This window comes from Priestia megaterium (assembly GCF_046599315.1).
Taxonomy (GTDB): Bacteria; Bacillota; Bacilli; order Bacillales; family Bacillaceae_H; genus Priestia; species Priestia megaterium_F.
This window is the reverse complement of the sequence record NZ_JBKIKC010000002.1, coordinates 1-461,373: the sequence shown is the minus strand read 5'-3', so window position 1 is coordinate 461,373 and position 461,373 is coordinate 1. Positions and strand designations below refer to the sequence as shown.

The following is a 461,373-nucleotide window of genomic DNA, read 5'->3' as shown; positions in this document are numbered from 1 at the left end:
CAGATATTCCCGTTATTCCTGGCACAGATGGTCCTATTGATTCTATTGACGAAGCAAAAGAATTTGCTAATCAGCATGGGTATCCTCTTATGATCAAAGCAGCTTTAGGCGGAGGCGGTCGAGGCATGCGTATCGTTCGCGATGCAGCTAGCCTGAACGAATCGTATGATCGTGCCAAATCAGAAGCAAAAGCAGCTTTTGGTAATGATGAAGTGTATGTCGAAAAACTAGTTGAAAATCCAAAACATATTGAAGTGCAAATTTTAGGTGACGAACAAGGAAATGTTGTGCACCTTTATGAACGCGACTGTTCTGTGCAGCGGCGTCACCAAAAAGTCGTGGAAGTAGCACCAAGTGTTTCTATAGATGAAGACTTACGTCTCCGCATTTGTGAAGCAGCTGTGCAGCTGATGGAAAAAGTGCAGTACATAAATGCAGGTACAGTAGAATTTTTAGTATCAGGAAACGATTTTTATTTCATTGAAGTAAATCCACGTGTTCAAGTAGAGCACACGATTACTGAAATGATTACAGGCATTGATATTGTACAATCGCAAATTTTAATTGCAGATGGCTACTCACTTCACAGTAAGGAAGTGTCAATTCCTGAACAAGATAAAATCTATGTACATGGATATGCTATTCAATCTCGTGTAACGACAGAAGATCCGTTAAACAACTTTATGCCAGATACGGGTAAGATTATGGCCTATCGTTCTGGTGGCGGTTTTGGAGTACGGTTAGATACAGGAAATAGCTTCCAAGGTGCTGTGATTACGCCGTATTATGATTCACTGTTAGTAAAAGTAACAACTTGGGCATTAACATTCGATCAAGCGGCATCAAAAATGGTAAGGAACTTAAAAGAGTTTCGTATTCGAGGAATTAAAACAAATATTCCGTTTCTTGAAAATGTAGTAAAACATGATAAGTTCCTAACAGGTACTTATGATACATCATTTATTGATACGACGCCTGAGCTTTTTGTCTTCCCTAAGCGAAAAGACCGCGGAACTAAAATGCTTACATACATTGGGAACGTTACGGTAAACGGATTCCCTGGTGTATCAGAAAAGAAAAAACCAATCTTTACGAAACCTCGCGTTCCTAATGTCGATATAAGTAAACCAATTCAAAATGGAACAAAGCAGATTTTAGATGAAAAAGGTGCTGAAGGTTTAGTAAATTGGGTGAAAGAACGCAAGGAAGTGCTATTAACGGATACAACGTTCCGTGATGGGCATCAGTCTCTTTTAGCAACGCGTATTCGTACAAACGACTTAAAACAAGTAGCTAATCCAACTGCACGTTTGCTTCCAGATTTATTTTCTATGGAAATGTGGGGAGGAGCAACGTTTGATGTCGCTTATCGATTCTTAAAAGAAGATCCATGGGATCGTTTGCTTACTTTACGTCAACAAGCGCCAAACGTTCTTTTCCAAATGCTTCTTCGCGCATCAAATGCGGTTGGGTATAAAAACTATCCTGATAATGTAATTAAGGAATTTGTTGAAAAATCAGCTTATGCGGGTATTGATGTTTTCCGTATCTTTGACAGCTTAAACTGGGTGCAAGGAATGACTCTTGCAATTGACTCAGTTCGTCAAACAGGAAAGATTGCAGAAGCAGCGATGTGTTATACAGGTGATATTTTAGATCCGACACGTCGTAAGTATGATTTGGATTACTATAAGAATTTAGCAAAAGAGCTTGAGCAGTCTGGAGCGCATATTCTAGGCATTAAAGATATGGCGGGTCTTTTAAAACCACAGGCAGCTTATGACTTAGTATCTGCTCTAAAAGAAACGGTTGACATTCCGATTCACCTTCATACGCATGATACAAGCGGAAACGGTGTGTACACGTATGCAAAAGCAATTGAAGCAGGTGTAGACATTGTGGACGTAGCCGTAAGTTCAATGGCAGGCTTAACGTCTCAGCCGAGTGCTAACTCTCTTTATTACGCATTAGAAGGAGCGGACCGCAGACCAAATCTAGATATTAAAAATCTAGAAGAGCTATCGTACTATTGGGAAGATGTGCGAAAATATTACCAAGATTTTGAAAGCGGCATGAACGCTCCTCATACGGAAGTGTACGTGCATGAAATGCCAGGCGGTCAATATAGTAACTTGCAGCAACAAGCGAAAGCAGTTGGTTTAGGGAACCGTTGGGATGAAGTAAAAGATATGTATTCACGCGTGAATTTGTTATTTGGTGATATTGTAAAAGTTACGCCATCATCAAAAGTAGTTGGAGATATGGCATTGTTTATGGTCCAAAACAACTTAACAGAAGAAACGCTGTTTGAGCGCGGTGAAACGCTTGACTTCCCAGATTCAGTTATTGAATTGTTTGAAGGGTATTTAGGACAGCCTCACGGCGGATTCCCTAAAGAGCTTCAGCGCATCATTTTAAAAGGAAGAAAACCTATTACAGTTCGTCCTGGTGAACTGTTGGAAGATGTGGACTTCGATACAGTGAAAGAAAAGCTATTTAAGGACTTAAATCGCCAAGTAACTAGTTTTGATGCAATTGCTTATGCTCTTTATCCAAAAGTATTTATGGATTATCATAAAGCAGTTGAGCAATATGGTGACATTTCCGTTCTTGATACACCGACTTTCCTATACGGCATGCGTCTAGGAGAAGAGGTTGAAATTGAGATTGAAAAAGGAAAAACCTTAATTGTTCGCCTTGTATCTATTGGAGAACCCCAGGCAGACGGTACGCGAACAGTATACTTTGAATTGAACGGTCAGCCTCGTGAGGTAGTGATTAAAGACGAAAGTGTCAAAACAACCGTCACGGCAAAACGAAAAGCCGACCAAGCAAATCCGGCCCACATCGGCGCTTCAATGCCTGGAACCGTTATTCGAGTAGTAGTAGAAAAAGGCGACAAAGTCTCAAAAGGTGATCATCTCATGATCACAGAAGCAATGAAAATGGAAACAACTGTGCAAGCACCATTTGACGGCGTAATTAAACAAGTACACGTGTCGAATGGAGATGGCATCCAGCCGGGAGATTTATTAATTGAATTAGAAAGCTAATCAAAAAAGGTACGGGCTCTGAGCTCGTACCTTTTTTGATTAATCATGTGTATGACGTGTTACAAGTAATGTTAAATAACTTAATACACCGAATAGGAAAGAAATAATTAAAGAATGGGCAAGCGCGAGCTCTAGCTGCAAACGTGTGACAACAACAAGCATACCGGAAATCGCCTGGAAAATAACTAGAATGAGAGCAGCTAACCATCCGTAAAAAATATTTTTCTGGTGACGATAATGTTTAACTGCATGGATAAATGCAGCTAAAATCCATACAAACGTTAAAGCAGCAGCGAATCGATGTCCCATTTGAATCCACTGATTTAAATCAACAGGTAGCCAGCCGTTTACGTTTGAACAAAATGGAACGTCTGGACAAGCTAAGTTAGCTTCTTTATGGCGAACAAGTGCGCCTGTATAAACGACGGCATACGTGTACAAGATAACCCCATAAATATGTTTTTTCATTTTAGAGCCTAGCTGTATGTTAGTTGCATCGAGCTTTTGATCTACCTCAAAGATAATAAGTGTTAATAACAGCACAGAAGCAAATGAAATAAGAGAGATACCAAAATGAAGAGCTAGCACTGCATCTGATTGCCCCCACATAACGGCTGCTGCCCCAATTAATGCTTGCAGTACTAGGAAGAAAAAAGAGATAAACGCTAAAGGTCTAACTTCTCTTATATGTCCTAGTGAAACCCATGCCCATACGCATAAAGCGAGCACAAGAAAGCCTGACAAGCCAGAAACCAAGCGGTGGCTTAGTTCAACAATCGTTTCAAATGTTAAAGGGTCAGGAATGAGCTGCCCGTTACACAGAGGCCAAGAATCTCCGCATCCGTCTGCTGAACCAGTTTTCGTAACAAGGGCACCGCCAAGTAGAATAAGTAACATGGCCATGCTTGTCACAATGGATAAAATTTTTAAGCCAAGTCGCACAATAATCACCATCCTAAAAACAAAGTAAGTAATATAACGAGCTAAACAATTTATCTTAATCTTTTTGTATATTAAACATAAATTTCATTTATTCTCCATAAACTTGATTGAATTTGTTATAATGGTAGAAAGTGTAAGGTTTGTTCATGAGTTTGACTCTGCAGATATGTAAAAGGTACCGTACAGAAAAATATTTTAATTGCGGAAATATCTTTTAACAAGTGACAGGGACATGCATTTAGCTTATGACAAAAAAAATCCATATTTTTTTCATGAATTCTTCACAAAGTAACGGCAAAATATGGTTTAATAAACATGAGAAATAGATATTTCTCTACTATTTTATCGTTTATATGTGAAGCTTTTAAGTAGTTTGGGTGAGAGGAATATGACTTCTTTGTGAACAAAGAGGAGATTTTTGTAAAAATATGTTGAAAACGCCTTCATTTATAGACTCTTTATTTAATAGATAAAAGTCTGTGGATGAGTAAAGGAGGAAGCGCCATGGAAGATTCAAAAATGGTGGAAGATTCAACGCTTTCTGCATCGCCTAACACAGCTCATGTAAGCGAAAATAGTTCCATTTGGTCAGATTTTTTAGCTACGATTAAAATTGGCATAGTCAACTCAAATTTTATCACTACCTTTACTGGTTTTTGGCTAGCTCTTTTCTTCAACGAACAACACTTCTTAGAAAACCTGGATAAAGCATTTTTTACTTTAATAGGTTCTTCCTTTATCATCGCCGGTTCATGCAGCTTGAATAATTACATAGACCGTGACATTGACCCACTAATGGAGCGAACAAAGGGACGACCTACAGTGACAGGAAGTTTTATGCCTTTGACGGTCCTTGGGATTGGCATCGGTTTTACATTAACCGGCTTGCTTATGCTACTAATTGTTTCTTCGGTAGCCGCTCTCATCGGATTAGCAGGAATACTTACATATGTAGTTCTTTACACCATGTGGTCCAAAAGACTATACACAATTAATACAGTAATCGGAAGTATATCAGGCGCCGTCCCCCCTTTAATTGGATGGGCCGCTATCGATCCTAATTTACACGTAGTGGCTTGGGTGTTATTTTTAATCATGTTTATTTGGCAGCCGCCTCATTTTCTCGCTCTTGCTATGCGAAGATGTGAAGAATACCGGGCAGCCGGAATCCCTATGTTGCCTGTTGTACACGGTTTTGAGCTTACAAAACGACAGATTCTCATTTGGATTGCTTGTTTGTTGCCGCTACCTCTTTATTTATACGAATTAGGTACTCCGTTTCTAATTTTGGCTACTGTTTTGAACATAGGATGGCTATTTTTAGGATTTGCTCAATACAATAAACAAGAAGACACAAAGTGGGCTAGCATGATGTTTGTCTACTCACTAAACTATTTAACTGTTTTATTTGTCTCAATGATTGTCGCAACGCTTTTTGCCTAGATAAAATCTTTCACTGAATGCGGCACTGTACAAGGGGGATTTCTTCTACATGTAGAATTCATTATAGAAGGAATAAGTTTTATGCTCAAGAGGGCATAGATGAAATCACGTCAATGAAAGAGAGGTTGGGGAATGGTATGAAAAAATGGCGATTGAACTTTCGTGTTTTGTCGTTATTTACGCTGCTTGCATTCGTGTTATCGGCCTGTGGAAAACCGTTTTTATCAACACTTAAGCCTGCAGGTGAGGTAGCTGAAGAACAATATTCGCTTATGCTGCTTAGTACAGCCATCATGGTTTTGGTTATTGTTGTTGTCACCGTTATCTTTATATTTGTTATTCTGCGCTTTCGTCGTCGTAAAGGCGAAGAAAATGTGATTCCAAAGCAAGTAGAGGGAAGCAGAAAGTTAGAAATTATATGGACAGTGATTCCTATTTTGCTGCTAATTATTTTGACTGTTCCGACGGTCATCTCAACATTTAAGCTAGCAGATGTAAAGGGAATGAAGGACAAAGATGCTGTCGTAGTAAATGTGCGTGCTAACCTGTACTGGTGGGAATTTGAGTATCCTAATCAAAAAATTATTACATCGCAAGATCTAGTTGTTCCAACGGATAAAAAAGTCTACTTTAATATTAAAGCTTCTGACGTCAAGCACTCATTCTGGATTCCTTCAGTTGGAGGAAAGCTCGATGCTAACACAGAAAATGATAATAAATTCTGGCTAGTGTTTGATTCCGAAAAATCCAAGGAAGCTAACGGAGTTTTCTATGGAAAATGTGCCGAGCTTTGCGGTCCATCTCATTCTCTCATGGACTTTAAAGTACGGGCTGTATCAAGCGATGAATTTGATACGTGGGCAAAAGATTTGAAAAAGGCAAAGCCTGATGTAGAAACAGCATCGGCAAAAGCTGGGCAAGAGGTTTTTAATGAAAGCTGTATCGGATGTCATGCTGTTGATGTCAAAGACAATCGCCCAGAGCAAGCTCGTCAAGCGCCAAACTTAGCTGGTTTTTCTGAACGTGAGCGAGTAGCTGGGGTGCTTCCTCACAACAAGGATAATATCAAGAAGTGGTTAAAAGACCCTGAAAAAGTTAAGCCGGGTAATAAGATGAGTGGTACATATCCTGACTTAACAGATGAACAAGTGAATGAGCTAGCAGACTATTTAATGAGTTTAAAAGAAAAATAAACGTCCAGTCGTTTGTAAAAGGGGAGGTTTAGCGATGAGTACACTCAGTCAAAAGAAGGGTGTAGGTGGAATAATTTGGGACTTTATGACAACGGTTGACCATAAGAAAATCGCCATTCTCTATTTAATTGCCGGCGGTATCTTTTTTCTAGTGGGAGGAGTGGAAGCGCTATTTATACGTATTCAGCTGGCTATACCAAGCAATGACTTTGTTAGTGCAGGAACGTATAACGAAATTTTAACCATGCATGGAACAACGATGATTTTCTTAGCTGCCATGCCGCTTCTTTTTGCGATGATGAATGCAGTGGTTCCGCTGCAAATTGGGGCTCGAGATGTAGCATTTCCATTTTTAAATTTGTTAGGTTTTTGGTTGTTTGCCTTTGGGGGAATCTTTTTAAATCTAAGCTGGTTTTTAGGAGGAGCACCCGATGCGGGTTGGACATCATATGCCTCGTTGTCCATTGCGTCGCCTAGTCACGGAATTGATTTTTATGCGATAGGGTTGCAAATTTCCGGGGCCGGGACATTGATTTCAGGTATCAACTTTCTCGTGACCATTATTAACATGAGGGCGCCAGGTATGACTTATATGCGTATGCCGCTGTTTACGTGGACGACATTTGTTGCATCAGCTCTCATTTTGTTTGCGTTTCCAGCACTGACGGTTGGATTGTTTTTAATGATTTTTGACCGCTTGTTCGGGGGAAACTTTTTTGACGCCACAATGGGTGGAAACACCATTATCTGGGAACATCTTTTCTGGATATTCGGTCATCCCGAAGTATATATTTTAATTCTTCCAGCATTTGGTGTTTTCTCAGAAATATTACCTACTTTCTCAAGAAAGAGATTATTCGGATACTCGTCGATGGTTTTTGCTACCGTATTAATCGGATTTTTAGGGTTCATGGTGTGGGCTCACCACATGTTTACAACCGGACTTGGTCCGATTGCAAATGCCATTTTTGCTGTCGCTACGATGGCTATCGCCGTTCCAACTGGAATTAAAATTTTCAACTGGTTGTTTACCATTTGGGGAGGAAGTATTGAATTTACGTCTCCAATGTTGTACGCTGTCGCTTTTATTCCCTCATTTGTTATTGGGGGAGTAACTGGAGTTATGGCGGCTGTAGCACCTGCAGATTATCAATTTCAAGATTCTTATTTTATCGTTGCCCACTTTCATTACGTTATCGTAGGTGGTGTCGTATATGCTATTTTAGCAGGGGTCACATACTGGTGGCCAAAAATGTTTGGGAAGATGTTAGATGAAAAGTTAAGCAAAGCAACGTTCTGGCTCTTTTTGATTGGTTTTCACTTAACGTTCTTTATTCAGCATTTCCTGGGCTTAATGGGGATGCCTCGCCGCGTATGGACGTTCTTGCCTAATCAAGGTCTCGACCTTGGAAATGCAATTAGTTCATCAGGAGCTGCTTTCATGGCGGTTGCTACGCTCATTTTACTTGTTAATATTATAAAAACAACTGCTAAAGGACAAAAGGTAGGAGGAGACCCTTGGGGAGACGGACGTACATTAGAATGGGCTATTTCATCTCCACCTCCAGAGTATAACTTTAAACAAACGCCGCTTGTACGCGGATTAGATGCATATTGGATTGAAAAAATGGCAGGAAACAAAGAAATGACGCCGGCAGAACCTCTTGGTGATATTCATATGCCAAACTCATCGTTCATTCCATTTATGATATCGCTTGGAATGTTTATTGCAGGAATTGGTTTTTTGTACCGAAATGACCATGCGTGGGGAGATGTCGTAGGGATTATCGGAATGGTTGTCATGTTTTTATCGATGTTCTTCCGTTCATGGATTGATGATCACGGGTTTCATATTCATAAAGAAGATTTAATTGATGATGATAAGGAGGCGAAGATGTAATGGAGACTGAACAAAAGCTAACTGCTGAAACTTTCCCTGCTTCGCCTGAAAAAGCAACGCTTGAAGGGAAAAATAAATTTACTGGCTTTTGGCTCTTTTTAGGCGGAGAGACGGTTTTGTTTGCTTCCCTTTTTGCTACTTATTTAGCTTTGCGTAACTCAACCATGTCGGGGCCTAAGCCAGAAGAATTATTTGATATTAAGCTTGTATTTGCAGCCACCATGATCTTATTAACAAGTTCGCTCACAAGCGTATATGCTATGTATCATATGAAAAATTTTGAATTTAAAAAGATGCAGCTATGGCTAGGTGTTACGTGGCTTTTAGGTTTAGCTTTTCTAGGGTTAGAAATTTATGAATTTAGGCATTATGTTCATGAAGGGCATACGTTTACAAGCAGCGCATTCGGTTCTTCTTTCTACGCGCTGGTTGGGACCCACGGGGCTCACGTAACGTTCGGATTACTTTGGATTGGTTCTTTGATGATTCGAAATGCTAAGCGGGGACTAAACTTATATAACGCCCCAAAATATTATGTAGCAAGTTTATACTGGCACTTTATCGATGTGGTTTGGGTCTTTATTTTTACGGTTGTATATTTAATGGGAATGGTGGGATAAGCTGATGACGACAAATCAATCAAACTCAGATAACCCAAGGCTCAATTTAGAGTACCGTAAGAAAAGAAACGCAGAAGATATGAAGATGCAAGTTATCTCTTTTGCGATGATGTTGTTTTTAACACTAATTGCTTTTTTTGCGGTTTATCAAGAGTTTAGCGGATGGTACATTATGCCGGTGATTGTGCTCTTGGCGGTTGTTCAAGTCATCTTTCAACTTTATTATTTCATGCATATGAACCATAAAGGACATACCATACCAGCATTTTTCTTGTATTCGGGCGTATTGGTAGCTCTTATAACCATTTTAGCTTTTGTAACCATCATTTGGTGGTAAAGAAAAGGGCTGGCATGTGCCAGTCCTTTTCATCATCTGTAGAAGGAGGAATAGACGTTGATTAACAATTTGCAGATGTTTGGTTTTGAAGCACTTTGGAGCCCTTACTATTTTTTAACCATTTGTCTCGTGACCGTCTTATATTTTTTCATTATTGGTAGATGGAGAGGGAATTTTATAGGTGCGGAGGCCGTAAGCAGAAAAACCAAAGCGTATTTTGTCATCAGCATGGTTCTTTTATATATTTGTAAAGGAGGACCTGTAGATTTACTAGGGCATTTTATGTTTAGTGCTCATATGACGCAAATGGCCATCGTTTACTTGGTGATTCCTCCGCTTTTTATTTTAGGAATTCCGCCGTGGTTAGCTCGTTCTGTTATTTATTTAAAAGGGGTTAAACCTGTTTTTGAATTTTTTACAAAGCCTTTAATTGCTCTACTATTATTTAATGGGTTATTCTCCTTGTATCATATCCCTTTGCTTTTTGATTTTATTAAAACGGATATGACTCTCCACGGAATTGTGAGTATTGTATTATTTGTTGCTGCATTTTGTATGTGGTGGCCACTCGTTAATCAGCTAGAAGAAGAACAAACGCTAAGTTCTTTGAAAAAGCTAGGATACATTTTTGCAGACGGCGTACTTCTTACCCCAGCGTGCGCGTTAATTATTTTTGCAAACCATTCTTTATATGCGACGTATACAGACTCGAGCGCTTGGGTACAAGCTCTTTCTCTTTGTGTACCGCCTTCTATGATTGCAAGTTTGGGGCAGCTCGCTCCCGAAATGTTTAATACGCTACCGCCTGTGGAAGATCAGCAGCTAGGCGGCGTTATTATGAAAATTATTCAAGAAATTGTGTATGGAACAGTTTTAGGCTTTATTTTTTTTCAGTGGGCTCGAAAAGAAAGAGAGAAAGAAACGTACATGCCTGATTTTAGTGAACCTCAAGATATAAAATCAAAGGAAATCCCATCTACTCCTCCTTTGAATTAAAAAAAGCGCAGTGTGATTACTGCGCTTTTTCTACTTCTATAGCTGAACGGTTTCAAGCTGTGATTTGACTTGTGCCAATATCTTTTCACACTGTTCTACAAGGGATGGCGGGAAGTATTCACCGTCTCCATATTCCACACCGTGAGGATAATAATGTTTGCCTAATAGAGGTGTCATAAGGTGAATAACAGCATGCCTACCCCCTACATCGCCTGAAATAGCATGTCCTTGGACTCGTAAATAGAAGGTATCTCGCTGAAACTCGAATTTTCGATCATACGTGACGCGTTCATAATCCCATTGTCCAGCGCGAACCAGACCAAACTGATGCATAATCTCATCTAATAAATCTAAATCAACCTTTAATGAATCAAACTTTGCATACTCAAATTTCATATGAACTCCCTCCCAAAACAAATATACCCCAATTAAATCATAAGCCGAATGGATAAAACTTGCAATATATAATAAGGAAAAATGTAAACGTTATCTATTTTTATTTAAACGTTTTAAATACGAAAGTTTACTAAAAAGTTGGTCACACTATAAAGCGAGTACAATAAGTGAAGGAGGATAAAACAATGAAAACTGTACAAGATGTGATGACAACTGATACGGAAACATGCACCACGCTTGATAACGTATATGAAGTGGCAGTAAAAATGAAGAAATGGAATGTAGGCGCAATTCCAATTGTCGATAGGGATCAGCTAGTAGGAATGATTACGGATCGAGATTTAGTTATAAAAGGCATTGCAGAAAAGAAGCCAAATTCAAGTAAGGTAACGGATGTTATGAGTGAGGAGCTTATCACTATTACAGCTGAAGCCTCTGTAGAAGAAGCTTCTAAGCTTATGGCTCAACATCAAATCCGTCGTCTTCCCGTTGTAGAAAATCAAAAGCTAGTAGGGATTGTATCGCTAGGTGATTTATCAACGTTTCGCTATGCTAATGAAAGTGCAGGAGAAGCGCTCTCAGACATTTCAGAACATACGCATTAAAAAGCGAAAGGTCAACTGTTTGCAGTGTATTCGTAAATAGTTGGCTTTTTCTTTTGTTTCCTTCATACCAATAGCTATTTTTTTTTGAATGCATGTATAATAGAGATAAAAATAAGTTAAACAGGTAAAGAAAACAGGTGTAAGGAGAGGAAGAAAAACTGAAAAAAGTTATTTTTATTCTCGTATTAATAGTAGCATTTGTATACGCAGAGGATTATTTACCTCAGCTAGAAAAATATCTAACAGGTCAAAAAATTGAGCAAAACCAAACGGATTCCAAAAGTCAGCCGACACAAGAAGTGGCTTCTTTTGAAAAACAAAGCGAAAATATGATGAGGCTCATCGGAGATCATTCAGAACAGTTAATTGGAATGCTTGGAGAGCCGGATCGTATTGATTCTTCTGCATATGGCTATGACTGGTGGATTTATAAAAAGAATCGTCAAACGTATGCGCAGGTAGGAGTGGAAAATAATCAAGTTGTATCTGTATATGTCATTGGTGCAAAAACAAATACAGATCCTTTTGAGATCGGTGAGAAGCGAGAAGAAGTAGAAAAAAACGTTTCACTTTCACCTGAACTCACGCTTCAAAAAGACGGAAATGAATACCGATTTCGTCTGAGTGAAGAGGATATGAAAATGCGCCCAATTATTAAATATGGAAATGTATACGTTCAACTATATTTCGATCAGTTTCTTAACACAATCTCAAGTATTCGAATTATGGACATGGACACGCTATTAAAACAGCGTCCGTACGAAATTGTTTATCGCGGTGAGCTTCCTACAGCTCCGTCATTAACAGCGGAAGAGTGGAAAAGTATCCAAGAAGGAGAAGAGCAGCAGATTATCGATATTACAAATGTAATTCGAGACCGATTTCAGCTATCGCCTTTAGTTTGGGACGAAGCCACTGCTGGAGTGGCCTATTTACACAGCAAAGAAATGAGTGACTTAAACTATTTCTCTCACGTTTCACCAGCACAAGGTGATTTAGGCAACCGTCTGCAAAAAGGCGATGTAGTATACCGGATTGCGGGAGAAAATATTGCCTCGAACTATCAAGATGGAATCGCTGCGGTTGAAGGGTGGCTTAATAGCGAAGGACATCGTAAGGCTTTACTCAATAAAGAGTTTACGCGTCTTGGTGTAGGCGTATACGAGAAATATTATACGCAAAACTTTATCACTCCGATGAATGAATAGTGAGTTCAAAACTTCCTTTTGAAAATAGGTCTACTCTTGTCCTCTTTCTCATAAGTTTTAGTAGAGGTTAGAGGAGGGACGAGAATGAAAGGAAGAATAGTAGGAATATTGCTCGTACTTTTCTTTGCATATACGACTACTGTACATGCAGGTGAAGGGCAGTGGAAGAAGCTTGATAACTTATCTGATCAAACGCTATCGCTTGTAGAGCAAAAGGAGTATAAAGCAGCCCAACATTTGTTCAGAAATTTTTCGAATGAATTTACTAGTCTCAATACAGCTTCTTTAGGCGTATCGGCCGAAGATATCCGTATTTTAACTCTTTGTTATGAACAGGTAGAAAGGTCTCTTTTATCTTCTGATTCCAGTGATGAAGAACGACTTCAAAAAGCTACTCAATTTCGATTATTAGTCGATGCGCTGCACAGTAAGCACCAGCCTATGTGGACTGAACTCGAAGGCAGCATGCTTGCAACATTTAAAGAGATGCGAAATGAAGCGGTAAAAGGAGAACAAGCGGCTTACGAAGCACAGCTTAAGCAATTTCTAAAAGAATATGATATGATCTTGCCAAGCGCACAGGTAGACGTGTCGTCTCCTTACGTACAGCGTGTGAGCGCGGACGTTCACTTTTTACAAAGTGAAGGAACGCTAAGTGAAATTAACGATGATCAGTTTAATCAAATGGAACAAAATTTAAAAGATTTTTTTGAACAAGTAAAAGAAAATCATACGGACCCGTCTTTTATTTGGGTTACAATTACCACTGGAAGTATTATTATCGCTACTCTTTTTTATGTAGGAGCACGAAAATATTTTGCTGATCGGAAAAGAAAGTCGGCTAGAGGGCGTAATGATTGACGGAAAAGCGCAGAATTGTCTAAAATAAAAGAGTAGTCAAACACATAATGAAAGGTGTGGGTAAATGAGCTTTTTGATTTATTTTCTCATCATTATCCTTGTGCCAATTTGGGCGCAGTTTAAAGTGAGAAGTGCTTACAAAAAATACTCAAAAGTAAGCAACTCATCAGGAATGACAGGTGCAGAGGTAGCACGGAAAATTTTGGATGAAAACGGGTTGTATAACGTTCATGTAGAGCCTGTAGGCGGATTTTTATCCGATCACTACGATCCTCGCTCAAAAGTAATTCGTTTATCAGAAGACAACTATTACGGAACGTCTGTGGCAGGGGCTGCCGTTGCAGCTCACGAAGTGGGACACGCGATTCAAGACAAAGAAAACTACTCGTTTTTACGTCTTCGCCACTCTCTTGTGCCGGTGGCAAGTCTAGGGTCTAACGTGTCATGGATCTTAATTATGATTGGGATTATCGCACAAGCTAGTGGTTTACTCTTACTTGGAATTATCTTCATGGCAGCAGCCGTGGTGTTCCAACTTGTAACACTGCCTGTTGAATTTAATGCATCAAGCCGAGCGATGACGCAAATCGTCTCAGTCGGTGCAATTCGAAATGACGAAGAGCGCGAAACGCGAAAAGTGCTTAACGCAGCGGCTTTAACATATGTAGCAGCCGCAGCGGTAGCAGTTCTTGAGCTGGTTCGTTTAATCATGATTTATACAGGAATGAATAACGACGATTAATAAAAAATACCGCATTAGCGGTATTTTTTTATCTTTCAAGCGGCTTTTTATTTTCATCAAGGGTAAATCCTTCGCCCAAGACATCATGAACATCTGAAACCGCAACGAATGCGTGTGGATCTACAGAAGTAATAACTTGCTTTAAACGGAAAATTTCATTTTTACTTACAACGCAGTATAGCACGTTGGTATCTTGCTTGGAAAAAGAACCTTGCCCCTTTAAAATTGTCACGCCTCGGTCCATTTCTTTCATAATTTTATCCGATATGGCTTCGTTATGATTCGAAATGATAGTTGCTCCTTTAGCGGCATATGCACCGTCTTGCATAAAATCAATAACGCGTGCAGCGACAAAGACTGCAACAAGCGTGTACATAGCTTCTCGGTAGGATAAATAAATGAGAGATGCACTAATTACAACAAAGTCGAAAAGAAACATCGTTTTTCCCATGTTCCACCCGATGTATTTTTGAACAACGCGTGCGATAATATCGACTCCTCCCGTTGTTCCTCCAAACCTAAAAATAATACCAAGTCCGACTCCAATAAAAACACCAGCAAAGAGAGCTGCTAGAGTCATATCATGACGCAAAGGCATATTCACTGGGAAGCGCTGGAATACCCATAAAAATAGTGATAAGCTAACGACTCCGAGCATGGTATAAATAAATGCTGTTCTTCCTAATAGTTTCCACCCTACAAAAAACAAAGGAATATTTAACACTAAGTTAGAATAAGAGGGATCAATGTTAAATAAGAAGAATAAAAGCAGGGTTATGCCTGTGAATCCACCTTCAGCTAAATTGTTTTGCATGTTAAAATTAACAAGTCCGAAAGCAAATATGGCAGCACCAAGCAGTATAAAAACAATATTCTTTAATCTGAGACTTTTCATACTCACAAACCTCCTATGGCCGTTTTTGCACTACCTTATCATAAAGGAATATATTTCATTTCGTAAATAACTATTGAAAAGATTTTTGAAAATAGTAAAAAGTGATGGCGTTTCGTCTAGTGCTATGTATTAGTAGTATCCTCAATTCGTAAAATATAGACAGCTTTTTGAGAATTAAGGGAAACGTGAGGGATATTGTGAAAAGGCTTGGTAAGAAGAAGTAATTACACTAAATAATTTGAAGTAAAGATGTTATAATAGTAAGCTGAGTGTACGTCTAAAAGAGGTGAAATAAAACGATGTCAAAAAAAACGATGGAGCAAATGCAGCAAGAAGTTGATGCATATATTAGTCAATTTAAAGAAGGATATTTTAGTCCTCTCGCCATGCTTGCGCGCATGTCAGAAGAAGTGGGCGAATTATCACGCGAAATTAACCACTATTATGGTGAAAAGCCGAAGAAAACGACTGAAGCGGAACGTACGGTCGAAGAAGAAATGGGCGACATTTTATTTGTATTAATTTGCTTTGCAAATTCATTAAATATTGATTTACAAGAAGCACATGATCGCGTTATGAATAAATTTAATACGCGTGACAAAGATCGCTGGACGAAAAAAGAAGACTAAGGAGAGAAAAAGAATGGACAAAATTCGAATTGTACTTGCAGGACCAAGAGGTCGTATGGGAAAAGAAGCTGTATTGTTAATAGAAGAGACAGAGCATTTTGAATTAGTAGCAGCGGTGGATCGTATCAATGAAGGAAAATACATAAGTGATATTGAAGGAATGCCAAATTTACAAGCGCCAATCTACACGGACATTGAAAAATGTTTTCAAGACGTTAAGGCAGATGTTCTAGTTGATTTGACAACACCTGAAATTGGACGCGTTCATACTAAAACAGCCTTAACATATGGAGTAAGACCTGTTGTAGGAACAACTGGATTTTCGGAAGAAGATTTAAAAGAATTAAAGGAGCTTGCTGAAGAGAAGGAGCTTGGCTGTATCATTGCACCTAATTTCGCCATTGGCGCTATTTTAATGATGAAGTTTTCACAAATGGCAGCTAAATACTTTGATGATGTAGAGATTATTGAAATGCATCACGATCAAAAGTTAGATGCACCATCAGGAACAGGGTTAAAAACAGCGGAGCTGATCAGTGAAGTTCGTGAAGCAAAAAAACAAGGCCATCCTGAGGAAAAAGAATTACTAGAAGGTGCGCGCGGGGCAGATTATGAAGGCATCCGTCTACATAGCGTACGCCTGCCAGGACTGATTGCTCACCAAGAAGTGATGTTCGGAGGATTTGGACAAACATTAAAAATCCGTCATGATTCATACAACCGTGCTTCTTTTATGTCAGGTGTGAAGTTAGCTGTTGATACAGTTATGAAAGTAGACACACTTGTATATGGTTTAGAAAATATTATTGACTAAGGAGCGAGAAAAATGAAAATCGCCTTAATTGCGCATGATAAAAAGAAAAATGATATGGTTCAATTTACAACAGCTTATCAAGCGATTTTACAGGAACATTCGCTGTTCGCAACGGGCACAACCGGAACGCGTATTTCAGAAGCAACAGGTTTGAAGGTTCACCGCTTTCAATCGGGACCGCTTGGAGGAGATCAGGAGATAGGGGCTTTAATTGCCCAAAACGAAATGGATATGGTTATTTTTTTCCGCGACCCGTTAACAGCTCAGCCCCATGAACCTGATATTTCAGCTCTGATGCGTCTATGTGACGTATATGCGGTTCCTCTTGCAACGAATATGGGAACAGCAGAGATCTTAATTCATGGACTTGAACGAGGCGATTTGCATTGGCGTTCAATTATAAAAAAATAGGGTGAAGATAATGAAAGAAACAATAGATATCCTTGCCTTTGGTGCTCATGCCGATGATGTAGAAATCGGCATGGGTGGAACCATTGCAAGAATGAGTGAACAAGGTTTGAAGGTAGTTATTTGCGATTTGACGCAAGCTGAACTTTCTTCAAATGGAACAGTTGAAATCCGAAAGCAAGAAGCGTCCAAAGCAGCGGATGTCTTAGGTGTTCATGAGCGAATTCATCTGCATTTACCAGACAGAGGTTTGTTTCTAAAGCCAGAGTATATATCTGAAATTGCATCAGTCATTCGCGCGTATCAACCAAGGATTATATTTGCTCCGTATTTCGAAGATCGTCATCCTGATCATGGAAATTGTGCAAAGCTTGTAGAAGAAGCTATATTTTCAGCTGGAGTTAAAAATTATATCGACGGTAAGAGGCAAAAGGCTCATCGTGCGGAGTCTCTTTATTTCTATATGATAAATGGATTCCATAAGCCAGATTTTATCGTAGATGTATCAAGCACGTTTCAAAAGAAAGTAGCTAGTCTACAGGCTTATGAAAGTCAATTTGTAAAAACAGCAGATACATTTGATACGCCTTTAGTAAACGGATATATAGAAACGGTAGAGAGCAGAGAACGCTTGTTCGGCAAAGAAGTCGGGGTAGCATACGGTGAAGGTTTTTTATCTAAAAAACCGATTTTGATGTACGATGATTTAGTAGGTGTAAAATAAATGAAGTTAAAAATTGGTATTACATGTTATCCTTCCGTTGGCGGTTCAGGAGTGGTAGCAACGGAGCTAGGAAAGCTGCTGGCTGAAAAGGGGCACGAAATTCATTTTATTTCCTCTAGCATGCCTTTTAGATTGACGAAAGTATATCCAAATATTTATTTTCACGAAGTAGATGTAAATCAATACTCTGTCTTTAAATATCCTCCGTATGATCTCGCTTTATCCAGTAAAATGGCTGAAGTGGCTAAAAGAGAAAAGCTTGATATTATTCATACGCACTATGCAATCCCACATGCCGTTTGCGGGATTTTGGCGAAACAAATGGTAGAGCACGAAGTGAAAATTGTCACAACTCTTCATGGGACAGACATTACGGTTCTAGGTGAAGATCCATCATTAAAAGACTTAATTAAATTTGGAATCGAGAAATCTGATGCAGTGACGGCCGTATCTCACTCACTTGTTAATCAAACTCACCATTTAATTAGTCCAGATAAAGAAATTGAAACGATGTATAATTTTATTGATGAACGAGTTTATCATAAAAAAGAAGTTCAGTATTTAAAAGCGGAATATGGCATATTAGAAAATGAAAAAGTTGTTATTCATATTTCAAACTTTCGTCACGTCAAACGCGTTACAGACGTAGTCAAAACGTTTGCTCTTATTCATAAAAAGCTTTCATCTAAACTGCTGCTTGTAGGAGATGGCCCTGAAATGACGGTTGTGTCTCAATTAGTAAAGGAGCTTAATCTTCAAGATTCTGTATTATTTCTTGGGAAACAAGAAAATGTGGCAGAATTATATTCAATCAGCGATTTGAAACTGTTATTATCTGAAAAAGAAAGCTTTGGACTTGTACTCTTAGAAGCCATGGCTTGTGGTGTTCCATGCATTGGAACGAATGTAGGTGGAATTCCAGAGGTAATCGAACACGAGAAAACAGGGTATATTTGCGAAGTGGGCGATGTTGAAGAAGCAGCGAACAAAGCGATTCAACTACTTGAAAATGAACAGCTGCATCAACAAATGAGGGAAGCATCCCTACACGCAGTTAATCATAAATTTCATTCAACAGAGATTGTGAGTCAATATGAAAAACTTTATTATAAATTGGTACAAGGTTGAAGAATGGAGGAAGTTATGAAAGAACCGTTCATTCATCCGCTTTATATTATTGAAAAACTGGAGACAGCCGGTTACGAAGCGTATTTTGTCGGAGGGGCGGTCCGCGATCTTATTTTAAATCGGACCATTGGCGATATTGATATCGCTACGTCAGCTAGGCCTGAACAAGTGATGGAACTCTTTCCTAGGACGATTCATGTAGGAATCGAGCATGGCACAGTTGTTGTTGTTCATGAGAATGAGACGTATGAGGTAACTACTTTTCGCTCTGAAGGGGAATATGATGATTTTCGTCGCCCATCTTCCGTTACGTTTATTTCGTCTTTAATGGAAGATTTGCAGCGCCGCGATTTTACAATCAATGCAATGGCTATGAACGCAAAAGGAGAAATCATCGACCCATTTAATGGACGAGAAGACTTACGAAATCAGTTGATTCGTACTGTTGGAAATGCAAAGGAACGATTTCATGAAGATGCTCTTCGCATGATGAGAGCTGTCCGCTTTGTAAGCCAGCTGGCGTTTTCGCTGTCTGATCAAACTAAAAGAGCTATTCAGCAATACGGTGAACTGCTGAGGCATGTCTCGATAGAACGAATTACAATTGAATTTGAAAAAATGCTGAGTGGAAAACGACCTTCTTTAGCATTAGCTCTTGTAGCGGATACGGAGCTGTATCGCTATTTGCCTCAATTAAATGTAGATCCGCAAAAATTTCGATCTGTTTGTGCACACGATTGGATGATGCTTCAGCGAGTGTCGGAGTCTTGGACGCTGCTGGTACATCTACTTGATATTCAAGACAAGCAGGCATTTTTTAAAAGCTGGAAATTATCTAATAAGCAAATTAAAGAGATTCAGCTTCAGTCCATTGGTCTTCGAGACGTTTTAGAAAATGGATGGTCAAAACGCATCATGTATACAATTGGGGAGCAGGCCAGCGTGAGCGTGAATCGTATTCTACAACTTCTTCGAAGCAATGAGTATATGAATGAACATGAACTTCTTTACATTTATAACGAGCTGCCTATTCATTCTTTAAAAGACTTAGATATGAATGGTCAAGACCTTTTAGTATGGACAGGTAAAAAGGGCGGACCGTGGGTGTCTCAACTGTTAAAAGAAATTGAGGAAAAAGTTCTGTACAATGAGTTAGTAAATACGAAATCTTCAATAAGAAAGTGGGTGCAGTCTTGCAGTCAGATATAAGAAGAACGCTGCTTGAAATGTTTACGAACGCGGATGGAGGCTACGTGTCTGGTCAAAAGATCAGCGATTTATTAGGCTGTTCAAGAACAGCTGTATGGAAGCATATCGAAGAGCTTCGAAAAGACGGATACGAACTTGAAGCTGTTCGTAAAAAAGGCTATCGGATTGTTGGAAAGCCGAACAAAGTAAGCAGCAATGAGCTTTTATTAGGGCTTCAAACAACAAACATCGGTCAGTATATTCATTATGAGGAAAGCGTGCATTCTACTCAAAAAATTGCTCATCGAATGGCTCAAGAAGGAGCTAAAGAAGGAACGGTCGTAGTTGCTGAAGAGCAAACGGCAGGGAGAGGAAGACTTGATAGAGCATGGTATTCCCCAAAATATACTGGCGCATGGATGAGTATTATACTGCGTCCTTCTATTCCTCCGCAGCAGGCTCCTCAGCTAACTTTACTATCAGCAGTGGCTGTCGTACAGGCGATTCAAGAAGTGACGAACCTTTCTCCAGACATTAAATGGCCTAATGATGTTTTATTAAATGGAAAGAAGTTAGTTGGGATTTTAACAGAAATGCAGGCGGACTTTGACCGCATTCATTCGGTTATTATTGGAATCGGCATCAATGTGAATCAGCAGGAAATGGATTTTAATGAACAAATAAAACAAATTGCCACATCCTTACGTATTGAAAAAGGTGAAGAAATTAATCGTGCCGCTTTGATGCAAGCGTTTTTCTTAAAGTTAGAAACCCTTTATGAAGAATACTTAAAAAATGGGTTTGGTTTAATTAAAGTTCTGTGGGAAACGTATGCGATTAGCATTGGCAAGCGAATTATAGCACGCACTATGACGGCTAACATTGAAGGTTTTGCAAAAGGCATAACAGATGAAGGTGTTTTATTGATTGAAGATGATGAAGGGGTTATACATCGCATTCATTCTGCAGATATTGAGCTCTCTGCTAAAAAATAGTAGAAAAGTAAAGCAACTTTTATTATAATACGAGTATCAAGGTAGTATCGCAAGAACTTCACTTGATACTCGTTTGTTTATTTTTAATACGACAATAAATCTGCCTTGATCCATTAAGGACTAGGACAGAGGGATGACGCGTAGGTAAGCACATTAGGGAAAGTGTGCTTTTTATAGATGAAGTCTGTCAAAGTCCTTCTTCCTTTTATAGGTAGAAGGACTTTTTGCGTGCAGACGTGCGCTCATCTCCTCTGAGAAGGAGGAGAAAGTTAGTGAAAACAAAATTAGATTTTTTACGTATGAAACAGAACAATGAACCAATTGTGATGCTGACAGCGTACGATTATCCGTCGGCTAAGTACGCTGAAGAAGCAGGCGTAGACATGATTTTAGTAGGTGATTCTCTAGGGATGGTCGTTTTAGGATATGATTCTACGATTCCTGTAACAGTAGATGATATGATTCATCATACAAAAGCGGTCAAAAGAGGGGCTGCTGATACATTTATCGTTACTGACATGCCATTTATGTCCTATCATGTATCGAAAGAAGACACGATGAAAAATGCTGCTCGTATTATGCAGGAAAGCGGAGCACATGCCTTAAAAGTAGAAGGTGCAAATGATGTGCTTTATACAATTTCAGAATTGACGCAAGCTGGTATTCCGGTTGTTGCACATCTCGGCTTAACGCCTCAGTCTGTCGGTGTATTGGGTGGTTATAAAGTGCAGGGAAGAGAAGCAAAAGAAGCCAAACAGCTAATCCAAGATGCCATTAAGTGTGAGCAGGCGGGAGCTATTGCTGTTGTATTAGAATGTGTTCCTAAACAAGTAGCAAAACAAGTAGCTGAACGTTTAAGCATTCCGACAATCGGAATTGGAGCAGGAGCTGACACGGATGGTCAAGTGCTTGTGTACCACGATGTATTAACGTACGGCGTAGAGCGTGTGCCAAAATTTGTTCAGTCATTTGCGAAAATAAATGAGCCTATTTTACAGGGGCTTTCTCAGTATGTAAGTGAAGTGAAAAAAAGAGAGTTCCCGAAAGAAGCACATACTTTTTCAATGAAAGAAGAGCAGTTAACGGCACTGTACGGAGGGAAATAAGATGAAAGTCATTACAACAATTAAAGACATGCAGCAGGAAATGAAAAAAGAAAAACAGCTTGGACGCTCAATTGGATTTGTCCCGACGATGGGCTATTTACATGAAGGTCATGCTACTCTGCTTCAAGCAGCCCGCACAGAAAATGAAGTGGTGGCGCTAAGTATTTTTGTGAACCCCACTCAATTTGGTCCAAATGAAGATTTTGATACGTATCCAAGAGATTTTGAACGAGATGAGCGGGTGGCAAAAGAAGCTAATGTCGACTATTTATTTTATCCATCGGTAGAGGAAATGTATAAGTCAAGCCGTTCAGTTGCCATAACAGTGACAGATCGAGTAGACGTACTGTGTGGACAGAAGCGACCCGGTCATTTTGACGGCGTAGCCACTGTACTAACAAAGCTTTTTCACATTGTAACACCGGATCGTGCATACTTTGGTAAAAAAGATGCACAGCAAGTGGCTGTAGTAGATGGCTTAATTGAAGACTTTAATTTTCCAGTAGAGCTTAGAGCAGTAGATACGGTGCGAGAAGCAGATGGATTAGCTAAAAGTTCTCGTAACGTGTATTTAACAGATAAAGAAAGAAAAGAGGCGCCTGTTTTATTTGAAAGTTTACAAAGCGCTCTACAGCTTCTTGAAAGCGGAGAGAAGCATGTAGAAATCATTAAACAGACCATTCGAAAGGAAATTGAGCAACATACAAGCGGTAAAGTGGATTATATCGATGTTTATACGTATCCAGAGTTAAAAACGATTAAGCAAGCCGCCGGAAAAATTATTATTGCTCTAGCTGTTCAATTTTCTAAAGCTCGTTTAATTGATAATGTAATTGTAGATGTACAGGGGGATAACTAAATGTTTCGCACGATGATGAATGCTAAAATACACAGAGCTCATGTAACCGAAGCTAACTTAAATTACGTTGGCAGCATCACAATTGATGAAGATATCATCGACGCAGTAGGAATTACGGCAAACGAAAAAGTGCAAATTGTAAATAATAATAACGGAGCTCGCTTGGAGACGTATGTTATTCCGGGTGAACGTGGTAGTGGAGTCGTTTGTTTAAATGGAGCTGCTGCAAGACTCGTACAGCCTGGAGATATCGTTATCATTATTTCTTATGCGCTCGTAGCAAATGAAGAAGTAGCTCATCATCATCCAACCGTAGCGATTATGAATGAGCAGAATAAGATCCAACAATTGCTTAAACAAGAACCAGCTGGTACAATTCTATAAGAACAGTCCCCCTTTATGAGGGGGATTTTTATTTGAATACATATGCTAGTAAGTGAACGGTATAAACCTCTATACACACTAAAGTAAAACTTCTATGTATGAAGGCCTCTCTGTTTTTTACGAGAAGGAGTTGCGCTTTTAAAGCATATAGAGCTGGCTTTCACTTTATACTATAAAAAGACAGACTTGCGAGGTGTTGACCGTGAATAAACGCTTTGTTGTGGTAGATCTTGAAACGACGGGACATTCTCCAAAACAAGGAGATAAAATGATTCAATTTGCTGCTGTCGTAGTAGAGGACGGCCAAATTGTTGAACGTTTTTCTAGTTTCTTAAATCCCGGTATGGATATTCCGCCTTTTATTACACAACTAACTAACATTCAAAATCATATGGTGACAGATGCGCCTTTATTTGAAGAAATTTCACCTGAAATTATAGAATTGCTAGATGATGCTTATTTTGTTGCACATAATGTGGCATTTGATTTAACTTTTTTACAAGAAGAACTCTATCAGTGTGGGATGGAGACGCTTTATAATTCAACGGTAGACACCGTCGAACTTGCCCGGATTCTGCTACCTACAGTTGATGGGTATAAACTTAGCCAATTAGCTGAGTATTTACATATTGAACATGAAAACCCTCATCAAGCAGATAGTGATGCAGAAGTAACAGCTCGTATTTTACTTTTGCTAATTGAAAAATTAAAGAAGCTCCCTTTAACAACCTTAAAGCAGCTGTACGCGCTAAGCCTGCACTTTAAAAGTGAAATTGGAGAACTGATTCAACAAGTTATAGATGATAAAAGCTATGCGGAGGATGATTCATATGAATTTATACATGGCATTGCATTAAAAAAATATCAGCCGTACTCAGCTAATGAAAGGCAGCACTCTCATACTTACGAAACATTTGGAACTGAAAAGCAAAAGCTGTTTCATCAAGCGTTGCCCTTTTTTGAAGAACGAAAAGGACAGTGGGATATGATGAACTTTGTACAAGAATGCTTTATGGGTAATGAGCATGCCTTAATTGAAGCCGGAACCGGTATTGGTAAAACCTACGCTTATCTAGTGCCTGCCGTGTTCTATGCTGCTGCTCATCATCACCCAGTCATTATTTCAACTAATACGGTAACGCTTCAGCAGCAAATCATCGAAAAAGATGTGCCTATTCTTGAAAAAATTGTTCCGTTTCCTGTTACAGCAGCCGTTTTAAAAGGAAGAGAACACTACATTAGTATAAGAAAATTTATTCAGCTTTTAAAAGAGCGCAATAATAATTACGATGCCATCCTTACAAAAGCGAAGCTGCTTATTTGGCTAACGGAAACCGAAACGGGCGACAGCGATGAAATAAATTTACCTTCTGGCGGAAAACTTTTTTGGGAACAGCTAAATGAAAGCAATCCGTCTCCAAGTGACTTTAAGCATCCTTGGAAACTTTATTCTTTTTATGAACGAGCCCAGAACAGAGCACAAAATGCTCATATAGTGGTGACGAATCACCGCTTGCTGTTGATGGACGTGATGAGTAACCATGAGCTGCTACCTGATTATGATCAGATTATTATTGACGAAGCTCATCACTTAGAAGACGTTGCTGGAGAAGAACTGGGAGAGCGTTTGGATTATTTTTCCGTTCATGCGCTATTAAATCGAATCGGAACGATTCAAGATAAAGGTCTGTTAAAAAAAGTTCACCATACGCTTGTAAAGTATGGCATCGAGCTTAACACTAAGCTTCTTCAAAAGCTGTTTATGCAGCTTCATTCTGAGTGCGATGACTTATTTCGTTTAATTCATTCTTTTGTCCATAAAAGAACGGGAAATCAGCAGGGCGAGATTGGAAGAAGTAGCTATCGATATAAAGTGGAAAAAGAGCACGGGCACTACTGGACCGCCATTCAAGAAGCAGCATCGCGCATTCGTTTTTTAATTCATGATCTTCTTACATGGAATGATGAGGCACGACATTTCTTTGACGAACTATATGACAAAGTCACAAAAAACGAACAGTCATCTCTTCATGAATTTCAAGCGGCCGTTAAAGGGTTTGAGCACATATCTCAGCAAATAGAAAAGCTTCTGTTCAAACAGCAGCGTAATCATGTAACGTGGTTTGAAATTGAACCAAAAGGAGCAGCAAATGCTACGTATATCTATAGTCAGCCTACTTCCATTGCCGAAACGCTTGCTGATGAATTTTTTGCCAAGAAACAAAGCGTTATTTTAACATCGGCTACATTGACGGTGAATGGAACATTTGACTATCTAATTCAAGAGTTAGGATTATATGATTTTCAGCCTGCTCAACTCATTCTCCCTTCTGAGTTTGATTATGAGAAGCAAGCTAGAGTCTACATTCCTCAAGATATGCCCGCTGTTAACGAAGTATCGTTATATGAGTATAGCGCTATGATGGCAGAAAGTATTCTTGACGTAGCCAAAGTAACAAATGGTCGTATGCTGGCCCTTTTTACTTCATATGACATGTTGAAAGCTACATATGGTTATTTAAAAGAATTAAACGATCTTGAAGAATTTGTACTGCTAGGTCAAGGAGTCACAACTAGAAATCGTAATAGACTGTTAAAAGACTTTAGTCAGTTTGAGCATTCTATTCTTTTAGGTACAAACAGCCTGTGGGAAGGAATTGATCTACCAGGAGATTTATTATCGTGTCTCGTAATTGTCAGGCTCCCTTTTTCATCTCCAAATCAACCTCTGTTGACAGCTAAATTTGAGCAAATGAAAACAGAAGGGAAAAGTCCTTTTATGAACTATTCACTTCCTCAGGCAGTTATCCGTTTTAAACAAGGATTTGGACGGTTGATCCGTTCAAAAAGTGACCGAGGAGCTGTATTTGTTTTTGATAATCGTATTACGCGAACAGCGTATGGATACCATTTCCTCCACTCACTTCCAAAAGTACAGGTTGTTCAAAAAACGTTTTCGAATATCTTACTGGACTACAAAGAATGGTGGAATGAAAAGACTTGAGCATACGCTTAAGTCTTTTTTGTGCATACTGTCTCTTCACTTGAGAGACGATAGTAGTATACTATGATACGTAAATGAGGGCAGTGTATGATTAAAATATGGATAAGTGCGGTACTATTTTTTAGTTTTATGACCTGTTCGGTTTCAGCAGCCGTCATTAAAAACGTAGATTTTGGTTTGCAAGCTGATGAAGTAGTTATTACCTTTTTGCCTCTTTCAGATGGAGAAGCTAGTCTGATTCAAGACGGAAGCGGTGAGACAATTTTAGTGAATACCGGGAATGCATCTTCCTATTCCGAGCTAAAGAAATGGCTGAAGCGATATAAAGTAAAAAAAATAAATCAATTAATGATTACGAAAAAGCAAAAGTACTATGACTGTAATGTTCAACGGCTGGTGAATGATTATGATATAGAGCGTATTAGTGTCCCGGATCAGTACCAGGCGGGATTTCAAGCAGAGCAGTGGAAAGAAAATGATTTATTTCAGTTAACAGATAATATACACGTTGATGTGTTGCATACATCGAAGCAAAAAACAGCAGATATGGATCTATTATTTACGATCGGAGAACATCGAATTTTATATGCAATGAGCAGCTCAGATGAAGTAGAAGAAAAGTTTTTACGGATTCCTCTTACACATGTAGATGTATTGAAAATTCCTAATTTTGGAGAGGGAGCATTTTTTTCGAATACATTTTTGAAGCAATTAGACACACAGATTGCCGTTGCATTTACTAAGCCAGGCCGTTCCTATTCCCCTCGACTACTTTCAAATTTAACATCTGAATGGATTGAATTATATGACGTAAAAGAAGGCAGCGCTTATTCTATTAAAATGTCAGTAAAATCCTATGATGTGATGAAATTTTCTGCAAAATAAGCAAATTTTCTTTTGCAAAAAGAGGTGAATTCCTTATAATATTATATATGTTTACTTATTTATTCGGTTTTTACGCAAAACGTACAAGCTGGATTTATTAGTGAAAAAGATGACGATGGTTTTCGATACCTGTTATAATACGAGTATCGTCATTTTTACGTCAGGATAGACGAGCTAGGAGGTTTACAATGGAAAGTAGGATTGAAGTATTATCAACTGTCCGCGTGGAAAATTCCTCGGATTTATATAAAATTGTTGATAGTTTGAATCGCACGTTAAAAAAGCAGGATTTGATGTTCGGATTGGCGTTAGATGAAGAAGATCAAAACAAAGCTGTATTCACAATTTATCGTACATAAGTAGGGATTTTATGAAAAAGTTAATTATTGTAGCGGTAGCTATTGTGCTTTTAATTATCGGGGGCATTTCTTTTGGTATTTATCATTCATCTGTGAAAGATGTTCAGTCCGCTGAGGAAAAAGCAGCAGCACAAGCAAAAAAAGAATTTAATTTGAAATCTGTCGCAAGTACCCAGCCATATTTCGGCAATCATGCATTTTATGTAGTAGAAGGAACAAATCGAAGCAATCAAAAGGTAATTGCTTGGATGCCTAAAAGTAAAAAACAAACAGCTGTTTTAAAGAAAGCAAGCAGTGGGATCACAAAAGAGAAAGCCATTTCTATTGTCAAAAATGATAAAAACCCGCAGGAAATTAAGTCGGTTCGTCTAGGCATTGAAAATAAAAAGCCGCTGTGGGAAGTAACGTATGTGGATAAAGATAAGAAACATTTAACATACTATTATCTTGATTTCTCAAACGGTGAATTTATAAAACGGTACAGCTTATCTCAATCATAAATCGTTTATACCATATGAAATACCATATGTGTCATAATATAAGATTTCAGCGCTTTATGAAAATGAAGCCAATTTTTTATCTATAATCAGCCCGCGGGCTGATTATAGCTTTAGTTCATAGGGGGAGATTTTAGTGAAGTTAGCAAAACGTGTATCAGCATTAACGCCATCATCAACATTAGCGATTACAGCGAAAGCGAAAGAATTGAAAGCGGCTGGTCATGATGTGATTGGACTTGGAGCAGGAGAACCTGATTTTAATACGCCGCAGCACATTTTAGAAGCGGCTGTCACAGCAATGAATGATGGTCAGACAAAATATACGCCAGCAGGCGGCCTTGCACCATTAAAAGAAGCGGTAATTGAAAAATTCAAACGCGACCAAGGCCTGACGTATTCACCTTCTGAAATTATTGTTTGTACAGGTGCTAAGCACGCACTGTATACGTTATTTCAAGTTCTATTAGACGAAGGTGACGAAGTAATTATCCCAACTCCTTACTGGGTAAGTTATCCTGAGCAAGTAAAGTTAGCAGAAGGTACACCAGTATTCGTTGAAGGTTCTGAAAATAACGAATTTAAAATCACACCTGAACAATTAGAAGCGGCTATTACTGCTAAAACCAAAGCTGTTATTATCAATTCACCAAGCAACCCAACAGGTATGATTTACACGAGAGAAGAGCTTCAAGCTTTAGGAGAAGTTTGCTTGAAGCATAATATTTTTATCGTATCAGATGAAATTTACGAAAAGCTTGTTTATGGTCAAAATGAACATGTATCGATTGCACAGCTTTCACCAGCGTTAAAAGAAAAAACAATTATCATCAACGGTGTTTCTAAGTCACATTCCATGACGGGCTGGCGCATTGGATATGCTGCTGGTGATGCGACAATTATTAAAGCGATGACAAACTTGGCGAGTCACAGCACGTCAAATCCAACATCCATTGCTCAATATGCAACAATTGCTGCTTATAATGGCACTCAGGAGCCGGTGGAAATGATGCGACAAGCTTTTGAAGAGCGTCTAAACGTGATTCATGAAAAGCTGATTAACATTCCAGGGTTCTCATGCTTAAAGCCACAAGGTGCTTTCTATTTGTTCCCTAATGCGATAGAAGCTGCAAAGTTAACTGGTTTTGATACAGTTGATGCTTGGGTAGAAGCTATTTTAGAAGAAGAGAAGGTAGCACTAGTACCTGGATCAGGATTTGGTTCACCTGAAAATGTACGTCTTTCTTATGCTACATCATTAGATCTACTAGAAAAGGCATTGGAACGCATTCATTCATTTATGACTCGTCATATGAAATAAAAAGGAATCTACGTAGAAACAAAAGAGCTCTTTAGCGCAAATTACATGTGTTAAAAGGCTCTTTTTGTTTGTTACTTGTTATTATGTTTGTCGAAATGTATAATAGGATGGCATACATAATTACGAAATGTAAGTTTTTTGGAGGGATATTAATCGTGAAAATTACGATTTCAGAAGCAAGCAAGCATGTAGGAAAAGAAGTAACAATTGGTGCTTGGTTAGCGAATAAACGTTCAAGTGGTAAAATTGCTTTTTTACAGCTGCGCGATGGATCAGGATTTATGCAAGGGGTAGTTGTAAAGGCTGAAGTAGAAGAAGAAACTTTTAAATTAGCTAAATCTATCACGCAAGAATCATCACTATATGTAACAGGTGTGGTACGTGAAGATGAGCGTTCACCGTTTGGCTATGAGTTAACAGTTACAAGCCTTGAAGTTATTCATGAAGCTGTTGATTATCCAATTACGCCAAAAGAACATGGAACAGAGTTCTTAATGGACAACCGTCATTTATGGCTGCGTTCTAAACGTCAACATGCTGTTATGAAGGTTCGTAACGAAATTATTCGCGCAACGTACGAATTCTTCAACGAAAACGGGTTTACAAAAGTAGATCCTCCAATCTTAACTGGAAGTGCTCCAGAAGGAACAACAGAATTATTCCACACGAAATATTTTGACGAAGATGCCTACCTTTCTCAAAGTGGACAGCTTTATATGGAAGCAGCAGCAATGGCACTTGGAAAGGTATTTTCATTCGGTCCGACATTCCGCGCTGAAAAATCTAAAACACGCCGCCATTTAATTGAGTTTTGGATGATTGAACCAGAGATGGCTTTCTACCAATTCGAAGATAATTTGAAAGTACAGGAAGAGTACGTGTCTCATATCGTACAGTCTGTTTTAGCAAACTGTAAGTTAGAGTTAAATGTACTAGGCCGTGATACATCTAAATTAGAACAAATTAAAGCGCCATTCCCTCGTATTTCATACGATGAGGCTCTTAAGTTCTTACATGAAAAAGGATTTACAGACATTCAGTGGGGAGATGACTTTGGAGCACCGCATGAAACAGCTATCGCAGAAAGCTATGACAAGCCGGTATTCATTACACACTATCCAACGTCATTAAAACCGTTTTATATGCAGCCCGATCCAACAAATGGAGACGTAGTATTATGTGCAGACTTAATCGCCCCAGAAGGTTACGGAGAAATCATTGGAGGCTCTGAACGTATTCATGATCAAGAGCTTTTAGCTCAGCGTGTAGAAGAGCACAAATTAGATACAGAAACGTACAAGTGGTATTTAGAGCTTCGTAAGTATGGCTCAGTTCCACATTCAGGATTTGGTTTAGGTCTTGAGCGTACAGTAGCATGGATTAGCGGCGTAGAACACGTTCGTGAAACCATTCCATTCCCACGCTTATTAAACCGTTTATACCCGTAAGGAAGTGAAAAAAGTATTCTGACTCCTGTAGTCAGGATACTTTTTTTAGCTTTTTTGATGAATCATACAAAGAAAAGAAAAACGAGGCTTTTACTTATATCAGAAGGAAACAAAGGTAAATATAGAAGAGACTCTAACTTAAAAGGGAGTTGCAAATCTCGAAAAAATAAGTTAGTGTAATATTCTTGGAAGAAAGTCATCGTTCATATATGTTTTATATGTGCAGATCAACGGTGCGGTTTCAGCGGAAAGTTTTACATAGAAGCTTTTTTAGCTTCGAATAATTATTACTTTGACTATAAACTTCATGATATACTAACTACTGAGGTGTTCGGATATGAAAAAAGAAACGTTAATTGAATGGTTGGAACAAGGCACAGTTTCGATTCCGAAGCTGTTGTTTAATCACTATAGCGATTTGGGAATGAACGAAACGGAATTCATGACGTTAATGCATATTTATGTTTCCATTGAAGGCGGTGAGGGGTTCCCGACACCTAACGAATTGGCGGCAAAAATGAGTATTTCAAGTGCTGTCTGTATGGATACGCTGCGAGCATTAATTCAGCGCGGTTTTTTATCCATTGAGCAAGATCAACAGCAAAATGCCCTTATTTGTGAACGTTATTCATTAAAACCGCTGTGGGAAAAGCTTATTCATCATATGATGCAAGAAACAAGAGAAGTAGAAAAAAGCGAAGAAGAACAAGAAGAGCTTAATTTATATACAATGTTTGAAAAAGAGTTTGGCCGAGCGTTGTCTCCGTTTGAATGCGAGACGCTAGCGATGTGGATTGATCAAGATCATCATGATCCCATTATTATTAAAGCGGCACTAAGAGAGTCGGTGATGTCTGGAAAATTAAACTTCCGGTATATTGATCGTATTTTATTTGAATGGAAGAAAAATGGTATTCGGACAATTGATCAAGCCCGCAAGCATAGCCAAAAGTTTCGTCAAAATCAACAGCCTAAAAACCTACCGTCTGTTAATCCTTCACAGTCTACATCAGCCATTCCTTTTTTTAACTGGCTAGAGCAATGAAATGACAGGATAAAAAGCTGCTTCAGGATCCAAGTAATTGAATCTTGAAGCAGCTTTTTTTAAAAGAATATGGGCAAAAGTAGCATTTGACAGGAACCCTATTGTAAAATAGGAGGGAACTACCCGTAAGAAGAAGGAGAACTAGTATGTTAACGTTAAAACAAATCAGACAGTGTCTAGATGCTATGGCGGAAATGTTTCCTGACGCTCACTGTGAATTAAATCATCGAAATCCTTTTGATTTAGTTATTGCTGTAGCGCTATCTGCTCAGTGTACAGATGCTTTAGTCAACCGCGTAACAGCGGATCTATTTAAGAAATATCAAACGCCTGAAGACTATTTAGCCGTTTCGTTAGAAGAGCTGCAGCAAGATATTAGATCAATCGGCTTATATAGAAACAAAGCTAAAAATATTCAAAAGCTTTGCCGTATGCTAATTGATGAATACGGAGGAGAAGTTCCAAGAGATCGTGATGAGCTGACTAATCTCCCAGGAGTAGGGCGAAAGACGGCTAACGTTGTTGTATCTGTAGCTTTTGGAGTACCATCAATAGCAGTAGATACGCATGTAGAACGCGTAAGTAAACGCCTTGGGATTTGCAGGTGGAAAGATTCTGTTTTGGAAGTAGAAAAAACGCTGATGCGAAAGATTCCGAAAGATGAATGGTCGGTTACGCATCATCGCCTTATCTTTTTTGGCCGCTATCATTGTAAAGCACAGTCTCCTCAATGTCATGTCTGCCCGCTTCTTGACCTTTGTAGAGAAGGAAAGAAACGAATGAAAGGAAAAGAGAAGAAGACAGATGTTATCGATTGAAGTGCCATCACATTTTATATGCGAACCATTCTATTCAAAAGAAGATTGGATTCTTGAAGTAGATGCAAAGAATGGAAGGTCTTATTTTGCTTATGATATTTTATATGATGTACATAAGGAAACGAAAACACCTTGGAGGGATGTTCAAAAGGACATACGGCCATTTTTTGAGAAGTGGGAAACTCAAAAAGAAGAGCTGCATATGCTTTTTTCTCAGCGAAAAGCAAGAGAAGCAGCTCCTTATATGAAACAAGCTGTTGCTATGTACATTAGTTTATTGTTTTGGATTAATGGACAGCCCGTTCGACGGTTAAATCAACTGCAGGAAGATATAGCAGATTTAACCTATAAGCCTATTAACTGTGCTGAGAGGCTTATGTTTTTATTGCAGCGAGTTTCTTCTTATCAATCCTATATTCAGCTGACAGAATTATTTAATGAGTTGCGTAAGCAATATGTAAAAATGCTTATTTTTTATAAAAAATAAAGCCCCTACACGTGTAGGGGCTTTTTACTGCTACGTTAATTTTCAGTTGTTGGCTCTTGCTGCGGTGTAGCAGGCGTAGCAGGTGTTGAAGGCGTTGACGGCGTTGATGGTGTAGCAGGTGTTGAAGGCGTTTGACTTCCTGAGTCACTTCCACCGTTGTCTGCTGGAGGAGTTGTTGTGCCTCCGTTATTATTGTTGTTACCGCTATTACCATTGTTAACATTACCGCCATCATTATTGTTATTATCGGTATTTCCACTATTGTTTCCACCGTTATTGTTGCCATTATTGCTGTTTTGGTTATCATCCGGCTGCGTAGATGAATCGTCACCTTGATCAGAGCCGTTGTTTTGATCAGTATTGCTATTGTCTTCATTTTGATTATCGTTTGTTGTTCCATCATCTTCAGGCTTAGTAGAGTCATCCTCGGTAGCTTGATCTGATGAATCAGGTACCTTTACAGAAGAACTAGCGCTTTCGCCCGTATTTGTTGTTACGGTAAAGCTATACGTTGCGCCTGGTGCTGGGCTGGAAATTGTTTTTCCACCGGCTCCTGCGCCAGATGCGAGTTGTTCAGAACCGCTAGGAGATGACATTGTGACTGTAAAGGTCGTATCACTGGCTGCGTTTGACGCTGACCAGTTAACTGAAATTGCTCCTCCGCTATACGAAGCAGTAATTTTTGGCTTCACATCTTTACTGTCTTTTTTGTCCTCTTTTTTATCTTCTTTCTTTTCTTCTTTCTTTTCTTCTTTTTCTTTCTTCACAAATGTTTGAGATACTTTTGTCGGTGCAGTACCGCGTACAAAGTATTCTTTAGTAATTAAGCTCGAAGGAGTAGAGCCGCTTGGGCGTTTTAAGTCTTTGCCGGTTGGTTTTTCCACGGAACGTTCAACTACGCTGTCTGGCTGCTTGAAACTTCCTTTAGGTTTGCCTTCAGAAATATGAGTAATAACATGCTTAAAGATATTTTTTGCCATGCCAGTTTCATTAGCACTTAAAATATAGCCGTCTTTAGCAGTTTCATAGCCTGTCCATACGGAAATTGTATAGTTTGGCGTAAATCCATTAAACCAAACGTCTTTTTCACCAGCAGCAGGAATGTTGTATCGTTTTTTCTCATCAGCACTAAAGTTTGAAGTTCCTGTTTTACCTGCAATTTCTAATCCTGGTGTACGAACAGCACGAGCTGTACCATACGATTCGTTTACAACGGATTTCATCATATCCGTCATCATAAATGCCGTATAATCTTGCATTGCACGTTTTGATTTTGGCGTTAAATCAATTTCTGTTCCGTCAGGGAATTTTACTTTTGTAACTGTATGAGGCGCATTGTACACACCTTCATTTGCAAAAGCGCTGTAAGCTCCGGCCATTTGTAAAGGTGTAACACCTGTACGGAAGCCCCCGATAGAATAAGATTCAGAATAAGCTTCGCCGTCTTCCTCGTCTAATTTCAGCCCAAGGCCTGTGGCAAACTCTTTTGCTTTGTCCGCACCAGTTGCTTGGAACGCTTTTAAAGCAGGGATGTTCAGTGAGCGCCCTAGAGCTTCACGTGCTGAAACCCAGCCTTTATAGTTACGTCCAAAGTTTCGGATTGGCGTGCCGTTTGAATAATGATATTCTTCATCTTTTATCGGTTGTCCAGTGGACCACTTTAAGTTCTCAATCGCTGGACCGTAATCTAAAATCGGCTTAATTGTTGACCCGGGCTGACGTCTCATATTCGTTGCAAAGTTTAAGCCGCCAGATACACGATTACGTCCGCCTCCAATCGCTTGAATACCGCCTGTTTCATTATCTACAACGACAAGACCTGCTTGGAATTTATCGTTCGGGAAGTTAACGACTTTGTTATTCATCACATCATCAACATAGTCCTGAGCATCCGTGTCAAGCGTTGTATAAATTTCTAAGCCTGCAGAAAATGGATCTGCGTCTGTTTTCTTTTTTACTTCTTCGATTACTTGATCAATAAACACATCGTATTTAGATGTTGACTCGGTTTGTTTAGCTAAGTGAGCTTGTACATCTACTTGTTTTGCTTTGTCAGCCTCGGCTTGTGTAATAAAGCCGTTTTTAGCCATTAAGTTTAATACTGTGTTACGGCGTTTAGTAGCATTCTCTGGATTTGTAACTGGGTTATAAGTAGTTGGGGCTTTTGGTAAGCCTGCCAACATAGCAGCTTCATCAAGAGTTAAATCTTTTACGCTTTTAACCCCGTAGAATTTTTCGGCTGCTCGTTCAATACCGTATACTTCACCTGATGCGAAATATATTTTGTTTAAATACATTTCAAGAATTTGTTGCTTGGAATATTTACGCTCAAGTTGGTAAGCTAACCACATTTCTTGTACTTTACGTTTAACCGTCTTCTTTGGTGATAAGAATGAATTCTTTACCACTTGCTGAGTAATCGTACTACCGCCCTCAGCACCGAAGCCGTTTTTAAAATTCGCCATTAATGCTCCGCCAATACGGTAAAAGTCGACGCCGTGATGTTTATAAAAGCGAACGTCTTCCGTAGCGATAAATGCATTCTTGACGACTTGAGGAATTTCATCGTATTGCACATATGTACGTTTTTGAGCTCCAATTTCTTTTACAACTGTTTTTCCATCGTTTGCATATACTTTAGATGAAAAAGAGTTTTTTAATACCGAGTCATCAACTTTTGGAGCATCGCTTATCATAGCAAAAAAAGTTCCCACTCCGGCAATGAGCCCAATGATTCCTATCAGTAAAACTGCCGCAACAATTTTACGAAATAGGCCTCCTTTTTTCTTCTTTTTCGGTTTTCCTTGAGATTTACCTTCTGGTTTGTTGTCATTCATAGCTCTTCGTCGTTCTTCACGAGAGCGATAATTATCTGACATAAAAACTCCTACCTTTCAACGCATTGTAAGAGAATGATTTCCGTAAACATATATATCATACTCTTAAAAGTATAATTTATCTATAGTTTTTATGTAATCGATTCTCGGATGGTAACCAAGTTCGATGAAATGTCCTTTTTTTTCAATATCTGCCTTAGGGATTGATTTTCTTCCATCTTTTTTCATGGCATCCCAATAAGGAAAAAGGAACTGTGCTTCGAACAAGTATATTTCTTGTAAAGTAGAGAACATTAATATAACGAAACAAATCCCATTTTGTTTCACAATTTGTTTCATATGTTCAATTTGATGTTCATGAAAATTACGCAGCGGAAATGAGGTTTTATTTCTCGTTTCTTTTGCTTCAAAGTCAAGGTATTTACCTTTGTAGACTCCGTTATAGTCTGTAGTAGAAGCCTGTTTAAAATAAGCTTCTTTGATGACAGCGGCACTTCTCTTCGGATAGTCTACTTTTACAATTTGAACAGGGGTTGGTTTTTTGTGAACAATGGCTATTCCTTTTGAAACATAGTATTGGTTTGTTTCGTTTAAATCGTCCTCCAGCGTCATACCACGATTGCTATAGCTAGCTTCTAGCTTTTTAGGGGAAGGACTGCTGGTATTTAATGGCTTATAGGCCTTTCCGTTAGGATAGCGAATCATAACCATCACTCCTTTAGTGTAAATCTATTAAACAAACAAATTCTATTATACCAAATCCTACAAATAAAAATAGATGAAAGAAGATGAAGAGATGTCACTCAATAGTTCGGAACAAGCGCTGTTGACGGCGATAAAAAAAACAACAGACAAGCTGAATATTGATAATATATCAAGAACCCAAGCTTATGCAACTTTTTATCATAGATATCCTGAAGTAAAGTGGGCATTTCTCGCAAGTATGGTATCACGCAATGCAGGGTGGAATATGTGTGATTTGCAAGGAGAAAAAATGAAAAAAGCGTTATCAAAGCAAACGCGCGATTTATTATTTTTAACGTATGAAAGAGCAAATTGGCTTATTTTTAGAGATGTCTTTCCACAGTTATTATTGTATGCTGTGTCACGTAAAAAACATGTCTCTTACGTTCATTTACTACCCTATTTAAATGTTTCATCTTTTATCGAAGAGAAGTGGAAACAATTTATGCGAAAACCTTGTGAACTGCAGCTTATTCATGCGTTAATTGTGAATGAGCAACATGTTATTCAAAAGCCTGTTATTGAGCAGCCATTTTATCAAGATAGAGTGTTTAAAAGTATGCTGTTTTTTTTTCAAGATATATTTCACTTCAGTTCCGTCCTTTTTCCTACTACAAAAGGGGAGCTATACGGGTGTTCTGTTCATGATTTTACAAAAGTAAATAACCGCATTGATTTGGGGAAGAAATTAGCGGCCTTATTATTTCATGAAAAGTATTATCCTTTGTTTTATGAATTTTCTTTGAAAACAAAGCATACGGGTTCAAGATATGATTATGAGCAGTATTTTGTAAATGAAATCAGTTATCGTACACCTGCTCTGAGAAAGGTGTATCCAGCTATTAGACATCATGAAAAGAAGAGAGAAACGTGGTTTTTAACGAAAAAAGAGGCACAAAAGCTCATGAAAGAGCCACTTTTTCCAAAGAAGGTTCATTTTACAACCTGGTATCTTCAAAAGCAAAAGCAGCTATATATCTTAATGAAAGTAGCGCAAGTATTTAATGCAAATAAAAACGGTCACAAGTGACCGTTTTGTTCTTAAGTAGAAGGCTGGTTAGGACCGTTTAACTTTTTAGGATCACCGTAGGTTTTTGTTTCAGGCTTATTTTTAGGCTGTGATTTTTGCTGTTTACTGGCCATATCTAGGCACCTCCTATCATGTTGTAATGAACGTTCAGGAGCAGAATATATCTGCTTAACTGAAATGTCTATACTAGTGTTTTCAATATACTCTTTTTCGATTCACCATAAATGAAAATGTCGAAAACATCTTTCTTTGACGAATAGAAACTAGTTTTGTCATGTATGAAGGGACAATGAAGAAAAGGGAGAATACGTTATGCAAAGGAAAATTTGGAGGGATGGCGATGAAACAAAATATGGTTAAAACAAGCGAAATGATGACTTTATTAGATAGCTTACTAGAGCAAGTAGATTTAGTGGACAAAGCAATGTCTACATCTATAAATGAAACATTTACACATTGTGAAGAAACATATATGGAACAAGTTCATCGCATTGACCAATCACTGCAAGAAATCGAAGTAGCTGTATATGAAAGCATGCCTTCTGGAACAGAATGGAGTCGAAGTCGAAGTCGAAGAGAGATGGTTCTTCATACAGTATAAGGATTGTTTATGTTACAATAGTCATCGTAGAGGTGACGAATAACAATGATTGAAGATGTGAAAAAAAGTACGGAGAACATGTTTAAATATAATGAAGTAGCTGTAGAACGATTAGCGTCTATTCAACGGGAAGAAAATTATGAAGTGAAATTTTTTGAAGAAGTAAAGCCTTATGGAGATATTTTCTTCAAAGAACTTGATGAATGGGCTAGTCTTGTAACGGAATGGCTGAAGAAGGAGCGACCAAAATATATTCATGTTAATCAAGTAGAGACGTTAAAAGAAAATTTACAAAACGTTGTACTACAGTCATTTTATCCCGAGACGCGAGAAAAGCGATTTAAAAAGATGTATCACTCAAATAAGTATGTGCTCGAGTCGATATTGAATAATTAATCCCGGCCTTTCGTTGAGATCTACAAGGTGGGGATTTTCTATGTATGCCTAAAGAGGAAACTCTTTAGGCATTTTATCATTATCAATAAAAAAGTTAATCAAAATCTTTTTGAGACTGGATAGAAACAGCTGGGTGATCTTGTGAAGCGACTGTATCGATATGATAATCAACTTTTTCCGTGTGTTTAGAAGCAACGGTGTTATTTGTTTTTGTTACTGCACTTTGTCCTTGCTTTTTATGATCAAAATGTTTTCCACGACTCATGAGATAGACCTCCTTTATTGAATACTACGTTAAAGCTTTTATAGTATAAACAAGTCAAAAAAGAAGTATGTGTCCACTTTATAGGAAACAAAGAAACCACCGATTTCTCGGTGGTAGTAAAAAAATTAATCATCTTGTGCACTAAAATCGGGCTTAGTAGCTCCAATTTGTTCGAGTTCACGCACAGCGGCTTTGTAATTCATAGGAGTTAAAAAACCTTTTAAATACTGCTGCTGGGCAAAATCGAGTAATTCATTACTTGACTGCGGCTCATATTGTTTCACCGCAATAAAAGCTTCTTGAAGTTCGTTCACATACATGTAAATTCCCTCCTAATCCCCATTTGTGCCACTACGTATAGGTAGTATCACTTGTTCTTATCGTACCATATATTTAAATAATCTCGTTTTTTTGAAAAATTTAAACTTTCGACAGAAACTTACATATTTTTGAATGTGTTCTCCAAAAGTACAAGTAGACGAACGTCACCTCTTATTTCTGCATACATACTATATATTATGTAATATTAAAAAGGAGGTATTGATTTTGCATGTATACAAGTAAGCACTATCCGTATTATGAGCAACATCAGCCAGAACGTTTTGATTTAAGTCAGGTACATCCATTTCCACAGTATCATCAGCAGCCATGGACGGAAGCTTATATGCCGCAACATCCGTACGCTCAGCAACAAATGCCTTTTGGTCCTCAGCAAATTCCTTATATGAACGGAATGTACCAGCATCCAATGTACAATAATGCAGGTGCGCCTTTTAATCCATACCCTAAAGCTCAGCAACAAAAGCCCCAGCCTTCTCAATTTCAGTCATTAATGTCTCAGTTTAAATCGAGTGACGGCAATTATGATATGAACAAGATGATGAATACTGCTGGGCAGATGATGGGAGCCATGAATCAATTAACATCCTTAGTAAAAGGATTTTCCGGGATTTTCAAAGTATAAGGACTAGAAGTGGTTTCTAGTCCTTTCTTATTATTTTTTCTTTTGATTTTTCAAATAGGTTTCTCCAAGAAGTGCAAATACTTCATTGTAAGTTAATCCAGACTGAGCATTTAAACGTTTGACTTCTTCGATATCCGTTGTTGATGAAGATGGAGTTTGATGCTTGTTTGTTTTCATAAAACCTCTCCTTCTCTATATAAAATGAATAACACTCCATCTTAGTATATTTCCAACTGTGCCCCTTCTATAAGTGGAAAAAAACGCCGAAGATACTCATGGTTCTTCGGCGTTTTTTCGCAATAAAGGCGAGTATTTATAGAAATTAAGAGCGGCGAGAGCGGCGAGTTCCACGAGAAGAACGGCGAGTACTGCGGGAAGAGCGGCGAGTTCCACGTGAAGAGCGGCGAGTACCGCGGGAAGAGCGGCGAGTTCCACGAGAAGAACGGCGAGTACCGCGGGAAGAGCGGCGAGTTCCACGAGAAGAACGGCGAGTACCGCGGGAAGAGCGGCGAGTTCTACGAGAAGAACGGCGAGTACCGCGGGAAGAGCGGCGAGTTCCACGAGAAGAACGGCGAGTACCGCGGGAAGAGCGGCGAGTTCTACGAGAAGAACGGCGAGTACCGCGGGAAGAACGGCGAGTTCTACGAGAAGAACGGCGAGTACCGCGGGAAGAGCGGCGAGTTCCACGAGAAGAACGGCGAGTACCGCGGGAAGAGCGGCGAGTACCGCGGGAAGAGCGGTGGGTTCCACGAGAAGAACGGCGACGTCTTGTCAGAGGGCCGGCAGTCGGCTCTTGAAACATAAAAGATTTTAATTCTGTACACTCTAGGGCTTCTGCGGCCTCTTTAATTTTTTGAGCTGTAATATGCAATTAAAAAACCTCCTATATATTGGACTAGGTATTGTCTTAATAGGATACGCTGTAGTACTGATTTTTGATATAAGGCAAAAGTGGAATTTGCATAAATAGTTGATAGGATGAGGTATCATGGCGAATTTGAGGTTCATATAATTTATTAATCCAAGAAAGGTGGTCAAGTAATGAAACAAAAAGAAATTCCTCAATACGCTTTGTTTATAAATGTAAAAGATTTAAAAAAAATGTACAGAGACATTTGGTCAGAAGAAGCCATTCAGGCAACAATGAAATTTAACAAAAAACGCTACGATATTGATTTGTTGCTAAGAGGCTCACATATTCGGAAGATGAAGAAAAAGTCATATTATATTGAATTTTATTCCCCAAAAATCTTTCAGCATTCTAAAGAAATACATTTGAACGCTGAATACAAAGATCCATCCCTTATGCGCAACAAATTGTCCCTTGATTTTTTCTCTACCTTGGATGTTTTATCTCCTCAATCTCAGTTTATTACCCTCACAGTTAATGGGAAGAACGAAGGGGTATATCTTCAGCTTGAATCTGTCGACGAACTATTCTTGAAAAAAAGAAATTTGTCAGAGGGCTCCATCTTTTATGCAGTGGATGGGGATGCTAATTTTTCTTTAATGAGTGATTTGGATAAAAAGCCGAAAACATCCCTGTTATCAGGTTATGAAGATAAAGTAGTGAAACAAGGAGATGAGGAAAAATTAGAACAGTTTATATTTAATGTTAATACATGGACAAATACAGAATTCGAACAGAATATTGAGAAGTATCTAAACGTCGACCGCTACTTATCTTGGCTAGTTGGCATTATTTGTATGCAAAATTATGACGGTTTTGTTCATAACTATGCTCTCTATCGAAACCATGACAGTGGACGCTTTGAACTGATTCCATGGGATTATGATGCGACTTGGGGAAGGGATGTAAATGGAAAAGTAATGGAAGGAGATTACGTCCGTGCACAAGGATTCAACACGCTTACAGCTCGTTTGTTGGCAGTAGACGGAATTAAAAAACGTTATATTCAAAAAATGAACAATGTTCTAAATAATCAATTTACAGTGGAATATATGAAGCCCATTGTCTATCAAATGCACGAAGAGCTTAAGCCTTATATTTTGAAAGATCCTTATGTAAAAAATAATATAGAACAATTTTATGAGGAGCCGGCATTTATTTTATCCTTTATAAAAGACCGAACAGCATATATTAAAAATAATCTTCTCACTTTTTAGATACCATAGAATGATAGGCAAAAGTGGAATTTGTTAATAATAGGCAAATGTACGAAATCAATAGCTGTACATGATACGTATATATACAGTATGAATGACCAATATGGATGACTAACAAGGAGGAAAAAGAATGGAAAACTATTATTATTATTATGGGCAAAATCAAGGTCAAAATTCAAATCCAAACCGAAAACGAAGCCACAGCAAAAATGCAAATCGGCCTGATAAAGGCTATTCTTCGCAGTTTAAACCTTTAAAAGGAAGAATGGTGACTGTTTATCGAGGAGGTCCTGAATCAAAAACAGGTTATTTACTTGATGTTCAGTCTGATTATTTAATATTAGCAGTAGAAAACGATAACAATAATAACAACGATGAAAACAATAATGAAGGAAATAGCAACCAAAACAACCAAAACAACCAAAATAATCAACAAGAATATACTGTTGTATATTATCATTTATCCCATGTTAAGAGTATTACGGAAGATGCTATGTCAAATTCAGCACAGACGTTTACCGGGTTTGATAATGAGGGTACTTTAGAGTTGTATAGAGGCAAGACATTTGCTAGTACTTTATCATTACTGAAAAGTAAATATGTTCAAATAAATCAAGGCGGTCCTGAGAAAAAAGCAGGCCAGCTACTTGACGTATTAGGTTCGTCAGAGTCTGCTTACCTTGTATTACTGTCGGAAGATGATGGTGTTGTCTATATCAATGTTGAACATGTAAAAAGTATAAGTGAATATCAAAATGATAATAACAATAATAACAATAATAACAATCAAATGAATAATCAATTTGCTACAAATCAGGAACCAACTTATATGAAATCAAAAACCTTTAATAATTTATTTACTCATCTATCACACAAATGGGTATCAATCAATGGCGGCGGTCCAGAGGCTGTAGAAGGTGTATTGGTGCAAAGTCGGAATGGCACTTTTACCCTTGTTCAGGATAATCAAGTATTACGCTTACAACCAAGACATGTTAAAACCATTTGTGTAGGAGCAAAAGGATCTTTTAAACAAAATAATAATCAAGATGATGAGCAGAAAGAGGAAAATACAAATACTGAAGACGGAGGATCAGCAGAGAGCGTTCCGGAAGGTCGTACAGGAAGAAGCCGCCGCACAGATTCATATTCGTCAGGAAAAAGCCGTCGCACAGATTCACACTCGTCAGCGTCAAGAGAGCAAGTCATCCAAACAAAAAATTATCGTTGGAAAGCATAATGAATAAGAACAAAAAAGGTGCTTATAAAGCACCTTTTCTGTCATATAGGAAAGAGGGAGGAGAATGAGTATAAATCGCTATATTAATAAAATTGTAGAAGTAGATATTTCAGGGAATACTAAGTTTATTGGCAGACTTGTTGACCTAGGGTTAGATGTCATGATTTTGTATAATGGACATGATTATTTGTATATTCCTCTTTTACACATGCATCGTTTGCGAGAAGTATCAGAAGAAGACTATACGGTTATACGTGAAATAGAAGAGAACTTAATAGAAGAAAGTCAGCGGATTTCTTATCGTAATATTTTACAGCAGGCAAAAGGGAAATTTATTGAAATTTACGTAACTGGAGGAAAGTCATTACATGGTTATATTACGAGCGTGCTAAATGATTATCTTGTGTTTTACTCTCCAGTGTATAAAAATGTATTCGTTTCTCTGCATCATTTAAAATGGCTTACCCCTTACAGTAACGAGTTAACCCCTTATTCTTTAAGTGACAAAGAGCTCCCGGTAAGGCCTGCCTCTGCACCTTTTGTTAGAAACTTTGAAGAGCAGCTTAAAAAATATGAAAATCAATTGGTTGTATTAGATTTAGGAGATCAATCAGAAAAAGTTGGCGTACTTAAAGAAGTTTCCAATAATATTATTGAATTAATTACGGCAAATGGAGAAAGTATGTATTGGAAGTTAGCTCACGTAAAATCTGTGCACTTACCTTAGAAAAAGAGACCTCGCTGTCGTCTCTTTTTTTATGCGCTTATTAGGACAAGTATATTGAATAAACAAATGAGATGATTTAAACTTTTTAGAAAATTATGTTGACAATAAAGAAAATCTTTATTAAAGTTATTAACAACAAACGTTAACCAACAACAATTATATAGAACTCTTATCAAGAGTGGCGGAGGGACTGGCCCTGCGATGCCCGGCAACCATCAAATGAGACATTCATTTGAACGGTGCTAATTCCTGTGGAACATCAGTATTGTTCTAACAGATGAGAGAAATCGTGTATAAACGAACACTCTTCCATCTGTGAAGAGTGTTTTTTATTTTAAGTTAAGGAGAGAAATAGATGAAAATTGAAACTTTATTAGTTCGTTCAGGAGTAGGTCGTGACCCTTCAACAGGTTCTATTACAACACCCATTTACCAAGCATCAACATTTGCTCATCCTGCTTTAGGGCAAAGTACAGGATTTGACTACGCACGTACGGCAAACCCTACTCGTACAGCATTGGAAGAAGCAATTGCAGTTTTAGAAAAAGGAGAAGTAGGAGTAGCATTCGCTTCAGGAATGGCGGGTGTAATGGCAGTTTTAGCACTATTTAAAAACGGAGATCATTTAATTGTATCAGAGGATTTATACGGAGGGACGTACCGAGTGCTAAATGAAATCTTTTCAGAGCAAGGAATTACTGTTTCGTACGTCAACACAGCTCACCTCGATCAAGTAAAAGATGCGCTTCTTCCCAATACGAAGGCTTTATTTATTGAAACGCCTACCAATCCAATGATGCACGTGACTGATTTGCCAGAGGCTATTGCGTTAGCTAAACAGCATGATTTGCTTACTATTGTTGACAATACATTCATGTCACCTTACTATCAGCGTCCTTTAGAGCTCGGAGCAGATATTGTGATACATAGTGCAAGCAAATACATTGGTGGTCATAATGATGTAGTTGCTGGTCTTGTAGTGGCTCGATGTAGTAGCTTAGGAGAGAGAATTCGTTTTTATCAAAATGCAGCTGGGGCAATCTTAGGTCCACAAGATAGCTGGTTGTTATTGCGAGGGGTTAAGACACTAGCGCTTCGTATGGAAAAGCATAACGAAAACGCATTGAAAATTGCGAATTGGCTTACTATCCATGATCTCGTAGAAAAAGTGTATTATCCCGGTCTTGAAACACATCCAGGCTATGAAATCATGAAGAAACAAGCGACTGGATTTGGAGGCATGGTTTCTTTTGCTGTTTCACACCCTGACATTGTGTCCGTACTTTTAGAAAATGTCAAGGTCATTACGTTTGCGGAAAGCTTAGGAGGAGTGGAGAGTCTGATGACCTTCCCTGCTCGTCAAACACATGCTGATATTCCCGAGGAAATTCGGAATCGTGTCGGAGTAACAAACTGTTTACTGCGATTATCAGTTGGAATTGAGCATGCAGATGATTTAATTAAAGACTTGAAGGAGGCATTTGATGCATACAAACAATAATAAACATAGATTTGGTACGAATTTAATTCATGCAAACACAGGAATTGACGGCCATTTTGGAGCGGTTAACGTACCTATTTATCAGGTGTCCACATTTAACCAAGAAGATGAGACAAACAACGGTCGCTATGACTATTCTCGTTCAGGAAACCCAACTCGCGAGGCTTTAGAAACCACCATTGCCCAGCTAGAAAATGGATACGCTGGGTTTGCTTTTTCATCAGGTATGGCTGCTATCTCATCCGTGTTATCTATTTTTGAATCAGGAGATGAAATTTTAGTTTCGCACGATACGTACGGCGGGACATATCGTGTATTAACACGATTATTTTCAAAGTTTGGTATCAAAACAACCTTTGTTGATACAACGAAGGTTGAGAAAGTAGAAGAAGCTATCACAAAAGATACGAGAGCTATTTATATCGAAAGCCCTTCAAATCCATTTTTATACGTAACGGATATTAAAGCAGTAGCAAGTTTAGCGAAGGAACACAATATCCTTACAATTGTGGATAACACATTTTTAACACCTTATCTACAGCAGCCGATTGACCTTGGTGTAAATATTGTAATCCATAGTGCTACAAAATATATCAGCGGTCACAGTGACGTCATTGGTGGTCTAGTTGTCGTAAGCGATGAAAAGCTAGCAGAAGAAGTAAAGTTTGTACAAAATGCTTTTGGTGCCATCTTAGGACCACAGGATTGTTTTTTGCTACTTCGAGGAATCAAGACATTAAAAGTTCGTTTAGATCAGCAGTTAAAAACAGCATTGCAGTTTGCAAAGTGGCTCGAAGAACAATCTCTAGTAAGCCGCGTATACTACCCGGGCTTAAAAAGTCATCCAGACCACAAGCTGATTTCAGAACAAGCAAATGGATACGGAGCTATGATTTCTTTCCAAGTACAGGATGAAAAAGTAGCACGTCATATCTTGCAGGGAGTTAAGTTGGCTTCAATTGGCGTTAGTCTAGGTGCAGTTGAATCCATCCTAACACATCCTGCAACGATGTCTCATGCAAGTATCCCAAAAGAAGTACGTGAAGAAAAAGGAATTACAGACTCACTTCTTCGGCTTTCAGTAGGGTTAGAGGAATTCGAGGATTTGAAGCAAGACTTTAACGCTGTTTTTCAAAGCTTAGAAGAAAACGCGTTAATCAAATAAAGAAAAGGACTTCCATTAAGGAAGTCCTTTTTATCGTTATATACAGCTATCTAAAAGGTTTGTGTATAGGGACGTAAGCGCAACTTTTTCATCAGAGGAGAGACTGCTGTCTAGAATTCTTTTTATGCCAAGATGATATTTTACATGCGGCGTTTGGCGGACGCGTGGATGAGTCATTTCATCCTTTAAATCTTTCAAAATAGCTTCGTGAAGCTGATCTTCACTTGTCATGGCCTGTTTAGAAGTGAACGAACGGTTCAACCATAGGGTCTGATAAGCTGCTAGTAAATGTTCAGAAGTCATTGTGCAAATAGCTCCTTTAGATTAGTTTCTTCATTATAATAATTTATAGTTTACCACAAGTATTAATACGTGTACGTAACTTTTACAGAAGCGGATACAGTCAAGGACTGAGCTTGAATAGGGGGAGAGGCTGCTAATAACTTAGGCGAGGATCCAGATGACTGATAGACGGGGCCTTCTTCGATTAAAATAGGTATTTGGTTAATAGGGAGCTGCAGCGTGTTGGCAATGGTAAAGGCTTTTTCTTTAGCGTTAAGCAATGCTTTGCTAATTGCTTCTTGTTCATATTTATCATCATTTGTAACGTGAAATTGCAGGTCTTGTGCTACATTGGCTCCGCTCGAAAACGTAGCGTTATAGACGTCGCCCGCTTGTTTTACATCTTGCACTCTTACCCTAAACAAGTGCTGTACTTCGTATCCTACAAGAGTAGATTTGCCATCGCTGTAATCATATTTAGGATTTATGGTAAAGGAAGCCGTTTCAATTTGCTGTTCGTTAATTCCAAGGTTTTTCATTTCTTGCAGCAGAGTGTTTGAGACAGTTGAATTTTCTTTTAAGGCTTCTTGAACGTTTTGATTCTCCGTGCGAGTTCCAATCGTCATGGAAATTTCGTTGGGAAGTGCTGCAGCACTTCCTTCACCAATTACTTTAATTTCTCTATTTTGTGTATCTACGCGCAGTTGTTGTGTAGGTTCATAAGGGAAATAAGAATGTTGCATACAAAAAAACCTCCTTTACTGATCTTTAGTATATATATGATAAGAAATGGAGATTAAAAACAAAAAAGTACACAAGTAAAAACTTGTGTACTTTTTTGTTTATTTCGATTCTTGGATTAAAATTTCCTTCATTTCAATAAACTGATTTTGAACATCGTTTGATGGTTTCTTTGTTATTAAACTTACGATGATGACGGCTAACAGACTTAAAAAGAACCCAGGAATCATTTCATAAAGAGCATCTTTTAAAGTCGGTACGTTCACCCAAATCAATACAGTGATAGCGCCTACAATCATACCTGCAAGTGCTCCCCATCGTGTCATACGCTTCCAATACAGACTCAGCAGAATAGCAGGACCAAAAGCAGAACCAAATCCAGCCCAAGCATAGCCAACCAATCCTAAAATGGTATCACTAGGTCTCAAAGACAGCAAAATAGCGATAATTGCAACGCCTAAAACTGCAGCTCTTCCCACAGTCACAAGCTCTTTGTCAGAGGCTTGACGACGAAAAAATGTTTTGTAAAAGTCTTCTGTAACGGAGCTTGCCGTTACAAGTAGCTGAGAAGAAATAGTACTCATAATCGCAGCTAATAAAGCAGCATATAAAAAACCGGTGATTAAAGGGTTAAAAAGTATATCTGCAAATTTAATAAAAATAGTTTCAGGATCTGCTAGCTTCATACCCGTTTTTTCTACATATGCAATTCCCACAAGTCCTGTCAGCATCGCACCCATAATAGAAATAATCATCCAGCTCATTCCGATACGGCGTGCGGGTTTTAATTCCTTAACAGAAGAGATAGCCATAAAGCGAACGATAATATGAGGCTGTCCAAAATAGCCAAGTCCCCAGGCTAAGAAAGATATAATACCTAAAGCGGTTGTGCCCTTAAAGATGTCAAGGTATGTTGGATTAACTTCCTGTACAATATCCATTGTTGTATTGACGCCTCCGACATCGGTGAAAGCTACAATGGGTACCAAAACTAAAGCAAGAAACATAATAACACCTTGAACAAAATCTGTTAAACTAACGGCTAAAAATCCACCGAAAAGAGTGTAGGCAATAACAACAGACGCTGTTACAAACAAGCCAATTTGATAATGCAAATCAAATGCTGATTCAAATAAGCGTCCGCCTGATACCATACCAGCTGAAGTGTAAAGAGTGAAGAAGATAAAGATAACAATCGCTGATACCGTTCGAAGAATTTTGTTATGGTCGCCAAATCGATTTTCAAAAAAGTCTGGAATTGTAATGGAGTCGTTCGCTACTTCCGTATAAGTGCGAAGACGCGGAGCGAGGATTAAATAGTTTAAATAAGCACCTATAGACAATCCCACCGCTAACCATACGCTAGAAAGGCCTGTTACATACATAGATCCAGGAAGCCCCATTAACATCCATCCACTCATGTCGGAAGCACCAGCTGAAAGGGCGGTAACGGCTGGGCCTAGTCCGCGTCCTCCTAACATATAGCCCGCTACATCTTCAGTGGTTTTTGTATAGGCATACCATCCTATTCCGAGCATTCCCACAAAATAAATGCCGAGTGAAATATAAACTCCAATATCCACAAAATCTCCCCTTTATGCACTTTTTATGCATGAGATAAGTAATGCATCCCATGAAAACATCTTATGGTTTTTAAAACTAACAAACTTTTCTTATACTATCAACCCACAAAATCGTAAATTTTCTAAGTCTAAAATCCCCTAAACCTTTATACAAAAGAAATGAAAACGTTTCCAAAATAAAGTAAAATAAAAATATTCAGAAATTTATAAGCGGATTTTTTATGCAATATTTTATGCAATAAGTAAAATAAAAAGAGCATTTTATAAAATGCTCTTTTGACATTCATGTATATTAGCGTGAATTTGGAAACACGCGTCGAACAACTTCCGAAAACTCGTCAAACAGTCCAGAAACCGGTTTGCCGGTTTGAAGCTTGTCTACATATCCGTTCATACGGTTTACAAAGTCAGGGTTTGTTGATACAAAAACTCGATGAACACTGCCGTCTGCTTTTCTTACTTCATGTGCAATCTTATGTTCCATATCTTTGGTGAGATTACCTTCTTTATTATCGTCTAATACAGCTGCCACATAAGCTGTATGATCAGTTACGATTACATTAGCATCTTTTACGTTTTTTAATGCTACGATACGATCAGCTGCCACATCGGCTACTCTCATTCCACCAGACTGATTATATTGTTCTTTTTCATTACGCTGTACGTCTTGCGTATCGTTTACGTCATTCATTTTCGTTTTATTGTTCCCATTTTCATATGTGACGTTGCGGACTGTATCATCATCAATGACGCCATCTTTACCTTGATCTGCTGTACTGCAGCCGAATAAAGAAAGAGTTGTCATACAGCCTATAACAAACAAAAACGATTTCTTCATGATAGTACCACTCCTTATAAGTTTTAACCTTTCTTATAATTTGTTAAAAACGTGTGAAGCATACATGAAAAATACAAAAAAGCCTATACTATCGAAAAAGGAGGGATATGTATGAGTGAAATCCAACAAAGTGTATTTGTTCTTCATACAAAAGAAGAAAACCATGAAGAAACAACAAGGTTTGCGTTAACTTCGGAAGAAGCTAAGCTATTATTTGAGACCCTGCAAAATAAACGAAAAGAAATTATCGACGCCCATATTGACAACATGTTAACGTAAGGAAAATAGATATCTTGCAAACGGATGAGGCATACATCAAGAATGACAGAATATTTGCATTCTACATATAGTTATAGTATAATGTAAACGCAAACAAATTTAATAAATGTAATTAATACTACGTTTTGACCACATACTCGAATTAGATTTAGTGAAAATTCACTTGTTATAAAGGAGATCTACTTCGCGTAGGTCTCTTTTATAATATGTGAATTTTTTATTTACGGCATAAATGTAAATATAGAGTAACATATTAAAATTTTTTACATTTTTTGGAGGTTTTTTTACATGGCTACTACAGGTACAGTAAAATGGTTTAACAGTGAAAAAGGCTTCGGTTTTATCGAAGTACCAGGCGAAAATGACGTATTTGTTCATTTTTCAGCTATTCAATCTGAAGGCTTCAAAACATTAGAAGAAGGCCAAAAAGTTGAATTTGAAATCGTTGAAGGCCAACGTGGACCTCAAGCGGAGAATGTTGTAAAATTATAATTCAACGCTACATATGAAAGCTGCCGATAGGCAGCTTTTTTTGTACGAATTCGTTTGTTTTATTCGTATGGTTAAGGAAATAGAGTGAAATAAGGGAGAAGAGAAGGCATGAATTCATTTCATTGCTGTGCCACATGTCAACATTTCCAAAGTATTAAATTAGATGAGGGAATGAAGTATCAGTGCAAAAGACTAGGCTATGAGACTCGGCCTTCTTATCAGTTTACATGCTGGGAGCCAAAAGAAGTCGTTAAAAAGCTAATGGAAAAACGAAATCCAAAATAAGCTCTTTTTAAAGAGCTTATTTTGGATTATTCCTCGTTATGTGTACCTTCCTCTGAAGGCAAATGCTTTCCGCAAAACTCTTTTACAGCTTCTTCTTCCTCTTCTTCAAGATCGAAGTCTAATACTTTATTTGTTGAAACTTCGTAGAAATGAGTTTGGGCAATTGAAGTATTGTCTTCGCCTTTAATATATACTACGCGTAAAGCTAGGTCGTTACCGGTATATAATTCATCCTCTTCTTCTACCTCAATGTATAAGTGGAATTCATAGCGTTCACCTAGAAGGAGACCAAATGGATCCTGCAATTGTTCAGCTGTATATTCTTTAATTGTAAACATATGTACGTCCTTTCTGTATATCAGTAAAATACTTGCATTATCTATTATAGTTTTTCCTTGCAAAGAAAGAAAGTGCATGAGTAGTTCATGCACGGATTTATTTCTTAATCATTCTATTTAGCGAATGTACTTAATGCTATGCAAAAGGACTTTCGTTTTTCACTTTAAGGCAGAAGAAACGCGCGTATGGTTTTGCTTATACATGGCAGCATCCGCTTTTTGAATTAATGTATCGAGATTGGTTTCGTCTGAAGGCGCACATATAATAAATCCGTCTATTTGATCAAGATCTTGAGAAACAAGATTGTAAAAATGAATAGCCTTATTGTTAATGAGCAACACTTTGTGGTCGGATGATCTCGTTAATATTAAAGGATATGGATTAATTTTGAACAACGTAGAAAAATTGTGTTCGCTTTCTTTTAGCTGTAAGTGATTTATATATTCTTTGTGACGGTATTTGTAAAGAATGTATGAGGCAAGTAAAGCAATAGCAACTGCTGCAGTTGTATTGATTTGTTTTGAAATAAGGGAAAAAGAATCCGGTGCATATCGTGATAATCCGTATAGTAAAAAAAGATGGTTAGGAATAAAAATGATGCACAGCTGTTTTAATTTCATAGGGCATAAAACAGCTGTGGAAATCAAAAGCATCATATACACGTCTACGCGACCTGTGAAAAGCTGACTGTTAATAGTAGAAAGTGCTGCAGCAAATACGTAATAAAATATATAGCCATATACAAGGGTGCTTAAGTAGTTAGCAAGCCGTTCTTTTCTTTTACTAAAATAATAGAGCAGTAAATAAAGAGAAGAGAGAGCAAAACTAGTGAAATGAATACCAATTAGTGTATGCCTGAACTCAGGTGTTCCTGCATGTTGAAGTAAAGAAAAACCTATATAAATAAGGTAGGAAATGACAAGAGCAAGTGAAACTAGCTTAACTCTCTGTTGAAGCGTTTCTATATTCGTTTTATCGAACATTTTATCTTCATTAACTTCTCTACCTGAAGGGAAATGAAACTTCTTCAGAAATGAGAAAGGTAAAAGCGAAAGAAGAAATGACATGACAATCATCTCCATATCTTTTTTAGGTATTTTAGCATGTTTGTATCAGAAAAAACATGAATTTTTAGATGAAGATGCTTGCTTTTCAATCAAGAAAAAGGAAAGGCATTAAGAGTCATATGATTAAAGGTGAGGCCAAAGAGCCTCACCTTTTTTATTGAAGTTTATTCGATTCAGCATGTCGTACAAACATGGTTTCATCTTCTACTAATCCGCAAGCTCCGCACTGAATGCGTTTTTGCGGTCCGTTATAAGCAGCATGAAATGCGTCGAGTGTATCGTTTGTATATTCTTCTACGACTTCTCCGCTTCTTGGATCCATTTTTACAGGTTTTGCATTTTGTTCAATAATATTAAAGCGTGTTCGATTTGTTTTGCAGCTAGGACAAAGATAAGGGCTTCCCATTTTTAACATCTCCTTGAAAAATTTACTGTATTAATACCATGTCCGAATTCACCAAAAACATACAAAAACTTATGGTTTTCTATCGAACGTTCATTCGTTAAAATAGAAGCAGGTGATGAAAATGAGAATACGAAAAAACTTACAAGAAGTAATGGATATTTTGCAAACGAATCCATTGTATCAGCAAAATATTGTTCATTGGCATACAATCCAAGAGAAAGAAGCTAAAACTGCGCCATTTCCATCTTCTTTGCATATGAAACTACGGGAAGCATTTGAGAGACGAGGAATTGGTTCGCTTTATACGCATCAAAAAACAGCGTTTGATTTGGCGACAGCCAAGAAGAATGTTGTGGCTGTGACGCCAACAGCATCGGGGAAAACATTGTGCTACAACTTACCGGTACTCCAGAGTATTATGGAGAATGATCAGGCTAGAGCCCTTTATTTGTTTCCAACAAAAGCGCTTGCCCAAGATCAAAAAAGTGAATTAAATGAAATCATTGAAGAAATGGAAGTGCCAATCAATAGCTATACGTATGATGGAGATACTCCGGCAAATATCCGCCAAAAGGTAAGAAAAGCAGGCCATATCGTTATTACGAATCCAGATATGCTTCATTCAGCTATTTTACCTCATCATACTAAATGGGTATCACTGTTTGAAAACCTGAAGTATATTGTGATTGATGAACTTCATACGTACCGCGGTGTTTTTGGCAGCCATGTAGCCAACGTCATACGCCGGTTAAAGCGAATCTGCCGCTACTATGGAAGTAATCCTATCTTTATTTGTACATCAGCGACCATCGCGAATCCAAAAGAACTCGCTGAACATTTAACTGGAGCTCATGTGACGTTAGTGGATAACAACGGAGCTCCTAGTGGCCGCAAGCATTTTATTTTTTATAACCCGCCTATTGTTAATAAACCGTTAAACATTAGAAGAAGTGCTACGCTTGAAGTGCGAAATATTGCAGGCGAGTTTTTGAAAAATAAAATTCAAACAATTGTATTTGCAAGAAGCCGCGTACGGGTGGAAATTATCTTAACGTATCTGCAGGAGCTCGTGAAAAACCAGCTTCAGAATAAGTCTATTCAAGGATACCGCGGAGGATATTTACCGAAACAGCGACGCGAAATAGAAAGAGGACTTCGAGAGGGGAGTATTTACGGAGTAGTCAGTACGAATGCTTTAGAGCTAGGAGTGGATATCGGCCAGCTGCAGGTGTGTGTGATGACAGGTTACCCGGGCACGGTTGCAAGCGCTTGGCAGCAAGCTGGGCGAGCAGGAAGACGTCACGGAGAAGCTGTCATCGTAATGGTTGCAAGTTCAAGTCCGCTTGATCAGTACATGATTCAGCATCCGGATTACTTTTTTAGCCGAAATCCAGAAACAGCTCGAATTAATCCTGATAACCTTGTAATTTTAGTCGATCATTTAAAATGCGCTTCCTACGAACTGCCGTTTAAGCAGGGAGAAACATTTGATGGGGTAGAAATTGAAGACGTGCTAGAGTTTTTACAAGAAGAGCGAGTGATTCATTTTAGCGGAGACAAATGGTACTGGATGAGTGATTCGTTCCCAGCTCATAACATCAGTCTGCGCTCCGCATCTCAAGAAAATGTCGTCATCATTGATCAATCGGACGTGGCAAATGTGAAAGTAATTGGAGAAATGGATCGCTTTAGCGCCATGACCCTTCTTCATGATGAGGCGATTTATTTGCATCAAGGCATTCAGTATCAAGTAGAATACTTGGACTGGGATGAGAAAAAAGCATATGTTCGTGAAGTCGATGTAGATTATTTTACTGATGCAAATTTGGCGGTTAACTTGAAGGTTCTAGAAGCTGATAAAGAGCGATTGGAAGGAACCTACTCAATCGGTTATGGGGATGTAATGGTCAGCGCTATGGCTACGATATTTAAAAAAATAAAATTTGAGACGCATGAAAACATAGGGTCAGGCCCTATTTCACTCCCGGAAGAAGAGCTTCATACAAATGCCGTGTGGCTAAGCTTTGCCAAAGAACAGTTTCACGAATCTGAAGAACGATTGGAACAAGCACTCATTTCTGTGGCAAATGCCATTCAGTCGATTGCGCCGCTTATGGTGATGTGCGATCCGTCTGATTTACATGTAGTGCCTCAGATAAAAGCGGTTCACAACGAACAGCCAACTATCTTCTTATATGATCGATATCCGGGCGGTATTGGACTAAGCGACAAAGTATATGAACAAATGAATGATGTGCTCAGTCAGACCAATCAGCTAATTGTAAATTGTTCTTGCGAAAGCGGCTGTCCGTCTTGTATCGGTATGGAAGCACAAGGAGAACACGCAAAAAGCGATGCGCTCGTGCTGCTACAACAACTGCAAAGTAGGTGAAATCGTGTCTTTTAAAAATAAATTAAACCGTATGAAAAAGCATTTTCATGTTACAGAAGCAAAGCCGCCGGTTGAAAATAAGCGAAAGCGGACTACGAGCGCGTCTATTCCATATGAGCAGGAGTGGAAGGGAAATGATGCGGCCCCTTATTTTGCTGAAGACAGCTACTGTATGATCAGAGAAGTCATTTATCCGCTTGACTACAAGCATGGCCATTATGAGTTTAATGAGCTGAAAAAAATAGTAGAGGTATGGAATCGGTCTACAGTTACTCATCCGCTTTCAGCAAAAGGCCACACATATTCAGATTTATTTTTCTTTGATACGGAAACGACGGGGCTTAGTACAGGAACAGGGACAACTATTTTTTTGCTAGGATATGCAAGGGTGCTAAAAGATTCTGTGGTTTTTCGTCAACATATATTAACGGAGCCGAGTGGAGAAGTAGCATTTTACGAAAGTTTTTTAAAAGAAGTAGACTATACAACGCTTGTGACTTACAACGGGAAATCTTTCGATTGGCCCCATGTGAAGACTCGCCATACGCTATTAAGAGATCACTTGCCCAAGCTGCCTAAGTTTGGCCACTTTGATTTATTGCATGCTTCAAGAAGGCTGTGGAAACATAAGATGAACTCGGTTAAACTGGCGAATGTCGAAAAAGAAATACTTGGAATCGAACGAGTTGATGATATTCCAGGTTTCTTAGCTCCCATGATTTATTTCGACTTTATTGAAACAAAAAATCCAAGAGGCTTATTCGATATTATGAAACATAATGAACATGATATTTTATCACTTATTACGTTATATATTCATTTATCAAAACATCTCCTTACTAGTGAGGAGTTTACGGAAAAAGAAACATACGAAGTAGCAAGGTGGTATGAGCAGTTAGGAGAGAACAAGCATGCTTTTTCTCTTTATCAAGGTGTAGCAGAAAAAGAAAAAGAAGAGCATGAAAAAGCTCAGCTAGCTATGGCTTATCATTATAAAAAAGAGAAGAGTTGGAAACAGGCAGTGGAGATGTTTGAACCGCTGGTTCAAACATCTGAAGGTGACGTTGCTATAGAAGCACTGGTTGAGCTAGCTAAAATTTATGAACATCGTCTTAAAGATGTTCATAAAGCTCTTCTATATACTGAGCTAGCCTTGGAGAAGTGGAGTCAACTTAGAGGAATGGCTAAAAAAATGTCCGAAGAAGTGCTGAAAAAAAGACTTCTTAGACTTAAAAATAAATCTGCTAAAGCATAGACTTTAGCAGATTTATTTTTAAATATTCAGAATTATTATTCTTTTGTTTTGTCGATGTTTTATATTGTTCTATTTTTCAGTCATTGATAAAATTAGTCAATGTAAGACTTATTCTTACAGCTTAAAAACAGAACTTTGGTGAGATGGAGAGAGGCCCCATGAAAAATGTGATTTTAGTATCATTTTTCGCATTAATTTGTTTAACAGTAATTGTCTTAAGCAGTTTGAAAAATTCTTATAACTCCTTTATGTAGGCCAAAAATAGGTGTTTGTCTTAGTACATGTACACTACCCTTTACATACTGTAATAGTGTAATAACTAAACAGTGAAAGGGGAAAAAGGATATGTATCCAAGACCAACAAAATGTATGCCACCAATTGTGCATCCAACAAAATGTTGCACGCAGTTTACTTCTCAGGAGGTAGTTGTACCTCACATTCATCCAAGCCATAATACATTGGTGAACCATACAAATGTGAAGCACGTGCATTACTTCCCGCAAACGCAATCTGTTGTAAATGAAACTTCAAATCAACAGTTTTTTGGCGGTGCGCAGCAATACCCAACTCAAGTAGGTGGAGCAGGCTATCCAGGTCAAATGGGAGGCTACCCAGGTCAAGTAGGTGGAGCAGGCTATCCAGGTCAAATGGGAGGCTACCCAGGTCAAGCAGGTGGAGCAGGCTATCCAGGTCAAATGGGAGGCTACCCAGGTCAAGTAGCAGGCGCTAGTTATCCGGGACACAAAGGTTGTGGCCAAGGAAGCTGTCATACAAAAGGCGCGCATCAAGGACCTAATTCAGGGTATTTTAGATAATGTACGTTAATAGGAGCTGATTACATCAGTTCCTATTCTATTTTGTTATAAAGGAGTTATACAATGAAGGTGTTAACAATTACCGGTTATAAGCCATTCGAACTTGGGATTTTTAATGAAAAACATCAAGGGATTACATACATAAAAAAAGCGCTATATAAAAAAATACAGGAATTAGTAGAAGGTGGGTTAGAATGGGTATTGATTAGTGGTCAGCTAGGAGTAGAGATTTGGGCAGCGGAAGTGGTATTTGATCTTCAGCTTGATTATCCTGAGCTTCAGTTAGCTGTTTTAACACCGTTTTTAGAGCAGGAAGAAAAGTGGAACGATGTGAATAAAGAATTGTATGAATTCGTTTTAAGTCAAGCAGATTATGTAGATAGCATTACAAAAAAGAAATATGAAAGTCCGGCACAGTTTCGGTTAAAAAATCAATTTTTAGTAGAAAAAAGTGAAGGTATTTGTTTAGTTTACGATGAAGAGCACGAAGGAAGTCCTAAATATATGTTAGAAACGGCTAAAAAACGTGCTGAACGAGAAGAATATCCTATTATAATGGTTACGTCTCACGACTTACAAGATATTGTGGATGAAGAAAAATTTTCGGCTTTTTAACGCCATTTGACGAAACATTTTAAAAGATAAATTGACTTTTGAAGCTATTTTTGAAAAAATGAATTATAATAAAGATAAGGTTTATCGTATTTGAGGTGATAGAGATGTTAGCTGATAAAATTCGTTTAACGGCCAAAGAAATTTTAGAAAAAGAATTCAAAACAGGCATGAGAGGCTATAATCAAGAAGAAGTAGATAAGTATCTAGATTCCGTTATTAAAGATTATGAAGCATTTCATGAAGAAATTGAAGCATTACAAACTGAAAATTTACGCTTAAAAAAGCAAGTAGAAGAGTTATCTAAAAAGCCGCAACAACCTTCGTTTACCCCGCCGCCTGCTCAACAGCAGCAGCAAGCGGGTACGACAAACTTTGATATTTTAAAACGTTTGTCAAACTTAGAAAAACATGTGTTTGGAAGTAAATTATACGAATAACCTAAAAATAGGAGTTGCATTCAACTCCTATTTTTATTATACTAAGGAAAGTCGTTATCAATAACGTTCGGGTAATTGCTGCATCACATATGAGGATGTAGAGGAAAGTCCATGCTCGCACAGACTGCGATGTCTGTAGTGTTCGTGCCTAGCGAAGTCATAAGCTAGGGTAGCTGTTAAAAGCTAACGGCGGGGAAAAAGCCTAAGTCTTTCTAAGATATGGCTTGACTACTCTGAAAGTGCCACAGTGACGAAGTCTTATCAGAAATGATAAGAGTGGAACGAGGTAAACCCCTCGAGCGAGAAACCCAAATAATGGTAGGGGAACTTTCTGGATGGAATTGAACGGAAGGAAAGACAAAATGGTTACATTTTGTAGATAGATAATTGCCACCGGAGTACGAGGTAGCTAGCCGCTTGCAGTACAATGGTACAAAACATGGCTTACAGAACGTTATTGAAAAGCAATCGACACTTGTTGTTAGACACTATATTTTAATCCAACACAGCTCTTCCTATAATGGAAGAGCTTTTTTATGTCAAAAAAGGGCTAGGACTTTAATTGAAGTAATAACCGGACTGTTAATCAAAAATATTGATTGATAGTTCGGTTTTTTTGTTGTTATGGTGAACGTAGATTTAACGTGTTTAGTTGCTTCTAGCAGTTGATTGGAGGGCAAGGCGAAGACTCCTGCGGGAAATGCGGAACGATGAGACCCCGCAGGAGCGCAAGCGACGAGGAGGCTCATCGGCCGCCCGCAGAAAGCGAAGCCTTGCACGGAAATCAACAGCGGTGTAACAAGTAATCCCTACTAGCTCATTTATCCCATTTGTTGGTCTTTAGATGGGATCGATTTCGTTATGTCTCAATCTCTTTTTTATACAATCAGGCTGACCTTGTTATCAGCCTGAGGTCTTAGAAGAAAATAAAGCTCTAGCTCGTTTTGAAAAAACGTCATAATCCTTAAACTAAGTATATAGAGAAGCGAAAGGAGGAAACAAAATGAAAAAAGTTGGTTTGTTTTTGATTGGAGCGGTAGCTGCTATCGTTCTTCTTGCAAATGCCGGTCCGATGGTAGGGCTTGCGCTTGGCTTGGTTATTTTGTATCTAGCATTTAAAGGGTTCGTTAGAGCAGAGACCCCCTTTAAAAAATGGCTTTGGGGATTTATTGGTGTTGTCGTACTTCTAACAACCGTGTCAAATCTCCCAGCCCTTGCTGGTATCATTGCAGCAGTAGTACTTTATATTGTATATAAAAAGTGGAACAGCAGCCCAAGAAAAACGGAAAAAGAAGATCCGTTTACGCATTTTGAACGTCAGTGGGCTGACTTAAATCAAAAATAATAAAATTTTACGTCATTATCTAAGGAGATGAACAAAATGAGAAACTTATTTACTCGAATGAAAGAAACGATTTCTGCAGATCTTCATCAATTACTTGATCACAAAGAACAAAAGAATCCAATTGCTGCATTAAATCACTATTTGCGCCAATGCGAGCAAGAGACAGAAAAGGTAAGGCAGCTTGTTGAGAGACAGTACACGTTAAAGGAGCAGTTTAATCGCGAGTACCACATGGCGCTTGATATGATGAAAAAACGTCATGAGCAAGCACAAGTGGCACAAGAAGCGGAAGAAGTAGAATTACATGAATTTATTTTAAAAGAACATGCTCATTATGAAGAGAGAGCGAAGCGTGTAAAAGAATCTTATGAAGAGGCATCGAAACAGCTAGAGGAGCTTGAACGAAAGTATGAAGAAATGAATCATAAGGTAAAAGATATGCATATTCGCCGTATGGAGCTAATGGGACGTGAAAATATTGCCCGTGCGCACCATCGTATGAATTCAGTAATGAAAACAGAATCATCTTATGCGCCTTACAGCCAGTTTAATGAAATGGAAAACTATATTGACCAGCTTGAAAATCAAATTAATACAAATTACTATAGACAAACGGTAGACAGCAAGATTGCTGAATTAGAAAAAAGAGTAAAATCCTCATAAAAAATCAGTGTTTCTGCATAAAACATGGTATTCTAAAAAAGGCGTAGATTTCTGCGTCTTTTTAAGGTGAGAGAATAGATGTATGCAGGAGTAGCATCCAAAGAACGCTATGTCATCTACGAAGAGAAAGGAGAGGGAGCTGTGCAAAGCGTAAACAAAACAGAATCTCTTATGTTCATTTTTATTTGCAGTTTATTTGTCCTGTTTATTGAAATTATGTTTTTTCACAGCGGCTTGATCTTTTCTGTATTAATTGCCGGTGCGTTCATGTATATTGGGCGAAAAAAAATGAGAAGAAAACTAGGGCGCATTTTATTCTGGATTGGTGTTATTGGACTTGTATTAAATATATTTAATACGGTTGCATTTAAGTTCTTAGTTATTGCTCTTTTTCTGTATTTTTTACTTAGATTTGTTCAATCAAGAAAGCATCCGGTTGAATTCAGACCAACTGGCGAGTTTACACAGCAGCCGAACCAAAGCTTGGTGCAAGTCCGACCGGTTCTGACGAACAAACTTCTTGGGAGTCAAAGAACCGAAGACTCAGTATACGAATGGGATGATATTAATATTCAAAGCGTATGGGGAGACATTGTTATTGATTTAAGCAATACGGTTCTACCAAAAGGCGATGCGGTTATTTTTATTCGTCAAGTGTTTGGAAATATTAAAGTGCTCATTCCTTATGAAACAGAAGTATCTGTGAATCATTCTAAACTAGCAGGAAACGTAACGGTTTTTGGAAATCAGCGGGGCTTTTCGTTCAATGAAAATTTGTCAATCAAAACAGAAGAGTTTGATCAATCTGCCCATAGGGTGAAGATTGTTACAACTGTTGTGATTGGAGATTTAGAGGTGCAAAGGATATGAGTATTCTTCAACGGCAGTTATTATGGGGAATTTTCTCAAGCTTCTTTGTATTTCTATCCGTGCTCCTTACAGTGTTTTTTGCATACCCTGTTTTTCACTTTAGCGACTTATGGAAAACAAGCGTATTCGGCATGCCTTTTGTACTGTTTTCCTTCAGTCTAAGCCTTACGATTGGAAGTGTGATTGGAGGAATCATGGGGTTTATGTGGAGACAGCAGTGGACATATGTCGAAAACCGATTATATGAAATAGAAAATGGCCAGCGGCATATGTCGGCAAATGAACCGCTTATTCAAGAAACGTCTCGAATTATAAGCCGTTTAAACAAAGTAGATGATAAAATGATTCTGCAAGCGCAGCAATCTCAAAAGATGGCAACGGAAAAAGTAGAAAATCAGCAAAAGCAAGTGCAAGAAATTGTTTCCCAGGAACGAAATAGGCTTGCCAGAGAACTGCATGACTCCGTTAGTCAGCAGCTATTTGCCGCTTCGATGCTTATGTCTGCTATTACGGAATCCAACCTTACGCTACAAGACTCTGAAGCTAAGCAATTAAAGATGGTCGAAAAAATGATTAATCAATCACAGCTTGAAATGAGGGCTTTGCTTCTTCATCTTCGACCAGCAGCATTAAAAGGAAAATCGTTACAGACCGGAATGAAAGAACTGATGAATGAGCTTGCCCAAAAAGTACCGCTTGAATTAAATTGGAAAATAGAAGGGTTTGAACTAGATAAAGGCATTGAAGACCACTTGTTTAGAATTTTGCAGGAATCCGTATCAAATACGCTCCGTCATGCAAATGCAACAGCTTTAGATGTACTGCTGATTAAACGTGACTTTTCCATTATTTTACGTATTGTTGATAATGGAGTTGGCTTTGATGTAGAAAAGGAAAAAGTCGGATCGTACGGTCTGCAAAATATGTATGAGCGCGCAGTTGAAATTGGAGGCATATTAAAAATTATTAGTCTGCCCGACAAAGGAACAAAACTAGAGGTAAAAGTACCGTTAGTAGAAAGAGGGGGAAAGCAAAATGATTAATGTACTGTTAGTAGATGATCACGAGATGGTTCGAATTGGCGTAGGAGCATATTTGTCGGCTCAAACAGACATTCATGTAATAGCTGAAGCGACAAATGGCCAAGAAGCCGTTGAATTAGGGCTTCAGCTGCGCCCGGATATTATTTTAATGGATTTAGTTATGGAAGAAATGGACGGGATTGAAGCGACAAAACAACTTATTAAGCAGTGGCCAGAAGCAAAAGTAATTATTGTCACTAGCTTTCTAGATGATGAAAAAGTATACCCTGCTCTAGAGGCGGGGGCAACAAGCTACTTATTAAAAACGTCTAAAGCAGGAGAAATTGCAGCTGCTATTCGCCGTACATATGAGGGACAATCTGTATTAGAGCCCGAAGTTACCGGTAAAATGATGTCTAAAATGAGAAAACCATCTTTACCTCACGAAGAGCTGACGGCTCGTGAAATGGAAATTTTACTCCTAATGACACAAGGTAAAACAAATCAAGAGATTGCAGATGAATTATTTATTGCGCTAAAGACGGTAAAAACACATGTAAGCAATTTATTAAGTAAGCTAGATGTACAGGACCGGACTCAAGCAGTCATCTATGCTTTTAAACATAAATTAGCAGAGTGAAAATCGTTATTCGAAAGAGAATAACGATTTTTTTTGTGAAAAAACCTATTTTTTTGCAGGTATTCATTATAAAATAGCGATATGCGTAAATGCGAACGCTTACGTAAAAGCACGATTTTGAGGGGTTGAGCACATGGAAAAGAAATGGTGGAAAGAAGCTGTTGCGTATCAAATCTACCCGCGAAGCTTCATGGATTCAAACGGTGACGGAATAGGTGACATTCAAGGGGTTATTTCAAAGTTAGATTATTTATCTGATCTTGGAATTGATGTCATTTGGATCTGCCCGATTTATCAGTCTCCTAATGATGATAATGGCTACGATATCAGTGATTATAAAGATATTATGAAAGATTTCGGAACAATGGAAGACTTTGATGAGCTGCTAGATGAAGTTCACCATCGCGGAATGAAACTGATTATGGATTTAGTTATTAATCATACTTCAGATGAACACCCTTGGTTTGTAGAATCTAGATCTTCTAAAGAAAATCCATATCGCGATTATTATATCTGGCACGAAGGTAAAGATGGAAAAGAGCCAAATAACTGGGAATCTATTTTTAGCGGATCAGCTTGGGAGTTCGACGAAAAGACAAAAGAATATTACATGCACGTATTTTCTAAAAAACAGCCCGATTTAAACTGGGAAAATGAAAAAGTACGCCATGAGCTTTATGAAATGGTTAACTGGTGGTTAGATAAAGGAATTGACGGTTTTCGTGTAGATGCTATTTCGCATATTAAAAAAGTGGCAGGCTTCCCCGATCTACCGAACCCTGAAAAGCTCGATTATGTGCCATCGTTTGAAGGGCATATGAATCGACCTGGGATTCAAGAACATTTAAAAGAGCTAAAAGAAAATACGTTTGCCAAATACGATATTATGACGGTTGGAGAGGCAAATGGCGTAACATCGGACAGCGCAGATGAGTGGGTAGCTGAAGAAGGCGGAAACTTCAATATGATTTTTCAGTTCGAGCATATGGGGCTGTGGGATAAAGGAGAAGAAAAACCGCTGGATTTAATCGAGCTAAAAACGATTTTAACTAACTGGCAAAATGGTTTAGAAGAAATCAACGGCTGGAACGCTTTATATTTAGAAAATCATGACCAAATTCGTTCTGTAAATAAATTTGGCAGCGTAGCTTACCGAGTGGAAAGCGCAAAGTGCTTAGCCGCACTATACTTTTTAATGAAAGGAACACCGTTTATTTATCAAGGACAAGAAATTGGAATGACCAATGTTAAGTTTGATTCTATTGACGATTACGATGATGTTGGTATGATTAACTACTACCGTATTCAGCGTGAAAAAGGCGATTCACATGAAGAGATTATGAAAGTTATTTGGGAAACAGGACGCGATAATTCAAGAACCCCAATGCAGTGGAATACAGAAAGAAATGCAGGATTTTCTACTGGAGACCCTTGGATGAAGGTAAATCCAAATTATGTAGATATTAACGTAGAAGAGCAGAAATGTGATAAAGACTCGGTACTGAATTTTTACAAACAGCTTATTAAAATTAGAAAACAACACGATGTGCTGGTGTATGGATCTTATAAGCTGTTGGCAGAGGAAGATCCCGCTATCTACGCGTATACGCGATCATTAGAAGGCAAAACCGCTGTTGTTATTTGTAATATGTCACCGAATAATCAAACCTTCGAGTTCCCGTCAGAGAGCTCATTTGCAAACATAGAATTACTGATTCATAATTATTCGTTGGATACAAACGAAACGCTTAAAAAATGTACGCTGCACCCATATGAAACACGTGTATACTTACTTTCATAAATGAGTTGAGCAACCGATTGCGCGCTTTTGAAGTGAAAAGCTTTTAAAAACAAATTTATATGTAACATGTATAAAGAAACTGCTGGCTCTACAAAGAGCCAGCAGTTTCTGCATTTTAACAAAAAGACGGAGAAAGCTTTGACTAAGGCGCATGTATATGGTACTTTTACACTTAGTGTAGATAATTAGAAACAAAATGAGGTTGAAAAATGGCGAAATATAAAATTATTGCAACAGCAGCAATGGGAATTGAAGCACTGGTCGCTAAAGAAGTGCGTGCTTTAGGATATGAATGTGAAGTAGATAATGGCAAGGTTATCTTTGAAGGAGACGAACTCGCAATCGCTCGCTGCAATTTATGGCTTCGTACAGCAGATCGAATTAAAGTGCAGGTTGGACAGTTCAAAGCTCGTACGTTTGATGAGCTTTTTGAACAAACAAAAGCATTAAACTGGGGAGATTATTTGCCAGTAGATGCACAGTTTCCTGTATCCGGAAAATCAGTTAAATCTAAATTGTTCAGCGTATCAGATTGTCAAAGTATTGTAAAAAAAGCAATTGTTGACAGCATGAAAAAACATTATAAAAAAACAACAGGTTGGCTCGAAGAAACGGGGTCAACGTTTAAAATTGAAGTAGCGCTATTGAAAGATGTTGCCACATTAACAATTGACGCGAGCGGTGCAGGACTTCATAAGCGCGGATATCGCGTTGGACAAGGGGAAGCGCCGTTAAAAGAAACACTGGCGGCAGCTTTAATTATGCTAACGCCGTGGAATGCGAATCGTCCGTTTGTCGATGTTTTCTGCGGTTCTGGTACAATTGCCATCGAAGCAGCGCTTATCGGTCAAAACATTGCACCAGGATTTAATCGTGACTTCTTATCAGAAGAGTGGCCGTGGATGTCAGCAAGTATTTGGGACAAAGCGCGCGAAGAAGCGGAAGACTTAGCCAACTACGATCAAGTGCTTGATATCGCTGGCCATGATATTGACCATCGTATGGTAAAAGTAGCAGAACAAAATGCATTTGAAGCAGGGCTTGGAGATTTAATTCAATTTAAACAAATGCAAGTGCGCGATTTCACTACGCCAAAAGAATATGGAATCATTATCGGTAACCCTCCGTACGGTGAACGTTTAAGCGACCGTCCTTCTGTTGAAAAAATGTACGCTGAAATGGGCGAGGCGTTTTCTAAGCTTGATACGTGGTCTATTTACATGCTTACATCTCATGAGCAGTTTGAACAGTACTATGGTAAAAAAGCGACGAAAAAACGTAAATTGTTTAACGGATTTATTAAAACAGATTACTATCAATATTGGGGACCTCGTCCTCCACGCAACGATCAATAATACAAAAGCCAAGCGGTGTAAAAACCGCTTGGCTTTTGTGCGTTATTTCTTTTTCGAACCCCGATAAGCTAGCATTCCGAACATGCCTATACCGAGCACGACAATTAATAAAATAAACCAAAATGTAGCATTAAGCAGGTATTTATATAGTCCATCATAATAATCATGCATATACTCACCCCATTATGTTTTTTATAGTATGGGCGAGTAGCAGTACAATATATGTATTGATTTCTTCTTTATAGAAGACTTGAAACGAAAAATACTTAGCCTATTTCTTTTTTAATTATGATTGAAAGCTATGTTGCTGAAAAAAAGAAGTGGTGGATATTCCCCAACCATACCCATTGATATCTACCAGGTGAAGCTGCTTTACTATTAGGTCTATTTTTAGCAGGTTCTTTATGGATTAAAAGGTACACATACGGATAGTTTAGGAAATATATGTTGTTAAATGCAGTTGTAGATACATTTTTTTGTTTATCCTTTTCAACGAGCTATGAGTCGTGCACATCTTTTTAAGGTAGAAACATTTAAAGAGTACCATCTTCTAGGTGTCTTTCTGCTGAAAGCTGTTTTAATATATGTTTACCAATACTTTGTATCGGAGAAACAAAAAACCTCAGGGTGCTTTGAGAAATAATTCTATAGAATAAAGAAGCAGGCAGGAAAACTCAATTTTTTTCCTGCTATTTTAATGCCCCAGACGTCATTCCTGAAATGAAATGTTTTTGCAAAAACACGTACGCAATCAACAATGGAATAGAAGAAAGAACAACTGCCGAAAAGAGCATAGGGTAATTGGTCAGAAATTCCCCTTGAAAGTCCAATAAGGCAATAGGAAGCGTTTTTACTTCTTTAGATTTTAACAATAGCAAAGGGAATAACAGATCATTCCACACAATCACAAATGAAAAAATTCCTACCGTAGCCATTGATGGTATCGAGAGTCGAAGAGCAATTTTTGAATATATTTTCCACTCTGATGCTCCGTCGATGCGAGCAGCTTCGAATAGTTCCTTTGGAAAATTTTTCATAAACCCCGTTATAATAAACACACCGATTGGAAGCAAAAAACTTATGGAGACGATAATGACGCCTGTTAGCGTATTGACGAGCCCGAGTTTATTCATCAGTAAAAAGACAGGAATCATATTGACTTGAGTAGGGACGATCATTCCGCAAACAAAAAAGCCGTATACAATCCATCCAAGCCTTTGAGGAAGCTGAATAATAGCGTAAGCAATCATGCTTGAAAACCATAGGATGAAAAACGTGCTAAAGACGGTAACAATGACGCTGTTTTTAACATAGCCAAAGATAGGTTCATTAATGAGCAGCTGTTTATAATTTTCAATATTCCAGCTTGCTGGTAATCCGGTTGGGTTGCTGTAAAGTTCAGGCGTTGTTTTAAAGGTTGTTAATAAAACCAGGCTTAAGGGCAACAGAATGATTAGACCGTACATCCCTAAAATCAGTTGTCTGAATGGGTTTTGTTTCATACAAGAATCTCCTTTTATATTTTTGTAAGGCGAAGTACGCGAAATTGAAGAAACGTTAAAACAGCAATTACAATCATAAATACAATTGAAATGGCAGAAGCATAGCCAAAACGAAAATTAATAAAAGCTTCGTGGTAAAGAAGTGTCGAAAGAATTTCAGTTGAGTTGGAGGGACCTCCATTTGTCATTGCGATGATTAAATCAAATGCTTTAAAACTTTGTATAGTCGTATAAGCTACAACCATTGTCGTAGCTGGAGCTAAAAGAGGCCACGTAATGCGCTTGAATTTTTGCCAGCGTGATGCCCCATCAATACTAGCAGCTTCATATAACTCACTGGGAATAGCTTGAATTCCAGCTACAAAAATAATAAGCATTTGACCAGTATGCGCCCAAAATTGTACAAAAGCCAAGCTGTAAATTGCGATATCTCCATTTCCAACCCAAGACTGTGTCCAATGCTCGAGGCCTATTTTACTTAAAAATAAGTTAACTCCTCCAATATTAGGGTCATACATAAAGTTCCACGTGAACGCAATCGACACGGACGAAATAATCGTAGGGACAAAAAAGAGTGAGCGATAAAAGGTATTCCATGCAGAGTTTTTATAAAGCAAGAGCGCAAAGCCTAAGCTTAATAACGTTTGAAAGATCAGCACGCCAATCGTGAACTTTAAGTTGTTTGTAAGAGACTGTGTGAAAATAGCATCATTTGTTAAAATTTCTTTGAAGTTTTGAAACCCTACAAATGAAAACTGAGAAGACAACCCATTCCAATCAGTTGTGCTTAAAAACAAAGCAGAAAGCGTTGGTAATGCAAAGAAAACAGTATATATGACAAAACCCGGAAGTAAAAACAACCATAGATGTTTGCTTGTAGAAATCGTTTTAAATGAAAAGAGAGGAAAAGAGAACAAAGGGGTTCTCTTTTCTTCTTCTTGAATAGACGTATTAGTTTTTAGCGACACGTTCTACCTCTCCTTGTGCTTTTTCAGCAGCTTTTTTCGCTGACATACCGGACAGTACGTCTTGTACAGATGTTTCAACAGCTTTTGATACGCGTTCATTTAAAATCGTAAATCGAGGTTGGAAGACCGTTTTTTTGTCTTTCCACTTCGCACTTTCTTCGAGTTCAGGTGAATCATATTTCACGTCTTTGACCGTTAATAACTGGCCAGTAGCATTTGCATATTCAGAAGAAATCTTTGGATCTGCAAGGAAAGTTAAAAATTTCTCAGCAGCTTCTTTGTGTTTTGATTTTTCAGCAACACCTAATAAAAATGTCGTGGTATGAACACCTTCGTATTTTGCTTTATCTTGATCCACTGTAATCGGTGCAAGCAACCCTTGTTCAATCTTTGGATTTTGCTGTTTGACTGTAGCCATCATATAAGAACCCTGAGCAAGCATTGCGCCTTTTTCCTGGGCAAAGAGAGCTGCAGCACTTTCTTTTTTTGTACCAAGAGCATCTTTTTGGAAATAACCTTTATCATTTAATTCTTTAATTTGAGATAGTGTTTTGACAAACCATTCATCAGTTAGCTTACGCTTGCCTGTTTCTACTTTGTGGAGGGCGTTATTTGTAGGTTCGTTATTCATAATCATCGGGTTAATAAATTGAGAAGGACTTACGTCTCCTGAAAATAAAATCGGCGTGTATCCATTTTTCTTTAATGTTTCAGCTGTTTTTAAAAAGCTATTCCAGTCTTTAGGAACATCTAAATTTAGTTTTTCAAAGAGGCCTTTGTTATAGACAGGGATGTTATAGACCAGCTGATAAGGAAGAGCATATTGCGTATTAACCGCTTTACCCGCTTCAATTAGCTTTTCGTCAAATTTGTTGATCAAGCTTTGGTCGTCCAGCTTTGCAAAACCATTTGCTTTACGAATCGTTTCAAATTGACTTCCTGGAAAACTAGCAAATACGTCGATACCTTCTCCAGATAGTAGAGATCCTTGAATTTGTGATTGATATGAATCAGAAGGAAAGACGGTCATTTCTACATCAATATTTGGGTTTTTCTTTTCAAATTGCTGAATGATAGAGTCAAAGGCTTTCGTATCTTCTCCTCGCCAATGCGTAAAGTTAATGGTTACTTTTTTAGAAGAATCGCTGCTGTTGCCGCTTGTTGAACTGTTTTTGCCGCAGCCTGCGATGATTACGGTGAGCATTGCTAACAGAATTAATAATTTTTCCATTTTAGTTCCCCCATTTATAGAAGTCTTTTTAGATGGTTATTGGTCTATTTTGATACGGTTGGTAGACGCTTGGTCAAAGAAATGAGCATGATTCATTTGAAAATGAAACGGGAAGTACTGATGGACTTGAATATGTTCATCTCCAGGGATTTTAGTCACAAAAGGCTGGTCGCCTAAACTACCGTATAGTATGTACTCTGCTCCTAGTAACTCAGATACATCTACCGGTAATGAAATGCTCAAAACATCAGAAGAGGCGCGCATAATATGCTCGGGCCGAATTCCTACAGTAATGAACTGATTATTATAGCCTTTTTCATGCAGCGAATGCATTTGATTTTCTGTCAGTTGAAACTCATGTTCACTGATGTGTAGTTTGCTGTTCACGACTTTTCCTGTGAAAAAATTCATTCCCGGTGATCCAATAAAACTCGCTACAAACGTATTTTCTGGAGCGTTATACACTTGCATAGGTGAACCGATTTGTTGGATTTTTCCGTCTTTCATAACTACGATTCTACTTGCCATCGTCATGGCCTCTGTTTGATCATGAGTGACATAAATAATGGTTGTCTGCAGCCTCTGATGAAGCTTACTGATTTCAGCACGCATTTGTACGCGAAGCTTCGCATCAAGGTTAGATAAAGGTTCATCCATTAAAAAAATTTGAGCATTCCGTACAATGGCTCTTCCTAAAGCAACCCGCTGACGCTGACCTCCTGATAACGCTTTTGGCTTGCGTTTTAAATATGGTTCTAAGTCCAAAATACGAGCCGCTTCACGAACACGATCATCAATTTCTCGTTTTGAAACTTTGCGGAGCTGTAAACCGAATGCCATGTTGTCGTAAACAGTTAAATGAGGGTAAAGTGCATAGTTTTGAAACACCATTGCAATATCCCGGTCCTTAGAAGGTAAATCGTTTGCACGATCTCCATTAATAAGCAATTCTCCTTCTGTTATCGATTCAAGACCGGCGATCATTCGAAGCGTAGTGGATTTGCCACATCCTGAAGGTCCTACAAATACAATAAATTCTTTGTCTTGAACATGAAGATTAAAATTATCAACTGCAAGACTATCTTTTCCGTATTTTTTATACACATGCTGTAACTGCAGTTCTGCCATTTTTTCTCCTTTCAGCAGGCTTTTAAAAATAAAAGCCTCTAATTGCACAGACGGATCGTACGTGTGTCTGGCAATTAGAGGCTATCGGTTGACCGGTAAGCCTGTAGTATGTAGTTTTGAGTGATTGAATCTGTAAGTAATTTTAAAATATATTATTCCTATGTGTCAAGTTAGAATTAAAATATTTTAATAAGTTCGATTATTTCTTTTAATAAAAGAATCCATTTACTAAGCCAAAGATGCTGGTATTGAGAATAAAATAAACAGCTGGTGTATAGAATGATAGTATTCACTTTTATAGTAAGAACTATATGTATTGATGCAGAAGATCCGACATGACTAAAAAACGGTCATGTCGGATCTTCTAGACATAAGCGGCAGACGAGGGTGGTGACATCCGCATAAGTGAATCTTTAATGGATATTTAATTTATGTTGTATGAGCCACCAATCGTCAGCATACCTTGATTAAAGAGAGGCGCCGAGGTAGAAAGTAGAATATATAGAGAGGATGTTTACACATGGATAGAAACACACAGTTTACTATGATTCGTCAAGCGTTGGAAAACAGCTATCATTTAATGCAGCAGGGAATAGAAGTTAGCGGAGAGACGCTCACTCAGCTTGAACAAGCAAAAGCTGAGTATGAAGCCGCCTTTTTATTGTCTCAGTCCACGGACTCAAAGTTCCGCTGTAATTGATTTTTTAAAAGTACTTATTCCGTTTGTGTTTTATATACACGTCTTTTATATAGAAAGTTCTGCCTGTAAGGGCAGAACTTTTTTATGTTCAGCTCTTTTTATTGACATTTCAGGTAAAGTAGTCAATAATTAAGTTTTGCTTACATGAGAAATTTACTAGATAAAAAGAAGTGAAGCTAATTTTTATTGATAGATATTTACATAAATAAAGGAGTCAGTATCGATGATGAGAGAGCGGTTGCCTTTTACAATTGAGCGGGATGAAAACTTTTTTGACAAATTAAATGAATGGATAGGTGATGTTTTTTATGATCATCTTCCAGATGCAGGGTTAGAACTTCGAGACGAACAAATTTTTATGGCTTTTCAAATCGAACGAGCTTTTAAAGAAAAAAATGTAATCTTTGCAGAAGCAGGTGTAGGAACAGGAAAGACAATTGTGTACTTACTATACGCTATTTGTTATGCAAGATATATCGGCAAGCCGGCTATTATTGCCTGTGCGGATGAAACCTTAATTGAGCAGTTAGTAAAAGCCGAAGGAGACATTGCCAAGCTCTCTGGTATTTTAGATATTAACATGGATGTTCGCTTAGCAAAATCTCAAGATCAGTATCTATGTTTAAAGAAATTAGATGCTGTAACAGCGCGAACAGATAATGAAAACATTGAAGAAATTTATGACACGCTTCCTGATTTTGTTCATGATCATAGCGGTATGCAGTCGTTCTATCACTACGGAGACCGTAAAGAATACCCGCACTTAACAGATGAGGAATGGAATCAAATTAACTGGGATACCTTTCAAGACTGCTCATCCTGTGAGCAGCGTCATAGATGCGGCTTAACGCTTTCACGTGAGCACTACAGAAAAGCACATGACTTAATTATTTGCTCTCATGATTTTTATATGGAGCACATTTGGACATACGAAGCCCGCAAGCGTGAAGGACAGCTTCCGCTTCTTCCTGAAAGCAGCTGTGTTGTATTTGACGAAGGCCATCTGCTGGAATTTGCTGCACAAAAAGCTTTAACGTATCGCATTCAAGAAGATACGTTAGAAAATTTGTTAACCCGCCTACTAGAAAATGACGTGCGAGAAGAATTTGCTGTAAAAATCGAACACGCTATCGATGTGTACGCCATGTTCTTTGATCGTTTAAGTGAAGCAAGCACAGAGATCGTTGGTTCTAATCGTAAAGAAGTAGCCCGCACGAACGGGTTACAAAGTGTAGGGAAAGAACTTTTATCGCTGCTTGAGCATATCGGAAACGAGCTTGTGTTTGAGAGTGAGACCTATACAGTAGACGAATATACGCTGCGAATTGTAGATGAGTACCTAGATCAAATTGATTATTCGCTGCGCTTATTTATGGATAACGAAAATGCGATTTACTGGGTAGAAGAAAACAATTGGCAGCTGACATTAGTTATTATGCCGCAAGCCGTAAAAGACGTCTTAAAGGAACGAGTGTTTGCGAAGAAAATACCATATATTTTTACTTCTGCCACTCTTTCAGATAACCAGTCGTTTGATTATTTGGCATATAGCTTAGGAATTGCAAAGCCGCTTTCATTTTCTGTTGAATCGCCGTTTGATTATGATGAGCAAATGAAAATTACGGTGAAAAATGTTTCGGATGATCAAGAAGAAGCTTTTGCTGAAAAATTTGCCTTTGCTGTTGCTCAGCTCGAAAAAACGAACGGACGGGCACTTTTATTATTTAACAGCAAAGAAGAACTAGAAATGTTTAAAGAAGTTTCAAAAGAGTTAAATCAATACACGTTTTTATTTGAAGGGGATCAAGAGATCAGCAAATTAGTATCTCAGTTCCAGCGTGAAGAGGAAACGATTTTATGCGCTGTTCATTTATGGGAAGGATTGGATATTCCAGGACCTTCACTATCTAATGTAATTATTTGGTCTCTGCCATATCCTCCGAATGATCCAGTCTTTGAAGCAAAGCGCAATCAAGTAGTCGATCCATTTTGGGATGCGGATATGCCGTATATGCTTCTTCGCTTAAAGCAAGGAGTTGGAAGACTGATTCGCTCTCATAACGATAAGGGTCTAATCACTATCTTTATGCCAAAAAGCACCGATTCAAAAGTGCGTTCAATCATTGAACAAAATGTTCCGACAAAAATAGAAAACGTATAAAAGAAAGCGCGGCTACCACCGCGCTTTTTTACACGAATAATAGATTGAATATTCAGTTATATACACGCTGTTACTATTATGATAAAATAATTTATGGTGAAATAAGGAAAATAAGGAGGAAAAACAATGAGAAAAGACATACAGAAAATTGAGAAACAGTTTTACGAATACATGAATAAAATCAAAAGTTATCACGAGGCAATCGGAGTAATGTATTGGGATTTAAGAACGGGTGCTCCGAAAAAAGGGGCAAATCAACGCTCTGAAGTGATTGGTATGCTGTCATCAGAAGCGTTTAATCTTTCTGTCTCTGATGAAATGGCAGGTTTTATTGATAAATTAACGAACCCTCAGTCACAGTCTTACATAAATGACATTACGAAAAAAGCAGTGGAAGAATGTAAAAAAGAATATGAATTAAATAAAAAGATTCCTCCGCATGAATATAAAGAATACGTTACGTTAACTTCAAAAGCTGAAACGGTTTGGGAAGAAGCAAAAGAAAAAGCAGATTTTGCTTTATTTCAACCATACCTTAAAAAAATTGTAGCATTCAATCAGAAGTTTGTGGAGTATTGGGGGTATGAAGGAAACAAATATAACCGTTTATTGGACCTTTTTGAACCAGGTATGACGGTTGAAATTTTAGACGAGGTATTTGGAAAGTTACGGGAGCATATTGTGCCTCTTGTTCAACGCATCGCTGAGTCAAATACGAAGCCGAATACGGAATTTTTATTCCGTACTTTTCCAAAAGAAGCGCAAAAGCAATTTAGTCTAGACGTGCTAAAAACACTTGGCTATGATTTTGAAGCGGGGAGACTTGATGAAACGGTCCATCCTTTTGCTACTGGTTTAAATCCGGGAGATGTGCGTATCACGACCAAATATGACGAAAACGATTTCCGGACGGCTATTTTTGGAACGATTCACGAATGCGGGCATGCTTTATATGAACAGAATATTTCAGAGGATCTTGTTGGTACGGTTCTATGTGAAGGTACTTCAATGGGAATTCATGAATCACAGTCGCTGTTTTTTGAACAGTTTGTCGGGAAAAATAAAGCATTTTGGCAACATCATTATGACGTACTAAAAAAGCATGCCCCTGGACAATTTGACGATGTAGGTTTAAATGATTTTTATCGAGGAGTAAATGAAGCAAAACCATCTCTTATTCGTATTGAAGCAGATGAATTAACGTATCCTCTTCATATTATGATTCGCTATGAGATTGAAAAAGGATTAATAAACGGGGAATATAAAGTCGAAGATTTACCGGAAATTTGGAACGAGAAATACGAAGATTATTTAGGAGTTCGTCCAAGTCACGATGGAGAAGGTGTGCTTCAGGACGTACACTGGGCCGGAGGAAGCTTTGGGTACTTCCCTTCCTATGCTCTTGGCTATATGTACGCAGCTCAGTTTAAGCATACCATGTTAAAAGACTTGCCTAACTATGATGAACTTCTTGAAAAAGGAGATATTTCGCCGATTACAAATTGGCTAACGGAACATATTCACCAGTACGGAAAAATGAAAAAACCTCTTGAAATTCTAAACGATGTAACGGATGAAGGATTAAACGTAGATTATTTAATTCAATATCTAGAAGAGAAATACGGACAAATTTATCACGTATAAAAAACGCCATAACCGAATATTATGTTTTATATCACAAGTCAATGTTCGAAAATATCTTTTTTAGATATTTTCAAATAAAAGATTTGCTGATATAATACAATTAACTCAATAACGCACTCATATAATGACGAGAATAGGGCTCGTAAGTATCTACCAAACTACCGTAAATAGTTTGACTATGGGTGAGCGATGAAGTTTGTTTTTCACTTTTGTGCGTAAAAGCTCAAAAACATTGCTCTACTCATATACGAGTGCAGCTATGTTTTTGAGCTTTTTTAATACAAACGTTGGAGGAACGAACTATGAAAGCTTTGCAAAATAAAATTTTAACAGATGGTATCGTATTATCAGACACGGTTTTAAAAGTAGACACATTTTTAAACCATCAAATGGATCCTGTATTAATGAAAGAAATTGGAGAAGAATTTGCTTCGCGTTTTGAAGGTGCAGGAATTACGAAGATTTTAACGATTGAATCATCAGGAATTGCTCCAGCGATTATGACCGCATTGAAGCTAAACGTTGAGATGGTGTTTGCTAGAAAAAGAAAATCTTTAACACTTCAAGACGGACTTATTACATCAAAAGTATATTCATTTACAAAAAAAGAAGAAAATGAAATTTCAGTTGCTGATAAATTTATTCAAGAAAATGATGTGATTTTAATTATTGATGACTTTTTAGCAAACGGTCAAGCTGCATTTGGCTTAATGGATATCGTTCAAAAAGCAGGTGCAAAAGTAGGCGGTATTGGTATTGTTATTGAAAAGTCGTTCCAAGATGGAGGAAAACAAATTCGTAAATCAGGCGTTAAAGTAGAATCATTAGCACGCATTCAGTCTTTATCTAATGGTAAGGTTACGTTTGTTGAAGATAAACCAACAGTGGAGGTTTAATATGAATAAAGGAAAAGTCTTTTCACTTGGTTTACAGCATGTTTTAGCTATGTACGGAGGGGCGATTGTTGTTCCGCTTATTGTTGGAGGAGCCATTGGTTTGACTCAGCAGCAGCTTACGTATTTAGTGGCGATTGATTTATTTATGTGCGGTGTGGCAACATTGCTGCAAGTATGGAAAAATCGCTTTTTTGGAATTGGTCTTCCAGTTATATTAGGGTGTACGTTCACAGCCGTAGGGCCCATGATTTCCATCGGAGGTTCTTACGGCGTTTCCTCCATATATGGTTCTATTATCGTGGCTGGTTTACTCATTGTGATTCTCTCTGCTTTTCTAGGTAAATTGGTTAAGTTTTTCCCGCCTTTAGTTACAGGTTCGGTTGTAACGATTATCGGAATTACATTAATTCCTGTAGCGATTAAAGATTTAGCAGGAGGGGAAGGCAGTAAAGATTTTGGAAGCCTGAGCAATTTAGGTTTAGGTTTTGGCGTTTTGCTATTGATTATTGTTCTGTATCGATTTACAAAAGGATTTATGCGCTCGGTCTCTGTCTTATTAGGATTAGTTGTTGGAACAATTGCAGCGTCTTTTATGGGGAAAGTTGATTTTTCCGGCGTAAAAGAAGAAGCATGGATTCATATGCCACATGTGTTTTACTTTGGAATGCCAACTTTTAATATTATGGCCATTCTGACAATGTTCCTTGTTTTACTTGTTGGCATTGTCGAGTCAACAGGCGTTTATTTTGCTGTTAGTGATATTTGTAAAAAAGAAGTGGATGAAAAAGATTTATCTAAAGGCTATCGTGCAGAAGGATTAGCGATTTTATTAGGCGGGTTTTTTAACGCGTTTCCTTATACAGCGTATTCTCAAAATGTAGGACTTTTACAGTTGTCAGGTGTTCGCACAAGAAATGTTGTATTTGCAGCGAGTGGAATTTTAATCGTTTTAGGTTTTCTTCCTAAAATCGCAGCCGTAACGACCGTTATCCCGAGCTCTGTACTTGGAGGAGCAATGGTGGCTATGTTTGGAATGGTAATTTCTTCAGGTATTAAAATCCTTAGTCAAGTTGATCTAGCTAAACAAGAAAACCTTCTTGTGATTGCATGTTCGGTTGGCATGGGTCTAGGGGTGACTGTCGTACCTGAACTCTTCAAAAACTTACCAGAGAGTCTTCAAGTTCTTACTGGAAGCGGTATTGTAATGGGGAGCTTTACAGCAATCTTTTTAAATATTGTCTTTAACATGGTGAAATCACCTCATACGCAAGTTCCGGAAACAAAGTTAGCAAATGAAGTGGTATCGAAATAAAAAAAGAGTGCCCTCTAGGCACTCTTTTTTTATTTGCTTTTTCCTATTAAAAACGCGTTTTGAAAAATAATGTGTAAAGCATATTTCCCACGTCAGGGTTTTTCGCCACTAATGAAATTTCTCTTTTTAATTTGAAGTCTGTAATAGGTAAAGCTTTAATATTTGAGCTTTGTAAATGGCGCATGAAAATTTCAGGAAGAATTGAAATACCTAAATTAGCTGAAATAAATCCCATGATACTTTGAGCAAATTCAATTTCATTTGCAATGGGAATTTTTAAGTTATGACGATTGTACGCTTTTTCTACTAGCGTCCGAACATCGCACCCGGGGAAGAACTACAATGGGTTCTTCTTTGAAATCTTCAAATGATACGTTTTCTTTTTTTGCCAGCGAGTGCTGATTGTTGACAAATAAATAAAAGTCTTCTTTGAACAATAGCTTTGACCAGTATGTATGTTGAACCTCTCGATCATCAAATAAAGCCCCATCAATTTTATTGCTTTCTAACTGCTCTAACAAATCGTAATAGTGGTGCGAGGTTTTTATATCAATATGGCGATTGTGGTCTTTAGCAGAAGCCAGTTGATAAGGCAAGTAAAAAGCAGCCATGCTTTGCCACGTTCCGATGGTTAAGTCACAAGCTTCCTGCGTAGACAATATTTTTTTTTGAAGAGCATGAACGCTTGATAATATGGATTCGCCTTCTTGTAAAAGAATTTCACCTGCTGAGGTTAATTCTACTCCTGTAGCGGATCGAATAAATAATGTAACTCCTAAATCTTCTTCCAGTTTTCTCATTTGTTTACTCAGTGCAGGCTGCGTCACATGCAGCTGTTCACTTGCTTTGCTTAAGCTTTTTGTTTTGGCTGTTTCAATAAAAGACTCAAGCCATTCTGTTTTCATATATATCACCTATAACCTTTTGTTATACCCATAGTATAGAAGGGAAGTTCTCATAAATCAATGAAGATGCTAGTGTATATAGTATAGTTAAAACAGCACAAAGAAATTCACACAACTAGGAGGATGAATGATGTATCCAAACAAACTATACATCAACGGTGAATGGACAACAACAGAAGAGAAAATTGATGTAGTTAATCCAGCAACAAGAGAAGTTATAGGACAAATTCCAAAGGCAGGCGTAAAGGAAGCCGCTTCTGCAGCTGATGCAGCAGCAACAGCTTTTAAAACGTGGTCAAAAAAAACTGCTCAAGAGCGCAGTGCTATTTTAATGAGATGGCATCAATTAATTGAAAATCATAAAGATGAATTAGCAAAAATTATGACAATGGAACAAGGTAAACCATTTGCAGAAGCTAAAGGTGAAGTGCAGTACGGGAATGATTATATTGCTTGGTTTGCTGAAGAAGGAAAACGTGTATACGGTGAAACGATTCCGGCGCATCACACGCATAAACGCATTACGGTTAAAAAACAGCCTGTTGGCGTTGTAGCAGCTATTACACCTTGGAACTTCCCGGCAGCAATGATTACGCGTAAAGTTGCGCCAGCTCTTGCAGCGGGATGTACAATTGTTTTAAAACCATCTGAAGAAACGCCATTTACGGCATTTCGTTTAGTAGAACTTGCAGAAGAAGCGGGCGTTCCAAAAGGCGTGATCAATGTCGTCACTGGAGATGCTGCAGCTATTGGTGACACATGGCAAAAAGATGGGCGCATCCGTAAATTAACATTTACTGGTTCAACAGCGGTTGGAAAACATTTAATGCGCGGTGCCGCTGATACTGTGAAAAAATTATCGCTGGAATTAGGCGGTCATGCACCGTTTATTGTAACAGAAAATGCAGATTTAGACGCTGCTGTAAACGGCGTAATTGCTTCTAAGTTTGTCAACGCAGGTCAAACGTGCATCTGCACAAACCGTGTATATGTACAAGAATCCATTGCAGATGCTTTCGTTGAAAAATTTGCAGCAAAAGCAGCGGGATTAACAGTAGGAAATGGACTAGAAGAAGGTACACAAGTTGGACCGTTAATTAATAACAAAGCAGTTAAAAAAGTAAAAGCACAAATTGCGGATGCTAAAAGTAAAGGAGCCAAAGTTGTGGTTGGCGGACAAGCTATTACAACTAAAAACGGTTTCTTTATGGAACCTACAATTATCACAAATGTAACAGATGACATGAATTGCATGTTTGAAGAAACGTTTGGACCATTGGCACCTGTAGCAACATTCAAAACAGTAGAAGAAGCGGTAGAACGAGCAAATAATAGCCCTTATGGTTTAGCAGCTTATGTATTTACAGAAAATATTAAAGAAGCAACGTTTGTATCTGAAGAATTAGAATACGGCATTGTAGGGGTAAATGATGCCTCTCCATCTGCAGCTCAGGCTCCATTCGGCGGTTTTAAAGAAAGTGGTCTTGGACGTGAAGGAAGCCACTACGGTATTGAAGATTATTTAGAAGTAAAATATATCTCAATGGGACTTTAATAGAAAGTAACAGCAAAGAGAATTTCTCTTTGCTGTTTTTTTATGCACTTCTGTAAAGAAAATTTGGAATAATAGTTCTTTAACGCAATTAATTGCATTTCTAGAATGTCTGTGCAAGAATAAATATTTCAAAAATGGTTTTGCTTTGTTTAAAGCGTGGGTAATACAACAAATGCACATAGTTGCTTGTTAGAGAAATTGGAAAAGAAGAACTTTACCACTGATAAATTAGTCAAGATAGAAACAAAATAGTAGTACTGAATGGTGAAAAAATAGGAGTTGATATAGATGATTACAGCAGAGAAAAACATAGTGAAATTTAAAGCAAAAGACGGACGTGAAGTGACTATTCGTCCCGCACAAGCAAGTGATGCAGAGCATATCACAACAGCGGTAAGAGAAATTATTGAGGCTGGGGAATTTATTCAAAAAGATGAGCCTCGTACAGTCCAAGAAGAACAAGATTTTATTGCATCAGTAGAAAAAAACAATCACATGTACGTTGTAGCTGAAGTCGAAGGTGAAGTGCTGGGAATTGCACGTGTTCTTAGAGGCGAAATTAAAATGAAGCGCCACACAGGGCTTTTCCGTACATGGCTTATTTCAAAAGCACAGGGAATGGGAATTGGAAAACAATTTATGAATTATACGCTAAACTGGTGCAAAGAAAATAACCTTCATAAACTGTCTTTAACCGTTTTTGCTTCTAATAAAGTAGCATACGAATTGTATAAAAAAGTAGGGTTTGAACAAGAAGGCCTTATGAAAGAACAAGCTTATTTCAACAATGAATATGTAGATGAAATTTATATGTCCGTCTTCTTTTCATAAAAAAATGAGTGCCTATTTTCGTCAATCCATAAATTGTATCTGTACATTCAGATTATTTGCGCTATAATAAAAGTGCACAACAAACATACACTTCTTCAAAACGTAGACTTTCCTGAATTACAGGAAAGTTTTTTTATGTTCATCCTTCCTTCCACTAAAAAAGAATTGAATAAATCTCCAGCTATTACAAATGTTAAGTGTAACGCAATCAAAGAGGTGAAGTGTATGCCAAAGATTATCTCAGTTGGGTTTGGAATTCCCCCGTATGAATTAAATCAGCAAGACACGCTGCTATTTGCAAAAGAACTTTTTTCTGAGTCATTTAAAGATATTAATCGTCTGCTGACCGTTTTTCAAAATGGTCAAATTGAGAAACGTAATTTTGCAAAAGACTTATCTTGGTTTCAAGAAGATCATACATTTGAAGAGAAAAACGATGCTTTTATAGAATCTGCCGTTGAATTAGGTACAAAAGCAATTGGAGACTGCTTAACTAATAAGGACTATGTAAGTACCCCTTTGCCGTGTGGAGAAATTGAGGCTATTTTTTATGTTTCAACAAGCGGTTTAGCTACCCCTAGCATTGAAGCGCGAATTATGAATAAGCTTGCGTTTTCAGACCATACAAAAAGAATTCCTATTTGGGGGTTAGGGTGTGCTGGAGGAGCGTCTGGACTTTCAAGAGCTTATGAGTATTGCAAAGCCTTTCCGCGTGCCAAAGTCCTTGTTTTATCCATTGAGCTGTGCAGTTTAACTTTTCAGCGAAATGATCGTTCAAAAAGCAACTTAATTGGCACATCTTTATTTGCAGATGGAGTAGCGGCTGCTTTAGTCTCAGGTGACGAAGCAGATACCACTTTTGCCATTAAAAAAAGCTGTCCTTACATTTTACATACACAATCTACGCTCATGCCCAATTCGGAAGATGTAATGGGATGGGAGATTAAAAATGATGGGTTATTTGTTGTCTTTTCAAAAGATATTCCCACGATTATCGACTCGTGGTTAGGAGGAGAAGTTGAGTCTTTTTTACAAACTCAACATTTGACCAGTCGTGATTTAAAGCATTTTGTCGCTCATCCAGGAGGGAAAAAAGTGCTTGAAGCATATGTATCAACACTATCGCTAAACCAAAATATGATTGCTGATTCACTAGATGTACTTAAAAACCACGGAAATATGTCTTCTGCCACCGTTTTGTATGTGCTAGACCGCTTTATGAAAAAAGAAATTCCGAGTAAAGAATATGGTTTATTAACAGCTCTTGGCCCTGGATTTAGTTCCGAAATGCTTTTATTAGAGTGGAGGTAAAGCGATTGTTTTTTTATAGCTTTTTTGTATTTATTATCTTACAGCGCCTTTGTGAATTGTTTATTGCCAAAAGAAATGAAGCTTGGATGAAGCAGCAAGGAGCATACGAAACTGGCCAAAGTCACTACAAATGGATGGTAAGCATGCATGCAGCTTTTTTTGCTGCTCTTTTTACGGAAGTGTATATGTTAAACGATAGAATTTATCACTTTTCTTTTTTGCTGTTTAGCTTTTTTGTACTTGTTCAACTTGCAAGAATATGGGCTATTTCTTCGTTAGGGAAGTATTGGAATACAAAAATTATCGTCTTGCCTAATGCGAAGGTTGTACTAAAAGGTCCTTATCGTTTTATGAAGCACCCTAATTATACAATTGTAGCGGCCGAATTAGTGTTAGTTCCGCTTATGTTTCAGGCATACTGGACATTAGCTATTTTTTCTATTTTGAATTTGTGTATATTAGCCGTTAGAATTCCTTTAGAAGAGCAGGCGTTAACAAATGAAACAAATTATGGAAAGGCTATGCAAAGCAGGGGACGTTTCTTTCCTGTAAAAAAATCTTAAAACTAATTGAAAATGATTATCTTTCATGATAAGATAAAATCAAATGATAAAGATTATCAATTTCATCAAGTAGAAACGGTGGTGGACGTAATGGTTAGTCTTTTTGTGATCGGAGCACTTGCTACATATGTTGGCGTCACAACGTATGTAATGAAAAATATTGAAAAAGCCCAAAAGGCGTAACATACACGCGATAAATAAAAAAGTAAGATACAAAGCTGTCAAATTATTGACAGTTTTTTTATTGTTTTTGTAACTAAAAATTCAGTTTTTTATGGGAAAACGTATGTGAATCAAGTAAAATAGAGAAAGAATACACAGAAATAAAGATGGATAGAGAACATTTAAATACAGTCTTGAATGAGGCAAAAGGGGTAGAGTAATAATGGGTAAAGTGAGTGTGAAACATCAAGAAAATCTCCAATTGGAAGCATCTCTTTTTCATTTACATAAGCAATTTAAAGCAGCTGGAGATGAACAGCAGGCAGCAAAAGCAATACAGCTGTTAAAAAAATGGGTAAACGGTGAATTTGTCGTAGCATTTTGTGGACATTTTTCCGCTGGAAAATCGAGCATGATTAACGAATTAATGGGGCAAGCGATTTTGCCTGCAAGTCCTATTCCTACAAGCGCAAACTTAGTATCAGTAAAAGCTGGGGATGAGCATGCAACCGTTTATTACCGCAAACAGCTGCCGGTGCGTTATGAAGCGCCCTATGAGTATGAGCAAATTAAGCAGTTTGCTGTCGATGGAGATGAAGTAGAGTCCATTCATTTATCGATAGATACAAACGCTATTCCTGAAAATGTTGTGGTGATGGATACACCAGGAATCGATTCAACAGATGACGCGCATCGTGTATCGACCGAATCAGCTCTTCACTTAGCGGACGTTATTTTCTACGTAATGGATTACAATCATGTGCAGGCAGAATTAAATCTTCAATTTGCAAAACAGCTGCAAGAAGCTAATAAAACGCTTTATTTAATCGTAAATCAAATTGATAAACACCAAGAAGATCAGCTTACATTTCAAGCGTTTCAAGAATCTGTAGAAACGTCATTTTTAAAGTGGAATGTGAGACCAGAAGGAATCTTCTATACGTCATTAAAAGAGCCAACCAATCGTCATAATGATCTTTCGTACGTGAAGTCTCTATTGCTCGCTATGATGACTGAAAAAGAAAATCGACAACAGCATATTCAACATGCGATGCAAATGTTAATTGACGATCACCTTGCCTTTATTGAAGACCAAGAAGAAGAAAAGCTAACGATTCACGATGAGCTGCGTCATAAGCTGACGCTTGAAAACCACGAAATAAATAAGCAGCAAAAAGAGCAGCTAATCGAAAAAGAAGCTGAAATGAAGCGTGCTGAAAATCAATTAGCAGAAACGTATCAACGAGAAACAGGCAAAATACTAAGCAACGCCAATTTAACACCATATGAAATGAGAGAAAAAGCTAGGCTGTTTTTAGAAACGACAAAGCCTGATTTTAAAGTAGGCATTTTATTTGCTAAGAAAAAGACTGAGGAAGTAAAAAAAGAGCGGCTGACGTTATTTTTTGATGATATGAAAGAACGAGTAGCCTCCCAGCTGCAGTGGCACTTACAGCAATATGTGCAAGAGCTAGTGAAAAATCAAAATCTCACAGACCCAGATCTTATACGTCAAGTTCAGCAGTTTGAAATCCCGTTAGAGCCTCATGATTTAATTGAAACGGTAAAAGCAGGAGCTACAATTAATGGTGATTATGTTTTAACGTATGCAAAAGATGTAGCCGATTATATTAAGAAAAAAGCCACGCGATTATTATATGAACTTTACGCGCAAATCGAACAGAGCAAAAGAGAGCAAGATGAACTAAAGCGTGAAAACATTCATCAACACTTGCAGGAATGTGAAGCATTTGAAGAAGCGTATACATCTCTTCAGGAAATGAAAGAAAAATTGGCACATACAAAAGCTTTGCTTCAATCGTTACAGCAAAGTGATGACGACTTAACTGTAGAAGATACAAACGAGTTGTCATATATGTTACAAGAAGAATATGAAACGGGCATTATGAAAGTTGAAGAAAAGCATGAGGCTGCAAGTGAGCAGCAGTTAGCTTCGCAGCCTGAGGAAGCTGTTAATGAAACAGGTACAGAAAAAGTTCTTCAAGATGTATCAACTGTTCTGGAACAGCTCCGTTCATTTGGAAAATTAGATCGCTTTATTAACAGACTTCAGGAAAAGCGTAAAAAGCTATCAAATCAAACGTTTACGGTGGCTTTATTCGGAGCATTCAGTGCCGGAAAGTCATCTTTTGCTAATGCGTTGATTGGAGAAAGGTTACTTCCTGTATCTCCAAACCCAACAACAGCAACCATTAATAAAATTATGCCTCCAACAGAAAAACGGCCGCATAAAACAGCTGTTGTGCAAATGAAAACAAAAGAGCAGATGCTTCAAGATTTAAATGGTGCGCTTAGACTGTTTCATCATGAAGTAGAATCAATTGAAGAAGCGCTAACGGTTATTCCAACTCTGCAGGCAACAGAAGAGCTGCAGCTACATTTGTCTTTTTTACAGGCAGTAGAAAAAGGCTACGGTGAAGTCAAGGAACATATCGGTTCAGAAGTTGTAGTTGATACAGAAGAATTTCATGTTTATGTAGCCAAAGAAGAAAAAGCTTGTTTTGTTCAATTTATTAATCTGTATTATGACTGTGAATTTACTCGTTTAGGCATTACGCTCGTTGATACTCCCGGGCTGATTCAATCAATGCAAGGCACACCGGAGTAGCGTTTGAGTATATCAAAAATGCAGATGCCATTTTATTTGTAACATATTATAATCATGCGTTTTCAAAAGCTGACCGAGAATTTCTTATTCAGCTTGGCCGTGTAAAAGATGTATTTGCGCTTGATAAAATGTTTTTCTTAGTAAATGCAGCAGACCTAGCCAGCTCGGAAACAGAGCTACAGTTAGTTCAGACGTATGTAAAAGAGCAGCTTGAACAATATGGCATACGCTTTCCGCGGCTATACCCGGTATCAAGTTTGCAGGCTTTGCAAAACAGCGAAGATGCAATGTTCCTACCGTTCAAACAAGCGTTTTACCGCTTCATAAATTATGAATTAACAGAGCTTGCTATTCAAAGTGTCTATGCAGATTTCGAACAAATCTTAGCAGTTGCCAATGAAATGAAACAAGTGCAAACAAAATCAGAGGTGGATAAAAAGCGATACATTCAATCTCTTCACATAAAAAATGAGCAGGTAGCAGCAAAACTGCATGAAATTCATTTCGAATATGAACAACAGCAGTTTGAACGAGAATTAGAAGAACTCTTATTTTATGTAAAAAAACGTCTATTTGTGAGGTACGATGACTTCTTTAAAGAAGCATTCAGTCCGGCAAACTTAAGAGATGATCGAGGTGAAAAGCAAAAGCAGCTGCGCCTGTGTTTGCAGGAGCTGTTAACGTCTATTTCCTTTGACGCAACTCAAGAAGTACGTGCGACTACTCTGCGAATTGAAAAATACATCGTAAAATTAATCGAAGACTGGCATCAAATGATCGTTACAAAGCTACAGCGTTATGAACCAACGTTTACTCCGACGTTGAACTCGTTAGAGCCTCCAAATGGAAGCGAAGTTGTGACGAGTCATCAATTTGATGAGAATGAATCGTATCAAAAAGAGCTTTCACTGTATAAAAATAATAAAAGTTTTTTTGAAAAAAATGAAAAAGCAAAGCTTCACCTTGCTTTATTAGAACGTGTGAAGCCAGATGTTAATCACTACATTGCGAAAGAAGAAGCCGCTCTTCATTCGCACTATACACATTTAGTGAATGAGTACGTTTTAGCGCATAAACAGTCTGTATCTGAAGAATGGTATGATTATTACAAACAGCTGCAAGCTGCCGTATCTGAGGAATTTCCAATTCAAGGGTTGGTAAATACAATGACGGTGTTAGAACATATATTGGAGGAAAGAAAGGGTCATTAATTTTTATGTCTACACACGTAAAAAAACGTTTACAGGAAATAGAAAAAGAATACAATGTGGAAATTTTGTTTGCCTGTGAGTCAGGCAGCCGGGCATACGGACTCGACACGCTAGCGAGTGATTTTGATGTCCGCTTTATATATAAGTATAAAGCAGCGCGTTATCTTCATCTCAATAGGCCTCAAGAGGTCATTAATATGGCAAAAGGCAATTATGATATGCAAGGATGGGATTTGTACAAAGCCATTTATTTGTTTACAAAATCAAATCCTTCGCTTTACGAGTGGCTATGGTCGCCTGTTGTTTATTACCAAAAGTCATCGTTTGCTGATTCACTTCGGCAAATGATGGACCAATCATATTCCTTAAAAGCAATTGGATATCATTATTTTAAAATTTTAACGATAAATAGTAAAAGAAATCTGACATCTTCTGTTACAATAGAGGATATAAAAGTGATGATCCAACTGATTCGCGCATTTTTATCGCTGAAAGTATTAGTAAATCAGCACAGTTTACCTGTCGTTTTGTTTGCCGACTTATGTGAGCAGGCAAAGCTTGACGATAGGCAGCAATCCATCATTGAACAATTTGTACAATGCAAAACAAGCGGGCAGGTTGTTTTTGATGAAAAGATGAAGAACTTTTTAGAAAGCATTAAGAAAGAAGCTGCAGCGATAGAAGAAAAAATAAAAGAATTACCAGAAAAGCAAATCAATCATGAGGACATTAACTTATTTTTATTAACTCAGCATTATATAATGGAGGAAAGAACATGAGTGTACATAAAGAAATTTCAGCCCATTCTAAAAAACAACACGAATTAGTACGTGCTTTTGCCAGCTTAGAAGCCCGACGAGAGCAAGCCATTGAAGCAGCTGTTCTTCTTTGTAAAGAAGGGAAGCCTTTTTCTGTAGATGGTATTAATGCTGTAACAGCGGAAATTAATGAGCTATCTCAAAAGTATACCATCATTCCAGGTCGTAAAGTAGTAACAGAAGAAATGGTTAAAGAGTACGTAGCAAGAATATAAACGTCCTAAGCTCTGCCGTTTTTACCTTAATTTGAACAGAATATGACGTGCCGCTTAATCCATACTAATAGTGTACCAACGAGGTACAAATAGGAGGAGATAGCGATGGGTCGTCAAAAATTAGGTAATAAAAATGCGCAAGCAAACAACAATGCAAAGCATAATTATAACCAAGAGTTCTCTTCTGAGTTTAAAGCGAGCCAGGCTCAAAAAGCAAAGCGTGCAAAAAGTGCCAATGACGCTTATGCAGGGGAATTTGCTTCTGAGTTCAACGTGCAACAAAACAAAAACAATTCTTTTAACAGGAAGTTAGAAGCTAATAAAAGTGCAAGTAATCAATATGGACAAGAATTCGGCTCCTATGCTGAAGTTGAATCTGCCAAAATGAATAATGCTGCACAAAAAAAGCGTAAAAAATAACGAAACTGTTTCCAAAAGCGCCGGGATTAGTCTGCTCTTTCAGCAGATTAGCTCGGCGTTTTTTGTTGGGCAATATTTGCTTGGGTATGAGGCGTAAATACATCGCAAACTATAGATGAGGTGAAGCAATATGAATAAAGGAATTGTCATTGCTCTTTCGTCAATCGGTTTAGCACAAGCACTAAAAATCCCGATTAAAAAGTATCAAACAGGAAAATGGGATATGAGAATGATTGCTGCGTCGGGGGGAATGCCAAGTTCTCATTCAGCCGGCGTATCTTCTTTAGCTACGTATGTAGCGTTAAAAAGAGGTGTTTCTACAATTGACTTTGCTCTAGCTTCTGTTTTTGGAATTATTGTTATGTACGATGCACAAGGAATTCGAAGGCAGACTGGCGAAATTACTATTAAAGTGAATACGTTAGATGAAGAAATTGAAAAGCTTGCGGGCCTTCCAGACGGAGGCTTTCACGACTTAACGGAGCAACGTTTGAAAGAAATGCTTGGGCATCAGCCCGAAGAAGTGATTGGTGGAGCCATTTTAGGAGTAGCACTTGGAGCAATTGGCTATTTTTTAGAAGGGAAATCATAGTCAAATAGCCAAAAGTAAGCTAAGATAAAGAAGAACCTTTGCAAAAGGATGGGACGAAAAAGTGACAAAAACAGCTCAAACCGTTGAAGAGTATCTTCTTTATCTTGAAGAAAAAGGCTTTCATTTAGCAGAAGACGCACGTGGATTCATTTCATTTGGTCAGCAGTATACACGTGCAGCTGACGAAATGGTCATATTTACAATTGAATGGACATTAAAAGTACAAAAAGATTTTGACGGCAGTTTCTTTGTATCTCTACTCGAGAATTTAACATCAAATCGTATTAGCAATCAAAAACAAGCCATTCAGTATTTAAAAGCATCAGGTATGATTTAAGCAGGATTACATTCCTGCTTCTTTTTGATTAATGGCTTGTCTGGCCAGCTGATCAGCACCTCCATTTTGAGAACTAGGAATCCATTTTATAAAAAATAAATCAAATTGACTCGACAATTTGAGGGCTTCTTCCAGTAAGGGAGCAAACGCTTTATTTTTAACGTATTCTTGGTTCATTGCCCGGTCTACCAACTGAGAGTCTGTTCGAAAAGATACGCTTGTATACTTTTTTTCTAAACAAATTTTTAATGCATGAAGAAGTGCATGGTACTCTGCTTCATGATTCGTCATTGTCCCAAGAGCAATAGCGTAACGATGATGTTCACCATTTCCTTTAATTAAAATACCAGCTCCAGAAGGGCCAGGGTTGCCAGCAGTGGCTCCGTCTATATAAACTTCAATCATCATGTAGCCTCCTTGTTAAAATGATATAAGCTTAAACCATGTTTTTTTATCAATAGTATTGTATCATAAGTACTTCAGCTATTTTATATTAGTACGTATAAACGCTAAAATCCGCTTATTAGGTAAGAAAACTGTCATGAAAAGACATAATAGAAGATAAAATACAAAAAAGCAGAAAAAGTGTTAAATTCAAAATTGCTGATGAAAGGAATGCTCGTTATGAATTTCCAAATTGAATGGCATTATAAATCCTCGAAACATAAACAGTTAATTTTCACATCTGATTTTACAGATGCGAATGAGGCACTAATGATTGTGGGTGATTTAGAAAAAACAGGTCGAACGAAGGAAATTTTTCTTCTTGATGAGCAGCAGCAAAAATGGACTGTAAAAGAAGCGAAAAAGCTCTTGCAGGAAGTACAGACAGAGCCTCATGATATTGTTGCATATTTTGACGGAGGTTACGAGCATGATACGCTCTTGGCGGGGCTTGGAGTTGTGATTTATTTTAAACAGAATAACCAGTCCTATCGAATACGACGCAACTCAAGACTGCAAGAGATTGAATCAAATAACGAGGCAGAGTATGCTGCTTTTTATTATTTAATACAAGAGCTTGAAGAACTTGGTGTTCATCATATACCTGTAACGTTTAGAGGTGACTCACAGGTTGTACTAAATCAGCTGGCTGGGGAGTGGCCATGTTTCGAAGAAGAGTTTAATCGATACTTAGATCGAATAGAAGATAAAATGCAGGAACTTGGCATCCGACCTGTATATGAGCCTATTTCAAGGAAGGAAAATGAAGAGGCTGATCAGCTTGCTACTCAAGCTCTTCAAGGGATACCAATTGCTAGCAGGAAGCAAGTGTAACACACAGAATGAAATGGAGATGAACGAGAGTGGAGCGTAAACAATTATTAGAAGAAGTAACAGAGTTATTAGATTACTACTGTAGTGGTTGTTTTGTAAAAAAAACGTTTAATAAAGAAAAGGGCAAAACATACGCTCAAACGTTTTGTATTAAAGAGTGTACCGTAGGAGAAAAAATTAAGCAGTATGGAGATTTGCTGACTAAAAAGTAAGTGTGTATAATTTGCCGGCAGCAGCTTCATTCTATCCATATGGAGGTGTTCTTTCAATGGATAAGTTTTCAAATGAAGAAGTAACAACAGGATATAATGATTTAAAGCAAGTAGAAGTGTCTATTCAATCTGCTCAAAAAATGATTGGGACAGCTACGATGAGTATGAGTCCTCAGCAGCTTGAGGAAGCAACGAATGCGCTTAATGATGCAAAAGCACAGCTTCAATCTGCCAAAGCTCATGGAACAGGGGTAGACGAGCAATTTCTTCAGCAGTGCATGCAGTCTATCCAAACGTGTGAACAGCAGCTTACTGAGGCCAAACGCTAGGTACAACAAAAAAGAGACTCGGAAAAAGAGTCTCTTTTACTATAAAATAAAAAGATCTATTTATGATAGCTTAGTGACATTAGCGGCTTGCGGGCCTCTATTGCCTTCTACAATTTCAAAAGATACCTCTTGTCCTTCTTCCAAGGATTTATAACCTTCGCTTTGGATGGCAGAAAAATGTACAAATACGTCGCTGCCGCCTTCAACTTCAATAAAGCCATAGCCTTTTTCATTGTTGAACCATTTTACTTTACCATTTTGCATAACTTGAATCCTCCTAGTACTGTGCAGCATCATGCTGCTGAAACTCGAATTATCATTTCCAACAGAGGTAAATGATTGTTTATATTATATAATAAGAAGAAATAAAATTTCAATATTAAAATTTAATTATTCTGAAAATTAAATTTTATTTAAAGAGAATGCAGTACACGTATAGCTAAAAAAATTTTTTATGAAATGAAAAATAACTGAAAATTTAGTTTATAATAAAAGTATAGTCAGCACAATTTTAACGCGGTGATAAGGAGTGGATCGTGTATGTATCGTACACAAGTAAATGGAAAAGAAATCATCTTGTTGTTTTCAACTCTCGAAGCATCAAAGAGCCGCAGCAACTTAGAGAAAGAACAAATTTATAAGCGAGTACTGCATTTAAATGAGCAGCTGTTAATGTTTCAAAGTGGAACAAGCTTCACTATCGGCGATCCGTTAGGATTAATTGTAGCTCAAGTGAAAAAAAGCGATTTGACAACCATATATATCGAACATATTATTGATAAACAGTTTATGTATGATGGAGATGGTCATCGAGGTGAAGTAGTGTAACAAGCCCACACCAATATATGAAGAAGCGTACGGAGATACTCGTACGCTTCTTCATATATTGGATTGAAAAATATGTAATTTTACAAGTATTAACAGGAATAAATAACAAAGTTCAATAAATTAAAGAAGAAAATTGAAACCATGAATAGCAATCACCCTTTTAGCTAAAAAATATAGATACACATCATCTTATGTAATGAGAAAGTTAAGCTTTAAAATCAATGAATAAGAGAGGTTTTATAAAGCTTAAACTGAGAAACGCGTTGTTGTGACGTTAATTAGAAGTAAGGTTTGGAGGACGCTATGGAAAGTAGAAAAAAATTGGATTTACTTGCTCTTGCTTCTGTGCCACTTATCATGACCCTCGGAAATTCAATGTTAATTCCGGTATTACCGGTGATTGAAAAACGTCTACAGATAAGCTCGCTGCAGGTATCCATGATTATCACGGTCTACTCAATTTTCGCTATTTTTTTAATTCCGATTGCTGGTTATTTGTCAGATCGGTTTGGCCGCAAGAAAATTATCATTCCCAGTTTGCTGCTTGCTGCAGTAGGGGGGGCTTTAACAGGCTGGGCTTCATGGCAAATGGCCAATCCTTTTTGGGTTATTTTAATTGGCCGCGCGATTCAAGGAGTAGGGTCAGCAGGAGCTATGCCTGTTGTGATGCCTTGTGTAGGAGATATGTTTAAAGACGAGCAAGAAATTACAAAAGGATTAGGTTTGATTGAAACAGCTAATACGTTTGGGAAAGTACTAAGCCCAATACTAGGAGCTTTTTTAGCGGCTACGATTTGGTTTCTTCCTTTTTGGTTCATTCCTATCCTTTGCATCATATCCATTCTTTTGGTTACCTTTTTAGTAAAAGTTCCGAAAAGTGATAGTTCTTCTGAATCTGAACAAAAAAAGAAAAGTATTACACAGTTTTTAAAGGATTTGAAGAAGACCCTAAAAGAAAATATTGGATGGCTTATGGCTATTTTTATTTTAGGAGCCATTATTATGCTTGTATTATTCGGTGTTTTATTTTATCTATCCACCATATTAGAGGAGCGTTATCATATTTTGAATACGAAAAAAGGTTTAGTAATGGCTATTCCTTTGCTAGCTTTATCTATTTCTTCTTTTGTAGCGGGGAAAAAAGTAGGAAACAATAAAGTCGTTATGAAGTGGTGTGCTTTTTTTGGCTTTTTATTGTTAACATGTTCTTTCATCATTTTATTTTTTAATACGTCTCTTTTTAGTATTTTACTCACTTTAGTGCTTGGTGGAATTGGAATCGGAGCAGCTCTTCCCAGTCTTGATGCGCTCATTACAGAAGGAATTGAAAAAGAAGAGAGAGGAACCATTACGTCTCTGTACAGTTCGATGCGTTTTGTTGGAGTAGCAGCTGGACCTCCTCTTTATACATTGCTTATGAAATGGTCTGACATGGCTGTGTTCCAGACGTCTCTAGGGATTAGTGCAGTAGGGGCAATCTTAGTTTTAAAAGCCATTAAACCAAAAACTGAAGGTGGCGTAAAATTGAAGAAAGCTGAAGTATAATTTCACGGAGCTGTCTTATGATAAAAGACAGCTCTTTGCTATTTAAAGACCCGTCAATATACTTAAATTTATATTGCATGTAGAAAAAATCCTTGAAATTTCTTATACTTCAATTTATAGACAACAGATGCAACAGTTCTTACTTTATCAAATAAGGTGGTTTTAAATTGAGTATAAATTATCAGAAATTAAAGAGCATGGTAGATCACTATCAAATATTTGATCTTGTAGCGTATATAACAGAAGAAGTACAAATCCTTCAACCAAAGAGTCTTACGGGTATTGTGAAAGAATGGTTAACAAATCTAAAAACGGAAGAAGAGCTTTACGAGCTTATTCGTTTTTGTGATGATGCTTTATTAAATCATTTAAGCCGACTGTTAACGACATATGGCTATCGTCGATTCGGCTCCATTCGAATGATTACTCTTTATTGTGATGATCTTCTGCGTGAAGGCAAGATACTCGACGCTGACGATAGACTTTCTTTATTAATTTCTCAATTGGATACAGACTCAGTCACAGAGGAGCAGCTTGAGAAAATCTATTTCTTAAAGGTAAGAATTCTTTTAGAAATGAAACAAGTAGATGAAGCCTATAGGTGGATGAAGAAAGTAGCATCACATAATCAAAAAGGTATGGCTGACCGTTGGGGTTATTTTTATTTGCAGACGAATGACAGAATGAAAGCCGAAGCTTGTTTAAAAGAAGGGACGGCATATAAGGAGAATGGAGATTTTTGCTACTCGATGCTCGCGGACTTATATGCGTACGAAGGAAAGCATGAACAATCGCTTGAAACAATTAACGAAGCTATTTCTCGCTACCCACAGCTTCCGCCTTTATACATGGATAAAGTGGCGCGATTAAAGGATTTAAAAGAGTATTCTCTCTTGCTTGAAACGATTGAATTTATCGACTCAAAATTACCCTATCACGATTATCAAGATTTTTTTACGTTGCTGCGCGCCGACATTTATTTTGAACAGCAGCAACAATCTCAGCTTAAACATCTTCTTTCGACCAAACGATGTTTAAAAGACTCACCCTATCACAAACTAGTAGGAAAGCATACAGACGGTAAATTCAATACAGTCAAGCTTCCTATTGTGCCAATTGTTCAAAAAGATAATTATTGCGTGCCAGCCAGTATGAGTATGATGTTAAAGCTTTTACATACCGAAAAAACGCAGGATGAGATTGGAACCCGTATTTACGGTGGATTAGGATCTAAATTATCAACTGCGGTGAGCTACTTTGAATCCCTTGGCTTTGCAGCGACGTTTTTTACAGGCACAGTTGAACAGTTTAAAGAACTATTAGACAAAGGGCTGCCTATTCTGGTAAGTCTGGAATTTGAACAAGCTTCTCATGTTCAAGTTGTATTTGGCTATGATGATGAGCTTGAACTTTTTCATGTGCAAGATGCTAATTTTCTAAGTCCAACATATGTAGAGTATAAGAATTTTGATCAGCAGTATGCCAATTCAGGTTTTTTATCCATTGTTGCTTCTAAAACAGCAGCGGATCTCGCTTCGCTTTCTAAAAAGCAAGATGTATTTATTCGCCAGCTGTATGACTTAATTGAACTAGTTGAAGCAGATGAAGAGACATACATTAACGAGCTTGTTTCTTTATTAAAGGCGAATGAGCACGTGCCGTTTGCAGCTATTTATAGTATGAAGCATTTGTACAGAAAAGAGCATGAAGCCTATATTCGGACTTGTATTAATCATGTGTTAGAGAAATATAGCAATCATGATTATCTCAAGCTTCACGCCGCATATGCCTTTTTTAAACTTGACGATAGTAAGGGAGCATCTTCTTTGTTATTACATATAAATAACAAAAAGCATAGCTCTTTTTATCACTATCTTAAAGGAAGAATTGCGCTGGATGAAGAGAAATATGGCAAGGCTGTTGAAGCGCTTCGCAGCTCGTTGCAATTAGACGTAGAGCAGCATTTGAACTGGAGCTATTTAGCACTTGCATATATGTACCAAGGAAATCTCAAAAAGGCTTTTGAATGCTCGAATATTTCCTTAAATATGTATGGTGATGAACCTTATACACAAATCAATCACGGACTTATTTTAATGGAGAAAGAAAGATACGCAGAAGCAAGAAACCTTTTTAATGCGTTATTAAAAGAAAACCCAAAAGATGCGCACAGCTGGTTTGAAAGAGCCCGTTGTGATGAACATTTAGAAAAGTTTCGTAAAGCTTACCTGGGATTCCAAGTAGCTAAACAGCTTCTGCCGACTGTTCCTTATCCATATCTTTCACTAGCGGATTTGTTACAATATCAACTAGAGGAAACAGACAAAGCTGAAAGCCATCTCAAAGAAGGCATGAACTACCTCCCTAGTGACATGACAATTCGAGGAAGATTAGGCGATTTATACGTTGCGAATCAAAGGTATGAAGAAGCTATTGCTCTGTATAAAGAAGGTTTAAAAATAGAGGAAGATGCCCTTATGTATTTGGGCTTATCATATGCATATCTAGAAACAGGGGAACATCTAACGGCTGTTGATACGCTTACGCTTATTGCGCAGAAGTTTTCATCGAACAGCGACGTCATGTTGGATGCAGGCAGTATGCTTTTAGATGCAGCAAAACAAAAGGAGCTAGACAACCAAACGATAGAGTTTGGATTTGCTCTTTATGAAGAAGGAATTCACTTTGCTCAAACAGCGTTAGATGAAGTATTAGAAGCATATACGAGTTATTTAGAAGAGACGGCTTTACTGACTCGTGGAATTGAGTTTTTAACTGCAGAACACCAAGAGCATCCTAATGAGATTTTGTACATGTGCTATTTAGGCATATTATATGAACAAACCAAACAGCTAACAAAAAGTGAAGAACTTTATCATCAAGCGCTTCGTATCAAGCAAGATGTTTTGCCATATTATCGGTTAGGTGAAATATACAAATCGATGAATCGCATTGCTGAAGCAAAAGAGGCCTTTGAAAAATGCTTAACTCTTGATAAAACATTTGAAGCCGCTTATATGAAGCTTGCCGAAATGGCTTGTGAAGAACAAAACCGAACGGCTGAAAGGAATTGGCTGCTTCAATGGATACAGCTAAATCCTATGGAAGTAAACGTTGAGCACGTAGCTTCACTTTGTGAAACAGAGAAAGAATATGAAGAGCTATTAGAGGTATTAAAGAGCGTAGAGGAAATTGTGCTACCTCAATGGCTCGCTGACAGCCAGGCTCATGTGTACCGTCTAAAAGGAGACATTTCACAGGCTAAAACGTATGTAGAGAAGGCTCTTGAACTAGATTCACAAAACCCGGCTATTCGCCATCACCAGGCAAAATGGCTCATGATGGAGCAGAGATATGAAGAAGCTAGAAAAATTCTTACAGGATTACTAAGTGAGGATCCCGAAGATTACGCTCTCTATCCAACATTCATGTCTAGCTTTCCTAATGGAAAAAAACTTTCTGGGCTTATGGCAGATTTAAAAAAGATAAAAGTAGAAAAACAAAGCAAAAGCATGTTGTTTAAAAACGCAGCCGAGGCTTTAAATGAGTATGCCGATTCCATCGTAGAAGAGCAACAAGGGTCTATCTTCAAACGAAGCTTAGCAAAGTTTAAAGCAAAAGCAAAAGCGGTTACGCTCCTTGGCTTAACGATTGAGCTGTACGAACTTGCCATAAAAACGGATGGGAATAATAAAGATGCTGTGCATGCATTTGCGTCTTTTTATGAAGAAAAAGGATTGATTGAAGATAGTATCACCGTACTGAAAAAATCATTGCATCAAAGCTGGGATTTTGATGTTGCCTATCATTTAGCCAATATACTCGTTAATATACATGAAAATGAACAGGTTGCACATGAGGCGCTAAACTTGGTTCAAAAACTTCTTGAACAGCAGCCGTTTCATATAGATTTGCAGATATACCGAGCATTTATTTTGAGCAATCTTGAGGAGACAGAGAAAGCGGAGACAGCTTTTCAAGAATTACTTCAGCAGCAGATTTATCAGCCGGACATATATGCAGGACTAGCAAAACTGTATAACAAAACGGAACGCTATCACGAAACTGTTCAGCTTCTTCAAAAAGCCATTGAACAAGGTCAAGAGTATGAAGGGCTGTATACTGATTTAGGTATTGCTTATCATTTGGAAGGTGAAACGGAAGCAGCAGCTTCGCTGATGATAAGAAGAGTAGAAAGCGGAGACGAAGACCTTTTTATTCGCTATAACTTGGCATGCTATCTAGCGGTTCTTGGAAAAACTGCTTCTGCTCAAGAAGAGTTGGATTATGTTTTAGCGCACGATGAAACGAGAGAATTTTATGAAATGGCTAGGGAAGACGCTGAACTAAAAGGATTAACGGTAGGAAGGTGAAAAAAGAAGCTGAGTTTCAGCTTCTTTTTTATACTTCTTTTGCAGCTTGTTTTTTCAAAGAAATCGATTCGGAGATTTCCAGTGCAAGAATGATAATCGTACCAAGAACTAATCCGTTGCTCAAAAACGTAGTAACTAAAGGTGGCAACGTTGAAAAAGCTTGTGAAGGCAAAAACATAACCCCGATCCCTGATAACAAAGCAATACCCGCTCTTTTCATTGCTTTTTCCGGCTGTGTGGCGTGCTTGAATTCTCCAATTCCAAGAGCCATCATCCCTGTAAAAACAGGAAAGATTGCCGCGTATCCGACGGCAGGAGGGAGAGCCGACATAATGGACGTTAAAGGAGTAAAGATACTTAGAAAAAGCAAAAGACACGATGCCACAATAAAAGGAACTCGGCTATAGAGATTTGTAGCTGAAATAAACCCACCGGAACCTGAAATAGGAACAGCACCGACGCCTGAAAACAATCCTCCAAGCAGCTGACTTATCCCCGAAACTATACCCGAACGCTTCATGTTGCCTCTTTCAATCTTTTCTCCTTTGTGTTTATAGACAGACTCAACAACACGAATAGAAGCGAGCATGTTTGTAATTAAAATGAGCGTGACAAAAAAAGCAGTAACAACCATATTCCATTCAACGCGGGGAGCTCCAAATACGAACACTTTAGGTATGTAAAATAACTGTGCCTGAAATTCGATCGGTTTAGCTAATCCTAGCAGTGCAAATACTCCCCAGCCTACACCGATACTAATGATAATGCTGAGCTTATTTAACGTTCTGTGCGATAATAAATAGAAAGTCAGCAGTAAAATCGCAGCTGAAGCCATCGCAATCGGAAGTTTAATAGCTGAATTCGTTTCTGTAATGCCAAACATTCCTTTTAAAAAGGAGCCGCTGAGCTGCGTCACTAACAAAATTAAATATGTACCGGTAACTGTCGGGGTAAAGTATTTTGCTAATTTATCAATGAGACCAAACAGACTCATCAAAATAGCAATTATCCCGCTTATAAGGAGGGTGAACTGCAGTACGCGGAGCGTTTCGGAGTGAGAACCAAACAGAACGGTTCCAAGACCTGCATACAGAGAAAAGACGCCCCACCAAACGCCGGCTGGTCCTTCCATGATGGGGTATTTATGCCCCACAAACATCTGTAAAAGCCCGGATAAAGCCAAAATAAATAACGTTCGCTGTAAAAATTGAATAGAGTCCGCTGCGTTTAAATGAAACTGAGAAGCAATTACAATAGGAACAATCATACTATTAGAAATCATAAATAAAAACCATTGTAAAGAAGCAATGGAGACTCGAAACATTGTTAACACCTCAATTAATGCCGCTGAGCAGCTGAATAAACCAACAGGTTGCTCTATTATTTTACCATGGGATTTCCAATTTGTAAGCGATATCTTGTAAAAAGGGTGAGGGATAAAGTGTCGAAAAATTCAATATATTGTTGTGAAAATAAGATAGATAATTTATAATTTTCTTACAACTATAAATTATAAACATAAGAATAATTTATACTGAATTAACTAACAGTCAAGGAAGGAGGAGGAGTAAGACAAATGAAACTATATCTGTCGGTGGATATGGAAGGAATTACAGGACTCGTCGATCACACAAATGTTCTACAAAAAAAAGAAAACTATGAAAGAAGCCGCAAAATAATGACGGATGAAGCAAATGCAGTGATTTATGCAGGCTTTAGAGAAGAGTGTTCAGAAATTGTGGTAAATGACAGTCATTCCAGTATGAATAATCTCCTTGTTGAACGGCTTCATCCAGAAACTCAGCTTATTTCAGGAAGCGTAAAACCATATTCAATGGTACAGGGATTAGATCAGACTTTCGATGGTGCGATGTTTCTTGGATATCATGCCAGAGCATCCATGCCTGGTGTCATGTCTCATTCTATGATATTTGGTGCTCGAAATATGTACATAGACGATACGAATATCGGAGAGTTAGGCTTCAATGCATACGTCGCAGGCTACTACGGCGTGCCAGTTTTAATGGTAGCCGGTGATGACCAAACGGCATTGGAAGCACAGCAGCTTATTCCAAACGTGACGACTGCTATCGTCAAACAGGCCATTTCACGTTCTGCAGCCAAAACATTAACCCCCAAGAAAGCAGAGCAATTACTTCAAGAAAAAACAGCCACAGCTATTCAGCACAAACACCTTATTAAACCTTTAATTCCACCTAAACACCCAACCTTACGAATAGAATTTGCGAACTACGGTCAAGCTGAGTGGGCGCATTTAATGCCAGGCACAGACATTGAACCTGGAACGACGACCGTTCGGTTTCAAGCAAAAGATATTTTGGAAGCCTATCAAGCCATGCTTGTTATGACTGAACTGGCTACGCGCACAACATTCTGTTAGAAGGTGGGATAAAGGTGAAAAGTTATATTTTGAAAAGATTTTTATCCATGCTTGTTACGCTGTGGGTAATTGTGACCTTAACCTTCTTTTTAATGCATTCGATTCCTGGCTCTCCTTTTAATGAAGAACGAGCGACAAGCGATGCAGTTCAAAAAAACTTGGAATCATTTTATCACTTAGATGAACCGCTAGTTGTGCAATATATTCTTTATTTAAAATCCATTGCTACCTTTGACTTTGGTCCTTCCATTAAACAGCCGTCTCAAACGGTTAACGATCTTTTAGGAAGAGGGTTTCCAGTGTCATTTGAACTTGGAATGGTCACGTTAATTCTTGCGGTGATTTCCGGTATTACACTAGGCATTATTGCTGCTCTTAGAAGGAATAGAATAATTGATTACATTGCGATGAGCATAGCAGTTATCGGACTGTCAGTTCCAAATTTTATTATGGCCACATTGTTAATTCAACAGTTTTCTGTCAATTTAAAAATTCTACCTGCAGCTACGTGGACGAGCCCTTTACATATGATTCTTCCGACGCTAGCTCTTGCTACAGGTCCTATGGCTATTATTGCGCGGTTGACTCGCTCAAGCATGATAGAAGTATTGACTCAAGATTATATTCGAACAGCGCGTGCAAAAGGGCTTTCGCCAGTGAAAATTGTATTTAAGCATGCGCTTAGAAATGCTTTAATGCCCGTTATAACAGTTCTTGGAACGATTGCAGCCAGCGTATTAACCGGAACGTTTGTTATTGAGCAAGTCTTTGCTATTCCTGGCATGGGAAAATATTTTGTCGACAGTATTAATATGAGAGACTATCCCGTGATTATGGGCACCACGGTCTTTTACAGTTTGATTCTTATCATTATGCTTTTTTTAGTAGATATTGCTTACGGAATACTTGATCCAAGAATCAAACTACATAAGAAGGAGGGATAGCGTGCTGGAAAAACAGGAGTATAAGCAAATTCCTGATGAGTGGTTTGTGCCAAAGAAAAAAAAGAAATCTGAAGCCGAAGCAGTTGTAAGACCGAGTCTTTCTTATTGGCATGATGCTTGGCGCAGGCTTGTAAAAAATAAGTTGGCCATGCTAGGTCTCTTTCTTTTAGTCATCCTCGTTGTGATGGCTATATTCGGCCCTATGTTTTCACCGCACAGTGTAACGAAAGCTTCTTTTACAGAGCAAAACCTGCCTCCTTCAGCTAGTCATTGGTTTGGAACAGATGACTTAGGCAGAGATATGTACACTCGGACATGGTACGGAGCTAGAATTTCTTTATTTGTCGGACTGATGGCAGCTCTTATTGATTTTATTATTGGCGTAATTTACGGGGGGATCTCAGGCTATAAAGGCGGAAAAACAGACAATATTATGATGCGGGTAATTGAAATTTTATATGGTCTTCCTTATTTATTAGTCGTGATTTTATTGATGGTGGTTATGGGTCCAGGTCTTTCTACAATTATTATGGCACTTTCTGTTACAGGTTGGATCGGAATGGCGAGGATTGTACGGGGGCAAGTGTTGCAAATCAAAAACTATGAATACGTGCTTGCATCCAAAACGTTTGGAACAAAAACTAGCCGTATCATTAAGAGGAACCTCCTTCCAAATACGATGGGACCGATTATCGTTCAAATGACATTAACCGTACCAACAGCCATTTTTGCTGAAGCTTTTTTAAGCTTTTTAGGACTTGGTGTACAGGCTCCTTATGCCAGCTGGGGAGTAATGGCAAACGATGGCTTATCAACGATTCTATCAGGCTATTGGTGGCGTTTGTTTTTTCCCGCTTTTTTTATTTCTCTTACCATGTTTGCTTTTAATGTCCTTGGAGACGGACTGCAAGATGCACTTGATCCGAAATTAAGGAGGTAAGCAAATGGAAAAAATGATACAAATCAAAAACTTACACGTACAGTTTTCAACTTACGGAGGGCAAGTTCAAGCTGTAAGAGGCGTTAGTTTTGATTTACATAAAGGCGAAACACTAGCGATTGTAAGAGAATCAGGGTGTGGGAAAAGTGTGACATCTCAAAGCATTATGAGGTTAATTCCGACACCTCCCGGAAGGATCATAAGCGGATCTATTTTATTTAAAGGCCAGGACTTAACGAAACTATCAGAAAAGAAAATGCGAGACATTCGAGGCGCTGATATTTCGATGATTTTTCAGGATCCTATGACTGCGCTTAACCCAACTCTTCGCGTAGGTGAGCAAATTGCAGAAAATATTATGCAACATGAAAATATCTCAAAAGAAAAAGCAAAAAAAAAAGCATTAGAAATACTGGAGCTAGTCGGAATTCCAAATCCTAAAGAACGCCTAAAGCAATATCCTCATGAATTTAGCGGGGGAATGAGACAGCGTATTGTCATTGCAATGGCCCTTGTATGCAACCCGGAAGTACTAATTGCTGATGAACCTACCACAGCTCTTGATGTCACGATACAAGCGCAGATTTTAGAATTGTTTAAGGACATTCAGCAGAAAACGGATGTATCGATTGTTTTAATTACCCATGATTTAGGCGTAGTTGCTCAGGTAGCTGACCGCATTGCTGTAATGTATGCAGGGAAGATTGTAGAAATTGGAACAAGAAGAGACATTTTTTATACGCCGCAGCATCCGTATACAAAAGGATTGCTGCGTTCAGTTCCTCGCTTAGATTTACATGAAAGTGAGCTTGTGCCTATTGCAGGGTCACCTCCCGATTTATTTGCACCTCCACCCGGATGTTCGTTCGCACCTCGCTGTCCTTACGTAATGGAAGTGTGTGACCGCATGTATCCTTCATCGACAAAGCTGAAAGAAAGTCATCAAGTTCACTGTTGGCTTCAAGATGAGAGAGCCCGAAAATTTGTATCAACTATAACCTAGATTTATAGACGAATAGAGAATGTATGAAAGAGGGGGAAATGATGAAAAAAATAGGGTCAGTATTAATGATGCTTATACTTATGTTTGCACTTGCTGCTTGTACGGCCACAAAAGATTCAGGCGCGGAGCCAGAAAAGAAGAACAGTACAGCAAAAGAAGAAGGTAAGGTTCTTTATATGAATAATGGTGCAGAACCTACGTCTTTTGATCCGCCTATTGGATTTGATTCATATTCATGGAATATGCTTAATAACTTAATGGAAGGGCTGACTCGTTTAGGAAAAAGCGATGAGCCTCAAGGAGCAGTGGCCGAGAAATGGGATATCTCTGACGACAAAAAGGTCTATACGTTTCATTTACGAAAAGATGCTAAATGGTCAAACGGAGATGACGTAAAAGCAAGTGATTTTGTGTTTGCATGGAAGAGGCTGTTAGACCCTAAGACTGGTTCTCCAGCGGCATTTTTAGGCTATTTCATTCAAGGTGGAGAGGAATTTAATACGGGTAAAGGCAGTGCTGATCAAGTAGGGGTAAAAGCGCTAGATGACAAAACCTTTGAAGTTACGCTTAAAAGTCCTCAAGTCTATTTCTTAAGCGTAGTTTCCAATCCAGCGTTCTTCCCCATTAATGAAAAAGTAGCGACCAAAAACCCAAAATGGTTTGCAGAAGCAGATTCTTTCGTTGCTAATGGTCCATTTAATTTAACTCAATGGAAGCATAATAGTAATCTAGTAATGGAAAGAAACGATCAGTATTGGGATGCTAAAAATGTAAAGCTTGACAAGGTAAAATGGGCAATTGTTGAAAATACAAACACAGAGTATCAAATGTATCAAAATGGAGAACTAGATGTTTCTGAAATTCCATCGGATTTAAGTGAAAAGCTGTTGAAAGATGGAGATGTTCATATTGAAGACCAAGCAGGAACTTACTTCTATCGTTTTAACTTAGATAAAGAGCCTTTTCAAAATAAAAATATCCGTAAAGCATTTGCGATGGCCGTAGATCAAGATCAAATTGTTAATTTTGTTACAAAAAATAAAGAAAAACCAGCTCGCGGGTTCGTATCGTACGGATTTAAAGACGCGGATGAAAAGGACTTCCGTCAAATGGGCGGCGACTTATTAAAAACAGACGGCAAAGAAGCAAAAGCACTTCTGAAAAAAGGAATGAAAGAAGAAGGATATAAAAAGCTGCCAGCTATTACGCTAACATATAGTACAGACGACACGCATAAAAAAATAGCAGAAGCCCTGCAGCAAATGTTTAAAGAAAATCTAGGCGTAGATGTGAAGCTTGCTAATATGGAGTGGAATGTTTTCCAAGAAGAACAAAAAGCGTTAAAGTTTCAGCTGTCACGAAGTTCATTTTTAGCTGATTATGCAGATCCAATTAACTTTTTAGAGAGCTTCCAGACGGGGCATTCGATGAATCGTACAGCCTGGAGCAATAAAAAATATGATGAGTTAATTAAACAAGCTATGAACGAAACGGATAATAAAAAACGTTTTGAGCTTATGTACAAGGCAGAAGGTATTTTATTTGATGAGATGCCAATTATCCCCATTCATTTCTACAACTATGTGTTTTTAATAAAAGATAACGTATCTGGAATTGTTCGTCACCCTGTTGGCTATTTAGATTTGAAGTGGGCTGATAAACAGTAAAGTGGAACTTATCGTCAGAGGGGATTTTAATTCCCTTCTGACCCAAGTTTCACTTTCTTCATTTCTTTACACAAAAGGAGTGTAACAAATGATAAAACCTAAACCATTACAAACAGGTGATACAGTAGCTGTTATTGCACCTGCTAGTCCGCCTGATCAGCACAATCTAAAAAAAGGAATAGAATATTTAAAGGAAATAGGATTAAACGTAGTAACGGGTGCGCATTTATATAAAAAAAACGGGTACTTGGCAGGGACTGATAAGCAGCGAGCATCCGATATACATGCGATGTTTGCTAATAAGGAAATAAAGGCAATTATCTGTGCATGCGGAGGGTACGGAACTGCTAGACTTGTATCGCAATTAAATTACGATTTAATTAAGCGAAACCCAAAGATTTTCTGGGGATATAGCGATATTACGTTTTTACATACGGCTATTCATCAGCGCACAGGTTTGGTTACCTTTCACGGGCCAATGCTTTCATCAGATATTGGAAAAGAAGAGGCTCATATAGAGACGAAGCAAACGATTTATCAATTGTTTTCTCCCCGTTCTTTTTGCTATACGGATCAAATCAGTCAGCTCGATGCTATTTGTGAAGGAGAAGCAACTGGACAGCTAATAGGAGGAAATCTTACTTTGCTCGCAAGCACGCTTGGCACACCATTTGAAATAGATACAAAAAATCGTATTTTATTTATTGAAGATATTGATGAAGAACCGTATGAAATTGATCGTATGATGACACAGCTGTACATGGCCAATAAGCTGCAGGATGCAGCAGGAATTATTATCGGAGATTTTCATAACTGCTATCCTAGAAAACGCACAGAGTCGCTCTCATTAGAAGAGACGTTAACAAGTTACCTTATTTCTTTAAAAAAGCCTGTTATGAAAGGGTTTCGCATCGGACATTGCTCTCCTCAAACAGCTGTAGCGATTGGAAGTTACGCAACGATGTCGACTTATAAACGAATAGTGGAATTTGAATCGGGCATTGCATTACCAAAAGATAAAGTTGGATGCTAAAGGTGAAATCTACGGGGAGGATAAATAAGTGGTAGATAAAAAACTGTATTACGTTTGTGTAGCTGTGGCAACTGTTTGGACTTCCTATGACTCTAGCAGAGAAATAGATGACCATGCAACAAGTGTCCCAGTAAAACTGGATAAATGGCTAGAGCAATTAACGTATAAACCTCGGTTGGAGCTTTGTGAGAAAAATTTAGTTCAAACACAGCTGTTACTAGGAGAAGAAGTATATGTAACGGAAATGAAAGATAAATGGGCAAAAATTGTCATTCCTTCTCAATTTTCTTCTAAAGATGAAAGAGGATATCCCGGGTGGGTTCCTTTTCACCAACTAATTTCTCAAGCTAAGTATTCTCCGCTGCATGGAGCAACGGCAGTGGTGTCATCAACGATTGCGACACTACAGCTAGCGGAAGAATCTCTGCAAATTAGTTATCAAACGCAGCTCCCTCTATTAAAAGAAGAAAAAGGATGGCTAGAGGTTCAAACACCGGTTGGGAATGGGAGAATAAAACGTCAAGATGCTGTTGTAATAGGGAATAGAAACCATAAAGTGACACAAGGAACTGGTGATATGATTATTGCGGCAGGAGAACAGTTTTTGAATCTTCCATATTTATGGGGAGGCATGAGCGCCTGGGGATATGATTGTTCTGGATTTGCTTATGCTACTCATAAAGCAAACGGCTATCTTATTCCTAGAGATGCCACGGATCAAGCAAGGCAAGGAAAAGAAGTAGGATTAGCCTCTATTCAGCCTGGAGATTTGCTGTTTTTTGCTCATGAAAAAGGGAAAGGGTCCATCCACCATGTTGGTATTTATTATGGAAACGGAAAAATGCTTCATTCACCTAAAACAGGTAAAACCGTTGAACTGATTGAATTAAAAGGAACGCTTTATGAAGAAGAGCTGTGCGCAGCCCGGCGCTATTATTAGGAGGTGGCAGTTATGGCAATGAAGCACTTGTTAGAAGTAAAGCAGCTGAGTAAATATTTTTCGATTACGAATAAGCAGGTTTTGAAAGCAGTAGACGGCGTGTCTTTTCATATTTCAAAAGGAGAAACCTTTGGACTTGTTGGTGAGTCCGGCTGCGGAAAATCCACCGCCGGGCGAACAATCATTGGATTGTACAACCGTACATCAGGAGAGGTGCTGTATAAAGGTAAAAATGTGCATGAGCTATCAGAGAAAGAGAAGTTTGCTTTTCATCGTAATATGCAAATGATTTTTCAAGATCCATATGCTTCATTAAATCCTCGTTCTACCGTGAAGGAGATTATCTCAGAACCAATGGAGGTTCACGGACTTTATTCGAATAAAAAAGAGATGCTGAACCGCGTGTATGAGCTGTTAGAAGATGTTGGGCTAAATCGTGATCATGCCAATCGCTATCCTCATGAATTCAGCGGCGGGCAGTGCCAGCGCATAGGGATAGCCAGAGCTTTAGCACTAAATCCAGAATGCATTATTGCAGACGAACCTATTTCTGCTTTAGATGTGTCTGTACAGGCTCAAGTAGTTAATTTATTAAAAAAACTCCAAAAAGAAAAAGGGTTAACTTATTTATTTATTGCCCATGACTTATCGATGGTAAAGCATATAAGCAATCGTATCGGAGTTATGTATTTAGGGCATTTAGTAGAATTAACCACAAGTTCGGAGCTGTATCAAAAACCGCTTCACCCATACACTCAAGCTCTACTATCAGCTATCCCTATTCCTGACCCTGACGTTGAGGATAACCGGAAGCGAATTGTTCTTAAAGGAGAATTGCCAAGTCCCATTAACCCTCCCTCTGGCTGCGTGTTTAATACGCGTTGTCCTCTTGCAGTAGCAGCCTGCAAGACTCAAAAGCCAGAGTGGCAAGAAGTTGAAGAAAATCACTTTGTAGCCTGTCACTTGTACAACCAAAAGATAATGAGTAACAACTATATTGAAACTGCTGCGAAAAAATGATGGAAAGAGCGAGAATGAAAATAGAAGATGCAATTACTAAATGGAAGCGTAATAATAATGGACTTATACGTATTCATATTGAAGGAAAAGAATCCATACAGATTAATTCTTTTATTAAACAAAGAGCAGCAAGTACAATAAAGCTACTGCTTGCAATAGAAACGTTTCGTCAAATTGATGAGGGTAACTTCGCTTTAACATCTGTCATTCAAAGAACAGAAAAAAACGCGGTTGGTGGAGCAGGCATACTTGGCTCTTTGCCATTGTTGGTACACATTAAGGTAGAAGAGCTGCTTACCCTTATGATAATTGTATCTGACAATACAGCTACAAATGAGCTCATTTCTTTAGTGGGATTTGAAAAAATTAACGAATGTGCTAAAAATATAGGATTAAAGAAAACCGTTTTAAACCGTTATATGATGGATGCAGCAGCTGTTAAAAGGGGTATGGATAATTATACGTGTGCCTCTGATGTAATAAAGTGTCTAAGAGAAATATATGAAGGAAACCTTTTGCAAAAATCTAGTCGTGAAAAAATAATGAGAATGCTAGAACTGCAGCAGTTTCAACATAAGCTTCCAGCACGTGTAGGACCAGCGTTTCAGGTTGCGAATAAGACCGGAGAACTACGGGGAGCAGAACATGATAGTGCTATTCTCATTCGAGGTAAGGAAAGGTATTATGCCGTTGTTTTAATAGACGGACTAAGTGACAATGAACAGGGAAGAAGATTAATTGCTGACATTGGATACCTTCTGTCATCTAACATCTAAAAATGGGGATGTTAGCTATCTTTTATTTAAGGTCTTCTACTAAAAAAATTTAAAATTTAATAGTAATAAATACTGGTCCTCTTAATTCTTGGAGAAACCATTCTTTGCTGTGCTGGATTTGTATTAGCAATAGGTAAACATGTTCTTTTCCATAAAATTTTATGAAAAAATAATGATAAATCATTCATCCTATACCAACTTATTCATATTTTTTATATAATAGAATAATAGTATATATTTTAAACGAATAGTTAATGTCTATGCAAAGCAGTAAGAAACATGAAATTATTCGATTCATAAATGGTGGTGTATGTATGACAAACGAACATGTAATGATAGATATTATAAAGGCATTTAAACGCAATTCAACTGAATCCATTGCCATGGATTTAATTAAGGAAGTGCGAGGGACATTTAGTCCATTACCTAAATATATAGCGGATTTAATTGATGAGCTGAGAAAATTAAATTTAAGAGATGAAGTGATCAGTGTCATTTTGTATCAATCTGTATATGTGGCAGATCATCAATTTAATATTAAAGATACGATTACAAATCGCCAATTTGTCAAAGATACGATTGAAATGGGCAGAAGATGGGTGCATCAGTACGGCCGAATTGAAACAGTAGAAGAAGCAATTCATATCGCAGAGCAAGTATCTACAAAGGAGGACTTGCCTCATCATTTGCAAACAGCAACAATTGACGAAAAAATTACGCTTGAAGTGCAGCTTGATTATCAAACGTATGAAATGTTGAAAAATATAGCGGTTTATTACGATCACCATTCCTATGAACAGTCAATGACTGTAGCAATTAATCGTTTATATACGCAGCTGCGCGATGCACAATCAAAAAATAGTTAAATGCAAAATCTCACATGTTTCGTACATCATGTGAGATTTTTTAGGAGGTGAAAAATGCGCAGATGAAAATGTCTTGCTCCATCATTCACCAAAAGGAGGGAGACCATAGATGAGGGTATATTTATCTCGTCTTCAAAAAAAAGATGCTTCTAAAGTTTTTGCTTATTGGTCGGATGAAGAGGTTACTAGATATATGAATATTGAGCCGTTTACGACGCTGTATCAGGCAGAGAGCATGATTGAACTTCTGCAAAGCTTAATGAAAGAAGGGAAAGCAGCACGCTATGCTATTCGATTAAAAACCTCGGATGAGATCATTGGAACCTGCGGACTAAACCGTATTGATTATGATAAAAAGCAAGCCGAGATTGGTTATGATTTAGGTAGGCCTTTTTGGAAAAAAGGTCTCATGACAGAAGCGCTTTGTCTTTTGCTAGAAAAAGCTTTTGAAGAGTTTGATATACAAGAGATTGAAGCAAAAGTTGATCCTAATAATAAAGATTCAATTACTCTTTTAAAAAAATTCTCGTTTCAACTAGAAGAGACGTATGAGTCAGATGATTGTACGTGTCTATACACACTCAACAAAGAAAAAGTGAGCACGATATTGCTTGGACGTTCAGAAGGTAAGGAGTAAATCGAGCAGAAGTTCTTTTGAAATAGTAAATATTTTTAGGCCTTAACCGATAACAAAGAAAAGAACAAATTGAAAGAAGGTCATGAATGAATCATCATACACATTTACTAGAAGGGACGTACAATGAGTTACTCGTTACACTCTCTTTTCTTATCGCTATTACTGCGGCGTACGCTTCTTTTGGGTTAGCTAATCGCGTGAAAATTTCCCGGGCAAAATTTATTCAGTTTTGGTTAATTAGCGGTGCCTTTACGTTGGGAATAGGTATTTGGTCAATGCATTTTATCGCGATGCTTGCGTTTCATTTGCCTGTAGATGTTTCATACAATTTATGGTTTGTTCTTCTCTCAATCTTGGGAGCGATAACGGGATGCTATATAGGCCTTTACCTCATTCACAAACAAAAGAAAAATATGAAAGCACTCATCATTGCAGGTAGCTTTATGGGAGCTGGAATTGTTTTTATGCATTATTCCGGCATGGTGGCAATGCAGCCAATTATGATTTTATATAATCCATTTCTCGTTTTTCTTTCTATTCTCATTGCTGTTGCTGCTTCTAATACAGCTTTGTGGCTTGGATTTTACTCAAGGCTAAATGAAGGGGAGCTTACGGTTTTTGCTAAGCTTATTTGTTCTACTATTATGGGTATCGCTATTGCAGGTATGCACTATACGGGCATGCAGGCAGCTTCTTTTTCAGGAGTATCAATATCTGAACAATCAAACGGTTATGTCTTAAACCCAGTGTATTTATCAGCCGTTATTATTTTTTTTATTGTATGCCTATTTACGGCTGTGTTTTTTACCATTTTTATGGATCGACGTGTACAAAAACAAGAAGTTTTAAAATGGGCTTTTTTTGAATCTGCACCGGATGCTATTTTGCTGATTGACGAAAAAAGACATATTTTATCGCTCAATTATGCAGCGGAAACGCTTTTCTCTCTTAAAGCGTCAGAGGTGATTGGGAGTGATGTGGTTAAGCTGCTTCCCTTTTATAGATTTTCTTCTTTACAAGAAGGACGAACTGAGCACTCCCTTTTTATAACTAATAAGGAGGTCACGGTTGAGGTCACGGTGATGGCAGTAGCGATTGAAGAGACGGTTGAGCATATGCTGTATATACGAAATATGACACAAGAGCGTGAAGCAGAAAAAACGCTGATTGAAGCAAAAGATCGCTATGAAAATTTGTTTTACTCCTCTCCATTGGCAATTATGGTCCATCGAGAAGAAGAGGTCGTATCTGTTAATGATGCTATGATTCAGCTTTTAGGAGCAACTGAAGGCCAGCTGGCTGGTAAGTCTTTATATAATTTCTTTTCATCTGAACAAGTTCCTGATATTAAAAAAGGATTGAAGGCAGTAAAGGATAGAAAACCTGCACCAAAGCCTCAGTTAACTCAGTTGAAAATGTTTAATGCGTTAGGTAAGGAACTTTTTTTGGAGGTAACATCTACGCTCATTCAAATTAATGGAAAGACGCTTTTTCAAACAGTTGCTAGAGATATAACCGAGCAGAAAAAAGCTCAAGAATCCCTTCAATATATGGCTTTTCACGATATGCTAACAGATTTACCAAATCGAAGTATGTTTTCAAACATTGTAGAGAAATCCATTGATTTAGCAGCCGCTTCAGGAAAAAAACTTTATTTCTTATTTTTAGATCTAGATCGTTTCAAACAGGTGAACGACACATTTGGTCATTATGCTGGAGATCAGCTTATGCTTCAAGTTGTCGAACGAATGAAGAGCTGCCTAAGAAACCAAGATGTGCTTTCTCGTTTTGGAGGAGATGAGTTTTTAGTTTTACTGCATGATAGGACGGATGAAGAAGTAAAAAAAATCTGCCAATCAATAAATGAATGCTTATCTACGCCCTTTGTACTGCTATCGAGAGATGTTTATTTAGGGGTCAGTATCGGAGTTAGTTTATTCCCGAAAGATGGAAAGTCGCTTGAAGTGCTAGTTCGACATGCTGATTTAGCTATGTACGAAGTCAAAAAACAAGGGCGTAATCATTATCTGTTTTATCAAAAAGAAATGCAGGTTCATACTACGCGCCGAATGAGAATTGAAGATGGCTTACGCAAGGCTTTTGAGCTGGACGAAATGGAGCTTCACTATCAGCCGAAAGTCAATATTCAAACGGGCCATATTGTTGGGGTGGAAGCTTTGATTCGCTGGACTCATGCCGAGATGGGCGTTATTTCTCCTGGGGAATTTATTCCGATTGCTGAAGAAACAGGCGTTATTGTTACGTTGACGAAATGGGTATTAAGAAAAGCATGCTATCAAAATAAGTATTGGCAGCTGCAAGGACTTCCTCCATTAAAAATGAGTGTAAACATATCAAGCGTGGATTTTGGTACAACTGATTTTGTTGATTATGTGTTAGACGTCTTGCACGAAGTAGAGTTGGAACCAGGATATTTAGAGCTTGAAATTACAGAAAGTGTAACGATGAAGTATGTTGAGCAAACAATTGAAAAGCTACAAATCTTAAAAGATGCAGGAGTATTTATTTCGATTGATGATTTTGGCTCAGGATACTCCTCGTTCAGCTATATTCAGAAATTACCTATTCATACACTGAAAATTGACAGGTCTTTTATTAAAGATTTAGACCCTAATACAACGGAAGTGTCGATTGTCAGAGCTATTATTACGCTAGCTAAAAGTTTGCAGCTATCCGTCGTAGCGGAAGGCGTAGAAGAAGTTGAACAAGTAGAACTTCTTCATAAAGAAAAATGTGATGAAGTGCAAGGATATTATTTCTCCAAACCGATTTCAGCTGAGGAATTTTATCGGAAATTTCATAAAATCGAAGAAAAAATGGAATTTGTTCATTAATATAAAAAGCTGTTCTTTCGAGTAAGAACGGCTTTTTATTATTGGTTATTTCGATATACATAAGGGTCTTTTGGAGCCTGCTCACGCTTCACTTTTGTTACTTTCAAAACAGGAATGGTTTTTTTGAACGGCTGGTAATACATCGTACTGACTTCACCTGTAACAGTTGCCCAGTCATCATTTTTAAAAACAGCATCATCTGGAAACTCAATGAGCATTCCAAACACCCCTGAATCTGCAATACAATGAATAATACCGAAGCGAAAGAGAAAATACTGATTCTTTTTCAACTCGTTGGTTTGATACATAAATCCTTTAAAAGAAATGGTTTTGCCACTGAATTCACCAGGATATCGGTAAATAGTTTCCATTGCATTTAAAAACTCCTCATCTTCTAAGTTGATATTCTCTCCTTTAGAAAATTTTTTAAGGTCACGATGAATCATTTGATCATAGGCTTCGTCGCCGTAAAACGAACTTGTATCCGGCTGTAAAAATTGATGGGAGGAATAAGGATCTTTTTTATCATAAATAGGAAAATGAAAACCTTTAGCTTCAACATATGAGAAAACTATTGACTCATCTTTAATTAACAGATAACATTGATGATAATGATTATCAGCGTCACAAAGAGTATATACATAGGAGGAAGTATTAAAATGAAGCAAGTTAAAAAGATTAGACTTGTCAGTATAGCTGCTATTGTTGCTATTTTATTTGCTCTAGCAGGATGCGGGTCAAATCAAAATTCTTCAAAAGAAAATTCAGGTAATAATCAAAAGGTATCTGTTCAGCATGAGCTTGGAAAAACGAAAGTTCCTAAAAATCCCAAAAAAGTAGTTGTCCTTGAACTATCCTTTGTGGATGCTCTGCAAGGGTTAGGAATGAAGCCGATAGGGATTGCAGACGACAACAAAAAAGATATGATAAAAAAACTCGTAGGTGGCAAGATTGACTATACTTCAGTAGGAACACGTCAACAGCCGAATTTAGAAGTAATTAGTTCCCTGCAGCCGGACTTAATTATCGCCGATGTGCAGCGTCATAAAGCAATTTATAAAGAATTAAACAAAATTGCCCCTACAATCGAATTAAAAAGCCGTGAATCTACATATGAAGAAAATATAGACTCATTTAAAACAATTGCAAAAGCAGTAGGAAAAGAAAAAAAAGCAGAACAGCGATTAAATGAGCACGAAGAAACGATTTCAAAATTAAAAAGTGAGTTAAAAGAAGAAAGTGGTCAGACAGTCTTACCAGCAGTTGTCAGAGACACTTCCTTCCAAGCGCATACGTCTTCTTCTTATGACGGAGAGTTCCTTGAAAAGCTAGGTTTGAAGAACGCTGTGCAAAACAAAGAAGCATATGCTGAAATGAATTTAGAGCAGTTGTCAGACATTAATCCAGATATTTTAATCCTAGCAAATAACGAAGGCAAACTTGTAACGGATGAATGGAAAACAAATCCTCTTTGGAAAAATTTAAAAGCTGTTAAAAATGATAAAGTGTTTGTAGTAGACCGTGATTTATGGACAAGATTCCGAGGGGTAATTTCAGCTGAGGCAATTGGAAAAGATACGGTTAAGTTACTAAACAATAAGCAGCAGTAATATAACGGAATCTGACAAAGAGGCGAGAATAGGTATTCTATTCTTGCTTCTATTTGTTTAGAAAAGAAAACTGTAGAAAGTGTGTTGGAAATGACAAATCTTGCCCAAAAGCAAAAAATAAATAAATACATTGTGTTGGTAGCTAGTGTTTGCTTGTTAATCATCGGAATGATTTTGCATGTGGCTGTGGGATCTTCTGCGGTTAGCTTTACAGAAGTAATTAAAGCAATTTTTGCTCCTAATGACTCTAAGCAGACAACAATCGTACAGACGCTCAGGTTGCCAAGAGCTGTGCTGGCAGCTCTTATTGGAGCCAGCTTGGCAGCTGCTGGAGCATTGATGCAAGCTATTACACGAAATTCGCTTGCTTCCCCCCAAGTGTTTGGGGTAAATGCGGGTGCTTCATTAGCGATTGTAATAGCTTTTATTTTATTTCCTGACCTTACCTCTCAATCAATTGTTTATATTGCCTTTTTAGGAGCAGCTTTAGGAGGAATAACGGTTTATTTGTTCGCATCGGGCGGAAAGACAACTCATGTGAAACTAGCACTTGCCGGAATGGCTGTGCATTTATTTTTATCTTCGCTTACTCAAGGAGTAATTGTGTTAAATGAACAAGCTACGGACGTTTTGTATTGGCTTGTAGGTTCTATTAACGGGAAAGACTGGGCTCATGTAAAAATTCTTTTACCTTGGTCGTTTCTCGGCCTTTTCCTAGCTTTTGTATCATCTCGTTCTATATCAATCCTAGTATTAGGAGAAAATATGGCAACAGGGTTAGGAGAAAAGGTAAAATGGATTCGCTTTTTTGCAGGTATACTTGTCATTATGCTTGCAGGTGCATCTGTTGCCGTTGCCGGACCAATTGGATTTGTAGGTCTCATTGTACCTCATATAGCTAGGAAATTGGTGGGGGGAGACTACCAGCGAATCCTGCCCTTTTCAGCTCTATTAGGAGCTATACTGCTTGTTTATGCTGATGTACTGTCTCGTTTCATTGCATATCCTTTTGAATCACCAGTAGGGATTGTAACAGCTCTTATTGGAGCTCCTTTCTTTTTATACCTTGCTAGAAAAGGGAGGAATATCAAGCAATGAAAAGAAAACACCCTTATCAAATGTTAAGTATCTTATTGTTAGGTTTAATAATCACGGCTGTAATTAGTCTAGGGGTAGGAGCCGTTTATATTTCCCCTACAGAAATCTTTCAGCAAATAATTGGGAGTTCTCAAGAAAGTTCATTTATCTTAACGAATTATCGTATTCCACGTACCCTCATTGCTATTGTTGTAGGTGCGGCTTTAGCAGTAGCAGGAGCTATTTTGCAAGGAATATTAAAAAATCCTTTGGCTTCTCCCGACGTTATCGGTGTAACAAAAGGAGCGGGACTATTCGCGGTTTTTATCTTAATTGTATTTCCAACTGCTTCTATGCTTCTGTTGCCACTTTCAGCTTTTTTAGGAGCAGCAGTCATCGCTGTTATACTTATGGTGTTTTCCCACTCTCAAGGAGCTAAACCTCATACGCTGGCTTTAGTTGGGGTAGCTTTAGGAGCAATTTGTCAGGCTGGAATTCAGTATTTTATGATTAAGTTTCCAGATGACGTGAATACAACTCTCCTTTGGCTCACAGGAAGTTTATGGGGAAGGGGCTGGAGTGAACTTTGGATGTTAATTCCTTGTGTTGTACTTGTGCCTTTTATTATTATATTTGCATCCAAGCTCGACATTTTAAACTTAGGAGATGAGATTGCAGTTGGCTTAGGAGAGCGAACAAAATACGTTCGTTATACGCTACTGAGTATGGCTGTAATATTGACAGGGTTATCTGTAGCTGTGGTTGGGTCAATTGGTTTTATTGGTTTAATCGCTCCTCATATTGGTAGGGGGCTAGTAGGAAGCCGTTCGAAATTCTTGATACCAGTTTCAGCAGCAGTAGGTGCTTTATTCCTGCTAATTGCTGACAGTCTCGGAAGAGGGATTGTACCGCCCGTTGAGATTCCCGCTGGAATTATAACATCCGTTATTGGTGCCCCTTATTTTCTATATTTACTGCGCCGTGAACAAAAAAAATAATAGAGGAAAGGAGGAGCAGTAATGACAAAATTAACTGCGGAAAAACTTTCGCTATCATATGATTCAACTTCAATTATTCGCAATATTGATCTTTACATTCCAGAAGGAAAGATAAGCATCATCATTGGGTCAAATGGCTGCGGAAAGTCAACAATCCTTCGTTCATTGGCCCGTTTATTAAAGCCTACAGAAGGATGTATTTATTTAAATGGAAAAGATATTCATCGTCATTCATCAAAAGAAGTAGCAAAAAAACTGGCTATTTTGCCTCAAGCTCCTGAAGCTCCTGAAGATTTAACAGTAAAAGAGCTATGCTATTATGGTCGTCATCCTCATAAGGGCTTATTTGCTCGCTATTCTGCTGAAGATCATCAAATTGTAGAGGAGGCTTTACAGGCAACCAAACTGTCTAATTTAAGTCATCGCACATTGGATGAGCTATCTGGAGGACAGCGTCAAAGGGCTTGGATTGCAATGGCATTGGCACAGGGTACGGAGCTTCTGCTTTTGGATGAGCCTACGACATATTTAGATTTAGCTCATCAGATTGAAGTGCTTGAACTTCTTCGTTCCTTAAATCAAAAGAGAAATTGTACAATTGTGATGGTCTTACACGATTTAAACCAAGCAGCTCGCTATGCGGATCATTTAATCAGTATTTCAAACGGTCAGATTTACAAAGAAGGTTCTCCTGCTCAAGTATTTACAGAAGGAATGATAAGAGATGTGTTTAATTTATCATCAACTATCATTCAGAATCCGGTTGATGGTTCACCTCTATGTATACCAACTGGAATTATAAAATAAACTGCATTGTAAAACAGCGTACTATCTTTACATAGTACGCTGTTTTAGATTTAAGGTCAGACCTAATAATTTATACAGTACATAGATTCCAAGGTACGCACCGGTTAACAAAAAAGCTGGATTTAAAAAGATTGCATGAATGCTCGTCATAAAAACAGTATGATTTTTTAAGATATGATAGATAGAAGCAGCAGCTATATTTCCAAATACTAGCGCCGAAAGAAGGGCTAACGTATTAAAAACTAGTTCTGCCACTCTCCATTTTAATGAGAAAAAGAGCATCAAAATAGGAAAAATAATACTTCCAGCAACTATTAGAAAAGCCAATCAATCATCTCCAATACGCCATCTTATTTCCGTTATATAAAAGAAGGATTTTGCTTATTTTTAGATAGTCTTCCCTTTTTATACGCCGTTAAGCTTTTTCTTTCCATTTTTTAATTATATAAAAAAGCAAGATAATAGATAAAAGTACTAATATGACTCTCCCTTGAATAGATGCTTGGGAAATATGATAAACCGAATAAGCTTCAATAAAAAGCGCTGGAATTTTTCCTAGCGCGCTAGCAGAAATGAATACCACAAAGGAACCTTTTCCTACAGCACTGAAGAATGTAATGAGTCCTGATGGGATAAAGGGAAGTAATCGCAGAGAAAGAATCAATATAAAACTCTCTTTCCCTTGTACATGCAGTAGCTTTCGCCACTTGGAGTGAGAAGGTGTTTTTGTATGAACAAGTGTACGGAAACCTTTTCGGTAAAGCCAAAAAGAGAGAGTCACACCTAAAACCTCTCCAATAAAAGAAAGTAAAAATCCGTTCCAAAAACCAAATAATTGTACGTTCAGAAATGTAAGGGGAGCGCTTGGAAATACGCCAGTAATGCTAATAAGAATGTTCAAGACAATGCTAATAAGCTCTGCTGCTTCTAAATGTTTAAGCAGAAATGTTTCAAGGTAGTCAGTCATGGTTATACTCCTGTTATGCTTTACTTGTAGGGCTGATTTTCTACTATTATATAATTTTTGGCATCAAATAAGTAGGTAGGCAGTTTATCAACAACAAAAGAGGGTAACTACTTACTAATGAAAGATGATTTATTGATTTGAAGGGATGGACAACTGATGTTGAAATTTTTGCTTGTTATTGTGGTTGTATTATTGATTTTTATGATTTTTAAACGTTTTATCCGAAAATAAAAAATGCTAACTAAGCAGCTCGTGAGACCTTTCTCACGGGCTCTTTTGCGGGGCTGTTCGGTGACTTGGCAATATACTTTTTACCTGTGATGAATATCACTGCAGCTAGAGAGATGAAGAGATAAGATAGAAATGGGAGGGAGGTATATGGAATTAGTATTCTATCTAGGCACTTATTTATCTGGGGGCGCTATTGCATTATGGTTAATGAATGCAGGATTTAATGGATTATTAAAATAACAGAGGGAGAGAAAATGAACGATTCTAAAGGTATATTTAATGAAAAAGAAAGAAAGCTTGCTCGCTATTTGGAGACATACACAACCGAGCAGATTTTAAACGAAGCAGGCATGTCTTCATCTGCTGCGTTATATGAATTAAAAAAAATACGATTGCCGCGGGCAGTTGCTAATACGATTGTTTATTACGTGCTGGCAACAAATAATCAAAAGCTAGTTATGTACAAACTGCTAATGTTAGCTGGTGTCTGTAAAAAGCTTGGTATTCAAGATGCACAGGCAGCCCTTACTTTTATCAAAAAATATTACGTTTGCCATCAACAGTTACATTAAAAAATACATCTGTCTGAGGGGGAAAAGAGATGAATATTGTCCCGTTTAAGCAGAGTTCATCTGCGGAAATTTATCAAGGTAGAAAACAGCCGATTCAATATTTCATTGAGGGAGATCGATTTCAGTTAGATTTGTATATGACATATTTATTTCATCGCTGCCATTCTCGTAGGTATAGATATAACTGTGCTAACAGAAAGGGTAGGATGTAATGGTAAGATACCAGTGGTAAGCGGCTTCATTTTTCCTAATGGAATAATGAAGCCGTTTGTTGTGTTAGAAAGAATGGTTTACTATGATATAGTTAATGATAAAAGAAAAAAAGGAAGGGAAGGAACGTAATGGATTTACATAAGTGGGAACACTGGATTTCAAAGCTCGAGCTGCAGCCTCATCCAGAAGGAGGGTTTTATAAACAAACCTATCGTTCTAATGATGAAATTTCTGATAAAGAAGTGTCATCGCAGTTTGATGATAAACGATTTCTATATACGAGTATTTACTTTTTATTAAGGTCTCAAGATGTATCACATTTCCACCGGCTGCAATCAGATGAACTATGGTACTACCACGAGGGAAGCCCTTTAACCATTCATATTATTTACCGAGACGGAACCTACCAAGAAGTAAAACTGGGTACAAACTTAGAAAATGGAGAAGTTCCCCAATTTTTAGTTCCAAGAGACACCATTTTTGGTTCCTCTGTCGCAAATGAGAATACGTTTTCTCTAGTTGGATGCATGGTCGCACCAGGTTTTGATTTCCGCGACTTTGAATTATTCACAAAACAGCAGCTGCTTGATGAATTCCCTGAGCATGTTGTGATCATCGACAAATTAGGTTACGATAAGTTGCCAAATGATTAAAAAGCATGCATCTCTGTTTGATGCATGCTTTTTTCATTTGAACCAGCCTTTTTCCTTAAAGCGAGTAATAGCTTCAATGCGATTCTTTACTTCGAGTTTGTCCAGAATGGTAGAAATGTAGTTACGCACCGTTCCAGTTTTAATAGAAAGTTCGTCAGCAATTTCTTTAGTGTTTTTTCCATCAGCTACTAAAGCTAATACCTCTTTCTCTCTAGCCGTAAGGGGACTAGTAGATTCACTGTATAAGTCATCCACTAATTCTGGAGCATAGAGGCGTCTGCCTGCCATCACGCTTCGAATTGAATTTGCAAGTTCTTCACTTGGACTATCTTTTAGTAAGTATCCACTTACACCTGCTTTCAAAGCTCTTTGAAAATAGCCGGAGCGAGCAAACGTTGTCAAAATGATGACTTTGCAGTTTAAATCTTTCAGTTCCTCCGCAGCTTCAAGCCCAGTTTTAAGAGGCATCTCGATATCCATTACGCATATATCTGGCTGATGCTGCTTAGCAAGTGAAACCGCTTGTTCACCATTTGAAGCTTTTCCGACAACTTCCATGTCATCTTCTAAATTTAACAAAGAGCCTAGAGCACCTAACATCAATTGCTGATCTTCGGCAATGACAATTCGAATCATAATTGTTCCTCCTTAATATGTTTTACTATATTTGGAACTGTAATATGAATAATCGTGCCTCCTTGACTAGAGATATCAAGATGACCGTTTACAAATTCCAACCGTTCTTTCATTCCTAAAAGACCGTTTCCCTTCCAGCAGGTTTTTTTCGTATTAATACCTATTCCATTGTCTTCTACCGTTATGCCTACTTCTTTTGCAGACTGATGTAAAGTAATCGTGCAAACGGTAGCTTGACTATGTTTCACCACGTTGGTTACTGCTTCTTTTAAGCACATACTAAGAATATTTTCAATTAGCAATGATACATTTTCTAATGAAATAGCCTCTTCTCCTACAAACTTAATTTCGGCAGCTTCTAAAAGCTCTTGAACGCGTTTTAGTTCTTCACTAAGGCGGATTCCACGCATTTGAGAAACCATTTTTCTTACTTCATTAAGAGCTGTGCGCGCCGTTTGCTGCACATCTTTTAATTCTGATTTTGCTTTTTCAGGATCTTTTGCGATAAGTTTTCTTGCTAAATCACTTTTTAGACCGATAAGAGACAGCTTTTGTCCTAACGTATCGTGCAGGTCGCGAGCTATACGCTGGCGTTCTTCCTGTTTTACAAGCTCAGAAATACGTTTATTTGCATCTTCAAGCTGTTCTTCCAGCCGATCTCGCTTCTTCCGGTTATAAATGCTGAATGGCAGTACAATTACACTAATGGAAATCACAAAAATGAAAGGGAGCTGTCTTAAAAAGACTTCTTCTTGCATAACAACGTTAAAGTTTACCGAAATAACGGTGCTAATTAAATGAACAGCATATAAAGTGAAGAAAGCGAGTCGTTTTTGGATATTTCCAATAAAATAAGCGATAAAAAAAGCAAAATAAAAGGCAAAGTAGATATAATTAAAAATAGTTGTTAGGGCTAATGAAATGGCGATTAACAAAGCCGTCCATACGTAAACTGATTTATCTGTTGAAACAAATGCAAAACGATAGAAAATAAAAAATAAGATGGTGAGTAACGAACCAAGAATAATGTGATTCATCGATGAAGACTGTAAGATAAAATAAAATGGTAAAATCGCAAATACCGTCCATATATAAGGGGATAGCCCAGTGATTTTTTGGAAAAACGTATATTTTTTCATAAAGAACCTCGTTTACTTGTTAAAGTACACTATTAGTTTACCACAAAGTAGAATGAAACTAGTTTAGATGAATAGATAAAACAGTCAAGCTTTTGAAAGCTTGACTGTTTTATTAAAGTTCTGCTTTTGTTTGAGATGAAATTCTGCTTGCTTTTGGTGCAGCAGAGCGTGTTTTTATTTCTTTAAAGCTCACGAACATTTTGTTTTCTTCATCCCATAGGCGGAATCGAAGAGAGCGAAGGCTTGTCGCAAGTGTAATGGTTGGTACATTTTGAAGAGGCTGTGTGTGTTGATGAACAGCTTCAAGCTTATAGTTAGGCACTCTTGGGCTTAAGTGATGTACATGGTGAAATCCGATATTGCCTGTTAGCCACTGCAATAGTTTTGGAAGTTTGTAAAATGAACTTCCTTCCACGGCTGCTTTTACATAATCCCAGTGCTCATCTTCTTCAAAATAAGAATCTTCAAATTGATGCTGTACGTAAAATAACCAAATTCCAATTGAACCTGAAATGAAGAAAATCGGCCCTTGAATTAATAGAAAAGCCTGCCAACCTACCAGCCAGCAGGTCGCTGCTGCTAATGCAACAATCAATACATTTGTAAGATACGTATTCATTTTTTCTTTTTTCTTCGCGTTTTTTCGATTGAATCGGTTTGTAATTAAAAATACATATATAGGTCCCACGCCGAACATGATGAACGGATTGCGGTAGATACGGTAAGCGATTTTTTTCCAAATAGAAGCTTCTTTATATTCGGTTACGGTTAACACCCAAATGTCACCCGTACCTCTTTTATCCAAATTGCTGCTAGTTGCATGGTGAATAGCATGGCTATGTCCCCATTGACTGTAAGGGAACATCGTTAATACACCTGTAATGGTTCCGAGAATTTTATTGTGTTTTCTACTCTTAAAGAAAGAGTAGTGACAACAGTCATGAAAAATAATGAATATTCTTACTAAAAAACCTGCCGCGATCACAGTTAGCGGAAATGCTAAAAGATAAGAAATCGAAAGGCTTTCATAAGCAAGAAACCATAGTGCGAAAAAAGGTAAAAAAGTATTAATCAATTGTCTTATGCTGTCTTTCATTACTGCTTTTTCAAAAGGTGCAACTTGTTTTCGTAAATTCTTTTGTTTTTGTATAGTCATATGAAATTCCTTTCATCACCGTATATTATCATCAGTATAAAGGGATTTTTCTGACTATTTAAGACATACGTGTCATATAGAAACTATGACAGTTGTCATATATACGTAGGGGGAAGTTGTAAAAATTGAAAAAAAGAGGTATTTCAGCGTCTGAGGCTCTGATAAAATTGCATAGTGAAGTCTTATTGTTATTGAGTGCGTAAGGTGAATCATATGAGCGTTTAAGAAGAAAAAGGAGTTTGAAATGAATAAAAGAAATAGATGGATATATTTTCTTCTAACTATTATTATCATGGGTGTAGGCCTCTTATCAAGAAAACTTACCGCGTATCTTCCTCACGTCGTAAATATATATGCAGGTGATTCTTTATGGGCCTTAATGATTTTTGTCGGAGCAGGTTTTTTGTTTCCAACCTGGAAGATAAAAGTGATTGGTATATTTGTTATAATGTTTTGCTACTTCATTGAATTTACACAGCTGTATCACACTTCGTGGATTGATGACATAAGAAAAACTACGCTAGGAGGGCTCATTCTAGGGTATGGTTTCTTATGGAGTGATATACTAGCCTATTCGATTGGAATAGCTATAGGAATGAGCTGGGAGTATTATAGATATCGATACAGAAAATCCGCCTAGCAAATACATACAGCTCAATGAATCTTAGTAACCAGCTGCGGGTGAAATAAGCGGCTGGGTTATGAAGCAGGATAGATATACATAAAAATAAATTTGTGTAAAAAAATTTTTTTATTTAAAAACCAGTGCCTATTCATTGAATAAGAGGAAGAGAGGGGATTATTTGAATTTAGTAGCCTGGATGATTATTGGATGTGAAATCGCTTTTTGGGTAGTCATTATTTGGGGATTAGCAACAAGGTATATATTTAAAAAACAAAGACTCAGTTTTTTTATTTTAGCTCTAACACCTGTTGTAGACTTTTTTCTTCTGATTGTGACGAGCGTGGATCTTTATAGAGGCGCAAAAGCAACCTATGCTCACTCTATTGCAGCCGTTTATATTGGGATTTCAATTGCTTTTGGAAAAAGTATGATCCACTGGGCAGACGAACGCTTTCAATATTATGTGATGAAAAACGCAGAAAAACCTCGTAAGCGCTATGGAAAGGAATATGCAAAGCATTATTTTAAATCATGGATACAGCATCTTGTGGCTTACGCTATTGGGGTAACTCTTTTAGCGGCAATGATGTATATAGTACCAAATGGAAAGACTAGCGTATTACAAAACGTAGTGGAATTTTGGACAATTATTGTAGGAATTGATTTATTATTATCCCTTTCTAACTTCGTGTGGCCTAAAAAAGAAAAAGAGTCCGGTTACACAAGATAATAAACGGGCTATGTCTGAAGAACCAGGGAAAAAACCTCCATCATAGGGAGGTTTTTTGTTTTACCATCCAGGGTATAAGTATATGAATGATGCTTGTCTAAAGTAGTTCAGTTTAGTTGCTTAAGCAGCTAAACTGCTTTTTGTGTAAATATATGTACATTTTATCCTTTGTGTATGATAAGAATTTTGTGTATTCCATATACTACCTCATATAAAAGATAGACAAGTGATACAATACAGTTTGTTTTTAGGAGAGTTTTTATGAAAAAACGCCGGTTGGACTTTATTTTTTTATTTATTATTTTACTTTCAATTTATGCTTTCTTTTTTACCTCTATTGATGTTTATTGGAAGTATACCTTAGTTGGATTATATGGTGTCATCATTTTCATTTGTATGTATTCACTTATGCTTGAAAATCGAACGCCCGAAAGCACGTTGGTTTGGATGTATGTCCTCTTTTTCTTCCCAGTTGCAGGTTTTTTCTTTTACTTGTATTCGGGACAGCTATATTTAAAAGGACATATGTTCAAAAAAAAGCGTATGCATAATCGAGAGATGCTTAGAAAGATGGCGGATAAAGAAACAACTCCCGATCTATCGTCGCTTCAATCTCATCAGCGTTACTTTGCTCAGTATCTTCAATGTGTATCTTTGACAAAGATGAATGTTCATACAAAAACCTACGTCCTTAAAAACGGGCAAGAAACGTTTAATGAGATTAAAAAGCACTTGCAATCAGCAAAACATTTTATTCATATGGAATACTATATGTTTCACTCAGATTCCTTAGGAAAAGAAATCATTGATATTTTAATAAAAAAAGCAAGCGAAGGTATAGAAGTACGCTTTACATTCGATACAATGGGGAGCTTTACGTTATCGGGTTCAGATATTAGGCGAATGAAGAAAGCAAACATTAAAGTGCATCCTTTCTTACCCATTAAGTATGGATTCTTCAATCAAAAATTCAACTTTCGGAATCACCGTAAAATAGTCGTAATTGACGGGGAAGTAGGGTTTGTAGGGGGATTAAATGTAGGTGATGAGTATCTAGGAAAAAACAAAAAAATTGGTTTTTGGAGAGATACTCATCTGATGCTAAAAGGTGAATCTGTGCAAACGTTGCATTCGATTTTTATGTTCGACTGGGAATACGTTTCTAGAGAATGCTTAATTAACGATCAGGCATATACAAAACCTCATCCTGTCGAAGGGGAAGGCTTTGTGCAAGTGGTGGCGACAGGGCCAGATACGCAGGAAAATATGAGTGATTATTACTATACTATGATTACAAGTGCGACGAAATCGATTTGGATTTCAACCCCGTATTTTGTGCCAAATGAAGCTATAAGAACCGCGCTTCGTATTGCGGCTAGAAAAGGTGTACAGGTACGAATTATGGTACCGGAAATTAATGACGGCTTTCTGACTCAGTATGGAACGAGGTCATATTTTGCGGAACTTCTTCGCTGTGGAATCGAAGTATATTCGTATAGAAAAGGATTTTTACATCAAAAAATTGTGATTATAGATGGAGATATGGCCTCAGTGGGCACCGCAAATATGGATATGAGAAGTTTTCATCTTAACTTTGAAGTTAATGCATTTTTAATTGAGGGAGAGACAATTCAAACACTCATCAAAAATTATGAAGAAGATATTGAAGACAGTCATTTGATCAAACCAGTAGCATTTTACAAGCGAAGCTTAGTAGAACGTTCGAAAGAGTCGTTCGCTCGCTTATTTTCAGGTGTTTTATAAAAAAGTTTGCTTTCAAAAAGCAGGAGGAAACGTATGGGTGAATCTCCATTTGTTAAAAAAGATACGTTCGGTCGAAAGTTACATCGCTTAAAAGAACGCACTAAGCCATTTGTCGTGCGTTTTTCACGGTTTGGTCATGTGGCTCAAGGCGTTGTTTATTTTATCATCGGTATATTAGCGATTCAGACAGCTTTCGGATTAAAAGGCGATTTAGTTACTTCTCAGGGAGCCCTACACACAATTGCAAAGCAGCCGTTCGGATTTTTAATTTTAATTGTTTTGGCAGTGGGCTTAAGTGGATATGCATTTTGGCAAATCATCTCTGCTATTCTTGACCCGCACCATGTCGGGCATGGAGTAAAAGGCGTTTTTACTCGCCTAGGCTATTTAGTTGTAGCCACGTTTTATATTAGTCTTTGTGTAAGCTCGGTAAAAATTTTGCTTCATGCTCACGTTCATACGTCAGGCAAGCACTATCAAACGGTATCTGCCAAGCTTTTATCTTACCCATTTGGGCAAACGATTATTGCGCTTACAGGTATCGGTATTATTATCTTTGGTATAGGACAAGTATACTGGGCTCTTTCAGGCCGCTTTCTAAAAAAATTAAAGAAAAACGAAATGTCAAAAGAAGAGTGGCGATGGAGTGGACATATTGGAAAAGTGGGCATCATCGCTCGAAGTATCGTCTTTGGCATCATTGGTTTCTTTCTTATTCGCACAGCTCTTCAAGCGGATCCAGACGAAACGAAAGGGTTAGATGGAGCTCTTGCTGAAGTGGCTCAGCGTCCTTTTGGGTCTGTCCTGCTGGCTATCGTATCAATCGGTCTTATGGCATACGGGGTATACATGTTTGCAGAATCAAGGTATAAACGAATTGATCCTTAATAAAATTTCAAAAAGGAAAAAGCTACTTTTTTGCTTTTAGTTCATATCATGTAGCAGATGGATAATGAACAGGGGAGAGGCAGATGCCATCGGTAGTAGGAGTCGTAAATATTTCAAATGTATTGGTTTCATCTTCAGTGGAATTTGGTGATTATCTAGCTATTAAGCCAAAAAGCACAGCTTTTACAACAGTCGGTTCTGGTAGCGGGAACACAGGGAATTTTATGAATATTACAAGCAGTGCCAGTACCGCTAATACAATTGATATGGATATTAATGATCAAAACGTAGTGGGAAATACATAAGAAATGAAAGCTTATCGTCACGGGGCGGTAAGCTTTTTCATTTGCGTTTTATGTATACACAGAGGTCCCTTTACCACAATGTACCTCTAGGATTCTATCTTATAGGAGTAGTAAACTAGACAGGTGATGTCAAAAAGTGGGGAGGCGAGATTATAAAATGAAGAAAATATGTATGAGCCTAATTATTCTCTGTCTTTTCAGTGGAGGATTGGCGCCAATGAGTAAAGAAGCCGCTGCTTCTTCAGTTGGAACTGTCAAAGATGATAACGTAAACGTGTATCATTCTCCTTCCTTACACTCTTCTGTTATGCATACAGTGAAAAAAGGCGAAGAATTTCCTGTTATTTCATCTGAAGCTGGAGATGCAGCTCAAGCTATCACTCATACGGTAGTGCCAGGAAATACACTATGGCTATTAGCTAAGCAATACGGTGTAACAGTCAGCGATCTAATAAAACAAAATCAGTTAAAAACGACGGAGCTGACTCCAGGGCAAACGCTGAAAATACCACTAAAAGGCTTGTTACATAAAGTAGTACCAGGAGATACACTTTGGAAAATCTCTCTAAAGTATGGTGTAAAAGCGAATGAATTAACAAAGTTAAATCAGCTATCATCAACAAATATTGAGCCAGGACAAACGCTTGTTATTCCTGATTACTATGTGCAAGTACAGCTTCTGGAAGGAAAAAAGGGCTGGATCAAAAAATCTGATTTAGTGCAGAAGAAGCATCAGCCTGTAGTTATGGGATGGAGCTTTAATGAAAAAACAGCAGGCTACACAGAATCGATGAAGCAAAAAAATTTAGACGTTGTTTCACCGCGTTGGTTTACCCTAAAGTCGAATGACAAAGTTGTTTCATCTTCCATAAATGCATCATATGTTCAAACAGCTCATAAAAACGGCAAAAAAGTCTGGCCGCTTATTGGCAACAATTTTGATGATGTGCTTACAAATGATGTGCTAAGTAACAAAACAAAGCGTCAAAAGCTTGTATCGTCAGTAGAAAGTTCGCTCGTGGAAACAAACAGCGACGGCATCAATGTTGATTTTGAAAATATTAATATAAAAAACAAACAAGATTTTGTTTTATTTATTAAAGAATTAAAAGCAGCGTTAAAGCCTCATGACATGATCGTTTCAGTGGACGTAACAAGAGAAAATAATGATCCGTTTTGGTCGGGAAGTTTTGATCGAAAACAGATTGGGCAAGTGGCAGATTACGTCATTATGATGGGATATGAAGAACACTGGGGAGGAAGTCAGGTTCCAGGATCTGTTGCTTCTCTGCCTTGGGTGAAAGAAGGAACAGAACTTCTTATGAAAGATGTACCTGCACATAAAATCCTTTTGGGAGTTCCTTTTTATACACGAGAATGGAAAACGGACTTATCGACCAAGAAAGTTGTTACAAAAGATTTAACGATGAAAGAAGCCGAAGCTATTATCTCTGCTAAAAAATTGACTAAAAAATGGGATATTCAAGCCTCACAGTACTATGTAGAATACACGGAAAATGGTACAAAGCATCAAATATGGCTTGAAGACAAAGCATCTATGCAGCGCCGAGTTAATTTGATTAAGGACTATCATTTAGGCGGAGCGGCAGCTTGGTATATCGGTTCAGAAACATCAGATATATGGAAGTTATACAATTTTTAAATAAAAAAACACACCTCACGCTTGATTTAGCGAGGTGTGTTTTTTTATTTGCATCCTAATGAAGCGCATACATCTATTTGCAAACAAGATAAATTTTACAATATTTGTTTTTGTTGAGTTAATTTATAACTATATTCCAAAATGAGCCTATTTAACCTTTTTTTAGTTGAAAACGCTTAATGACTTTACGGTAAAGATAATTTATAGTAAATTCAGTTTCTGTACAATAAATTCACTAAATTAAAAATTAAGTCATTTAATTATTAACTAATTGAAAGGAATGGACGATATGGGAAATGTATTAGTAATAGGCTTTCCAGGTGAAGGACATGTAAATCCTTCTTTAGGAATTGTAAAAGAATTGATTGCTCAAGGGGAAAAGGTCGTCTATTATGGCATTGAAGACTATGCTGAAAAAATTCGAAAATCAGGTGCGGCGTTTCGTGAATACGAAGATTTTCGTCCAAGTCTAGATATGAGCAACCGGATGACAAAAGAAGAGTCTTATGACCGCTATGAAATTATGAATTTATTTTTAAATGAATCTGAAAATATTATCAGTAAAATTATGAGTGAAACAAAACATGAAACATATGATTATGTGCTTTACGATTATCACCTTTTAGCAGGTTCCGCTGTGGCAGATCTTCTTAAACTTCCGAAAGTTTCTCTTTGTACAACATTTGCGTTAAATAAGGAGTTAGCAACTTGTATGATGCCAAGTGGTCAAACAGATCCGGAACAATCTTCCTTTTATCCTCAATTCGAAAAATCATTAAATAAGTTCAACAATCAATATAATACTGGATTAAAAGATTCCATGGACATTATGTCGAATCCAGGAGATATTACGTTAGTATTCACGTCAGAATTCTTTCAGCCAAACGTATCTGAATTTACAAGTGAGTACAAGTTTATTGGTCCTTCCATTGTTAAACGACTGGATATTGAGGATCCTTCTTACTTACAAAATGAATCTGAAAAAATTATTTTCGTTTCTATGGGAACGATTTTTAATCAGCAGCTAGAAATCTACAACTTGTGTGTAGAAGCATTAAAAGATTTTGAGGGTAAAGTTATTTTATCTATTGGTAAAAATACAAAACCTGAAGAATTAGCACATATTCCAGAAAACTTCGTTGTGAAACAATACGTGCCGCAGCTAGAAATCTTAAAACGCGCGGATTTATTTATTACTCACGGCGGAATGAACAGCAGTAGTGAAGGTTTGTACTACGATACGCCGCTTGTCGTTATTCCAATGGCGGTAGATCAATTTATGGTTGGCGATCGCGTGCAGGAGTTAGGAGCAGGTGTGAAATTAGATAAAAACAACATATCTGCTGAACTAATTAAAAATACAGTTAACGACGTTTTTACCACTGACACATATAAACAACATGCACAACAAATTGGAGAATCACTTCGCTCGGCGGGAGGATACAAGCAAGGAGTTAAAGAGATTTTCAAGGTGGTGCCTGTTAAAGCGTAATAGATGTAAGACAGCTAGATAACTAAAAGGGAGGAGTAAATAATATGCAGACTATAAAAAAAGCAGTTATACCAGCAGCAGGTTTAGGCACTCGATTTTTACCGGTTACAAAATCTATCCCAAAAGAAATGCTTCCAATTGTAAATAAGCCTGTTATTCAATTTATTGTAGAAGAAGCCTTAAAATCAGGAATCGAAGATATTTTAATTGTGACGGGGAATGGAAAACAAGCGATTGAAAATCATTTTGACCATAATATTCAACTAGAACACTTGCTTCATCAAAAGGGAAAGACCGAAATATTAGAAGAAATCGAAAATATCTCTGAACTAGCAAATATTCATTACGTTCGTCAAAAAGAAATGAAGGGCCTTGGTCATGCCATTAGCTGCGCTCGACAGTTCATTGGAAACGAACCGTTTGCAGTTTTACTTGGAGATGACTTAACAGACCCAGACCAGCCTTGTTTAAAACAGCTGATTAACCAGTATAACCAAACGGGATCATCCGTTATCGGCGTACAGCGCGTAGAGGAAGATTCCGTTCACCGTTATGGGATTATTGATCCAAAAACAAACAAAAACCGGTTATACGAAGTGAATGGTTTTGTAGAAAAACCGTCAGCTGAAGAAGCTCCGTCTAATTTAGGCATTATTGGACGATATGTATTTACACCTGACATTTTTGATTACCTCGAAACGCAGGAAGCTGGAAAAGGCGGGGAAATTCAGCTAACGGATGCTATTCAGCGTATGAATATAGACCGTTCTATTTACGCTTACGAATTTGAAGGTGAACGTTATGATGCAGGTGAAAAATTAGATTTTATTTTTACGACCCTTGCTTTTGCGTTAAAAGATGAAGAATTAAAAGCACCTCTTTTAACTAAATTTAAAGAGCTGATCAATCAGGAAGAACAAAAAGAAAAAATCGCTGTACAAATCGGAAAATAAGCTTCATTTACACACCTTTCTTCTACAGTTTCTTAAAGAAAGGTGCGTTTTTTTGTAGAAATTGAACGTTTGACAGTTAGATAGAAAGGATTGAAATGACTTCATGCCGAATGCAGAAAATTCGTTTGTGTCAGGCATAAAGATTGTATTTACAGACCGAGATTTTCGAACGATTTTTATTTCATTATTTATTATCGGATTGTCTGTTGGCGGCTTTATGCCTTATTTAACCGTTTGGGCAACAAATACATTGCACGCGACTTCGTTTCAAGCAGGGTTTTTATTTGTCCCAATGAGCATTATTGGTTTAATTGTCTCGTTTTATTTAGCTTCTTTGTCAGACAAATGGGGGAAACGAAAGCCGTTTATTATTTGGGCGTTACTGATTGGAACCATTTCAAGAGTGCCGTTAGCATTTACGCATTCTTATACAATAGCACTCATTTTGCTTGCTATAGGAGGGTTTAATGCGTTTTCCTTTTTCTTTGCTCTGCTGAATGATTTTATTGTTAAAAAAGAAGAAAGCAAATCGCAGGCAGGTACGATTACCGGTACCATCCGAATGGCTTTTTCACAAGGCTATATTTTTGGACCTATGTTTGGTGCTTTAATCATTGACCACGGAGGGTATGCTCTTTTGTTTTTACTATCAGGGTTGTTATCGCTGGCAACTTTAGTGTGGGTTCTTTTTGCGCTTAAAGAAGACAGTATGCTTCAACCTTCAGCTCATGCATCCTCAAAAGCGTCAGCTGGTATACCTTCTGTATTAATAGCTGTATTTGTAGCAGCTCTTTTTATTTTTGCGGGTGATTCCGGACGTTCTATGTATTTGCCACTATATATAACGGATACGTTGAAGCAGTCTGTTTCCATTGTAGGAATTCTCTTTACCGTTACGTCTGTTTTTGAATTAGTATTTATGCCGTTAGGGGGCTATTTTTCTGACAAGATCGGAGTTAAACGATTCTTTATTATTGGAATTGCTTGCCAAGTGCTTTATTTTGTTTTAACGAGTCTTCATTTACCGCTCAGTGGATTAATTGCACTTCAAGTATTTTATGCCTTTATTCTATCCGCTACAATGGGAGTTGGAATGGTGTATGCTCAGTCACTGGCCCCACGTCAAATTGGACTAGCCACAACGGCATATATGACAGCTATACAAACTTCCGCAGTTGTCAGCAGCTTAGCTATGGGGTCACTAGTTAGCGTGATTCCGTTGCCTTCTACTTTTTATATTTTAGCTGTTTTTGCGATTATTTCAGGTGTGATGTTCCTATTTATGAAACAAAAATCAGCTGAGGAAATGAGCTGAAAAGTTAAAAAGCCTTTTCTCTATCAAAGAAGAGAAAAGGCTTTTTTTATGATGCTGTCTCTTGAATTTGTTCGCTGCGATTTTTATTTAAAATTTTACGGTAGCGGTAATTAACAAAGGCAGCCGCTGCCATACCTACTACTGAAAGCATCGCATCAAAAATAAAGATAATTGAAATATGTCCCGTTTTGGACATGAGTCCTGTTGCTAAAGGCAATAAAATAGCAGCTAGCCCAGCAGCGGTCGCTACAATTCCAGTAACTGTTCCTTTTTTGTTCCAGAAAAGATCGGTCATAACAGTAATTGCTAATTGAAAGACCCCAGCCGTAGAAAATCCCATGAAAAAAGCAGCTACAATTGCAATAGCAGGTACTTTAACAAACAGAAGCGTAAGTACAGCGATAAGGGTAATCATTGGGTAAATGAGAATAACCGTTACAGGGCGAAGTACTTTGCTTAATAATACGGCTAATACTAAAACAGAGATTAAAGCTCCAATGCTGTAGTAGCTTAAAAGGCGAACGGAGCTGCTTTCAGCCATACCCAATACTTGTTGACCATAAGTAGGGAGCCAAATTTGAGCCACTGTAAATAGCGCTGTAGAAGTAAACCCAATCACAATAAGAGCAATTCCTTCTTGTTTCATTTTAGGAGGAGAGATGAATTTATTCTCTGCTGTATTTTGTTGTTGAGCTGTACTCTGTTGGCGTTTATGATTGGGAAAAGGCAGTTTGAGCATAAAAATCATATTTAGTAAATAAATAAGGGCCGCAAGGAAAAAAGCATACCCATAAAACAAATCACGGTCCGCAAAAAAGGCAATCATAAACGGAAGAAGTGCCGCGCCAGCTGAAATAAATGCTTTTACGAGAACACTGGCTGAACCTGAAGATTTAGGAAAGACTTCAATCAAAGCAGGGTACGTTCCAGCATCCATAGCGGAATTTGCAATACCAGCGATAATAGCAAAGATAAAGGCAGTTTGATAATTCGGCGATAACGGAATGCCAATTAAGAAAATAGCCATTGTTAGAGACGAAACAATAATCAAAGGCTTTCGTCCGGATTTATCAGACAAGATGCCTGCTAGAGAATACGAAAGCAATTTTCCAATTCCGATAGCAGAAATAATATAGCTGATTCCGGCACCATCCGTATTTAATTGTTTTGTCAAAAATGACATATTTGATGCAAGCATAATATTTACCATGCCAAGTAGAAAGTAGTTAATATACATACCTGAAGCTGACAGCATGTACTTATTTTTCATCGTTTACACATCCTTACGTAAATAAAGCTTATATGAAATGGATAAAAGTAATCACCTGTTCCTCCTTTTTTCTTCGTAATTTATAAACCTATTTTCATGATAAGTTTAGGAAGATCTTCCCTTTACCTTTTATCATTCGATTCATTTAGTTCTTTTTAGTATGTGACTAAATGCGTGCATCTAGTGCTTTAAATCAATATGAAATCTATTCTAACATGTTTTTAGTGCTTTAAACCAAAAAAGTGATATTTTATAAAAAATTCCTAGCTTCTTGCATGGTTTCATTAAAGAAATCCCGCAAAAAATGTTTGCTTTAAAGCCAAGCTAAATAAGAATCGCCTCTTAATAGCGATTATTCAAAAGGAGAAAAGGGTATTTATAGACTAAGGAAAAGGAAACAAAGGAAGAAAGGTGGAAACAATGAAGCACAAAGTATTTTTCGATGCGGAATGTCCTTTATGTTACAACGTCAAAAAAATAATTAAAGCGTTGGACTGGACGAACCAAATCCAGTGGATTTCAGTTCAATACATTGAACGAACGGATTATGGTTATTTGAAAGAAGAAGGAAGAGATTTGTATGACCAAATTCATATGGTGACCAAAAAAGGTGAAGTACTAGCAGGGTTTGAAACGGTTAGACGGCTTTTGGCTGTTTTACCTCTTACATTTCCAATCGGTGTACTTCTGCATTTACCATTGATGAAAAAAGCGTTCAGTCCGCTATACAAATGGATATCTACAAACCGGTACGACTGGTTTGGACGCTACGAATCGCCGCGTACCACATAAAAACATGTAAAAGGGACGAGCTTTGAAAAAGCTTGTTCCTTTTGTTTTGATGGAAGTATAATTTATACATACATTGATTTTTAAGGAAAGAAAACTTTAAGGTTTCAGATAAAAAAAACGTAAAATTTAGTGTGACTGAGACGCTTGCTACGTTCTAGAAAAACAGCTATAGCTGAAAGGGAGAGCTCTATATGACAATAAAATGGACAGCTGAACAGATGCCTGATGTAACGGGAAAAACAGCCCTTATAACGGGAGGAAACAGTGGGATTGGATTTGAAGCTGCAAAGGCTCTAGCTGCGCGCGGAGCAGAAATCATCCTTGCTGTACGTAATGAGGCAAAAGGTAAAGAAGCTGGGCAGAAAATTAAAGCGGCTAACGAGAATGCTAAATTGACTATTATGTCATTAGATCTCAGTGACTCGAACTCTATTCGGCATTTCGCCAATCAATTTCTTCAACAATACTCGTCTTTGGATATTCTCATTAATAATGCAGGCGTGATGGTGCCTCCTCACAGTAAAACGAAAGACGGATTTGAACTGCAGTTTGGCTGTAATCATTTAGGACATTTTGCACTTACTGGTTTGCTGCTTCCTATACTAATGACAACTTCACATTCACGAGTCGTAACGGTAAGCAGTATAGCGGCTAATTCTGGAGAAATCTATTTTGATAATCTAGACGGAGAAAAAGGCTACAGCCCAATGAAATTCTATAGACAAAGTAAACTCGCCAACCTATTGTTTGCCAAAGAATTGCAAAACCGCTTAAAAGCTGCGGGATCAACGACAATTAGTGCGGCTGTGCATCCGGGTATTTCAAATACAAACCTATTATCGCGCGGCTCAGGTAAAGAACCAAACGGCTTGTTAAAATTTTTAGTCAAGCTATTTAGTCAATCTGCAGAAATGGGTGCGCTGCCTACTCTTTATGCAGCCACTGAATCAATAGAAGGCGGGACGTATATTGGGCCAGACGGAAAAGATGCTAAAAAAGGATATCCTGTAAAAGATATGATGGGAGATGTTTTATTTAAACCGGAAGTAGCGGGAAAACTATGGAGCATATCGGAAGAATTAACAAAAGTGACATATATATTCAAGAAAAGATAAAAACCAGCGGCTATTGGTCGCTTTTTATCTTTTTTTAAACCTAAACATCATAACGTTATATTTATTTATTTCTATATGTTATTCTACATTTGTAAAAGCAGAAAAATAATTAATACTAGTGTAAGCGCCACCATAAAAGGAGTGAACGAAATGAAGAATCGGTTTCTATTACGGAATGTCAAATCGGTCCCTGAAAAAGAGTTTGATATTGTTATAGAAAATGGAAAGATCTCCGAGATAGCAAAAGCTGGTGATGGTTCATATCGGATCTGGCCCTCCTGCTATTGAGGAAGTTGTTTCGATTCTAGAAAAAGGAGACATTATTACTCACTATTTGAATGGAAAAGCTAATAATCTCTTTGATGATGAAGGAAAGCCGCTTCCACTCCTAATGGAGGCCATCCAACGAGGTGTTCATTTAGATGTAGGCCATGGAAATGCAAGCTTTTCGTTTCAAGTAGCAGAAGCTGTCAAAAAACATAATGTTAAATTCAATACAATTAGCACAGATATTTATCGGAAGAATCGACTAAATGGGCCTGTATATAGCTTAGCTCATGTATTATCTAAATTTCTTTATTTAGGATACAGCCTTGAAGAAGTAGTAAATGGTGTTACTGTTAATGCGGCAAAGTGGCTTAATAGACCCGAGCTAGGAAGGATACAAGTTGGAGACCGTGCCAATTTAACTCTTTTTACTATAGAAGACGAGCCTGTTCTGTTTGTTGATTCCGAAGGAGAGAAGAGAGAAGGTAAGCAATTAATTAAAGCAAAAGGAGTAGTTGTAAATGGAACGTTCATTGAATGCTAAATATGGCTTGAAACGAGTAATTAACGCGAGCGGTCGAATGAGTATTTTGGGTGTATCAGCACCGACTGATACAGTAATGGATGCAATGAAAAAAGGAGGACAAAATTACGTTGAAATTGCTGATTTAGTTGATAAAGCAGGCGATTATATTGCTGGGATCTTAGGAGCAGAAGCAGGTGTGGTTGTTAACTCAGCTTCAAGTGGAATTGCTCTCTCTGTAGCTGCTCTTGTTACACAGGGAAATCGCCGCAAGAGCGAGCGTCTTCATCAAGAAGAAATTCCTAAAAAAGAAATTATTATTCTGAAAGGTCATAACGTACAATACGGGGCACCAGTTGAAACAATGGTTTATTTAGGTGGAGGAAAGCTTATTGAAGTTGGCTACGCTAATGAAGGCAGAGCAACTCATATTGAAGAAGCGATTTCTGAAAACACAGCCGCCATTCTTTATGTGAAATCTCATCATACAGTTCAAAAAAATATGATCTCTGTGGAAGAAACGTGGGAAATTGCACAGAAAAACAATGTTCCGTTAATTGTGGATGCTGCCGCAGAAGAAAACCTTCAAAAGTATGTAAAATACTCAGACCTTGCAATCTACAGTGGCTCAAAAGCAATTGAAGGACCAACTTCTGGAATTGTTGGAGGTAAACGCAAATATATTGAATGGCTGAAAGTTCAACTACACTGTATTGGAAGAAGTATGAAAGTAGGAAAAGAAACAATATTTGGGTTACTTCAAGCACTTGATGAGTATGGAGAAAAGAAAGATAAAAGCGCAAAAGAAAAAGAGAGTTTACAAGCGCTAATGTCGTTAAAAGACATAGAAGGCGTTAACGTAACAATTGTGGAAGATGAGGCAGGACGGGCTATATTCCGTGCTAGAATTCAAATCATTCCAGAACAGGCTAATATAACTGCAGAAGAAGTTGTAAAAGAGTTGGGTGAAGGTGAAATTGCTATTTATACACGTGATTACGGGATAAGACAAGGATATTTTGACATCGACCCAAGACCTTTAAAGGGCGATGATATACATGTAATTGAGTCTAGAATACGCGAAATTGTAGGAGGAAACTGATATGTCAAACATTACAAAGCGTTTTTATAAAGAGCGTGCAGCATTAAACGTATTAGCAAACAGTCTCGAAAATGCCAAAGAAGTATTTGAGGCTGCAGAAGGGCATGTATTAGTAGGCGTGTTATTCAAGGATTATTCTACTGTCGAAGAAGCAGTAAAAGCAATGAAAGAATACGGAAAGGAAATTGATGAAGCAGTATCAATTGGTTTAGGCGCTGGAGACAATCGTCAAGCAGCTGTAGTAGCGGAAATTGCAAAGAATTATGCTGGCAGTCATATTAATCAAGTATTTCCTGCTGTTGGAGCAACACGTGCTAATCTAGGTGAAAAGGATAGCTGGATTAATAGTTTAGTGTCCCCAACCGGCAAAGTCGGCTACGTAAATATTTCGACTGGTCCAGTTAGTGCAGCGCATGATGAACAAGCTATTGTACCGGTCAAAACAGCTATTGCCCTAGTACGTGACATGGGAGGAACCGCGCTCAAGTATTTTCCTATGAAAGGGTTAAGCCATGAAGAGGAATTCCGAGCTGTGGCACACGCTTGCGGGGAAGAAGGATTCGCTTTAGAGCCAACTGGCGGAATTGATAAAGAAAACTTTGAAACAATTTTGCGTATTGCTTTGGAAGCGGACGTCCCAAAAATTATTCCGCATGTTTATTCGTCAATCATTGATCAGAAAACAGGAAAGACAAAAGTAAATGATGTACGTGAGCTACTTGAAAAGATGAAAAAGTTAGTTGATCAGCATGGCTAAAAATTTTGCAGCATTTGGAGAGGTAATGATGCGTTTACAAGTACCAGGATATGAATTACTTTCTCAAGCTCATACATTAAGCTATTCGTTTTCTGGTACAGGGGCAAATGTAGCGGCGGGATTAGCTAACTTCGGATATACGGGATATTTGATCACTGCTTTACCGGATAACGCTGTGGGAGATGCGGCTGTATCTTAACTTAAAAAGTTAGGTATTTCACAGTCATTTATTAAACGCAGCGGAAAACATGTCGGTATGTATTTTTTAGAAAATGGATTTGGGTCTCGATCTAGCCGAGTTACATATACCAACCGTTTAGAAAGCAGCTTCAACAGAGCTCCTGAAGGCATATATGATTTTGAGAATATTGCAGAGAAAGTAGATGTGGTGCATTTTTGTGGAATCTCTCTGGCAATGAATGATTCCGTCCGATCCCATATGAAATCATTTGCCAAAGCGGTAAGAGAACGCGGTGGTATGGTCGTATTTGACTGTAACTACCGTCCGTCTCTATGGGAAGATGAAGGATATGAAAACGCAAAACCTCATTATGAAGATATGCTGTACCTTGCAGATATCGTAATGATGAATGAACAAGATGCTATGCACATTCTTAAGATGGAAACAGAGGAAACAAGCAGAAGAGAGCAGCTGATGAAACTAATTCCAAAGGTAGCAAAGAAGTACGGTCTTTCTGTCGTAGCGGGTACGCACCGATCTATTAATAAGGACAATAAGCACTCTTTATGCGGTTTTATATATAAAAATCATACATTTACATTTTCTGATACGATTACTTTTTCTGTCTATGATAGAATAGGCGCAGGAGATGCCTATACAAGCGGCATTTTATATGGCGAGTTGGAGAGCTTTTCAGCAGAAAAGACTGTTGCATTCGCTGTAACAGCGGGAATGCTTGCTCATACAATCGTAGGCGATACTCCTATGTCATCCCAGTACGATATACAAAAAGCGATGACAGAATCAGTAGGCGATGTAGAAAGGTAGAGGATGTAATAGTGAACATATCTCGAAAAAAAGGACCACTGTATTTACAAATAAAAAATATCTTAAAAGATCGAATTTTGCATGGCGGGTATCCCATTCAAACAAATATTCCTTCTGAACCGCAGCTGGAAGAGGAATTTCAAGTAAGTAAAATTACGGTTCGAAATGCTATTAAAGAACTTGTGAAAGATGGATATTTAGAAACAAAAAGTGGTAAAGGAACAAAAGTTATTCGAAATACATCTATTTCAAGGCTGTCAAAAGGAAAACGCTTTACCGAAGTGCTGGTGGAAAAAGGGCATATCATTCAAAAAAAGCTGCTTGGGGTAGAGACAATTGAAAATGCACCAGAAACAACTTTATATACGCTGTTTGGTGAGCAATGTATTCAAATAGAACGTCTTTACTATTTAGATAATGAACCTTATATTCATTACACGCATTATTTAACCATGCAGCGTATGGAAGGGATAGAATTAACACACTTAAATGCACAGTCGTTATACGATTTGATTGAAGAACAAGATATTACATTGGAGAAATTTCGAGATCAGTTTGCTGTTGCAAAAGCTGATTCTTATGTAGGCGAAAGACTGAATGTGCAGGCCGGAGAAGTGCTATTAAAAAGATCACGGTATTCATATGATGAAGAAGGAAATATCATCGAATACAGTGAGGGCTATTATAATACAGAGATGCAGCAATACATTGTGAATTACGATATTTAAGAAGTGCGAGAAGAATACATATTCTTTTCGCCTGAAAAATGAGAGCGTTTACTAAATGGGGGGGAAGAGGAATTTAGTCTGTTATATATCTTTACACACCTTTAACTTTTTATTTAAGTTGATTTAACAGACTGCGTGTACAGTTAAGTTATGTTAATAATAAACAGTAAAGGGTGTAAAAAATGAAAAAAACGTGCAATTGGAGCGGCAGTATTATCAGCGGTAACTGTAGCAGCATTAGCATTCGGAACAAATTCACCAACGGATGTTAATGCTGCTAAAGGCGAAAATAACCAAAAAGCCAAGAATGTAATTTTATTTGTTGGAGACGGTATGGGCACTGATCACTGTGATGCGATTCAACTGGTTTCTGTAGGAGCAAATGGGAAGTTAGCAATGGATGATATGCCGTCAGTAGGGAGAGTACATACAGCTTCAGGAAATTTATTTGTTACGGATTCCGCTGCAGCTGCTACAGCCATGGCTTCAGGAGTTAAAAGCTATAATGGCGCTATTAGCGTAAATATGAAAGGAAAGCCTGTCCAAACTGTTTTAGAAAAAGCAAAATTAGCTGGGAAAACGACGGGACTTGTGACAACCAGTCAAGTAACAGATGCAACTCCAGCTGCTTTTGGCGCACATGTTAAAGATCGAAGTGCTCAAAGTGACATCGCAAAGCAGTATCTTGAAAACAGTAAAGTAGATGTGATGCTAGGTGGCGGAGAAGATTATTGGTACCCAAAAGGAAATGAAGGTGCACATTCAGATGCCCCGCCAGAAGATAAAACAGAAGGAAGCAAAGGAACGAAAGGGAATTTAGTAAACAAAGCACAAAAACTTGGATATACATACGTTGATAATAAAAATGAATTAAAGTATGCTAAAGGAACAAAACTGCTTGGTCTGTTTGCTAATGAAGAAATGTTTCAACAAGCTCCAGAAGGCCAAGGTGACGTGTACAATCCTCAAGTATCTCTAAAAGACATGACAAAAAAAGCAATCAATACGCTATCACAAAATAAAAAAGGATTTTTTCTTGTAGTAGAAGAGGAAGCCATTGATGAAATGGCTCATAATAACAATGCTGAACTTATGATTAAAGCAGGTAAGCAGCTTGATGATACGGTGAAGATGGCAAAAGCGTATGCCAAAACACATCCGGATACTCTCGTATTAGTAACAGCTGACCATGCAACCGGAGGCTTAGCACTTGAAAAAGTAGACAATAAAGATAATGGCGGGGATCAGGCATCAAAAGAAGACGGGCCATTTACAATCGCTCATTCAAAAGAGCAGTACGTTGCGGATTGGACAACTGAGGAACATACCTCATCAGACGTTCCTTTAAATGCAATGGGTGCCGGTTCTGAAAGATTTACTGGAGTATATGAAAATACGTATCTACATGATGCTCATGTAAAAGCAATGAATTTAAAATAACCGAAATAAAAGCAGCCTGTTACAGCTAGTATATAAATCAACAGGGTGTTTTTACTTTGTTTGAGCAAGTTATGATGGAATTTCTTCAAAGGTATGCTACGATAAGAATTATCTTGAATTAAAGAGGTGTCACGATGAAAATAGAAGTTTGGTCAGACTTTGTCTGTCCTTTTTGTTATATTGGAAAGCGTCGATTAGAGCAGGCGCTTCAGCAATTTGTACACAAAGATGACGTGCAGGTTGAATTTAAAAGCTTTGAGCTAGATCCGAATGCTCCAGTTAATACGGGCAAAACGATTAATGAAGCTCTTGCTGCTAAATATGGAATGACGATTGAACAAGCAAAACAAGCAAATGAAGGAATCGGACAGCAGGCAGCTGGTGTGGGATTATCCTTTAATTTTGACGATATGAAGCCAACTAATACATTTGACGCTCATCGTTTAGCTAAATTTGCAAAAGCTCAAGGAAAAGAAGCAGCCATTACAGAAAAGCTGCTTTACGCATACTTTACTGAATCAAAACATTTGGGTGAAGAAGAGACGCTGATTGCTCTTGCAGAAGATGCGGGTCTTGATCGAGAAGAGGCACGTGAAATTCTTGCGGATAAAAATGCATATGCAAATGAAGTGCGCAGTGATGAAGCAATGGCTCAGCAATATGGCATTAGCGGTGTTCCGTATTTTGTTATTAATCAAAAATATGCCATTTCAGGCGCACAGCCAGCTGAAACATTTGTAGGGGCTCTTCAACAAGTGTGGGAAGAAGAAAATCCGACTCGCGTTTTGAAGAGCCTGTCTCCGGAAGGGGCAGATGACGCCTTTTGTGCAGATGGTCAATGTGCCGTGCCTGATTCCTCTAAAAACGAATAATAATCAGAAGCAGAGACGGAAAATTCCGCTTCTGCTTTTTGTTTATTTACAAAAATTTTACCAAAAATACAAACAAATGTTCTGTTTTTGTGTTATAATAGATTTAGAAGCAACAAGCCTCGATGAGTAAGCTCCAAAAATAAGCGATTAAAAGTAATCCCACCATGAACTAGCTTCCATTTAATCCTGCAGGGGGAATCTGAATGAAGAACAAAGTGCGCATTATCCCATTTCAAGTAGTTGAACAATTGAACCAATTCAATGAAGTTCCAGAAGGAGTGGCTCTAATTGGAGCAGAGGAAGTATGGAAGCAAACAAAGGGAAAGGGAATAACCGTAGCGGTTTTGGATACTGGCTGTGACGTTACACATCTAGATTTGCAGGAACGAATTATTGAAGGAAGAAACTTTACATACGATGATCAACAAAATCCACATATTTATCAAGATTATAATGGTCACGGTACTCACGTAGCAGGAACAATTGCAGCAGCCCATAATGGAACGGGTGTTGTAGGAGTGGCTCCGGAAGTGAATTTACTAATCTTGAAAGTACTTGATGGGAATGGTGCAGGTCAATACGAGTGGATTATTCAAGGTATTAACTACGCCATCGAGCAAAAAGTAGATATCATTTCGATGTCGCTTGGAGGTCCGGCGGATGTGCCTGAGCTACATGAAGCGATTCAGCACGCTGTTAATCAGAATATTTTAGTTGTCTGCGCAGCTGGAAATGAAGGGGATGGAGAAGGCTCCACAGATGAGTTCGCATACCCAGGCTCATACAATGAAGTTATTAGCGTAGGAGCTGTTGATGTAGAGAAACGTTCTTCCGTATTTTCTAACTCAAACAACGAAGTAGATGTAGTGGCTCCGGGAGAGAAAATCGTATCAACTTACTTGCATGGAAAGTATGCCGCACTGAGCGGAACCTCTATGGCAACACCTCACGTAGCAGGAGCCGTAGCATTGATAAAAGTTCTTTCAAATGAAGCGTTTGGAAGAGAACTTACGGAGCCAGAGATTTATGCACAGTTAATCAAAAGAACACTTCCGCTAAATGAATCACCAAGAAAAGTAGGAAACGGATTTGTGCACTTGACCATTGTTGAAAAGCTATTGCGTGAAGTTCAACGTCAAACGACCTCAGAGGTGATGAGATGAGAAGCAGTTTAGACATGTTAATGGTGGAAAAGGAGCAGGCAAAAGCTCTTTATCACCAATACGTAAACGATCGAAGCTATTATGATGAAAAGGCAGATGAAGAGAGTAAAAATCTTTATTATCAAGATACTCCCTTTGAAAGAGAAGCCATGCAAACTTTGTTAACGGAAACGCATCAGCATTTGTTAAATTATTCACCTCATAAATATGTATATCCATGGGTGGATTTACAGGAGAATGGAGAGCTGAAGAGTCTCTATTCAGGGAAAGGTATGGATCCTTTAGAAACCATCAAGCAAGATATTGATATACTTCAATCGCTTACTGACTTCTCTCTTTCAAGCAGTGATATACTGCTGAACTGTGAGCACGTTGTCCCACAGTCCTGGTTTGGAAAACAAGAGCCTATGAGAGGCGACTTGCACCATTTATTTGCCTGTGAACCTTCTTGTAACAGCCGAAGAGGTAATTTTTCATATGTTGACTTCCCGGATTATAACCCGGAAGTTAAGCAATCAGACGTAAAAGAAGGGTGCGGCAAAGCAGAAAAAGGTAAGTTTGAACCTGAATATGGAAAGGGAATTGTTGCTCGGGCAACCCTTTATTTTTTAATTCGCTATCATAATAAAATTGACTCTTCACGAGTAGATCTTCCTCTTTTACTAAAATGGCATGAAGAATTTACTGTTTCACTTTATGAAAAGCATCGCAATGCAGCAATTTTTGAATTGCAAGGCAACCGAAATCCATTTATCGATTTTCCAGACAAAGCAGCTACGTTAATGAGTTCTGCTTTCTAAAATAGCAAAGAGCTCCGCTTCAATTCAAAGCGGGGCTCTTTTGCATATTTCAATATGAAAATCCGTACTTTTCATTTAAAAGGGCATCCATTTTATTTAACAAGCGAAAATATTCTTCTTGTTCTTCTACAGTTAGAGCTGCTAGCATATCTTTTAAAAATTCATTTCGCTTCTCTGTAATCATAGAAACAAGCTTTTTTGATTCATCGGTCAATGAAACCCACACGACTCTCCGGTCTTTTTCATCTCGTACGCGCTGAATGAGGGATTCTTCTTCCAATTGGTTTAATAAGCTAGTTGTAGCGCCAGAGGTTAAGTGAAGTTTATTTGAAATATCTGCTACCATGTACTTTGTGCCGCTGGCAATGTAGTTTAAGATATAAAATTTAGTGGGTGTTAAGTGATAAGGCTGTGTTTTTAATGTTTCTTCGACTAAATGTCGCATATATTGAAAAAAAGACGTGTTAATTTGATAAAGATGTTCAATTTTTGACTCTAAATTGTTATCCATGCTAGCTTCCATCTCCTTGTACACTACGGACATATATAAATTAACTCTAAAATAAAATGAAACAATTGTAAAGGATGGCAATGATTATCTTTAACTACCATGATTATTTTTAAATTAATATCTTTACGAAAAAATATCTTTATGATAAAGTTATTTAGGTAGTTAACCAAATAGGTGATCATAAAGATATGTTTCCTCATAATAGATGGAGATAATATCTTTGTGAAAAAGCTATATAAAAAAGTAGTTTCGTTATTGAAGTATTAAGGAGGAGTAATGAATGTCTAGAAGTCGCTTAATGGTAACAAATTTTATTGGAATCATCGTTATTTTAGCTTTATTAATTGGAGGAGGGTATTATTACGTTCAAAAATCGAACTATATTACAACTGATAACGCTAAAGTATCTGGAGATGTATACAACGTAGTTGCACCTGCAGCAGGTAAGGTAGCAAGCTGGACAGTGGAAGAAGGAAATGATGTCTCAAAAGATGCTGAAATTGCAAAAATTCAAGCTGAAAAAGGATCTGTAGCCGCCACAGTACCAGCAGATGGAAAGATTATTCAAACAAATGTAAAAGAAAATCAAATGGTTCAAGCTGGACAGCAAATTGCAACTGAAGTAGATATGAAAGACCTATTTATCGTAGCGAACATCAAAGAAGATCAGCTTAAAGATATTAAAGAAGGCGACGATGTGGATGTAACGGTAGACGGAGACAGCAGTGCAAAAATTGACGGCAAAGTCGAAGAAATTGGATATGCAACTAATTCACTTTCATCTTTAACATCGAACTCAAGCTCAGATGGAAACTACACAAAAGTGTCTCAAACGGTTCCTGTAAAAATTTCTATTTCTAATTATTCAGAGCATGTACTACCAGGTATGAACGCTGAAGTGAAAATTTCAAAAGACTAATTGTTACTACAAAAGTTCAAGAAGGGAGGAAATATGATGACAGCCAGTATAGAGAATACAAGTGATGGATCCATCAAAAAGCATATTCCACTATTAATTGTTTTAATGCTTGGTTTGTTTCTTGCGATATTAAACCAAACGTTATTAAACGTAGCCATCCCGCATTTGATTACTGAGTTTGGCGTAACAGCAAATACAGCTCAGTGGTTGTTAACAGGATATATGCTTGTGAACGGGGCGTTAATTCCGCTTTCTGCGTTTTTAATTGAACGTTTTGGTGTACGTCGCTTGTTCTTATTTGCAATGTTTTGCTTTACAGTAGGGTCATTGATTTGCGGAATTGCACCTACGTTTTCGATTATGCTTACGGGCCGTTTAATTCAAGCTATTGGTGGAGGTGTACTATCGCCTCTTGTCATGACCATTATTGTCTTTATTTTCCCTCCTCACATGCGAGGAAAAGGAATGGGGATTTTTGGCTTGGCTATGATGTTCGCACCAGCCATTGGTCCAACATTATCTGGATGGGTCATTCAAAACTATGACTGGCACATCCTCTTTAACGGCATGGTGCCATTAGGTGCCATTGTATTAATCATTGCTTTCTTTCAATTAAAAGACATTCAGCCTCCAAAAGATGTAAAAGTTCATATGCCTTCTGTTGTGACATCACTTGCAGGTATGGGATTATTGCTTTACGGATTTAGTGAAGCTGGAAACGACGGCTGGACGGATTCAGTTGTTCTTTCCACAATCATTGGCGGAGCAGTGCTTTTAATTATATTTGTTCTTCAGCAAATTAAGTCTGAAAAGCCGCTGTTGGATATGCGCGTATTTAAATATAATATTTTTTCACTATCAAATGTTATTAGTATCGCGATTACAATCAGTATGTACGCAGGTATGTTCTTGCTTCCAATTTATTTGCAAAACATCCGCGGCTATTCTGCTTTTGATTCAGGACTACTGTTACTTCCTGGAGCGCTTGTTATGCTGGTTATGTCGCCGATTTCGGGTACATTGTTTGATAAAGTTGGACCTCGTCCGCTAGCAATCGTGGGTATGCTCATTACGTCTATTTCAACGTTTGAATTTACGAAGTTGACGATGGATACACCGTTTAATCATATTTTAGGGATTTATATTATCCGTTCGTTTGGTATGTCTCTTTTAATGATGCCAATTATGACAGCTGGTTTAAATCAGCTTCCACAGCGACTAAGCAGTCACGGGACGTCGATGTCTAATACGCTTCGTCAAGTAAGTGGTTCAATTGGTATTAGTTTAATGACAACGATTTTTACTAACCGTACAACGTATCACGTAAATGAAATCAGCAGTTCCATGAATACGTCAGATCCATTCTTTATGAATAGCTTTCATTTATTTGTCCAAAAAGTGGCCGCTACTTTGCATTTATCACAAGATCAAGCTCAGCAGCAAGCGCTGACGATCTTATCTGGAAAAATGACGCAGCAAGGTACAATTCAAGGTATTAACGATGCCTTTTACTGGGCAACAGCGATTTCTGTTATCGGCTTAATTTTAAGTTTCTTCCTTCGTGACGTGCGTAAGGATAAAGTAGTTGAAGAAAAGAAATCAGAAGCTCAGCAGCAAGATATTCGTATGCTTCCAGCTCCAAAAAGTATAAATTCATAAGGAGCTAACCTTAAGTTCATCATAAAACATGTTGGAGAGAAAGGGGCGGTGAGGTGGATGGATCCATTGATATTTGGTGAAGAAATTCAAAGAATTTCAATATCTTTAAATAAAAAAGTAATGGCAAATGTAAAAAAACTTTTACAGCATTACGGAATTACCCCTTTTCAATATCATATTTTACTAATTGTTGAACGTGCACGTACAATACCTGTCACCAAAGTAGCAGATGAAATGAAGGCGAGTCCAAGCGTTATCACTGCATCGATTACACGTTTGTATGAGCTAAACCTTGTAGAGCGCTACCATTCAAAAAGAGATCGGCGTAAAGTTATGATTGAACTTACAAACAAAGGAAAACAAGTGATTCAAGCTGCTGAGAAAGACATGCAGCAAGAAGTTGAAAAACTTTTTGCATGCTATAAAGAAGAAGAGCAGCAGCAATTTCTCACGCTCTGTCGGCAGCTAGATGAACATGTGACTTAAACCGGAATAGAAAAAAGTATATGGAGTTAAGCGGAGTGAGTGTAAATGGATAAAGAGATGGTAAAAAATATTCGGAAAAACTACAACATGAATCAGCGGAATTTTGCTCAAGCAGTGAACTGCAGTTTTTCTTTAATCGCACTGGTTGAAGTGGGTAAACGAAGAGTAACAAAAAACTTGGAAGAAAAAATTAAACAAGCATTTCAATTAAATGATCATGATTTAAAAACAATGCAAGGCTAATACAAAAAGTAGGTGTGTGAAGAAAACGCACCTACTTTTTTTCGTCTTGTTTTTTTGTAAGCGGATCTACGGTATGTTTGTAATCGTAAGCTTTTGAAGTAGTAACTACGCACAGCAGTAAAATAACAAATACAATGATAATAGAGAGCGTAATAATGATGATCATATAAAACGTCCTTTCTTTTTCTCATTACATATGCTTTCGGTCTTGTTGATAAAATTCCTTCTTTCTCCACATAGTGCAGAAACGACAAACGCATACTAGTAACAGTCTGGAATAAAGGAGTGTTCATAATGAATGAAAAAGAATTAAAAAAACAATTAAAAAAGGTAGCGGATTATCCTGCATCTAAAGCAGATGGAGTAGACGAAGAGTTTTCTCGTGAATTAGCAGACCAAGATGATTTAGAAGCACAAGCTAGAGCGAACGCTGCAGATGAAAGACAAAAAAAATAAAAACTGAGGCTGGGATAAAAGTATTTTAGCTGAAGTGAAAAACGAACCACTAATCAAAATGTTTGATTAGTGGTTCGTTTTTTTTGTTATGGTGAGCGTAGGTTTCATCTGTTTAGTTCCTTCTCGCTGTTGATTGGAGAGCAAGGCGAAGACTCCTGCGGGAAAAGCGGAATAGGTGAGACCCCGCAGGAGCGGAAGCGACGAGGAGGCTCACCGGCTGCCCGCGGAAAGCGAAGTCTTGCACGGAAATCAACAGCGGTGTAACAAGCGATCCATACTAGCTCATGCATTCAATTGGTTCGTCTTTAGAGTGGATTGATGTTGTTATCTCTCAGCCTCGTTTGTTATTTTTTTAAAAGCAAATAAACAAAATAAGGAGCACCGATTACGGCGGCGATAATTCCTGCTGGTACACCGTTAGGATCCGCAATGTTATGTCCTATTGTATCTGCAACTAGTAAAAGCCAACCGCCAAGTAAGATAGCGACAGGAATAAAAAGCTGGTTTCTCGGCCCGACTAAGCCTTTTGCAATATGAGGAGCAAGAAGCCCAATAAAAGCCACGCCGCCCGTAACTGAAACTGCGGCTGCCGCTAATGCAACCGCTGCTAGAAGCAATGTTATACGCTCTTTCTCCATAGAGATACCGACTCCAATAGCTGCAGCTTCATTTAAGTTAAAAATATTTAATGAATTTGCTTTATACAATATAAAAGGAATCAAGACAAGAAGCCAAGGTAGAAGAGCCCATATAAAAGGCCAGTCTGTTCCCCAGATGTTTCCTGCAATCCATTTAGCAATAAAATCAACTTTGGCACGATCAGCTGATGACATAATCACCACCATCATTCCAGAAAGAGCCATAGAAAAACCTACGCCTGTTAAAATAAGCTTTACAGGCTGCAGCCCTTGGCTTTTACTATATGCACAAAGATAGATAAGACCAGCTGTAAACAAGGCGCCAATGAACCCTACTAACGGAAGGGCATAGACGAAAGAGCCAGCTTCAATTGGGAAAAATAAAAAGAATACAGCAATTGCGACACCTGCCCCTGAATTAATTCCTATAATTCCAGGTTCCGCTAAATCATTGCGCGTAACACTTTGTAAGATAGCCCCGGACAAAGCAAGAGCCATTCCGGCTAAAAGGGTAATGACAATTCGCGGGAGTCGAATTGAAAAAAGGACGAACTCATCTGTAAAATTCCCTTTGCCAAAAAGAGTAGGCAGCACTTTATTATAAGAAAGCGGTGCATCACCGAGCCCCATTCCTATCACAACCGTTCCAAGAATCAAAGCAGTGAGCAGCGTCATAATTATTCGTTGTTTTCTAATAAGCGCTGGGTGAATCATGAGAATGCTTTTCCTCCTTTACGAACAATGACTAAAAAGAAAGGTAAACCAATCATTGATACAATTGCTGCTATCGGTGTTTCATAAGGAGCACTTACTGTTCGGGCCAATGTATCAGCCAGCAGCATGAACGCTGCGCCAGTGATAGCGGACATAGGGATAATATAACGATAGTCGGTTCCTACTACTCCTCGTACAATATGAGGAATCATCAAGCCGATAAATACCATATTTCCGACTAGGGCGACAGAAGCGCCGGCAAGAAGAATCATGACGATAAATAAAATTGTTTTGACTTTTGTAGTTTGCTGCCCTAATCCTACAGCGACTTCTTCATTTAAACTTAAAATAGTAAGCTGCCGAGAAAGCAGAAGGGCAATGAATATACCTCCGATAATAAAAGGAACAATGATTTGAAGCTGTGCCCAAGAAGTGCCTACAATTCCCCCAGCTGTCCACATTGATACGTCTTTTGAAATTTTAAAATAAATGCCGACGCCTTCTCCAATCGCATAAAGAAATGCTGAAACGGCAGCCCCGGCTAGTACAATTCGAAGCGGAGAAAAACCGCCTCTTTTTATAGCAGCAATCCCAAACACCAGGATTGCTCCAACCGCAGCTCCGATAAAGCAAGCAACGGTAATACCCAAGTAATTTGTAGAAGGAATAAAGGCAATTGTCACAGCTAAAGCCGCATTTGCGCCAGAAGTTAAGCCTAAGAGTCCTGGATCTGCAAGAGGGTTTCTTGTCATACCTTGCATAATTGCTCCTGATACCGATAAAGCAGCGCCAACAAAAACGGCGGCGATTTCACGAGGTAAACGAATATCCCGGATGATCGAAATTTGTTCGTTTACAGTGCTTGATGAAAGTGCTGACCACACATCTTTTATAGATATGTCAGCAGCGCCAAAAACCATTGAAAGAACAAACATTGTGATGAATACGAGCAGCATACCTATTAATTTATACAAAAAAGGAATGAAACGCTGATTGTCTTTTTTCATAAAACACCCATCTTTTCATGTAAGAATAAATTTATTAAAACAAAGCAAGAGGAATTCTAAAAAGAATTCCTCTTGAATGAATTACTTACCAAGAAATTTTTGAGTAAAGAAATCTAATTGATAATCTAATGTGATTGGATCATTAAAATAAAATTCTTTTGCATTCGCTTCAAATACGTGATTGTTCTTTACAGCAGGAATATTTTTATACGTATTTGTTTTCTCAAATGATGTATCTCCATCTTGGTTTTTGCTAAAGATTAAATAATCTCCGGCATATTCAGGAAGAACTTCCGGTGAAATCGCATAGTACCCATCTTTCAAAGCCATTTCCTTTACTTTCTCCGGCATCTTTAATTTCATTTCTTGATAAAGAATTTCAGTTCCGCGTCCCCAATTATCGCCAAACACATAAAGCTGCTTGTCAAAGTTCTCAATAACCGAAACCGTGGTATCTTCGCCAATTTTAGCTTTGATGTCAGACCCAGCTTTTGCCGCACGCTTTTTAAAGTCGTCTACCCATGATTGTGCTTCTTTTTCTTTATTTAATAGCTTTCCAATTTCTACATGCTGAGTAAGGTAATCTACTTTACCGTATGTATACGTGACAGTAGGGGCAACTTTTTTCAATTTATCAATATTTTTTGTATTGGATAAGCCAATAATTAAGTCAGGCTTTAATTCAATAATCTTTTCTAGATTCTCATCCGATACTTCTTCAACGCCTTTTAATTTCTTTTCAAAGCGTGGATTCATTTTAGACCATGAGTCCACTCCGACAATGTTAACACCTAAAGAAAGTACGTTACCTGCATAGGAACCTAACACAACAACACGCTTCGGATTAGCCGGAACTTTTACAGGGCCGTCTTCAGATTGATATGTAATCGTCTTGGATTCGCTGTTTCCTTTACTAGAATCGTTTTTGCTTTCAGTTGAACCGTTGCCGCAGGCACTGATAAGTAGTACGAATATGAGCATAAATGGAAGTAGTAGTTTTTTCATTTAGTTATCTCCTCTTAATAAATTATACGTGATACACATTGGTTTATTTGTTCTCGGATCTCGTCCGATTTCAGCATCGATATGAAACACCTTTTTTAGAACGTCATGTGTGATCACTTCTTCGCAATTTCCGGCTTTGACAATTTCGCCATCTTTCAAAGCGATAACATAATCGGCAAAGCGAGCGGCTTGGTTCAAATCATGAAGAACCATTACAACTGTACGTTCTTGCTCTTTGTTTAGTTTTTGAAGCAGCTCCAGCACTTCTAACTGATGAGCCATATCTAAGTAGGTAGTCGGCTCGTCGAGGAATATAATATCGGTTTCTTGAGCTAAAGCCATCGCAATCCACACTCGCTGACGCTGACCGCCTGAAAGAGAGTCAACAAGACGAAACTTGTAGTCTTTTATGCCGGTTACTTCAAGCGCCCAGTCAATCGTTTTATAGTCTTCTTTTGATAGACGTCCAAAACCTTTTTGATAGGGAAAGCGCCCATAAGATACGAGCTCGCCAACAGTCAAGCCACTGGCACTTTCTGGCGTTTGAGGGAGAATGGCCATTTTTTTAGCGAGTGCTTTCGTATGTTCTTTTGAAATGTTCTCCCCATCTAAAATAACGGAACCGGATTGATGAGAAATAATACGGGTGATGGCTTTTAAAAGCGTTGATTTTCCACATCCGTTTGAACCAATAATCGTTGTAATCTTCTTATCTGGAATGTTAACGCTTAAATCTTTTACTATTAGACGTTCACCATAACTAATATGTAATTCCTGTGTATACAGGCGAACCATATCTGAACCTCCATTTATGTTTAATACAACAAATATTTGATAATGATTATCAATGTCGTTTTCTTTACATACTATAATTCGAACATTTTCGGATGTCAATAGTTATTTTTGTTGTCAAAACGTTGAGAAAGATGTATATTTAAATGAGAATGATAATCAATAACGATTGATTGCGAGGAGTGGACGTTCATGACACAAAATGAACTGTTTGATGTGACAATTATAGGCGGGGGACCGGCTGGCCTTTACTCGGCTTTTTACAGCGGATTAAGAGAAATGAAAACAAAGCTGATTGAGTATCAGCCAAAGCTAGGCGGGAAACTTCACGTTTATCCCGAAAAAATGATTTGGGATGTAGGAGGACAAACTCCTGTTGCTGGAGAAACGCTTATTGAACAGCTTGTTGAACAAGGGCTTACATTTGATCCAACTGTTGTTTTAAATGAGAAAGTTGAATCCATTTCTCGCTTAGGAGATGGTATTTTCAAGCTGACGAGTTCTTCAGGCGACCATCATTACTCGAAAACTATTATCCTTGCTGTTGGAGGAGGTATTTTAAATCCCCAAAAGCTCAAAATTGAAGGAGCAGAACGGTTTGAAATATCAAACTTAAACTACACGGTCAAATCTCTGCAGCATTTTAAAGATAAAACGGTGATTGTTTCCGGGGGAGGCAATTCAGCTATTGATTGGGCAAATGAGCTAGAACCCGTTGCAAAAAAAGTATATATTACGTATCGAAACAGTGAACTAAATGGCCATGAAGCACAAGTGAGCCAATTAATAAACAGTTCAGCTCAGTGCCTGCTTAACACATCTATTACAAAATTAGTAGCAGACGCTACTCATGAATTTATAGAAGAAGTTGAACTGACTAATCATCAAACCGGTGAGATTTCTTATTTGCCAATTGATGAAGTTATTATTAATCACGGTTATGAAAGAGACACGGAGCTGTTAAAGAGCAGTGAATTACATATCAAAACCATTGATGACTGCTATGTTGCAGGTAACGCAGCAAGCGAAACATCTGTAGAAGGCATATATGCAGCGGGAGATATTCTCATGCATGAAGGGAAAGTCCATTTAATTACAGGTGCTTTTCAAGACGCTGCTAATGCCGTGAACAAAGCAAAACACTTCGTTCAGCCCTCTGCTGCTAAGACGGCTATGGTTTCTTCTCATAATGAAGTATTCAAAAAGCGTAATTCAGCGTTAATTAAACAAATGATGGAGTAAAGCGGGATGCAGTGTGCATGTCGCTTCTTTCTCTATGTTGTAATTATCTAAATGGAGAGGCAGGGAACGAAAAAAGGAAAGAGAAATATACTATTAGAAAACGCTTACATTTAACGTGACATACCGCTCGTTTGCATAAGGAGGAAGCCATATGAACGAAAAAGAGAAATATCAGTTTGAAACAAAAGCCATTCACGCAGGATATGAGTCTAAAAATCATTTTGATAGTTTAGCCCCGCCTATTTATCAAACGTCTACATTTACCTTTTCATCTCTAGAACAAGGCGCAAACCGGTTTAGCGGAGCAGAAAATGGTTATGTATATTCTCGGTTATCTAATCCAACCGTCACCATTTTAGAAGAACGTATGGCACAGCTTGAAGAAGGAGAGGCCGCTTTGGCCTTTGGATCAGGAATGGCTGCAGTATCAGCTGTATTGATTGGACTTACAAAAGCAGGCGATCATATTTTATGTTCTAAAGGAGTGTATGGATGCACGTTTGGTCTGCTGGAAATGCTTGAGGAAAAATATCAAATTCAGCACTCATTTTCCAACTTGGAAACAGAGGGTGAAATTCTTGCTGCTATAAAAGAAGATACAGCATGTATTTACATTGAAACACCGATAAATCCAACTATGACTTTAGTGGATTTAGAGTTAGTTACTTCTATCGCTAAGCAAAAAGGAATTACCGTTGTAGTAGATAATACGTTTTCGACTCCTTATTTGCAACAACCGCTGAAACTCGGCTGCGACGTAGTTATTCATAGTGCAACTAAATTTATTGGTGGACATGGAGATGTTGTGGCAGGAATTGTAGTAGGAAATGAAGAGGTTATTTCCGGACTGCGCAAAACGACGCAAAAGGATATAGGAGGCATTCTTTCACCGTTTGATGCTTGGCTGTTACTCCGAGGCTTAAAAACGCTGGCCGTTCGAATGGATCGGCACTGCGAGAATGCTGAATATATCGCAAAACAATTAAGCCTCCATCCCAAAGTGAAAGCCGTTTATTATCCAGGAGATAAAAAGAGCTCAGCTTATTCCCTCATGCAAAAGCAAATGAAAAAAGGAGGGGGGCTTCTATCCTTTGAAGTAGAAGGCGGTTATGAAGAAACTGTAAAAGTAGTTAATCAGCTTAAGCTCATTTCCATTGCAGTGAGTCTTGGAGACGCTGAAACGCTTATTCAGCACCCGGCCTCTATGACGCATGCAGTTGTGCCGGAAGACGCTCGGAAAGAAATGGGAATCTCAAATGAACTTCTTCGTTTATCAGTTGGGCTTGAAGCTTGGGAAGATATTTGGAAAGATCTGCAGCAGGCTTTAGATAGGATATAAAAAACGTTCAAACAAAGCTTGAAGTATCTTAAGGATATTTCAAGTTTTGTTTTTTGAATATCAACGGTATGTCATTGCTCATATCTCCTTCTTTATAAGAGGAACTTTATTTTCACCTCTAGACAAATGTCCTAGACAGAATAGATGCCTTTCACTAGACTAAAAGTTATCTGTAAAAATACAACATTTAGGTAAGGAAGGTGCTCTACTATTATGCTTCATAATCCAACTGGAAAAAAACGTCTGGGGTTGGCATTTCTTCTCAGCACGCTTGCGATATTAGGTCCACTTAATATCGATATGTATTTGCCAAGTTTTCCTGCTATTGCTGATCATTTAGATGCGAGAGCTTCACTTGTACAGCTTAGCTTAACATCGTGTTTACTAGGGCTTGCCATTGGTCAAATCGTGATTGGTCCAATCAGCGACGCCAAGGGACGAAAACGACCTTTACTCATTTCCATCTCTTTGTTTATGCTATCGTCATTGCTCTGTGCTCTGGCTCCTACTATCACAGCTTTAGTCATCGCGCGATTTTTGCAGGGTTTTACAGCTTCAGCAGGAGTTGTTCTTTCTCGTGCGATTGTCAGAGACGTTTTTAGTGGAAGAGAACTTACAAAGTTTTTTGCTCTTTTAATGGTTATAAATGCCTTTGCGCCAATGATAGCACCAATGGCCGGAGGTGCTATTTTACTTCTTCCTTTTGCAAGCTGGCATACTATTTTCTTGTTTTTAAGCTTAATAGGCCTTTTAATTGTTTTAACAATTTCAACGCGTTTAAAGGAAACCTTGCCAATTGAAAATAGAACGCCAAGTTCAATTGGGCATTCTGTTCGTACAATGGGCAGTTTACTACAAGATCGTTCTTTTATTGGGTATGCCCTAATTGTAGGACTTGTCCACGGTGGAAGCTTTGCTTATGTGTCAGGCACTCCATTTGTCTATCAAGGGATATATCATGTTTCTCCGCAAGTTTTTAGCATTTTGTTTGGCATTAACGGTTTGGCGATTGTGACAGGTAGCTTTATTATTGGACGCTTTAGCGGAATTCTTCATGAAAGAAGCCTGCTTCGCATTGCCGTAATTACGGCCGTAAGTGCTACTAGTTTACTTCTTATTATGACAATGCTTAAAGGGCCACTTGCTACGCTTGTTATTCCCATTTTTATTTACATGATCTCTATAGGAATGACGATTACAAGTTCTGTGACATTAGCAATGAAAAATCAAGGTCATAGAGCTGGAAGTGCAAGTGCCGTGTTAGGCATGCTTCCATTAACTTTAGGATCAATTGTTTCTCCGCTAGTAGGCATTAACGAAACAACAGCGATTCCAATGGCTGCTATTTTATTTAGTACGGCGCTTTTGGGTTTAGTAGCTTTCTTTACGTTAACTAAAAACAAGAATGAAACAGAAAAGCACGAATTTAACGAGTTTAAAACGGGGGTTTCTCCCTAATAACGTTTTTGGTTGTTTGAAAGCACCCCTCCTTTTAAGAAAGGAGGGGTGCAAATTTATTCAAGTATTGGATAATATATGCTACCCTTAAGACATGATCGAAAGGAGTGGATAATAATGAGTAAAGTAATTCCTGAAATAACGCTTAATGATGGGGTGACCTTGCCTGCTATAGGTTTTGGTACATACAAGCTTAACGGAAATGAAGGAGTCAACGCTATAACGAGTGCGATTGATGTAGGGTATCGTCTGATTGATACTGCTTATAATTACGAAAATGAAGGCACTGTGGGACAAGCTCTCCGAAGAACGGCGGTTTCTAGACAAGAACTATTCGTTACGTCTAAACTTCCAGGGCGATACCATACGTATGACAAAGCAATTCCTACAATTCAAGAATCTTTATATCGTGCGAATTTAGACTATTACGATTTGTATCTTATTCATTGGCCTAATCCTAAACAAGATCATTATGTAGAAGCTTGGCAAGCATTGATTGATGCGAAGCGATGGGGCTTAATTCGTTCGATTGGTGTTTGTAATTTTCTTCCTGAGCATATTGAGCGCTTGGAAAAAGAGACCGGCTTTTTACCAAGTATCAATCAAATAGAACTGCATCCCTTTTTTAATCAACATCAATATCGAAATTGGTATCAAGAGAAGAACATTCAGATTGAATCTTGGAGTCCATTAGGGCGGGCAAGTGCTGTTTTAGAAAATGAAGCAATTAAACAAATTGCCAACCGTCATCATAAGACAGTCTCACAAGTGATTTTGAGATGGCATTATCAGCTAGGGGCGATTTCAATTCCAAAATCATCATCTCGCAAGCGGCAGCTTGAAAACATATCTATTTTTTCGTTTTCTTTAGATGAAACGGAGATGAATATGATTTCAGAATTGAATCGCGAGGATGGAAGACTTAATAATCAAGACCCTGCTATTTATGAAGAATTTTAACTATAAGGCCTCACTTACTTTCTAAGTGAGGCTTTTATTCTATGATTTTTCGTTATTTAAGCTTGAAAATAGTCCGTTTAGTTCTAACAGTCGTAGTAGAAAATATGTTAAAATATTCCGAAAAAAGGAGTGGAGACTCATGGAAAAGGTAGTAAAAGCTATTCAAGACGAGTATCTGGATGATTTTGCATGGTGTTACGGCTGCGGCCGATTAAATCAAGACGGTCATCATTTTCGGACAGGATGGTTAGGTGAAAAAACAATTACTCTTTATACACCTAAGGCTGAACATACAGCCATACCAGGATTTGTTTATGGCGGACTTCTTGCATCCCTGATTGATTGCCATGGAACAGGCTCTGCATCTCTTGCTCTATACCGTAAAAATGGCTACGAGATAGGAGACCCAGTAGAACCGCCGCGGTTTGTTACCGGTTCTCTCCACGTAGATTTTAAAAAACCAACGCCGCAAGGTGAAATGCTAAAAGCAATAGGAACGGTGGAAGAAATTCATCCCAAGAAATGGAGAGTTAAAACAGAAGTATACGCGAATGACACCGTTGTCGCGACCGGAGAAGTTGTGGCAGTTGTTATGCCCAATACATTTAAAAGAAAAGAAGAATAAACGAAGGAAAAGTATTATAGTGCAGAACAGTTACATAAAAGGGGAGAAAAAGGTATGAACAAATGTAATTTAGACCACTCAATAGAAGATGTACAGCAGAAGTTTAACTCGCAGTCAAAATGGATGTCAGAAGATATTCGCTTGTTATTTCATGAGTTTATCATACGAAATCCTTCGCAAACAACATTAAACGAGATGTTTCATTTGTTGAAGAAATACGATTTGGTTGACGAACAAGAGAGAAGAGAGCGAGATCGAAAAATTAAATGGCTGATATTAAATAAAGAAGATACGAAGGCTTAACTTTTTTAAAGTGAGATAGATTAAGCGAATTAAAGGTATTTGAAACACTGATAAAAGAGATTGAGACATTACTACATCAATCCAATCTAATGACGAACAAATTGGATACATGATCCAGTATGGATCGCTTGTTACGCCGCTGGTGATTTCCGTGCAAGGCTTCGCTTTCCGCGGGCGGAGGGTGAGCCTTGCACGGAAATCAGCAACTAGAAGCACCTACATACAGTAAACCTACGTTCACGACCACAATGAAAAAATCCGAACGAGTTGGATTCTCCATCAAGAATCTCGATTCATCGTTCGGATCTTTCTTCAAATAAAATGCTTTTGCCCCAGCCCCTTTTTAACGAGATTAAAAGTAATCACCACCACTTAAATCCGTCTTCTTTTAACAATTGATTTGAAGCTTCTGGTCCCATTGTACCTGCAGGATAAAAATGAAGAGGAAAGTGTTCATCGTTAAAAGCTTCTAAAATGGGTTGAACCCATTTCCAAGATAATTCAACTTCTTTCCAATGAGCAAAAAACGTGGAGTCTCCCCGCAAAGCATCGAATAACAGCAGTTCATAAGCTTCGGGTACTTCTCTTTGATTTGTTGAGAAATTGATAAAAATCGGTTCGATTTTATTGTCATTCAAAGGATTTTTACTGTTTAATTGCAGCGAAATACCTTCATTTGGGCTGATTTCGACAACTAAAAGGTTAGGAACGGCTTCGTCGTCTGTATAAAAATCCTTTAAAGGATTTTTAAATTCAATGATGATACGCGTGCATTTTTTACTCATTCTTTTTCCTGTGCGAAGGTAGAAAGGCACTCCTTTCCAAAGCTCATGATCAATCCATACCCGGACTGCTATAAATGTGTCATTAGCGGAAGAAGCATTGATGCCGGGCTCTTCTTTATATCCTATAACTGAACGATCTTGGATTTCCCCCGCTTCGTATTGACCTCTTATGATGTTTGAATGGATAAACTCTTTTTGCAGAGGACGAAGGCTTTTCATAATTTTTATCTTTTCCTGTCGGATTTTTGCGATATTAAGCGTCTTTGGCAGCTGCATGGCAGTCATCATAAGCATTTGAAGCATATGGTTTTGGAGCATATCCCTAATCGCACCGGACTGATCATAGTAATGCGCTCTTTCTTCTACACCAATTGTTTCACTAGCCGTAATTTGAACGTTTGCAACGTAGTGATGATTCCATAATGCTTGTAAAATAGGGTTTGCAGATGCTAAAGCTTCCAAGTTTTGAATCATTGGTTTTCCAAGATAATGGTCGATACGATAAATTTCTTCCTCTTTGAACGTTTTAGTAAGTTTTTGATTTAACACTTGAGCAGATTGTAAATCGTGCCCAAAAGGCTTTTCGATAATAAGACGTTTCCAGCCTTTTGTAGAGCCTAATCCGCCTCTATTGATATTTGAAGCAATAACATCTACAAATTCAGGAGCTACCGATAAATAGAAAAGACGATTTTCAGGAATGTTTAATTCTGCTTCGCCTTTTTGAATGACATGAAGCAACTGGTCATATCCATGACTATTAGTAACATCCATTTTATGATAGCGAACTGTCTTAAGAAACTCTTTTATCTTGGACTCATCTTGTCTAAAGCGCCTTGAAAAGGTCTTTACTGATTCTTCTACGTATGTTTGAAAGACATCCTGAGACCAGTGGCTTCTACCAGTACCAACAATAGAAAAAGAAGGGGGAAGCTTTTTGTCTAAAAATAAATTATATAGCGCAGGGAAAATTTTTCTTTTAGCCAAATCTCCTGTTGCGCCAAATAAGATAAAGGTCATAGAATCCACTTCTAACGCTTGTGGCGAATGAGACTTGTGACAATTATCACTTGAACGAATTAAACTGCCCAATTGATCTCCTCCTTTATTTTAACGTTCTATTGTAGTAAATATAGTCTTTTACCATCTTTACAGATTACAGTATAGCAGGTACAATTTCCCTTTATAAGTAGACACTTTATTTTCATATAGTGTCTAAAACTATACTATTATGCATAAAAAGGGAGGAAACAGGATTGAGTAGACTTTTTAGCAAAACGTTTAACTGTGAAAAGGAATTAACATTGACGATTATTGGAGGCAAGTGGAAAATGTTGATTATGTGGCACCTAGGAAAAGAAGGGACGAAAAGATTTGGTGAGTTAAAGTCCATGATGCCGGGAATTACTCAACGAATGTTAGTAAGTCAGCTGCGGGAATTAGAAGAAGATCAAATTGTTCATCGAAAAGTCTATCCGGTTGTACCTCCCAAAGTTGAATATTCCCTGACTGAACCCGGAAGAAGTCTGATGCCAATTCTTGAGAGCATGGACGAGTGGGGGAAAAATTATATGGAAACCTTTATAGAGCCTGAAATGGATAATTCCACACATATGGGATAAAATCTTTTCTTGAGAAGGTCATAAGCTGTCTTTACTATTCAGAATTTTCTAAAATAAATATAGATGATAAGCTGCGCTGAAATGTTCATAGTATATTTTTAGTGACTATATGTTTTGAAAGTGCCTACTTTTTTTTTGAAAGTAACGGTTTTACAATGAATTCATGCTAGACAACCCCATTTAATGAAGGAGTGAAGTAGGTATGGAACTTCAATTAGCATTGGATCTTGTAAATATTTCAGAGGCAAAAGCAGTAGTGCAGGAGGTTCAAGAGTATATTGATGTTGTAGAAATTGGTACTCCAGTTGTGATTAACGAAGGGCTAAAAGCAGTCGAAGAAATCAAGGAAACATTTCCGTCTTTAAAGGTATTAGCCGATTTAAAAATTATGGATGCAGGTGCTTATGAAGTAATGAAAGCTTCTGAAGCGGGTGCTAGTATTATTACCATCCTTGGTGCTACTGACGATTCGACTATAAAAGGCGCTGTAGAAGAGGCCAAAAAACAGGGAACGCAAATTCTTGTTGATATGATTAATGTAAAAAACCTTGAACAACGTGCAAAAGAAGTAGATGCACTCGGTGTTGATTATATTTGTGTACACACGGGATATGATCTTCAAGCCGAAGGAGAAACCCCGTTTGAGCAGCTTCAAACGATTAAACGAGTCGTGAAAAATGCAAAAACAGCGGTGGCAGGAGGCATTAAACTGAATACACTTCCAGAAGTTGTGCAGTCACAGCCTGATCTTGTGATTGTAGGTGGAGGCATTACGAGTGAACAAGACAAAAGAAAGGTTGCAAGGGAAATGAAAAAATTACTCAAAGAAGCAACTTTGGTCTAAATATAAGCAAAAGTATTCAAACGTTCAAAATCAATCGATCAATAAAGGATTTAAAAAGAAGATAGCTAAAATAACTTAGCTATCTTCTTTCCGTAATTTTTAGTATAACCACTCATTGATAAGAGACATTTTGACAGGTAGCTAGTTTCTTTAAAATTCGTTATCTAGAAGAAAAAATGGCAATTTTTCTAGAATTTTAAAGTTAAGAAAGTGTTATCCGAACATTAGAGAAGAATAGTATAAAAAAAATCTATGTCACACTTTTTAACAAAATACTTTGAAAATTTCAAAAATTAAAAATATAATTAACTATCGACAATATTTAACATCTTTGAATTAAAAAAGGAGGGAGATATGTAGTGATGGAACATAAGAGGATAGTAGTGATAGGAGCTGGAATTGTCGGGTGCAGCATTGCCTATTATTTAAGTAAAATGGGTCAACGAAACATAACAGTGATTGAGCAAGGCCCTTTGTTTGAAACAGGAGGATCTACCTCGCACGCTCCAGGACTTGTATTTCAGCTTAGCTTTTCAAAAATCCTGACAGCGTTGGCTTCTCAAACTGTCGAAACCTTTAAAGAGTTGAGTACAGAGGAACAGCCCTCTTTCTATCCTGTTGGCAGTTTAGAAGTAGCCCGTACACCCGAACGATTAGAAGATCTAAAGAGAAAGGCTGGAGTTGCCAGCTCATGGGGAATCGAAGCTTATCTTCTTTCACCGCAGGAATGCGCGAAAAAAAATTCGCTGATTTGTCCTGACCGTATTTGCGGAGGTCTCTATATTCCGTCAGACGGTATTGCGAAACCTTTGCATGCTGTTGATAAAATGACTCGTTTTTCTAAAGAGTGCGGCGTAGAGTTTTACGGTCATACAGAAGTGACAAATATTGAAGTGACAAATGGTCAAGTAAAAGCAGTGTACACGAGCGCTGGAACATTTGAAGCAGATATAATCGTGTGCTGTGCCGGGTTTTGGGGACCTCGCATCGGAGAGATGGTGGGTGTAACGATTCCTCTTCAGCCAATGGCTCATCAATATGTGTTTACAAATGATTTACTTGAATTGAATAGAGAAATGGAAGAAGCCGCGACTCCTCTTATTCGAGATCAAGATAATTCAATTTATTTTCGTCAGGTAGAGAAAGGGCTTGGAATTGGGTCATATCAGCATGAGCCGTTTCCAGTCGACCTAAGCGACATCACCACATACGGAGAAACAAAAGAAATGCCTTCTGTCAAACCTTTTACGTCGAAGGATTTTGAAAAGCCATGGGAAGATGCAATGGAGTTAATTCCGGCATTAAAACAAGCGGGGATAAAAAAAGGAATGAACGGTATCTTTTCCTTCACACCCGATGGGATGCCGCTGCTTGGCGAATCACAAGCGGTAAAGGGATTTTGGATAGCGGAAGCCATATGGGTAACTCACTCTGCAGGTGTCGCTAGGCAAATGGCTGAATGGATGATGAATGGTGCGCCGACTGTGGATTTAGAGCTATGCGACCTTAATCGTTTTGATACGTATGCATGCAGCCCTGCTTATTATAAACAGCGGTCCATTGAAGAGTACGAAGAAGTTTATAGCATTCATCATCCATTTATGCAGCGAAAAGTATCGCGAAACATGCGCGTAAGTCCATTTTATATGCGTCAGCAAGAACTAAAAGCGTATTTTAACGAAAAAGCAGGTTGGGAGCAGCCGCAGTGGTATGAAGCTAACTCTTCCCTTATATCCACTTATGAAAAGGTGATGGCAATAAGGGATGGGTGGTCTGCTGAATATTGGTCACCGATTATTGAGGCCGAACATTTGCATACTCGTCAGCACGCAGCGCTTTACGATACAACGGCAGCAAAGAAAAGGTTAGAAATTAAAGGAGAAGGAGCTCTCCAGTTTTTACAGAAACTAACGACAGGAAATATAGATATTACAGTAGGTCAAAGCATATGTACATGTATGTTGCATGAGCTAGGCGGCATAAAAGATCAAATAATGGTTATTCGCAAAAGTATATCAACTTTTTTGATTATTTGTACAGGGGCTGTAGAAGCAAGCTGGATTCGAAAACACGTGCCTCAAAATAGTCAAGTTGTTTTTCAAGATGTAACGTCAGGGACATGCAGTGTAGCATTAATTGGCCCTAAAGCTACAGAAGTAATGGAGTCGGTGGTTCAGCGCTCAGACCTTAGTGGTGCTTGGATTCAAGGGCAAGCGAAAACGCTGTTTATTGGAAATGTTTCAGTTCTTGCTCTGCGTAATTCCTGCGGGGAAATGGAGAGCTGGGAGTTGATTACTACTTCTGATCAAGGTCTAAATTTATGGGATTTATTAATTGAACAAGGGCGGCCTTATCAGCTGATTGCCGGAGGAGACCGAGCTCTTGAAAACCTTCGAATTGAATCTCTTTCGTTAAAAAGCGGAAAAGACTTTTGGAGCGAACATCATCCATATGAAGTCAACCTTTATGGAATGGTTGATTTAACAAAACCATTTTTTATTGGAAAAGAGGCATTACTTGATCGTCAGAGAAAAGGTTCTGAAATAGTATTAGCAACGCTTATATTAGATGACCCTTCAGCAATAGTAATGGGATATGAACCAGTCTTTTATGGAGAAACGGCCCTCGGATTTGTGACAAGCGCTGGCTATTCATACAGCTTAGGGAAAGGAATTGTACACACCTTATTATCTCAAACTGTAAATGAAGAAATGGTCTTAGAAGTTGAATACTTTGGTCAGCGCTATAAAGCAAAAATGAGCACACACTCCCCAGCGATGGTTTAATTGATAAATTGAAATGTAGGAGGAATGCATATGTCAGCACATTATGATGTCATTATTATTGGGTTAGGAGCTATGGGGAGTACAGCTGCTTATCAACTCGCCAAAACAGGCCAGCGGGTATTGGGGTTAGAACAGTTCGGTCCCGCGCATGACCTAGGATCGAGTCACGGTGGTTCTAGAATCATTCGGCAGTCGTATTTTGAAGACCCTGCTTACGTTCCATTATTGCTTCGCGCCTACGAATTGTGGGATGAAATTGAAAGAGAAAGCGGTCAAGAAATCCTTACGGTTACTGGTGGACTTATGATGGGCCCTCCTGATAGCTTGACGGTCTCTGGAAGTATTGAAAGTTCTAAACAGTGGAACCTTGCTTATGAGATTCTAGAAGCGAAGGATATTTACAAACGGTTTCCGGCGTTTACACCTTCACCTAACACTATTGCTTTATATGAAGAAAGAGCTGGATTCGTTAGGCCGGAGGCAAGTGTATATACTCATCTTCTTCAAGCAGAAAAGTACGGAGCTGAGCTTCATTTTTTTGAAGAAGTAGAGTTGTGGGAAGCCCATCCTTCTGGTGAAGGCGTACGCGTTGTAACAGCTAATGGAATATATGAAGCTGGAAAAATTATTATTTCTGCAGGCGCTTGGGCACCAGATTTATTAAGGGATTTAGGTGTTAGCTTACAAGTAGAACGTCATGTACAAATGTTTTTTGAACCAACACAAGGAATAGATGTTTTTTCAGTTGGAAAACAGCCGATTTATATTTGGGAAGCAGATGATTATGTGCAATTGTATGGTTTTCCTTCTTTTGGATTGGAGGCTGAGGGAGCGAAAGTAGCGTTTTTCCGAAAAGGAACAACGTGTACGCCGGAAACGATTGATCGAAATATATATGAAGACGAAGTTAACATGATGCGACATTACTTAGCTCAAGGTCTTCCGCAGCTTAACGGTCGATTTTTACAAGGGAAAACGTGCATGTATACCAATACACCAGATGAGCATTTTGTTATCTCACTGCACCCTGAACATCCTCAAGTAGCGATTGCAGCAGGGTTTTCTGGACATGGGTTTAAGTTTGCAAGCGTAGTAGGAGAAATTTTAGCAGATTTAGTGATAGAGGGAAAAACCAATCATCCAATTGATTTGTTTACGCCGCAGCGTTTTGCAACTAATAAAATAGTATAAATCGTTATCAGCTCTTGCGAATGGTTCTATTTAAATGTTTCTAAAGAAGCGAAGGAGGAATAGTAGATGGTTATGGAACATGGTTTAGTGAATGATAAAGGGAGACTTGAGCCCACATTAAAAGGAGAGTTGTATACATCTTCGGACATTTTTAAGTTGGAAAAAGATCATATATTTTCTAAATCATGGAGTTTAGTTGCATTTGAATATGAAATAGCAGAACCCGGACAATATATTACGACGAGAGTTGAAGGAGAAAATATTCTAATTACTAGAGGAAAAGATCGTGTACTGCGTGGATTTTTAAATGTATGTCGGCATCGAGGAGCTAAGCTGTGCAGCCAAGCATCCGGTAAAGCGGGCGTAATTCGCTGCCCATATCACTCCTGGAGCTATAGCTTAGACGGTGATTTAGTAGGTGTTCCTAACACAAGCCACTGCAGAGATGAGCTCGTGCATAATGAAAATTATGGGCTAACATCCGTTCAGATTGAAGTGTGGCATGGCATGGTTTGGGTTAATTTATCAGACAATCCTATATCTGTTGAATATCAGCTAGATTCACAAATTTTTGATCGTTTTGGAGAGCTTTATACGTTTGCTAGATATGAAATTCAAAACTTAAAATCCGCTCATCGTGAGGAATATGAAGTCGAGGCAAACTGGAAGCTTATTGTAGAAAACTTTCAAGAATGCTATCACTGCTCCTCTATTCACCCTGAGCTTACTGCAACGCTGCCTGAGTTTCGTTCGGGAATTGGTACTCAAAGTTCAGTAGGAGGCGGAGCTAAGTTTGGCGAGGAATTAGAAGCTTTTTCAATCAGCGGAAAAGGAAGCCGCCCCATGTTAAAAGGGCTGCTTCCTGAAGATGACCGCACGTATTTTGGCATTACCGTTCTACCGCTTGTATTTATCAATTTAACACCGGATCACGTTATTATTCATCGTATTATTCCAATTAGTGCAGAAAGATCCAAAGTGATTTGCGAATGGTTATTCGACCCAGAAGAAATGGCTAAGCCTAACTTTGACCCAAGAGATGCAGTGGAACTGTTTCACCGCGTTAATTTACAAGACTTTGAAGCGTGTGAGTGGTGTCAAGAAAATATGAGCTCAAAATCTTATAAAGAAGGAGGTATTTTAGTACCTATCGAACAGCATGTTTCTCATTTTTACAACTATGTATTAGAAGCAATCGGTATGAAGGCCGAATAGTAAATAGAAGTGGTCTGACACGTTATCTCTAGGTGTCAGACCACTTCTAACAATCTACTTTAAAAATAAGGGGGAAATAAATTGAGTACAAGCTCTAAACAAACAGAACCCATTATCCGTGTTACGGATGTTTCAAAAGTATTTGGTCGGCAAAAAGAACAGGCTCTGAAGTTAAGAGAGTCTGGACAAAGTAAATATAAAATCGAACAAGCTACTAAGACAACCGTTGCTATTTATAATGCACAGTTTGAAGTGAAAAAGGGAGAAACTTTTGTGCTAATTGGATTATCAGGAAGCGGTAAATCTACTTTACTTCGATGCTTGAACGGGCTTATAGAACCAACAGAAGGGACGGTGTATCTAGAAAATACAGATATTTCTCATATGCCAAAAAGACAGCTTCAGCAAGTCCGGAGAAATAAAATTGGGATGGTCTTCCAAAATGTTGGACTCCTTCCAAACCGTACCGTGATTGACAACATTACGTTCGGTTTAGAGATTCAAGGGGTATCAGCAAACGAAAGGGAAAAGCGAGGGAAAGAGGCGCTTGAAATGGTGGGCTTAAATGGCCAAGCTTATAAAAGAATTTATGAATTATCAGGAGGTATGCAGCAGCGGGTTGGATTAGCGAGAGCTCTTGCTTCTGAACAGGAGATTTTGCTGATGGATGAGCCTTTTTCGGCTTTAGATCCTCTTATTCGAAGAGATATGCAAAAGCTATTTCTTGATATTCAAGGAGAAGTACAAAAAACAGTTATTTTTGTGACTCATGATTTGGATGAAGCATTAACTTTAGGCCACAGAGCTGCCGTGATGAAAGACGGGGAGATCGTACAGCTTGGAACCGCTGAAGATATTTTAAGTCAACCAGCAACCGATTATGTAAAATTACTTGTTCAAGACGTTAATTACGGTAAAATTCGCCTTGCTAAAGACGCGGTGGTTCCGGTAGAAGCCGCTGCTTATGAGTATGAATCACCACAAGTCGTATTAAGAAGAATGAGAAGCAATCATTTATCTATAATTTTTGTTCTTGATAGCTCTGAGCGCTTATTAGGTATGATGAGTATCTATACAGTGATGGAGCTTATTGAAGCTCATAAGCATGATTTAAAAGGAAAAGCATTGACACAGCCGCATTGTGTTAATCCTGATATGTCTTTACAAGAAATGATTCCTCTATTTACAGACAGTCATTCGCCTGTAGTCATAGTTGATAATCATCACCGTCTAAAAGGTATGATTTCCCCAAGCACTCTTATTGCAAATCTCACTGAACGTACTGCAGTGACCGAGCAATTAGAAATGAAGTCATATCAAATGGAGGTCCGATAAATATGATGGTAAATTCCGCGGTGATCCCTCGCATTCCTTTAGATAAATGGGCAAATTCATTTGTTGATTACATGATTGATAGTTTTTCAGGCGTATTTACTGGAATCAACCATATAATGACCAGTTTAATAAGCAGTCTTGAATGGATATTGACCGCCTCTCCTCCGCTAGTAACGGTCGTTGTTTTTGTTCTATTAGCGCTATGGTTAACAGATTGGAAGATAGCGGCATTTACGTGTTTTGGTTTACTTCTTATTATTAGCTTGGATTTATGGGAAGCATCGATGCTGACCTTATCTCTCGTTTTAGCTTCTACTATTATCTCACTTTTATTCGGCGTTCCTTTAGGTATATTATCACACCGCTTTAACAAAGTGAGAGCAGTGATAAAACCCATTCTTGATATTATGCAAACAATGCCTGCTTTTGTTTACTTAATTCCGTCCGTACTGTTATTTGGATTAGGGAATGTGACAGCTCTTATTGCTACGTTTATTTTTGCAATGCCGCCTGCCGTTCGCCTCACGCTGCTTGGGCTTCAACAAGTTCCACAAACCACTTTAGAAGCGGCAGAAGCTTTTGGAGCGACGGAATGGCAAAAACTAATTAAAGTACAGCTGCCGCTCGCTTTGCCTATGATTATGTCGGGTGTAAACCAAGTTATTATGTTATCTCTTTCTATGGTTGTTATTTCTTCAATGGTCGGTGCAGGGGGCTTAGGTGCGGAGGTATTACGAAGCATCAGTATGTTGGATGTAGGATTAGGGTTTATCGGTGGGATTGCCGTTGTGATTATTGCTGTTATTTTAGATCGTTTGACGCATCTTTCTACTCAAAAAAGCCAAGGTATTCAATCAAGCAAATAAAATGAATAAAGGTGGGAGTATATGAAACAATCAAAAAAAATTTCTTTTATTATGCTAATAATCGTCATTGTGCTGCTTGTCTCTGCATGCGGCAATAACAATACGGCAAGCAGCACGACGACTAAAAAAGAAATTACAATTGGATACATACCATGGGACGAAGCTGTAGCTGTTACGTTTCTATGGAAGGAATTATTAGAGGAAAAAGGTTATAAAGTCAAAGCAGTTCAAAGCGATGTAGCTCCGCTTTTCTCAGGAGTTGCTCAAGGGAACATTGATTTATTTTTGGATGTATGGATGCCTACTACTCACAGTTCTTATATGAAAAGATTCGGAAAACAAGTAGACGTTCTCGGCACTTGGTATGATCAAGCAGATAGCGGATTGGCCGTTCCCGAATACGTAGACGCTCAGTCGATAGCAGATTTAAAAAATAATAAAGATCAGTTTCACGGAAAGATTATTAGTATTGAAGCAGGATCTGGAATCAATGGTCTTACTAAGGATCATGCCATGCCAAGTTATGGCTTAACAGACTGGAATTTGGTAGAAAGCAGTACAGCCGCCATGCTATCAGAATTAGATAAAGCAATTGCTAATAAAGAGCCCGTTGTTGTTACATTATGGCGCCCGCACTGGGCTTTTGAAAAGTATAATCTCAGATACTTAAAAGATCCGAAAAATACGATGAATCCGACAGGACCTGAGAAAATACAATCAATCAGTAAAAAGACCTTTAAAGAAAATTATCCCGAAGCGGCAAAGTGGCTAAAAGATTTTTCTATTAGCGCCGATCAATTGGCATCCTTGGAATCAGAAATTAACAGTGCGAAAGATGAAACAAAAGGCGTGAAAAACTGGATTTTAAAAAATAAAAAAGTAACTGAAAGCTGGATAAAATAAATAGAAGGAAAATGAAAGAGCTGTCTCATAAGTGAATTTATTGACTTAGAGACGGCTTTTTTGTGGAAGAGCTTTTAACAACGTTAAAGAGCTTGAGATAAATAGTGCAGCAAGTAAATATGTAAATTAACAAAATATATTTAAATTAAAAAAAGTGGCATTGTTTTCTACTACCCAAGTACAATTTAAATAGTAAATGCTTTACGTTTCGCATGTAAGTATTTATTTATACCTATGTTGTCATAATTTATGTGATTTCCCAAAACATAAATTACTTTTCATTATCTTATTGTGTACAAAAATATTATGAGATAAGCCCATGCCTTTAAAGGCATGGGCTTATTTTTATATGGCTTTTTAAGAAGCCTATTTCTAATAGGAACATTAATCTTCATCTCTTGCACAATAAATATTCTTCTGTACAAAAATAGAGTGTATAATAGGAATGTTAACTTGATAGGGAAAATAGAGAAGCCCTATCAAACAAAGGAAGATGGAGTGGAAAGTGTAACTGAAAGTGAAATTGTCCAGCTGCAAAAGTAAACATGTTTTTCGAATGCTTCTAGAAGAATATCTAGAATGAAAGTAGGAACATTATGGAAAAGAAAATGAAGTTTGGCATCAAATTCAAAATTATTATTGGATATTTAATTGTTATTGTCTGTTTATTCATTTCATTTATTGTGTTGAACAGTCAAATATCATCTTTGCAAAAAGAGAGAAATTTTATTATCGATCATGATATTGAAGTACACGATTTGACAAATCGAATTGAAAAGCATCTGCTTGATATGGAAACGGGGCAAAGGGGCTATATTATAACAGGAGAAGCGGGTTACTTAGAACCTTATAACAGCGCAGCGTCAAGTTGGGAAAAAGATTATAATACGCTGTATCAGCTTTTAAATAATAACCCAAGTCAGCAGGAAAAGTTAGAGAGAATTAAAAGAAACATTCAAGGCTGGATTGAAGTTGCTGGCGAGCCGACGATTGCCTTAAAAAAGGGAAATAACACAAAAGAACTGCAGCAATTTTTTGATAAAGATCCCGGTCGTCAGTACATGGACGATATGCGCAGCCAGTTTAGCTCTTTTAGAAATGTAGAGAAGAAATCAACTGAAACAAGAGCAGCAGAGCTGGATCAGAAAAATCAAAAAATTAAAATTGGACTTTATGGTTTGCTGTTATTTGTTACGCTTATTTCACTTGTTATCGCTATTATTTTGTCCAATTCCATTGTGAATACCATTAAAGAGGTTACACAAACTATCAAACGAATTACAGCTTCAAAAGGTGAGTTAAAAGGAAGAATTAAAGTTAGGTCTAATGATGAGATCAAAGATTTAGGGCTAGCCACGAATGCCTTGTTAGAAAATATTGAAGAGCGAAACTGGCTTCAAACGAACATTGCACATGCTGTAACGATGTACCAAGGCATAGCATCGGTAGATAAGCTCGCAGAAAAATTTCTCTTTACGATTTCGGAAATGACAGGAGCTTCTTTCGGGGCATTTTATGTTCGGGAGGAAAATGACAAAGGAAGTCTATTCGTTAAGCAGGCTGCTTTTGCAGGTAGAAAAGGCGAAGCAGGAAGAAAGAGCTTTTTGATAGGCGAAGGACTTATTGGACAAGCAGCTTTAGAAAAAAGGGCCTTTGTTATAAATGATGTACCTGACACGTATCAGCTTATTACTTCAGGGTTAGGAGAGGCTGAACCTAAAAGTATTTTTATTGTACCCGTATTGTTTGAAGATGAAGTAATTGCTGTTATCGAGCTTGCATCGCTGCATGAATTTACAGCTTTAGAGCAAGAACTTATTAGTCAAGTAGTTGAAACGTTTGGCCTCACTATTAATGGTGTAATCAGACGTATGGAAATTGCCCGTCTATTAAAAGAATCTCAGGCGATGACAGAAGAGCTCCAGGCTCAGTCTGAAGAACTTCAAACGCAATCAGAAGAACTGCAAATGCAGTCTGAAGAGCTGCGTATGATTAATGAACAGCTGGAAGAAAGAACAAAAGATGCAGAAGAAAAATCGTTTGAATTAGAGGCTGCGAAAGAAGATTTAGAAGAAAAAGCGCATCAGCTGGAATTGAATTCACAATATAAATCGGAATTCCTTGCTAATATGTCGCATGAGCTGCGAACACCGCTCAACAGTATTCTCATTTTATCTGAAATGCTTGAGGAAAATGCAGCTAAAACGCTATCTGAAGATGAAGAAGAATACGCTCGTATCATTCATTCTTCAGGAAAAGACTTGTTAGCATTAATCAACGACATTTTGGATCTATCAAAAGTTGAGTCTGGAAAACTAGATGTGATGTTAGCTGAAATGAATATGAGTGAGCTTCCAGATCAAATTAAACGCAATTTCAGCCACATTGCTGATCAAAAAAATGTACACTTGGAAATTAACAAAGCGCAGGATGTACCGGACATCATTCACACAGATGAAAAGAGATTCCAGCAAATTGTGAAAAATCTTTTATCAAATGCATTTAAATTTACGGAATCGGGATCTGTGACGGTATCCATTCAACGAGTAGCTGACCAACGTCTTACAACAGCTATGCGCACAATTGATACGGATTGCTGGCTAGAAATAGCTGTAACTGATACAGGGATTGGTATACCAAAAGACAAACATCAGCTTATCTTTGAAGCGTTTCAACAGGCAGATGGAGCTACGGTTCGTAAGTACGGAGGAACGGGGCTTGGTTTATCTATTTGCAGTGAGTTTGCCAAATTATTGGGCGGCTGGATTTCCCTAAGCAGTGAAGTAGGAAAAGGAAGTACGTTTACACTTTATCTTCCTAGTCTCTCTAACGGTCTTATTGACTATGAAAAAGTGAGTTTTGCATACGAAGAAGTAGCAGTATCTGTAGAGGAAGCTAAACCTGAAGCAGAAGGAACTGAAATTAATTATCCTGTACAACGAGCTGAACTGCCAGCGCAAGATGATGAAAATGTATTTCAAGATAAACGAGTACTCATCGTAGATGATGACCAGAGAAACATCTTTGCATTAAAAACAGCGCTAGCTAAACAAGGTATGACCATTATGACAGCTCATAATGGAATAGAATGTCTTGAAATGATGGAGACAAATGAACCATTTGATCTTATCTTAATGGATATTATGATGCCGCAAATGGACGGGTATGAGGCTATGCAGAAGATCAGAGCAGAGCTAAAGCTTGTTGATTTGCCTATTATTGCATTAACCGCTAAAGCAATGAAAAATGATCGTGAAAAATGCTTGGAAGCTGGAGCGTCAGATTATATTAGCAAACCTTTAGATTTGAATCAGCTGTTCTCCGTTATGCGTGTATGGCTAGTAAATTAAGCGGGGTATGAAACATAAATGGACATGAAACAACTAGATTTAAATGAAGACTTAGTTATGAATAAAAAAACAGATTTAGAGATTGATTTACTGCTCACGGCTATTTATCGATTAACAGGGTTTGATTTTAGACAGTACGCTAAATCTTCTATTTGTCGCCGAGTCTATAATCGAATGAAAATTGAACGTATTCCAACCGTGTCTCGATTGTTAGAAAAAGCGATTCACGAAGAAGAATTTATGAATCAGCTTTTAAATGATTTTTCAATAAATGTAACAGAGATGTTTCGTGATCCCAGCTTTTTTAAAGCATTTCGTACAAAAGTGATTCCGGCATTAAAAGATTACCCGGAAATTCGCATTTGGCACGCTGGTTGTGCAACAGGCGAAGAAGTATTTTCTATGGCGATTCTTTTAGAAGAAGAAGGGTTAATGGATAAGACGGTCATTTACGCAACTGATATGAACGAAGATGTATTAGAAAAAGCAAAACAAGGTGCCTTTTCTTTACGTAAAATGAAATCATATACCAAAAATTATATCCAAGCTGGTGGAAAGAATGCCTTCTCGGAATATTATCAGACGGATCATCACTATGCGTATTTTCACCCGTCTCTGTTAAAAAATATTATCTTTGCTCAGCATAATTTAGTTACGGATCAGTCATTTAATGAATTTCACGTCATTATTTGTCGAAACGTCCTTATTTACTTTACAGCTGAGTTGCAAAATCAAGTGTATAATTTATTTTCAGAAAGCCTGTGTGCAAAAGGATTTCTTGGACTTGGTGATAAGGAAACGCTTCGCTTTGCTGAAGGAGCGGCTTCTTATACAGAGTTTGCAGGTAACGAACGCATCTATCAAAAGCAATAAAAAGGACCTCATGGATGAGGTCCTTTTTATTGTGCTTGCGCTTGAATCATGAGTACACACATATCATCAGGCTGATTTAACTTTTGTTCTTCTGAAAAAATTTCATTCATGAATGCCCTCGAATCTGTCCACTTTTGTTCGGTCAGTTTTTGAAGACGAAGAGAAGATTCATTTTCGCAAGGACCCATTGATTCGAGAGCTCCGTCAGTAAATAGTAAAATTTGCACGTCGTTCTCAAAGCTGACAACAGATTTCTGAACATCTATCTCTTCAAAAAAGCCTACAGGGCAACTTCCTCGTTGAAGGGGAACGAGCGTATGCTCATCTACTAACATATAACCTTCTGGATGCCCGGCATTCACATATTCTACGGTCTTAGCTTCCGTATCAATGACTAAATAAATAGCTGTGAAATAGTAAGGGATTTCATCTTTTTCGCTGTGCAATAATTCCATATAGCGATTCAATTCTGTAATAACCTGCTCAGGATCTACGAGCGACTTGATAGCTTCTCTGAGTACAGAAGATATAAACATACAGACGAGTGAGGCAGAGATACCGTGGCCCATCATATCAAAAAGAATAATTCCGTACCGATGCTCGTCAATTTTATGCCAATAATACATATCACCCGCTAATTTAAAAGAAGGATAGTATGAAACCTCCATTTGAATATCTTTCTCTCGTAACGGAGGGCTGAGTAGATTTTGCTGTACGTGGGTAGCTAAATCTAACTCATTTTGAATTTTCTTTTCATGTTCCGTGTGCCAGTCAATTTCTGCTTTGAGGCGTAAAGCTACCCGCATACGAGCCAGCAGTTCCACTTTATTAATCGGCTTTGTGACATAATCCGTTCCGCCGGCGTCTAGAGCTTCTACTAATTTGTTGCTGTCTTCTAGGGCTGTGACAAAGATAATGGGAATATGTTTTAAGTGTTCTACCTCTTGAATTCGCCTGCACGCTTCGATTCCATCAATTTCGGGCATCATAATATCAAGTAAAATCAAATCGACCGAATTCGTTTTTGAGTTCTCATCGTTCAGGTTAAGATAGTCAAAAAGAGCATGGGCAGACGTAAGAGACACACAGTTATCGTATCCAGCGCCTTTTAAAATTTTTTCAATCACAAATAGATTGACTTGATTGTCATCTACTAGAAGAATGGTCATGCTTTATTTCCCCTTATTATGTTTGAAGACTAATGATTAATTATGTAGTTTTCAAGCATTTTTTATACTTTTTCTGTTTTTCTATTTATCTATTATACAGAAAACACAGCGTTTAGGGTATTTTTAAGGTTATTCTTTTCTATTAAAAAAGGTTATTCGTCCCCCCAAAAGGAGAAGAATAACCTTTTATAGCAACTTATATAAAGCAAATATATCAAAAGTCAGTACAACAGCTCCGGAAATACGATTTACCCAAATCAAGCTGTTACTCGTGAACTTCGACCGGGCAAGGCTAATGCCAAAACTGAGTGAAAGCCACCAGCAGGCTGATCCTAAAAATACGCCTGCGACCATTGCCAAAGCAGAAGCAACATTGAATGCTGATTTACTAATCCCTACACCAGAAAACACGCCGATAAAAAACAATATCGGCATTGGATTAGTAACGGTTAGAAAAAGAACGGATGTATATGAACGAAGCAAGCCTTCCCCTTTAGCAGCAGCATGCTCTGCAGGTTGAAAACGGAAAGTTTGCACGCATGTTTTTAGTCGGTTCGGGTACATCATAATGGGGTGATACAAAATAATGATAAATAATTTTGTTTTATTCACTAAAATATTTAAACTATAAAATATTTTACATAGAAAATTAAATGTAGTAAAATAATTCCCTGTTACATATATAGAAAGATCTACCACTAAGAGTAGTCATTCGTAATGAGATGAAGAGAGGTTAGTCATCATGAGTAATCTGTTTACAAAAAAAGATGTTAACAAGCTGCTAGATGAAAATGCAGCAAAAGAATCAACTAAAACACTAGGGTTATTTGATGTTATTTTGATGGGAGTAGGAGCAACTATTGGGACAGGAGTTTTGGTTATAGCAGGGCTAGTTGCTGCCAGGGATGCAGGACCCTCGGTGTCCATTTCCTTTGTTATTTCTGCTGTAGCCTGTATTCTTGTTGCGCTGTGCTATGCAGAATTTGGTTCAGCTATTCCAAGTTCGGGAGGCGCATATACATACATATATGTTTCATTAGGGAAATTTGTAGCGCATTTAATAGGGTGGTCCATCGTAGGCTGCTATACGGTATCTTTAGCTTCTGTAGCAGGCGGATGGTCATCTTATGTGAACAATGTGCTTACTGAGTTTAGTATTAGACTTCCTGAATCGTTCACCGCCATACCGAGCGACGGAGGTATCATTAATCTTCCGGCAGTATTTATCGTACTGTGCATGTCGTTTTTATTAACAAGAGGGGTAAAAGAAAGTAAAAAAATAAATAACTTAATGGTTTTAATTAAGATAGGTATTGTTCTTTTATTTGTAGCCGTCGGCGTCTTTTTTATTGATACAAATAACTGGCATCCATTTACTCCTTTTGGTGTGAAAGGAATCTTTGCAGGCGCGGCTTCTGTCTTTTTCGCTTATAACGGATTTGATGCTATTTCTACTTCGGCAGAAGAAGTAAAAAATCCACAAAGAAACTTGCCGCTAGGTATTTTGATTGCCCTAAGTATTTGTGCAGTCATTTACGTAGTCATTGCGCTAGTTTTAACAGGGATGGTTTCTTACAAAGAGCTAAACGTAGGCGATGCGTTGTCATATGCGCTTAATAGTGTTGGACAAGAATGGGCAGCTCTTATTTTGTCTATAGGAGCCGTTATTGGTATTATGGCCGTCGTGTTTGCTTATTTGTTTGTTGTGCCTCGCGTACTGATGTCAATGAGTCATGATGGATTATTGCCGTCTCTTTTTGCGAAAGTGAACAGAAAGAACAGCGAACCTGTCATATCAACGTGGCTTGTCGGCGCGTTAGGCGCGGTCATAGCTGGTTTTGTTGATTTAAAACAGCTGGCGGATTTAGCCAATATGCTGGCGATTGTTACGTTTGCTGCCGTTTCATTTTCGATTTTGGCTCTTCGAAAAAGTCAGCCTAACTTAAAGCGCGGTTTCAAGGTACCTTTTGTACCGTTCATTCCAATTCTTGCTATTCTTTGCTGCATCTTTCTTATGTTTAACTTATCACTGAAAACGTGGGTGTATTCAATCGGCTGGATGCTGATTGGCGTCTTTATTTACGCTGGATACGGTAGAAATAAAAAGAACGTTTAACAAAAAAGACTCTAAGCGAACGTGCTAGAGTCTTTTTTGTTTATATATTTTTCTTGAAAGTGATTCATGAACATAACGTGAAAAATAAAATTTTATTTGGGACATATGTCCTTTTTATTATAAGAAGTGTTATTGTTTAATAAAAAGAAACCGTTATGATGGAGATGGAAGCATGAGAGAAATTACGAGTCGGGAACAGCTGCTGGAGTATATAAATACTTATAAATTAGAGTCGGTTTTCAAGGAAGAGTTAATATCTTATTTGTCACTGTATTACGTGAAGGCAGGAGAACGTCTTTGTTCTCAAGGAGACACGTCTCATTGTTTATACATATTGGTGAAAGGAAAGGTTAAAGTTTATACAATATCTCCCGAAGGCAAGACGCTTGTTCTTTCCTTCAAGCAGCCTCTTGAAGTAATAGGTGATATTGAGTATGTACAAAGTGTTGATATTATGAATACGGTGGAAGCCGTTTCACCTTTAGTTGTTATCGGTATACCGTACAAACGATTAAAGCAATATGCCGGCCATGACCCCGACCTGCTGACGTTTTTACTAGAAATGCTCACAAAAAAGTTTTGTGCAAAATCGAACTCGCTAACCTTTAATTTAATGTACCCAGTTGAAGTGAGGCTGGCTAGTTACTTGCTCTCTATTTTTTGTGAAGAATCGCATTTGGTTATGAACCAAAAAACAGAAAGCTTAAAAGACATTGCGAATTTAATCGGAACGACTTACAGGCATTTAAATCGTGTTCTTCAGAAATTTGTAGCACAAGGAGTTATTGAAAAACAGAAAGGCTCTATTATCCTCAAAGATAAGGAAAAACTGCGCTGTCTAGCAAACAACAATATATATGAGTAAAAAAGTAATAGATTAGTTGAAGGGGAGAGAAGAATGAAAACATACCGAACGTTGCTTTTTGACATTGATAATACACTTTTAGATTTTAACGCAGCCGAAGAGCAGGCTTTGCAGCTTCTTTTTACTAACCACGATATTCCGCTGACTGATGAAAGCAAAAAACGTTATAGTTTAATAAACCAGAGGTTATGGTCAGCTTTTGAAGAAAATAAAATAAGCCGCGAGCAAGTTGTAAATACTCGATTTTCTATTTTATGTAAACAATATGGAGTAGAGAAGGACGGGAAGCTACTTGAAGCGGAGTATCGAACGTATTTGAACAATGGACACCAGCTAATTGACGGAGCGATTGAAGTAATTAAGAACCTGAGCAGAAACTATGATTTGTACGTTGTTACAAATGGCGTGTCGGCTACACAATATAAGCGCCTTCAAGATTCGGGTCTATATCCTTATTTTAAAGAAGTATTTGTTTCCGAAGATACAGGTTTTCAAAAACCTATGAAAGAGTACTTTGATTATGTTTTTTTTCGTATAAAAGAGCTTTCCGTACATGAAACGTTGATTATAGGAGATTCTTTGAGTGCTGATATTCAAGGCGGACACCTAGCCGGTATTGATACGTGCTGGTTTAACCCTCAGCTAAAAATAAATGATACAAATTGGATTTCAACCTATGAAATTCAAAGACTTCAAGAGCTTTATGACCTGCTGAACGTAAAGAATGAAGCTATTTCGGTACAAGTATAAAAGTGTATAAACGTTAGAAATCAAAAAAAGCGTCAATCCCTTTATTTAAATGAAAAAGGGTGGCGCTTTTTTATTTTATCGCTTTCAAAGGTTTAAAAATACTCTAGGAATATCGGTCTATGAACAGGATTGCCGAAAGTAATCAATACAAATTTAAACAGTTTTATCTAAAAAACAATAGGGTATTTTACCAATATACCAGATAAAGTAAGTAAATAGGAGGTCGTAAAAGATGATTAATGGAAAAAGTTTATCTCGTTCAGGAAAGAGTTCATATAGAAGAGAAACGGCCGTTGGAAAAACAGGAATGGTAGCCAGCGCTCATCCAATTGCAACAGACGCCGGTGAACAGGTACTCAGAGCTGGAGGCAATGCAATCGATGCGGCAATAGCCGTTCAGTTTGGCCTCAACGTTGGGGAACCGATGATGACGGGTATTGGGGGCAGCGGCTTTTTTATGGTATACCACAATGAAAGTAAAACAACTAAAATTTTTGATGGGCATTCCCAGGCTCCTGAAGCAGCTTATCCTGAAATGTTTCTGGATAAAAATAAGGAAGTTATTCCGTTTAGAAAGCGTTCTACGCATGCGACGGCGATCGGAATCCCAGGGATTTTAAAGGCAATGGAAGCAGCCCGTAAAGAGTATGGAACAAAACCGCTTGCTGAATTAATTGAACCGGCTGCCAAGGCAGCAGAAGCAGGGGTGGAAACAAACTGGGTTCTTGGAGATATTTTAAAAACATATGCCTATCGACTAGGAGAACATGCTAAGGAGCTATATTCTCCGAACGGCAAGCCTATACAAGAAGGAGATATGATTAATAAAAAAGATCTTGCTAAAACATTTCGTATTCTTCAAAAAAAAGGTATTGAGTCTTTTTATGAAGGTGAAATTGCAGAAGCCATTATTTCAACGATAAAAGAGCACGGCGGTTTTATGGAACTGCCCGATTTGAAAGAATACGAGATTAAGATTGATGAGCCTGTATGGGGAGATTATAAAGGATATCGAATTGCTTCTTCCAACATGCCTAGTGCAGGAGGGACTACCGTGCTGCAAATCTTAAAGCTATTAGAGGACTTTGATGTGTCTCAGTATGACATAAAATCTTGGCAAAAGTATTATTTGTTTGCAGAAGCTATGCGTATTGCATTCTCAGATAAAATTGCATTTTCTGGAGATCCAGATTACAGTGATATTCCATTAAAAGGACTTTTAAATAAAGAATATATAAAGAAACGTCAAAAATTAATTAATTGGAAGCATAAAAATGAGAAAGTTGATTTCGGTAATCCATGGGATTATGAGAAAGGTAAAAAAGTGAACGTGGTTCGCCAGCCTTATGAACCTGAACGTGAGCTTAGTGAAACAACTCACTTCACCGTAGTTGACCGCTGGGGTAATATTGTCAGCTGTACATCTACTGTGGAACATCCTTTTGGTACAGGAATTATGGTTAAAGACCATGGATTTTTACTCAACAACGAACTTACTGATTTTGATGCCATTCCTGGAGGATTAAATCAAGCAGGTGCAGGAAAGCGTCCGGTTAGCTGTAAAAGTCCAACCATTGTTTTTAAAGACAACGAACCTGTACTTACTTTAGGGTCTCCAGGTGGACCGACTATTGTAGGGTCTGTGTTTCAAACGCTTATTAATGTTTTAGACTATGGAATGGATATAAAAGAAGCGATTGAAGAACCAAGAATTTTTAATAGTACAGGATCACTTATTGGTTGGGAAGCCGGAATGGATATGAATTCCAAAGGAGAACTAGAAGCCATGGGATTTAATTTTGGAGATGAGCCATTCCCAATTGGAAACGTTCAAGGTATTCAAATTGATAAAAGAAACGGCCGTTTATTTGGAGCAGCTGATTCCAGCCGTGAAGGAAAAGCAACGGGTTTAGACTCTTAATATTTAAAAAATGCATCATGCGCTTTCCCTTTTGTAAAAAGGGAAAGCGCATGATGCATTAAAAAGATGAAAATGAGTAGGTAAAAAGAATGAATATTTTTTTCTGAAAACGTACTTTAGACCTTTATTATTACCATACTAATCCTCAGAAAGAAAGAAACAATAGAACGTTTTCATGTACAAATGTTAAAAAAGAGTACTCATTTTTCAAGAGAGGAATGAAAACAAAATTGTCGGAAAGTACACAAAAAAAGAAATAGCGCTTCCAATGCCAGAAAGATAGAGTATTTAATAGTGTAATAAATATAAAACGCAACGGCTGGAAATCGTATGTTGGAATGTAAAAAAAGTCGTACACTTTTTTAGGGAACGTTTACATAAAAACGCTTCTTATACGTAAACTTTGGTCCTAGTTACAGCTCAATAAGAAGGTTGAAAAAGAGAAATAGCTACATTTGGCATGTTTGACTTTCAGCATTTATCCAAGTAATCTTTTGGTTGAACGGAACCGGTTCTGTTTTCGAATTTTTGATAGCTAATTGAATTAATAAATTTATATTCTTTACTAACCCAAAAGGAGAAAACATATGAAAATGAAACGAGTTGCTAAGCATACAACTGCTGCTACATTGGCTGCAGCCCTACTAGTAGGCGGGGGATACCAAACATTTGCTAAAGGAAATGACAGTAAAGACTTTAATAATAGCTACGGAATTTCGCATATTACTCGCGATAATATGGTGAAAATTCCACAGCAGCAAAACAGTGAGCAGTTCGAAGTTCCTGCTTTTGATGAATCAACTATTAAAAACATTGATTCTGCTAAAGGAAAAGATGCATCAGGAAATACAATTGACTTAGATGTATGGGACAGCTGGCCATTACAAAATGCTGATGGAACAGTAGCGACTTATCATGGATACCAAATTGTGTTTGCCCTAGCAGGTGATCCGAAAGATTCAAATGACACGTCTGTTTATCTTTTCTATAAAAAAGCGGGAGACAAATCTATTGATAGTTGGAAAAACGCTGGAAGAGTGTTTAAAGACAGTGATAAATTCGTTCCGAATGACCCACATCTTAAAAACCAAACGCAAGAATGGTCTGGTTCTGCAACGTTAACAACAGATGGTAAAGTTCGTTTATTCTACACGGATTATTCAGGTAAACAATACGGAAAACAAACGTTAACGACAGCTCAAGTGAACATGTCTCAGCCAAACGATAATACGTTAAAAGTTGACGGAGTAGAAGATTACAAGTCAATCTTTGATGGAGACGGAAAGATTTATCAAACGGTTCAGCAGTTTATTGATGAAGGCGGGTATGACACGGGAGATAACCATACGCTAAGAGATCCTCACTACATAGAAGACAACGGACATAAGTACCTTGTTTTCGAAGCTAACACTGGAACAGAAGATGGCTACCAAGGTGAAGACTCTTTATATAACAGAGCATACTATGGAGGAAACAACCCTTTCTTCCAATCTGAAAAGAAAAAGCTTCTTGAAGGATCTAATAAAGAAAAAGCTTCTTTAGCAAACGGTGCTTTGGGTATTATTGAGTTAAATGATGACTATACGCTCAAAAAAGTAATGAAGCCGCTTATTACATCAAACACAGTTACAGACGAAATTGAACGTGCAAACATCTTCAAAAAAGATGGAAAATGGTATTTGTTCACCGATTCTCGAGGATCTAAAATGACGATTGATGGAATCGGACAAGATGATGTATATATGCTAGGCTACGTTTCAAATACGTTAACAGGAAAATATAAGCCTTTAAATGGTACAGGATTAGTTCTTCACATGGATTTAGATCCTAACGATAAAACATTTACGTATTCTCACTTTGCTGTACCGCAAACAAAAGGTGATAATGTCGTTATTACAAGCTACATGACAAACAGAGGTTTTTATGAAGACAGCCACTCTACATTTGCACCAAGTTTCTTAGTAAATATTGACGGTTCAAAGACATCTGTTGTAGAAGATAGTGTTCTTGAGCAAGGCCAGTTAACAGTAGATGAAGACTAAGCGTTTTGCAATAGCAACAAAAGAAAATGGTGATTGTAATCACCATTTTCTTTTGTTTTATTCGGTGTAGACAAAAATGAGAAAGGTGGGGGTTGTTTGAAGAAAAAAGGTGCTTATAAATGGATGATGCTTGCTGTTCTTTTAGTTGTAATAGCTGGACTCATTATAGCAGGCATCTCCAAAAAAGAGGATAAAAAAGACGAGGTAAAAGAAAAAGGGAATAAAACTGAATCTACTTATCGTCCAGTATATCATTTTAGTACACCTGATAAATGGAAAAATGATCCTCAAAAGCCCATTTATTTCGATGGAAAATATCACTACTATTACTTATACAATCATGATTACCCTAAAGGAAATGGAACGGAATGGCGACATGCAACGTCTGAAGATTTGGTTCATTGGAAAGATGAAGGAGTAGCTATTCCAAAGTATACAAATAAAAATGGCGATATATGGTCTGGATCCGTTGTAGAAGATAAAGAGAACACAGCAGGCTTTGGTAAAGGCGTAATTGTAGCTATTATGACCCAGCCTTCTGCTGATGAACAAAAGCAGGAACAGTATCTATGGTATAGTACCGATAGAGGAAAAACTTTTAAATCATATAGCAAAAATCCTATCATGCCTAATCCAGGCACCAAAGATTTTAGAGACCCAAAAGTCATATGGGATAATGAACTTGACAAGTGGGTGCTCGTCATGTCGGAAGGTGAAAAAATCGGATTTTATGAGTCTTCTAATCTAAAAGATTGGACGTATACAGGAGGGTTTGTAACCAAAGATATTGGTATTACAGAATGTCCAGACCTTTTTCAAATGAAAGCAGATGACGGGACAGTCAAGTGGGTTCTCGGGACAAGTGCAAATGGAAAAGCAAGCGGAAAGCCAAACACCTATGCTTATTGGACAGGAAATTACGATGGAACAACATTCACTCCTGATATGGAAGAGCCACAATGGCTCGACCATGGCTTCGATTGGTATGGAGGAGTCACTTTTAAGGACGGTAAAAATGATGATTCTTTAGAAAAACGTTATGCTTTTGCATGGATGAACAACTGGGATTATCCAGATGAGACGCCAACGATGAAAGAAGAATTTAACGGCTTCGATTCAGTAACTCGTGAAATTACGCTTTCAAAACAAGACGACAACCAATACAGCCTGTTATCAAAGCCTGTCGAAGAATTAAATCGGCTAACTGATTCAACAAATTCTCTTGAACAAGTAGAAGTAAACGGGGAGAAAAAGTTGAAGATAAAAGGCGAAGCTTATCAGCTTGATACAGATATTTCGTGGGCGGATGCAGAGAATATAGGCTTAAGACTAAGAGAGTCTGCAGATCAAAAGAGGCACATTGATGTAGGGATTTTTGCAAAAGATAACGTCTCATATGTGAATAGAAGCTATAGTAATCAGCCTGATCAAAGCAAAAAGTATGTGGAAAGCCGCGATTTTTTTGATGCAGGTAAAAAAAATGTTCATTTAAAAATATTAGTAGATAAAACAAGTATTGAAGTCTTTGTTGATGATGGAAAAACAGTGCATTCCAGCGAGGTATTTCCGCGCCACAACGACCAAGGAATTACGCTTTTCTCTCAAGGAGGACCGTCTTTGTTTAAAAATATAAAAATCAAACATTTTCGTTCCATTCAGTAATTCCCTATTTTTAAAAAGAAGGAGTAGAATATCACCTCATTATGGTTTAGGACTAGGTAGAAAGGGTACATGTCTATTAACAGCAAATGAAAGGGTGTTTATTCAAATGGAAGAGAAAATGAGACAACTAATAGAGGGACTTAATACCGATTTAGCGGGTGAATATTCGGCGGTTATTCAGTACACTTACTATGCGTCTACAGTAACCGGCCTAGAATATCAAATTTTAAAACCTTTCTTTGAGGGAGAAATTCCTGATGAGCAAGGACATGCCCTTTATTTATCAGAAAAAATTAAAAACCTTGGCGGTGAGCCGACAACAAAGCCAGCTGAGGTGAAGCACGTCTCAAACGTGACGGAAATGCTTAAAGAAGCGAGCAAAGCTGAAAAAGAAACTATCCAGCGCTACGAAGAGCGTAAAAAGCAAGCGGAAGAACTAGGGTTAACAGAGCTTGTGGTAAAACTTGAAGATATGATTGCAGATGAAACAAATCATATGGAAGAAATGGAACGTTTATTAAAAGATCCCCGATTAAGTTAATCATACAAAATACGTAAAAAGCATCCTATAACATCTGTTACGGGATGCTTTTTTGTGATGTGAAAAGGAAATAAAACATCATTTACGCACGTTTTATAAATGAGAGTAAAGTCATATTTTTGAAATTATCTATCGTTTTGAAAAAATTTATAGTAAAATAATTATTTGGCTGCATATGGCAGTAACTATATGCGGAGCATCGCGTACATATAAAGGCTAAAAGTGTATAAATATATTGAAACCGCTTTTATTTTCTGTGAGAAAAACGATGGTATGCCCGCAGTTGCAAGGAGAGAAAAAGATGAGGAAACGAATCATGACAGCGCTGCTGCTTGTCACTGTTTTAGCTGCAATGGAAGGAACCATTGTCAGTACAGCAGTTCCACGAATTACAAGTGATTTGTCGGGTATTGAGCTAGTTAGCTGGGTATATGCCATTTATATGCTGACAACGGCTGTATCTACCCCTATATACGGAAAGTTAGCGGACCTATTCGGACGCAAAAAAGTTATGCTTATTGGAATTATTATTTTCTTAATCGGATCGATACTTTGCGGACTTAGCTTTTCAATGCAACAATTAATTGTCTATAGAGCGATCCAAGGGCTGGGCGCCGGGGTCGTTATGCCGCTTACAATGATTATTATTGGTGACCTGTATGAGGAAGCAAAAGAAAGAGCCAAAGCGCAAGGATGGATTAGCGCAGTTTGGGGAGTTGCTGGAGTTCTTGGACCTCTTCTTGGAGGATTTTTAGTCGATACGCTGTCTTGGCGCTATATTTTCTTTTTAAATATACCGTTTGGACTAATGGCTTTTTTTGTTCTTTTAGTAAATTATAAAGAAGAAGTGGTGAAAGAAAAACGCTATATCGATTATATTGGAGCGATAACGTTTTCAGTTGGAACAATTGCATTTTTGTACGCACTTTTAACCGGAAGTCAGCATCAAAACTGGGGAGATCCGATTATTATAGGGTTATTTGTTCTAGCTGTTCTGACATTCATTGGCTTTATTTATATCGAAAAGAAATCGCCGGAACCTCTTATCCCGCTTGAGCTGTTTTCTATTCGAAGTGTTTCTGTCATAAACTTATTAACACTTCTTGTTGGATCAGTAGTTATTAGTATTACGGTCTACCTTCCAATTTGGAGTCAGGGAGTGCTAGGAAAAAGTGCAACCGCTGCGGGTTTTGTGTTAATGCCTATGCCTGTATGCTGGACGATTGGTTCACTGCTTTCAGGGAATTTAGTAGGACGCCTTAAAACGCACTCCATTCTTACGCTAGGCACGGCAATCGTAAGTACGGCCTGTTTTATGCTGTTTTTAGTCTCCACCCACTCACCCGTATTTTTAATTTATCTAGCCGTTGGAGTCCTTGGTTTAGGAATGGGTATTATTACGCCTATTTTTATGTTAGTCATTCAATCAGCAGTCCCGGCTAGCAAAAGAGGAGTAGCGGTGGCTCTTAATACGTTCACAAATACATTTAGTCAAACGCTTGGTTCTGCTGTGTTTGGTACAATCTTTAACTTAGTGACGCTTTCACAAGCAAAGAAATTAGGGCAAGAAAATTTGAATGCTTCGTTTGAGACAGGTGGGGTACCAGCAGAAGAACTGTCAAAGCTGCATGAAATTCTTGCATCAGGTGTTCACATTATTTACAGTGGAACGTTTTTAGCTGCTTTACTAAGCTTTGCTGTCTCATGTTTGTTAGTAAAAACGAGACATGAACAAATAAAGAACATATCTGCGCAAAAGTGAGGGAAGAGTCTATCTTTTAAAAAAAGATAGACTCTTTTTTTTAGAGAATTGCCAAAGAAAGAAATGAAAAAAGATATTGTCTAATAACGTTCCGGAAAAACCGTTAACATAAGGAAAAATTTTTATCGGTACAGAAACTTTTATATTTTTTGTTTTTTTAGTATGGACATTTACCTAGTTGTTGATTATTATAAATTCTATAAGTATTGAATATTAAGCGCTTTCAAAAGAAACATTTGTCTTTCTCAGGAATACACTTGATTTTCAACTCATATACTATAAGTGCTTAGATTAATCTTTTAATGGGGAAAAGAGAAGTTTATAAAAAGCGTTGAACGACAATGGGGAGGTATGAAAGATGACAAGCAGATGTTTAAAAGAATTCTTGAATAATAATTTAGAAGATTTAAAAGGTAAAGGACTATACAACGTTATTAATCCGGTAGAGGGACCAAACGGACCTGTTATTCAAATTGACGGAAAACAATTAATTAATTTATCTTCCAACAACTATTTGGGGCTTGCTACAGACGAAAGGCTTATTAACGCATGTAACGAAGCTACTGAAAAATACGGAGTGGGGGCTGGAGCTGTCCGAACGATTAATGGAACTCTAGATATCCATATTAAGCTAGAGGAAAAGCTTGCAGCGTTTAAGCATACAGAAGCAGCTATAGCTTACCAGTCTGGCTTCAACTGCAATATGGCAGCTATCTCTGCGGTTATGGATAAACATGACGCGATTTTATCAGATGAGCTGAATCACGCCTCAATTATTGACGGATGTCGGCTATCAAAAGCAAAAATTATTCCTTACAAACATTCAGATATGGAAGACCTTCGTGCAAAAGCACGCGAAGCACAAAAATCCGGTGCCTATAATAAAATAATGGTGATTACCGACGGTGTATTCTCCATGGACGGAGATATTGCTAAGCTTCCGGAAATTGTAGAAATCGCAGAGGAATTTGATTTGATCACATACGTAGATGATGCTCATGGCTCGGGCGTATTAGGTAACGGTATGGGCACAGTCAAACATTTTGGCTTATCTGAAAAAGTAGACTTCCAGATTGGAACATTGTCAAAAGCGATTGGAGCTGTAGGTGGATACGTAGCCGGAAAAAAAGACTTAATTGACTGGCTAAAAGTAAGAAGCCGTCCATTTTTATTCTCGACTGCTATTACACCGGGTACGGCTGCTGCATGTATTAAAGCGATTGAGATTTTAAGCACAAGTACAGAGCTGCAGCGTCAAATGTGGGAAAACAGTCGTTATTTAAAGCAAGGATTAAAGGAGCTAGGATTTGATATCGGAGAAAGTGAAACACCTATCACTCCGTGCATTATAGGAGATGAAAATCAAACGCAGATTTTTAGTGAAAGGTTAACAGAAGAAGGGGTATACGCTAAATCAATTGTTTTCCCTACCGTTCCAAGAGGAACAGGGCGTGTTCGCAATATGCCAACGGCTGCTCATACAAAAGAAATGTTAGATGAAGCACTTCGCATCTACAAAAAAGTAGGCAAGGAAATGAAATTAATCTAAACGTTTAATCTAGGCAGTACACGAGGAGGATATTGAGATGAAAAAAGTATTGATAACGGGTTCTCTAGGACAAATCGGTTCTGAATTAACGATGAAAATGCGAGAGATGTATGGTTCAGAAAATATTATTGCCACTGATATTCGTAAAACGACAAGCGATGTTGTGACTTCAGGGCCATTCGAGATTTTAGATGTAACGGATCAGACCGCGTTATTTACAATTGCTCAAAAATATAAAGTCGACACAATTATTCACTTGGCTGCGCTGTTATCAGCGACAGCCGAGCAAAAACCGCTTCTTGCGTGGAATTTAAATATGGGAGGATTAGTAAATGCGCTGGAAGTAGCCCGCGAGCTACAGTGTCAATTTTTTACTCCAAGTTCAATTGGTGCATTTGGTCCAACAACTCCAAAAGACTGGACGCCGCAGGATACAATCCAGCGCCCTACAACGATGTATGGTGTTAATAAAGTAGCAGGAGAGTTGCTTTGTGATTACTACCATCATAAATTCGGAGTAGATACAAGAGGTCTACGCTTTCCAGGATTAATCTCATACGTAACGCCCCCAGGTGGAGGGACAACGGACTACGCTGTTGAAATTTACTATGAAGCCGTTAAGCATAAGCGCTATACGTCTTATATTAACAAAGGAACCTATATGGATATGATGTATATGCCTGATGCATTAAATGCTGTTATTCAACTAATGGAAGCAGACGGTTCCAAGCTGAAACATCGAAATTCATTTAACGTTTCTGCAATGAGCTTTGATCCAGAACAAATGGCAGCTGAAATCAGAAAAACCATACCGGAATTTGTGCTGAATTACCAAGTAGATCCTGTTCGACAAGCAATTGCTGAAAGTTGGCCTAACCATATAGATTCCAGCTGTGCAAAAGAGGAGTGGGGATTTAAAGCAGAATATAACCTAGAAAAAATGACGAGAGAGATGCTGGGAAAGTTAAAAGTTGACTCACAGCTTGTCTTAACGTAAGTAGAGAAAAATGATTTTTTCTATAAAAATAAAGTAAGCGCTTACTAAAAAGGATACTTATTTATGCATATTCTGCCTCATAACAGTGATGAACAATACACATAGAACTTTTAGTAGGCGCTCGTTTGTTGAATAATCAGCACCTTTTTAGGCACCGTCTGTTAAAATAATAAGGAGGATAGAAGGGAGGAATGACAGTTGAGTAATAAATTCCAACAAATCAATGATTTTTCAATGGGAAGATTAACATCCTTACTCGTTCTTTTACATAATACAGAGTTAGCTGAAGATATTGAAAAGGAAATTAATGAGAGAGGCTATAGCTACACAGTAGGAAAAGTGGGAGCGATGGAACTGTCTAAAGTCGTCGCAGCAATTGAAACGAGTGCTAAAACAAACAAAATTATTAATGCCCAGTCGTACCGGGAAGTTCACGCTCTTTATCATGCTATACTTGAAGCCATTCAAGGAGTTAGTCGAGGAACGCTTCAGCTGGGGGATATTTTACGAACCGTAGGACTCACATTTTCAATCGTGCGCGGAAAAATTGAGTTTTCAGGAAAAAGCGACGAATGGATTAGCGTTTGTGTGTATGGAACGATAGGTGCGCCTAAAAAGGGCTTCGAGCATGACACGTTAGGCTTTGGTTTTAACCATATTTAAAAGACAATTGACTTAATATGATGATAGTAAAAAGCGAGTAGTAGATGTACATAGCTGCTTTAAAAAGGATATTTTTCTTGTTGAAAGCTTTTGTGTGACGTGTTAACATAATGATTAATATAATAACTGCCTTTAAGACGGTCCAGAGAGGCCGAAAAGGACGGATCGCTATTTACTGCTTCTACGCCTGTCTGTGCCCTTTTGCCCTCTGTGACAAAAGGGCTTTTATGCGTTACTTACCTCTTTTAAACGAAGTCCAGAGAGGCTTCAAAAGAGAATGGACATATGTTATTTATCCATTCCTTCAAAAAATAAAGAGCGTTGATACAGAAAGAATACACTGGAGGGTGGAACAACATGAACTATCGTAACAAGACAGTTGTAGCATCAGTAGCAGGTTTGACGTTAGAAGGGATGGACATTATGTTTATCTCGTTTGCTATGTCAATGATTATCGCTGAATTTCACATTAATTTAGCAACAGGTGGACTTATTTCTTCTATTACGAATATAGGAATGCTCATAGGCGGCGTCATTTTCGGAATTTTAGCAGACAAATTTGGAAGGGTAAGGATTTTTACCTACACAGTTCTTCTATTTGCAGTCGGAACTGCATTAACAGGTTTTGCAACAAATGTTGAACAAGTTTATGCCTCACGATTTATTGCCGGAATTGGGGCTGGAGGGGAGTACGGGATCGGCATGGCTCTTGTAGCAGAAGCGTGGCCGAAACATAAGCAAGGACGAGCTTCATCTTATGTTAGTATTGGCGCTCAGTTTGGAGTTATTCTTGCGGCGCTTTTAAGTTCTCTGATCCTGCCGATCTTCGGATGGAGAGCTCTGTTCTTTGTTGGGATCATACCTGTCATCTTTGCTTTTATCGTACGAAAAAATTTAAATGAATCTCCTGAGTGGTTGATAGTTCAAAAAGAGAAAACAGCAGTTGTTAAAAACAATGGTAAGCTTCGTCAACTATTTGATACACCTAGGACAACGATGACGACTATTTCTCTTGCAGTGATGGCTACCGTTCAAATTGCAGGATATAACGGACTGATGATATGGCTTCCATCTATGCTGCAGCAATCACAAGGGCTGTCTGTTTCAAGTTCAGCTCTTTGGACAATCAGTACAGCCGTTGGAATGATTATAGGCATGTTAACATTTGGTCAATTTATGGACCGATTTGGCTCTAAACGTACCTTTGGAATTTTTCTTCTTGCTTCAGCTTGTGCGGTATTTTTATACTCTTATGCAGAAGGAAGTGCAGGGCTACTTATAGGAGGAGCTGTGGTCGGATTTTTTTCAAACGGAATGTTCGCAGGATACGGAGCATTGATAAGCAGCCACTATTCAGTAGAGGTTCGCAGTACTGCAACGAACACCATTTTTAACTTTGGGCGAGCGTTGGGTGGATTATCACCAATTCTTGTCGGATATCTTTTGCAAAGCTATGATATGACGGTAGCGATGACGTACTTGGCAGGGCTGTACTGTATTTCGTTTGTTTTTATGGTGAGTCTTAAAAAAACGGGAGAAAAGAAAGTGAAACAAATGAAAGCTCAATCTGTTCTTTAAAATGAAACATAAATTCTATGTTTTTCTGCAAAAAACGCCCTTATTCAAAAGGGCGTTTTTTTGATTATATAAAAAATAAGACGAGATATTATATGGTTGTTTCTTTTACAGATGCTTCATTAACTTCTACTGACGTTGCTGCAGACTTTTTACTTCTTATAAACATCGAAACACCTAGTCCGATTACTAGCATAGATGCTAATGATTCAAAGGCAAGTCGGAAGTGTCCGGTGCTAATTAAACAAACGGCTAGAACAGGACCCGAGCTTGCGCCTAAAAATAAAATAAAAGCATTAAAGGATACGGCACTTCCTCTAGACGCACCGCCCAACTGATTAATCAGTGAAATCGTAATAGGCGTTACAATCGCAATTCCTGCTACATAAATAACGCTGCTGATCACCATTAATACTACGCTTGGGCTCAGTCCGAGTCCAATCAGTCCTATGATGGCAATCACGAGCCCGCCTCGAAGAATAAATTCAGTCCCCATTTTCATAGCAAATCGTCCTGCAAACGGTGATAAAAGCATCCCAACAATGCCTGCAGCACGGATAAGAAGAACTTGTTGATCTGTTAAGCCCCACTTTGGAGAAGATAAATAGCTTCCTAGAAGTGTATACATGCCAACAAGTGTTAATAAGAGTGTAAATGTAATAAAAAAAATAAAATTTAACTGTTTTTGCTTAAAGAGATTTGGCATTTGCTTAAATTTTAGCCATACGCTTTCTTTTGCCCGAGGAAGGTCATCTTTCGGAAGAAATAGAATGACCAATACGCTAGAAACAAGATAGAGTCCGCCAAGCATTGAAAAAATAGCATGCCATCCGAATAATCGGTTGATAACGCTGCTAAATACTTGGCCTGCCACGCTTGCCATTAGCAAGCCAGAGCTGATGAATCCAAGAGCTGTTACTCGTTTATGTGCAGGAAACGTCTCAGCGGCATATACAAACGAAATGGGAGCAAAGGCAGCTGCAATAATTCCTTGAAAAGCTCTAAGGAAGATTAATCCGCTAAAATTAGGAACGAGGCTGATAAGAAGCGTCACGATGGTTAGCAAACTAATGCTACAGACAAGGAAAATCTTGCGTCCATGTTTATCAGAAAATGGACCGTAAATTAAGCATCCCAGCGCATAGCAAAGAGAAAAGACGCTGCCAATCCACGTAGCTTGATTTGTTGAGATATTAAAATACATTGTAAACATTCCGGTAAGTGGAATCGTAACATACATACTCGATAGGATAGCTAATCCGCACCAAAATAAAATAAGTGTAATAAATGCATAGTCTTTATGATGACTCAGTTTTTCCATGATGTCTTTTCCTACTTTCTTTCATCACTAGAGCACAAAATACTGGTGATGATATGATCGACTAAATTTGTAATAAAACGTTCGTCTGGTTCTTGGTTGTATATCAGAATGCGAAAATAAATAGGGCCAAGAAGCATATCTAAAATAATATCCGTGTTGAGATCCGGTTTGATCTCTTTTCTTTTAATAGCTGCTTCCAAAAATAAGGTTGTATCTCTTCTTCGAAGTGTGAGAAAGGACGTGTAAAAAGACTTGGAGATTTCTTCATTTTCTACAATGATAGCGAGCATCGAACGCCCAATTTTGGAACTGAAAACAGAAGCAAGGTTTGTTAGCTGACGCTGAAAATTTGAGCGTACGGAGTCTTCTATGTCAAATTGGAAGCTTGAAGCCGTATACATAAGAAAAGCATCAAGAACTAAATGTGCTTTTGTATCCCACCATCTGTATATGGTTGTTTTTCCGGCTCCTGCGTGGGCCGCGATGGCTTCAATTGTAAGAGAGGGATAACTTGTATTTTCTAACACTTGGAGAGTTGACTCTAAAATTTTCTCTTTATTTCTAGGTTGCTTGGCAGGTTTTTTTTCTTTCATTCTTGAACTCCTATCTTCATTTAAAAAACGATACGTATCGTATCGAGTTATATAGAGTATAGTATTCTTTTTCAAGACTTTGTTTCCTTCGAAATTCCTCTTCTTTGCAGAAACCGCCCCTTTTTGCATGTAATAAAAGAATATATGCAATATCTATAAAAATATTTATCGATAATCAGATATTTTCTAATTTGTATTATAGAGATTCCTCTCTAACAATATAGTGTGTAAGGCGGAAACAGAAACTCCTATCTTTGTTTACAGGAGGACGTTATTATGTCTAAACATATATTAATGGTCGTAACAACGGCTGACAAAATGAAGGAGAATCATCCAACAGGCCTTTGGCTTTCAGAATTTGGTGAAGCGTACGTAGAGTTCGAAAAAGCTGGGTTTGCTATTACTGTAGCAAGCCCTCTAGGAGGAAAAGCGCCGCTGGATGCTCGCAGCCTTGAAGGAGAGACTTCTCAAGAAATCCTAAATACAGCTAAGCACCTAGAGAATACGCTAAAACTTGATACCCTTACAGAAAGTGCTAAATTCGATGCAATTTTCTTACCAGGCGGTCACGGCACAATGTTTGACCTACCAGATAATCAAATGCTTCAAGCTTTAATCCGTGAAGTATACGAAGGGGACAAAGTAGTAGCCGCTGTATGTCATGGGCCTGCAGGCTTAGTAGGTGTTACATTATCAGATGGAAAGTCGTTGGTCGAAGGAAAAGATATCGTTGCATTTACAGATGATGAAGAGTGTGAAACAGCATTGGACCGCTTCATGCCGTTCCTTTTGGAAACACGTCTGCGTGAACTTGGTGCAAATGTAGTAACTGCTCCAAACTGGACGGATAATGTACAGAGGAGTGGAAACTTGATAACAGGTCAAAACCCTCAGTCAACAATCAGTGTAGCAAAAGAAGTCGTTAACCAACTATTAAATTAACATGTAAAAAAGTCCGTATGTTTTATTGTATTGGACTGGAGAAATAAATCATGATACACAAATTATGATTGTCAGTGTAATGAATACAAAAAGAGGGAAACTTTTTTATGGAGAATATTTTTTAAGAAATGAGGAAAAACGATGTCAGAAATTATTGTTAACGCCATTTTGCAAGCCAAGCCAGGAAAAGAAGCAGAATTTCGATCGGAGTTAGTAAAAGTTGTTGAACCGTCAAAAAGAGAAAATGGATGTATTCAATACACTCTCCACCAAGACATGGACAAAACAGGCACGTTTGTTTTTTATGAGAGATGGAAAAGCAAAGAAGATGTTGAAGCTCATCTTGAAACACCTCACTATAAGCAATACAGACAGCAAACTGAACCATTAATTGAAAGCAGAGTGGTACATCGTTTATAAGAAGTATGTTAATGCATACACACCGTTCATATACGAACGGTGTTTTTTATATACAGAGTTAAAAAGTTGCAGAGGAAAAATAGTTTTAGCTATGAAAGAGTGATTGGAAAAAGATAAGATGCAGGGAAAGAAACAACAAATAAGATAAGTGGTGTTTGAGAAGCGGACAGGCGGGTAGACAAAAACTAGATAACATAGTTCAACAATTAGCAAACTAAAAGGAGAGATCAAATCAATGCGTACAAATTTAAAGCACTTTATTAATGGAGAATGGGTTGAATCAACAGGAAACGAAACGGCAGATGTGATCAATCCTGCTACTGAAAAATCAATCGGGAAAATTAGCTTAGGTACAAAAGAAGATTTAGATAAAGCTGTAGCAGCTGCTAAAGCAGCTCTTCCAACATTTTCGAGAACAACAAAAGAAGAGCGAATTAAAATGCTTCGTAATATCGCAAAAGGGTATGAAAAGCGTAAACAAGAGCTTATTGAAGTCATGACTGAAGAGCTTGGCGCTCCTTTAAAAATTTCAGAAGAAGTTCACTATGAAATGGGGCTTAGCCACTTTAAAGAAGCAGCTGATGCTCTTGAAGATTATACATTTGAAAAAGATCACGGGAGCTACAAAGTCGTGAAAGAGTCTATTGGAGTAAGCGGACTTATCACACCGTGGAACTTCCCAACAAACCAAACGTCTACTAAAATTGCAGGAGCTATCGCAGCAGGAAGTCCAATGGTATTAAAACCATCAGAACTTACACCGTATGCGGCGATGATATTAGCAGAGATCATTGATGAGGCCGGTGTGCCAAAAGGTGCCTTCAACCTTGTGAACGGAACGGGAAGTACAATTGGTGATGGCATTAGTTCTCACCCAGACATTGATTTTGTATCTTTTACAGGGTCAGGTGCCGTAGGCGAAAAAATTATGCAAAATGCTGGTAAAACAATCAAAAAAGTGGCGCTTGAACTAGGTGGGAAATCACCCCTAGTCGTACTAGAGGATGCGGATGTAGAAGAAGCAGCTAAAATAGCAGTTTCACACATCGCAATGAATACAGGACAAGTATGTACGGCAGCAACACGTATTATCATTCCTGCCTCTATGAAAGAAAAGTTTGAAGAAGCGGTGAAGAGGGTTCTACCATCATTTCCAGTTGGAGATCCGTTAAATAAAGATAACGTAACCGGACCACTTGTAGCGAAAAAGCAGTGGGATCGCGTACAAGATTATATTAAAAAAGGAATGGACGAAGGTGCAACACTTCTTACTGGCGGAACAGGAAAGCCAGACGGCTTAGAGACTGGTTACTTTGTTAAACCAACAGTCTTTACTGACGTTTCAAATGATATGGTTATTGCACAAGAAGAAATCTTTGGACCCGTAACAACTATTATTACTTATGATGACTTGGAGCAAGCTCTTGAGATCGCAAACGATACAGTTTATGGACTTGCGGGCTATGCGGTCGGAAAAGACCAAGAAACACTTGATTATGTTGCTAAAAATATTAGAGCTGGTCAAATCATCGTCAACGATGCCGAGCAAGACAGGGCTGCACCGTTCGGTGGATTCAAACAATCTGGTATTGGACGCGAGTGGGGAGTATTCGGTATCGAAGAATATCTAGAGCCAAAAGCGATTATGGGCGTCAAAGTTCCAGCCAATGTATAATTGATGTTAAAAAAGAAAGGAGTTCTTCTCCTTTCTTTTTTTATGGATACATAAAATAGAGCTATACAAAAAAAGAATAACGAAAGCAAAGGTGGATAGCATAAACGTGTATCACGTATATGAAGTGACACGATAAAGGAGGGAATTATAAAGTGAATAGGGACATGCAAGGAAGTTCATCAACAGAAAGTTTTATTCCGATGAGCTCTATAGCCAGTGGAAAAGGAGTCGAAGTGACGCCAGATATCTATAGCTATACTACACAGATTGTTAACGTATGTTTTATAGGAAACCCAGCCGAAGACAATAGTTTTGTCCTTGTTGATGCAGGAATGCCTAACTCGGCTTCTATGATTATTAAAGAGGCAGAGGGAAGATTTGGAGAAGGGAAACAACCAAAAGCAATTATTCTTACACATGCACATTTCGATCATATTGGAGCTATTATTGAATTAGTAGAGAAATGGAAAATACCGGTGTATGCACATCCACTTGAACTTCCATATGTGACGGGTGAAAAAAATTATCCTACACCAGATGGCACAGTGGAAGGCGGGCTTGTAGCGAAGCTTTCTCCACTATTTCCAACGGAAGCCATTGATTTAGGCTCTCATGTGCAAGCTTTGCCAGCAGACGGCTCTGTACCTCATATGCCGGAGTGGGAATGGATTCACACCCCTGGTCATTCTCCAGGACATATTTCTCTTTTTAGAAAGCAAGACCTTGCGCTTATCGCAGGAGATGCTTTTGTTACCACTAAGCAAGAATATTTGCTGGATGTATTGGAACAAAAATTGGAAGTTAGCGGTCCTCCTCGTTATTTGACTACCGACTGGTCGTCTGCCAAAAAATCAGTTGAACTACTTCAGTCACTGCATCCGTCTATAGCAGTAACGGGGCATGGACAACCAGTTTCCGGCGAATGGCTTTCAACTAATTTATCAAAGCTTGTTAAAAACTTCGATACAATTGCTCGTCCCGATTACGGAAAATATGTATAAGAATAAAGGAATGATTTTTATCTTTACATATGCTCTTAAAAGCTAAGAATCAAGGTTAAAAGCTCTAAGAACGCACTGCATTCTTAGAGCTTTTTTTAGGTTTGTTTATCTAAAAGTGAAAAAACAGTTGTTTTTATTAGTCTTATTAAAAATTTTGTTGAATAGCCTGCTGTGCTTCGCGTAAATGTCTTAAATGTTCTTCCATTCGCTTTAATTCTTTATCGCCAGACGCCTCTTTTTTTTGTTCATTAATTTGCTGCTGAACCATATTCAAATGCATTTGAGCGTTTTGAAAATTGGCTGCATTCAAATTCATCTGCCCTTGATAAACAGCCTGTTCAGCTAATTGTAATGCTTCTTTAATATGAGTGTATGAATTCACGCTTCTCATCCTTCTTATAGTATTTACAGTTAACATGCGCTGCTTTTTCGCAGCTATACAAAAGAATTTAGAAATAAAATAAAAATTACGTAGTACAAGCTAAGTAGGCTGCATACATTTATCATAGTTCAATTTATAAAATCTCAGAAGCAGGGAGGGATGTATGTGGGGGCTTTTTTTAGCTATGTCTTATTAGGGCTATCATTAGCGGCGCCAATCGGCCCAATCAATGCTGCTCAGCTTGATAAAGGAATAAAAAATGGTTTTTTACATGCGTGGTTCTTAGGGATAGGTGCAACATCGGTCGACGCTCTTTATATGCTTGTAGTCTATTTTGGCTCTGTTCATTTTTTAAGCAGCGATTTTATGAAGACGTTTCTCTTTTCGTTCGGATGCTTTGTATTAATTTATACAGGTGTTGAAGGGTTAATGAGTGCAGGAAAGATTACACAGCATAGAAACACAAAAGGTGATTCTGTGTTAAAGTGTTTTTTCTCCGGCTTTTTAATTTCGTTAACAAATCCGCTTACCATTCTTTTTTGGCTTGGCATTTATGGCTCTGTTTTAGCCAAAACAGCTAATACATACGAAACAGAACAGCTCATCCTATATAGCTGTGCTATTTTTGCAGGAATTTTGTCCTGGGATATTGCTATGGCCGCTTTGGCAAGCACGTTTCGACGGTACTTAGCCGCGACGTTTTTGACTGTCGTATCCGTTGTATCCGGGTTATCTTTAATAGGGTTCGGTATATATTTTGGATGGCAGGCTGTAAAGCAATTTATAACTTAATAAAGAGACGTGCCGACTTTCAAGGGTTTTCCTATGCTAAAAATTTAAAAATACTAGAAAAGGTGTGTTTTTACGCATAAATTCTTCAAACTATCACACACTACATCAAGGTGTAAGGAGTGGTAGTATGAAAAAGAAAATAGGCTGCGGAAGTCAAGTTGAAGGGAAATTAAAATGGTGGCAGCTGTCTTTAATCGGAGTAGGCTGCATAATTGGTACAGGCTATTTTTTAGGGTCAAGTATTGCAATAAAAGCGACGGGACCTTCTGTATTAATCGCCTTTTTATTAGCGGCATTGTGTACATTTATTGTGTTTGATGCGCTTGCTAAAATGAGTGCTCAAGATCCTCAAAAAGGTTCGTTTCGTTCGTATGCAAAAAAAGCTTATGGAAGATGGGCGGGCTTTAGCAGCGGGTGGGTGTACTGGAGTTCAGAGATGCTGATTATGGGAAGTCAGCTCACGGCGTTGTCTCTTTTTACGCGGTTTTGGTTTGAAGATATTCCACTGTGGGTGTTTGCATCTATTTATGCTGTTTTAGGTATTGCTGTTGTATTAATTGGAACAAAAGGTTTTGAACGAATGGAAAATGTGTTTGCCGTTACAAAAGTGGCTGCTATTTTGATGTTTATCATATTAGCTAGTCTCGCTTTATTTGGATTTCTAGATGAAGGTGCCAAACAAGGGGTGCCACGAACAATGAGTGAAGTATTCCCCCACGGGTTTTTAGGTTTATGGGGCGCTTTGCTTTATGCTTTTTATGCTTTTGGAGGTATCGAAGTCATGGGGATCATGACGGTTCGTTTAGAAAACAAAGAAGACGCCCCGAAAGCGGGGAGAAGTATGCTTATTCTCCTTGGAGTTATTTATATTGTTTCACTGAGTTTAGCTATTTTAATTGTGCCATTTCATGATTTTCATGGAAATCAAAGTCCTTTTATAACGGCTTTAGAAACATATCATCTTCCATTTTTTCCTCATGTGTTTAATGGAGCAATGATTGTTGCTGGTTTTTCGACGATGTCGGCGTCTTTTTTTTCCGTGACGACAATGATTGTCACTCTTTCAGAAGATGGAGATGCTCCTGAATTGTTTTCAAAGCAAAAAAAGAAAAAGTTACAATTTCCTTTACCAGCTTTACTTTTAACAACAGCGGGATTGATTGTTTCTATTGTTCTTTCTTTGCTATTGCCCGGGAAAATTTATGAGTACATTACAACAGCAGCTGGACTTATGCTGATTTATAACTGGTTCTTTATTTTAATTTCTTTTCATCGCTTAATCAAACAAACTGTATGGGACAAAGTAAAACAGGCTATCGGTATCTTGTTAATCCTATCGGCAGTAAGCGGCACACTGTTAGAATCAGCAAGCAGGCCAGGTTTTTTTGCAAGCTTAGGCTTTTTAATTGTTATAAGTCTTGTTATTTTAAAACTGCGCAATAAGTGGAAAGAAGAAGAAGCGGCTAGCTAACATATATTTAATTGTGATGAGGGACACTATGCATGTTATACAATTACAAAAATAAAAGGTGGTTATACTTATGCCAAAAAACAAGCAGACTCCCTCTTCACAAGTAGATCAAAAGCAAGTAGTAAATGATAAAGCAAAAGCGCTAAGAGAAAATAACTATGAAGACGGCCATATTCGCAGGATAACTCAAAGCGGGGCAGATGGCCAATAACAAAAAAAGACGCGTACGCGTCTTTTTTTGTTGAATTGTATCCTTACCAACGATGAGCTTTTGCATTACTTCGCAAAATGATATTCGTTTGAGACATCTCTGTATGTCCATTTACTTGGGATTTTGAACGCTTCGGTCTCGTCCAGTTGTGGCGGAATAGTTCAGAATGCTGATCTACTTGATTTTTATCATTCATCATAATCACCTCAAGGATAGGATACTTTCACAAGATATTTACGGTGAAATATCTCTTTTATAGAATGGGGTAAAAAAGAAGAAATACACCTAACACTTTTAACCATACATATAAAAGGAGTCCCTATTCATAAACTATAAAGGGCAACTTCTTACTTTGAGTAAGCATCGGATTTTTCAAAAAACTGCCTTAGTGGGGACTAAGGCAGTTTTCGTTTGAGTAATCAAACTTCAATGATGATAGGAAGAATCATCGGTCTTCTTTTCGTTTGATTATATAAATATTGGCCGAGTGTTGTCTTTATTTCTTTTTTCATAATATTCCATTGGTGAACATGAGCTTTTTGTAACTTATTTACGACCTTGGTCACTTGCTGATTAATATCTTTTAATAACTGCTCTGAATCTCTTGCATAAACAAAACCTCGTGAAATTGTGTCTGGACCAGAAACAATTTTCCCTTCCGCTTTATTTAGAGTAATAACAATAACCAGCATGCCGTCTTCTGAAAGCTGTTTGCGGTCGCGTAAAATCGCGTTGCCCACATCTCCAATGCCAAATCCATCTACATATACATTGCCTGCAGGGATTTTTCTTGTTTGAAAAGCTATTCCGTCCTTAAAATCAACAATATCGCCGTTATTTATAATGAAAATGTTCTCTTTTTCCACTCCTACGGACTCTGCTAATAAGCTATGGTGATGAAGCATTCTAAATTCACCGTGAATTGGGATAAAATATTTCGGTTTCATCAACGTAGCCATTAATTTTAGTTCTTCTTGATAGCCATGTCCTGATACGTGCATACCCGTTGCGCTTCCTGAACCATAAATCACATGAGCCCCGAGTGTGAAAAGACTATCGACAATACGAGAGATATTACGTTCATTGCCGGGAATAGGACCTGCTGATAAAATGACCGTGTCTTCAGGAAGAACCTCTACTTGTCGGTGATTTCCACTGGCTAATCTAGATAAAGCGGCCATCGGCTCGCCCTGGCTTCCAGTACAAAGTATAGCAACTTGTTCAGGAGCAAGTGAATGTACTTCATAAGGCTCAATTAGCATCCCATCAGGAATGGTTAAGTACCCTTTCTCTAAGGCAACAGATACGACGTTAACCATACTTCTTCCAAGCAGGGCAAGTTTTCTATTTGTTTTAATCGCAGCATCTACAATTTGCTGTACGCGATTAACATTCGAAGCGAAAGTAGAAATAATCACTTTTCGTTTGGCTTTACGAAAAGCCTCTTCTACATGTTTTCCAACTAGCTTTTCCGACGGCGTAAATCCAGGACGCTCAGCATTTGTGCTTTCTGATATTAAAGCCAGTACGCCTTCACTGCCGATTTTTGCCATTTTATGAAGATCTGGATATTGGTCGTTAACAGGAGTTAAATCAAACTTAAAATCCCCCGTATGCACAACAACTCCTTCAGGCGTGTGAAAAACAATGCCAAGACAATCCGGAATGCTGTGATTCGTTTTGAAAAAGGAAAGCGGAATATTGCCTAATGTAATTTCTGAGTCTTCGTTAATTTCAATAAGCTCCGTCTCAGCAGATAATTGATGCTCTTGCAGTTTAATATCAATTAATCCAAGAGTGAGGCTTGTGGCGTAAATTGGAAGATTCAGCTGTTTTAAAAGGTAAGGAATGCCTCCAATATGATCTTCATGACCATGAGTAACAACCAACGCGCGAACCTTTTCTTTATTGTCTTGTAAGTATGTAATATCAGGTATAATTAAATCAATCCCTAATAAACTTTCGTCAGGAAATTTAGAACCACAGTCAACAACAATGATGTCATTATTATATTGAACTGCATACATATTTTTTCCTATTTCATTGATGCCCCCTAGAGCAAAGATGGATAGGGTGTTTCTATTTGTACTCACATTTATTTCCTCCTATATTATCAAAATGGACCCTACAGCTTCTACTCTTAGTATGGACATTAATTTCTGGTGCATTCTGTTAAATATGGAGATTTTACTTTTTATTAAACAGAAGGATATAAACAAAAAGAGAGGTAGGTGATTTTCCTAATACTACCTCTTATTTTCTTTTTATAACTCCATAAAATATAGACGTTATACATGGAGGTGGATGAAATGAGTAAACAACATAAAAGAACAAATCAAGTAGCCAGCAGTGCAGGTGCTTCTGTTGATAATGTGAATAAGAATATCTTATCAAATGATATTCATACAGATGAGCTTCAAAAAGCACAAGCAAGCCGTCATAACAAATAAAAGAATGACAACAGAGCAGCTTTGAGCTGCTCTGGATAAAATAAAGATAGGGAAGTGAAAAACGTGTCAGACAACAAAAATTCTCAGTATAAAGAAGAAAATAGATTAACTTCTAATCGTCCTCTTGAATATAAAGAACGCACGAATGAATCACAGAGCACACGTCAAATGCTGCGGAACATTCTTGAATATTCGAGCCGTTACCGTTAATAATATTTTACATATAAAAATTTAAAGATAGGCGGGCGTTATAGAAGGTAAACTGCCGCTTTAATAGACATAAAAGCAAGCAGCTATGCTTGCTTTTTTTGCGAGTATAGACATCTATATATTGAAAAAAATCCCTGCATAAGGTATTTTAGATAAACGTATGTATGATAGTAATTCTGTACCTATGTATTTGGTCAATAACATTAAAGTATGAAAAAGAAAAGTGGGGGATTTTATGAATTTACATGATTTTGTTCATGGAATAGATCCAACAATCAAGCTAGTTATTGAAGATGAGTTTCCCGGAAAGCGGTGCGTAGGAGGAAAGTACGTTCCTGGCGCTCATTCTATTTTTTTATATGAAAAAGATGTTAAAATACAGTGTCGGCGCTTGTTTGGTTCAAATAAGTGTTTAGAATCTTATCGATGGATTATTTTAGCTCACGAATTAGGTCATGCGCTAGATGAAGACCTTTTATCTTTAAGTGAAGAGTTTAATCAAACGGAAGATATGTGGCTTTTATACCAAATTGAACGCAACGCTTGGGATATAGGAGAAAAGTTGATTCCTTTTATTGATTCAGAGTTATTTGCCTATATAAAAGATGAATCGTTAGCTCATTATTATAAACAGATAGGGAAGATTAGTTAGAAAAAGAAAAGTTCCTGCAGCTTATATTATAAGGAACTTTTCTTTTTCCTGTTGTTTATATACTTCAAATACTAGTTAATTATTACGTTGGTTGCTGCTGGATCTGCCGCCTTTTTCACCAATTTCTTGGTAAAATTCTTTGTCATGATTTTTGGAAGTAGCTTCTCCGCCTTTTTCACCAATTTCTTGGTAAAATTCTTTGTCATGATTTTTGGAAGTAGCTTCTCCACCTTTTCTTCCCGCTTCTTCGCGACTCATTTTTTCATTCTTTTTATTAGTTGCCATCTTGCATCCCTCCTAATAAATTTGAATTCATAGTCTGTCTTCCCGGTCAAAAAAGGATTAAACTGGTTATTTTATATTTTTTCTAAAAATTTGATTTTTCTCAAAGCTAGTAAAACACAAAGCCCTTTATAGCGGTATTTATTAAGTTAAATTACTCTTGAAAAATTTTATATAAAATATGATATGGTTAATATAAATAAGAAAAGGGGTTTGTAAACATGTCAAAGTATGTAAAAATAGATAACGATTTGCTGCGAAAGAAAATTCAAGAATATAAAGAATTAATTTGGAGAGTAGGGCCAGGAAGTGAAAGAACTATAGAAGCTGTTCAAGAGATTCAAGGGATTGAAAAAGAGTTAAAAGCACGCAATGTAGAGTTTGAAGCTACGGATTGGAAAGCTTTTACTCGGGAAATAAAAGAGAACTACGATTTTACTTATTAAGAAGACACATTCATAATAATATAATTAGGATAAATGGTCTCCAAGTAGAAGGCTTTATGTTTTCTACTTGGAAACGATAGAAGTAGTATGAAGACGATTAAGAAAAGTGATCCAGTATCAGCGAAGCAAGTAATCCAAGGGCAGCAATTAATCCCGTAACAGATCCTCCTTCTTCATAGGCCTCTGGCATCATTGTAGAACCTACCATGGCAATAATACCACCTCCGGCAAAAGCAGCAATAGCAGCCATGAGTGTCTCAGACGCATGGTCTAAAAAAACAAATCCTGTCCATGAACTAAAAGCTGAAATGAACAAAACAGCTGCCCACAGTAAAAAAATTTTCTTTTTAGAGAATCCGCTTTTTACTAGACCGGTCGTACTCGACAGTCCTTCAGGAATATTACTTATAAAAATAGCGATAACAAGAAGCCAGCTAACGGTTGCATTTTCAATTAAGCTAGCTCCGATCATAATGGACTCTGGTATTGCATCCATTACGGTTCCTATAAATATAGCAATTCCAGAACTATTCGCAGCCATTTGTTTTGTAGATCTCTTTCTTTTATTCGCTCCTTGACGTGAAATCAGATAGTCTAAAAAAGTAAAAACGACAGCCCCGGCAAGGAACCCAAGAGAAGTAGCTTTTAACCCGCCGTTATGAACCGAATCTCCAAGCAGCTCATAGGTAGATGCTCCAATTAATACACCTGTCCCAAAAGCCATAATATAACCGATTATCTTTTTGCCGATAGGCAAAAAAACTGCTGCCAAAGCACCAAGAAGGACAGCTGATCCCGAAATTCCGCCCCACATTGCAGCTTGCCACATGAAAAATCCCTCCTCATCTCTATTTTCTATGGATACTTTCCCTAAGAAGAGAAAGAAAAAACGTAAAAGTAGAAGAAAGGAATTGGTTCGACTAGGTAGTAGTTTCATTACGGTTTCTATAAGAAACGGAGTGTTTCGGTATCGGAACTAATTTTTTGTTTTTTATTTTAAATATTCATAAAATTTTAATTATACTGAAATAAAAAACTATTTTACTGAGATGACTGATTTAACAAAGATGAATGAGTCCATTAAGTGTTTTTCTGAAAAAAACAATTGTATTTCTGAGAAAAATTTATTATTATAAAATAAGTAATTATACAGTCGAATAGCTAAAAATAGAAAAGGTAGTTTAGTTGTAAAGGTACTCGATAAAAAATGGAATGTTTTGAAAACAATAGCTGTTCCATCAGAACCAGAAAGTATCTTTCCTAACAGAGCTATAACAAGTTTAGGAGGAGGAAATGGAATGGCAGACAAAGAGCTAAAAAGAGGCTTAGAATCTCGGCACATTCAAATGATCGCGCTAGGGGGAACAATTGGCGTTGGATTATTTATGGGATCGGCAAGCACTATTCAATGGACAGGCCCATCGGTATTACTTGCTTATGCAATTTGCGGAATGTTTATTTTCTTTATTATGCGTGCAATGGGCGAAATGTTGTACATGGAACCAAGTACAGGTTCATTCGCTACATTTGGCCATAAATATATTCATCCATTAGCAGGTTATATGACTGCGTGGAGCAACTGGTTTCAATGGGTAATCGTTGGGATGTCCGAAATTATAGCGGTAGGGGCATACATGCAGTACTGGTTCCCTCATTTACCAGCTTGGGTGCCTGGTATTATTGCCATGTTGATTTTAGGCGCAGCAAACTTAATTTCAGTGAAATCATTTGGAGAGTTTGAATTTTGGTTTGCGATGATTAAGATTGTAACGATTATTTTAATGATTATTGCAGGACTCGGATTAATTCTCTTTGGATTTGGAAATGGCGGAGACGCAATTGGGTTATCAAACCTTTGGGCACACGGCGGCTTCTTTGCAGGCGGATGGTCAGGCTTTTTCTTTGCGCTATCTCTTGTTATTGCGGCTTACCAAGGAGTCGAGCTAATTGGTATTACAGCTGGTGAAGCAAAGGATCCTAAAAAAACGTTAACAAGCGCGATTCAAAGCATCATTTGGCGCATTTTAATTTTTTATATTGGAGCCATTTTTGTCATCGTGACGGTATATCCTTGGAATGAGTTAGATTCTTTAGGAAGCCCATTTGTATCTACATTTGCTAAAGTTGGTGTTACGGCAGCTGCAGGTATCATTAACTTTGTAGTCATTACAGCAGCGATGTCAGGCTGTAATAGCGGAATTTTTAGTGCAGGACGCATGCTTTATACGCTTGGTGTAAACGGTCAAGCACCTAAATTCTTTACAAAAATTTCTCGTAACGGTGTTCCAATTTATAGTACACTCGCTGTTATGATTGGATTAGTAATTGGTGTTATTTTAAACTACATTGCTCCACCTAATGTATTTGTTTATGTATACAGTGCTAGCGTGCTTCCGGGAATGATTCCTTGGTTCATTATTCTTATCAGTCAAATTCGTTTCCGCAAAGCTAAAGGTGCTGAAATGGATAGTCATCCTTTCAAAATGCCTTTTGCCCCTGTAACGAATTATGTAACCATTGCTTTTTTACTAATGGTGCTTGTAGGCATGTGGTTTAATGATGAAACGCGTATTTCACTTATTGTAGGAATTATTTTCCTTGTTCTTGTTGTCATTAGCTTTTACGCATTCGGAATAAATAAACGTATGATATCTGATATTGAGAAGAGTCAAATAAAGAAATAAATATGGTTTTTCGTAACTGAAAGGTAAAACAAAAAAACGGCTGAGAAAAGCCGTTTTTTTGTTTTGTGTAAATATAAGACATAAGAAAAAATGTCATTGTGTGCTGAAAGTTTGGATAAACTATATTCGTTCATATAACGTAAAGGAGCGAATGTCATGAGAAGTCACAGATATATTATCAAAGAATCACTAAAAGCTGATGAAGTTGCCAAAGATTTGGAGCTGCAGCTGGATATAAACCGGATGTCGGATGTCAGAATTCTTTCCGTAAATGCACAAAACGAAATACTCGTTCAAATGCAGGAAGAGAATGAGGAAGCAGGAGATGTGATTGATGTATTTATGAAGGAGTATAAAACAGCGGAAATTATTGAATAGCATGTAATTGAGAAGAATATTGAGTGGTTTAGCTGAATAAATAAAAAGAAAACAGCTTTATTTTTTTTGAAAAGGAACGTACGTAAGAAAACTTCTTGTTTATCAAGAAGTTTCTTTTGTATCTGAACATTAGTTTGTGTACGTAGGAAGAGGTGATGAAGGTGGAAAGAAATGGTCAGGGTCACGTCTTTTTTATTATTCTCGGAGGCCTGTTTATTTTAATAGGCACACTTTTTGCAAACACTTCCGTTTATTTTCTTATCTCCGGATGGATAGCAGCTGTCTGTTGTTTAGGAATCAGTGCGGTATTAAAGAAAGGAAAAACAAAATCAATCAGCAGGGAGGATGAACAATAATAATTTTATATAAAGATTTAAATTAAATATATGAAAAGGAAGAATGGGTATCCATTCTTCCTTAAGTCATGGTGTGTATGAAATTGTTTTAGAAACGTCCGCCGCCAAGTTGTTGCTCAGCTAATTGCACAAGACGTTTTGTGATTTCGCCGCCTACTGATCCGTTTGCACGTGCAGTAGTGTCAGCTCCTAAATTTACTCCGAACTCGCTCGCGATTTCATATTTCATTTGATCGATTGCTTGTTCAGCTCCGTATACTAATAATTCATTATTATTGCTGCTTTTGTTGTTTGCCATTGTATTCAACTCCTTTCTGTAAGGTTAAGGTGTGAATAAAGGGAGAAGAATATACAACAAACTAATATTTATTTTGTAAAAAACGTATTTTTATGTTGTTTGTCCTTCTAAAAGCTTAACTGGAAGGCAGATTTCGTGAGGTAAATCGCTAAATTCTCCTTCAATTTCTTTTAGTAAAATATCAATGGCTGTTTGAGCAATCGATTCAATTGGCTGTTGAATTGTAGTTAGACCAGGTAACAAAGTCTGAATGGCTTCCGTTTCGTCATAACCTACGATTTTTAAATCTCTGGGGATGTTTTTTCCTCTTTTTTGTGCTTCAGCAACTACTAAAGCTGCAAGTAAGTCATCGCTTGCAAAAATACCATCTACTTCGGGGTGTTCTTCAAAAACCCTGGAAATAGTTTCTCGCTGAATGTTGCGGTCAAAGGTATTCGAAATTTCATACGTGATGGACTGTCTTCCGTACTTTTTCATCACGTTTTCATAAGCTGTCCTTCTTAAATTAGCTGGAGTTTCGAGCTTAAGGGGGCCGTTAATATGAATAATATGCTTACAATCTTTTGAAATGAGCAATTCCGTGGCTTGTAGTCCTCCAGAATAGTTATCAGAAGATACGGTAGGAATATCTTTCGATAAATAATGATCCACTGCTACCACCGGAAGACTTTGACTTTCGGAATCAAAAATACCTCTATTATAGGTAACGGCGATGACACCATCTACCTGATTTCTGATGAGCATTTCTACATATTTCTTTTCTTTATCCATTCGATTAAGACTGTTACAAAGAAGTACTTTGTAGTTGAGGGAAGCACATATACTTTCAATGTGAAAGGCTAACTCTCCGAAAAAAGGGTTGCTCGTCTGCGGGACAATCATACCGATTAAATTTGTTCGCTTATTAAATAATGAACGCGCAATATCATTTGGAAAATAATTAATTTCTTTCATCGCTTTGTAAACGTTTTCTCGCGTTTCTTTGCTTATGTAACCACGGTTATTTAATACACGAGAAACTGTAGTCGGTGAAACACCTGCAATTTTTGCTACATCACTAATCTTGGCTTTCATCTAGTTTCCTCCTAATTTCTCCAACACATTGCTTTTATAGTATATATCAGACATGTAAAAGCCTTAAAATAAATGTAATCAAGCAAATAGCTTTCTAGTCGTTACGTTTTCTTTTGACCGATAAAAATCTATGTAAGGTTTGTAAGCGTTTTATTAACCAACATAAACATACCACATAGCCCACTTTTACGCCTAATACAATCTTTTTTCATTATAAAATATGAAATCGGTTGAAATAAAATCAAGTTGAAAGCGCTTTTATTTCGTTAGATAAAAGATTGTATATCTTAAACTAAAGGGGTAACTAAAATGAAAAGTTCAAAAGGTTTATATTGGAAGCTGAGTGCATATTTTTTCTTTTTTACGTGGTCGTCGAGCTACTCTTTATTTTCTATTTGGTTAGGGCAGGAGATTAAGTTGAACGGGTCGGCTACAGGCTTAATCTTTTCTGTAAACGCTATCTTTGCTTTGTGTATGCAACCTTTGTACGGATATATATCTGACCGAATAGGTTTAAAGAAGCACATTTTATTTTTTATTAGCTGTCTCTTAGTGTTTGTAGGACCATTTTATATTTTTGTTTATGGGCCTTTGCTTCAATACAATGTGTTGATAGGAGCTATTATTGGAGGATTATATTTAGGGGTAGCGTTTTTGGCGGGCATCGGAGCAATTGAAACATACATAGAGAAAGTCAGCCGAAAATATAAATTTGAGTACGGGAAATCGAGAATGTGGGGTTCATTAGGCTGGGCTGCAGCTACGTTCTTTGCTGGACAACTATTTAATATTAATCCTCACATTAATTTTTGGGTGGCATCTGTTTCAGCTGTTATCCTTGTAGCTATTATTTTTTCTGTAAAAGTAGAAATGACTAGTTATGAAATGGAAAAAGCTGAATCCGTCACGTTAAGAGATATAGGTAATTTGTTCTTATTAAAAGAATTTTGGTTTTTTATGATTTATGTTGTTGGTGTCACGTGCGTTTACAGGGTATACGATCAGCAATTTCCTATCTATTATGCATCTTTGTTTCCTACTGAATCGATAGGTAACCAAGTATTTGGCTATTTAAATTCGTTTCAAGTATTTTTAGAAGCTGAATGATGTTTGCAGCACCGTTTATTGTAAATAAGATTGGTGCAAAAAATAGTTTGATCTTAGCAGGATTTCTAATGGGATTTCGTATTATTGGGTCAGGACTTGTGGTTGGTCCAATTGGAATATCTTCAATGAAGCTTATTCATGCATTAGAACTTCCTATTATGCTTATTGCCATCTTTAAATACTTGGCGGCTAACTTTGATACGCGTTTATCTTCTATACTTTATTTGGTTGGGTTTCAATTTGCTTCACAAATAGGTGCGTCAGTTCTTTCACCCATAGCGGGAGGATTATACGATAGCGTAGGTTTTTCCCGTACCTATTTAATTATGGGCGGCATGGTATTGGTATTTAACGTTATTTCCATGTTTACACTACTAAATTCTAAAAAACGTAGGTTTATAAGAAAAGATGTTCAAGAAAACACGCAGATTATATAGGGGATATGATTATGTTAACGGTAAATAAAATCGAGAAAGCTCAAAATTCATTAAATGATGCAGAGGAAAAAGTGAATCATCAATATCGGTTAGGGTATCATATTATGGCTCCAGCTAACTGGATCAATGATCCAAACGGGTTAATTCATTATAAAGGAGAATATCATGTCTTTTATCAACATCATCCTTACGACGAAAATTGGGGGCCGATGCATTGGGGGCATGTCAAAAGTAAAGATCTTGTCCATTGGGAGCATTTACCGATTGCTTTAGCTCCTGGAGACACATTTGATAAAGATGGATGTTTTCGGGAAGTGCTGTGGATAACGAAGGAGAACTTACATTAATTTATACGGGACATAATTATATAGATAAAGAACGGGATATTTTTTTTCAAAACCAAAATATAGCTGTTAGTAAAGACGGCATTACCTTTGCAAAAGTAGAGACCAATCCAGTTATTGCTGAGCCACCAGCAGATAGCTCTCATCATTTTTGAGATCCTAAAGTATGGAAGCATGGAGATTTATGGTATGTGATTTTAGGAAACTCAACAAAGAAACAAGAGGGACGTGTTATCTTATACCGATCTTCAAATTTATGGAAATGGGAATATGTTGGTGTCCTTGCTAAAAGTGATGGAGATCTAGGATACATGTGGGAGTGTCCAGACTTCTTTGAGTTAGACGGAAAGCATGTGTTAATGATTTCTCCTCAAGGGATAGAAGCAGAAGGTTATTCCTATCAAAACCTTTTTCAAACAGGGTACTTGGTTGGAGAATATAGTTATGAAACCAATACATTTCATCATGGACCCTTTACTGAATTAGATTACGGCCACGATTTTTATGCTGGTCAAACGCTTTTAGATGATAAAGGACGAAGAATTGCGATTGGGTGGATGGACATGTGGGAAGCTAATATGCCAACTAAAGAGGATGGATGGTGTGGTGCGCTAACGCTTCCGAGAGAACTAACTTTAAAAGGGGATAAAGTGGTAATGAATCCCGTAAAAGAGCTTACATCACTTCGTAAAACTCAATATGATATGCTAACAAATAAAACTCTCTCTACCAGTTATGTAGTGGAAGTAAATGAAGACTTGCTAGAGATACAGGCTGTATTTGATTTAACGGACTGCCAAGCTTCAGCCGTAGGAATAAAAATTCGCGGAATAAACAATGAAGAAGCGCTTATGTGCTACAGCCTTAATGAGCAAAAGCTATGGCTTGACTGTACTCATTTGGGAAAAGAAGATGGCATTAGGAAAATAGCGTTACAGGCAGGTGAGACACTAGCTTTACGAATATTTGTGGATCGTTCTTCCATTGAAGTATTTGCAAACGAAGGACAGGCTACCATGACAAGCCGTATTTATCCAAAAGAAAGCAGGCTTGGAATTGAATTGTTTACTGAAGGAGGAGACGTAATCGTAAAAGAGTTAACGTATTGGAATTTAAAAGATATTTGGAAGTAAAATATAGAGGGAGAAGTATATTAATACTTCTTCTTTTTTTGAGCATTTAATAGGCCTTCATCAAATTGGAGATAAATAAATGGATAAGGCACTTTAGGTTAAAAGTATGTACAAATGCGATATAATAATTAAAAGAGATAATGAAATGAAAGAAAAAGTATCGTGCTTGAAGATGCCCAGAAGAAAGCAGGGTAGAGTAGGCTACTCAGCTTATAAAGCAATCGTGAGTAAAGAAAAGAATTACATTTCAAGACACAAAACGAAAAGGAGATACGATGACTAATCAAAAAGAAACAGGATGGAATTTACGTAATAGCTATGCGGAGTTACCAAACATCTTTTTTACGCCTCTTGACCCTAATCCGGTCAGTTCACCGAAAATAGCCAAACTTAACGACTCTTTAGCTGCATCTCTAGGCTTACAGAAAGAGCAGCTACAAAGCCAAGAAGGAGTTAGCATTCTGGCCGGAAATAGTGTTCCAAAAGGTGCTTTCCCGCTTGCACAAGCTTATGGAGGACATCAATTTGGCCACTTTAACATGCTAGGAGACGGACGAGCTATGCTGATAGGGGAGCAAGTTACGCCTTCGGGTGAGAAAGTAGACCTTCAGCTTAAAGGCTCAGGCCGAACTCCATATTCCCGCGGAGGAGACGGTCGGGCAGCTCTAGGACCTATGCTGCGTGAGTATATTATTAGTGAGGCCATGCATGCTTTAGGTATTCCGACTACTAGGAGCCTAGCGGTTGTAACAACAGGCGAATCCATTATTCGTGAAAAAGAACTGCCGGGAGCGATTTTGACACGCGTAGCTTCCAGTCACCTTCGTTTTGGTACATTTCAGTTCGCTGCAAAATGGGGAACAGTTGAAAATCTTCAAGCTTTAGCTGACTATGCGTTAGAACGTCACTTCTCTCACATAGAAAAGGATGAAAGAAAATATTTATCGTTACTTCAAGAAGTGATTAAGCGTCACGCTAAGCTAGTTTCCAAATGGCAGCTTATTGGTTTTATTCACGGCGTCATGAACACGGATAATATGACAATTAGCGGAGAAACAATTGACTATGGACCATGTGCATTTATGGATACCTATGATCCAGAAACTGTATTTAGTTCAATCGATGTACAAGGGCGCTACGCCTACCAAAATCAACCAGGCATTACAGGTTGGAATCTTGCGAGATTTGCTGAGGCCTTATTACCGCTATTGGATCAAGATATAGAAAAAGCAGTTGAGATAGCGCAAAACGCCGTGACGGAATTTCCAAGATTCTATCGGGAAAACTGGCTGGCAGGTATGCAGGCTAAACTTGGGCTTTTTAACGAGGAAAAAGAAGATGAAGCATTATTCCAAGAGCTTCTTACAATGATGAAAACCTATAAAGCTGACTATACAAATACGTTTCGTGCATTAACTGTTGAAAGGCTAGAAAACAGTGACCTGTTTGAAAGTGAAGAATTTGCAAAGTGGCATGAGCTATGGCAGCAAAGACTAGGAAGACAAAAGCAATCGAAAGCGGAGTCACAAGAGCTTATGAAAAATAACAATCCCGCTGTCATTCCTCGAAACCACCGGGTAGAAGAAGCGCTAGAAGCAGCACAAAAAGGAGACTACAGCGTCATGGAAGCCCTTCTTGAAGTACTTTCTAGCCCTTATGAATCGCCGAATGAGTTAGATTATTGCACACCGTCTGCTCCGTCTAATCAGCCTTATCAAACGTACTGCGGTACGTGATTTATTTAAAGAACCGCTATTTAAAAACAGCATAAATGATATCAAAAAGAGCTCTTTACAAAGAGCTCTTTTTGGTTTTCTGAAAGGTGCATTATTGATCAATTAAAATGATAGCGATTTCTTGTAAAATGCTCCATAAAATTTTGCAGTATAAAAGAATGAAAATAAAAATAGATTTTCTAATTCTTTTGTCTCTTATTATTACCATAGGAAATTATTGTAAAATAAATTATTCCACTATTGTACAAAAAATACATAAGTGATATTTTTTTGAATGCCGTTTGTTTTAATAGCTGCAGGAGAGCTTATAAAAGAATTTCAGGTTAAATATAACAATGAATTTACCAATTTAAATTAAAAATTTAAAGAATTAAGACTTTATAACTAAATTAAAAAAACAAGGGGGTGAAATGGGGTTGTTTACTCCATTTTACCTATTTGACTTTTCAATATTATGCAAGTAATCTTTGAAAGGTAATGGAACCGGTTCTGTTATTTTGCCAAATTGATATGACTTCTTGATACATAGAAAATGAATCGCTTGTGAGTGACACAGGAAAAAGTATTATACAAAAGGGAGAAAAACAGATGAATATTAAGAAAATCGCAAAGCAAACAACAGCATTATCTTTTGCTACAGCTCTGTTAGTAGGCGCAGGATCTCAGACATGGGCTGCGGAAAGCAATCATAAAGATACAAATAATAATTATGGAGTTTCCCATATTACACGTGATAACATGCTGAAAATTCCTGAGCAGCAAAAAAGCGAACAGTTTAAAGTTCCAGCTTTTGATAAATCAACGATCAAAAATATTGCCTCTGCAAAAGGATATGATAAATCAGGCAATTTAATTGACCTAGATGTATGGGACAGCTGGCCTCTGCAAAATGCTGACGGAACAGTAGCCAACTATCATGGTTACCAAGTTGTATTTGCACTAGCAGGCGACCCGAAAGATGCTGATGATACATCTATTTATGTGTTTTATCAAAAAATCGGTGAAGATTCGATTGACAGCTGGAAAAATGCAGGAAGAGTGTTCAAAGACAGTGACAAATTTGTACCGAATGACCCTCATTTGAAAAAGCAAACACAGGAATGGTCAGGATCTGCTACTTTAACATCCGATGGAAAAGTACGCTTATTCTATACCAACTTTTCAGGTACAAACTATGGAAAACAAACTCTAACAACAGCTCAAGTAAATGTATCTCAGCCAAGTGGAGATACGTTGAAAATTGAAGGTGTTGAAGACCATAAATCCATTTTTGATGGTGATGGTAAAAAGTATCAAAATGTTCAGCAGTTTATCGACGAAGGTGCGTATGGTTCAGGAGATAATCATACATTGAGAGATCCTCACTATGTAGAAGATAAAGGGCATAAATATCTTGTTTTTGAAGCAAACACAGGAACTGAAGATGGCTATCAAGGTGAAGACTCTCTTTACAATCGAGCTTACTACGGTGGAAACAATCCATTTTTCCAATCAGAAAAAGAGAAGTTACTGCAGAGCTCTAACAAAAAGAAAGCCTCTTTAGCAAACGGCGCATTAGGCATTATAGAACTAAATAACGATTATACCTTGAAAAAAGTAATGGATCCATTGATTACCTCAAACACGGTAACGGATGAAATTGAACGTGCAAATGTATTTAAAAAAGATGGAAAATGGTATTTATTCACAGATTCTCGCGGATCTAAAATGACCATTGATGGTATTGGCCAAGATGACGTATATATGCTAGGGTACGTATCGAATACGCTGACTGGAAAATACAAACCGCTAAACGATACAGGACTTGTTTTACATATGAATCTCGATCCTAATGACAAAACGTTTACGTATTCACATTTTGCAGTTCCACAAGTAAAAGGAGACAATGTCGTAATTACAAGTTATATGACAAACAGAGGCTTCTATTCAGAGGAACATTCTACGTTTGCTCCTAGCTTCCTGTTAAATATTAAAGGATCAAAAACAGCTGTTGTGAAAAATAGTATTTTACCACAAGGGCAATTAACTACAGATAAATAATTTTTTAAAACGAAAGGAAATGGCAATAACTGCTGCTGTTTTCTTTCGTTTTGTTATTTAATCAAAAATGTACTGTAACTGCAGTGCTAATTAAAATAAAAAAGTAGTATATACAGATTTATAGTTATTCAAGGAAAATGAAACATTCAGACACGTTATAACTTCAAGAATGAAACCGGTTGACATGCAGGATTGACTAACTTAATATATTTACATATAATGGATCGAAATGCTTTCATAGATTAGTATGACATACATAATGGTAGTTGTATATGAAATAACTTGCAGTAGGAAAAGTCATGTTTCTTTGAAAAGAGAAGATGCAAATGCTAACTGAAAATAAAGAAGGTGCTTCTAATGAAACGAATTGATAAGGTATATAATCAGCTGTTGAGTAATTTTCAAGAGTTTACAGAAGTGGAACTTTTACATAAACAAGGAAGCTCAGCGATTGAAATTGCTGAACAGTTAAATTTAGAGAGATCTAATGTAAGTCTTGAACTTAACAAACTTGTTCGCATGAAAAAAGTAATTAAAATTAAAATGTTCCCCGTTCGCTATGTTCCTCTAGAGGTCGCCGAAGCAATTTGTCGTCAAAAGTGGGATACGAATAAGATGGAAGTGGAAAAACTAGAGCAGCTATCTAATGGGGGAAAAGAAGAGGTTCTTCCTGCTAATCCTTTTGAATTAATGATTGGAGCCACAGGCAGTTTAAAAAAATCGATTTCTCAAGCAAAAGCTGCTGTTCTTTACCCGCCCAATGGGTTACATATGCTTTTATTAGGTCCCACGGGGTCAGGAAAATCTCTTTTTGCAAAACGAATCTATCAATTTGCCTTGTATTCAGAGAGGTTAAAAACAGATGCCCCATTCATTACCTTTAACTGCGCTGATTATTACCATAATCCTCAATTACTTCTTTCTCAGTTATTTGGTCATAAGCAAGGGAGTTTCACTGGAGCAACTGAAAATAAAGTAGGTTTAGTAGAACAGGCAAATGAAGGAATTCTCTTTATGGATGAAATACACCGGCTTCCTCCTGAAGGTCAGGAAATGCTTTTCTACCTCATTGATCAAGGTACGTACAATCGTCTAGGGGAAACAGATCATAAGCGAACTTCTAAAGTATTAATTATTTGTGCTACAACTGAAAATCCTGGTTCAGCCTTACTGCAAACCTTCTTAAGAAGAATTCCGATGACCATCCATATTCCTTCATTAGAAGAGCGATCTTTAAAAGAAAAAATCCGCCTCACGACGTTTCTTTTAGGACAAGAAGCTAAACGAATTAATAAAAAGCTAAGCGTTCATATTGATGTATTAAATGCTTTAATTCACACTGAAAAATTTGGGAATGTAGGGCAGTTAAAATCGAATGTGCAGCTCGTTTGCGCACACGGGTTTTTAAATAACCTTGATAGTAAACATATGGTAGAACTTACAGTGAGAGATCTGCCTGATGATATTAAACGGGATTGGATTTCGAGTAGTGAAAACATGGAACGAAGCAGAAAGATTTCTGAATATGTAAACCTTAAGACAATTATTTCTCCGGCTGCGGAGAGTCAAGAAATAAAAATGGAGGAAGACGTATCATTTAATTTATATCAGTTAATAGAAGAAAAAGTCGATATTTTAACTAAAGAAGGTTTATCCCAAGAAGACATCAATCAATATATTCTTACCGACATTCATTTGAATGTTCGGAGCTTTTTTAATCAAAAAAATGGCCAGAGCTCTAATTTAATGAAATTCGTAGAAGACGACGTGATTCAACTTACAAAAGAATTAAAACGTTTGGCAGAAAAAGAATTGAACTGTAAATTTGATCGCAGGTTTATTCATTTTTTAAGTATGCATATGGAATCCTTCTTAAAGCGGAAAAAACAAGTAGACGTATTAAATACAAAGGAGATAGATGAAATTCGCGAAACATATCCAAAAGAATATGCGGTAGCACTGCTTTTTAAGAATCGAATTGAAGAGTGTTTTAACATTGCCGTTCCAGAATTAGAAGTCATTTATCTCACAATGGTTATTCAATCCATTCGAACGTTAGAAGAAAATAAGCGAGTAGGGATTGTAGTTGCTGCGCACGGAAACAGCACGGCAACTTCTATGGTTGAGGTTGCTACGGAGCTTTTAGGAAGTACTCCTATTATAGCTATTGATGTGCCTTTGACAGTATCTCCAGCTGAAATTGTAGACAGGTTAATTCAAGGAATTAAGAAAGTAGATGAAGGAGAAGGCGTATTAATGCTTGTAGACATGGGTTCGCTTGCTATGTTGGAAAGCAAGTTGGAACAAAAAACAGGGACTAAAATTAAAACAATCAGCAATGTGACGACGTCTATGGTGTTAGACACCGTTAGAAAAGTAAATTATTTAGATTTAAATTTATATGCCATATTTGATTCGGTGCAAAAAGACTTTATGGAATTTATAGATAAGCAGCAGCATGTGTTTGGAAAAAAGAAAGCGCTTGTTTCTATTTGTACAACAGGAAGCGGTACAGCAAAACAATTAGAAAAAATCTTAACGATTATTTCCCGCAAAGTATCTCAAGAACCTATTAAAATTCTAACCGTTTCTTCTATTAAATTAGCAGCAAATATTCGAGAAATTCAAAAAGAATATGAAATTCTCGCAACAGCAGGTACTAAAAACCCAAAGATTGATGTGCCTCATGTATCACTAGAAGCTCTTATTGAAGGCCAGGGAGAACAAATACTTCAACAGGCAATTACAAAAGAAACGATACGTTATGATGAGGAGCAAACCGAAAAGAATATTGTTGTGCGTGAACTTTGCGAAGAAAACTTGCGAAAGTACCTTCTATTTATTAATCCGTATCTCATAAGTGAAATCCTGTTAGAGTGGTTAGGTCATGTACAAGATGAGTTGGAAATGGAACTAAGCAACACCGTTATGATTCGAATTGTGATGCATACAGCCTTTGCTTTAGAAAGAATGATAAAAAATGAACCTCTTGTTTTTCCAGAGGGTGAAGAAATCACTCATCAATTAGAAATCATTTATCAAAAAACGGAAAAAACATTACGAGCCGTTGAAAAAAAAATGAAACTTACCTTAACAAGAGATGAAAAATTATTTATTGCCACTATTTTTGCGGATGAAATGTAAAAATCCTATTATAATCCTAAGAAACTAGTTTGATTTATATGCCACTAGTTTCTTTTTTTATCCAACTTTTTAAATAACAGAAGAACCTGTATTAAAACATATCGAGTTTTGATACAGGTTTGTTTATTGTAAGGAACCTGTATCAACAACAAAGAAAAAGGCATTGGAAAATAAATGAAAGCGCTTAATACTCTTCATTGGCATGATACTTGCAATAAATAAGTGTAGAACATAAAAGAGAGGAGCAAGTGTACATGATTTCAGTTATTATTAGCGGCCATGGTGATTTCGCGCCAGCATTAGAAGGGTCTTCCAAAATGATATTTGGAGAAGAGAATCACGTAGTAGCCGTACCTTTTCTAAAAGGAGAGGGCATTCAAACTCTTGAGGAAAAATATAAGCAGGTACTAGAAGAAATGCCTTTAGAGAATGAAGTGCTTTTTCTAGTCGATATTTTCGGAGGAACTCCCTATAATGCAGCTACTCCATATATCCTTAAGAATAAAGCAGCGGATATGGTATCCGGCGTCAATTTGCCTATGTTATTAGAAGTTTTAGCGATGAGGGAACATGTTACGTTAAAAGAGATGCTAGGAAGATTAAAGCAAGTGAATGAAGAAAGCTTTCAAGTATGCAGTGAACATTTGGAAAAAATTCAGCAAACAAACCAAATCGGAGAGGATGGATTATTATGAAAATCGTTTTAGCGAGAATTGATGACCGCTTTATTCACGGGCAGGTATTAACAAGATGGATTAAAACAAATGCAGCGGATCGAATTATTATTGTTTCAGATGAGGTAGCAGCGGATGAAATGAGAAAAACACTCATTCTTTCTGTGGCTCCTTCGAATGTAAAAGCGAGCGCTGTCTCGATTTCTAAAATGACAAAAGCCTTTCATAGCCCGCGTTATCAGGATACAACAGCCATGCTGCTGTTTGAAAACCCCGCAGATATTGTCGCTCTTGTTCAAGCGGGCGTACCTATTGAGACAGTAAACGTAGGGGGCATGCGTTTTGCGAATGACCGAAAACAAATCACTAAATCTGTAAGCGTTACCGAAAAAGATATTGATGCTTTTGAGAAACTGCAAGAACTAGGTGTGCAGCTTGAACTGCGCCAATTACCTTCGGATTCTAGCGAAAATTTTATTCAACTACTGAGAAACGAAACAAAAATCAAATAAGGAGATGAGTTTATGTCTTCCATACAAATTATTTTATTATTAGTCATTGCAGCGATAACTGGTATCGCAAGCGTGTTGGACGAAGGTCAATCCCATCGTCCTCTCATAGCCTGCACGTTAGTAGGCTTGGTGCTTGGAGATTTAAAAACAGGCATTATTTTAGGTGGAACGCTGGAATTAATGGCTCTTGGATGGATGAATGTCGGCTTAGCTATGGCACCTGATACAGCTATTGCTTCTGTTATTTCTACCATTTTGGTTATTACAGCTGGTCAAGGTATTGGTGAAGGGATTGCGGTGGCCATAGCTCTAGCAGCTGCAGGGCAAGTGCTCACCATTTTTGTCCGTACAATTACGGTATTTTTAATTCACCGAGCTGACAAGTACGCGGAAGAAGGAAACTTTAAAGGAATTGAAATTATGCATATTACTGCTATGGGTTTCCAGGCTCTTCGCGTTATGATGCCAACTTTAATTGTTACATTAATCAGCGTAAGCGCCGTACAAACTTTCCTGGGGAATATTCCGGAAGTTATTACGAAAGGTCTGCAAATTGGAGGAGGCATTATCGTGGTCGTAGGATACGCCATGGTTATCAATATGATGAACATTCCTCATTTAAAGCCTTTTTTCTATATCGGTTTCTTATTAGCGGCCTTTACAGGGTTTAACCTAGTAGGATTTGGAGCGCTGGGTCTTTGTTTAGCACTTCTTTACCAACAAGTAATGCAGCAGCGAAATCAAATGCAGCCGGCAGGCATTCCCGCAGCTACAGGGAGCGAACAGGTATATGATGATGACGATGATGATTTAGATGCCTAAAAGGCGAACTTAAGGGAGGGATAGAAATGGAAACTGAAAAAAGATTAACGAAAAAAGACATTTTTAGCATGTTCATTCGCTCGAATTTTTTACTCGGTTCATTTAACTTTGAGCGTGTTCAGGCAATGGGATACTGCTATGTCATGATTCCAGCAATCAAACGCTTATACGGACCAGGGGCTCAGCGAAATGCAGCATTAAAGCGTCATTTAGAATGGTTCAATACACATCCATGGATTTCTGCACCTATATTTGGCGTCACGGCAGCAATGGAAGAAGAAATGGCGAATAAAAAAGATTTTGATGAAAAAGCCATCAGTGGAATGAAAATTGGATTAATGGGACCGCTTGCTGGTGTAGGAGACCCTATTTTTTGGGGAACACTGCGACCAGTCCTCGCAGCACTAGGTGCATCTCTTGCGTTAGGCGGGAACATTGCCGGGCCGCTGCTATTTTTTATCTTAATTAATGTAATACGCTTAAGTACAAAATATTATGGACTAAAATATGGCTATTTAAAAGGAACAGAAATTTTAAAAGATTTAGTAGGCAATCGAATTCAGAAACTGACGGAAGGTGCGTCCATTTTAGGACTCTTTGTAATGGGAGCATTGGTTTCGGAATGGACCACTATTAATATACCCGTAGTGGTTTCTAGAATCAAAGATGATTCTGGCAAAGTTGTGGTGAAAACCGTGCAAGACGTACTTGATAGTATTTTACCGGGGCTACTTCCTTTAGCACTAACTCTATTAGTAGCATGGCTGCTTCGAAAAGGTACAAATCCTTTGCTTATTATTTTCGGTATTTTCCTAATCGGTATAGGAGGTTATTGGATCGGCTTTTTAGGGTGACAAATAAGGAGTCCCATATGCTTCTAAAAGCTGCTGGTGAAAATGTTCTACATAACCAGCATGCAAATAAAGGAGGAAAGGAAGATGAAAAGAACCGTCAAAAAGATATTGATGATTGGAGTCGCTTGTTCCATAAGCTTGTTTTCTGCATACCCTGTATTAGCTGATGATACGGGGTATTATCAAGAAAAATACCGGAATCAATTTCATTTTTCTCCGGAAGCGAACTGGATGAACGATCCAAATGGAATGGTCTATTATAACGGAGAGTACCACCTTTTTTATCAGTATCATCCTTACGGTACCACTTGGGGACCTATGCACTGGGGGCATGCAGTTAGTACAGACTTAGTGAAATGGAAACACCTGCCGATTGCTCTTTCTCCGGATGAGAACGGAGAGATCTTTTCAGGGAGTGCCGTTATTGATTGGAATAATACCGCAGGGTTTGGAAAAGAAGCGATGGTAGCGATCTTTACACACTCGGGCAGTAAAGGGCAAGTACAAAGTTTAGCATACAGCACGGACAGCGGAAGAACGTGGACCAAATATGAAGGAAATCCTGTTATGCCCAGTCCCCCGGTTCCTGACTGGCGGGATCCAAAAGTGTTTTGGCACGATCAAACCAAGCAGTGGGTGATGTCTTTAGCTGCTAAAGATAAAATTATGTTTTATACATCACCTGACTTAAAAAATTGGAAATATGCAAGTGAGTTTGGACCTGACGGAGGCGTTCAAGCAAACGGTCAAAGTGGTGCCTACTCATATACTTTATCTGAACAAAAAGGGCAATCCTTTACTGTAGAGGGGGAAATTACCCTTGTAGAAAAGAATGGACGCGAAGGGGCAGGCGGCCTTGTTTTTCGCTCTAATAAAGACGCAACAAACGCATACGCCGTCAATTTAGACGCTGAAAAGAACCTCTTAACACTTAATAAAGTAGAAAAAGGAAACGTAACGACCCTTGTTTCAAAGCCAATGAGGATTGATACGTCACAAGCATATCATGTAAAAGTAGAAGCCAATAGTGATCACTTTAAGGTACTACTAAATGAAAAACAGGTTTTAGAAGGCAGTGATGCATCTTTTGAAAACGGTCAGTTTGGACTAACAGCATGGAATTCCACAGCTGTCTTTCGTCATGTTAAATTTACGAATCAATCTAATTTCATAACCAATCTATCTAATTGGAAACCTGTTACGGGAATGTGGAATGATACTACTGATGGAAAAATCGGTAAATCTGACAGCGACGGATATATTATAAGTGAAGAACAGGGAGATCAGTTCACTTACGAGTCAAATATGACATTTTTAGATGAAAGCGATGGTTCAGGTTCACTACTCTTTCGGGCAGACGCAAAAGCCCGAAATGGATATATAGCTAGCGTGGATGTTTCTAAGGATACAATTAAGCTAGTAAAGCTTCAAGATGGCATTGCGAGTGTCCTTGCCGAAACAAACGAAAAACTTGATACGAATAAATCGCATCAAGTGAAAGTAACTGCATCGGGAAATGAACTTGATTTGCATGTAGACGACAAACTCATCCTTACTGCAAAAGATGAAACTTTTTCAAAAGGGTTGTTTGGATTACATGTTAATCAATCTTCAGTCCGGTTTCAAGACGTTAATATGACCAAGTTTATTGATACAGATGAAAAGGAAATTAAAAATGGGAGTTTTGAAACAGGGGATCTCACCGGCTGGAAAACGTTAAAAGGAAATGCATTCACAAATGATCATGTAACGGACGCAACCGTAAATTGGAGCGGTCTCTTTGAACAAGAGGGAAAGTATCATTTATGGGGGTTTTCTGATAAGCATGATGGCGATAATGCCACTGGAGAATTACATTCATCTTATTTTAAATTGAGCGGTTCAGGTGAAATCAATTTGTTAATAGGAGGAGGAAACGACCCTACAAACCGCTATGTATCCTTAGTCAGGGCATCCGACGACAAAGAATTGGTTCGTCAAGCGAATACAAAGTTTGCAGACGAAAAGTATCAGCGCTACGTGTGGGATGCTTCAAAGTATATAGGAGAAGTACTGTATATTAAAGCTGTTGATCAAGCTGTAGGAGGATGGGGGCATATTAATTTAGATGATGTTAATGTATTCAATACAGAAAAGATGCCGGAGAAAGTAGATAGTGTAGCAAAAGAACCGGAGGAAGCTAAACAAAGGGAAGGCGGAGAGCTTTCAGATTGGAATACGGTGTCAGGAGAATGGGTGAATTCAACTCATGGAAGCAACGGAGGCATTTGGGAGTGTCCTACTTTGCTCGAACTGCCGGTTGATGGAGACAGCACAAAGAAAAAATGGGTGCTGCAAGTCAGCATCAATGATGGAGCGGCAGCCGGAGGTTCGGGTATGCAGTACTTTGTTGGTGATTTTGACGGGAAAGCGTTTAAAAATGAAAATCTACCAGAGGAAGTACTGTGGACAGATTATGGTGCCGACTTTTATGCTGCCGTAGATTGGAGCGGAGTTGAAGGAGATAACGGAGAAAAGTATTGGCTAGGCTGGATGAGTAACTGGCAATATGCAAACAATACCCCAACCACTACTTGGAGAAGTTCTATGTCAATCCCTAGAAAAATAGCCCTAACCAAAACAGCAGAAGGGCTTCGCTTAAAACAAATCCCTGTTTCAATTGATTCAATTCGCAATAAGCAAGAAAAAAAGATATTGAAGAATTTGATGGTCACAGAAAACAAAAATCTTCTTTCAGGCATACAAGAAAACAAATATGAAATCATCGCAGAATTTGATGTTTCTAATACAGATGCACAAGAATTTGGATTTCAAATTCAAAAAGAAGGCAGTGAAAATACAAAAGTCAGCTATAACGTAAACAAGCAGCGACTATTTGTTGATCGAACAAACTCTGGAAGTTTTGATTTTGGTGAAAATGTGAAAGGCAAACATTCTGCTTCTATGCTTCCAAAAGACGGAAAGGTTAAGCTTCATATGTTCGTAGACCAGTCATCTATAGAAGTATTTGGTAATGACGGAACGGAAGTAATAACAGATCAGCTCTTTCCGACGCTTTCAAGCAATAAAATAAGGCTTTATAGCAAAGGAGGAGCTGTAAAATTAAACTCTCTTAAGATGTATCCATTAAAATCAATTTGGAATAAAAGTCCTGTTGATACAAACTTATCGGGATGGAAAAACATTAGTGGATTATGGGCCGATACGATTAATGGAAAACAAGGGCGAAGCAAAGAAGATTCCTTTACTTTATCATCAGAAAAAGCAAAGAATTTCACATATGAAGCAAAGATAAAGGTGTTAAAGGAGGCCACTTCAAATTCTACAGGAGCAGGAGCGCTAGTATTTCGTTCGGATGAACAGGCAAATAATGCTTACGCTGCAAATGTAGATGTGCTTAATAATCAAGTAAAGCTCATTACGTTTAGAGACGGAATTGGGAAGGACCTAATTGTTTACGATGATGGAGGAAAGCTGGATTTAAAGACAAATACGAATTATCATTTGAAAGTAATGGCTGAAGGAGAACACATTCAAGTTTATCTCGATGGCAAGCTGGTGATCGATGCAATGGACCCTACCTTTTTAGAAGGTTATGCTGGGCTGAATGTGTGGAATTCTACTAGTTTGTTTAATGAAGTGAAATTTAAAACAGTAAAATAATGGATTGAGAAAGCTGCCTCTTTACTAAGACAGCTTTCTTGATCAGTTTATATTGATTTTTCTAGGAGAGTTAAGAAGCTGAACGCACTTCTTCTCTTAATTCATAATGACTAAGTTTTTTCTCAATGATTACAAATAGCCTCTCAAAGAAGAAGCAAAGAATCCAGTAAATAAGTGAAGCGACCAGATACATTTCTAAATATTTATACCCATCATTAGCAATGACCTTAGATATCGCCATAATTTCAACTACTTTTACCGCAAAAGCAAGAGAAGTAGCTTTAATTAAACTAATAAAAATGTTTCCAAGGTTAGGAATAGCCGCTACTAAAGACTGAGGGAAGATAATTCTTTTAACAGCCTGAAAAGTAGTCATTCCTACTGAATATGCAGCTTCAATTTGACCACGGTCAATGGTTTGAATAGAAGAGCGGAATACCTCTGATTGATAAGCAGAGGTATTTAATGTGTACGCAATTAAAGCATAAACTAAAGGTGAAATAGTATCCCCACCTAAGTCCCAGCCTTGAGTCTCATTTAGAAATTCTAGGAAAATAGGGATTCCATAGAAAAATACATAGAGCTGTACGAGCAGTGGGGTGCCTCTCATAAATGAGACGTATATAACAGCTATTTGCTTTAGAAGCGGAATTTTATATATTCTGCATAGCGCAATGAAAAGACCAAAAATACTTCCTATCGCCATTGAGATAATCGCTATTGTTAGTGTTAAAGGTACACCTTTTAAGACTTCAGGAGTTTCCTCCAAAGCAAATCGTAAATCAATAATAGGCAATCAAGTTCACTCCTTTACTAGTACAAATTATTTAGAGATGCTGACGCTGCCTTTTTTTAAATGTTTCTCTAAGTAACTGACCGTGATTTCAATTACGATACACATGCTCCAATATACGAGTGAGATCGTAACATAAATTTCAAACATTCCTATTCCATAGTTGTTGCCCAAAATAAGGCGAACTTGCCCCATAATATCAATAATTCCAATGGTAAAAGCAAGTGCAGTATCTTTTAATAATGAAATCGTAGCATTTCCTAAATTAGGTAGTGCTGCTACAAACGCTTGAGGAAGGATAATTCTTCTTAAGGTTTGAAAATAGTTCATGCCAATACTATAAGACGCTTCGAACTGTCCTTTATCAATCGAAAGATATGCTGAACGAATAACTTCTGATAAAGGAGCAGCAGTATGTAGTGAAAAAGCAATAACTAAGAAAGTGATGCGACTCCAGCTGTTAATGTCAATATGGACGATAAGCAGCAGCTGAGGAAGGCCGAAGTATACAAGAAACAGCTGAACCAGCAGCGGTGTACAGCGCATAAAAGATAAATAGATGGTTGCCACTTTAGAAAGAACAGGCTTTTTTTGAATGCGTATCAGGGCAATCACGAAACCTAAAAGCAATGAAAAAAAGAGAGAAGGGCCTAGCATAAATAGTGTTAAAGGAAGTTTATCTACCACTTGACATAACAGCTTTAACCAATCATGAAAATCGGTACTAATCATATCTCACCCCGCCGTAATGATGAATTCTTTTACTCATTTAATCTTGGAAATTGAAGTTTTGCTGATTAATATACTTCAATTCTTTAAAGAAATTTACTTTAAACCATTTTTCAGCCAAGTTTTCTAGCCTCCCGTCATTTTGTAGTTCGACTGTCGCTTTATCAATTTCATCAGCAAGTTTTTGATTATTTTTATTAAAGACTAACCAAGTTGGTTCTTTTGATACAATGCCTCCTACTTTTAAATTTAATTTGAGCTGTTTTTGTACTTCGTTAAATGTTGTTACGTTTAAAAAGATAGCATCCGCTTTACCTTTATCTACCAACTTTAAGTTTTCTGCGGTAGAAGGGTTATCAATGCTTTCTAATGTTAAAGGCTTAGTAGGGTGTTCTTTGTTATAGGCATTCAAAATAGCGCGCAATCCGCCCGTAGCAGATACAGGAGGAAATTTTTTGCCCACCATATCGTTAAGTGTTTTGATATCGTTGCGTGATTTTTGTGTCACTAAGGCTGTTAAAGAATAACCATACTCATGCGCGGGATAAAGAAATTTTTCTTCTCGTTCAGGGTTTTTGAAGAACCAGTTGATGGCAAAATCATATTTTCCTGTCGACACACCTAACAAATTTGTTTCTTCTTCTCCAAGCGTATATTCAAATTTGTACCTTGGAAGCTTTTTTTCAAGCTGCTTTACATAATCCATATCATATCCAATAGGCTCATTCTGTTCGTTCGTAAATAGAAAAGGCGGATTTACTTCATCACTCAAAGCAACTTTGATTACTTTTTTATCGCTGTTTTCTGAGCTAGAGCTTTGAGAGCATCCTCCTAAAGGCATAATAAGTCCAATTGCCAAAGCTAAAGTAACGCATAAATTTTTCATCGTTTTATTCCTCCCGATACTAATTTCTGTGTAACGAGTAATAAAAAAGCACCGAAAAGACTGCTAAAAAGCTTTTTCGGTGCCATTGGTGATCCAGTAGGCAAGTGTACTTTAGATTGCGAAATAAAAGAGGCTCTTCAAACGTTATTGATACGTTTGAAGAGCCTCTGGTTGACCAGACGGCCTGATTAATATGAGGTCTATATTAAGTTAATTATTCCTATTTGTAAAGTGGGTTTTTGATAACATAAACATTTTGGTTAGATTTCTTAGACTTTCTATCTAATGCCCGATTGAAGCACCTAAGTATAACTATCACAAATAAAATATGTAATCTCACGGTTTATAAATACTAAATTGACAGTCAAAAGCATGTTTGGTATATTTTTCAAAAGATTTAAAACTCTTATTGGAATTATCGGATTTAAAAATGTTTGTTAAACATATAGTGGAAACAGAACAGTCGACCAGACGAATGGAGACAAAAATGACGGGGATTACCTCAGAATTTTTGTCTTTTTTAATGGCAGCAGATTAACGCTATATATTTAATACATCACAAATGGTGGGGGGAGAGAAATGAAGAAATTTGTATGGCTTTTTGCATTATTAGCAGTACTTACTGTTGTGGGAGGGTGTGGAAATAACGAAAAAGCATCTGGTCAAAATAGTGACAAGAAAGAAGATGTAGTTCTTAAAGTGGGGGCAGCCTCCACGCCGCACGCAGAAATTTTGAAATATGTGGAACCTGATTTGAAAAAAGAAGGGATAAAGCTGGACATTGTAAATATTAAAGACGGCATACAGACAAATGAACAAACAGCAAATGGAGAGTTAGATGCCAACTATTTTCAACATACGCCATACTTAGAGCAAACGAATAAAGATAGTGGATTAAATCTTGTAAGTGTGACAAACGTTCATATCGAACCGTTTGGAGTGTATTCTAAAAAAATAAAATCAATTAACGATTTATCCAAAGGAGTAAAGGTTGCTGTTCCTAATGATCCGGTGAACTTTTCACGTGCACTAGAGCTTTTCGAGTCTAATGGAATCATTGAGTTAAAAAAGAAACCTAGTGGTAGCTCTTATACGGTTGAAGATATTTCAAAGAATAAAAGAAAGCTAGACTTTGTGGCAGTAGATGGTTCGCTTCTTGTCCGCTCTCTTGATGATGTAGAAGCTTCCGCTATCAATACGAATTATGCTCTTGAAGGCGGATTTAAACCAACTAAAGATGCGTTAATTATTGAAAAGAAAGAGTCTCCTTATGTGAATATTCTAGTGACTACGAGAGAGAAAAAAGAGAATAAAAATATTCAACGTTTAGCAAAAGCACTTACTACAGATAAAGTTAAAAAGTTTATTAAGGAAAAATACGATGGCGCAGTCGTTCCAGCTTTCTAAGTATAGAAGTAAAAAAGAAATAAGAATCGCATTTTAAAAGAAAAGGAGGATTTCTTTTGATAAAGTTTCAACGTGTTTCAAAAGTATTCGAGAGTGGTTCGAAAAAAATTGAAGCTCTCAAAGACATTGAATTAACGATACAAAAAGGAGACATATTTGGGGTGATTGGATTAAGCGGGGCAGGAAAAAGCACGCTGCTTCGAACGATTAATCTACTGGAGTATCCGACTTCAGGTGAAGTAATAGTAGATGGAGAAAACTTAGCAAAGTTGTCTGAATTGGAGCTGAGAAAAAACAAAAAAAGAATTGGCATGATTTTTCAACACTTTAATCTATTAAATTCAAAAACAGTGTTTGAAAATATAGCAATGCCGCTTATATTAAGTGGAAAAGCAAAAAAAGATATAAAGCCACGCGTAGAAGAGCTGCTTCATTTTGTAGATTTAGAAGACAAAGCAGGTGCATATCCCGATCATCTCTCTGGAGGTCAAAAACAGAGAGTAGGCATTGCGCGTGCATTAGCAACAAATCCTTCTATTTTATTATGTGATGAAGCAACTTCAGCATTAGATCCGCATACAACAGAATCTATTTTGAGATTGCTGAAAAAAGTTAATGAAGAATATCAAATTACGATAGTAATAATCACACACGAAATGGAAGTCATTAAGCAAATTTGTAATCGTGTCGCTGTGATGAAGGACGGGAAGATTATTGAAACAGGAAATGTATTTGATATCTTTTCAAATCCACGTACCGAAATTGCTAAAAATTTTGTTCAGTCAGTTATTCGAGATGACATTCCACAAAACGTGTATGAATTAGTACAAACTACAAATTCAAATCAGAAAATTTTTAAGATTAACTTTATCGGCATCAATTCCGGTCAATCTGTGATTTCAAGCTTATCAAAGCGCTTTAATGTACAGATAAATATTTTACTTGGAAACATTACGGAGTTACAGGGCATTCCATTTGGGCATTTAATTATTGAATTAATTGGCACGCAAGAAGAAATAGATAGAGCTGAACTATATGCACTGCAGCAAAATATAAGAATGGAAGAGGTGGTTTCAAATGTTAGAAGTAAGCCAAGAGTTGATATTAGCGGCTTTGTGGGAAACACTGTACATGGTTAGTGCTTCCCTGCTTTTCGGGGCTTTAATTGGAATTCCTTTAGGGATTTTACTTGTTGTAACACGCAAGGGGCATATTCTTGAAAATCGAGTTGTTTTTTCAATTTTAAATTCTATTGTAAATATTTTTCGTTCGATCCCGTTCATTATTTTACTTGTAGCGATTATCCCATTTACAAGGTTCGTCGTCGGAACGACTATTGGTACAACGGCGGCTATTGTTCCACTTGTTTTACATATTGGACCTTATATGGCTAGACTCGTTGAAAATTCTTTGCTTGAAGTAAATGAAGGCATTATTGAAGTAGCGCAAGCGATGGGTGCTTCTAAAACTCAAATTGTATTCCGTTTTTTAATTCCAGAGGCCTTCCCCTCTCTTATTTTAAGCTTAACAACTGTCACAATTGGGTTAATTGGAGCAACAGCAATGGCCGGTGCTATCGGAGGCGGAGGGCTTGGTGATTTAGCTATTACTTACGGCTATCAACGCTTCAGCACGATTACAATTGTAGTTACCGTTGTGCTTCTTCTTATTATTGTTCAAGGTATTCAAACTTTAGGAAACGTTATAGAACGCAAGATTAGAAGAGTGTAAGAACATCTTTAAAGTAAGCTTTTTAAAGGAGAGTTATAAATGAAAAAAACGATATTCCTGCTTCTGCTGTTGTTTACCCTCGCCATAACAGGATGTTCTAATCCCTCATCCGGTGCCAGTAGTAAAGAAGATAAAATTAAAGTAGGCATTCGAAGCTCCGAACTTCGGACGTGGGAATTTATAAAAGAGAAAGCAAAAAAACAAGGGCTGAATATAGAACTTGTGAATTTTTCTTCAGCGTACGATCCTAATCAAGCCTTAGCTGAAGGAGAAATAGATGTAAATGCGTTTCAGCACGTTGCGTATTTAGATTCGTTTAATCAAAAGAACGGAACGGATATTGTGCCAATTGGAACGACCATCATTGCGCCTCTAGGCCTTTATTCTGAAAAATATAAATCGTTAAAAGACATTCCAAATGGTGCTCAAATTGCTGTTCCAAATGACCCTTCTAACTGGGGAAGAGCACTAGTTTTGCTGCAAGAAGCTGATTTAATCACAGTGGTTGAAGGCTTTGACGGTAACGGAGGAGAGGACAAAATTAAAAGCAATCCTAAAAACTTAAAAATTATTCCCGTCGATTCTGCAAGCACTCCCCGCGTTATGCAAGATACCGCAGCTTCCATTATTAACAATGGTGTAGCTGTGGAAGCGGGTCTTAGCTTAAAGGATGCACTTATTCATGAAAATAAAACAGCAAAGCCCTATATTAATGTCATCGCTGCAAGAAAAAAAGACCAGGATAACACGTATTTAAAGAAGTTAGTAAAAGTGTATCAATCAAAAGCTACGGCTGCCTTTATAAAAAAGACATACAAAGGAAATTATATTCCGACCTTTATTAGCTTGAAGGAATTGAATACTTACAAAGAGACGTATGAAACAAAATAAGTACTAAATAGGGGGTGGGAAAATGGTCAAGGAACGAAAAATGAAACTTGCCGCTTATTTGATTGGCACAGGTATGCACGTAGCTTCGTGGCGTCACCCTGATTCAAAACCTAACGCAAGTATTGACGTTTCTGTGTATCAAAAGCTTGCACAAACCGCTGAAAGAGGAAAATTTGACATCGCGTTTATTGCCGATAGTTTAGCAGTAAATGCAGAGTCGCATCCTCAGATTTTGAATCGGTTTGATCCTATTGTAATCATTACAGCAATGGCGACAGCTACTGAGAAAATTGGCATTGTTGCCACATCTTCAACAACTTACAATGAACCTTATACACTAGCACGCCAGTTTGCCTCTGTCGATCATGTAAGTGGAGGAAGAGCAGGCTGGAACGTTGTGACCACAGCAGATGCAACAGGGGAAACGGCGTTAAATTTTAACCGTGATACTCATTGGGAACACGATCACCGGTATGAACGTGCAGAAGAATTCATTGATGTTGTTCAAGGGTTGTGGGATTCATGGGAAGATGCTGCCTTTTTATACGATAAAGAAAAAGGAGAGTTTTTTGATGCTAAAAAGGTACATGAACTTAATTATAAAGGCAAGTATTTTTCTGTAAAAGGGCCGTTAAATATCGCTCGTTCCGCCCAAGGACAACCGGTTATCGTTCAGGCCGGTTCTTCTGAGCCGGGACAGCGCTTAGCGGCAAGAACGGCAGAGGTGGTATTTGCACATCGAGATAATATAGAAGAAGCCAAAAGTTTTTATAAATCCCTTAAATCAAGGCTTTCTCAATATAATAGAACGGAAGCTGATTTACATATCCTTCACGGTGTTTCTCCTATTATAGGAGAAACAGAAGAAGAAGCGATTCAAAAATACAACGATTTACAAAAGCTAGTGAATCCGTATGAAGGATTAAAGTTCGTTTCTGGGTATATGGGGAACGTTGATTTTACGAAGTATGCCCTTAGTACTCCTGCCTCAAAGGTAGAGTTTCCATCCGTGAATGGCATCCAAAGTCAGTTTGATGAGATGCTAAGAATTATAGCAAAGGAAAAACTTACGGTAGGGGATCTTTATACGCGATTTTTTGGTGCTGCAAGAAAAGATAATTTTGTAGGAACCCCCATTCAAATTGCGGACGAAATGGAAAGGTGGTTTCAGGAAAAAGCAGCGGACGGATTTATGCTGCAGTTTCCTTTACTTCCATCTGGCTTAGATGATTTTGTAAATCTTGTTGTACCAATTTTACAAGAAAGAGGTTTGTTTCGAATAGACTATGAAGGAAACACATTAAGAGATCATTTGGAGCTTAAGAAACCTAGAAATAGGTTTGTTGATGAAGGTGTAAGGTCTCTATAATGTAGAAAAGAATGCTGCCTTATAGCAGCATTCTTTTTTTGGTGAATTCAATCGGTTAAAAAGCGAAAGTTTGGCATATGATAAATATCTTACTAGTCTAATTAATCGTACATCTTAGTTCTTAAAAGGTCTGTTGAAAAATCCTCATAAAAATATGATAAAATCGGATAGGATATATATTTCGAGGAAGGAAAGTGTTTTTTATGATTATTGGTAACGAACAAGATTTAGAAAGTTTACGCAAAATTGGCCGCATCGTTGCGCTTGCACGTGAAGAGATGAAAAATCAAGCAAAAGCAGGTATGACAACGAAAGAGCTTGATATGATTGGTAAAAAAATATTGGATGAACACGGTGCTACTTCTGCACCTGAAAAAGAATATAATTTCCCAGGTGTAACATGCATTAGTGTAAACGAAGAAGTGGCCCACGGTATTCCGGGAGATCGAGTATTAAAAGATGGCGATTTAGTAAATGTGGATGTATCTGCCGTACTTGATGGCTATTATTCAGATACTGGTATTTCATTTGTTATTGGGCAAGACGAAGAAAAAGAAAAGCTGTGTCAAGCTGCAGTTGATGCATTTTGGGCAGCTATGAAAAAAGTAAAAGCTGGTTCAAAACAAAACCAAATTGGTCGTGCTGTATCTAACTTTGCACATCAAAACGGATATGCTGTTATTGAAAATTTAACGGGTCATGGTGTTGGCCGCAGCTTGCATGACGCTCCTAACCACATTTTAAACTATTACGATCCAATGGATAAAGCACTTTTGAAAAAAGGTCTTGTTATTGCTGTAGAGCCATTTATCTCTATGAAAGCTGATCATATCATTGAACGCGGAGACGACGGTTGGACATTTGTTACACCGGATAATAGTCTTGTGGCACAATGTGAACATACGATTATTGTAACAAACAGTGAACCAATTATTTTAACGGAACTATAATTAAGTTTCTCTATAGATTTCGGTAACAAAAAAGCTACTTCACTTAGCAATGTTTTTTCGTTGCATTATAGTGAGGTAGCTTTCTTATTACTATGTAATGATGACTATCATATTGATTTGCTTTGTTCATACAACGTTTGAAAGATAGTGTAATTGAATATGCTCAAGGGAATGCTAAACATAAATCAAAATGAAAAGGGGTAAAAAATATGGAATATGTAGGAAGAGAAGCGATTGTAAGTGAACTGACTCATCATATGGATGACATTTTAAACAAATATAATCTTCAAGGCGTCTCCGTATATGAAGAAGAAGGAGAAGGGAATCACTATTATCTTGGCTACACAGTAAAAAAGAATAATCATGTGTTTATGATTAACAGACCTTATATAAAAGATAAAAACGGGAAACTAGCAGTAGAAAAGCAAGAATGGACTGTTCAAGGTAACGAAGGAGAAACAAATGGATATACTTCACTTGAAGATGCATTTCAAAAAATTGATGAAATCATACATTAAATAAATTTGATGAAATTCACTGCAGATGCTTTTCTTTGCCTGGGTGAGGATGAGCAGTAGAGGCGCTACTAGCTGACGTGCTTCTTTCACCTATACTATCTAAATTTTCTTTGCTATAAAGTCTAGAAAATTACATGTAATAAAAAATTGCTTTTTAAGGTTTTACTATATAAATACGGGGTACACATATAGTACAGCAGCTATCATGCAAATGGTTGTGGTGAAAGGTTAAATACTTAGCGTATGAAGGGACTGATTAGTTTTGAAAGGCTTAACAGCGACTTCAGCAAATGTATTACCGCAAATTGAAAGTAGATATTCGTATCTGACACAAGGCACTTTGGTTATGAACCGATATACGTAACGAAAGGGCCTAATTAGGCAAACAAATGAAAGACTGAATCAACGAGAAGAAGCCTGCATCTAACATGTAGGCTTCTTCTTTTTTATAACTGAAACTGAGATGAAGTACATAACGGGTATAGAGGAAGAAGATTCACATTCAGTCAGTTTTCCGTGCACGTTTTTCTTGAAAAAAGGTCATAAGTTGAAGATACTGTATATAACTATGTAAAAGAATTTTTGAGTGCAAAATAATAAATCTGCTTGAGGTGAAAAGGATGAGAAAAGCAAATAAAAGTGAATGTCTCTGGAATACGTTAGACGGCTGGCTTTTTATCCCTAGGAACATTCCTTTACTATTTCTTTTTGTATTTCTCTTAAGGGTTTCTTACTTAGGTTGGGTGAAACTGCTTCATAAGTTCGTTTAGATACACCAATAGGCTGAACCAAGAAATTGTTTCAGCCTATTGGTGTGCTGATTAATTATATCTGCACCGTAATTCACCTAGGCTATTCGTTCCATCCTTTGCACACATCAACCCATTTTAAGCATTTTGAAAATTCTTCTAGTTCGGGTATCGTTAATTCGATCGCACTATTTCCGCTTCCACAGGCAGGGAAAACGGTGATAAAACGTTTCAAGGATTCATCTAGATACACGTGAACACCTTCGTTAACAGCAAATGGGCATACTCCGCCTATAGCGTGACCAATCAGAGCTTCTACTTCACTTGCTCCAAGCATTTTTGCTTTGGTTCCAAATTCTTCTTTATATTTTCGGTTATCAATTTTCGCATCTCCTGCTGCCACAATCAATAAAACGGTTCCTTCTGCGGTAAAAGAAAGGCTTTTTGCGATTCTTTGCGGCTCACATTTTAAAGCTTGCGCTGCCAGGTCTACAGTAGCACTGGACTCATCCATTTCGATAATTCGATTCTCCATACTATATTGTTTGAAATATGCTTTTACTCTTTCAATCGCCATTTTTCATACCCATTCCTTTCGTTAACTCTTGTAAATATGTATGATTACCTTACATAAAATGCACAGTTGCACTTTGAAGTTAAAAAATTCTATTTATTTTATATATAAAGAAATTATACACAACTTCGCACTTAAAAGCACATATTCGTTTTAATTAAAAAAGTTACATAGGTAAAGTATTTTTAGCTGGTTGAAGCAGGATTACGGAGCCCTTTGACGAATGTAACTATGTCGGCTGCGAAAACATAGACATTAGAACGAAAGATAAATGATGAAATTGGAAAGACGTAAACGTTCTAGTGAAATGAGGAGAAGTAATGCCAAGCTTACACACTGTCGTCAGTCTTTTTAGCAGTACATGTATGGCAACGATGAGTATGATTTATTTGTTTTCTCTTGTGCCGCACGAATGGTCTTTTAAATTTCGATTTGGAGCCATGATTGTAGGAATTCCAATCGGCATTATAATGGGACAGGTTGCTATGCTGATTGGCTGGCACCATCATTAAGTTTCGAAATTTTTAATACAAAAGGAGACATGTAAAATGAATATTGTTACATTAAACAACGGTTTAAAAATGCCTCAGCTTGGATTTGGCGTATGGCAAGTAGAAGATAACCAAGCAGCATCTGCAGTGTCAAAAGCAATTGAAGTTGGGTATACCTCTATTGACACAGCCATGATTTATAAAAATGAAGAAGGAGTAGGTCAAGCAATTAAAGAATCTTCTGTTCCCCGAGAAAAACTGTTTATTACGACAAAAGTTTGGAACAGCGACCAAGGCTATGAAAATACGCTACGTGCGTTTGATGAAAGCTTAGAAAGATTAGAACTTGATTATGTAGATTTATATTTGATTCACTGGCCTACGCCTCAATATGATGAGTACGTGGAGACATATAAAGCACTGGAAAAGCTTTACCACGATGGAAAAGTAAAGGCAATTGGCGTCTGCAACTTTGAAATTGAGCATCTGGAGCGCTTGTTAAATGAATGTGATGTAACGCCTGTTTTAAACCAAATTGAGTGCCATCCGTATCTTGCTCAAAATGAATTAAAAGAGTTTTGTACTAAACATAATATTTTCGTGGAAGCATGGAGTCCTCTTGATCAAGGAGGAGAAGTGTTAAAAGACGAGGTCATTCAAAAAATTGCTGAAGTACATAGCAAAACTCCGGCTCAAGTTGTACTGCGCTGGCACTTACAGAACAACACAATTGTCATTCCTAAGTCTGTAACGCCATCTAGAATAGAAGAAAACTTTAACGTATTTGATTTTAAACTTACTGCGGATGATATGGCAGATATTAATGGATTAAACCGAAATCGCCGCAAAGGTCCGCACCCAAGTGATATGAACGTCCGATAACGTTTAAAGAAATAAGAATGTGCAGCCGTGAATCGTCACTGCTATAAGAAATAACAATTATATTTCAGATTATTTAAAATTCTCTTAAATAGTAATTGACAAATGATCAATTCAGCGTAATACTTAGTGTAGATACCCTAGTTGCTTTAAGTTGTATAGCTTAAAGTGTATAGTGATTTAGTCATTTAGCGATCGTTTGTATGTATAAGTTGAACTGCTGATTAATAATAAAAGCCCATAGTGTAAGTAGGTTAGTTTATAGGGGGCTATATCAAAAGGAGCTTGTTTCCTCTTTGATATAGTCCCTTTTTGTGTTCAAAAAGAAAAGACAGTCCATAGTCTAACAGAGGAGCGGTTATGATGTTTATTCAAATCGATGGAAATTCACTGACCTTCGACCAAATTTATAAAGTTATTTACCAAGGATACTCCGTGAAAATTAGCGATCACGCAGTTGAACACATACAAAAAAGCAGAACGTTAGTTGAAGAGAGCATGACGAACAACAGCGTAATATACGGAGTAAATACGGGATTTGGAAAGTTTAGCGATACGGTTATTTCAAAAATGGACTTAGCTGATCTGCAAATTAACCTAATTCGCAGTCATGCCTGCGGATTAGGAGAACCATTCTCTTTAGATATAAGCAGAGTCATGTTGCTTTTACGAGCGAATGCATTAGCGAAAGGGTATTCCGGCATACGTCTGGAAACCTTGCAGCTGCTTATTGATTGCTTAAACCAGAATGTAGTACCGGTTATCCCAAGTCAAGGTTCACTTGGAGCTAGCGGTGACTTAGCTCCATTATCACACCTAGCGCTGCTGTTAGTTGGAGAAGGAGAAGCTGTATATAATGGTCGGCGAATGCAAGGAGAAGAAGCTTTAAAGCAAGCGGGGCTTGAACCAATACAATTACAAGCGAAAGAAGGGCTAGCTTTAATTAACGGCACTCAGGCAATGACGGCTGTAGGAATAGTTTCGTACCTTGAAGCTCAAAAGTTAGCTAATCTTGCTGATAGAATTGCAGCTTTAACATTAGAAGGCCTCCAAGGCGTTGTAGAAGCATTCATGCCTGAGTCTCATTCGGTAAGACCTTATCCCGAACAACAGCAGGTAGCTGCACGGATTCTTTCATACTTAGAAGGCAGTCAATTAACTACTTCTCAAGGTCAAATAAGAGTGCAAGATGCTTATTCACTGCGCTGCATTCCTCAAGTTCATGGTGCTATTTATCAAGTTTTAAATTATGTAAAGGAAAAACTGTTAATTGAAATTAATTCAGCAACTGATAACCCACTCATCTTTGCCGATAGCGGAAAAGTGATTTCTGGAGGGAACTTCCACGGACAGCCCATTGCCTTTGCTATGGATTTTCTAGGAATTGCCATGGCGGAGCTTGGGAACATTTCTGAACGGCGCATCGAACGAATAGTGAACCCTCAGCTTAGTGGGCTGCCAGCGTTTTTAAGTGCAGATCCAGGTTTGGAGTCCGGGCTTATGATCACTCAATACGCTGCTGCTTCATTAGTTTCCGAAAATAAAGTGTTAGCGCATCCATCAAGTGTCGATTCCATTCCATCTTCAGCGAATCAAGAAGATCATGTCAGCATGGGAACGACTGCTGCACGTCATGCTTATCAAATTATCCAAAACACACGAAGAGTTCTATCGATTGAAGCAATTTGTGCATCTCAAGCAGCCGAAGTTCAAGGGGTGGATAAACTTGCTTCAGAAACGAAAAAAATCTATTCGAGGATTAGAAAGACAGTACCAACCATTAATAAAGACCGAATTTTTTCACGTGATATAGAGACACTAGCAGCTGATTTCAAAACGTTCGTGCAAGATACTAATTATGAACTAGCTCTGTAATAAAAATGTTAGTTTAACAGTTTTTCATTTTTATAGAGGAGGAAAACGAAATGGAGACAAAACAAAGTGGAATCAAAGCACCTCGTGGAACAGAACTAACAACAAAGGGATGGGTACAGGAAGCTGCTCTTCGTATGCTTCTGAACAATTTAGATTCCGAAGTAGCGGAGCATCCGGAAAAATTAGTTGTATACGGAGGAATAGGAAAAGCAGCCCGGAACTGGGAGGCATTTGATCGTATTGTCACAGCGTTAAAAGAGTTAGAAGAAGATGAAACACTTCTCATACAGTCCGGTAAGCCCGTTGCGATTTTTAAAACCCACAGTGATGCACCGCGTGTTTTATTAGCGAATTCAAACCTTGTTCCTGCTTTTGCGAATTGGGAGATGTTTCATGATCTTGATAAAAAAGGGTTAATGATGTACGGGCAGATGACTGCAGGAAGCTGGATTTATATTGGAAGCCAAGGCATTGTTCAAGGTACGTATGAAACATTTGCAGAGTGTGCCAACCAGCATTTTAACGGGACTTTGAAAGGGACTATTACGGTAACAGCCGGATTGGGAGGAATGGGAGGCGCGCAGCCGTTAGCCGTTACAATGGCAGGCGGCGTTGTAATTGGAATTGACGTCGATCGCACGCGTATTGAAAAGCGCATCGAAACTAAATATTGCGATACGATAGTCGAAAGTGTAGCTGATGCCATCACATTAGCTGAAGATGCAAAAAGACTGGGCAAAGTGCTTTCCATTGGATTGGTTGGAAATGCAGCTGACATTCTTCCGGAGATGATAGAGCGAGGATTTATTCCAGACATTGTGACGGATCAAACATCGGCACATGATCCGCTTAACGGATATTTGCCGATTGGATTCAGCTTAGCAGACGGCGAAAAATTAAGGAATGCAAATCCAAATGAATATATAAAACAATCAAAAGCGAGTATGGCAATTCACGTTCAAGCTATGTTAGAAATGCAAAGAAAAGGCGCGATTGCTTTTGATTATGGAAATAACATTCGCCAAGTGGCGTTGGATGAAGGCGTCACGAATGCATTTGATTTCCCGGGGTTTGTCCCAGCATACATCCGCCCGCAGTTCTGTGAAGGAAAAGGGCCGTTCCGATGGGTCGCTTTGTCAGGAAACCCAAAAGATATTTATAAAACAGATGAAGTCATTTTACGTGAGTTTTCCGATAATACACATCTTTGTAACTGGATTAAAATGGCAAGAGAAAAAATTGAATTTCAAGGATTGCCGGCTCGTATCTGCTGGCTAGGCTACGGGGAAAGAGCGCGTTTTGGGAAAATCATTAATGATATGGTGGCATCCGGAGAACTTTCAGCGCCTATCGTTATCGGCAGAGACCATCTGGATGCGGGTTCTGTGGCGTCGCCAAATCGGGAAACTGAAGCGATGAAAGATGGCAGTGATGCAGTAGCAGACTGGCCTATTTTAAATGCATTAGTAAATACAGCAGCAGGCGCAAGCTGGGTTTCTGTTCACCACGGAGGAGGAGTAGGTATGGGGTATTCTCTTCACGCTGGAATGGTTGTAGTAGCAGACGGGACGGAAGAAGCTGCAAAACGTCTAGAACGTGTCTTAACAACGGATCCTGGCATGGGTGTCGTTCGTCATGTAGACGCGGGATATGATGCAGCCATTCAAACAGCAAAAGAAAAAGGAATACAGATTCCGGCATTAAATGAATAAAAAAGGAGGGATACGTATGGCTATTACGTATATCAAATGTGCTGCACAAGTCATTACGGTTAAAGGTGGAAGTCAGCCTAGACGAGCGGAAGAAATGTCAGATCTAGGCATCATTGAAAACGGCAGCGTACTCGTGAAAAATGGAAGAATTGTATTTGTTGGTCCTGACGTGAAAGCACAGAAATACCTTGAACATGTCCATGAACAGATTAATATAATTGATGCCGCAGAAAAAATTGTAACGCCTGGGTTGATTGATCCCCACACTCACCTTGTGTTTGGCGGAAGCCGTGAAAAAGAACTAGAAATGCGCTTAAACGGAGCAAAGTATATTAATATTTTAAAAGCGGGAGGAGGAATTTTACAAACAACCGTTAGTACACGAAAAGCAACAGAAGAGGAATTAATCAAGCAATCTACAAAACGGTTAAATAAATTTCTACAGTACGGAGTCACAACTGTTGAAGCCAAAAGCGGGTACGGACTAAATCTTAAAGATGAAATCAAACAATTAAAAGTGGCTAAGAAGCTGCATGAGCAGCACCCCGTAGATGTTGTTTCAACCTTTATGGGGGCTCATGCGGTGCCAGTTGAATACAAAGGAAATGCAGATGAGTTTGTTCAACTCATTATTGAAGAAATGATACCAATCGTTGCAAAAGAAGAGCTAGCGGAGTTTTGTGATGTGTTTTGTGAAGAAGGCGTGTTTACAGTTGAACAGTCGGAGCGTATTTTACAAGCTGGAAAAGCATACGGACTAAAGTCAAAAATCCACGCCGACGAAATTGTTTCCTTTGGCGGTGCAGAATTAGCAGCTAAAATAGGAGCTGTATCTGCGGATCATTTGCTAAAAGCATCGGATCAAGGAATTAAGCAAATGGCTGAAAGTGGAGTTATGGCCGTTCTATTGCCGGGTACTGCATTCTTTTTAATGGAAGAGCCCGCGCGAGCTAGAAAAATGATTGAAGCAGGGGTGCCTGTTGCTTTATCAACAGATCGAAATCCAGGGTCTTCCCCTACGGAATCACTGCCGTTTATTATGAATTTAGCTTGTTTAACGATGAAGATGACTCCAGCAGAAGTCTTAACAGCCTGTACGATCAACGCGGCTCATGCCATTTGTAAAGCAGATCAAATCGGAAGTATTGAAGTAGGTAAAAAAGCTGACTTAGTGCTGTTTGATGCTCCCAATTATCAAACCCTGCAATATAACTATGCAGTTAATCTTGTAGATACGGTGTTGAAAGATGGAAAAGTAGTGGTTGAAGGCGGTGTTTTGAATGAACTATCCGTACCCACAGCTTGATCGTCCGCCTTTTTGCTGGCAGCGTCAAAGTACTCATGACCCCAAAGTAAGCGATTGGATTCAGACAGTTGAAGATCCGAACAACTTCGACTTTACATCGATAGATATTACAGTCTTAGGTGTGCCTCTTTCAAGGTCTTCCATTAGCGCTTCTGGAGCCAGTGAGACGCCAATGGCTATGAGGAAACTGTGGAAATCCTTTAATCCATATCATATTGAGTACGATGCGGATTTGACTTCCCTGTCAGTTTTAGACTTAGGAGACGTCAAACAGCACGTAACGGATATAGGGAAATCTCATCAGTATATAAAAGAAGCGATGATGTCTATGCGGAAATATCATCCGAATACGCTGCCTATTATCCTTGGAGGAGACCACTCTATTACAGCTATGTTAGTAAAAGGGTGGAAAGCGTCACATCCCAAACAGAAAATAGGCATTTTACAGTTTGATACGCACTTTGACTTACGCAGCTTAGAAGATAACGGACCTTCTAACGGTACACCTATACGAAATTTAATCGAAAGTAACACTATTGATGCAACACATGTATGGAATATCGGGCTTCACGGGTTTTATAACTCAAAATCATTAAAGGCGTATGCAGATGCTAAAGGCGTTCATTATGTAACGTTACTGCAAGCAAGAAAAGCGGGAATAAATCATACGGTGAAAGAAGCATTAAAACAGCTGAGTAAAGAGGTAGACATGATTTATTTAACCGTTGATATGGATGTTTTAGATATTGCTTACGCACCGGGAGTTCCCGCAGGAACGACAGGAGGAATGAAAACGGAAGAGTTGTTTGAAGCAGTATACACCGCTGGAAGTCACCCGCTTGTTCAAGCAATGGATATTGTATGTCTAGATCCGCTGCGTGATGTAAGAGAAATTACTGTAAAAGCAGGCGTACATGTATTTTTGAATTTTTTAACTGGAATTGCAAACAGAAAGTAAGAATGCAAGCACTATCACATGATTATTTCTATAGTGTTTTATTAAAAAGTTAGGCGGGACGGCTGAACGGAAGAAAGGCAGCACTAGTAAGCCGTGAATACGGCTATCCGGTGCTGCCTTTCTGCCATAAAAATTTATTGTCTAAATGAACTTTACGAAGCAGAATACTTTCTAAGAGCTTCGAGCATTAGATTCCAAAACCCATCTATATCAAGGGTTAAACCAAACTTCGCATTGATTTTTCTTCCTGTCACTCCAAGCAAATCCACTGAAGTCGTTCCAGCCGTGTATTCTCCGCTTGTTTCTACTGCAATATTAACTTCTTTTAGCGTAAATAGTTCTGGAGCTATACAATAAGCAACGGTTAATACATCATGCACGGGAGGGCCGGCAAATCCAAAGGTTTCTTTATAGGTGGATTTAAAAAATGCTAATAATTCGCCCACCTTTTTTGCTACGTTATTATCGATGTTCATCACTTGGTTAATAACGTCATCTGTTGCAACGGCTTGATGCATAATATCTAATCCCATTACTACCAGTGGAATGCCGCTATCGAAAACTTTTTTAGCAGCTTCTGGATCTGCCCAAATATTAAACTCAGCTGTTGGAGTCCAGTTCCCGAATGTTCCACCCCCCATGAGGATAATCTCTTCAATGTTTCCTTAAATTTCTGGAGCTTTTATTAAAGCCAAAGCAACGTTTGTTAAAGGACCGGTAGGCAAAAGCGTAACGGGATCTTCTGACTCTTTTACCATTCGTATAATGGTATCTACTCCGTGTTCTTCACTCCAACTGCGAGACAGAGTAGGGAACTCAGGACCGTCTAATCCTGAGTCACCGTGTATACTAAGAGCATTTTCACGCGTGCGAATCAATGGTTCGTTTGCGCCTTTTGAGACAATAACGTTGTGCAGAGATACCAAATCACATACCTTCAAAGCATTCATCGTCGTTTTTTGGATTTCTGCATTTCCTGAGACAGTAGTGATGGCTAAGATATCTAATTCTGGTCGTGCGGCAGCTAAAATAATTGCAATGGCATCATCATGACCTGGATCACAGTCCATAATAACCTTTCTTTTTTTCATTATGATCACCTCTATAGAATGGGTAAATTGCCGTTATTTTTGCAGGACATTTATTCTTTCTAAAATAGTATTTTGTTATATTTATAAATTGAATTTTTTATCTTTCTTCCCGCTGCTTTTATAAAGAAGATGAAACTAACGTTTCGTGATACACATTTTCTATCAAACAGCTTTTTAATTAATGCTATTTAATCGTTGAAAAAAACCAATTATCACTTGAAATGTAATGTGATTATATCATAGTTCAGAAAATTAAACGCTTTTACATAGGCACGAAAATGGATGGCTTGTACTGCATATGAAGAATGTAAAATAAAAGAAAGGGGAAGTGTACAATTGTATGTAGGCCGGTTGTTTATAAATAAATACAAGGTAGCCAATTGAGTCTAACAGAGAAGAAAACAGCCAACATCATTATGGCGTTTACATCATAAAAGTGCATACCCCATTGAAAAGTAAAGTTTAAAAATTTAAAATATGATAAGAAAGGAAAAACAAATATAAAAAGTGCTGCCTGCAATAATCTCTTATTCGTTTAAAAGACCCTAATTCTATCAATATCTTCATCTTTGTCTCTTAAAAAGCTTCTAATAACGTTTCTACGAAGAAAAATTATACATGAGAGGATCTGTCAAAATGAACAAACAGGAAAGTAGTTACAGATGGGTTGTTTTTGGAACCGCTTTATTAGCATATTATTTGATTGTCAGTCAAAGAACAGCCCCTGGACTTATTACCGAGCAGTTAATGAAAGATTTTCACGTTTCAGCATCTGTTATAGGATTAATGACTAGTATACAATTTTTAGCATATGCAGGTCTTCAGATTCCTATTGGCTTACTTTCTGACCGGTATGGTCCGAATCGATTCCTTATCATAGGATCGCTTTTAACTGGAATAGGAAGTCTCATCTACAGCACGGCTCCTAACGAATATGTGTTAATTTTCTCTCGGCTGCTAGTCGGTACGGGAGACTCAATGATTTTTGTTAATTTAGTGTTGATTTTAAGTCAGTGGTTTAAGGGAAATGAATTTGTAAAGCTATTAGGTTTAATTGGGTTAGTAGGAAGTGTAGGTTCATTATCTGCTACCGTACCTTTATCTATGTGGATTTCCTTTTCAGGCTGGAGAATTCCTTTTCTTAGCATAGGTCTAGTTTTAATGGCGGTATCCTACCTGCTTTATTTCGTTTTAGTAATAAAACCTAAACGATTATTTCAAGATAATGCTAAAGTAAATAAATCCTCTGCTAAGACTCAAGAAAGTGTATGGGCGATCCTAAGGAGGATGATGACAACTCGTCAGGCATGGGCAACATTTCTTTGTCATTTTGGTGTAGTCGGTACATATATCGGTTTTATTGGCTCCTGGGGAGTTCCTTATGGAATGAATGTGTTTCATTTATCTCGAGCTGATGCAAGCCAGCTTATTATGTATGGTCTGTTTGGCGCTATGATTGGTGGACCTCTAATCAGCTGGGTAACAAGTAGATTAAGCTCCATTAAAAAAATCTATTCACTTGTTCACCTTATTGTGGTACTTAGCTGGGCTGGATTACTAGTATCGGGAGTGAAACCTTCATTCATTCTCGTAGTTATTTTGCTTTTTATCATCGGCTTTGGAAACGGCGCAAGTGCTTTGACATTTGCCATCGTACGTCAATCTTTTTCAGTAAAAGAAGTAGGGGTTGTATCAGGTTTTGCCAATATGGGAGGCTTTTTAAGCGCCGTATTATTACCTAGTATTTTCGGAAATGTCCTGGATTTATTCCCCGAGCGTTCTCTGCACGTCGGATATCACTATGCTTTTATAATTCCAATTTTGTTTTCAATGATGGGGTTGTTAGGTGTCTTACTAATTAAAGAAAAGGGAAAAAAGGAGCATAAGGTGCTGAATGCTTCTTAATTCACAATGACTACCTTATTTACAGTGCAGAAAAATTCGTTTCTTTATTATGAGGTCCATTTTTATACTTTCAAGCAGGCAGAAGATAATCGCTTTTATAAGTGGTTATCTTTTTTAGTCTATACCATTTTTTAGAGTCATATAGAGCTATACTTCTAAAAACAATATCATAACTGAGTATTCTATTCCAAACAGATTTTACTCATATCAGTAATACAAAAGTTTTATAAGACAGCACTATTAGAATTTACTGCTTAAATAAAGAGCTTTTAACATTGTCTTTTGTAAAGAAGAGTTTCCTGTGCAGAGATTTTATGATATTGGGGCGCTAGTTTTTCATCTAAAAGCAATTCCTTGGCAAGTTCCTAATTTTGATATAGAAACACATATCATCGGATTGTATAACATACATCAAATTATACAGTCTAAAGGTTTTTTTGACGTAGAACAACATCGTTTTATCATTAAAGCTGAGGCAAAATAAATAGTGTAAGCGGATCACACATGAAAATCGGATCTCTAACTGGAGGTCCGATTTTTATATGTGAATGATGATTGTACATAAACGTTCCATTTCAGTTATGTAATGGAACGTTTATGATCTTTAGTATGATTTTGTGAGGCACGAGAGTTGGTTAATATGCAGTCTACTGCTTTTTTAGTGATCGGCATAAAGAAATTAAGCAGCACGCCGCCTAAAAACACGGTTAATAACGTTCCAACACCAATTGGTCCGTTTAAAAGCATTGCAGCTAGTAAGAATGTAAGGTAAATAAATGTTCTTGAGAGAAATAAATTTGTTTTAGCTAGTTTTTGTATGATTAATGTTAAGCGGTCAATCGGAATGGGTGCAAAATTTGTATGTAAATAGGCTGAGGTTCCCATTCCTATAATAATTAAACCGATTCCAAAACAACATACTTTGCTGTACCACATTTCAAAGGGAGCCCAATTCTGTAATAAAAAAAGCCATATATCGATACCAAGACCTGTTATGAATGCGGTCAACAATCCCAGTACTTCTGGCTTTTGTCTGCTTAAAAGGGAATTGCCACAAATTAAAATACAGGCAAGTATGATTTCCCAGCTTCCAACGCTAAGACCTACGTTTAGGGATAGTCCCACTAAAAGTGCATCAAAAGGTGAAGCTCCTAGGTTGGATTGTATTGTCAAAGCAATTCCAAGAGTTAATAGTAAAATTCCTCCTGCATAAACAACATACTTCACTGCCATCATCCTCTTTATTAATTTTTGTTGCAAATGCAACTATTTTAAGGTACATTAAATTTATATTATTTTTATTGTATTTGCAACAAAAATATGTGAAAAGGAGTCATTTATGAGTGAAATTCTGCGGGAAATTGGAATGATAGCAAGAGCATTGGATTCAATTAGCAATATAGAATTTAAAGAATATGACCTGACAAAAGGGCAGTATTTGTATTTAGTACGAATATGTGAAAATCCCGGAATCATTCAGGAAAAGTTAGCTGAAATGATAAAAGTAGATCGAACAACAGCGGCTCGTGCTATAAAAAAGCTTGAAATGAATGGTTTTATTGAAAAGAAAGAAGATCTTCATAATAAAAAAAATAAAAACCTTTTTCCAACTGAAAAAGGGAAGAACGTATATCCGTTTATAAGAAGGGAAAATGATTATTCGGATAGAGTAGCATTAGAGGGTTTTACCCAAGAAGAAGTAGATACCATTTTTAAGCTGATTCAAAGAGTAAGAAAAAATATCGAAACAGACTGGGAGTTTGTCAAAAAAGGAAACAAGAGAAATTATTGACGATGTAAAGGAGAGGCGTGTGTCAATGACGATGCATATAAAAAAGTGTACTCTTGAAGATGTAGAACACCTCCAAGAAATAAGTTATAAAACATTTTATGAAACATTTAAAGATCAGAATTCACAAGAAAATATGAATGCTTATTTGGAAAAAGCATTTACAGTCGAACAGTTAGAAAAAGAACTATCAAATACTTCCTCTCGATTCTTCTTTATTTATTTTAATCATGAAATTGCAGGCTATTTAAAGGTCAATACAGATGACGCTCAGTCTGAAGAGATGGGGGAGGAAGCGCTTGAAATTGAAAGAATTTATATAAGTAACAACTTTCAAAAACAGGGGCTTGGTAAACATCTATTCAATAAAGCGTTAGAGATAGCAACGAATCTTAATAAAAAGAGAATTTGGTTAGGCGTATGGGAAAAAAATAAAAATGCGATTGATTTTTATAGAAAACAAGGGTTTGTTCAAACTGGATCTCACTCTTTTTATATGGGAGACGAAGAGCAAATAGACTTCATCATGGTTAAAACACTTTCGTAGTTTTTTTAAAGGTAAATAAAGTACGATAAGGATTATTCACTCATTTAGCTGGTAGAGAATAATCCTTTGTTCTTTAATAAAGTGTAACAAAAATGTACTTAATAGAAGCATAAAGGCAATGATTAGAAAGATAGTTGAGTATGAGAAAAGTGAAAGAAGAGTAGCAGCTAAAACTGGTCCAAGCATAACAGAAAAAAGTGAAAATATTTAAAGTGATTACTTGTCACATTGTATATATAAATCTGCTTCTCATGATCTTCAAAATGTAAGAAAAGGAAGAGCCTATTTCTTCGTATAATTTAATCGTTATTTTTACCTACTCTTTTTTAGTATAAAGAAAAAGTTACCATTTTTTCATTTTGTAAAAGAAAAACGTATTACAGCTTTTACAGATTCAGAAGAGAAAGATACAGCCTTAGATAAATACATGCCGTTTCTTCTTGAAACAAAGCTTCGTGAGTTAGGCGCTGAGTTTATTGCAAAAGATAACTGGACAGATCATATTGAAGGAGATGGGAAGCTTTTAACAGGGCAAAATCCGCAATCTACGATCAGCCTAGCAAAAGAATTTGTACGTGCTTTAAACGTGTAAAAGTGTATAACTCTAATGGGGTATCTCATAATTGTTTGAGACATCCCTATTTTCCTTGGGGTAAAATAATAGGGGATTTTAGGGGATTAAAAAGGCGGCTATATATAAATAGCTGCCTTTTAATTATTAGAAGATTTATTTCTGAAAATGTAGGTAGTAATTCCTGTTACAATTATAACAGCTACAATACAAATGATCAGACGTACAATCTGTGTAACAAAGATATTATCTGCAATGCTCATGTTTTTCGTTAGAATTAACGTTCCATAAGCAGCTAAAACAGATAGAAACATATTAACGATTCGTTGGGCCATCTTGTTATTACTCCTTTCTTTCCACTACTTTACACTTTAACATATGTATTCACTATAAAAAATATCGAATTACAAGTAGGTTATAAATAAGAACTCTAGTAAAAGAATCTACGTCAAAAAATAATTTTGTAATGTATTCATTGAGATTATATTAGCTATTCCGACTAATCGGAGTACAAAGGAGGAAATGAGAGTTCTTCACTGGAATTTTAACATGCTTATATTACTTTTTTTAGATAGGTGGGAAAAGTTTGTTTGGTAAATTAAAAAAGCTATTTATGGATAAAAACGACCTCGAAACAAATGACAAATACATTTCAGTCCCAGAGAGTGAAATAAATGAGAATTTAAAAAGAGATATAGTGAAGTTGGAAAGATTAGGAGAAGTATATAGCGAAAGTCTGCAATACAAATATAAAAGTAAATTTGAGCGTGATGGTAAGCGGAACTTAAAAATATGGGTGTGTAGAGATATTGATGGCGACCAAATATCAAATCTAAGTTCCGAGCAGTGTCTAGAAAAAGAATACCGTTCTCAGGTTGCGATAAACTTTGAAGGTTTTACAGATGAAGAAGATGCATACATTTATTACATTCAATTGTGGTATTACTTTGGTGGTTATTTTAAAGGGTCAGGCGCTTTGTATGATTTGTCAAAAAATCATTTAGAAACTGATATTAAAGAAAAGGTGGAAGAAATACTTAAACAACAGTAACTACGGAAAACTGGTACGATTCTTTTCATCTTGGTAGTGGAGATCTGAAATAGGTATCTTTGCATACAGTGCCGTATAGGACCGGCTAGGTCATAAATTAGTTAAGGTAGCAGCCCTAACCGGTAAAGAAAATTATCGTATTTGCGATGAACACTGTTGGGCTTACCGAGAAAAGTAATAATAACTATACAGTAAGGAGAAAACGAATGAAAAAGCATTGCTGCGATTATATGGATTATCATGCGAACTTTACGTGTGGCATTCATAGTGATCCATTTGAGTGTCCAGATAACTTTATTTTATTTAATCAAACAGACAACGAATACGGTTTAATTATCCATGATGGCGGTTCATCCATTATTGGGATTTCATTTTGTCCGTGGTGTGGTACGAAACTATAAATTAAGAAATGAAGAGGTATCTTTTGCTTTAGTACTGTTGATAAATAATATTATGTAAACTTAAACTAAAAACTTATTGAATATATAGTAGAGAAATAAAAAGGAACATCATATGTTATAATAATCATAAATATCCAAGTAAAGGAATTTATTATTATGGTCAATCGTAAATTTAATTCTCTATTTATAGTCTATCCTATCGTTTTCTTTGTAGTACGTACTGTTTTTTCTATTATGAGAAATAGCGCTGCGGAATCCGTCTATGAGACGTTAGCTATACTTGCCATGTATTACTTTGCAGTAAGTGTTTTCTATTCGATTGACTTGTATATGCAAAAGAAAGATAGTTAATAGATTAGAAAATGCTGAGAGTCAAAGTAAAAACAAACTATATAAAGGAGTCTGACAGTGCGCGTTAAGAATTATTTTTTTATTTTTCCACTCGTTTTACTAGTATTAGCAAGCTGCGATCCATCTTCTACACCTAAAGAAAAATACTGTTCAAGCACCAAAAGTACAAACCTTGAGCTTTCTTTAGATGATAAGGGTAAAGTTGAAGGGATTTTGGTTCAAAAAATAAATGGTTAATATGAGTTATAATCCATTTTTTATAAAATGAAAATATATTGATTGATAAATTTGAAATAATAATAGAGAGGAGTATACGGATGCTCGGGGAACCATCTACACTATTAAGGCCTATTTATTATCTGATAGCAGTTTTTTCAGTATGCAATTTTGTGTATGTAATTTTCTTGAGAAATAAAGTTAAAGCAAGTAGTTATGTAATCGTAAATTCTTTTTTCTTTCTAATAATTGCAGCAGCCTTATTGTTCCAAGAAGGCATCATTGTGGATGAATTTAATCGTTCAGGTGATTCTGTAACCTTCTATTTAACGGTATTATTAGGCTTTTTATTTATAGCCAGTTTCATTTTTCAAAGAAAGAAAATGAGAGATAAAAGTTGAAGAAAATACATATAATCATTTTTGCTGCAGTAGCATCTTGTTTAATTATCCGTTTTACTATATGGCAACTATTTTTTAACCCGCAGCATTTACCTTCCGGTGACTATATTTCGCAGAGTACTTCCTCCAATGGAAACTACACGGTGAAAATATATCAATCAAACGGAGGAGCGACGACGGGCTTTGCTATAAGAGGAGAAGTTACATACAATAACAAAACCTTTCATAAAAATAAAAACATTTATTGGAATTACCCCCAGGAAAAAGCCGCGGTAAAGTGGATCAACCATGATACGGTCAACATTAGTGGCCATGTATTAAATGTCAAAAAAGACACGTTTGATTTTAGATATGAGAGTGAATAGAAAATTGTAAATAACTAAAAAACATAAAAGTCTTTTTCAAGAGCTTTTATGTTTTTTTATTGCCCCTAATCTATTATGAAGCCCTTCTACTCTAAGTCTTTTGTTCATTTTTCTACCTTTACCATATGTTAGAATATAATTTAATAAGAATTTCATTTTAAGATGTGGTAAAAAATAATAGAAGTTTAATTTTGGCTATAATGAGTCCTATATAGCTTTAATGTTTCATAAATAGAACTAAGAAAGTGAGAAAAATATGGAAAATAGGGTTTTTGAAAAAATGGCAAAAAGGTATGATTCGGAAGAACGAATTGAATTAGCTAAAATTATAGTGAAGGAAGTAAGAGCAGAATTATCAGAAAGTGAATCAAAATCTTTAATAGACTATGGGAGCGGTACTGGCTTAGTTAGCTTAGAATTGTCGGATTTAGTTGATTCTATTTTGTTGGTTGATTCATCTCAACAAATGTTGGAAGTTGCGAAAGCTAAAGTTTTTCACAAAGGAATCACGAGCTTAAAAGTCCTTTGTTCAGATTTCACTGAAGAAACTCCTGAACTCAAGGCAGATATAGTTTTAATGTCATTAGTCCTCCTTCATATCCCAAATACTAAAAAAATCTTACAAGAATTATTTAATATTTTAAATGATAAGGGGAAGCTAATTATTGTTGATTTTGATAAAAATCTTAGCATTAGTCATCCGAAAGTTCACAATGGTTTTTTACATAATGAACTGAAAGAACTATTAGCTGAAGTTGGGTTTAAATCAATAAAAATAAAGACCTTCCATCATGGCCATAAAATCTTTATGAATCAAGATGCTTCTATGTTTATTTCTAGCGGTATAAAGTAACTCTTCAATATAGGTGTCTGTAATTTTATAGAGTTTATGATTGGGTGAAAGATTTAACAATTTAGAGAACAAGAGCATTTTGGGAATTATGTTATTGATAATAAAGGTTCCGTTAGAGCTAATGTATGTATTAATTCAATAAACATTAAAAAGGATCTTCCATTGAAGGTTCTTTTTAATGTTTATTTAACATCCAGCATGTTAAATAAAAGTTTATATTCTATACAAGAATAGAATTACGATGACCTTTAAGTGTAAATCCTTTAATTACCATTTTAATAATAACATGTTATAATGTTTTAAAAATGGTGGTGTGACAATGAGCAAAAATAAAGAAGCACCTGAAAGAAGAAGAAAGAGGCTGAAACAAGAAGAGTTAAACAAAAATCCAGCGGGGAATATTAATGATGCATTTAACAAAAACGAAGCTGGAAACCTACCTGGTTTAGCAGGCAGCTTAGGATGGAAGGGGCTAGGTGTACTTATTGCTGTAATAATTATAGGCTTTATCATTCCGTCACTATTTTTTTAATGATATAAGGGTTATAAACTAAAAGTACTGGAGGCACTATTATGAAAAATTATGTAGTGTTTATTGGTAGTTTTATAGTATTACTGTTTGTTTTTCAAATTGCTTCTGGGCTATTTCTTACGCCTGCATATGTACCTGAGCCTTCACAGCATTTGAGTAGCTCAACGGTCAGTATTTTCTCTTTTAATTATCCATTTTTAAATTCTATTATAGCAGCGACCTTTTCATTTATTATTTCAAAAAAATATGTAAAGTTAAAAAGAGCACCTATAAATAAGTAGGTGATCTTTTGGGCTGAGAACAGTGATTACTGTTTTTAACAACTTTCGTTTTTCCTTTTTATGGTATTGTATATAGATACGTATTCAGTACTGCCGAAAGAGGGAGATAATTAATGTTGCAATCACTGATTTTTGATATGGATGGAACGCTGTTTCAAACAGATAAGATTTTAGAATTATCACTTGACGACACCTTTAACCATTTACGTACACTCAATCAATGGGATACTGGCACTCCTATTGATAAGTATCGTGAAATTATGGGTGTACCTTTACCAAAAGTATGGGAAGCTCTATTACCTACTCATTCGAATGAAATAAGAAAGTATACAGATGGCCATTTCTTGAAAAGCTTAGTTGAGAATATAAGAAAAGGGAAGGGTGCTTTATATCCTAATGTAAAAGAAGTTTTTAGTTATTTAAAAGAAAATAATTGTTCCATTTATATTGCAAGTAACGGTTTAAAGGAATATTTAGAAGCGATTGTAGACAATTACGATTTGAATAAGTGGGTGACAGAGACATTTAGTATCCAACAAATTCAAACCCTCGATAAAGGAGATTTAGTCCACACGATTATAAAGAAATACGATATTAAACATGCAGCCGTAGTAGGAGACCGACTATCTGATATAAATGCTGCAAAAGATAATAGTTTAATGGCAGTGGGGTGCAATTTTGATTTTGCTCAAGCCGCTGAGCTTGCGCAGGCTGACGTGGTGATAGATGATTTAATGGAACTAAAAAACATTGTATCTAAAATAAACAATAGTTTGTCATTCTAATAGATCCTTAAATATCATCCTAAGGCAGAAAATATTTATTGATTTTCACTATTTGTTGAATTCCTAAAAAGGAGAATAATTTAATGTTGAACATCCGTATAGCTCATCCAAAAAATGCCGAAAAATCGTTGCCCTAAAAAAAGATAACTAAAAAATAGATGAGGTGTAACGTTAGAATCCTCTATGCTTTCAAAGTATAGAGGATTTTGTTGTTGAAAGTAGATAATTAAAATAATTGACCGTTTTTCTCTCATCTTCTAATGTTTACATAATCTTTTCTTATCATTAATAAAAGGTTTACAATACTTGAGTATGCTTAGGTTAAGATTTCCAAAATAGATTGATACCAAAAACAATTCTATAAGAAGGGAGATTGTTGATTATGACTTCACATAGGATTCTTAAGCCTGATAGCGCTCAGTTATACATTAGAGGATATAAAATTAAGTTGACACTCAAGCAATGGAAGCTTGTAAGCAATCAGCGATAATGGTTGATAAAACTAAAAAAAAGGAAAACCCCCATCTTAATTTAGGTGGGGGTTTTCCTTTTTTAATAAGTAAATTATTTCACTATTTAAACTTCATGATGAAAAAGACTGTTATCTTTAAAAAAATGGAATAAACAAGGGATAAATTGTTTAAATAAACTTGAAATAAAGCACGACTAAATATACATTTTTTTGTTATTTTACCATTTTTATTGACTATAAAAATTTAAAAAGATTAAAATAGATAGAAAGTAAGTGATTACTTACATTCTAAAATTGTTTTGTAGGAGGATGAATATTTTTAATGTATAGTTTAAGTTTTCAGAAGGTGGACGAGACGAATGAAAAAGTGGGCGCAAAAGCTTTAAATCTTATAAAAATGAAAAGAAAAAATTTACCGATTCCAGATGGGTTTGTTGTTCAAACAGAGGCTTTAAAGCGATACATCGAATGGAATGGGGTTGATTTTCAAACGGATAATATACACGAGAGAATTTTGCACGGAGAAATTCCTGTTGAAATTGAAAGAGATCTCATAGAGGCATTTCAAAACCTAAAAAGCTCTTATACGTCAGTAGCTGTTCGTTCATCCTCTGGTGCTGAAGATTTAGAAGGTGCATCTTTTGCTGGACAGTATGAAACATACCTTAATGTAAAAAGTACCGAGGATTTTTTAAGTAAAGTGAAAGCGTGCTGGGCCTCATTTTTTACTGAAAGAGTCGAACAATATACCCAAAATATGTATGCTGATTTTGATGAGGTTTCAATGGCAGTGGTTGTTCAAGGGTTAATTCAGTCCGAGGTGTCAGGAGTAATATTCAGTCAAAACCCTGTTACTCATAATACGAAAGAAATGATGATTAATGCCAGCTATGGACTGGGAGAAGCAATTGTATCGGGCTTAGTTACACCTGATGTTTACCTAGTTAATAAACAAACCTTTAAGATAGAGAAAGAAAAAGGGCTAAAGGAAGTAAAAATAATTCCACTTGTTGAAGGCGTTGAAGAAATTGAAACAACGGAAGATGAGCAGCAAAGATTTTGTTTAACAAACGAGAAAATTATTGAGTTGGCCGAAATAACAAAAGAGGTAGAAGCTCTTTATCAACATCCTGTAGACATAGAGTTTGGTATTCAAAACAATCAAGTATATCTATTACAGGCAAGAGCCATTACAACATTAGCAGAAGATAATAAATTAACGCCTTTTCAAAAAGATATATCATTAAGTTTTGACAACATGGAGGAATTTTGGATATTAAATGATACAAGTTTTTCCCATGCTGTTAGTCCTTTGTATGCTTCATTTATTATTCCAGCATTTTCTGAAGGAACAGCTTCTAGTTTTAAAAAGTTAAAGTTTATATTTGATAGACTTAATTTAAAAGTTTATAAAGGGCATATCTACACAAGAACGGAGCCTTTTAAAGGAGATTCTAATAAGAGAATCCAGGAACATAAAGAATTAATGGAAATTATTTATCCAGTCTTAACAAAACGAATGAATCAAATTATTAATGAACAATTCTTACCTTACTATAACAAGTTAGATAGCCTTACCAAGGAAAATCTAAACCTTCAGAGAGGGAAAGAAATCCTTCAAAATTTGGCTGATTTCTATAAAATCGCATATGATCTGCATTTTGATATTGTTATGCCTCAAATGTCTTTAAATACTATAGTTGAAGAATACTATAAAAATCTTACAAATAGGAAATCTGGGCATGATGTTTATGAGCTGTTGACCGGAAAAATGAACAAGTCTTTGGAAACTGATCAACAGCTTTCTAGACTAGCTTTAACAGTGAAAAGGGATGTTGAACTTACTGAAATCTTTCAAGAAGAATGTATAGAAACTTTATTAAAGAAATTAGAGGAAAATAAAGCGGGAGAAAGCTTTATGACTCAATTAGATACTTTTTTAAAACAGTATGGATATCGAAGCGTTGTAAGTCACGATTTTATAGGAGAAACTTGGCTAGAGAATCCCCTTCATGCATTATCCATTATTCAAGGATATGTTAAAGGCAGTTATGACTTCAATGAGCACTTTGAGCAGACGGTAAAAAAACGTGAAAAGAACTATAAGGAATTGTTGATGCAGGTAGAAGATAGCCCACATAAAGAAGAGTTCAAAAAATATTATCAGTGGGCATTAGACGCATCTGTTATAAGAGATGACCATCATTTTTATATCGATGCAATGTTAGATGCAAAAGCTCGTTTATTCCTGCTCAAACTAGGTCATCTACTGGTTACTCATCATGTTTTGCTAGTGAAAGAAGATATTTTCTTCTTATACCTTGATGAGCTAGAGGCTCTTTTAGAAAATCCTGTAGACATGACCAAATTAATTGAAAAACGTAAAGAAGAACACGTAGAACATGAGCAAATGTCTAATTTGCCTAGATATTTCGGAACCCCTGAACTAACTCAATTGAAAGAAGCTGAGAAATATATGGGTGCTATTGAGGAAAATAACGCTAACAGCGAACATTCTATTAAAGGATTAGCCTCTTCCTCAGGAATATATACCGGAAAAGTAAAAGTTATTTCAAACACAAAGGAATTTCACAAGCTAGAAAAAGGTGATGTTTTAGTGTGTAAAACAACTACTCCACTGTGGACTACTTTATTTCAGACTGCGGGGGCTGTTATCACTGATGCAGGAGGTATTCTTTCTCATTCAGCAATAATTGCACGTGAATACGAAATTCCTGCAGTGATTGGTACAAAAATAAGTACGAATAAACTAAAAGATGGTGATACGGTTACGGTCGATGGTACAAATGGAATTGTAACTCTTTTAAATGAATAGATGATTCTCTTCGTTTCCATTTGACAACCGCTATTTTTCCTTTATATACTGCCTAATGGAAAGTAAAGACTTACATTCAGGAAGCATAAAGGATGATTAACATGAAAAAAGATCAAACAAAAAAGAAGATAACAAAAGCTACAATAGAACTGCTTAAAGAAAAAGGCTATAAAGGCACTACTACTAGAGAAATTGCAGAACAAGCTGGCGTTAATGAATTGACTGTTTTTCGCCATTTTGGCAATAAAGAAGGCATTATTCAAGCTATTGTCCAAACAACAAGCTTTTCACTTGAAATTTTTGAGGAATCGATTGAATGGGAACTCGAAAAGGATTTGACAAATTTCGGTTGCCTGTTACTAAAAGACTTTGATAATAACCGAGACATGATCTCAATCGCTTTAAAAGACCCTTTAATTTTCTCTCAAGCACATGAAGAAATTATAAAAAAGATTAATGATACGAAAGAAATACTAAAAGAATACTTTGAAGAAATGCAAAGGAAAGGTTACATCAAAGAATTAGATTCTTGTACACAAGCAGAGATTTTTCTAAGTACGTATTGGGGATATTTTATGTATAAACTAAATTTTGGAGACAAAGCCTTACATGCAGATTATCAAGATATGATAAAAAACAGTGTAAAAACGTTTATAAAAGGAATTTCTCTCCATTAAAAGGAGGCAATAATGTTTGGGTAAACATAAAGAGCTTATCTTAATTATTTCATTATTAATTGGGACATTTCTTGTACCAATAAATTCGACAATGATTGCTGTTGCTCTATCAACCATATCAGCTCATTTCAATGAACCACTTGCAAATATTTCTTGGGTAGTAACTATTTATTTAATTGTAATGGCTGTTACTCAGCCTATCGCTGGAAAGCTAGGAGATTTATATGGAAATAGAAATATCTATTTATGGGGTATAGTGTTCTTTCTTATAGCATCTTTAGGCTGTATATTTTCAACTAATCTCATTTCCCTCATTATTTTTCGATCACTGCAGGCAGTAGGAGGAGCTTTACTTACTCCCAACACTATAGCAATCATTAGATATGTTGTACCAAAAGAGCGGCTCCCTAAAGTTTTAGGTATATTTGGAATGGGAATGGGCTTAGGGGCTGCAATTGGACCATTACTAGGATCTGTATTAATTGAAAACTTTAACTTGGAAGCTATATTCTGGGTGAATGTTCCTTTTCTTTTCTTAGCTTTAATTAGTGGAATAGTTATGATTCCTAAATCTAATTTTAAAAGAGAAGCAAGCCCTTTAGATATTCAAGGTTCCATTTATTTAGCAATTAGCATTTCTTTTTTAATTTTATTAACACACGGTATGGAATTTACTAAGGCTTTAATAATGGGAATAATATTTATTCTATCTTCAATCTTGTTTATTAAAAGGGAAAATATGGCGGAAAATCCGATTATCGATTTTTCTTTATTTAAAAATTCCACCTTTACAAGCGCTAATTTATCTATTATGCTCAGCAATTTTGTTATGTATGTGATTTTATTAATTATGCCTCTATTAATGAAGGTTCAATTTCACTTCTCTACAGCACAAACAGGTATTGTTTTATCGATTTTTTCGATTTCAATGTCTTTAAGCGGCTGGATAGGGGGATTATTAAACAATAAGTTTAGTTCTAAAAAAGTTATAGGGTTTTCTTTTGCTATGATTATTGTCTCTAATATTCTTTTTCTATCCTTAGAAAACGTTGGGTCTATTCTTTTTCTTACAGTGGCTTTAATTGTTGGCGGTTTTTCTACAGGAGTAGGCTTAACAAGCATGCAGGTTGCTTCGCTTGACTCAGTAAGTAAAGAGGAATCTGCCACAGCATCTGGCATTTACTCAACATTTCGCTATTTCGGAAGTATTATTTCGTCAACGCTTATTGCTCTCGTTACAAGCTACAACTATATCTTTATTATTTTAGGGATATCAGGGATAGTAGGTTTACTAGTAGCTAGAAACATTAAATCTGGTAGCCAAGATGTAATAAGCAGCAATAATTCTAGTGCAAAAGCATAGTCGTTTTTTGATAAGGCTGTTGGTTATATATAGGATTTACTAATTAATCTACAAAAAATAAGTAATGCTTCTGAAATAGGAGCATTACTTATTTTTTTACTTTAAATAACCAACCCCGCTGATTAGAGAGTGGGCATTACTTGTTTTATACACTTTGCTTGAAAATCTTAGAGAAAGTGATTGATACATTCATCTGTTGCTTTCCAAGAATTAATTTATTTTAAATAAAAATTCTAATAATTCAGTCTTGTTGTTGATGAATTCGCAATTCAGATGTACACTCAAATCACAAAGTCACTTATTATACAAGTTACCTAAGTGTACTAATTTATATCATAACCAATATATCCTTTAGCAAAACAGCAAGTCATAATTTAATGAGGTGACTAAAAATGAAAGACATTAGTATTCAAGAATTAAAAGAAAAAGCTATTGAATTAAGAAAAACAGCCCTTACGATGATTTATGGAGCACAATCTGGCCATCCAGGAGGCTCACTTTCTGCAGCTGATATTATGGCAACGCTTTATTTTAAGGAAATGAATGTTGACCCAAACAATCCTAATTGGGAGGATCGCGATAGATTCGTACTCTCCAAAGGCCATGTTTATCCTATTCAATACTCAGCTTTAGCTTTACGTGGTTTTGTTCCTTACGAAACGATATACACATTAAGGGAATACGGTTCTCCATTTCAAGAACATCCAGATATGAAAAAGTGTAAAGGCTTTGATATCTCTACAGGTTCCTTAGACCAAGGCCTTTCTTGCGGAGTTGGAATGGAAATAGCAGGAAAACGTGATTTTAAAGACTATAGGGTTTTTACATTAGTAGGAAATGGAGAGTGTCAAGAAGGGCAAATTTGGGAAGCTGCTCAAACCGCAGTTAAATATCAATTAGATAATTTAGTGGTATTCGTGGATAATAATAGACTTCAAATTGATGGATTTTGTGATGAAATTATGTCTTTACAAGATTTAGAGAAAAAATTTGATGCATTTGGATTTGAAACAAAGCGAATCAATGGACATTCTATGGAAGAGATTGTTGACACATTGGATGAAGTAAGAACCGCGAAGAATGGAAAACCAAAATGTATCATCTGTGACACGGTAAAAGGAAAAGGAGTTTCTTTTATGGAGGATGTGGCTGATTGGCACGGAGTTGCTCCTAATGAAGAACAATATCATCAAGCAATGGAAGAAGTGGCAGGAGGTTTAAAATAATGAGCATACTGGAAAAAGATCTTACAGTAAAAAAAGCTACGAGAGAAGCTTTTGGGGATGAAATCGTAAAGTTAGGTAAAGAAAACAAAAATATTTATGTCATTGATGTGGATATTGCTAAGTCGTGTAAAACGGTAAACTTTATCAAACAATTACCCGATCAGCATATTAATGTCGGGATTGCAGAACAGAATGCAGCCGGGTTAGCAGCTGGTCTTGCGACAACCGGTAAAATTCCATTTGTAAGCACTTACGCAGTTTTTGGCTCCTTAAGAATGCTTGAACAAATTAGACAAGAAGTCTGTTACCCCAACTTAAATGTAAAGATTGCTTGTTCACATGGCGGTCTTACTCCAGCTAATGATGGGGGAAGTCATCAAGCTATAGAAGATATGGGTGTATTGAGATCGGTTCCAAATATGACAGTAATTATGGGAGCTGACTATTATTCTACTAGAAAGTTAGTCGAACAAGCTGCTAAGGTATATGGACCTGTCTATCTTCGTTTTACTCGCGATACTGTCCCAATTATTTATGATGAAAATGAAGAGTTTACAATTGGGAAGGCCAAGCAAATCAAGGATGGAAGCGATATAGCTATTATTGCCAACGGTGATACAGTACGACTCGCGTTAGAAGCAACTAAAGAATTAGAAAAACAAGGAATATCCGTGAAACTACTAGATATGCATACCATTAAACCATTAGATCGAGAAGCAGTGGTCGATTGTTTAAATATCGGCAAAATTATTACAGTTGAAGATCATAATATTCTAAATGGTCTTGGTAGTGCCGTATGCGAAGTAGTTGCGGAAGAAGGAAAAGGTACAGTTCGAAGAATTGGTGTACAGGATCAATTTGGACAATCGGCACCTTATGAAAAACTATTAGAGTTAAATGGAATTACTGTAGAAAATATTATCAAAACGGCTAAAGAGCTGATTTAAGATTAATTGAACGAAATAGATAAAGTTGATAAGATGGGGGAAGTATAATATGTTCGATTTAAAAGAGAAAGTAGCGATTATTACCGGTAGTGGTTCTAAAAAAGGGATTGGACGTACAATTGCCCTAACGCTTGCGGAACAAGGAGCCGCAGTTGTTATAGCTGATATTAATTTTGATGGTGTACAAGATACAGTAAATGAAATAAGAGAAGCTGGCGGGAAAGCTTTAGGGGTAGAGTTAAATGTAACAAGTAAAAATTCTTGTGATGCAATGGTGAAGAGAACGCTTGAAGTATTCGGCAGAATTGATATTTTAGTTAATAATGCAGGGATTTCGCAAAAAGTTACAGTTCAAGATATGACGCTTGAAGACATCACAAAAGTGTTTAACGTCAATATGTTTGGTTTGTTCCTATGTACGCAAGCAGTATTAGAAACGATGAAAAACCAAAAGTATGGTCGAATTATCAGCCTTTCTTCTGTTTCAGCTAAAAGAGGTGGAGGAGTATTTGGTGGACCGCACTATTCTGCATCCAAGGCAGCAGTACTAGGCTTTTCAAAGAACTTAGCACGTGAAGTAGCTCTAGATGGTATTACAGTTAACTGTGTGGCTCCTGGACTAGTTAATACAGAAATTTGGAAATCACTTCCCGAGGAAGATGCAAAATCTGTGATCGATAGTATCCCTATGGGTAGACCAGGTGAAGTGAAAGAAATTGCAGCAACAATTGCATTCTTAGCTTCCAAAGAAGCCTCTTATATTACAGGAGAAGAAATTGATATAAGCGGTGGCCTACATATGGATTGATATTCAGGTTCGTTATACAGGCATGCCATTAGGGTGTGCCTGTATAGCTGTTTTTTGATAAAATCATTAGTAGAATAGGAAACTGACTACATAAATAAGGATTTTTTTGTTAGAAAAAGCTAGGCTTGTTGCCCCTAAAAATAGAACAGTATATAATAAATTATGTCTACTTAATTATGAATAAAATGAGTTAATAATTATAGAGAGAAGTGATTTCCATTAGTTTTAATCCAGTTTCCAATAACAAATTATATATTCAAATTTATAATCAAATTCTTTCTGAAATTCAATCTGGGGCGTTTCAAGTAGGAGATAAACTTCCTGCTGAAAGGCAGCTATGTGAACAATTTGGTGTAAGTCGAGTGCCTGTTAGACAAGCCCTTAGCGCACTAGAATTAAACGGTTTTATTTATTCTCGTCAAGGAGAAGGTGTATACGTTAAAGAATTTCAAACAGAGACTGAAAATTCTCAATCAACACTTTTAACGGAATCTACCTCCCCTGAAGACATTGTTGAAGCAAGAATGAACATAGAACCTCTTATTGTACGCTTTGCAGCTTTGAGAGCTACAGAAGAAGATATTAAGGAACTGCGTGCAACAATTGATAAGATGGAGGAAGAAACAAACGCAGGCGTGTATGTACCTGAAACAGATGAGGCGCTACATAATGGTATAGCAAAGGCTTCTCATAATGATTTATTTATTAGCATTATGGCAGCTATTAGCAATGCGATGAAACAGCAGGAAATGTGGAAGTTTATAAGAGATCGAACCGTAACGAGACCTGACTATAGAGAAGTTAATTTTAATGAGCATAAATTACTCATTAATGCAATTGAACAACATGATGAAGAAGAAGCCGTGAGAATCATGAATTTTCACATGCAAAATCTATATGATCGTTATTGGAAAGCTTAATTCCAGCTAATTTTTGTCAAACGAATATCAAGTATAAAGTTAAAGGACAGCTAAATTGTAGCTGCCTTTTTGCTGTTAAAAAGACAGCATAAAACGAGCAAGAATTAGTAACTGCTAATTTTTATATAAAAGCTGTGTATTTATTACTTGCAGAGTGCAAAAAAATTTTGAAGATTACCTTTTTATTTTTATGAATATTGAGCTTTGTGATACGATATGAAGTGAACTTTTTAAATGAGGGTCTATATGCAAAAAATTAAAGGTAAAAGGATAAAAATTAGTATATTCATGCTGGGATTAGGGGTTATCTTTTTTTTGGTTGCGGGGAAAGAGCTTGTGGTAAACGAAAATCCTGTAAAGTCTGATGTGATTATTGTGTTAAGTGGTGATAATGATCGACTGGAGAAAGGAATTAAATTATATAAAAAAGGCTATGCTTCTCATTTAATTCTTTCGAATGGTCAAGAGAATAACTTCTATCAGCAAGCCAAAGACTCAGGGATACCTGAGGGTTCAATTATATTAGAAAATCACGCTACAAGTACTACAGAAAATGCTAAATTCACAAAAAGGCTAATGATGAACTATCATTTTCAATCCGCTATCGTTGTTTCTTCAAACTATCATATGAAAAGGGTAGAAAAAAATTTTAATAAAGAATTTAAGGATACCCCAATCCAATTAACCTATTGTTCTAGTGGAAGCCGTTATTATAATCCAAAAAGATGGTGGGAAACGGCTTTAAGCAGAAAAGTTACCTACACAGAATACGTAAAACTTATTGGTAATTATTTTGGTTTCAGCGGAAAGAAATCTAAAGAATTATTAAGGGAATTTATCTAACGAAATCGTACAAAAAGTCCATAGGGAGATACCCCTATGGACTTTTTGCTTTTAAAGATGACAAATAGTTCAATATAACGCTGTACAGCTCTTGTGAAATAGAGTGATAATGGATTATTTGCTCAAAATAAAGAAAAGCACGGTGCCCCATATAAAAATTACTAAATAAAATAACCTTTGCAGTAGACCGGTAGGCATAGGAATAAAAAATATAAACATAATGAGTATAAGAATGACTAGTAAGGAGACTAAGCAGCTATAAGTCCAATACTTGCCGCTTTTTAAAGATGATGCATATATCCAAAGACCAGCTAAAACAGTAACCATGCCAATTTGAGCAAGTATTGAATGCCAAAATAAATTTATATCAGCCGGTATAAAGCCAGAAGCAATATTTCCTAAAGCTAATATAAGAATAAAAGCTGTTGCTAGTCGGTTTATTTTTGTATTCTTTAGGTTTTGTGAAATATACAAAATACCAATTGAAAGTGTTAATCCGTTAATAATAAACAATGCATTCATCCAGAAATGGTGAGGAAAGCAAATTTCATGAGGTGCAATTGAATAGGTATAGTTTCCACAAGAAGTGACGCCAAGATCACTCATTGCGTGATTTAAAAAACTGTAGGGAGCGGCTGAAGTCAAAATGAAGAATGGTTCAATCAAAAAATACAAGCAAGTAGCAAACCAGCTTAAAATACCAAGCTTTTTCGATATATACAGAATAATCACCTCTTAAAAAGCATTCTATGTAAACTGTACATCCAAATAATGTTAAACGGAATGGTCTTGGAGACTATTTTTAAGTAGGGCGAGAGGTTGATGCGGGGAAAGGAGGCAAAATTTCATGATAGCTTGCTTAAAGTAGGATTCTAAAAGAAGAAAAGGACCCTTTGCTAATTCTTTGTAGTAGCAAAGAAGTCCGAAAGCAGCTTAATTAGAAATGAATAACTGCTGATGATTAGGCGGGCTAACTTTTTATAATGTATACATAAAGTTAATGCATTCTAAAGGGAGCGAAATTCAAGAGGTTTTCTCTAGAAGTTTATAATCTGATGTTTTCTGAACACGTATATTAAATTCGCCTGCAAATGTTTCTAACTCCTTAAAAACGTTTGGTGGATTAAATAACGATATTCGCATATTCCAGCCGTTTTCCACTCGGACTATTGCTAATTCTGTTTTCCAACTTACGCGCTTAAACACGATTCTTTGAATGTCCATTGGTTTAACTGCTTTTTCATATACTTTAAACCTTAATATATATGTTTTATAGGTTAAAGTATTTTTGTCTATTTTAAATTCATACCTTATAAAAAGTGAAAGCAACGAACAAAGGGTAGCAAAAAGAAGTAAAAAGGCAACTACTTTATTATGTTGAAACACTTGAACGAATAATAAAACCTTTAACAGCAATAAAGGAAAAATCATATTTTTTTGAGTAGTAGCTTTAAATAACATAGAAACTCCTTTCTTTATTAAATAAGACAACTTATTTTTCTTCTATGATATTATTTAAGTATTAATTTAGATTAGATTTATAATGGGAGGCCTTTTACATGTATAGTACCATTTCAGATTTTATCAAAGAATGGAACAATGAAGCTATACTAACTCAAAAAGTGTTAGATAGCTTGACAGATGATTCATTAGAACAACAAGTGTATCCTGAAGGGCGTACGTTAGGAAGAATTGCTTGGCATTTTACAACAAATATTCCGGATTACCTAACTGAGTTTGGGTTAAATATAGACAGGATCGAAAGTACAGCAAGCGTTCCATCTTCAGCACAGGAAATTGCCATAACCTTTAAAAATGTAAGTTCTCACGCTGCTAAAATTATTGAACAACAATGGACAAATAAATCTCTAGGACATACACAAGAAGCGTTCGGAAGACAGCAATCAAATGCCACAATCTTAATGGGATTAATCAAGCATATTGTTCATCATCGAGGGCAGATCACAGTTCTTATGCGTCAAGCAGGAATAAAACCTGCTGGAGTTTATGGACCGCCAAAAGAAGATTGGGTTCATTTAGGCGTGGAAAATCCACCGCTTTAATAATATCAAATAAATAAAAGAGAGGCTGTCCATAGAAAATACTATAACATTATTTTCAGGACAACCTCTTTTTATATAGTATTTATCTAATCAGTTAGTACTTACTCTGAAAAAGCTTTTGAGTAATGCACAGCACCTTTCACATTTTTTAGTGATCCCTCTGTTAACTCTAGGGCCATAAAGAATTCTCCAGGTACGTCAAATGGAGCATATATATTCCATAGGCTAGCTGATCACAGTGAGTTAATCCCCTGTTATGTAGATTTTTACGTTGAGGACCCCGAAAAGTTCGCGTGACAGAACTTTTAAGGTTTTTTATTTTCGAATACATTACGGCAAGTAACTGAACTTGGTATATCTTATTTAATGTTGATGTTAGTTAAAACGTAAGGAAAAAGGATTTCTGGAGGCTATTATGGAGAAAACACTCACTTTTCTATCAGTAGTTTATTTAACTGTTCTAACTGCCTGTAATTAGGAAAGTACAGAAACAAATACAGCAAGCTCTGCTATCATTGTGGCAGTTGAAAATAAGGAATATAATGGAACAGAAGATAAGTTAGGTGAAAAGCAAGAGATAGGACAACAACTAGGAACGATAGAAAAGAAAACTAAAGCAAGTAAGATGCCCAAAGGTAATAATCAATCAAACTATTTTACAGTGGGTTCAAAAATTTATTCAGTAAAGGGAACAAAAGAGTACATTGTTGTTAAAGACAAAAATAATAAAAATCAGTTAATAAAAAAGGTAGCTCAAAAAAGATGAGGATTATTTAATTTGACTACTTGTCTTTCAGGAAATACGTTAAACTAAAACGAAAAGCTACAGAGGAAATTATTTGAATACTACTAATCTATCTTCATTTTTAGAGAAATATTTTAGAGGACTAATTTTAAGGCCTGCCTTGTTTTATTCTTGGAAGTATAGCATTCGCTTTGAAATATCAGATCCATTAATACCATACTACGACAAGCAATACTTGAAGCAGGCTTTTCATCGATCCATTAAACTATTTGACAAGACATTTGGAGAGGAAGATGAAATTCTTTTTATTACGGACGTACATTCTATCAAAAAAGATATTTTTCTCCGAAAGAGACCTTTAAACGTATATTCAAAATACGTAAAAGATAAAAAGCGGCTATACCAATTAAACCATCAGCTTTTAACGAGTGTATTCCAAGAAGAAGATGACCAATCTGTCACTCATCGCTTTGCACTTTCTTGTAAGAAAAAAGAATTAAAATATACACAACTTTTAAAAGCCATTAGTTATGAAGACTTTGCTCATCCATCTACTATTCTTAAAAACAACTCAAAAAGTGGCTATGATATTTATTTTGTTAATCTTTCTAAGAAAATCATTTTTCATTTATATGATGATCGTGGATGTGATATTTTAGCCTCTAATAAAGAAGCTATATTTTTTCTTTATGAAGAATATAATCATTGGATTTTAGATTATGATCGAGAAGGAGTTGATCTTTTGTTTAAATGAAAAATTATTTTTTAGAGGTTAAAAATGAATAAAAAAATTCGATGGGGTTTAGTTAGTTGTATAACAATTGTAGGGGCATTAAGTATATATTTTTTCTCCGAGAGTTTTTATGTAACGAAAGAGGAGAATATGTTTGACACAAAGTTTTTAAGTGATACATATGGGAATTATGAATGTAGGGAGATGGCTGATCAAACAAAATATAACTCTAAGAAATATTTTAGAGCCTTTGGCAAAATACAAAATGGGGACTTTATTTATGCGATTAAAGGTGATCCTAAGCATGAACAAGTTTTATTAATTGAAAATACGAAGATGCCTATGTGGTTTTTATATTCTCGTCAATAAAGATGATAAAGAAGTGGTTTTAAGAACTTCCAAATTAGATAAAGCGATACGTTTTGTAAAGGGAAATTATTAGATACAAAAATAAATAAATTTTATATCTAACCGGTACTGCAATTTTAATGTAGCTTATTAAAACAGCAAAAGAGAACCTTTAATTAAAGGTTTTCTTCTTGTTTTTAGGAATAATTTTGAACGTGTGAATTGAATTTACAACAAAAAATTGATTAGTCTTAATTATTTAGTTACGATAAGCGCTCGAATAATCTCATTCCAATAGTATTTGAAGTTTTTTTCACTTGTATCTTTTGGTGTTAGACTGATTGATTCCTTTGTATTTTCTTTTTTTATAGTCATTATGATTTCCCCTTATTTCTTTAGATTTAGTATGTTGTGGTTCGATTTACCATATTTTATAATGAAATTAATAATCGTAACAGATGAACATTCCGATTGAAACAATCGGAATATTCGATCATATAGAGGTGAGGAAAATCGAAATAAAACAACTGATTACATTCAAAACAGCTGCAGAAAACTTGAATTTTACATATACGGCTAAAATTTTGAATTTTGCACAATCAAGCGTTACTGCTCAAATAAAAGCTCTTGAAAATGAACTTGAAACCCCACTATTTGAACGGTTAGGGAAGAGATTAGTCTTAACCGAGGCTGGTATAGAGTTTAAAAGGTATGCCGATAAAATGATTCAATTGACTAAGGAAGTAAAAAACGCTGTAAGTGGAGTGGAGGAACCTTCGGGTACGCTTATCATTGGATCTTCTGAAAGCCAGTGCACGTATAGATTACCTCCAATATTGAAAGAGTTTAAGGACCAATTTCCAAAGGTTAAAATGATTTTTAAACCCATTTACTCTCAAGAACAAACACGAGCGCAGCTACTAGATGGAACTCTTGATATTGCTTTTACAATGGAACCTATTCAGCATCAAGATACAAATTTACATATGCAATGTCTTGTCGAAGAAAAATTAACAATTGTTGCTTCACCTAATCATCCTTTAGCTGATAAAGCGGAAATTTATTTAGAAGACCTTGAGCGTGAGACACTTTTGTATACTGAATCAGGGTGTTCATATCGTGTAGTATTAGAAAACTTATTTCGTGAGGCAGGTATTTGTACATCAACTAAATTTGAATTTGTAAGCGTAGAAGCTATTAAGCAATGTGTGATGTTAGATTTAGGTATTGCCATATTGCCCGAAGTAGTAGTAAAAGCAGAGGTTGAGAAAGGGATATTAAAAGAATTAGTTTGTAATAAAGTTGATACACCTCTTTACACACAAATGTTTTGGCATAAAGATAAATTTATGTCTCTTCCTCTGCAATCTTTTATTCAATTGGCTTGTAATACCTTCGGGTTAAGTTATAAGGGGATTAAAAGTAAGAAACTCTAGGTACATTATGCTGACTAAAGATTTATAAAGAATACGTAAAATAATCTAATATTATTTTTAATAAGATAAGAGTTGAAGGAAATCTTCATTATTTCACTAATATATAGATGAACCTTAACAAACGAGATCTTAATTGGTTAAATCTAAATTAGGAGTTGATCTGATTTGGAAGTACGAGTGAATCAAATTGAGCTAAATGGTTTAACTTTTCAATATCGAGAGGCTGGGGAAGCCTCAGCACCCACTATTGTTGCACTTCACGCTTTAGGAATGAGTGCAGAATCGTGGGACGAAGTAGCAGCTGTATTAGGAAAGGAATATCGGTTTTTAGCTTTAGATCAGCGAGGACACGGTGGAAGCGAAAGAACCGGCACGTATACGTTTGAACTCATGTGTGATGACTTGCTTCAGTTTGTAAATGCGATGAAATTGGAGCGCTTTACGTTAATTGGTCATTCTATGGGTGGTACGGTGTCCTATCTTTTTTCCGAGACATTTCCATCAAGGGTAGAGCGGTTAATTGTTGAAGATACACCTCCACCTTTTACAGGAGAGAAGTACGAAATTCCTTCCAAACCTCCTGGTTCTCTACCGTTTGACTGGAAGGTTGTACCTTCGATTCTTCAACAACTGAACAATCCGAATCCTAATTGGTGGGCAAGCCTTACAGATATAATCGCACCTACTCTCATCATAGGAGGAGGAGCCAGTCATATTCCTCAAGATAAATTGCAGGAAGTTTCTAAACGCATTCCAAGTTGCAAATTAGTAACAATAGAGGGGGCTGGACATGATGTGCATACAGGAAAGTTATCAGCTTTCTTAACTTCTGTAAAAAGCTTCCTTGATTCGTGACTTTTTGGAGCTTTTATTTAATTTAAAAGATTATTTAAGTAAATAAACAGCAAATAAAGAGCCTTAAATCAGGCTCTTTATTTGCTGTTATTCTTTTACTATAGGAACACTCTTAAAAAATTGTGTTCGAATAGCTGCGGATTTAACTGTTTTATTTATCTTTTCATTGTTATTATCTATAAATTGATGTGTTTTTTCTTTATCAAATAACTCATTGCTATCTGATAAAGTTTGAATGTTTTTGGAAATAAACTATTCCATTTCTTCTCTGGACACTGAAAATTTTTGATTGTCTATTTTAAAGCTGTAACCTTCAGCATTAGGCACTAATATTGTTAAATAAATAGCATTGTAAAGAAAGCTTTTCTCTAGTGTATTCTTACCCTCAAACCAATATTTTAACGTTTCATCTTCTGAAAGAGAGCTAGCCTTAGTACCTTTATGTGGATATTTAGCGAATTATCAGTGTATCGTAAATATGAAGTTTTGAAAAGGTATAGGCACTTCTGATAAGCTTTACTATATTATTAGTTTTGTACAAAATAACTTTTGCTATAAAGTATGTTTTTGTCTACTGTGAGTAGAAGGAAAGAACTTTGAAATACGAAAAGGCGGCAAAGCTTTCTTGAAAAAGTGCTTTGCCGCCTGCATTTCTCTCGCTTTACTTAGATAAAAATTAATTGAATTTTCTTCTGAATCAACGGCTTTCCTTGGAATTTTGGGGCACAGACTAGTTTGTTTTTAGGAGCTAATAGCCACAATTGATTCGATAATTTGTGGCCAGTCCTCACTATGAACCTCATGTCCTGTACCCTCAAGAGCTATTAATTTAGCATGAGAAATAGCATTTGCAAGAGCAAGCCCATGTGCGTATGGCAGCGCCGGATCTTTTGTTCCATGAATTATAAGCGCAGGTATAGTAATTTCACTCGATCTGTCATAATATTGGCCTCCTCCTTGAAGCAAAGCATGGTTAAATCTACTCGGCAGCTGTTTGGCGCGGGCAGCTTCTCTTTTTGCTAACTTATACATTCTTTCCTCTTCATAAGATTTTGTTCCACTTAAAGTTTTCCATCCACCTGCAAGGTAGTGAACGGTTGCCTCTTGATTTGACCAGTCTATGGAAGTGCTCTTCGTGTGATAATCAAGTATGCGCTGATCCATTGGCGGCAATTTTTCCGCCGCCGTTCCAAATACACTTGATGCAATTAAAGTAAGGGAGTCTATACGTTCTGGATATCTAAGAGCAAGGATTTGACCTATCATTCCACCCAAAGACATGCCCACAATATGAGCTTTTTCTACAGAATAAGCATCTAAAACGCCCATTGCATCATCAGCCATATCCGTTATTGTATAGTTAGAAGTACCGGGTGGATAAGTGGTAGATCGGCCTAGATCACGATGGTCGTAACGAATAACAAATCTATCCCGTTCAGAGAGGCGAAGACAGAAGTCTTCATCCCACCAATCTAGCGAGGACATCGCTCCCATTATTAAAAGTACAGCAGGGTTTTTAGGGTTCCCAAAACTTTCTGTACAAATCTCCACGTTATCAATTTTTAGTATCTGTTCATTCATCAGCGTACCTCCTTTTAAGTGTTAGAAAAATGAAAAGCAGCCCTTTATTCAGTTCTCTAAAATGAGGATATTTCCTTTTGAAATTTTATTTGGGGAATCCATTATTTTACCTATCTCTTTACCTTTTTGTCACAGAGTCAAATATAAAGACCATGAAAATATCACTAAGGGAAGAGAAAGAACATAAACTTGTTAAAAATCGAGAGTTTGTTACCTATAATATGTTCTGGATTGACTAAAATAGGGCAGGAAAGTTGAATCCACGTATGGAAAACTACTTATGTAAGGTGAAATAAGAATAAATAATTACTATGGAGAGCTCTGCACAAGGTTGTACGAGGTTGATAAATCCTCTGTAAATAGAAAAGAGCTTGAGTTTTATCTTTCCTTGAGGAGATGCTTTATGAAACGATTAATGAATAAAATTGCGATTGTTACTGGTGCTAGTCGAGTCCAGGGTATCGGTACTGAGATATGTCGGGAATTAGCTAGGGAAGGGGCAGATGTTTTTTTCACTCATTGGTCAAAATATGATCGTTCGATGAATTATTTCAGTGAGGATGATTTCAATTGGTCGAAGCATCTTATGGAGGAAATTCGCAGTCTAGGAGTACGATGTGAATCAATGGAATTGGACTTATCCGAAACCGCTGCACCAAAAAAGCTACTTGATGCAGTTCAACACAAACTGGGTTCTCCATCAATTCTTGTAAATAATGCAACACATTCTGTGGACGTAGATTTTCGTTCTATAGATGCTGATACTCTCGACGCTCATTATAACGTAAATGTTAGAGGAACATGTCTTTTAACAGTTGAGTTTGCTAGACAAATTGAAGGCAAGCGCGGCGGTCGAATTATTAATATGGTGTCAGGTCAAGATAAGTCACCTGAACCTGGAAATTTGGCTTATGTTGCAACCAAAGGTGCGGTTTCTACATTTACTAAATCAGTCGCTATTGAATTAGCACCTCTTAAAATTACTGTCAATGCTGTAGATCCTGGACCAACTAACAGTGAGTTGAAGGAAGCTTTACTGCCGAAGTTCCCAATGGGTCGACTTGGTGAGCCGAGAGATGCCGCCAGATTGATTGTCTTTTTAGCAAGTGAAGAGGCTGAATGGATTACCGGACAAATTATCCACTCAGATGGAGGCTTTTGGTGAGTTCACATTCTAGTAGTTTTCCGCTTTTCTGACGGATTTTTGTATTAAACATACAGCTAAAATAATGGTGTTAAAGATAGATTTTATTTGAAGAAGCAACAAACAAACCTGCATTGAAAGGGCGTCTATAAGATCCTTTATGTAAATCAAAGGTTTTATTTTTTGTAAAGGAGCACTCGGTATGCAAATCATTAATATTAAAGAACATGTAGAGTACAAAGATAAAGCTATCGAATATATTCAGAGTAAGTGGGCGAGTAAAGATAGTTTAAAACTTTACGAAGACTGTATTACATATAGCTTAAAAACAAATAGTTGTCTTCCAGTCTGGTATCTGTTAGAAAATGAAGGGAAAATTATTGGCTGTGCAGGGCTTATTACCAATGATTTTATAAGCCGTATGGATTTATGGCCCTGGGTATGTGCTCTTTATATTGAAGAGAATTATCGAGGTAATTCCTTAGGTGAAAAACTTCTTTTGAAACTGAAAGAAGATACGAAAGATGCTGGGTTTGATAATCTTTATTTATGCACAGACCACGTTGGATACTATGAAAAGTATGATTTTTCATATATAGGTAATGGTTATCACCCATGGGGGAGTAGTTCAAGAATCTATAAAGCTAATTTAATTAAACTGTGAAGGTACTTAATAATATGAATAAAAACCACTGTAAGAAAATAAAGCTTTCTAGGGAACGAGAATTTACATTCAAAGAACGCTCATTTGGAAAGTAACGTTAGAAACCTTGCAAAAGAAAAAGAGAGAACTGACCCTGTACAAAGGCAGTTCTCTCTTTTATATTTTTAAAAGTCGCTATATTCTTCGAGATCATCGTCATCTAAAGATCCAGATACGTTTTCTGAATCCACGATTTTACCTTCTTTGATGCCGTGACTTTCTGTAGTCTTCTCTTTTACCCGCAAACTCATTAGCTTGCAGTAATTGTTTTAACTCCTGTAGTTCGGCATTAATATGTTCGAGAAGCTGTTCTGTTCTATGCCCCGTTTCTACTTGGTTTGTAGATACCGGATGGAGATCACAAACAATTAAAGACGAAATATAATCTCCTAATTTACGAGACTTCGCATACTTTGCGAGTATGTCATAGACTTCATCACTTAACGTATTGGTTTTAATCGTAAAGGCGTTTTGACGCTCTGACATGGTTATCACCTACGCTGTTAAGATTTAACGGCTTTCTTCTGGGACTTTATGATATTTCTCTGTACGTTCTTCGCCAATCTTTTCACTCATACTTGTCATAATGGCTACTTCTAGTATCGGAGCAATACCACCACTATATACATATTTTCGGATTTTATTTGCTGGCGGTGGGGCCACATCATTTAACTTCGCTAGTAAAATTTCCACATAGTCTTTTAAAGAAGATGTAATTTGAGTTGTTAAATCAATGGATTCACCTGTATTTTCATTTTTAAACTCGAATTTTTATTTGCTATAATTATCTAAAATAAACTGATCAAAGGCACGCAAATCTGTAAACAACCCAGGGGATTTCAATTTCTCTTTTTGCAGCTTGTCAATATGCGCTGCCTTCAATACTTTGAAATGATTCACGGCTGTTTGCCGCCTTTAATCCTTCTGATAAAATAACGACATCAATCGATCCTCCGCCGATATCGATCATCACGGTTTCACATTCCCCATATTCATTGGCATCTTCACGGTCTTGAACTTAACATTTTTTGCTACATTCATTTAGCGGAAGATTATTTTGTAATGCACGCCTCTAGATGTATAGTACTATGGAGATATTTATGTTGAAATTTTCTATGTGAATTAATGGAACTAATACATTATTAAAGGGAGCGTTTGAATTGAAGAAACTTTGTTTTAGCTTAATAATTATTTTTTTACTAAGTGCTTGTTCTTATCAGGAAAGTACAAAAGAAACTAGTGAAGAAATTGTATTACCAACTTCCATATTTAGTTCATCGAAAAATAATGCCGTAATTGATGAAAAGGAAATGAAAGAAAGTATAAAGACATACTTAGATACTAGCGAGGATTTATACAACATTAGTGATCAATTTGAAGAAATTATGGATTCCAATCAAAAATTAAGTAGAGCTGAAGTGGAAAAATTCGAACAATTAAAAGATCTAGTCAAAGAAAATGATTATAACTTTTCTACCTACATATCTCACAATACTTTACCATAAGATATAAAAAAGATTCAGAAAGAATTAGCCACTATATTATGGGTTCCAATCAAATTTTAGATGAACTGGATCAAGCAATCGATGATATGATTGAGCATATGAGTGAAGGAGATTTTTCTGAAACAGAAATTGAGTCTCTTATGAATAAAAATAAAGGTGTAAATGGAAGAGAACAAAAAAAGATAGAGAGTTTTTTAGATGAAAAAAATATTAATACGAAAGCTTTTGGACGAAAGATTTAAAAACAATTTAATAAATCTGTTTTAAAACTACGAGTGTATAGCTTATTTTAAATACTTATAGACAAAACGTACATAAAAAACGAGCTCTTGTCTACCAAGATCTCGCTTTTTATGTTTATACATGATCGTATACCTCGTCCATATAAGCTGGAATTTTCACTTTTTTCTTGCAGGAATTTTATAAAAGATAGAAGCTGAAGCCTATTGCAATGTATGTACCAATAAGTAACACACCTTCGAACCAGTTTGAATCACCGTCGTTTACAATAGTCACTGTCATAAGAGCGGCAAGGATCATAGCAATCATTTCGGCTGTATTAAACACAAGAGGCAAAAAGTTGAACAAATATGAAAAAAGAACGAGTATGGGAGCAACAAACATGGCTGTTTGGACGGTTGAACCAATGGAAATCTCCACCATTAAGTCCATTCTATTATTATAGGCCATTGCAATTGCCGACACGTACTCTGCAGCACTTCCCACTATGGCAACAACAATAATTCCAATGAAGACGTGACTCCAGCCTAATGCAGTACCTACCGGTTCAAGGGTGCCAACAAGTTTTTCACTGGTATAAGCTAGGGCAATTGTGGCTAGTCCCAGCACAACTATTGCTTTCTTTTTTCCCCACTCTGGTTCCTCTCCATTTTCTTCTGCGTTTCCAGTAAAAATCCCTTTATGGGTAACGAGTTTAAAAAGAAGAGCAAGCAGGTAAATGGTCAGCATCACAATAGCAAAAGACGTCGATAGAACCTGCATATCTTTATCATCCAAGCGTTTTGCAAAGATAAATGGTAATACAAAAGTTACGATAATAGCAAACATCAATAGTGAAGTATTATGGCGTGTTTTAAATACACTAAATTTTTGCTTTTTAAATCGAATGCCTCCCACGATCATGGATATTCCACTAGCAAAAAGAAGATTAACAAGAACTGCTCCAGTAATTGAGGAAATGACTATTGTGTTTAATCCTTTACTTAATGCAAAAAACGAAATAATAATTTCTGCAGCATTACCAAACGTGGCGTTAAGTAATCCACCTGCTGTTGGACCTACCACAACGCTAAGGCTTTCAGTGGAACGTCTAATGTAATTAGCCAAGCTAATTAACGTCACACAGTAAATAAAAAACATTAAAATATAATTCCAATTAAAAATGCTTCCAATAATTGAAAGAGGTACACCGATAATCATAAAAATAAAAAAGACTTTATTCATTTTTTCCTCCATATTCATTTACAGGTCCTATAACAAAAATAGAAGCCCTATATCATTTAAACGGTCTTATTAATATAACTCTTATGACTTTCGTTATTCACATGGGTAATACAACTGGAAAAATAGGTGAGTGGAGAAAATAAGATATAATACAAAGATCAACTAATTTGTAGTATTCCTAGTCAGTTACTGTATAAGTATCCACTAAACTCCTTCGAACATGCCATTAGCGGAATCCCATAATAAGCTTAAAAACGTAATGTGATGGGGCAATTTTTCAGGAAGAAAAGTGACCAAAGTAAAAGCGAGTATAATTAAAAAAGCCTTTGATATAGAATTAGATCCACGAAGCGTATTAACCAGAATCACTAAAATCATTGTCATAATACTTCTCTTAAGTAAAAATGCTGCGTACTTAATAGCACCATCTGTTATTTTAACGAGTTTCAACTCTTCTTCAATAATCCAAGAAGCATTAATATTTAAAGCTGTTACTACTAAATAGATAAATATATTTCTACAATAGATAGTGGTTTTGGCATTACAGCTAAGGAAGAAATAACTAAGAATAAGCTAAAATAAAAGTTGATAATACCATATTTAACCTCCTCTGCATATTTATTTTCCAATAAGGAAATATGCACATAAAAGAACAGCTAAAAGCTGGAATATAACCGTCTTGGGCAGTCTTGAACTGGTGCTTTTTCTACCAATTTGAATATGATCGGATAGGTAATAAGAGATTTCTTTTATGTCTAAAACACAGACAATTTCAAAAACTTTATGTATAATAAATGCTACATTTGTATTAATAGCTAAGATTAGGAGGTATGAATAATGATACAAGACTTTAATAAATATACGCCCCTTGATTATAACCAAATAAAAAATAACGAATTTGTTCATAGATGGATGAGACCTCTTTCTGCTAACCTGACAGTAGGTCAAACATTAAAGGAAGCCTTTCATTTACTAGATATGCACGGTATTGAGGGATTACCTGTTGTTTCCCCACAGCAGAAAGTTGTAGGGATGCTAACAACTTCGGAATTAATAAGATCCCTGACTGAGTGCCACTCCCTAAATACCAAAGTTGAAGAAGTTATGAAGCCTTCATTAATTAGTGTTAGTCCTCATGACTCTATTGACAAAGCTTGGAGAATGCAAGTAGAAATTTTACCTGTTATAGATGAAAAAGAAAAATTGGTCGGGATCTTAACTAAAACGGATATTCTTCATTCTTATTCATACTATCTAAAGCACCTACATGAGAATCTTTATGCTGTTGAAACATTAGATGCTGTATTAGAAAGCGCTTATGAGGGGATTGTTATTGTTGACACGGATGGAATTATTAAGGAGTTTAATGCTGCCTACTGCCGTTTTTTAGGAAAAAAACGTGAAGAAGCTATTGGAAAACATGTCACAGAGATTATAGAAAATACCCGAGTGCATATCGTTAGTGAAACGGGGACGGATGAAAGAGGTTATGTTCAACGTATCCAAGGTCAAGACATGATTGTTCATCGCATTCCGATTAGAAAGGAAGGGAAAATTGTAGGAGCAATTGGCATGCTTATCTTCGAAGGCGTCAGTGAGCTTTATAATATTTTAGGACGTATGCAGGAATTGTCCCGAAAAGTAACAGAAGCTCATTTGCCTAATCATGAACAAATAGAGAATAACAATCATTTTGATCAAATTATTGGAGAAAGTCCTGCAATACAAACCGTAAAAGAGATTGCTAGAAAAGCAGCAAAAACGCCTTCTACCGTATTAATTACTGGAGAAAGTGGCACGGGAAAAGAATTATTCGCAAAAGCAATTCACTATTCTAGCCCATTTTCAGAAGGACCCTTTGTTAGTATCAATTGTGCCGCTATTCCAGAACAATTACTTGAAGCAGAGTTATTTGGCTATGAGGAAGGAGCATTTACAGGAGCACGTAAAGGAGGAAAGCCAGGTAAATTTGAACAAGCTCATAAAGGTACCTTATTTCTAGATGAAATTGGAGACATGCCCCTACTTATGCAAGCTAAGATACTCCGAGTATTACAAGACAGAGAAGTAGAACGAGTCGGAGGAATGAAAAGTCAACATGTAGATGTACGAATTATTGCTGCTACTAATAAAAGATTAGAAGATCTAGTTAAGAAGGGAGAGTTCCGTGAAGATTTATATTATCGTTTAAACATTATTCGTTTGAGTATTCCACCACTTATAGAAAGAAAAGGGGATATTCAGATATTACTCATCCATCACCTTAAAAATTTTTGTGAAAAGTTTGGAATCATTAAAAAAAGCTTTTCTTTTGAAGCAATGCGGTATTTACAAGAATATCAATGGCCAGGAAATATACGGGAACTTGTTAATACAGTAGAAATGTTAGTAAGTCTAGTAGAAAATCAAGAAATTACGGAAAAAGACTTACCTACTCATTTCCGAAAAAAAGATACAAGCTCTTTTACAACAGAAAAAACTAGTGATACAAACAGACTCTTAAAAAAGGTAAGAGAAGATATTTTATCTAGTGAAAAAGACACTATTTTGAAAGCGCTTGCTGATGTGAATGGTAATAAGGCTGCTGCCGCGAGAATTCTTGGGATTCAGCGTTCTACTCTTTACATAAAATTAAAAAAATACGGATTATAGTTCGAGTGTCTTTAAAATCGGACATATATCAAACACTTGTGTATTTGAAAATGGACATTTTAACTAAAAGAAGCCTTTGGAATTAAGCATTTATACTTGGCACGGTTCTTGCATTAATAATAGTGACGTTAATGTAAGGAGGGATTTTATGAAAGGGTATTCAAAGTTTTGTATGCCTAACTCAGTCTTTTATGGTGAAAATTCTTTAGCTCAGCTTGGAGAGCAAGTGAGAGCTTATGGAAAGAAAGTACTTTTAATTAGTGATCGTATTATGGAAAAAATAGGACATGTAAGAAGTTGCGAAAAAATACTAGAGGATTTAAATGTTTCTTATGCTGCATACTTAGATGTTAATACAGAGCCCACAGATTTACATGTTAATGAAGCATTAAACCTGTGTTTAAGAGAGCAATGCGATGTTATTATCGCAATAGGTGGAGGAAGCTGCATTGATGCTGCTAAAGCTGTAGCTGTAGTAGTAACCAATGGTGGTTATATTGGTGATATTACAGGCGGAAAGTCTCCAATTACGGAAGATCCTATTCCGCTTATTGCAATTCCAACTACGGCTGGAACGGGTTCGGAAGTAACAAATGTTACAGTAATTACGAATACTAGAGAAGATATAAAAATGATGATTAAACATCAAGCATTTCTTCCGAAAGTAGCGATTGTAGATCCAATTTTCACAATTTCTACTCCTCCACAAGTTACAGCAGCAACAGGAATTGATGCACTCTGTCATGCTGTTGAAGCTTATATATCACGTTTATCTCAACCGTTAACGGAAACATTGGCTCTTTCATCGATAGAAGCTATTTTGAACCATTTAAGAAAAGTTTATCAAGATGGAGAGAATTCAGATGCAAGAGAAAAAATGGCCATTGCTTCTATGGAAGCTGGACTTGCTTTTAGTAATGCTTCTGTGACGCTGATTCATGGAATGTCCCGTCCAATTGGTGCTTTATTTCATGTGCCTCATGGTATTTCAAATGCTATGTTACTTCCAGCAGTACTTGAATTTACAAAAGAAGCTGCTATTGATTCGTTAGCAAAAATAGGACATCTAATTTATCCAGAATCGAAATCATTAAACAAAGAAGAGCTAGCTGATGTGGCTATTGAGAAAATAAAGCAACTTTGTTGTGACTTAGATATTCCTAATATGAAAGCATGGGGAATAGATGAACAAGAGTTTCAACAAGTAGTTGATAAAATGGCAACGGATGCAATAGCAAGCGGCAGTCCAGGAAATAACCCAAAAGTGCCTACTCATCAAGAAATAGTGGATTTGTACTATTACTGCTATAACTACGATTTTTCAGGAAGCAAAAATACCGTTGAATCTTAAAAATCTACTAGTTTATCTAAAAAGGAGAATGGAAAATGGAAACTACAACTAATACAAAAGTAATTCAAAACTATATTGCTGGTGAATGGGCAGAATCATCTACAAGCCTTAGAGAGAAAGTCTATAACCCTGCAACCGGAGAAGTAATTGCAGAAGTACCTCTTTCAACAAAAGAAGATGTTGATAAAGCTGTCCGAGCTGCGAATGAAGCATTTAAGGGTTGGTCCAAGACAGCAGTTCCAAAACGGGCTCGAATCTTATTTAAGTATCAACAGTTATTAGTAGATAACTGGGATGAATTAGCAAGGTTAGTGACGATTGAAAATGGAAAAAGCTTTAATGAAGCGTATGGTGAAGTACAGCGTGGTATTGAATGCGTGGAATTTGCTGCAGGCGCCCCTACCTTAATGATGGGGAAACAGCTTCCTGATATTGCGACAGGCATTGAATCTGGCATGTACCGCTATCCAATTGGCGTAATTGGAGGAATTACACCGTTTAACTTTCCAATGATGGTTCCTTGTTGGATGTTCCCGCTTGCGATTGCTTGCGGTAATACATTTGTCTTAAAACCATCTGAACGTACTCCATTTTTAGCTGCAAGGTTAGTAGAATTGTTTGAGGAAGCCGGATTACCAAAAGGTGTGTTAAATATTGTCAATGGTGCGCATGATGTTGTAAACGGTCTTCTTGAACATAAACTTGTGAAAGCTATTTCCTTTGTTGGTTCTCAGCCAGTAGCTGAATACGTATACAAAAAAGGTACGGGAAATTTAAAGCGTGTTCAGGCTTTAGCCGGTGCAAAAAATCACTCAATTGTACTAAATGATGCTGACTTAGACGTAGCAACAAAGCAAATTATTGGTGCTGCCTTTGGCTCGGCAGGTGAGCGTTGTATGGCCGCTTCTGTTGTAACGGTACAAGAGGAAATTGCGGATAAATTAATCAATCGATTAGTAGAAGAAGCAAACAACATCGTCATTGGAAACGGCCTAGAAAAAGATGTCTTCTTAGGACCTGTTATTCGTGAAAATCACAAAGAGCGTACACTTAGCTACATAAAATCAGGCGTAGAGGAAGGAGCTCGTTTAGTTCGAGATGGCCGTGAAGATAGTGCAGTAAAAGATAAAGGCTATTTTGTAGGGCCAACTATTTTTGATCATGTCACACAAGAAATGAAAATCTGGCAAGATGAGATTTTTGCACCATTATTATCGATTGTGCGTGTAAAATCACTAGAAGAAGCAATTGAGGTAGCGAATAATTCCCGATTTGCAAATGGTGCTTGCATTTACACAGATAGTGGTGCAAGCGTACGTGAATTCCGTGAAAATATTGAGTCGGGCATGTTAGGAGTGAATGTAGGGGTGCCAGCACCTATGGCGTTCTTTCCATTCTCAGGCTGGAAAGACTCTTTCTACGGTGATCTTCATGCAAACGGCACAGATGGCGTAGAGTTCTATACAAGAAAGAAAATGGTTACAGCTCGTTATTAAAAAGATATTTAGAGACAAAGAGGAAGCTTTGAGTAATTCTCATTAATATTGTTCAAAAATAAATGTGCTTGATATTAATGCAAGTAAAATAAAAAATCACATAGTCGCAAAGACCTTTTCCACTAAGGCTTTGCGACTTTTTTGTGTTTTAAAATTATTATAGAAACATTTGATTAAAAATTGAAATGTCACAGGAGTTTTTAATTCCTCTTAATATTTATTAAAACTCTTTTATATTACCTTTTCTCAAAAAATGACAATAATAATATAATAGTGAATTGTTAAAATGAAGAAATATCTATAATATAAATATATCTAGTTATTAACGAGTTTTTATATTAAGAAAACGTACTATATAGGGAATAGGGAGAGGTAAATGTGAAAAAAAAACAAATTAATGCAATAGAAGTGGCTAAGTTAGCTAATGTATCACAATCGACGGTTTCTAGGGTATTTACCCCAGGTGCCAAGGTGTCTCCTAGGACACAAAAACGCGTGTTAGAAGCTGCTCAAAAAATAGGATATCGTCCAAATGCTTTAGCAAGAGGGTTAATAACTAATAAGACTAATATAATTGGACTTGTAATGGGTAATATTCAAAACCCTTTTTATCCAGAAATCCTCGATGAATTCACAAAAAGTTTGTACGAAAAAGGGTATCATGTACTTTTTTTTCATACAAAGAATGATGAAATTACCCAAGATGAAGTATCCCAATTTCTTGAATACAATGTAGAGGGCGTGATAGTGACAGACGTTTTGCTATCTTCAAATGTTGTTTCCAAACTTTCTACACATGATATACCTATTATCCTTTTCAATCGATATACCCAAGATTCTTCCTGTCATTCTGTATGTTGTGATAATTATTCTGCGGGCATGAAAATCGGGGAGTATTTATTTAAACAAGGTCATCAAAAGTTCACTTATATTACCGGTCGTACAAATACATCAACGAGTCGTGATCGTGAGAGGGGATTTGCTGAGTTTCTTTTACAAAAAGGAATAAAACCGGTAATTGAAGAAGGAGATTACACTTATAAAGCTGGTTACGCTGTAGCAATGCGTATACTAAAAAATAGAAATCGTCCGGATGCTATTTTCTGTGCAAATGATATTGTAGCTTTAGGAGTAATAGATGCTGCTAAAATATTAGATATATCTATTCCAAATGAATTGTCAATTGTAGGATTTGATGATATTTCAATGGCCTCCTGGCCTCCTTATTCTTTAACAACTTGGCAGCAACCAGTAAAAGAAATGATTGAAGCAACTATTAATATGTTATTAAATACAGTGAATGGAGAAGCGACTAAGCCTCAATCTCTACTTTTTTCAGGTAAGCTTCTTGAGAGAAAGTCTGTAAAACTTCTCAAAAATAGTTGACAATGAAAGGGTTATCATTTATGATTTAGTAGACGCAATAGTGTGAATTGTTTAAACAATAAGGTTTTTTTCTAAAAGGGATACATAATATCTCTTTTTGCGACTAAAATTGCATACGTATGCAATAAACTTTTTATTAAAGTTAGGAAGCTTACTATTAATTAAATTAATACTACTATGATTTAAAAATTCTGTTTCAAAATGCATACGTATGCATTTTGAAGATGTTGTTAAATGAAGTATGACTTTAATGCATACGTATGCAAATAAAGGGAGAGATTTGTCATGGCGAAAGTTTTCAAACAGGGGAAAAGTCAGGAAGAAATTAATCAAAATGATATGCAAGTATCAGCGACAGTAAGTCAAACCATTAAAAAAATTGAGGACGAAGGAGACAGTGCAGTTAGAGAACTATCAAGAAAATTTGATAATTGGTCTCCGGAAAATTTCAGATTGAGCAATCAACAAATCATTGAGATTGTGAATAGTGTACCAGAGCAAACAATTGAAGATATTAAATTTGCTCAAAATAATGTACGAAGATTTGCTGAAGAACAGAGAAAATCTATGCTAGACATTGAAGTAGAAACATTACCTGGCGTTATTTTAGGCCATAAAAATATTCCAGTTGGAAGTGTTGGATGTTATATTCCAGGTGGACGTTATCCTATGGTTGCTTCTGCACATATGAGTGTACTGACAGCAAAGGTAGCTGGAGTAAAACGAGTGATTGCTTGCACTCCACCTATTGGAGGAGAAATTCCATCAGCTACAGTAGCAGCCATGCATTTAGCAGGGGCCGATGAAATCTACATTCTTGGGGGAATTCAAGCAATGGCTGCCATGGCTGTTGGTACGGAAACAATTGAACCTGTAGATATGCTGGTAGGGCCAGGTAATGCTTATGTAGCAGAAGCAAAACGTCAATTGTATGGTCGTGTTGGAATTGATCTCTTTGCAGGCCCTACAGAAACATTAGTTGTAGCTGATGAAACAGCAGACGCAGAAATGATTGCCACTGACATTTTAGGACAGGGAGAACATGGACCAACTTCACCGGGAGCATTAATTACAACATCTGAAAAGTTAGCTCAAGAAACTGTAGAAGAAATTGAACGTCAGCTCGAAAAGCTTCCAACAGCTGATGTAGCACGTGTTTCATGGGAGGATTACGGCAAAATCATAATTGTAGAAAATGAACAGGAAGCTTTAATAGAAGCAGACAAATTAGCTTTTGAGCATGTTGAAATCTTAACTGAAAATCCAGATTATTTTTTAGAAAACATGAATAATTACGGGTGTTTATTTTTAGGTCCTGAGACAAATGTAGCTTATGGTGATAAAGTCATTGGTACAAACCATACGCTTCCAACAAAAGGGGCTGCACGCTACACTGGTGGACTGTGGGTAGGTAAATTTTTAAAAACATGTACTTATCAAAAGGTTACAGAAGAAGCTAGCGCACATATTGGGGAATATGCAGCACGCCTTTGTCAACTAGAGAACTTCTCTGGGCATGCTGAACAAGCTTTACTCCGCGTACGTCGTTATGGAAAAGTAACAGCAAAATGACCGATAAAAGGGATGCATAAACTTTTTATGTATCCTTTTTCAGTAGGTTTTTGTTCTCTTTAGATGAATTACTGATTATTTCTATTAAAAGTATTGAAAGCGTTTGCTTTTAGGGGGTTAGCGATAGAATTACTAGAGCTTAATATGGTTTAAAGGCTAAAAATTTAAACTAAGAAAGAACATATAATAAGTTGCGACGAGAAATATAGGGGGAGAAACAATGGATTTAGTCATCATTATACTTGCTTTAGGGCTCTTAATGCTTATTGCTTACCGAGGTTTTTCTGTCATTCTTTTTGCACCTCTATGTGCATTACTTGCGGTTATATTAACGGAACCTAGCTATGCTTTACCTTTCTTTTCTAATATTTTTATGGAAAAGATGGTCGGCTTTATTAAGAACTATTTTCCAGTCTTTTTATTAGGAGCAGTTTTTGGAAAATTAGTTGAAATGTCTGGAATTGCTGAATCTATAGCCAAAACAATCATAAATTTAGTTGGTCGAAAACGAGCTATTTTAGCTATTGTTCTCATGTGTGCAATATTAACTTACAGCGGAGTCAGTTTGTTTGTAGTAGCGTTTGCCGTTTATCCATTTGCAGCGAACCTTTTTCGAGAAGCTAACATTCCTAAGCGACTTATTCCTGGAACCATTGCTTTAGGAGCTTTATCTTTTACAATGGATGCTATGCCGGGAACACCTCAAATTCAAAATGTAATACCGACTTCTTTTTTTAAGACAGATATTTATGCAGCTCCTATATTAGGAATAATCGGATCTCTCTTTGTACTTTGCCTAGGACTTCTTTATTTGGAAAGCCGCCGTAAAAAAGCTCAAATTTCAGGTGAAGGTTATTTTGGTTTTAAAGGCGCTGGGGAAGAGACAGCTGTTGCTGCTGAAACAGTTAATATGTCAGCTGCTCCTTCTACTAATTCTGCTACTATCGGGCGTCAGGTATTAGCGTTTGTTCCTCTGATTTTAGTCGGAGTGGCCAATAAATTTTTCACTATATCTATTCCAAAGTGGTACCCAGAAGGTTTTGATTTTTCTAAGTTAGGTTTAGAAGCCTTTGGAAAAGTAGACTTAGCAACAGTAACAGGAATTTGGTCGGTAGAGCTAGCTTTAGTGCTAGGTATTCTTACAGCACTTGCTTATGATTGGAATCGCGTGACTAGTGGATTTCAACAAGGTATTAATGCCAGTATTGGCGGAGCTCTACTAGCAGCTATGAATACAGGTTCTGAATATGGTTTTGGTGGAGTTATTGCATCTCTTCCCGGATTTGCAACTGTACGGGATAGCATCTCACATACTTTTACAAATCCACTTATTAATGGAGCTGTTACAACAAACGTATTAGCTGGAATCACGGGTTCGGCATCTGGAGGAATGGGGATAGCACTGAGTGCTATGGGAGATAAGTATATACAAGCTATTACACAATATAATATTCCTCCTGAAGTTATGCACCGTGTCGTAGCGATGGCATCGGGTGGGATGGATTCCTTACCTCATAACGGAGCCGTAATTACCCTACTTGCTGTTACTGGATTAACCCATAAACAAGCTTATGGAGATATCTTTGCAGTGACTATTTTCAAAACACTCGCATGCTTCTTTGTAATCCTTGTTTATAGTTTAACTGGTTTAGTTTGATGATAGGATCTATGAATCTAATAAAAGGAGGATTATAATGACTTATTTTTCTGAACTCAAAGGAAAAAAATACTAGTTACTGGAGGTAGTAAAGGAATTGGTAAGGATATTGCTTTAGCGTTTGCTAAACAAGGAGCAGATGTAGTTATTACAGGGCGTAACGAAGCTGATTTAGTGTCGACTACAAATGAATTAAAGCGGATTCATCCTAATTCTTTCCACCTAAAAGCAGATATACAAGATATACAAAGTGTGCATGAAATGGTAGATAACGTAGTTTCTACATTAGGTAATATTGATATACTCATAAACAATGCAGGGATTAATATTGCAAAACCAGCACTAGAAGTAACCGAAAAAGATTGGAATCAAGTCATAGACACCAATCTTAAAGGAACCTTTTTCTGTGCACAAAGAGTAGGCAAACATATGATAGAACAAGGAGGAGGAAAGATTATTAATATGGCGTCCCAAATGGCTTTTGTAGGGTATATTAAGCGCTCTGTCTATTGTTCTAGTAAAGGCGGCGCAGTTCAGTTAACAAAAGCACTTGCAGTTGAGTGGGCGCCCTATAACGTAAGAGTAAATGCTGTGGCTCCTACTTTTATCGAGACAGATTTTACGAAGGAAATGTTTGAAGATCAGGAATTTTATCAGGATGTTGTTGCCCGTATCCCTTTAGGGAAATTGGCTCAGCCCTCCGATGTTACAGGAGCAGTTCTTTTTTTAGCTTCCGATTTAGCTCAGTTTATAACAGGAGAAACAATTAAAGTAGATGGAGGGTGGACAGCAATATGAGTGTTTCTAAAGAAGAATTAGCAATTATAGGTTCTGGTACAATGGGGCATTCTATTGCTTTATCTGCATCTATAACAGGCTTTAACGTAAAAATTTGGGGAATAGATGATAATGATATTCACCGTGGAAAGCAAGGTATTGATGAAAAATTGAATTTGTTAACAACATATGAGGTAGTGGATTCTAATGAAATAAAAAATATAAAAGAACGTATCTACTTTACAAATTCGTTAAGAGAGTGTGTAAATAATGCGAGTTTCGTGATTGAAGGAATTCCAGAAAACTTATACTTAAAACAAAAAATGTTTCAAGAGTTAGATGAATTATGTTCCCAAAATGTAATACTTGCGAGTAACACATCTGGTTTGAGTCCAACTGATATTGCTGCTCTTACATTATATCCGGAAAGAACAGTAGTTACACATTTTTGGAATCCAGGACATTTGATCCCTCTTGTAGAAGTAATACGTGGAGAACAGACGTCAGAACAGACTGTTAATCGATCGCTTGAATTACTTAAAAACTTGAATAAAAAGCCTATTGTGGTTCAAAAAGATATCCTTGGTTCAATTGGAAATCGACTGCAATATGCTTTGTTCCGTGAGGCTCAATATATTCTTGAGCAAGGGGTGGCTTCAATTGAGGATATTGATAAAGCCGTTTGTTACAGTATAGGTAGACGTTTGTCGGTGACAGGCCCATTTATGACAGCTGATATGGGAGGACTAGATGTATTTGATTCTATATCAGCCTATCTATTCCCTGATTTAAGCAATCATAATAAATCGTTTAGCAAGATGAAGAATCTTGTAGATGAGGGAAATTACGGACAAAAAACGGGAAAAGGATTTTATAAATGGTCACAGCAGCAATCAAAAAAAATGAACAAAGAACGTGAACAACAACTTATTTATTGGCTGAAAAGAGATTTAGAAGAGGAAAAAGAATAAAAATAAGTTCCTTTAATGAATAAATGAGCAAGTAAAACTTGAGAGGAAGTTATGAAAAAGAAAAGGATGATCCAAAGGGCCATCCTTTTCTTTTATTTTGATACTAGGAGAGGCTTTGAGGTTTTCGGTTTTATACTGACAAGTATTATGCTGAAAATGACTAATAAGAGACCTACTAATAGATTCATTGTAATTGGTTCTTTTAAAAATAATGAACTTGCTGTAATAGAAATAATAGGGATTAAAAAAGTATAGGTGGAAACTTTGCTTGCTTCTCCTGAACTAACAAGTGTAAAGAAATCAAGCCAACCCAGAGCAATGACGAACACGGATATGAACAACAATACGGTGATAAAAGCCGGATTCCATGAAATAGATGACCAGCTTTCTGTAAGTGTTCCAGAAGCCATTAAAAATAATCCACCAATAATAATGTGCAGTGTAGTAAGCCAAATTCCATCAACTTTATTAGAGGATTTTTTCATAAATACAGTACCAAAAGCCCAGCTTAAAGCAGAACCTAATGCAAGACAAATACCTGTAATAGAAATATGGCCTTTTAAACCTCCAAGACAAATGACAAGAACGCCCGCAAACCCTAAAATAAGACCTAATATTTTGAAGGGATACATTGATTCACCAAGCCAAATCCAAGAAAATAATCCCATTAAAATTGGCTGAAAGAAAACAATCGCGGTAAAAAGTCCGGCCGGTAAATAATTTAATCCAATCGTCTGGAGTCCATAGAATAAGATGATATTAAATAGTGCGGATATAAAATAAATAGGCCATGTCTCCTTAAAACGAAGCATTTTATATCTAGGAACGGCAATTATGAGTAATATAATTCCGCCGATAAACAATCGTATACCTGCAAATAAAAGTGGTGGAGAGTAGTGCAGCGCGAATTTCGTTAGAGGCCAGTTTATTCCCCACATAAAAACAAGAAATGCAAGAAAAAATCCAATTCGCGTTTTAGAATATTGCTTCATGATAAAACCTCCTTGTTATGATTACATTAAACATGATACGATAGGAAGATGAATAAAGAAAATGAATGTTTTTTATAAGGAGTATAAGTAATCGCTTATGATAACAATTACACAACTTCAAGTATTAGTAAAAGCTATTGACACGGGCAGTTTTACAAAGGCTAGTCATGTTTTGAATATGACTCAGCCAGCTGTCAGCCATGCAATATCTAACTTAGAAGCTGATTTGGGAGTTAAATTGCTTCTTAGGGATCGTAAAAGAGGTCTACTTTTAACTGATATTGGGGAACGTATTTTAGTACATATTCGAGCAGTATTAAATCATATTGAAAAAGTGGAACAAGAAGTAGCAGCTGAAAAGGGGTTTGAAGTAGGAACAATAAGAATAGGAAGTTTTCCTAGTGCATCTACGAAATTTTTACCCGGAATTATTAAAATTTTTAAACAAAAATATCCCTCTCTCCAGCTAATTGTTCATGAAGGAACATTAGATGAAATTAAAAGTTGGCTCAAATCTAAAGCTATCGATATAGGGTTTATCGTTCTGCCAAGCACAGGTATGGATATTGTGCCAATTGCTAAAGATGAAATGGTAGTTTTAGTACCAAAAACTCATGCTTTATCTGAAAAAAGTTCTATTAGTATTAATGACTTAGATAATGAGCCATTAATTTTGTGCAGAGGAGGGTTTGAATCTCCCATTATAGATATGTTTAATAAAGCTAAAGTGAAATTAAGGGCTGAATTTACGGTTTCTCATATCAATACTCTTTTAAAAATGATCCAAGAAGACCTAGGCTTGGCCATAGCTCCTAAATTTTCATTAACAAGTATACCTGAAGGAATTGCTATAAAAAAATTAGAACCAAGATTTTGTAGAGAAATCGCACTAGCAGTTCCGGAATTAAAAGAAGCGTCCATCGCTGTAAAGTTATTTATTAAGGAAATGAGAAATCTAGAGAGTGAAGCTGAATAAGAAAATGAAAAGCCTGTCCAATATTTCACCAAATTATAGTCTTCTTCAACTAATAGAGAGAAATAGGAATAGCTAATAAAAAACATTTCTTAATTTTGAGGAATCACTTCATTAGATACTTGATTGGATCCTTTACTTATGTACTGGTAAGACTTGTTATAGCATTAAATATAGATTTGTCCTGATTATTTATCTGTATGATATGTATGTTAACTTGAAAATCGTGCAATAAATTGAGTAAATAATGATAATGAAAGTGAGAGAGGATTAGAAGAGGCGACAGCTCAATCGGTTCATAACATACAAAAAATGACATAAATTTAGATGATATTGAAAAATTTACATATTTAAGTATAGAAGAGATAAAAAAATTCTTATAGTAACTCTTTAAGTTGTAAAAGCGTTGTGAGAAATTCCTCAACGCTTTTACAAGTTTATGAAAGAAAAGATGGAAGGTTTCGTCCGTAAATACTTTAGCTTCCCTAATGTAAAAGTCCTAGTTATTTGGAGTATAGTACGCTATGGATATTTAGTTTCAAGATAAATGATGAATAAACAATACGTATCATTTACACGATAAGTAAATGATATGAATTTTTCAAACGCCCAAAATTAACGTTTGCGTTAACGTCAATTTCGGGTACTATAGTTTATAGAAATAAGAATGGTTAAAATGAGGCACCATTTAAACATTATTCAAACTGGTAATCATCATTAAAGGAGAGAGCTATCATGTATACACTTGGAGAACTATTAGAGCAGAGGGCCAAACAATCTGCTGAAAAAGAGGCCTTAATTTGGAGTACGTCTTTCTACACATTTAAAGAATATAATGAACGTGTCAATCAACTTGCTCATTATCTCTTAAGCCATAGTGTTAAAAAAGGAGATCGAATTGCAATTCTTTGTCAAAATAATCATCCGTTTCCTATCATTCTGCTAGCTGCATTAAGAATTGGAGCCGTAGCGGTTCCTATTAGCTGGCAGCTTACGAAGTATGAAATTATAGATATTTTAGATAGTGCAGAACCTAAAATTATTTTCTACGATCAAAAATTTAATGAGGTCATTCCTTTTGAATCTGAAATATTAAATAACGTTGTGACTGTACAAGTAGGTAGAAAAAATAGCGTGGATACAGTTGAAGAATATGATGAAATTTTTTCTACTTACTCTACACAAAATCCAAATATACATGTCTCCCAAGATGACCTGGCTATGCTTCTTTTTACTTCTGGAACAACTGGTAACGCAAAAGGCTGTATGATTGAGCATGGTCACGTGTATTCTTATATACAACCGTCAAGTCAACGAATAGACTACAAAGAGGATGGTCGATTTCTTGCTTCGCATCCTTTTTATCATATGAGTTCTATTAATAATATTTTGAAATCTGCTTCCAATGGAATGGGGTTATTCCTATTGTCAGATCCTACACCAGAAATCATTTGGGAAACGATTGAAACTCATGAAATCACTATGATGTTAGCGTTTCCTTCTATGTATATGCAAATGCTTGAAATAATAAAAAATGCAGATCCAAAGAAATCTTCCCTAAAGGTTGCTATTGCTGGAGGGGCAAAAGTTCCTGCTTATCTTATTGAGGAGTATAAAAAATTAGGAATTAGTATGATACAAGGGTATGGAAGTACAGAAGCATGGACAGTTAGTGTATGGACACCGGACATGGGGAATGAAAAAATCGAATCAGCAGGTAAGCCTCTTTCCGGTGTGGAAGTGAAGATTGTTGATCCCGACTCAGGAAAAGAAGTAAAAACAGGAGAAGTTGGTGAGATTATCATAAAAAGTCCCTATTCTTTTAAAGGGTATTGGCATAATCAAGAGGCAACTGACAAAGTGCTTCGAGATGGTTGGTTCTATATGGGGGACGCTGGAAAGATAGACCACGATGGCTTTTTGTATATTATGGGACGTTATAAAGACGTTATTGTATATGGCGGCGATAATATCTATCCAGATCAGGTCGAAGAAATAATTGAGCAAATAGATACCGTTATAGAAGCTGCTGTAATAGGGGTAGAAGACCCTGTCTATGGGGAAAAACCTAGAGCATATGTGGTAAAAGATCCTGATTCTCCTTTAACAAAAGAAGATATTCTAAACTATTGTAGGGATCGTCTGGCAAGTTACAAAGTTCCAGAAGTTTATTTTATTGATAAACTTCCTAAAAACCAACTCGGCAAAGTATTAAAAAGGGAACTGAAGGATAAAATTTTTAACTAAAAAGTAAAATCCTTAAACTGATTAGCTAAATTCTAAAAGATGATAAAGAAGCGTCCTTCTATTCAAAAAAGAAGCCTTGTTGTAAAAAAACGAAGGCTTCTTTTTATTTTATATTCTATATACTAATTATTTTTAGTAACATTCTCTTTAAAATTCAAAATAGCTTCTACTGCTTTTTTATATCCTCCAGCCTCTTTTAAAGACTTTCCAACTTCTAAACTTTTCTCTTTAAATGCAGGGTTTGATAATATTTGTTCTGTGGCACTTCTTAGTGCAACAGCATCTAGTTGGTGACGGTTGAGCTGTAACCCAGCTCCTAATTCTTCAATTCGTTTAGCGACTATCGGCTGATCTCCCATAACAGGAATAACAAGAAGAGGAACACCAAAATAGAGGCCTTCGCTAGAACTATTCATCCCCCCATGGGTAATGAATATGTCAGCTTGTTGTAGTATTTCTAACTGCGGTACATAATTACGCACAATGAAATTAGCTGGAATATCTTTGAATTGATCAATATCAGTTTGTTTTCCTACTGATAATATAACTTTAGCAGAACTCTCTCCAAATGCTTCAAAACAAGTCTTATATAATTCAGGTTGTTGATTAAATACTGTTCCCATCGAAATAAAGATAAGTTTATCATTAGAAATATTCTCTAAAGGTAAAGGTTCTATATCTTTCCGAGAAGCAATAGAAGGACCAACAAAAATAAAAGAGTTATCAAACTTTTCAGCATGAGGTTGATATAACTTGGAGGTATATACAAGGGTGATATCCCCAGGACAGGACATCAGATTTTGCTTATCGGTGAGTGTTACTCCATATTTTTGTTTCCATTTTTTTGATATCTCTTCAATTTCTTTATATTTTGGAGATGTTTTATCAATTTCTCCTCTACTTTTCGTAAGGCTCAAAAAGACTTCTTCATTAATAGCAAACGTTGTACAAGAAGATACTTTCGGTAGCTTCAATACATCAGCGATAATCCATCCTGCAGCGAAATTATTGTCATAGATAACATAGTCATATTTTTCATTGCTTATCTCTTGTAGAACAGTCTCTATAATTTTATCCGTGGAACGTCCCATATGTAATAGCATCTCAAGAGGATCTATTCTTTTTGTCATTCTTTCCACCATATCTATATTGCGTACAAAGTTTTCATAAGGACGAAAAGAAGCTCCAGTTTTTTTTATTTTGTTTTTATATTCTTCTACACAGTAATAAACGACCTCTTCTCCCTTTTTTACCAATTCTTCTACTAGAGCAATTGTAGGATTAATGTGGCCTTCACCAGGAAAATTGAAAAATAAAACTTTTCCCATCTAGACTCCTCCTTTTTATAACGCAAGTAAGATAGTGTAAATGATTTACCTTATTATACCATCAAATGTTTTTCTGCACCTTATATATGTATAGTGTGCTTAGAACGTATTTTATTTTGGTACCATAAATTATGGTAGGATTACTTATGAAGTCTATCTGCTGAAGGAATCTTTTATTAATGCAGAGGATAGGGAATATAACGACTGGGCAATAAGAGGCTAGTTTGAACGAACCTAAGATGATCAAAAATCGTTAGTTTTCGTGGTCTCTAATAGAATAGGGTTAGTTAAAAGCGTGGATTAAATCCAACCCACGCTTTTATAGGGGGAGCTCGTACTAAACATAGGCTATACCAACTTAAAATAAAAATGTTAAGTAGAGAGTTTCCTGATATCAGAGTAACAAATACAAAGGGTATTCTCATATTCAGATTCGTATCCTGTAAATACCAGATTTCTTTTTTTATTATCATAGTGAAATCCGATTTTCTTTAAATCATTTCTCAATATATCTTCACTAATTTTGATGGAAGAAGCAATATCTTCATAAGAAGCACCATTATTTAGCTTTTGAACAATCTCACCTATTAACAAGTTATGACCTCCAGTAGCATATGTTTCTTAAGTAATAATTTAACCTAAATAGTTGCTTTTATGAAAGTTGTGTTAAAGGCCATTTTAGATTATTGGAACTTGTATTGAGTATTTCGCTTGCTAACTACTGAATTAATTCTTTTTTTTCTTTTACAATAATCATTAAAATAGTAAATTAAAATTATTTGAATAGAAAACCAATGAAAAGACCGGTGAGACTTTCTATTTGTACACCTTTTTCTCCAATTAATTGGCGGTAAATTACTCTGAAAATCACACCAACAAAAGAGAGAATAACAGCCGTTGTGGTAATACGTAAAAAGTTAATAGAATCACACCCTTTTATAAAGTGTATTACCCTTTTTTAATCTATTAAGGACGCTTGGACAAGAAACTTAAGGCTGGTTATAGCTTGTTTCCGTTTACCGTAAAGCTAACAGATAAGGAAGAGGATAGAGGGAAGTGAAGTAAAAAAGCAAAGAGAATATCCTCTTTGCTTTTTTCTTGTTTTTATATTCATAGAAGCTACATAGTAAATCATATATAACACATCTTTGTTCAAATACTTACTGCTCTTTTTCTGATACCATTTCAACTTTACCTGGCCAGAAAGCAAACCTTCCTAAAACCGTAGTAATCGCAGGTACAAGGAATGGTCGCACAATAAATGTATCTAATAGAACGCCTAAAGCTGTAATAATTCCGAACTGAACCAGAACTTGAATAGGCAGTGTTGCTAAAACTGCGAAAGTAGCAGCTAAAATGATTCCAGCTGATGTGATAACACCGCTTGTTTCACTTACTCCTTCTTTAATTGCTTGCTTTAATGGCATGTATTTCTTTTTCTGCCAGATGCTTGAGATCATAAAGATATTATAATCCTCACCAAGCGCCACTAAGAATACAAATGCGTATAAAGGAATCGCTCTTTGGATAGCATCTGCCCCCATGATATTGTGGATGATGAGCCAGCCTAACCCTAAGGCTGCACTGTAAGACAAGATAACTGTTCCAACTAAGTAAAGCATAGCTACAATAGAACGTAAATAAGCTACTAGCAGGAGTGATATAAAAATAATGATTAATGGAACAACAATACTATTGTCTTTATCACTAGTTGTCATTGTGTCATATTGTGTCGCTGTTTGACCGCCAATCCATACCTTGGATTTCACTTTGGAAACGTCTGACTGTGACAGTGCCTTTTCGGCTGCATCTCTCAAGTCTGGAATAGCTTCCATAGCTTTTATACTATATGGATTTACATTAAACTTAACATCATATACTTTTAAATTCTTGTTATTTGCACCACTTTGGGGTGCAGAAACGGTACTAATAAGATCATTTTTCTTTAACTCTTTTTCTAGATTTACCGATTTTCCTTCCGTATCAATTACTACTTGTACCGGTGCTAGTTCACCTGGAGAATATGCATCAGAGATAATTGTAAATCCTTCACGAGAAGGCATATCTTCAGGGAACGAAGACAATAAATCATACGTATACTTGATTTGACTAGAATAAATGGATAAAGCTCCAAAAAAGACTAGACAAGCAATAATGATTGTCCATGGCTTAGTAGTAACGACATTACCAATCCAATTTCCAAAACGATTTTTCTCTTTCCGGTCGCGCATCGGTTTTCCTTTCTTTTTGGCCAATTCCTCTTCCATTTCAGGAGTACGAGGGACGAAAGGATAAAACGAGCCTCTGCCCATAACTGCAAGCAGAGCGGGAATAAGAGTCAAGCTTGCTAATCCCATAACCAGAATAGATAAGCTAAATGGAATGGCAAAACGATGGTAAGCACCGTATTTTGCTACAATCAAGGTTAGAAGAGAGATGACAACTGTAAGTCCACTCATAGCTATAGCACCTGAAGCACCTTTAAAAGCGTTGATAAGTGCTTGTCTCTTATCTTTTACTTTGCGAAGTTCATCGCGATAATGAGAAATTAAAAATAAACAATAGTCTGTTCCTGCTCCAAATAACAAGACGGTCATAATAGATATGGACTGCGAATCGACCGTAATCCAACCTTTTTCTGCTAAAATACCAAGAATCGGACTTAGGATTCCATAAGCAAAACCTACGCCAATTAAAGGAATAATAGCTAAAATTGGGGAACGATAAATAACAAGAAGTAAAATTAAGACTAATAAAACTGTCGCAATCAGTAACGAAACGTCTGCTCCTTCAAATAGGCTGGTTGCATCTACTTGAATTCCTACAGGACCCGTAACGCGCGTGCTTAATTTATCTTTTTCGTTTATATCTGTCGCAAAAGAATCGTATGAAACCTTTTCTTTTACTTGTTTTTTAATCATATCTAGATTTTCTTCTAGCACTTCCGTTTCAACGTTTTCTTTAAAGAAAATAGGCTGTACAAGCGTTGTGCCATCTTTTGATATCATTTTTTGTAGAGCTGCTAACGGTAATTTGTGCAAAGGCGGGGTAGACGTTTGTTCTTCCAATGGTTTCTTCTCTAAACGTTCCGCCATTTGCTGAATAGTTTTTAGATCATCATTGTTCAAACCTGATTCTTTATGCCATGTAAGTAAAGCAGGAACCCCTGAAGAGTTAGGGAATTCTTTCTTTATTAGATTTTCAGCTTCTACGGAAGGTGAATTCTCACTTAAGTTTGGTGCATTGTTCACTTCCGTCTTATTCACGGCAGGCCAAGCAATCGTTAAGACTACAGTTGCCAGAATCCATACGGCAATAACAACCCAGCGACTTACTTTACCAGTCATATATCGGCTGAATGTTGTTAAAGGGAATTCTTTCATTAATACTCCCTCATTTCCAAATCTGTTTGTTTCTATTACAATATATATAGAACCTTCAATAATTATATATACTGGAAGGTTAATTAATCAACTAGTTTAATGTGGCAATTTCTTGAACTAGAAGGAGGCCCCCCTTATGAATACTGATAATACACCCAAAAAAAAGCCTGGTAGACCCAAAATAACAACTGAAAATAATATAACAAGAGAGCAAATTTTAAAAACAGCTGCTCATCTATTTATGGCATATGGATATGAAAGAGTTTCAATGGAACAAGTGGCTGAAGCTAGTGACGTGACCAAGGCTAGCGTTTACTACTACTTTAAAAATAAGGCAACTTTATTTACGGTTTCGGTATCAAGTATGTTCCAACGTATTACAAAACAGACAGAGAAATTGTTACACAATTCTAAAGGCCTGAAACACAGATTATATGAGGTAACATTGGATCATTTAAAGAGACCACATATCGATTTTGAAACATTATTGCAGGAAGCGACTTCTTCGCTTACAGAAGATCATATTCATGAAATTCGTGAGGCAGAGAAAGCTATACATCAAGCATTAGAGAACGTATTCAAGCAAGCCGCAAACAACGGTGAAATTGTCATAACAAGTCCACGATTGCTTGCGCATACATTTTCTACGGTAACAATGATTCGGAATAAAAAAGAATTAATAACTGAATTAGGGGGACCTGAAAAAACAGCTCAGGCTCTAGTAGATCTTTTTTGGATAGGGATTAGTCCTAATTGACCTTTTTATTCCATCTTACAAAGAAGAAATAAAGAACCGCTAAAAAATATTGTTCAATATTTTTTAGCGGTTCTTTTAATTGGTCGTAAGTATTTTATAAGGCCAACCGTAAATAATTACAGTTACATATCAACTATCCACTATCCACCTTATATAAGGATGTTGGCTCAAAGTGTTGATCAACCATCTGAAAAAGCGAAATTATATAATAGAAACGTAAAAATCCAAACAAAAATTTGATAATATGGTTTTTATTTGTATTTTAAGCAGTGTTGCACAGAAGATTAGTGTTAAAATAATGAAAGTCCCATTTTTAGGAGTGCCTTTAGTATATATGGTTATTCTATTGTAAACAAAACCTTTAGCATAACAGCTTACATTTTGGAAAGGGGAAAAGTCTATGGAATCTATTTGGCTTGAATATGTATGGGCATTATTGATTCTAATCGGGTTAGAAGGGTTATTATCAGCTGACAATGCTCTTGTACTAGCAGTTATAGCCAAACATTTACCCGATGACCAGAAAAAAAGAGCGATTAATTACGGAATTCTTATGGCATTCATTTTTCGATTTGCAGCTCTTTTTGCCATTTCATTTATCGCCAACGTCTGGTGGATTCAGGCCGTAGGAGCAGCTTATCTTCTTTATTTAGGTTTGAAGCATATCATTAAGGCACGGTTTGGGAAACATAATGAGAATATTCATAAGGATGATGAAAAGGAGTCTGCTGCAAAGGGATTCTGGCCGACAGTGGGGAAAATTGCGTTAGCTGACCTTGCTTTTGCCATTGATTCCATTTTAGCTGCGGTCGCTATAGCCCTTGGTCTTCCAGATTCACAAATTAGAGAAATTGGCGGTATGGACGGAGGGCAGTTTGCAGTGGTAGTTCTTGGAGGGATTGCAGGTCTTATCTTGATCAAGTTTGCAGCAACCTGGTTTGTCCAACTTCTTGAAAAGCGACCTGCCTTAGAAACTACAGCATATGCCATTGTTGCCTGGGTAGGCGTGAAACTTGCTGTTATTACTCTTGCGCATAAAGATATTGGTATTTTAGACCCTCATTTTCCTCATAGCACTACTTGGACACTGATTTTTTATGGAGTATTAGTTGGTATTGCTCTATTGGGTTGGTTTGCACCGAGCAATAAGTCATCAGAGAAACCATCTTCCTAAAAGGTAATCAAGTGTTATACGCAACCGTAAATTAGACTTCTATTGGATATTATTATTTTTTTGTTATCTTATAAAAAGTGCGAAACCTTAATTTATCAATTACCCTTGCTCTTTCCGTTCAAGCGGAGCCTCATTAGTAGCATTTAAAAGCATGTTTGGTCTCTATAGAAAAAGTGAGTTTTGTTGATTTATGTGTGGCTATTAAGTGCGTTAACCCAAGCAGGGTTAACGCATATTTTAATTGAGCCTATTGCGCAAATGAACCTAGTTATTTAATTTATTATTTTTGTTTCTTTTGCGATAATCAGTAAAATAGGAAATTAAAAAAATAAGCAATAATTGTTTAAATAGAAATGATTTGGGAATATGATTCATAAGTCAAAAAAATGACAAGGGGGATGCAAACATGGCGAAGGAATTAGCTATGCATGAAACGCTGGAAGTTCATGAAATCTTAACGCTTAAAACATCGTGTGTAACGAAAGGCACGGCGATGTTGGAATTGGTAGAGGATGAGAATTTAAAAAAGATTCTTGAAGAAGATGTTCAAACATCTACTGAAGCGATTAAGGAATTGAAAAAAATCCTAAAGAAAACTCAATAAATAGGAGGGGTAGAAAAATGGCTGCTAAAAGTACTCTTACTAAAACATTAGATGATCTTGCTATAGCGACTGATCTATTATTATCGGCCAAAAATGGTGTACGAACATATGCAGTAGCGCTTACGGAAACGGCGACGCCCGAAGTGCGAAAGGTATTAAAAAAGCAATTAGATAAAGCTATTGAGCTTCATGAAAAGATTGCCCAATATATGATTGATAATGAAATGTATCATGCTTATGATGTAGAAGAACAAGTAAATCATGATTTGGAAAAGGCAGATAACGCGTTAGATTTAGCGAAAAGTTAACTAAAGTTCCTCCTTCTATTAGCGAAGGGGGAACTTTTTTGAGGAAAATTCTTTTTAGATGCTTAATTCAAAACTCCTTCTATGGCAATTATATGGTTAGAAAAAATATAAGAGAGTGAAAGTTACATAAAAAGTTATTTTTCGATATGTCTAAAAAGGAAAAGAAATCTATATTATACTTCTTTGGGAGCGGGTAATTTACCCCGATTTATACAATGTTCAGCCGATGTTTTATAGTCTTTTATCCTATATATGAATAGACTGGTTTTAATTGGCTGATGAAGGATACACCTATTAGTAGAACAACATATTCTATGGGAGTAGAGGAGGAGAAAATAGTGAAAAAAATTAAAGTAGCAGAAAATAGTGGTCAGGCAAATAAGTTTATTGAAGATTTTTTTGCCAATGGATTTAATAAAAGTGAAATTTATTTGTTGACCTATAATAAAGAGCGCTCGGAGTATTTAACAGATACAACAAATACAAAAGAATATCGAGCTTCTGAACAAGGAGTATTTGAATCTGCAGTTAATAAGTTATTTTCTCGTGAAGATGAACTTCATTCTAAAATAGCCTCTTTAGGTTTAACCCGAGAAGAAGTTGAACAATGTATCAGTGAAATGAAACAAGAGCGCATAATCATTATTGCAAAAAAAGATATGTAATGGTTTTCATGTGCAATAACTTTTGAAGAAACTAAGTGATCGGGAAAAAATTAGTGAATCTTACTAGCGTATTGCTTTATATATAGTGTTTGTTCTGCTACGCGAATGTTTTATGAATCGGAAAGATACTGAACTAAAAGTATCTTACTAAAATCGTTTACTAATCTCATATGGAGGTGAAAGGGTAATGACTCAATTTCTTGGTATCCACATAGGGACGTTATACTTTCCTACAAGTATCCTTCTAATTACCTTATTAGTTTTAGTAGGTTTTATTATCTATTTTCTTACTAGAAGAAAAAGAAATAAAGATCAAACGATTCATTCAAACGAGAATAGAGAAAAGGAAAAAAGAGCAAAAGACAAAACTCTGTAAATAATCTAAAGGAAGAATCAATATATTTCATCATCAAAAAAATTGCATTTTGAAGTGAAAGTAGATCATCTTATTCCTACAGTTCCTGATACAGGCTTATCCCATGACTTAACTCGTGTAGGAAAGTATTTTCTAAATAAATGCAGAGCGGGCCCTTGAATTCATTTCCACGGGCTGGTTTTATTTTTATTCTGTAAAAAACAGACCACCTTTTAATATTTTATTTTCTCACTAATTCCTGTTTATAAATTCAAATGAAACTTTATAATCGTTTATTAGATCCTAAACAAGCAATTGAACTCTTGATAAATTTGATATAGTAGTCTAACCTTCTTATTAAGGAGTGAAAATTATGAATGAAAACATTTCAGGTATTAATTATCAGGAAGTCATTGAATATGCATTAGATCCACTTATTATTCATTCAAATCACAAGATTATATATGTTAACCAAGCAGCTGAACATTTTTTTAGAGGAAAAAGAGAAGATATTATAGGTGCAAGTCCTTTAGATATATTTCAAGAAACATCTAAATCAGCGATAAGGAAAAGAATCCAATCTGCTTACGAGCGCCCAGCAGAGCTCATTGAGGAAACCATATTTAGAATGGATGGAACAACCGTCAATGTTGAATTATATTGTCATCCCTTGCTACTGGGAGATAAAAAAGTAATCCAAACCTATGTGAGAGATATTACAGTAAGAAAAGAGAGTGAGACAAGACAAAAAGAAATAATAAGGCAAATAAATGAACTGTCTACAACACTTGTTCCTCTTTTAGAGGGAATCGCTGTACTCCCTTTAGTAGGATCTATAGATGAGGAAAGAGCAAACCAACTTTTAATGGCTGTCCCTGTAAAAGTGCAGATGCAAAATATAAATTATTTAATTATAGACTTTTCAGGTATTTACACATTAGATTCAATTGTAACGGAGCATCTTTTTAAAATTAATAGCGTTATGTCACTACTTGGAGTGCAATGTATTTTAACAGGGCTAAGACCAGAATTATCTCGCTCTGCTGTACAGCTAGGTATTAACTTAGATTCTACCCTGACAATGGCGACCGTAAAAAATGCACTTCATTTTTTAGGAATCACTTCTAGTAAATATTCTGTAGAATGAAAAACTAAAGCAACTTTTACACTTTTAAAGAGATATATTACATAAATCTTTAAATGATATTAGACCTTTTATAGTGATTTTGTAGTCAAAGGACTACTGGCGGCATCTTCACGATTTCGTCCTGTTTTACATATTTCTGAGTGAGTTTTTAAAATTAGATTGTATCTCGTAATACATTAGAAAAACAAAAGAAACTCCTGTCCGGGAGTTTCTTTTGTTTAAACTAATATATCGGGCGGCCGCATGTTTGTTGAATGATAGATAGAAAAATCATTGAATTGCTTTCTTCAGTTTAAGATCTTGTATAAAGCTTCAGAAGCGTTATCTATATCACATTCGTTATAATTTAAGGTTTTTTAATCCGTAAGTGTAGTGATTTAAAAAACCTTAGATGTTTTATAATATGACAATTCTAGTACTTCAAGAAACGGTATGAGTAATAGCACTATCCCCATATTTAATAAGAGTATAAAGCGTTTTTTTATTTTAAGTATATTCATAAATCGTAACTCTTTCCATTTAACGTAATTCTTAGGAAATTGTCATTTATGATCAAGATAATCAATTAACGATTTAATATAACAGAGCCATTAAAATAAATAGCACAAATACCAATTTTTCGTTTATAAGCCACCTTTGTATTGTAAAATGAGGTTTAATATAAAGCATATGGAAAAAAGTAGAAAAAGATACCTTTATAGAAAGTGAAAAAGACTATAACCACCCTTTCTACAAGTTTTATTTTAGCTTACTTCTTGGCAATAGCAGATCTGGTTCTACAACTAATTGATGGAGAAGAACTACCATATCACACTGGGAATGACATAATAGGGTGGTTCCTTGTGTATCTTTTTTATGTAGGTGCAGTCATTGCTGTATACGGAAATTTTGTCTCAGTTATATTAGATGCTATTCGAAAGAACTGGTTTTCCAAAACGAGATGGCTATTTGTCTTCCTCCATGGCACATTAGGCCTGGTTAACGGTATATTTTTTCAGGATATATACTTGGCTTATTATGGGATGGCAGCTGCTATGTTATATGCATGTATAGATTGGTGGGTAGAAAGAAGAATTGATAGGGAAAGAAGTACGAAAATATTCCTAATTATACCTCTTATTCTTTTACTTCTCAGTTGGAGTATATTAGAAGCAATATCACCTGGTCTCCCGCCCTTTACTAAAGAAGATGCTATAGAGTTTACGACAAGTGGAGAAGGAACAGATATTGATCTATTTCCTGATAAAGCCGGAACGTGAAAAGGAACTTTTGAGGGATATCACATCGAAAGAAAAACTTGTGCTGAAAAATTAAGTAAAGAGTTGTATCTCGTGATGTTTGAAGAGAACTGGACTAAAGGGAAACAAAATAGTAAAAACTAAGTTTATGACTAAAGGAGCTTTGATCTATGTCTAAAATTTCTCTAGCAGAGGCTGTGAAATTGAAAAGTGTCTTATCAAAACGAATACATGAATTAGAAGAAGAGATGGACCGGGTTGCATTTGTAGAGATTGAGAAAGGGGAGAAGATTCCTCCTCAAGCTCGATCACTATCTCATGTTGAACAGGATTTAGAGGATATTCGAACGGATTTGCGGCTACTTGATAAATTAATGTATCAGGCTAATATCCAAAATAACATTACTTATAATGAACAAAAACTAACAATTGTAGAAGCGATCGAATATGCCACTCAATTACGTGCTAAAGCAAGAAAATACAAAGAGTTTGGTTCATCATCTAAAGAAGAATATCCTTACTATGGAGAAGGGGTATCCATTATTAAAGTGGCTACATTTGATCCTGAAGAATATCGTCTAAGAGGTCTAGAGGTTGAAAAGAAAGCAAATAGATTATCAAATTTAATTAACGCTAAAAACTATCAAATAGAGTTAGAGTTTGATGGAGATAAGTATTTTTAATCCTTGAAGAGGTGAGACTCCCTTCAAGGCATAGAAGGAGAATGTTTAGTGTACTCAAAGTACTATTGTGATGGCAATTGATATAACCAATAATCCAATGACCCATTACACTGTTACTACTTACCAATAACCAACTATAGCAATGGATGGTCGATGACCAATACCTCCTTGTTTTTAACTCCTTCTATGGTGCCCTTACTTATAGATTAAGTAAGGGCCTTATTGATCTTATGTTTATATTAAAAAGCCTTAAGTATAATAACACCTGTAATAATAAGAGTAACGGAGATGATCTTTCTTTTGTTTTTTGATTCCTTAAATATATAAATACCTAACAGTGTTGTACTAGCAATCGTTAGTCCTGCCCATATAGAAAAAACAATACCCATTTCGAAATAGTTTGTTGTTAGAGAAATAAAATAAATACCAGCAATGAACAGCACAAATGCGCCTATTGTGGGAAAAGATTGTCTAAAGCCTTTAGATAGCTTTACACACATTTGTCCTGCAATACCTAAAACTAAACCAATCGTTAAGAATACGTATCCCATTACGCTGTCATCCTTTCTTTAGAGCCCCCTTTAATGTTAAGAGAAACTACACCGATTATAATAAGAGAAACTCCTAAGATTTTAGATGAAGAAATAGTTTCATCAAAAAAGGTAATGCCTGTGACAACAACAAGTACGGTTGCTCCTCCTGCATACAAAGCACTTGCTACTCCTACTTCACCTTTGGCGTTAAGTAGCATGTAAGCAGCAATAGAAGAACAATAAAAAAGTATTGCAAAAACAGTGGGAACAAAGTTTGTGAATCCATTTGTTAGATTAAGAAAAAACACTGCGATTACCTCTAAGATAATGGCAAGAGACAATAATAAATAAAACAATCAGATTTTCTCCTTTCAGTAACCTCATTTTAAGAACTTTACGTCAATGAAGACTAATTTCTACTAACGAGTTGTAGTAGCGCTCGAATGTCATTATTTTATCTAGGGATTGATATCTTGTAAAATAATGATAAATGATTGTAGATATCATTATTATTAATACCTAAATCAATGTAAGTGGAAAGTAGGATGTTTATGGAAGTGGAAGATATACGTATATTTATGGCCGTGGCAGAATACGGAAGTGTAAGCCTTGCTGCTGATAAGCTAGGTTATGTCCAACCAAATGTAACAGCACGTATTCGATCTCTGGAACGGAAAATTGGACACCCATTGTTTCATCGTCACAGACGTGGAATGACATTAAATGTAGAAGGTCGAAAACTTTTAACGTATGGAGAGCAAATGATGAGGCTAATGGATGAAATACACAAAGCCTTTCAAGATGAGCGTAACCTTGTTGGATCATTATGTATTGGATTAGTTGAAACTGTAGTAGGGTTTCCAAAAATCATCTCTTCCTATCACAATAAATACAAGAATGTAGATATTTCTTTAGAATCAGGAGTAAGTACACAACTAGTAGAGAAAGTTCTTAAATTTCAGTTAGACGGGGCATTTGTAGCAGAACCAGTAAATGTGTCAATGCTTGATCAAATTCCTGCTTTTGATGAAGAAATTGTGCTTGTATGCAGTACAAGTGAAAAAGGTACTCAACAAATTCATTCTGCTAAAGAGTTACTACACTTACCATTCATTTTATTTAATGAAGGCTGCCAATATAGAGAAAGACTACAGCAGTGGTTAAAAGAAGAACAGATTGTATCGCCCAAAGTCATGGAATTTGCTACACTCGAAACGATTATGGGAACAGTAGTTTCTGGCCTTGGGGTGACACTTATAGCACGTTCATTGGCGGAGAGATATGAGAGGGAAGGGTTAGTACAACTCTTTTCAATACCTAAGCCTTACAGAAATCTTAGGATTGTGTATGTCCGTCGATCCGATTCCTATCTAGGAGTAACTGAGCGTGAATTTATCAATACAATTAATGAAGTAAGGAAAGGTAAAAAACAGAAATAAAAGATCTTTTTATCTCAAGGTTGTTTATTAGAGGTGTTCCCGGATACGTCAGAAGACGATGAATATAGTGAGTTCTAGAGACTTTTCAACCGAAAGGAAGGAATTCCTCACTTTGTTGTCACAGGAAATGGTATTAAAAACAAGTAATTTTATAATTAAAGAAAATAAAAAGCACAAACCCGTTGGAAACAAACGTTTTTGTGCTTTTTTATTATTTTATAGTTGTGTTACATATAATCATAAGCGGAATTATCAAAATAGAGCCAGTGATAATATTCAACCTGCGGATCTGTCATCTTCGAAACTTCTTCTTCATTGAATTTTTGATACTCAACTAATTTTTGCACTTTAGAATTTCTTTCCACTTGGCTCATTTTAAATCCTCCTTATAGTTTGAGAAGTAACAATGCATTTGAATTTAGAAAGCGTTTTCTTTTTTTCTTATTTTTATTATATATCTCAATATGAGATTAAAACAATATCAATTATAGATGATTTTTCAAAAAACAATATAGAAATGGTATTTAAGCTACATAGTCGGTATTTATCAATCATATTCAGACTAACGAAATTTTGACAGTTTTTGGTGAAACGTAAAATTTTTATATCTATACACAGAAAGAAGGATAGCAAATGAAAATAAATGAACCGAACTGGAAGAAACAAGACTCGTGGGGCATCAAAGAATTATATATATTTTCCCTAGTTAAGAGGAGAAGTTTTATCAGTCTGTTTCCCTTCTAACTACTATCCTTATGGCTATAGTTTACGTATTAGCTAATTTGTCACGATCTTCGGAAAGTGGTGGTTCCTCTAGCCAACCATTATTTATCATAATCTTTGCACCATCTTCTGCATATTTAGCAATTTCTGCAGCTAAACGAACATAATTGACAGATAAATCTTTTCTTATACTGGTTGCCATCGATGCACCGTAAAAGCCTATGCTAAGACCAATCAAAGCTGTGGTCATAAACATCATCATTTTGTCCGAAAAAGGAGGGTTTTTTGAATTTGTTATCTCATTATCCCAAGTCATAGGTACTGGCAAATCATCATCTTTTAATGCGGAACCAAATACCTCTGTATGTTTGATTGCAATTTCTTTTCCACGTACCATAAACTTTCCTACTTCCTTGGACTGAGCCACTTGACTGAAGCCTATCATTACAGCTTTACCTAAAGCATTTCTTTGTAAGTTTAGGAAGAGGTTTGTGATTTCAATTGCTGATAAAGGTCTTTTGTGACCAAACCAACCAGACATAAACGTTTGATCCTTAACAAAGCTTACTTCTTGGGGCGGGGTCAGGTATGGAGAACGGATGAATAAACCTTTTGATAATAATAAATTTTTAGTTAAACTATCAAATTCACTAAGTTCATGAAGACACTCAGAGAAGTATGCATCGACATCCGAACGTACAGATACAGCCTTTGCAACAGCGTAAAAATTAAGAGCCATAGACCCCATACTGTAGCTGAAATATAGCATAAAACTATCTGAAAACAGCTTTGGAGCAGAAATATTTACGTCTTCTTTTACAACAAACCCTTGTGGTACAGAGAATTTTTCTTTATGAAAGATGGTAGTTAGTTTTCGTAAATGTAACTGTGTTACCTCTAAACCCTTTTCTAGAATGGTTTTTACCTCAGTATCTTCCACCACTTTTAAAAAATAGGTAAATAAACAGTGACACATGCTACTATTCATATAAGATGTCCACAGTTGTGCAATTTCTGCAGCACTCAATTTAACATTATGTTCGGTTCCCATTCACTTATCTCCTTCTAGATGTAATTTGCCTTTAGTATGTGAAATCAATCTGTAAGTATTCTTAAAGCACTTACTTTCACTTTGTAGAAGAGAGAGTTATACCTTTTTCTTTATTTGAATTAAGTTTTATTTTATGGATAAATTATTAAAAATCATTACTTTACCACTACCACTATCACTTAGAAAAAGATTATCCCTTTTGGCGAAAAGATCATCTTTCTTGAAGCTGTATAAAACATGTTCATCGTATCTCTTTCCTTGTCACATGTCACGAAACGCATTCTATATTTTAATTGCAATCTTTCTCATAATAAAACACTTGTCTAAAGAAGGTTTTATACTCAGTAATATATAATTATTCTAGGCTAAGAAGGACAATATAAGATATGATAGGACTTGTTATTGCTATTATCGCATTTAACTTAATCGCATTTACCACAAACAAAAAATTAACAGGAAATCAGATTTTTCATATTTGGACATTTACCATTGCTTTTCAACATATGTTTGATGTTTTTATCGATTTGAAATATCACGCCTACTGGTATTTTACAAAACAAGCTGATTGGAAGGGAATTCTTGTCCATACTGTACTGCTTCACCTATTAACATGATGTTTCTTAATTGGTATCCTCTTAAAAAGCCAATTATAAAAAAATTTGCTACCTTATCTTTTGGATATTAGGTATTTTACTTTATGAAATGATTATATTACTTCCAGAACCATGGGGGTACTTTCACTATGGCTGGTGGAATTTAGGCTATTCAGCTATTATTGACCCTATCCTCCTATTGGTTGTGTTAGGATGTTATAAGTGGATACGTAAGCTGGAAAGCAGATTATTAGCTTGTAAGAAGAAAAAATAGAAAGTGACCTCAATTTAAATATTTAGTAATCGTTTTCATTTATGCTTTATCGAAATGACTGGATAGGTTATAATGAATATCTACAAATATATTAAATGATATGTAAGTAATAAGCGATTACACCCTTGATATCTAAAAAAGAAAACCTCTCAAATATAAGAGGTTTTCTTTTTTTAGTTCACATAAAGGATGTTAAAGAAATTCTAATAAAACAAACCATTATGTATCAAAGGCACGTTTTTGTAATTATTTTTGAAAAGAGGTCGTACTACATCAAGCATACATCTTAAACGCCTTCTTATGTTATTTCTACACCATTCGAAACAAGATATAGCGTTTTTCCATAATAATTATGTATACACGAATTATAGATAACGCTATAACTATTGCACTATTTATTTATCTTACAAAAGAATGTCCCATTAATTAATAACATGTAAATTATTTTGGGGATAAAGTTGCAATATTACATTGACAAGAATGGAGATCCTGCTTACAATTGAAAACGATTATCAACATCAAGTAGGAGGAGACACCGTTATGTCGAAGAGGAATAGTATTCTGAATATTAAGTTAATTTTTGTATTTATTTTAATTTTGTCAACATTATTAGTTGGTTGTTCAAATACTAATAATGAGGAATCAACGTCGAAAGGCAAACATGATAATATGATAACGATTGCTTGGCCGAGGGATGTAGGGGAAATGAACCCACACGTCTACAACCCTTCACAATTATTTGCTCAATCTATGGTGTATGAACCATTAGTAAGCTATCAAGCTGGAGGCAAGATAAAACCGAATCTAGCTAAGTCATGGGAAATCTCTGACGATGGTAAAGTATATACGTTTCATCTGCGTCAAGATGTGAAATTTTCCGATGGAACAGATTTTAATGCGGAAATTGTTAAAAAGAATTTTGACACTATTTTGAATAATGCTGAATTACATAGTTGGTTAGGTTTTATTACGAAAATAGCTCAAACAGAAGTAGTGGATGAAAATACTTTTAAATTAACATTGACTGAACCATATTACCCGACAATTCAAGAGCTAGCTGTAGTCCGGCCAGTTCGTTTCTTGGGTGAAGCTGGTTTTCCTAAAGATGGTGATACTTCAAAGGGTATTGTTAAGCCTGTAGGTACAGGTCCATGGATTTTAGAAAAGTACAAAGCTGACGAATATGCTATTTACAAACGCAATGAAAATTATTGGGGTGAGATTCCAAAAGTAGAAAAAATCAAAGTGAAAGTTATTCCGGATGCGGAAACGAGAGTACTGGCATTTGAAAAAGGTGATTTGGACATGATTTATGGAGAAGGAGTTATCAGTCTAGATACGTTTAAGCAATTAAAGTCTACTGGAAAATATAAAACTAGCGTTTCTGAACCAATTGCGACAAGACAGCTTGTTATGAATACAAAAACAGAACAGCTTTCAGATGAACGTGTACGTCAAGCGCTACATTATGGTTTTAACAAAGATGCAATGGTTGAAGGAGTTACTTCAGGTTTAGAAGAGAAAGCAGACCATATCTTACCTACAAATTTACCTTACACTAAAAATGTTGATGCTAAGCCGGTAGGGTATGATGTAGAAAAAGCAAAGACATTATTAGACAAAGCGGGATGGAAACTTCCTAAAGGAAAAACAGTTCGTGAAAAGGATGGAAAGTTACTCGAAATTGAGCTAATGTATGATTCAGCAGAATCCATCCAGAAAGCAATGGCGGAAACTCTTCAATCTGAGTGGGCGGCAATTGGAGTAAGATTAAACATTGTGGGAGTTGAATTAGCAGATCAAGTCCAGAGATTTAAAGATAATAAATTTGATATTAATTTCTTTAGTAATTATGGGGCTCCTTACGATCCTCATACATTTTTAAACATTGTCGCATCAAAAGGGTTTGGGTTTAATGAAGCTATTTCAGCATATCCAAATAAAGATGAATTAATCAAACAAATGGCGAAGGTTCCTCAAACAACAGATGAAAAAGAACGTCAACAGCTTTATTCGTCTATTTTAAAGTCACTGCAAGACCAAGGAGCTATTATTCCTGTTTCTTATATTAAGAAAACAGCCATTTATCAAAAAAATGTAACAAACTTTAATTTCCCTGCTAATCGTGACGAAAATCCATTCACAGGAATTAGCATCAAACAGTAAATAGCAGGAGGTTTTCATGGGCAATTATATACTGAAACGAATTATGTCCATCATTCCAGTTTTTCTTTTGGCTGCACTTCTCACGACTGGAATGATCCACCTTTCACCGGTAGATCCAGCTGAAGCTTATTTAACGGCAGCACATATCCAGCCAACTGATGAGATTTTGGCTCAAAAAAGACATGAGTTTGGTTTAGATCAGCCATTCTTTGTTCAATATGTAAACTCTATTATGAAGATATGCCAACTTGATTTTGGCATATCTTATGTTTCAAATAAGCCAGTTTGGAATGAAGTAATATATCGAATACCAGCTACCGTCCAACTAGCTATAGCAAGTATATTAATAGCGGTGTTTGTCAGCGTGCCTCTTGGATTTATGGCGGGAGTAAAGAAAGGCAGCTTTATTGATCACTTTAGTCGTTTACTTTCCTTTTTTGGTGCGTCTATTCCAACTTTTTGGCTGGGCTATATACTGGTGTTTTTCTTTTCTGTTAAACTTAATCTTTTTCCAGTAGAGGGGATCGGAACATGGCAGCATCTTGTACTGCCTTCCATTACGCTAGCTCTTCCTTTAATAGCAATGTATACAAGATTGTTACGTGCCAGTGTTCTTGAAAACTTGCAACAACCATATGTGCTATTTGCTCGAACTAGAGGACTTAAAGAAAAAACGATTATGACAAAACATGTTTTGAGAATTGCCATTTCTCCAATGATAACTGGGCTTGGAATGAATCTTGGAAAATTACTTACGGGTACAATTATCGTTGAATCGGTTTTTTCTTGGCCTGGATTTGGCCGTTATTTCATTGAAGCTATTTTTAATCGTGATATACCTGTTATACAATGCTACGTGCTAATAGCAGCTAGTTTGTTTATTTTGAGTAATTTAATTGTAGATATAGTTCAAATGTATATAGACCCACGTATTTCCAAGAAAGAAGGACAACATCGATGATAACAAGTATACGTACGATATTTAAAAGTCAAAAAGTAATTCCCATATGTTCAACGATATTAGGTATTCTTTTTATCATCGCCATATTGGCCCCTTTGATTACACCAAATGATCCCATTGCCGTCAATTTAGCTTACAAATTGCAGCCTCCAAGCTGGGATTTCCCATTAGGAACCGATCATTTAGGAAGATGTAACTTGTCACGTATTTTATATGGAGCACGCATCTCATTAGGTTTTGCTATACTTATTTTCATTTCATCATTAGCAATTGGTTTAATTATGGGAACTTTTTCAGGTTATAAAGGTGGCTGGATCGATCATGTTTTAATGAGATTTTGCGATGGTGTTATGGCTTTTCCAAGCCTTATCCTTGTACTAGGATTGGTTGGTATATTTGGACCTGGACTGCCACAAGTAATCTTAGCGCTGATGCTTGTACAATGGGTTTATTACGCGAGAATGTTCCGAGGAATGGTCCTTAGTTTGAAAGAGCAGAACTTCATCTCTGCTGCGAAGATCAGTGGTTCTTCTCAATGGAAGATCATTAAAAATCATATTATCCCAAATGTGTTACCCCCGCTTGTCGTAATGGGTACATTGGAAATGGGGTGGGCTATCATGGATATATCTGCTATGTCGTTTCTAGGATTAGGCGTTCAGTCTCCTACACCTGAATGGGGAGCAATGATTCACGAAGGGAAATCATATATTCGGACGAATCCGGAACTGATGCTTTATCCAGGTTTGTCTATTATGCTTGTTATTGTTACATTCAATCTATTAGGCGAAGCGTTATCGGAACGTTACGGTGTCAAACGTCGATTTTGAAAAGGAATGAAGAAAGTTGGGAACAGAAAAGTCAAAAGTGTTACAAGTTAGAGATTTACATGTTCAACTAAAAACAAAAAATGGTGTTACAACTCTTGTTCAAGATATAAATTTTGAACTGAAGCCTGGGGAGATTCTTGGTCTTATTGGTGAAAGTGGTTGTGGTAAAACCGTCACAAGTATGTCCATCCTTCAGCTTCTTAACCGTAAGGAAACAACAATTGAAGGGAGTATAATGCTAAAAGGACAAGAATTAAATGGTTTAGCTGAAAAAGAAATGCGTAAGATTCGTGGCAAAGATATAGCCTTTATTATGCAAAATCCGATGAATGCTTTTACGCCAGTTTTTACTGTTGGACACCAATTTATTGAGACTATTCGCTCTCATACGCATTGGAATAAAAAACAGGCAACAGAGCTTGCCATTGAGTCAATGCAACAAGTGAATTTGCCCGACCCCGACAAGCTTTTAAAATACTATCCTTTTCAACTGAGTGGGGGTATGCTTCAACGAGTAATGATTGCTATTGCAGCAAGCTTGCATCCAGCTATTATTATCGCTGATGAACCAACAACTGCGTTAGATGTAAATAATCAGAAGAATGTACTACGTCATTTGGATAAAATTCGTTCTGAATATGGTTCAGCAATTTTATTAATATCCCACGATCTAGGAGTTGTATCTGAAATGGCAGATGAAGTAGCCGTTATGCAGCACGGAAAAATAGTGGAAAAAGCAGGTGTATTTCAGCTATTTGATTCACCAAAGCACGAATATACAAAGAAACTACTAGATGCAAGACCAACATTATATTTAGAGGAACCTATGATCAACTTAATTTGATATGTGGAAAGCATTTTATAAGAGGTGAACAAGTGAGTTTATTACAAGTAAATGAAGTCACTCATAGCTACGGAACCCGAACATTTTTTAAATGGCAAAATCGTTCTAAGAAAGTACTTTCTGATATCTCCTTCTCTATTGAAGAAGGGACATGCTTAGGAATGCTGGGTACGAGTGGAGCCGGTAAAAGTACCTTAGGAAAAGTAATCCTTGGATTGGAAAGGCCAAAGCATGGACAGATTCTCTTTCAGGGACATGATATCTATACTGTAGATAAGTATACTCGCCAAAAAATTCGGCGTGATCTTCAAGTTGTTTTTCAAGATTCATACTCGGCAGTCAATCCCCGAATGACCGCTGAACGTATTATTGCAGAACCGTTAGAAAACTATGAGAAATTAACATTAGCTGAACAAAAACGAACCGTGATTGAATTACTAGAAAGAGTAGGGCTTGGTGAAAAGGACTTAAAAAAATATCCACATCAATTTAGTGGCGGTCAGCTGCAAAGGATCAATATTGCAAGGGCAGTCTCTCTTAAGCCAAAGCTCATTGTCTTAGACGAATCTGTAAGCAGTCTAGACATGGTTACGCAAACTATCATTCTAGAACTATTAAGGGAGTTAAAAGAAGACTTTGGATTATCGTATTTTTTTATTACACATGATATCAAAGCTGCTTGTATGATTAGTGATACATTAGGTGTATTAGAAAAAGGAGAATTAATTGAACATTATAATTCGAAGAATGAGTTCTTTACTTCAGAAAATCCTGTGGTAAAAGAGATGAGAGATTCTATACTTGCCGAGCATCCGCGTTTTCGTTCGATTAGAACAAGGAGCAATCAGATTTAATTTAAAGATATATTATACCCATGTATTTTAAGGCCTCGATTTCATCCACGTAATCGAGGCTATTGCTTTTACGTTTAACTCAAAATGACAAAAGGAGGACAGTTGGATGAATCATCGTACGTATCTTACTTTGGCGATTCCCCTGACAATCTCAACGATGACTACGCCCTTATTAGGTGCGGTGGATACCGCTGTAGTCGGGCAACTTCCAGCTCCAGCTTATATTGGAGGAGTTGCGGTAGGAACTCTTATTTTTAATACGTTATACTGGGTATTTGGCTTTTTGAGAGTTAGTACATCCGCCTTTGCCGCACAAGCAAATGGGGCAAGCGATCCAGATCAGGGAGTACTTGCTTTATCCCGCCCATTTTTATTAGCCATAATAGTGGGGATGTTTTTTATTCTTTTACAATGGCCGATTGAACATGCAGCCCTCCTAGTAATTTCTCCCGATGCTGATGTAAGTAGGTTTGCAGTAGAATATTTTAGAATTAGAATATGGGGAGCACCCTTTACACTGATGAACTATGTGATTCTTGGTTGGTTAATGGGAATGGCTAAGATCAAAGAATCTTTATGTTTACAGATACTAACAAATGTTTTAAATATGCTTTTAGCTATTCTTTTTGTCCATGTTTTTTCTTTTGATGTACAAGGAGTCGCTACAGCAACCTTGATTGCTGAAATTACAGCCTTCATATTAGGATTATTCATTATTTTGAAAGCATCTCCGTTTAAATGGAAAATGCCGTCAATTCAGGCACTTATGGATGCCAATTCTATGAAGAGGATGTTTAATGTTAACAAGGATTTGTTTATTCGAACTATTTGTTTATTGATAGTTATTAATATGTTCACAGCAAAAGGTGCTTCGTTTGGCACAGAATTTCTAGCTGCAAATGCTGTATTATTTCAAATTCACTACATAATGGCTTATTTCTTTGATGGTTTTGCTAATGCTTCCAGTATCCTGGTTGGCAAAGCAGTTGGATCAAATGACAAAGCATTATTTAAAAAAATATTTACTTTATCTAGACAGTGGTCGGTAATAACAGCTGTTATTATAGCTAGCTTATATGCACTTTTTCAAGGGCAAGTTATTAGGCTTTTTACAAATCTGCCTAATGTGATAGAACTTTCCCTTACATATGGAGTTTGGCTTATAATCTACCCGTTTGTTGCTTGTTTTGGTCTTGTCCTTTATGGAGTTTTTACGGGAGCAACTGAAATTGCCCCCGTTCGAAATTCTATGATTTACGCGATGATTGTCTATATGATTATACAGATTGCAGCAACACCTATCTGGCATAATCATGGTCTATGGCTGGCTTTCATCATCTATACTATCGGGCGATCAGGGTTCCTAGTTATGTACACTCCCAGATTAAATAAAAAATTGTTACAGCTAAAAGAAGAGATCTAAAAAATTGTAACAAAATGAGTTTGGTTCACTATCAAGGAAGCCGTTTTATTAATGTATTCATAGAGTCGAGTATAGTATCTGTTACAATTCTTACTAACGTAATTTTCAGCAATAACTAAGTAAAAGCAACCTAACCTCAATTAACATTCAGGTTAGGTTGCTTTTTGATTTATGGATAAATTAAATACTGATCCGCTGTAGAAATTCTATTTAATTCATTTAATAATCTATTAAGAAACTGACTAACAAAAGTTGTGTTATTGTTTTTAAAACCTTCATTCAGTGCTAAACTACTCATGTGCTTTGTGACTCTTTCTATTTTCTCCACCAAAGCTTTCTTCAAAATATGATTAGAACCTTCACCTATATAACTATATAATCATCCATTGATTCCAGTTATTCATTTCCATATATATAAATGAATGAGTTTAAATAAAATATTAACACTTGCAATTTAAACACTAGGAATGATTTGCGTTTGGCTGAGTCCTGATAGCATAGACCTGATTTATTCTCCTGGACCTATGAGCTGTTCACCCTGATAAAGTTCATATACGTATGGGTTATCAGGTTGATGAATGGACTCAATCTGTTGAACCTGAATATAAGGGACATCTTCTCCATTGTACGTAGTTTTTTGTATTATTCCTTTTATATTTATATGCACCCATGTATCTTTTTTTAATGCTGAGGCATTTTCCAGTGTAGACAATAAGCCGTATACAGATGCATCTGCTGCACAACAGAATATTCCAAAACGAGCAACAACGAATTGATTATCTTTAAATCCTTTTTCACGATATACAAAGCCATTGACCTCGATTTTCTTTCCAATAAACTGATCTGTGTTGTTTTCAATAATGTTCATGACTGGAATATAATCCGTATCATTTATAGAAATTTTCGGTTGTTCGAGTAGCTTCTTTTCAAGTAATTCATAAAAACCTTTAGGTGCCACTTTAGGAGCAATACTATTTTGGTGTCTTGTTGGAACGTTCTTTGGTGTTTCCTCTGAATTTCCAGATAATAAATCATTTGTATCTCTTTCTAATTTTGAATTAGTGGTGTCAATTTTGTCATTACCTGCGGGTTGTTGCTGAGCATCAGGTTTGTTAACTGCAAAATTCAATCCTGTTTTGACTGCAACCGAACTATCAAGTGTGTGATTAGAAAATAAAAAGCCCGTCATAATAGGTAATAGAAATAAAGAGTAAATAAATGTTGTTCGAATTTTTCCTTTTTCCGTATGAGCATGACCGCATTCACAAGTTAGATCCTTATTTACGCTACTTCGCCAAATTTGTATAATTCCCAACAAAAAAAGGCACCGGAAGAAAATAATATAAAAGGCATCATTTTAGGCGCAACAAATTGAACAATTTTATCTGTTAATATGAGTTTAAACATAAGGAGTGAGAAACCAATTAGTAATATTCCCCTTATATAGATAACGAATTGCTGATCAACTTTTTTCATACCACTTCTCCTATCTACTAACTATTCCATAAGTCATGACGACAAGATACACAATCACAGTGATGATAAGAATCAGACTAAATGCAAAGCGTTTTTTAAAAAAGGACAATAGCATAATAGTGTTTTTAAAATCCATCATAGGTCCATAGAGTAGAAAGGCAAGAAGAGCTGTAGGTGAAAATGTATGAGAAAAAGATGAAGCAACAAAAGCATCTGCTTCTGAACAAAGTGACAGTACATAAGCAAACCCCATCATAACAGCAGAAGACATATAGTCATTGCTTGCAAGGTTCGTTAGCAGCTGTCTATCTAAAAAGGTTTGAAATAGGCTTGCTACGAGTGCACCAAATAATAAGTATTTGCCCATATCAAAAAATTCATCACCAGCATGATACAACGTTTGCTTTAACTTATTACCTACGTTTGTTTCCTCATGTTCGTGAACGTGTACATTTCGTAACTGATTCGAATTTTAAAAAAAGAAATAAACGGATAGGCCAATTAACAGACAAGCAACAACAGCCAGACCCATACGACTGTAGACGATGGATGTATTTGACTGGAATGCATAAAAAGTAGCGGCAAATACAACGGGATTTAAAATGGGTGCTCCGACTAGAATGACAACTCCAATATGAAGAGGCATTCCTTTTTTTAATAGTCTTCTTATAACGGGAATAATAGCACATTCACAAACAGGTAAAAGAGCACTTACTAAAACAGCCGGTAGAAGCGCAATATATGGATTTTTTGGAATCAGATGTTGAATGAGTTCTTTTGAGACAAATACTTGAATAAGAGCAGATGCAAATACTCCAAGCAAGATAAAAGGGATAGCTTCAAGTACAATACTTAAAAAAATTGAGTTTACATTCAATAAAGGTGCTGGAATAGCTAAATCTTTCGTATTTATATCAACAAAGAAAAAACAGTAACCAAAAAGCAGTAGTAATAACACACTTACTAGGTCTTTACTTAATTGTGATAGAGTTGTCATAATCTATCGTTCCACCTCCATTTACTAGAACTATATGCTAGAGTTTGAACTAATTATGCAGATAATTCAAAAAGAGGTAATATAATAACGGTTAAATTATCCATAACATAACTATAAATATGAGTTTTATTGCTTACTTTTGCGTAATAAAATTTACAATATTTTAATACTTATATTGTTATAAAATACGTAAGTTGGTAAAATAAAGAAAAATGATAGGTGGTATTTGGATATTGATGAGTATTAAAGAGAAGGTATTAATGAAGTATGTAGAAAGAAAGTTACATAAATTACAAATTAATCTTGTGCATTTCATTCCAGGAAGGATTAGACTTCGATCAATTGTTTGGAAAGAAAATAAAAAACTAGTTGAACTAATTATTTTAAATTTAAAGTCTCAAGTCCTCGTCTATGATGCGGTATTTACCCCAGATACAGGGAGTTTACTTATTACATATAATGTTTCCCATATGACAAATAACAAAGAGATTGAAGAGTGGTTTCAACTTATTGAGCGAATATATCAAGAAGAATATAGATCTTAAGGAAAGGGAGGAATGAACATGCTTCCTACTGTAATCGGTTTAGGTGCATCTTTTATTGCCCCTAAAATTATGTCTCAATTCCGTGATCAAAAAATAAAAGTATTACATGCAATGCCGGGTCGTCTGCGTATACAATGTGACAGTTGGAAGCACCGTATCATTGCACATGCTCTAACAGAAGAGGTGAAAAAACATCCTCTTATTCTAACATCGAAAGCTTCAGAACTAACCGGAAGTTTAGTACTTCAATTTGTTGTCCCTCATATTAACCAGGAAGAGCTAGATGAACTGATGAGTTATATCGTACAAATAGCATCTAACGCTATTTTAAATAAAGATGCTACATTGATGAATGGCTTGACAAATACATTTGGATTTATAGATAAAGGGATTAAAAAGCAAACCAATGGTTTTGCTGACTTTGATAGTTTATTTGTTCTATTTTTATTAGGAAAAGGAATTCAGACGTTTGGAAGTGCGCCTGCTTTCTCTGCAAGCTTACTTTATTGGTCATACAACATCATTAAGGATAAGGGGGAAAAGAATAGGTGATGATGTTTAAGGTAAAGGTAGCTCATTCTCTTCCTGGAAGAACCCGATTTTATATACCTAAACAGCTAGAAATAGGCCATATTGAAATTTGGTTGCGCTCTTTTCCAGGAGTATATTCTGCAACCTATAATCAAGTAACCGGAAGTCTACTTATTTATCATCATATTACTCTCTCTTTATACAATCTAAAATCATTCATCTATAAATATAAACATACTCTCAAGCAAGCAGCATGTTCATGGAAAAAGGCTATACCCATCATAGCTTGTGGAACTATTTTTTTAGTTAACTGGTACCTTCAACGTTCCTCGTATCCTGCAATAGTAAAGGCACTTTCCTATTGGCTTAGCACCTTTACTGCTATTAGTACTTCCTATGATGTAATTAAAGACGGTGTTGTTCATGTCCTAAAAGAACGAAAAGGGAATGCCAATACATTAACAGCTGCTTCTATATTCGCTTCTTTGTATATGAAGAATCCAGGATCGGCTTTAATTATTACTTTGATGTCTACTATTAGTGAGCTATTAACAGACTATACGTCTGAACAAACCAAGCATTATATTCACTCCGTTTTAAAATTAGATATCTCATATGCTTGGAGAGTAAAGGAAAAGGGCATTGAGGAGAAGGTTTTAGTCGAGGATATTAAAGTTGGTGATCAGGTTGTTGTTTTTACTGGAGAAAAAATTCCTGTGGATGGAATCATAATAGACGGGAACGGTACAGCAGATGAAGCTTCAATTACGGGGGAGTATATGCCACGCGAGGTAAGTGGTGGAGATAACGTGTATGCTGGAAGTGTCTTGCAGAGTGGACATGTTACTGTAACAGTTGAAAAAGTAGGGAAGGATACGTCTCTTTCTAAAATTGTGAAACTGTTAGAGGAAGCACAAGATAAACGCGCTCCTATTCAGAATATAGCGGATACAGTAGCTGAAAAAATGGTGCCTGTTTCTTTTGGTTTGGCACTAGTAACATTTGTCTTAACTCGAAATCTTAACAGAGCTATGAGTATGTTAGTTATTGATTTCATCTGCGGAATTAAATTATCAACGGCAACAGCTTTATACGCATCAATTGGACGCGCTGCAAAAGAAGGGGCTATTGTTAAAGGCAGTGACCATATTGAAAAGATGTCTAAACTAAATACAGTCATTCTTGATAAGACCGGAACTATTACAGAAGGAACTCCTGTGGTTCAGCAAGTGATTGCTGCTGAAGGCTTCAATCAAGAAGATGTCATTCGCTTAGCTGCAGCAGCTGAGAAAAATTCCACCCATCCTATTGCTGATGCAATTATGAAACAAGCGAAAGACTGGAACATTTTAATTCCTATTAGAGACAATAATGCTCAGGTAGAAACAACGGTAGGAAAAGGAATTTCCACTTGGTTAAATGGTAAAAGAGTTGTTGTTGGAAGTTTACGCTTTATGAATGAATTAAAGATTAAAACAACTGACTTACTTCAACAAATACAAAACGACGAAAATGTGATTTATGTAGCCTATGATCAAACACTTGTAGGAGTAGTTAGCATTTTTGACAAAATACGTTCTGGTATGCACCGCGCAGTGCATAATCTCCGTCATCAAGGTATTAACGACATTATTATGCTCACAGGAGACAAGAGAACGGTTGCAAGAGAAATGGCGTGTCGCTTAAAACTGAACTGGTATCATGCAGAGGCTTTGCCAGAAGATAAAGCCTTTTATGTAAAAAGGTATGGGAGAACAGGGGCTGTCATGATGGTAGGTGATGGCATTAATGATGCTCCAGCTCTAGCTCATGCCCATGTAGGCGTAACGATGGGAGCTAAACGAACAGATATTGCTTCAGAAGCCAGTGACGTTATCATTACGTCTGATAACCCAGAGATGCTTTCCGAGTTAGTTGGATTGTCTAGAAAGACAATGAACATTATTAAACAAAATTTTATTGCCACATTTGCTATTAATGGTATTGCAATTTTATTCGGTGCTTTAGGTATCTTCTCTCCAATTGTGGGAGCAGCTATTCATAATGCCGCCACTATTGGTGTAGTAATAAATAGTGCAAGAATTTTATGGTTAGGGAGGGAAAGCAATGAATCCCAAATTCTACGTTCTGCATGATATACCAGGTCGTATTCGATTTCATATCCCAGCATTGAGAGATAAGAAAAATCATGTGGAAATTGAGCATATGTTTTCTGCTTTAAAAGGTATAACGAGTGTGAGAATAGAACCCACCATTCAAACCATGCTTATTCACTATGATGTTTCACAACTTTCTCGCAATACCATTTTTCGTTATGTATCTATTTTTTTTCAGCAAACGCGTTTAGATCCACTAGATGATATTATGATTCAAATGGATCCTGCCACACGAAATGATTGGCTACGTACACTGTTTTCTGGTGGATTACTTCTACTAGCAGGTATTCGAAAATCATCTTTTTATAAACCAGACGCACTTGTATATGGGGCAGTAGTCGCAACAGGTTACACGGTCTTGTCTCATGGTACAAGTAATAAAATGAGGCACCCAGACATTTTAACCGGAATTGTTACGATGTTATCTCTAGGGCCATCAAATATGCTGTATGTAGCGATGATTACATGGATTGTGAATGTGTTGGAATTATTACATGAAAAGCAGAAAGTGCAATCACAAAAGTTATCTACAATTACTTAAGATATTCATTCATGCTCTTTGTATGAATTGATATAAAAAAACTTATGATTATGGGGGAGTTTTATAATGATTAATCGCGATTTTCTAATGGGATTTGTATCAGGAACAGTGGTAGGTGCAGTAGGTTATCGTTTATATGAACAAAATGGTGGTCAGCTACAACGTCTAGTCCAGCCTAAACAGGCATATGGTGGACAACAAGCTATTTCATCTTATCAACCTTCTATGGAAGAGCTTCAAGCACAGAAAGAGCGTTTAGAAGATATGATTGCTGAGCTACAAGTAAAATAATAATAAAAAGAGTGAGAGGTAGTTCCAGGCTACCTCTCACTCTTTTTATTTCATAATGAGGGAATCATTTTAAATGATGATACGCTTATTTACCACGCGCTAAAAAGTTTCCTGTGGTAAACTATTGTTATTATTATATTCCGTGACTTGAAAATTATCAATAACTATATAGAAAAATATTCTATTTTTCACAAAAGAAAACAATAAGGTATATGTTGTTGCAGTTTTTTTCTTTTTGGCTCAATTAAATTTAATCGTTCTAATGGCCATGAAATAATGAAAGGGAATATTGATAAACATAAATAATTAATACCCCGAGCGATAGTAAAAGCCATACGTGCAGGTTTTTGAAGTAGTTGATGGTCTTGCCTATTATTTCATGAAAGATAACAAAAGACAGTGTACCAATTGCTGCGCCAGTCGATAAAGCTTGTAATTTAAGTGAGGAAGCTTGTACACTTTCACCAATTAATAAACTAACACCTAAGGATAGGGATAGGAGAGCTATAATTATTAAAAAGAAGATGTTAGGTACTTTTGCTATAGAAAGGACTGTCATAATTGCCATTCCCTCTGGAACCTGATGTAAAAGGGTAGCTGCAAATACAGAAGCTGATTGGTGCATATCTGTTATTCCAAAGGTAATACCTGTGATGATATTATGAAAAAAGATAGCAACCGTTAATAATATAAGTGCTTGTAAAGGTGAAATTTCGCTATTTTGTTTATGAAAAAAAAGGTCAATACATAGCATGATGATATATCCGGCTACAATTCCTAATAAAACCCCTCTTAAGTCATATAGATGCCAAGTAGACGGAAGGATATCAAAGAATAATAAACCTAATAAGATTCCTCCGCATATAGCATACATAAATTGAATTTTCCCCCGAGCTAGATGACTTACTAATTTAAGAAGTCCTCCTCCTATTAATAAACCAAATAAAGCACCCAAAGTAAATAAGATATTCATTTCTATATGCATAATTGTTACTTCCTTTCGGCTATATTGTTTTTTACAAATAACCTATTCGAAGGAGAGATAATCATACCAATGTTTTAGTAATTGGCATAGCTGGTGTTTTTGTTATAAATGATAAAAAATACTTTGCTAAAATAATAATGGAAGGTTACTCAATAAACGGTATACATATTAAGGAAAGATCCTGTACGACAATAACTTTTTTAATTTTCTTAAGCTGCAACCTTATAAGAATACTGTTAATATAAAACCAGTTTCAGGTAGCAAAAGGTTTTTAAAACTGCTACTCTTAAAGATAACGCAACCTTACTTCAGTTTATGTTTTAGACTAAGATCTCATACTGAGATATTTTCTCACTTTTTTATTCTGATTTGAAAATAAATAGGAAACTTTAATAATACATGTATGCAGATCTCAATAATGCTTCTTATTAATTCTACATAAAATAAAAAATATATTGACATTTAATTCTAAAGTAACTAAGATGATATACATTACATACAATTTAATTTAACAAAAAAAGCGAAGATAGGACCGTAAGTAAACTTGATCTCCCTGTTATAGAGAGCTGACAATTGGTGGAAGTCAGTACAAAGATTAGAGATGAAATTCACTCCTAGAGCTTCCTCTTCTAAAAGTGTTTTAGAGAGGACGGATAAAACCGTTATACTAATTAAGAGGTAAAATATTTTTTACAATATAGGGTGGTACCGCGAAAATTTCGTCCCTGCTGAATGATTCAGCAGGGACTTTTTTATGTTAAAAGGAGGGCATCATGAAAGAAAATACTGCATCAAAGAATACGTTAAAAAAACAATTATTACCGCGACACATTCGAATGATTGCTATTGGAGGAATGATTGGAACAGGAATTTTTAAAGGAAGTGCTGATACGATTGGATTAGCAGGACCTTCCGTTATCTTTTCGTACTTATTTGCGGGGCTATTGCTTCTCATTGTAATGGGAGCTTTGGCTGAAATGGCTATTGTATATCCATCCCATAATATGAAAGATCTAATTCAAAAAGCTTTTGGAAGTCGTTTTTCTTTTGTAACTGGAGCTACTTATTGCTTTATGTGGCTTACTGTATGCGTTATTGAAGTCATCGCTGCAGGTAGTTTTCTACAATATTGGTTTTCTTCTATCCCTTTATGGATTCTTTGTCTCATTTGTTCAATTGTACTTATTTTAATCAATGCTACAAGTGTAAAGTCTTTTGGAGAAATTGAATTTTGGTTTGCAGGTATTAAAATCTTTGTTATTATTGCCTTTATTTTATTAGGTATAGCGATACTATTTGGAATTATGCCGAGTAATAATTCATCTTCTCATTACCTTCATAATTATAGCGATTTTATCCCAAATGGCTGGAAAGCCGTTTTCTCTACACTACTTGTGGTGATTTTCTCTTATGGAGGCTCAGAACTAATTGGTTTAACTATTACAGAAACGAAAAATGCTGAAAAGGTTTTACCAGGCGTAGTTAAAGGCGTTATGTGGAGAGTAGTTTTGTTTTATACCTTACCTATTTTTATTATCTGTGGCTTAATACCATGGGATAAAATTGATGCAAATGCTAGTCCTTTTGTTCAAGTATTTGAAACAGCAGGGCTTCAGGGAGCTTCTCACATTATGAACTTTATTTTATTAACAGCTGTACTTTCCGCAGCGAATTCCGGTATTTATGGCTGTACAAGGATGCTTCATTCTTTATCTCAGTCGGGGGATGCTCCTAAAAGCTTGTCCTATGTAAATAAACAAGGCGTGCCTGTGTACAGTTTAGCTTTCAGCGTCCTATTTTTATTAATAGGAACGTACATTGTATATTTATTTCCTGAAAAAGCTTTTTCTTATTTGTTAGCTATTCCTGGATTTACGGTTTCTCTTATATGGATTAGTATTTGCTTAGCTCAGCTAAAGCTACGTCCTCAATATAAACAAAAACCATATTTTAAACTTTGGGGATTCCCTTATTTAACGCTTTTTGCTGCATGTACATTAGTTATTAGCTTTATAGTCTTTCTAATAGACAGTGCGAATAGATTAAGCTCTACAGTTTGTGTGGCTTTCGTTCTTGTAATGGTAATCCTTTCATTTTTCAAACGGAATACAAAATCTACAGAATAGAAAAATAGCTGCAAAAGGGTGGCAAGTCCTTCTTCGTTTCAAACTAGACTTTTATTAATTAAGTTCATGACTGAAGATGTGACGTGTAGTTCATATAAAACGATATAAAGATAATGAAAAAACTTTATAAAGGTAAGTAGGTCAATACAGAAGGCGTATGGAGAGGTAAGAGGATAAATTTAAAATCTTCTTAGAAGACGGACATCTCTTACTTACAAAACCTACTTCTTCTGAAGTACCAAGTAAGCAAACTATACAATATGCTATAACGTATCAACCTATATAATAGAAAATTTTTGTAGCAGAAAAGTTCCTTATGGAAATAGGGAGATTTTCTGCTTTTGAAGTGAATCTTATATACAAAGTAGGTTAACATAAAACAGATTTTAAGAGTGAGAACAAGTTTAAATAAAAAAGAAGTCACTCTTAAGTAACTTCTTTTTTTATAATGTGGACGTATGAGTAAAACAAAAAACATACAGGTTTCTTACTTTACAATGTCTTCGTCAGGAGATTTTCGTTTATGTTTCTCACTAATAATTCTCTTATTCAGTATCCTTACTTCATCGACCATTAGTAACCTCATATCTCTTACAATATATTTGGCTAATTCTTCATCGGAGATATCATCATTATCAATATCGAGGCGAAACTCTTGACCTTGTAGTCCACCACCGTTGGTAAAGGTAATTTCAAAATCAAAAAGTACTCTTTTATCCATGTCTAATCCACCTTAGTTTAATAATCCAATTCATATTAAGTTTAACAAAAAAATATCTTCTCTAACTGCTTAGTGAGGCTTATCACATCATAAATTTCTAAGAAGGGGCTTTTAGTTCCTAGACTGGTTTACTTAATAATCTTTTTTATAAAATGGCCGGGAGATTCTAAGATTTATTTAAGACTGAATTAAACAACTTTTCTTTTCCTCCAAGGCTTTATATAAGAGATAATGACTAAAAAAATTAAAAGGCTAAAACTTATTCCAATACCTAAGAAAAGCATTCGTCGACTCTGAAAGTAAAGTGGATTTTGTAAAGGATGTAAGTCACTGGAAAGAATTTGAGGAAATAAATTAGATACTACATTACCAGTAATTGATGATCCCAGCAGGATTGCACATATGTTGCCTATCCATTTTGCTAAAACCCAATAATATTTTGTCAGCCCTCCCCAGTGAGTACGTAAAGCTAACCATATTCCTGTGAATAAAGAGGCTAATGCGCCGGGTATTGTTAGAAAATGATCAAAATAGCTGATAAATAAAATTCCTATGTAAATCTGTGCTTCTTCAGAAAAGAAGGCCATTGAAACCGTAACTAAAAGCTGCCCAAAAATGCCACTGAAATAAATAATGACAGAGAGAACATGAGCAATAATCCACCACTGTTCACTCTTAAGCGTTAGCTTTTCAGATAATTTTTTAGAAATAAATACGCATAATAAAGTTAGCAGGAGAAGTGTTACTAGTAGTGTGACAATAAAAATAAACAGTTATTAATCCGCCCTTAATTACATTTTTTTCAGCGTTATAATGAACGAGTTCGTTGCCCTTTAGATACTATGTAGCCATCGTAGCAGGTTTGCCTGTCCATTTAAAAAATAAAAAAGAATCCTTATTACATGGGAAGAAAAACTTCGTTAGAGAAGAAAGTAAGCCTACGATGCGTGATTGTATTGAAGACAATCAGTCTGAACTAGATTCTTATCTTACTTATTTGTTCAATCAAATAAATAATAACAGCGAAATTCCGTTAGAAAGCTTAATGAGAGGAGAGGTATTTTATTATAAAAAAAATAAAAAATCATTCAAAGCGGTTTCGTGATTACGCATTGCTCCTGCTTCTAGAGAAATCAAGGTACCTTATCCTTCAGTGACTGACTGATTTTTAAATTGTAAACAGAGATAATTTTTACCATTAAATACTAAAAGGTAGTACAATTACATTGTATTTCGAATGAATCTAAAGGAGACAATACAATGACAAAAAACAACTTAAATCATGGCATTATAATTTTATTAGAGTTTTATCCAACTTGGTTAGCATTACCTCGTGAAAAAAGAAGAGAACTTGCGGAGGATTTATATTCAATAATTGAAAAGTACAGCGAGACTGTTAAAGTGAAGTTCTTTGACGCAGATGCCTTTGGAGACGGTACTTATACCGATTTCATCTTTTGTGAAACAATAGATTTAAAAATGTATCATTTTATGTGGGAAGAAATCCGTGATACATATGCCTATTCTAATGGTTATTTTAAAATTAAAAAAGTGATGATGGGAGTGCAGAATGCCTATCAAAAATTCGAGGAAGAAGTCTTAGAAATGGGTTCTGAACACAAATAAAATCTTGTTGTAACAAAAAAGTAATCAACTGTTTTAGAGTTTCTTCATTAATCTAACATCATATTTGCTTAAACATCAGCAGCAGTGTGATTTTAATTGTGAAATACACTGCTTTTATACTTACATTTTCCTGTGTTAGTACTTCAAAAGAGAACGCCTACCTTTTATAGAACTTTTGAAATAAGCTGAGTTGCAATTTTCGAATCTGTCACTAATTTTATCTGTATATTCAGTGCAGTCATATAGTTTGTTAAGATTTATTTCTTGAAGATTGATCACTCTTCTCTATTTGGCTTTTATTTGATTAAAACAATTACATCTATGTAAAGGGGCTATGTTGAAATTTTTAGGTTCCCTTATGCTAGTTCAAAAGATTTCCATAATTAAACTAGTTGATTAATTAACCTTCTAGTATATATAATTAATAAAAGAATGCTGATTAACCTTTACAAAATTTTAATCTATACCTAACTAAGTTCTTAAAAAGAAAGACATAAATATCAAAGGTAATTAGGCGTAAAAATTCTGAAGCACGAAGAGGAGGCTACATTTATGAAAAGAAAAGTGACTTATCTTTTCATTGGTCTTGTTGTAATAATGATAATAGGTTTTCTTGGATTTTTTACCTGGTCACAGCAAACGTATGAACCATCTCAAAAGCTTTATACACTTATAGATAAAAAGGACATTAAATACGACAAGGATTGGATTATCTTCAACTCAAAAAGTAATAATCAAGTAGGAATTGTGTTGTATCTAGGGGCAAAAGTAGAACCTGAAGCATACAGCTACTTCGGTAAACAGTTAGCAAAGCAAGGTTATCTAGTCGCTATACCTAATGTAAATCTTAACTTTTCATTGTTCGACTCTAACAAAGCACAGGAAATAATAGATACCTACTCCTCTGTTCAAAAATAGATTATAGGTGGTCATTCGTTAGGCGGTGTTACTGCATCTAAATTTGCTTATAGTCATCCTGAAAAAATAGATGGTGTGTTCTTATTAGGTTCTTACCCAGATGAAGGAACTGATTTCTCAAAAAAGAGTCTTCCTATGTTTTCAATCTACGCTGAAAGAGATGGTTTATCAACGGTAGAGAAAATTGAAGATACAAAGCACTTGTTATCAAATAAAACAACCATGCATGAAATAAAAGGTGGTAACCATGGTCAATTCGGCATTTACGGAGCACAAAAAGGGGACTCTAAATCATCCATATCTGTAAAGAAACAACAGGATGAAATGGTTAGTGTTACTTCGACATGGATAAAAGAAAATATTAACTAATTAATAATTTGTTGTAAGATAATTTTGTTGAAGGGTGATTCTTATGAGTTCAACGGATCTTTTAATTAAAGCCTTAAAAGCAAAAAACATTCCAGTTCAAAAGGTAAAAGTGAAAAATAGTACGCGGATTGAGTGGGAAATTTGCCAATCGCTAAATAAAAATCAACTTTTGAATAGGACAGTGAAATAAATTATGAAACTTAGGACTTAGTGTTGGCTTAAGTAATCGAGGAGAAAAAAATGATTGATACAATACAATACAATACTCCATTTTCTGTTTAGTATGTGCTATTAAGTACCGCTTCTTTTAAGCATAAAGCTTGTAAGATTTTTATAAGGATTACATGTAACACTCTATTTCTTCACTCCTGAAACGTGTTTTATGTGAATTAGACAGCAAACACATATGTTATTGTATTGTGTGAAGAAAATTGTTAATATAAAAATATAATGATGAGAGGACTGATGGATGGATAATGATTAACTAATCTATATTTTCATTTGAAATGAATAACTTCAAAATACAAAATATAGGGTTAGTCTGTCCATTTTTATAAATCAGTTTATACTTTATTTGTCATCATTCCAGTGGCAAATAAGCACTTAGTTACCTAAGTGAAAGACTAATCCTTCCAATTGTAAATTGGGAGGATTTTTTATTCTCTCATAGATAAAATGGATATCTTTTAAATCTGTACCTCTAACCTAACAAATAAAGGAGAGAGAGAAATGAGTAATTCAGACACGATCGTTACGCATGTAATACTCTGTATAAGTCGTTAATATCCATCAAACTTATACGGAGTAATTTAGAATGGATGGATGTACCGACTTTGTATAAAAAGTAAAAAGTGTTGATATACAAAGGAGGAATTATCATGTCAATGATACAAGTTCAAAATTTAACTTTTTCTTATCCAAGCAGTTTTGACAATATTTTTGAAGATGTAAACTTTCAAATAGATACAGATTGGAAACTTGGATTTATCGGCAGAAATGGACGAGGTAAAACAACGTTCTTTAATTTATTATTAGAGAATTATGAGTATAGCGGCGAAATCATTTCCTCAGTAGAATTTAATTATTTCCCTTACCCAGTTTCGGATGAGAACAAGTATACTCACGAAATCTTAGAAGAGATCTGCCCCCAAGCAGAAGATTGGGAATTTCTTCGCGAAATTTCCTGTCTAAATGTTGATGCAGAGGTTATGTACCGACCATTTAAAACATTATCAAATGGGGAACAAACAAAGGTGTTGCTTGCTGGACTTTTTTTGAATGAGGGTCAATTTCTATTGATTGATGAGCCAACCAATCACCTAGACACTGACGCACGAAAGACAGTCTCTGATTATCTAAGAAAGAAAAAAGGATTTATTTTAATTTCACATGACAGAATCTTTTTAGATGGATGCGTGGATCATATCTTATCTATTAATAGAGCTAATATTGAAGTTCAAAGTGGGAACTATTCTTCTTGGAAGTTAAACTTTGATAGACAGCAGGAGCACGAAGAGGCTACAAATCAACGTCTACAAAAAGACATTGGGAGATTAAAACAATCTTCAAAGCGTACAACAGGTTGGTCTAATCACGTCGAATCTTCCAAAAATGGAACGACGAATTCGGGTTCTAAGTTGGATAAAGGTTTCGTAGGACATAAAGCAGCAAAGATGATGAAGAGAGCGAAGAACCTTGAATCAAGGCAACAAAAAGCAATTGAGGAAAAGTCAAAGCTGCTAAAAAATGTGGAAAAAACCGAGTCGTTAAAATTAGAGCCATTAGAACTTCAAACAAATGAATTGATTAATCTGACTGATGTATCTGTTAAGTACGATGACCAAGTAGTAAATAAGCCAATTAGCTTTAAAGTTGAACAAGGTGACCGTATTGTGCTTGATGGAAAGAATGGAAGTGGAAAAAGCAGCATTCTAAAACTAATTCTAGGAAAACCGATACATCATACAGGCTCAATTAAGCTAAGTTCAGGTCTTATTGTTTCTTATGTTCAACAAGATACCTCTCATTTGAAAGGAATGTTATCGAAGTTTATTGAAGACCATGAGATTAATGAAACACTATTTAAATCTATCCTGCGCAAGATGGATTTTGATCGAATTCAATTTGAGAAAGATATATCTCATTATTCTGGTGGACAAAAGAAAAAGCTGCTTATAGCCAAAAGTTTATGTGAAAAAGCTCATTTATATATTTGGGATGAACCATTAAATTTTATCGATATTTATTCGCGTATGCAGATTGAAGAGCTAATTCAAAGCTTTAATCCAACAATGGTTATTGTTGAGCATGATCAAACATTTCAACAAACGGTTGCAACAAAAATCATCTCTATGTAGGCAAATGTGAAGAACTAAAGTCGTAGCTGTAGATTAGATTCTTAAACTATAGAAGCGCTAGTCTAAGAAAAGATTAGCGCTTCTTCTTGATGCCTAGAATCTTTGTTATAGTAAATAACTTTGTATATCCTCTATAATACATAACATTAAATCAAGAGAGATAAATAATTGTTTACTTTGTTGTATTTTCTGCAAGTATTTGTAGCAGAACCGATTCGTTTACTTCTTACAAAGCACCTCACCACTTAACTACCAATCGAAAAAAACTTTTAACGCAATCATTGTGGCAGCGTAAACAAGAGATGAGATTAAAAAGGTTGGCAAGTGTGCGTGCTTTTCGAAAGGGAGTTCTTTACTGATAACATTAAACAACATTGCACCTGAACTAAAAGCAATCATCGACTCGACAAATAGGCCTGATGAGGGACCAAAGATGCCTAAGATGGATCCAAACAAAGTTGCTCCGGCAAGCATATAGCGACCTCTGCTTTTGTGCAAGCGATGATGTTTTTTTCCTAGTTGATAGGACCACCCAATAAAGTGAAGGCTGATAGCCAATCCGTAGAATAGTGATTCAACTCGCTGAACATCAGATGAGAAGACGACATAAGAAATGATAAAAGAATAAACCATAAAAAAGCTCACCTGTACCATATAAATGGTCTTTTCCTTTAGCTTTGTTGCTGCCTTCGTCTGAGCAAATGAATAAACAGAAAAATAGACTAGTAAGCCAAGAAGACCAAGAAAATAAAGTTCAGTATCAAGGGCCAGCGATCCTCCAAATTCTTCTTGCTTCTCATGAAGCATCGGTAAGATATAAATAAACACATAGGCAATAGCTACACCACCTGATAATGAGAGCAGCTTTTGCTCCCCTATTGGAGAGCGTTCGACTATCGTTAATGCGTATAGTTGAATGAGGATAAATACAATACCTATTATGATTGCTTCGATTGTAACCATGATTGTCTCCTTTTAAGGTTTACTTTTGGGGTTTAATTCCCTTTAACAGAAGGAGAGAAACCATACTTTAGATGGAAACGTTGTTAAATAGTAGGCAAATGTCCTGAATTCCAATATGTTAACTAACTCTGTATATGTTATGCAGCTCATACACATCTTGTTTGGAGTTTTTTCACTGCCAATAAATAGATAGGCAATGAAAGTAAGAATGGCAGTATTAACCCTGATACTTAAGAGAGAGCCCATTAGGATAATAAGAGATAGTATGTAGCGTCAACCAACTAATGTTAAATACAGTTCCTATTTTATAAAAGAAAAAGATACTAACTAAGTAGGCAAGCGTTCCAAAAATTTTTATCTTCAAATCATCATCTCCACAACTTTACTTTATTCCCGATTGAAAAATATTGGGAAGTTATCAGATATTTTTTAAGGGGGAAAAGTTCTTGATGGTTTAAAATAACTTATTCTATCTTTCAGCACAATTTTGAAATATGGTTGAAATTCGAAAAAATATTAAGCAGTACCTTGCAATGAACAATACCTGATGATATATTATTGGTAACTTGCATATAACTATAAACCAGTACTGTGCAATAAACAGTAGTTAATTTTGAACAGAAAAGGGTGAAAAACATTGAATGTGCAATTTAAAAAAGGAGTTTTAGAACTTTGTGTCCTTGTATTACTTGATAAGAAAGACCGTTATGGATATGAATTAGTTCAAAAAATCTCCCACCAAATCGAAATATCGGAGGGATCAGTATATCCTCTTCTGCGCCGATTAACAAAAGAAGAATACTTCACAACGTACTTAAAAGAATCTACAGAAGGTCCTTCAAGGAAATATTACCAGCTTACAGCTAAGGGAAGAGAGTATTTATACCAACTTATTGATGAGTGGAACGAGTTTTCAAGGGGTGTCAATCAATTAATTAAAGAAGGTGTGAACAATGTCGAAGAGTAAATTTTTACAACAATTAAACGAATCCTTAAAACCATTATCCTTAAAAGAACGGGAAGATATTTTACAAGATTATGAAGAACATTTTTCAATCGGTTTACAAGAAGGAAAAACAGAAGAAGAAATTGTAACGTCGTTAGGTTCCCCAAATCAAATAGCCAAAGAATTGCTAGCAGGTTACCATATTGAGCAAGCAACAGCTCAAAATGTTTTGAGAGCTACTTGGGCCGGAATTGGATTAGCTTTTTTCAATTTATTCATTGTTCTTGGTCCTGCCATTGCATTGGCTGGATTCATTCTGTCAGCTTGGGCCATAGGTCTATGTTTCTTGGCATCTCCTATTCTAGTTCTTGGTGAAGCTATTGTACATCCAAGCGGCTTTTTTCTCTTTAATTTTTTTATGTCTTTAGCATTTTGCGGACTTGGATATTTTATTTTGATAGGTATGTTATTCGTAACAAAGCTAGCTATAAAGGGCTTTGTGCGCTACCTGAAATACAACGTATCACTGGTGAAAGGCGGTTTAAAACGTGTTGAATAAAAAGAAACTCTCCATTCTTGCAGGCATTATCATCATTGTTGGTATTATAGGAAGTCTCCTTACTTATCGTATTATTGATCCTGAACCTATTTCAAAAGAAAAAGTCTCCAACAGTAATCAAGTATCAAAAATTAACTTAGACACTGATAATACTAATGTTCATATGTACCCTATCAAAGGCCATAATATTAAAATAACATTAGAAGGCGAATCCTCTCCTAACATAAAAAGAGACTTCACTACTGACGTTAGGAATTCAACACTTTTCATCACTTATAGTGAACAGCAGCGTAGCTGGGTCAATTTTGATATTGTCAATGTCTTAAAACCACTATCCATAAACGTTTATCTACCTGAAAAGCAGTATAATTCATTGAAGATTTCTAGTAACAATGGTTATGTGTCTGTCAAACAACTAAATGCAGCAGATTTTTCTATTCGTGCAAACAATGGACGTGTTGATTTAGAGGGTATTCATTCACAAAATCTGAATACAAACGTACACAATGGACTTACAAGCATAAAAAATATTGCGGCAAAAACGATTCAAGTGAAAGGGAATAATGGAAAAATAATATTTAGTGACGTAGAAGGTCGTTTAAAGGGAGAAACACATAATGGAAGTATCGCTCTTGAAACAGAAGAACTTGATCGAGATATTGACTTTAAAACACACAATGGAAAGATTCAAATTAAAACGAAAAAAGAACCAATAAATGTTCATTTTAATGTCTCTGTGGACAATGGGAAAGTAGATATCTTGAATAGGTATGATAGGAATACAGTTATCGGAAAAGGAAAGAATACCATTAAACTAACCACCCATAACGGCAGTATTTCAGTAATAAAGTAACCTATTAACCATATAGCATAGCGCCCTCAATAAAAGTATGCTAAATGATTAGTACATTTTTATTTAAACCATGCTAGAAATAAAAGGGCTGGACGTTCGTTAGCAAAAACCTATGGATATGAGCGGAAAAAAGGTGTAGAAAATTAAAAGCCATTGTATCTAATCTTTAAATGGAAGAAGCAAGATCCGATGATGGGAACTTGCTCTTTTTGCTTTTCATGTAATTCTGTTTGAAAAAGAAAACGTCCTTTTTCAAGTACATCTAAAATATACACTATAGTACATAGAGTTTGATACAAGTTTTAAAACAGAAATAAGGATTAATTGAGCGAAAAATAATTAATTATAACCAAGTCTCAAAAATCATGATTTCTAAAACACTTCTACTCGTAGTTCATCAAAGGCTCTAGAGGAGCAATGGAGGGGAAGGAGTGTGTGCAGATGCTCAACATCACTTAACTCAGTTATATAAACAAACAACACTCATATACATTTATTGAATGGCTTCTTTAAACTTGTCACGAAATAAAACATAAGTTGGTAAAGAGTACATAGGAGGAGAAAACATGTTTGTTCATATAGTTCAACCTGGTGATACGTTGTCTTCAATAAGCAGTAGATATGGTTATTCTATTGCGCAGCTTAGAAGTGTGAATGGGTTAGAAGAAACGAATATTGTTCCAGGTCAAGCTTTACTTATAGCTCTTTAGGTATACCCAGTACAACCCGGTGATACGATGAGCAGTATTGCTAAAAAAGCTTATGTATCCTTAGAGCAATTGAAGAGGGCTAACCATTCAGTCAATTATAATTATTTGCAGGTCGGGATGAAAATAAGGATTCCTAATATATCAAACTACATTGCAGGCACACTACAATATTATGCCGTTCGAAATCCAGAATTAGATCGCAGTTTAATTAGTGATTTTGCAACTTATTCCTCTTCCATTGCTATCTTTGAATATCATGTTGGAAGCAATGGAGATATTATGAATAACTTAAACGATTTAGTGGCGATTGAAACGACTTGGAAAAACCGTGTTACACCGTTAGTTACCATTACTAATCTAACTTCTGAGGGGTTTAGTTCTGATCTTGCTCATCAAGTTTTAAATAGTCCTCAGGCAAGAAACAATCTTATTAATAATATCTTTTATTTAGTATCTAGAAAAGGATACGGCGGGGTGAATATTGATTTTGAACGTGTAAAAGTCGAGGATAGGGATCTTTTTACAGGATTTTTACGTCAGCTGAGTGAACATTTAAAACCCGCAGGCTACGTGCTTACAATAGCGGTTCCAGCCAAGACAAGCGAAGATATTCCTTGGTTAAAAGGATATGATTATGGGGGGATAGGTGCGGTTGTTAACTATATGTTCATTATGGCATATGATTGGCATCATGCAGGTAGCGAACCAGGGCCAGTCGCACCAATTACTGAGGTAAGGAGAACAATAGAATTTGCTATAGAAAGTGTTCCACGAAGAAAACTCATCATTGGCGTTCCTTTATATGGATACAACTGGTCGATCCCTCACAAGCCTGGCACAGTAGCATCCGCTATATCCAACCAAAATGCAGTTAAAACAGCGATGAGATATCAGTCTCCTATTCAATATTCAAAGGAATACAAATCGCCATTTTTTAGGTATAGAGATCAAGCGGGACAGATGCAGGAAGTATGGTTTGAAGATGTCAGAAGCATGAGTGAAAAAATGGTGTTAGTTCGTAAATTCGGTTTGCAAGCAATAGGGGCTTGGCAATTAACACTTGGATTTACGCCGGGACCGTGGCTTTTAAGGGAATTTTTCACTATTAGAACGGTATAAATATAATTAGTTAGTATAGATTAATTTAGACACCTTTCACTCAGTAGTTGTTCAGTATCGATTCATAGTAAATTAAATTATAAAAGGTTGGAGGTACTACTATGGCAAAAAGGATAGATGTCTCAATAAAGCGGCATCAATTAAAACTGTATGATGGGGCTAAATTAGTAAAAGCGTATCCTATTGCTGTGGGAAAAATGATTACTCCAACTCCGACTGGAAAGTTTAAAATCATTAATAAAGATACTACTCCTCCGTCTGTATTTGGCCCCTTATGGATGGGACTGTCAAAACCCACATATGGAATACATGGCACTAATGATCCAGCGTCTATTGGCAGAGATATGTCGCATGGATGTGTAAGAATGAACAATGAAGATATTTTAGAACTTTCCTCTGCAGTACCCATTGGAACACCGGTTTATATACATAAATAATGTTTCAGAAACTGATTTATTCTCCTCTTTTACAACCTGTTCCTATAAGAGCGTATCTTCATGTATTAGTAACAAGCTATTATTCTTTATAAATCTCGTGCACTAATTTCAAGGTTTACACCAGATTTCGCTTAATTAGCATAGTAAAGATTATAGTTAGGGGTTATGAAAAATATGGTAAAATAACCTCAGGAAGAAGGGGAAGAAAATTGAATAATGCGTTAAATACAAAAATGCTATTGAAAGACATGATAATGTAGGAATGTGTATTATTTATTCCTTCACTTTTACTTATGGCATACTTACCTTTAAACAACTTACTAGATATGTTTGTTAACGTTATTATTTTTGTTTTAAGTGTAATAGGGATATTTGCTATTTGTGAGTACATAACCTAAAGGGTTGAAAAATGACTGATCCCGACAAATAACAAGGGAGAAAGAGTCATCACTATGAAAAATCAGTGGAAAGTTACCATATTACATATTACACCTTTTTTTGAACCTGTTATGCAGAAAGAGAGCATGGCAGAGCAAGAGGTACGATAAATTTACCAGATTTCCCTTTAAGCTAACGAAAGCATTAGTGAGAAATTAAAGGTACTAGAGTAATTTTTTAATAAAAGGATTCTTTAGTTGAAGGACTGTCAATAGACCGTCTTGTTTTATGTCTTCAGGTATCAAAGTTTATGTACATCCATACACGGTTTTTTACACATAAAATACTAAAAGTACCCCGTTAACGGAGGTACTTTTAGTATTTTAACCTATTTTGATGCTGGAGACGTGTTAACTTCTGGAGACGTTACTTTGTCGTAAAAGTTTACGAATTGGTCACGATCCTCGCTATCACGGTAAGCCATAGCAACACGTGGGTGTTCGTTCAGTACACCAGAAATCATGTAAGGAATGATATAGCCCCATTCCCACTTTTGACGCATTTCAAGCATATGGTTTTCAATTACTCCAAGAATTGGCTTCATCTCATAGCTTGGTTTTGGTATGTAGCTAACAAGTAGTTCTGTGTTACAGTTACCAGCTGCACGGCCCATACCATAAACAGATGAATCAAGAAATGTAACGCCACTGCGCATCGCAGTTAATGTATTAGCAAAAGCTAACTGCATGTTGTTATGCGTATGGATTCCAAGCTGTTTGCTAGGAATCATTGCTTGGAACTTTTTCACTTGATGCTCAATATCCGCAGGATCCAGGCTTCCAAAGGAGTCAACGATATATACAACATCTACAGGGCTTTTCTTTACCATTTCAAATGCTTCAATAAGTTGATTTTCAGGTACGCTAGATAGCGCCATAATGTTAAGTGAAGTCTCATAGCCTAAGTCGTGAAACATTTTTATGAGCTCTAAGCCTTTATCTACTTCGCGGACATAGCATGCCACTCGAATCATATCTAACATACTTTGCTCACGCGGTAAGATGTCATTCGGATCTACACGCCCAATATCTACTAAAGCAGATAGCTTCGTGATTTTTTTCTCAGGGATAATTTCTTTGAGAAAATTATCGTCAAGAAATCTCCATGGATTGGGCTCAGTCGCTTGAAGAAGCTTAGGGGAGTTTTTATAACCAATCTCCATATATTCAACACCGGCTGCGTTTAGGCCGTTATATAAGTCTTGAACAAATTCAACGCTAAAATCCCAATTGTTAACTAAACCTCCATCACGAATGGTACAGTCTATAATTTTGTTGTTATATTCCATGGTAGTGATTTCCTCCTGTGATTCATATTAGTATTATTTAAAACTTTATCGCTTTTATGCTTTTAAGCACTAAACTTTCCTATTGTGTTTATACCACGACTCATTCAAAGGAGTCAATGTATTTTCTACATGAGACTCTACTTTACTGTATTCGATGAGAATACGCTTTGGCTTTTCATGCACCTTATGATCTTGAAAAATCAAGCTCAGTAATACAACTTCTAGTATATACATACACAGTGCATCTTACATCACTACCATTGTCCAAAGAAGCATCATTAAAGTCTAAGGGGGATGTAGCCGAGAGCTTAGAATAAACGGCTTCTCTTGTAAAACTTACAAAAGAGCGGTGTTATGAGCTGTTACGCAACCATCCTTTTCTGAGGAACATTTTTTTCAATTGTAATACTTTCACATGGGAATGATTTCTCAACAATACTACAACGCCCCCAGATTCACTATTGAAGAAATAAAAATGAGGGTGTTTAATAGCTATTTATCATTCTTTACATCGTCAAAAATGTAAAGAATGATAAGAGTATAGAAGTAATAAACATCGCAATCAACGGCTTTAATGCTTTTGTTCGAAGAGTTTTTATACTTACATTTAATCCTAAACCGACCATAGCCATTGTTAAAAGAAAGGTTGTTAGGGTCGAAATATCATCCATAATCGTTTTGGGTAGTACGAGGTGTTCGCCTACGACATAACTTCCAAAGATACTCATGATTATAAAACCTATTAAAAACCAAGGAAATTCAATCTTTGTATCGGCTTCAATTTTTCCTGTTCGCTTCATCCAATACATTAAGATAAAACTTAATGGCACAAGTAAAAGCACTCTACCTAACTTAGCCAACAGGCCAATAGCTAAGGCATCGCGCCCAGCCGGTGCTGCAGCTAGAGCTACATGGGCAATTTCATGGAGGCCTACACCTGACCAAATTCCATATTGAATATTTGTTAAATGTAGATAGGGTCTTAAAATCGTATATCCAATCGCAAATAGGGTTCCCACTAGAGCAATAATACCAGCTCCAATAGCTGTATCTTCTTCCTTTGCTTTTATAATTGGAGAAACAGCTGCAATAGCTGCCGCACCACATATTCCTGTTCCTATACCTAAAAGAAGGGATAAACCACTATCAGCCTTCATCCATTTGGCTAGAAAAATCGTTAAAACAATTGCAAATACAGCGGTTCCCACATCACGAAGTAACAACCCTAATCCTTGATGAATGACAACATCAATATTAAGCTTTAATCCATATAAAATAATCGCATAACGTAGCAGTTTTTTAGAAGAAAATTCAATTCCAAATCTTATTTTTTCAGGGTATCCCCAAATTTGACGATAAATTACTGCCATTATAATTGAACAGGCTAGTGGACCAATGTGATCAAATCCTGGGATTTTTGCTAAGCCATAAGCAAGTAAAGCAAAAAGAAAAGTAAAACCAATTCCTCCAGCCCATAAAGAAACATTAGATGATGTCTGGGCGTTTGTTCGTGAGGATAGATTCTGCTTTTGGACTTTGTTTATATTTATCATACATTTCATCTCCAATATGGATTCTTATCAAGCGCAGCTTCACACAAGAAATATGTACTTTAACTATAAAAGACCGCTTACCATTAGTAAAATATAGATAAATCATATCAACGATTAAAAAAATTAATGATAAATAAAATAAAGCAGCAATTTGATTTTCAGAATCACTGAAAGTCGAATTGCTGCTTTTATTCGTTTTTATTCTTCAATACCCGCTTTGATATCTAAAACGTAGTCCATAAACTACTAATTTTACAGAACTGCGTAAAAATATATGTTCTTATGAGAGAGAGACAGCCTTACTAGTTGCTAGACCTTTTTTGCGTCTATACCATAACAAAATCAAGCTACCCAATACACAAAGGAAAGACACTAACTGAGCTATTCTGATATGAGAGGTTAACATCAAGCTATCTGTACGTAATCCCTCTATAAAAAACCTGCCTGTTGAATACCATAGTAGGTAAGTAAGAAAAACTTCTCCTCTTTTTAATAAGAATTTTCTCAGTACAATCAGGACAAGAACACCTACTATGTTCCAAAGTGATTCGTAGAGAAACGTAGGGTGATAGTAGGTTCCATTGATATACATTTGATTAATAATAAAATCAGGCAAATGTAAAGCTTCTAAAAACTGACGTGTAACAGGTCCGCCATGTGCCTCTTGATTCATAAAGTTTCCCCACCGACCAATAGCTTGACCTAATAATAAGCTAGGAGCTAAAACATCAGCCATTTTCCAAAAAGAAAGATTCTTTTTTCTACAAAACCATATAGCTGTTAATACAGATCCAATAATTCCACCGTGAATTGCTATGCCGCCATGCCAAATTGCTATAATTTCACCTGGATGTTCTTTATAATAACTCCATTCAAAAAGCACGTAATAAATTCGAGCCGTAATGATAGCAATGGGTAGTGCTAGTAGAAGTAAATCAGAGATGGTTTCTGAAGAGATACCTCGTTTCTTTCCTTCTTTCGAGGCTAACAAGAAGCCTAAGAAAGCTCCTATTCCTATGATAATTCCATACCAATGGACCTCAAGTGGACCAAGGTGGAAGGCGATAGGATTTAAAGGTTGTATGTGTTGGTTCATGTTTCTTTCTCCTTTACTTCATATCGTTTTTTTTGCATTTTTTATGAGTAACATTAAATTAGATTGCCTTTTTAGTATATCTAATTAGATAAAGAAAGAACAACTTTTGCTTACAAACGATCATAATATAATCTTGTTTTACTACAAAGAATTGTTTATCCCAACTTTAAATAATAATTTACAAGGTTATGATAGCAAAAATAATGATTGCGGCAACTGGCAATGGAACAAAGAAGTTTGATATGGGGCTTGGGTGGTTACTTTTAAAGAAAAACAATAATGTGATGCTGCATGGCGGTGGAACAGGATGCTTTAGCTCATTTTTAGAGATTGATAAAGCAAAGAAAGTTGCTTCCGTCGTTTTGGCTAATTATAGACTAGCCAGAAATGATGATGAACATATAGGAATGTCTTTATTAGAAAGCTTACAAGGCTCAAAACGATGTGTTTAATATTGTGCTTAGTTATCATGATACCTTCTATTAATTAATAGAGTATCAATAAACCAATCTTCAAGAAGCATAGATAGCGCTTCTTTTTTTGATAAAACCGTGCTATTATCATTAAAGTTTATAAAGAACAGAAGATTTTTGTCTTTAAGTACATTCTTTTGGTATAGTGTTAGAAATAAGGAGTGAATAGGTTGGTTTTTACTGAATTTTCTCAGCAGTTTCCCGTAAAGGTTTTAACAGTAGCGCTGCTGATTATACTTATCGTTTATTTTATTCGCAAATTCATTAAGCTTTTCTTTGACAAAACGAGCTTCTTAGATGAAAAACGAGAAGAGACATTGATGCATTTTACTAACCAGGTGACAAGGGTAGTAGGGCTGGCTTTTTTCTTTATTTATGTGCTTAGCCATTTCTTTGACTTCGCAAAGCTTCTCACTAGTTCGGTAGTGTTGGCCAGTGCCCTGGCACTAATACTTCAGCATATCATCCGTGATTATATAATGGGATTGACCTACTTGTTTGAACGCCAGATCCACCACGGAGATTATGTTATTCTTAACGGAAACCGCCAAGGAAAAATAGAAGAAATTACCATGCGTTACTTAAAGATTCGTCAGTATGACGGATACCTCTATACAGTCTCATATAGCAACATTACAGAACTTCAGAACGGAACCCGAGGAAGACGCCGGGTAAATGAAAGCCTTATTCTCAACTATAGGCAAAATCCGGAAGATGCCTTCAAAGTAATGGAGCAAGTAGCACAAACATGTAACGAGAAATATGGTCAATATTTGTTGAAAGATGTGAATGGAATTCCTATAGAGAGTTTTCAATTCAATCAAATTACTGAATTGAACGTAGATTTTAAAGGTCACCAATATTCATTATCGGGACTTGTGAAGGAAGCTGATTTTGTGGAAGCGGGCAAAAAGGTAAGGTATGAACTGGCTATGGCTGCTTACAAAAATGACCTAATGATGGCTGAAAGCTTTGAAACAAGCCATTGAACATAAAACTCATACCTTAGCTTTTATACTTTTATAATTAAAATATAAAACCCTTTTGATTTTCAAAAGGGTTTTTATGTTTTAAAAGATATCTTTTAAGCACTTCTCAAATGTAATTATCTAAAACAGAATAAAGAAGACAAATTATGTTAACTATGAAGAACAGATGTAACAAATCTACTTGCGTATCTACTTAACAAGCTCATAGGAGAACATATATAAATGAATAACTATACTAACAACAATACAGGAAGGCGCTATATAGCCCATGTTAGCATATTTGGAACCACTCAAATTCACTTAAGAAATCCTTACATTATTGCTTGGTGGTCAGCAGCTTTTCCTGGTTTTGGGCATTTATTATTATCTAAGTATCTTCGAGGATTTGTTTTATTTATTTGGGAAGTAGTTATTAATTTAAATTCTAATTTAAATGTCGCTATGATTCATTCTTTTCAAGGGGACATAGCAACGGCAGTGGAAGTACTTAATACTAGGTGGCTTCTCATTTATATTCCCGTTTATATTTTTGCTATATGGGACAGCTATCGAACGACGATTGATTTAAATAAAATATATCTCTTGGCTGAAAGGGAAAATCATATTTTTAACTCCTTTAGTATGGGAGCTATGGAGATTAACTATTTAGATAAAAGGAATCCTCTTATGTCTATCATGTGGTCTTTATTTATGCCAGGCTTAGGTCAGCTTTATATTCATAGAATAGTCGTGGCCTTTTTTATTATTATTTGGGCAGTTGTTTTCTTTTATTACTCTCATCTTCTTGAAAGTATTTCGCTTCTCTTTTTAGGGGAAATCCATAAAGCTACCGACGTCTTAGATTCAGAATGGTTATTGTTTTTCCCATCTCTATATGGGTTTGCGACATATGACGCTTATATCAATACAGTTGAAAATAACAAGCTTGCTGAAAAAGAACAGAAAAACTTTCTAGAGAAAACCTACCAAAACCCAGACTTTTATATTGCAAAGAAAAAAAAGGTGAAAAAATGACATGCAGATCTTTTCTACATTTGAATATTCTACTTATTTAGAGATAGCCATCTCAGAATTAGAAAGAAGAGGGATAAAAAAAGAAAATATCCTTGTAGTTCCTTTGGAAAATCGGACAGAAGATCGGAGAATGTTTGATAGCCTTCATCGATCGGATGGTGTATCTCTTATTGATTTAGGAATGGCTTTAGCAACAGCTTTTTCAGTGGTGGGTGCCAGCATTGGATTCAAGCTAGATTGGGGACCTATTTATTGGGGGCTCATTGCTGCCACTGTTGGATTTATCCTAGGATTTGCTATCAAACTTTTTATGTTTAAAGTAATTAAAAAAAAGAAACGACTTCTACATGGGAAAAAAGGTGAAATAATTATAATAGTTGAATGCCATGACTTGCAAAGTGAATTAGTTAAACAAGTTCTGTGGAATAATTACGCTTTAGGTGTCTCACAAGCAAGAAAAAGTAATAAGTAAGCTTTTTCTTCCATACAGCAACATATTTGTGTGTTTTTAATTAATATCACGTACGTTATGACTATATTTATAAATATAAACGGTTAGTTTTCGCTATTATATAATTCTTTACCTTTAACAGTTATGTTCACAGGGAAAGAGGAAATTTCTGATATATAACATATGAATGATCATTTTTATGGAACAAGTACTTAGCATATATATTACTTTTGTATAAACTACCAATGATACTGCAAATCATCCACCTTATACAAAATCAGTCAACATAACAAAAAGATAAAGATAGTGAGGATAAAGTATTTTCCTAACGGTATGGTAAAATTAGACAAAACGCCAAAGGAATTAAAAGGGGATTATCTATATCACAAAAAGTTAATTATACAAAATTAAACTCCGAAATGTGGAATGAATGGGCTTCAGCCGGAGGAAAGTTGTCTTTGGCCATTAATCCCCAAGATTTTGTAAAGGCAACTCAAGGTATTTTGATATTTACTTAACGCCTTGTAAACTTGTTCCAAATAGCTGGCTTATTCCATTTAAAGAAGCAATAATATTAGGACTTGCTAGCAGGGGAGGACAGCAACGCCCAGTTTTTGCAGCATAACATGAGGAAGTTACGGTTTTTGACTACCCTGATAAACAATTAGAAAAAACAGTTTCCTCTAGAGAAGGCTATTCTATTGATTTAGTTAAAGGAGATGTTAGTTAACATAAACACTCTTATAGGAAAATATGCAAAAAAACCTTGTAAAAGGTTTTTTTGCATATTTTTTTACTGACACTATTTTGAAGTTAAATTTTCTCTATCTACAGCTTCAGGTGGAATTTCCATCCATTCATTCTCCATCATAATATTTGATGCATCCTTAACAAAATTTGCTATATTCATTAATGACCTCCCATAAAGTAACGCTAAATCATGCCTTCCATTTACAGCTAGTGAATTCCCAAATGCTCGTATTTTCATGGAAAACATATCGACCTTATGAAACATCATTAGTTTGTCCGAAAAAGGTGCAAAAGTTGAAGTTGTGACTAAATGGTCAATAAATTCTGGAGCTGGTAAGCTCTCACGATGAAGTTTTTCTATGTAATGTTCAACTGCTTTATGCGTAATGTCTTTTCCTTTTACAAATATGTCTCTAACTTTATGGCTTTTGGCAACTTGACTAAAAGCCATAATTAAAGCTTTGCTTGTTACATTATTTTCAATATTATCGTATAGATGAGCAATTTCTAACGCGTGTAGCGGACGAACATCTCCAACAAAACCACTCAAATAATCAGTGCTGGCAATTTTCACTTGTTCTGGAGCTGGAATAATGGGTGGGGCAATAATAAGGCTTTTATTCATTAAAATGGTTTTAATTTCTTCCACTAATTCCATGGTCGAGTTCATACAATAAGTTAAGAAATTGCGTACATCTTCTCTATACATTAAAGGTATAGCAATACTATAAATGCTAAGTCCTGCTTTTGCTGCATATTTTAAGTAATATACATAAAATTCATCTGCAAATAATCTTGGAGCACCTAGATTAACGTCTTCCTCTGTAAAGCCATGTGGAATAGGTATATTTTCTTCGGTAAATATCTCTTTAACGCTACTTTGAAATTCTTCGGTTAATCTTTTCGCATGTTCTACTAGCTTTTTTATGTCTTGATCTTCAACATGTTGTAGAAAATAATTTAAAATACAATTAGACATGCTATTACCCATATAAGTTGCCCAAAGTTTTCCCATTTCAGGAGCTGTCAATTTTCTATTAGGATTTGTTTTTTTAAGTCCTACCTTAATCGGTTTAATTGTTCCCATTCATGATCTCCTAAGCTTATTTTTTCTTAGGGTTGCCTTTTATATTGTTTTTATCCTTTATATATCCTTCAAATTTTATAAGGCCCTTTTGGTCACTAAGTTTTCCCTTTTCTAAGGTATGTATAATTCACAATTGCAGTTAACATCATCATTAAATCAATTATAACTGTTAATTATTTATAAAAAGTTTGGTGATTATAAATGCCTAAAGTAGATAGAAGAGTAGCAAAAAGTCAAGAAGCCATTAAAGAAGCTGTTTAGGTTAATATTTACTTATAAGGAAACGGAAGAATGCGTAATAAGGAGAGTAAGGTGCCCAATAAAAAGTATCCATACTATTTCATAAGGGTTAGGTAAGGTATATAAATGATTGGTGTAAGAACGTAAAAAAGAAAGAGATAAACAGTTACAAATTTACACATGGCAAATCGGTCACATATCCTATTGCCGAAGAGTCGATTGCCAAACAAAGCAGATGAGTGTAGAGGCTATATTTTAGTAAAAACGCTACGTTTGAGAATTATATTAGGCAAGGTGGAAGATGGAGTTATTATATAGATAGCAAAGAGAAAAACACATGAAGAATCTACATCATTAATTAAATGATAGAACCCTTCTGTTATAAACCTTTTAAATTTTCTACTTAACATAATGAATTTTATCGGTATGAAATATAAAAAGTCATCTTTTAATTTTAAATTAAGTAATCGCTTTCATTTTTTGCTTTCTCAAAATGATTTGATAGGTTATAATAAATAGCTACAAAACATTAAATGATATGTAAGTAACAAGCAATTACACCCTTAATATTTAGCTAAAAGAAAAGCCTACCTGTTCTATCAAAGATAGGCTTTTCCTTTAGTACATAAGTTATCAATACCTTGAGTAAACTACTCAAGGTGGATGAATCATCACTTAGCTAACTCCTAAAGACAAAAAACTCCCTTAACATATTGAGGGAGTTTTTTGTTTTTTTCTATGTATAATATACATCTTTAGTTATCACACAAAGGGAGGTCCTTTTATGTCATTATATGTTTGTCCTCATTTTGATTTTGGTACAACAATAACTTATATCTTAGTCAACACGACTCCATATAGAGTACGAATAATTCCTATTAATTGATATTTTTTAAGCCATTCTTTAAAAATAATCAAGCTTCCAATTATCCAATTAAAACAACAAATCGGATAAACCACACTGGATGGACCTTCTTTTAAGGTGAATAGATAACAGCTGTAGCCAGGTACTTAATATACCTACAAGTACATCTATCTTTATTTCGATTTTATATGCAGTTAAATTTTTAAGTTCTTCACGAGCTAAACAATAGCTTAAAATCCATAATTTATGCTCTATTTGTGCTGTTTGTTTGGACCTCGTTTTTCACTATTTTTACATTTTTTACGCGAAAACCTCCTTTATAGTTAAATGATATATATCCATTTTCAAAAAAATTCAACTTTTTTATCAGCTGAGCCCGAGCCATTCATCATTTTCTTCTTATTACAATCGAAAGCTGTATTCATTAAAACTCAAGTTTATGTTTTAGAAGATGATGTGCGGGAATGAAACGAAGTAAGACAATTATTAAATAAAGGAGGAGTTTCTATGAATATAACAGAAGTGATGACCTCAAATGTTGAGATGTGTAACCTTAAAAGTTCTTGTGGTGAGGTTGCTACTATGATGAAGAATCTAGATGTAGGGATTATTCCCATTTGTGAGGACAATAAGCTAATAGGATTAATAACGGATCGTGATTTAGTTGTTAAAGGATTGGCTAATAATTTTAACGCGAATACACAAATATCTGAAATGATAACAACGGATGTGATTACCGGTACAAAACATATGTCTATAGAGCAAGCTATGGAAATTATGTCTCAGCATCAAATACGCAGACTACCTATTGTAGAGGATGGAAAACTGATTGGAATGGTTTCCTTGGGAGATTTAGCAGTAGGTAATACTTCAAATAAAGAAGCAGGAAAAGCTCTTGAGGACATTTCAGTTCCCGCTGAGCCTAATAAATGAAAAATAGCAGGTTTTATTTATAGATAGTTTCTTCTTTAGTTATTTAAAAAGGTATGAGGAAGGAAGGGAGCGCCCCTTATTAAGTAGATAGTAATAAAAAAGCTCCTTTCCTATAGATAGAGGCAAGGCAAGCCAATAAATATTGGCTTGCCTTATTTAATTGCTTAGCACTAAGCTTGGTCTATTTTATAATTTTCTACCGCGTTAATCCTTCAATTTATAGATTATTACGTCTAAGACGCCATATTCCCTGCTTAAATCTTTAATCGAATTTCCCGTATGAGATAAATCCACGATGGTTTTCTTGAAATTATCATTGTATTTTTTGCATGCGCGTTTACGTACCATTTGGGACACATCCTATCAAAAATACTTACTTAAATGGAGTGCATAAAACTATACTAACTCCAAAAATCCCTCAGTATAATAATGTAAGTTTAAAATACCTTCATTCAGATAATATAATAAATAAGCTAGATTTAATTATCATCTAGTTTATTTTCTATATTGTAGGAGGAAGTAAAAATGGAACAAGGTAAAGTGAAATGGTTTAATGCTGACAAAGGCTTTGGATTTATCGAGCATGAAGGTGGAGAAGATGTGTTTGTTCACTTCTCAGCTATCCAAGGGGAGGGTTTTAAATCCTTGGATGAAGGTCAAGAAGTGACTTTTGATATCGAACAAGGGCAACGTGGTCCACAAGCGACAAACGTACGTAAAGCATAAGAAGCCATAGTAAAAACAAACTCTTTTTGCAGAGTTTGTTTTTATTTAGAAAGGCTTTTCTTTTTAGTACATAAGTTATTGATAGCGTGAGCAAACTACTCAAGATGCAATAGAGCATCATCAAACGACTATTATTAGTTCAACTTACAGAAAAAGGCTATTTCTTTTGATTAGGAAGAGATGGTCTTTTTCTATTTTCAGGCTGTATACTCCATACATTCTTAGTTAACAGAAAACATATTCTTGGAAGTGAAAAAGCATGAGCTTGAAGAACCTTTTTGATTTATAAAAATCAGCAAGGTACAAAAATGGAGGATAGAAGATACTGATTTTATAATCCAGATTATACTTTTTTAGTAATTAACGAAGTTGTCATTCCACCTATAAAAATTGTCGAACATGAAAAAAGAAACGTTTTAGGTCCTAATAAAGGAAAACCTGCTGTTATAATAAAACCGTCTATAATTAAAATAACCATCCCTATGTTCAAAGAAAAAGCTTTTGATATTAGTTGAGCTAGTAAATCTGTTCCTCCAGTGCTTGTCTCATAACGAAGCATAAGACCAACCCCCGTCCCAATACATATTCCTCCAAAGATCACGCTGGGAAAAACAGAAAGTTGAAACTGGTTTTTAATAGGTTCTAGCCAATCAATCAATAAAGAAGAAATAACTAACCCATAAAAACTATTATAGAAATAAGTTCTTTCATAAACCCAAGCAAACCAACATAATGGTAAGCCCAAAATAATCATCGTTACACCTGTAGGAAATTCAAAATAATAGTGAAGGATGAGAGCAATTCCAATTGTTCCCCCATCTAACAAATAATGAGGAACTAAAAAGCCATTAATTCCTATACTTAGTAATAAGCTTCCGACAAGAACAACCGCTACTTTTTGAACCATAATAATCACCTTTTTATTCAATTTACTTCTTACTATATGTATAAGCTTTGGCTATCTGTCATGAATGTTTTTTCTTTTTATGTAAATGAATAAAGGTTTATGTTTAAGCAAATTATTCAGGATGGATAAATCATCATTCTATAGCTAACTCCTAAAAAACAAAAAAACTCTCACCGATTAGAAGGGAGTTTTTTGCTTTTATTTAACAGTAACTGGGTTTTTACTGTATAACAATATTTTTGTAAAATCCCATCAAGAGCTTAGAATGCAGGTTTTAGGGGTTGAACAGTTAATATGTTGTGCTTAATATATGTTATAATACGCCTTGTAGATGCGAATGAAAATTCCATTTCTTATTTCATAGGCAAGAAAGGTCCTTTCAGTCCTCATAACTTGAGGGCTTTTCTTATTTTTTAATCTAAGGTAGAGGAAATTGTAACATCATGGCACGTATAGTTAAATTCTTGAAAAAAGATATGGACCATCTAAATAAGTTAGTTACCTAACTCCCAAGCATAACACTAAAATAATGTTTAAGGATTTTATTTTTGTAGTAAAATAACAGATTTATATAATTATAAAATAGCATATTGATACTTGTATAATGTAAGTCACTCCAAAATAGTGGCTTTTTAGAAGAATTTTAGGTTTAGCTAAACTGTAAGGATAAAATTCTAAAAGATAATTACTCATTAGTTATCAATTGACTTTTATAATTCATTTACGTTACCATTGAACAAACTTAATACTCCAAAGGGGAGTAGCTGTACAACAATAGTCGTCACTACGAAACAGAATGTTTCCGGCTTTGTTGGCAATTTTAATTGTTAGCAAGACCTTTGCCTACGTTTTTAGTTAGGTGAAGTCTGTGTTTGTACATCAAACGCTTTTATCTACTAAATGGATAAAAGCGTTTTTTGTTTTTTATTGATTGAAAATAAGTAGGAGGAGTGATTAAATTATGTTCAAGAAACTGTTTGATTCACTAACGAATAATAAGCACAGGCATTACAGCAGCAGTGATTACAAGGGAAGAAAGTCGAAACCATTTAAGAGTTATAGTAGTAGTGACGATTATAGAAAAAGCCGTGACCATCACGGAAGTTATGGACATCAGCACTATAAAAGAAAAAAGAAGAGTGGAAGTTTTTTTAGCAGTTAAATAAGACAAAGGATACCTCACTCTATTGGCATTGAAGTGAGGTATCCTTTGTCTTTTGGTAGAATCTATCAAGCTCATTAACATAACTAAGATGATAAGAATCTGCAAAAAAGCCATCACCTTGGAAGACAAGGAGATGGCTAAAGAAATCATTTTTTCTTGGAACTTTTTATATAACTTGTTTATTAGATTTTTGTTCTTCAGTCCATGCTTCTAGCTTTTCGCGACCAGGTAAATGTGAAATACTATCTGCATGAAACACAGGGTCTCGTCCTTGCTTTTTTTGATATATATAATCTTTCATTACAGCCTTAGCCACTTTGGATAATCGAGTAATTGCATATAGGTTAATTAAAACCATTAATCCCATAAAGATATCTGCAAGAGACCATACCAATTCGGCACTATATAATGCTCCAAATAACACCATTAAGATAACGGCAACACGATATAATAAGACTGTTTTCTTACTATGCTTCATGAAACTAATATTTGATTCACCATAGTAATAGTTACCCATTATCGTACTCAGCGCAAATAAAAATACTGAAATAGATACAAATGTTGCTGCAAAGCCACCAATTCCTGTACGTAAAGATTCTTGTGTTAATGGAATACCTGTTAGATCTGATGTTTGATATTCTCCTGAAACTAAAACAATCATTACAGTAGATGAACAAATGATAAATGTATCTAAAATAACACCTAAAGCTTGAATAAATCCTTGTTTTGCTGGATGGGTAACGTCTGCAGCTGCAGCTGCATTCGGAGCAGAACCCATACCGGCTTCGTTAGAAAATAACCCACGACGGATACCATGAAGTACAGCAGCACCCATTACACCACTAAATAATTGTTTAAATGAAAACAAACCTTCTGAAAAGATTGCACTAAAAACATTTGGTAATACTTCATAATTTGCAATCATCATCCACACGGATAATAAGATATAAGCACCGGCTTTAATAGGCACCAAAACGGTAGAAAATTTCGCTACTGAATGAACACCACCGAATATAATTAGAGCAGTAATAATGGTAAGTATAACACCGGTTAAGGTATTGTTTATTCCAAATTCATTTTCAACTGAAGCAGCAATGGTATTAGCTTGCACAGCATTAAAAATAAGGCCAAACGATAGAGTAATTAATACGCTAAATGCAATACCAAGTTTTCTGTTTCCTAAACCTTTCTCCATATAGTAAGCAGGTCCACCTCGCCAAGCGTCGCCATCTTTCACCTTATAAACCTGGGCTAATGTACTTTCTACAAAAGCTGAAGCAGATCCAATTAATGCTATAACCCACATCCAAAATACCGCACCAGGTCCTCCTAGTGCTACTGCGGTAGCAACACCGGCAATATTACCTGTACCAATACGAGCGGCCATTCCAATCATAAATGCTTGTAATGAAGAAACACTTTTTTTATCTTTATCCTTGTTTTTACGTCCATCTCCTAATAAACGAATCATTTCAGGAAAGAATCTTATTTGTAAAAAACCAAAATTAATAGTTAAAAATAGGCCAATTGCAACTAAGATTATAACAATTAATTTAGCCCATAAATAATCATTAATAAGTGTAACGATTTCTGTCATGATTTTGTCTCCTTGTTGTAAAAATTTTTTGACTATAAAGATTATATGTTGGTTTATATTATTTTGTATACTAGAAAAAATTTGGTATCTATAAAAAGGACATTAACAATTTATAGAATTCTTAAAAGTTGATACGTGAGCGTAATTTAAAAAAATGAGAATCCCTCTCAGGTCGTTAATACTTAGAAAATAACAGTAACTTTTTTTGCAGTATTTAGTTTAGAAACCTCTTTAAAGAAGTGTAAAAAATGTATACAAATATTAAGCGCTTTCATTTTTCTTTAAGATCTTATCGTTAATTTATATGACGAACTATATAATCCGACAATAAGTAACATAAAATTATAATTTTTTCGAATTAATAATTAATTATAAGATTATGGTCCGCAAATATATGATAAAAAAGTAGACCCTATATTGCCTGCTGAATTGCGTTAACTCAATAAGTAAGTTAAAAAGTCGGGTTTTATATTGGCTTATTTCTTTAATAAAAGAGAAACATATAATTTCCCTTTAATAAGAGTAAATCTTTAAACTAAGGATTGTTATGAAATACTTTTTAATTTACTTAACGTAAAACATATTATCGAAAATCTAAATAAAAAAACTAGTGGTTCGGGGTAGGGTAGGTTGAGGTTGTACTTTCTTCTTCCTAGCCGAATAGGCAACCTAACAAAAATATATAATAGTTTCCTTTCATAACTATGGGTAACAAGAAAACTACTCAATTGAGTAGTTTTTTTTGCATTTACACAGAATTGGAGTAAAAGAGACTAAAAGGAAGTCCCCTATATTCAACTGTCATGGGGTCAGTCGAAATTAAGATTTGAAGGTTTAGCTTATTTGAAAACATAATCTGCCTCTTTGAAATAGACACATTAAGCAAATTCTCTTTTACTAATAATAAATTTTCATAAGAAAAAAGAGGAATTTAATCAGAATAAAATTGACATAGATAATCATTATTGTATAAAATGATAATGATTATCAATGTCAATTATGAAGTTGTTTATAAATGAAATGATTTTAAGCAAGTATAGGGACGTAAAGGAGACTTGTATATGGATGCACATTTTATAATAATGAAGCCATTTTGCCACGAAGTAGGGTGCTGTTGTCCGGAACAACAACATCAACATATGATTAATTTCCATCAGGGGGATGTTTGGACAATTACAGATAACCGCAAGTACGTAGATTGCTTAGGATGGCATTATTTAATCGATATTAACAATGAATTTCAGTTCTTTATGCATGTGGAAGATATTGAGGAATTACAATCTAAGGGCAGCATTTGCTCTATTTGGGACTTAGACCTAAAAATTAATTATTTGAACTTCAAAATAGACGAAGCACTTGAGGCACATGATAGAGAGTCATTTCTTTCCCTTTCCAATGAACTACACCGTGCACAACAGGTGAAGAGTAAAATGCACTATTCTTATGTGCAGATTATTTAAGCAAAACGGAAAATTTCAAGAGGAGCAAAGATATGGCTAGAATCTTTATTGCGTATGCAAGTACGTCAGGGACTACTGAAGAAATCGAACACATAAATGTACAAAGCCTGGTACAGTACGATGGTATTTTATTAAGTGTGTATACTTGGGGAAATGGAGATCTTCCATACGAGGTTGAAGATTTTTAAGCTATGATAAGTATTATTTATATACCTAAAGTGTATTTTGATTAACGAAAAAGAGCGGTATCGTAAAGACACTGCTCTTTTTTTATATTTATAGGCGAAGAAGCTTATCGATTTTTTCTACTACAAAGCCTATTTAACTAACTTATTATATCTTCTTAAATCCTGTTTTATCTAGGGCCAGATTATTTAGACCATGGGACTAAGAGAATTTGTGTAAGCTACAGCTTGATGTAAGCTTGCAAAGGTTTTAACATGATCTATCTTAATTCCTAAGCCGACCATTGTTTGAGCAATTTCTGAGCGTATTCCACTAAGCACAACATTCACTCCTATAAGTTCCAAACCACGAATAACTTTGAACAATTGATCTGCCACCATGGTATCAATAATAGGAACAGCAGATAAATCCATAATGAGCCAAACTAAATGGTACTCACTACTTTTGGTTAATGCGTTTTCTATCAAAATTTGAGCCCGCTTTGTATCCAAATCACCGACTAAAGGCAGTATACCAACTGTTTCAGTCATACGAACAATGGGCACAGAAAGCTCATCAATGGCATACTGAGCATATTTGATGTTGTGTTTGTAATCATTGAGGTAAGACTTACTAATATACTGGACAGCACAATCGATAATTGCATTAAAGTGGGAGATAACAGAATAAAATTCTTTAATGGAGATATCCTGTTTATCCAATTCTTCTAATATTATCTCTCCAATAATATCTCGGTAGTAACTAATTTCTTCTAAAGCAAGGTTTAGAGGAAGCTCACGCTCTACCAGTACGTTGGCCATCTTTCCCGCCCAGTTTTTAATGAGAATAGCAGCCGTTTCTTTATCTGAAACAATTGATTGAGCGTAAATCATTAAAAGATCAAGTCGAAAAGGTGTTAGTTCTGTATGAATATCATGAAACTCCGCAAGGTTTTGTCTCTTTCTATCTGCAAGTTCCTCTTTTTGCTGAATAATTTTATCTTTAACCGTTTGTAAATGTTGAACATCTATTAATTTCACAGGGCTATTCTCCTTAGAATTATGATATATAAGGTGTAAAGGAATAAATGAACTCTCTACCTTTTAAAGGGAAGAAGGTTGATTCTTCATTGTATCACACGTTACTATCTCTAAATGGATTATAACTAGTTTAGGAGAAATTACCTATTTTTAAAGTTACTGCTATAGCTAGACTTTATAATCTTTGGGAGTTGAACTAAAATGATATACATTTTGAAACTGAAAATAGATAAATAACAAGGGTTTTAAAGGATTGGATAGACTTCTCGGCTTCTTAAGTAGTTTGTTTCAAGCAGCGTTGTATATTCATTCTTAGAGCGTATATGTGTAATGTTGAACTAGCATTAATAAATGGATATGCATGGTACAGCATACTGAAATGGAATTAAATGTTTACATACCTTACATACCTGTAATTGGGGGACTTAATTTATTAGAACATCAATACTTAATTAGGAGGAGAATAAAAAATGAACAATAATACCGAGACTGTTGAAAGCAAAGTTGAGAATACATTAAATGAGATGAGTCAAGAGAAGAAAGACAACATTCTTTCTAGTTTTAACGAATTTAGAACATACCTAGGAGATAAAGTCACAAAAGGTGAGAAATTAGGATTAAATGATGACCAATTAGCTTTGGCAGCTAAAAAAATAGCTGATTATCTGGCCACACATGAGGAACCACAAAATGAAGAGCAATACCTGCTACATGAGTTATGGAAAGTGGGGACCGATGAGGAACAACATCACCTCGCTAATATGCTTGTCAAATTGGTTAAAGAATAATTTAAGTCATTTGCTGCACTCTAAAAATACATGATTTATAAGGAAGAATGACTAGTTCATTCTTCTTTTTGTTTATATAGTATTTATAAAATACAGAGGTGAAAAGATGTATGAGGCTAATTAGCGGTTGAAAGCTAAGAATAAAAGATAGGTTATACATGCACTTAATCGATTGGAGTATCTTATTATACCTCCATAAAAAGCTTTGGTGTGCCGATTTATATTAGGTTATTGGTTTTCAGTGAATTAAACTACATATCTCAATGCAGATTATACAAGCAGTCTATTCAAAATGAATTAGAGGCATCTTGTTTTTGTGAAATACGAACTTATAAGGTTTTAAAGACAAACATATCGTTTTTAAAAAAACTCAGCACACCTATATATTAAATTAATAAATGATCCATAAATACAGTTGTTCATGGGTTATTTACTTCTTATACGAATTAAAATATGTTAATCAGAGCAAACTACTCAAGACGCCGTCAGGAATCTACTATTAAAAACCATATTCGTCATTCCTAAAAGAAAAACCTACTGATTCATTTTTTATCAGTAGGTTTTCTGTTCCTTTCAGCTATATATGATACACAAAGTTAGTTACCATAACGTAGTTTCCGCGAAGTGATGAAAGTGTAAATTTGCTCATTACAGTAAGTTTGTGCTTTTGGTTTTCTTCTATATAATTTTGCGGATGTTTCTGTAGGAGTATTGTAAAGTTACTCTTTTAAGTATTAAAACAATCTTAACACAATTAAAATACAAAATTTATAATACATACATAGAGCTTTGTTACATTTAACTTACTGTCTGAAGAGATGGTAATCACGTATATACGAGGAGGAACAGCACATGAAAAAAGGGGCAAGAAAAATGATTTCCTTTGCCTTAGCTTTAAGCATTGTAGGCGGATTTGGGGATACGCTCTCTTTCGCAGCAGAAAATTCAAACTCTACTAATGTCAGCAAGGTAACTGTAACATTTCATGGGGATTCTACTAACTCTAAAGGATTCACTTGGTATACCTCACTTGATTCCAAGCACAGTGATGTACAGGTTGTAAAAAAGAACGGCACAAAGAAACCTCATTTTAAGAAGAAGCCCTTACTTTTTTCAGGAAGCCATACCGTATCTACAAATTCTCAAGGAGAGTACGTACATAAAGCCGTAGCAACTGGACTTAAGGCGGATACTGAATACTACTACCGTGTTGGAGATGCATCATTAAATAAATGGAGTGAAATAGGTTCCTTTACAACTGCACCTAAAAAAGGGGCTTTTACATTTATTGATTTAGCCGATACTCAGGCTAAAGCAGAAGATGAAGCAATTCTTTCATCTCAAACGATTGCAAAAGCCTTAGATACTGTACCTAACGCCGAATTCTTGATGCATAATGGAGACATCGTTGACAATGGGGTCAAAGAGGAGCAATGGAATTGGCTTCTAGGTCACTCTCAGAAAAGCTTGCTAAACACCACAGTTGCTCCTTCTGCGGGGAACCATGAGGATGAAGATTATGCTTTTATCGACCACTTTAACCTAGATGTTCCTAAAAACTCAGCTACCAAAACGGGCGCTTATTATTCTTACGATTATAGTGATGCTCACTTTGTTGTCCTTAATAGTAATGAGGATTCTGAGAAGCATGCCAACTTTTCGGAAAATCAAATTAAGTGGTTAAAAAAAGATGTACAAGCAGCCAAAGCTAATGGCGCTAAGTGGGTTATTGTCAACATCCATAAAGGTCCTTATACGACTTCTAACCATGCAACCGATGATGATATTATGGGTCCAAATGGAGTTAGAAATCAGGTAGCCCCACTTATGGCTGAACTTGACATTGATTTTGTTCTTCAAGGACATGACCATATCTATGCACGTACGAAACCTATAAAGAGCGACGGCTCAGCTTCAGAAACAGAAAAAATTAAAGAAACTAAAAAAGGACAAACCGTTGAATATACAGTTAATCCAGACGGTTCGATTTATTTAATTCCTGCGACAGCTGGGCCAAAAGTATATTATAAAAACCAAAACCCTATACTTGGAGAAGCTTACTATGATCTTTTCGAGATAGCTGATGAAAATCATGCAGCAATCTATGGTCCAGACCCGAGCGATAATAGACGTCCAGTACGCGGACAAATTCAAAACTTCGTAGGCATTACCATTAATAAAGATAAACTAACTGCTGTAACTTACGAGATTGATCAAAACAAAAATGATGCAGAACCTTATATTATTGATCAATTTGGTATTATCAAAAAATAAAAACTCAGTTACCGCATTATATTTTCTAACAATAAAACAAGTGCTGGCAATATAACCTCAGCACTTGTTTATTAAAAAATATGAAATATTCACTCCAACATTAGTTCACTAACTTTCTTATAAGTTTTATATTCTTAATGTAAAGTTGTATATTGTTACTTTTTGAAAAAGAGCTAAATTGACGAAACACTATGTGTAAGTTGTTATTCTAATAATTAGAAAAACAAGGTTGTTAAATAATGCAAACGAGAAATTATGTAAAAGGGTAGTTTTATACATCTTGTTAGGCAGAATAATATAAACGTGTTAGGACGGGGTATGTATAAATTCAAGATTCAAAGTACTGAAGTATTTAAATACTGAGTCAAAAGACAGGAGACTTAGTTCATCATACTTATAAGTAATTAGATATTCGCTCGCTATCAATATAATTAAGATTGAGAAAAATGTCTTTAGAAGAGGAAATTCTCTAAAACGGGGAGAAAAAATAAGCTTAATCAGTGTATAAATAAACACTAAAATAAAGTAAATCAGTAAAAGCTGAGTGGCTTTAGAAGGAATGTGCCATACAAGAATATAAATAGTAAGAGTTAGTAATAAGAGAAAAGATAGTTCTTTTCCGTTTAAAAAATTATCCATGCTGTAACACCTTTTCTGTCTGTACGTATAGACAAGTTTTTCAAGAAAATAACACAAATTTTACATTTAATTTACATATAATTAACATTATTGTACATAAATTTTTACTATATTTCTACTTATTTTCAAAATTAGTATGACAATCATTCAATTTATATTACGTTCAACTCTCTTTTAGGGATAAGTATTTTATAAAAAAAGGACCGCGATTCTAGAGTCGTAATCCTTTTTTTGCATATAATTCTATTAAAGCATTAATTTTTTAAGATTTCCTAAAGATACTATTTTTAATTTAACTAACTTATGCTTCCATTCGTTCATTGTTCCATTTTGTATCTTCTTAATTTTTTTTGCATTGTAAGTCATCTGACAAAGCAACTCTTGGCTGTTAATGGGTTCTCTATCAGTTTGGCGCTCTATGTAATGATAATTTCCATATTCATCTTGTTCACGAGCTTTTATATTATCTTGCAGCATCAAATCTATCCATGTATATATTCGATCCTTTAGATGATCTTTTAAAATAGGGAATAAAATTTCGACTCGGTTTTCCATATTTCTAGTCATAAGATCTGCAGATGATAGAAATACTTTTTGGTCGCTGTTGTGATGAAAACAATATATCCTTGTATGCTCTAAAAAGGTCCCTACAATACTTCTCACTTTAATATTTTCACTAACACCCTTAATTCCAGGACGTAAGCAGCAGATGCCCCGTATAATTAGGTCAACTTTAACACCAGCGGCAGATGCTTGATAGAGTTTAACAATAATTTGTTTATCTGTTAACGAGTTCATTTTCGCGATAATATGTCCATTGCCACTTTGGTTATGGTAAGCAATCTCTTTGTCAATCAATTCTAAAAACGTATCTCTTATACCAAATGGTGAAACGGATAAATGATGATACTCTGGCTTTTCCATATAACCACTTAAGTAATTAAAGAAGTTGGTAGCATCAATACCTATTTGTTCATTTGATGTAAGCAAACCGAGATCAGTATACACTCTTGCCGTAGCATCATTATAGTTTCCTGTTCCTAAGTGAACGAAGCGTTGAATTTTTCCTTTTTTATGACGTAATACTAAAGTGATTTTACTATGTGTTTTTAATCCCGTCATTCCATACAAAACATGACAACCGGATTTCTCTAATTCTTTTGCCCATTGTACGTTGTTTTCTTCATCAAAGCGTGCTTTTAGTTCAACAAGCACGGTTACTTGTTTTCCTTTTTCTGCTGCCCGTTCAAGGCTCTTTATAATAGGAGAGTCTCCACTAACCCTATAAAGGGTTTGCTTAATAGCTAGTACGTCTGGATCATCCGCAGCCTGTGAAATAAACTCAACGACAGGTTCAAAAGATTCATACGGATGGTGAAGTAATACATCTTCATTAAGTAGCTTTGCAAAAATATCTTTTCTCCCTCTAAGTCTTGAGGAGACTGGGGGATGAAAGACGGAGCTACTAAATGTTCATGACTCGCTTGAATAGTCTTATAAAACGAGAAAAGAAAAGTTAAATCAAGAGGTGCTTGGACATAATAAATATCCTTATCATAGACTTCTAATTCCTCTTTTAAGTATTCGACCATTTTTTGATCATAAAAGTGCCTTTGGACCTCCAGACGCACAGCTGCTCCCCATTTGCGCTTTTTAAGTTCTTCTTCTATCTCTTTTAAGAGATCTTCTGCTTCATCTTCATGGATGGTTAAGTCAGCATTTCTCGTAATACGAAATGGCGTAACTGACTTGATATCATATCCTTTGAATAACTTGTAAATAAACTGAGAGATAATTTGTTCTACCAATACAAACGTTCTTATCCCTTCGTCCTCAGGTAATTCAACATAACGATTTAAACCTGCTGGAATCTGTACAAGGGCTAGCTTTTCATTATTTAATTTCCCGTAATCGGTATTTACTTGACATCTTTGTTCAAGCCTAATTGCTAAATTTAAAGATTTATTTAACAGCATAGGAAAGGGGCGATAAGCATCTACAGCCATAGGCGTTAAAATAGGGAAAATCTCTCTATCAAAGAAGGTCTCTAAAAAAGATAACGTTGTGGAGGAAACTTTAGAGATTGGCACAAACTTTAAACGTTCTTTTGCTAAAAGAGGGCTAAGTTCATATGTATATATATCATCTTGCTTTTCTACCAGCGTGTGTGTAATCTCGGAGATAGCAGCTAATTGCTCTTTTGGTGTTAGTCCAGCTTTATTTTCTGGACGATTATATCCAGCTTTTACTTGATCAAGTAAACCAGCTACACGAACCATAAAAAACTCATCTAAATTTGAACTGAAAATAGATAAAAACTTATAGCGTTCCAACAAAGCATTTTCTGTATCGGTTGCTTCTTCTAATACACGTTTATTAAAGGCAAGCCAGCTTAGCTCACGGTTGTTATACAAAGAAGCATTCTCTAAATCTATTAAATTATTGTCTGTACTTGATGTTGTCATAAGATAGACATCTCCTTTACGCAATTGGTTTTATATGTATAATTAGAAAATAACAACCATTTATAAATATAAAATGAATTTTTTGTAAAGAAAATGCAAATTTGTAAACTTTGATTACAATTCACAAAATGATTTACCTCTTAACATAACTTTTTATATATGTAGTAATTGTAAATTTTGCGTAAATAATACGTATAGTTCCCCAATACAAAGGAATCTTTAATTATGATAATAACAGCATAAGATATCATAACGAGGTAATGTAAAAAAGAAAAAATAATATACATCATACAATATTTGCTTTTTAGTACATATCTCATATGTTACTAGGGAATAGAACTTGTAGGTCACTAAAAGCTAACAAAAGGTGATAAAATATCTGTCTCTTCTATGCAAAACATGCTGAAATTAAATGAAAAAGGTGATAAATTGGAGAAAAAAGTTGGAATTATAGACATAGGTTCTAATACAATAAGGCTCGTTATATATGTGCAGTCACAAGAGCGTTCCTTTAAAGAGATAGAAAATATAAAAATGGGTGTGCGTTTACGCACCTATCTCAATGGAGAAAAGATATTAAGCAATGAAGGAATTGCTTTATTAATCAATACCCTACATAGTTTTCAATTATTACTTCATCACTACAAAGTAACTGATGCAACTTGCATAGCTACTGCCACAATTCGTCAAGCAAATAACCGAGAGAGTATCTTGCAAGAAGTAGAAAGTAAAACGGGATTTACCCTCAAGCTGTTAAATGAATATGAAGAAGCTTTCTATGGATATACAGCTGTAGTTCAGTCTACTGATATAGAAGAAGGAATTACCGTAGATATGGGCGGGGGGAGTACAGAAATAACGTATTTTCGCAATCGCAAACTGCTAAAATACTGCAGCCTCCCATTCGGAGCATTATCCTTAAAACTTGATTTTATTAAAGGTTCTGTTCCTACTGATGAAGAGTTAGAACAAATGCTACAATATGTAGGTATGCATCTTGAAGATATACCGTGGCTTCTTAATAAAAATGTTCCTTTAATCGGGATGGGAGGAAGCGTCCGTAACTTTGCACAACTTCATCAACATTCAATTGATTATCCCTTAGCAGGTATTCATCAATATGAGATGGACGTTTCTAGTATCGAAGGAATTCGAACACAGCTTAGAACGCTAACATTACCTGAGATTCAAAAGCTTGAAGGGCTATCTAAGGAAAGGGCCGATACCATCTTGCCTTCTCTAGAAGTATTTAATTTGTTGCTTAATGCCTCAAAAGCCACCAAATGTGTCGTGAGTAAACAAGGTCTACGAGAAGGGGTTCTATACAGTAGAAATAGCAAAGAAACAATTTCGTCAATGTCTTTAGTAGAAAAAAGTATTGAAGATATTAAGAAAGATTTTTACATCGATACAGGTAACAGTAGGCAGATGATCAAAATAGCAAATGTGGTAATAAATCATATCAATAAAACTGAAAACCTAAAAGAGGATATCAGTAATGCAGATAGACAGCTACTGGAGCAAGCAGCTTGTATTTTCCACCTAGGAAAGTATTTAAACGATGAATCTAGTAGCCATCATACATTTTACTTATTATCTAACCGATCAATCTTAGGGCTGTCCCACTACGAACGAGTAAAACTTGCCCTTATAGCTTCATACAAAGGAAAAAGAACGTTTCGTCAATATATAGAGCCTTTTAAGGACTGGTACACACAAGGAGAACAAAAAAAGATGCGCTTACTAGGAGCTATCTTAAAAGTAGCTCAAAGTTTAAATGTTACTAAGCGTAATGTAGTGGATGACATAAAAATTTCTTCAAAGAATGGCGACTGGATCATGGATATACGATGCAATGATGATTACAAACCTGAAGAGTATAGAATAGAAAAACAAAAAAAACACTTAGAAAAATTATTAAAAATATCTTTAACCCCTAATTTTTATTGATATTTTTGGACCTCCACCTAGATTAGTGGAGGTTGCATAATTCCTCTAAAGCAACTTCAAAAATAGGGGAAAATATTATTTTATAACAACTAAATCAGTTAATAATGCTAGTTCTACTTGATAAGAGTTATTAATTTTACGAATTTCACAGTAACCAGAATTATAAATGTGAATAACTTTAAACCGTTTATCCCTATACAAAACCTCTTTTGCATCTTTAAGAATTGTCATATCAACCTTTAGCCCCCTATATTTTATGTATTAGAAAAAAGTGCCTAAAAGCAGTTTGGATACGTATGAAGAAAATGACTTGAAAAATTGTATAGAGCAAAGAACTTTACCAATTAAGTAACAAAATTGAATTCTATATTCTTTGTTATTCTATAATTCAAATAATACTTTCGCTAGAGGTAGACTGTAAATTTACATAATATTTATTTCTAGTTAACATAAAGTCTCTTCCCGGTACACATACCAAAGAGAAGCCCTTTTGGCATAAGAACTTTCCAAAAGATCCTCATTATGAATTATGCAACTTTTTATACATACTTGACTTCATACAGTTTTCCTAAGATATAGATGGAGGGAGAATGTATAAAAGTGGACGTTTTATATATACAACCATATTGGAAAAAGTAGTATTTAAAGTGATAAAATTACAAATTCTATTTATCTCACACATTGTTTACGTATGAATTTTGCTCCAATATAACAAAATTTGTATGACAACCTTTCAATTGATGTGTTATAATTACTTGTAGACCAACTTTTCTTATACTTTCTTAAAGTATAGCTCAAAATCCAAAAAAGCCACCCCACTCTCCAATGCCAATAGAATGAGGTGGCTTTTTATTTTATGGTGTCGTTTAATCTTCTTCCGGAATCTTAATTAAAATAGTGATAGCTACTGTTGTCAGAAATATAACCCCTAAAGTAATCAATAGATTTGTACTCACATATCCCATCTACCCTTCTACTCTAATCCCTATAAATTCATTGTAACAAAGAAAATAAGTGAATAGAACAAAAAAGTGAAAGCGTTTTACATATATTTTTTATGCCTGTTAAAATAATTAAGTTGTTTTAATTCAATTAACGCACGCAATTTTTGCTTGAGCAGAGAAAGCTACCTTTTCCTATTTGGGGGTAGCTCTTTTTATTGTAAAGAAAGTTCGGTTTAGTTATTTACTTAACATAAAGGAAATCATAAATACAAAGCATAGAAGAGCACCATTCTCTTATACAGCCTTCATAAAATTGCCGGTTTTGATAGACAAAAATGTGGAATATCAAACGTAAGATTATTTTAGGATAAAGGGGAGACGGGTATGTTTGGATGGAGTGATATGCCGAAATTGTTGTTTTCTTTTTTAATTGTTATACCACTTGTGTCTGTTATTCACCAACTGGGGCATTCACTTATGGCTATTTTTTTAGGAGGAAGGGTCGATTTTACAATTGGACAAGGGAGAACGATTTTTAGGTGGAAAAAAATTAAAATAAAATCTATTTATTTTTTACATTCTTTTTGTGTTTACGAAAAATTAAAGTATGATAACCGGTTTACTCATGCTTGTGTTTATGCTGGAGGTACGATAGCTAATTTAGCGTCTATCTTTCTTGTAAATGGTTTAATTATATTAGATGTTCTCTCAAAGAGTCTCTTTTCGTACCAATTTGTTTATTTCTCTGTTTATTACATTGTCTTCTCACTCTTACCCTTCGAATATTCAGAAACGGCTTTTAGTGATGGACGAGCTATCTATGATGCGTTGAGATATGGAAAGATAACGTGTAATCCGGATTAAAAAATGCTGAGTGGATAAGTGAAGCTGTATAGGTTGGGATGGCTTTCTTAACTAGTCGAGTTGTTCACATATAATGCCACTTCTTATTCGCAGCCAAGAACAGCTCCTTCAGCCCTTATTTAAGGGCTTTTCTTGTTGTTAGCATCTAGTAATTTTAGATAGCTCATCACTGTTCCTCCATCTTTATTAGCCCAAAGAGGAGCTATTATACAACATTCAATTCTCCTTTACCTCTTCGGCTTATCTCCCTTACAAATTCCTTGCAAGGCTTCACATAGGCATACATAGTTTGTATTAATGTGTTAACGTGCTGAAATGGATACTAATTAGGTAATGAGTAAGCAATTAAGAAGTATATTATTTCTGATTTTTCAATTTTTCATTGACAGACTAAGAAAATAGGTGTAACATTTTTCCTAGTTAATTAAATTGAATATTCTTATCTCGAGAGGTGGAGGGACTGGCCCTTGGAAGCCTCGGCAACAGACTGTTAAAGTACTGTGCCAATTCCAGTAGCAATTTGCTTGAAGATAAGAAGAGAATCCATACCGATTATTAACCTCTTCTTATTTTTAAGAAGAGGTTTTTTATTTTGAAAAGAAAGAAGGAAATAAAATCATGACAAAGACATTAGTGAAAGCTCCATTTAAAGCTGATCATGTAGGTAGCTTTTTAAGAACAGCTCCCCTTAAAGAAGCAAGAGAAGCGTATGCGAATGGGGGAATCAATAAGGCTGATTTAAAATCTATAGAGGACAAAGAAATTGAAAAACTTGTTCAGAAACAAATTGAAATTGGGCTCAAATCGATTACAGATGGTGAATTTAGACGCTCATGGTGGCATTTAGACTTCCTATCAGGCTTGGAAGGCGTAGAGGAGTTTGAAACAGAATACATCAGTCAATTCAAAGGTGCAAAAACAAAAAATAAGGCGATTAGGGTAGTAGGTAAAGTAGACTTCAATCATCATTATATGCTGGAACACTTCACGTTCTTAAAAGAAGCTGTCGAACGACATGGTGATGGAAGCCAAGTTGCTAAATTCTCTATTCCAAGTCCAAATATGTTATTTACTCGAATTCAAGAAGATACATATTACAAGGGGAACAGAGAGCAGTTTTATCATGATACTGTAGCAGCTTATCAAAAAGCTATTCAAGCCTTTTACGACGCAGGCTGCCGTTATCTACAACTAGATGATACTTCCTGGATTGATTTCGTTTCTGAAGAACGCATAAATGCGGTTGTTGAGAAGCTTGGTATGGATGTAAAAGACATTATCGATACTCGAGTAAGTTGCTTAAATGATGCTATTTCTAAAAAGCCTGAAGATATGCTCATTACTATGCATATTTGCCGTGGAAACTTTAGATCTACTTATATCACAAGTGGCGGCTATGATACTATATCCGATGCAATCTTTGCTAACTTACATGTAGATGGGCTTTTCCTTGAATATGATGATAACCGCTCAGGAGATTTTGAACCATTAAAAAGCTTTACAGGTAACAATCAAACTGTTGTATTAGGGTTAGTAACATCTAAATTTCCTACATTAGAAGATACTGAGATCATTAAGCGAAGAATCCAAGAAGCAAGTCAGTATGTTCCTCTAGCTAACTTGTCATTGAGTCCACAATGTGGCTTTGCAAGTACAGAAGAAGGAAATGTATTAACAGAAGAGGAACAATGGAATAAAATTAGTCACGTAATTAAAATTGCTCAAGATGTCTGGGGAGCCAACTAAAAAGTGAGATTCGCTTCTTAATTTTACATAAGCAGCATTCTAGATGTGTCGAAATACGATAAACAGGCGAATCTTATAAACGGAAAAAGGAAGAATGGAGTCCATTCTTCCTTCAGCCATCATTATAAAGTTGTCTTAGAAACGTCCGCCGCCAAGTTGTTGCTCAGCCATTTGTACAAGACGTTTTGTGATTTCGCCACCTACTGATCCGTTTGCACGTGCAGTTGTGTCAGCACCAAGGTTTACACCAAATTCGCTCGCGATTTCATATTTCATTTGATCGATTGCTTGTTCAGCACCGTATACTAATAATTCGTTGTTGTTGCTGCTTTTGTTGTTTGCCATGTTGTGTCACCTCCTTGTTTCTTTTAAGTTTCCTATTGTAGGAGAGGTGTATACATGGTAAATGATGGATGTATAATTACTTGAGCGATAAACATACTAAGGCGAAGAAACAAATTGCGCTGTAAAAAGTGGAATTACATGTTTCATTTCCTTGTTATAAAATCTATACATTTGCCATGTGTAGGAAAAGGGATGACAGTTAAAGCTGTCATTCTTTTTTCATGCTCTTATATAGAGAACTTGCTTCTTTTCAAACACCTATAGAAATGAAGCCTACTTCATATTTTCACAATTGAGATAATGATAAAAAAAGAAGGTACTTCTGTTCCTTAGCTTTTGCTTATTTCATTTGCTGTATGTAGAATGATACACCACTACTACAGTTAAGGAGATAATTAACTTATCAATATAAAGAGTTAAAAAACTGTTAAATATCAATAAAAAAGCAGTATCAAAAAGATACTGCTTTTTTATTGATATTTATTGGTATCGAAGTTTATCCACTTCTTCTATTGTAAGACCCGTCAGTTTACTTATCATTTGCTGTCTATATCTTCTTAATTATGCCTACAGCAACCTTACGACTAGATTTCTTCTTCATATATCACGCGTTGTAACTAATTAAATTTGTAATGAACAGCCGATTTATATTATACACGTGCCTTCAAAGTTAGATAAAATGCAGAAACCCTAACAAAATAGATACTGAATATTATGCTTACAATGTTATAAAAATGATGTATTGGTAAATAGTACTCCTATACTAAGTAAGAATAAGAAAAGGCGGTTACATATGAATATTTTAGAGGTTGTTGTTAGAGTAGCTAAAAATGAGCTTTTTCCAACGCATATTCGAGGAACGGCCATGGGCTTTTCTACAGGGATAACTCGTATTACTTCTGCCATTGGCACACTTTTGTTCCCTGCATTCTTAGCAAATTATGGTGTGTCAGCTACATTTTATGCTTGTGGAGCAATGTATTTCATAGGGTTTATAGTTGCTCTATTCATGGCTCCAGAAACAAAAAATATGAGCTTATCTCAAGCTAGTTCATTAAATAAAGGTAGTGATTCACAGAATAATACCCTTGTACAGAAGAAAACGGTTAATTAGAAAGAGGAAATCACAGGGATTATGTCGAATCTATGGAGGGGATTTAACCTAAATAGTGGACAAATAACTAATTTGCATTATTATTTTTAGGACGTTTAATGTTAAATAGTTTATCTAGTTAATTAGATTTATTAAATCCTGTTGTCTACTTAGGCGGATGACGGGATTTAAATATGAAGTTCTAGTTATGGACGGAAATCAGGAAGACGGAGATGTTATATGGCTCCAACCAGATATGTTACCTAATCGAAGCCCTAATATCTTGAAGACTGAAATTGACGTACCATGGAATATGAGGTGCATATATAATGAGAAAATTATCAAGTTTGAAAGTTTACATCATTACAATTGCTGGTGCAACATGTTGGGGACTGATTGGTTTATTTATCACCCCATTATATGATCGCGGTTTCACACCTTGGGATGTAGTCGCCATTCGAGGGATTTTTACCTTTATTATCTTATTTTTACTAATGGTCATATTTTATCGGGACCAATTACGTACAAGATTAAAAGATCATCTTTTTTTCGCTTGTGCCGGAATTTTTAGTATTGCTCTATTTAACTTTTTTTATTTTGAAGTTTTTTCTCAATCGAGTTTATCTCTTGCGGTAACACTTTTATATACAGGCCCATTGTTTGTAACTATCCTATCCCGGCTCTTTTTTAAAGAGGCTTTGACCATTCGAAAAGGCTGTGCACTTGTTCTTGCTGTCATAGGCTGTGCATTTGTTGTAGGTTTGTTGCCATTTGGCCAAGGAGATATATCTATGCGTACCTTGTTGATGGGAGTTTTATCTGGATTTTGTTATGCATTGTACAGCATTTTCAGTAAACCTATAACGAAACGGTACTCTGCATTGACAATTACTACGTATACATTTCTTTATACAAGTATTTTCATGTTACTGGCAAGTGACATACTAAAAAAGACCAATCAGTTCCAACACGGAGATGTTTGGATGTCAGCCGTGTTGTTAGCTTTGGTAGCAACGGTTGGGGGGTTTCTTTTTTACACGTTAGGATTAACGCATTTAGAAGCTAGTAAGGCATCCATTTTGGCGACGATAGAGCCTATCGTTGCAGTATTAACGGGAGTACTTTTTCTCGGGGAACATTTACGAGGATGGCAGTTGTTAGGGATTGGTTTGGTTTTATATTCAGCAATTCTAGTAGCAGGAAAAGGTAGTAGGGGAAAAAAAGCAGTGAACATACAAGCGTATAAAGTTCATTGAGTCTCTTGGAGATTACAGCAAACTGAGCGATTATTGGAATTCTACTAGTTGTTCCACCTAGATTAAAAAGACGCCATTTAGGAGGCGTCTTTTTTGATTGGGTCTTCTCCAAGGATGAGATATAATATACCTATCCATTATGATCGAGTTTTTCAGATTACCTACAGCCAGAAGGTGAAAGGAGATTTAAATAAACACTCAAAACCAATCAATCATTGCTGAAATCATTAATATTAAAGATTCTTTACCGAAAAAACAAAGGCAACTATGCGATTATATCTTAAAGAATTATCAATCAATAGGATTGATAACTATTAAAGAGCTCTCACATAATGCTAAAGTTGGAGTTTCAACCATTATGCGTACGGTAAATGCATTAGGGGATAACCACTTTAATGATTTGTGAAAAGATCTCTATGATGAATCGGTACCTGCTAATTCAAAGTGGACAATGAAGAAGTCTATTTCGGAAATCCCAAATGAAGGAGAGAATGTTCCGACTTTAGTGCAAGTTAGCAAGGAGTCTATAGACTCAACCTTAATAGAAAATTTTGAAACGGCAATTGATTTAATTCGCCACGCAAGTCATGTCAATATTTTAGGTAGTAGACCATATAAGGCTATGGCATTATATTTTGAACAATTGCTCGGGGAGTTTTATTCTAAGATAAGACAATTAAGCCATGATACTGAAGTACTCTGTGATAGAATATTACAATTTGATGAGGATGAGGTTTTACTTGTTTTTGCTTTTGAGCCTTACACCAATCGAATTATAGAAGCAGTGAAACTTGCTCACGAACTCGGTATTAAGATTATATTGATAACAGACCATATTTCTTGTCCAGTTATCCAATATGCTTCGGTCACATTAAAAGTTGAAGTCAGCGAAGAAAAATTTTCTGTAGTACCTATTATTGTCTTAATTGAAGCCTTGGTTATTGAACTGGGGAAACGTTCCTCTGAAGAGTCTATTAAAAAGTTGAAAAAACTAGAGAAAACACTTATTGAAAAAAATGTAATTTTTTCATATTGAAAGTGTAGTATGAGGTTACTTGAAAATGAGTCCTCCATAAGAAGCCATTTGTATAAAACAAGTGGCTCTTTGCTACGTTGAACACACTTCTCCTATAATAGGAAACTTAAGAAAAACGAGGAAGTGAAACAACATGGCAAACAATAAAAGCAGCAACAACAACGAATTATTAGTATAGGGTGCTGTACAAGCAACCGATCAAATGAAATATGAAATGGCTAGCGAATTACCTTGGTGCTGATACAACTGCATGTGCAAACGAATCAGTAGGTGGGGAAATCATAAAACGTCTTGTACAAATGGCTGAGCAACGACTTGACGGTGTACATTTCTAATACAACTTCCTAAAGCGATGGCGGAAGGAAGAATGAATTTAATTCTTCCTTTTTCTATGAAGGATTTTTTGTATTATTTCATAAAAAAGAGACCCTTAGGTTACTATAAGTACATGACAAAAGAGTAAAACCTACTGTTCCTTTGAATGTTTCTTCACCTGTATGCTAATTTTAGTAAGGTATTCTTCTTCGTTATTAGTTTTTAGCGAATCGTATAAGTACTCTTCATACGCGTGTCCTACAATAGAATAGCCTTCTGATTTAATAAAATTAGTTACATAGAGGTAGGAGGACTCAATATTCTTATAGGGTCCTTCATGATAATAAATGGCATAAAGACCTTCTGGCCTTGAGTGTCCTGTTTTCAAATCACTATAAGAAAATAAATGATCAACCCTCTCAAACTTCTCTTGAATTAGAGTGTTTTTTGTCAATAAAGATCCAATAGGAACCGGAACGTGCAAACCTATTTGCTTTCCAAAATGCCTATATTGCTCTGACCATTCTTCTACAGTGTTCATACCCTCATTTGAATTTTCATTGCTTAGATGAATGTGCTTTTTCTCAACTTTCTGGATATAAACTTTTCCAATTTCTACACCTCTTATTTCTTCTTCTGTCGAAATAATCTGCTTAAAAAAACGTTGAATTTGAATCAATTTTTCAATTTCTTTTTCTACTAAAATGGTTTGCTGATTTGCCATTTCAACAAATTTATGGGTGTTTTGGGAACTAAGGTATTCTTTCAGTTCCTCAATTGACACCCCCAATTTCCGCAGAGACTGAAGTGTTGAAAATGTTTTAATTTGATCATAGGTATAATAGCGATAACCATTAGAAAGTTTGCCGGCAGGTTTAAAAAGATTAATTCTATCGTAATAAAATAATGTATCTTTTTTCACTCCAACATAACTAGCAAATTCTCCTGTAGTTAAAGTTTTAGTGTTTTTTCTCTCCAAGCTCAAAACTCCTCTTGACTATAGACTAACTCCATACTTCATACTATCATAAGCAAACCCTATATTATATAGCAGGGGACGAATAAAAAGCTATATAGGGGCTTTTGCAAAGTAATCTATATAGACGGAGGTTTACGTATGAGTAAGACAAAAAGAAGTACACTGTACCTCTTACTTATAAACATATTTATTGTTTTTTTAGGAATCGGCTTAGTAATACCTGTATTGCCAAGCATTATGAATGAATTAGACATCAATGGTACAGTCGTAGGATATTTAACAGCAGTATTTGCCTTAACGCAATTAATTATTTCGCCATTCGCAGGAAGAGCAGCTGATAAATTTGGCCGTAAAATTATGATAGTGTTAGGGTTATTTATTTTCAGCGCCTCAGAATTATTATTTGGAATGGGGAAAACAATCGAGTTATTATTTATATCACGTATTTTAGGTGGTATCAGCGGCGCATGTATTATGCCGGCTGTGACAGCATTCATTGCAGATATTACAACATTGGAAACACGACCAAAAATGTTAGGATATATGTCGGCAGCTATTACCACTGGATTAATTATTGGCCCAGGTGTAGGGGGGTTCTTAGCTGAAATCGGCACGCGAGTTCCATTTTATTCAGCTTCAATACTTGGGCTTATTGCTGCAATCTTATCTGTTATTTTATTAACAGAACCAGAGTCTCCTCAAGAGGAAATAGAAAACAAGGGACTAGTAGAGAAGAGAAGTGGCTTGAAGAAGATATTTATGCCTATGTTCTTTATTGCTTTTGTAGTGGTTTTTGTATCGACATTTGGGTTAACAGCATTTGAGTCATTCTTTAGCTTATACGTTGATCATAAATTCGCATTTAGTCCATTGGATATTGCTATTTCAATCACAGGCGGTGCCATTATAGGTGCAATATTTCAGATTGTACTATTCGAACCGTTAGTGAAGTATATGGGTGAAATTAATATGATTCGTTGGTCATTGGTACTATCTGCGATTTTAGTTTTTACAATGACATTAGTGAACTCGTACTGGACAGTTATGACGGTCACCTTTACCGTATTTATAGGTGCAGACCTCATTCGCCCAGCTGTGACAACGTACTTATCACGCATCGCTGGCCACGAACAGGGTTTTGTTGGAGGGATGAACTCCTTTTTCACCTCTCTGGCCAACGTGTTTAGCCCCATCTTAGGAGGCATTCTATTTGATGTTAATATTAATTACCCATACTATTTCAGTACAATTGTCATTATCATTGGTCTAGCCATCACTATACTATGGAAAAAACCTAAGGTTGAAGAATTAAATTTAATTAAAAAGAGTAACTTGTGAATTTCTATATCTAATCCTGATTGTCCGCTCTAGGGAGCCAGAAAAAAAGAACCCCGTTCGAAGAAAGGTTCTTTTTTTTGCGTTTCTACTTAGTTTTCGTGCATGCTGCAAGGTTGTTTTAGATATTTAAGGTAGACCTTTTATGATTTGCCTAAAGACGAAGGGGAATACCGAGGACTCTTATTTCAAACATCGCTTTAGTTAGAGGTCTGAGGACATCCTATTTAAGGCCATTTTCAGTCACTATATAGGAATTTATAAAAGTAAACGATTAATGTTATTTAAAATTGATACGATTTAAGATTTTTGCTTTTTGAAAGTGAAAGATTGACTTTGACCATTCAAAGATTGTTCCGTTTGTTAAACATACGGTATTTTCAATAATCAATGCTGGGTCGAATGGGTCGATATGAAGGAGTTCCGCACTTTCTTCATCGGTTTTTTCGCAGTTAATGACTTTGTCAGCAAATCCAATGTTTAATTTTAAGTCATCGATTAGGTAACTATAGATAGAACTCGATGCAATCTCTTCATTTAGATAAGGTACCACATCTTTTTTAAAGTAACTAATTTCAATAGAAAAAGGTTCATCATCTACAATTCGCAGTCGTTTCACATAATATAGCTTGGTTTCGGGGGCACACCGTAAGCCTTTTGCGGTTAATTCATCAGCTTCTACTACGTGCAGCGAGAGAATTTTAGTCTCCACTTTTTTAGACTTTAAGTCTTTCGTTAACCCTCTAAGGCTACCTAAGTTAATATAGTCTGTGACTGATTCTTCACGTAGAAACATGCCACTTCCTTGAACTTGATAGATATAGCCGCGATTAACAAGCTGAGTCACTGCTTTTCTTATTGTATTACGACTTACTTCAAATTCTTTTATCATTTCTTCTTCCGTCGGCAGTTTTTTTGTTTGATCAAACTTTCCTTCTTGAATTTCTTTTTCTAAACGATCTGCAATTTCTTTATATTTTATAACCATATAATCTCCCTAGTCTGCATTCTCATTAATTTACTGCCTCTATTATACACAAAACCTCTTGATCAAAATCAAGAGGTTTTCTTTTTACTTATAGGTTTTCTCCTCTCGTTCTAATAATATGCTTGTACCAATGAAACGAGAGTTTTTTCTTTCGGTTTAAGTTATCGTTATGATCTACGTAGATGAATCCGTATTGCTTTTTATAACCATTTAACCAACTTAACAAGTCAATAACAGACCAAGCGTAATATCCTTTTAGGTGTATGCCTTCTTGTATAGCAAACTTAATTACTTTTAAATGTTCTTCAATATATTTAATACGAGGAACGTCTACAATTTCTCCATCAATAATCGGATCTTCATCACCAAGCCCATTTTCAGTTACATACATTTTAATATCACCATAACGCTCTTTTAACATATGCAGTCCGTCTAAAAATCCTTGAGGTGAAATTTCCCATCCCCATTTTGTATAGGTTTTATCTGCCATTTTTACGGTGCGATAAAAGCCGTCAAATGATGGACTTCCAGGAGCTAAAGTAGAGGTTTCCCTTGAGTGCTCCATAGACGAAACAGTTTCATTGTTTTTCTCTACGCGAATTGGTTGATAATAATTAAGGCCAATGAAATCATTGTGTTCGGCATTTCTTTTTAATGTATCGAGTTCTTCTTCTGTCCAGCTTGGAGTCCATCCTTTTTCTTTTAATTGCTGTACGACGTAAGATGGATATTCCCCTTTTAAAATCGGGTCATAATACCAAAACGTTTCATATTCATTCGCATGTCTAGCAGCTAAGATATTTTCCTTTTTATTATCAACGCTATAAGCCGGTAAGAAAACATGTGTGATACCAATTTCTCCATACTGCTTGAGCTTCTTATAGCTCTCTACAGCTTTTGCATGTGCATAAAACACATAATGTGTAGCTTGAAAGTACTTCTTTTCATCGTTTTGAATACCAGGTGGATGAGCGCCTTTTAAATAGCCTAATCCGCAAAACATAACGGTTTCATTGAACGTAATCCAATGTTTAACACGGTCTCCAAATGCTTTAAAACAAACCTCTGCATATTTAACGAAAGCATGAGCTGTTCGTTTATTTGTCCATCCGCCATCTTCTTCCAGTGTTAAAGGTAGATCCCAGTGATACAGCGTCACAAATGGAACAATTCCATACTTTAAACATTCATTAATCACTTGATTATAAAAATCTAATCCTTTTTGATTGATTTCTCCATCGCCAGTTGGCAAGATACGTGCCCATGAAATAGAGAAACGGTACGATTCTAACCCCATCTCTGCCATTAACTTAATATCTTCCTTGTAGCGATGGTAATGGTCAATGGCTACATCTCCATTTGTACCTTGATATGTTTTTCCAGAAATCTTTGAAAAAACATCCCAATTGGTTTTACCTTTCCCATCTTCATTCCAAGCTCCTTCTATTTGATAAGAAGCTGATGCAGCTCCAAATAAAAAATCTTTTGCAAATTTCATGATAACACTCCTTATTTTTATACCAATCTCTGAAATTCATTACTATATATTAAATTTGTAGGTATAAATTTAATATAGATTATATACTTATTCTTTGCACTTGACTAGAGAAAATGTCATATAAAGACTTTTTTGTCTTTATTTAATGGAGAAAAAATCTTAGTATTTGAACATTTTCTTACTTTTCGTCCATTTCCTAAAAAATAGATCATTAAGACAACCCTTAGCACATAAAAAAACATAATCTCTTACATAACCATATACTGATTCCCTACTGCAATAAGGGCTCTTTTTTGGTATGTGTACCGGAAAAAGACTTTATGCAAGTTAAGAATGAATATGATATACACTCTTAGCATTCCTTGTTATTCTGCTTGCAAATAAATTTTTGATTGAAAGGAATTACATATCATGCATTCAAAAAAGTTGGTGCAAGGAGGGGATATTTTTGCTACACCATTACCGTTGAATAAGTATGGTGCAGCTAACGTAATGAATGTCATTGATTGCTCTTATCTTCTTAGTATTACAGGTTATATAGATGAAAAGCTGCCTATAATGGATGATCAGAATGTTTATCAAATTTTAATTACAAAGTCTTTACTCAATAAAAAAGATGAACGAACATTTCTATGGGGAGGTGGACGAGTATCTAAAGACATAGTTTATATTAGTAATACTCCTTTAGCCCAAGACGAAATAGGAATAGAATCAAACTTATCTTGGGAAAATTGGTCAGAAGAATGTTTACTACAAATGGCGGGAAGAAAGATCCTAAGAGATTTAAACTTGAAATGGAAAGAAAAATAGAAGAAGCCGCAGCCTATGTTCGTTCATAGACACGTGATTTCGAAAAGCAAGAAAATGATGAATAATTGAGTCTTTTGGGGAATTATTTCTTTATTAGACTGAAGTGAGGAAAATGAAGAAGAGATTGTAGAGACTGCTATCAAGGAACTTTCCACTTTCACTGCATGCCAAATAAGACGTTTTGAAGAGACTCTATCTTATAAGCCTTTCTTATTAGACACACTAGAACATGCAAAAGAAGTTGGTGAATATTGTTTTTCAGAACGGAATCAACATTTCTCATCCGATCTTTTCTTATATGTGAGATGTGCAGTAGTCGCTCATGGTCAAGAGGTCTTTGAAGGCATCTTATCTAATGCTTCAAAAATGCTTAAGGACACTGAATTTGAAATCTTACTGTCTTTTTCATCAGCAGCTTTAAAAAAGGCTAAAGAATTCGAATATATAAGTGGATGTAGTTACGAGACATTTTCAAATAAAGAAGGTTGTTCACATACTCTTTAAGAAGTAAAAGTGAGCTGAAAAGCTCACTTTTTTATATCCATACTGGCGAGAATTCACATTATGGTAACTAAAGCTGTATAGAGTACATATTCTATATCCTCTATTGATAGTTGAAATCACAGCTACCTAATTATGAGCCTTCTCTAGAGCTAGTTTTATACCAAATCCTATCAATATAGTACCTGTTATTCCTTCGATAACCTTTTGTGTTTTAGGCTTCTTCATAAAAGCACTAATCTGGTTAAGTAAGTAAATATAAAATAAATACCACACAATGGTTAACACAATATAAGTTATCCCAAGTATAAGAAACGGCATAAAAGTATGGCTTCCAGGATTCACAAACTGTGGCAGAAAGGTTAGAAAGAAAACAGCTATTTTTGGGTTTAGTAAATTGGTAAGGAAACCTTGTTTGAAAGAAGACTTATTCTTATATTTATTTTTGGCAGACGTTTCAGTCGTTTCCGCTTTTTCTTTATTTCTTAATGTCCATAATGACTTGATGCCTAAATAAATTAAGTACAGCGCACCGACATATTTGAAGATAGAAAATAACAAAGCAGATTTCGCAATAATCGCTGAAAGCCCTACAATAGCAGTTAGTGTGTGAATAGATAGCGCACAACAAATCCCAAGCATTGTCTTAAATCCTCCCTGTTTTCCAACAGTAAAAGTGTTTTTTGTCATGACAGCAGTATCTGGACCAGGTAAAATAATTAGAAATATGCATGTAATCACGAACAAATAAAAGTTTTCCATATTATTATCGCCTCTCTATTGAAATAGTTTTGTATCTATAATTCTTAAATTGTATTATATGTTAATCATTTTATCATTTGAAGATAAACACTATAATATTTTTTATTATCTTTTTGAACTAATGGATGAATATATCTATTAAACATTTTAGTAAAAAAATTAAAATTATAATATGATGGATGTTCTAATAAACTTATATTCATTTTCATTGATGGGGGAGGACTAATATGAATTTTGAGCCACATAAACCATATTACATATTTGATGTTCACTTTTAAAGAAGCGGAGAACGAATTCAATTTTAAAATCCGTGTAAATGATGGTCAGTGATCAGATTAAAATTTCCTTACTTTGTCAAATAAAGGTTGGGTTTATCTTGACAACAAAGTCAATGCAACCAAGTTGGGTCTAGACAATAATTTGAGGGGCGGTCTACTTAAATTCAGTGAAGCTGGATTGAAAAGAGAAGAAAGACATTTAGGGTAGAACCAAAGCGGGGAGAGAAAATGGCTTTCTGAACGAAGAGTTGAAAACAGGGAAGGTTTCAACCTAATTGCTGCTGATTAACTAATTGTACTTCTTATTATTTAAATAAACTACCTAGGATACGTTTTATGTTAACCACCACTTCTTGAAAAAGCTACCTCATTCTATGAGATAGCTTTTATTTTTGGTTTGTAAATATTCTTTTTGAAACATACACATTCTTAGAGCGTTATGATAGCTGCCATCCACAAAAAATTCATCTTTTAACTCACCTTCAATAGAAAAACCAACCTTCTTATAAATATGAATTGCTTTTTCATTTTCCTTGTCTACAATTAAGTAAAGTTTATGCATATTTAATACCGAAAAGGCATAATTCATTGCTAAATTTGTGGCAACCATGGCGTAACCATAGCCTTGATAAGTAGGGTCAATTATAATTTGAAACTCTGCTCTACGATGAATATAATCAATTTCGACTAATTCAACTAATCCAAGCATTTCTCCGTCTTTTTCTAGTATGAAACGACGTTCACCTTGATCGTGAATATGTTTATCATATAAATCCTGTAGCTCTACGAAAGCTTCATAAGGCTCCTCAAACCAATAAGACATGATATTTGCATCATTATTGAGTTCATGGACAAATTTTAAATCTTCTCTTTCCAAAGGACGCAACTTAAGTTCCTTATTCATCTCTAAAACCTCCATATTCTAGCATTACTTTAGCACTTTCCGCTTTAAATGTAAAAACTACTACAGTAAAAAACAACAGGGCATAGTACGATGTTTTACATACTTATTAACGAAGCGATAGTATAATTTAAAGATCTTGTAAGGGAAATTCATTAATATTAAGGAGTACTTTATGAAAAAAATAGTTGGCATTTTTCTTCTTTTACTGTGTTGTATAAATCAAAGAGTTGAAGCAGCTGATCCATATTTAGTAAAGTCTGCCCCTCGTGAGGTGTACGTTTCTCCTAAAGGTTATGATGAGAATTCAGGTACTAAAAGTAGCCCTTTTAAAACCTTAAGAAAGGCAGTTGAAGTAGCTAAACCTGGAACCACTGTTTACATCAGAGGAGGCGTCTATTACGAAAAACTAATCATTAGTCGTTCAGGTACTAAACAAAATCCCATCAGCTTCAGAAATTATAGAAATGAAAGGCCGCTTATTAGTGGGGGGAAAATAAAGAGCGGTTCTACAGATGGAGGGCTAGTTACCATAAAAAATAAGAGCTACATTACAATTCAAGGTTTAAATATAGGTCATTTCTCCACTTTAAAAGAACAAAATACACCATGTGGTATTTTAGTGGAGGGGAGTGGAAAAGACCTTCGGATCATCAATAACCATATTTTCGATATTAAGACTGCGCATAAAACCGGAAATGCACATGGAATAGCTTTTTATGGATCCGAAGCGCCACGTTCATTAAAAAACATTGAAATATCGGGAAACCTACTTGAAAATCTAACTTTAGGTTTTAGTGAAGCGCTAACTCTAAATGGTAATGTTAAAAAATTCATAGTCCATGCGAATACGATTCGTGACGTTAATAATATTGGGATTGATGTAATTGGCTTCGAAAAGATAGCTCCTAATGAAAAATTCGATCAAGCCCGTGAAGGCATTATTAGTGAAAACCGTATTTACAACGTAAGTAGTTATTTAAATCCAGCTTACAAACAGGAATACTCGGCTGGTGGAATCTATGTAGACGGAGGAAAGGACGTTGTTATCAAGCATAATGTATCAAGTCATAACGATTTAGGAATAGAGATTGCAAGTGAACACTATGGTAAACAAACTAAGAATGTTAAAGTGTTGAAGAATATGATTTATGAGAATCGTTTTACGGGAATTTCAGTTGGAGGCTATGATAAAAAACGTGGGGGAACACTGAATACTTTTATTGCACAAAATATCTTATACGGAAATGATACACTGAAAATGGATGGCGGTCAGTTATTGATGCAATATCATGCGACCCATAACATCATCAGCGATAACATTATGGTTTCAGTAAAATCTAACTTGCTTCTAGCCAACCTTCATCACTCAAATAAATATAACCAACTTAATAATAACGTATACCTAAATAAAAGTAGTGACACAGTGAATCGATGGATATGGAATGGACAAGAAATAGAAATTCCTACATCATATCCCCCAGGCTTTTTTAATAAAAGTTTCTTCTAAGAAGATATTCTTTGTTGAGTTGCTTGCTGAGATTCTATTTGAAACTGGACAATTATTGACTGCATTATATGCTGATTATGCTTTTTATTTATTATATAGATACAGGCAAGCCAATCTTATTGGCTTGCCTTGTTTGTTGGCATTAAGGTTGAGCACTTCTTATTCCCCTTTATAATTTTTGTACAGCATATAATAATAATTCTTCAAGGTTTCGTTTGCCTAACTCCTTGGCCTTTTGCCTCAATTCTTCTTCCAAATCGCTTGTTGCCTTGATTCGTACCACTTTCAGGTCACTATCCATATAAATACCGCGGCTTACACTTGTTGACTTTTCCCGATATAAGAACTGACTCTAATAACTCTACAATTTCTTGTGAGGATTCTGTTAGTGATACCGGTTTAATTTCAATGATGAATTGCTGGAAAAATGAAGAATATATTCAAGAGGCTATGGATGATTTTTTATTCAAACAGCTTCATTTCTCCTCTTATGAGGAGGCTTTTCTCCAATTAAAAGGAAATGATTTCATCGATTTTCAGTTAACTGCTCTCTTTTAAATGACGTTTGATTCCAGAATAAAAAACGTGAAGGAATGGATAAAAAATCAACTAACAAATATAGACAATGAACTGTTTTATGTGGATCTTGATTAATAAAAGACCAATTGAGACGAATAACCTGAACTAATTTACTGTTATGTCTATTTCCTATTTTTAAAAATAATGATTGGTGAATATATGGTTATTTGCTTTGATTTTTCTTCTTTATAAAAAGATATAAAGATTCAGCAAAAAAAAGAAACAGAAGAAAAAAAAGCACAAATAATTCAGCTACTTCCATTACCCTAAAGGGACTCACGGCGTTGGCCAATGCCTGAGAAATATCAAATCCTTGAAAAATATCGATGCCTAAAGAAAAGCCCATTAAGCATCCCATCATTAAAAGGCTAATACCTATAATTTTCATATCGATCACGCTCCATTTAATAGGTTTTTCCCTTTTTTCTATGATGATACATAAATATTTATTGTTAATTTTTACATAAAAAACTCTTATATGGTTAAAGTAATAAAAACTTAAAGAAGGGTGCTTAAATTTATGCCTTCGTTTTTTAAAGATCGCAAACAAAAAAAGAAACGACCACAGGATAACGAGAATCAAACTACTGATTCTTCAATAGAAAAGATACAAGTTTCATTATCGAGCAACCTTAATATGATTAAACAGAAAACCGGAAATAGTTCAGATGTCGTTATTCGTGAGATAAAAATGGGGGAGAATAACGACGTGGAAACAGCCATTGTCTACGTAGATGGAATTGTAGATAATCAGTCGATTCAAGAGTACTTACTGCAATCTATGATGAAGGATGATCATAAAGAAGAAATAAATCAGTACAATGCGATAGACCTCCTTTCTAAAGATATCATGACAATTGGAAACATCTCTTCCATCACTAACTTCGATGACCTGTTTGCATCTTTAATGGCAGGTGATACTCTTATTTTAGTGGATGGAGTAGAGCAGGCGCTGAGTGCTAGCACCAAAGGTGGAGAAAAGCGTTCCATTGCGGAATCTACTACCCAAATGGTGGTGCGAGGACCAAAAGGAGCATTTACCGAGTCTCTTGGGACCAATACAGCTATGGTCCGCCGCATCATTAAGACTCCCGATTTATGGATGGAGTCTTTAAAAGTGGGACGTGTAACAAAGACAGATGTGACGCTTATGTACATACATGGCATTGCCAATGATAAAGTCGTTAAAGAAATTCGGCAGCGATTGCAGCGAATTGATATCGATAGCATTTTGGAATCAGGTTATATCGAACAACTAATAGAAGATCAAACAGCGACTCCTTTTCCAACTATCTACAATACGGAAAGACCTGATGTTGTAGCTGGAAACCTGTTAGAAGGACGGATTGCTATATTTGTGGATGGAACTCCTTTTGTACTGATTGCGCCTGCTGTGTTCATGCAATTCTTCCAATCGGCTGAAGATTATTATGCCCGGTTCGACATTGCAACCTCGATTCGTCTTTTGCGTATTTTTATGTTTATGATTTCTCTTATTGCGCCTGCTACCTATGTCGCCGTTACAACTTTCCATCAGGAAATGGTGCCAACCACGCTCATTGTAGCTATTGCGGCACAGAGGGAAGCTGTTCCTTTTCCAGCATTTGTGGAAGCCCTTCTTATGGAGCTAACCTTTGAAATCTTACGAGAAGCAGGGATACGTTTACCCAAAGCTATTGGTTCAGCCGTATCCATTGTCGGGGCCCTTGTAATTGGCCAAGCAGCCGTTCAAGCAAGTATTGTGTCACCAGCAATGGTTATCATTGTATCGATCACAGCCATTGCCAGTTTTGCCACACCTTCTTTTGACATGGCGATTTCAGCTCGCTTAATTCGTTTTTTGTTTATGATTGGTGCAGCAACATTTGGTTTCTACGGCATCATTCTGTGCCTTTTAATGATGGTTGTCCATTTATGCAGCTTACGTTCATTTGGGGTACCCTATATGGCTCCATTTGCTCCCTTCATCCCCGTAAACAATGGAGATACCGTTGTGAGATTGCCGTGGTGGACATTGCGACAAAGACCGCGATTAATTACTGCTAACACGACTCGAGAAGGAACAAATCAACATCCACACCCTCCTGCGTCTCGTGGTATGATCAATCGCGATTTTGAAGAAGGTGACAACAATGAAGCGTAAAGGAGTTTTTCTTTTATTGATGATGTCAATGACAGTATTGCTCACCAGTTGTTGGAGTAAGAAAGAGTTAACTGACCTTGCCATCGTGGCAGCTATGGGCGTCGATAAAACAAAAGGTGGAAGATATCACATAACGCTCCAAATTATTAATCCAGGGAATGTGGCAGGAGGTATGCAAGGAGGAGGGGGAGGTACCCAGAGCCCTCCTATTACCATTTATTCAGCATCAGGAGATAATATAGTCGAAGCAAGTAGACGGGCTTCGGGCAGAATTTCTCGACGATTGTATTATGCTCATACAAACTTGGTCGTAGTGGGAGAAAAATTGGCCAAAGAAGAAGGAATTAATACACTAATGGATGCGTTTGATCGAGATCCAGAATTTCGAAATACTTCCACCCTCGTGATTGCCAATCATTCGTCCGCAGCTGACCTTGTGAAAACGTTAACACCCGTTGATAAAATTCCAGCGAATAAGGTGCTAAAAACCTTAGAATTTACGGAAAGAAAATGGGGAGAGAATGTAAAAACATCGCTCCAAGAGGTGATGAGCAGCCTTGAATCTCCTGGGAGAGGAACCGTCGTATCAGGATTTCGCCTAATGGGGAATCCCCAGCAAGCACAAAAGCTAGATAACCTTCAGGAAAGTGCACCCGAAGCAACGCTTCGAGCTTCCGGAATTGCTGTCTTAAAACAGGGAAAACTAGTAGATTGGCTGTATGGAAAACCAGCAAGAGGAACGGTATGGATTCTCGACAAAATCCAAGGAACGGATATTAATATTGATTGGGAAGGAAGGAAAGAAGTTATTGCTTATCAAACTGTACGACAAAAAACAAGTGTGTCTGCTCAAGTGAAGAATGGACAGCCTCATATTTCTGTTCATACACGTGTTGAAGGAGATATCGGTGACATGGAGGTACCTGTTGATATCACCAATCCAAAGGTCATTACAAAAATCGAACAATCGGTGAAGAAAGAAATAAAAAAAGAGCTAAAGATAGCTATTGACCGTGCGCAAAAAAACAAAACGGATATCTTGGGGTTTGGCGAAGTGGTTCACCGTACGAGACCCAATCAATTTAAGAAATTAAAAATGGAATGGAATGAGGTGTACTTTCCGAAGTTAGATGTAGATGTTACAGTGGAAGCCTATGTACGTCGCGCTGGCTTGCGGAATAAGTCGTTTCTTTCAGGAATAAAAGAGAATCAAAAGTAAGGAAAAGGAGGTGCCTGCTAAATGGAGAAAGCAAAAATTAGTGCCAGTCAGCTCTTTATTTTAATGGTTCTATTTGAGCTGGGGAGTGCTTTACTGGTGCCTCTTGCCATCAGAGCCAAACAGGATGCATGGCTTGCGATTCTACTGGGGATGTTAGGCAGTTTCGTTTTATTTTTAGTTTACCATAAACTTTATACCTATTATCCCAACCTCTTACCCACAGAATATATGCAAAAAATTTTAGGTAAAGTGTTAGGTACCGTACTTGCTTTTGTTTACATTCTTTACTTTATGTATGATGCCTCAAGAGTTCTCCGTGATTTTGGTGAAATGCTGTTAACTTTTGCCTACCCTGACACGCCTTTATTCATCGCCAATGCATTATTAATGCTTGTCATTATTTATACCCTTAGAAAAGGAATTGAGGTCATAGCTCGATCAGGAGAACTGCTGTTTATTTTCATGTATGTCCTTGCAGTTGCTGGGTTTATTTTAATTGTAACTTCGGGATTAATTGAATTTAAAAATTTACAACCGGTTTTGGAAGAAGGCTTTTTATCACCTGTAAAGGTTGCAGTGTCTGAAACTTTATATTTTCCATTTACCGAAGCTATCGTATTTACGATGATCTTACCGTATTTAAATAACCCGAAGAAAGCAAAGGTGACCATGCTATGTGCAACTGGATTAAGTGGGATCAATTTGGTTATTACGATGCTTATAAACATTAGTGTACTTGGTGTTAACCTGACTGCGCGTTCACAGTTTCCGCTTCTTAGTACAGTGGAGAGCATCCAAGTAGCTGATTTTTTAGAACGGCTTGATGTATTTTTTATGCTTGCTATGGTGATCGGCATTTTTTTTAAGGTTACCGTGTTATTTTATGCAGCTACTATAGGAACAGCTAACTTATTTAAAATTAAATCACCTTCAAGGCTATCATATCCTTTAGGTATCGTTATTTTATTTTTATCTATCACAATCGCTAGTAATTTCCAAGAACACCTCCATGAAGGGTTATATGTAGCCAAAGTGGTTCTACATGTACCTCTTTTCACGATAATTCCTCCTCTGCTTCTTCTTGTAGCTTTCTTAAAAAACAGGAAGGAGCATGGGGGCAAACATATTTGAGTAGCTAATTTTCATATAGAATATTGTTGTTATCGTCACATTTCCTAGTAAGGTAGTTTAGTTACCAGTGGAAAGAGTCTTTTTGGACTAGAGTTACCTTTAAAGCAAACCTACTATCTACTACACAACGTTCAAAAAATTGAAAGTAATGGAAAGGCTAAGGAACCATTCACAAAAGCAAAAGATCAGTTTAACTGAAATTGAAAAGGGGGGTATTTAATTGGAGAAAGCTAAAATTAGCGCTAGTCAGCTATTTATCTTAATGGTCCTATTTGAATTAGGGAGTGCTTTATTGGTACCTCTTGCGATAGATGCAAATCAGGACGCATGGCTTGCGATTATGCTTGGAATGATATTCAGCTTTGTTCTATTATTTGTCTATCATAAGCTTTATCTATATTACCCAGATCTTTTGTTTACAGAATACATTCAAAGAATTCTAGGGAAAGCACTGGGCACCGTGCTGGCCTTTCTTTATATCCTTTACTTCATGTATGACGCCTCAAGAGTTCTCCGTGATTTTGGTGAGATGCTGTTAGCCTTTGCCTATCCAGACACGCCTTTATTCATCGCCAATGCATTATTAATGCTTGTCATTATTTATACGGTTCGAAAAGGAATTGAGGTCATAGCTCGATCTGGAGAACTACTTTTTATTTTTATGTATATCCTTGCGGTTGCTGGCTTTATCTTAATTGTATCTTCTGGATTAATTGATTTTAAAAATTTACAACCTATTTTGGAAGACGGTTTATCCCCCGTCCTAAAAGTGGTATTCACTCAAACTTTATATTTCCCATTTACCGAAGTCATTGTAATTACGATGATTTTGCCATATTTAAATAATTCTAAGAAGGCAAAGGTGACCATGCTATGTGCTACCGGATTGAGTGGAATTAATCTAATTATTACGATGCTCATTAATGTTTGTGTACTGGGGGTTAGTTTGACCGCACGTTCCCAATTTCCACTACTTAGTACGGTTCAGACCATTCAAGTTGCGGATTTTTTAGAACGACTGGATGTATTTTTTATGCTTGCTTTAATTATCACTACCTTCTTTAAAATCTGCGTGTTATTTTACGCAGCTGTCGTAGGAACGTCCAATTTGTTTAAGGTTAAATCACCTTCACGATTGTCGTATCCTTTGGGGTTGATCATCCTCTTTTTGTCTATCACCATTGCAAGTAATGTTCAAGAACATATTCATGAAGGACTAAAGGTGGCAATGCTTGTTCTACATATCCCTCTTCTTACAATCATTCCTCCTTTGCTTCTTCTTGTAGCTTTCTTGAAAAACAAAAAGCAGCAGCAAGAGAAAAGCTTTGAATAATTAATTTAGAGGTAAGCTATTGTGACTATAATTGAATGTTCTATTATATTCTTTCTATATACAAAGAATACTTCTTACAAGCTAAAAGCAGATATAATACTTATTACATAAGAAGCAAAAAATAGAGGACCACTTTAAATAAATGTGGAAAGGAGAGCTATGCGAGTGGAGAAAGCAAAAATTAGTGCAGGCCAGCTCTTTATCTTAATGGTTCTGTTTGAACTAGGTACTTCCTTATTGTTGCCTGTCGCAATGGACGCAAAACAAGACGCATGGTTGGCTATCTTACTTGGAATGCTCGGTAGCTTGGTTCTATTTTTTATTTATTATAAACTTTATTGGTATTATCCAGATCTTTTGCCTACCGAATATATGCAAAAAATCCTAGGTAAAGCAATAGGAAGCGTATTGGCCTTTCTTTATATTTTCTATTTTATCTATGATATAGCAAGGGTTTTACGTGACATTGGGGAGATGTTATTGACATTTTCCTACTCGGATACTCCTTTATTCATCGCAAATGCATTATTAATGCTTGTCGTTATTTATACGGTTCGAAAAGGAATCGAGGTAATAGCTCGATCAGGAGAGCTATTTTTTATATTTATGTATGTACTTGCTATTACAGGGTTTTTCCTAATTGTGTGTTCAGGATTAATTGATTTTAAAAACTTACAACCAATATTTGAAGAGGGAATTTTACCAGTTCTAAAAGTTGTTTTTATCCAAACCTTGTATTTTCCTTTTGGTGAAGCCATTGTGTTTACAATGATTTTACCTTATTTGAAAAATCCTAAGAAGGCAAAGGCGACGATGTTATGTGCCACAGGGTTAAGTGGCATCAACCTAACCATTACCATGCTTATTAATATTAGTGTATTAGGAGTTGATTTGACTGCACGTTCCCAGTTTCCTCTTCTTAGTACTGTACAAAGCATCCAGGTAGCAGATTTTTTAGAACGTCTTGATGTGTTTTTTATGCTTGCTTTAGTCATTGGTGGCTTCTCTAAAATTAGCGTATTGTTCTATGCTTCTATAATAGGTACAGCCAACTTATTTAAAATTAAATCACCTTCACAGCTTTCCTATCCTATTGGGTTAATCGTTCTTTTTATGTCTCTGACGATTTCTAGCAATTTTCAAGAGCATCTTCATGAAGGAATAGGAGTAGAGATGTTTTTTTTACAAATTCCCTTCCTCGCGATTATTCCTGTTCTGCTTTTTCTTGTTGCATTCTTGAAAAATAGAAAGAAGCAGAAAGCATGACAGGTTTGTTTGCTGACTCTTTGAATCATATAAATCTTCCGGCCTCTTGAATCATTATAAGCTAGTGCTTATCAAAATGAATTTAAATTATGTGAGGTGATTTTTCTGTATACTTGGTTTTATGATCATTTTATCAATACAATTCTATTTCCTCTTACTTGTATAGTGATGGTAGCTATCATGTTAAGCGCATATGCGTACTTTAAATTTAAAAAAACGAATAATTAATAGTCCCTAGAGCTTATTGATTTCAAATATGGATCTTTCTCTTTTAACCTAGACTATTTATTTATACAATATATAGTCACCACTTATATTAATAATCAAAAAAAGCTCGTAGCTATCAACAGGAGGTCATTATCTAGTGGAAAAAGCAAAAATTGTTAGCTAAGTAATAATTTATCCATCTACATGGTATTCTATATGTGTATGTACGGATATCAATATTTAGTGGAACAATCCATTAGGCAAATAAATAATTCTCAATCTCAGTTGCGATGATTAATTAGAGGGGTCTTCAACATGAAGATCCTGCTTTGTGTCTATAAAATCCATTATAGTACCTAAAATGTATACTTTTACGGACACGATATTAAAATATGTAATAAAACGGTAAAATAATTATTGTTGGTAACAAAATAAAAAGCTAGCTCGGCAGTGGAAGAGAGGTACCTATAATAAAAGTTGTACAAACTAATCAGAGTGGTGCAGATAAAAGGATTGCGGTAAAAATGGCAACACTTAATGATTTAGAGAAACTGGTATCTAGTGATTCTGAGGTTATCGGTCATACAAAAAGAGAAGTAGAGCTAAGGGAGCCCATTGAAGAAAATAGATGTTTTTTAGGACAAATAGAAGGTCGGATTGCTGGTTTTCTAGTGTATCATAAATATTTCTTTTTTTCATCAACTTAACATAAAACAGTTTAGCGGCACTGTTATGAGAAAAAAGCCATCTTGTATGAAAACCTAAATGTGATTTGTAGACGTGCAAGTAACAAAAAGAGGATAAATATAAAGTTATCCTCTTCTTCAAACTTTTTTATATCTAGATTCCAAACTTTTTTGTTCTAAGTTCTTCTAACTCGAAAAAATCAACCTAATTAAGAAGCTAATTTCCTTTTATTGGAGATGAATTTCTGAAGGCCATATAAAAAAGCTGCTTTTGTGGTGAAAATCATTAAAAAATGGTACCTTTTTAGAGTTACCATCGAACCATGCCCAATTTTCTTAAACCAACTCATTAGTACATACACAAAGAATGCATCAAGAGTAAAGTTAATAACCATGAATTTCTTGAAGTTCCCATAGGAAAATTTAAAAATCCACATAGTTCCTACTAAAATGGGCCAAAAACAATGGGCATCTCTCCTAGAACTTTGGGATGAAGACTCTTATAAAAATACCACCTTGTTTTCTTCCTAGCCAAAAAACATTCCACGAGAACAATTAGATTGACAATTAATGAAGAAAGAAAAAATTTCTTTAAAGTTTGCTGTCCTAATAACGGAATAGAAAGCCAAGGTAATATTAACAAAGCTAACAGGTACTTCTTATACTTTTTCATTTAAGTAGACATCCTTTTTTATTTTAAGTTCTCCTAAAAGAGAAATTTTATTACCGAACTTAACTGTAGTTCTAAAAATTAATTGGTTCTATTAATTCAGAAAGGGGTGAATATACCCTAAAAAATGTTATCGTGGAAATTCCCGAAATGATGGTAGCGTATCTAATTGTTGATTTTTCAGGTATCTTGAATATAGACAATATTCCTCGCTTACAGGGCATTGAGATCCTGATGACAGTTATGCGACGATTAAATAAGCAATAGAAATCGATTTAATTTTCTATTTACTTCAAATGAGCTAGTTTATTGTGATGTATTATATAAGAAGTTAGTTTCATAATATGCATGATCAGTCCTACAGCAAAGCAACCCTAGATTTATAACTCTAGGGTTATCTTAAGGATGATTACCCAGATAGAATCCACTTTATTTACTTTTTTAAATACGATTCTAATTTTCCAAACTTATCTGTATGTTCATATGTAGAGAAAGCCTCTCTACTTATTCCTTCTACAATCGGTTCAGTTCTAAATACTCTTTTAAAGTTTGCTGTAACGTCCCTTTGGCTTCTGCCTTGTCCTCAAAGGAGATTCCTGAGTGAATCATTGTCCTAACTAGGTCAGCACGTAAACCTGTAAGGATAGCTTCACATCCCATCATTGAAATGCCAGTTAACACTTTCTGAAAATGATCAATAACATGCATTTCCATATTAGCAATTCCAGACAGGTCCATAATTAATGTTTGAACCTTTAAATCTGAGATGCCCGTCAATACTTTCTCCTCAATCGTTTGGATACGATTGATGTCAATCATGCCGATCAACGGTAGTACAGCTACAGATTGGCTAAGTGGTATAATGGGCACCGATAGATGTTCAACTAAGTCCCTTTGGGAAGCAATTAATTCATCTTTATACTTGGAATAACTAATGAGAAAAGTGTTAAGAAATTGATCAATCCTATCATTAATTCGCTTCTCTAAGACATAAAATTCTTCACGGCCATTAAAATGGTTATTTATTCGATCATATTGATAGAGAAAATGCCATAACGTTCGCCTAATGGCCTGTACCCATTCTAGTTTGAAAGCAAGAGTTAAGGCATGCTCTGCCCAGGCTACTCCTTCTTGTTGAGCGAAAGCAACGAGTTGTTCTTCTTTTTGTTCTACGACATATAGAGCTAATTTTTGAGCATTTTTTAAAAGATCAATATTTCCAGTTTCTAAAATGTCATTAATCTTAGTGGCTACATTAACTGCCTCTGATAAGAGCTTATCCTGGAAATTCTGTTTGTTATCTCTAATAAAATCGGTCATTTTCTCTCTCTGGTTATAAATAGTTTCCATATTGAATACGCCCCTTATTTGTTTACTGATTATAGCTATCCTTAATTAATCAATATCTCTAAATGAACGATTATCTATTCTCACTTTTAGTCTTTATATATATATAAAGCCCTCCTTCCTTGTACTAACGACACTAGACATGTTTTTAGATAAGCCTCTTTATATTTTTACCCTCGAAACATGTATTTTGCATCCATCTTTTTTACCATATATAGAGATAATCTCTATATATGCTTTATTTATCATATAGTCTCAAACCACATAACAGAATTACAGGTGAAGGAGTTCTCGTTTGTCATCATTAAGAGTAAATGTCTAATCATCTCTTTTGAGTCTACACTTATAAAAAAGAATTTGCGGCTTTCAGCTATGTTGTAGAATTAAGATACACTTATTACTAAAAAATAAAGTTTAATCTTGCAAGACCAACATAATAATGAAGTTTAAAATACCTTCATTCAGATAATATAATAAATAAGCTAGGTTTAATTATCATCTAGTTTATTTTCCATATTGTAGGAGGAAGTAAAAATGGAACAAGGTAAAGTGAAATGGTTTAATGCTGACAAAGGCTTTGGATTTATCGAGCGTGAAGGTGGAGAAGATGTGTTTGTTCACTTCTCAGCTATCCAAGGGGAAGGTTTTAAATCCTTGGATGAAGGTCAAGAGGTAACTTTTGATATCGAACAAGGGCAACGTGGCCCACAAGCGACAAACGTACGTAAAGTATAAGAAACCATGCTAAAAACAGACTCTTTCTTCAGAGTCTGTTTTTCCATTCCCATATGAAACTACATTATTCAAATCCTCTTCAGATAACTTATTATATTTAAAGAAACATCGTTTGACCCTTATCATCGCCATCTATTAAATCAATAATAGTTGTATCTTTTATAAAAGGTATTTGACCTGCTAAGCCAACTAAAGGAACGTATTCTTCTTAAATACTAGAAGGTATTTGTTGATTCTTAAGTCGGTAGACCCTATGCAAGTCTACAAAAGCTAAATACCTCAATAATTGTCCAATACTATTCATAAGTTAACATAATCACAGTCTCCAGAATCCAAATCAAAAAGAATCCCTTAAGGACAAGGTATTTAAGAAAGGTTATGATTACGAATTATGCAGCTTTTATACATATGCTTATTCTTTTGATAGACCGCTTTCATGAATAAAATATGTTATAATTAGTTTGCTAACAAGCACACATTTCATATCTAGTTTTATAAAAAGCTTCCTTTCCTGACGCTCCGAGGCAGCTTTTTATTTTGTTAACGATAATAAGTAAAGCGCCAACTTGCTGTTACTAAGCAGGTTGGCGCTTTTTTGGGAATTATCTTCAGCTGTAGCGCTAGCTTTTTACACTTTACAACCACATATCATATTAGCAAAGTGGGGAGCTAATACTGTAGTAGGATGGGGAATGTTAGTAGGAGGTTTAGTATTTAGTTTTATTCATCCACCTTGGGAAATTGAGGGTCATTGGTCTTTCACTACTTATGCAGGGGTTATATTTATTATCCTTTTTGGGACACTTATTGCTTTTTACTTTTATTTAGAAAGCTTGAGATACCTTAGTGCTTCTGAAACAAGTTCATTATCTTCCGCAGAGCCTTTATCTGCAGCTTTTTTATCCATGATTTGGTTAGGAGTAACTTTCGATTTTGGACAATGGATAGGAGCATTCTGTATTATAAGCACAATTTTTATCTTGTCAGCTAAAAAGAAAGACGTAAAAAAAATAAAAGAAATGGGTTGTTAGTAAGCGAAAAGACTCGCTCATTCTGCCTTTATCTCATCAAGTAGACGGGTTAAACAGAATTAAATATACTGTCCATAAAAGTATACTTAAATGATCCTTGCATGAGAAGGAATTTACTGTTATATTAAATTCAATTAAATATTTTCTTATTTCAATATTTTTTGAAGTGAGGATAGAGGTGCAAAGATCATGAGTACACAATCCGAGGAGAATGAGATCCAATGACAATTGTGGAAAGGGGTATTTGCCGAAGCCAAAAGAATCTCATGTTCTTGAAGCTGGTTCTGCTGTTGAATAAATACAGAACTGTCATATGGGAAACTATATGGAGGGCTATCTTACGCACGGAAACTATTTTTAATAAATATTGTTTCTACTGCAACAACGAATCCCTCGTTGTTGCTTTTTTGCGTTTCTTATGAATGGCCCTAACCCCTCTAATTAAAAAAATTTATAAAGGGTGTGTAGTTATGAATTTTGGCCAAGTATTAACAGCAATGGTTACCCCGTTTGATGATAATGGTGAAATTGATTTTAACGCGACGAAAACGTTAGTTGATCATTTAATTGCAAATGGCACAGATGGTTTAGTTGTAGCCGGTACAACTGGAGAGTCTCCAACATTAACCACTGAAGAGAAAATCAAATTATTCAAATGTGTTGTAAAGACTGCTGAGGGAAGAGTCCCCGTCATCGCTGGAACTGGCTCAAACAACACGAAAGCTTCGATCAGCTTAACGAAACTTGCAGAAGAAACAGGAGTGGATGGCATCATGCTCGTTGCCCCATACTATAACAAGCCATCCCAAGAAGGATTGTACCAACACTTTAAAACGATTGCCAAATCAACCTCTTTGCCAGTCATGCTTTATAATATCCCAGGACGAAGCGTAGTTAACATTTCTGTTGAAACAATTGTTCGTCTATCAGAGATTCCTAATGTTGTGTCAATTAAGGAAGCAAGTGGCGACTTGGATGCCATGGCAGAAATCATTAGCAAAACACCTAATGACTTTACGCTATACAGTGGCGATGATGGGTTAACAATGCCAGTATTAGCAATCGGCGGAGCAGGAGTTGTTTCAGTTGCTTCCCACATCATTGGCAATGCCATGCAAGAAATGATTAATGCCTTTAAAAATGGCGATATCCAAAACGCTGCTGCTACACATCGCAATCTGCTCCCAATTATGAGAGCATTATTTACTGCACCAAGCCCTTCACCGGTAAAAGCTGCATTAAATCTAAATGGGACACATGTTGGCGGTGTTCGGTTGCCAATGGTTCCTTTAAGCAGTGAAGAGCAAAGTGCGCTTGAAAAAGCTTTGCAAACTAGTGGCATTCACATTACCTGTTGAAACAAATAAAACAGGTTAGGAGAGAGATTTCCCTCTCTCTTAGTTAAAATGAATGTTCCTTTCCGGAACACATCACAAAAAAAGAACCCCTTGGCGCACATGGAGCATTTAGGTTATATTTATAATTTATAAAAACTTTATATATATGCTTATTATTATAAAAATCGCTTTCATGAGGAAAATATGTTATACTATTATTCAGACTATTTTCACAAATATCATGCATGACAATCCTAAGGATAAAAAGCTATCTCGCTTCCACATTGCTGAGGTAGCTTTTTATTTTGTTAACGATAATAATTACTTTAACACTTTATAATAGATTTAAATATCTGGTCCATAAAAGTATAAAAAAGAAAACACCTTCTAGCGATCGCTAGTGATATAGAAAGTTATCGAGATTCAACCTGTCAAGGTGTGGAAAAAGACTTAGCTAAACGTTTTATTTTATACATAGAAAAAACCTCTATCCTACAGCAGGATTTTGTTCTCTATAATCATAACATCTCCTTCTAGAAAATAAAAATCCTCTACAATGAGAGCAGTAGGGGGTGAAAAACATAATACATGTAACTAAATTTAAGTACCTATTATACCGCATTTTCTTTATCTGCATGATGGTTTAATTCCTAAGATCTTCACACTTCTCACGGATCTTACTAAGTAATTTATAGCTGATCACCCTACTATTATACCTGCTCCTTCTCTTTCCAGCTTTTGAACAATGCATATAACCATTGCAGAACTTCCAATAAATCAGGACATTTTTTATAATTGGCAGATTAACAATACTCCCACAATAAGGATAAGTTGGTGTAGTTATAATAAACCCTCCTATGTAAAAAAAGAGAGCATAAATGCTAGTATATCGGAACCAAAAAAGCCATGAATCTATATATTCATGGCCGTACTTTTAATAAATTTACCCATTGTAAAGAGGAGAAATAAAAAGTTATCATCTGTCATAATATATTGATGTAATTGCCGAAGAGTAGTATCCAAAGTAGAAGATAAAAAATCAGCAGCATACGCACACACTGAAATTATACCTTCCTCTTTAACAAAATTATCGGCAGCTGATTCAAATTTTTCTAGCAAAAGAACATCTGGTTCTTCTGAAGCCCATTCTACATGAGCCTATGTTCTTACCAATGTATTTTTCCTTTTCAATATAGACAATTCTTCTTGAAAATACTTGAGAATTGTTTTGGTATGAAAATCACCATTTGCTAAGTAGTAATCAAAATTATTAACTAAACGAATAAATTTTTTTGTTGATGACTAAACTCTTCATCAATTTTAGCTTTAATTTGAGGAAGTGTCCTCATACTCTCAATTATCAGTATATATTGCTTACTTTCCAATCCACTCTTAATAAAAGTCATTAAACTGTTCATGTAAAATTGTTTATTTTCAAAACGATAAAAGACATGGCCTTTATCAAATTTTTTGGAACTAAGTATAGAATTAATTGTTTTCATAGTTCAACTCACAGTGATTATAGTAAAAAATTATAAAAATTTATAGAGCAATAAGTTGTTCTTAACTGTAATTATTTTACACAATCTAATAATGAATCTCCTTTAATATATTGAGTAAACTACACAAGACGCTGTGGGGCATCGACTACTTTTCTTATTTGAGTTCCAGTAATTTGAACAGAAAAAACTCCCATCCGCCTGTGGAGTTTATTTTGTTTTTATGCTGTATAGGATATATAACCTTTCTATTCATTGGATTAATCATAACATCGCAGGCTAATTTGCCTTTAATTTTTTACTATTTGTAACAAATTGTTTAATAAGTCATGAAGATGAGAGTAGAGAAATTCACACTAAGAAATTAACAAAAAAATAAGTATTTTGACCTGTGGTGGTATAATTAATATAAAAACTAAATAATAGCCTCAACAGGCTTTTTGGAGGAAAACATGGAAGATGAAATAAAGTTTTTAGGGGATAAAATTCTAGATTATAGATTTGAAATCGCGAATGAGGTACATGAAAGTAGAATGATTGGTATTACAGAAGAAAAAAAGAAACAATTGGCTCCTTTTGAAACCGAACTTATTAATATTCGTGCTCATTTTATAAGTCTATTTGGTGAAGTTCTTAGGAATCATCTAGATGAAGAAACAGCACTCTAAAAATTCACAAAATGGGGCAAAGAAACAGGAGAAATGTTTTGCAATTTGAAGGTGCCATTGGATGAAGCGTTAAAAGATACAAGATATTATCGAACTTTCTTATGGAAGATATTGAAGGAAGTAATAAAGAAAAACAATCTATCACTAGATACGGTATTTGAAATCGGTGGAATTATTGATTCTCTTCTAGATCATGCTGCTTATTCCTTTAGTTTAAGTTATGTGCATTTCTATCAATTAACCCTTGAGCGTGCACAAAGTGCATTTCTTGAATTATCGGTTCCTGTGGTACCTTTAGCTAAAGGGATGGCCGTTTTGCCTCTCATTGGAAATATAGATACGGAAAGAGCTAATTATCTAATGGAGAAAACGTTGAAATCAGCAAACAGACTACAGCTTCAACGTTTAATAGTAGATTTGTCGGGTGTTTCTATCATTGATACCATGGTAGCAGATCGAATTTTTAAAGTGATAGACTCGTTAAAGCTGCTCGGTGTAGAAACAGTCCTAACAGGAATTCGTCCGGAAGTTGCACAGACCATTGTAAGTATTGGTATTGATTTTAGTAATTTGACTATAAAGTCCAGTTTACAAAAGGCGATAGAAGATCTACTTATTTGTGTTTAAAACAATAAATAGGGAAAGCAAGAGATAAAATGACTACCTAAATGCATTCATGAATAAGAAGATGAGGGAGTGATAATTATTGAAAGGGATTATAGGCGTTGCTAAGTACTTAGATAATAACGCAGAAATGTTAGCAAATGAAATTGTCCAAGAAATTTCTCAGAGTCCCAATTTTGAAGCTCTAAAGGAGGAACTTGAACAAGCAATTATCGTCTATACTGAATTTATTAGGTTTTTAGGAAAAAGTCTCCTTAGCAGTGAAAACAACATACCTGAAGGGCTTGTTGAATGGAGTAAGACCAATGGTAAGCGTACAGCATCTCAAGGAGAGAGAATTTCTATTATTATTACACGCTATCCTCCTACTCGCCTAGTCTTTATCGATTGCCTTACTAAAATAAGTATAGAGCATGGACTTTCTTCAGAAGAAGTTGTATTTATTAATAAACGATTTAACTATCTACTCGATATAAGTATCAACGAAACGGTTATAGTGTTTGAACAAGTAAAAGATGAAATGGTTAAAAAGGCACAACAAGAGGTGTTGAAACTATCTGTTCCTGTAGTACCCATTCAAGATAAAATCGCCGTTCTCCCACTAATTGGCTCTATTGACTCAGAAAGAGCTGAATATATCTTGGAAAATGTTATCTTAAAAATTCTTAAAATGAAGATAGAGTATCTAATTGTTGATTTCTCAGGTATCTTAAATATAGACACTATAGCTGAACGTCACCTCTTTGATATCTACAGTGTTCTTCGGTTACAAGGTATTGAGGTAGTGATGACTGGTATACGACCTGAACTTGCTCAAACTGTTGTTAGAAATGGAATCAATTTCTCATCTATTAAAACCTACGCAACGGTTAAACAGGCGATAGAAACTCAAAAAAGCTAGGAAATTAAGTTTCCCAGCTTTTTAGAAACTACATATTCAACCCAAAAAAGAGAGGTCTTCAAAGGCGTCTCTTTTTTTCGAAAACTTGTATATACTCGACTAAGCTCGGGTATATAGAAAACTAGCCGATCTGTTTTTAGCAACCCAAGCTAAGTCGAAAACCCATAATAATAAATTTACGAAAGAGACCATCGATTAAGATGGTTTTTTCATGCATTTGCTTTACCGCAGTTAAGACTTATACGTACAGCAATTGTAGTCTAAAATGCTACGTTTGAGGAGTATTTTAGCCAAGGAGAAAGATAGAGTAATTATATATCAAAACCCTTATAATAACGTATATATACTTCATACATAATTAGTTAACATAATGTAGCTTATAGTATAAAAAGCAGCCGTATAAATAAACGGCTACTTTTTATACTAATAAATTATTTATTATATGTCGTATCGGTATGTCCATAATTATTAGTATTAAAAACGTGTTTATCTAGATAATTATGGAAGAACCACTCACCGAGGGTTATAACAATTGCCGATACTACAGAACCCTGAATAATAGTGCTGGTATTTCCAAAAAGAGAGGTCCCCATTATCCAGATTACTAAAAAAGACAAAATGAGATCAGAAATTGTAGCGACAATGTTTCGTTTTTTGGAGTCTGAGTCATCAGCAGCATTTCGATATACTAGCAAATCGCCGAGAGCATAAGCAACAACTGTGAGGACTAAACTGATTAGTATGCTGTCACTAAAATCATAGTTATAAATGACTGTAAGCACTATACCTAAGACCAAAGCGCTCATTACAAACTTTATAATAAGAGCCTTTAGATGTTTCATCTTTTCAGTCACCTCCCTTTTATTATCCCTTAAGTAATATATACCCAAATCAAGGGGGAGTAATCTTTTTTAGTTAGATAAATGTTTTGTTCTAAAAAAGCTAATATGTATTTAATGTAATCTCTTAAAAAAGGGAAAACTGTCTTTTTCATTCTTTTAACCTTGGGTCTTGTGTTAATAAGGGGAGAATATTGGGTAAATGAAAAGTAAGGATAAAAGGTTGTAATGGAGGAGGAAAGCTCTATGAGCAAAAGTATTATAGGTGCATATAAGTCGCCAGAGGAAACATTAACTAGGATTGAGAAATTAAGAATGATAGGGTATGAGGATAGTGAAATTACAGTACTAACTAATCAGAAGGTCGCAGCAGGTAATCTAGCCTATAGAACGAATGTAAATGTTGATCAGCTATCTGCTGTTGACCATGATGAAGTCACTCATGAAGATATGACTGGAGGGGCTCAACCAGATTCTTTTTTAGATAAATTAAAGAAATTCTTTGTGGTACAAAATTATTCGAATGACGAAAATCGTGTAACGAATTTAGGCATTCCAACAGAGGAGCTAACCTCTTATAAAAAAGAATTAGATGATGGAAAGTTTTTAATTGCTGTGAATTCTCATAAATTAAATGAAAAAGGGTTAGGTTTAGGATAATATATTTAAATTGAAAGAATGGTATACCCCAACCTTCTAAATAGTGCCACACTACAATAAATTATATGTAGTTTTAAATTTTTTCTATAGAACCTTTAAGCTATAAAAAGGGAATATAATACTTAGTAATTACTTAAAGACATTTTCCACATTTAAAGAACTTTATACTTGAAAACAAATTACATGTAATTCTTAGAATTATATCTATTTACCGATATTTTTGATTTAAATGCGTTTTCCTGTCAACTCCAGGTTTATATAACGGAATACAATTAGGGTTGACCTTTTAGTTTTAACAAACATGCCATTTTTGAAGAGCAGACGACCTTCTGGTCGTCTGTTTGTTAAAGTTGTGCTTAATAGTGACAAAAAGCCCCTTCTTTAGTAACATATTTAAAATGTAGATTATTATAATATGAAATATAAATTAAAAAACTATAGTGTCGCTGAATATATAGATAATTTATATTTTTTAATAAACGTAATTATTAACGTATTTTATTCAAAAATAATTCAATATTTACTTACTTTGTAGAAAAAAACTGTGTATTTGTCGTCAGTTAGAGTGAAAGATAAAACTTTGATTTTTATAAAAGAGTTTAACTATTTACTCTTCATTGTGAAGAATGTCTATTACGTCTTTTTAATGAATATTATATTATCAAAGATATATTAACATTAACTATTTTTGAATTTTCCATTCGATTATTATAAATAAAACAATATTTCAAAAGGTAAATAGAAGATAGATTGATATATTAAAAGTAGTAAAATTGGCTATTTGTCTACAACTTGTGTAGATATTGTAATCACAGATATGTTATAGATACTTTAATATTTACACATCGTTTATATATGTGAAAAAGAAAAAGCAACCTCCTTTTAATGTGGTTAAAGGGAGGTTGTTTTTTGATGTGCGTATGCACTCCTGATAATTGGTGTTGTGGTAACAAGGTTTGCTAAGGTCGGTATATCAGTAATGGAAATCAGTTTTTTTAGTGCCAACTACCATTAAATGTTAAATTTAACATTACCAAGCCATTTTACGAAGTCAGGCGCCCTATGTGAAAAGAACACACTCTCTTTCGTATCTAACGTAGTAATTGTTTCCATATCTTCTTGTCTTAGTTCAAAGTCAAAGATGTTGAAGTTTTCGGTGATTCTTTCTTTATGAATTGACTTTGGAATTGCAACGATTTCCCTCTGTGTCAACCAACGTAGAATCACCTGGGCAACGGACTTATTATAATTTTTGGCTATTGATACTAATACTTCATTTTGAAACATATTGTTTTTTCCTTCAGCAAACGGACCCCAAGACATTATCTGAATATTGTTCTCTTTCATGAGATTATGACTTTCTATTTGTTGGCAGAAAGGATGTGTTTCAACTTGGTTTACTGCTGGTACTACTTTATTATGACTAATTAAATCTACCAAACGGTCTGAATAGAAATTGCTGACTCCAATTGCTCTAATCTTACCTTCACGATACAATTCCTCCATAGCACGCCAAGAGCCATATACATCACCAAATGGCTGATGAATTAAATATAAATCGATATAATCTACTTGTAGTCGTTCCAACGACTTTGCAAATGCTTTTTTTGCCTTCTCATAACCCGCATCCTGAATCCAAAGTTTTGTTGTAATAAATATTTCTTCTCTTGAGATCCCACTTCGTTTAATTGCTTCTCCGACTGCTTCTTCATTCATGTAAGCCGCAGCTGTATCAATTAGGCGATAACCAGCGATAAGGGCATCATAGACAGCCTGTTCACATTGCTTTGCATCTTCAATTTGATAAACCCCAAATCCTAATATTGGCATCTCTACACCGTTGTTTAAGATTACTTTTTGCATATCCAATTCCTCCCTATGGTTCATTCTATTTCATCCTCTTAAGTTGAGGTTTATACATTCAGCACTCTTGTGCTATAGATAGACTACCACCTTCGAGTAACACGAAGTCAATAGGTTTTAATTATTTCTTAAGCAGGCTTCACCACATTTAAAGTAAAAGAAATGACTAGTCTACTCAATTTCATCAAATATTTGTAAAAGTATACATAAAGAAAAAAGCACAAATCCGTTCAGTAACAAATAGTTTGTGCTTTTTTCTTTATAGCGAAATCTAAAAGGGATTAAACAGGAATACGAGTTAGTAAATCAAAGTATTATTAAGCCACGTAGAATCCTTTAGCTATTACTATTGGGAGAAAAAGTAGAAGGGACAGTATAAATTTCTCTCCTTCTCTTTTATTTAGATTTTTCTAAACTGGCCTAAAAAACGGTACTTCTAATCACAGTACTCATTAACTTTGGGGCGCTTTACCCTGTATTTCATTTTTTGACCAGGTCCCAGGATTCATGTTATCTGGGACTACATTATTCATAATATCACGGTAGTGACCCACTTTGTTTACCATAAATTCTGCTCTTTGTTTCGCTTCTTCTAACTGAGCAAAAGCCTTGTCTCTTTGTTCTAACAGTATCTCATAACGTTGGGGAATAGTAGATTCGCCTTCCAGACATAAATCTACATAAGTTTTGATGGCCTCGACTGACATACCACTTTGTTTCAAATATTTTGCACCTCTAAGCCAATTAATGGATTGTTGATCAAAAAGTCGATTATTATTTTTATCACGCTGCAAACTTGGAACTAATCCTTTATCTGTATAGTAGCGAACCGTATGCTCAGTCAGGTCAAGGAGTTTAGCCACTTCTTTTACCGTGTACATTAGTAAGTCCTCCTTAAAAAATCATGTGAAAGTTTCTCAAAAAATTCTTGACTTCGCGCTACACGAAGGTAGTAGGCTTATCTTAGCACAAAGGCATTGAAGTTGTCATTTTAATATGAGAAATATAGCAATTTCGGCCCATTGGGTGGCCACTTTAGTGAAACCCTACAAAAAGGGAGGATGATATATGGAGTAAAAAACGTAAGTTATTCATTCGTAAAAAGAAGGAGTCTAGAATAGTTCAAGGTAAATCACAAAGTATATACCAATATATTATTAATTAATGAAAGTTGGGGATAGATTTTTATGTCTAAACGAAATAATTTTCTTATCTTTATATTAACAATCGGAGTTTTCGGCATTTTAACGACTGAAATGGGCGTTGTTGGGATATTACCTTTAATCGCTGACCACTATCATATTAGTGTATCTCAAGCAGGGCTTTTAGTAAGCCTCTTTGCACTTGCAGTTGCAATTTCTGGTCCTATACTGCCACTATTATTTTCAGGTATAAATCGCAAGAAAGTCATGTTGCTTGTCCTTGCCATTTTTATCGTAAGTAACATTATATCTATGTTTGCATCAAACTTTACCATATTACTAATTGCTCGTGTAGTTCCAGCATTTTTCCATCCCATTTATTGTTCATTAGCTTTGACAGTGGCTGCTACCTCATTTAGCAGAGAAGAAGCTCCAAAGGCTGTTTCGAAAGTAATTCTGGGAGTGACTGCAGGTATGATACTGGGGGTACCCATTACGAATTATATTGCTAGTACAACTTCCCTAGAAATCGCCATGTTATTCTTTGCTACCGTAAACGCAGTGGCATTCATAGCTACATTGGTGTTTATTCCATCCATGCCCGTTAAAGAACGACTTTCTTATGGGTCTCAAGTGAGCATATTAAAAAGACCTCTAATTTGGTTAGCTATTCTAACGGTCATCTTTATAGGTTCCGCAACTTCGAGCGTGAATACTTTCATAACAGAATACCTTGAAACTGTTACGAATATATCAGGGAATATCTTAACTTTGGCATTATTTATATTAGGATTAGCTAGTCTAATTGGAAATCTTGTAGGTGGTAGATTACTTACGAGAAATGCTATGAAAACCGCCATAACTTTTCCCATTGTATTAGGGATGGTTCATCTACTGTCATTATTTACGGGGACATCTACCGGACCTATGATGCTTACGATTTTGTTATGGGGATTCTTATTTGCTATAGGAAATAACGTTAGTCAATATTGGATTACCTCTGCAGCCCCCGAGGCTCCTGATTTTGCAAATGGATTATTTTTATCATTTAGTAATTTAGGGGTAACCATTGGTACAGCAGTAGGTGGTTTATTTGTATCGGGAATGGGAGCACAATACATTGTATTGGGAGGGCTGCTATTCCTGATATTGAGTTTAGTATCTATTTTAATAAGAAAATATATGTTTGATTTCAAAAAATACCTTTCAACAGAAGGGATGAAATGAACTACAGTTTAGGAAGGTTAAAAATTATTTAATATCTCTAAGCGACAGCTTGATTTAAATATAATTAATATTAGAAAAGACAGGCTAAATAAAACTAGTCTGTCTTTTTATATGAGAATTTATTCTATCTTTACATTAATATCCATTGAAAGTATTAACTACGTGTTACTCGAAGGTGATAGACTTATATTCGATCAAGTTACTCAATTTGTCAATATAAGTAGCAAAACACATAAATGGGACAAATAGGAATGACTTGATTTATAACTGTAAAGGATAGGAGGAGCTTATAAAAAAGAACCGTATTAATTTAAAAATTTGTTTAGTAAATAAGCTAAGAGGATTGAAAAACAGTTATCACATGAGATAGGAAGGGTTATTCGTTGAATAAGATTCAATAAAATTATGACTATGGGAAAGGAAGGAATTATCAATGGAATATATGAAGCTTGGAAATACTGGATTAGATGTATCTCGTCTTTGTCTTGGGTGTATGGGTTTTGGGGATGCTGAAAATTGGGTACATCCATGGGTGCTTGACGAAGAAAAGAGTCGTCCTATTATTAAATAAGCTCTTGGTCTTGATATTAACTTCTTTGATACAGCAAATGTATACTCACATGGAGTAAATGAAGAAATTCTGGGACGTGCTCTAAAGGATTATACCAATCGTGATGAAATTGTCATTACAACTAAGGTACACCAACCCATGCATAAAGGACCTAATGGCTTTGGTCTTTCTCGAAAAGCCATTATGAGTGAAGTCGATAAGAGTCTGAAACGTCTTGGAACGGATTATATAGACCTTTATATTATACCGTTGGGATTACAATACTCCCATTGAAGAGACAATGGAAGCATTACATGACGTTGTAAAGGCTGGAAAAGCAAGTTACATTGGTGCTTCTGCCATGTACGCATGGCAGTTTCAAAAAGCATTGCATGTAGCTGAGAAAAACAAGTGGACTAAATTTGTATCCATGCAGAACCACTTAAACCTTCTATACCGTGAAGAAGAACGAGAGATGTTACCCCTTTGCAAAGAAGAAAAAATTGGAGTAACTCCATATAGCCCACTTGCATCCGGAAGATTGACACGTGATTGGGCAGAAGCAACCTATCGTTCTAAAATAGATGAAATTCAAAAGTCTAAATATGATGGAACCATAGAAGCAGATCAGTTAGTAGTGAAGCAAGTGGCATCAATCGCAGAAAAACATAGTGTTCCACGTGTTCATGTTGCACTTGCATGGTTGTTGCAAAAAGAACAAGTAACAGCTCCTATCATTGGTGCAACAAAAATATCCCATTTAAAAAATGCTGTAGATGCTCTATCTGTTAAGTTAACGCCTGAAGAAGTTGCATTTTCAGAAGAATCTTATATTCCTCACCAAGTAGTGGGTCATAACTAATCAATAACGCATCGGGTCAATGGATTCGATGCGTTATTTTTATTATTCATTAAATTAAAGGTTTAATTTTAATAATTTTTGTTGGGGCATTAGTTAACATAAAACCTTTAAAGGAACCAACCAGAAAAAAATCCCTTGTCACGCACGAAGGATTTCAAAAGGGTCCCTATTATGAATTATGAGGTTTTTATATATCCTTGATATGACTACATTTACTCGACACCCAAGTAGGAGGAGGGTGTATAAAAAGTATACCTTTTATACATATGCTCGTCCCTATAAAAATAGCCTAATTGGGAAATTCAACGAATTAGAACCCTAACTATAAAGGTTCTTTTTTTGGGTTCCATAAAAGTGATGATAGAAGCCACTTTTTTTAAAACAGTTCTACTTTATTCAAAAGCACCATATATTCCAATACTTAAGTGGTACATTGAAATATATAAGAAAAGATAATGGGGAACAAGAAGTACCTAAAGATAAGGCAAATGTAGAAGTCACATCAAATAGGATAATATATCTCAAAGGTAGCTTAGCCATTAAGCAAGGGGACAATACGATTCAATGCTAGCCATTTAAAAAGTTTATGAGGATTAAAAAAGAGCCATAATATAAAAAACCTTGTTTTAATAGAGGGAGGAAATATTAAAATGATCAATATTAAAAAAGATACGAACACTTTTTATATAGGAGAGCAGGATAAAAAAGATGCTGAAATACATTATGTTCCAACTGGAAAAGATAAAATTATAGTGGATCACACATTTGTTTCAGACAGTCTGCGAGGTCAAGGAGTTGGAGAAGCACTAGTTAAAAGAATAGTCGAATTTGCTCGGGAAGAAGGGAAAAAGATTATCCCAACATGTTCTTTTGTAAAGGGTAAAATTGAACGTAATAAAAATTATCATGACGTTTTAGCAAAATAATCATATCCCTGTGAAGTGGACAATGGTAAAAAAGCCTCTTCTTCAGCTTTCAGGATAGTAGTTGATAGTAAGCCGAAGAAGGAGCCTGTATATATAATACGTTTCCAGTTTACATAATGTCTCTTCAAAGAAGCAAGCATGCAAAAGAATCCTTGGGGCGGGAGGACTCCGCTGAGGATTCTTTTTCCGGAATATCAAACTTTTTATACATCGTTGATATGACTACATTTTTTGGATAGTTGAAAGAAACGAGAATGTATAAAAAGTACATCTTATATATGTATGCATGTATGTAAATGTGGGAAATATAGCCTTTATAGCAAAAATGTGCTATAAATGATTTGCATCGATTTTAACACGTTTATAAGTGTGAACCCTGACAAAAAGCTACCTCGCTTGCCATACCGAGGTAGCTTTTTATAAAACTAGATATGAAATGTGTGTGTTTTAGCAAATTAATTATAACATATTTTCTTCATGAAAGCGATTTATTATAAGAATAGGCATATGTATAAAAGCTGCATAATTTATAATCATAACCTTTCTCAAATCCTTTGTTTTCAAGGGATTCTTTTTGGTTTGGATTCCAGAAAGAATGATTATGGTAACTAAAAAAGTAATATATTACTTTTCTATACTGATCACGACTGATCACGTGATTTTTCTTGAGTATAAATCAGCTCTTAAAATCATCTAATCTAGTGAAAAATCCCTGAAGAAAATCATAAAATAACTTTTCCGTTGGAAGTAGTTCTCGTTCTTTTGGGGTGATAACGCCTACACTCCTTGTTACATTTGGTTCAACTAATGGTATTTTCACTGTTGAGCGTGGCAAGCTATCGACTAGCGTGACTTCTGGCATAAGTGTTACACCTAAACCAGCAGAAACGAGCCCTTTCAACGCATCGATATCATCCCCCTCAAAGGCAACATTTGGTGTGAAGCCAAGATTCTGACAAGCATTCACAACAATATCTCGAAAGACAAAACCCTCAGGTAATAAAACAAACGGGTCTTCTACTAGTTCTTGCAGCTTTACGGAGGATTCTTTTGCAAGGCGGTGGTGAATTGGCAAAAGAGCCACAATATTTTCCGTGAATAATACTTTTTGTTGAAGTTTTTTTTCTTTGAGAGGAAGTGGGCCTATCAGACCAAGATTAAAATCTCCTTTAATCACACCTTCAATTAATTCGTGGTAAAGCGCTTGTTTTAACTGAAATTTTGCTTCCGGATAGCGCAATCTAAATGCATAGATTACAGTTGGTAATGTATACGCTGCTAAACTTATCGGAAAAGTAATGCGTATTGTTCCTTTTTCAGGATCTAAATATTCCTTAACCTCACGTCGCGCATCGTCTATCACATTCATGGCATGTTTCATTCGTTCAAAAAATATTTTTCCAATTGGCGTTAAATGTACTCTTCTTCCTTCTCTGATAAACAAATCAACTTCTAATTCATTTTCTAAATTTGCTATTTGTCGACTTACCGAGGATTGTGCTACATGTAAAGAATGGGCGGCTTCAGTTACGTGTTCGCGTGTAGCAACCTCCATAAAATAACGGATTTGTCTAAAGTCCATTTTATATCCTCCTCATTAATTAATGCATAAAACACATTGATGTTATCGTTTCTTTATATTGATTCGATCATTATTTCAATTATAAAATATTTTATAATAACAACTCTAAAAAATTACGACAAATTTTTAAAATTTTCATTATAAATAAATTAATAGGAGACGGATAAGTATGATAACAATTGAAAAAAAGCAATCGGCGGATACAGAAAGCGTGCAGAATTATGTTAATCAAGTATTTGAAACAGTAAAAAAACGAAATCCAAGTGAAAGTGAGTTTCATCAGGCAGTCAAAGAAGTATTCGATTCTTTAATACCTGTTCTCGTTAAAAACCCTCAGTATATTAACCAAGCTATTCTGGAGAGAATCGTTGAACCTGAGAGAGTCATCTCTTTTCGTGTACCGTGGGTCGATGATCAGGGAAATGTTAAAGTTAATCGAGGATTTCGAGTCCAATATAGTAGCGCAATTGGTCCATATAAAGGTGGATTAAGATTTCATCCATCTGTCAACGCAAGTATTATTAAATTTTTAGGATTTGAGCAAATTTTTAAAAACTCTTTAACTGGTCAACCAATTGGTGGAGGTAAAGGCGGTGCTGATTTTGATCCTAAAGGAAAATCAGATGGGGAAATAATGCGCTTTTGTCAAAGCTTTATGCTAGAACTTAGTAAATATATCGGACCTGATACAGATGTTCCTGCAGGTGACATTGGTGTAGGAAGTAAAGAAATTGGCTTTTTGTTTGGGCAATATAAAAAAATGCGTGGCAACTTTGAAGCAGGCGTTCTAACAGGAAAAGGCCTTGGTTATGGTGGAAGTTTAGCTCGTAAAGAAGCAACTGGATATGGAACAGTTTACTTTGTTGAAGAAATGTTAAAAGATAAGAATCTTAGCTTTAAAGGCAGTACAGTTGTTGTGTCAGGGTCAGGAAATGTCTCCATTTATGCAATTGAAAAAGCGATGCAGCTAGGGGCTAAAGTGGTGGCGTGCAGCGATTCGAATGGTTATATCTATGACAAAAATGGTCTTAACTTAGAGACAGTTAAACGCATTAAGGAAGTAGAAAAGAAACGTATAAGTACTTATGTAACTGATCATCCCGAAGCGGTTTACGTGGAAAGTTGTAATGGAATTTGGACAGTACCATGTGATATTGCTTTACCATGTGCTACTCAAAATGAAATCGATCAAAACTCTGCAGAATTATTAGTTTCCAATGGAGTAAAAGCAATTGGTGAAGGTGCAAATATGCCATCTACATTAGAAGCTGTCGAGATTTTCTTAGAGAACAATATTTTATTTGCCCCTGCTAAAGCAGCAAATGCTGGTGGTGTTTCTGTATCAGCATTAGAAATGGCTCAAAATAGCACTAGGCTCTCTTGGACTTTTGAAGAAGTCGATAACAAATTACATGCAATTATGAAAAGTATGTACCAAAATAGCAAGAAAGCTGCCCAAAAATACAATGCTCCTGGTAATCTGGTCATAGGTGCAAATATTGCCGGATTTATAAAAGTGGCTGATGCTATGATTGAACAAGGTGTTATTTAATACTTCATTAGGAGAATATACTAATATGGATATCTTATATTTAAAGGCTGTCAGTAATGGGTGATTTATACATAGTTTCTATAATTATGATTGCTAGTTTAGTTGTACTCTCATATGCACTCAGTAGAAAAAAACCTACTATTAAATATATAGCACCTCTAATTGTAGGAGTGATTAGTGTAGGTGTTGTTGCCGTAAGTTTCCTTATCGGAGGATGGACCGGTATGAGAGTAGGGACAATTAGCTTTACTGCTTTTACTTCATCACTTATCTCCCTACTAATTATATCTATAGCTGAATCTGTAAAAAGAAAATTCAGTAAAAATATTCACCAATAAGTATGTATAATATATAAAGTCAGTTTATATAGTGCGAACGATTGGTATAAAAAGAGGCCGTCAAATAATGCTAAATATAAAAGCCCTTTAAAACTTCAGTTCTAAAGGGCTTTTATATTTCTGTATTATTTAGAAGTTACATATTCATTTTTTCCTGCTCCCATACCCGCAATAAAAATAAGGACTGAAACTAAAACTAACATCAGTAAAGGAATATTCCAGCTATGTGTAATGTCGTGTAGACCTCCAAATAACACAGGCCCTACAGCAGATAAAAGATAACCGAATGATTGAGCCATGCCGGATAATTCTGCTGCCTCGTTAGTACTTTGCGTACGTAAACTAAAAAACATCATAGCTAAACTAAACACAAACCCAACTCCAATTCCAACCATAATAATCCATAATGGGATAAGGAGTGTATTTCCGTACAAGATGCCGAATAATCCTCCAATAAGCAAAACAGCTGGAATGACTATTAATAAACGTTGATCTTGCAAACGGCCAGCTAAAATAGGAACGAGGAAGGTAATAGGAAGTACAGCAAGCTGCATTAACGATAACATCCAGCCAGCGTCATGAGTATTCAATCCTTTTTGTTCAAGAATTTCCGGCATCCATGTAATAACTGTATAGAAGATAAAGGATTGAAATCCCATAAATAATGTGACATTCCATGCTAATTTAGAACGCCATAAGTTAATAGATTCAACCTTTTGCGCTGTTTGGTGAGACTTCGTAGACTTATGTCGATTTCGCAATTGCGGTAACCAAATGAAAATGGTAAGAAGAGATAAAATTCCCCAACATCCAAGGGCTCCGGTCCATCCTAAACCTGATACTGAAGAAAGAGGAATACTTATACCAGATCCAATAGCGCCGCATAAATTCATAGAAACTGCATAAATTCCTGTCATCATGCCTATCTTTTGTGCAAAGTTATGTTTAATTAGACTAGGTAACAATACATTTCCAATAGCAATAGATAAACCAATTAAGACCGTTCCTACAAATAATGTTTCTACTCCACCAAAAGAGCGTATTCCAATTCCAATTGTTAATAAGGTTAAGGAAATGAATAGCGTAAACTCCATGCCAAAACGTCGAGCTAACTTGGGAGCAAAAGGAGATAGGAATGCAAAAGCTAGTAAAGGCACTGTAGTTATTGTTCCTGCTAAAGTATTAGATATTCCTAAACTGTCACGAATAGAAGCTACCAGTGGGCCCACAGATGTTAAAGGGGCTCTGAGATTAGCTCCAATTAGGATAATGCCTATAATCAGTAATCCTATTTTAGGCTTTATATTTAGTTTTGGTTGTTCTAGTTGATTTGTTGTGTGTGGAATACCCATGATAGTTATAGACCCTCCGTATTTAATCCTAAAGTTTTTAAAATTGAGTAATATATTCATTCACTGTGTAGATTGCCATGGTAGCATCGACAAGTTTACAAAGTAGGTTCAAATAAAAATCGGTATGAGAACTTACTTCAACTATATGATGACCAGATGTATGTAAAGAATCTATCATATGGTCATATAAATCAATTAACATACGATTTATGTAATGCTTCTAACATTGCTTTATGCGACTGGATGTCAGATTTTTCATAAGCTTTTCCCTGCTTTGTTTGTAGTCGACCAGTATGTACGAGAGATGGTATAGCCTCTCTCAATGTATTTCGGCTCACTTCAAATTGTTGCATCAATTTCGTTTCAGAAAGGATCTGTCTTCCATTTCCCCATATACTCTATATTCATTTAAGGATTCGATTTGAGAAACAACTTGTTCTACAAGTGACATACGATTTGCCTTTAATATATCAACTGTACATACCTCTAATTTTTAGGGGGATTAGTTCATTGGTTATTTTAGCACATATATATGAGAGTATAAATATGGCTGCGGTATTAGACAGCTAAATGTATAAATACTAATACTTTGAGCAAACTATTCAGGATATCTAAACGGCATCTTCTTTAATACATATAATATACAAAACAAAGCTAATATAATGCAGACTCTCTCCAGTTATTTGTTTACATAACGCTCCTGTTAAAAATCTAGTGCCATGAATAACACTTTAAACACTTTGTACGTTATTCATTTAATTTCTAACATAAGGAAATAAAAATCTTAGAGAATCAACTGAGTGTATAAATCTATACATTACATTTATCCGTGTTCCAAGAGAGAAGAAGATTCTAATGAAAGGAGAGCGTAAAGTGGAAATCATCGAAGTAAGCTGGCGTACAATATTATTATATGTTGTTATTATTATTATTTTTCGTTTTATTGGCCAACGAGGCATAAATCAGCTAAATGTCATTGACCTTGTTGTTGTGCTTATGATAAGTGAACTTGGAGTTGTTGCAATTGAGGATACGGGAGAGTCTTTACTACATCAACTTGTACCAATTCTTATATTAACACTTATCCAAATAGGTCTTACCTATATCCAATTAAAAAGTCAAAAGTTACGCAGAGTACTAGATGGGCAACCTATTATTGTAATAAGACAAGGAAAGATTGATGAAAAGCAGATGAAGAAATCACGTTATAATTTAGATGACTTACTTTTACAACTTCGGGATAAAAATATAGGAGATATCCGTGAGGTAGATTATGCAATACTAGAGCCTTCGGGTACATTATCTGTATTTAAAAAATCAGAAAGCAAAGATAACTCGGGATCTATATTTTTACTTCCCCTTGTTATTGATGGGATAATTCAAGAAAAGCATTTAAATCTAATAAATAAAAGCTCTTCTTGGCTTTTCAACGAATTGAAAAAAAGAGGATACAAAGACGTGAAACGTATTTTATATTGTAGTTTTTTAAATGGGCAACTTTTTGTGGATATAAAAAATGAATAATAAGTACAGATATGCAAGTGTGGTGATTAATGGATGATAGTGGAAGTTTAAGACAAAAATGGGTGTGAATATGGCCATTTCTTTAGAAATTCATAAATTGCTGAAGCTATTGAAAACAAGATTTTTAAAAGCTTTAATACCCGTTATCGCACTACGTGCAAGTGTATTGATTGCTATATTAAAAAATGAAGAAGTTTTGTTTTAAGATCTTAAATATAGAAGAGCAGACACTATTTAGCGTCTGTTTTTTTATAATTTTACGGACATCGTATTCTCTATTATTTGAATGTAAAAACTTTTTTCACGCTCAAATTATTATCTCTATACAAAGAAAATTGATATTTTCCTGCAGAGAGTTTCCCTGGACTAATTTTGAATTTATCTCCCGAAGTACCCTCGTCATTAGGAATAGTTTCTTCCATATACAGCGTAAAAACAGAAAAAGCTACTAGACTCAACAGTAGCTTTTTTCTGTTTCTTGAAAGGTTGTCGTAAAGTGATGACCTAATCTATCCCGGATAGTTTGCTTATAATAAGTAAATTGATTCATAACGGGCTAGTTACCTAAGAGTGAGCTAATCAATATGCTGTAATTGCCAGAGAAATATGGCATTGGCATGTCTTATGTGAGTTAGATTAATTAAAAAATAAAGAAATTTATCTCTTTAAAAATAACAAAAACAGAGAGAAAAGTAATAGGATGAACCCCATAGATCTAGAGAGAGTAATAGGGTTTTCCTGTGCACCGAATAATCCAAAGTGATCAATAATTAAACCGATTATTACTTGGCCAACCATTGCTGCGACAATCGTAGAGGCTGTTCCGATTTTAGGAATGCATAAAATTGTTACAAAAATATATGCAGCCCCAAGAACACCCACAAACAGTTTCCATTTAGGAAAAGAGGAAATGGCAGATGGATCTCCTTTTCCTAAAAATATCATTAATAAAAGTAAAGCCGCAGCCCCCACAGAGTACGCTAAAAAAGCAACCTCTATCGTACCTATCTTTTTTCCCAATTGACTGTTAACCCCTGCTTGAAAGGCTAAGCCAGCTCCACCGGCAATACTTAATAATAAAAATAACCAATTATTCATTTTCATTTTTCACTCCTGCTATGAAGATAGTAGATGTTCTCAAGAATGATTTGTTTAAGATAACATCTATACCAACCATTTTTTTGTCAATCTAAATCCTATATAATATAGATTAATTTCATTGTAATGGAAGGTTCATATGAAAAGAATTGAATATATTTGATGGCTGGTATTAATAAAAATCATATCGAAAGTGAGAGCTATACTTTGGAACTTAGTGATTTGGAAGTATTTAAAATAGTCGCCGACGAAAAGAGCATTTCCCAAGCTGCCAAAAGGCTTAATTATGTTCAATCTAATGTCACGGTGAGGATTAAACGATTAGAAACAGAATTACGAACACAATTGTTTTACCGTCATGCAAGAGGTGTTACATTAACGTCTACAGGTAAGACATTGCTGATTTATACAGATAAGTTATTTTCCGTCCTGGAGGAAGCGAAAAATGCAATTTATAGCGATGAGATACCGCGTGGTTCCTTAACGATAGGGAGCATTGAAAATGTAGCTGCTATCAGACTGTCTGAGTTGCTGACTTCCTTTATGACCCAAGTTCCACAAGTTGATTTATCCCTAAAGGGTGGGACGACGGAGACCTTGATCAATGAGGTATTGGAATATAAATTGGATGGTGCGTTTGTTACAGGTCCTGTAACTCATCCAGATCTGGTTCAATATACATTCCGAGAAGAAGAATTAGTGTTAATTACCGATAAAGTACACTCTAAAATAGAGTCGTTTAAGGATATTAGTCAAAGAACGATTCTTACTTTAGAGCAAGGTTGTAAGTATAAGAAACGTTTTGAAACATGGATGGAAACGGAAGGCTTGTATCCGAAAAAGAGAATGCGGTTCTCTTCCTTAGAAGGAATTGTTGGCTGCGTAAAATCTGGTCTTGGAATATCACTCTTATCAAAATCTTATGTTAGCCGTCTACCTATAAAAGAAGAACTGAACCTATACCCTATTCCTAAGGAATATTCGGGCATAGTAACTGTCTTTATACATAGAAAGGATGTTTTATTAACTCGAGCACTTCAGGAATTTAAAAATTGGTTTGAGCTAGGGTAAACGGGGAGCTGTTTTTTTGATGTGTACCAATGTCGTGGTCTTTCTATAAAATCCATTACGTAAATTTACTTATAATAAATTACGCTTAATAAAAGAAGAATCCTTTGCTAATAAAAACAAAGGATTTTCAAATTTATTGGAATAGGGAAATACATTATTAGTCTGGCCAGATTTGTAGATTCATATACATATAAATTTAAAAAAAATATTGTAATCGACTCTACTTAGAAAAAAGCAACCTTTTTCTTTCACTTGTGTGTCATGATTCATTAAGTAAATACTAAATTACTTTATATATTATTGAAGTTTTATTATTTACGCTTAGTGACGACAAAAACTCACAATTTTTCTACAAAACATATAAATGATAAAATGAAATGTAGAGTTAGTGTATTATGTTATCGATATGTTAAAAAGTGAAACTAAACGTAATAACTATCACAGGAACTCAAAAGAAAGCACCTTTACTTAAGGTGCTTTCTTTTTGGTTTATTTAATTCATTTTGCAGTATATTTAATGCATTTTCCATCTTTATCATATAGTTCTTATCGTTACTAGAACATTGAAACGAAATATCATTAGTTCCATTGGTACTTAGTAAACTTTTTTCTTCTAGGAGATTAGACAGTCTTTCTACAGTACCTTTACTGCCATCAATAAGTTGAATATGAGAGGGGAGCAAATCTTTTAATACAGGCTTGTAATAAGGGAAATGAGTGCAACCTAATACAACCGTACCATATTGATTTAAATTAAATCCTTCTAGCTTTGAACTAAAATACGTACTTAATTCATCCCAATTAAAGTTTAGATCTTCACAGAATTCAACTAATTCTGGAAGAGGTAATGGGTCAACAATTGAATCCTTATCAATTCTAGTAATTAATTTTCTATATTTCAATTCTTTTAATGTTAAGTCTGTAGCAAAAACAAGCACTCTTTTATCCATTGAACTACTCAATTTAATAGCAGGCTTTGCAGCAGGCTCCATTCCGACGATTGGGATATCGTAAATAGACCTCAATTCATTAATAGAGATGCTAGTAGCTGTATTACAAGCGATAACAAGTGCTTTAACCTCTTGTTTAAGAATATCTTCTACTGCAGTTTGCACATGTTTATTTACTTCTTCTTTTTTCTTGGTTCCATATGGGACGTTGCGTGTATCAGCATAATATAAAAAATCTTCTTTTGGAAAATGTTTTATTGCTTCATTTAATACCGATATTCCTCCAATGCCAGAGTCAAAAAAACCAATTCTCATGTTGTTCACCTTACAATTCAAATATTTTTTCATATCATTTATTATACCTTTAGAGTAAATGATTGAATAGGAAAAGCCCAATTCTATAGATCCAAACGATAATCACTGTAGAAAGAGTCTCATTTGCTGATTTAACTATAATTGAGTATTTTTAGAATATTTTTTGCTTGTTGCATAGTAGCTGTTACTATATCTGCTGCTGTTTTATCTGGTTCTAATAGCCTTGTACTTTGACCACACCATAAAGACATATACTCTTTATTACCTAACTTAGCTGCAGCTTTTCGAATATCTCCCGTAATTGTATTTTGTGTAGGAAAACATAACGGTTGAATCTTAGAAGTTTCGAACTCCTTAATAAAAGTATTGGCTATTCCTCTTGCGGGACGACCTGAAAAATGTCTAGTAAGAATCGTACTTTCTTCATTACTTTCGTGAAGAGCCTCTTTATAACAAGGATGTGCTCCAGATTCTTGTGTTGCTAAAAAGGCAGTTCCCATTTGTACACCACTCGCACCCAAAGCTAAGGCTGCAATTAGTCCTCTTCCATCCATAATTCCACCAGTTGCGATGACGGGAACACTCACTTGATCTACTACTTGAGGTACAAGTGAGAAAAGCCCAATATTCGCTCCATTCGGGTGTTCATTCACATCAAATGTCCCCCGATGACCACCTGCTTCACTTCCTTGCGCTATAATCACATCTGTACCGTGTTCTTGTGCGGCTAATGCTTCTCTCACGGTTGTAACCATTGTCATAACTTTCATATTATTTTCTTTTGCTATTTTCATTGCGTAAGGTGGAAGAATGCCAAAAGCTGTGCTTACTACAGGAACTTGTTCTTCTATTAATACTTTAAATTGCTCTTTAAATAAATTTTTAGTTTTAACTTCTTGATTATCACGCTTAATATATAAAAAGCTCCTCATCTTGTCTAATACCCGCTGAACCTCTTCTAACCCACCCATATTATCTGCCATTTCAGTAGCAAAAAGATTCACAGCAAAGGGCCTTTTGGTATATTTTCGAATCTTTCTTACAGCTTGTCGGATATCCTCTGAGTGCATGTAAGCAGCACCTAATGTTCCAAGACCACCTGCTTCACATACGTTTACGATGAGATCTACTGTTGTAATTTTATCTCCCGCCATACCAGCCTGTATAATGGGTACCTTAATATCTAAAATTTCACAAACACGATTATCTAAATTCATTTTTCTCCCCCAGGTTATGAAGTAGACTACACGGATTGTATTAAGATTTAAATAAATGATGTGGTCTGGTAGTTAATTCATTTTTATTTTCATGCTTTAATCTTGATATGGGCCCTATAAAGAAAATGGATGATCCACCCGCCAATTTGTTTTATTTAAAAAGGCGTAACATTTCCTAAAAGTTAAAAAGATAACAACTAATAAAAGAGCATAACTCAGATAAACCAATCTACATTTCTTTCCCTTCCTAAATACGATAGAAAATAGAAACATCCATTTTTATTAAGAACACATGTGAGACTCATAAAAATATAATTGCACTTCATACTTCTTATAAAAGATGCTCCATATTTATCATATACGTTTTTATCCATATGGTATAATTCAAAATAAAGATATTTGCCATCACTTTAACAGATGGTAAAGAGAAATTAGGTGTGAAGAAGCATGGATATTCAATCATTGCGTATTTTTAAGGCAGTTGCTGAATATGGGAGTATCTCAAAGGCTGCAAAAGAGCTAAATTATGCACAATCTAATATTACGACTCGGATGCAGCAGTTAGAAAATAGCCTACAAACGGTCTTGTTTTATCGACACAATAAAGGAATTACACTAACAGCAAAAGGGGAATTATTAATAACCTATGCTGATAAGATTTTTCGTCTTTTAGACGAAACAAAAGAAGTAATGAGGAACGAAGAGGAGCCTCAAGGTCCGTTAGGTATTGGGTCAATGGAGACCACGGCTGCTATTCATTTACCTTGGTTTCTTTCTAGGTATCATTCTGCTTATCCGCAAGTAGATTTAAACTTAAAAACGGGACCCAGCAGTCAGCATATTGAAGCTGTATTGAATTATAAATTGGACGGTGCGTTTGTCTCTGGGCCTTTATCTCATCCTGACCTTATTACAAAAAAAGTTTTCAGTGAAGAGTTAGTGTTGGTAGGGAATTTGTTGCTTTCCCAATCCCTAAAATCCGAAAAGGTTAATAATTTAACACTTTTAGTCTTACACAAAGGTTGTTTTTATCGTGAGAAGTTTGAACATTGGTTACACCAAGAAGGAGTGAGACCTTCTAAAGTTATGGAGTTTGGGTCCTTGGACGCGCTTATGGGATGTGTAGCAGCTGGACTTGGAGTTACTTTACTGCCCCTGTCTATTGTACAAAGATACAGCTACCTGGAAGATCTTACTTATTGTCCTATTTCTGAAAAGTTTTCGTTAGTTGATACGCTTTTTATTTATCGTGCTGATGCAACCTTCTCTACGCCTCTTATTAAATTTATAGAAATGTTTCAAGAGGATCATTCTTCTATCACGTCCTAGAAAAGTAAAGTGGATTTGAATCTTCCTTATATGTATAAGGGATCTCACATAATTATAAGATGAATTTATAATCAGAAAGTTCGTACGCATAAGGAATAAATTCCACTATATTAATTGAAGTTGTAAAGTTTTATCTAATAAAAAAGCCCTTTGCTCAACAGGAGCAAAGGGCTTTTTACATATGGAAAATACAGTAGTGTATACAGCTTTATAGATTTAAATACTTACGAATAAGCTAACGCATTTGTTAGGAAATTCAAGTAAGTATTTAAACTTTAACGTACCTAGATATCTGTTATGGAGATAGCAGCTATCTGTTTTACGTATTTTATTATATATCAAAACAGAGATATGATGAAATAGCATCGTTTTTTAAGGAGATGAGAACTTGATTAAAATTTTAGTAAGCGGAATATTGTCGTTAGTTATTGCAATGGGCATTGCAAGGTTTTCCTATACGCCTATTCTACCTCTTATGCAAAGTGACATGTCATTTTCAAATAAAGTCGCCGGGTATCTTGCTGCAAGCAACTATGCCGGATATCTAGTTGGAGCTGTTTTAGTAGGAATCCTTCCTTTAAAAAAACGTAGAAAAGCAGTCTTAAGATTAAGTCTAATTCTCAGTGTAATTACGACTGCAGGCATGGGATTATTTCAAATGTATTCAGCATGGTATACTTTTCGTTTTATATCCGGCTTTTCTAGTGCATTTGTACTTGTTTTAGCTTCAAGTATTGTACTAGACAAACTTGCTGAAAAGGAAAAAACAAATTGGTCTGGGCTTTTCTATGGAGGAGTGGGAGTTGGGATTTTTCTTACTGGGATCATTATTCCTATTTTAAATGATTATTTTAAATGGGAAGGAGCATGGATTGGGCTCTCTATTCTAAGTATTATACTAACTTTCCTAGTATGGATTTGGTTAAAAGATGAGACGTCTAGTTCTACTCAGAATAAGAAGAAGGAGATACCTGCTCATGGCCCTCCAACAAAATGGATTCCTTGGTTGATTATAGCCTACGGGCTAGAGGGTCTCGGATATATTGTAACCGGTACCTTTATTATATCTATTGCGGGACAAATACCAAATTTTAATGGCGATGCAACTTTTATTTGGATGATAGTCGGTTTAGCTGCTATTCCATCTTGCATCATCTGGTCTTCACTTGCCAAGAAATTAGGGTTTGTTAAGTGCTTAATTGTTGCCCTGCTATTACAATCCTTTGGCATTGTAGTTCCGGTATTATTAATGACTGAAATGGGGTTAATTGTCAGTGCAATATTGTTTGGAGCAACATTTATGGGAATTACAACACTTGCTACAACATTAGCAAGCCGAATTAACCCAAAGAATAACAATCGCATCATTGGTTACCTCACAGCTATCTACGCCGCTGGTCAAATGATAGGACCCGTGTTTGCTGGGCACCTTGCTTCTGCTAACAATAATTACAATTTGGCCTTGATTTGGGCTGCAATCGTTGTGTTAATTGGAGCTCTCTTTTTATTAACAGGGATTCGATTTGATAACAAACCGGTTAAAATTGTGATTACAGAAAGTTCGGCAACGAATATATCTAATGATGACAAATAACTTTTACGTGTCTAATAAGCACCAATAGGACATAGTGAAGAAGGAAGTAGTAGAAAGGGAAAGAACAATTTAAAGCATTTCTTTGCTTATATATATTTGTTTGAGTCATTTTGACAACTGTAGCTTGAATAAATAAAAGATATTTATACCAGTCTTATAAGATAAAATCACTGCTATTATAGCTTTTTGAACAAAAAGGGAATCACTCTAAAAGATTTTGGAGTGATTCCCTTTCGTTTAGAGAATAAGCTGTAGTAATTTTACAGACAAGATTTACTTCACCTAATTCTAATTGCTGCATTTTATTTGTCACATTAGATTAGGCATAATTTAGCTTTTGAGCTGCTTTGGAAATACTTCCTTCTTGAGCAGTTGTCAAAAAGACGCGAAGTAATTGAATATCCATATTGCCTCTTAACTTAAGTTGATATCACTTTTAGAGATACCCCGCATCTCAGTATTGAATTATACATGATAGGTAAATCTATTATAAAGTATAGGTATTGATTAAGAAAATTATTGGATAGAACAGTGGGCAACTTCAGCTAGAAATAAAGCCCTTACTGATGATAGTTGATTAGAAGAAGGTTTAGTCCCTTTAACGTTTAATAATTAAGAGAGGAGAGTTTGTATGGTAACATATCATGCTTTAGAAGTAAAAGGTCTAAATATATTTTATCGAAAGGCAGGGAATCCAGATAATCCAACCATCTTATTGCTGCATGGTTTTCCATCTGCAAGCCACATGTTCCGAGATCTTATTCCTCTTCTAGAAAAAGACTATTACGTAATTGCGCCGGATTATCCTGGCTTTGGCAATACAACTTCGCCTGATCGAAAGGAATTCGACTATACATTTGATCATATTACCGAAGTAATTGAAGCTTTTGTTAATAAATTAGAACTTGATAGGTATGCTCTATACGTTTTTGATTATGGTGCTCCTATTGGTTTTCGTTTAGCTAAGCATAACCCAGAGCGTATAACAGCAGTTATTAGTCAAAACGGAAATATTTATAGAGAAGGTTTGGGATCAAAATGGGCAACTAGAGAAGAATACTGGGAAAACCCAACGCCGGAAAAAAGACAAAGTTATCGAACGGCTTTTGCACCAGAAACCATTAAAAATCAATATATCGATGGTACGCAGGAAAATAAAGTTTCTCCAGATGGTTATATGCTTGACATTACTTATATGAAACGACCAGATAATGACGAAAAACAGTTAGATTTAATATTTGATTATCAAACCAACGTAAAAATGTATCCTGAATTTCAACAATATCTCCGTAATCATCAGCCACCCTTATTAGCAGTTTGGGGTAAAAATGATGTTTCCTTTGTTCCAGAAGGAGCCGAAGCTTTCAAAAAGGATTTACCTGATGCGGAAATTCACTTATTAGACAGTGGCCACTTTGCCCTAGAAACACATGCAAAAGAAATTGGAGAATTAATGGTAGATTTTTTAAAACGTAATCATATTTAAATAGAATAAAACTAGAAATCTCTCTAAATACTACATCGTAATTTATAAAAATAGGGAACATAGAGATTTACAAATGTATTGTAAGTCTCTATATTCTCTCCAGTAAAGTAAATATCTAAAGGAGGCGTTTTATATGACAAGAAAATGTATTAATGCTGATGGGGCTGTTGCTGTCGGTCCATACTCTCATGCGGTTGAAGCTGGGGATTTAATATTTTTATCCGGGCAAACTCCTATAGATTCACAGACTCAAAAGCTCTCGGAGGGTAATATTGTAGAACAAACAAAACAATGTTTTAAAAACCTTTTTAAAGTATTAGAAGCATCGGGTTTAACCCCTGAAAATGTGGAAAAGGTAAATGTTTTTTTAACCAATATGGATGATTTTGCAGCAATGAACGAAGTTTATGCAACACAGTTTTCTGCTCCATATCCCGCTCGTACAACTATAGGAGTAGCATCTCTCCCTCTAGGCGCACAAATTGAAATAGAAATGATAGCTAGAAGGTAATAACCAACGGTGAATATTATGTAAATAAATAGCCAAAGGAAAAGGATAAGCTACAAGCTAAAGTATAAGTGAATATTGAAGGTGAGGTCATTACAAATTGACTCCTAGAATTATTAATTTAGCTATTGGAACGCCAAAGGAATATAATTGGAACAACGAAGCTAAGCTATCTGGAATAGGAAAGTCTTCTACCAAGGTTGCTGAGTTAAAAAAGATAGGGTTCATGGGAGACGACGTTGGAAATAAAGAAAAGCATGGTGGTGTTGATAGGGCGGTATGTTTATATCCATTTGAACATTACTCTTATTGGGAAAGAATCTTTCAAAAGAAAATGGTTTTACCGGCCTTCGGAGAAAATATTACAGCAACGGGCATGACTGAAGAACAAGTTTGTATAGGTGATATATATCAAATCGGAGATGCCATCGTTCAAGTGACGCAGGGAAGGGTACCTTGTGACACAATATCGAAATATAATGAGGAAAAACAATTTTTAAAGAGAGTCGTTGAAACGTCTCTAACAGGTTACTTTTTTCGAGTATTAAAAGAAGGAGCTATTAAAAACGATTCAGAAATAAATGTTATTGATAGGCACCCAAAAAGAATATCAGTGGCTTTTGCTACAAAAATTCTTTTTCATCGACACGAAGATAAACAATCAATTGAAAAAATATTGAAAGTTGATGATTTATCAGAGGAATGGAGAAATAGATTTCTAAAATTCTTATGACCCTTTTATTCTATATATAAATTTATAGAACTTCCATTCTATTAAGTAGGAAGAGGAGTTTTTAAATAGGTCCGGGGTTCTTAAATGTTTCAATATGAGAAAGCTATGTTTTAGCTGTTTTTTTAAAGAATTACTTACAAAATAAGTTAGGAAATTGGATCCCTAGACCTGACAAAGAACCTACCTCTAAGACGACGCAAGAAAACAGTAACCTTGATTAAATAATATTTAGGTGTAGGTATTTAGAAGTTTTTCACCATGAAAAATAGCCCCCTTTAGAAGTCCATCTCTCTCTAGAGAGGGCTTGCTTATAAGGCATAGTTATTTAACAGCTTCTTTTAATTCTTTTCCTGGTTTAAAAGCAGGAGACTTTGAGGCCGGAATTGTCATTTGTTCACCTGTTTGAGGGTTACGGCCTGTACGCTCTGCGCGCTCACGTATTTCAAATGTACCAAATCCAACTAATTGAATTTTTTCTTCTTTCGCAAGTGTATTAGAAATTGTTTCAAATAAAGCGTCTACAGCCTTTTTTGAATCCTGTTTCGTTAGTTCAGATTTTGTTGCAACTGCATCTACTAGTTCAGTTTTATTCATATTCAAACACCTCATCTTCTTATTTTCAGATAATATGTAGAGATGCTAACATATCATAGCTTCTACTCGCTTGTCACATAATAAGGTTAGGAAAAAAGGGGATGAATTTCATTTTCCTCTAAATATTTGTACTGAGATTTGCTACATTTAATGATAGCAAGAGAACAAAAATTCTAGAAACCTGAAGTTTGTGCCGAGTGATCAGTTATAGATAAAACCAAAGATAATTTCCGCCGAGAATGTATCAGACAATTAGCCGCAGTTCAGATACAAATGTTCCTGAAGAAACATTATCTCAACTGGAAATATATGGGATATTCATTCATAGAACGTTTAAATTAGCTTCATAAGCTAGCTATTTAAAGAAGACTAAATCTCTATTTTTCTGGATAAATGGTTGTTGGACATAGTCCTGCTATTCCCTGTGTTTCTTCCTGTTTTTTAAGAATGCTACGGTGAGAAGAAGAAGAGGGATTATTACTTGAAAAGGAAGAAAGAAAATAAGGGGCACTATCTTGGTTCCCTCGTAAAGAAATTCCTGAAAATTTCTGGCAATCGTGACGGAATAAAATATAATGATGAGCCCCACAGGATAAGCCAGGCGCGAAGATGACTGAATTTTAAATAAGCTCGCCGTGCTGATTACAACAGCATACAGATACAAGCATATCTTAAAGAACACACCAATAATTGCCGCTATCATAAAATACACATCAAGACGTTCTAAAAAATCAGCTACCTGGATGCTTTGTACAGTACTGAGAAGAGGAAACTGTGAACGTGAAGTAAGGTCTACTCCAAGTACACTCGCATTAATAATCATAATAATAGTTAAGTTAATCCCACTTAATCCGATTGCGCAAAATCCAGTAATTTTTGCTTTTTTAGAGTTATTCAAATAAGGAAAAATCATCAAGAATAAGACGGTTTCTCCAAATGGAAAGTACAAAGTTTGAGTGAATACAACCTTTAGAACTAGCCATATTCCTTCCTCAAGTACCGGCTGTAAGTTTGTAAAATTGATTAAACCAGAACACACAATTAGAATAAATCCGGTAACGGCAAGTACATACATGAAAATAAAAAGTAGTTCTCCTGATCTCGCTACCACCTCAATCCCTTTCCGAACGGTATAAATAATGACAAGCATCAATAAAGCATTTGCGATAAATAAAGGAGTGTCTGGATAGGAGAACGTTAACAACATCTCCCCAAAATCACGTAGAACCCTTGCTGCACTATTCGCAAAGTACAGGATATAAAGAAAGGCAATTGTCTTGCCTATCACTTTCCCCATGATTTTTTGCATGTACTCTGTAGGTAAAAGGTCCGGATAATAGGAATAAAGTTTATGATAGACTAAAAATAGAAAGAAACTACATATCATTCCAAGCAAAATCGCCAGCCATGCATCCTGTTTTGCTTTCATCGCAAGAGGTATCAGCAAAGCACTCCCCAGTTCAAACAGTACCATCAAGATAAACAACTGACTGGCACTAATTTTGGCTTTTTCCATTCAACTGAGACCTCCTTTTCATCACCTTTGCATTGGAAAGAAGCGACTTGTTCCGTAAATCAGCATAAAGGACATGAGTCCTGCAATAATATCCGCACTTAATTCTAGAAAGTACAAATTACTCCACTTCGATTTTAATCTCTTCCTTCTGTTTTATTTAGCCTAGATCTAAATCGTTGGTTGACTGCAAAGAATCTAAAACATTCATTTTACTGCTCTTTCATCCATCCGGCCCACTAGCTTTTCTTGTTTTAAAATTGATCATGTTAACTAGATATAGGATATGCAAAAAACTGGTTACACAAACCTAGTATAATTAGTAGCATAGATTCTATAATTAAAAGTGAGATGTCATCTATCGCTATAATATAACATGGAGAGAATGTATTTATTCTTGTGAAAATTAATATAGAAAACACTGAGTAAACCAGTATTCTCCATATAGTTACTAAGGTTCTGGTACAAAAAAAGTCGTTCTAAAAGCAATTAACACTTCTGGAACGACCAAATTTTCATTATTTTTTTAAAAGGCAATCATATGTATGATCTCTATTAGCAGCAACCACAAACCTTGATTTTCCTTGTTTGCATTCATGAGTGATTTCGATATCGCCACAATAAGGACAAGTAAGGTATGCTCTGGACTGCATATGATTAGAGCTGATTATTTCCTCAGGTGTAAAAACGTCCATTCTTATTCCATAATGAATAGAAGCAACTTTCTTTACCCTTATCATATGATTTCTGACACAAATAATCTAATGTTATTTTTTATTTTATTATAATTAAATTGCCTACGTTGAATAATATCAACTATAGCGAGCAAACTACTCAAGATGTTTCCGAGCATCACCTGAAAAGTAGTGATATGTATAGCCGAAAAACTCCTGAACAGGCACCAGGAGTTTTCGTTTTTTTAGTTAATATAAAACATTTCATAGAAAGAGATAAAGTAGTCTAGTAATATCCAGACTACTTTACCCTTCAAATGAAACTGAAGTGTGTGAACCTTAGAAAAAGTGTGTACCGAAGTCTTCGAAGTCTACTGATCCTCCATCCAGAAATTATAAAGCATAAAAGAGTCTTATGATAACATTAATTTCCCCATCCTATTTCCTAAGATAAAAACTGCACCCATGGACTAAAATTAAAAGATAATGTCCTTGTTCAATCATGCAAAAGCTTATTTACTGCATCTTTTAACTTTCCATAGGTTCTCAATTTGCTCATATCTATTCCTAATTGAACGGCAGTTAAGCCAATTTCCGGACGGATACCTGTGATGGTTGTATCAATTCCAAGTAGGTCTAACATCTTTATAACTTGAAATAATTCATTGGTCATCATAGTATCAATGGAAGGTGCACCTGATAAGTCAATAATTAAGCAAGACAGATTGAGCTCCTTTGCTTGCAACATAACTTTCTTCGCAAAATCACTATTCTTATAATCATCAACCTGACCAATGAGAGGCAGCACACCTACTGTATCGGAAATGCTAATGACAGGCGTGCTAAGTTCAGAAATCAGCATTTTTTGAGCTTGAGACTGCGCTTCTGAAACTTGTCCATAATAAAGTGTAAAAAGTTCTATCATCCGATCAAACGCTTCATTCACTACTTTATTCCATAGAAAAAGCTCTTCGTATGTAATGCTAGACGAATAAAGATAAAAAAATGATTCAATCTGTTTAAAAAAGATTAAACGAAACTTTTTAAAATAATGGATACTATGATAAAGAGAATCGCCTCTCTGAGCTCTTTTCGTGGCAACTTCCTGTGCCCAATCACTAAGAGTATCTAATGACTCTCCTATAAGAACTTTTACAATTTTACAAGTGAAATATTGATTTTGTACTCGGAGATATTCGGTTGTTTCGGAAGAGGCGTCAGCTGTATAGATAGAATCCTTTTCTACTTCCCGCGAGTCTAGCCATTCTTGTGACATTTCATCAATATGTTCTAGTAAAAAGTCATGTAGCTTTTCTGTCATTTCATGCATAACACGTTCTCCTTTACTGTTATCTAACGTTTCGTTTCCCGGTTTACTTACATGAAAAACCTCTACTTATTTATGAAGCATCCTGGATCTGTAATTGGTAACGCAAATTCAAATAAATTTTAAAGTATTCTCAAATATATACATATTTTTCTATCTTAAGCAATAGAAAAGATGATTAGGAAGGAGAATTTATATATGTATGTTTTAATAGCTGGCTTCATTCTGAGTAGATTTCTTTTAACAGACGATCAAATAAAACAAGTTAATTTCATACTAATTGAAGTATTACAGATAAACAAAAAGTTTATCTGTAATACTATAAACAAGGCCAATGTATAACAGAAATGAGATTTGTCGATATGATTGCTTCTTCCTATTGCAGCTGATTTATTATTATCAGCGAAAAATGGTGTACGAACATATGCCGTAGCTCTTACAGAAACGGCAACGCCAGAAGTACGCAAAGTATTAAAAAAACAAGTAGACGAAGCTATTGAGCTTCATGAAAAGATCGCTCAATATATGATTGATAATGAAATGTATCATGCCTATGATGTTGAAGAACAAGTAAATCACGATTTAAACAAGGCAGATAAAGCGTTAGAATTAGCCAAAGGTTAAAAATCAATATTCGTAGGTACATATTTTCTATAAAGAAGAGAGAGTCTAATTAAAATAGAACCTCTCTTTTTTATCTATAAGCAATTGTGCTAAGATCTGGAACTAAAGACTTTTTGAATTGAGATTATAAAGTAATATAAGTTCACATAACGAAGACTGTATTCCTAAGTTAAGTATGAACTCTCAATAAATGGAAATCCTAATAACACTACTATCAAAATATTGAATGGAGGTCTTAATGTGACTCATAATGAACACACAGGAGGACAGCTTCCACAGACGCCTGAACCATATTGGAGAGATTTTATTGATTTGCCGGAGTTTCCCGGTCTAGATAATGACATGGATGTAGATGTTGTTATTGTAGGAGGAGGGATTACAGGTCTTACTTCTGCTTACCTTTTAGTCAATGAAGGTCTAAAGGTTGCCATTTTAGAGGCGGGAAGACTATTGAATGGCACAACGGGACATACAACAGCAAAAGTTACTGCCCAGCACGATTTGATCTACGATGAGTTTATTCGGAATTTTGGAAGAAGTAAGGCAAGATTATACTATAAGGCTAATACAGATGCCTTGAACTTTATTAAGCAAACAGTTGAAAATCATCAAATTGATTGTGATTTCATCATGCAGGATGCTTACATATATGCTACTACTGATGAGTATTCTCTAAAACTCGAAAAAGAGGCAAAAGCTTATAAGGAACTTAATATTGATGGTGAATTGGCGGATCATATTCCTTTTAACGTGGAAATTAAAAAAGCCCTTGTTATGAAAGACCAGGCACAGTTCCATCCTATTAAATACCTCGTTCACCTCATTCAAGCTATTAAACAAAAAGGCGGACTTATTTTTGAGCATACAACAGCAGTGAATATTGAATCCGGAGATAAGCCAACAGTTCTTACACGAGAAGGTATACGTGTTACAGGTAGCTACGTTCTTTCTTGCTCGCATTTTCCTTTTTATGAAGGGCTGGGGCTTTATTCTGCCAGAATGCACGCTGACCGCTCATATATCCTTGCTGTTAAAGCCAAAGAAGCTTATCCAGGTGGAATGTATATTAGCGCTGATCAACCGACACGTTCCCTGCGTTCTGCAGTCATTAACGGTGAGGAAATGATTCTCGTGGCGGGAGAAAGCCATCAAACAGGCCAAGGAAAAGATACAATGGAACATTATAAAGCGTTAAAGGAATTTGGTGAACAAGTTTTCGATCTGGAAAATATTGCGTATCGCTGGTCAGCACAAGATTTAGTCACGCTTGATAAACTTCCTTATATTGGAGAACTCACCTCTGGGCAACCTAACATACTAGTCGCTACTGGCTATAGAAAATGGGGAATGACAAATGGAACAGCAGCAGCACTCTTGTTCAGAGATATAATTCTAGGCAAAGAGAACGCCTATCAACATTTATATTCACCCTCCCGTTTTTACGCAAACCCCAGCTTGAAAAATTTCTTAGTAGAAAATGCTGATGTCGTAGGCCATCTCATCAAAGGGAAGCTTGAAATTTCTGATGTAAGGGCTGAAGATCTATCTAATGATGAAGGGGCTGTAATTACGGTTAGAGGCCATCGAAAGGGAGCCTACAAAGATGAAGAAGGAAAACTCCACATTGTAGATACAACCTGTACTCACATTGGATGCGAAGTCGAGTGGAACAGCGGAGATCGTTCCTGGGATTGCCCTTGCCATGGATCTAGATTTTCTTATACAGGAGAAGTTATAGAAGGTCCAGCAGAAAAGCCCCTGCAGAAATATGATTACACAATGCTCGATAACCTTACATCAGAGGATTCTGGCTATTAAAGACCCTTCTTCTTTTATGAAAATGATTTAAATCGACAAGCTAGTATCACGAACCCTCAGTTGGAGTTGAAATCTCTTACTGCAGGGTTCTTTTTTACTGTTTTACTACATGCATGAGAATGATGAACTATAATTTTTTGTATCTAAATCTCCTATAATTTAACTTCTTCTATAATAAATATCACATGCTATATTTGTATCCTCTATAAAATTTAGTTAACATAATATCTTTTTAAGGAAATTATACATTGAAGGTTCGATAAAAAATGTAAGATTTGTAGAAAAGCAAAATAAAGTTTTTCTTACCTGTAAAGGATGCTGTTTGAATTAACATGATGGTAACAAAAAAATGGTTTGATATTATGGTAAAAAATAAATGGTTAGAACAGCCACGACTTGCTCCTAATAGAAAAGAAATTGCACAAGAAAAATGATAAAGAAATGAATACAAACTAATATATTCAGCAAACTATTCAAGATGCCTAAAAGCATCGAGACCAACTTCTAATTATGTCACTGAAAAAGCTACTGGTCCTTGATGAGCTAGTAGCTGCAAATTCTGAAGGGTGGAACACTGGGTGGCAAGGCGCTTATGATTATACTACATTAGCTCAATACAGTGATTATCTAATGTTAATGGCATATGATGAACATTCGGTTAATCACGAAACTTCTGGACCGGTAGCAAGTCTCCCTTTTGTAGAAAAAACAATTAAATATGCTTTGTCACAGAAAGTACCGTCTCAAAAAATTGTTTTAGGGATACCTTTTTATGGGAGGCTTTGGAATGATGAAGGGACGATACGAGGTATTGATGTTCCGATTAAAAATGTAGCTGCTCTTATAAAAAAATATGATGGAGATATTGTTTACAATAAGAAATATCAGTCACCCATGGCTACATTTACTGTTAAAACGAATGATGATTTGAGTACGGTAAATGGGACAAAACTTCCTCCTGGAACTTACACACTATGGTATGAAAATGAAAAATCCATTAAAGAAAAGCTCCAATTAATAAAGAAATACAACCTAAAAGGAACTGGAACATGGAGTTTAGGCAAGGAGACTGCCCATACATGGGGATATTATAAACAATCACTAAATGCATCAACTGAAGAATAAGTGGAATGTTCAAATATAATAATTTTTAAATTTATATAAACTGGAAAAGCCCGTAAAATAATTCTCAATAATTATTCTACGGGCTTTTTTTCTTTGGGTTAAGAAGCTCTGGAAGCTTCTTAATTAATAATTCTTCAGGGTACTTATAGAGCTAGAAAATCTTCTCATTAAATCTTTCTGCTAATCTAAGTACAAGTTACTGTCTATTCTAGGAGTTCACCTCATATATAAATACTATTTATAAATTATAATTCAATTAATACTAACTCCACTTTTAATCAAATTTGGTGGCGTTTTCCCTTGTAATCCAGCCACTAAATTAGTTGCCCCTAACATAGCCATTTTTAATCGAGTTTCATAGGTAGCAGATCCTATGTGCGGTAAAGTCACAACATTTTCCATGGAGAGTAAAGGGTTGTCCATTCTAATAGGCTCTTCAATAAATACATCAAGACCTGCGGCGAGAATTTCATTTGTTTTTAAAGCATAAATTAAGGCCTCTTCATCTACAGTTTTTCCCCTTGAGCCGTTAATAAAAATAGCCGTATCCTTCATTAATTCGAATTCTCGCTTTCCAATCATCTTTTCAGTTGAGGGTGTTAATGGCGTCATTACGCATACAAAATCAGACTTCTTTAGCAATTCTTCCAATGAACAATAAATAGCATTATATTTTTGTTCTGCTTCTTCCTTTCTAGATCTATTATGATATAAAATTTGCATGTCAAATCCTAGATGAGCTCTTTTAGCAAGGGTATTACCGATACCACCCATTCCAATAATACCTAATGTTTTATGATGAACATCTACCCCAAACTTTTCCTCGCTTAAATTTGATTTCCATTCACCCTTTTTAACAAATTGGTCTAATTCAGGGATTCTTCTTGCTGTAGATAAAATTAAGCTAAATACCGTATCAGCTACTGTATCATTTAACACTTCCGGAGTATTTGTAGCGATTATCCCTCGCTTTTCCAATTCCTTGAGGTCTAGATTATCGTATCCAACAGAGGTATTACATACCATTTTTAAACATGGTGCTTGGTCCAATAAATCTTTATTTACTTTTAATTCTGAACCAATTATGGCATCCGCATTTTTTAACTCTTGAATAAATTTAGGGTAGTTTTCTGAATCTAACTTCTGAAAGTACACTACGTCACATGTATTTTCAATAAAGCTTAATACTGTCTTATCTATTTTCTTGTAAATAATTACTTTTGATTTCATAATTAACATCTCTCCATTTTTAAGATTTTATAGGAAGCAAATCTATCCAATTAGTTTATTTTTATGTTTATTGTTTATATCAATCTTTTAGTTTAAAAGAAGTTGATAAGCAATTGGACAGCTGACCATATTGCTAAACCTGACGCAAGAAATAAACATGTGTTTTCAAACCAATTATTTTTGTATTTACCCATTAAACTTCTTTTATTAGAAAGAATTAACATACCTATAGCAATTACAGGGAATCCTACAACATTTAACGCATTTACAACAATTGTTAGGGTAATAAAACCAGGCATGCCTGGGATAGACCAAATGATAGGAGTAACTAGTACAAAAATCATTATCCACTTAGACATAGGATCTTTATTGTATTTACCTTCATATTTTTCTTTTCGAGCCTTATTAATTACGTAATAAGCATCTGTAACTAAACGTGGATAACCCGTAGATTTACCTACAATACTAGCAAATAAAACACCAAAAACTCCTAGATAAAAAATAAGCCAGCCTGTTTGCCCTAATGCCATTTCTAAAGCTTTACCTAAGTCATCAATAGTTTCGACATGGATGCCATTTGGCTTGAGTATCTCTGCACCTATAATCCAAATAGCTAAGTTAATAACAATACATACACCAATAGCAAACAATAAATCATTTCGTTGAATTTTTAAATGGGCAGGTTTAGTCCAACCTTTTTCTTTCATGAAATAAGGATGAACAAAGTTAGAGATAGATCCTGCTACTGCACCAATGATTGAAACCGCAACTAAAAGTGCTCCATGAACACCTGTATCACTTGGAATACTAAAGCCAACTGTTCCTTTAAATATTTGTCCCATATCCGGATTTGTTTGAATGGCTAACACAAGGAAAGCAATAGTTAGTAAGCCAAGAATAACTTTCATCACATTTTCAATCGTGCTGTAAATGTTCCTTCCAATTAATAATAAAATCAATACAACTACAACGACAGAGCCTATAAACGGTTGATTTATATGGAGAAGAGTAGATAATACTTCTCCGGCTCCTTTAATCATATAAGAATTAAATAAATGACCCATAATTAAGGCATAACCAAAAAGAAAATAAGCAAAAAAAGGATGGATACGTCCATAACCCTCAAGAAGGGAAAGTCCTTCTGTATTACATAGCTGAAAACGAGCAATTACATTTACAATAAGAAAACGAAGCAGGAGGGATAAAGCTAATATCCACATTAAGCTATATCCATAATCTGCTCCAGCAACAGAAGAGGTCACTAAATCTCCTGCACCAAGCCATGTTAAAACAGCCAGAATACCAGGACCAAAAGTTTTTGCAAACCTCGTTAAAAAATTACTCTTCCTTGTAACAATTTCCGGGTTTGTTACAGTAGATTCTGCTAAGTTAGATTGGTTTTTCACAGAATTTCCCTCATTTCAATGTTTTTGTATACGCTTTCATATTTTCTATGGTAAACATTTTAAATCTTGACATGAGCATTGAATTTAAAGGTTGATATCAAATTCTGAAGAACTTTTTAAGGTTAGATCTCCCTAAGTAATTCATTTCTCTTGAGTCCCATAATGATTTATAAATACGTATTTACATTGATGAATTGATGGACTTAACTTGAATAGTTTGTGAAAAGCATGATTGAGAGATTTTCTTAGAAGTTTTAATTTTTCTCCTTTTGATGTGTAAGAGGATGATTTCAAGAACTAAAGGAGAGTAAAGCTATTAACTGAAAGAAATATTCAAGTTTTAAAAACTTGCTCTTACATTAAATTAATTTTAACTTTTGTTGTATTATCATGATGGAACCTCCTTCTTGTAAGAATTTTTCGAATATTTTACTTTTATATAGTAAGACAAATTAAAATGTAAGTCAATAATATTTAGTTTTTATTACAGCATTGTCTTTATCAAATAAATTCTTAGTTTTAATATAGAAAATGTTGTTTAGAGTTCCAAAATAGTAACTGGTTCTATATTTTTATCAGTTTATTCAGCGTACAACATTATTCTTTTATATTTATAATAAAAATTATAAATAATTATTGGAACAATTATTCCAGTAGCAAAAAGAGGAGATTATACCTAATACATCAAATCAATATAGAAGAATTAATAAAGTTAATACCTACACAATAAGTTAATAATGGAAAATCTATTGTTGTATAATTAAATTAGCTCTACAATAGGAAGACGAATTAAATTTGATAAAGGATGAGGTTAAGTGGTTAATGAGGGAAATGGCAGAATAAAGCTTAAGTCTGTTAGTCGAAGTACACTATCAAAGCAAGTAGTTGAACGTATCGTTCAGATGTTAACGAGTGGTCAAATGAAACCTGGAGATAGACTACCTTCGGAGATGGAGTTAATAGAGGATTTAGGAGTTAGCAGGCCTATATTACGTGAGGCATTAAGTGCATTAGAAATACTTGAAATCATTACACGAAAAACCCGAGAGGGCACATTTTTTAATGAAAAAGTTGGAAGTCATCCCTTTTCAGTTATGTTAGCGCTATCTGCTGATAATTTACCAGCAATTGTAGAAGCACGCATGACTTTAGAGTTAGGTTTAGTGACTCTTGCTGCAGAAAAAATAACTGACGATCAGTTAAAAGAACTAAAAGAGACTATAGATGCAATAGCAAATAGTAAAGATAATGACTATGGGGAAATTGATAAAGAATTTCATAGAATTATTGCTTTAAGTGCAAATAGTACTGTATTTGAAGGGATGATTCATTCCTTGCTTGTTGCTCATGATAAAACCGACCGTGAAATTAAATATAGAGAACGTGAACGTACAGTTAAACATCATACTGCGATTTACAATGCATTAGCTAACCATGATCCCTATGAAGCGTATAAACAGATGTATCACCACCTTAATTATGTTCGCCAAAAGGTTTCAGAACACTATCTTGTTTAAATTTATTTGCTAAACTCCACAAATACAAGAGATAGATAAAAGTAAAAACTATTTTGGAATTTACTTTATTATATAGCGTAGAAAGTAAATTTCATGTATCTGAAAGAGATGCCTAAAGGTATCTCTTTTTCTTATTTTTTATTTTCACAGAAGTATTTAAATTTAATTTGACAAATAATTTAATTTGTCTTACAATAAAATCATAAGAATTATTAGAAAATTTAAAATCTAACTAAGGAGATGAATGATGTATATGATTAGAAAATCGCCTATAGGTATTGCAGGATTTCCAGTTGCTCCTTTTAATGAGCAAGGAAATATTGATGAGAAAGCTTTAATTAAAAATATTCAATTTCTACTTGATGAAGGATTAGAATCTATTTTTATAGCTTGTGGCTCTGCTGAATTTCAATCGTTAAGTAAAGAAGAGTATGAAGTGATGGTAGAATTAGCTATTTCTACAGTTAAAGGAAAAGTGCCTGTGTATACAGGAGTAGGAGGAAATATTAAAACGGCATTAGAATTAACGAAAATTTCTGAACAAAAAGGCGCTGATGGCTATTTAATTCTCCCTCCATATCTAATTGAAGGCGAACAAGAAGGACTTTATAACTATCTTCGAACTATTATAGAAAGTACCAGTCTTAATGCAATTGTATATCAACGAGATAACTGTGTTTTACAATTACCGACTCTACAAAAGTTAATTGAACTACCTCAGCTAGTAGGTTTAAAAGATGGAGTTGGAAATATTGATTTAAACATTGAATTAACTCAAGCAATAGGAGACCGTCTAGGATGGCTAAATGGCATGCCAATGGCTGAAGTAACAATGCCTGCCTATGTTCCTCTCGGATTTAATTCTTATTCATCTGCTATTTCTAATTATATACCACATATCTCACGTATGTTTTATGAAGCACTTTTAAAGGGGGATAAAGAATTAGTTAGTGAGCTATATAAGAACATTATTTTACCTATTAATAATATTAGAAAACAGAGGAAAGGCTATGCAGTATCTTTAATAAAAGCTGGAATGGAAATTGTGGGTTTACCTGTTGGAAATACAGTTCGACCACCGATTGTTCCTGTAGAAAAAGAGCATTACCAACAGCTAGAAAGCATATTAAAAGAAACATTTAAGAGATATCCAAAACCTAATCATAAAGTATTAACTTAAAACTATAAATTATAATTTAGGAGACATTAAATTTCTATACTTTTTAAATTATTTTGTAAGCGTTTTATAAAGTTGAAGAAAGATAAGGAGGATAAGTATGACTTTAAGCACCAAAAATAATGTATATTCAAATTTTATTGGAGGTCAATGGGTAGAATCTTCTTCAGGAGATGTTATCAAAAGTATTAATCCAGCAAAAACAAATGATATTGTAGGTTACGTGCAAAATTCAACAAAAGAAGATTTAGATTCTGCTGTAGCATCTGCAAAAAAAGCACAAATTCAGTGGAAAAAATTATCTGGAGCTGAACGCGGACAGTATCTCTATAACGTAGCAAACGTCATGGAAAAACGACTTAATGAAATCGCAGAATGTGCAACGCGCGAAATGGGGAAAACTTTAGCAGAAACAAAAGGCGAAACTTCACGAGGAATTGCTATTCTTCGTTACTATGCTGGCGAGGGCATGAGAAAGGTCGGAGATGTTATTCCATCTACAGACCAGGATGCTCTTATGTTTACAACAAGAACTCCATTAGGCGTAGTTGGGGTTATTACCCCATGGAACTTTCCAATTGCTATACCGATTTGGAAGGTAGCTCCTGCATTAATTTATGGAAATACTGTAGTAATTAAGCCAGCTACAGATACTGCAGTCACATGTGCTAAGATAGTTGAATGTTTTGAAGAAGCAGGTTTACCTGCTGGTGTAATTAATATTGTAACAGGATCTGGTTCAATTATTGGACAGGGAATTGCGGACCACCCTGATATTAACGGGATTACTTTTACTGGTTCTAATAATATTGGAAAGCAAATTGGACAATCTGCTTTGAAACGGGGCGCAAAATACCAACTGGAAATGGGAGGGAAAAATCCTGTTATCGTAGCTGCCGATGCTGATCTCGATCTTGCCGTAGAAGCAACAATTGCTGGGGCATTCCGTTCTACAGGTCAAAAGTGTACGGCTACTAGTCGAGTGATTATTCAAAGCGATGTTTATGATGTTTTTAAAGAAAAATTATTAGCAAAAACAGAAGAAATTACAATAGGTGATGGCTTAAAAGAAGGAATTTGGATGGGGCCATGTGCGAATAAAAATCAACTGCAGACTGTCCTTACTTATGTTCAAAAAGGATTAGATGAAGGAGCAAACCTTGTATTCGGAGGGGAACAACCAAAAGGAAGCGAATATGAGAACGGATTCTATATTCAACCTACCATCTTTGAGAATGTAACATCTAATATGGCAATTGCCCAAGAAGAAGTTTTTGGTCCATTTATTGCCCTAATTAAAGTAGATTCAATAAAAGAAGGATTAGAAGTAGCAAACGATGTCCAATATGGATTAAGCGCTTCTATCTTCACCACTAATATTGGACATATGCTTTCATTTATTAATGAAATGGATGCGGGTCTTGTTCGTATTAATGCGGAAAGCGCTGGAGTTGAGCTTCAGGCTCCATTTGGTGGTATGAAACAATCAAGCTCCCACTCTCGTGAACAAGGTGAAGCAGCAAAAGAGTTCTTTACTTCTATTAAAACCGTCTTTGTCAAAGGATAATAGAAAAGAATGTAGGTAAAGAGGTATTCAACTAATGAATACCTCCTTACTTAAAATATAGGGTGTTAAAAAGTTAATCCTGAATAATAATTTGCAATAATACACTTACCTATAGACAATAAATTATTGAAATCCATAAAGTGTGTGATGACATTTGTAAGCGATGTCATTAATTTTTTCTAAATTTATCTATAGCGATTTTAAAACAATTTACATTTCAATTTATGAGTCTCTGTTTCTATTAGAGTTGAATTCTGATTTGATTTAGTTTTATATGTTTTAAAGTCTCTATATTTTTATTAACCAAATAATAGTTTTCTTAGAAAGACATTCAATTTAAAAAGTTCTCTCACACCTCAGAAAAACCTGCTAAGAATAGATTTATACTGATTTAGGATTAGCTAACCCTTCTTATAAATATACCAATTAATCTAAGGGGAGAGTACATATGAACACTAATAAAGCATTAGCCACTAACCCTAATCCTAGCCCGTTAAAAGAAGTAAAGAAAACTCGAGTTCGCTGGCTTATTGTAATGATGTTATTCTTGGTTACTGCCTTCAACTATGCTGATCGAGCGACGCTCTCAATTGCAGGAGACTCTATGTCTAAAGAACTTGGATTGGATTCTGTCATGATGGGTTATGTGTTTTCAGCTTTTGGATGGGCCTATGTAATTGGTCAAATTCCGGGTGGTTGGCTTTTAGATCGATTTGGGTCAAAGAAGGTTTATTTTTGGAGTATATTTCTTTGGTCTCTGTTTACATTCTTACAGGCATTCATTGGAGTTTTTGGTGCGGCCGGCACAGCCGTAATGACTTTATTTGCTTTACGGTTTTTAGTGGGATTATCCGAAGCACCTTCATTTCCAGCAAATAGCCGTATCGTCGCTTCCTGGTTTCCAAGTAATGAACGCGGAACAGCAGCAGCAACTTTTAACTCTGCCCAGTACTTTGCAACCGTTCTTTTTGCACCAATCATGGGATATATTACGTACAAATATGGCTGGCATGCTGTTTTCTTATTCATGGGGATCTTAGGGGTTTGTTTAAGCTTTTTATGGCTAAAGGCTATTTATGCTCCTAAAGACCATCCTCGTATTAATAAAGCTGAGCTCGATTATATTGAGCAAGGTGGCGCCCTAACAAACATGGATCAGTCACAGGAGAAAAAAATAAAAAAAGAAAAAGTAAATTGGAAACCTGTAAAAGAACTATTATCAAATCGTATGCTACTAGGCGTGTATCTTGGACAGTATTGTATTACTACACTTACTTATTTCTTTCTAACGTGGTTCCCTGTTTACCTTGTTCAAGAACGCGGCATGTCTATACTTAAGGTTGGATTTGTTGCTTCACTTCCTGCAATTTGTGGGTTTGCTGGTGGAGTTTTAGGCGGCATGTTTTCAGATTTTTTATTAAGAAAAGGATATTCTCTAACATTCGCAAGAAAAACGCCAATTGTCATTGGGATGCTTATGTCTATGAGTTTGGTTGCTGCAAATTATGTAGAAGCTGAGTGGGTTGTCATCTTTGTAATGGCTGTAGCGTTTTTCGGTAAAGGATTTGGTGCATTAGGTTGGGCAGTAGTCGCAGATACCTCTCCAAAGCAAATGGCGGGGTTAAGTGGTGGTCTTTTTAACATGTTTGGTAATATCGCAGGAATTACAACACCAATTATTATAGGATATATTATTGCTAAAACTGGATCATTTAATGGTGCACTAGTTTTTGTAGGCGCTAATGCATTAGTAGCAATCTGTAGTTACTTATTCCTTGTTGGTGAGATTAAAAGGGTGGAATTAAAAAACTATAAATAGATTATAGTTACCTAATAAAGAAATTATAGAGTGTTCAAGAGGTGTAATATAGTAATTAGTACACTACATCATAAGATCTATTTCAGAGGTTAATTTGATGAGGAGGAATACGAATGAATAATCAAATCACAGTAAATAACAAGATTTCAAAGGGAAATTTAATATCGACACCAATTATTACGGACATGCAAGTTATCCCAGTGGCAGGACATGACAGCATGTTGCTTAATCTGAGTGGAGCTCATGCCCCTTATTTTACTCGTAATATTGTCATTCTAAATGATAATACGGGTAATGTAGGCGTTGGGGAGGTTCCAGGCGGCGAACGTATTCGTCAAACATTAGAGGATGCCAAAGAATTAGTCATTGGCCAATCTATTGGAAAGTACAATAATATTTTAAATAATGTACGTAGACAATTTGCAGATAGAGATGCTTCAGGTCGTGGTTTACAAACGTTTGATTTACGTACTACAATTCACGCTGTGACAGCTTTAGAGGCAGCTTTATTGGATTTAGTAGGCAAATATCTCAATGTACCGGTTGCAGCACTACTTGGGGAGGGCCAGCAACGCGATGCAGTCGAAATGCTAGGATACTTGTTCTATGTAGGTGATCGTAACAAGACCGATCTTCCTTATCTGAGTGAACCTAGTGCAGAAAATGATTGGATGCGCTTACGCCATGAAGAAGCATTAACTCCAGAGGCTATTGTGCGACTTGCTGAAGCAGCACATAAACGTTATGGCTTTAATGATTTTAAGTTAAAGGGTGGTGTATTACGCGGGGAAGAAGAAATTGAAGCTGTGACAGCTTTAGCTGAACGTTTTCCAGAAGCAAGAATTACTTTGGATCCTAATGGAGGCTGGTCATTAGAAGAAGCGATTAGATTATGCCGTGACCAACATCATGTTTTAGCCTATGCAGAAGATCCTTGTGGAGCTGAAAATGGTTTTTCTGCTCGAGAAGTTATGGCTGAATTCCGTCGAGCTACAGGTTTACCTACAGCTACAAATATGATTGCGACGGATTGGCGCCAAATGGGGCATGCCATTCAACTTCAATCAGTAGATATTCCTTTAGCAGATCCGCATTTCTGGACAATGCAAGGATCAGTACGTGTCGCACAAATGTGTAATGATTGGGGACTTACATGGGGATCTCACTCCAATAATCATTTTGACATTTCTTTGGCAATGTTTACACACGTGGCTGCTGCGGCACCTGGAAAAATTACAGCTATTGATACTCATTGGATCTGGCAGGATGGACAACGCTTAACTAAAGAGCCATTCAAAATTGTTGGAGGTCTAGTAACGGTTCCAGATAAACCTGGGCTAGGTATCGAGATTGATATGGAACAAATTGAGAAAGCACATCAGCTATATAACCAAAAGGGGTTGGGAGCACGTGATGATGCCATGGCTATGCAATATCTAATTTCAGATTGGAAATTTGATAATAAGCGTCCATGCTTGGTTCGCTAAGAACAGATCGTAATTTTCTGACTATTCAAACTACAGCTGGCAAATCATTTTATAGATTAGGGACTATGTAATGGATGAAAGTAATATAAAATCAGTTTTATTCAATTAATAACAATGTTTATACTTTGTTCAATGTTGAAGGGATAGAGGTAATGAAAGAACCAATCCCATGAGGAGTTTTACTATTACAAGTGGGAGTATTTTTCACTAATGTTTCATTTTAGATAATATAACATGCAAGGCGAGGATAGAGTTTAATTAATATAAAGTAAAACCTCTTAAAGAATAAGAGGTTTTACTTAAATAATGTAGATTAGAAGATAGTTTATCGTTGGCTCATTTTAAAGCTCTTTCCTCAGTTATTAAATAAGGCTACTAATATTAAAGTTATGGAAAAACAATGTTTATATTTTAGATTTTTTAATTTTTATAGCCACTTACTTATTTTAATATTTTATCTAAATGTGAAAACAGGAGAGGAGACAGGCTGGTGTTCTTAAAGCAATTAACACAAAGTCATTTTATTACCAAAAGGGGACCTTAAAAACATCTAAAGAACTTGTATGTCAACTTGATCCTTTTGAGCAAACTCTCTATTTAAAAGATGAACAGGAAAGAAATTTTTCCATTCATTTATCCAGTATTAAAGAGATTCATTAATTGCTTTAAGTCTCATGCATCAGCAAACCATACTTAGGCTAGCTAATTATTTAAATGATTTACAAAGTTCTAATTTTCGAGCAGATGTTAATAAAAAAAGTTATAGGCTGGAAAATGTATTGATAATAAAGTCAGAAATAAATTTATCAATGAATAAGTTCTATCCGAAAAATAAATTATTTTGTATTTCTTTTCTTATAAAGTTGGAAAAAACAACTTTTGAAGGGTTAATAAAGCGTAAAAATCGTTATACATCTGTAGATTATTTAAACCTTTCCTCAAAACTTATAAGGAAAGGTTTTCTTTATGCTTTAGATAGGAAGGGGTAAGTACATGCGAAGTTATCTCATTTTAACGATGTGCGGATTATTTTTGATTCAATACTTTGTACCTTCTCATTGGCTACAATATTTGGTTGTAGGTATATCATTATTAGCATTCATAGGTAGTGCATTGAATGCTGACCCCTTTCCACGAGCGCTTGGAATTTTGATGATGGGAATAGGAATTATTATTGAATTTAATAAAGGGAGTGGGCTGGACGGAATTAGTAAAGGGATTTTATTAATTCTTCCATTACTCTGCCTTATAACTCTAGCCCCGCTTCTTTCACTTCCCTTGAGGCTTGGAGGATATTTTGAAACGGTTGCCTTATTGCTACGTAATCTACTATATCAGCCGAAAAAATTATATGCTGGAATCACAAGTACCTTATTTTTATTGAGTCCCATCCTAAACTTAGGTTCTGTAAGAATTATTAATGAATTTCTTAAAGACCTTAAACTTCCTCCTGCAATGTCAGCCAAAAGTTATTTAGTAGGATTTTCTACATCTGTAATGTGGTCACCATATTTTGCATCTGTATCTTTAGTTCTTTACTATCTTAAGGTTCCATTTAATGATTATATTATATATGGAATCGGATTATCTCTTCTTTCCTTACTTGTAGGGAATTTGTTATTTTATATCTGGGAGCGTCGTCATCCATTATGTAAAGATTCCATCAAAGAAGTAAAGCTAGAAAAAGGCCAAAGAAATCATCTAATAAAGCTTGTATTATTTGTGTTAATTTTAATGGCTACATGTTTAATTGTAGAAAGGATCACCCACTGGTCTATGGTAGTTATTGTGTGTCTATTTTCAGTTATAGTTCCACTTCTATATGGATTATTAACTAAAATTTGGAGGGAGATAATTTCTCAATTAGTTGACTTTCGAGATCGTACTGTTCCTATGATGAACAATGAGATTATGCTATTTATGAGTGCTGGGTTGCTTGGTTATGCTATGAAGGGAACTAAGATTGCTAACCAAATTGGCACATTACTTACAAGTTTGGCCCATCAATCATTTCTCTTATTTGCTATAGCAATAATGATTATTGTCCTTGCTGTAACATATATAGGTATACATCAAATTGCGGCTGTAGGAGCCTTGGCTATGCAATTAAATGCTCAAGATTTAGGAATAAGTAATTTAGCTTTGGCTATGCTTCTCTTACTTACATGGTCTATTTCAACTGCACTAAGTCCTTTCTCGGGACTGAATTTAATGGTGAGTCGTTTTGCAGGAATTTCAGGGATTGAAGTTGGTCTTCGATCAAATGGCTTACATGTTTCAATCGTTGCTATTCTAGGTATAGTAGTTATCTCTTTCATAGGATAAACTATAGTTTATCTGCCGGAGAAAGATTGCAACATAAAAACTTAGATTAGTTTTCAAATAATCTATACCTTGGATATATGCTAATATAAATTGAAGTAGTTACCTACACAAGTTACAAGACAGCTAATATTATTTTGGCTGTCTTGTTAGCAAATCGAACAAATACACTTATATCTTATTCTATAATTTCCAACCTTTTTATTTTATTTAGGCGTGTAAAGTTCAAAACAAAAAACACGAATTTCCAACTACAGAATAAACGAAGCATAGTTCAATCCCATCAAGAATTCAATGATTTAGTCAAATGAATATGAGAGAAAAACTACTGATCAAAATCAGTGGTTTTCTTTTTTTACTGTATATCCTATACATCTTTAGTTAACATAATCACGCTTATGTAAAATTTCATATTAACTAAATCACTTCAAATATACACGTAATGATTAACGTACTTTAGTTAAAGTATTGTTAATTATTATATATTGTAGAAAAACGACATATTTTTCTTAGCTAAGGATTAATTACAAGGAGTTTTTAAATCATCTACATGTTTGGAATTCCTTTGGACATACTGTTTATGTACCGGTAGTATATAGCAAGGAGGAATTGATATGTTAAATGAAAATCAATCTGTGCAGGAGACAATGGAAAGCTTTTGGCGCACAACTTGCGGAACGTGGGGAAACTGCAATGAATCCACTGTCCAAGCCTTTTTATCACAGTGCGAACAGCATAGCATTGACCCTCAGTTTTGCATGAATTGGATTCAACAGCACAGGGATAAAATTCCAAACTGGTCCGCTGTTTCAGATAAAACGCGCGAATGGGTGAATGAACATACTTCTACTGGTTCTCCTGTATCTATGTTTGATCAAAATAGTGATTAAATACAAAAGAGATGGACAATATTTAATGATCTCTATACAACTTTAGTTACCATAATGTTCCTTATCGGAAACGCGAAGAAAGACCCCGGAACTCACTTTTTGAATTCGGGGAGTTCTTCCTTCTTATAAGAACAAGTATGCTAACTAAAGAGACCTGTATTGCGTACCTATATTTTATTATTTATGCCTCTGTATCAATGGGAGAAGTAATCTCGTCTTTATATAAGTCAAAGTACAGTTGCCCATTTGTTCCCTTTACACAATACGATACATCAGGTAAAGCCAATCCTCGGTGATCCAATTCTGTAAATATCCAGCTTTTCTTTAATTGATTTTGGGCGAAATTTTTATCAATAATTTGACCGTCCATAATCAATTCAATAGGGAAAACTGGTGCCGTGGGGATTTTTATTCCTACGTCTTTTTTAGTTGAATTTCGATAGGGCGGTTTTTTTAATACTGATAAATGTCCGTCAGCTTCAATAAGCGCGTATTCTACTTCATCAATATCAAATATATCTTTTTTCCTTAACGCTTGATTTAATGAATCCATTGTAAATTTTAATTTCTTCATATTTTCTTCAAGTATTTTTCCATCCTGAATAACTACAGTTGGTTCTCCATTAAGCAATGCCCTGGCATTTCTATTTTTCAATGAAACTAAAGTCGCAAGGAATATAATTGCACTAAAAATGATTAATGCAATTATAAAATGACTAAAACGTGTTGACGTATTAAATGTCAAGTTTCCTGCAATAGATCCTATCGTAATGGAAGCAATAAAATCATGATAAGTCATTTGAGCAATAGTTTGTTTCCCAAGTAGATGAGCAATAGATATAAGTAAAACAAATGCTATGATAGTACGAATTATGACTTCGAAGATCCCAACCATTTATTCGCTCCTTTTAATTTTTCTTCTTATCTTTTTCTTAACATTAAATACATAAAACATACATAAATAAAAAATTTACAAGTTACAAAAAAACTTTTATAGAAAGCTTTTGTAACTTGTAAATTTTGCTTTATTGAACGATTATAAAAATAATGGATTTATGGAGCATTATTTAATATTAAAAATAAAATGAGAAATGGTTTTCTAAAGCCATGTAGAAAAAGGGCGTATTTGTCGTCACTAAGAGTAAATAGTAAAAATTTAAATAATATACGAAGTACTTTAGTATTTACTTAAAGAATTATGAAACACAGGTAAAAGAAAAAGATTATTTTTTTCTAAGTAGAGTCAATTAAAACATTTATTTTTAAAGAACGTTTTAAATTAGATAGAATAACTTTATTTAACCAAACCTTATATTACAATAAATTTTAGAAAATGAGCACTTCTCCTTCTTGAAGAAATGCTCCCGTTAATTTAAGTACAACACTTCACGACGTAGGTTCAAATAATAAAAATATCGTTTTATTATTTTACTCAGTTTTCTCCCCCGAATTTTTTGCCGGAATTTTCCATCATATCAAGTATTGGGATAAATTCACGCCCTTTAGTTGTTAAGGAATATTCAACACGTGGAGGCACCTCTGGAAAAACCTCCCATTTAATTAGTCCATCTGTTTCTAGTTCTCTCAACTGTTTTGTAAGAGAACCTTGTGAAATATCCCATAAAAAAGCTTTAATTTGGCTATAACGACGTTCTTTTGCTTTTAAAAACCACAGGATAATATACTTCCAGCGTCCTGAAAGCACATTTTGAGTATAAGCAATGCCATATACTTCTGTTTGTTCCTTTATACACTCTTTATCAAATCCATCCTTACATATTCTCGACATCTTTTCACCTGCTTTCTACGGTTAAGTACAAAAAAATGTACTACGGCAATTATTATTGCCCTCTTCAAAAATACGAGTAATGATTATATTCAAGTTCATGTACTAAATTTATTCAATCGAGGCAAAACAACTTTTAGCGCAATAATATGGGAATTCCTTACCAATATGGAAGGGCTGAAATATTAAATAACTAATAGAGGAGAGGATACAAATGCAGGAGGCATGGGAACTCTTGGGCCACATGCGGGCCAGAATACAATTTCCGATGACCCCGAGGAAATTGGTGAACGTCTTAGAAAAGAAATCCAAAAAACAAAGCAACTTACGAACAAACCATTCGGTGTTAACTATCACCTCGTTGAGGATAGTCAAGAGGATCATCCCACCATTAATCAGATTTTAAAAGTGTGCATCGAGGAAAATGTTAAAGTTATTGTTGCAGTCGGCTTTCCTAATGAACAAGGTATTAAGAAGTTGAAGGAACTTGGATTTACAGTTATTTTCCGAGAATCGCCGAACTCAAGTGTTTCAGGAGCAAAAGCCGCAGGTGCTGACATTATTGTCGCAACCGGTTTTGAGGCAGGAGGTGCGCCTCCAAGCAATCCAATTGGAACAATGTCGATCATACCGTTAATTGTAGATGCAGTAGGTATACCTGTTATGGCAACAGGAGGAATTGTAGATAAGCGAAAGGTTAATGAAGCATTTGCTTTAGGTGCAGAAGGAGTCTACCTGGGCACGAGATTTATCGTAACTAAAGAGTTCCCAGCAAGTGAAGTGACTAAGCAAGATATAATCAAACATGGAAGTGAAGATTTAATACTCATTAATACTTCTCATGGTTCGTTCTTGCGTTCTACACCTCATACGTTAGCGTTGCAGGCAAAGAAGTTAAATTCTGAGGGAGGTAGTGCAGAAATTGGAGGACAAGCCTTCAAACTTGGGCTGTTGAAAGGCAAGCTTGATGAGGGAATTGTTACTGTTTCTAGTGAGATCGACCATATTAAAGAGATTAAAACTTGCAAAGAAATTGTAGATGAACTGATGGAAGATATAATGGCCGCAGGATGATAAATAATCATTCGGAATCCGTTTTTAGTTATTTCATTAATGTGAGAACATACAAGTTGGTCCAGCCTAACACAACTATTTGTCATTGAACTAACGAGTGTCGATAGTGAAATAAATAAACCCCAATCTCCCTGAATTAGACTAAGAGATTGGGATTTTTAATAGGGGTATTACTTAACGTTGGAAATCCTCATTTTCCTGACGCTACCCCTAATATATGTTTACTGTTTGATAAATATATGATTGTGTAACTCTAAGCAGAATAATTCTTATATATACAAATTCTTTAGGATAGAGATTTCTTAAATGCTTCTTTTACTGATAAGAAAATAAAGGCTTCTACATCGCTGAAATTTGCATCGAATGAGTAGTTATACACAAAACAAAAGTTAATTTCGTCGGAGAACGTTTCTCTGTATTTTAGATACATATTTTTATTTTTGATGTTTTGTATTCAGTGATGTAAGGCGTTTTTCGACGAGTATTTTAGTTTTAAATTCACAAACAAATTTATTGATAGTAGGTATGGGTTGTTCTAAGGTTATTTTTATATAAAATTAATTATTAAGAATATCTTATTCATAATTGAGTGAATGAGAGGGAATTTTAAAGTTTATTCTCTTTTTAGATTTAAAATGGCATGACCATATGCACTTGTGTTTGTTTTTTGATAGGAGCATTTTGAATATCACTTGATGTTAAATAAGATAGTTTTTTCAGGAAATTTATAGTTTTTAGTTTTTGATTAATATCTTCTTCTGTAGATATATCTTCTTTTCTTATTTTTTCTATTGATTCCTGTATAGATTGTTTATAGCTATTACTTTGAATAAACCATTCTCCTATGAGTTTTTTTGTTGCTTCTCGTTCATCTTCACTTTTAACTGAAAACAAACTCTCAGTTTCGGTCTCCTTTAATGTAATAGAGGTAAAATCAGGATTCATCTGAATAATAAAGTAATTTCTTTGGCGGTCATAATACTTTCCTTTTCTCAAAAGAAAGTACTCTATCCCGAGCTGAATTTCATAAAATGGATGATTTTGAGTAGGAATTTGAATTTTTCTTACTGTAACATTTCCCTCTGAGTCTAAATAGGTTTCCAAACCCCGATACGTATTAATTACTCTTGCATCTAATACATTCATGGTATTGTTCCTCTCTTTTTATTAAGTAGTCACCAATTTCCTTATAAACCTGGAAGACTGTTCTTAAAATCTATATTAAAGAAGGGGAGACCTCACTAAAAGATGAGGTCTCTCCGAATTAATAAGCTAATGCAAATAATCCTTTGATATGAGATAAGTAACGAACGTTACTTGCTTCTTTCATAAGTGACGCTGGTAAACCTTTTAATTGCGTTTTGTTTCCGCCGATGGTACCAATTGCATCTTTACGTCCAAGGCTTCCTAGTGTACCAGAGAAGACAGGAACGAATGATTCCATTGCTCCGCCGCGAATAGCTACTGCTAAGTTCACGCCTACAACTTCACCCATTTGCCAAGCTAATTGAGCAGTAGGTGGGTAAGGGCGACCTTCTGGACCCATTACAACTGCTGAGTCACCAGCAAGGAATACATCTTTATGAGATGTAGATTGTAAGAATTCATTAACAAGTGCACGACCGCGGTTTACTTCGATACCTGAGTTAGCCACTACAGAGTTACCTTGAACTCCGCCAGTCCATACCATTGTTTTTGTTTCAATTTTGCTGCCGTCTTTAAGTTCAACAGTTGTAGCATCCATTTTTGTTACAGGTGTACCCGTAACGAATGTAACGCCGCGTTTTGTTAAGCTTGATTGAGCGCGCTCTACTAATTCAGCAGGGAAGCCTGGAAGAACTGTAGGAGCTGCTTCTACACAGTATAGAGAAATTTCTTTTGGATCAATACCGTGTTTTAGACATAGGCTTGGCATTAAGTCAGCGTATTCACCAACAAGTTCAATACCTGTTAATCCGCCGCCGCCAACTACGATTGTACCGTCAGCTTTATTTTTTGTTTTGCTGTATTCAGCAATACAAGCTTCTACGTGTGCACGTAAACGGTTTGCATCATTTACTGATTTAAGAACGAAGCTGTGCTCTTCTAAACCAGGGATACCGAAGTAAGCCGTTTCACTACCTAAAGCTGTAACAAGGTAGTCATAGCTTAATTTTGTACCATCTTCAAGAGATACTTCACGTTGATCTGGTGAGATTTCTTTTACTGTTGCAATTTTTAAATCAACGTTGTAGTTTTTAAGTAGTTTATCAAGTGGTAAAGCTACCGCTTGTTCAGAAACGCCGCCTACAGCTAGACGGTGTAATTCTGTAATGATTTGGTGAGTAGCAAAACGGTTCACTACTGTAATTTTTGCTTCATCCGCACTTAAGTGTTGGCGAGCTGTCATTGCAGTTAACAAACCACCGTAACCGCCGCCTAAAATTAAAATATGTTTTGACATAGTCGATCCTCCGCCTATCCTTTTTAATGAAATTTATTATTGTTTTTGATTTTTAATGTCTATATACGCCTGCACAAAACGAAATAGTTTTTGAGTCTGTGGATCTTTGAACATACGTAATAAATCAAATAAGCCAATCGAGCTAGAAGTATTTGCTTGTGCACGACCGCTGGCCTCGATAGCAGTAGCTGCAAGACCTTTTACTGTTCCTTCTACCGGCTCGATAAATTCTTTTACCCCACCAAGTAGATCTTCTTTTAATACATCGTCAGTTAATAATGATTGTGCAACATCATAAGTGTTTGTAAGTAACGTTACTATTTCGGATAATTTCGGTAAATTATCTACAATAATAGTAAGTCTTTGTTGTACTTCAGGATTTAATAATTGATTTAGTGCGTTCATTTGCTCTTCACTTAATACTGTAGATTTAATCCTCTCATCTGTAGAAGGGGGGATAACAACTGATTGTGACATAATAAGACTCCTTTTCTATAATCTCTTTTTTGTAGGAGTACTTGAAGTACTCCTGCTTTTTTTAAAAACAAAATACGTAAGGCTATATTAGTTACCATGAATTCTTCACCCTGCAAGTATCAAATCTTTAATTTGGAATAAATCATGATGTAATTAGGATGAGGGTTATTAAGAATCTTAATGAATTTCTTTCTCGTTACTTATAATTAAAAAACTTCAAATGAAATCGATTTCATTTATGTCTACTAAAAATAAGTCATTTTTTCATTATTTGTTTGGTATCATATAATAACTTGTGTCAATTTTTTTATTTGTAATGAAAATAAACGAATAAAAATTACCCAATTTTACTACGATAACATCAACGACTTGAAAAGTGTTTGTTAATGTAATTTATAAACACCTAATACTATTAGAGAATTTAAGGGAAAAGGAGATGCCTTTGGGAAGGGGATAGACATCTCCTTTTTACTAAGCTTTATGACTTGATTTGAATTCCCTAATCTTTGCTTTTACTGTTTGCTTAACGGCTTCTTTACCTGGGGTAAGAATAGCACGTGCATCAAATGTTGCTGCATCGTTATGCAGAACCTCTCGAATAGCTTTAGTCCACGCTTGCAAACATTCTGTATTCACGTTAATCTTGGAATGCCCCAGTTCAATAGCCTTTTGAATTTGATAGTCAGGGATGCCTGATCCACCGTGTAAAACAAGAGGTACATTTGTTAATTCCGAAATCTTCTTCATTTCATCGAATCCTAGATTTGGCTCACCTTGATATGGACCGTGAACAGAGCCAAGGGCTGCCGCCAATGCATCAATTCCTGTTTCATTAACAATGCGCACACATTCCTCTGGGTCAGCATATTGAATCCCACCGATAAGGCCGTCTTCATTACCACCAACGGTGCCAACTTCAGCTTCAACAGAAACACCATGAAGTTTTGCATACTCCGTTACCTGCTTGGTCATTTCAATATTTTCATTAATTGGATGATGTGAGCCATCAATCATGACAGAAGTATATCCTGCATCAATTGCTTCTTTACATCGTTCCACGCTACTTCCATGGTCTAGATGTAGGGCAACTGGTACAGTAATGTTCTTGTCTTCTACAATCCTATTAACCATTGTTGCAATCGTTTTAAATCCGCCTAGGTAATCTACAAGTCTATCAGAAGAGGCTACAATAATAGGAGATTGTTCCTCTTGAGCTGCTTCTAAAATAGCTTCGGCCCATTGAAAACTATTAATATTAATCTGCGCAACCGCATACTTTTCTTCTTTTCCTTTCAAAAGCATCTCTTTCATGGAAACTAAACCTTTTAGTACCAACGTCACTTCTATCTCACCTCTCTTATTTAGCTAATTAGTATTGTTTTGCCGTCTCTAATTTTTGTTGTCTAAATTCGTGTGCTTTTTGAATACTTTCTTTATTTGATACTTCCGCCACGCCTACGTTCCACCAGCTGTCATAGCCATCTGTCATAGTCTTCGGTAGTACTTTAATATCAATTAAAGTAGAAACTTCTTGTTTCTTAGCATCTTCTAAAGCTTCCTTTAATTGTTCAATTGTATTAACACGATACGTTTTTGCCCCATATCCTTCTGCTGTTTTCGCATAGTCAATATTTAAGATTTGGTTATCATGGGTTCTGAATTCGCAGAAATAGCTACCACTACCATGATCCATTTGTAAATTGTTGATGCATCCAAAACCAGAATTATCAAATAGTATAATATTAATTTTTTGGCTATATTGAATAGCTGTTATCAATTCTGAGTGCAACATTAAGAAACTTCCATCTCCAACAAGTGAGTAGACTTCTTTTGTTGGTTCAGCCAATTTAACTCCCAATGCACCTGATACCTCATATCCCATACATGAATAACCATATTCAACGTTGTACGTATTTGGTACGGACGTATTCCAAATTCGCTGTACGTCTCCAGGAAGAGATCCTGCTGCAGTAATGATTGTACTATCTGGTGCAATCGTATCATTAACGGTAAGTAGAGCTGTTGTTTGAGCCAATTCAGTATTTAAGGTATCAGCGTACTCATTCAAAACATCTTGTGAAAAATGATTTTTAACTTCTGGATCAAAATTCTCACGTGTAAAGGTTACTTTACTTAAACGATCACGTTCAGTTATCCATTCATTCTTCAATTCAGTAATAGTTTGACCAAACTTACTTTCATAGCCGTCTAAAAGAGGTGCCAATTGTTCTAATGTTAGTTTTGCATCTGCAACAACTTGGAAGGCATCCATTTTGTATGCCTGTAAACGACTAACGTTAATGTTTAAGAATTTTGTTTGATCAAAATTAAAGGCAGTTTTGGATGAAGTAGCAAAATCCGTATATCTAGTGCCAATTCCAATAATCAAATCTGCTTGACGTGCTGCTTTATTAGCTGCTAGTGTACCCGTAATTCCCATTCCGCCTAGGTTATTCTTAAAACTAGACTCTACTGTAGCCTTACCAGCTTGTGTTTCGACTAATGGGATATTATGTTTCTCTGCTAGAGTAATTAAGATATCGCGAGCACCTGAATATTTTGCTCCTCCACCAACAAGAATAACTGGTTTTTTACTTGATTTAATTAACTCAGCTGCACCATTCAGCTCGCGTTCTACAGGTGCTTTGCGATCTAAATAATGCACACGCTTCTCAAAGAATTTTTCATCATAGTCAAATGCTTCACCTTCAACATCTTGTGCAATACAAACTGTAGCAGGGCCAGCTTTTCCGGGATCTGTCATCACTTCAAATGCACGAATTAAGCTAGACATTAATTGTTCAGGGCGTGTTACACGATCCCAGTATCTTGAAACAGGTTTTAAGGCGTCATTTGTTGTAACTGCCAAGCTATATTCCTGTTCAAATTGTTGTAAAACTGGATCAGGCTGTCTTGTTGCAAATGTATCGCCTGGAATAAACAGCACGGGGATATTGTTAGCTAAAGCTGTACCAGCAGCTGCTGCTAAGTTAGCTGATCCCGGACCAACAGAAGTTGTTACAGCGTAAATTTTCCGGCGTAACATTTGTTTACTGTAAGCAATGGCCGCCTGTGCCATCCCTTGTTCATTCTTTCCTTGAATGACCTGATTCTTGTTCAAGTGCCTGGCCTATACCTAATACATTCCCATGCCCGAATATATTAAAAATGCCTTCAACAAACGGAAACTCTTCACCGTCAACATGGATATATTGTTGATTTAAAAATTTAACGAGGGCTTGTGCTGTTGTTAACCTAATTTTCCCCATGGATATTATCACCTCTTACTTAGTTGTAACTGTTTCTTTTGAATATTCAGCAATTAATTTCTCGATTTCTTCTACCGTAGGCATTGCCTCAGAAGAACTATGTTTACTTACAACAATGGCTGCAGAAGCACTTCCATATTTTAGTGCCGTCTCAATATCTTTTCCTTTAATGAGTGCATATAAGAAGGCAGAGGCGTAAGAGTCACCTGCACCAAATGTTTTTAGTACCTTTGTTAAGTACGCTTGACCTCTAAATACCTCTCTTGACTTTGTATAAGCGTACGATCCCTCAACGCCATGTTTAATAACGATTAACTCTGGAGAATGGTTAAATAGATGATTTACAGTATCGTCATTACTACCATCTTTACTATTTTCCATCACATCAAACTCATCGCGTGTACCTACCACAACATTTGCTTGCTCGGCGACTAACGTATAGTAAGCTGATGTTTCATCAGGTGAAGCCCATGTATATGGACGGTGATCTAATTCAAAAACAATTTTCACATCATTTTTTTTCGCTAAATGTACAGCTTTTAATACGGCTTCCCGCGAAGGGCTCTTCGCTAAGGCTGTACCTGATACAAGAAGAATCTTTGCTTTCTTAATATACTCTTCACTAACTTCGGATGCTGTTAAGAAAAGGTCTGCTACTTCATCACGGTACATTAAGATGCTGCATTCTTCTGGACTTTTAATCTCGGTAAAAGCTAATCCAGACTTATGTCCTTCCTGATCCACTACCATATGAGAAGTATCTACTCCAATTTCTCTCATATATTGTTCAATAAAACGTCCATGCTGATCATCTGATAATTTGCCAATAAATCCTGCTTTTAGACCTAATTTAGACGTTCCAATCGCAATGTTAGCTGGTGAACCTCCAACATATTTCTTAAACGTCATGGTTTCTTCCATAGGACGGTTATATTCGACTGCGTTTAAATCGATGCATGCACGACCAATTGCGATAATATCAAATTCTTTTTCTGAGTTAAATTCAATCTTCATATTGCCAAATCTCCTCATTATTTATTTTCGTTCTAAAATCCATTCATGAGCTGGTTCGTTGTGAAACTTCCAAGTTCGTGTAGGTCCCGCCATAATATTTAAATAGTAAGATTCGTATCCATCTGGCACTGATACAGGATGATACCCTACAGGAACTAACACAACATCCCCATTTTCCACTGCCATCGTTTCATCAAGTGAACGGTCATCTGTATACACACGTTGAAAAACAAAACCTTGTCTAGGATTCATTTCATGGTAGTACGTTTCTTCTAAAAATGATTCATGAGGTAAGTTATCTTGGTCATGTTTATGAGGAGGGTAGCTAGACCAATTACCACTCTCTGTGAATACTTCTACCACTAATAAACTATTTGCAGAGGGATCGGAATCCGGTAAGATATTATGTACCAAACGTTTATTATTGTACTTTCCTCTATTCTCAACACTATTATCCTCTGCTTTTATGAGTCTTGTAGGCAATTGTTTCGTAGATGGGGAATAGCAAAGAATAACACGTGCTTTTGTAACGGCTTCAACCGTAAATGTTCGATCATTTGAAACATATACACTATCCGTTGGTTTCTTTTCGAAAACGCTTTCTCTAGTGCCGATACTTTCAAACGTTTCCTCTTGATCTGTTACATTAATTTTTCCTGTCAAAGCAACAATACAACATTCTACTTTTTCTAGTTCTTCTTTATAGATAGCTCCTGGGTCTAAATCTACAATTTTCATTCCTACATACTCTAATGATGAATTCTCACTTGTTACTTCATGAACTACTTTGACTCCTGGTGATGTTTCAACTGGATTGGGTTTTCGGAGTAATTTACTCATTTACTTTTCAACTCCTATATCGTTTAGTTATTTATGAATGGCTATTATCCCAGCTTAGGATACCTAGGATAATAGCCAATTTACTATTTTTTATTCAAAGGATGGTGCTTTATAATTTGCTGTTACTACTTTTTTACGCGTATAGAATTCAACGCTATCTTTACCGTTTGCAGGTAATGTTCCATAGAATGAAGATTTCCAACCAGAGAATGGGAAGAATGCCATTGGTGCTGGAACCCCTAGGTTGACACCTAACATACCTGCATCAATTTTTTCACGGAAATAGCGAATAGATGAAGCATTTGATGTATAAATGCATGCGCCATTTGCAAATTCTGATTTATTTGCTGTTACCACTGCTTCTTTTAAGTTCTTAACACGTACGATAGATAATACTGGAGCAAAAATTTCATCTTTCCAAATGTTCATGTCTGTCGTAACGCCATCAAAAATAGTTGGGCCTACAAAATATCCGCCTTCTGGCGTATTATCACGGCCATCACAAACTAATTTTGCTCCTTCTTCAATTCCTTTTTGGATATAGCCTAATGTACGTTGTTGGTTTTGCTCTCTAATAACCGGGCCTAGGAACACGCCCTCGTCTAAACCATTACCAATTTTTACGCCTTTAGCTTTTTCCACTAACTTTTCAAGGAATGCATCTGCGATACCTTCTTCTACTGTTACAACAGAACACGCCATGCAACGTTCACCTGCAGATCCAAATGCAGATGCCACTACGTTTGATACAGCAAGTTCTAAATCTGCATCATTTAAAACAATAGAATGGTTTTTTGCACCTGTTAAGGCTTGTACACGTTTTAAGTTTTCACTTCCACGTTTATAAACATATTCACCAACTGGTTGAGAGCCAACAAATGAAATGGCTTTCACTTCTGGATGATCTAGAAGTCCATTTACCACATCATGTGCACCATGTACAATGTTAAATACGCCTTTTGGAAGGCCAGCTTCTTCAAATAATTCTGCTAATTTTTGAGCTAACAATGGTGTTCTTTCAGATGGTTTAAGTACAAAAGTGTTACCTACTGAAATTGCCATTGGGAACATCCAACAAGGTACCATCATCGGGAAGTTAAATGGTGTGATTCCACCGACTACGCCGATTGGGTAACGGTAGTTTGTGATTTCTACATCCGTTGCAATCGTTGGAATTGAGTCGCCCATCATTAGAGTAGGAGATCCTGCAGCAAATTCAACATTCTCAATTCCACGCCCTACTTCACCTAATGCTTCAGCAAGATTCTTTCCGTTTTCGATTGTAATGATTCGAGCTAATTCATTTTTATTACTTTGTAATAGCTGTTGGAAGTTAAATAAAATTCTTGCACGTTTTTGAACCGGGACATCTTTCCATTTTTCAAATGTTTTTGCCGCAACTTCTACTGCATAATCAACTTCTTCTTTTGTAGAGATTGGAACTTGAGCAATTACTTCTTTTGTGGCTGGATTATATACATCTTCGTATTGAGTAGTTTTACTTTCTACCCATTCACCGTTTATGTAGTTTTTTATTTTTTCTACTTTTACCATTACTTTAGACATTTATTTTTCCTCCTTAATTGTAATTAAATAAATAGATGTTTCAGTATTTTCAAGATACTAGGTTAAATCATACTCATAAAGAAAACCTAAAAATATATCGATTTTTTGTCATCTTTTTATAATATCTTGGTTATATTTTGGTTAAGTTAGATTAAATACTAATACTATAAATCACTTCAGTCAACCTTTAATTTTTCATTTTTTATAATTTTGGTGAAGTTTTGATGATTTGTTGGTAAAATATAATCATATAAACCATTGTTGTTTTTATTGATTTTAGAAGCTATTTTAATGCAAAGGGTGATAAAAAATGATTAAGGATAAACGTATAAATAAAATTGAAGAATATATTATTGAACACTCATCGGTTTCTTTAGAAGAGTTAACGGAGGTATTTCAAGTTTCCAAAAATACAGTTCGACGTGACATACAGGAACTAGTTGACAGAGGAGACTTTCAAAAAGTATATGGTGGTATAACTGTTAAGCAGGATAAACGTACAAGGTTAGAGTCTTTTCAAACTAGACAAGTCCGTAATCAAGACGAAAAGAAGAGGATAGGAAGAGTAGCTTCAAGTTATATACAAGATGGAGATATTATCTTCATTGACTCAGGAACAACAACAATTGAAATAATTGAATTTCTCAGTAACAAACAGATCACGGTTGTCACAAATAATATTGATTTTATTGTAAATGCACTTCCGTATGAAAACTTAAATATAATAACTATCGGAGGGATTCTTGAAAGAAAAACAAATTCATTCGGAACCATGAAATACATGAATATTTTAAATTCGTACAACATTAACAAAGCATTTATGGCATCAACAGGAGTATCCATCTCCAATGGTGTAACAAACGCTTCACCACTGGAGAGTGAATTAAAAACATCTATTGTTAAAAGATGCGGAGAAGTATTTTTGTTGGTCGATAATACTAAATTCGATAAATACGGATTAATGACTTATTGTGAATTAAATGAAATTCATTATCTAGTTACTAATAAAAAGCCTAGTGAGGCTTATTATGATTATGCAAAAGATAATCACATTGAGTTGATTATAGCTGAATAAGTGAAGAGGCTCTTTCTTGTTATTAGCGAGAATGAGCCTTTTTATTTGCTCATAATTTGGAACAGTTACTTAAAACGAGTTCGTTCAGGAGTTTTAACACTTATTTTCGAATGAAAGTAATCTTTACACCGGAATTGAACCATTCTATCTAGAATTAAAATAGGTTAGAATAGATGTATAAGCTGTTATGAGGAAAGAGGAGGAAAAATGAAACCAACAATATACGACGTAGCAAATGAGGCAGGTGTATCAATTTCAACTGTTTCAAAGGTACTGAATAATACAGGTAGTATTGCAGAAAAGACTAGAAAAAGAGTTAGGGAAACAATGCGTGAACTAAATTATCAACCTAGCGTGGTAGCTTCAGTCAAAAAGCGTATTCAAACTATCGGGCTTCTAATACCTAATATCGCAAATCCTTTTATGGCAGAAATCGCAAGAGGGATTGAGAATCATGTAAAAAAATATGGCTTTAGTCTAATGATTTGTAGTACAGATAATGATTTAAAAAATGAAATAGAATATATTTCTATACTAAAACAAAAATATGTAGATGGTGTGATAATTGCTACGGGGTTAAAAGAAAATAAAGCAATAAAAGAATTACTTAAAGCAGAGATCCCCGTTACCTTACTTTCAAGGGATGTATCATCACTAGCTGTGGATGCAGTTTTAGTGGATGATTTTCTAGGAGGCTATCAGGCTACAGAGCATCTAATAAGTCTAGGTCATGAGAAGGTTGCAATCATTACTGAAGATATTAATTTTCCTACTATACAAGCAAGGGTTGAGGGATATAAGAAAGCGCTTGAAGAAGCAGGGTTGGAATACGACGAAAGTCTAGTGTTTTCGAATAACACCTCGGTTGATGAAGGAAACCAATCCACACGTGAACTTTTAACTTCAGTTTCTCCCTACAGCTATCTTCGCTTCAACTGAATTTCTTGCAATTGGAGCAATACAAGGTGCACGTGAACTTGCAGTGAAAGTTCCAGAGGAGTTATCAATTATTGGATTCGATAACACTGTTTTGTCTACAATTTTGTGATCCTCCTTTAACTACCATAGCTCAGCCTATTCAAGAAATGAGTGAAAAAGTTGTAGAGCTACTAGTAGCAGAGATTGAAAACCCAAAAGAAACTAAACAGCGTGTAGTTTTATCTCCAAGATTAGTAGTTCGAAAATCTACCTCGCATATTTGAATAAAAGATATAATTAAACTTTAAAGACAAGGTAAAAATGCCAATAACATTACCTTATTTTCTTAATTAACTATACAGTATACAGCCTATAAACTTTATTTATTCAAAAGTTAATATAGCTATTTTAAAAAAAGAGAATGATATTTATTATTTATTTAAATTTTTAAAACATTATTGACAATAAAAAAATTAAAGATAAACTCTTCATTAAGGAAAGAACTTTCCTTTAATTTTGTTAAAAAATTAGATAATTACTTTGTTTATATGTTTACATCAAGTGAAATAAGTAATTTTCGCTTGTTATTTCTTCAATTGTAAGGAAAGTGTTTTCCTTTTAGTCGACTTATGATGAATAAAAGGATGGCTTAATTACACAAGTGTATGAAAGCGCTACAAAAAATGTTGTAAAAAGCTCTTAATAAGAATGAGCGAATTAATATTTGTTTTAAGGAGGAAGAAAGATGAAAGAAATTAGAATTGGACTTGTTGGGGCAGGACGGTATGGGAAGTTTTCATGGGAAATCTATTGCTCACAAAATTCATGGAGCTAAGCTTACTGCAATTGCTGATCCATTTCAGGAGCAGCAGAGATTGGCGTCAGAACTTGGAGCTTCCAAAACGGTGACCAGAATCCAAAAGAAATGTTTAAGGATCCAAATGTTGATGCGGTAATCATTGCAGCCTGCACGTTCACATGCAGAACTTGTTGTAGCTGCTACTAATGAAGGGAAAGCAGTTTTTTTGTGAAAAGCCAATGGCAGTAACTTTAGGAAGCTGATAAAGCTATTGCAGCAGCTCAAGAAGCAAATGTTCCATTACAAGTTGGTTTTAATCGCCGTTTTGTTTCAAGTTTTAGAGCTCTCACGATGATATTGTCGAAGGAAGAATTGGAACTCCACAATTATTAAGATCACTAACTCGTGATCCAGGACTTTCCGGCGATCCGACTCCGATTCCAGAGTGGACAATCTTTCTAGAAACTTTAATTCATGACTTTGATGCATTACTTTATTTGAACCCAGGTACTGAACCAATTGAAGTGTACGC

General features: G+C 36.1%; 421 protein-coding genes, 1 other RNA gene, 25 pseudogenes, 4 riboswitches and 1 other annotated feature (1 of these 452 only partly in view). Of the genes and pseudogenes, 325 read left to right on the top strand and 122 right to left on the bottom strand.

Annotated features, from left to right (window positions below):
* Window positions 1-3,053: the 3' portion of a pyruvate carboxylase gene (gene pyc, locus ACLHDF_RS09695; protein ID WP_413918652.1), read on the top strand. It extends 397 nt beyond the left edge of the window; 3,053 of the gene's 3,450 nt are visible here — the last part of the coding sequence; its start codon lies beyond the left edge, outside the window; the stop codon is at window positions 3,051-3,053.
* A 39-nt stretch (window positions 3,054-3,092) separates the two neighbouring features.
* On the opposite strand, the gene ACLHDF_RS09690 is transcribed toward pyc, so the two are convergent.
* Window positions 3,093-3,995, bottom strand: coding sequence for a COX15/CtaA family protein (locus ACLHDF_RS09690; protein ID WP_413918651.1), 903 nt, complete (start codon window positions 3,993-3,995; stop codon window positions 3,093-3,095).
* A 504-nt stretch (window positions 3,996-4,499) separates the two neighbouring features.
* Here ACLHDF_RS09690 and cyoE point away from each other — a divergent pair.
* From cyoE to ctaG, 6 genes are all read left to right on the top strand, one after another.
* Complete coding sequence (cyoE, locus tag ACLHDF_RS09685) at window positions 4,500-5,438, top strand: heme o synthase (protein WP_413918650.1); 939 nt, start codon at window positions 4,500-4,502, stop codon at window positions 5,436-5,438.
* Between the two features lie 137 nt (window positions 5,439-5,575).
* A complete protein-coding gene (gene coxB, locus ACLHDF_RS09680; RefSeq protein ID WP_413918649.1) occupies window positions 5,576-6,631 on the top strand; it encodes a cytochrome c oxidase subunit II in 1,056 nt (351 codons plus the stop codon).
* A 34-nt stretch (window positions 6,632-6,665) separates the two neighbouring features.
* Window positions 6,666-8,531, top strand: coding sequence for a cytochrome c oxidase subunit I (gene ctaD, locus ACLHDF_RS09675; protein ID WP_413918648.1), 1,866 nt, complete (start codon window positions 6,666-6,668; stop codon window positions 8,529-8,531).
* The gene (gene ctaE / locus ACLHDF_RS09670) at window positions 8,531-9,151 is read left to right on the top strand and encodes a cytochrome c oxidase subunit III (RefSeq protein WP_013056081.1); all 621 of its coding nucleotides are present in this window, start codon (window positions 8,531-8,533) and stop codon (window positions 9,149-9,151) included. Before ctaD ends, ctaE begins: the two co-directional genes overlap by 1 nt.
* Window positions 9,152-9,155: 4 nt before the next feature.
* Window positions 9,156-9,488, top strand: coding sequence for a cytochrome c oxidase subunit IVB (gene ctaF / locus ACLHDF_RS09665; protein WP_413918647.1), 333 nt, complete (start codon window positions 9,156-9,158; stop codon window positions 9,486-9,488).
* Window positions 9,489-9,545: 57 nt separating this feature from the next.
* Window positions 9,546-10,484 (top strand): cytochrome c oxidase assembly factor CtaG, encoded by a 939-nt coding sequence (ctaG, locus tag ACLHDF_RS09660; RefSeq protein ID WP_413918646.1) that lies wholly within the window; start codon window positions 9,546-9,548, stop codon window positions 10,482-10,484.
* Window positions 10,485-10,520: 36 nt separating this feature from the next.
* On the opposite strand, the gene ACLHDF_RS09655 is transcribed toward ctaG, so the two are convergent.
* Window positions 10,521-10,880, bottom strand: a complete 360-nt coding sequence (locus ACLHDF_RS09655; RefSeq protein WP_413918645.1) for a YugN family protein — start codon at window positions 10,878-10,880, stop codon at window positions 10,521-10,523.
* 185 nt (window positions 10,881-11,065) lie between these two features.
* On the opposite strand from ACLHDF_RS09655, the gene ACLHDF_RS09650 reads away from it, so the two are divergent.
* From ACLHDF_RS09650 to ACLHDF_RS09635, 4 genes are all read left to right on the top strand, one after another.
* Complete coding sequence (locus ACLHDF_RS09650) at window positions 11,066-11,485, top strand: CBS domain-containing protein (protein ID WP_413918644.1); 420 nt, start codon at window positions 11,066-11,068, stop codon at window positions 11,483-11,485.
* A 299-nt stretch (window positions 11,486-11,784) separates the two neighbouring features.
* The gene (locus ACLHDF_RS09645) at window positions 11,785-12,693 is read left to right on the top strand and encodes a CAP domain-containing protein (RefSeq protein ID WP_413918643.1); all 909 of its coding nucleotides are present in this window, start codon (window positions 11,785-11,787) and stop codon (window positions 12,691-12,693) included.
* An 84-nt stretch (window positions 12,694-12,777) separates the two neighbouring features.
* Window positions 12,778-13,554, top strand: a complete 777-nt coding sequence (locus ACLHDF_RS09640) for a sporulation protein YpjB (protein ID WP_413918642.1) — start codon at window positions 12,778-12,780, stop codon at window positions 13,552-13,554.
* A 64-nt stretch (window positions 13,555-13,618) separates the two neighbouring features.
* A complete protein-coding gene (locus tag ACLHDF_RS09635) occupies window positions 13,619-14,296 on the top strand; it encodes a zinc metallopeptidase (protein WP_095379851.1) in 678 nt (225 codons plus the stop codon).
* Window positions 14,297-14,324: 28 nt separating this feature from the next.
* On the opposite strand, the gene ACLHDF_RS09630 is transcribed toward ACLHDF_RS09635, so the two are convergent.
* Entirely contained in the window at window positions 14,325-15,191 is an 867-nt protein-coding gene (locus tag ACLHDF_RS09630) for a YitT family protein (RefSeq protein ID WP_413918641.1), read from the bottom strand.
* A 299-nt stretch (window positions 15,192-15,490) separates the two neighbouring features.
* Between ACLHDF_RS09630 and ACLHDF_RS09625 the strand changes: the two genes are divergently transcribed.
* From ACLHDF_RS09625 to ACLHDF_RS09535, 19 genes are all read left to right on the top strand, one after another.
* A complete protein-coding gene (locus ACLHDF_RS09625; RefSeq protein ID WP_013056090.1) occupies window positions 15,491-15,820 on the top strand; it encodes a nucleotide pyrophosphohydrolase in 330 nt (109 codons plus the stop codon).
* A gap of 13 nt (window positions 15,821-15,833) precedes the next feature.
* Window positions 15,834-16,634, top strand: coding sequence for a 4-hydroxy-tetrahydrodipicolinate reductase (gene dapB, locus ACLHDF_RS09620; RefSeq protein ID WP_413918640.1), 801 nt, complete (start codon window positions 15,834-15,836; stop codon window positions 16,632-16,634).
* A gap of 12 nt (window positions 16,635-16,646) precedes the next feature.
* Complete coding sequence (gene mgsA, locus ACLHDF_RS09615) at window positions 16,647-17,045, top strand: methylglyoxal synthase (protein ID WP_013056092.1); 399 nt, start codon at window positions 16,647-16,649, stop codon at window positions 17,043-17,045.
* A 10-nt stretch (window positions 17,046-17,055) separates the two neighbouring features.
* The gene (gene bshB1 / locus ACLHDF_RS09610) at window positions 17,056-17,766 is read left to right on the top strand and encodes a bacillithiol biosynthesis deacetylase BshB1 (protein ID WP_413918639.1); all 711 of its coding nucleotides are present in this window, start codon (window positions 17,056-17,058) and stop codon (window positions 17,764-17,766) included.
* Window positions 17,767-18,894: an N-acetyl-alpha-D-glucosaminyl L-malate synthase BshA gene (gene bshA, locus ACLHDF_RS09605; RefSeq protein ID WP_413918638.1), complete on the top strand. Its 1,128-nt coding sequence runs from the start codon at window positions 17,767-17,769 to the stop codon at window positions 18,892-18,894.
* A 15-nt stretch (window positions 18,895-18,909) separates the two neighbouring features.
* Window positions 18,910-20,103: a CCA tRNA nucleotidyltransferase gene (locus ACLHDF_RS09600; protein WP_413918637.1), complete on the top strand. Its 1,194-nt coding sequence runs from the start codon at window positions 18,910-18,912 to the stop codon at window positions 20,101-20,103.
* The gene (locus ACLHDF_RS09595; protein WP_413918636.1) at window positions 20,088-21,077 is read left to right on the top strand and encodes a biotin--[acetyl-CoA-carboxylase] ligase; all 990 of its coding nucleotides are present in this window, start codon (window positions 20,088-20,090) and stop codon (window positions 21,075-21,077) included. The genes ACLHDF_RS09600 and ACLHDF_RS09595 overlap by 16 nt, the downstream gene beginning before the upstream one ends.
* Before the next feature lie 272 nt (window positions 21,078-21,349).
* Window positions 21,350-22,183 (top strand): 3-methyl-2-oxobutanoate hydroxymethyltransferase, encoded by an 834-nt coding sequence (gene panB / locus ACLHDF_RS09590; protein WP_413918635.1) that lies wholly within the window; start codon window positions 21,350-21,352, stop codon window positions 22,181-22,183.
* A gap of 1 nt (window position 22,184) precedes the next feature.
* Window positions 22,185-23,042 (top strand): pantoate--beta-alanine ligase, encoded by an 858-nt coding sequence (gene panC, locus ACLHDF_RS09585; protein WP_413918634.1) that lies wholly within the window; start codon window positions 22,185-22,187, stop codon window positions 23,040-23,042.
* Window positions 23,043-23,426: an aspartate 1-decarboxylase gene (gene panD, locus ACLHDF_RS09580; RefSeq protein WP_413918633.1), complete on the top strand. Its 384-nt coding sequence runs from the start codon at window positions 23,043-23,045 to the stop codon at window positions 23,424-23,426.
* 202 nt (window positions 23,427-23,628) lie between these two features.
* The gene (gene dinG, locus ACLHDF_RS09575; RefSeq protein ID WP_413918632.1) at window positions 23,629-26,430 is read left to right on the top strand and encodes an ATP-dependent DNA helicase DinG; all 2,802 of its coding nucleotides are present in this window, start codon (window positions 23,629-23,631) and stop codon (window positions 26,428-26,430) included.
* An 87-nt stretch (window positions 26,431-26,517) separates the two neighbouring features.
* The gene (locus ACLHDF_RS09570) at window positions 26,518-27,315 is read left to right on the top strand and encodes a hydrolase (RefSeq protein WP_413918631.1); all 798 of its coding nucleotides are present in this window, start codon (window positions 26,518-26,520) and stop codon (window positions 27,313-27,315) included.
* A gap of 188 nt (window positions 27,316-27,503) precedes the next feature.
* Window positions 27,504-27,674, top strand: a complete 171-nt coding sequence (locus ACLHDF_RS09565; RefSeq protein WP_413918630.1) for a YpmA family protein — start codon at window positions 27,504-27,506, stop codon at window positions 27,672-27,674.
* Window positions 27,675-27,685: 11 nt separating this feature from the next.
* Window positions 27,686-28,174 carry a DUF5590 domain-containing protein gene (locus ACLHDF_RS09560; RefSeq protein ID WP_413918629.1) on the top strand — a complete coding sequence of 163 codons (489 nt, stop codon included), beginning with the start codon at window positions 27,686-27,688 and terminating at the stop codon, window positions 28,172-28,174.
* Window positions 28,175-28,307: 133 nt separating this feature from the next.
* On the top strand, window positions 28,308-29,492 hold the full coding sequence (locus ACLHDF_RS09555; RefSeq protein ID WP_413918628.1) for a pyridoxal phosphate-dependent aminotransferase: 1,185 nt from the start codon (window positions 28,308-28,310) through the stop codon (window positions 29,490-29,492).
* Window positions 29,493-29,647: 155 nt separating this feature from the next.
* Entirely contained in the window at window positions 29,648-30,940 is a 1,293-nt protein-coding gene (gene asnS / locus ACLHDF_RS09550) for an asparagine--tRNA ligase (protein ID WP_413918627.1), read from the top strand.
* Between the two features lie 337 nt (window positions 30,941-31,277).
* Entirely contained in the window at window positions 31,278-31,985 is a 708-nt protein-coding gene (locus ACLHDF_RS09545; protein WP_413918626.1) for a DnaD domain protein, read from the top strand.
* Between the two features lie 146 nt (window positions 31,986-32,131).
* Entirely contained in the window at window positions 32,132-32,803 is a 672-nt protein-coding gene (gene nth, locus ACLHDF_RS09540; protein ID WP_014460966.1) for an endonuclease III, read from the top strand.
* Complete coding sequence (locus tag ACLHDF_RS09535; RefSeq protein ID WP_413918625.1) at window positions 32,790-33,290, top strand: YpoC family protein; 501 nt, start codon at window positions 32,790-32,792, stop codon at window positions 33,288-33,290. Before nth ends, ACLHDF_RS09535 begins: the two co-directional genes overlap by 14 nt.
* A 35-nt stretch (window positions 33,291-33,325) precedes the next feature.
* Here ACLHDF_RS09535 and ACLHDF_RS09530 read toward each other — a convergent pair whose 3' ends face one another.
* Together ACLHDF_RS09530 and recU are read right to left on the bottom strand one after the other, a co-directional pair.
* Window positions 33,326-36,169, bottom strand: a complete 2,844-nt coding sequence (locus ACLHDF_RS09530) for a PBP1A family penicillin-binding protein (RefSeq protein ID WP_413918624.1) — start codon at window positions 36,167-36,169, stop codon at window positions 33,326-33,328.
* Window positions 36,170-36,232: 63 nt separating this feature from the next.
* Window positions 36,233-36,832 (bottom strand): Holliday junction resolvase RecU, encoded by a 600-nt coding sequence (recU, locus tag ACLHDF_RS09525; RefSeq protein WP_413918623.1) that lies wholly within the window; start codon window positions 36,830-36,832, stop codon window positions 36,233-36,235.
* 73 nt (window positions 36,833-36,905) lie between these two features.
* Here recU and ACLHDF_RS09520 point away from each other — a divergent pair, with 73 nt between their 5' ends.
* From ACLHDF_RS09520 to ACLHDF_RS09510, 3 genes are all read left to right on the top strand, one after another.
* Window positions 36,906-37,901, top strand: a complete 996-nt coding sequence (locus ACLHDF_RS09520) for a DUF2515 family protein (protein WP_413918622.1) — start codon at window positions 36,906-36,908, stop codon at window positions 37,899-37,901.
* Between the two features lie 340 nt (window positions 37,902-38,241).
* A complete protein-coding gene (locus tag ACLHDF_RS09515) occupies window positions 38,242-38,502 on the top strand; it encodes a hypothetical protein (RefSeq protein ID WP_413918621.1) in 261 nt (86 codons plus the stop codon).
* Window positions 38,503-38,547: 45 nt separating this feature from the next.
* The gene (locus tag ACLHDF_RS09510) at window positions 38,548-38,898 is read left to right on the top strand and encodes a YppE family protein (RefSeq protein ID WP_413918620.1); all 351 of its coding nucleotides are present in this window, start codon (window positions 38,548-38,550) and stop codon (window positions 38,896-38,898) included.
* Between the two features lie 94 nt (window positions 38,899-38,992).
* Here ACLHDF_RS09510 and ACLHDF_RS09505 read toward each other — a convergent pair whose 3' ends face one another.
* Window positions 38,993-39,163 (bottom strand): hypothetical protein, encoded by a 171-nt coding sequence (locus ACLHDF_RS09505; RefSeq protein ID WP_413918619.1) that lies wholly within the window; start codon window positions 39,161-39,163, stop codon window positions 38,993-38,995.
* A gap of 125 nt (window positions 39,164-39,288) precedes the next feature.
* Window positions 39,289-39,483 carry a YppF family protein gene (locus ACLHDF_RS09500; protein WP_013056115.1) on the bottom strand — a complete coding sequence of 65 codons (195 nt, stop codon included), beginning with the start codon at window positions 39,481-39,483 and terminating at the stop codon, window positions 39,289-39,291.
* A 230-nt stretch (window positions 39,484-39,713) separates the two neighbouring features.
* Here ACLHDF_RS09500 and ACLHDF_RS09495 point away from each other — a divergent pair, with 230 nt between their 5' ends.
* A complete protein-coding gene (locus ACLHDF_RS09495; RefSeq protein WP_413918618.1) occupies window positions 39,714-40,127 on the top strand; it encodes a YppG family protein in 414 nt (137 codons plus the stop codon).
* 30 nt (window positions 40,128-40,157) lie between these two features.
* Here the strand turns inward: ACLHDF_RS09495 and ACLHDF_RS09490 are convergent, their stop codons facing one another.
* Window positions 40,158-40,304: a hypothetical protein gene (locus ACLHDF_RS09490; RefSeq protein WP_413918617.1), complete on the bottom strand. Its 147-nt coding sequence runs from the start codon at window positions 40,302-40,304 to the stop codon at window positions 40,158-40,160.
* Between the two features lie 216 nt (window positions 40,305-40,520).
* On the opposite strand from ACLHDF_RS09490, the gene ACLHDF_RS09485 reads away from it, so the two are divergent.
* Window positions 40,521-40,931, top strand: a complete 411-nt coding sequence (locus tag ACLHDF_RS09485; RefSeq protein ID WP_413918919.1) for a hypothetical protein — start codon at window positions 40,521-40,523, stop codon at window positions 40,929-40,931.
* A gap of 19 nt (window positions 40,932-40,950) precedes the next feature.
* On the opposite strand, the pseudogene ACLHDF_RS09480 reads toward ACLHDF_RS09485, so the two are convergent.
* Window positions 40,951-40,998 (bottom strand): annotated as a pseudogene (locus ACLHDF_RS09480) (hypothetical protein); the annotation flags it as partial.
* 170 nt (window positions 40,999-41,168) lie between these two features.
* Here ACLHDF_RS09480 and ACLHDF_RS09475 point away from each other — a divergent pair.
* The 5 genes from ACLHDF_RS09475 (at window position 41,169) to ACLHDF_RS09455 (ending at window position 46,887) form a co-directional block, all read left to right on the top strand.
* Window positions 41,169-42,254, top strand: a complete 1,086-nt coding sequence (locus ACLHDF_RS09475; protein WP_413918616.1) for a CotH kinase family protein — start codon at window positions 41,169-41,171, stop codon at window positions 42,252-42,254.
* Window positions 42,255-42,384: 130 nt separating this feature from the next.
* Window positions 42,385-43,494, top strand: a complete 1,110-nt coding sequence (locus ACLHDF_RS09470) for a spore coat protein (RefSeq protein ID WP_413918615.1) — start codon at window positions 42,385-42,387, stop codon at window positions 43,492-43,494.
* 64 nt (window positions 43,495-43,558) lie between these two features.
* Window positions 43,559-44,221, top strand: coding sequence for a DUF2642 domain-containing protein (locus tag ACLHDF_RS09465; protein ID WP_413918614.1), 663 nt, complete (start codon window positions 43,559-43,561; stop codon window positions 44,219-44,221).
* Between the two features lie 166 nt (window positions 44,222-44,387).
* Window positions 44,388-44,505: riboswitch (SAM riboswitch) on the top strand.
* Window positions 44,506-44,576: 71 nt separating this feature from the next.
* On the top strand, window positions 44,577-45,722 hold the full coding sequence (locus ACLHDF_RS09460; RefSeq protein WP_413918613.1) for a trans-sulfuration enzyme family protein: 1,146 nt from the start codon (window positions 44,577-44,579) through the stop codon (window positions 45,720-45,722).
* On the top strand, window positions 45,706-46,887 hold the full coding sequence (locus ACLHDF_RS09455) for a trans-sulfuration enzyme family protein (protein ID WP_413918612.1): 1,182 nt from the start codon (window positions 45,706-45,708) through the stop codon (window positions 46,885-46,887). Before ACLHDF_RS09460 ends, ACLHDF_RS09455 begins: the two co-directional genes overlap by 17 nt.
* Window positions 46,888-46,923: 36 nt before the next feature.
* Here ACLHDF_RS09455 and ACLHDF_RS09450 read toward each other — a convergent pair whose 3' ends face one another.
* The 4 genes from ACLHDF_RS09450 to ACLHDF_RS09435 form a co-directional block, all read right to left on the bottom strand.
* Window positions 46,924-47,190 (bottom strand): hypothetical protein, encoded by a 267-nt coding sequence (locus ACLHDF_RS09450; protein WP_413918611.1) that lies wholly within the window; start codon window positions 47,188-47,190, stop codon window positions 46,924-46,926.
* Between the two features lie 62 nt (window positions 47,191-47,252).
* Entirely contained in the window at window positions 47,253-47,912 is a 660-nt protein-coding gene (locus ACLHDF_RS09445; RefSeq protein ID WP_413918610.1) for an SIMPL domain-containing protein, read from the bottom strand.
* A gap of 99 nt (window positions 47,913-48,011) precedes the next feature.
* Window positions 48,012-49,493 carry a sodium/proline symporter PutP gene (putP, locus tag ACLHDF_RS09440; protein WP_413918609.1) on the bottom strand — a complete coding sequence of 494 codons (1,482 nt, stop codon included), beginning with the start codon at window positions 49,491-49,493 and terminating at the stop codon, window positions 48,012-48,014.
* Window positions 49,494-49,785: 292 nt separating this feature from the next.
* Entirely contained in the window at window positions 49,786-50,331 is a 546-nt protein-coding gene (locus tag ACLHDF_RS09435) for a YhcN/YlaJ family sporulation lipoprotein (protein WP_129707212.1), read from the bottom strand.
* Window positions 50,332-50,442: 111 nt separating this feature from the next.
* Between ACLHDF_RS09435 and ACLHDF_RS09430 the strand changes: the two genes are divergently transcribed.
* From ACLHDF_RS09430 to ACLHDF_RS09420, 3 genes are all read left to right on the top strand, one after another.
* Window positions 50,443-50,610, top strand: a complete 168-nt coding sequence (locus ACLHDF_RS09430) for a hypothetical protein (protein WP_413918608.1) — start codon at window positions 50,443-50,445, stop codon at window positions 50,608-50,610.
* A 288-nt stretch (window positions 50,611-50,898) separates the two neighbouring features.
* Window positions 50,899-51,102, top strand: a complete 204-nt coding sequence (locus ACLHDF_RS09425; RefSeq protein WP_013056130.1) for a cold-shock protein — start codon at window positions 50,899-50,901, stop codon at window positions 51,100-51,102.
* 108 nt (window positions 51,103-51,210) lie between these two features.
* Window positions 51,211-51,387, top strand: a complete 177-nt coding sequence (locus ACLHDF_RS09420) for a hypothetical protein (protein ID WP_413918607.1) — start codon at window positions 51,211-51,213, stop codon at window positions 51,385-51,387.
* 26 nt (window positions 51,388-51,413) lie between these two features.
* Here the strand turns inward: ACLHDF_RS09420 and ACLHDF_RS09415 are convergent, their stop codons facing one another.
* From ACLHDF_RS09415 to ACLHDF_RS09405, 3 genes are all read right to left on the bottom strand, one after another.
* A complete protein-coding gene (locus ACLHDF_RS09415; protein WP_413918606.1) occupies window positions 51,414-51,725 on the bottom strand; it encodes a DUF6509 family protein in 312 nt (103 codons plus the stop codon).
* Window positions 51,726-51,884: 159 nt separating this feature from the next.
* Window positions 51,885-52,793, bottom strand: a complete 909-nt coding sequence (locus tag ACLHDF_RS09410) for a hypothetical protein (protein ID WP_413918605.1) — start codon at window positions 52,791-52,793, stop codon at window positions 51,885-51,887.
* A gap of 154 nt (window positions 52,794-52,947) precedes the next feature.
* Window positions 52,948-53,199, bottom strand: coding sequence for a DNA alkylation repair protein (locus ACLHDF_RS09405; RefSeq protein WP_274157350.1), 252 nt, complete (start codon window positions 53,197-53,199; stop codon window positions 52,948-52,950).
* A 121-nt stretch (window positions 53,200-53,320) separates the two neighbouring features.
* Here ACLHDF_RS09405 and ACLHDF_RS09400 point away from each other — a divergent pair, with 121 nt between their 5' ends.
* The 13 genes from ACLHDF_RS09400 (at window position 53,321) to ACLHDF_RS09340 (ending at window position 66,410) form a co-directional block, all read left to right on the top strand.
* Entirely contained in the window at window positions 53,321-55,591 is a 2,271-nt protein-coding gene (locus tag ACLHDF_RS09400; protein WP_413918604.1) for a DEAD/DEAH box helicase, read from the top strand.
* Window positions 55,592-55,595: 4 nt separating this feature from the next.
* Window positions 55,596-56,846: a ribonuclease H-like domain-containing protein gene (locus ACLHDF_RS09395; protein ID WP_413918603.1), complete on the top strand. Its 1,251-nt coding sequence runs from the start codon at window positions 55,596-55,598 to the stop codon at window positions 56,844-56,846.
* A gap of 345 nt (window positions 56,847-57,191) precedes the next feature.
* Complete coding sequence (locus ACLHDF_RS09390; protein WP_413918602.1) at window positions 57,192-57,662, top strand: CotD family spore coat protein; 471 nt, start codon at window positions 57,192-57,194, stop codon at window positions 57,660-57,662.
* Window positions 57,663-57,725: 63 nt separating this feature from the next.
* Entirely contained in the window at window positions 57,726-58,277 is a 552-nt protein-coding gene (locus ACLHDF_RS09385) for a DUF1273 domain-containing protein (protein ID WP_413918601.1), read from the top strand.
* 104 nt (window positions 58,278-58,381) lie between these two features.
* Window positions 58,382-58,714, top strand: a complete 333-nt coding sequence (gene gpsB, locus ACLHDF_RS09380) for a cell division regulator GpsB (RefSeq protein ID WP_013056140.1) — start codon at window positions 58,382-58,384, stop codon at window positions 58,712-58,714.
* Window positions 58,715-58,777: 63 nt separating this feature from the next.
* Window positions 58,778-59,166: RNase P RNA component class B (rnpB, locus tag ACLHDF_RS09375), an RNA gene on the top strand.
* A 551-nt stretch (window positions 59,167-59,717) separates the two neighbouring features.
* Window positions 59,718-60,059, top strand: a complete 342-nt coding sequence (locus ACLHDF_RS09370) for a flagellar basal body rod protein (RefSeq protein WP_413918600.1) — start codon at window positions 59,718-59,720, stop codon at window positions 60,057-60,059.
* A gap of 36 nt (window positions 60,060-60,095) precedes the next feature.
* On the top strand, window positions 60,096-60,722 hold the full coding sequence (locus ACLHDF_RS09365) for a PspA/IM30 family protein (RefSeq protein WP_413918599.1): 627 nt from the start codon (window positions 60,096-60,098) through the stop codon (window positions 60,720-60,722).
* 78 nt (window positions 60,723-60,800) lie between these two features.
* On the top strand, window positions 60,801-61,592 hold the full coding sequence (liaF, locus tag ACLHDF_RS09360) for a cell wall-active antibiotics response protein LiaF (protein ID WP_413918598.1): 792 nt from the start codon (window positions 60,801-60,803) through the stop codon (window positions 61,590-61,592).
* Window positions 61,589-62,635: a sensor histidine kinase gene (locus ACLHDF_RS09355; RefSeq protein ID WP_413918597.1), complete on the top strand. Its 1,047-nt coding sequence runs from the start codon at window positions 61,589-61,591 to the stop codon at window positions 62,633-62,635. The genes liaF and ACLHDF_RS09355 overlap by 4 nt, the downstream gene beginning before the upstream one ends.
* Complete coding sequence (locus tag ACLHDF_RS09350; protein ID WP_413918596.1) at window positions 62,628-63,254, top strand: response regulator; 627 nt, start codon at window positions 62,628-62,630, stop codon at window positions 63,252-63,254. The genes ACLHDF_RS09355 and ACLHDF_RS09350 overlap by 8 nt, the downstream gene beginning before the upstream one ends.
* 133 nt (window positions 63,255-63,387) lie before the next feature.
* Window positions 63,388-65,055 (top strand): glycoside hydrolase family 13 protein, encoded by a 1,668-nt coding sequence (locus ACLHDF_RS09345; protein WP_413918595.1) that lies wholly within the window; start codon window positions 63,388-63,390, stop codon window positions 65,053-65,055.
* Between the two features lie 209 nt (window positions 65,056-65,264).
* Window positions 65,265-66,410 carry a THUMP domain-containing class I SAM-dependent RNA methyltransferase gene (locus ACLHDF_RS09340; RefSeq protein ID WP_413918594.1) on the top strand — a complete coding sequence of 382 codons (1,146 nt, stop codon included), beginning with the start codon at window positions 65,265-65,267 and terminating at the stop codon, window positions 66,408-66,410.
* A 42-nt stretch (window positions 66,411-66,452) separates the two neighbouring features.
* Here the strand turns inward: ACLHDF_RS09340 and ACLHDF_RS09335 are convergent, their stop codons facing one another.
* The 5 genes from ACLHDF_RS09335 to ACLHDF_RS09315 form a co-directional block, all read right to left on the bottom strand.
* Window positions 66,453-66,581 carry a hypothetical protein gene (locus ACLHDF_RS09335; RefSeq protein ID WP_413918593.1) on the bottom strand — a complete coding sequence of 43 codons (129 nt, stop codon included), beginning with the start codon at window positions 66,579-66,581 and terminating at the stop codon, window positions 66,453-66,455.
* A 518-nt stretch (window positions 66,582-67,099) separates the two neighbouring features.
* On the bottom strand, window positions 67,100-67,912 hold the full coding sequence (locus tag ACLHDF_RS09330) for a carbohydrate ABC transporter permease (RefSeq protein ID WP_413918592.1): 813 nt from the start codon (window positions 67,910-67,912) through the stop codon (window positions 67,100-67,102).
* 14 nt (window positions 67,913-67,926) lie between these two features.
* Entirely contained in the window at window positions 67,927-68,880 is a 954-nt protein-coding gene (locus ACLHDF_RS09325; protein ID WP_413918591.1) for a carbohydrate ABC transporter permease, read from the bottom strand.
* Window positions 68,864-70,111: an ABC transporter substrate-binding protein gene (locus tag ACLHDF_RS09320; RefSeq protein WP_413918590.1), complete on the bottom strand. Its 1,248-nt coding sequence runs from the start codon at window positions 70,109-70,111 to the stop codon at window positions 68,864-68,866. The genes ACLHDF_RS09325 and ACLHDF_RS09320 overlap by 17 nt, the downstream gene beginning before the upstream one ends.
* A gap of 36 nt (window positions 70,112-70,147) precedes the next feature.
* On the bottom strand, window positions 70,148-71,239 hold the full coding sequence (locus ACLHDF_RS09315; RefSeq protein ID WP_413918589.1) for an ABC transporter ATP-binding protein: 1,092 nt from the start codon (window positions 71,237-71,239) through the stop codon (window positions 70,148-70,150).
* A gap of 520 nt (window positions 71,240-71,759) precedes the next feature.
* On the opposite strand from ACLHDF_RS09315, the gene ACLHDF_RS09310 reads away from it, so the two are divergent.
* From ACLHDF_RS09310 to ACLHDF_RS09290, 5 genes are all read left to right on the top strand, one after another.
* Window positions 71,760-71,939, top strand: a complete 180-nt coding sequence (locus tag ACLHDF_RS09310; protein WP_013056154.1) for a hypothetical protein — start codon at window positions 71,760-71,762, stop codon at window positions 71,937-71,939.
* A 223-nt stretch (window positions 71,940-72,162) separates the two neighbouring features.
* Window positions 72,163-74,100, top strand: a complete 1,938-nt coding sequence (locus ACLHDF_RS09305) for an ATP-dependent DNA helicase (protein WP_413918588.1) — start codon at window positions 72,163-72,165, stop codon at window positions 74,098-74,100.
* Between the two features lie 126 nt (window positions 74,101-74,226).
* Window positions 74,227-75,744, top strand: a complete 1,518-nt coding sequence (locus ACLHDF_RS09300; protein ID WP_413918587.1) for a carboxypeptidase M32 — start codon at window positions 74,227-74,229, stop codon at window positions 75,742-75,744.
* Between the two features lie 97 nt (window positions 75,745-75,841).
* Window positions 75,842-75,943: riboswitch (purine riboswitch) on the top strand.
* A gap of 103 nt (window positions 75,944-76,046) precedes the next feature.
* On the top strand, window positions 76,047-76,640 hold the full coding sequence (locus ACLHDF_RS09295; protein WP_413918586.1) for a xanthine phosphoribosyltransferase: 594 nt from the start codon (window positions 76,047-76,049) through the stop codon (window positions 76,638-76,640).
* 1 nt (window position 76,641) lies between these two features.
* Window positions 76,642-77,952, top strand: coding sequence for a nucleobase:cation symporter-2 family protein (locus tag ACLHDF_RS09290; protein ID WP_413918585.1), 1,311 nt, complete (start codon window positions 76,642-76,644; stop codon window positions 77,950-77,952).
* Window positions 77,953-77,998: 46 nt separating this feature from the next.
* Here the strand turns inward: ACLHDF_RS09290 and ACLHDF_RS09285 are convergent.
* Window positions 77,999-78,857: pseudogene (locus tag ACLHDF_RS09285) on the bottom strand (LysR family transcriptional regulator).
* A 130-nt stretch (window positions 78,858-78,987) separates the two neighbouring features.
* On the opposite strand from ACLHDF_RS09285, the gene ACLHDF_RS09280 reads away from it, so the two are divergent.
* The 12 genes and pseudogenes from ACLHDF_RS09280 (at window position 78,988) to ACLHDF_RS09225 (ending at window position 89,501) form a co-directional block, all read left to right on the top strand.
* Window positions 78,988-80,412 carry an NAD-dependent succinate-semialdehyde dehydrogenase gene (locus tag ACLHDF_RS09280; RefSeq protein WP_413918584.1) on the top strand — a complete coding sequence of 475 codons (1,425 nt, stop codon included), beginning with the start codon at window positions 78,988-78,990 and terminating at the stop codon, window positions 80,410-80,412.
* 288 nt (window positions 80,413-80,700) lie between these two features.
* Complete coding sequence (locus ACLHDF_RS09275) at window positions 80,701-81,243, top strand: N-acetyltransferase family protein (RefSeq protein WP_413918583.1); 543 nt, start codon at window positions 80,701-80,703, stop codon at window positions 81,241-81,243.
* A gap of 225 nt (window positions 81,244-81,468) precedes the next feature.
* Window positions 81,469-82,554 (top strand): type III polyketide synthase, encoded by a 1,086-nt coding sequence (locus ACLHDF_RS09270; protein ID WP_413918582.1) that lies wholly within the window; start codon window positions 81,469-81,471, stop codon window positions 82,552-82,554.
* Window positions 82,555-82,559: 5 nt separating this feature from the next.
* A complete protein-coding gene (locus ACLHDF_RS09265) occupies window positions 82,560-83,117 on the top strand; it encodes an isoprenylcysteine carboxyl methyltransferase family protein (RefSeq protein WP_413918581.1) in 558 nt (185 codons plus the stop codon).
* 12 nt (window positions 83,118-83,129) lie between these two features.
* Window positions 83,130-83,300 carry a hypothetical protein gene (locus ACLHDF_RS09260; protein WP_413918580.1) on the top strand — a complete coding sequence of 57 codons (171 nt, stop codon included), beginning with the start codon at window positions 83,130-83,132 and terminating at the stop codon, window positions 83,298-83,300.
* 202 nt (window positions 83,301-83,502) lie between these two features.
* A pseudogene (locus tag ACLHDF_RS09255) lies at window positions 83,503-85,964 on the top strand (dynamin family protein); the annotation flags it as partial.
* 72 nt (window positions 85,965-86,036) lie between these two features.
* Entirely contained in the window at window positions 86,037-87,119 is a 1,083-nt protein-coding gene (locus ACLHDF_RS09250) for a hypothetical protein (RefSeq protein ID WP_413918918.1), read from the top strand.
* A 5-nt stretch (window positions 87,120-87,124) separates the two neighbouring features.
* Entirely contained in the window at window positions 87,125-87,898 is a 774-nt protein-coding gene (locus tag ACLHDF_RS09245; protein ID WP_413918579.1) for a DNA polymerase beta superfamily protein, read from the top strand.
* On the top strand, window positions 87,895-88,152 hold the full coding sequence (locus ACLHDF_RS09240) for a DUF2533 family protein (RefSeq protein WP_013082381.1): 258 nt from the start codon (window positions 87,895-87,897) through the stop codon (window positions 88,150-88,152). The genes ACLHDF_RS09245 and ACLHDF_RS09240 overlap by 4 nt, the downstream gene beginning before the upstream one ends.
* A gap of 105 nt (window positions 88,153-88,257) precedes the next feature.
* Window positions 88,258-88,572, top strand: coding sequence for a hypothetical protein (locus ACLHDF_RS09235; protein ID WP_413918578.1), 315 nt, complete (start codon window positions 88,258-88,260; stop codon window positions 88,570-88,572).
* A gap of 130 nt (window positions 88,573-88,702) precedes the next feature.
* Complete coding sequence (locus ACLHDF_RS09230; protein WP_013056169.1) at window positions 88,703-89,164, top strand: divergent PAP2 family protein; 462 nt, start codon at window positions 88,703-88,705, stop codon at window positions 89,162-89,164.
* Between the two features lie 61 nt (window positions 89,165-89,225).
* Window positions 89,226-89,501 (top strand): DUF6123 family protein, encoded by a 276-nt coding sequence (locus tag ACLHDF_RS09225; RefSeq protein ID WP_413918577.1) that lies wholly within the window; start codon window positions 89,226-89,228, stop codon window positions 89,499-89,501.
* A 6-nt stretch (window positions 89,502-89,507) separates the two neighbouring features.
* Here the strand turns inward: ACLHDF_RS09225 and ACLHDF_RS09220 are convergent, their stop codons facing one another.
* Window positions 89,508-89,906, bottom strand: coding sequence for a reverse transcriptase-like protein (locus ACLHDF_RS09220; protein WP_413918576.1), 399 nt, complete (start codon window positions 89,904-89,906; stop codon window positions 89,508-89,510).
* Between the two features lie 219 nt (window positions 89,907-90,125).
* Here ACLHDF_RS09220 and ACLHDF_RS09215 point away from each other — a divergent pair, with 219 nt between their 5' ends.
* From ACLHDF_RS09215 to ACLHDF_RS09205, 3 genes are read left to right on the top strand one after another with little or no spacing between them, the layout of a single operon-like run.
* The gene (locus ACLHDF_RS09215) at window positions 90,126-90,779 is read left to right on the top strand and encodes a ribonuclease H family protein (protein WP_028414031.1); all 654 of its coding nucleotides are present in this window, start codon (window positions 90,126-90,128) and stop codon (window positions 90,777-90,779) included.
* Window positions 90,780-90,808: 29 nt separating this feature from the next.
* Window positions 90,809-90,991 (top strand): zinc-finger domain-containing protein, encoded by a 183-nt coding sequence (locus ACLHDF_RS09210; protein WP_413918575.1) that lies wholly within the window; start codon window positions 90,809-90,811, stop codon window positions 90,989-90,991.
* A gap of 56 nt (window positions 90,992-91,047) precedes the next feature.
* Window positions 91,048-91,320, top strand: a complete 273-nt coding sequence (locus ACLHDF_RS09205; protein WP_013056174.1) for a DUF2564 family protein — start codon at window positions 91,048-91,050, stop codon at window positions 91,318-91,320.
* Window positions 91,321-91,380: 60 nt separating this feature from the next.
* Here the strand turns inward: ACLHDF_RS09205 and cspD are convergent, their stop codons facing one another.
* Window positions 91,381-91,584 (bottom strand): cold-shock protein CspD, encoded by a 204-nt coding sequence (gene cspD / locus ACLHDF_RS09200; RefSeq protein ID WP_013056175.1) that lies wholly within the window; start codon window positions 91,582-91,584, stop codon window positions 91,381-91,383.
* A 276-nt stretch (window positions 91,585-91,860) separates the two neighbouring features.
* Between cspD and ACLHDF_RS09195 the strand changes: the two genes are divergently transcribed.
* The 3 genes from ACLHDF_RS09195 to ACLHDF_RS09185 all read left to right on the top strand — a co-directional run bounded on the left by ACLHDF_RS09195 (window position 91,861) and on the right by ACLHDF_RS09185 (window position 98,066).
* Window positions 91,861-92,148: a hypothetical protein gene (locus ACLHDF_RS09195; RefSeq protein ID WP_413918574.1), complete on the top strand. Its 288-nt coding sequence runs from the start codon at window positions 91,861-91,863 to the stop codon at window positions 92,146-92,148.
* A gap of 303 nt (window positions 92,149-92,451) precedes the next feature.
* Window positions 92,452-93,693: an MFS transporter gene (locus ACLHDF_RS09190; protein ID WP_413918573.1), complete on the top strand. Its 1,242-nt coding sequence runs from the start codon at window positions 92,452-92,454 to the stop codon at window positions 93,691-93,693.
* 167 nt (window positions 93,694-93,860) lie between these two features.
* On the top strand, window positions 93,861-98,066 hold the full coding sequence (locus ACLHDF_RS09185) for a tetratricopeptide repeat protein (RefSeq protein ID WP_413918572.1): 4,206 nt from the start codon (window positions 93,861-93,863) through the stop codon (window positions 98,064-98,066).
* A 28-nt stretch (window positions 98,067-98,094) separates the two neighbouring features.
* Here ACLHDF_RS09185 and ACLHDF_RS09180 read toward each other — a convergent pair whose 3' ends face one another.
* Window positions 98,095-99,390 (bottom strand): purine/pyrimidine permease, encoded by a 1,296-nt coding sequence (locus ACLHDF_RS09180; protein WP_413918571.1) that lies wholly within the window; start codon window positions 99,388-99,390, stop codon window positions 98,095-98,097.
* Between the two features lie 252 nt (window positions 99,391-99,642).
* On the opposite strand from ACLHDF_RS09180, the gene ACLHDF_RS09175 reads away from it, so the two are divergent.
* From ACLHDF_RS09175 to ACLHDF_RS09120, 12 genes are all read left to right on the top strand, one after another.
* Window positions 99,643-100,467: a M55 family metallopeptidase gene (locus ACLHDF_RS09175; RefSeq protein ID WP_413918570.1), complete on the top strand. Its 825-nt coding sequence runs from the start codon at window positions 99,643-99,645 to the stop codon at window positions 100,465-100,467.
* Window positions 100,468-100,481: 14 nt separating this feature from the next.
* Window positions 100,482-101,411 (top strand): ABC transporter permease, encoded by a 930-nt coding sequence (locus ACLHDF_RS09170; RefSeq protein WP_413918569.1) that lies wholly within the window; start codon window positions 100,482-100,484, stop codon window positions 101,409-101,411.
* 1 nt (window position 101,412) lies between these two features.
* Window positions 101,413-102,351 carry an ABC transporter permease gene (locus ACLHDF_RS09165; protein WP_413918568.1) on the top strand — a complete coding sequence of 313 codons (939 nt, stop codon included), beginning with the start codon at window positions 101,413-101,415 and terminating at the stop codon, window positions 102,349-102,351.
* Between the two features lie 4 nt (window positions 102,352-102,355).
* Window positions 102,356-103,354, top strand: coding sequence for an ABC transporter ATP-binding protein (locus ACLHDF_RS09160; RefSeq protein WP_413918567.1), 999 nt, complete (start codon window positions 102,356-102,358; stop codon window positions 103,352-103,354).
* A gap of 23 nt (window positions 103,355-103,377) precedes the next feature.
* Entirely contained in the window at window positions 103,378-105,021 is a 1,644-nt protein-coding gene (locus tag ACLHDF_RS09155) for a peptide ABC transporter substrate-binding protein (RefSeq protein WP_413918566.1), read from the top strand.
* An 88-nt stretch (window positions 105,022-105,109) separates the two neighbouring features.
* Complete coding sequence (locus tag ACLHDF_RS09150; protein ID WP_413918565.1) at window positions 105,110-106,054, top strand: S66 peptidase family protein; 945 nt, start codon at window positions 105,110-105,112, stop codon at window positions 106,052-106,054.
* A gap of 28 nt (window positions 106,055-106,082) precedes the next feature.
* The gene (locus ACLHDF_RS09145; RefSeq protein WP_413918564.1) at window positions 106,083-106,994 is read left to right on the top strand and encodes an NlpC/P60 family protein; all 912 of its coding nucleotides are present in this window, start codon (window positions 106,083-106,085) and stop codon (window positions 106,992-106,994) included.
* 12 nt (window positions 106,995-107,006) lie between these two features.
* A complete protein-coding gene (locus ACLHDF_RS09140; RefSeq protein WP_413918563.1) occupies window positions 107,007-108,014 on the top strand; it encodes an ABC transporter ATP-binding protein in 1,008 nt (335 codons plus the stop codon).
* Between the two features lie 14 nt (window positions 108,015-108,028).
* Window positions 108,029-108,790 (top strand): serine hydrolase, encoded by a 762-nt coding sequence (locus tag ACLHDF_RS09135; RefSeq protein WP_413918562.1) that lies wholly within the window; start codon window positions 108,029-108,031, stop codon window positions 108,788-108,790.
* Window positions 108,791-109,104: 314 nt separating this feature from the next.
* Window positions 109,105-109,656, top strand: coding sequence for a hypothetical protein (locus tag ACLHDF_RS09130; protein ID WP_413918561.1), 552 nt, complete (start codon window positions 109,105-109,107; stop codon window positions 109,654-109,656).
* A 109-nt stretch (window positions 109,657-109,765) separates the two neighbouring features.
* Window positions 109,766-110,293: a GNAT family N-acetyltransferase gene (locus ACLHDF_RS09125; protein ID WP_413918560.1), complete on the top strand. Its 528-nt coding sequence runs from the start codon at window positions 109,766-109,768 to the stop codon at window positions 110,291-110,293.
* An 86-nt stretch (window positions 110,294-110,379) separates the two neighbouring features.
* Complete coding sequence (locus ACLHDF_RS09120) at window positions 110,380-113,148, top strand: EAL domain-containing protein (RefSeq protein ID WP_413918559.1); 2,769 nt, start codon at window positions 110,380-110,382, stop codon at window positions 113,146-113,148.
* Window positions 113,149-113,186: 38 nt separating this feature from the next.
* On the opposite strand, the gene ACLHDF_RS09115 is transcribed toward ACLHDF_RS09120, so the two are convergent.
* The gene (locus ACLHDF_RS09115) at window positions 113,187-113,744 is read right to left on the bottom strand and encodes a TIGR03943 family putative permease subunit (RefSeq protein WP_413918911.1); all 558 of its coding nucleotides are present in this window, start codon (window positions 113,742-113,744) and stop codon (window positions 113,187-113,189) included.
* Window positions 113,745-113,807: 63 nt separating this feature from the next.
* Between ACLHDF_RS09115 and ACLHDF_RS09110 the strand changes: the two genes are divergently transcribed.
* The 4 genes from ACLHDF_RS09110 (at window position 113,808) to ACLHDF_RS09095 (ending at window position 117,640) form a co-directional block, all read left to right on the top strand.
* A complete protein-coding gene (locus ACLHDF_RS09110; RefSeq protein ID WP_413918558.1) occupies window positions 113,808-114,758 on the top strand; it encodes an ABC transporter substrate-binding protein in 951 nt (316 codons plus the stop codon).
* A gap of 90 nt (window positions 114,759-114,848) precedes the next feature.
* Entirely contained in the window at window positions 114,849-115,856 is a 1,008-nt protein-coding gene (locus ACLHDF_RS09105) for a FecCD family ABC transporter permease (RefSeq protein WP_413918557.1), read from the top strand.
* Window positions 115,853-116,833, top strand: a complete 981-nt coding sequence (locus tag ACLHDF_RS09100; protein ID WP_413918556.1) for a FecCD family ABC transporter permease — start codon at window positions 115,853-115,855, stop codon at window positions 116,831-116,833. The genes ACLHDF_RS09105 and ACLHDF_RS09100 overlap by 4 nt, the downstream gene beginning before the upstream one ends.
* 21 nt (window positions 116,834-116,854) lie before the next feature.
* Entirely contained in the window at window positions 116,855-117,640 is a 786-nt protein-coding gene (locus ACLHDF_RS09095) for an ABC transporter ATP-binding protein (RefSeq protein WP_413918555.1), read from the top strand.
* 27 nt (window positions 117,641-117,667) lie between these two features.
* Here ACLHDF_RS09095 and ACLHDF_RS09090 read toward each other — a convergent pair whose 3' ends face one another.
* Both ACLHDF_RS09090 and ACLHDF_RS09085 read right to left on the bottom strand, forming a co-directional pair.
* Entirely contained in the window at window positions 117,668-117,967 is a 300-nt protein-coding gene (locus tag ACLHDF_RS09090; protein WP_413918554.1) for a transposase, read from the bottom strand.
* Between the two features lie 88 nt (window positions 117,968-118,055).
* Window positions 118,056-118,607 carry a TVP38/TMEM64 family protein gene (locus ACLHDF_RS09085; protein ID WP_413918553.1) on the bottom strand — a complete coding sequence of 184 codons (552 nt, stop codon included), beginning with the start codon at window positions 118,605-118,607 and terminating at the stop codon, window positions 118,056-118,058.
* A gap of 485 nt (window positions 118,608-119,092) precedes the next feature.
* On the opposite strand from ACLHDF_RS09085, the gene ACLHDF_RS09080 reads away from it, so the two are divergent.
* Together ACLHDF_RS09080 and ACLHDF_RS09075 are read left to right on the top strand one after the other, a co-directional pair.
* Window positions 119,093-119,410 carry a hypothetical protein gene (locus ACLHDF_RS09080; RefSeq protein WP_413918552.1) on the top strand — a complete coding sequence of 106 codons (318 nt, stop codon included), beginning with the start codon at window positions 119,093-119,095 and terminating at the stop codon, window positions 119,408-119,410.
* 341 nt (window positions 119,411-119,751) lie between these two features.
* On the top strand, window positions 119,752-120,276 hold the full coding sequence (locus ACLHDF_RS09075; RefSeq protein WP_413918551.1) for a cupin domain-containing protein: 525 nt from the start codon (window positions 119,752-119,754) through the stop codon (window positions 120,274-120,276).
* Window positions 120,277-120,309: 33 nt separating this feature from the next.
* Here ACLHDF_RS09075 and ACLHDF_RS09070 read toward each other — a convergent pair whose 3' ends face one another.
* From ACLHDF_RS09070 to ACLHDF_RS09060, 3 genes are all read right to left on the bottom strand, one after another.
* On the bottom strand, window positions 120,310-120,912 hold the full coding sequence (locus ACLHDF_RS09070; RefSeq protein WP_413918550.1) for a response regulator: 603 nt from the start codon (window positions 120,910-120,912) through the stop codon (window positions 120,310-120,312).
* A complete protein-coding gene (locus tag ACLHDF_RS09065; RefSeq protein WP_413918549.1) occupies window positions 120,909-122,051 on the bottom strand; it encodes a sensor histidine kinase in 1,143 nt (380 codons plus the stop codon). The genes ACLHDF_RS09070 and ACLHDF_RS09065 overlap by 4 nt, the downstream gene beginning before the upstream one ends.
* Before the next feature lie 112 nt (window positions 122,052-122,163).
* Entirely contained in the window at window positions 122,164-123,207 is a 1,044-nt protein-coding gene (locus tag ACLHDF_RS09060) for a fatty acid desaturase (protein ID WP_413918548.1), read from the bottom strand.
* Between the two features lie 244 nt (window positions 123,208-123,451).
* On the opposite strand from ACLHDF_RS09060, the gene ACLHDF_RS09055 reads away from it, so the two are divergent.
* From ACLHDF_RS09055 to ACLHDF_RS09015, 9 genes are all read left to right on the top strand, one after another.
* Entirely contained in the window at window positions 123,452-123,847 is a 396-nt protein-coding gene (locus ACLHDF_RS09055; RefSeq protein ID WP_413918547.1) for a DUF2809 domain-containing protein, read from the top strand.
* A 163-nt stretch (window positions 123,848-124,010) separates the two neighbouring features.
* A complete protein-coding gene (locus ACLHDF_RS09050; RefSeq protein ID WP_413918546.1) occupies window positions 124,011-124,562 on the top strand; it encodes a hypothetical protein in 552 nt (183 codons plus the stop codon).
* Between the two features lie 261 nt (window positions 124,563-124,823).
* Window positions 124,824-126,326 (top strand): cardiolipin synthase, encoded by a 1,503-nt coding sequence (gene cls, locus ACLHDF_RS09045; protein WP_413918545.1) that lies wholly within the window; start codon window positions 124,824-124,826, stop codon window positions 126,324-126,326.
* 33 nt (window positions 126,327-126,359) lie between these two features.
* Window positions 126,360-127,214: a DUF1206 domain-containing protein gene (locus tag ACLHDF_RS09040; RefSeq protein WP_413918544.1), complete on the top strand. Its 855-nt coding sequence runs from the start codon at window positions 126,360-126,362 to the stop codon at window positions 127,212-127,214.
* An 83-nt stretch (window positions 127,215-127,297) separates the two neighbouring features.
* On the top strand, window positions 127,298-127,519 hold the full coding sequence (locus ACLHDF_RS09035) for a spore germination protein (RefSeq protein WP_413918543.1): 222 nt from the start codon (window positions 127,298-127,300) through the stop codon (window positions 127,517-127,519).
* A 217-nt stretch (window positions 127,520-127,736) separates the two neighbouring features.
* Complete coding sequence (locus ACLHDF_RS09030) at window positions 127,737-129,182, top strand: LysM peptidoglycan-binding domain-containing protein (protein WP_413918542.1); 1,446 nt, start codon at window positions 127,737-127,739, stop codon at window positions 129,180-129,182.
* Between the two features lie 289 nt (window positions 129,183-129,471).
* Window positions 129,472-130,674: a macrolide family glycosyltransferase gene (locus tag ACLHDF_RS09025; RefSeq protein ID WP_413918541.1), complete on the top strand. Its 1,203-nt coding sequence runs from the start codon at window positions 129,472-129,474 to the stop codon at window positions 130,672-130,674.
* A 44-nt stretch (window positions 130,675-130,718) separates the two neighbouring features.
* On the top strand, window positions 130,719-131,627 hold the full coding sequence (gene galU / locus ACLHDF_RS09020) for a UTP--glucose-1-phosphate uridylyltransferase GalU (RefSeq protein ID WP_413918540.1): 909 nt from the start codon (window positions 130,719-130,721) through the stop codon (window positions 131,625-131,627).
* Window positions 131,628-131,730: 103 nt separating this feature from the next.
* Complete coding sequence (locus ACLHDF_RS09015; protein ID WP_413918539.1) at window positions 131,731-132,942, top strand: MFS transporter; 1,212 nt, start codon at window positions 131,731-131,733, stop codon at window positions 132,940-132,942.
* Window positions 132,943-132,988: 46 nt separating this feature from the next.
* Here ACLHDF_RS09015 and ACLHDF_RS09010 read toward each other — a convergent pair whose 3' ends face one another.
* The gene (locus ACLHDF_RS09010) at window positions 132,989-134,212 is read right to left on the bottom strand and encodes an MFS transporter (RefSeq protein WP_413918538.1); all 1,224 of its coding nucleotides are present in this window, start codon (window positions 134,210-134,212) and stop codon (window positions 132,989-132,991) included.
* A 420-nt stretch (window positions 134,213-134,632) separates the two neighbouring features.
* Between ACLHDF_RS09010 and ACLHDF_RS09005 the strand changes: the two genes are divergently transcribed.
* The 11 genes and pseudogenes from ACLHDF_RS09005 to ACLHDF_RS08955 all read left to right on the top strand — a co-directional run bounded on the left by ACLHDF_RS09005 (window position 134,633) and on the right by ACLHDF_RS08955 (window position 144,780).
* A complete protein-coding gene (locus ACLHDF_RS09005) occupies window positions 134,633-135,004 on the top strand; it encodes a thiol-disulfide oxidoreductase DCC family protein (RefSeq protein ID WP_413918537.1) in 372 nt (123 codons plus the stop codon).
* 191 nt (window positions 135,005-135,195) lie between these two features.
* Complete coding sequence (locus ACLHDF_RS09000) at window positions 135,196-136,119, top strand: oxidoreductase (protein ID WP_413918536.1); 924 nt, start codon at window positions 135,196-135,198, stop codon at window positions 136,117-136,119.
* 250 nt (window positions 136,120-136,369) lie between these two features.
* A pseudogene (locus tag ACLHDF_RS08995) lies at window positions 136,370-136,930 on the top strand (amidohydrolase family protein); the annotation flags it as partial.
* A complete protein-coding gene (locus tag ACLHDF_RS08990) occupies window positions 136,908-138,011 on the top strand; it encodes a DgaE family pyridoxal phosphate-dependent ammonia lyase (protein WP_413918535.1) in 1,104 nt (367 codons plus the stop codon). The pseudogene ACLHDF_RS08995 and the gene ACLHDF_RS08990, both read left to right, overlap by 23 nt.
* A 1-nt stretch (window position 138,012) precedes the next feature.
* The gene (gene dagF, locus ACLHDF_RS08985; protein ID WP_413918534.1) at window positions 138,013-138,768 is read left to right on the top strand and encodes a 2-dehydro-3-deoxy-phosphogluconate aldolase; all 756 of its coding nucleotides are present in this window, start codon (window positions 138,013-138,015) and stop codon (window positions 138,766-138,768) included.
* Window positions 138,761-139,777, top strand: a pseudogene (locus ACLHDF_RS08980) (sugar kinase). The gene dagF and the pseudogene ACLHDF_RS08980 overlap by 8 nt, the downstream one beginning before the upstream one ends.
* A gap of 11 nt (window positions 139,778-139,788) precedes the next feature.
* Complete coding sequence (locus ACLHDF_RS08975; RefSeq protein ID WP_413918533.1) at window positions 139,789-140,505, top strand: GntR family transcriptional regulator; 717 nt, start codon at window positions 139,789-139,791, stop codon at window positions 140,503-140,505.
* Window positions 140,506-140,703: 198 nt separating this feature from the next.
* On the top strand, window positions 140,704-141,945 hold the full coding sequence (locus ACLHDF_RS08970) for an alkaline phosphatase (RefSeq protein ID WP_413918910.1): 1,242 nt from the start codon (window positions 140,704-140,706) through the stop codon (window positions 141,943-141,945).
* A 134-nt stretch (window positions 141,946-142,079) separates the two neighbouring features.
* Window positions 142,080-142,817 carry a DsbA family oxidoreductase gene (locus ACLHDF_RS08965; RefSeq protein WP_413918532.1) on the top strand — a complete coding sequence of 246 codons (738 nt, stop codon included), beginning with the start codon at window positions 142,080-142,082 and terminating at the stop codon, window positions 142,815-142,817.
* A 203-nt stretch (window positions 142,818-143,020) separates the two neighbouring features.
* Window positions 143,021-143,980, top strand: coding sequence for a S8 family peptidase (locus tag ACLHDF_RS08960; protein ID WP_413918531.1), 960 nt, complete (start codon window positions 143,021-143,023; stop codon window positions 143,978-143,980).
* On the top strand, window positions 143,977-144,780 hold the full coding sequence (locus ACLHDF_RS08955; protein ID WP_413918530.1) for an endonuclease I family protein: 804 nt from the start codon (window positions 143,977-143,979) through the stop codon (window positions 144,778-144,780). The genes ACLHDF_RS08960 and ACLHDF_RS08955 overlap by 4 nt, the downstream gene beginning before the upstream one ends.
* Before the next feature lie 49 nt (window positions 144,781-144,829).
* Here ACLHDF_RS08955 and ACLHDF_RS08950 read toward each other — a convergent pair whose 3' ends face one another.
* Entirely contained in the window at window positions 144,830-145,291 is a 462-nt protein-coding gene (locus tag ACLHDF_RS08950) for a MarR family winged helix-turn-helix transcriptional regulator (RefSeq protein ID WP_413918529.1), read from the bottom strand.
* A gap of 280 nt (window positions 145,292-145,571) precedes the next feature.
* Here ACLHDF_RS08950 and ACLHDF_RS08945 point away from each other — a divergent pair, with 280 nt between their 5' ends.
* Genes ACLHDF_RS08945 through ACLHDF_RS08930 form a run of 4 tightly spaced genes read left to right on the top strand, consistent with a single transcriptional unit; the run spans window position 145,572 to window position 148,598 of the window.
* Window positions 145,572-146,210 carry an HlyD family efflux transporter periplasmic adaptor subunit gene (locus tag ACLHDF_RS08945; protein WP_013056227.1) on the top strand — a complete coding sequence of 213 codons (639 nt, stop codon included), beginning with the start codon at window positions 145,572-145,574 and terminating at the stop codon, window positions 146,208-146,210.
* Window positions 146,211-146,243: 33 nt separating this feature from the next.
* Window positions 146,244-147,869, top strand: a complete 1,626-nt coding sequence (locus tag ACLHDF_RS08940) for a DHA2 family efflux MFS transporter permease subunit (RefSeq protein WP_413918528.1) — start codon at window positions 146,244-146,246, stop codon at window positions 147,867-147,869.
* Between the two features lie 57 nt (window positions 147,870-147,926).
* Window positions 147,927-148,355 carry a MarR family winged helix-turn-helix transcriptional regulator gene (locus ACLHDF_RS08935; RefSeq protein ID WP_413918527.1) on the top strand — a complete coding sequence of 143 codons (429 nt, stop codon included), beginning with the start codon at window positions 147,927-147,929 and terminating at the stop codon, window positions 148,353-148,355.
* Window positions 148,356-148,400: 45 nt separating this feature from the next.
* On the top strand, window positions 148,401-148,598 hold the full coding sequence (locus ACLHDF_RS08930; protein ID WP_413918526.1) for a helix-turn-helix domain-containing protein: 198 nt from the start codon (window positions 148,401-148,403) through the stop codon (window positions 148,596-148,598).
* Window positions 148,599-148,629: 31 nt separating this feature from the next.
* On the opposite strand, the gene ytzI is transcribed toward ACLHDF_RS08930, so the two are convergent.
* The gene (ytzI, locus tag ACLHDF_RS08925; protein ID WP_082178527.1) at window positions 148,630-148,764 is read right to left on the bottom strand and encodes a YtzI protein; all 135 of its coding nucleotides are present in this window, start codon (window positions 148,762-148,764) and stop codon (window positions 148,630-148,632) included.
* A gap of 128 nt (window positions 148,765-148,892) precedes the next feature.
* Between ytzI and ACLHDF_RS08920 the strand changes: the two genes are divergently transcribed.
* Both ACLHDF_RS08920 and ACLHDF_RS08915 read left to right on the top strand, forming a co-directional pair.
* A complete protein-coding gene (locus tag ACLHDF_RS08920) occupies window positions 148,893-149,054 on the top strand; it encodes a YfhD family protein (RefSeq protein ID WP_074894520.1) in 162 nt (53 codons plus the stop codon).
* 129 nt (window positions 149,055-149,183) lie between these two features.
* Window positions 149,184-149,318, top strand: coding sequence for a hypothetical protein (locus ACLHDF_RS08915; protein ID WP_413918525.1), 135 nt, complete (start codon window positions 149,184-149,186; stop codon window positions 149,316-149,318).
* Window positions 149,319-149,398: 80 nt separating this feature from the next.
* On the opposite strand, the gene ACLHDF_RS08910 is transcribed toward ACLHDF_RS08915, so the two are convergent.
* From ACLHDF_RS08910 to ACLHDF_RS08895, 4 genes are all read right to left on the bottom strand, one after another.
* A complete protein-coding gene (locus ACLHDF_RS08910; protein ID WP_413918524.1) occupies window positions 149,399-150,406 on the bottom strand; it encodes a FecCD family ABC transporter permease in 1,008 nt (335 codons plus the stop codon).
* Window positions 150,403-151,413, bottom strand: a complete 1,011-nt coding sequence (locus ACLHDF_RS08905; protein WP_413918523.1) for a FecCD family ABC transporter permease — start codon at window positions 151,411-151,413, stop codon at window positions 150,403-150,405. The genes ACLHDF_RS08910 and ACLHDF_RS08905 overlap by 4 nt, the downstream gene beginning before the upstream one ends.
* A gap of 81 nt (window positions 151,414-151,494) precedes the next feature.
* Window positions 151,495-152,418, bottom strand: coding sequence for an iron-hydroxamate ABC transporter substrate-binding protein (locus ACLHDF_RS08900; protein ID WP_413918522.1), 924 nt, complete (start codon window positions 152,416-152,418; stop codon window positions 151,495-151,497).
* Window positions 152,419-153,213 (bottom strand): ABC transporter ATP-binding protein, encoded by a 795-nt coding sequence (locus ACLHDF_RS08895; RefSeq protein WP_413918521.1) that lies wholly within the window; start codon window positions 153,211-153,213, stop codon window positions 152,419-152,421.
* Between the two features lie 189 nt (window positions 153,214-153,402).
* Here ACLHDF_RS08895 and ACLHDF_RS08890 point away from each other — a divergent pair, with 189 nt between their 5' ends.
* The 6 genes from ACLHDF_RS08890 to ACLHDF_RS08865 all read left to right on the top strand — a co-directional run bounded on the left by ACLHDF_RS08890 (window position 153,403) and on the right by ACLHDF_RS08865 (window position 159,137).
* Entirely contained in the window at window positions 153,403-154,452 is a 1,050-nt protein-coding gene (locus tag ACLHDF_RS08890; RefSeq protein WP_413918520.1) for an NAD(P)/FAD-dependent oxidoreductase, read from the top strand.
* 151 nt (window positions 154,453-154,603) lie between these two features.
* Complete coding sequence (gene megL, locus ACLHDF_RS08885) at window positions 154,604-155,791, top strand: methionine gamma-lyase (protein WP_413918519.1); 1,188 nt, start codon at window positions 154,604-154,606, stop codon at window positions 155,789-155,791.
* A gap of 213 nt (window positions 155,792-156,004) precedes the next feature.
* A complete protein-coding gene (locus tag ACLHDF_RS08880; RefSeq protein WP_413918518.1) occupies window positions 156,005-157,249 on the top strand; it encodes a Bcr/CflA family efflux MFS transporter in 1,245 nt (414 codons plus the stop codon).
* Window positions 157,250-157,366: 117 nt separating this feature from the next.
* Window positions 157,367-158,209, top strand: coding sequence for an aldo/keto reductase (locus ACLHDF_RS08875; RefSeq protein WP_413918517.1), 843 nt, complete (start codon window positions 157,367-157,369; stop codon window positions 158,207-158,209).
* 139 nt (window positions 158,210-158,348) lie between these two features.
* Window positions 158,349-158,834 (top strand): PaaI family thioesterase, encoded by a 486-nt coding sequence (locus ACLHDF_RS08870; protein ID WP_413918516.1) that lies wholly within the window; start codon window positions 158,349-158,351, stop codon window positions 158,832-158,834.
* A gap of 54 nt (window positions 158,835-158,888) precedes the next feature.
* Complete coding sequence (locus ACLHDF_RS08865; RefSeq protein ID WP_413918515.1) at window positions 158,889-159,137, top strand: hypothetical protein; 249 nt, start codon at window positions 158,889-158,891, stop codon at window positions 159,135-159,137.
* Window positions 159,138-159,499: 362 nt separating this feature from the next.
* On the opposite strand, the gene zwf is transcribed toward ACLHDF_RS08865, so the two are convergent.
* Entirely contained in the window at window positions 159,500-161,014 is a 1,515-nt protein-coding gene (gene zwf, locus ACLHDF_RS08860) for a glucose-6-phosphate dehydrogenase (protein WP_413918514.1), read from the bottom strand.
* Between the two features lie 164 nt (window positions 161,015-161,178).
* Here zwf and ACLHDF_RS08855 point away from each other — a divergent pair, with 164 nt between their 5' ends.
* From ACLHDF_RS08855 to ACLHDF_RS08810, 10 genes are all read left to right on the top strand, one after another.
* Window positions 161,179-161,544: a winged helix-turn-helix transcriptional regulator gene (locus tag ACLHDF_RS08855; protein WP_328105257.1), complete on the top strand. Its 366-nt coding sequence runs from the start codon at window positions 161,179-161,181 to the stop codon at window positions 161,542-161,544.
* A gap of 202 nt (window positions 161,545-161,746) precedes the next feature.
* Window positions 161,747-162,388, top strand: a complete 642-nt coding sequence (hxlA, locus tag ACLHDF_RS08850; RefSeq protein WP_413918513.1) for a 3-hexulose-6-phosphate synthase — start codon at window positions 161,747-161,749, stop codon at window positions 162,386-162,388.
* Between the two features lie 362 nt (window positions 162,389-162,750).
* Complete coding sequence (locus ACLHDF_RS08845) at window positions 162,751-165,174, top strand: GcvT family protein (RefSeq protein ID WP_413918909.1); 2,424 nt, start codon at window positions 162,751-162,753, stop codon at window positions 165,172-165,174.
* A 30-nt stretch (window positions 165,175-165,204) separates the two neighbouring features.
* Window positions 165,205-166,365, top strand: a complete 1,161-nt coding sequence (gene solA, locus ACLHDF_RS08840; RefSeq protein WP_413918512.1) for an N-methyl-L-tryptophan oxidase — start codon at window positions 165,205-165,207, stop codon at window positions 166,363-166,365.
* Between the two features lie 66 nt (window positions 166,366-166,431).
* The gene (locus ACLHDF_RS08835) at window positions 166,432-167,580 is read left to right on the top strand and encodes an aromatic ring-hydroxylating oxygenase subunit alpha (protein ID WP_413918511.1); all 1,149 of its coding nucleotides are present in this window, start codon (window positions 166,432-166,434) and stop codon (window positions 167,578-167,580) included.
* Window positions 167,581-167,661: 81 nt separating this feature from the next.
* Window positions 167,662-168,915 carry a quaternary amine ABC transporter ATP-binding protein gene (locus ACLHDF_RS08830; protein ID WP_413918510.1) on the top strand — a complete coding sequence of 418 codons (1,254 nt, stop codon included), beginning with the start codon at window positions 167,662-167,664 and terminating at the stop codon, window positions 168,913-168,915.
* Window positions 168,916-168,917: 2 nt separating this feature from the next.
* The gene (locus ACLHDF_RS08825) at window positions 168,918-169,781 is read left to right on the top strand and encodes an ABC transporter permease (RefSeq protein ID WP_413918509.1); all 864 of its coding nucleotides are present in this window, start codon (window positions 168,918-168,920) and stop codon (window positions 169,779-169,781) included.
* A 21-nt stretch (window positions 169,782-169,802) separates the two neighbouring features.
* Window positions 169,803-170,684 carry a glycine betaine ABC transporter substrate-binding protein gene (locus ACLHDF_RS08820; protein WP_413918508.1) on the top strand — a complete coding sequence of 294 codons (882 nt, stop codon included), beginning with the start codon at window positions 169,803-169,805 and terminating at the stop codon, window positions 170,682-170,684.
* 596 nt (window positions 170,685-171,280) lie between these two features.
* On the top strand, window positions 171,281-174,034 hold the full coding sequence (locus ACLHDF_RS08815) for a CHASE3 domain-containing protein (RefSeq protein WP_413918507.1): 2,754 nt from the start codon (window positions 171,281-171,283) through the stop codon (window positions 174,032-174,034).
* Between the two features lie 18 nt (window positions 174,035-174,052).
* On the top strand, window positions 174,053-174,907 hold the full coding sequence (locus ACLHDF_RS08810; protein ID WP_413918506.1) for a CheR family methyltransferase: 855 nt from the start codon (window positions 174,053-174,055) through the stop codon (window positions 174,905-174,907).
* A gap of 26 nt (window positions 174,908-174,933) precedes the next feature.
* Here the strand turns inward: ACLHDF_RS08810 and ACLHDF_RS08805 are convergent, their stop codons facing one another.
* Together ACLHDF_RS08805 and ACLHDF_RS08800 are read right to left on the bottom strand one after the other, a co-directional pair.
* On the bottom strand, window positions 174,934-176,076 hold the full coding sequence (locus tag ACLHDF_RS08805) for a SpoIIE family protein phosphatase (protein WP_413918505.1): 1,143 nt from the start codon (window positions 176,074-176,076) through the stop codon (window positions 174,934-174,936).
* 186 nt (window positions 176,077-176,262) lie between these two features.
* Window positions 176,263-176,640 (bottom strand): LysE family transporter, encoded by a 378-nt coding sequence (locus ACLHDF_RS08800; protein WP_413918908.1) that lies wholly within the window; start codon window positions 176,638-176,640, stop codon window positions 176,263-176,265.
* A gap of 178 nt (window positions 176,641-176,818) precedes the next feature.
* On the opposite strand from ACLHDF_RS08800, the gene ACLHDF_RS08795 reads away from it, so the two are divergent.
* The 12 genes from ACLHDF_RS08795 to ACLHDF_RS08740 all read left to right on the top strand — a co-directional run bounded on the left by ACLHDF_RS08795 (window position 176,819) and on the right by ACLHDF_RS08740 (window position 192,522).
* Window positions 176,819-178,192, top strand: a complete 1,374-nt coding sequence (locus tag ACLHDF_RS08795) for an amino acid permease (RefSeq protein ID WP_413918504.1) — start codon at window positions 176,819-176,821, stop codon at window positions 178,190-178,192.
* 172 nt (window positions 178,193-178,364) lie between these two features.
* Window positions 178,365-179,057, top strand: a complete 693-nt coding sequence (locus ACLHDF_RS08790; protein ID WP_413918503.1) for a Crp/Fnr family transcriptional regulator — start codon at window positions 178,365-178,367, stop codon at window positions 179,055-179,057.
* 33 nt (window positions 179,058-179,090) lie between these two features.
* Complete coding sequence (locus ACLHDF_RS08785; RefSeq protein ID WP_413918502.1) at window positions 179,091-179,807, top strand: YjjG family noncanonical pyrimidine nucleotidase; 717 nt, start codon at window positions 179,091-179,093, stop codon at window positions 179,805-179,807.
* A gap of 232 nt (window positions 179,808-180,039) precedes the next feature.
* Entirely contained in the window at window positions 180,040-181,728 is a 1,689-nt protein-coding gene (gene ggt, locus ACLHDF_RS08780) for a gamma-glutamyltransferase (RefSeq protein WP_413918501.1), read from the top strand.
* 587 nt (window positions 181,729-182,315) lie between these two features.
* A complete protein-coding gene (locus ACLHDF_RS08775; protein WP_413918500.1) occupies window positions 182,316-183,770 on the top strand; it encodes a glycoside hydrolase family 68 protein in 1,455 nt (484 codons plus the stop codon).
* Between the two features lie 96 nt (window positions 183,771-183,866).
* Complete coding sequence (locus tag ACLHDF_RS08770; RefSeq protein WP_413918499.1) at window positions 183,867-185,432, top strand: glycoside hydrolase family 32 protein; 1,566 nt, start codon at window positions 183,867-183,869, stop codon at window positions 185,430-185,432.
* A gap of 106 nt (window positions 185,433-185,538) precedes the next feature.
* Window positions 185,539-185,973, top strand: coding sequence for a ferritin-like domain-containing protein (locus ACLHDF_RS08765; protein ID WP_013056263.1), 435 nt, complete (start codon window positions 185,539-185,541; stop codon window positions 185,971-185,973).
* Window positions 185,974-186,274: 301 nt separating this feature from the next.
* Window positions 186,275-187,735: an MDR family MFS transporter gene (locus tag ACLHDF_RS08760; protein ID WP_413918498.1), complete on the top strand. Its 1,461-nt coding sequence runs from the start codon at window positions 186,275-186,277 to the stop codon at window positions 187,733-187,735.
* A gap of 358 nt (window positions 187,736-188,093) precedes the next feature.
* Window positions 188,094-189,284 (top strand): glycine C-acetyltransferase, encoded by a 1,191-nt coding sequence (locus tag ACLHDF_RS08755; RefSeq protein ID WP_413918497.1) that lies wholly within the window; start codon window positions 188,094-188,096, stop codon window positions 189,282-189,284.
* A gap of 37 nt (window positions 189,285-189,321) precedes the next feature.
* Window positions 189,322-190,281: an L-threonine 3-dehydrogenase gene (locus ACLHDF_RS08750; RefSeq protein ID WP_413918496.1), complete on the top strand. Its 960-nt coding sequence runs from the start codon at window positions 189,322-189,324 to the stop codon at window positions 190,279-190,281.
* Window positions 190,282-190,479: 198 nt separating this feature from the next.
* Complete coding sequence (gene hutP, locus ACLHDF_RS08745; protein ID WP_413918495.1) at window positions 190,480-190,944, top strand: hut operon transcriptional regulator HutP; 465 nt, start codon at window positions 190,480-190,482, stop codon at window positions 190,942-190,944.
* A gap of 357 nt (window positions 190,945-191,301) precedes the next feature.
* Complete coding sequence (locus ACLHDF_RS08740) at window positions 191,302-192,522, top strand: MFS transporter (RefSeq protein WP_413918494.1); 1,221 nt, start codon at window positions 191,302-191,304, stop codon at window positions 192,520-192,522.
* 88 nt (window positions 192,523-192,610) lie between these two features.
* Here the strand turns inward: ACLHDF_RS08740 and ACLHDF_RS08735 are convergent, their stop codons facing one another.
* The gene (locus ACLHDF_RS08735; protein ID WP_413918493.1) at window positions 192,611-193,840 is read right to left on the bottom strand and encodes an MFS transporter; all 1,230 of its coding nucleotides are present in this window, start codon (window positions 193,838-193,840) and stop codon (window positions 192,611-192,613) included.
* 11 nt (window positions 193,841-193,851) lie between these two features.
* The gene (locus tag ACLHDF_RS08730; RefSeq protein ID WP_413918492.1) at window positions 193,852-194,433 is read right to left on the bottom strand and encodes a TetR/AcrR family transcriptional regulator; all 582 of its coding nucleotides are present in this window, start codon (window positions 194,431-194,433) and stop codon (window positions 193,852-193,854) included.
* A gap of 276 nt (window positions 194,434-194,709) precedes the next feature.
* Between ACLHDF_RS08730 and ACLHDF_RS08725 the strand changes: the two genes are divergently transcribed.
* From ACLHDF_RS08725 to ACLHDF_RS08710, 4 genes are all read left to right on the top strand, one after another.
* Window positions 194,710-195,375, top strand: a complete 666-nt coding sequence (locus ACLHDF_RS08725) for a type 1 glutamine amidotransferase domain-containing protein (protein ID WP_413918491.1) — start codon at window positions 194,710-194,712, stop codon at window positions 195,373-195,375.
* Window positions 195,376-195,516: 141 nt separating this feature from the next.
* Complete coding sequence (locus ACLHDF_RS08720) at window positions 195,517-195,795, top strand: putative quinol monooxygenase (protein WP_413918490.1); 279 nt, start codon at window positions 195,517-195,519, stop codon at window positions 195,793-195,795.
* Between the two features lie 235 nt (window positions 195,796-196,030).
* Complete coding sequence (locus tag ACLHDF_RS08715; RefSeq protein WP_413918489.1) at window positions 196,031-197,470, top strand: aldehyde dehydrogenase family protein; 1,440 nt, start codon at window positions 196,031-196,033, stop codon at window positions 197,468-197,470.
* 164 nt (window positions 197,471-197,634) lie between these two features.
* Entirely contained in the window at window positions 197,635-198,471 is an 837-nt protein-coding gene (locus ACLHDF_RS08710) for an MBL fold metallo-hydrolase (RefSeq protein ID WP_413918907.1), read from the top strand.
* Between the two features lie 145 nt (window positions 198,472-198,616).
* Here ACLHDF_RS08710 and ACLHDF_RS08705 read toward each other — a convergent pair whose 3' ends face one another.
* A complete protein-coding gene (locus ACLHDF_RS08705) occupies window positions 198,617-198,862 on the bottom strand; it encodes a hypothetical protein (protein WP_413918488.1) in 246 nt (81 codons plus the stop codon).
* 156 nt (window positions 198,863-199,018) lie between these two features.
* Here ACLHDF_RS08705 and ACLHDF_RS08700 point away from each other — a divergent pair, with 156 nt between their 5' ends.
* The 3 genes from ACLHDF_RS08700 to ACLHDF_RS08690 all read left to right on the top strand — a co-directional run bounded on the left by ACLHDF_RS08700 (window position 199,019) and on the right by ACLHDF_RS08690 (window position 201,327).
* Window positions 199,019-199,645 (top strand): LysE family transporter, encoded by a 627-nt coding sequence (locus tag ACLHDF_RS08700; protein ID WP_413918487.1) that lies wholly within the window; start codon window positions 199,019-199,021, stop codon window positions 199,643-199,645.
* 127 nt (window positions 199,646-199,772) lie between these two features.
* Window positions 199,773-201,116, top strand: coding sequence for an amino acid permease (locus tag ACLHDF_RS08695; protein WP_413918486.1), 1,344 nt, complete (start codon window positions 199,773-199,775; stop codon window positions 201,114-201,116).
* A gap of 70 nt (window positions 201,117-201,186) precedes the next feature.
* Window positions 201,187-201,327, top strand: coding sequence for a hypothetical protein (locus ACLHDF_RS08690; protein WP_413918485.1), 141 nt, complete (start codon window positions 201,187-201,189; stop codon window positions 201,325-201,327).
* Between the two features lie 43 nt (window positions 201,328-201,370).
* On the opposite strand, the gene ACLHDF_RS08685 is transcribed toward ACLHDF_RS08690, so the two are convergent.
* Window positions 201,371-201,523 (bottom strand): YpzG family protein, encoded by a 153-nt coding sequence (locus ACLHDF_RS08685; protein WP_013056278.1) that lies wholly within the window; start codon window positions 201,521-201,523, stop codon window positions 201,371-201,373.
* A 223-nt stretch (window positions 201,524-201,746) separates the two neighbouring features.
* The gene (locus ACLHDF_RS08680; RefSeq protein ID WP_413918484.1) at window positions 201,747-203,420 is read right to left on the bottom strand and encodes a ribonuclease J; all 1,674 of its coding nucleotides are present in this window, start codon (window positions 203,418-203,420) and stop codon (window positions 201,747-201,749) included.
* Window positions 203,421-203,636: 216 nt separating this feature from the next.
* Here ACLHDF_RS08680 and ACLHDF_RS08675 point away from each other — a divergent pair, with 216 nt between their 5' ends.
* The 3 genes from ACLHDF_RS08675 (at window position 203,637) to ACLHDF_RS08665 (ending at window position 204,639) form a co-directional block, all read left to right on the top strand.
* Window positions 203,637-203,777, top strand: coding sequence for a hypothetical protein (locus ACLHDF_RS08675; RefSeq protein ID WP_413918483.1), 141 nt, complete (start codon window positions 203,637-203,639; stop codon window positions 203,775-203,777).
* A gap of 63 nt (window positions 203,778-203,840) precedes the next feature.
* Window positions 203,841-203,987 (top strand): hypothetical protein, encoded by a 147-nt coding sequence (locus tag ACLHDF_RS08670; protein ID WP_413918482.1) that lies wholly within the window; start codon window positions 203,841-203,843, stop codon window positions 203,985-203,987.
* 235 nt (window positions 203,988-204,222) lie between these two features.
* A complete protein-coding gene (locus ACLHDF_RS08665) occupies window positions 204,223-204,639 on the top strand; it encodes a hypothetical protein (RefSeq protein ID WP_413918481.1) in 417 nt (138 codons plus the stop codon).
* A gap of 81 nt (window positions 204,640-204,720) precedes the next feature.
* Here the strand turns inward: ACLHDF_RS08665 and ACLHDF_RS08660 are convergent.
* A pseudogene (locus tag ACLHDF_RS08660) lies at window positions 204,721-204,924 on the bottom strand (KGG domain-containing protein); the annotation flags it as partial.
* A gap of 218 nt (window positions 204,925-205,142) precedes the next feature.
* Between ACLHDF_RS08660 and ACLHDF_RS08655 the strand changes: the two are divergent.
* On the top strand, window positions 205,143-205,367 hold the full coding sequence (locus ACLHDF_RS08655; RefSeq protein ID WP_413918480.1) for a transcriptional regulator: 225 nt from the start codon (window positions 205,143-205,145) through the stop codon (window positions 205,365-205,367).
* Window positions 205,368-205,464: 97 nt separating this feature from the next.
* Here the strand turns inward: ACLHDF_RS08655 and ACLHDF_RS08650 are convergent, their stop codons facing one another.
* Window positions 205,465-206,196: a ZIP family metal transporter gene (locus ACLHDF_RS08650; protein ID WP_413918479.1), complete on the bottom strand. Its 732-nt coding sequence runs from the start codon at window positions 206,194-206,196 to the stop codon at window positions 205,465-205,467.
* Between the two features lie 469 nt (window positions 206,197-206,665).
* On the opposite strand from ACLHDF_RS08650, the gene ACLHDF_RS08645 reads away from it, so the two are divergent.
* The 3 genes from ACLHDF_RS08645 (at window position 206,666) to ACLHDF_RS08635 (ending at window position 208,785) form a co-directional block, all read left to right on the top strand.
* Window positions 206,666-208,051 carry an amino acid permease gene (locus tag ACLHDF_RS08645; RefSeq protein ID WP_413918478.1) on the top strand — a complete coding sequence of 462 codons (1,386 nt, stop codon included), beginning with the start codon at window positions 206,666-206,668 and terminating at the stop codon, window positions 208,049-208,051.
* Window positions 208,052-208,207: 156 nt separating this feature from the next.
* Window positions 208,208-208,429 carry a hypothetical protein gene (locus ACLHDF_RS08640; RefSeq protein WP_413918477.1) on the top strand — a complete coding sequence of 74 codons (222 nt, stop codon included), beginning with the start codon at window positions 208,208-208,210 and terminating at the stop codon, window positions 208,427-208,429.
* Between the two features lie 155 nt (window positions 208,430-208,584).
* Window positions 208,585-208,785: a hypothetical protein gene (locus ACLHDF_RS08635; protein WP_413918476.1), complete on the top strand. Its 201-nt coding sequence runs from the start codon at window positions 208,585-208,587 to the stop codon at window positions 208,783-208,785.
* 88 nt (window positions 208,786-208,873) lie between these two features.
* On the opposite strand, the gene ACLHDF_RS08630 is transcribed toward ACLHDF_RS08635, so the two are convergent.
* Window positions 208,874-209,083 carry an alpha/beta-type small acid-soluble spore protein gene (locus tag ACLHDF_RS08630; RefSeq protein ID WP_013058452.1) on the bottom strand — a complete coding sequence of 70 codons (210 nt, stop codon included), beginning with the start codon at window positions 209,081-209,083 and terminating at the stop codon, window positions 208,874-208,876.
* Window positions 209,084-209,173: 90 nt separating this feature from the next.
* Window positions 209,174-210,157 (bottom strand): LacI family DNA-binding transcriptional regulator, encoded by a 984-nt coding sequence (locus ACLHDF_RS08625; RefSeq protein WP_413918475.1) that lies wholly within the window; start codon window positions 210,155-210,157, stop codon window positions 209,174-209,176.
* Between the two features lie 309 nt (window positions 210,158-210,466).
* Here ACLHDF_RS08625 and ACLHDF_RS08620 point away from each other — a divergent pair.
* The 10 genes and pseudogenes from ACLHDF_RS08620 (at window position 210,467) to ACLHDF_RS08575 (ending at window position 226,623) form a co-directional block, all read left to right on the top strand.
* Window positions 210,467-211,701 (top strand): annotated as a pseudogene (locus ACLHDF_RS08620) (MFS transporter).
* Window positions 211,702-211,712: 11 nt separating this feature from the next.
* Window positions 211,713-213,178 (top strand): annotated as a pseudogene (locus ACLHDF_RS08615) (glycoside hydrolase family 32 protein).
* Window positions 213,179-213,453: 275 nt separating this feature from the next.
* A complete protein-coding gene (locus tag ACLHDF_RS08610; protein ID WP_413918474.1) occupies window positions 213,454-214,914 on the top strand; it encodes a protein adenylyltransferase SelO in 1,461 nt (486 codons plus the stop codon).
* 588 nt (window positions 214,915-215,502) lie between these two features.
* The gene (locus tag ACLHDF_RS08605) at window positions 215,503-216,954 is read left to right on the top strand and encodes a glycoside hydrolase family 68 protein (RefSeq protein ID WP_413918473.1); all 1,452 of its coding nucleotides are present in this window, start codon (window positions 215,503-215,505) and stop codon (window positions 216,952-216,954) included.
* 357 nt (window positions 216,955-217,311) lie between these two features.
* Entirely contained in the window at window positions 217,312-220,098 is a 2,787-nt protein-coding gene (locus ACLHDF_RS08600) for a sigma 54-interacting transcriptional regulator (protein ID WP_413918472.1), read from the top strand.
* A 254-nt stretch (window positions 220,099-220,352) separates the two neighbouring features.
* On the top strand, window positions 220,353-220,793 hold the full coding sequence (locus ACLHDF_RS08595; RefSeq protein ID WP_413918471.1) for a mannose/fructose/sorbose PTS transporter subunit IIA: 441 nt from the start codon (window positions 220,353-220,355) through the stop codon (window positions 220,791-220,793).
* Window positions 220,790-221,284: a PTS system mannose/fructose/N-acetylgalactosamine-transporter subunit IIB gene (locus ACLHDF_RS08590; protein ID WP_413918470.1), complete on the top strand. Its 495-nt coding sequence runs from the start codon at window positions 220,790-220,792 to the stop codon at window positions 221,282-221,284. Before ACLHDF_RS08595 ends, ACLHDF_RS08590 begins: the two co-directional genes overlap by 4 nt.
* Before the next feature lie 12 nt (window positions 221,285-221,296).
* On the top strand, window positions 221,297-222,106 hold the full coding sequence (locus ACLHDF_RS08585) for a PTS mannose/fructose/sorbose transporter subunit IIC (protein WP_413918469.1): 810 nt from the start codon (window positions 221,297-221,299) through the stop codon (window positions 222,104-222,106).
* Window positions 222,107-222,132: 26 nt separating this feature from the next.
* A complete protein-coding gene (locus tag ACLHDF_RS08580) occupies window positions 222,133-222,960 on the top strand; it encodes a mannose/fructose/sorbose PTS transporter subunit IID (RefSeq protein ID WP_413918468.1) in 828 nt (275 codons plus the stop codon).
* A gap of 84 nt (window positions 222,961-223,044) precedes the next feature.
* Complete coding sequence (locus ACLHDF_RS08575) at window positions 223,045-226,623, top strand: GH32 C-terminal domain-containing protein (RefSeq protein WP_413918467.1); 3,579 nt, start codon at window positions 223,045-223,047, stop codon at window positions 226,621-226,623.
* Between the two features lie 70 nt (window positions 226,624-226,693).
* On the opposite strand, the gene ACLHDF_RS08570 is transcribed toward ACLHDF_RS08575, so the two are convergent.
* The 3 genes from ACLHDF_RS08570 to ACLHDF_RS08560 are packed head-to-tail and all read right to left on the bottom strand — an operon-like array spanning window position 226,694 to window position 229,031.
* Window positions 226,694-227,419 carry an amino acid ABC transporter permease gene (locus ACLHDF_RS08570; protein WP_413918466.1) on the bottom strand — a complete coding sequence of 242 codons (726 nt, stop codon included), beginning with the start codon at window positions 227,417-227,419 and terminating at the stop codon, window positions 226,694-226,696.
* Window positions 227,420-227,446: 27 nt separating this feature from the next.
* Window positions 227,447-228,148: an amino acid ABC transporter permease gene (locus tag ACLHDF_RS08565; protein WP_413918465.1), complete on the bottom strand. Its 702-nt coding sequence runs from the start codon at window positions 228,146-228,148 to the stop codon at window positions 227,447-227,449.
* Window positions 228,149-228,185: 37 nt separating this feature from the next.
* Window positions 228,186-229,031 carry a transporter substrate-binding domain-containing protein gene (locus tag ACLHDF_RS08560; RefSeq protein ID WP_413918464.1) on the bottom strand — a complete coding sequence of 282 codons (846 nt, stop codon included), beginning with the start codon at window positions 229,029-229,031 and terminating at the stop codon, window positions 228,186-228,188.
* A 579-nt stretch (window positions 229,032-229,610) separates the two neighbouring features.
* Here ACLHDF_RS08560 and ACLHDF_RS08555 point away from each other — a divergent pair.
* From ACLHDF_RS08555 to ACLHDF_RS08525, 7 genes and pseudogenes are all read left to right on the top strand, one after another.
* On the top strand, window positions 229,611-230,438 hold the full coding sequence (locus ACLHDF_RS08555; RefSeq protein WP_413918463.1) for a MetQ/NlpA family ABC transporter substrate-binding protein: 828 nt from the start codon (window positions 229,611-229,613) through the stop codon (window positions 230,436-230,438).
* A 56-nt stretch (window positions 230,439-230,494) separates the two neighbouring features.
* On the top strand, window positions 230,495-231,577 hold the full coding sequence (locus ACLHDF_RS08550; RefSeq protein WP_413918462.1) for a methionine ABC transporter ATP-binding protein: 1,083 nt from the start codon (window positions 230,495-230,497) through the stop codon (window positions 231,575-231,577).
* Complete coding sequence (locus ACLHDF_RS08545) at window positions 231,516-232,169, top strand: methionine ABC transporter permease (protein ID WP_413918461.1); 654 nt, start codon at window positions 231,516-231,518, stop codon at window positions 232,167-232,169. The genes ACLHDF_RS08550 and ACLHDF_RS08545 overlap by 62 nt, the downstream gene beginning before the upstream one ends.
* A gap of 39 nt (window positions 232,170-232,208) precedes the next feature.
* Window positions 232,209-233,060 (top strand): MetQ/NlpA family ABC transporter substrate-binding protein, encoded by an 852-nt coding sequence (locus ACLHDF_RS08540; RefSeq protein ID WP_413918460.1) that lies wholly within the window; start codon window positions 232,209-232,211, stop codon window positions 233,058-233,060.
* Between the two features lie 22 nt (window positions 233,061-233,082).
* Window positions 233,083-234,429 (top strand): LLM class flavin-dependent oxidoreductase, encoded by a 1,347-nt coding sequence (locus tag ACLHDF_RS08535; protein ID WP_413918459.1) that lies wholly within the window; start codon window positions 233,083-233,085, stop codon window positions 234,427-234,429.
* Between the two features lie 154 nt (window positions 234,430-234,583).
* Window positions 234,584-235,379, top strand: a pseudogene (map, locus tag ACLHDF_RS08530) (type I methionyl aminopeptidase).
* 209 nt (window positions 235,380-235,588) lie between these two features.
* Window positions 235,589-235,897 (top strand): DUF5634 family protein, encoded by a 309-nt coding sequence (locus ACLHDF_RS08525; RefSeq protein WP_413918458.1) that lies wholly within the window; start codon window positions 235,589-235,591, stop codon window positions 235,895-235,897.
* 852 nt (window positions 235,898-236,749) lie between these two features.
* Here the strand turns inward: ACLHDF_RS08525 and ACLHDF_RS08520 are convergent.
* Window positions 236,750-237,223, bottom strand: a complete 474-nt coding sequence (locus ACLHDF_RS08520; protein WP_413918457.1) for a YbaK/EbsC family protein — start codon at window positions 237,221-237,223, stop codon at window positions 236,750-236,752.
* Window positions 237,224-237,540: 317 nt separating this feature from the next.
* Here ACLHDF_RS08520 and ACLHDF_RS08515 point away from each other — a divergent pair, with 317 nt between their 5' ends.
* The 6 genes from ACLHDF_RS08515 (at window position 237,541) to ACLHDF_RS08490 (ending at window position 244,441) form a co-directional block, all read left to right on the top strand.
* Window positions 237,541-237,732 (top strand): hypothetical protein, encoded by a 192-nt coding sequence (locus ACLHDF_RS08515; RefSeq protein WP_413918456.1) that lies wholly within the window; start codon window positions 237,541-237,543, stop codon window positions 237,730-237,732.
* Window positions 237,733-237,768: 36 nt separating this feature from the next.
* A complete protein-coding gene (locus ACLHDF_RS08510) occupies window positions 237,769-238,593 on the top strand; it encodes an aldo/keto reductase (RefSeq protein ID WP_413918455.1) in 825 nt (274 codons plus the stop codon).
* A 360-nt stretch (window positions 238,594-238,953) separates the two neighbouring features.
* Entirely contained in the window at window positions 238,954-240,465 is a 1,512-nt protein-coding gene (gene hutH, locus ACLHDF_RS08505; protein ID WP_413918454.1) for a histidine ammonia-lyase, read from the top strand.
* A 50-nt stretch (window positions 240,466-240,515) separates the two neighbouring features.
* The gene (gene hutU / locus ACLHDF_RS08500) at window positions 240,516-242,177 is read left to right on the top strand and encodes a urocanate hydratase (protein WP_413918453.1); all 1,662 of its coding nucleotides are present in this window, start codon (window positions 240,516-240,518) and stop codon (window positions 242,175-242,177) included.
* Between the two features lie 16 nt (window positions 242,178-242,193).
* Window positions 242,194-243,483, top strand: a complete 1,290-nt coding sequence (hutI, locus tag ACLHDF_RS08495) for an imidazolonepropionase (RefSeq protein ID WP_413918452.1) — start codon at window positions 242,194-242,196, stop codon at window positions 243,481-243,483.
* Window positions 243,458-244,441 (top strand): agmatinase family protein, encoded by a 984-nt coding sequence (locus tag ACLHDF_RS08490; protein ID WP_413918451.1) that lies wholly within the window; start codon window positions 243,458-243,460, stop codon window positions 244,439-244,441. The genes hutI and ACLHDF_RS08490 overlap by 26 nt, the downstream gene beginning before the upstream one ends.
* A gap of 152 nt (window positions 244,442-244,593) precedes the next feature.
* On the opposite strand, the pseudogene ACLHDF_RS08485 reads toward ACLHDF_RS08490, so the two are convergent.
* A pseudogene (locus ACLHDF_RS08485) lies at window positions 244,594-245,532 on the bottom strand (nucleoside hydrolase).
* Between the two features lie 636 nt (window positions 245,533-246,168).
* Here ACLHDF_RS08485 and ACLHDF_RS08480 point away from each other — a divergent pair.
* Both ACLHDF_RS08480 and ACLHDF_RS08475 read left to right on the top strand, forming a co-directional pair.
* On the top strand, window positions 246,169-247,437 hold the full coding sequence (locus ACLHDF_RS08480) for an MFS transporter (protein ID WP_413918450.1): 1,269 nt from the start codon (window positions 246,169-246,171) through the stop codon (window positions 247,435-247,437).
* Between the two features lie 268 nt (window positions 247,438-247,705).
* Window positions 247,706-247,921 (top strand): annotated as a pseudogene (locus ACLHDF_RS08475) (SAM-dependent methyltransferase); the annotation flags it as partial.
* 95 nt (window positions 247,922-248,016) lie between these two features.
* Here the strand turns inward: ACLHDF_RS08475 and ACLHDF_RS08470 are convergent.
* Window positions 248,017-248,664, bottom strand: coding sequence for a YczE/YyaS/YitT family protein (locus ACLHDF_RS08470; RefSeq protein WP_413918449.1), 648 nt, complete (start codon window positions 248,662-248,664; stop codon window positions 248,017-248,019).
* A gap of 112 nt (window positions 248,665-248,776) precedes the next feature.
* On the opposite strand from ACLHDF_RS08470, the gene ACLHDF_RS08465 reads away from it, so the two are divergent.
* The 3 genes and pseudogenes from ACLHDF_RS08465 to ACLHDF_RS08455 form a co-directional block, all read left to right on the top strand.
* On the top strand, window positions 248,777-249,229 hold the full coding sequence (locus ACLHDF_RS08465) for a MarR family winged helix-turn-helix transcriptional regulator (RefSeq protein WP_413918448.1): 453 nt from the start codon (window positions 248,777-248,779) through the stop codon (window positions 249,227-249,229).
* Between the two features lie 25 nt (window positions 249,230-249,254).
* Window positions 249,255-249,773, top strand: a complete 519-nt coding sequence (locus tag ACLHDF_RS08460) for a GNAT family N-acetyltransferase (RefSeq protein WP_413918447.1) — start codon at window positions 249,255-249,257, stop codon at window positions 249,771-249,773.
* 361 nt (window positions 249,774-250,134) lie between these two features.
* Window positions 250,135-250,365, top strand: a pseudogene (locus tag ACLHDF_RS08455) (type 1 glutamine amidotransferase domain-containing protein); the annotation flags it as partial.
* 119 nt (window positions 250,366-250,484) lie between these two features.
* Here the strand turns inward: ACLHDF_RS08455 and ACLHDF_RS08450 are convergent.
* Complete coding sequence (locus ACLHDF_RS08450) at window positions 250,485-250,679, bottom strand: hypothetical protein (protein ID WP_195780616.1); 195 nt, start codon at window positions 250,677-250,679, stop codon at window positions 250,485-250,487.
* 251 nt (window positions 250,680-250,930) lie between these two features.
* On the opposite strand from ACLHDF_RS08450, the gene ACLHDF_RS08445 reads away from it, so the two are divergent.
* The 17 genes from ACLHDF_RS08445 (at window position 250,931) to ACLHDF_RS08365 (ending at window position 265,672) form a co-directional block, all read left to right on the top strand.
* On the top strand, window positions 250,931-251,395 hold the full coding sequence (locus tag ACLHDF_RS08445) for a hypothetical protein (RefSeq protein ID WP_413918446.1): 465 nt from the start codon (window positions 250,931-250,933) through the stop codon (window positions 251,393-251,395).
* Between the two features lie 206 nt (window positions 251,396-251,601).
* Window positions 251,602-251,796: a DUF6980 family protein gene (locus ACLHDF_RS08440; RefSeq protein ID WP_413918445.1), complete on the top strand. Its 195-nt coding sequence runs from the start codon at window positions 251,602-251,604 to the stop codon at window positions 251,794-251,796.
* Window positions 251,797-251,952: 156 nt separating this feature from the next.
* Window positions 251,953-252,147, top strand: a complete 195-nt coding sequence (locus tag ACLHDF_RS08435) for a hypothetical protein (RefSeq protein WP_413918444.1) — start codon at window positions 251,953-251,955, stop codon at window positions 252,145-252,147.
* 57 nt (window positions 252,148-252,204) lie between these two features.
* A complete protein-coding gene (locus tag ACLHDF_RS08430) occupies window positions 252,205-252,384 on the top strand; it encodes a hypothetical protein (protein WP_413918443.1) in 180 nt (59 codons plus the stop codon).
* Between the two features lie 376 nt (window positions 252,385-252,760).
* Window positions 252,761-253,129 carry a DUF5412 family protein gene (locus ACLHDF_RS08425; RefSeq protein ID WP_413918442.1) on the top strand — a complete coding sequence of 123 codons (369 nt, stop codon included), beginning with the start codon at window positions 252,761-252,763 and terminating at the stop codon, window positions 253,127-253,129.
* 256 nt (window positions 253,130-253,385) lie between these two features.
* Complete coding sequence (locus ACLHDF_RS08420) at window positions 253,386-253,982, top strand: class I SAM-dependent methyltransferase (protein ID WP_413918441.1); 597 nt, start codon at window positions 253,386-253,388, stop codon at window positions 253,980-253,982.
* A 319-nt stretch (window positions 253,983-254,301) separates the two neighbouring features.
* Window positions 254,302-254,514: a DUF6366 family protein gene (locus ACLHDF_RS08415; protein ID WP_413918440.1), complete on the top strand. Its 213-nt coding sequence runs from the start codon at window positions 254,302-254,304 to the stop codon at window positions 254,512-254,514.
* Window positions 254,515-254,555: 41 nt separating this feature from the next.
* Window positions 254,556-254,795 carry a hypothetical protein gene (locus ACLHDF_RS08410; protein ID WP_413918439.1) on the top strand — a complete coding sequence of 80 codons (240 nt, stop codon included), beginning with the start codon at window positions 254,556-254,558 and terminating at the stop codon, window positions 254,793-254,795.
* A 113-nt stretch (window positions 254,796-254,908) separates the two neighbouring features.
* Window positions 254,909-255,580 (top strand): HAD family hydrolase, encoded by a 672-nt coding sequence (locus tag ACLHDF_RS08405; RefSeq protein ID WP_413918438.1) that lies wholly within the window; start codon window positions 254,909-254,911, stop codon window positions 255,578-255,580.
* A 794-nt stretch (window positions 255,581-256,374) separates the two neighbouring features.
* The gene (locus ACLHDF_RS08400; RefSeq protein ID WP_413918437.1) at window positions 256,375-258,888 is read left to right on the top strand and encodes a PEP/pyruvate-binding domain-containing protein; all 2,514 of its coding nucleotides are present in this window, start codon (window positions 256,375-256,377) and stop codon (window positions 258,886-258,888) included.
* Window positions 258,889-258,989: 101 nt separating this feature from the next.
* Window positions 258,990-259,565, top strand: coding sequence for a TetR/AcrR family transcriptional regulator (locus ACLHDF_RS08395; protein WP_413918436.1), 576 nt, complete (start codon window positions 258,990-258,992; stop codon window positions 259,563-259,565).
* Between the two features lie 16 nt (window positions 259,566-259,581).
* Window positions 259,582-260,928, top strand: coding sequence for an MFS transporter (locus tag ACLHDF_RS08390; RefSeq protein ID WP_413918435.1), 1,347 nt, complete (start codon window positions 259,582-259,584; stop codon window positions 260,926-260,928).
* Between the two features lie 392 nt (window positions 260,929-261,320).
* Complete coding sequence (locus tag ACLHDF_RS08385) at window positions 261,321-262,154, top strand: transketolase (RefSeq protein ID WP_413918434.1); 834 nt, start codon at window positions 261,321-261,323, stop codon at window positions 262,152-262,154.
* On the top strand, window positions 262,154-263,101 hold the full coding sequence (locus tag ACLHDF_RS08380; protein ID WP_413918433.1) for a transketolase family protein: 948 nt from the start codon (window positions 262,154-262,156) through the stop codon (window positions 263,099-263,101). Before ACLHDF_RS08385 ends, ACLHDF_RS08380 begins: the two co-directional genes overlap by 1 nt.
* A 49-nt stretch (window positions 263,102-263,150) precedes the next feature.
* Entirely contained in the window at window positions 263,151-263,909 is a 759-nt protein-coding gene (locus tag ACLHDF_RS08375) for an SDR family NAD(P)-dependent oxidoreductase (RefSeq protein ID WP_413918432.1), read from the top strand.
* A gap of 209 nt (window positions 263,910-264,118) precedes the next feature.
* A complete protein-coding gene (locus ACLHDF_RS08370; RefSeq protein WP_413918431.1) occupies window positions 264,119-264,829 on the top strand; it encodes a FadR/GntR family transcriptional regulator in 711 nt (236 codons plus the stop codon).
* 246 nt (window positions 264,830-265,075) lie between these two features.
* Window positions 265,076-265,672 carry a YdcF family protein gene (locus ACLHDF_RS08365; RefSeq protein ID WP_413918430.1) on the top strand — a complete coding sequence of 199 codons (597 nt, stop codon included), beginning with the start codon at window positions 265,076-265,078 and terminating at the stop codon, window positions 265,670-265,672.
* Between the two features lie 114 nt (window positions 265,673-265,786).
* Here the strand turns inward: ACLHDF_RS08365 and ACLHDF_RS08360 are convergent, their stop codons facing one another.
* Together ACLHDF_RS08360 and ACLHDF_RS08355 are read right to left on the bottom strand one after the other, a co-directional pair.
* Window positions 265,787-266,395 (bottom strand): DUF998 domain-containing protein, encoded by a 609-nt coding sequence (locus tag ACLHDF_RS08360; protein WP_413918906.1) that lies wholly within the window; start codon window positions 266,393-266,395, stop codon window positions 265,787-265,789.
* A gap of 300 nt (window positions 266,396-266,695) precedes the next feature.
* Window positions 266,696-267,133 carry a diguanylate cyclase gene (locus ACLHDF_RS08355; protein WP_413918429.1) on the bottom strand — a complete coding sequence of 146 codons (438 nt, stop codon included), beginning with the start codon at window positions 267,131-267,133 and terminating at the stop codon, window positions 266,696-266,698.
* A gap of 98 nt (window positions 267,134-267,231) precedes the next feature.
* Between ACLHDF_RS08355 and ACLHDF_RS08350 the strand changes: the two genes are divergently transcribed.
* From ACLHDF_RS08350 to ACLHDF_RS08325, 6 genes are all read left to right on the top strand, one after another.
* Entirely contained in the window at window positions 267,232-267,735 is a 504-nt protein-coding gene (locus ACLHDF_RS08350; protein WP_413918428.1) for a DinB family protein, read from the top strand.
* Window positions 267,736-268,252: 517 nt separating this feature from the next.
* Entirely contained in the window at window positions 268,253-268,501 is a 249-nt protein-coding gene (locus tag ACLHDF_RS08345; RefSeq protein ID WP_413918427.1) for a hypothetical protein, read from the top strand.
* Between the two features lie 73 nt (window positions 268,502-268,574).
* The gene (locus ACLHDF_RS08340; protein WP_413918426.1) at window positions 268,575-269,234 is read left to right on the top strand and encodes a DUF3885 domain-containing protein; all 660 of its coding nucleotides are present in this window, start codon (window positions 268,575-268,577) and stop codon (window positions 269,232-269,234) included.
* Between the two features lie 24 nt (window positions 269,235-269,258).
* Window positions 269,259-269,582: a hypothetical protein gene (locus ACLHDF_RS08335; protein ID WP_413918425.1), complete on the top strand. Its 324-nt coding sequence runs from the start codon at window positions 269,259-269,261 to the stop codon at window positions 269,580-269,582.
* Window positions 269,583-270,073: 491 nt separating this feature from the next.
* On the top strand, window positions 270,074-270,997 hold the full coding sequence (locus ACLHDF_RS08330) for a LysR family transcriptional regulator (RefSeq protein WP_413918905.1): 924 nt from the start codon (window positions 270,074-270,076) through the stop codon (window positions 270,995-270,997).
* A 165-nt stretch (window positions 270,998-271,162) separates the two neighbouring features.
* Window positions 271,163-271,852 carry an alpha/beta fold hydrolase gene (locus ACLHDF_RS08325; RefSeq protein WP_413918424.1) on the top strand — a complete coding sequence of 230 codons (690 nt, stop codon included), beginning with the start codon at window positions 271,163-271,165 and terminating at the stop codon, window positions 271,850-271,852.
* 594 nt (window positions 271,853-272,446) lie between these two features.
* Here the strand turns inward: ACLHDF_RS08325 and ACLHDF_RS08320 are convergent.
* Together ACLHDF_RS08320 and ACLHDF_RS08315 are read right to left on the bottom strand one after the other, a co-directional pair.
* A pseudogene (locus ACLHDF_RS08320) lies at window positions 272,447-272,560 on the bottom strand (DDE-type integrase/transposase/recombinase); the annotation flags it as partial.
* A 33-nt stretch (window positions 272,561-272,593) separates the two neighbouring features.
* The gene (locus ACLHDF_RS08315; RefSeq protein WP_413918423.1) at window positions 272,594-273,433 is read right to left on the bottom strand and encodes an alpha/beta fold hydrolase; all 840 of its coding nucleotides are present in this window, start codon (window positions 273,431-273,433) and stop codon (window positions 272,594-272,596) included.
* Between the two features lie 403 nt (window positions 273,434-273,836).
* On the opposite strand from ACLHDF_RS08315, the gene ACLHDF_RS08310 reads away from it, so the two are divergent.
* Window positions 273,837-274,598: an SDR family oxidoreductase gene (locus ACLHDF_RS08310; protein WP_413918904.1), complete on the top strand. Its 762-nt coding sequence runs from the start codon at window positions 273,837-273,839 to the stop codon at window positions 274,596-274,598.
* Window positions 274,599-274,779: 181 nt separating this feature from the next.
* Complete coding sequence (locus ACLHDF_RS08305; RefSeq protein WP_413918422.1) at window positions 274,780-275,241, top strand: GNAT family N-acetyltransferase; 462 nt, start codon at window positions 274,780-274,782, stop codon at window positions 275,239-275,241.
* Window positions 275,242-275,475: 234 nt separating this feature from the next.
* Here ACLHDF_RS08305 and ACLHDF_RS08300 read toward each other — a convergent pair whose 3' ends face one another.
* Both ACLHDF_RS08300 and ACLHDF_RS08295 read right to left on the bottom strand, forming a co-directional pair.
* The gene (locus ACLHDF_RS08300) at window positions 275,476-275,766 is read right to left on the bottom strand and encodes a hypothetical protein (RefSeq protein ID WP_413918421.1); all 291 of its coding nucleotides are present in this window, start codon (window positions 275,764-275,766) and stop codon (window positions 275,476-275,478) included.
* Between the two features lie 24 nt (window positions 275,767-275,790).
* Window positions 275,791-276,250, bottom strand: a pseudogene (locus ACLHDF_RS08295) (hypothetical protein).
* Window positions 276,251-276,440: 190 nt separating this feature from the next.
* Here ACLHDF_RS08295 and ACLHDF_RS08290 point away from each other — a divergent pair.
* Window positions 276,441-276,785 (top strand): NDxxF motif lipoprotein, encoded by a 345-nt coding sequence (locus tag ACLHDF_RS08290; protein ID WP_413918420.1) that lies wholly within the window; start codon window positions 276,441-276,443, stop codon window positions 276,783-276,785.
* 38 nt (window positions 276,786-276,823) lie between these two features.
* Window positions 276,824-277,027, top strand: coding sequence for a hypothetical protein (locus ACLHDF_RS08285; RefSeq protein ID WP_413918419.1), 204 nt, complete (start codon window positions 276,824-276,826; stop codon window positions 277,025-277,027).
* A gap of 178 nt (window positions 277,028-277,205) precedes the next feature.
* Here the strand turns inward: ACLHDF_RS08285 and cax are convergent, their stop codons facing one another.
* Window positions 277,206-278,249: a calcium/proton exchanger gene (gene cax / locus ACLHDF_RS08280; RefSeq protein WP_413918418.1), complete on the bottom strand. Its 1,044-nt coding sequence runs from the start codon at window positions 278,247-278,249 to the stop codon at window positions 277,206-277,208.
* 837 nt (window positions 278,250-279,086) lie between these two features.
* Between cax and ACLHDF_RS08275 the strand changes: the two genes are divergently transcribed.
* The 8 genes from ACLHDF_RS08275 (at window position 279,087) to ACLHDF_RS08240 (ending at window position 290,111) form a co-directional block, all read left to right on the top strand.
* Window positions 279,087-280,901: a sigma-54-dependent Fis family transcriptional regulator gene (locus ACLHDF_RS08275; RefSeq protein ID WP_413918417.1), complete on the top strand. Its 1,815-nt coding sequence runs from the start codon at window positions 279,087-279,089 to the stop codon at window positions 280,899-280,901.
* A 148-nt stretch (window positions 280,902-281,049) separates the two neighbouring features.
* Window positions 281,050-282,252 (top strand): iron-containing alcohol dehydrogenase, encoded by a 1,203-nt coding sequence (locus tag ACLHDF_RS08270; protein ID WP_413918416.1) that lies wholly within the window; start codon window positions 281,050-281,052, stop codon window positions 282,250-282,252.
* Window positions 282,253-282,287: 35 nt separating this feature from the next.
* Window positions 282,288-283,748 (top strand): CoA-acylating methylmalonate-semialdehyde dehydrogenase, encoded by a 1,461-nt coding sequence (mmsA, locus tag ACLHDF_RS08265; RefSeq protein ID WP_413918415.1) that lies wholly within the window; start codon window positions 282,288-282,290, stop codon window positions 283,746-283,748.
* Between the two features lie 378 nt (window positions 283,749-284,126).
* Window positions 284,127-285,134: a LacI family DNA-binding transcriptional regulator gene (locus ACLHDF_RS08260; protein WP_413918414.1), complete on the top strand. Its 1,008-nt coding sequence runs from the start codon at window positions 284,127-284,129 to the stop codon at window positions 285,132-285,134.
* Window positions 285,135-285,419: 285 nt separating this feature from the next.
* The gene (gene hisD / locus ACLHDF_RS08255; protein ID WP_340430583.1) at window positions 285,420-286,706 is read left to right on the top strand and encodes a histidinol dehydrogenase; all 1,287 of its coding nucleotides are present in this window, start codon (window positions 285,420-285,422) and stop codon (window positions 286,704-286,706) included.
* Window positions 286,707-286,926: 220 nt separating this feature from the next.
* Window positions 286,927-288,363 (top strand): GntP family permease, encoded by a 1,437-nt coding sequence (locus tag ACLHDF_RS08250; RefSeq protein WP_413918413.1) that lies wholly within the window; start codon window positions 286,927-286,929, stop codon window positions 288,361-288,363.
* Between the two features lie 69 nt (window positions 288,364-288,432).
* Window positions 288,433-289,161, top strand: a complete 729-nt coding sequence (locus ACLHDF_RS08245; protein WP_413918903.1) for an SDR family NAD(P)-dependent oxidoreductase — start codon at window positions 288,433-288,435, stop codon at window positions 289,159-289,161.
* Window positions 289,158-290,111: a 3-hydroxyacyl-CoA dehydrogenase family protein gene (locus ACLHDF_RS08240; RefSeq protein WP_413918412.1), complete on the top strand. Its 954-nt coding sequence runs from the start codon at window positions 289,158-289,160 to the stop codon at window positions 290,109-290,111. The genes ACLHDF_RS08245 and ACLHDF_RS08240 overlap by 4 nt, the downstream gene beginning before the upstream one ends.
* A 92-nt stretch (window positions 290,112-290,203) precedes the next feature.
* Here ACLHDF_RS08240 and ACLHDF_RS08235 read toward each other — a convergent pair whose 3' ends face one another.
* The gene (locus tag ACLHDF_RS08235; RefSeq protein ID WP_413918411.1) at window positions 290,204-291,103 is read right to left on the bottom strand and encodes a DMT family transporter; all 900 of its coding nucleotides are present in this window, start codon (window positions 291,101-291,103) and stop codon (window positions 290,204-290,206) included.
* A gap of 100 nt (window positions 291,104-291,203) precedes the next feature.
* Between ACLHDF_RS08235 and ACLHDF_RS08230 the strand changes: the two genes are divergently transcribed.
* Window positions 291,204-292,079, top strand: a complete 876-nt coding sequence (locus ACLHDF_RS08230) for a LysR family transcriptional regulator (protein ID WP_413918902.1) — start codon at window positions 291,204-291,206, stop codon at window positions 292,077-292,079.
* Window positions 292,080-292,811: 732 nt separating this feature from the next.
* Window positions 292,812-294,323 (top strand): class I adenylate-forming enzyme family protein, encoded by a 1,512-nt coding sequence (locus ACLHDF_RS08225; protein ID WP_413918410.1) that lies wholly within the window; start codon window positions 292,812-292,814, stop codon window positions 294,321-294,323.
* 122 nt (window positions 294,324-294,445) lie between these two features.
* On the opposite strand, the gene ACLHDF_RS08220 is transcribed toward ACLHDF_RS08225, so the two are convergent.
* The 3 genes from ACLHDF_RS08220 to ACLHDF_RS08210 form a co-directional block, all read right to left on the bottom strand.
* A complete protein-coding gene (locus ACLHDF_RS08220) occupies window positions 294,446-295,651 on the bottom strand; it encodes a macrolide family glycosyltransferase (RefSeq protein WP_413918409.1) in 1,206 nt (401 codons plus the stop codon).
* Window positions 295,652-296,023: 372 nt separating this feature from the next.
* A complete protein-coding gene (locus tag ACLHDF_RS08215) occupies window positions 296,024-296,245 on the bottom strand; it encodes a hypothetical protein (RefSeq protein WP_413918408.1) in 222 nt (73 codons plus the stop codon).
* 566 nt (window positions 296,246-296,811) lie between these two features.
* Window positions 296,812-299,034 carry an MMPL family transporter gene (locus ACLHDF_RS08210; RefSeq protein WP_413918407.1) on the bottom strand — a complete coding sequence of 741 codons (2,223 nt, stop codon included), beginning with the start codon at window positions 299,032-299,034 and terminating at the stop codon, window positions 296,812-296,814.
* A gap of 136 nt (window positions 299,035-299,170) precedes the next feature.
* Between ACLHDF_RS08210 and ACLHDF_RS08205 the strand changes: the two genes are divergently transcribed.
* The 8 genes from ACLHDF_RS08205 to ACLHDF_RS08170 all read left to right on the top strand — a co-directional run bounded on the left by ACLHDF_RS08205 (window position 299,171) and on the right by ACLHDF_RS08170 (window position 305,965).
* Window positions 299,171-299,791: a TetR/AcrR family transcriptional regulator gene (locus ACLHDF_RS08205; protein WP_413918406.1), complete on the top strand. Its 621-nt coding sequence runs from the start codon at window positions 299,171-299,173 to the stop codon at window positions 299,789-299,791.
* Between the two features lie 400 nt (window positions 299,792-300,191).
* Window positions 300,192-300,965 carry a TerC family protein gene (locus ACLHDF_RS08200; RefSeq protein ID WP_413918405.1) on the top strand — a complete coding sequence of 258 codons (774 nt, stop codon included), beginning with the start codon at window positions 300,192-300,194 and terminating at the stop codon, window positions 300,963-300,965.
* Between the two features lie 406 nt (window positions 300,966-301,371).
* Window positions 301,372-301,569 carry a spore coat protein gene (locus ACLHDF_RS08195; protein ID WP_413918404.1) on the top strand — a complete coding sequence of 66 codons (198 nt, stop codon included), beginning with the start codon at window positions 301,372-301,374 and terminating at the stop codon, window positions 301,567-301,569.
* Window positions 301,570-301,586: 17 nt separating this feature from the next.
* Window positions 301,587-301,877, top strand: a complete 291-nt coding sequence (locus ACLHDF_RS08190; protein ID WP_413918403.1) for a spore coat protein — start codon at window positions 301,587-301,589, stop codon at window positions 301,875-301,877.
* 338 nt (window positions 301,878-302,215) lie between these two features.
* Window positions 302,216-302,542 (top strand): general stress protein, encoded by a 327-nt coding sequence (locus tag ACLHDF_RS08185; protein WP_413918402.1) that lies wholly within the window; start codon window positions 302,216-302,218, stop codon window positions 302,540-302,542.
* Window positions 302,543-303,270: 728 nt separating this feature from the next.
* Entirely contained in the window at window positions 303,271-304,044 is a 774-nt protein-coding gene (locus ACLHDF_RS08180; protein WP_413918401.1) for a PAS domain S-box protein, read from the top strand.
* 842 nt (window positions 304,045-304,886) lie between these two features.
* Window positions 304,887-305,303, top strand: a complete 417-nt coding sequence (locus tag ACLHDF_RS08175) for a hypothetical protein (protein WP_413918400.1) — start codon at window positions 304,887-304,889, stop codon at window positions 305,301-305,303.
* Between the two features lie 149 nt (window positions 305,304-305,452).
* Window positions 305,453-305,965: a hypothetical protein gene (locus ACLHDF_RS08170; RefSeq protein WP_413918399.1), complete on the top strand. Its 513-nt coding sequence runs from the start codon at window positions 305,453-305,455 to the stop codon at window positions 305,963-305,965.
* A 239-nt stretch (window positions 305,966-306,204) separates the two neighbouring features.
* On the opposite strand, the gene ACLHDF_RS08165 is transcribed toward ACLHDF_RS08170, so the two are convergent.
* Entirely contained in the window at window positions 306,205-306,516 is a 312-nt protein-coding gene (locus ACLHDF_RS08165; RefSeq protein WP_413918398.1) for a DMT family transporter, read from the bottom strand.
* A complete protein-coding gene (locus ACLHDF_RS08160) occupies window positions 306,516-306,854 on the bottom strand; it encodes a DMT family transporter (protein WP_413918397.1) in 339 nt (112 codons plus the stop codon). Before ACLHDF_RS08160 ends, ACLHDF_RS08165 begins: the two co-directional genes overlap by 1 nt.
* Before the next feature lie 195 nt (window positions 306,855-307,049).
* Between ACLHDF_RS08160 and ACLHDF_RS08155 the strand changes: the two genes are divergently transcribed.
* Window positions 307,050-307,937 carry a LysR family transcriptional regulator gene (locus ACLHDF_RS08155; protein WP_413918901.1) on the top strand — a complete coding sequence of 296 codons (888 nt, stop codon included), beginning with the start codon at window positions 307,050-307,052 and terminating at the stop codon, window positions 307,935-307,937.
* Window positions 307,938-308,164: 227 nt separating this feature from the next.
* Here the strand turns inward: ACLHDF_RS08155 and ACLHDF_RS08150 are convergent, their stop codons facing one another.
* Both ACLHDF_RS08150 and ACLHDF_RS08145 read right to left on the bottom strand, forming a co-directional pair.
* Complete coding sequence (locus ACLHDF_RS08150; RefSeq protein WP_413918396.1) at window positions 308,165-308,311, bottom strand: BH0509 family protein; 147 nt, start codon at window positions 308,309-308,311, stop codon at window positions 308,165-308,167.
* Between the two features lie 392 nt (window positions 308,312-308,703).
* Entirely contained in the window at window positions 308,704-309,711 is a 1,008-nt protein-coding gene (locus tag ACLHDF_RS08145) for a DUF3231 family protein (protein ID WP_413918395.1), read from the bottom strand.
* Between the two features lie 386 nt (window positions 309,712-310,097).
* Here ACLHDF_RS08145 and ACLHDF_RS08140 point away from each other — a divergent pair, with 386 nt between their 5' ends.
* The 7 genes from ACLHDF_RS08140 to ACLHDF_RS08110 all read left to right on the top strand — a co-directional run bounded on the left by ACLHDF_RS08140 (window position 310,098) and on the right by ACLHDF_RS08110 (window position 317,656).
* A complete protein-coding gene (locus ACLHDF_RS08140) occupies window positions 310,098-310,325 on the top strand; it encodes a hypothetical protein (RefSeq protein ID WP_413918394.1) in 228 nt (75 codons plus the stop codon).
* 793 nt (window positions 310,326-311,118) lie between these two features.
* Complete coding sequence (gene nikA, locus ACLHDF_RS08135; protein ID WP_413918393.1) at window positions 311,119-312,744, top strand: nickel ABC transporter substrate-binding protein; 1,626 nt, start codon at window positions 311,119-311,121, stop codon at window positions 312,742-312,744.
* Between the two features lie 16 nt (window positions 312,745-312,760).
* Window positions 312,761-313,705 (top strand): nickel ABC transporter permease subunit NikB, encoded by a 945-nt coding sequence (gene nikB / locus ACLHDF_RS08130; protein WP_413918392.1) that lies wholly within the window; start codon window positions 312,761-312,763, stop codon window positions 313,703-313,705.
* Window positions 313,702-314,535: a nickel ABC transporter permease subunit NikC gene (nikC, locus tag ACLHDF_RS08125; protein ID WP_413918391.1), complete on the top strand. Its 834-nt coding sequence runs from the start codon at window positions 313,702-313,704 to the stop codon at window positions 314,533-314,535. The genes nikB and nikC overlap by 4 nt, the downstream gene beginning before the upstream one ends.
* 16 nt (window positions 314,536-314,551) lie before the next feature.
* Window positions 314,552-315,379 (top strand): nickel import ATP-binding protein NikD, encoded by an 828-nt coding sequence (gene nikD / locus ACLHDF_RS08120; protein WP_413918390.1) that lies wholly within the window; start codon window positions 314,552-314,554, stop codon window positions 315,377-315,379.
* 32 nt (window positions 315,380-315,411) lie between these two features.
* Entirely contained in the window at window positions 315,412-316,233 is an 822-nt protein-coding gene (gene nikE, locus ACLHDF_RS08115) for a nickel import ATP-binding protein NikE (protein WP_413918389.1), read from the top strand.
* A 106-nt stretch (window positions 316,234-316,339) separates the two neighbouring features.
* On the top strand, window positions 316,340-317,656 hold the full coding sequence (locus ACLHDF_RS08110) for an MATE family efflux transporter (RefSeq protein ID WP_413918388.1): 1,317 nt from the start codon (window positions 316,340-316,342) through the stop codon (window positions 317,654-317,656).
* A 169-nt stretch (window positions 317,657-317,825) separates the two neighbouring features.
* Here the strand turns inward: ACLHDF_RS08110 and ACLHDF_RS08105 are convergent, their stop codons facing one another.
* The 3 genes and pseudogenes from ACLHDF_RS08105 to ACLHDF_RS08095 form a co-directional block, all read right to left on the bottom strand.
* Entirely contained in the window at window positions 317,826-317,984 is a 159-nt protein-coding gene (locus tag ACLHDF_RS08105; protein ID WP_413918387.1) for an aspartyl-phosphate phosphatase Spo0E family protein, read from the bottom strand.
* A 180-nt stretch (window positions 317,985-318,164) separates the two neighbouring features.
* Window positions 318,165-319,063 (bottom strand): annotated as a pseudogene (locus tag ACLHDF_RS08100) (TIGR03943 family putative permease subunit).
* A gap of 79 nt (window positions 319,064-319,142) precedes the next feature.
* Window positions 319,143-320,129 (bottom strand): annotated as a pseudogene (locus ACLHDF_RS08095) (permease).
* 236 nt (window positions 320,130-320,365) lie between these two features.
* Here ACLHDF_RS08095 and ACLHDF_RS08090 point away from each other — a divergent pair.
* The 5 genes from ACLHDF_RS08090 (at window position 320,366) to ACLHDF_RS08070 (ending at window position 324,193) form a co-directional block, all read left to right on the top strand.
* The gene (locus ACLHDF_RS08090) at window positions 320,366-320,674 is read left to right on the top strand and encodes an HMA2 domain-containing protein (RefSeq protein WP_413918386.1); all 309 of its coding nucleotides are present in this window, start codon (window positions 320,366-320,368) and stop codon (window positions 320,672-320,674) included.
* Between the two features lie 18 nt (window positions 320,675-320,692).
* Entirely contained in the window at window positions 320,693-321,226 is a 534-nt protein-coding gene (locus tag ACLHDF_RS08085; RefSeq protein ID WP_413918385.1) for an HMA2 domain-containing protein, read from the top strand.
* On the top strand, window positions 321,226-323,340 hold the full coding sequence (locus ACLHDF_RS08080; RefSeq protein ID WP_413918900.1) for a heavy metal translocating P-type ATPase: 2,115 nt from the start codon (window positions 321,226-321,228) through the stop codon (window positions 323,338-323,340). Before ACLHDF_RS08085 ends, ACLHDF_RS08080 begins: the two co-directional genes overlap by 1 nt.
* Complete coding sequence (locus ACLHDF_RS08075; protein ID WP_057242558.1) at window positions 323,312-323,902, top strand: HMA2 domain-containing protein; 591 nt, start codon at window positions 323,312-323,314, stop codon at window positions 323,900-323,902. The genes ACLHDF_RS08080 and ACLHDF_RS08075 overlap by 29 nt, the downstream gene beginning before the upstream one ends.
* Window positions 323,903-323,968: 66 nt before the next feature.
* On the top strand, window positions 323,969-324,193 hold the full coding sequence (locus ACLHDF_RS08070; protein ID WP_129707665.1) for a hypothetical protein: 225 nt from the start codon (window positions 323,969-323,971) through the stop codon (window positions 324,191-324,193).
* A 259-nt stretch (window positions 324,194-324,452) separates the two neighbouring features.
* Here the strand turns inward: ACLHDF_RS08070 and ACLHDF_RS08065 are convergent, their stop codons facing one another.
* Entirely contained in the window at window positions 324,453-325,178 is a 726-nt protein-coding gene (locus ACLHDF_RS08065; protein WP_413918384.1) for a hypothetical protein, read from the bottom strand.
* A 514-nt stretch (window positions 325,179-325,692) separates the two neighbouring features.
* Window positions 325,693-325,908 (top strand) — a binding site (T-box leader).
* A 43-nt stretch (window positions 325,909-325,951) separates the two neighbouring features.
* Here ACLHDF_RS08065 and ACLHDF_RS08060 point away from each other — a divergent pair.
* Entirely contained in the window at window positions 325,952-327,304 is a 1,353-nt protein-coding gene (locus tag ACLHDF_RS08060) for an amino acid permease (RefSeq protein ID WP_413918383.1), read from the top strand.
* Between the two features lie 487 nt (window positions 327,305-327,791).
* Here ACLHDF_RS08060 and ACLHDF_RS08055 read toward each other — a convergent pair whose 3' ends face one another.
* Window positions 327,792-328,025, bottom strand: a complete 234-nt coding sequence (locus tag ACLHDF_RS08055) for a cyclase (RefSeq protein WP_413918382.1) — start codon at window positions 328,023-328,025, stop codon at window positions 327,792-327,794.
* An 862-nt stretch (window positions 328,026-328,887) separates the two neighbouring features.
* Here ACLHDF_RS08055 and ACLHDF_RS08050 point away from each other — a divergent pair.
* The 5 genes and pseudogenes from ACLHDF_RS08050 to ACLHDF_RS08030 all read left to right on the top strand — a co-directional run bounded on the left by ACLHDF_RS08050 (window position 328,888) and on the right by ACLHDF_RS08030 (window position 333,295).
* Complete coding sequence (locus ACLHDF_RS08050; protein WP_413918381.1) at window positions 328,888-329,130, top strand: hypothetical protein; 243 nt, start codon at window positions 328,888-328,890, stop codon at window positions 329,128-329,130.
* Window positions 329,131-329,285: 155 nt separating this feature from the next.
* A complete protein-coding gene (locus ACLHDF_RS08045; protein ID WP_413918380.1) occupies window positions 329,286-329,651 on the top strand; it encodes a darcynin family protein in 366 nt (121 codons plus the stop codon).
* 552 nt (window positions 329,652-330,203) lie between these two features.
* A pseudogene (locus ACLHDF_RS08040) lies at window positions 330,204-330,938 on the top strand (alpha/beta fold hydrolase).
* Between the two features lie 43 nt (window positions 330,939-330,981).
* On the top strand, window positions 330,982-331,128 hold the full coding sequence (locus tag ACLHDF_RS08035; protein ID WP_413918379.1) for a hypothetical protein: 147 nt from the start codon (window positions 330,982-330,984) through the stop codon (window positions 331,126-331,128).
* Window positions 331,129-331,816: 688 nt separating this feature from the next.
* Window positions 331,817-333,295, top strand: a complete 1,479-nt coding sequence (locus ACLHDF_RS08030) for an Lsa family ABC-F type ribosomal protection protein (RefSeq protein ID WP_413918378.1) — start codon at window positions 331,817-331,819, stop codon at window positions 333,293-333,295.
* A gap of 249 nt (window positions 333,296-333,544) precedes the next feature.
* Here ACLHDF_RS08030 and ACLHDF_RS08025 read toward each other — a convergent pair whose 3' ends face one another.
* Window positions 333,545-334,258 (bottom strand): hypothetical protein, encoded by a 714-nt coding sequence (locus tag ACLHDF_RS08025; protein WP_413918377.1) that lies wholly within the window; start codon window positions 334,256-334,258, stop codon window positions 333,545-333,547.
* A gap of 637 nt (window positions 334,259-334,895) precedes the next feature.
* Between ACLHDF_RS08025 and ACLHDF_RS08020 the strand changes: the two genes are divergently transcribed.
* The 6 genes and pseudogenes from ACLHDF_RS08020 to ACLHDF_RS07995 all read left to right on the top strand — a co-directional run bounded on the left by ACLHDF_RS08020 (window position 334,896) and on the right by ACLHDF_RS07995 (window position 339,280).
* The gene (locus tag ACLHDF_RS08020; protein WP_413918376.1) at window positions 334,896-335,225 is read left to right on the top strand and encodes a PadR family transcriptional regulator; all 330 of its coding nucleotides are present in this window, start codon (window positions 334,896-334,898) and stop codon (window positions 335,223-335,225) included.
* The gene (locus tag ACLHDF_RS08015; RefSeq protein ID WP_413918375.1) at window positions 335,212-335,763 is read left to right on the top strand and encodes an HAAS signaling domain-containing protein; all 552 of its coding nucleotides are present in this window, start codon (window positions 335,212-335,214) and stop codon (window positions 335,761-335,763) included. The genes ACLHDF_RS08020 and ACLHDF_RS08015 overlap by 14 nt, the downstream gene beginning before the upstream one ends.
* Window positions 335,753-336,616 (top strand): DUF4097 family beta strand repeat-containing protein, encoded by an 864-nt coding sequence (locus tag ACLHDF_RS08010; RefSeq protein ID WP_413918374.1) that lies wholly within the window; start codon window positions 335,753-335,755, stop codon window positions 336,614-336,616. Before ACLHDF_RS08015 ends, ACLHDF_RS08010 begins: the two co-directional genes overlap by 11 nt.
* A 566-nt stretch (window positions 336,617-337,182) precedes the next feature.
* A pseudogene (locus tag ACLHDF_RS08005) lies at window positions 337,183-338,445 on the top strand (glycosyl hydrolase family 18 protein).
* Between the two features lie 101 nt (window positions 338,446-338,546).
* The gene (locus tag ACLHDF_RS08000) at window positions 338,547-338,882 is read left to right on the top strand and encodes a L,D-transpeptidase (RefSeq protein ID WP_413918373.1); all 336 of its coding nucleotides are present in this window, start codon (window positions 338,547-338,549) and stop codon (window positions 338,880-338,882) included.
* A 275-nt stretch (window positions 338,883-339,157) separates the two neighbouring features.
* A complete protein-coding gene (locus ACLHDF_RS07995) occupies window positions 339,158-339,280 on the top strand; it encodes a DUF6007 family protein (protein WP_413918899.1) in 123 nt (40 codons plus the stop codon).
* A gap of 368 nt (window positions 339,281-339,648) precedes the next feature.
* Here the strand turns inward: ACLHDF_RS07995 and ACLHDF_RS07990 are convergent, their stop codons facing one another.
* The 3 genes from ACLHDF_RS07990 to lgt all read right to left on the bottom strand — a co-directional run bounded on the left by ACLHDF_RS07990 (window position 339,649) and on the right by lgt (window position 343,257).
* Window positions 339,649-340,608: an aldolase catalytic domain-containing protein gene (locus ACLHDF_RS07990; protein ID WP_413918372.1), complete on the bottom strand. Its 960-nt coding sequence runs from the start codon at window positions 340,606-340,608 to the stop codon at window positions 339,649-339,651.
* 506 nt (window positions 340,609-341,114) lie between these two features.
* The gene (locus tag ACLHDF_RS07985; protein WP_413918371.1) at window positions 341,115-342,161 is read right to left on the bottom strand and encodes a YeiH family protein; all 1,047 of its coding nucleotides are present in this window, start codon (window positions 342,159-342,161) and stop codon (window positions 341,115-341,117) included.
* Between the two features lie 280 nt (window positions 342,162-342,441).
* A complete protein-coding gene (gene lgt, locus ACLHDF_RS07980; RefSeq protein ID WP_413918370.1) occupies window positions 342,442-343,257 on the bottom strand; it encodes a prolipoprotein diacylglyceryl transferase in 816 nt (271 codons plus the stop codon).
* A 203-nt stretch (window positions 343,258-343,460) separates the two neighbouring features.
* On the opposite strand from lgt, the gene ACLHDF_RS07975 reads away from it, so the two are divergent.
* The 4 genes from ACLHDF_RS07975 to ACLHDF_RS07960 all read left to right on the top strand — a co-directional run bounded on the left by ACLHDF_RS07975 (window position 343,461) and on the right by ACLHDF_RS07960 (window position 346,205).
* Complete coding sequence (locus ACLHDF_RS07975) at window positions 343,461-343,709, top strand: hypothetical protein (protein WP_413918369.1); 249 nt, start codon at window positions 343,461-343,463, stop codon at window positions 343,707-343,709.
* A gap of 191 nt (window positions 343,710-343,900) precedes the next feature.
* Window positions 343,901-344,719, top strand: a complete 819-nt coding sequence (locus tag ACLHDF_RS07970) for a mechanosensitive ion channel family protein (RefSeq protein ID WP_413918368.1) — start codon at window positions 343,901-343,903, stop codon at window positions 344,717-344,719.
* A 222-nt stretch (window positions 344,720-344,941) separates the two neighbouring features.
* Entirely contained in the window at window positions 344,942-345,733 is a 792-nt protein-coding gene (locus ACLHDF_RS07965) for a hypothetical protein (protein WP_413918367.1), read from the top strand.
* A gap of 1 nt (window position 345,734) precedes the next feature.
* A complete protein-coding gene (locus tag ACLHDF_RS07960) occupies window positions 345,735-346,205 on the top strand; it encodes a hypothetical protein (protein ID WP_413918366.1) in 471 nt (156 codons plus the stop codon).
* Between the two features lie 781 nt (window positions 346,206-346,986).
* On the opposite strand, the gene ACLHDF_RS07955 is transcribed toward ACLHDF_RS07960, so the two are convergent.
* Window positions 346,987-348,021 (bottom strand): DUF3231 family protein, encoded by a 1,035-nt coding sequence (locus ACLHDF_RS07955; RefSeq protein WP_413918365.1) that lies wholly within the window; start codon window positions 348,019-348,021, stop codon window positions 346,987-346,989.
* A 1,612-nt stretch (window positions 348,022-349,633) separates the two neighbouring features.
* Here ACLHDF_RS07955 and ACLHDF_RS07950 point away from each other — a divergent pair.
* Window positions 349,634-350,059, top strand: a complete 426-nt coding sequence (locus ACLHDF_RS07950) for a CBS domain-containing protein (protein ID WP_413918364.1) — start codon at window positions 349,634-349,636, stop codon at window positions 350,057-350,059.
* A gap of 204 nt (window positions 350,060-350,263) precedes the next feature.
* On the opposite strand, the gene ACLHDF_RS07945 is transcribed toward ACLHDF_RS07950, so the two are convergent.
* On the bottom strand, window positions 350,264-350,407 hold the full coding sequence (locus ACLHDF_RS07945; protein WP_413918363.1) for a hypothetical protein: 144 nt from the start codon (window positions 350,405-350,407) through the stop codon (window positions 350,264-350,266).
* 177 nt (window positions 350,408-350,584) lie between these two features.
* On the opposite strand from ACLHDF_RS07945, the gene ACLHDF_RS07940 reads away from it, so the two are divergent.
* Complete coding sequence (locus ACLHDF_RS07940; RefSeq protein ID WP_413918362.1) at window positions 350,585-350,785, top strand: cold-shock protein; 201 nt, start codon at window positions 350,585-350,587, stop codon at window positions 350,783-350,785.
* Window positions 350,786-351,128: 343 nt separating this feature from the next.
* Here ACLHDF_RS07940 and ACLHDF_RS07935 read toward each other — a convergent pair whose 3' ends face one another.
* Window positions 351,129-351,713 carry a YitT family protein gene (locus tag ACLHDF_RS07935; RefSeq protein ID WP_413918361.1) on the bottom strand — a complete coding sequence of 195 codons (585 nt, stop codon included), beginning with the start codon at window positions 351,711-351,713 and terminating at the stop codon, window positions 351,129-351,131.
* 940 nt (window positions 351,714-352,653) lie between these two features.
* On the opposite strand from ACLHDF_RS07935, the gene ACLHDF_RS07930 reads away from it, so the two are divergent.
* On the top strand, window positions 352,654-352,854 hold the full coding sequence (locus tag ACLHDF_RS07930; protein WP_413918360.1) for a hypothetical protein: 201 nt from the start codon (window positions 352,654-352,656) through the stop codon (window positions 352,852-352,854).
* Window positions 352,855-353,023: 169 nt separating this feature from the next.
* On the opposite strand, the gene ACLHDF_RS07925 is transcribed toward ACLHDF_RS07930, so the two are convergent.
* A complete protein-coding gene (locus ACLHDF_RS07925; RefSeq protein WP_413918359.1) occupies window positions 353,024-354,454 on the bottom strand; it encodes an alanine/glycine:cation symporter family protein in 1,431 nt (476 codons plus the stop codon).
* A 1,061-nt stretch (window positions 354,455-355,515) separates the two neighbouring features.
* Between ACLHDF_RS07925 and ACLHDF_RS07920 the strand changes: the two genes are divergently transcribed.
* Together ACLHDF_RS07920 and ACLHDF_RS07915 are read left to right on the top strand one after the other, a co-directional pair.
* Window positions 355,516-355,914: an IDEAL domain-containing protein gene (locus ACLHDF_RS07920; protein WP_413918358.1), complete on the top strand. Its 399-nt coding sequence runs from the start codon at window positions 355,516-355,518 to the stop codon at window positions 355,912-355,914.
* Window positions 355,915-355,946: 32 nt separating this feature from the next.
* Window positions 355,947-356,102, top strand: coding sequence for a hypothetical protein (locus ACLHDF_RS07915; protein ID WP_413918357.1), 156 nt, complete (start codon window positions 355,947-355,949; stop codon window positions 356,100-356,102).
* 186 nt (window positions 356,103-356,288) lie between these two features.
* Here the strand turns inward: ACLHDF_RS07915 and ACLHDF_RS07910 are convergent, their stop codons facing one another.
* The gene (locus tag ACLHDF_RS07910) at window positions 356,289-357,119 is read right to left on the bottom strand and encodes an STAS domain-containing protein (RefSeq protein ID WP_413918356.1); all 831 of its coding nucleotides are present in this window, start codon (window positions 357,117-357,119) and stop codon (window positions 356,289-356,291) included.
* A 470-nt stretch (window positions 357,120-357,589) separates the two neighbouring features.
* On the opposite strand from ACLHDF_RS07910, the gene ACLHDF_RS07905 reads away from it, so the two are divergent.
* Both ACLHDF_RS07905 and ACLHDF_RS07900 read left to right on the top strand, forming a co-directional pair.
* Window positions 357,590-357,907 (top strand): DUF3243 domain-containing protein, encoded by a 318-nt coding sequence (locus tag ACLHDF_RS07905; RefSeq protein ID WP_413918355.1) that lies wholly within the window; start codon window positions 357,590-357,592, stop codon window positions 357,905-357,907.
* 852 nt (window positions 357,908-358,759) lie between these two features.
* A complete protein-coding gene (locus ACLHDF_RS07900; RefSeq protein ID WP_413918354.1) occupies window positions 358,760-360,181 on the top strand; it encodes a fibronectin type III domain-containing protein in 1,422 nt (473 codons plus the stop codon).
* Between the two features lie 885 nt (window positions 360,182-361,066).
* On the opposite strand, the pseudogene ACLHDF_RS07895 reads toward ACLHDF_RS07900, so the two are convergent.
* Window positions 361,067-363,285, bottom strand: a pseudogene (locus ACLHDF_RS07895) (RNA degradosome polyphosphate kinase).
* A 429-nt stretch (window positions 363,286-363,714) separates the two neighbouring features.
* Between ACLHDF_RS07895 and ACLHDF_RS07890 the strand changes: the two are divergent.
* Window positions 363,715-365,235: an exopolyphosphatase gene (locus ACLHDF_RS07890; protein WP_413918353.1), complete on the top strand. Its 1,521-nt coding sequence runs from the start codon at window positions 363,715-363,717 to the stop codon at window positions 365,233-365,235.
* A gap of 75 nt (window positions 365,236-365,310) precedes the next feature.
* Here ACLHDF_RS07890 and ACLHDF_RS07885 read toward each other — a convergent pair whose 3' ends face one another.
* Complete coding sequence (locus ACLHDF_RS07885) at window positions 365,311-365,466, bottom strand: hypothetical protein (protein WP_413918352.1); 156 nt, start codon at window positions 365,464-365,466, stop codon at window positions 365,311-365,313.
* 1,097 nt (window positions 365,467-366,563) lie between these two features.
* Between ACLHDF_RS07885 and ACLHDF_RS07880 the strand changes: the two genes are divergently transcribed.
* On the top strand, window positions 366,564-367,043 hold the full coding sequence (locus ACLHDF_RS07880; RefSeq protein ID WP_413918351.1) for a hypothetical protein: 480 nt from the start codon (window positions 366,564-366,566) through the stop codon (window positions 367,041-367,043).
* A gap of 436 nt (window positions 367,044-367,479) precedes the next feature.
* Window positions 367,480-367,580, top strand: a riboswitch (SAM riboswitch).
* Between the two features lie 81 nt (window positions 367,581-367,661).
* On the top strand, window positions 367,662-368,789 hold the full coding sequence (locus tag ACLHDF_RS07875) for a 5-methyltetrahydropteroyltriglutamate--homocysteine S-methyltransferase (RefSeq protein ID WP_413918350.1): 1,128 nt from the start codon (window positions 367,662-367,664) through the stop codon (window positions 368,787-368,789).
* A 135-nt stretch (window positions 368,790-368,924) separates the two neighbouring features.
* Here ACLHDF_RS07875 and ACLHDF_RS07870 read toward each other — a convergent pair whose 3' ends face one another.
* Window positions 368,925-369,134 carry an alpha/beta-type small acid-soluble spore protein gene (locus tag ACLHDF_RS07870; RefSeq protein ID WP_013084404.1) on the bottom strand — a complete coding sequence of 70 codons (210 nt, stop codon included), beginning with the start codon at window positions 369,132-369,134 and terminating at the stop codon, window positions 368,925-368,927.
* Between the two features lie 793 nt (window positions 369,135-369,927).
* On the opposite strand from ACLHDF_RS07870, the gene ACLHDF_RS07865 reads away from it, so the two are divergent.
* From ACLHDF_RS07865 to ACLHDF_RS07845, 5 genes and pseudogenes are all read left to right on the top strand, one after another.
* Complete coding sequence (locus tag ACLHDF_RS07865) at window positions 369,928-370,248, top strand: MFS transporter (RefSeq protein ID WP_413918349.1); 321 nt, start codon at window positions 369,928-369,930, stop codon at window positions 370,246-370,248.
* A 308-nt stretch (window positions 370,249-370,556) separates the two neighbouring features.
* The gene (locus ACLHDF_RS07860; RefSeq protein ID WP_413918348.1) at window positions 370,557-371,483 is read left to right on the top strand and encodes a DMT family transporter; all 927 of its coding nucleotides are present in this window, start codon (window positions 370,557-370,559) and stop codon (window positions 371,481-371,483) included.
* 190 nt (window positions 371,484-371,673) lie between these two features.
* Window positions 371,674-371,889 carry a hypothetical protein gene (locus ACLHDF_RS07855; RefSeq protein WP_413918898.1) on the top strand — a complete coding sequence of 72 codons (216 nt, stop codon included), beginning with the start codon at window positions 371,674-371,676 and terminating at the stop codon, window positions 371,887-371,889.
* Between the two features lie 45 nt (window positions 371,890-371,934).
* Complete coding sequence (locus tag ACLHDF_RS07850) at window positions 371,935-372,519, top strand: MurR/RpiR family transcriptional regulator (protein WP_413918347.1); 585 nt, start codon at window positions 371,935-371,937, stop codon at window positions 372,517-372,519.
* 133 nt (window positions 372,520-372,652) lie between these two features.
* Window positions 372,653-372,854 (top strand): annotated as a pseudogene (locus ACLHDF_RS07845) (small, acid-soluble spore protein, alpha/beta type).
* 131 nt (window positions 372,855-372,985) lie between these two features.
* Here ACLHDF_RS07845 and ACLHDF_RS07840 read toward each other — a convergent pair.
* A complete protein-coding gene (locus ACLHDF_RS07840) occupies window positions 372,986-373,813 on the bottom strand; it encodes a MerR family transcriptional regulator (protein WP_413918346.1) in 828 nt (275 codons plus the stop codon).
* Between the two features lie 138 nt (window positions 373,814-373,951).
* Between ACLHDF_RS07840 and norA the strand changes: the two genes are divergently transcribed.
* Window positions 373,952-375,151 (top strand): multidrug efflux MFS transporter NorA, encoded by a 1,200-nt coding sequence (gene norA / locus ACLHDF_RS07835; RefSeq protein ID WP_413918345.1) that lies wholly within the window; start codon window positions 373,952-373,954, stop codon window positions 375,149-375,151.
* Between the two features lie 277 nt (window positions 375,152-375,428).
* Here the strand turns inward: norA and ACLHDF_RS07830 are convergent, their stop codons facing one another.
* Together ACLHDF_RS07830 and ACLHDF_RS07825 are read right to left on the bottom strand one after the other, a co-directional pair.
* Window positions 375,429-376,136 (bottom strand): GntR family transcriptional regulator, encoded by a 708-nt coding sequence (locus ACLHDF_RS07830; RefSeq protein WP_413918344.1) that lies wholly within the window; start codon window positions 376,134-376,136, stop codon window positions 375,429-375,431.
* A gap of 88 nt (window positions 376,137-376,224) precedes the next feature.
* Window positions 376,225-377,634, bottom strand: a complete 1,410-nt coding sequence (locus ACLHDF_RS07825) for a glycoside hydrolase family 1 protein (RefSeq protein WP_413918343.1) — start codon at window positions 377,632-377,634, stop codon at window positions 376,225-376,227.
* 411 nt (window positions 377,635-378,045) lie between these two features.
* Between ACLHDF_RS07825 and ACLHDF_RS07820 the strand changes: the two genes are divergently transcribed.
* Together ACLHDF_RS07820 and ACLHDF_RS07815 are read left to right on the top strand one after the other, a co-directional pair.
* On the top strand, window positions 378,046-378,444 hold the full coding sequence (locus ACLHDF_RS07820; protein WP_413918342.1) for a hypothetical protein: 399 nt from the start codon (window positions 378,046-378,048) through the stop codon (window positions 378,442-378,444).
* Window positions 378,445-378,564: 120 nt separating this feature from the next.
* Window positions 378,565-378,948: pseudogene (locus tag ACLHDF_RS07815) on the top strand (DUF4240 domain-containing protein); the annotation flags it as partial.
* Between the two features lie 126 nt (window positions 378,949-379,074).
* On the opposite strand, the gene ACLHDF_RS07810 reads toward ACLHDF_RS07815, so the two are convergent.
* Complete coding sequence (locus tag ACLHDF_RS07810) at window positions 379,075-379,707, bottom strand: LysE family translocator (protein ID WP_413918341.1); 633 nt, start codon at window positions 379,705-379,707, stop codon at window positions 379,075-379,077.
* 645 nt (window positions 379,708-380,352) lie between these two features.
* Window positions 380,353-380,889: a spermidine N1-acetyltransferase gene (speG, locus tag ACLHDF_RS07805; RefSeq protein ID WP_413918340.1), complete on the bottom strand. Its 537-nt coding sequence runs from the start codon at window positions 380,887-380,889 to the stop codon at window positions 380,353-380,355.
* A 172-nt stretch (window positions 380,890-381,061) separates the two neighbouring features.
* Between speG and ACLHDF_RS07800 the strand changes: the two genes are divergently transcribed.
* Window positions 381,062-382,396 (top strand): DUF1565 domain-containing protein, encoded by a 1,335-nt coding sequence (locus ACLHDF_RS07800; protein WP_413918339.1) that lies wholly within the window; start codon window positions 381,062-381,064, stop codon window positions 382,394-382,396.
* A 742-nt stretch (window positions 382,397-383,138) separates the two neighbouring features.
* Here the strand turns inward: ACLHDF_RS07800 and ACLHDF_RS07795 are convergent.
* Complete coding sequence (locus tag ACLHDF_RS07795) at window positions 383,139-383,363, bottom strand: hypothetical protein (protein ID WP_413918338.1); 225 nt, start codon at window positions 383,361-383,363, stop codon at window positions 383,139-383,141.
* A 132-nt stretch (window positions 383,364-383,495) separates the two neighbouring features.
* Here ACLHDF_RS07795 and ACLHDF_RS07790 point away from each other — a divergent pair, with 132 nt between their 5' ends.
* The 6 genes from ACLHDF_RS07790 to ACLHDF_RS07765 all read left to right on the top strand — a co-directional run bounded on the left by ACLHDF_RS07790 (window position 383,496) and on the right by ACLHDF_RS07765 (window position 390,981).
* Window positions 383,496-385,118, top strand: a complete 1,623-nt coding sequence (locus ACLHDF_RS07790; protein ID WP_413918337.1) for a spore germination protein — start codon at window positions 383,496-383,498, stop codon at window positions 385,116-385,118.
* Entirely contained in the window at window positions 385,108-386,337 is a 1,230-nt protein-coding gene (locus ACLHDF_RS07785) for a Ger(x)C family spore germination protein (protein ID WP_413918336.1), read from the top strand. Before ACLHDF_RS07790 ends, ACLHDF_RS07785 begins: the two co-directional genes overlap by 11 nt.
* A gap of 21 nt (window positions 386,338-386,358) precedes the next feature.
* A complete protein-coding gene (locus ACLHDF_RS07780; RefSeq protein WP_413918335.1) occupies window positions 386,359-387,468 on the top strand; it encodes a GerAB/ArcD/ProY family transporter in 1,110 nt (369 codons plus the stop codon).
* Window positions 387,469-387,688: 220 nt separating this feature from the next.
* A complete protein-coding gene (locus ACLHDF_RS07775) occupies window positions 387,689-388,801 on the top strand; it encodes a GerAB/ArcD/ProY family transporter (protein ID WP_413918334.1) in 1,113 nt (370 codons plus the stop codon).
* A 165-nt stretch (window positions 388,802-388,966) separates the two neighbouring features.
* Window positions 388,967-390,067 carry a GerAB/ArcD/ProY family transporter gene (locus ACLHDF_RS07770; protein ID WP_413918333.1) on the top strand — a complete coding sequence of 367 codons (1,101 nt, stop codon included), beginning with the start codon at window positions 388,967-388,969 and terminating at the stop codon, window positions 390,065-390,067.
* 731 nt (window positions 390,068-390,798) lie between these two features.
* Window positions 390,799-390,981, top strand: a complete 183-nt coding sequence (locus tag ACLHDF_RS07765; RefSeq protein ID WP_413918332.1) for a hypothetical protein — start codon at window positions 390,799-390,801, stop codon at window positions 390,979-390,981.
* 1,162 nt (window positions 390,982-392,143) lie between these two features.
* Here ACLHDF_RS07765 and ACLHDF_RS07760 read toward each other — a convergent pair.
* Window positions 392,144-392,980, bottom strand: coding sequence for an STAS domain-containing protein (locus ACLHDF_RS07760; RefSeq protein ID WP_413918331.1), 837 nt, complete (start codon window positions 392,978-392,980; stop codon window positions 392,144-392,146).
* 531 nt (window positions 392,981-393,511) lie between these two features.
* Here ACLHDF_RS07760 and ACLHDF_RS07755 point away from each other — a divergent pair.
* The 6 genes from ACLHDF_RS07755 to ACLHDF_RS07730 all read left to right on the top strand — a co-directional run bounded on the left by ACLHDF_RS07755 (window position 393,512) and on the right by ACLHDF_RS07730 (window position 399,772).
* Window positions 393,512-393,712 carry a cold-shock protein gene (locus tag ACLHDF_RS07755; RefSeq protein WP_413918330.1) on the top strand — a complete coding sequence of 67 codons (201 nt, stop codon included), beginning with the start codon at window positions 393,512-393,514 and terminating at the stop codon, window positions 393,710-393,712.
* 566 nt (window positions 393,713-394,278) lie between these two features.
* Window positions 394,279-394,743 (top strand): EamA family transporter, encoded by a 465-nt coding sequence (locus tag ACLHDF_RS07750; RefSeq protein WP_413918329.1) that lies wholly within the window; start codon window positions 394,279-394,281, stop codon window positions 394,741-394,743.
* A 165-nt stretch (window positions 394,744-394,908) separates the two neighbouring features.
* Window positions 394,909-395,087, top strand: a riboswitch (Lysine riboswitch).
* Window positions 395,088-395,213: 126 nt separating this feature from the next.
* On the top strand, window positions 395,214-396,101 hold the full coding sequence (gene dapA / locus ACLHDF_RS07745; protein WP_413918328.1) for a 4-hydroxy-tetrahydrodipicolinate synthase: 888 nt from the start codon (window positions 395,214-395,216) through the stop codon (window positions 396,099-396,101).
* A gap of 1,930 nt (window positions 396,102-398,031) precedes the next feature.
* Window positions 398,032-398,247, top strand: a complete 216-nt coding sequence (locus ACLHDF_RS07740) for a hypothetical protein (protein ID WP_413918327.1) — start codon at window positions 398,032-398,034, stop codon at window positions 398,245-398,247.
* A gap of 51 nt (window positions 398,248-398,298) precedes the next feature.
* Window positions 398,299-398,874: an STAS domain-containing protein gene (locus tag ACLHDF_RS07735; protein ID WP_413918897.1), complete on the top strand. Its 576-nt coding sequence runs from the start codon at window positions 398,299-398,301 to the stop codon at window positions 398,872-398,874.
* Window positions 398,875-398,953: 79 nt separating this feature from the next.
* Window positions 398,954-399,772: an STAS domain-containing protein gene (locus ACLHDF_RS07730; protein ID WP_413918326.1), complete on the top strand. Its 819-nt coding sequence runs from the start codon at window positions 398,954-398,956 to the stop codon at window positions 399,770-399,772.
* A gap of 431 nt (window positions 399,773-400,203) precedes the next feature.
* Here the strand turns inward: ACLHDF_RS07730 and ACLHDF_RS07725 are convergent, their stop codons facing one another.
* On the bottom strand, window positions 400,204-400,614 hold the full coding sequence (locus tag ACLHDF_RS07725) for a YndM family protein (protein ID WP_413918325.1): 411 nt from the start codon (window positions 400,612-400,614) through the stop codon (window positions 400,204-400,206).
* A gap of 243 nt (window positions 400,615-400,857) precedes the next feature.
* Here ACLHDF_RS07725 and ACLHDF_RS07720 point away from each other — a divergent pair, with 243 nt between their 5' ends.
* Window positions 400,858-401,271: a hypothetical protein gene (locus ACLHDF_RS07720; RefSeq protein WP_413918324.1), complete on the top strand. Its 414-nt coding sequence runs from the start codon at window positions 400,858-400,860 to the stop codon at window positions 401,269-401,271.
* Between the two features lie 1,011 nt (window positions 401,272-402,282).
* On the opposite strand, the gene ACLHDF_RS07715 is transcribed toward ACLHDF_RS07720, so the two are convergent.
* Both ACLHDF_RS07715 and ACLHDF_RS07710 read right to left on the bottom strand, forming a co-directional pair.
* A complete protein-coding gene (locus tag ACLHDF_RS07715) occupies window positions 402,283-403,134 on the bottom strand; it encodes an aldo/keto reductase (protein ID WP_413918323.1) in 852 nt (283 codons plus the stop codon).
* A 452-nt stretch (window positions 403,135-403,586) separates the two neighbouring features.
* The gene (locus ACLHDF_RS07710) at window positions 403,587-404,015 is read right to left on the bottom strand and encodes a MerR family transcriptional regulator (protein ID WP_413918322.1); all 429 of its coding nucleotides are present in this window, start codon (window positions 404,013-404,015) and stop codon (window positions 403,587-403,589) included.
* A gap of 306 nt (window positions 404,016-404,321) precedes the next feature.
* Here ACLHDF_RS07710 and ACLHDF_RS07705 point away from each other — a divergent pair, with 306 nt between their 5' ends.
* The 3 genes and pseudogenes from ACLHDF_RS07705 to ACLHDF_RS07695 all read left to right on the top strand — a co-directional run bounded on the left by ACLHDF_RS07705 (window position 404,322) and on the right by ACLHDF_RS07695 (window position 407,841).
* A complete protein-coding gene (locus ACLHDF_RS07705; protein ID WP_413918321.1) occupies window positions 404,322-405,503 on the top strand; it encodes an MFS transporter in 1,182 nt (393 codons plus the stop codon).
* A gap of 433 nt (window positions 405,504-405,936) precedes the next feature.
* Window positions 405,937-406,915: pseudogene (locus ACLHDF_RS07700) on the top strand (aldo/keto reductase).
* A gap of 650 nt (window positions 406,916-407,565) precedes the next feature.
* Window positions 407,566-407,841 carry a GNAT family N-acetyltransferase gene (locus ACLHDF_RS07695; protein ID WP_413918320.1) on the top strand — a complete coding sequence of 92 codons (276 nt, stop codon included), beginning with the start codon at window positions 407,566-407,568 and terminating at the stop codon, window positions 407,839-407,841.
* Between the two features lie 676 nt (window positions 407,842-408,517).
* Here ACLHDF_RS07695 and ACLHDF_RS07690 read toward each other — a convergent pair.
* The gene (locus ACLHDF_RS07690) at window positions 408,518-409,423 is read right to left on the bottom strand and encodes a LysR family transcriptional regulator (protein ID WP_413918319.1); all 906 of its coding nucleotides are present in this window, start codon (window positions 409,421-409,423) and stop codon (window positions 408,518-408,520) included.
* Window positions 409,424-409,592: 169 nt separating this feature from the next.
* Between ACLHDF_RS07690 and gdhA the strand changes: the two genes are divergently transcribed.
* Both gdhA and ACLHDF_RS07680 read left to right on the top strand, forming a co-directional pair.
* Entirely contained in the window at window positions 409,593-410,975 is a 1,383-nt protein-coding gene (gdhA, locus tag ACLHDF_RS07685; RefSeq protein ID WP_413918318.1) for an NADP-specific glutamate dehydrogenase, read from the top strand.
* Between the two features lie 56 nt (window positions 410,976-411,031).
* On the top strand, window positions 411,032-411,313 hold the full coding sequence (locus ACLHDF_RS07680) for a YesK family protein (RefSeq protein ID WP_413918317.1): 282 nt from the start codon (window positions 411,032-411,034) through the stop codon (window positions 411,311-411,313).
* Window positions 411,314-411,438: 125 nt separating this feature from the next.
* On the opposite strand, the gene ACLHDF_RS07675 is transcribed toward ACLHDF_RS07680, so the two are convergent.
* Together ACLHDF_RS07675 and ACLHDF_RS07670 are read right to left on the bottom strand one after the other, a co-directional pair.
* Complete coding sequence (locus ACLHDF_RS07675; RefSeq protein ID WP_413918316.1) at window positions 411,439-412,665, bottom strand: CynX/NimT family MFS transporter; 1,227 nt, start codon at window positions 412,663-412,665, stop codon at window positions 411,439-411,441.
* Window positions 412,666-412,856: 191 nt separating this feature from the next.
* The gene (locus ACLHDF_RS07670) at window positions 412,857-413,018 is read right to left on the bottom strand and encodes a GntR family transcriptional regulator (protein ID WP_413918315.1); all 162 of its coding nucleotides are present in this window, start codon (window positions 413,016-413,018) and stop codon (window positions 412,857-412,859) included.
* A 520-nt stretch (window positions 413,019-413,538) separates the two neighbouring features.
* Here ACLHDF_RS07670 and ACLHDF_RS07665 point away from each other — a divergent pair.
* On the top strand, window positions 413,539-414,189 hold the full coding sequence (locus ACLHDF_RS07665; protein ID WP_413918314.1) for a DUF421 domain-containing protein: 651 nt from the start codon (window positions 413,539-413,541) through the stop codon (window positions 414,187-414,189).
* Between the two features lie 657 nt (window positions 414,190-414,846).
* Here the strand turns inward: ACLHDF_RS07665 and ACLHDF_RS07660 are convergent.
* On the bottom strand, window positions 414,847-415,293 hold the full coding sequence (locus ACLHDF_RS07660) for a DMT family transporter (protein ID WP_413918313.1): 447 nt from the start codon (window positions 415,291-415,293) through the stop codon (window positions 414,847-414,849).
* A 156-nt stretch (window positions 415,294-415,449) separates the two neighbouring features.
* Between ACLHDF_RS07660 and ACLHDF_RS07655 the strand changes: the two genes are divergently transcribed.
* Window positions 415,450-416,358 carry a LysR family transcriptional regulator gene (locus ACLHDF_RS07655; protein WP_413918312.1) on the top strand — a complete coding sequence of 303 codons (909 nt, stop codon included), beginning with the start codon at window positions 415,450-415,452 and terminating at the stop codon, window positions 416,356-416,358.
* A 464-nt stretch (window positions 416,359-416,822) separates the two neighbouring features.
* Here ACLHDF_RS07655 and murI read toward each other — a convergent pair whose 3' ends face one another.
* Both murI and ACLHDF_RS07645 read right to left on the bottom strand, forming a co-directional pair.
* A complete protein-coding gene (murI, locus tag ACLHDF_RS07650) occupies window positions 416,823-417,623 on the bottom strand; it encodes a glutamate racemase (RefSeq protein ID WP_413918311.1) in 801 nt (266 codons plus the stop codon).
* A gap of 131 nt (window positions 417,624-417,754) precedes the next feature.
* Complete coding sequence (locus tag ACLHDF_RS07645; protein WP_413918310.1) at window positions 417,755-418,840, bottom strand: NAD(P)H-dependent flavin oxidoreductase; 1,086 nt, start codon at window positions 418,838-418,840, stop codon at window positions 417,755-417,757.
* Between the two features lie 447 nt (window positions 418,841-419,287).
* Between ACLHDF_RS07645 and ACLHDF_RS07640 the strand changes: the two genes are divergently transcribed.
* Together ACLHDF_RS07640 and ACLHDF_RS07635 are read left to right on the top strand one after the other, a co-directional pair.
* The gene (locus tag ACLHDF_RS07640; protein ID WP_413918309.1) at window positions 419,288-420,169 is read left to right on the top strand and encodes a LysR family transcriptional regulator; all 882 of its coding nucleotides are present in this window, start codon (window positions 419,288-419,290) and stop codon (window positions 420,167-420,169) included.
* Window positions 420,170-420,557: 388 nt separating this feature from the next.
* Window positions 420,558-421,763 carry a YbfB/YjiJ family MFS transporter gene (locus tag ACLHDF_RS07635; RefSeq protein WP_413918308.1) on the top strand — a complete coding sequence of 402 codons (1,206 nt, stop codon included), beginning with the start codon at window positions 420,558-420,560 and terminating at the stop codon, window positions 421,761-421,763.
* A gap of 322 nt (window positions 421,764-422,085) precedes the next feature.
* Here the strand turns inward: ACLHDF_RS07635 and ACLHDF_RS07630 are convergent.
* Window positions 422,086-422,169: pseudogene (locus ACLHDF_RS07630) on the bottom strand (LysR family transcriptional regulator); the annotation flags it as partial.
* Window positions 422,170-422,394: 225 nt separating this feature from the next.
* Here ACLHDF_RS07630 and ACLHDF_RS07625 point away from each other — a divergent pair.
* The 3 genes from ACLHDF_RS07625 (at window position 422,395) to ACLHDF_RS07615 (ending at window position 424,490) form a co-directional block, all read left to right on the top strand.
* The gene (locus ACLHDF_RS07625) at window positions 422,395-423,249 is read left to right on the top strand and encodes an alpha/beta fold hydrolase (protein WP_413918307.1); all 855 of its coding nucleotides are present in this window, start codon (window positions 422,395-422,397) and stop codon (window positions 423,247-423,249) included.
* 133 nt (window positions 423,250-423,382) lie between these two features.
* Entirely contained in the window at window positions 423,383-423,760 is a 378-nt protein-coding gene (locus ACLHDF_RS07620) for a RidA family protein (protein ID WP_413918306.1), read from the top strand.
* Between the two features lie 97 nt (window positions 423,761-423,857).
* Entirely contained in the window at window positions 423,858-424,490 is a 633-nt protein-coding gene (locus ACLHDF_RS07615; RefSeq protein ID WP_413918305.1) for an MOSC domain-containing protein, read from the top strand.
* Between the two features lie 321 nt (window positions 424,491-424,811).
* On the opposite strand, the gene ACLHDF_RS07610 is transcribed toward ACLHDF_RS07615, so the two are convergent.
* The 3 genes from ACLHDF_RS07610 to ACLHDF_RS07600 form a co-directional block, all read right to left on the bottom strand.
* Window positions 424,812-425,084, bottom strand: coding sequence for an HU family DNA-binding protein (locus ACLHDF_RS07610; RefSeq protein WP_272812492.1), 273 nt, complete (start codon window positions 425,082-425,084; stop codon window positions 424,812-424,814).
* A 415-nt stretch (window positions 425,085-425,499) separates the two neighbouring features.
* On the bottom strand, window positions 425,500-426,600 hold the full coding sequence (locus ACLHDF_RS07605; protein WP_413918304.1) for a GerAB/ArcD/ProY family transporter: 1,101 nt from the start codon (window positions 426,598-426,600) through the stop codon (window positions 425,500-425,502).
* 1,167 nt (window positions 426,601-427,767) lie between these two features.
* Entirely contained in the window at window positions 427,768-428,601 is an 834-nt protein-coding gene (locus ACLHDF_RS07600) for an STAS domain-containing protein (RefSeq protein WP_413918303.1), read from the bottom strand.
* 363 nt (window positions 428,602-428,964) lie between these two features.
* On the opposite strand from ACLHDF_RS07600, the gene ACLHDF_RS07595 reads away from it, so the two are divergent.
* The 3 genes from ACLHDF_RS07595 (at window position 428,965) to ACLHDF_RS07585 (ending at window position 432,165) form a co-directional block, all read left to right on the top strand.
* Window positions 428,965-429,222 (top strand): spore coat protein, encoded by a 258-nt coding sequence (locus tag ACLHDF_RS07595; protein WP_413918302.1) that lies wholly within the window; start codon window positions 428,965-428,967, stop codon window positions 429,220-429,222.
* 342 nt (window positions 429,223-429,564) lie between these two features.
* Window positions 429,565-431,040, top strand: a complete 1,476-nt coding sequence (locus tag ACLHDF_RS07590) for an FAD-dependent oxidoreductase (protein WP_413918896.1) — start codon at window positions 429,565-429,567, stop codon at window positions 431,038-431,040.
* 510 nt (window positions 431,041-431,550) lie between these two features.
* Window positions 431,551-432,165: a glycosyl hydrolase family 18 protein gene (locus ACLHDF_RS07585; protein ID WP_413918301.1), complete on the top strand. Its 615-nt coding sequence runs from the start codon at window positions 431,551-431,553 to the stop codon at window positions 432,163-432,165.
* Between the two features lie 252 nt (window positions 432,166-432,417).
* Here the strand turns inward: ACLHDF_RS07585 and ACLHDF_RS07580 are convergent, their stop codons facing one another.
* Window positions 432,418-433,395 (bottom strand): 2-hydroxyacid dehydrogenase, encoded by a 978-nt coding sequence (locus tag ACLHDF_RS07580; protein ID WP_413918300.1) that lies wholly within the window; start codon window positions 433,393-433,395, stop codon window positions 432,418-432,420.
* A 92-nt stretch (window positions 433,396-433,487) separates the two neighbouring features.
* Complete coding sequence (locus ACLHDF_RS07575) at window positions 433,488-434,801, bottom strand: Nramp family divalent metal transporter (protein ID WP_413918299.1); 1,314 nt, start codon at window positions 434,799-434,801, stop codon at window positions 433,488-433,490.
* A gap of 815 nt (window positions 434,802-435,616) precedes the next feature.
* Between ACLHDF_RS07575 and ACLHDF_RS07570 the strand changes: the two genes are divergently transcribed.
* The 7 genes from ACLHDF_RS07570 to ACLHDF_RS07540 all read left to right on the top strand — a co-directional run bounded on the left by ACLHDF_RS07570 (window position 435,617) and on the right by ACLHDF_RS07540 (window position 445,580).
* Window positions 435,617-436,318 carry a FadR/GntR family transcriptional regulator gene (locus tag ACLHDF_RS07570; RefSeq protein ID WP_413918298.1) on the top strand — a complete coding sequence of 234 codons (702 nt, stop codon included), beginning with the start codon at window positions 435,617-435,619 and terminating at the stop codon, window positions 436,316-436,318.
* A gap of 247 nt (window positions 436,319-436,565) precedes the next feature.
* Window positions 436,566-437,498 carry a 5-dehydro-4-deoxyglucarate dehydratase gene (kdgD, locus tag ACLHDF_RS07565; protein WP_413918297.1) on the top strand — a complete coding sequence of 311 codons (933 nt, stop codon included), beginning with the start codon at window positions 436,566-436,568 and terminating at the stop codon, window positions 437,496-437,498.
* A 97-nt stretch (window positions 437,499-437,595) separates the two neighbouring features.
* Window positions 437,596-439,062, top strand: coding sequence for an alpha-ketoglutaric semialdehyde dehydrogenase GucD (gucD, locus tag ACLHDF_RS07560; RefSeq protein ID WP_413918296.1), 1,467 nt, complete (start codon window positions 437,596-437,598; stop codon window positions 439,060-439,062).
* 448 nt (window positions 439,063-439,510) lie between these two features.
* Window positions 439,511-440,881, top strand: a complete 1,371-nt coding sequence (locus ACLHDF_RS07555; protein WP_413918295.1) for an MFS transporter — start codon at window positions 439,511-439,513, stop codon at window positions 440,879-440,881.
* A 113-nt stretch (window positions 440,882-440,994) separates the two neighbouring features.
* Entirely contained in the window at window positions 440,995-442,368 is a 1,374-nt protein-coding gene (gudD, locus tag ACLHDF_RS07550; RefSeq protein WP_413918294.1) for a glucarate dehydratase, read from the top strand.
* A gap of 993 nt (window positions 442,369-443,361) precedes the next feature.
* Complete coding sequence (locus ACLHDF_RS07545) at window positions 443,362-444,693, top strand: hypothetical protein (RefSeq protein ID WP_413918293.1); 1,332 nt, start codon at window positions 443,362-443,364, stop codon at window positions 444,691-444,693.
* A gap of 611 nt (window positions 444,694-445,304) precedes the next feature.
* Window positions 445,305-445,580: a hypothetical protein gene (locus tag ACLHDF_RS07540; protein WP_413918292.1), complete on the top strand. Its 276-nt coding sequence runs from the start codon at window positions 445,305-445,307 to the stop codon at window positions 445,578-445,580.
* A gap of 181 nt (window positions 445,581-445,761) precedes the next feature.
* On the opposite strand, the gene ACLHDF_RS07535 is transcribed toward ACLHDF_RS07540, so the two are convergent.
* Both ACLHDF_RS07535 and ACLHDF_RS07530 read right to left on the bottom strand, forming a co-directional pair.
* Complete coding sequence (locus ACLHDF_RS07535) at window positions 445,762-446,475, bottom strand: DUF421 domain-containing protein (RefSeq protein ID WP_413918291.1); 714 nt, start codon at window positions 446,473-446,475, stop codon at window positions 445,762-445,764.
* A gap of 537 nt (window positions 446,476-447,012) precedes the next feature.
* Window positions 447,013-447,369, bottom strand: coding sequence for a winged helix-turn-helix transcriptional regulator (locus ACLHDF_RS07530; protein WP_413918290.1), 357 nt, complete (start codon window positions 447,367-447,369; stop codon window positions 447,013-447,015).
* A 186-nt stretch (window positions 447,370-447,555) separates the two neighbouring features.
* On the opposite strand from ACLHDF_RS07530, the gene ACLHDF_RS07525 reads away from it, so the two are divergent.
* Window positions 447,556-448,440: an NAD(P)H-dependent flavin oxidoreductase gene (locus ACLHDF_RS07525; RefSeq protein ID WP_413918895.1), complete on the top strand. Its 885-nt coding sequence runs from the start codon at window positions 447,556-447,558 to the stop codon at window positions 448,438-448,440.
* A gap of 630 nt (window positions 448,441-449,070) precedes the next feature.
* On the opposite strand, the gene ACLHDF_RS07520 is transcribed toward ACLHDF_RS07525, so the two are convergent.
* The 8 genes and pseudogenes from ACLHDF_RS07520 to mmsA (ACLHDF_RS07485) all read right to left on the bottom strand — a co-directional run bounded on the left by ACLHDF_RS07520 (window position 449,071) and on the right by mmsA (ACLHDF_RS07485) (window position 458,037).
* Window positions 449,071-449,586 carry a hypothetical protein gene (locus ACLHDF_RS07520; protein WP_413918289.1) on the bottom strand — a complete coding sequence of 172 codons (516 nt, stop codon included), beginning with the start codon at window positions 449,584-449,586 and terminating at the stop codon, window positions 449,071-449,073.
* 118 nt (window positions 449,587-449,704) lie between these two features.
* Window positions 449,705-450,883, bottom strand: a complete 1,179-nt coding sequence (locus ACLHDF_RS07515; RefSeq protein ID WP_413918288.1) for an NAD(P)/FAD-dependent oxidoreductase — start codon at window positions 450,881-450,883, stop codon at window positions 449,705-449,707.
* 36 nt (window positions 450,884-450,919) lie between these two features.
* Window positions 450,920-451,360 carry a DUF1641 domain-containing protein gene (locus ACLHDF_RS07510; RefSeq protein ID WP_413918287.1) on the bottom strand — a complete coding sequence of 147 codons (441 nt, stop codon included), beginning with the start codon at window positions 451,358-451,360 and terminating at the stop codon, window positions 450,920-450,922.
* A gap of 471 nt (window positions 451,361-451,831) precedes the next feature.
* Window positions 451,832-452,671, bottom strand: a complete 840-nt coding sequence (gene fba, locus ACLHDF_RS07505; protein ID WP_413918894.1) for a class II fructose-1,6-bisphosphate aldolase — start codon at window positions 452,669-452,671, stop codon at window positions 451,832-451,834.
* Window positions 452,672-452,729: 58 nt separating this feature from the next.
* Window positions 452,730-454,629, bottom strand: a pseudogene (gene iolD / locus ACLHDF_RS07500) (3D-(3,5/4)-trihydroxycyclohexane-1,2-dione acylhydrolase (decyclizing)).
* A 15-nt stretch (window positions 454,630-454,644) separates the two neighbouring features.
* Entirely contained in the window at window positions 454,645-455,643 is a 999-nt protein-coding gene (gene iolC / locus ACLHDF_RS07495; RefSeq protein ID WP_413918286.1) for a 5-dehydro-2-deoxygluconokinase, read from the bottom strand.
* 21 nt (window positions 455,644-455,664) lie between these two features.
* Window positions 455,665-456,483, bottom strand: a complete 819-nt coding sequence (iolB, locus tag ACLHDF_RS07490; RefSeq protein ID WP_413918285.1) for a 5-deoxy-glucuronate isomerase — start codon at window positions 456,481-456,483, stop codon at window positions 455,665-455,667.
* Window positions 456,484-456,573: 90 nt separating this feature from the next.
* Entirely contained in the window at window positions 456,574-458,037 is a 1,464-nt protein-coding gene (gene mmsA / locus ACLHDF_RS07485) for a CoA-acylating methylmalonate-semialdehyde dehydrogenase (RefSeq protein ID WP_413918893.1), read from the bottom strand.
* Between the two features lie 322 nt (window positions 458,038-458,359).
* On the opposite strand from mmsA (ACLHDF_RS07485), the gene ACLHDF_RS07480 reads away from it, so the two are divergent.
* The 3 genes and pseudogenes from ACLHDF_RS07480 (at window position 458,360) to ACLHDF_RS07470 (ending at window position 460,326) form a co-directional block, all read left to right on the top strand.
* The gene (locus tag ACLHDF_RS07480) at window positions 458,360-459,124 is read left to right on the top strand and encodes a DeoR/GlpR family DNA-binding transcription regulator (RefSeq protein ID WP_413918284.1); all 765 of its coding nucleotides are present in this window, start codon (window positions 458,360-458,362) and stop codon (window positions 459,122-459,124) included.
* A 207-nt stretch (window positions 459,125-459,331) separates the two neighbouring features.
* Entirely contained in the window at window positions 459,332-460,063 is a 732-nt protein-coding gene (locus ACLHDF_RS07475; RefSeq protein WP_413918283.1) for a LacI family DNA-binding transcriptional regulator, read from the top strand.
* Window positions 460,047-460,326, top strand: a pseudogene (locus ACLHDF_RS07470) (substrate-binding domain-containing protein). The gene ACLHDF_RS07475 and the pseudogene ACLHDF_RS07470 overlap by 17 nt, the downstream one beginning before the upstream one ends.
* 553 nt (window positions 460,327-460,879) lie before the next feature.
* On the opposite strand, the gene ACLHDF_RS07465 reads toward ACLHDF_RS07470, so the two are convergent.
* Window positions 460,880-461,002, bottom strand: coding sequence for a hypothetical protein (locus ACLHDF_RS07465; RefSeq protein ID WP_413918282.1), 123 nt, complete (start codon window positions 461,000-461,002; stop codon window positions 460,880-460,882).
* Window positions 461,003-461,373 lie beyond the last annotated feature (371 nt).

What these genes read in the sequence shown, in the direction of transcription:
- ACLHDF_RS08380 (WP_413918433.1), top strand. Translation starts at nt 262,154, where the DNA reads ATGAGCATACTGGAAAAAGATCTTACAGTAAAAAAAGCTACGAGAGAA.
- ACLHDF_RS09140 (WP_413918563.1), top strand. Translation starts at nt 107,007, where the DNA reads ATGGCAATGAAGCACTTGTTAGAAGTAAAGCAGCTGAGTAAATATTTT.
- hxlA (WP_413918513.1), top strand. Translation starts at nt 161,747, where the DNA reads ATGGAACTTCAATTAGCATTGGATCTTGTAAATATTTCAGAGGCAAAA.
- ACLHDF_RS09195 (WP_413918574.1), top strand. Translation starts at nt 91,861, where the DNA reads ATGTATCGTACACAAGTAAATGGAAAAGAAATCATCTTGTTGTTTTCA.
- ACLHDF_RS09230 (WP_013056169.1), top strand. Translation starts at nt 88,703, where the DNA reads ATGAATAAAGGAATTGTCATTGCTCTTTCGTCAATCGGTTTAGCACAA.
- ACLHDF_RS07930 (WP_413918360.1), top strand. Translation starts at nt 352,654, where the DNA reads ATGTTCAAGAAACTGTTTGATTCACTAACGAATAATAAGCACAGGCAT.
- ACLHDF_RS08210 (WP_413918407.1), bottom strand. Translation starts at nt 299,034, where the DNA reads ATGAAAGAATTCCCTTTAACAACATTCAGCCGATATATGACTGGTAAA.
- ACLHDF_RS07760 (WP_413918331.1), bottom strand. Translation starts at nt 392,980, where the DNA reads ATGGAAACTATTTATAACCAGAGAGAGAAAATGACCGATTTTATTAGA.
- ACLHDF_RS09335 (WP_413918593.1), bottom strand. Translation starts at nt 66,581, where the DNA reads ATGCATGATTATTATGATGGACTATATAAATACCTGCTTAATGCTACA.
- ACLHDF_RS08335 (WP_413918425.1), top strand. Translation starts at nt 269,259, where the DNA reads ATGAATAAAAAAATTCGATGGGGTTTAGTTAGTTGTATAACAATTGTA.
- ACLHDF_RS09430 (WP_413918608.1), top strand. Translation starts at nt 50,443, where the DNA reads ATGAGTGAAATCCAACAAAGTGTATTTGTTCTTCATACAAAAGAAGAA.
- ACLHDF_RS07860 (WP_413918348.1), top strand. Translation starts at nt 370,557, where the DNA reads ATGAGAAAATTATCAAGTTTGAAAGTTTACATCATTACAATTGCTGGT.
- ACLHDF_RS08705 (WP_413918488.1), bottom strand. Translation starts at nt 198,862, where the DNA reads ATGAGAAGCGTGAATTCATACACTCATATTAAAGAAGCATTACAATTA.
- ACLHDF_RS09420 (WP_413918607.1), top strand. Translation starts at nt 51,211, where the DNA reads ATGAATTCATTTCATTGCTGTGCCACATGTCAACATTTCCAAAGTATT.
- ACLHDF_RS08800 (WP_413918908.1), bottom strand. Translation starts at nt 176,640, where the DNA reads ATGTACCCGAACCGACTAAAAACATGCGTGCAAACTTTCCGTTTTCAA.
- ACLHDF_RS08835 (WP_413918511.1), top strand. Translation starts at nt 166,432, where the DNA reads ATGGTTATGGAACATGGTTTAGTGAATGATAAAGGGAGACTTGAGCCC.
- ACLHDF_RS08590 (WP_413918470.1), top strand. Translation starts at nt 220,790, where the DNA reads ATGAAAATCGTTTTAGCGAGAATTGATGACCGCTTTATTCACGGGCAG.
- ACLHDF_RS07585 (WP_413918301.1), top strand. Translation starts at nt 431,551, where the DNA reads ATGTCACTGAAAAAGCTACTGGTCCTTGATGAGCTAGTAGCTGCAAAT.
- ACLHDF_RS07985 (WP_413918371.1), bottom strand. Translation starts at nt 342,161, where the DNA reads ATGATAAATATAAACAAAGTCCAAAAGCAGAATCTATCCTCACGAACA.
- ACLHDF_RS07820 (WP_413918342.1), top strand. Translation starts at nt 378,046, where the DNA reads ATGCATTCAAAAAAGTTGGTGCAAGGAGGGGATATTTTTGCTACACCA.
- ACLHDF_RS07465 (WP_413918282.1), bottom strand. Translation starts at nt 461,002, where the DNA reads ATGATTACCGCATCAACATTTGGATCCTTAAACATTTCTTTTGGATTC.
- ACLHDF_RS07755 (WP_413918330.1), top strand. Translation starts at nt 393,512, where the DNA reads ATGGAACAAGGTAAAGTGAAATGGTTTAATGCTGACAAAGGCTTTGGA.
- megL (WP_413918519.1), top strand. Translation starts at nt 154,604, where the DNA reads ATGAACGAAAAAGAGAAATATCAGTTTGAAACAAAAGCCATTCACGCA.
- ACLHDF_RS09110 (WP_413918558.1), top strand. Translation starts at nt 113,808, where the DNA reads ATGAAGCAAGTTAAAAAGATTAGACTTGTCAGTATAGCTGCTATTGTT.
- hutH (WP_413918454.1), top strand. Translation starts at nt 238,954, where the DNA reads ATGTTTATTCAAATCGATGGAAATTCACTGACCTTCGACCAAATTTAT.
- ACLHDF_RS07945 (WP_413918363.1), bottom strand. Translation starts at nt 350,407, where the DNA reads ATGGTACGTAAACGCGCATGCAAAAAATACAATGATAATTTCAAGAAA.
- panD (WP_413918633.1), top strand. Translation starts at nt 23,043, where the DNA reads ATGTTTCGCACGATGATGAATGCTAAAATACACAGAGCTCATGTAACC.
- ACLHDF_RS09385 (WP_413918601.1), top strand. Translation starts at nt 57,726, where the DNA reads ATGAAGGTGTTAACAATTACCGGTTATAAGCCATTCGAACTTGGGATT.
- ACLHDF_RS08355 (WP_413918429.1), bottom strand. Translation starts at nt 267,133, where the DNA reads ATGTTATTTAAAGCTACTACTCAAAAAAATATGATTTTTCCTTTATTG.
- ACLHDF_RS08235 (WP_413918411.1), bottom strand. Translation starts at nt 291,103, where the DNA reads ATGAAGCAATATTCTAAAACGCGAATTGGATTTTTTCTTGCATTTCTT.
- hutU (WP_413918453.1), top strand. Translation starts at nt 240,516, where the DNA reads ATGGAGACAAAACAAAGTGGAATCAAAGCACCTCGTGGAACAGAACTA.
- ACLHDF_RS08715 (WP_413918489.1), top strand. Translation starts at nt 196,031, where the DNA reads ATGCGTACAAATTTAAAGCACTTTATTAATGGAGAATGGGTTGAATCA.
- ACLHDF_RS07830 (WP_413918344.1), bottom strand. Translation starts at nt 376,136, where the DNA reads ATGGTTATAAAATATAAAGAAATTGCAGATCGTTTAGAAAAAGAAATT.
- ACLHDF_RS09570 (WP_413918631.1), top strand. Translation starts at nt 26,518, where the DNA reads ATGATTAAAATATGGATAAGTGCGGTACTATTTTTTAGTTTTATGACC.
- ACLHDF_RS08755 (WP_413918497.1), top strand. Translation starts at nt 188,094, where the DNA reads ATGACAAGCAGATGTTTAAAAGAATTCTTGAATAATAATTTAGAAGAT.
- hutI (WP_413918452.1), top strand. Translation starts at nt 242,194, where the DNA reads ATGGCTATTACGTATATCAAATGTGCTGCACAAGTCATTACGGTTAAA.
- bshB1 (WP_413918639.1), top strand. Translation starts at nt 17,056, where the DNA reads ATGAAAGAAACAATAGATATCCTTGCCTTTGGTGCTCATGCCGATGAT.
- ACLHDF_RS08740 (WP_413918494.1), top strand. Translation starts at nt 191,302, where the DNA reads ATGAACTATCGTAACAAGACAGTTGTAGCATCAGTAGCAGGTTTGACG.
- ACLHDF_RS09240 (WP_013082381.1), top strand. Translation starts at nt 87,895, where the DNA reads ATGAGTGTACATAAAGAAATTTCAGCCCATTCTAAAAAACAACACGAA.
- ACLHDF_RS08720 (WP_413918490.1), top strand. Translation starts at nt 195,517, where the DNA reads ATGTCAGAAATTATTGTTAACGCCATTTTGCAAGCCAAGCCAGGAAAA.
- ACLHDF_RS09025 (WP_413918541.1), top strand. Translation starts at nt 129,472, where the DNA reads ATGGGAAATGTATTAGTAATAGGCTTTCCAGGTGAAGGACATGTAAAT.
- ACLHDF_RS07810 (WP_413918341.1), bottom strand. Translation starts at nt 379,707, where the DNA reads ATGGAAAACTTTTATTTGTTCGTGATTACATGCATATTTCTAATTATT.
- ACLHDF_RS07765 (WP_413918332.1), top strand. Translation starts at nt 390,799, where the DNA reads ATGGCAACACTTAATGATTTAGAGAAACTGGTATCTAGTGATTCTGAG.
- ACLHDF_RS08145 (WP_413918395.1), bottom strand. Translation starts at nt 309,711, where the DNA reads ATGGGAACCGAACATAATGTTAAATTGAGTGCTGCAGAAATTGCACAA.
- ACLHDF_RS07950 (WP_413918364.1), top strand. Translation starts at nt 349,634, where the DNA reads ATGAATATAACAGAAGTGATGACCTCAAATGTTGAGATGTGTAACCTT.
- ACLHDF_RS08785 (WP_413918502.1), top strand. Translation starts at nt 179,091, where the DNA reads ATGAAAACATACCGAACGTTGCTTTTTGACATTGATAATACACTTTTA.
- ACLHDF_RS08395 (WP_413918436.1), top strand. Translation starts at nt 258,990, where the DNA reads ATGAAAAAAGATCAAACAAAAAAGAAGATAACAAAAGCTACAATAGAA.
- ACLHDF_RS08710 (WP_413918907.1), top strand. Translation starts at nt 197,635, where the DNA reads ATGCAAGGAAGTTCATCAACAGAAAGTTTTATTCCGATGAGCTCTATA.
- ACLHDF_RS07965 (WP_413918367.1), top strand. Translation starts at nt 344,942, where the DNA reads ATGAATAACTATACTAACAACAATACAGGAAGGCGCTATATAGCCCAT.
- ACLHDF_RS08870 (WP_413918516.1), top strand. Translation starts at nt 158,349, where the DNA reads ATGGAAAAGGTAGTAAAAGCTATTCAAGACGAGTATCTGGATGATTTT.
- ACLHDF_RS07720 (WP_413918324.1), top strand. Translation starts at nt 400,858, where the DNA reads ATGAGCAAAAGTATTATAGGTGCATATAAGTCGCCAGAGGAAACATTA.
- ACLHDF_RS08725 (WP_413918491.1), top strand. Translation starts at nt 194,710, where the DNA reads ATGTCTAAACATATATTAATGGTCGTAACAACGGCTGACAAAATGAAG.
- norA (WP_413918345.1), top strand. Translation starts at nt 373,952, where the DNA reads ATGAGTAAGACAAAAAGAAGTACACTGTACCTCTTACTTATAAACATA.
- ACLHDF_RS08990 (WP_413918535.1), top strand. Translation starts at nt 136,908, where the DNA reads ATGGAACGTTCATTGAATGCTAAATATGGCTTGAAACGAGTAATTAAC.
- gpsB (WP_013056140.1), top strand. Translation starts at nt 58,382, where the DNA reads ATGTTAGCTGATAAAATTCGTTTAACGGCCAAAGAAATTTTAGAAAAA.
- ACLHDF_RS08200 (WP_413918405.1), top strand. Translation starts at nt 300,192, where the DNA reads ATGGAATCTATTTGGCTTGAATATGTATGGGCATTATTGATTCTAATC.
- ACLHDF_RS09470 (WP_413918615.1), top strand. Translation starts at nt 42,385, where the DNA reads ATGGAAAACTATTATTATTATTATGGGCAAAATCAAGGTCAAAATTCA.
- ACLHDF_RS08440 (WP_413918445.1), top strand. Translation starts at nt 251,602, where the DNA reads ATGAAAAAGCATTGCTGCGATTATATGGATTATCATGCGAACTTTACG.
- ACLHDF_RS09180 (WP_413918571.1), bottom strand. Translation starts at nt 99,390, where the DNA reads ATGTTTCGAGTCTCCATTGCTTCTTTACAATGGTTTTTATTTATGATT.
- ACLHDF_RS08955 (WP_413918530.1), top strand. Translation starts at nt 143,977, where the DNA reads ATGAGAAGCAGTTTAGACATGTTAATGGTGGAAAAGGAGCAGGCAAAA.
- ACLHDF_RS09175 (WP_413918570.1), top strand. Translation starts at nt 99,643, where the DNA reads ATGAAACTATATCTGTCGGTGGATATGGAAGGAATTACAGGACTCGTC.
- ACLHDF_RS08825 (WP_413918509.1), top strand. Translation starts at nt 168,918, where the DNA reads ATGATGGTAAATTCCGCGGTGATCCCTCGCATTCCTTTAGATAAATGG.
- dapA (WP_413918328.1), top strand. Translation starts at nt 395,214, where the DNA reads ATGAATTTTGGCCAAGTATTAACAGCAATGGTTACCCCGTTTGATGAT.
- ACLHDF_RS07885 (WP_413918352.1), bottom strand. Translation starts at nt 365,466, where the DNA reads ATGACAATTCTTAAAGATGCAAAAGAGGTTTTGTATAGGGATAAACGG.
- ACLHDF_RS08305 (WP_413918422.1), top strand. Translation starts at nt 274,780, where the DNA reads ATGCAAATCATTAATATTAAAGAACATGTAGAGTACAAAGATAAAGCT.
- ACLHDF_RS07915 (WP_413918357.1), top strand. Translation starts at nt 355,947, where the DNA reads ATGGCTAGAATCTTTATTGCGTATGCAAGTACGTCAGGGACTACTGAA.
- ACLHDF_RS09535 (WP_413918625.1), top strand. Translation starts at nt 32,790, where the DNA reads ATGTTATCGATTGAAGTGCCATCACATTTTATATGCGAACCATTCTAT.
- ACLHDF_RS08580 (WP_413918468.1), top strand. Translation starts at nt 222,133, where the DNA reads ATGGAAACTGAAAAAAGATTAACGAAAAAAGACATTTTTAGCATGTTC.
- ACLHDF_RS08675 (WP_413918483.1), top strand. Translation starts at nt 203,637, where the DNA reads ATGAGTAAACAACATAAAAGAACAAATCAAGTAGCCAGCAGTGCAGGT.
- ACLHDF_RS08515 (WP_413918456.1), top strand. Translation starts at nt 237,541, where the DNA reads ATGCCAAGCTTACACACTGTCGTCAGTCTTTTTAGCAGTACATGTATG.
- ACLHDF_RS09040 (WP_413918544.1), top strand. Translation starts at nt 126,360, where the DNA reads ATGGGTGAATCTCCATTTGTTAAAAAAGATACGTTCGGTCGAAAGTTA.
- ACLHDF_RS08300 (WP_413918421.1), bottom strand. Translation starts at nt 275,766, where the DNA reads ATGTCAGAGCGTCAAAACGCCTTTACGATTAAAACCAATACGTTAAGT.
- nikB (WP_413918392.1), top strand. Translation starts at nt 312,761, where the DNA reads ATGGGCAATTATATACTGAAACGAATTATGTCCATCATTCCAGTTTTT.
- ACLHDF_RS08655 (WP_413918480.1), top strand. Translation starts at nt 205,143, where the DNA reads ATGTCAAAGTATGTAAAAATAGATAACGATTTGCTGCGAAAGAAAATT.
- ACLHDF_RS09095 (WP_413918555.1), top strand. Translation starts at nt 116,855, where the DNA reads ATGACAAAATTAACTGCGGAAAAACTTTCGCTATCATATGATTCAACT.
- ACLHDF_RS09530 (WP_413918624.1), bottom strand. Translation starts at nt 36,169, where the DNA reads ATGTCAGATAATTATCGCTCTCGTGAAGAACGACGAAGAGCTATGAAT.
- ACLHDF_RS09295 (WP_413918586.1), top strand. Translation starts at nt 76,047, where the DNA reads ATGAAAGCTTTGCAAAATAAAATTTTAACAGATGGTATCGTATTATCA.
- ACLHDF_RS07900 (WP_413918354.1), top strand. Translation starts at nt 358,760, where the DNA reads ATGAAAAAAGGGGCAAGAAAAATGATTTCCTTTGCCTTAGCTTTAAGC.
- ACLHDF_RS08555 (WP_413918463.1), top strand. Translation starts at nt 229,611, where the DNA reads ATGAAGAAATTTGTATGGCTTTTTGCATTATTAGCAGTACTTACTGTT.
- ACLHDF_RS09065 (WP_413918549.1), bottom strand. Translation starts at nt 122,051, where the DNA reads ATGAAAAAATATACGTTTTTCCAAAAAATCACTGGGCTATCCCCTTAT.
- ACLHDF_RS08170 (WP_413918399.1), top strand. Translation starts at nt 305,453, where the DNA reads ATGTCTAAAATTTCTCTAGCAGAGGCTGTGAAATTGAAAAGTGTCTTA.
- kdgD (WP_413918297.1), top strand. Translation starts at nt 436,566, where the DNA reads ATGTATATGATTAGAAAATCGCCTATAGGTATTGCAGGATTTCCAGTT.
- ACLHDF_RS08225 (WP_413918410.1), top strand. Translation starts at nt 292,812, where the DNA reads ATGTATACACTTGGAGAACTATTAGAGCAGAGGGCCAAACAATCTGCT.
- ACLHDF_RS08450 (WP_195780616.1), bottom strand. Translation starts at nt 250,679, where the DNA reads ATGGCCCAACGAATCGTTAATATGTTTCTATCTGTTTTAGCTGCTTAT.
- ACLHDF_RS09125 (WP_413918560.1), top strand. Translation starts at nt 109,766, where the DNA reads ATGAGGGTATATTTATCTCGTCTTCAAAAAAAAGATGCTTCTAAAGTT.
- ACLHDF_RS09235 (WP_413918578.1), top strand. Translation starts at nt 88,258, where the DNA reads ATGGGTCGTCAAAAATTAGGTAATAAAAATGCGCAAGCAAACAACAAT.
- ACLHDF_RS09560 (WP_413918629.1), top strand. Translation starts at nt 27,686, where the DNA reads ATGAAAAAGTTAATTATTGTAGCGGTAGCTATTGTGCTTTTAATTATC.
- ACLHDF_RS07905 (WP_413918355.1), top strand. Translation starts at nt 357,590, where the DNA reads ATGAACAATAATACCGAGACTGTTGAAAGCAAAGTTGAGAATACATTA.
- ACLHDF_RS07680 (WP_413918317.1), top strand. Translation starts at nt 411,032, where the DNA reads ATGGGTGATTTATACATAGTTTCTATAATTATGATTGCTAGTTTAGTT.
- ACLHDF_RS09340 (WP_413918594.1), top strand. Translation starts at nt 65,265, where the DNA reads ATGGCGAAATATAAAATTATTGCAACAGCAGCAATGGGAATTGAAGCA.
- ACLHDF_RS09425 (WP_013056130.1), top strand. Translation starts at nt 50,899, where the DNA reads ATGGCTACTACAGGTACAGTAAAATGGTTTAACAGTGAAAAAGGCTTC.
- ACLHDF_RS08895 (WP_413918521.1), bottom strand. Translation starts at nt 153,213, where the DNA reads ATGGTTCGCCTGTATACACAGGAATTACATATTAGTTATGGTGAACGT.
- ACLHDF_RS09220 (WP_413918576.1), bottom strand. Translation starts at nt 89,906, where the DNA reads ATGATTGAAGTTTATATAGACGGAGCCACTGCTGGCAACCCTGGCCCT.
- ACLHDF_RS09300 (WP_413918587.1), top strand. Translation starts at nt 74,227, where the DNA reads ATGAGAAAAGACATACAGAAAATTGAGAAACAGTTTTACGAATACATG.
- ACLHDF_RS08085 (WP_413918385.1), top strand. Translation starts at nt 320,693, where the DNA reads ATGCTTCCTACTGTAATCGGTTTAGGTGCATCTTTTATTGCCCCTAAA.
- ACLHDF_RS08805 (WP_413918505.1), bottom strand. Translation starts at nt 176,076, where the DNA reads ATGACCATTCTTCTAGTAGATGACAATCAAGTCAATCTATTTGTGATT.
- ACLHDF_RS08630 (WP_013058452.1), bottom strand. Translation starts at nt 209,083, where the DNA reads ATGGCAAACAACAAAAGCAGCAATAATAATGAATTATTAGTATACGGA.
- ACLHDF_RS09410 (WP_413918605.1), bottom strand. Translation starts at nt 52,793, where the DNA reads ATGTCATTTCTTCTTTCGCTTTTACCTTTCTCATTTCTGAAGAAGTTT.
- ACLHDF_RS07690 (WP_413918319.1), bottom strand. Translation starts at nt 409,423, where the DNA reads ATGGACTTTAGACAAATCCGTTATTTTATGGAGGTTGCTACACGCGAA.
- ACLHDF_RS07600 (WP_413918303.1), bottom strand. Translation starts at nt 428,601, where the DNA reads ATGCATGAAATGACAGAAAAGCTACATGACTTTTTACTAGAACATATT.
- ACLHDF_RS09305 (WP_413918588.1), top strand. Translation starts at nt 72,163, where the DNA reads ATGATGAGAGAGCGGTTGCCTTTTACAATTGAGCGGGATGAAAACTTT.
- ACLHDF_RS07940 (WP_413918362.1), top strand. Translation starts at nt 350,585, where the DNA reads ATGGAACAAGGTAAAGTGAAATGGTTTAATGCTGACAAAGGCTTTGGA.
- ACLHDF_RS09600 (WP_413918637.1), top strand. Translation starts at nt 18,910, where the DNA reads ATGAAAGAACCGTTCATTCATCCGCTTTATATTATTGAAAAACTGGAG.
- cls (WP_413918545.1), top strand. Translation starts at nt 124,824, where the DNA reads ATGAAAAAACGCCGGTTGGACTTTATTTTTTTATTTATTATTTTACTT.
- ctaE (WP_013056081.1), top strand. Translation starts at nt 8,531, where the DNA reads ATGGAGACTGAACAAAAGCTAACTGCTGAAACTTTCCCTGCTTCGCCT.
- ACLHDF_RS08960 (WP_413918531.1), top strand. Translation starts at nt 143,021, where the DNA reads ATGAAGAACAAAGTGCGCATTATCCCATTTCAAGTAGTTGAACAATTG.
- ACLHDF_RS08815 (WP_413918507.1), top strand. Translation starts at nt 171,281, where the DNA reads ATGGAAAAGAAAATGAAGTTTGGCATCAAATTCAAAATTATTATTGGA.
- ACLHDF_RS09270 (WP_413918582.1), top strand. Translation starts at nt 81,469, where the DNA reads ATGCCAAAGATTATCTCAGTTGGGTTTGGAATTCCCCCGTATGAATTA.
- ACLHDF_RS08420 (WP_413918441.1), top strand. Translation starts at nt 253,386, where the DNA reads ATGGAAAATAGGGTTTTTGAAAAAATGGCAAAAAGGTATGATTCGGAA.
- liaF (WP_413918598.1), top strand. Translation starts at nt 60,801, where the DNA reads ATGTATGCAGGAGTAGCATCCAAAGAACGCTATGTCATCTACGAAGAG.
- gucD (WP_413918296.1), top strand. Translation starts at nt 437,596, where the DNA reads ATGACTTTAAGCACCAAAAATAATGTATATTCAAATTTTATTGGAGGT.
- ACLHDF_RS09015 (WP_413918539.1), top strand. Translation starts at nt 131,731, where the DNA reads ATGCCGAATGCAGAAAATTCGTTTGTGTCAGGCATAAAGATTGTATTT.
- ACLHDF_RS09260 (WP_413918580.1), top strand. Translation starts at nt 83,130, where the DNA reads ATGATTATCTTTCATGATAAGATAAAATCAAATGATAAAGATTATCAA.
- ACLHDF_RS07670 (WP_413918315.1), bottom strand. Translation starts at nt 413,018, where the DNA reads ATGCAACAATTTGAAGTGAGCCGAAATACATTGAGAGAGGCTATACCA.
- ACLHDF_RS08270 (WP_413918416.1), top strand. Translation starts at nt 281,050, where the DNA reads ATGAAAGGGTATTCAAAGTTTTGTATGCCTAACTCAGTCTTTTATGGT.
- ggt (WP_413918501.1), top strand. Translation starts at nt 180,040, where the DNA reads ATGATTAATGGAAAAAGTTTATCTCGTTCAGGAAAGAGTTCATATAGA.
- ACLHDF_RS08795 (WP_413918504.1), top strand. Translation starts at nt 176,819, where the DNA reads ATGAGTAATCTGTTTACAAAAAAAGATGTTAACAAGCTGCTAGATGAA.
- ACLHDF_RS08060 (WP_413918383.1), top strand. Translation starts at nt 325,952, where the DNA reads ATGAAAGAAAATACTGCATCAAAGAATACGTTAAAAAAACAATTATTA.
- ACLHDF_RS08545 (WP_413918461.1), top strand. Translation starts at nt 231,516, where the DNA reads ATGTTAGAAGTAAGCCAAGAGTTGATATTAGCGGCTTTGTGGGAAACA.
- ACLHDF_RS08190 (WP_413918403.1), top strand. Translation starts at nt 301,587, where the DNA reads ATGGCTGCTAAAAGTACTCTTACTAAAACATTAGATGATCTTGCTATA.
- ACLHDF_RS08070 (WP_129707665.1), top strand. Translation starts at nt 323,969, where the DNA reads ATGATTAATCGCGATTTTCTAATGGGATTTGTATCAGGAACAGTGGTA.
- ACLHDF_RS09520 (WP_413918622.1), top strand. Translation starts at nt 36,906, where the DNA reads ATGAAAGAAGATGAAGAGATGTCACTCAATAGTTCGGAACAAGCGCTG.
- ACLHDF_RS08845 (WP_413918909.1), top strand. Translation starts at nt 162,751, where the DNA reads ATGGAACATAAGAGGATAGTAGTGATAGGAGCTGGAATTGTCGGGTGC.
- ACLHDF_RS09245 (WP_413918579.1), top strand. Translation starts at nt 87,125, where the DNA reads ATGTCTACACACGTAAAAAAACGTTTACAGGAAATAGAAAAAGAATAC.
- ACLHDF_RS07710 (WP_413918322.1), bottom strand. Translation starts at nt 404,015, where the DNA reads ATGTACACGGTAAAAGAAGTGGCTAAACTCCTTGACCTGACTGAGCAT.
- ACLHDF_RS08900 (WP_413918522.1), bottom strand. Translation starts at nt 152,418, where the DNA reads ATGAAAAAACTACTACTTCCATTTATGCTCATATTCGTACTACTTATC.
- mgsA (WP_013056092.1), top strand. Translation starts at nt 16,647, where the DNA reads ATGAAAATCGCCTTAATTGCGCATGATAAAAAGAAAAATGATATGGTT.
- ACLHDF_RS08950 (WP_413918529.1), bottom strand. Translation starts at nt 145,291, where the DNA reads ATGGATAACAATTTAGAGTCAAAAATTGAACATCTTTATCAAATTAAC.
- ACLHDF_RS08490 (WP_413918451.1), top strand. Translation starts at nt 243,458, where the DNA reads ATGAACTATCCGTACCCACAGCTTGATCGTCCGCCTTTTTGCTGGCAG.
- ACLHDF_RS08045 (WP_413918380.1), top strand. Translation starts at nt 329,286, where the DNA reads ATGACAAAAAACAACTTAAATCATGGCATTATAATTTTATTAGAGTTT.
- ACLHDF_RS09150 (WP_413918565.1), top strand. Translation starts at nt 105,110, where the DNA reads ATGATAAAACCTAAACCATTACAAACAGGTGATACAGTAGCTGTTATT.
- ACLHDF_RS09080 (WP_413918552.1), top strand. Translation starts at nt 119,093, where the DNA reads ATGAACGATTCTAAAGGTATATTTAATGAAAAAGAAAGAAAGCTTGCT.
- ACLHDF_RS08645 (WP_413918478.1), top strand. Translation starts at nt 206,666, where the DNA reads ATGGCAGACAAAGAGCTAAAAAGAGGCTTAGAATCTCGGCACATTCAA.
- murI (WP_413918311.1), bottom strand. Translation starts at nt 417,623, where the DNA reads ATGAGAATTGGTTTTTTTGACTCTGGCATTGGAGGAATATCGGTATTA.
- galU (WP_413918540.1), top strand. Translation starts at nt 130,719, where the DNA reads ATGCAGACTATAAAAAAAGCAGTTATACCAGCAGCAGGTTTAGGCACT.
- ACLHDF_RS09355 (WP_413918597.1), top strand. Translation starts at nt 61,589, where the DNA reads ATGAGTATTCTTCAACGGCAGTTATTATGGGGAATTTTCTCAAGCTTC.
- ACLHDF_RS08760 (WP_413918498.1), top strand. Translation starts at nt 186,275, where the DNA reads ATGAGGAAACGAATCATGACAGCGCTGCTGCTTGTCACTGTTTTAGCT.
- ACLHDF_RS09495 (WP_413918618.1), top strand. Translation starts at nt 39,714, where the DNA reads ATGTATACAAGTAAGCACTATCCGTATTATGAGCAACATCAGCCAGAA.
- ACLHDF_RS08820 (WP_413918508.1), top strand. Translation starts at nt 169,803, where the DNA reads ATGAAACAATCAAAAAAAATTTCTTTTATTATGCTAATAATCGTCATT.
- fba (WP_413918894.1), bottom strand. Translation starts at nt 452,671, where the DNA reads ATGAAAGAGATGCTTTTGAAAGGAAAAGAAGAAAAGTATGCGGTTGCG.
- ACLHDF_RS07800 (WP_413918339.1), top strand. Translation starts at nt 381,062, where the DNA reads ATGAAAAAAATAGTTGGCATTTTTCTTCTTTTACTGTGTTGTATAAAT.
- ACLHDF_RS09415 (WP_413918606.1), bottom strand. Translation starts at nt 51,725, where the DNA reads ATGTTTACAATTAAAGAATATACAGCTGAACAATTGCAGGATCCATTT.
- ACLHDF_RS07875 (WP_413918350.1), top strand. Translation starts at nt 367,662, where the DNA reads ATGACAAAGACATTAGTGAAAGCTCCATTTAAAGCTGATCATGTAGGT.
- panC (WP_413918634.1), top strand. Translation starts at nt 22,185, where the DNA reads ATGAAAGTCATTACAACAATTAAAGACATGCAGCAGGAAATGAAAAAA.
- mmsA (WP_413918893.1), bottom strand. Translation starts at nt 458,037, where the DNA reads ATGGTAAAAGTAGAAAAAATAAAAAACTACATAAACGGTGAATGGGTA.
- ACLHDF_RS09085 (WP_413918553.1), bottom strand. Translation starts at nt 118,607, where the DNA reads ATGACTGACTACCTTGAAACATTTCTGCTTAAACATTTAGAAGCAGCA.
- ACLHDF_RS09320 (WP_413918590.1), bottom strand. Translation starts at nt 70,111, where the DNA reads ATGGAAAAATTATTAATTCTGTTAGCAATGCTCACCGTAATCATCGCA.
- ACLHDF_RS09510 (WP_413918620.1), top strand. Translation starts at nt 38,548, where the DNA reads ATGATTGAAGATGTGAAAAAAAGTACGGAGAACATGTTTAAATATAAT.
- ACLHDF_RS07655 (WP_413918312.1), top strand. Translation starts at nt 415,450, where the DNA reads ATGGCTGGTATTAATAAAAATCATATCGAAAGTGAGAGCTATACTTTG.
- ACLHDF_RS07780 (WP_413918335.1), top strand. Translation starts at nt 386,359, where the DNA reads ATGGAGAAAGCAAAAATTAGTGCCAGTCAGCTCTTTATTTTAATGGTT.
- ACLHDF_RS09640 (WP_413918642.1), top strand. Translation starts at nt 12,778, where the DNA reads ATGAAAGGAAGAATAGTAGGAATATTGCTCGTACTTTTCTTTGCATAT.
- ACLHDF_RS08585 (WP_413918469.1), top strand. Translation starts at nt 221,297, where the DNA reads ATGTCTTCCATACAAATTATTTTATTATTAGTCATTGCAGCGATAACT.
- ACLHDF_RS08560 (WP_413918464.1), bottom strand. Translation starts at nt 229,031, where the DNA reads ATGAAAAATTTATGCGTTACTTTAGCTTTGGCAATTGGACTTATTATG.
- cspD (WP_013056175.1), bottom strand. Translation starts at nt 91,584, where the DNA reads ATGCAAAATGGTAAAGTAAAATGGTTCAACAATGAAAAAGGCTATGGC.
- ACLHDF_RS09000 (WP_413918536.1), top strand. Translation starts at nt 135,196, where the DNA reads ATGACAATAAAATGGACAGCTGAACAGATGCCTGATGTAACGGGAAAA.
- ACLHDF_RS08945 (WP_013056227.1), top strand. Translation starts at nt 145,572, where the DNA reads ATGTCTAGAAGTCGCTTAATGGTAACAAATTTTATTGGAATCATCGTT.
- ACLHDF_RS08310 (WP_413918904.1), top strand. Translation starts at nt 273,837, where the DNA reads ATGAAACGATTAATGAATAAAATTGCGATTGTTACTGGTGCTAGTCGA.
- lgt (WP_413918370.1), bottom strand. Translation starts at nt 343,257, where the DNA reads ATGAACCAACACATACAACCTTTAAATCCTATCGCCTTCCACCTTGGT.
- ACLHDF_RS08365 (WP_413918430.1), top strand. Translation starts at nt 265,076, where the DNA reads ATGCAAAAAATTAAAGGTAAAAGGATAAAAATTAGTATATTCATGCTG.
- ACLHDF_RS08285 (WP_413918419.1), top strand. Translation starts at nt 276,824, where the DNA reads ATGGGTTCCAATCAAATTTTAGATGAACTGGATCAAGCAATCGATGAT.
- ytzI (WP_082178527.1), bottom strand. Translation starts at nt 148,764, where the DNA reads ATGATCATCATTATTACGCTCTCTATTATCATTGTATTTGTTATTTTA.
- ACLHDF_RS07715 (WP_413918323.1), bottom strand. Translation starts at nt 403,134, where the DNA reads ATGCAAAAAGTAATCTTAAACAACGGTGTAGAGATGCCAATATTAGGA.
- ACLHDF_RS07540 (WP_413918292.1), top strand. Translation starts at nt 445,305, where the DNA reads ATGTTAAATGAAAATCAATCTGTGCAGGAGACAATGGAAAGCTTTTGG.
- ACLHDF_RS07480 (WP_413918284.1), top strand. Translation starts at nt 458,360, where the DNA reads ATGATTAAGGATAAACGTATAAATAAAATTGAAGAATATATTATTGAA.
- ACLHDF_RS08405 (WP_413918438.1), top strand. Translation starts at nt 254,909, where the DNA reads ATGTTGCAATCACTGATTTTTGATATGGATGGAACGCTGTTTCAAACA.
- ACLHDF_RS09030 (WP_413918542.1), top strand. Translation starts at nt 127,737, where the DNA reads ATGAGTAAAGAAGCCGCTGCTTCTTCAGTTGGAACTGTCAAAGATGAT.
- ACLHDF_RS09275 (WP_413918583.1), top strand. Translation starts at nt 80,701, where the DNA reads ATGATTACAGCAGAGAAAAACATAGTGAAATTTAAAGCAAAAGACGGA.
- ACLHDF_RS08775 (WP_413918500.1), top strand. Translation starts at nt 182,316, where the DNA reads ATGAAAATGAAACGAGTTGCTAAGCATACAACTGCTGCTACATTGGCT.
- ACLHDF_RS08650 (WP_413918479.1), bottom strand. Translation starts at nt 206,196, where the DNA reads ATGTGGCAAGCTGCAATGTGGGGCGGAATTTCGGGATCAGCTGTCCTT.
- ACLHDF_RS08880 (WP_413918518.1), top strand. Translation starts at nt 156,005, where the DNA reads ATGCTTCATAATCCAACTGGAAAAAAACGTCTGGGGTTGGCATTTCTT.
- ACLHDF_RS08065 (WP_413918384.1), bottom strand. Translation starts at nt 325,178, where the DNA reads ATGCATATAGAAATGAATATCTTATTTACTTTGGGTGCTTTATTTGGT.
- mmsA (WP_413918415.1), top strand. Translation starts at nt 282,288, where the DNA reads ATGGAAACTACAACTAATACAAAAGTAATTCAAAACTATATTGCTGGT.
- ACLHDF_RS07695 (WP_413918320.1), top strand. Translation starts at nt 407,566, where the DNA reads ATGATCAATATTAAAAAAGATACGAACACTTTTTATATAGGAGAGCAG.
- ACLHDF_RS08350 (WP_413918428.1), top strand. Translation starts at nt 267,232, where the DNA reads ATGTATAGTACCATTTCAGATTTTATCAAAGAATGGAACAATGAAGCT.
- ACLHDF_RS07850 (WP_413918347.1), top strand. Translation starts at nt 371,935, where the DNA reads ATGAAGAAGTCTATTTCGGAAATCCCAAATGAAGGAGAGAATGTTCCG.
- ACLHDF_RS08600 (WP_413918472.1), top strand. Translation starts at nt 217,312, where the DNA reads ATGAAACGAATTGATAAGGTATATAATCAGCTGTTGAGTAATTTTCAA.
- ACLHDF_RS09650 (WP_413918644.1), top strand. Translation starts at nt 11,066, where the DNA reads ATGAAAACTGTACAAGATGTGATGACAACTGATACGGAAACATGCACC.
- ACLHDF_RS08865 (WP_413918515.1), top strand. Translation starts at nt 158,889, where the DNA reads ATGAACAAATGTAATTTAGACCACTCAATAGAAGATGTACAGCAGAAG.
- ACLHDF_RS09515 (WP_413918621.1), top strand. Translation starts at nt 38,242, where the DNA reads ATGAAACAAAATATGGTTAAAACAAGCGAAATGATGACTTTATTAGAT.
- ACLHDF_RS08240 (WP_413918412.1), top strand. Translation starts at nt 289,158, where the DNA reads ATGAGTGTTTCTAAAGAAGAATTAGCAATTATAGGTTCTGGTACAATG.
- ACLHDF_RS08535 (WP_413918459.1), top strand. Translation starts at nt 233,083, where the DNA reads ATGGTCAAGGAACGAAAAATGAAACTTGCCGCTTATTTGATTGGCACA.
- ACLHDF_RS08015 (WP_413918375.1), top strand. Translation starts at nt 335,212, where the DNA reads ATGTCGAAGAGTAAATTTTTACAACAATTAAACGAATCCTTAAAACCA.
- ACLHDF_RS08150 (WP_413918396.1), bottom strand. Translation starts at nt 308,311, where the DNA reads ATGAGCCAAGTGGAAAGAAATTCTAAAGTGCAAAAATTAGTTGAGTAT.
- ACLHDF_RS08735 (WP_413918493.1), bottom strand. Translation starts at nt 193,840, where the DNA reads ATGGAAAAACTGAGTCATCATAAAGACTATGCATTTATTACACTTATT.
- ACLHDF_RS08605 (WP_413918473.1), top strand. Translation starts at nt 215,503, where the DNA reads ATGAATATTAAGAAAATCGCAAAGCAAACAACAGCATTATCTTTTGCT.
- dapB (WP_413918640.1), top strand. Translation starts at nt 15,834, where the DNA reads ATGGACAAAATTCGAATTGTACTTGCAGGACCAAGAGGTCGTATGGGA.
- ACLHDF_RS07785 (WP_413918336.1), top strand. Translation starts at nt 385,108, where the DNA reads ATGAAGCGTAAAGGAGTTTTTCTTTTATTGATGATGTCAATGACAGTA.
- ACLHDF_RS07580 (WP_413918300.1), bottom strand. Translation starts at nt 433,395, where the DNA reads ATGAAATCAAAAGTAATTATTTACAAGAAAATAGATAAGACAGTATTA.
- ACLHDF_RS09310 (WP_013056154.1), top strand. Translation starts at nt 71,760, where the DNA reads ATGGATAGAAACACACAGTTTACTATGATTCGTCAAGCGTTGGAAAAC.
- ACLHDF_RS08110 (WP_413918388.1), top strand. Translation starts at nt 316,340, where the DNA reads ATGAATCATCGTACGTATCTTACTTTGGCGATTCCCCTGACAATCTCA.
- ACLHDF_RS08410 (WP_413918439.1), top strand. Translation starts at nt 254,556, where the DNA reads ATGAAAAATTATGTAGTGTTTATTGGTAGTTTTATAGTATTACTGTTT.
- ACLHDF_RS09370 (WP_413918600.1), top strand. Translation starts at nt 59,718, where the DNA reads ATGAAAAAAGTTGGTTTGTTTTTGATTGGAGCGGTAGCTGCTATCGTT.
- ACLHDF_RS07610 (WP_272812492.1), bottom strand. Translation starts at nt 425,084, where the DNA reads ATGAATAAAACTGAACTAGTAGATGCAGTTGCAACAAAATCTGAACTA.
- nth (WP_014460966.1), top strand. Translation starts at nt 32,132, where the DNA reads ATGTTAACGTTAAAACAAATCAGACAGTGTCTAGATGCTATGGCGGAA.
- ACLHDF_RS08565 (WP_413918465.1), bottom strand. Translation starts at nt 228,148, where the DNA reads ATGATTAGTACCGATTTTCATGATTGGTTAAAGCTGTTATGTCAAGTG.
- cax (WP_413918418.1), bottom strand. Translation starts at nt 278,249, where the DNA reads ATGAATAAAGTCTTTTTTATTTTTATGATTATCGGTGTACCTCTTTCA.
- ACLHDF_RS08640 (WP_413918477.1), top strand. Translation starts at nt 208,208, where the DNA reads ATGAGAAGTCACAGATATATTATCAAAGAATCACTAAAAGCTGATGAA.
- dagF (WP_413918534.1), top strand. Translation starts at nt 138,013, where the DNA reads ATGTCAAACATTACAAAGCGTTTTTATAAAGAGCGTGCAGCATTAAAC.
- ACLHDF_RS08665 (WP_413918481.1), top strand. Translation starts at nt 204,223, where the DNA reads ATGAATTTACATGATTTTGTTCATGGAATAGATCCAACAATCAAGCTA.
- ctaD (WP_413918648.1), top strand. Translation starts at nt 6,666, where the DNA reads ATGAGTACACTCAGTCAAAAGAAGGGTGTAGGTGGAATAATTTGGGAC.
- ACLHDF_RS08055 (WP_413918382.1), bottom strand. Translation starts at nt 328,025, where the DNA reads ATGGATAAAAGAGTACTTTTTGATTTTGAAATTACCTTTACCAACGGT.
- ACLHDF_RS08460 (WP_413918447.1), top strand. Translation starts at nt 249,255, where the DNA reads ATGACGATGCATATAAAAAAGTGTACTCTTGAAGATGTAGAACACCTC.
- ACLHDF_RS09190 (WP_413918573.1), top strand. Translation starts at nt 92,452, where the DNA reads ATGGAAAGTAGAAAAAAATTGGATTTACTTGCTCTTGCTTCTGTGCCA.
- ACLHDF_RS08595 (WP_413918471.1), top strand. Translation starts at nt 220,353, where the DNA reads ATGATTTCAGTTATTATTAGCGGCCATGGTGATTTCGCGCCAGCATTA.
- ACLHDF_RS08920 (WP_074894520.1), top strand. Translation starts at nt 148,893, where the DNA reads ATGAATGAAAAAGAATTAAAAAAACAATTAAAAAAGGTAGCGGATTAT.
- ACLHDF_RS07790 (WP_413918337.1), top strand. Translation starts at nt 383,496, where the DNA reads ATGCCTTCGTTTTTTAAAGATCGCAAACAAAAAAAGAAACGACCACAG.
- ACLHDF_RS09160 (WP_413918567.1), top strand. Translation starts at nt 102,356, where the DNA reads ATGGAAAAAATGATACAAATCAAAAACTTACACGTACAGTTTTCAACT.
- ACLHDF_RS09630 (WP_413918641.1), bottom strand. Translation starts at nt 15,191, where the DNA reads ATGAAAAGTCTCAGATTAAAGAATATTGTTTTTATACTGCTTGGTGCT.
- ACLHDF_RS09500 (WP_013056115.1), bottom strand. Translation starts at nt 39,483, where the DNA reads ATGTATGTGAACGAACTTCAAGAAGCTTTTATTGCGGTGAAACAATAT.
- ACLHDF_RS08810 (WP_413918506.1), top strand. Translation starts at nt 174,053, where the DNA reads ATGGACATGAAACAACTAGATTTAAATGAAGACTTAGTTATGAATAAA.
- ACLHDF_RS08000 (WP_413918373.1), top strand. Translation starts at nt 338,547, where the DNA reads ATGGCAAAAAGGATAGATGTCTCAATAAAGCGGCATCAATTAAAACTG.
- ACLHDF_RS07920 (WP_413918358.1), top strand. Translation starts at nt 355,516, where the DNA reads ATGGATGCACATTTTATAATAATGAAGCCATTTTGCCACGAAGTAGGG.
- ACLHDF_RS07520 (WP_413918289.1), bottom strand. Translation starts at nt 449,586, where the DNA reads ATGAATGTATTAGATGCAAGAGTAATTAATACGTATCGGGGTTTGGAA.
- ACLHDF_RS09330 (WP_413918592.1), bottom strand. Translation starts at nt 67,912, where the DNA reads ATGAAACAAAACCCATTCAGACAACTGATTTTAGGGATGTACGGTCTA.
- ACLHDF_RS08375 (WP_413918432.1), top strand. Translation starts at nt 263,151, where the DNA reads ATGTTCGATTTAAAAGAGAAAGTAGCGATTATTACCGGTAGTGGTTCT.
- ACLHDF_RS07535 (WP_413918291.1), bottom strand. Translation starts at nt 446,475, where the DNA reads ATGGTTGGGATCTTCGAAGTCATAATTCGTACTATCATAGCATTTGTT.
- ACLHDF_RS09625 (WP_013056090.1), top strand. Translation starts at nt 15,491, where the DNA reads ATGTCAAAAAAAACGATGGAGCAAATGCAGCAAGAAGTTGATGCATAT.
- ACLHDF_RS07625 (WP_413918307.1), top strand. Translation starts at nt 422,395, where the DNA reads ATGGTAACATATCATGCTTTAGAAGTAAAAGGTCTAAATATATTTTAT.
- ACLHDF_RS09130 (WP_413918561.1), top strand. Translation starts at nt 109,105, where the DNA reads ATGACAAACGAACATGTAATGATAGATATTATAAAGGCATTTAAACGC.
- ACLHDF_RS07740 (WP_413918327.1), top strand. Translation starts at nt 398,032, where the DNA reads ATGGAAGATGAAATAAAGTTTTTAGGGGATAAAATTCTAGATTATAGA.
- ACLHDF_RS07870 (WP_013084404.1), bottom strand. Translation starts at nt 369,134, where the DNA reads ATGGCAAACAACAAAAGCAGCAACAACAACGAATTATTAGTATACGGT.
- ACLHDF_RS08075 (WP_057242558.1), top strand. Translation starts at nt 323,312, where the DNA reads ATGAATCCCAAATTCTACGTTCTGCATGATATACCAGGTCGTATTCGA.
- ACLHDF_RS09400 (WP_413918604.1), top strand. Translation starts at nt 53,321, where the DNA reads ATGAGAATACGAAAAAACTTACAAGAAGTAATGGATATTTTGCAAACG.
- ACLHDF_RS08940 (WP_413918528.1), top strand. Translation starts at nt 146,244, where the DNA reads ATGATGACAGCCAGTATAGAGAATACAAGTGATGGATCCATCAAAAAG.
- ACLHDF_RS08090 (WP_413918386.1), top strand. Translation starts at nt 320,366, where the DNA reads ATGAGTATTAAAGAGAAGGTATTAATGAAGTATGTAGAAAGAAAGTTA.
- ACLHDF_RS07795 (WP_413918338.1), bottom strand. Translation starts at nt 383,363, where the DNA reads ATGAAAATTATAGGTATTAGCCTTTTAATGATGGGATGCTTAATGGGC.
- ACLHDF_RS08750 (WP_413918496.1), top strand. Translation starts at nt 189,322, where the DNA reads ATGAAAAAAGTATTGATAACGGGTTCTCTAGGACAAATCGGTTCTGAA.
- ACLHDF_RS09505 (WP_413918619.1), bottom strand. Translation starts at nt 39,163, where the DNA reads ATGAGTCGTGGAAAACATTTTGATCATAAAAAGCAAGGACAAAGTGCA.
- ACLHDF_RS09345 (WP_413918595.1), top strand. Translation starts at nt 63,388, where the DNA reads ATGGAAAAGAAATGGTGGAAAGAAGCTGTTGCGTATCAAATCTACCCG.
- ACLHDF_RS08275 (WP_413918417.1), top strand. Translation starts at nt 279,087, where the DNA reads ATGATACAAGACTTTAATAAATATACGCCCCTTGATTATAACCAAATA.
- ACLHDF_RS08165 (WP_413918398.1), bottom strand. Translation starts at nt 306,516, where the DNA reads ATGGGATACGTATTCTTAACGATTGGTTTAGTTTTAGGTATTGCAGGA.
- ACLHDF_RS07475 (WP_413918283.1), top strand. Translation starts at nt 459,332, where the DNA reads ATGAAACCAACAATATACGACGTAGCAAATGAGGCAGGTGTATCAATT.
- ACLHDF_RS09100 (WP_413918556.1), top strand. Translation starts at nt 115,853, where the DNA reads ATGAAAAGAAAACACCCTTATCAAATGTTAAGTATCTTATTGTTAGGT.
- ACLHDF_RS09445 (WP_413918610.1), bottom strand. Translation starts at nt 47,912, where the DNA reads ATGCAACATTCTTATTTCCCTTATGAACCTACACAACAACTGCGCGTA.
- ACLHDF_RS09120 (WP_413918559.1), top strand. Translation starts at nt 110,380, where the DNA reads ATGAATCATCATACACATTTACTAGAAGGGACGTACAATGAGTTACTC.
- ACLHDF_RS09405 (WP_274157350.1), bottom strand. Translation starts at nt 53,199, where the DNA reads ATGGGAAGCCCTTATCTTTGTCCTAGCTGCAAAACAAATCGAACACGC.
- coxB (WP_413918649.1), top strand. Translation starts at nt 5,576, where the DNA reads ATGAAAAAATGGCGATTGAACTTTCGTGTTTTGTCGTTATTTACGCTG.
- cyoE (WP_413918650.1), top strand. Translation starts at nt 4,500, where the DNA reads ATGGAAGATTCAAAAATGGTGGAAGATTCAACGCTTTCTGCATCGCCT.
- ACLHDF_RS08610 (WP_413918474.1), top strand. Translation starts at nt 213,454, where the DNA reads ATGACTAATCAAAAAGAAACAGGATGGAATTTACGTAATAGCTATGCG.
- ACLHDF_RS07960 (WP_413918366.1), top strand. Translation starts at nt 345,735, where the DNA reads ATGCAGATCTTTTCTACATTTGAATATTCTACTTATTTAGAGATAGCC.
- ACLHDF_RS09055 (WP_413918547.1), top strand. Translation starts at nt 123,452, where the DNA reads ATGAATAAAAGAAATAGATGGATATATTTTCTTCTAACTATTATTATC.
- ACLHDF_RS07725 (WP_413918325.1), bottom strand. Translation starts at nt 400,614, where the DNA reads ATGAAACATCTAAAGGCTCTTATTATAAAGTTTGTAATGAGCGCTTTG.
- ACLHDF_RS08385 (WP_413918434.1), top strand. Translation starts at nt 261,321, where the DNA reads ATGAAAGACATTAGTATTCAAGAATTAAAAGAAAAAGCTATTGAATTA.
- ACLHDF_RS07925 (WP_413918359.1), bottom strand. Translation starts at nt 354,454, where the DNA reads ATGACAGAAATCGTTACACTTATTAATGATTATTTATGGGCTAAATTA.
- ACLHDF_RS09635 (WP_095379851.1), top strand. Translation starts at nt 13,619, where the DNA reads ATGAGCTTTTTGATTTATTTTCTCATCATTATCCTTGTGCCAATTTGG.
- ACLHDF_RS09435 (WP_129707212.1), bottom strand. Translation starts at nt 50,331, where the DNA reads ATGAAGAAATCGTTTTTGTTTGTTATAGGCTGTATGACAACTCTTTCT.
- ctaF (WP_413918647.1), top strand. Translation starts at nt 9,156, where the DNA reads ATGACGACAAATCAATCAAACTCAGATAACCCAAGGCTCAATTTAGAG.
- ACLHDF_RS09155 (WP_413918566.1), top strand. Translation starts at nt 103,378, where the DNA reads ATGAAAGAGGGGGAAATGATGAAAAAAATAGGGTCAGTATTAATGATG.
- recU (WP_413918623.1), bottom strand. Translation starts at nt 36,832, where the DNA reads ATGATTCGCTATCCTAACGGAAAGGCCTATAAGCCATTAAATACCAGC.
- ACLHDF_RS09565 (WP_413918630.1), top strand. Translation starts at nt 27,504, where the DNA reads ATGGAAAGTAGGATTGAAGTATTATCAACTGTCCGCGTGGAAAATTCC.
- ACLHDF_RS07555 (WP_413918295.1), top strand. Translation starts at nt 439,511, where the DNA reads ATGAACACTAATAAAGCATTAGCCACTAACCCTAATCCTAGCCCGTTA.
- gdhA (WP_413918318.1), top strand. Translation starts at nt 409,593, where the DNA reads ATGATAACAATTGAAAAAAAGCAATCGGCGGATACAGAAAGCGTGCAG.
- nikC (WP_413918391.1), top strand. Translation starts at nt 313,702, where the DNA reads ATGATAACAAGTATACGTACGATATTTAAAAGTCAAAAAGTAATTCCC.
- ACLHDF_RS08315 (WP_413918423.1), bottom strand. Translation starts at nt 273,433, where the DNA reads ATGAATGAACAGATACTAAAAATTGATAACGTGGAGATTTGTACAGAA.
- ACLHDF_RS09010 (WP_413918538.1), bottom strand. Translation starts at nt 134,212, where the DNA reads ATGAAAAATAAGTACATGCTGTCAGCTTCAGGTATGTATATTAACTAC.
- ACLHDF_RS08400 (WP_413918437.1), top strand. Translation starts at nt 256,375, where the DNA reads ATGTATAGTTTAAGTTTTCAGAAGGTGGACGAGACGAATGAAAAAGTG.
- ACLHDF_RS07975 (WP_413918369.1), top strand. Translation starts at nt 343,461, where the DNA reads ATGATTGCGGCAACTGGCAATGGAACAAAGAAGTTTGATATGGGGCTT.
- ACLHDF_RS09465 (WP_413918614.1), top strand. Translation starts at nt 43,559, where the DNA reads ATGAGTATAAATCGCTATATTAATAAAATTGTAGAAGTAGATATTTCA.
- ACLHDF_RS08790 (WP_413918503.1), top strand. Translation starts at nt 178,365, where the DNA reads ATGAGAGAAATTACGAGTCGGGAACAGCTGCTGGAGTATATAAATACT.
- ACLHDF_RS08965 (WP_413918532.1), top strand. Translation starts at nt 142,080, where the DNA reads ATGAAAATAGAAGTTTGGTCAGACTTTGTCTGTCCTTTTTGTTATATT.
- ACLHDF_RS07880 (WP_413918351.1), top strand. Translation starts at nt 366,564, where the DNA reads ATGTTTGGATGGAGTGATATGCCGAAATTGTTGTTTTCTTTTTTAATT.
- hisD (WP_340430583.1), top strand. Translation starts at nt 285,420, where the DNA reads ATGGCGAAAGTTTTCAAACAGGGGAAAAGTCAGGAAGAAATTAATCAA.
- solA (WP_413918512.1), top strand. Translation starts at nt 165,205, where the DNA reads ATGTCAGCACATTATGATGTCATTATTATTGGGTTAGGAGCTATGGGG.
- ACLHDF_RS09105 (WP_413918557.1), top strand. Translation starts at nt 114,849, where the DNA reads ATGACAAATCTTGCCCAAAAGCAAAAAATAAATAAATACATTGTGTTG.
- ACLHDF_RS09365 (WP_413918599.1), top strand. Translation starts at nt 60,096, where the DNA reads ATGAGAAACTTATTTACTCGAATGAAAGAAACGATTTCTGCAGATCTT.
- nikA (WP_413918393.1), top strand. Translation starts at nt 311,119, where the DNA reads ATGTCGAAGAGGAATAGTATTCTGAATATTAAGTTAATTTTTGTATTT.
- ACLHDF_RS08910 (WP_413918524.1), bottom strand. Translation starts at nt 150,406, where the DNA reads ATGATTCACCCAGCGCTTATTAGAAAACAACGAATAATTATGACGCTG.
- iolB (WP_413918285.1), bottom strand. Translation starts at nt 456,483, where the DNA reads ATGAGTAAATTACTCCGAAAACCCAATCCAGTTGAAACATCACCAGGA.
- ACLHDF_RS08510 (WP_413918455.1), top strand. Translation starts at nt 237,769, where the DNA reads ATGAATATTGTTACATTAAACAACGGTTTAAAAATGCCTCAGCTTGGA.
- ACLHDF_RS09545 (WP_413918626.1), top strand. Translation starts at nt 31,278, where the DNA reads ATGAAAAAAGAAACGTTAATTGAATGGTTGGAACAAGGCACAGTTTCG.
- ACLHDF_RS07590 (WP_413918896.1), top strand. Translation starts at nt 429,565, where the DNA reads ATGGATGTAGATGTTGTTATTGTAGGAGGAGGGATTACAGGTCTTACT.
- ACLHDF_RS09215 (WP_028414031.1), top strand. Translation starts at nt 90,126, where the DNA reads ATGAATTTCCAAATTGAATGGCATTATAAATCCTCGAAACATAAACAG.
- ACLHDF_RS08155 (WP_413918901.1), top strand. Translation starts at nt 307,050, where the DNA reads ATGGAAGTGGAAGATATACGTATATTTATGGCCGTGGCAGAATACGGA.
- ACLHDF_RS09280 (WP_413918584.1), top strand. Translation starts at nt 78,988, where the DNA reads ATGTATCCAAACAAACTATACATCAACGGTGAATGGACAACAACAGAA.
- ACLHDF_RS08525 (WP_413918458.1), top strand. Translation starts at nt 235,589, where the DNA reads ATGGAATATGTAGGAAGAGAAGCGATTGTAAGTGAACTGACTCATCAT.
- ACLHDF_RS08035 (WP_413918379.1), top strand. Translation starts at nt 330,982, where the DNA reads ATGAGTTCAACGGATCTTTTAATTAAAGCCTTAAAAGCAAAAAACATT.
- ACLHDF_RS08415 (WP_413918440.1), top strand. Translation starts at nt 254,302, where the DNA reads ATGAGCAAAAATAAAGAAGCACCTGAAAGAAGAAGAAAGAGGCTGAAA.
- ACLHDF_RS07620 (WP_413918306.1), top strand. Translation starts at nt 423,383, where the DNA reads ATGACAAGAAAATGTATTAATGCTGATGGGGCTGTTGCTGTCGGTCCA.
- ACLHDF_RS09070 (WP_413918550.1), bottom strand. Translation starts at nt 120,912, where the DNA reads ATGATTCGAATTGTCATTGCCGAAGATCAGCAATTGATGTTAGGTGCT.
- ACLHDF_RS09135 (WP_413918562.1), top strand. Translation starts at nt 108,029, where the DNA reads ATGAAAATAGAAGATGCAATTACTAAATGGAAGCGTAATAATAATGGA.
- ACLHDF_RS08030 (WP_413918378.1), top strand. Translation starts at nt 331,817, where the DNA reads ATGTCAATGATACAAGTTCAAAATTTAACTTTTTCTTATCCAAGCAGT.
- ACLHDF_RS08875 (WP_413918517.1), top strand. Translation starts at nt 157,367, where the DNA reads ATGAGTAAAGTAATTCCTGAAATAACGCTTAATGATGGGGTGACCTTG.
- speG (WP_413918340.1), bottom strand. Translation starts at nt 380,889, where the DNA reads ATGAATAAGGAACTTAAGTTGCGTCCTTTGGAAAGAGAAGATTTAAAA.
- ACLHDF_RS09250 (WP_413918918.1), top strand. Translation starts at nt 86,037, where the DNA reads ATGTTTTTCTTAGTAAATGCAGCAGACCTAGCCAGCTCGGAAACAGAG.
- ACLHDF_RS09475 (WP_413918616.1), top strand. Translation starts at nt 41,169, where the DNA reads ATGAAACAAAAAGAAATTCCTCAATACGCTTTGTTTATAAATGTAAAA.
- gudD (WP_413918294.1), top strand. Translation starts at nt 440,995, where the DNA reads ATGAATAATCAAATCACAGTAAATAACAAGATTTCAAAGGGAAATTTA.
- bshA (WP_413918638.1), top strand. Translation starts at nt 17,767, where the DNA reads ATGAAGTTAAAAATTGGTATTACATGTTATCCTTCCGTTGGCGGTTCA.
- ACLHDF_RS09655 (WP_413918645.1), bottom strand. Translation starts at nt 10,880, where the DNA reads ATGAAATTTGAGTATGCAAAGTTTGATTCATTAAAGGTTGATTTAGAT.
- ACLHDF_RS07865 (WP_413918349.1), top strand. Translation starts at nt 369,928, where the DNA reads ATGAATATTTTAGAGGTTGTTGTTAGAGTAGCTAAAAATGAGCTTTTT.
- ACLHDF_RS09460 (WP_413918613.1), top strand. Translation starts at nt 44,577, where the DNA reads ATGAAAATTGAAACTTTATTAGTTCGTTCAGGAGTAGGTCGTGACCCT.
- ACLHDF_RS08930 (WP_413918526.1), top strand. Translation starts at nt 148,401, where the DNA reads ATGGATAAAGAGATGGTAAAAAATATTCGGAAAAACTACAACATGAAT.
- ACLHDF_RS09450 (WP_413918611.1), bottom strand. Translation starts at nt 47,190, where the DNA reads ATGACTTCTGAACATTTACTAGCAGCTTATCAGACCCTATGGTTGAAC.
- ACLHDF_RS08890 (WP_413918520.1), top strand. Translation starts at nt 153,403, where the DNA reads ATGACACAAAATGAACTGTTTGATGTGACAATTATAGGCGGGGGACCG.
- ACLHDF_RS07510 (WP_413918287.1), bottom strand. Translation starts at nt 451,360, where the DNA reads ATGTCACAATCAGTTGTTATCCCCCCTTCTACAGATGAGAGGATTAAA.
- ACLHDF_RS07955 (WP_413918365.1), bottom strand. Translation starts at nt 348,021, where the DNA reads ATGGGAACAATTAAACCGATTAAGGTAGGACTTAAAAAAACAAATCCT.
- ACLHDF_RS08250 (WP_413918413.1), top strand. Translation starts at nt 286,927, where the DNA reads ATGGATTTAGTCATCATTATACTTGCTTTAGGGCTCTTAATGCTTATT.
- ACLHDF_RS08220 (WP_413918409.1), bottom strand. Translation starts at nt 295,651, where the DNA reads ATGGGAAAAGTTTTATTTTTCAATTTTCCTGGTGAAGGCCACATTAAT.
- ACLHDF_RS07660 (WP_413918313.1), bottom strand. Translation starts at nt 415,293, where the DNA reads ATGAAAATGAATAATTGGTTATTTTTATTATTAAGTATTGCCGGTGGA.
- ACLHDF_RS08905 (WP_413918523.1), bottom strand. Translation starts at nt 151,413, where the DNA reads ATGAAAAAAGACAATCAGCGTTTCATTCCTTTTTTGTATAAATTAATA.
- ACLHDF_RS07705 (WP_413918321.1), top strand. Translation starts at nt 404,322, where the DNA reads ATGTCTAAACGAAATAATTTTCTTATCTTTATATTAACAATCGGAGTT.
- ACLHDF_RS07990 (WP_413918372.1), bottom strand. Translation starts at nt 340,608, where the DNA reads ATGGAATATAACAACAAAATTATAGACTGTACCATTCGTGATGGAGGT.
- ACLHDF_RS08195 (WP_413918404.1), top strand. Translation starts at nt 301,372, where the DNA reads ATGGCGAAGGAATTAGCTATGCATGAAACGCTGGAAGTTCATGAAATC.
- ACLHDF_RS09205 (WP_013056174.1), top strand. Translation starts at nt 91,048, where the DNA reads ATGGATAAGTTTTCAAATGAAGAAGTAACAACAGGATATAATGATTTA.
- ACLHDF_RS07515 (WP_413918288.1), bottom strand. Translation starts at nt 450,883, where the DNA reads ATGTCAAAACATATTTTAATTTTAGGCGGCGGTTACGGTGGTTTGTTA.
- ACLHDF_RS09060 (WP_413918548.1), bottom strand. Translation starts at nt 123,207, where the DNA reads ATGACTATACAAAAACAAAAGAATTTACGAAAACAAGTTGCACCTTTT.
- ACLHDF_RS07530 (WP_413918290.1), bottom strand. Translation starts at nt 447,369, where the DNA reads ATGTCGAGAATATGTAAGGATGGATTTGATAAAGAGTGTATAAAGGAA.
- ACLHDF_RS08765 (WP_013056263.1), top strand. Translation starts at nt 185,539, where the DNA reads ATGGAAGAGAAAATGAGACAACTAATAGAGGGACTTAATACCGATTTA.
- ACLHDF_RS07675 (WP_413918316.1), bottom strand. Translation starts at nt 412,665, where the DNA reads ATGGGTATTCCACACACAACAAATCAACTAGAACAACCAAAACTAAAT.
- ACLHDF_RS09455 (WP_413918612.1), top strand. Translation starts at nt 45,706, where the DNA reads ATGCATACAAACAATAATAAACATAGATTTGGTACGAATTTAATTCAT.
- ACLHDF_RS08520 (WP_413918457.1), bottom strand. Translation starts at nt 237,223, where the DNA reads ATGGCGATTGAAAGAGTAAAAGCATATTTCAAACAATATAGTATGGAG.
- ACLHDF_RS09035 (WP_413918543.1), top strand. Translation starts at nt 127,298, where the DNA reads ATGCCATCGGTAGTAGGAGTCGTAAATATTTCAAATGTATTGGTTTCA.
- ACLHDF_RS07645 (WP_413918310.1), bottom strand. Translation starts at nt 418,840, where the DNA reads ATGAATTTAGATAATCGTGTTTGTGAAATTTTAGATATTAAGGTACCC.
- ACLHDF_RS08435 (WP_413918444.1), top strand. Translation starts at nt 251,953, where the DNA reads ATGGTCAATCGTAAATTTAATTCTCTATTTATAGTCTATCCTATCGTT.
- ACLHDF_RS09490 (WP_413918617.1), bottom strand. Translation starts at nt 40,304, where the DNA reads ATGAAAACAAACAAGCATCAAACTCCATCTTCATCAACAACGGATATC.
- ACLHDF_RS09315 (WP_413918589.1), bottom strand. Translation starts at nt 71,239, where the DNA reads ATGGCAGAACTGCAGTTACAGCATGTGTATAAAAAATACGGAAAAGAT.
- ACLHDF_RS08730 (WP_413918492.1), bottom strand. Translation starts at nt 194,433, where the DNA reads ATGAAAGAAAAAAAACCTGCCAAGCAACCTAGAAATAAAGAGAAAATT.
- ACLHDF_RS08540 (WP_413918460.1), top strand. Translation starts at nt 232,209, where the DNA reads ATGAAAAAAACGATATTCCTGCTTCTGCTGTTGTTTACCCTCGCCATA.
- ACLHDF_RS08025 (WP_413918377.1), bottom strand. Translation starts at nt 334,258, where the DNA reads ATGGTTACAATCGAAGCAATCATAATAGGTATTGTATTTATCCTCATT.
- ACLHDF_RS09075 (WP_413918551.1), top strand. Translation starts at nt 119,752, where the DNA reads ATGGATTTACATAAGTGGGAACACTGGATTTCAAAGCTCGAGCTGCAG.
- ACLHDF_RS08080 (WP_413918900.1), top strand. Translation starts at nt 321,226, where the DNA reads ATGATGTTTAAGGTAAAGGTAGCTCATTCTCTTCCTGGAAGAACCCGA.
- ACLHDF_RS09350 (WP_413918596.1), top strand. Translation starts at nt 62,628, where the DNA reads ATGATTAATGTACTGTTAGTAGATGATCACGAGATGGTTCGAATTGGC.
- ACLHDF_RS07825 (WP_413918343.1), bottom strand. Translation starts at nt 377,634, where the DNA reads ATGAAATTTGCAAAAGATTTTTTATTTGGAGCTGCATCAGCTTCTTAT.
- ACLHDF_RS08465 (WP_413918448.1), top strand. Translation starts at nt 248,777, where the DNA reads ATGAGTGAAATTCTGCGGGAAATTGGAATGATAGCAAGAGCATTGGAT.
- ACLHDF_RS07605 (WP_413918304.1), bottom strand. Translation starts at nt 426,600, where the DNA reads ATGGAAAAAGCCAAAATTAGTGCCAGTCAGTTGTTTATCTTGATGGTA.
- ACLHDF_RS08205 (WP_413918406.1), top strand. Translation starts at nt 299,171, where the DNA reads ATGAATACTGATAATACACCCAAAAAAAAGCCTGGTAGACCCAAAATA.
- ACLHDF_RS08180 (WP_413918401.1), top strand. Translation starts at nt 303,271, where the DNA reads ATGAATGAAAACATTTCAGGTATTAATTATCAGGAAGTCATTGAATAT.
- ACLHDF_RS09290 (WP_413918585.1), top strand. Translation starts at nt 76,642, where the DNA reads ATGAATAAAGGAAAAGTCTTTTCACTTGGTTTACAGCATGTTTTAGCT.
- ACLHDF_RS08695 (WP_413918486.1), top strand. Translation starts at nt 199,773, where the DNA reads ATGAAAAAGAAAATAGGCTGCGGAAGTCAAGTTGAAGGGAAATTAAAA.
- ACLHDF_RS08480 (WP_413918450.1), top strand. Translation starts at nt 246,169, where the DNA reads ATGAACAAACAGGAAAGTAGTTACAGATGGGTTGTTTTTGGAACCGCT.
- iolC (WP_413918286.1), bottom strand. Translation starts at nt 455,643, where the DNA reads ATGAAGATTGAATTTAACTCAGAAAAAGAATTTGATATTATCGCAATT.
- ACLHDF_RS07640 (WP_413918309.1), top strand. Translation starts at nt 419,288, where the DNA reads ATGGATATTCAATCATTGCGTATTTTTAAGGCAGTTGCTGAATATGGG.
- ACLHDF_RS08635 (WP_413918476.1), top strand. Translation starts at nt 208,585, where the DNA reads ATGAAGGTGGAAAGAAATGGTCAGGGTCACGTCTTTTTTATTATTCTC.
- ACLHDF_RS07545 (WP_413918293.1), top strand. Translation starts at nt 443,362, where the DNA reads ATGCGAAGTTATCTCATTTTAACGATGTGCGGATTATTTTTGATTCAA.
- ACLHDF_RS09390 (WP_413918602.1), top strand. Translation starts at nt 57,192, where the DNA reads ATGTATCCAAGACCAACAAAATGTATGCCACCAATTGTGCATCCAACA.
- ACLHDF_RS08690 (WP_413918485.1), top strand. Translation starts at nt 201,187, where the DNA reads ATGCCAAAAAACAAGCAGACTCCCTCTTCACAAGTAGATCAAAAGCAA.
- ACLHDF_RS08625 (WP_413918475.1), bottom strand. Translation starts at nt 210,157, where the DNA reads ATGAAAGCCAAGATTAGTGATGTAGCAAAAATTGCAGGTGTTTCACCG.
- ACLHDF_RS08140 (WP_413918394.1), top strand. Translation starts at nt 310,098, where the DNA reads ATGATAGGACTTGTTATTGCTATTATCGCATTTAACTTAATCGCATTT.
- ACLHDF_RS08575 (WP_413918467.1), top strand. Translation starts at nt 223,045, where the DNA reads ATGAAAAGAACCGTCAAAAAGATATTGATGATTGGAGTCGCTTGTTCC.
- ACLHDF_RS08685 (WP_013056278.1), bottom strand. Translation starts at nt 201,523, where the DNA reads ATGAATGATAAAAATCAAGTAGATCAGCATTCTGAACTATTCCGCCAC.
- ACLHDF_RS08935 (WP_413918527.1), top strand. Translation starts at nt 147,927, where the DNA reads ATGGATCCATTGATATTTGGTGAAGAAATTCAAAGAATTTCAATATCT.
- ACLHDF_RS09005 (WP_413918537.1), top strand. Translation starts at nt 134,633, where the DNA reads ATGAAGCACAAAGTATTTTTCGATGCGGAATGTCCTTTATGTTACAAC.